We start from the raw sequence: 346,644 nt of genomic DNA on the forward strand, positions 1-346,644 counted from the left end.
TTGAATTGGTGCCCAGAAGAAGACTCGAACTTCCACGACCTTGCGGTCACCAGCACCTGAAGCTGGCGTGTCTACCAATTTCACCATCTGGGCAGCATCTTGAGGCCTTGACCTGTCGATGGCGCGCACTATACGGAGCGTCTTTTGGGCTGTAAAGCCCATCGACGAAAAAAACTCCAAAAATTTCGCCAGCGGCGTGAATCGGGTCTTTCAGGGCAGTTTCAAGCGTTTTCAGTGAGCTGATTTAGCGTGAAATTTCCCGTTTCATAAGGTCTATGCCAAACTAACCCCTATATATACAAGGTGAAAACTATCTAATGGCCGATTGGCAGTCCCTCGATCCCGAGGCCGCTCGTGAAGCGGAAAAATACGAAAACCCTATTCCCAGCCGTGAGCTGATCCTTCAGCACCTTGCCGAGCGCGGCTCGCCAGCGAGTCGTGAGCAACTGGTCGAAGAGTTCGGCCTGGTCACTGAGGATCAATTCGAGGCTCTGCGCCGTCGCCTTCGTGCGATGGAGCGCGACGCGCAACTGATCTACACACGTCGTGGCACCTATGCGCCAGTGGACAAGCTCGACTTGATCCTCGGCCGCATCTCCGGCCATCGCGACGGTTTCGGCTTCCTGGTCCCGGATGATGGTTCCGATGACCTGTTCATGAGCCCGGCGCAGATGCGTCTGGTGTTCGACGGCGACCGTGCGCTGGCACGCGTTTCCGGTCTGGACCGCCGCGGGCGTCGTGAGGGCGTGATCGTCGAGGTCATTTCCCGCGGTCACGAATCCATCGTGGGTCGTTACTTCGAAGAAAGCGGCATCGGTTTCGTGATTCCGGACAATCCGAAAATCCAGCAGGAAGTGCTGGTGACGCCGGGCCGCAACAACGGCGCGAAGATCGGTCAGTTCGTCGAGGTGAAAATCACCCACTGGCCAACGCCGCGCTTCCAGCCGCAAGGCGATGTGGTTGAAGTGGTCGGCAACTATATGGCGCCGGGCATGGAAATCGATGTCGCGCTGCGCACCTATGACATTCCTCACGTATGGCCTGAAGCCGTGCTCAAGGAAGCGGCAAAACTCAAGCCGGAAGTCGAAGACAAGGACAAGGAACACCGCGTCGACCTGCGTCATCTGCCGTTCGTGACCATCGACGGTGAAGACGCGCGCGACTTCGACGATGCGGTCTATTGCGAAGCGAAACCTGGCAAGCTGCGCCTGTTCTCCGGCGGCTGGAAGCTCTACGTGGCGATTGCCGACGTATCGAGCTACGTGAAGATCGGCTCGGCGCTGGACGCCGAATCCCAGGTGCGCGGCAACTCGGTGTACTTCCCCGAGCGTGTTGTGCCGATGCTGCCTGAGCAGTTGTCCAACGGCCTGTGCTCGCTGAACCCGCATGTCGATCGTCTGGCCATGGTCTGCGAGATGACCATCTCCAAGACCGGCGAGATGACGGATTACGTGTTCTACGAAGCCGTCATCCATTCCCATGCGCGCCTGACCTACAACAAGGTCAGCACGATCCTCGAGCAGCCGAAAACGGCGGAGGCCAAGAGCCTGCGCGGCGAATACGGCGATGTGGTTCCGCATCTCAAGCAGCTTTATGCGCTGTACAAAGTGCTGCTGGGTGCGCGTCATGTGCGTGGCGCCATCGACTTCGAAACGCAGGAAACCCGGATCATCTTCGGTTCCGAGCGCAAGATTGCCGAGATCCGCCCGACCACGCGCAACGATGCTCACAAGCTGATCGAGGAGTGCATGCTGGCAGCCAACGTTGCCACGGCTGAATTCCTGAAGAAGCACGAAATTCCTGCGCTGTACCGCGTGCACGATGGCCCTCCGCCAGAGCGTCTGGAAAAGCTCCGTGCTTTTCTGGGTGAGCTGGGGCTGTCGTTGCACAAAGGCAAGGACGGTCCAACGCCGAAGGACTATCAAGCGCTGCTTGAAACCGTTCGTGATCGTCCGGACTACCACCTGATCCAGACCGTGATGCTGCGTTCGTTGAGTCAGGCTGTGTATAGCTCGGACAACAACGGCCACTTCGGTCTGAACTACGAAGCGTATACGCACTTCACCTCGCCGATCCGTCGTTATCCGGACCTGTTGACTCACCGTGCGATCCGCAGCGTGATCCGCTCCAAGCAGGATACGCCGCACGTGCGTCGTGCCGGTGCTGCAACCATTCCGAAAGCGCGCATCTATCCTTACGATGAGGCGTTGCTGGAGCAAATGGGCGAGCAGTGCTCGATGAGCGAGCGCCGTGCCGATGAAGCCACCCGCGACGTGGTGAACTGGCTCAAGTGCGAGTACATGAAGGACCGCGTAGGCGAGTCGTTCCCGGGCGTTATCACTGCCGTTACCGGTTTTGGCCTGTTCGTCGAGCTGACCGATATCTATGTCGAAGGTCTGGTGCATGTCACCGCACTGCCGGGCGACTACTACCACTTCGATCCGCTGCATCACCGCCTTGCCGGCGAACGCACCGGGCGTAATTTCCGCCTGGGCGACACGGTTGAAGTGAAGGTCATGCGCGTCGATCTGGATGAACGCAAGATCGACTTCGAAATATCCGAGAAGTCTGCCGCGACCACTTCTTCGCCGGGCCGCAAGCGCCGAGGTCAGGAAGCCGCAACGCCTGCTGCTGCCGAAAAGGAAAAGGCTCCCGCCAAGTCCGGACGTCGTACAGCGGCTACCAAAGAGGCACCGGTCGAGGCTTATCGCCCGAGCGATGCAGCGGCGAAAAACGCAGAAGTGCGCAAGAGCCGTGAAATGAAAAAAGCCCTTCTGGCTGAAGCGAAGGGTGGTAGCAAGGCGTCGTCGGGAAAGTCTGAAAGGCCTGCGTCGGGCTCCGCGCCGGCTTCAGGCAAAACCAGTAAACATCGTAAAGGTGGCTCGTCGAAAACGGGCTCCGCGTCATCGTCCAAAAGCGGTAGCGTTCGTAAACCCAAGGCCAAGTCATGAGTCAGCTGGAAAAAATCTACGGTGTGCATGCCGTGGAAGCGTTGCTTCGTCATCACCCGAAGCGGGTCAAACACATCTGGCTCGCGGAGAGTCGCAGTGATCCTCGCGTTCAGGTGCTGGTCGAGCTGGCAGGTCAGAATCGCGTCACCATTGGCCAGGCCGAGCGCCGCGAAATGGATGTCTGGGTTGAAGGCGTGCATCAGGGGGTTGTTGCTGATGTCAGCCCGAGCCAGGTCTGGGGCGAGGCGATGCTCGATGAGCTGCTGGACCGCACCGAAGGCCCGCCTTTGTTGCTCGTACTCGACGGCGTGACCGATCCGCACAACCTCGGTGCCTGTCTGCGTACCGCCGATGCAGCAGGTGCGCTTGCGGTTATCGTTCCCAAGGACAAGTCTGCAACGCTGACGCCGGCTGTACGAAAGGTGGCCTGTGGCGCGGCAGAAGTGATCCCGCTGGTGGCTGTGACCAATCTGGCGCGTACGCTGGAAAAACTGCAGCAGCGCGGCCTGTGGGTTGTAGGTACGGCGGGGGAGGCTGAGCAGGAGTTGTATCAGCAGGACCTGACCGGCCCGACGATCATCATCATGGGTGCCGAAGGCAAGGGCATGCGTCGCCTGACCCGCGAGCATTGCGATTATCTGGTGCGCCTGCCCATGGCCGGTAGCGTCAGCAGTCTCAACGTCTCGGTTGCTACCGGCGTCTGCCTGTTCGAAGCGCTGCGCCAGCGCAGTGCGAAGGCGACTGGCAAGAAAGGCTGATCGTCAGCGTTCAATCGTCCCGCGCCTCGCGTGGGGCGATCATTCTTCAGTGTTGGTGTGTCTGCTCAAATAATCACCAATTGCCTTGCGCCCCTCACGACCCTTCTCTACAATTGCGCCCCTTGCTGTCATGGCAGGCGCGCATGTGCCTGTTCCTGAGCAAGACCAACAGTGTCATTCACTCCTTGTCTGACCGCTTTCGGCGGCAGGCTACAACCCGTAAGGAGCATTCATGCGTCATTACGAAATTATCTTTTTGGTCCACCCGGATCAAAGCGAGCAAGTCGGCGGCATGGTAGAGCGTTACACCAAGCTGATCGAAGAAGACGGCGGCAAAATCCACCGTCTGGAAGATTGGGGCCGTCGTCAACTGGCTTACGCAATCAACAATGTTCACAAGGCTCACTACGTGATGCTGAACGTTGAGTGCTCTGGCAAGGCTCTGGCCGAGCTGGAAGACAACTTCCGTTACAACGATGCTGTGATCCGTAACCTGGTCATCCGTCGCGACGAAGCCGTAACTGGCCAGTCCGAGATGCTCAAGGCTGAAGAAAACCGCAGTGAGCGCCGTGAGCGTCGTGACCGTCCTGAGCACTCCGACAGCGCCGATGGCGATGACGGCGACAACAGCGACGTTAGCGATAACGCTGACGAGTAATCCACGGACCTTTTGAGGAGCCAATTACATGGCACGTTTCTTCCGTCGTCGTAAATTCTGCCGCTTCACCGCTGAAGACGTCAAAGAGATCGATTACAAAGATCTCAACACTCTGAAAGCCTACGTATCCGAGACCGGCAAAATCGTTCCAAGCCGTATCACTGGTACCAAAGCACGTTATCAGCGTCAGCTGGCCACCGCTATCAAGCGCGCCCGCTTCCTGGCCCTGCTGGCCTACACCGACAGCCACGGCCGCTGAGACCAGGTAGTCGACAAAACGTAACAAGGGATAGAAAGCATGCGTGCCCTGGCTGAATTCATCATGCGCGGCCGTATGCAGGCCACTCTCGTAGTGGCTGGATGTGCGGCATTGCCGCTGTTTTTCTGGTTGAGTGCTGCCGCAGGTTGCCTTGTGCTTCTGCGGCGCGGGTTCAGTGATGCCGTTGGTGTCCTGTCCTGGGCTCTGCTGCCGGCTTTGGTCTGGTGGTATTTCGGCGAACCACGTGTAGCCATGGTGCTGGCTGGTTCGCTGAGCTTGGCAATGGTGTTGCGTGCCAGCGAGTCCTGGGTCCGCGTGCTGCTGGTCAGCGTAGCGTTGGGTGTGGTGTACGCAGTGGTACTGGGTGCGGTTTTTGGCGAACCCATTGAAGCGATGTCGCAGGAGTTGCAGAAACACCTGCCGGCGATGCTCTCTGGGCTCTACGAGCAAATGAACGTAGAAGAACGCGCGCGTCTGGGATCACTGATTGCCCCCGTCCTGATTGGCCTGATAGCGGCCTTGCTGCAAATCGTCAGTGTGCTGAGCCTGATTCTTGGGCGCTACTGGCAAGCGTTGTTGTACAACCCTGGTGGTTTCGGGCGTGAATTTCGCGCCGTGAGACTCCCGCTGGTGCCGTCGTTGGTGCTGTTGGTGTGCATGCTGGTGGGGCCGAATTTTGGTCCGCAGATGGCAATGCTTACACCGCTCTGCAGCGTACCGCTGGTATTTGCAGGACTGGCATTGATACACGGGCTGGTCGCTGAAAAGCGCCTGTCCAGGTTCTGGCTGGTGGGGATGTACATAACGCTGCTGGTATTCATGCAGCTGATCTATCCGTTGCTCGTGGTAATTGCCATTGTCGACAGCCTGATTGATTTTCGCGGTCGCCGGGTATCGAAAGATTCCGGCAATGGTCCTGCGAACGGTGAAGGTTAAAAGTTAAGAGGATTTCCACATGCAACTGATCCTTCTGGAAAAAGTCGCCAACCTGGGCAACCTGGGCGACAAAGTAAATGTTAAGGCCGGTTACGGTCGTAACTACCTGCTGCCTTACGGCAAAGCCACCGCTGCAACCGCTGCCAACCTGGCTGCGTTTGAAGAGCGTCGTGCCGAGCTGGAAAAACTGGCCGCAGACAAGAAAGCATCTGCCGAAACTCGCGCTGCCCAACTGGCTGAGCTGGAAGTGACCATCACTGCCACCGCTGGCGACGAAGGCAAGCTGTTCGGTTCGATCGGCACCCACGACATCGCTGATGCACTGACCGCCTCTGGCGTTGAAGTTGCAAAAAGCGAAGTTCGTCTGCCGAACGGCACTATCCGCAACGTTGGCGAATTCGACGTAGCCGTGCACCTGCACAGCGACGTAGAAGCGACCGTACGCGTTGTCGTAGTGGCTGCTTAAGCGGTACGTAATCGTCTGGCGGCATTGCCGTCAGAGGATTAACATCGGGCACGATCCTGTTCACAGGTCGTGCCCTTTGTCTTTGTGGCATCCCTATTCTGTAAACCTCGAATTCAAGTGGCCATGAACGAAATCTCCAGCCCTGAGCAATACGATCTGCAAACCGCTGCCCTCAAGGTGCCGCCACATTCCATCGAGGCCGAACAGGCTGTGCTCGGTGGTCTGATGCTGGATAACAACGCCTGGGAGCGGGTGCTTGATCAAGTTTCGGATGGCGATTTCTATCGACATGACCACCGCCTGATCTTCCGGGCCATTGCACGCCTGGCCGACCAGAACAGCCCGATCGACGTGGTGACGCTGGCCGAGCAACTGGACAAGGAAGGGCAGACCTCGCAGGTCGGCGGCCTTGGCTATCTCAGTGAGCTGGCGAAGAACACGCCATCGGTTGCCAACATCAAGGCTTATGCGCAAATCGTTCGTGCACGGGCGACCTTGCGTCAATTGATCGGCATCAGCACCGAAATTGCCGACAGCGCATTCAATCCCGAAGGCCGTACCGCCGAAGAGATTCTTGACGAGGCCGAACGGCAGATCTTCCAGATTGCCGAAGCGCGGCCCAAGACCGGCGGTCCGGTCAGCGTCAATGACCTGCTGACCAAGGCCATCGACCGTATCGATACGCTGTTCAACAGTGATAACGCGATTACCGGCCTGTCCACCGGTTATACCGATCTGGATGAAAAGACCAGCGGCTTGCAACCGGCCGACCTGATCATCGTCGCCGGTCGTCCGTCGATGGGTAAGACCACCTTTGCAATGAACCTCGTTGAAAACGCCGTGTTGCGCAGTGACAAGGTCGTACTGGTCTACTCCCTCGAGATGCCAGGCGAATCGCTGATCATGCGTATGCTGTCATCGCTGGGCCGTATCGACCAGACCAAGGTGCGTGCCGGTCAACTGGATGACGATGACTGGCCGCGTCTGACGTCGGCCGTGAACCTGCTCAATGACCGTAAGCTGTTCATCGACGACACGGCGGGCATCAGTCCTTCGGAAATGCGCGCCCGTACCCGGCGTGTGGTGCGTGAGCATGGCGATGTCGCCATGATAATGATCGACTACCTGCAGTTGATGCAGATCCCGGGATCGAGCGGTGATAACCGGACCAACGAAATTTCCGAGATTTCCCGCTCGTTGAAGGCGCTGGCCAAGGAATTCAACTGTCCGGTCATCGCCCTGTCGCAGCTCAACCGCTCCCTGGAACAACGTCCGAACAAGCGCCCGATCAACTCCGACCTTCGGGAATCCGGAGCGATCGAGCAGGACGCCGACGTCATCATGTTCGTGTACCGCGACGAGGTGTATCACCCGGAGACCGAGCACAAGGGTATTGCCGAGATCATCATCGGCAAGCAGCGTAACGGCCCTATCGGTACCACGCGCCTGGCGTTCATCGGCAAATACACCCGCTTCGAGAACCTGGCACCGGGCAGTTACAACTTCGATGATGATTGATATCAGGTGACAACTGATCCCGGTGAGAGCTTGCTCGCGAAGAGGCTTGCGCTGAAGTCATCCACTCAATTCCGACCATTGCCGTCGGACTTGATCAAAAAATGTGCTATATTCCGCGCCCGCGATTTTTCCAACGTGCAAACGTAGGTCCTGAACATGCAATCAGCCAAGCCGTTATTTGACTATCCCAAGTACTGGGCCGAGTGTTTCGGACCAGCACCTTTCCTGCCCATGAGTCGGGAAGAGATGGATCTGCTTGGCTGGGATTCCTGCGACATCATCATCGTGACCGGTGATGCGTACGTGGATCACCCGTCGTTCGGCATGGCGATCATCGGCCGTCTGCTCGAGTCTCAGGGCTTTCGTGTGGGCATCATTGCCCAGCCCAACTGGCAGTCCAAAGATGACTTCATGAAGCTCGGCGAGCCGAACCTGTTCTTCGGTGTCGCTGCCGGCAACATGGACTCGATGATCAATCGTTACACCGCCGACAAGAAAATCCGCTCCGATGACGCTTACACCCCCGGTGGTATGGCGGGCAAGCGTCCGGACCGTGCGAGTCTGGTTTACAGCCAGCGCTGCAAGGAAGCCTACAAGCACGTGCCGATCGTCCTTGGCGGCATCGAGGCCTCGCTGCGCCGCATTGCGCACTATGACTACTGGCAGGACAAGGTTCGCAACTCGATCCTGATCGACGCCTGCGCCGACATCCTGCTGTACGGCAACGCCGAGCGTGCGATTGTCGAAGTCGCCCAGCGCCTGTCCTATGGCCAGAAGGTTGAAGACATCACGGATGTGCGCGGCACCGCGTTCATTCGTCGTGACACGCCGCAAGGCTGGTACGAAGTCGACTCCACGCGCATCGACCGTCCGGGCAAGATCGACAAGATCATCAACCCGTACGTCAACACGCAAGACACCGAAGCTTGCGCAATCGAGCAGGAAAAAGGCCCGGTTGAAGACCCGAATGAACCCAAGGTTGTGCAGATTCTCGCCAGCCCGCGCATGACCCGTGACAAGACCGTCATCCGTCTGCCGTCGGTGGAGAAGGTGCGTAACGACGCCGTTCTGTATGCCCACGCCAACCGCGTGCTGCACCTGGAAACCAACCCGGGCAACGCCCGTGCGCTGGTGCAGAAGCATGGCGATGTGGACGTATGGTTCAACCCGCCGCCCATTCCGATGACCACCGAAGAGATGGACTACGTGTTCGGCATGCCTTACGCGCGAGTTCCGCACCCTTCGTACGGCAAGGAAAAGATTCCGGCCTACGACATGATCCGTTTCTCGGTGAACATCATGCGTGGCTGCTTCGGCGGCTGCACCTTCTGCTCCATTACCGAGCACGAAGGTCGCATCATTCAGAACCGCTCCGAAGAATCGATCATTCGCGAAATCGAAGAGATCCGCGACAAGGTGCCTGGCTTCACCGGCGTCATTTCCGACCTCGGCGGGCCGACCGCGAACATGTACCGCATCGCCTGCAAGAGCCCGGAAATCGAATCTGCGTGCCGCAAGCCTTCCTGCGTGTTCCCTGGCATTTGCCCGAACCTGAACACCGACCATTCGTCGCTGATCCAGCTGTATCGCAGTGCTCGCGCCTTGCCGGGTGTGAAGAAGATCCTGATCGCGTCGGGTCTGCGTTACGACCTGGCTGTCGAGTCGCCGGAGTACGTCAAGGAGCTGGTGACGCACCACGTCGGTGGTTACCTGAAGATCGCCCCGGAACACACCGAGGAAGGTCCGCTCAATCAGATGATGAAACCGGGTATCGGCAGCTACGACAAGTTCAAGCGCATGTTCGAGAAGTACACCAAGGAAGCAGGCAAGGAGCAGTACCTGATTCCTTACTTCATCGCGGCTCACCCGGGCACCACCGATGAAGACATGATGAATCTGGCACTGTGGCTCAAGGGCAACGGCTTCCGTGCCGATCAGGTGCAGGCGTTCTACCCGTCGCCAATGGCCACGGCCACGGCCATGTACCACTCGGGCAAGAACCCGCTGCGCAAGGTCACGTACAAGAGCGACGCCGTCACCATCGTCAAGAGCGAGGCGCAGCGTCGTCTGCACAAGGCATTCCTGCGCTACCACGACCCGAAAGGCTGGCCGATGCTGCGTGAAGCACTGGAACGCATGGGGCGCTCCGACCTGATCGGCTCGGGCAAGGATCAACTTATTCCGTTGCACCAGCCTGCAACCGACAGCTACCAGAGTGCGCGTCGCAAGAACTCGACACCTGCTGGCAGCCACAAGGTGGCCAAGGCGGCCAAGACCACGCTGATCCAGACCCAGCACACCGGCCTGCCGCCACGCGGCAGCGACGGCAGCAAGCCATGGGACAAGCGCGAAGAAGCCAAGGCCGCCGCCATGGCCCGCAACAAGCAGGCTGCCAAGGAGCGTATGGAAGCCGCCAAGGGCGGGAAGGGCAAAGGCGGCAAGCCAGCCCGCAAGCCTGTGGTGCCACGCTAGGTCACTGCAAGCGGACGCGAAGCGCGGGAGCGATCACCTCAGGCTGATCGTTCCCACGCCGTGATACTCCGACAGACGCGCAAAGCCGGGCCAAAACGAAAGTGTCTGACTGAATGCATACCTCCCACTGGCACTGATCACTCGGATCAAGCACCTCCCTCGCTTCACTCAGATACTTCACCTCCCGCCTCATCCCTCTGCCACACTGTCTGCCACATTATCGTGCGACCCTTGCACGCTCGACGTCGGCTGGCGCGATTTTGGTGCCTTGTCCGTTCAGGCGCAGAGTGCCAGCGTCGCAGGCGCAGGACTTTGGCCGGATGGCATAAGTCTTGCGCGGATCATTTACCGTTCAGGCTCGCAGGAGGCACGCCGTGTCGATTCATATTGCCTTGCACCACGTCACGCATTACCGCTACGAACGCGCCGTCGAACTGGGTCCGCAGATTGTTCGCCTGCGCCCGGCGGCCCATAGCCGCACGCGTGTGCTGTCTTACTCGCTGAAAGTGCAGCCTGAAAACCACTTCATCAACTGGCAGCAGGATCCGCAGGGCAACTACCTGGCACGTCTGGTCTTTCCCGAGAAAACCGACGAGTTTCGTGTCGAGGTCGATCTTGTCGCCGAAATGGCGGTGTTCAATCCGTTCGACTTCTTTCTCGAGCCCTACGCCGAAAACATCCCGTTCCTGTACGCCAGCGAAGAGCAGCGTGAGCTGGCGCCTTATCTGGAAAAGCTGCCGCTGACGCCTAAATTTCAGGCCTACCTGGACAGCATCAGCCGCGAACCGATACCGGCCATCGACTTTCTGGTCGGGCTCAATCAACGCCTGAGTCAGGACGTCGCGTACCTGATCCGCATGGAGCCGGGCGTACAAACCCCTGAGTACACGCTGGAACATGCCTCCGGTTCCTGCCGCGACTCGGCATGGTTGCTGGTGCAGTTGCTGCGCCACCTCGGCATGGCGGCGCGCTTTGTGTCGGGCTACCTGATTCAACTCAAGGCCGATGTTGCGGCACTGGACGGTCCGTCCGGCACCGACGTGGACTTCACTGACCTGCACGCCTGGTGCGAGGTTTATCTGCCGGGCGCAGGCTGGGTCGGTCTGGACGCCACCTCCGGTCTGTTCGCAGGTGAAGGGCATATTCCGCTGGCGTGCAGCCCGGAGCCTTCGTCTGCCGCGCCGATCAGCGGGCTGGTAGAACCCTGCGAAACGCAATTCAGCCATGAGATGTCGGTGGAACGGATCTGGGAGGCGCCACGCGTCACCAAGCCGTACACGGAAGAGCAATGGCAGGACATTCAGGCTCTCGGTCATCAGATCGACGCTGACCTGCAGCGCGAAGATGTACGCCTGACCATGGGTGGCGAGCCAACTTTCGTTTCCATTGATGATCGTGACGGCGCGGAATGGAACACTGCCGCGCTTGGCCCGAAAAAGCGTGAGCTGTCAGCCGAGCTGTTTCAGCGCATGCGCGCCCATTACGCGCCGCTGGGCATCGTGCATTTCGGACAGGGCAAATGGTATCCGGGCGAGCAGTTGCCGCGCTGGTCGCTGAATTGCTTCTGGCGCAAGGACGGTCAGCCGGTATGGCACAACGACGCGTTGATCGCCAGCGAGACTGAAGACTATGGCGTCACCGGCGAACTGGCCGGGCGTTTTCTGGCCAGCGTGGCCGAGCGCCTGAAGTTGCCGACCCGCTTCGTGTTCCCGGCTTATGAAGACAATTACTACTACCTGTGGCGCGAAGGTGCTCTGCCGGTGAACGTCACCGCCGAGGACTCAAGGCTCGGCGACGAGATGGAGCGTGCCCGCCTGCGTAAGGTGTTCGCTCAGGGCCTGGATAAGGTCATCGGTCAGGTGCTGCCGCTGGCGCGCACGGCTGATGGCGACAGTTGGCAGAGCGGGCGCTGGTACCTGCGTGATGATCATTGCCGTCTGGTACCGGGCGACTCGGCGCTGGGCTATCGTCTGCCGCTCGCTTCGCAGCCGTGGGTCAAGGCGGCCGAATATCCGTTCATTCATCCGACCGACCACAACCAGGCCTTTCCGGAACTGGAAGACAGTGAGTCGCTGATCGCGCAGCTCAAGTCCTCCGACACCGATGCCGAGCGTGCGCCCAGGCTTGACGAGTCTGCCGACTGGCTGACCCGCACGGCTTTGTGTGCCGAAGCGCGTGAAGGGCGCCTGTACTTGTTCATGCCACCTTTGCAGAAGCTTGAGGAATACCTCGAGCTGGTCGCGGTGATCGAAGCGACGGCTGAAGAATTGAAATGTCCGGTGTTGCTGGAAGGCTACGAGCCGCCGAGCGACCCGCGTCTGTGTAACTTTCGCATCACGCCTGATCCGGGCGTCATCGAGGTGAACGTGCAGCCGTCCGCCAGTTGGGATCAGCTTGTTGAGCGCACCGAGTTTCTCTACGAGCAAGCGCGCCTGACGCGCCTGACCACCGAGAAGTTCATGATCGACGGTCGCCACACCGGTACCGGCGGCGGCAACCACTTCGTCATGGGGGGCGCAACACCTGCCGACTCGCCGTTCCTGCGCCGTCCTGACCTGCTGCGCAGCCTGATCAGCTATTGGCACAATCATCCGTCGCTGTCTTACCTGTTTTCCGGTCTGTTCATCGGCCCGACCTCGCAGGCGCCGCGCATCGACGAAGCGCGTAACGACTCGTTGTACGAGATGGAAATCGCCTTCTCGCAAATGCCCGAGCCCGGTGAAGAAGTGGCGCCGTGGGTCGTGGACCGGCTGCTGCGCAACCTGCTGATCGACGTGACCGGCAATACACACCGCGCCGAGTTCTGCATCGACAAGCTGTACTCGCCTGACGGTGCAACCGGGCGTCTGGGTCTGCTGGAGCTGCGCGCCTTCGAGATGCCACCGCATGCGCGCATGAGCCTGGCCCAGCAGTTGCTGCTGCGCGCGCTCGTGGCGCGCTTCTGGCGTGAACCTTATGCGCCCGCCAAACTGGCCCGCTGGGGTACGCAATTGCATGACCGCTTCATGCTGCCGCACTTCATCGAGCAGGATTTCGCTGATGTCGTGGCTGACCTCAATAGCGCCGGTTACCCGGTGCGCGCTGACTGGTTCGCCGCGCATCTGGAATTCCGGTTCCCGAAAGTCGGTGACTACGCCGTCAACGGCATTCAGCTTGAGTTGCGTCAGGCGCTGGAACCCTGGCACGTGCTGGGTGAGGAAGGCTCGGGTGGCGGTGCGGTGCGTTATGTGGATTCGTCACTGGAACGCCTGCAAGTGCATCTCACCGGCCTGCCGCCGCAACGCTACCTGCTGACCTGCAATGGCATTCCCGTGCCGCTGCAGCCGACCGGGCAGGCGGGTGAGTTTGTCGCGGGCGTGCGTTATCGCGCCTGGCAGCCAGCCAACTGCCTGCAACCGACCATCGGTGTGCATGCACCGCTTGTATTCGACCTGCTCGACACCTGGATGCACCGCTCGCTGGGCGGCTGCGAGTATCATGTCGCCCATCCGGGTGGGCGCAACTACGAAACCCTGCCGGTCAATGCCAACGAAGCGGAAAGCCGCCGCATGTCGCGTTTCTTCCGCATTGGCCATACACCGGGCAAATTGGAGGTCCCGTCGCTCAACATTAACGACGAACTGCCGATGACGCTGGATATGCGCCTGCACTGAGTCTGCGTCAAAAGTGAGTCGGGTGCGCACGGACGTGACACCTGACCGCTTCATCTGAAGTCCTTTTTGCTGCCCTGCCGAGCCTTCCATGCCCGACTTGCTTGACCGATACCCGCTGTCCGAGGGTACCTACCACGAGATGCTCGATGCCGACGGGACGGTTCGTCCGCACTGGCGGCGTCTCTACGAGCACATGCGACGCAGTTCGCCTGCGCAGCTGACCCAGCGTCAGGCGTTGCTGACCCGGCAGATTCAGGAAAACGGCGTGACCTACAACGTCTACGCCGACCCCAAGGGCGCAGATCGTCCGTGGGAGCTGGATCTGCTGCCACACATCATTCCGGCTGACGAGTGGGCACATGTAGCAGCCGGTATCGCTCAGCGCGGGCGACTGCTCAATGCCGTGCTCGCCGATCTGTATGGCCCGCAGACGCTTATCGCACAAGGCCTGCTGCCTGCCGAACTGGTCTTCGGGCATAACAATTTTCTGTGGCCGTGCCAGGGCGTCAAACCGCCCGAGGGTACGTTCCTGCACATGTACGCCGTGGACCTGGCGCGCACACCCGATGGCCGCTGGTGGGTCACCGCTGACCGGACCCAGGCGCCTTCCGGTGCAGGTTATGCGCTTGAAAACCGCCAGATCGTTGCCCGTGCCTTGCCGGAAACCTACCGCGATCTGCAGGTGCGGCACTTGTCCGGTTTCTTCGGTGCCTTGCAGCAGACGCTGGCGCGTCAGGCACCCACCAGCAATGAAGCGCCGCTGATCGTGCTGCTGACGCCGGGGCGTTTCAACGAAAGCTATTTCGAACACCTGTATCTGGCACGGCAACTGGGTTATCCGCTGGTCGAAGGCGGCGACCTGACGGTGCGTGACGCCACGGTTTTTCTGAAGACCCTCAGCGGCCTGCGTCGGGTGCACGCGATCATGCGTCGTCTGGACGATGACTTCTGCGACCCGCTGGAGCTTCGTACCGACTCGGCACTGGGTGTGCCGGGGCTGCTGGAGGTCGTACGTCAGGGCAATGTGCTGGTCGCCAATGCCTTGGGCAGTGGTGTGCTGGAATCGCCCGGGCTACTGGGCTTCCTGCCGAAAATCTGCGAATACCTGTTCGGCGAAGAACTGATTCTGCCGTCCGTGGCGACCTGGTGGTGCGGCGAGCCGCCAGTGCTGGCGCAGGCACTCGAAAAACTCCCTGAACTGTTGATCAAGCCTGCGTTTCCGTCGCAGCATTTTGTACCCGTATTCGGCCGCGACCTGAACGAGGAGCAACGCAAGGCGCTGGCGGCACGCATGCAGGCACGGCCTTATGCCTACGTCGCGCAGGAATTGGCGCAGTTGTCTCACGCACCGGTCTTGCAGGCCGATGGCGAAGCGTTGCAGCCGCGTGCCATTGGCATGCGGGTATACGCGGTCGCGGGCCTCGATGGTTATCGTGTTCTGCCGGGTGGCCTGACCCGTGTGGCGGCCGATGCCGATGCCGATGTGGTTTCGATGCAGCGGGGCGGAGCCAGCAAAGACACCTGGGTGCTGGGCGAGCGTTCCTACAGCGGCGTGCATGCTGGCGAGCCTTTGAAAGGTCAGCGCGCTTTGGGCGTCTATGACCTGATCCGGCGTGATCCCTACCTGCCGTCGCGGGTCGTGGAAAACCTGTTCTGGTTCGGGCGTTACTGTGAGCGTTGCGACGACAGCGCGCGCCTGCTGCGCATCATGTTCACCCGCTATGTCGACGATGACGATCCGCAGGCCTTGCAGGCTGCTGTGACGCTGGCCGAAAGCCTGGGCGTACTGCCTGAGGCCGAAGAAGACGAAACGCTGCAGCATCGTCTGCTGACCGCCTTGCTGGGCGAGGAATGGCCATTCAGCCTGCGCGCCAATCTGCAGCGTCTGCAGTGGGCGGCTTCACAGGTGCGCGGCAAGCTGTCCAGAGAGAACTGGCAGGCGCTGGTCGAGTTGCAGCGCGAGGCCCTGAGCCTGGAATCCGAAGAGCCTGACTTTGGCGAACTGCTGGACTTCCTCAACCGTCTGGTGATGTCGCTGGCGGCGCTGTCCGGCTTTGCGCTGGATGACATGACCCGCGATGAGGGCTGGAGTTTTCTGATGATCGGGCGGCGTATCGAGCGCCTGAAGTTTCTCAGCATGAGCCTGGCGGCGTTCCTGCGTGGCACCACCGTGTCGGATCAGGCCGGTCTGGAATGGCTGCTGGAACTGGGCAACAGCAGCATCACCTATCGCTCGCGCTACATGGCAGTGCCGCACCTGATTCCGGTACTGGACCTGCTGCTGCTCGATGACCAGAACCCACACGCCGTACTGTTTCAGCTCAAGCTGGTACAGCGCTCGTTACGTCGCCTGAGCGACAACTTCGACGCGCCGCGTGACAACAGTCTGGCCGTACTGGCCCAACGTCTTGCCGCTTTCGATCTCGGCAGTCTGGAGAACCCGCTGTTCGGTCAGAGCAGTATCGATGCGGTGCTGGATGGTCTCGCCGACCTGCTGCAAGGCATTGGCGAAAGCGCTGGTCAGGCGTCTGATCGTCTGGCCTTGCGTCACTTTGCCCACGTCGATGACGTCAGCCAACGCACGGTATCCGTCTGATGAGCGCCCTTTACCAGATTTTTCACGACACGCATTACAAGTACGACAGCCCGGTGTCGCTGGCCCAGCAACTGGCGCACCTGTGGCCGCGCAGCAGTCCCTGGCAGCGTTGCATCGAACAGAGCCTGGAGATTTTTCCGACGCCCACTACGCGCCGCGATGAGCTGGATGTATTCGGCAATCCGCTGACCCGGCTGGCCTTCGAGCGTCCGCACGACGAATTGCAGGTCAATGCACGTCTGCAGATCGAAGTGCTGGAACGGCCGTATCTGGACTTCAACCTGTCGCCGGAATGGGAAGTCACGCGTAGCGCATTGACCTACAGCGCCAAGCCGATGACCGCTGACGTACTGGAAGCCTGTCGCTACCGCTTCGAATCACCCTACGTGCACTTGAAGCGCTCGTTCGTCGAGTTTTCGCAGGATTGCTTTCCACCCGCGCGGCCCTTGTTGCTGGGCGTGCAGGCGCTGATGGAAAAGATATTCGATGAGTTCACCTTCGACAGCGAAGCCACTCAGGTGGCGACGCCATTGGTGGAAGTGCTGGAGCGGCGACGCGGCGTCTGTCAGGACTTCGCGCACCTGATGCTCGCCTGTCTGCGTTCCCGTGGGCTGGCGGCGCGTTATGTCAGCGGCTATCTGCTGACCCAGCCACCACCCGGACAGCCGCGTCTGATCGGCGCAGACGCTTCTCATGCCTGGGTGTCGGTGTTTTGTCCTGCGTCGGGCTGGGTCGATTTCGATCCGACCAACAACGTGCAGCCTGCGCTGGAGCACATCAGCCTGGCATGGGGGCGCGACTTTTCCGATGTCTCTCCGCTGCGCGGCGTCATTCTGGGCGGCGGCGCCCATGACCCCGAAGTGCGGGTTACGGTCATGCCGGTCGCCTGAGCCGCGCTTAATTCCCGGTGTCCGCCAAACGTTTATTACTCGGCGGCATCGACCCTGTCAGACGCTATGCCGGGCCCGGTCGTACGCATCATGCGGACAACTAGCGCTTGCGCCACAGGCGTAGGCGGCGAGCAAACTGCGAAACAGGCTATTGAGCTGCATGAAAGTCTTTCCATGGGGAGGGCGATGTGCCGATGGTAGAGTGGCGCTACGTGTCTGGCTGTTTGATTGTTTCGATGGCACCGATAGCTCGTGCGCCTTGCAGGCGTCATTGGAACCCCGCCGCCGTTCGACGCTCTGTTTTCAATCGTCTCTTTTAAATCTGACGTACCTGCCCTGGAGATTCAAATGATCCGCAAGCTTGTAGCGATTTCCCTGTTGACGCTGGCCAGTGGTCAACTGCTGGCGGCCGAATGCTCAACCACCATCGACTCCACCGATCAGATGATGTACGACAAAAAAGCCATCGAGATCGACAAAAGCTGCAAGAGCTTTACCGTCAACCTGACGCACTCCGGCAGCCTGCCGAAGAACGTCATGGGGCATAACTGGGTATTGAGCAAAAAGGCCGATGCGCAAGGCGTTACCACTGACGGCATGAGTGTTGGAATCGACAACGACTACATCAAGGAAGGCGACCCACGGGTGATCGCACACACCAAAATCATCGGCGCTGGAGAGAAAGACTCGGTGACATTCGATGTCTCGAAGCTCGACCCTGCCGAAAGCTATGAGTTTTTCTGCACCTTCCCCGGCCACATCGCGATGATGAAGGGCAGTGTGACGCTGAAGTAATTGATCGCCGTGTCCATGATCGTTCCCACGCTCCTGCGTGGTAACGCCTCCGCGTCAGCTCTCGAATGTGGCGTAGAGCGTCACGGGATGCATGCCCACGCGCAGCGATGGGCATGCTCGTCGTGGATGCCTGTCAAGGCGCGTAAGGCAGTTCTCGTTTGTGCTGGGTCTTGGCGTAGGTGTCGCAAATGATTTTGAACGCCTCTTCGCGTACCGGCTGGCCGTGCAGGAAGGCGTCGATCTCGGCGTAAGTCACGCCATGCGAGGCCTCGTCAGGTTTGCCGGGGGACAGGTCTTCCAGGTCTGCCGTCGGCACCTTCTCTACCAGTGATTCAGGTGCGCCGAAGTGGCGAGCAATGGCCCGTACCTGATTTTTTACCAGCCCGCTGAGCGGTGCCAGATCGCAAGCGCCGTCGCCGAACTTGGTGAAGAAACCCATCACCGCTTCCGCTGCGTGGTCAGTCCCGATCACCAGACCCTGATAAGCGCCGGCGATGGTGTACTGAGCGACCATCCGCATGCGCGCCTTGGTGTTGCCCAGCACGAAATCCACAGCACTGGCAGGGTGGCCTTCGAACGCTTTCACTTCAGCCGCGAGCGCTTTAACGCTGGGGCCAATGTTGACGGTATGGCGCTCGTCCGGCTCGATGAAATCCACTGATGCCTGCGCTTCGTGTTCATCGGCCTGCACCATGTAAGGCAGGCGCACGGCGACGAAGCGATAACTCGTGTCGCCCGTGCTCTCACGCAGTTCCTTGACGGCGCGCTGGGCGAGCAGGCCCGCGGTCAGCGAGTCGACGCCGCCGCTGATGCCCAGCACCAGATTCTTGAGGCGGGCGTTCTGCAGGCACTGCTTGATGAAATCGACGCGGCGGGCGACTTCGGCTTCCAGGGCGTTCTGGTCCGCGAACGGTGGCTGGACCTTGAGCTGTTCAGCAATCTGGCGCTGTACGGCGTGCATGATTCACTCCTCGTAAGTAGTCAAACTCAAACAGGTTTATCAGAAAGCGGCAGGTCCGGCACCTTGAACACATGTCGCAGGTAGGCGACGAAGTTCGGATCCTTGCATTGCGCCTTGCCGGGCTCGTCGGAAATCTTCGCCACGGGCTGGCCGGCGCAGGCCGTCATTTTCAGAACCATGTTCATGGGCGCGATGCCGGGGATGTCTGCGGTCAGATTGGTGCCGATACCAAAACTGACATTGATGCGCCCGCGCAGTGCCCGGAATATCTCCAGCGCCTTGGGCAGGTTCAGGCCGTCCGAGAACACCAGCGTCTTGCTCATCGGGTCGATGCCCAGCTTCTGGTAATGCAGGATGCATTTTTCGGCCCACTTCACCGGGTCGCCCGAATCGTGCCGCAAGCCATCGAACAGTTTGGCGAAGTACAGATCGAAGTCGGTCAGAAAGGCGTCGGTGGTGATGCAGTCAGTCAGCGCAATGCCCAGCAGTCCGCGGTATTCGCGTACCCAGCAGTCGAGTGCGGCAATCTGACTGTCGATCAGGCGCGGCCCCAGTTGCTGGTGGGCCATGATCCATTCATGAGCCATGGTGCCCAGCGGTTTCAGGTCGAGTTGACGCGCCAGATGCACGTTGCTGGTGCCCACGAACTGCCCCGGAAAATCATTCTTGAGAACCCCCAGTACTTCTTCCTGGACACGATACGAAAAACGCCTACGCGTACCGAAATCCGCAACCTTGAGTTCAGCCAGCTCATCCGGTGTGGCGTTGGTGCTCAGCCAGTCGAACTTGTCGTAGAGCCGTTCGCGGGCCTGACTGAGCAGGATCTTCGGATAGCGATGCCGGTTGCGCACTTCGCTGACGATCGCCAGCAACGGCACTTCGAACATGATCACATGCAGCCACGGGCCGTGCAGGCGGATGCACAGCTCATCGTTTTCGATGCTGGTCTTCACGTAGCGGGTGTTGAAGCGGAACAGGCCCAGAAAGCGCAGAAAGTCGGGCTTCATGAACGTGATGCGTTCCATGAATGCCAAATGCTCAGGGCTCAGCGACAGCTCGCACAGTAGCTCGATCTGATGCCGTATCTCGTCAAGATAGGGGCGAAGGTCTTCACCGTTGCGGCAGCGAAATTCCCATTCCACGTCGACGTTGGGGTAGTTGTGCAGGACGGCCTGCATCATGGTCAGCTTGTAGAAATCGGTGTCGAGCAGACTCTGCACGATGCGATTGGAGAAGGCGCTCTCGCTCATTGTTTCGGGTCTCCAGAGCAGCCGGAAAACAGGGGGGGCTCGCGACTTCCTGTCGTGTCGCCACGGAAAGCTCACGGCCTGCTGGGTGGGCATTGTCGCCCTTAACTGGCCGGTTGATCCAACTGTTCGAGCATCCATTGCAGGAAAACCCGTATTTTGGGCACGTCGGCGGTGTGCTCCGGATAGGACAGGTAATAGGCGCTGTTGGTGCTGGGCATTGCGAAATCCCATGCAATCACCAGCTTGCCCTCAGCCAGTTCTTCCTCCACCAGAAAGCGCGGCAGCAGCGCGACGCCGCAGCCGACCTGGGCTGCGCGGATGCACATGTAAAATGTTTCAAAGCGCGGGCCGTGGTAACTGTGATCGGTCTGATAGCCCTGACTTTCGAACCACTCATGCCAGGCCTGCGGGCGGAAAGCGTTCTGCAGCAGAACCAGATCGCTCAGTTGTCTTGGGTCGGTAAAGGGCGCATCGGGCAGGCTGTCGGGCGAGCAGACCGGGATCAATTCTTCACCGAACAGCTTCACACTTTCTGCGCCAGGTATTGCGGCCTGGCCGAAGTAGAACGACACGTCGCAGCGGCCTTTGATCAGATCGTCAGACTCCTGCTCGTTGAGCAGGTCCAGATGGATGTGCGGGTGACGCAGGCGCCAGCCTTTCAGGCGCGGCACCAGCCATCGTGCACCGAAAGTGGAGGGCGTGGAGACACGCAGCACCTCTGTTTCCCCGCCGTAGGAGCGCAGGAAGTGCGTGGACATCTCGACCTGATTGAGGATCTTGCGCACCTCTGCCAGATACAGCGAACCGGCCGGCGTCAGTTGCAGCCTGCGTCGCACACGCTGGAACAACAGGTGCTGGACCAGTTCCTCAAGCTGCGCCACCTGCTTGCTCACCGCGCTTTGGGTCAGGTTGAGCTCTTCGGCGGCGCGGGTGAAGCTCAAATGCCGGGTCACTGCCTCAAAACATTGCAGCGCTGCGATCGAGGGCAGATGACGTTTGTTGAGCATGAATGGGCTTCTCTCTGACAGGGTGTGTACATGAATAATCGGAATGATATCTCGCATAAAGGTCGTTTGTTGCCTGACGGCAGGCCGGTTATTACTACGCGGCCGGCAACATCGCAGGAGAGGGCTGTGATTTGCCAGAGTGCAGCTGATTGATGACTGCATTTTTCGCCAGATTCACTAGCCTCAAATGGTGCGTCTCGTAGCGTTTGCGCACCGGGCGTGTGCACTTCGGTGACGTACGTTGTTACAGGCGGGTTGCACGTCGGTCCATGTGCGGGTTGCTGTGGGTAAATGGCTTGGGTTGCTCTTTCATGTGGTGGGTTGCACCTTTCACGGTTCGAGCGGTTGCACGGCCTGTGGGCAATGAAATCAGGTCATTGAATGACAAGCCAAACGTGACATTTTCCGGAATAAAAAAGTGATGGCACGTCCCTTGCTCACAGCAATGGCGTAGTCGCAGTGCCAATTAAAAAAATCAGGAGCACCACTCATGTCGCATACGTTTTACAGGAAAGGTTTTCTGACAATTGCAGTCGCTGCTGCGTTGGGCGTGTCTTCGTTGGCGCAGGCTGACGTGAAAATCGGCGTGGCGGGGCCAATGACTGGCGCCAATGCCGCGTTTGGTGAGCAGTACATGAAGGGTGCGCAGGCCGCTGCCGACGCGATCAACGCTGCAGGCGGCGTGAATGGGGAAAAGATCGTTCTGGTCGCGGGTGACGATGCCTGTGAACCCAAGCAGGCCGTCGCTGTTGCCAATCGTCTTGTGGATCAGGACAAGATTGTGGGCGTTGTGGGCCATTTCTGCTCGTCTTCGACCATTCCGGCTTCCGAGATCTACAGTGATGCGGGCGTCATCGCCATCACCCCTGGTTCCACCAACCCGCAGGTTACCGAGCGTGGCCTGAAAGAGATGTTCCGCATGTGTGGTCGTGACGATCAGCAGGGCGTCGTGGCGGGTGATTACATCGTTGACGTCTTGAAAGGCAAGAAAATCGCCGTCATCCACGACAAGGACACCTATGGCCAGGGGCTGGCGGATGCCACACAGACCCAGCTTAAAAAGCGCGGCGTGACGCCGGTTCTGTATGAAGGTCTGACCCGTGGCGAAAAAGACTTCAGTGCCCTGGTCACCAAAATCCGTTCGACAGGTGCCGACGTTGTCTACTTTGGCGGCCTGCACCCTGAAGCGGGTCCTCTGGTTCGTCAACTGCGTGAACAAGGCCTGAAAGACATCAAGTTCATGTCCGATGACGGCGTCGTGACCGACGAATTGGTGACCACCGCAGGCGGCAAGCAATATGTCGATGGTGTCTACATGACTTTCGGCGCCGACCCGCGCATGCTGCCTGACAGCAAGGCCGTGGTCGAACAGTTCCGTAAAGGCGGCACCGAGCCTGAAGGCTACACCCTGTACGCGTACGCTTCGATTCAGGCACTGGCTGCCGGCTTCAATGGCGCCAAGGTCAACAAGGGCGACAAGGCGGCTGAATGGCTCAAGGCCCACCCGGTCAAGACCGTCATGGGCGAGAAGGCCTGGGACAGCAAGGGTGACCTGAAAGTCTCCGACTACGTGGTTTACCAGTGGGACAAGGACGGTAAATACCACCAGCTTGAAAAACAGAAATAAGCCGGACCCTCGCCAGCCGCACTCGCCCAGGGTGAGTGCCGGCTGACAGGTGGATGGGCTCGCCCATGAGCGGGCCTGCATGATTCTGTTGCTTTCGGACCTGTTCGTCGCGCCTCACAAGGGCTCGGCGTGCGGAATGCTGAGCTGCCTTTCAAGTGTGTGAGCGTGCGTGATGGACGGTATCTTCCTGCAGCAAATGATCAACGGACTGACACTCGGGTCGGTCTACGGTCTTATAGCCATCGGCTACACGATGGTTTACGGCATCATCGGCATGATCAACTTCGCTCACGGCGACGTGTACATGATTTCCGCCTACCTGGCTGCAATCGGCCTGGCGGTACTGTCTTTCTTCGGACTGGAATCCTTTCCATTCCTGATCCTGGGGACGCTGATCTTTACCATTGTGGTAACGGGCGTCTACGGTTTTGTCATCGAACGTGTGGCCTACAAGCCGCTGCGCAACTCGACCCGACTGGCGCCGCTGATCAGCGCGATCGGCATTTCGCTGATCCTGCAGAACTACGCGCAGATCAGTCAGGGTGCGCGGCAGCAGGGCGTCCCGACGCTGCTTGAAGGCGCCTGGCGCTTCGAGATCGGCACCGGCTTCGTACAGATCACCTACACCAAGATCTTCATCCTCATCGCCGCCTTCGTCGGCATGGGCGTGCTGACCTACATCATCAAATACACCAAGCTGGGCCGCATGTGTCGCGCCACTCAGCAGGACCGCAAGATGGCGTCGATCCTGGGGATCAACACCGACCGGGTCATTTCCTACGTGTTCATCATTGGCGCGGCCATGGCGGCACTGGCGGGTGTGCTGATCACCATGAACTACGGCACGTTCGACTTCTACGCAGGCTTCGTGATCGGCATCAAGGCATTTACTGCCGCCGTACTGGGCGGGATCGGCTCGCTGCCTGGCGCGATGCTCGGCGGTTTGATTCTGGGAGTTGCCGAGTCGCAGTTCGCCGGTCTGATCAATTCCGACTACAAAGACGTGTTCAGTTTCGGCCTGCTGGTGTTGATCCTGATCTTCCGTCCCCAAGGCCTGCTGGGTCGCCCACTCGTGGCGAAGGTATAAGTATGTCTGCTCCTATCGCTAAACCTGTTGATATCAATAAAAGCCTGATCGACGCCGTGATCGCGGGATTGCTGGCGCTGATCGTGTTCGGCCCTATCGTCGGCATCGTGCTCGATGGCTATAGCTTCAACTTGCAGCCGACCCGTGTGGCCTGGCTGGTGGCAATTGTCATGCTCGGGCGCTTTCTGATGAGTCTGTTTCTGCAGACGCCCAGAGGTGTTCGTATTTCCCAGAGTTTCGAGAGCTCGGGGTCGGGTGTGCATGTGCTCAAGCCCGATCACAAGTCGAGCCTGTACTGGATCATTCCGGTGCTGATCGTGATCGCCATCGTGTTCCCGATCTTCGCCAACAAGTACCTCCTGACCGTGGTCATTCTGGGGCTGATCTATGTGCTGCTGGGGCTGGGCCTGAACATCGTGGTTGGTCTGGCCGGGTTGCTCGATCTGGGTTACGTGGCGTTCTATGCCATCGGCGCCTACGGTCTTGCGCTGGGCTATCAGTACCTCGGGCTGGGATTCTGGTCGGCGCTGCCGCTGGCGGCCATTGCGGCGGCGCTGGCTGGCTGCATCCTGGGCTTTCCGGTGCTGCGCATGCATGGCGACTATCTGGCCATCGTGACGCTCGGCTTCGGGGAGATCATTCGTCTGGTGCTTAACAACTGGCTGTCGTTCACTGGCGGCCCGAACGGTGTGCCGGTGCCGTCGCCCACGTTTTTCGGTCTGGAATTCGGGCGGCGTGCAAGGGATGGCGGGGTTCCGATCCATGAGTATTTCGGCTTCGATTACAATCCGGACCTCAAATTCCTGTTCATCTACACCGTGCTGTTCCTCGTGGTGCTGGCCGTACTGTTCGTCAAGCATCGCCTGACCCGCATGCCGATCGGTCGTGCGTGGGAAGCGCTGCGAGAGGACGAAATCGCCTGTCGCTCGATGGGTCTCAATCATGTGCTGGTCAAGCTCTCGGCGTTCACCATCGGTGCATCGACAGCGGGTCTTGCAGGTGTGTTCTTCGCCAGCTATCAGGGCTTCGTCAATCCGACCTCATTCACCTTTTTCGAATCGGCGCTGATTCTGGCCATCGTCGTGCTCGGCGGCATGGGGTCGACAGTGGGTGTGGTGATTGCAGCCTTCGTGCTGACCGTTGCGCCCGAGCTGCTGCGCAGCTTCTCTGAGTACCGCGTGCTGCTTTTCGGGGTTCTGATGGTGTTGATGATGATCTGGCGACCTCGCGGCCTGATCCGTATCAGCCGCACCGGTGTGGTTCCGCGCAAGGGTGCGCTGGTCAAGGGAGGGGCCACGCAATGAGCAATGAAGTGATTCTTTCCGTCGAGCACCTGATGATGCATTTCGGCGGCATCAAGGCCCTCAGCGACGTGAGCCTCAAGGTGCGCCGCAATTCGATCTTCGCCCTGATCGGCCCCAACGGCGCGGGCAAGACCACCGTGTTCAACTGCCTGACCGGTTTCTACAAGGCCACAGGCGGCCGTATCGAACTGCATACCCGCGACAGGACCACCAACGTCATCAAGTTGCTGGGCGAGCCGTTCAAGGGCAGCGACTTCGTGTCGCCGAAAAGCTTCCTGAGCCGCGTGTACTACAAGATGTTCGGCGGCACTCACCTGGTCAACCGCGCAGGTCTGGCACGGACTTTCCAGAACATTCGCCTGTTCAAGGAAATGTCGGTGGTCGAAAACCTGCTGGTCGCCCAGCACATGTGGGTCAATCGCAGCCTGATCAGCGGTATCCTCAACACCCGTGGCTACCGCAAGGCCGAGGAAGACGCGCTCAACACTGCGTTTTACTGGCTGGAAGTCGTGGATCTGGTGGATTGCGCCAATCGCCTGGCCGGTGAGCTGTCCTACGGGCAGCAACGCCGCCTGGAAATCGCCAGGGCCATGTGCACGCGTCCGCAGGTGATCTGCCTTGATGAACCCGCCGCAGGCCTTAACCCGCAGGAAACCGAAGCCCTGAGCGGCATGATCCGCCTGCTGCGCGATGAGCATGACATGACCGTTGTGCTCATCGAGCACGACATGGGCATGGTGATGGGTATTTCCGATGACATTGTGGTGCTGGACCACGGCAACGTGATTGCTGCCGGCGGACCGGAGCAGATCCGCAACGATCCGAAAGTGATCGCTGCGTATCTGGGCGCTGATGAAGAGGAGTTGGTATGAGCAAGCCGATCCTCGAACTGAAAGAGATCGATGTGTTTTACGGCCCGATCCAGGCCCTCAAGAAGGTATCGCTGCACATCGACGAAGGCGAGACGGTCAGCCTGATCGGCTCCAATGGCGCGGGCAAGTCGACGCTGCTGATGTCGATCTTCGGTCAGCCGCGTGCGGCCAGCGGGCAGATCATCTATCAGGGCACCGACATCACCCAGAAGTCGTCGCACTACATTGCCTCCAACGGCATTGCACAGTCTCCGGAAGGACGGCGAGTGTTTCCCGACATGTCGGTCGAGGAAAACCTGATGATGGGCACCATCCCGATTGGCGACAAACACTCGGCTGAAGACATGCAGCGCATGTTCGACCTGTTTCCGCGCCTCAAGGAGCGTCGTAACCAGCGCGCCATGACCATGTCCGGTGGCGAGCAGCAGATGCTGGCCATTGCCCGTGCATTGATGAGCCGTCCAAAACTGCTGTTGCTCGACGAGCCGAGCCTGGGGCTGGCGCCGATCATCGTGAAGCAGATATTCGCCACCCTGCGTGAGCTGGCGGCGACCGGCATGACCATCTTTCTGGTCGAGCAGAACGCCAACCACGCCCTCAAACTGTCCGATCGCGCTTACGTGATGGTCAACGGCGAGATCCGCCTGTCCGGCACCGGCCAGGAATTGCTGGTCAATGAGGAGGTCAGGAACGCTTATCTGGGCGGGCACTGACGGTTTGGCAACCTGTGCTGTTTCAACCGTGCGCCCCGGGTGGTTTTCACCCGGGGCGTCGTTTTTCAGAATTGTGGAAAACAATTTTGACGGACCTTCGAACTGCGACATAAAACCGCTGCAAACGGTTGTTTTGTCACGCTTTCGACTTGTTCAGGTTTACTGTGGATCCGACTGTTAATAACTTGGGAGTATTTAGCTGCAAGCCTTTATGCGTAAGGGTTACAGCGAGGTGTTCAAAATTCGTACAGTAGGTTTTCAGCGTTCGTTCCGGGCGTTTGTCAACTGTCTAGGGGCTGTTTGTTCATACAGGTTATTGGCCTGTTCAACCTGTGGATAACTCTGTGGGCAAGCATTGGAAAGAGTGGGGTAGGCGGCATGGGCGCTGGGCTGTAGGCCATCATGCATTCACAGAACTGTCATCCTTCATCTGCCCTGCGGATCAAAGTCAAGGAGAAAACTTTGCACGCATCGCTACAGGCCACGGTCTGCGGGTGATTCAGCGATTCAGAGTTGCCCCCCGATTTTGTGGGTCTGACTGTGGATAACGTGGGCAAAACTGGCTGCAGGCCTTACCGTGTATGGCTTTGCTTGGGTTGTATGTTTTTTGTACAGCTCGCTGGCTGCATGCTGTGATTTATCCCCAGGCTTGATCCAGAGCGTTCGTGAAAGGCATGCTTTCTTTTTTCGCTTTACTTATTAACAGGCTGCGCCGCTTTATCGAGCAACAGGCTGCGCCATGTCAGGAGAACGAGATGACTTCAACCGTATTTATTACAGGCGCTACTTCCGGGTTTGGCGAGGCATGCGCGCGTCGTTTCGCTGAAGCCGGCTGGTCGCTGGTGCTGACCGGCCGCCGTAAGGACCGTCTGGACGCGCTGAGCGCCGAGTTGTCGAAGCAGACCAGGGTTCATACGGTGGTACTGGACGTGCGTGATCGTGCGGCCATGGAAAGCGCCATTGCCGAACTGCCGGAAGAGTTCGCCACGATTCAGGGCCTGATCAACAACGCAGGCCTGGCGCTGGGCATCGATCCGGCACCCAAGTGCGATCTGGACGATTGGGACACCATGATCGACACCAACGTCAAAGGTCTGGTCTACACCACACGCCTGCTGCTGCCGCGCCTGATCGCTCACGGGCGCGGTGCCAGCATCGTCAATCTGGGCTCGGTCGCTGGCAACTATCCGTATCCGGGCGGCAACGTGTACGGCGGCACCAAGGCGTTCGTCGGGCAGTTCTCGCTCAACCTGCGCAACGACCTGATCGGCACTGGCGTGCGCGTGACCAACCTGGAGCCTGGATTGTGCGAAAGCGAGTTCTCGCTGGTACGTTTCGGTGGTGATCAGGCCAAGTACGATGCGACCTACGCCGGTGCAGAGCCGATCCAGCCGCAGGACATTGCCGATACGATCTTCTGGATCATGAACACACCGGCTCACGTCAACATCAACAGCCTGGAACTGATGCCGGTCAGCCAGACCTGGGCAGGCTTTGCGATCGACCGTAATCGCGGCTGATCAGTCTTTATCGGGCGTGGGCGGCGGGAAAGCCGTAACAAAGCGGTTCTCCAGATAGTCCGCCAGCCCGATGTAGCAGGTAGCCAGATGGTAGGGCGTGGTCGACGGCATGTCGCTGCGACTTACGGTGCCATCGGTATCGACGCACTCGTTCCAGCCGCTCGCATGCAGGAAGCGTCGCTCGAAGTCGAGTAATTGCTGGCTCAGTGCTGACTCGCATTCCGGCCGCAACGCCATCGCTCGCAGGTATTCAGCCTGCGCCCAGATCCGCTGGGTGCTGTCCTGCACCGTGCCATCCAGCGTCAAGGTCGCCGTAACAGCCCCGTTCTGCGAATCCACGCCTTGTGCCTGCGCATGGTCGAACGCGCGGGTCATGGAGTGATGCAGCGGCCTGCCGTGCATCTCGGGTGACGATTCCAGCAGGAAGAACCACTCGAACTGGTGGCCAGGCTCATACCAGTTATCCACAGCGCCCAGCGGCTTCTCCAGCATCACGCCCGTGGTTTTATCCACAAAGCGCTGCTGCATGCCGACGGCCAGCGCGTCCATCGCCGCCTGTGTCATCGGGTCGGCGCGTACGGACAGTGTCGCCAGAAAGGCTTCTGCCAGGTGCATCAACGGGTTCTGCAACGGGCCGGTGCCGAGCGTGGACCAGTCTTCATCCAGTTGCGCTTCGTACAAGCCTTTGCCGTCGGCAAAGCGCTCGGCAACGACATTGAGCGCTGCGTTGAGCACCGATTCTGCGAGCGGGTCCTTCGACTTCGCCCAGTAGTGAGCGCAGGCAAAGATAATAAAAGCGTGGGTGTAGAGATCCTTGCGTCGATCCAGCGGTTTGCCCTGTGGATCGATGCTGTAGAACCAGCCGCCATGCTCGCCATCGTGGAAGTGCTGCTGCAGCGAACGAAACAGTGCTCCGGCGCGCACGGCGGCTTCCGGTGTCTCGGGGTGATCGATCAGGCTGGAAAACAGAAACAGCTGCCGTGCACAGGCCATCGCTCGATAGCGCTTGGGTGGCAGCGGTTGGTGGTGTGCGTCGAGCGCTTCATAGGGCAGTGCCAGTTGTGCATTCCAGCCAGGGCCTTGCCAGAGCGGCACGATCACCTTCAGAAAGTGCGCCTGCAGGGCGGCGAAGACCGAGGTCATGTCAGGCGTGGGGGCAGAGCTGGAAGCATGGGGCATCGGCTGTCGTCGCGGCTGAATCGAGATGCGCGACATGTTAGCAGGATTGCCGGGCAAGTCTCGATGAGCCTTTGATCGCCCGATACATCGCGCTCATGGTTATCCACAAGTGTTTCCGGGTAAACGCAAAGCGTGTGGGAGGCGGCTTGCCGGCGATGCGTTTTTCAGTTGGCCCATCACTGCCAGGCCTGACGCTATCGTCGGCAAGCCGCCTCACTGTTCGATGATCCTGAAACAGCGCGATCTCACAGCCGCTTACGGAATGTATGTTCAGCCTGCCAGCAGCCAGACACCTGTTGCGGCAGACGCGGCACCGGCCAGGCGCACCAGCGGTGCTGCGGCTTGCGGCAGTACGCGTACAACCGCGTAGCCAGCGGCATGCAGCGCTGCGGTGGCGGCAACGAAACCGGCAGCGTAGGCCCATGGGCTGGACATTTCCGGCAGCTCAAGGCCATGTGCCACGCCGTGGAACAGTGCAAACATCGCGGTCGCGGCAACGGCCAGAGCCAATGGTGGACGAATGACAAGTGCGACCGCCAGACCCAGCGCCAATACCGATGCCGCAATACCGCTTTCCAGCGCAGGCAGGTTCAAACCTTCGAAACCGAGCACTCCGCCGATCAGCATGGTGCCTACGAAGGTGCAGGGCAGAGCCCAGCGCGCGGAACCTTGTTGCTGCGCGGCCCACAGACCGACAGCGAGCATCGCCAGAAAGTGATCAAGACCGCCAATCGGGTGACTGATACCGGCGATCAGGCCGTTGTCGCCATGGCCGGGATGCGCCAGTGCCAAGGTCGGGACCAGCAGCAGGGCGAGGGCGCCGAGGACTTTTTTGTAGTTCATCGAGGGTTTCCTTTTCGTGGGATCAGGCGGCCGCGTTCAGCAGGCCCTGGCGTTCAATGAAGGCAATGATCTGTTCCAGACCCTGGCCGGTTTTCTGGTTGCTGAAGACGAACGGTTTTTCACCGCGCATCCGGCGTGTGTCGCTGTCCATCATCTCCAGCGAGGCGCCTACCAGCGGCGCGAGGTCGATCTTGTTGATGACCAGCAGATCGGATTTGCAGATGCCCGGACCGCCCTTGCGTGGCAGCTTGTCGCCCGCGGAAACGTCAATCACGTAAAGGGTCAGGTCGGACAGCTCCGGGCTGAAGGTGGCGGACAGGTTGTCGCCACCGGATTCGACGATGATCAAATCCAGCCCTTCGAAGCGGCGGTTGAGCTGGTCAACGGCTTCCAGATTGATCGAAGCGTCCTCACGAATCGCGGTGTGCGGACAGCCGCCGGTTTCCACGCCGATGATGCGCTCGGGCGCCAGCGCTTCATTACGCACCAGAAAGTCTGCGTCTTCGCGGGTATAGATATCGTTGGTCACGACCGCCAGGTTATAGCGATCACGCAATGCCAGGCACAGCGCCAGAGTCAGGGCCGTCTTGCCGGAGCCGACCGGGCCACCAATGCCGACACGCAGGGGTTGGCTGTTCATTGAGTTCTCCAGAGGTACTTGTCAGGACCGGAATAACCGGCTGTATTGACGTTCGTGGGCCATGCTCGCCAGTGACAGGCCGAAGGCCGCACTGCCGCAATGATGGATGTCTTGTTCAGTGGCGTTGGCCTGCGCCTGCTGCAACAGCGGCAACAGCTCACTGGTCAGACGCTGTGCAGCCTGCTGGCCCAGCGGCAGTGTCTTCATCAGCACCGCCAACTGATTTTCCAGCCAGCTCCAGAGCCAGGCGGCCAGCGCATCCTGCGGGCTGATCTGCCAGGCGCGGGCGGCCAGCGCCCAGCCGAGTGCCAGGTGCGGCTCACAGGTCTGTTCCAGAAAGCGCCGGGCGTCACGGTCCAGCTCCGGCAGCCCGTTAAGCAGCTGTTGCAGGGAATAACCCATCTGCCGGCTTTCCAGATGCAGCTCGCGGGTTTCCCGGCTGGCGCGATGTTGCTCACTGAGTTGCAGCAACTGCCCCCAGTCTTCGTCGGCTGCCGCCTGACAGTGCGCCAGCAGCAGCGGTGCTTCGAAACGTGCGAGGTTGAGCAGCAACTGATCGCCGATCCAGCGGGCAGCTGTCTGCGGATTGGTCACGATGGACTGTTCAACCGCCATCTCCAGCCCTTGCGAATAGCTGTAGCCGCCAATCGGCAACTGCGGACTGGCCAGACGCAAAAGCGCCCAGGCGCTGTTCACGTGCGCACGCCGAACTGGTGCATGCGCGGTGGATAATTGAAATCCTCTTCGCCGGCGCGTGAGTGATGGTGTCCGCCGCCATAGGCACCATGCTCCGGCTGGAACGGCGCTTCGATGGTTTCGGTGGTGGCCCCCAGTTGATCGAGCATGGCCTTGAGTACGTAATCGTCGAGCAGCCGCAGCCAGCCGTCGCCCACTTGCAGGGCCACGTGGCGATTGCCCAAGTGATACGCCGCGCGGGTCAGCTCGAAGGTGCTGCTGCAGGTCACGTGCATCAGTTTTTCGGGACGGGCGCAGACGCGCACGATGCGACCGTCTTCGGCCTGAAGAAACTCGCCATCGCGCAGAGGAGGTTGTCCGCGTTGCAGGAACAGCCCGACATCTTCATTTTCTGCACTGAAGCAGCGCAGACGGCTCTTGCTGCGCGCCTCGAAATTCAAATGAAGTTCGGCGGCCCATTCGGCCTGAGGTTCGATTCGGTTGTGAATCACCAGCATCAGATAGCTTCCAGCCAATTGCGATGCCTCAAAGCAGAGCAAGGGGCTTGCCAACAGTGCAGTGCGTGGGAAAAGGCTGACGGAATAGACTTGTCGATTGCAGGCGGTGTGCTTTTTTGGTGCGCTACGCTATGGATGCCTCAATATGGGGCGATTTCGAGGGGCGCAAATCTGACGGTATGTGTTGCAGCGCACGCCGGGACGCGCAACGGTCATCAGCGATCAGACGCTCATTGATCACTCATGACTGCCCAAACCACGCCAGTGCCGTGCGCCGATGAAGATGAAGCGCAGTTGCTGGGTAATCTTGGCTTGTGGCGTGAGGTGCGGGGCGAGCGAGGCGGGGGGCGGGTCGATCAGTTCGGGCAGCATGGCGAACACGCTTTTGACTACAAGGTCGGCAATGATCGACAGTGATTCAGCGTTCAAATGCTTCCATTTGGGCATTTTGGCCAAGTCAGCGGTCAGGTCGGCGCTGATGCCTTCGCGCAATGCCCCCAGTGCCTGACGCACCTTGAGCGAGCCGCCGTATTGTTCACGTGCCAGAAAAAGGAACTGCGAGCGATTGGCTGCCACACGCTCCAGAAAGATCTTCACCGACGCACGAATCAGCCCACCCATGGCGAACTCGTTGTGCCGCACCAGGCGGATGGTTTCGCGAAAGGTCTGACCGACCTCGCTGACCAGCACCAGACCCAGTTGATCCATGTCCTCGAAGTGACGATAGAAGCCGGTCGGCACAATGCCTGCCGTGCGGGCGACTTCGCGCAGGCTGAGGCTGCCGAATCCGCGCCCGCTCTCCATCAACTGGTGGGCGGCGTCCAGCAAGGCTCTTCGGGTCTGTTGTTTCTGTTCGGCGCGGGGCAGCATGGCTCAAACGGTTCTGGATAAAGACTGCGTCGCACTTTAACAAATGCGCTTTGCCTGCGTCGAAAGGCTTTTTCAAATGGCTGACGTATCAGACGCGCTGATACTGCTGCACCAGACGGTCAGGGCCGTTTTCAACCAGGCGCTGCTCACGCTCCTGCACCGGGGTGGCGTAGGCATTGGCGGCAAAGATGGACAGAAACAGGCTCAGTAACAGATGGGGTTTCATGGCTGTGCTCCTCGAAAGAGCGGAAGATGGTGTAGGCGTGCACTATGACGCCGGGCCTGTATGTAAAGAAGTTCATAAAGATGATGGTGGGAATCAACCAAAATGATTGAGTCGTACCAAGGGCTTTCACAGGCCGTTGGCTTATTTGCCCAAACGGATCAAACCCTCGGCGCTTTTATCAGTCGAACGGGCATGTCGTATTCAGTGCACCAAGGCAGGGGCACTGTTTTCTGGAGAGTCATGCATGACGCGCAGCCGTAGGATTTTCGCGTGGACAGGTGCCACTTTGCTGGTGGTACTGGCCGTGTTGGTCATTGTGATTGTCACTTTCGACTGGAACCGCATCAAACCCATCCTCAATGAAAAAGTCAGCGAAGCGCTGCACCGCCCGTTCGCCATTAATGGCAATCTGGAAGTGCGCTGGTCGCGCGAACCTGAATTGGGTGGCTGGCGCGCATGGGTACCCTCACCGCATTTTGTGGCCGACGACCTGACTCTGGGTAACCCCGAGTGGTCGAAACAGCCGCAAATGGTCACGCTCAAGCAGGTGGAGTTTCGCCTGTCGCTGCTGCCACTGCTGGCGCAGCATGTAGTCATTCCGCGCATCGACCTGACCGGGCCCGAAGCGAAGCTGGAGCGTCTGGCCGATGGTCGCGCCAACTGGGTGTTCGATCTGCCCAAGTCCGACCCCAATGCCGAACCGTCGAAATGGGAAGTGGACATCGGTGCCATCAAGTTCGACAAGGGGCTGGTGGGTTTCAACGATCAGACCCTGAACACCCAGCTGGACGTGGTGATCGACATGCTTGGAAAGCCGATCCCGTTTGGCGAAATCGTCGGCAGCAAGGAGGCGAAGAAGGCCCAGGATAAAGGCGCGGTGCCACAGGACTACGCATTTGGTCTGGCCGTCAAAGGTCAGTACCACGGCCAGCAACTCAACGGCACTGGCAAGATCGGCGGCCTGTTGGCGTTGAAGGACGCCACCCAGCCATTTCCGGTGCAGGCTGATGTAACGGTGGGCGATACCCATGTGGTGATCGCCGGAACCGTGACCGACCCCCAGAACCTCGGCGCGCTGGACCTGCGCCTGAAACTGTCCGGTGCCAGCCTGAGCAACCTGTACCCGCTGACCGGCGTTACGTTGCCGGACTCGCCCGCCTATTCAACGGACGGGCGCCTGATCGCCAAACTGCATGACCCAGCGGGCGCCAGTTTCAGTTACGAGAAATTCAACGGCAAGATTGGCAAAAGCGATATTCACGGTGATCTGGGCTATGTCGCCAGTCAGCCGCGGCCCAGGCTGACGGGTGTGCTGGTGTCCGATCAACTGCTGTTCAGCGATCTGGCGCCGCTCATCGGTGCCGACTCGAACGCGGCTCAGAAAAAACGTGGCGGCGAGAGCAAGCAGCCGTCCGGCAAGGTGCTGCCGGTCGAGGAATTTCAGACCGACCGCTGGCGAGCGATGGATGCGGATGTCGAGTTCACGGGCAAACGAATCGTCCAGAGCCCGGACCTGCCGTTCACCGACCTTTATACACATCTGATCCTGAACGACGGTCAGCTCAGTCTGGAGCCGCTGCGCTTTGGCGTGGCGGGCGGCAAACTGGACGCGGACATTCGTCTCGACGGACGTGACAAGCCGTTGCTGGGTAGAGCGAAGCTGTCGGCGCGCAACTTCAAGCTCAAGCAGTTGTTCCCGACGTTCGAGCCGATGAAGACCAGCTTTGGTGAGCTGAACGGCGATGCGGATATCACAGGTCGCGGCAACTCGATTGCGGCGCTGCTGGGTACTGCCAATGGCGAAATGAAGATGCTGGTCAACGACGGTGCGATCAGCCGAGGCCTGATGGAAATCGCCGGGCTCAATGTGGGTAACTATGTGGTCGGCAAACTGTTCGGCGACAAGGACGTGAAGATCAACTGCGCCGCGTCCGACTTCGGCATCAAGGATGGCCTGGCGACCAGTCGCCTGTTTGTGTTCGATACCGAGAACGCGATCATCTATATCAGCGGCACGGCTAACATGAAGACCGAGCAACTGGACCTGCAGATCAACCCCGAGTCCAAGGGCTTCCGTGTGTTCTCGCTACGTTCCCCGCTGTACGTCAACGGCCCGTTTGTCCGGCCCAATGCAGGCGTGCAGTCCGGTCCGCTGTTGCTGCGTGGCGCAGGGATGGTCCTGCTGGGCGCGACGATCGGGCCCGCGGCCGGGCTGCTGGCGCTGGTTGCGACGGGCGACAGTGAGCAGAACCAGTGTGGTCCGTTGCTTGAGCAGATGCGTTCAGGCAAGGCGCCGAAGACCGTTAAGTAAGCGCCTGCGTCTGGCCTGAGAGGTCTGACGCAGAGCGTCACGGGCTTTATGCCCAGGCGGAGCATAAGCACGATCAGTGATCGTTCCTCATGCTCCGTTGCGAACAAACCAACGCCCATAAAAAAGCCAGGATAACTCTCCTGGCTTTTGCTTTCAGTGCCGTATCACAGGTCGTTCAGGATGTCCGCCATGTCGTCGGCGTGCTCTTCTTCCTGCGCGAGGATTTCTTCGAAAATGCGGCGGGTAGTCGGGTCGCTGTCACCGATGTACTGAATGATTTCACGATAGCTGTCGACCGCAATGCGCTCGGCGACCAGGTCTTCGTAAACCATTTCCTTGAGGGTGTTGCCTGCCACGTACTGCGCGTGGGAATTTTTCGACAGGGTGTCGGGGTTGAACTCCGGCTCGCCGCCCAGTTGCACGATACGCTCTGCCAGCTTGTCGGCGTGCTCGGCTTCCTGCTGTGCGTGCTCCAGAAACTCGGACGCCGCGACACTGGCCTTCAAGCCGGTCGCCATGTAGTAGTGACGCTTGTAGCGCAATACGCAGACCAGTTCGGTTGCCAGCGACTCATTGAGCAGACGCAGGACCGTCTCGCGATCGGCGTTGTAGCCTTCAGTGACCGCACCATTCTCAACGTTCTGGCGCGCACGCTGGCGCAGGCTGCTTACATCGGATAGCTGTGGTGCAGAAATCATGGGTTATCTCCAGGTTCATCAGGTTTTGTGTCTCGCTCTGTGTGTTGCCCGGCAAGATCATCAAGGGTTGTGAGTGATGAACAGCGAGAAAGTTTTATCGGATTTCGCACGTTTCATGGTTTGCCAGCCCTGTAAAAAATATAAGAAACGAGCGCGTTCCGGCGCGGTCCGAACCTTGAGACCTATTCAATCGTGGAGATTCACATGCTCAAGTTTCTGGGAAGCACCGTCGGCATCATTTTTCTGATCGGCCTGATCGTGGTGATTGCGTTGTTCAAGCTGGTGTTCTGACGTTTATACGAATAACGCCCATGAAAAAGCCCGATGCATCACGCATCGGGCTTTTTCGTTTCAGATCGGTATTACATCGCGCGTTCGTTCGCTTCGCGCTGTTCGCACGTCATGAATCCCTTGTTGGTCACGCGGCCGTCGCTGTTGAAGCTGACGTGGTAGACCTGTTTGTGACCGTCTTTGGCCATCACGTAGTTGTTGCACGTGCCGGTGTTGACCTTGCGGTCGATGGTCGACGAGGGCTCACCGCCGATGGTCAGGACCTGTTGGCGGGTCATGCCGTTTTCGACCTGCTTGACCAGTGGCTCGTTGCGGTAGGTGACGTAGTCCACCGGGTTCTGCACGGTTGTGTTGCTGCAGCCAGCCATTGCCGCCAGTACAAAGGTTGCTGCGAGGATTTTGTTGTACATCTTTATTGCTCCACATGTCAGAGCCGGTCTTGGCCCGTTGCAGCTTGGAGCAAGGGAGGTGCGCAAGAGTTCGAAAAAAAGATGGCGATTAGGCAGTACCTCGGGTGGTCGTGTTGTTCTGCCTTGTCGAAAAACACCGCTAAGGTTGAAAAGGCTTAATCAACTCGTTTCAGCACAAGGAGATCAACATGGCGCAAGAACAGGCGACGCGTTATCCATTGTTGCTGGTACCGGGCTTGTTAGGGTTTGTGCGGTTACTGGTGTATCCCTACTGGTTCGGCATCGTGAAAGCGCTTGAACGCGGCGGAGCGACCGTCATACCGGTCATGGTGTCCGGGGTCAACTCGACAGAAATACGCGGCGAGCAGTTGCTCAAGGTCATCGAGCAGACTGTCCGGGAGACCGGCGTGGCCAAGGTCAACCTGATCGGCCATAGCCAGGGAGCGCTGACTGTACGTTACGTGGCGGCCAGGCGTCCCGATCTGGTCGCATCGGTCACCTCCGTGGCCGGCCCCAATTATGGTTCCGAGCTGGCGGATTATCTGGAGCGGCACTTTCCGCCGGGGACGCTGGGCGGGCGCGTCGTCAATGCGGTGATAGGCCTGCTGGCCTGGGCGATTGTCGCGTTCGAAACCGGCTACCGCGGGCCGAAATTGCCGATGGACATCACCGCCTCGCATCAGTCCCTGACCACCACCGGGGTTGCGCTGTTCAACAGGCAGTATCCTCAGGGGTTGCCCGAAGTGTGGGGTGGAAGCGGTGCAGAGCTGGTGGAGGGTGTGCGCTATTACTCCTGGTCCGGGATCCTCAAACCGGGCGTGACCAATCGCGGACGCAACCTGATTGATGGCACCAACGTGACCTGTCGAATATTCGCTCGCACGTTCAGGAAAGAGCGAGGTCAATCTGATGGCATGGTCGGGCGTTTCAGCTCGCACCTGGGCACGGTCATCGGGGATGACTTTCCGCTCGACCATTTTGACATCGTCAACCAGACCTTCGGGCTGGTGGGCAAAGGCGCAGATCCTGTACGCCTGTTCATGGAACACGCCGCGCGCCTCAAGGCTGCCGGCCTTTAACTCAATCAGGCAGTAATTCGTAATCAGCCGTTCGAACATGACGGCCAGGAAGTGATGCGATGGGCGATAAAGAACTGTATGAAATCGAGTACACCCTGCTGGGTGAGCACCATGTGGATGTCATCGAGGACCTGGACGTGCCGATCATTGAAATCGTGCATGAACTGGCGCTGAAACACGACGTAGAGCTGGATGACCTCCCGGAAGGCGGCATGCCCCACGCTGCTGGTATCACGGACGTGTCGATCCATAGTGTGGAGGGCGGTGAGGGCAGCGCGACGGCCTAGCCTTTCCTGAACTGTAGCGGGGTTTTCCAGCGTTCCGCGAGGATCACGCCGCACAGGGTCAATGCGCCGCCGTACAGGTGATAAAGCGCCAGTTGTTCGCCAAGCGCCACGGCAGCAATCAATGCCGTGGCGATTGGCATCAGGTTGAAGAACAGCGTGGTGCGGCTCGGCCCCAGGCGCATGATCGAGGTCATCCACAGCCAGGGCGCCAGCATGGACGTGGGAATGGCGGCATACAGCACCAGTGGAATATTGCTCGCATTCAGGCCGGTTCGCGGCGACAGAATGAACAACGGAAACAGCACCACAATCGCCACCAGAATTTGCATGTACAGCAAGTGCAGCGGGGGCAGGCGCAACTGCCACTTTTTCAACAGCATGCTGTACAGCGCATAGGCCGCAGCAGCGAACAGCACGATGGCATCACCCCGGTTCATCCCCTGCTCGATGAGCCCTGTCAGGTTGCCTGCGGCGACCACCACTATTACGCCTGCGAAAGAGATCATGGCACCGAGCAATGCGCCCCAGGTCAGTCGCGTGCCCAGGCAGGCTATCGACAGCCCCAGTGCCATTACCGGCACCAGTGACTGAATGATCCCCATGTTGGTGGCTGTGGTCATGCCCGCCGCGAAATACGCCAGGCTTTGATAGACCGCCATGCCCAGCGCGCCCAGTACCGCAATCTTGCCCAGCAAGGGTCTGATCGCCGCGCGATTTCGCCAGACGGGCAGAAGCATGAAGGGCGTGAACAGGAGCCCCGCCAGCAGCCACCGATAGAACCCGATTTCGGACGGGAAGATGACTTCAGACGCCGCCTTGGTGATGACGGTGTTGACGGACCAGATGAAGATGGTCAGCAGTGGAAACGCGTATTGCATGGGAAAGCCGACAGGTGAACGAGGCGCAACTATCCGCCTGTTTCAAATGAATGCCAATCGGGGTGCCTGATGATTGCTCATGTTTTGCAACATCTTGGCTACACTGATTTCAGTCTGTACCGATCGGTACAGCGGATCTGGAGAGTCGAACGATGAAGATACCTGGTATTGCTTTGTTGCTCGTTGGCCTGATGTTTTCCACCCAGGGTTTTGCCGCGACGGCGCAGCAGAACAAGATGACCACCTGCAACGCCGACGCCAGTGCCAAGTCACTCAAGGGTGACGAGCGCAAGGCGTTCATGAGCACGTGCCTGAAAGCCACGCCTGCTCCGGCGGCCACTCAGCAGGAAAAGATGAAAACCTGCAACGCGACGGCCTCCACTCAGGCGCTCAAGGGCGATGCCCGCAAGACTTTCATGAGCGATTGTCTCAAGAAGAAATAATTTTCCGGCCCCTTGCTTCGGCTGAGACTGGCAGCGCAAGTGCAGTAAACGCTGCACTTGCGCGTCGTTGTCGCCCCGGCCATCGAATAGATGCTCGCGCTGTGCTGTTTCCGGCTTGCGGATGACTGGTTCTCGGCTGCGAACGCTGGCAGACTGCCCACCTCTTCGTGCTGCCCTTTGAGGGTCTATGCCAACGTTTTCTGCGCGTCAGGTATTAATAGCCAGCTGGATTCTTGTGTTCGGCGGTCTGCTGTTGGTATTGCCTTTCAAACTGCTGCCGAGTCTGTTGGCCGGGTTGTTGGTCTTCGAACTGGTCAACATGCTGACTCCCAAGCTGCAAACGCTGATCTCTGGCGAACGCGCCAGGTGGCTGGCCGTTGCACTGCTGGGGACCATTATCGTCAGCCTGCTGACCCTGATCTTCGCTGGCGCCATCAGCTTCGTTCTGCATGAGGCCGAAAATCCGGGTGCATCGCTGGACAAGTTCATGGTTCTGGTGGACCGCGCCCGTGGTCAGCTTCCGCCGTTCATTGATTCCTACCTGCCCGCCAGCGCTGCCGAGTTTCAGGTCTCGCTGTTCCAGTGGCTGCAGAAACATATCGGCGAGCTACAACTGATCGGCAAGGGCGCTGCGCATATGTTCGTGACCATGCTGATTGGTATGGTTCTCGGCGCGATCATTGCTCTGCAGCGGATCTCCGACGTCCATACCCGAAAGCCTCTGGCCTCGGCATTGTTCGACCGGCTTTATCTGGTCAGCCGCGCGTTCCGCAACATTGTCTTCGCCCAGATCAAGATCTCCCTGCTCAACATGGCGTTCACTTCGGTATTCCTCGCGATTGTCCTGCCGTTGTGCGGCATTCACCTGCCGCTGACCAAGACCCTGATCATCATGACCTTCCTGCTCGGGCTATTGCCGGTGGTGGGTAATCTGATGTCCAACACGCTGATCTTTATCGTCGGTATGTCGATCTCGATCTGGGTCGCACTGGCGGCGCTGGGTTACCTGATCGTGATTCACAAGGTCGAGTACTTCCTGAATGCGCGGATCGTGGGAGGACAGATCAACGCCAAGTCATGGGAACTGCTGCTGGCGATGCTGTTGTTCGAAGCCGCGTTCGGCCTGCCAGGCGTGGTGGCAGGACCGATTTACTACGCGTACCTGAAGAGTGAATTGCAGAAGGAAGGGCTGGTTTAGCGCGGTGGCGATCGGCGACCCGCCTCAGCCGTAACGCTTCTTCGCTTCAATCGCCAGCCCGCTGCCGATGCTGCCGAAGATGTTGCCTTCCACATGACGCGCATTCGGCAGCATCGCCGATACGCTGTTGCGCAGTGCCGGAATGCCGCTTGAGCCGCCCGTGAAGAACACCGTATTTACCTGCTCGACGCCCACGCCTGCCTGACTCAGCAGTTGAGTCACGCTGTTGCGAACCCGCTCAAGCTGCGCATCGATCGCCGCCTCGAACATTGCCCGACCAAGGTCCACGCTCAATCCCGGTTCGATACGGTCCATCAGCAAGTGACGGTTATCGGTCTGTGTCAGCTGAATCTTGGTCTCTTCCACTTCCATGGCCAGCCAGTGCCCGGCGCGTTGTTCGATCAGCTTGAACAGTCGGTCGATGCCGCCAGTGTCTTCGATGTCGTAACGCATGCTGCCCAGTGCGAGCTGGGATTTCTGCGCGTACACGGCATTGATGGTGTGCCAGGTCGCCAGATTGATGTGGTGACTGGTGGGCATGTAGGCGCCGCTTTTCATGCGGCTGCCGTAGCCGAACAACGGCATCACGCCTTGCAGGCTCAACTGTTTGTCGAAATCGGTACCGCCAATGTGCACGCCGCCGGTGGCCAGGATGTCGTCCTGACGATCTTCATGCTCACGACGCTCGGGGGACAGGCGTACCAGCGAGAAGTCGGACGTACCGCCGCCGATGTCGACAATCAGTACCAGTTCTTCCTGAGTGATGGTGGACTCGTAGTCGAACGCCGCGGCAATCGGTTCGAACTGGAACGACACATCCTTGAAGCCGATCTTGCGTGCGACTTCGGCCAATGTGTCTTCGGCTTCCTGATCGGCCATGGCGTCGTCATCGACAAAATGCACCGGGCGACCCAGCACCACCTGTTCGAACTCGCGTCCGGCGGTCTTTTCTGCGCGCTTTTTCAGCTCGCCGATGAACAGCGCCAGCAAGTCCTTGAAGGGCATTGCCGTGCCGAGCACGCTGGTGTCGTGCTTGATCAGCTTGGAGCCCAGCAGGCTCTTGAGCGAGCGCATCAGGCGGCCTTCGTAGCCTTCCAGGTATTCGTGAAGCGCCAGGCGGCCGTAGACCGGGCGGCGCTCCTCCATGTTGAAGAACACCACCGAGGGCAGGGTGATCTTGTCGTCCTCCAGCGCGATCAACGATTCCACACCTGGCCGTTGCCAGCCGACAGTGGAGTTGGACGTGCCGAAATCGATGCCGCAGGCACGGGCCGGGGATTGGTCATTCATGTCTTTTACGTTCCAGTCAAAAAACGGCCGCGCAGTTTATGTCAGTGTGGAGCAATTGCGTAGGGCGATGCGTCGCTTATTCCGGGTTATCGGTATTTGCGCCCGGGGCTTGAACTCGGGACCATTGCCCCCAATCTTGATGGGATTCCCGGCAGACGCGGTTGTCAAACACCTGACAGCCAGCAGACAAGGTGTGTACCGGGCTGTTTTTTCGATGTGAAGTCTTTCAGGTGCCTCGAACACGAGGAGGCTGGGCGTGTTATACCAGCGCATCTGGCTGCGCTGGATAATTGGATGGGTGATTGTTAGATGGATTTCAAAGACTACTACAAGATACTGGATGTCGAGCCGACTGCAGACGACAAGGCAATCAAGACGGCCTATCGCAAGTTGGCGCGCAAGTATCACCCCGACGTCAGTAAAGAGGCGGGGGCTGAGGACAAATTCAAGGAAGCGTCCGAAGCTTACGAAGTTCTCAGCAGCCCCGACAAGCGCGCCGAGTATGACGAGCTGCGCAAGTACGGACGTCAGGGGCGACCTTTTCAGACTCCGCCGGGCTGGCAGAGCCGTGCCGGTGCGGGCGGGTTTGGCGAAGAGACGGCGGACTTTTCCGAGTTCTTCAGTTCCATTTTCGGCGGGCGTGCCCAGCAGGGTGGCCGCAGCCGCAATCCGGGTCGCAAGGGGCAGGATGTGGAAATGGAGCTGGCCGTCTTTCTGGAAGAGACGTTGTCGGCCGAATCCAAGCAGGTGAGTTTCAAGGTGCCGCAGCACAGCCCCAACGGGCAGCGCATGAGCGACATCACCAAGACCCTGAACGTGAAGATTCCCGCAGGCGTCGTGGACGGCGAACGCATTCGTCTCAAGGGGCAGGGCGCGCCGGGAATTGCCGGTGGCGCGAATGGTGACATGTACCTGATCATCCGTCTGGCACCGCACCCGATGTTTGAAGTGGAAGGTCATGATCTGGTCATTACCGTTCCACTGGCACCCTGGGAAGCTGCGCTGGGTGCCAAGGTTGCCGTGCCTACGCTGACAGGCCGGATCAATCTGACGATCCGTCCTGACAGCCAGAACGGTCAACGCCTGCGTATCAAAGGCAATGGCCTGATGACCAAGGCTGGCGAGCGCGGCGACCTGTACGCTCAGATCAAGATCGTCATGCCCCGGCATACGGATGAAGCAACCCGTACGCTATGGCAGAAACTGGCGGACAGCTCGTCGTTCGACCCGCGAGCGCAGTGGGGTAATTGATCACGTGTGAATGAGCGATGCGGCTACGTCTGACTGGACGTTGTCTCAAGCAAGTACTGGATCGTGCGCGGCTTGCCGGCGATAGCGTCCACTCAGTCACTGACGGAGCGCCGGATAAATCGAATCGCCGGCGAGCCGCCTCCCACAATTCCGTGTTTGCTGCCAGACAGCATAGCCCCGAAAAGACGGCGGTATCTCCCATACAATGGCGTATGCCCGGTCTCAGTGTGCAGGCACTGTCATCGCAACCATCAGTTTCTGGGCAGCACCACGGTAAAAGTGGTGCCGTCGCCGATGGTCGAGGTCACGGTAATGCTGCCGCTGTGGGCATTGACCACTTCCTTGACGATAAACAGGCCCAGCCCCAGGCTGGTCGAGGTGGTGCGGCTTTCGCTGTTTTCTTCTGAACTGCGTACCAGCGGATCGAAAATCGTGCCGATGGCGTCTTCGGCAATCGGCTTGCCTTCGTTATGAACCACCAGCTCCACTGTATCCGGCCCGCCGATGACGCGCACCGTGATTTCATGGCTCGCCGCGCCGTGCTGCAAGGCATTGCCGATCAGGTTCTGTAACATCTGACTGATCCGACCACTGTCCCAGTGCCCCTGCGTCTCGCCTTTAATCGTCAGGACCGGCGCTGAGTTCGGGTGTCCGGCGCAGGCTTCTTCGATAGCCTCACGACAAGCGCCCGCCAGGTCCATGAACTTGCGTTCTACCGGCAGGCTGGCGCCCAGGCGGCTGCGAACGAATTCGAGCAGGTCGCCAACCATCGTGCCCATGTGCCGGGTACTGGTCTTGATACGCGAAATATAGCCTTGGGTCTTTTCGTCCATGACCAGCTTGCGGGCCAGCAGCTCGGTGGACATGCTGACCGCCTGAAGCGGTGCGCGCAGGTCATGGCCGAGGATTGCCAGAAAGATGTCCCGCGAGCGCGCCACACGTTCGGCATAGGCTGCAGTGGATTCGGCCAAGGCTTCGTCGATGGCTTCGTTGAAGCGGATCACGTCGCGAAAATCGGCCAGTTGCGGCGTGGTCAGGCTGTCAACCCACAGGCGAATGACACTGGCGCGCAGGTGCCGGAACTCCGAGGTCATCTGCACCAGATCAAACCCGACTTCATGGCGCAGTTCGCCATGGCTGGCCGCCGCTTCATCCAGGCTCGGCGTCTTGTTCAGCTCCTCACCGCGGGCCTTGGCGATCTCTTCGCTCTTGCTCTGCGCAGTTTTCATATCCCGCGCAGCTGCCAGCAGAATCGACTTGGCGTGATCGCGCAGCTCTGCGGTGTTCATGGTGTCGGCGGCGGGTTTCAGTGTTCTGGCGAAGTTTTCCCATTCATCGACGATGCGATCCACGTGGAGAACGATGAATTCGGAGAGGCGCATGGCCGTTTACCTTGCTGGGGGAGCTTGACGGAGATGGCGCATCTTACCGCCTTTGCACGGCGCTACAAACAGACGGTTGACTGACATTTCTGTCAGTAGACGCTGTTTTTATGACGCCCTAAGGTGGATCGACGGATTACTTGAGCGGAGGTCCGCAGCATGAGCGTAGAAACGGTTACTGATTCGAGCTTCGATGAAGCGGTCATCAAGGCCAGCAAGAAGAAGCTGGTGGTGGTCGAGTTTTCCACGAAAGAAAAGCTCAACAAGCGAAATGAACCCAATGCCAGCGCCAAAATGGATCCGGTCATTGACGAGTTGTCCACGCATTACGGCGCAAAAGTCGTGTTCTGCAGAATAGAGATCGCACTGGATTCAGACTTGAAAGACACTTTGAATCCAACTGCCTCGGGCACTTATGGCATCAACCATGGCCCGACGATGATTCTGGTGCTTAAGGGCAAGCGAGCGGGCGAACTCGTCGGGCAGCAGACCAGGGAGCGGATGGTTCAGGTCATCGACGACGTGTTGGCTGCCTCCCTGCAAAAGTCTCTCGACTGGATTGAAGAGCGTATCAATCTTGCTGCACAGAGCATCATTGATAAGAAAACGACAAGCCTGGACGAAGCCGCTTTTGGAAAACTGGGCGTGTTACTGACCTTGCGCAGGGAGCTCAATAAAAAGGCGACGCCACAGGATCTAGGCATGCTGGATGCCATCAACGATGTGTTGCAAACGCTTGAGGTACTTCAGACTGACGAGACGTTTATAGGAATAATATAGTCGTAAGTCGCGGCCATGACACGCCTCTGCGCCATGAGGCATGGGAGCTGAAGGGAGAACCACCATTATGAATTCGCAAAGGAACTGGAAAAAAACCGCCGTTGTTAGTGGCTGAGTTCAGCCAGCCCGGAAAAATACCTTCGGCGAAGATGATGACAGTACCCGGACGGGAAAAATCATGGATGACCTTGCGTTGGAGTATGACGGTAAGGTCGTGATGTTACGTCTGCCGATGGAGAGTTGTGAGAAGGCAGTCAAGGCCTACGCCGTTAGATCGGCGCCGACCGTTATTTTTTTTTCAAGCTGGGTCAGAAGCTGGAAGCAGTGACTGACTTTCATCTGAAGTTCTGGTTCAAGACCCGGTTGAACGAATTGCTGGCTCAAGAGTAAGGCGCTTGATGAGCGCGCCAGGCTTGAGGGGCCTTCCCTGTGAAAGGCCCTTGATGGTTCTAGAACAGAAAATACCGCTGCGCCATCGGCAGGACGTCCGCCGGTTCGCACCAGAGCAACACGCCGTCGGCCTTGACCTGATAGGTCTGTGGGTCGACTTCGATGTCGGGCAGGTAGTCGTTGTGGATCAGGTCTTTCTTCTGCACGGTGCGGCAGCCTTTGACTACGCCTATCTGCTTTTTCAAACCCAGTGATTGCGGCACGCCTGCATCAAACGCGGCCTGGCTGATGAAGGTCAGGCTGGTGGCGTGCAGCGAGCTGCCGTAGCTGGCGAACATCGGGCGGTAGTGGACCGGCTGCGGCGTGGGGATCGAGGCGTTGGCGTCGCCCATCAGGCTGGCAGCGATGGCGCCGCCCTTGAGGATCAAGGTCGGTTTGACGCCGAAGAACGCCGGGCGCCACAGCACCAGATCGGCCCATTTACCCACTTCGATGGAGCCCACTTCATGGCTGATGCCGTGGGTGATGGCCGGGTTGATGGTGTATTTGGCGATGTAGCGCTTGGCGCGGAAGTTGTCGTTGCCGGGGCCGTCCTGAGGCAGCGGGCCGCGCTGTTTCTTCATCTTGTCGGCGGTCTGCCAGGTGCGCATGATCACTTCGCCGACCCGGCCCATGGCCTGGCTGTCGGAACTGAGCATCGAAAACGCCCCCAGATCATGGAGGATATCTTCGGCTGCAATGGTCTCGCGGCGGATGCGGCTTTCCGCGAAAGCCACGTCTTCAGCGATGCTCGGGTCCAGGTGATGGCAGACCATCAGCATGTCCAGGTGTTCGTCGATGGTGTTGCGGGTGAACGGTCGGGTCGGGTTGGTCGAGCTGGGCAGCACGTTCGGCGAGCCGCAGGCCTTGATGATGTCCGGCGCGTGGCCGCCACCGGCACCCTCGGTGTGGTAGGTGTGGATTGTACGCCCCTTGAACGCCCCCAGCGTGGTTTCCACGAAGCCTGACTCGTTCAGGGTGTCAGTGTGAATCGCCACCTGCACGTCGTATTCGTCGGCCACGCTCAGGCAGTTATCGATAGCGGCAGGCGTGGTGCCCCAGTCTTCGTGCAGCTTGAGGCCGATGGCACCGGCCTTGACCTGCTCGATCAGTGGACCCGGCAGGCTGGCGTTGCCTTTGCCGGTGAGGCCGATGTTCATCGGGAAGCTGTCTGCGGCCTGGAGCATGCGCGCCATGTGCCACGGGCCAGGTGTGACGGTCGTGGCATTGGTGCCCGTGGCCGGGCCTGTGCCGCCGCCGATCATGGTGGTCACGCCGCTCATCAGCGCTTCTTCGATCTGCTGCGGGCAGATGAAGTGGATGTGCGTATCAACGCCACCTGCGGTCAGGATCATGCCTTCGCCGGCGATGACTTCCGTGGCGGCGCCGACAGCGATGGTCACGTCGGGCTGGATGTCCGGATTGCCCGCCTTGCCGATTGCGGCGATACGCCCGTTCTTGAGGCCGACGTCCGCCTTCACGATGCCCCAGTGATCAATAATCAGCGCGTTGGTGATCAGCGTGTCGACCACTTCGGCCGCCAGCAATTGGCCCTGGCCCATGCCGTCACGGATGACCTTGCCGCCGCCGAATTTCACTTCCTCGCCGTAGGTGGTGAAGTCCTTCTCGACCTCGATCCACAGCTCGGTGTCGGCCAGGCGAACCTTGTCGCCGACCGTGGGGCCGAACATGTCGGCGTAGGCTTGCCTGGAAATCTTCATGGTGATTCCTTGTGTTCTTTAAGAGCCCTGCGTAAAGCGTCACAGGCTACATTCCTGCGTGGCGCACAGAAACGACCCGGGTTTTGCGCCTGGTCTGGTATTAATCCAGCTCGCCCATCACCCGACCGGCAAACCCGTACACCTTGCGCAGTCCCGCCAGGTCCACCAGCTCAACCTCGCGTGCCTGCCCAGGCTCGAAGCGCACGGCAGTGCCGGCGGGGATATTCAGGCGCATGCCGCGGCTGGCGGCACGGTCGAAGGTCAGGGCGTCGTTGGTTTCGAAGAAATGAAAATGCGAGCCCACCTGAATCGGACGATCGCCACTGTTGGCGACGGTCAGGCTCAGGGTGCGGCGGCCGGCGTTGAGTTCGATCTCGCCGGGCTGGATCTGGTATTGACCAGGGATCATGTCGGTTGCCCCAAGGTTTTGAAGTAAATGGCGGTCGGCCGGTAGCGGCCGTCCGGTGTGGCGCAGTAATCGGGCAGTTCGCCTACGCGGGTATAGGCCATCGAGCGATAGAAGGCTTCGGCCGTCGAGCCTGCTTCGGTGTCCAGGTGCAGCAGGCCGCGTTTGAGTTTAACGGCGGTCTGTTCGACCGCTTCCATCAGTTGTCTGCCCAGACCGTGGCCGCGCGCCCCAGGCAGCACCATCAGCTTCTGCACTTCGGCGCGGTTGAGCCCGTTGGGCTTCTGGCACAGTGCAAGTTGTGCACTGGCCTGCAGACGCTCATTGTCGACCACGACCCACAGCAACAGGTCGCCTGAGGCGACATCGGCTCTTAAACCATCGCACCAGCTCAATGCCTGTTCCAGCGTCAGGTCCGCCATGAACCCGACCGAGGCGCCGTCATGGACAGTTTCGAACAACAGCTGAGCCAGGCCCTGGCGATAATGCGCGAAGCTTTCGGTGGTCACGCGACGCAACTGTGCTGGGTTCATGGACGGTTCTCGTCTAGGCGGGTGTGGGGGCTTGCGAAGCAGGCGCCTGAGCGCCGGGTGACAGGTCCAACTGCATGAAAGTCAGGTCCAGCCAGCGACCGAACTTGGTGCCGACCTGCGGCATCTGGCCAGTGGTCTTGAAGCCTAGTCGTTCATGCAGGTAAATAGAGGCAGCGTTGCCGCTTTCGATGGCCGCTACCATCATGTGCTTGTCACAGGCGCGGGCGCGTTCGATCAAGGCTGACATCAGTTTTGGCCCCAGGCCCTTGCCACGCTGATCGGCTCGCACGTACACCGAATGCTCGACCGTTTGACGAAAGCCTTCGAAAGGACGCCAGTCGCCAAACGATGAGTAACCCAGCACGTCGCCTGTCGCATCCACGGCCACCAGAATCGGATAGGCCTGCGTCTGGCGGGAGGCGTACCAGGCCTGACGGTTCGCCAGGTCGACCGGCTGTTCGTTCCAGATGGCGGTGGTGTTGAGCACCGCATCGTTATAGATGACGAGGACGCCGGGCAGATCGTCCGGCAGCGCGTCACGAATCACGTCTGTCATGCTGTTCTCTCAGGCAATCGGCTGATGCACGGTGACCAGCTTGGTTCCGTCTGGAAACGTCGCTTCCACCTGAATCTCCGGAATCATTTCCGGGATGCCCTCCATCACTTGCTCGCGGGTCAGCAGCGTGGTGCCGTAGTGCATCAGGTCGGCAACTGTCTGACCGTCCCGTGCGCCTTCGAGCAGCGCTGCGGAAATGTAGGCCATGGCTTCCGGATAGTTGAGCTTCACCCCGCGCGCCAGGCGCCGTTCGGCAACCAGTCCGGCAGTGAAAATCAGCAGCTTGTCTTTTTCGCGTGGCGTCAGGTCCATTGGGTTTCCGTGTCGTGGTATTCGGGTTGCTGTGCAGCCGTTGTTGGCGCTTTTGTGGGAGGCGGCCAGCCGCCTCCCACAATTCCATGTTCATGTATTCCAGATTCTCGGCGTCACCGCCTCGCGTCCCAGCAGGGCCGGGCGCAGTTTTTTCCAGACTTCGATCAGCCAGGCTCTTGCATGCAAGGCTTCGTCGGCCAGACAGCGCGCCACGACCAGCCCTGGCAGTTGGGTCAGGTCACCGCGTACCGGGTTGGGCATCGACAGGCTGCGGCAGGCTTCAAGCAGTTCGCTGTCCACTTCGCCGGTGATCAACAACGTGGCAAATACCGTATGGCCATCCAGCCCGACCGGTGAATCCAGCAGCCCGTCGCCACCGATAATGCGTTGACGTTCATGCCAGATCAATGTGCCGTCGCGGCGGATATCCAGCGCGGACTGAAAGTGCCCGTGCTCAAAACGCTCGCCACTGGCCGGACGGCCCAGCGCCACGACATCCCAGTAACACAGCTTCGCGTCGCCTTTCAGTTCGATGCGGGTGGTCAGTTCTGCCTGGGCATTACTGAACACGATGGTTTCCTGAGGCAGCCATTCCAGCGTCGCGCCAGGCTCGACTCGTAGTTCCAGTTGCTGAAACGCCGGGCTTGCCGCGCGGTACCATTTTGCCGCGCCTGGGCTTGTCAGCTGTGCCCAGGCGTCAGTGCCGACGTTGGCAGAAATATCCAGACGGTCGCCGCCCGCGATACCGCCGGGCGGGTGGACGATGATGTGCTGACACACTTGCGGGCCTTCGGCGTACAGGTGTTTTTGCACCCGCAGCGGACCTTTGTGGCGTCGCTGAACCGGCCGCGTGCTGTCGTCGAAACGGCCATAGCCCAGTTCCAGCTCGGCGTGCCAGCTGGGCGTGAACAGGGCGGTGTTGGCAGGCAGATTCATAGCGTCTTCAATTCCGGGTCCGGTGCTTCACGATAACGGATTGGCACATCAAATGGTGACCAGTCCGCGAACGCCTTCGGTTTCCATGTTTTCTCCACGGCCCTGCTGCACGATTTCACCCCGGGACATCACCAGATACTGGTCTGCCAGTTCGGCCGCAAAGTCATAGAACTGCTCTACCAGCAGAATCGCCATGTCACCGCGCTCGGCCAGCTTCTTGATCACTGCACCAATTTCCTTGATCACCGACGGCTGAATGCCTTCGGTGGGCTCATCGAGAATCAGCAGGCGCGGGCGACTCGCCAGTGCGCGACCGATCGCCAGTTGCTGCTGCTGACCGCCCGACAGGTCGCCGCCACGGCGGTGTTTCATTTGCAGTAGCACCGGGAACAACTCGTAGATGAATGCCGGCACCTCTTTGGCCTCCGAACCGGGAAAGCGCGAAAGACCCATCAACAGGTTTTCCTCGACCGTCAGCCGTCCGAAGATTTCCCGGCCCTGCGGTACGTAAGCGATACCGGCGTGTACGCGCTGATGCGGCTTGAAGCCGGTGATGGCCTTGCCTTCCCATTGCACCGAACCTTCCTTAGATGGCAACAGCCCCATCAACACTCGCAAAAGCGTGGTCTTGCCTACACCGTTGCGACCCAGCAGGCAGGTGACTTCACCGACCTTCACGTCAAAGGACAGGCCACGCAGAATGTGGCTGCCGCCGTAATATTGATGAAGCTTTTCGACCTGCAGCATGGTTCATGTTCTCTTTTGTGACAGCTTGATCGCCGTTATGCGACGCGAGATGCCTTCCCACTCAGAGCACGGGAATGATCGCGTCAGCCTCAACGGCCCAGATACACCTCGATCACGCGCTCGTCTGCCTGTACGTCATTCAGCGAGCCTTCGGCGAGTACGCTGCCCTGATGCAGTACGGTCACATGGTCGGCAATCGAGCCGACGAAGCCCATGTCGTGCTCGACCACCATCAGCGAGTGCTTGCCCGCCAGGCTCTTGAACAGTTCGGCAGTGAATTCGGTCTCGGCATCGGTCATGCCTGCGACCGGCTCGTCGAGCAGCAACAATTGAGGGTCCTGAACCAGCAGCATGCCGATTTCCAGAAACTGTTTCTGACCGTGGGACAGCAGCCCTGCCGGGCGCTGCACGGAACCTGTCAGGCGAATGGTCTCCAGCACCTCGTCGATCCGGTCGCGTTGTTCGCCGTTCAGGCGTGCGCGCAGGCTGGCCCACACCGACTTGTCGGTCTTCTGCGCCAGTTCCAGGTTTTCGAACACGCTCAGTGCCTCGAACACTGTAGGCTTCTGGAACTTGCGCCCGATTCCGGCCTGGGCGATCTGCACTTCGCTCATCTGGGTCAGGTCCAGCGTTTCGCCGAACCAGGCCTTGCCGTTGCTGGGCCGGGTCTTGCCGGTGATCACGTCCATCAGCGTGGTCTTGCCTGCGCCGTTGGGGCCGATGATGCAGCGCAGTTCACCGACGCTGATGTACAGATTCAACTCATTGAGCGCCTTGAACCCATCGAAACTGACGCTGATGTCTTCCAGGGTCAGGATCGTGCCGTGGCGCGTGTTCAGTCCCTTGCCAGCGCTTTGGCCCAGCCCCAGCGCGTCGCGGCTGGTGCCCGCATCGGAGTTGGGGTCCAGCACGGGTTCCAGCATGAAAGAGGGCGTTGGCGTGGTTTTCATGACTCGCTCCTTTTCTTCAGTACGCCGATGACGCCTTTGGGCAGGTAGAGCGTGACAATGATGAACAGCGCGCCAAGAAAGAACAGCCAGTATTCCGGGAATGCCACGGTGAACCAGCTTTTCATGCCGTTGACCAGACCGGCACCCAAAAGCGGGCCGATCAGCGTGCCGCGTCCGCCCAGAGCCACCCAGACCGCCGCTTCGATGGAGTTGGTCGGTGACATTTCACTCGGGTTGATGATGCCGACCTGTGGTACGTACAACGCACCTGCCAGACCGCAGAGGACCGCGCTCAGGACCCAGACGAACAGCTTGAAGCCGCGAGGATCGTAGCCGCAGAACATCAGACGGTTCTCCGCATCACGCAGGGCGGTCAGCACCCGGCCGAACTTGCTCTGTGCCAGACGCCAGCCGATGTACAGGCTGACCACCAGCAGAATCACTGTCGCCAGAAACAGCGTCGCCCGCGTGCCCTGCGAACTGATGCTGAAACCCAGAATGCTGCGGAAGTTGGTGAAGCCGTTGTTGCCGCCGAAACCGGTTTCGTTGCGGAAGAACAGCAGCATGCCCGCGAAGGTCAGGGCCTGGGTCATGATGGAGAAGTACACGCCCTTGATCCGCGAGCGGAAGGCGAAGAAGCCGAACACCAGCGCCAGCAGGCCCGGTGCCAGAACCACCATGCACATGGCCCACAGGAAATTGTCAGTGCCGGCCCAGTACCACGGCAACTCGGTCCATGACAGGAAGGTCATGAACGCCGGCAGACCATCACCTGCCGCTTCGCGCATCAGGTACATGCCCATGGCATAACCGCCCAGCGCAAAGAACAGGCCGTGGCCCAGCGATAGCAGTCCCGCGTAACCCCAGACCAGATCCAGTGCCAGGGCGACGATGGCATAGCAGAGAATCTTGCCCACCAGTGTCAGGGTGTAGGCCGACACCTGCAGGCCGTTATCGGCTGGCAGCAACGAGAGCAGCGGCATGGCCAGCAGGACAGCCAGCACCAGAATACCTACCGTCAGCGTGCCCTTGGGGCCGACCTTTTGTGCAGCGGTTACCATCAATGGCTGGCTCATCAGTCAATCACCCGTCCTTTCAATGCGAAGAGGCCTTGCGGACGTTTCTGGATAAACAGAATGATCAGCGCCAGGATCAGGATCTTGCCCAGCACGGCGCCGATTTGCGGCTCGAGAATCTTGTTGGCGATGCCCAGCCCGAAAGCCGCCATCACGCTGCCCGCCAGTTGCCCGACGCCACCGAGCACCACCACCAGGAACGAGTCGATAATGTAGCTTTGGCCCAGGTCCGGACCGACGTTGCCGATCTGGCTCAGGGCGACGCCGCCCAGTCCGGCAATACCCGAGCCCAGTCCGAAGGCCATCATGTCGATGCGTCCGGTCGGCACGCCGCAGCAGGCGGCCATGTTGCGGTTCTGGGTCACGGCGCGCACGTTCAGGCCCAGACGGGTCTTGTTCAGCAGCAGCCAGGTCAGTACCACCACGAACAGCGCGAAGGCGATGATCACGATGCGGTTGTAAGGCAGTACCAGATTGGGCAGCACTTGAATGCCGCCGGACAGCCACTCGGGGTTGGCAACTTCAACGTTCTGCGCACCGAAGGCCAGGCGCACGGCCTGAATCAGCATCAGGCTGATGCCCCAGGTAGCAAGCAGGGTTTCCAGCGGACGGCCATACAGATGGCGAATCACCGTACGTTCCAAAGCCATGCCGATCAGCGCCGTCACGAAGAACGCCACCGGTAGCGCCACCAACGGGTAAAACTCGATGGCGCTCGGTGCGTAACGCTGGAACATCAACTGCACGACATAGGTCGAGTAGGCACCCAGCATCAGCATTTCGCCGTGTGCCATGTTGATCACGCCCAGCAGGCCGAACGTGATCGCCAGGCCCAGTGCGGCCAGCAGCAGGATAGAGCCCAGCGACATGCCGCTGAATGCCTGACCGAGGATTTCCCCGATCATCAGTTTGCGTTTGACCTGCGCCAGGCTGGTTTCGGCGGCGATACGCACAGATGCATCGGTTTCCACGCCAGGCGACAGCAACGATTCAAGACGCGTGCGGGCCAGCGGGTCACCGGTTTCGCCCAGCAGGCGCACAGCGGCAAGCCGCACGCTGGGGCTGCTGTCGACCAATTGCAGGTTGGCCAGTGCCAGGGTCAGTGCGTCTTTGACGCCTGAGTCTGTTTCAGTCGCCACGCGCTGGCTCAACAGGGCCAGTTGTGCAGGGCGGGCGCTTTTCTGCAGTTGCAGCGCGGCGGCCATGCGCAGCTTTACATCGGCTGCCAGTAATTGGTGGCTGGCCAGCGCGGTCTCGACCAGACCTCGCAGCCGGTTGTTCAGGCGCAGTTTGCGCGGTTCATCAGGTGTGGGGGCATCGGCCGCTGCCGGGACATCGGCGTCCACTGCGACATAGCGGTCATTGTTCTCGATCCAGGCCCGCTTGCTGCTGTCGGCGGCAACCCGGCCGTCGCGCAGCGCTTCAAGCAGTTCGACCCGCTCAGGAACGGGTTTGGCCGCCCATGCTTCAAGCAAATCTGCCTGTTGTGAAGAACTGGCCGATGCGAAGTCGCCTGCATCACTGGCCTGCGCCGTGAAAGGCAGCAGCAGGGTGATGGCCAGGATCAGGCGGTAAAGGTAAGAGGGCATATCAATGGCCTTGCTGGACACGTCTGGATAAATCCATCCGTCCGTGGGAGCAAGCCTGCTCGCGAAGGCGTTTCTATCAAGCTGCACAGTGCTGTTGAATGCACAGGCCGCTTCGCGAGCACGCTCGCTTCCACAGGGCGGTGGAAGCGATCATCCGTTATCAGTTGCTCTTAACCGCATGGTCCGGCTTCTTGTCGTTACCCGGGATGTAGGGGCTCCAAGGCTGCGCGCGGATCGGCTCTTTGGTCTGCCAGACCACATTGAACTGACCGTTTTCCTCGACTTCACCGATCATCACCGGCTTGTGCAGGTGGTGATTGGTCTTGTCCATGGTCAGGGTAAAGCCGGACGGCGCAGCGAAGGTTTGCCCGGCCATGGCTTCACGAACCTTGTCGACGTCGGTGGACTTGGCTTTCTCGACTGCCTGCGCCCACATGTGGATACCGACATAGGTCGCTTCCATCGGGTCGTTGGTCACGGCCTTGTCAGCGCCCGGCAGGTTTTTCTTCTTGGCGTAGGCGGTCCAGTCAGCGACGAATTTCTTGTTGACCGGGTTCTCGACCGACTGGAAGTAGTTCCAGGCCGCGAGGTGGCCGACCAGCGGCTTGGTGTCGATGCCACGCAGTTCTTCTTCGCCGACCGAGAAGGCCACGACCGGTACGTCGGTGGCTTTCAGGCCCTGGTTGGCCAGTTCCTTGTAGAACGGCACGTTGGAGTCGCCGTTGACGGTGGAAATGACCGCTGTCTTGCCGCCAGCGGAGAACTTCTTGATGTTCGCCACGATGGTCTGGTAATCGGCGTGGCCGAACGGGGTGTAGACCTCTTCAATGTCGCTGTCCTTCACGCCTTTGGAATGCAGGAAAGCGCGCAGAATCTTGTTGGTGGTGCGTGGGTAGACGTAGTCGGTGCCCAGCAGGAAGAAGCGCTTGGCTTCGCCACCGTCTTCGCTCATCACGTACTCGACTGCAGGAATGGCCTGCTGGTTAGGCGCTGCACCGGTGTAGAACACGTTGGGCGACATTTCTTCGCCCTCGTACTGAACCGGGTAGAACAGCAGGCCGTTGAGTTCTTCGAACACCGGCAGAACCGATTTGCGCGACACCGACGTCCAGCAGCCAAACACCACGGCGACCTTGTCCTGGGTCAGCAGTTGACGGCCCTTTTCTGCGAACAGCGGCCAGTTGGAGGCAGGGTCTACGACCACCGGTTCCAGCATCTTGCCGTTTACGCCGCCCTTGGCGTTGATCTCGTCAATGGTCATCAGCGCCATGTCTTTCAACGAGGTCTCGGAAATGGCCATGGTCCCGGAAAGCGAATGCAGGATGCCGACCTTGATGGTTTCGGCGGCCTGAACGGTCCATGAAAGGCCCATGGCTGCGATGGATGCGGACAGGGTAAAGGCTTTGATCAGGCTGCGACGCTTCATTGGACGGGCTCCGTTGATCTGTTTTTTTTGGTTGGCAGAACGACTCTCTGAAGGCTTCCAAGCAAAGGCTGTGCCCAGCCTGAGAAACCGCTTTGGAACGGGCCATCGAGCGCCATCCGAGACAAGTGGTGCACTGATGTGGAGCCAGGAAAGAAGATTGGTGCGCGGCGACGTGCATTGTTGGTGCGCCGGGTGAGCAGAACGATAAAAGCCGCCGGACGGATGGTGCGAAAACCAGAGTCTGTTCCCGCCGCCACGTTGTTCGCAGAACCTGTCTCGTAAGGGAAAGGGCGTTGCGCTGGGGGCAAGTACAGACATTCCACCGCGTTCAGCGCTAGAAGAAATCAATCGGCAGACGCTGATCGCGACACGGTCTAACTGCTGGCAAGAATGACAGGTCACGCCGCAGCGCACCGGTCGTACGCTAAGTGCAGCTTCGAGTATCGAGAACCGTAACCTCATCTCTTGGTGAGTTTTTTCAGACAGGGAGTCCGAAAAATGTCCACTTCAGCAGCCGCACCGGCTACAGCACCGATTACCGGTATCATCAATTACAGCGACATGGGGCATGTGCTAACCACCGATCCCGACGACACACTGCCAGACATGGATGGTTTTGATCGGCTGTACTGCGGCAGTTCGGAAAACGGCTGGACCAGTCCTTGCGAGATAAGGGCCGGGCGCGACCTTGCAGTGGGAGAAACGCTGACCGCCTGCCTCATCCGTCAGAGCGACGGCAAGTTGATCGATGAGGTGACGTTTACCGCGGACAGCACGAACTGCAAACAACATCAGTGGCCGGCGGCGTTCGCACGAGCGTTCAGCCGTGCTTCTCGCTCGATCACCGCGGGCAACTTCGACAACGACAACAATTTCAAGACTGACGGAACGGCGCTGCCTGTCCGTCTGTGGCACCACAGTTGTCGAAATCGCGCATTTACGACGGCGCCTTTCTCCACCAATCAGGTTCAAGCACTGGCGGTAACAGGCGAGACGCTCAAGGAAGGCGTGCGCTTGTGCGTTCAAGTGCGGGACATCAGCACCCAGGTGATGTACGAGAATCACTTTTTCAACGTGAAAAAAGACCGGTTGACCCTTGAACAATGGGGAGAGGACCTGTGTATTGCGCTCAATCGCGACAGCCGTCTGTTGCGTGCGGGGGTTAAAAATGCGCAGACCTGCACCATTACCCCGATGAGCACAGCTAACGCGCTATGGGTGCCTCAGGACTCTGACCTGTCGGTGACACTGACGTGTGCAGACTGGATCAACCAGGCGACAGTCGACGGCGCGAAACCGTTACCCCCCGGACAATGCCTGAATGTCTACGTGATGGATGCGTTTTCGGCCAGGGAAGTGGTCCCGGTGTTCAGTTTTGTCGCTCCGACTCCCGTCAAGGGTAAAAGCGATACCTGGTTAGCGGCCTGGTCAACCGCTGTCGGTCAATCTGCACTGGCACCGTACGTTCGGATAGGGACCGACCAGACCGATGCCCTCGCGCCAAATGCTGTCACGGCGACGCTCTGGCAGAGTGGCGACGCGTTCAGGGTATTCAGCACAGACCCCTGTCTGGATAACTGGTTGCCGGCTGACGTTTGCGTGGCGGATCTTTACCACGGTGACGAGACCGGACTGGTTGTCATGGTCCGCCATCCGCACAGCCATGAGGTCATGTACAGCGCGCGGTTCGCGCCCGCAGGTGCGAAAGGAAAGGCGCAATGGGTTCTTGCGTTCTGCGACTTCATAAAGTCACGGCAGTGGCCCTGCTTGAGGATCGGCAGTGCTGATGGTGTCTCCGCAACATTGGCCTGCAAGGCAAATGCTGTGGATGAAATCGCGCTATGGGTTCCGCGCGATTCAGAACTGACCATCACAGTGGAGGCTGATACCTGGGGCCCAAGCGTTAACATTGGCCCAAATGAGACGCTTGAGGTCACCGATTGCGTGACAGGTGACGTGTTGGCGTCCTATCAAAACAGCGATCAGGCACGTTCCGATGACCTTGCGCTGTTCCGGATAACGGATGGCGTCTATCAAGCCGCCACACCATTGATCTCGCTGGGGAGTTGGAGTGATCGCGTCCCCGGTATGGAGGAGCGCGTCTTTCGCTTGACTCCACAAGCGCGCGCCCTGGGTGTGAAAGTCGCTTCATCCAGCGTCCAGGGCTGTCGCGTGACCTCGGAATCCGCTTATTGGCGCGTCTCGTCCGGGGGGCGTTCAGGTATTGAGCTTGAATTTGATTATGCGGACAGCGTGCCTCCTGATGTGTCAATGACGCTGGGGCACGTTGGGAAAGCAGGTGCTTTCAGCTTTTGGTCTGACCGCGAACCCGTTGTGCGGGTCACCCCGAAGGCGGTTGATCCTTATGTGGCCTCAAGCCCGCTTTGCGAGGACTACGGCAATACCTTTCGCTCTGAAGTATTCGATGTCAGCGGACAAAGTGAAACCGGCATTGACCCGCGCACTGGGCTGTTCCACGCCCACTACCCGGTTGCAACCTTGCAGGGCCTTGAAGGCAGCGGACCCATTTGCGACCTGACGCTGCATTACTCAGCGCTGCGCGGCAATGAGGCCGGACTCGGCGATGGATGGGCGTTTCGGTTCTCGAGCCTGGATGTGCGTGACCGGGCCCTCACGCTGGCGAATGGTGTGCATATCGACTTCGATGACGCTGAATGGCTGGCGCTCGGTCAGGGAAAACGCTTGACCAAACGAGCCTGCTGGGTATCGAGCAACAACGATTACAGCGAATTCACCCTGCACTACCCCAGTGGAACCCGCGAGGTCTTGAGCAGACCGACAGGCGATAACGTAGAACCCAATGATGCGCTGCGCTTGAAGATCATTGACCTTTTAGAGCAAATAAAGAACAAGGCGAAACCCTGTCCGCCTAAACCGGAAGGGGTGTGGCAATGGATATTGGCCGTATCCAGTCCGGTGCTCTATGCAATTGCTGCAAAACTGGACTGGGACGAAGCGGTAAAGAAATGGCGGGAAAACACCAAGGCGATCGACGATGCACTGGGTTACTGGCGCAGGCCCTTTGTACAACTTGTCCCTTCCAGGATCCTTTCCAACGCAGGGGGGGAGTTATCGCTGAACTGGAATCGCCAACGGGGTCAGTTTCAACTCACTGAAGTGCGAAGCGGCAGCACGGTCTTGTTCACCGCGAAGTATTCGCATACGCAGGTCTCGATGGAGATCTGGCCCGGTTCGAGCGAGGCATTCCAGGTAACGTTAACGTTAGCGAATTATTTGTTGTGCGATATCCGGTGCACGCAGTCCGGTCACGTGTTTCAGTCTGTGCATTGTGGCTACAGCGTCGACCCTACGCTGGACCGGGTATTGACACGACTGGAGGAAAGGGACGGATCGGTTGAGTCAGTCGTCTACGAGGCAGAGGCCGTTAAGTTTTCTAACGCTCAACCGGCATTGCCTCATGTTTCAAGGCATGTCCTTTTGCCAGGAGGCGGGCAGGAAAATAGTGTAACGAGTTATCGTTATTCCCGGAGCACCTACGTGACGCCCATGAAGCACATCGACAGCTTCATATCGAGTCCCTTCGAATTGGTGAAGGAATTACTAAGTGTCTCCGACCCCCTGTTTGTACTAAACACGTTCAATGAATCAGGAGTGTTTGGTCAGGATAACTATTTTTACTGGGTAGAAAGTACTTCGCTACAAGGCGGGGCTCTTGTCGTTACCATAAAGCTTTATGACATGACTCACCAGGAAATAGGACGTGCGATTAAGCAGCACGGTTCTGCAGAGTATAAGTACACAAGCTATCAATCGGTGAAAAGTAGTGGAAAAGATATTGGGACGAAGGCTTTTCCCTCATTTGAGGTGACGTGCTGGAAGGACGATCCCGACGAGCTGTCCAGGCTTGCGAATACCTTATCTGCATGCTGCGTTTGGGAAGGCGCTTTATTTTTTTTGAGCCGACTTACCGGCGACTTCTATAGTAAAGCCTTAAGCAAACTTGACCAAGTGAAGAAGGATAGCAACGATTCTCTGAAGTCACTCGCCTCGTCGATGACCAGCGTTCGATCCTTTACCTATAACGACGATGGACAACTGACTCAAAGCATCGCGGCAGACGAAACGATAACCGAGTGGCGATACTACCCTCGCTCGGGTGGTGCAGGCATGTCGCCCGACACGTATTGGGGATTCCAAACCCCGGAAGACCTGAAAAAAGTGTCGCTCACGTGTCCCCAGGTACCGGACCATACCCTGCCACCGGCAATGGCCGAATACCAGTATCAAGTATTGGACGGAAAGTGCAGCCCGTTGGCCTTGGCTCTCTATGGTTACCGTGAGCAGGAATATGCCGGCAACAAAGTGTTGTCTGCTTGCGATATCGTAAACATCGAAGGCGTCGTGGCGGCTCCCGGTACCTGGAAAGTGAGCCTGGCCGAAGGACGCTCCTTCCCGCTGATCCGCCATGAAAAGATCAGCGAAGAACCACGCAAACCCAAGTCGTCCAACAACGGGTGCAAAGCGTTCATCTGGTCATCGACTCACTGTCAGACAACCTGTTTCGACGGGAACTTTACTCAGCTCACGACCACATTGCGCTGGGAGGACAACCCTGTCGAGCAAGGCTTTATCCTGTGTACAGATGCCACTGCCGAATCCATAGAGGGGAAATTAGAGAAGACATTATCAACCGAGATCCGCTCACGTCTGACGCGTCGCTGCCTGATCCGCCGTCGAGCGGGGGAAGAGCTTCGCTGGGCTCATGACGCGCTGGGGAGAGTCGTCAGTGAACAGCGATTCTCCCTGCCGCCTGGTGAGAACCGTGTGAAGGAGGGGGCCAAACCCGTCTCGGAACAAAAGACGGCCTACTGCGTCGTCGATCAGGGGGTGCAGGCGACCACCCTGCAGACGCCGGGACAAACCACTCGAACACTGTTCGATGGACTGCAGCGACCCATCCGCAGAGAGCTGAAGGCGCCTAACCATGCAGGATGGTGCGTACTGGACGAAATCGAGTTCGACAGCCTGAGCTGTAAATGCGAGCACACGCGTTTCGACTATTGGCCGGGTGGCCTGCGTCGCCGTTCGGAGTTGGGGCAACGCGGGGTATTGCCTGTCAGGAGCAATCGGGTTTGGAATCAGGAGGAAACAACCCTGGAGGGGGCCGGTTCAAGTACGACCGTGCAGTCATGGCGTACCGGGCAGGGCGAGGTGATCACGCAGACCTCGAAGAGTGAGGTGCTGGCGGATGGCACGGTCAGGCGCACGCAGTCGTATCGAGGTGGTGACCGGATGGTGCGGCCAGAGGTGAGCGTTTGCTATGACAAGGCCGGGCGCTTGACTCATTTGCAACGAGGTGATTCGCAAAACGGCATGGCGGTGGTTTATGACGAATTGGGGCGCGTTAACAGGGTCATACAGCCAGACGGTAGCCGGGTGGACCAGCAGTATATTGACCTTAGCCCCAAGGTCAACAGCGTTAGGGTCGATGGCATCAAGGTCGGCTCGCAAGACACCCTCAGACCATATAGTTTAAAGGGGTTGCGTTCGTATTCTTCAGAACCCGGTGGGGGCCTGCGCCAACCGGATGGAACTGTCCTTCGCACTGAGCTGACGGAGGGGGGGCTGTCTTTCACGGAAAAACGGGCGGGCGCATCCAGCGAAACGCCGAGCAATCTGCTGAGCTCCCTCGCATTCACTGAGTTGGGGAAAACCCTCTCGGTCAGCACCCACGAAAGCGTCAACCAGCAGGACGGCTTTTTGATCGGTCCTCACAGCGACACCCTGAGCCGGCCCGGCTTGCTGGGCGATACTCGACGCGTGGTGAGAACCCCGCGAGGCTCGCGTAAGGGCAGCGAAACACGCTCGCTGATGGGCAATCTGTTGGCCGCGCGACGCAGTGACGGAAGCGTTCTGCGACTGTTTCTAAACCGGGATCAAAAGATCTTGCGTCAGCGTCATAACGGTATTGATGTCTCCTTTTGTTACACCCGGGATGGCCATTTGCTCAGTCAGACCGCAGTGATCGCTCAGGAAGGCACTCGATTGACCACCCGCTACCAATACGACGTGTTCGGGCAGGAAGTTCTGCGAGAGTACCAACGCGCTGGCAGTAGTTTGCTGACACTGCATCAACGCTGGTCGGACAACGGCCTGCTGACAGGCATGACCCTGAACCGTGGCAATGAATGGGTGCGTACCGAGACATTCAGCCACGACAGTTGTGATCGGTTGACGACTTATCAGTGCGACAGCCTGGCAGCCAATGACTGCCCGGCTGATGCCCAGGGGCGTCGGATCAGGAGGCAGGTCTACCAGTGGGACGGTCTGCAGCGCCTCGACCGCTGTGAGACGACCTTTGTGGACAACACGAGCCAAACGCAGCGCTATGGTTACGAAGAAGACGAGCCGACTCAATGCGCATCGATCACGCTCGAAGGTGCACAACCCAGCGAAAAGGTGCTGACCTGGAGCAGGAACGGTTGCATGGAGCAGGACACGGATGGCAACACGATGACGTATTCGGCTCAAGGGCAACTGCTGGAAGTGAAGGACCCTCAGAACAAGCTGTTGACCCGCTACGCCTATGATGGATATGGACGGCTTGCGGCTCAGTACGTCGCTGCCACGGAGCAAACCTGCGAGCTGGTTTACGAAGGAGACCACCTGTGCGGTGAAGTCTGGTTTGATCGTGCCGGGAAGGTCATCAAGCAGGTGATGTTGGGGACCGATTATCTGCAGCAGACCCTGGAAAACGGAGCACGGCCGCGGATTTCACTCTCATTGGACGACCCTCACAGCGGCCCCGTTGCTTCTAATCCAAGCGTCTGCGACGGACTGGTTATCAGTGCGTTTACCCCCTTTGGTGAAAACGGCGCGCCTCTTGAGGGCAGTTGCAAGGGCTATAACGGTGAGCGTCGAGACCCCGTGACCGGTTGCTACCATCTGGGCAATGGCTACCGTGCCTACCATCCGCAAATACGCAGTTTTCAACAACCGGACAGCTTGAGTCCGTTCGATGGCGGCGGAATCAACGAATACAGTTACTGCTGTAATCCCATCGATTATCACGACCCCAGCGGGCACATCATGCTCAGTCGTTGGGGGCAAGACGATTTGATCGACCGGCTTGAGCAAACACTGCGCGAGACCCGACCCCAGCCCGTGGGCAGCCGATGGCGGGGCATCGCCCTGTCGTTCATGTTGACGGTGGTGGGGGTATTGCTGGCCATTCCGTCGGGCGGGGCTTCGCTTGCACTCTTTGCGATCACCAGCGCGCTGTCCTTTACTGCGCTGGCACTGGAGGTGACATCCAAGTTTCTTGAGGACAGCGATCCTGAACTCGCTCACAAACTGGGTATTGCGAGCATGGTGACGGGTTTTCTCTCCATCGGAAATTTTGCCAACGTCTTCAAGCAGGCAGGCCGTATGTTGCGCTGGACGTTGAGTGGCATCGGGCGCCTTGTCACTCGTGTTCAAGCCAGTATCCGGGGCGCCATTCGAGGCTGGCGACACTTCAAGCGCTATGGTTCGTTGGCAACTGCCGTAAAAGACGTCGCGACCGGTCGAAAAGTGGGAAGCATCGCGTGGACCGAGATGGGCACGCAATACGTCGAGTACCTCGGAGAGGGCGCGGTACGGACCGTCACGGGCCTGCGGGCGAAAATCGCCTGGTATGTTCCCGGCGCTCACAACGTGATGCGCCGAACCGCGCACCTTTACCACTCCAGGGTGTTGGTAAACGTGGCAGAGGGAGCAGAGGCGTTGGGTACCGCTTTGGAGGGCAAGATCTACTACGACACCTATGCCGGTGTAGAGAGCCTCTACCTGCCAGAGGCAGAGGATGATGAGCCCGAAAAAGTCAGGGGTAGCATGCGTTGGGCGGAAATCTTCGGGCGTGAACTCAAGCAGTCGGGCCAGGGCGTGTTGGATGCTCTGGGGGATCTGAGGCCAGGATCTCTTGCATGAACGCAATAAACGCCTTCACCCGCCTTGAGCTGTGATGGTTGGGCAGGTACAACGCCGGGATTTCGCCCTTGGCGTTGTCCGGGCAGGCCGGGCTTTTCCGCCTGCTGAAGACATAAAAGGAAACGCCCCGACAAGTCGGGGCGTTTCAACTGTGTTTTCACACAGTCCGCGAAGGCGGCTTTTCATATCTTGAAACAACGAGGCCTGATCCTGTCAGGTGAGGAATTCATCACAAAACCGCCCGCCGGTTTCAGGCCCCGCCGCGTGCAATTTAAGCTGCTGCCGACGAATTAGCAAAGCGGGAGAAAACTATTCGGTCAAATAGCCAGACAACCACCAGCGAAACGCCCACCAGTGGAAACGCGACCGCAATGCCAAACATGATCGCCATGGCGGTTTTCCAGCGGGGCAGATCGTGGCGCAGCGGCGGCACACCCAGACCGCCTCGGGGACGACGTTTCCACCAGATGACCAGTCCGCTGACAGCGCTGAGCAGGATCATCAGGCAGGCGAGGAAGATCAGCAACTGATTGATCCAGCCGAAAAACTTCCCTTCGTGCAGCATCACGCCCATTTCGGTCGCCCGTGAAACCAGGCTGTAATCCTGCCAGCCAACATCAGCCAGCACCTTGCCGCTGTATTGATCGATATGCAGGGTGGCGTCATTGCGCGGGTCATCGGCAAACACCGACACCGTGAACACGCCTTCGGCGGTCTTGGGTGCCGTGATGCTGTAGCCAGGCTCGATGCCCTTGGCGGTGGCGATGTCGACCACCTGTTGCAGGCTGATCATGGGGGCAGCAGGGCCTGCGGACATGCTGTGCTGATGCATGTGCTCGGCATGCTCACCGGTGGATTGCGGCATCGGCGTGTTTTCCATTGCCCACGGCACGGTCTGGGCGCTGGCTGTATTGAGTTCGCCGGCCATTTGCGTGGACTTGGGCACGTCGGTCCACATCGCTGCGGGGAAGGTGTTCCAGACAGCCGCGTACTGCTTGCCCCACATGCCGGTCCAGGTCATTCCGCTGAGTAGCATGAACAGCAGAATCAGTGATCCCCAGAAGCCGGTCACCGCATGCAGATCCTTCCACAGCACGCGCCCACGCGCTGTCAGCCGGGGCCACAGCACGCCTGCAGCACGGGAGCCTCGTGGCCACCAGAGGTACAGCCCGGAAATCACCAGCATGATGCCCCAGCCTGCGGCCAGCTCGATCAGCCGGTCACCGACAGTGCCGATCATCAGTTCGCCATGCAGCGCGCGGGCAATGGCCTGCAGGTTCTGCTTTGCATCCTGAGTGCCCAGAATCTCCCCTCGATACGGATCGACGAAGACGTTGACCTCACGGCCCTCATCACGAATCACGAATTGCGCGCTGCCTTCGGCGCTCACTGGCGGGAAGTACTTGCTGATGGCGGCCTGTGGATAAGCGCCCAATACACGCTGTTGCAACTCATCGGCACTGATCTGATGGTGAGCAGGCGTCACACTCAGCAGATCGCGGTACATCAGGTTGTCCAGTTGTGGCTTGAACAGATAGATCATCCCGGTCAGCGACAACAGAATCATAAAGGGCGCGACAAACAATCCGGCGTAGAAATGCCATCGCCAGGCCAGGTTATAGAAAGAAACAGTGGGTTTTGACACGGTCAACGCTCCCGAATAGGGATAACACAGCACGACTCGCCCGCAGCCTGGGCCGCGTGCGAGTCATGAAATTTTCTGGTTCCAGTCTGTGAAAAGCGTTGGCGGTGCCCGACTTCGGGCATTGGGGAAAATGGCCCGTTGCGCATGCCCGAGCCGGGTCTGCGCGGTGAAATAGTCCGCATGGCGCAGCACAGCCGCTGCGACCACCACAGGTACATAGGGAAGCGCCGGGCAACTGAACAGCAGTGTGCAGTAACCGCATTTGGCCCACAGCGCATGGTCGCCCGCGCCCGCGTCAGCCGCCGTGGCGTGTTCGCTGCCATGGTGCGCGTGGCTGTTGGCCGAACTGCCCATGTCCATCGACATGGCAGGCGGCATCGACATGCCGGCGTGCTGATCCATCGGCATCGACTGGGAGATCAGTGGACCGATGAAGATCATCAACATGGCGAACAGGCTCAGCCACGCGGCCCGGTGTTTAACCGGGACGGCTGATCGTTCGCGGACTCGGCGCATCGCGCTCAATCGGGAAGGCTACTCAGTGCTGGTGTTCGGGAGCCTGCTTTTGTACCACGACCTGCACCTGGACATCTCCCGCCTTCTCGAAATGCAGCGTCATCGGGAAGCGTTGCCCGACGATCAGCTTCGAACGGTCTTTGATATCCAGCAGCATCACGTGCCACGCCATGGGCGCGAAGGTCACGGTGGCGCCGGCAGGCACGTCCACGGATTGCACCTGCTGCATCTTCATCAGACCGTCCGCCTGGATGTGCTGATGCAGTTGTGCCTGACCGGCAATCGGGGTATCGACGCTGACCAGACGGTCTGCTGTGTCACCTTTGTTTTCAAGCACGAAATAGGCGGCCACGGTCGGGGCGTTGGGTGGCAGCTCCATCGACCAGGGGTGGGCAATCATGATCTGGCCAGCGGTGTACTGGTGAGCGTGGGCAAAACAGGCAGGCAGCAACAGCGCGGCCAGCAGGAGGGCTTTCTTGAGCATCGGGGTTCTCCGGTCAATCCATTCAGGTGCATCGGGGCACGAACAAACGGTGTATCAGACCGGCGGGGAGGCTCGCGGATTGGCGCTCGGCCATTGCAGGCGCGGCGAAGCATGGATCAGGAAGATCGCAGGCGCAAAGCGGTCGGGCTCCAGCCGCGCGACCAGCCCATGACTGAAACCGGGCGGGATGACGACAAACACCGACCCCGAGCAGCATGGGCAGTGCTGCATCGTGGACCGATGCTGTTGATCGTCAGGCATGCCTTGCGACGCTTCGACCAGTGGAATGGCGACCAATCGGGTACCGCCACCACTGCAGAACGTCCCCCACAGCATCTGCTCCCCGGCCGCGCGTGGCGTGCTGGGTGACAGTGGCATGGCCAGCAGACTGAACAGCACTGCAAAGCAGGCAATCCAGACCGATGTCGTGTGTCGTTGGGACATCACAGGTTCCGTTCGTGTGCGGGTAATCAACCCCGCCATTTAGCCTGAATGAAGGGGAGAAGTAAAAAGCGCAGAGAGTCGCGGGCGCCTGAAAATCGCTTCTGTCAGGCCGGCTGCGCTTCGTTTGACGGTTTTTGCTGTGGCTGACAGCAGCCACTTGGTCAATGCACGAACAGTGCGACGATAGAAAACACCAGCATCACGAATCCAGTGGCGCTGGTCCATCCGGCTTGCCAGTTGTCTTTGAGCCAGGAGCCTTTCTTCGGGTATTTCCCCCACGTCACGATGCGCACGACCGGCCAGCCGATGGGATAGCAGATATAGCGAAGCGGGATTTCGAAAAAGAGCTGAAAGAATACGTCTGACACGGGATTACTCCGCTGGCAACGGCAATCGTTGTCCGGCCATCAACAGCGCAAGCCGGCTCAGGCTGCTCCATGGCGAACCTGCTGCCTGGCCCTTGATCTGCGCATCGATGCGTTGCGCATCCATGAGCAACTGGCTCCAGCGTTTTGCCGAATGACGTTGCAAGGCCTTGCTCATCAGCGGTTTGCGTTTGTCCCAGACCGGTGGGCGGGCCGAGCTGAAAATCTTGTCCATGGGAACGCCCTGGCTGAATGACAGGGACATATTGGCCAATGCACGTAGCTCGCGGGTGAGAGCCCAGAGAATCACAGGCGTTTCGACCCCTTCGCCGCGAAGCCCTTCCAGCATGCGCAAGGCATGTGCCGCTTCGCCATTGAGCACGGCATCGGTCAGGCCGAACACATCGAAACGTGCACTGTCGGCCACAGCGGCCTGCACGGTTTCGACGGTGATCTGCCCGTCCTCGGCCATCAGCTTGAGCTTTTCGATTTCCTGCGCCGCGGCCAGCAGGTTGCCTTCGACACGTGCGGCGATCAGTTCGACCGCATCCTGAGTCGCCGCAAGCCCCGCCTGTGAGAGGCGCTGGCGAATCCATTGCGGCAACTGGCCGATGTCCACCGGCCAGATCTGCACGAACTGGGTTTGCGCGCCTTCGACCAGCGCCTTGCCCCACTTGGTTTTCTGCGCGCTGCCGTCCAGCTTGGGCAGGCTGATCAGGAGCAGCGTGTCCTCGGCAGGACGGGCGCAGTATTCGATCAGTGCTGCGGCACCCTTGTCGCCGGGCTTGCCGGAGGGCAGGCGCAATTCAAGAAGGCGACGCTCGGCAAACAGTGACATGCTGGCACCGGCCTGCAGCAGCGTGCCCCAGTCAAAGCTGGCATCGGCGCTGAACACCTGGCGTTCGTCGAACCCTTGCTGGCGAGCCGCAGTGCGGATGGCGTCGGCAGCTTCCTGGCACAGCAGCGGATCGTCACCACTGATCACGTAGACCGGTGCGAGCGTGCCTTGCAGGTGTTTACCGAGTTGGGCGGGGGCGAGTTTCATCGTCGAGAGAATGCCGGGGCCGGCGAACCGGCCCCCGGACACTTACCTGTTCGGGATTTCAACAGGCGACTGTTGAGGTGTTTCGTCACGAATGCGCTGAGCTTCTTCCAGCGCTTGCGCTTCAGCCTTGGCGACCGCGTCGGCCTTGGCCTGCAGTTCGTCCAGACGAGACGGCGTGAGTTGCTGGAGACGCGCCATCATTCTCTGAATCAGCTCGTTGCGCATTTCGCCACGGACCTGAGCCGCTTCCTGGTCGGAGCCTGTCAGGTTGTTGCCGTCGTGAACGTAGGAACGGTCCGCACTAACCTTGTCGCCCAGCAGAAAACGATCCTTCTCGCCGCGCACTTCGTACGTAAGCGTGTTGGTCAACTGGTATTCGGAAGTACGGCCCGAACCGCTGAACGTCGCGTTGCGCTGAGTCTCAGCCTCATTGACCAGCACCAGTTTGTAAGGTGCTCCCGTGTAGACCTTCACGCCCGAGCTGGTCAGTACGCGTGTGAGTTGAGTGACGGTTTCGCCGTAGGCATTGCGCGCGCTGACATCCAGTTCCTTGATAGCCAGCTCGGTCGTGCCAGTACCACGCAGATGAAAGCCGCAGGCACTCAGCAGAACGGCAAGGCCCATCACCAGCAAATTGCGTTTGATCATCTTGGTGCTCCCCTTGAATCCTTGTGGGCCGACTTCGCGTCCCCTGGAAATATGTTCGGCACCCGGTCTGCCGGGTGCCCGATCTCATCAGCTGGCGACGATATTGACCAGTTTTCCTGGCACAACGATGACTTTGCGGATCGTCAGGCCATCAATGAAGCGCAGGACGTTCTCGTTGATCCGGGCAGCGGCTTCCACTTCTTCACGGCTGGCGCTTGCAGGCATCTCAATGTGACCGCGCAGCTTGCCGTTGACCTGAATCACCAGTTGCAACGTGTCCTGTACCAGAGCGCTTTCATCCAGCGCAGGCCAGCCAGCATCAATGACTGGCGTGGTGTGGCCCAGTTCCTTCCACAACTCGTGGCTGATGTGCGGCGTGATCGGCGCCAGCAGCAGGGTGACGGTTTCCAGTCCTTCCTGAAGCAGTGCGCGATCCTGTGTGGTGGCCTGCGGGACTTTTTCCAGCACGTTCATCAGCGTCATCACCTGAGCGATGGCGGTGTTGAATTTCTGGTTCTGACCAATATCCTGGCCGGCCTGTTTGATCGCCTGATGAATCGAACGGCGTACAGCCTTCTGATCATCGCTCAGCGCGGCGATATCCAGTGTGCCGGGCGCGCCCTGCGCGACATGGGCCTGTGCCAGACGCCATACGCGGCGCAGGAAGCGGCTCGAACCTTCAACGCCGGAATCGGACCATTCCAGGCTCATGTCAGGGGGCGAGGCGAACATCATGAACAGGCGGCAGGTGTCTGCGCCGTACTGATCGATCATGGTCTGCGGGTCGATGCCGTTTTTCTTCGACTTCGACATTTTTTCGGTGCCGCCGATTTCGACTGGCAGACCATCGCTGGTCAGCCTGGCACTGACGACCTTGGCCTTGGCGTCACGCTCCAGCGTCACGTCGGCCGGGTTGATCCAGGTCTTCTTGCCGCTGGCTTCCATGCGGAAGTAGGTTTCGGCGTTGACCATGCCCTGGGTCAGCAGGTTCTTGAACGGCTCGTTGGACGTCACCAGACCTTCATCGCGCATCAGCTTGTGGAAGAAGCGTGCGTACAGCAGGTGCAGGATGGCATGTTCGATACCACCGATGTACTGATCGACCGGCAGCCAGTGGTTGGCTGCGTTCGGCTCGACCAGGCCACCTTCGTAATGCGGGGAAGCGTAGCGGGCGTAGTACCAGGACGACTCGACGAAGGTGTCCATGGTGTCGGTTTCACGCTTGGCCGGTGCGCCGCATTTCGGACACGTGCACTCGTAGAACTCAGGCATGCGCGCCAGCGGCGAACCTGCGCCATCCGGCACGACATCTTCGGGCAGCACGACAGGCAGTTGATCTTCCGGGACCGGAACGTCGCCACAGGTGTCGCAATGCACGATCGGAATCGGGCAACCCCAGTACCGCTGGCGGCTGATGCCCCAGTCGCGCAGGCGGAACTGGGTGCGTGACTGGCCCAGTCCTTTCTTGACCAGCGCAGCTTCCATTGCGTCGAACGCGGCGGTGAAGTCCAGGCCGTCGAACTCGCCGGAGTTGATCAGCGGGCCGTGCTCGCCATAGGCTTCCTGCCACGGCGCCGGGCTTTCGTCGCCCGCACTGGTACGTACCACAGGCTTGATCGGCAAGTGGTACTTGGTGGCGAACTCGAAGTCGCGCTCGTCGTGCGCCGGCACAGCCATGACCGCGCCGTCGCCGTAGTGCATCAATACGTAGTTGGCGACCCAGACCGGCAGCTTCTCGCCAGTCAGCGGGTGCTCGACGAACAGCGAGGTCGGCAGGCCTTTCTTCTCCTGAGTCGCGACGTCGGCTTCAGCGACGCTGCCGCCTTTGCATTCATCGATGAACGCTTGCAGTTGCGCGTCTTCCTTCGCCGCCAGGGTCGCGAGCGGGTGCTCGGCAGCCACTGCCACGTAGGTCGCGCCCATCAGCGTGTCGGGACGGGTGGTGAAGACTTTCAGCGTACCGGCTTCGCCGATGCTGGTCGGGTCGTACGGGAACTGCACTTCCATGCCTCGGGACTTGCCGATCCAGTTGCGCTGCATGGTCTTGACCTGTTCAGGCCAGCCCGGCAGTTCGTCGAGGCTCTCCAGCAGTTCGTCCGCATAGGCGGTGATCTTGAAGTAGTACATCGGGATTTCGCGCTTCTCGATCAGCGCGCCCGAACGCCAGCCGCGACCGTCGATGACCTGCTCGTTGGCCAGAACGGTCTGATCGACCGGGTCCCAGTTCACAGTGCCGTTCTTGCGGTAGATCACGCCTTTTTCGAACAGGCGAGTGAACAGCCATTGTTCCCAGCGATAGTAGTCAGGCTTGCAGGTGGTGATTTCACGCGACCAGTCGATGGCCAGGCCCAGGCTCTTGAGCTGGGTCTTCATGTAATCGATGTTTTCGTAGGTCCACTTGGCCGGTGCGACGTTGTTGTCGATGGCCGCGTTTTCCGCCGGCATGCCGAAAGCGTCCCAGCCCAGTGGCTGCAGGACGTTCTTGCCCAGCATGCGCTGATAGCGGGAGATCACATCACCGATGGTGTAGTTGCGCACATGACCCATGTGCAGCTTGCCGCTGGGGTAAGGGAACATCGACAGGCAATAGTAGGTTTCCTTGCCTGGCTGTTCACTGACTTCAAAAGACTTTTGCTCTTCCCAGAAGGTCTGGGCGGCGGCTTCGATTTCGCGGGGCTGATAGAGTTCGTGCATGGCTACTTTTGACTAAAGATTAGTGACCCTTGACCTCTTCATTGCTACGCCGAGTCAGGTCTGCACCGCTTGCCGGACAATTGCAACTGTCTGTGCGGTGCGTACAGGCTCAAGAGAGCGGAAGTGGAATGGCAGGAAGCGTCGTAGCATACATGAGCGCCGTCTATCGAGGGAGTCCTGATTGCTATGCGCGGCAGCCACGGCCCCGTCCAACCGCCGTCTCTGGCCGTTGGTCGCACTTATCTGCCTGTTCCGGCGCGGGCGCTAAGCTCATTCTCGAGGGTATGTTCTATCTTCAATGAGGTGAGCGGATGACAGAGTTGCAGCACGCAGTAAGTACTTATGAGCTGTATGAACGTTTGATCGATCGTCTCGGGCTTGCTCTTGAAATGGCAAGTACTGCGGTTAGGCTCCGAAACGAGTCGCCTGCCGTACTTGAGCTCAAAGGGTTGAGCAGTGCCGAGTTCGAGTTGATCGAGGCCTACCTTGAAAAGGGTGCAATGGCGGCAAACGGGGCTGTCAAAGGTAAGTCAAAGGGCTGTTTCACGCTATCACTGGAACAGAGCGGTTTGGCCAGAGCGCCCGGACGATCAGCCACTATCATCTGGCTGAAAGATCGAAAGCATGGCAGGACATCGATGCGGTCAGGCCGCAACCACTGATACGACGATCAGGCTTTCCCACTGCAGGCTGCGGGCCTGCCTTGTAAGCATTGTTGCTTAGCTTCAAACCTTTTAGGCTTCGGGCATCTCTGGAGATGTCCGATGCCTTTGCGCTACCTGCTCAAGACCCTTCTGTTGCCGCCCGGCATTCTGTTCCTGCTGCTGATTCTGGCCTGGTGGTTGCGCCGCTCATGGCCACGGCTTGCGGCCGTGTGCTTCGTAACCGGTCTTGGCGGGTTGTGGCTGATGAGCCTGCCGGTCGTCGTGGAGTGGGCCGCAGGCAGAATGGAGCAGGTCCCGCCTTTGCCGCAGGCCCAGTGGGCAAGTCTGGCGCAGCAGGCTGACGCGATTGTGGTATTGGGCAGCGGGCGGGAGCGTCACTCGCCGACCTGGGGTGGCGATGTGCCGACGGGCATTGGTCTGGAGCGGCTGCGGCTGGCGGCACGCCTTTCCAGGGCGTCCGGGCTGCCGGTGCTGACAACCGGAGGCCTGCACTATGACGAGCCGCCCAGCGAAGCCGCGATCATGGCTCAGTCGCTGCAGGATGATTTCGGCGTTGCGGTACGCTGGCAGGAAGGTCTCAGCCGGACGACCTGGGAAAACGCTACGCTGACGGCCGGGATCCTGCAGGCTCAAGGTATCAGGCGGGTGGTGCTGGTGACGCAGGCCTGGCATATGCCCAGGGCGCGCTGGAGTTTCGAAAAGGCCGGTTTTACCGTGGTGGGTGCGCCCGTGGGGTTTCTGGGCGTGGACAATGCCCGGCCGTTTGGCGGCTGGCTGCCCGAGAGTCGGGTATTCATGCAGAGCGGCGTGCTGCTCAACGAAGCAATGGGGTTGCTGGTCTATCCGCTGATTTACCCTTGAGCAGTAGTCAGGAGCAATCCCGCAGCCCGGGATTGCTCTGAAACCCGATCAGACCGTCTTGGCAATGCGTGCCGCCAGCAAAGCCCAGCCAAACAGCAGCAGGCAGACAATCGCCAGAGGCCACGAACGCCAGTGCAGGTAAGGTGTCAGGCCCTGCATCGGCACTACGTCGCCATACAAAACGCCACGCTCGAACTGCGGGATCTGCACCGTGATCCTGCCGAACGGATCGATCAGCCCGGTAACGCCATTGTTGGTGGCGCGGATCATCCAGCGCCCCGCTTCAAGCGCGCGCATCTGGGCCATTTGCAAATGCTGCAGCGGGCCGATCGAGGTGCCGAACCAGGTGTCATTGCTGACCGTCAGCAACAGATCGCTTTTGGCCGAGAGGCCTGCTGCAAATTCGGGATAGACCACCTCGTAACAGATGAAGGGCGCGATGTGATAACCCTTGGCCTGCAGCAGCGCCTGATCGCTCGGGCCTCGGGCGAAGTCCGACATCGGCAGGTCGAAGAACGCGATCAACCCGCGTAAAACGTCCTGCAGCGGCACGTACTCGCCGAATGGAACGAGTTTTTGCTTGTAGTAGGTTCCATCACCCTGGCCGGTCACGGTGATGCCGTTGTAATAACGGTATTCGCCACGCCCGGTCAGCTCACGCACGGGCACGCCGGTGATCAGCGCCGCACCGCGCTCGGAGGCGAACTTGCCCATCATCGACAGGTAACCTTCGGCGCTTTCCTTGAGAACCGGTACAGCGGTTTCAGGCCAGACGATCAGGTCGGCCTGTTGCGACCTGAAGGTCATGTCGCGATAAAGCGCCAACTGATCGTTCAGCTTTTGCGGGTCCCACTTCATGCTTTGCTCGATGTTGCCTTGCATGGTGACCACTTTCAGCGGCTTGCCGGACGGCGATGTCCATGCGTAACCCTTGAGCGCCAGTCCGGCGACCCAGGGAGCCAGCAACAGCAGCACGCCAATCGCCAGGAAGGATTGACGCGCCCGCAAGCGGTGCAGGTTGCACAACAATGCAGCGGTCAGACCCAGTGCGAATGAAATCAGCCAGACGCCGCCCACCGGTGCAAGTCCCGACAGCGGTCCGTCGAGCTGGCTGTAGCCGGAGTACAGCCAGGGGAAACCGGTGAGAAACCAGCCGCGAAACGCTTCCTGGCCCAACCACAGCGCTGCGAATGCCAGCGCGTCGGCCAGTGGCGCTTCGTTGCGCCGCAACCAGCGCGCCCACACCCAGGCGGGGAGGGCGAAGAACAGCGCGATGGCGGCGATGAACGCCAGCATCAACAACCCTGCGAGCAGCACCGAAGCACCGCCGTAGGTGTGAATGCTGACGTAGATCCAGCTGGTGCCTGCGCCGAACAGGCCAAAGCCGTAGCACCAGCCTCGACCCAGCGCCTGACGCGGACTCAGCTCGCGCAGCCCCAGATAAAAAACCGCGACGGCTACCAGAATCAAAGGCCAGATATTGAACGGGGCCAATGCCAGGGTCGTGAGTCCGCCAGCGACGACGGCCAGCAGGTTGCCGGGCCAGCCGGGACGCGTAATCCAGCGCATGTTGGTTCCTTAAAGCGGCATCAGGGTGGTTTTACGGGCGATTGATGGGGCTCAGGCGCAGCAAGTGGATGCGACGGCTGTCTGCGCTCAGGATGCGGAAACGATAGGCACCGATTTCGGTGATTTCGTTGCGCTTTGGCAGGTGGCCGAAAGCATTCATCACCAGTCCGCCGACGGTATCGAATTCCTCGTCGGAAAACGCGCTGTCGAAGAACTCGTTGAAGTTTTCGACCGGCGTGAGGGCCTTGACCAGAAAGTCACCGCTGGGCAGCGGCTTGATGAAACTGTCTTCCTCGACGTCATGCTCGTCCTCGATGTCGCCGACGATCTGTTCCAGCACGTCTTCAATCGTCACCAGACCCGCCACACCGCCGTATTCATCAATAACGATGGCCATGTGGTTATGGTTGGCGCGAAATTCGCGCAACAGCACATTGAGACGCTTGGACTCCGGCACGAAAGTCGCCGGACGCAGCAGTTTCCTGACATCGTCACTGTCGCCGTCGGGCTTGAGGATCAGCGGCAGCAGATCCTTGGCCAGCAGCACGCCGAGGACGTCGTCGTGGCTCTCGCCGATCACCGGATAGCGCGAGTGCGCTGCATCGATGACAGCAGGAAGGAATTCGCGGGGTGTCTGGGTCGCCTTGATGCTGATCATTTGCGAGCGCGGCACCATGATGTCGCGCACCTGCAGGTCGGCAACCTGAATGGCGCCTTCGACGATGGCCAGCGCTTCGCTGTCCAGCAATTTGTTCTGGTGGGCTTCGCGCAGCAGCTCAAGCAGCTCCTGGCGGTTTTTCGGCTCATGGACAAAAGCCTGGGTCAGTTTACCCAGCCATGACTTTTGTCCGTTGCTCGATCGGTCTTCGCTCATAGCCCTTACTCGTGGTCCTTGCTTGATGTTTCTGAATGTTGAGGTTCGGTGTCGTCGTCGGCATAAGGGTCGGGATAGCCCAACTCATCAAGCAACGTTCGTTCCAGCGCTTCCATCTCTTCGGCTTCTTCATCATCGATATGGTCGTAACCAAGCAGATGAAGACAACCATGAATCACCATGTGCGCCCAGTGGGCGTCCACGGCCTTGTGTTGTTCAGTCGCTTCGCGATTCACCACCGGTACGCAGATGACCAGATCGCCCAGCAACGGGATATCCAGCATGTCATCCGGTACATCTGCCGGGAAGGACAGCACGTTGGTGGCGTAATCCTTGTGCCGCCAGGTGTGATTGAGTTCACGTCCTTCAACCTCATCGACCAGTCTGATGGTCAATTCAGAGTCGGCACTGCGCTGGCGCAGGCCCATTTCACACCAGAGGCGGAACTGGGCTTCGGTCGGCGCAGGGGCTTCGCTTGCGATTTGCAGGTCCAGCTCAAGCATCGCGGTTCTTGTCCCGTGAGTAACTGGTGTTGCTCGACGAGCCGTCGCTGAAGCGATCATCGAAGCGCTCATAGGCTTCAACGATGCGTTGCACCAATGGGTGACGAACCACGTCCTTGGGCTTGAAGTGCGTGAAGCTGATGCCCGGCACGTCCTTGAGCACATCGATGACATGCGTCAGGCCCGACTTGGTGCCCTTGGGCAAGTCGACCTGAGTGATGTCGCCGGTGATCACGGCGGTGGAGCCGAAGCCGATACGGGTCAGGAACATCTTCATCTGCTCGACAGTGGTGTTCTGACTTTCGTCGAGAATGATGAAGCTGTTATTAAGGGTGCGTCCGCGCATGTAAGCCAGCGGTGCCACTTCAATGACCTGTTTCTCGATCAGCTTGGCCACGACCTCGAAGCCGAGCATCTCGTAGAGTGCGTCGTAGAGAGGTCGCAGATATGGGTCGATCTTCTGGGCCAGGTCGCCGGGCAGGAAGCCGAGTTTTTCACCCGCTTCAACTGCAGGGCGCACCAGCAGGATGCGGCGGATCTGCTCACGCTCCAGCGCATCGACCGCGCAGGCGACAGCAAGGTACGTCTTGCCGGTACCGGCAGGGCCGATGCCGAAATTGATGTCGTTGCCGAGAATCTCTTTGACGTAGCGCTGCTGGTTGATACCGCGCGGGCGAATCATGCCTTTCTTGGTGCGTAGCGCAACGCCGACTTCGGCGGCCGGGTGGTTATCCAGTCCGGCGACGCCCGATTCCTGCAGGAACAGATGAACCATGTCCGGCGTGAGGTCGGTACCCTTGGTCTCCCGGTACAGACGGCGCAACAGATTTTCGGCCGAAGTGGTGTGTTTGGCGTCGCCAATGAGCTCGAATTGATTGCCGCGATTGCGGATCTCGATGTCCAGGCGTTGTTCGATCAAGCGCAGATGCTCGTCGAGTTGCCCGCACAGATTGGCGAAACGATGGGCCTCGAAGGGTTCGAGGGTAAAACGATGAGGTTCTATGGGTGCGTTCAAGGTCTTTTAATGGCCGTCCGGCGGCAATTGAGATGTATTGAAGAATACTCCCTGGCGATGGTCAGGCGAAAGCCTTGCCTTCTGCGTAGAGGATTCACCGTGCTCAATGGTAGGGACCGCACGGAAACGAATTCATTCGGCCATTCGTTCCGTGACGGGGCGCAAGGGTTATTGAAGCAGAGATCCGCGCAAGGAATGAGGTTGTGCGTCATCGATATGCACATCGGCGAACTGGCCGATCAGTTTCGGGTTGTCGCAGCGGAAATTGACGATCCGGTTATTCTCGGTACGGCCCTGCAGCTCGCCGGGGTCCTTCTTGGAGTAGTCGGTCACCAGAATGCGCTGGGTGCTGCCGACCATCTGTCGGCTGATTTCGAAACCCTGCTGGTTGAGCCGGTGTTGCAGCGCAGCCAGACGCTCTTTCTTCAGGGCTTCCGGCGTTTCGTCTTTCAAATCGGCCGCCGGTGTGCCAGGGCGCGGGCTGTAGACGAACGAGAACGAGAAATCGAAACCGACGTCCTCGATCAGTTTCATGGTGTTTTCGAAGTCTTTCTCGGTTTCACCCGGAAAGCCAACGATGAAGTCGGAACTGATGCAGATGCCCGGCACGGCGGCCTTGAGCTTGCGCAGCTTGGACTTGTATTCCAGCGTGGTGTGATTGCGCTTCATGGCCGCCAGGATACGGTCAGAGCCTGATTGCACCGGCAGATGCAGGTGTTTTACCAGCTCCGGCACTTCGGCGTGGGCCTGGATCAGGCTGTCGGAGAATTCCAGCGGGTGCGACGTGGTGTAGCGAATGCGGTCGATGCCATCGACAGCGGCGACGACGCGGATCAGGTCGGCCAGGTCTGCGACACGCCCGTCATGCATGACGCCGCGATAACCGTTGACGTTCTGACCGAGCAGCGTGACTTCGCGCACGCCGTTTTCCGCCAGATGAATGACTTCGGTGAGCACGTCATCGAACGGTCGGCTGACCTCTTCGCCGCGGGTGTAAGGCACCACGCAGAATGTACAGTACTTGCTGCAGCCCTCCATCACCGACACGTAAGCGCTTGGGCCATCGACGCGAGGTTCGGGCAAGTGATCGAATTTTTCGATTTCCGGAAACGAGACGTCAACCTGTGGCAGGCGCGTGATACGTGCGGCGTCGATCATTTCCGGCAGGCGGTGCAGGGTCTGCGGGCCGAAGACCACGTCCACATAGGGCGCGCGGTCGCGGATGGCCGCGCCTTCCTGACTGGCCACACAACCGCCGACGGCGATCACCATTTCCGGGTTGGCCAGTTTCAGTTCGCGCCAGCGGCCCAGTTGGGAGTAGACCCGGTCCTGGGCGCGTTCGCGAATCGAGCAGGTGTTGAGCAGGATCACGTCGGCGTCTTCCGCGCGGGCGGTGACTTCCAGGGCCTGATGTTCGCCCAGCAGATCGACCATGCGCGAGCTGTCGTACTCGTTCATCTGGCAACCGTGGGTTTCGATATAAAGCTTCTTGGCCATTCGTGATCATCAGCTGGTTCAAAGAACCGCGCATTATAGGGGCGATACGCTTGGGTTCCTAGGGGCGATCCGACGGGCATGCTATAGTGCGTGCCCCTTTTCATCCGCGAATCGTTACCTGCCAACCATGACCAAACGCGAAGCTCCAATCTACAAGGTGATTTTCCTCAACCAGGGCCAGGTGTTCGAGATGTACGCCAAGCAGATCTATCAAAGCGATCTGTGGGGTTTTCTGGAAGTGGAAGAATTCGTCTTCGGCGAGCGCACGACAGTGGTGGTCGACCCGAGCGAAGAAAAGCTCAAGGCTCAGTTCGAAGGTGTGGTGCGCAGTTTCGTGCCGATGCACTCGATCGTGCGTATCGATGAAGTCGAGCGTATGGGCACGCCGAAGATCAGCGAGGCACGAGGTGTCAGCAACGTGATGCCGTTTCCCATGCCGATGCCGGAAAAATAGCAAGAGCGTCGAGGCTGTTGCCCTGAAGACAATCAATCAGGGCAATGGAGAGAACGGGCTGCGACCTTCGGCCGTCTGCAGCTCCATCAAGTATTTGCGGAAAATCTGTCCCAGCACCTGAGTGGCGACTTCCAGCTCGTCACGCTTCATTTTTGCCGACACTTCGTCCGCCGCGTCCAGTGCGTCTTCCGAGCCATTGACCGCCGCCATCTTCAGTACGATATAAGCCTGAATGTTATTGGCCTGCACACCTTCGCCGCGACTGAACATCAGGCCCAGCTGATATTGCGCCTGCGCGTGACCCTGCAACGAAGCCTGCTCGAAATAACCGAGGGCCTGTGGCAGATCGCGAGGAACATTCTTGCCTTCGTAATAGAACTCACCCAACTCGTATTGCGCCTGCGCATCCCCTGCCTGAGCGGCCTGCTGACAGGCTGCAATTGCAGCGGGCAGGTTCTCTGGCTGAGTATTGAGGGTGCAGCGACCCATCGCTGGGATCAACAACGAGTTGCTGCCGGCAGTAGCCAGCAGAGGATAGACAAGCAACAGGCAGCCCAATGCAAGGGTGCGGCCGGTGCGGTTCATGGAAGTCGACTTACCTCTGAAAAAGGTGCGGGCGTGCCCGACCAGCTAAACGTGCTGGCTGCGCATTATGAAATAAGCAGAGCCAACCTTACAAAGTCTTTACGGATTTTCTGCTGCACGGCCAGTAAAAGCCTGTGTATCACAAGGCGAAAACCCTGAAGCAAGACAGTCGTTTCCCATGTTCGCGTCGATTGATCACGTCAATCGCCTTGCAGTGTAGAAGCTAATTGCTGCAACAACGTTCAGTTTCATTCATGGATATGATTCGTGCGGGCGCAACCTCGCCCGCACACATGGTCCTCAGCCGCTTATTTAAGGGCCGCGAAGGCTTTTTCGGCAGCGTCCAGCGTCAGCTGCAACTCGGCATCGCCATGCGCGATGGAGGTGAAGCCTGCTTCGAATGCGCTCGGTGCCAGATACACACCGCCTTCAAGCATCAGGTGGAAGAAGCGCTTGAAGCGATCGGCGTCGCTGGTCATCACGTCCTGGAAGGTGACGATTTCCTTTGCGTCGCTGAAGTACAGGCCGAACATGCCACCCGCCTGTGTAGTCACGAACGCAATGCCTGCGGCATCGGCGCGTTGTTGCAGGCCTTCCAGCAGGCGACGAGTGTAATCGCTCAGTTCATCGTGAAAGCCCGGACGGCTGATCAGACGCAGCGTGGTCAGGCCTGCGGCCATGGCCAGCGGGTTGCCTGACAGCGTGCCTGCCTGATAGACCGGGCCGAGCGGGGCGATGTGGGACATGATTTCGCGTTTGCCGCCGAAGCAGCCGACCGGCATGCCGCCGCCAATGATCTTGCCGAAGGTGCTCAGGTCTGGCGTCACGCCGTAATACGCCTGAGCGCCGCCCAGGGCCACGCGGAAACCGGTCATGACTTCGTCGAAAATCAGCACCACGCCGTGCTCGTCGCACAGGTCGCGCAGACCTTGCAGGTAGCCCGGCGCTGGCGGTACGCAGTTCATGTTGCCGGCCACCGGCTCGACGATGATGCACGCGACTTCCTGGCCCACTTGCGCGAGCATTTCACGCACGGCTTCCAGGTCGTTGAACGGCACGGTCAGGGTGTGTTTGGCAAAGGCTGCAGGCACGCCGGGCGAACTCGGCACACCCAGGGTCAGCGCGCCGGAACCGGCCTTGACCAGCAGGCTGTCGGAGTGGCCGTGGTAGCAGCCTTCGAACTTGATGATGCTGTCGCGGCCGGTGTAGCCGCGTGCCAGACGGATAGCGCTCATGGTGGCTTCGGTGCCGGAGCTGACCATGCGCACCATTTCCATGGAGGGCACAAGCGAGCAGACCAGATCGGCCATTTCGGTTTCCATGGCGGTCGGTGCGCCGTAGGACAGGCCATGCTCCAACTGGCTGCGCACGGCGTCCAGCACTTCCGGATGGCTGTGGCCGAGAATCATCGGGCCCCATGAACCGACGTAGTCAACGTAGCGTTTGTCGTCTTCGTCAGTCACGTAAGCGCCCGCAGCGTGCTTGAAGAACAGCGGCGTGCCACCCACGCTCTTGAACGCACGAACCGGCGAGTTCACGCCACCGGGAATATGTTTTTGAGCATTGGCGAACAGTGTTTCGGAACGGGACATGATCGGGTCTCTGCTTTGAAACGGGGAAGTCGGGTCTACGCTGGCGTCAGCCGAGGTGAGCAGTGACTGCTTTATTGGATTGGCGTAAGCCAGAGAAAGCGCAGGAGGCGCCACTATAACAAATGATGAGCGCCGGTCAGATGCACATGTCCGAATTCAGCCAGACTTTTGCCGGAGCCTGGAATAGAGTCTGCTCATGAACACTCTCGACCCCGCCATTTGCTACGCCGCATTTATCGCCAGGGACCGCCGGTTTGACGGCTGGTTTTTCATGGGCGTCTCGTCCACCGGCATTTATTGTCGGCCGATGTGCCCGGTGCGTGCGCCGCAGGCCAGAAACTGCAGTTTTTACAGAACGGCTGCGGCTGCCGAACAGGCAGGGTTTCGCCCGTGTCTGCGTTGCCGTCCGGAGCTCGCACCGGGGCAAAGTCTGCTGGACATGTCGAGCAGGCTGGCGCAGGCCGCGGCCCGGTTGATAGAAGAGGGCTTTCTGAGCGGTAGAACGCTGGATGCGCTGGCTGAGCGAGTCGGCGTCACGGCGCGGCACCTGCGACGGATTTTCGAAGCCGAGTTTGGCGTCTCGATGATCGATTTCGCCCAGACGCAACGTTTATTGATCGCCAAGCGCCTGTTGACTGATACCGGATTGTCCATGACCGAGGTGGCGCTGGCGGCCGGCTTTGGCAGCGTGCGGCGTTTCAACGATGTCTTTCAGGCGTGCTATGGCCTGAATCCGATGCGCCTGAGGAAGGCAGTGCACAAAACCGAAGACGCAGGGCTGCGCTTCGAGCTGTCCTACCGGCCGCCGTTTTCATGGAAAGGTGTGCTGGCGTTTCTCGCGCATCGCTGCATTGCCGGAGTCGAGCATGTGGGCGATGAGATTTATGCGCGGGTTATCGAGGTCGAGCATGCGGGACGCAAGGTCTCCGGCTGGATCACCGTCACCGATGCGCCGCAGCGGCATGCCCTGGTGGTGACGATGTCGGCCTCGTTGCAATCGGCGGTCGCGGTGGTGCTAGGGCGGGTACGACGGGTGTTCGACACTGGCTGTCGACCTGATCTGGTCGATGCGCACCTTGGGCCGCTGATTGGTGATCTGCACGGCATGCGTGTTCCCGGTGCGTTCGACGGTTTCGAAATTGCGGTGCGGGCTGTTGTCGGGCAGCAGATATCGGTGCTCAATGCCCGAGCGATTCTGGGGCGGATTGCCGAACGGTTCGGCACTCCGGTCAGCGATTCGCCATTCGGGCTGCACCATGCGTTCCCGACCGCACAGGCCATCGCAACGCTGCACTACGAAGACCTGATCGCCGCCGGCCTGATCCGCATTCGCGCCGAGGCGATCATCGCGGTCGCTCAGGAAGTGGCGACGGGGCGGATCCTGCTTGAACCGCTGGTGCCGCTGGACGAAACCCTGGCTGCGCTTCGGCACATTCGCGGTATCGGCGAGTGGACAGTGCAATACATTGCCATGCGCGCCCTGGGCTGGCCCAATGCGTTTCCCGAAGGCGATGCGGTGCTCAAAAAACGCCTGGGCTGCACGACGGCCGCGCAACTCAACGAACATGCGAGTCAGTGGGCGCCGTGGCGAGCCTACGCGACCGTGCATGTCTGGCATCAACGTGAGGAGACACCATCATGATTCCCGGCTACCTGCTTTCAAGCCCGTTGGGCGATATCGCCTTGCGCATCGAGAACGATGCGTTGACCGGCGTTTACTTCATCGGCCAGAAGCACTATCCAGGTCTGGTAATGATGCCCGACGACCAGCACGTGCCCAGAGTGGTGCGGATGGCGCAGGAGCAGTTGACCGAGTTCTTTCGCGGCGAGCGCCGGGTCTTCGATGTGCCATTACGTATGCGCGGTACGCCTTTTCAGGAGCAGGTCTGGGCGGAGCTGACGCGCATCCCTTATGGCGAGATGATTTCCTACGGGGCGATGGCCAGAAAGATGGGATTGAGCCCCGGCCACTCACGGGCAGTGGGAACGGCCAACGGCAGGAACCCGATCTCCATCATCGTGCCGTGCCATCGGGTCATCGGCGCGGGTGGCGATCTGACGGGCTACGCCGGTGGCGTCGACCGCAAGCGCGCATTGCTGGCGCTGGAGAACGCGACCGGCATGCCGGATTTTGAATTCAAGCTGGTGGGGCAGGCTTGAACTTCGTCCTCATAAAACGATGAATGACGTTCTGAAGAAAAACTGTTTGTGGGAGGCGGCTTGCCGGCGAGATGTTTTAACAGGCGCCCTGTCAGTGACTGAAATGACGCCATCGCCGGCAAGCCGCCTCCCGAAGTCCGGTGACAGCGAGACCGTGCTTCGCTCAGCGCCCGCTGGCCAGCAGTTCAGTAAAGGCCCGGGCCCGGCGGGTGACTTCCTGAGGGGTTGGCGCGCCGAACAGTCCGTGAACGACGGCCAGCAGGTCGGCGCCGTGCTCGACCAGTTGCGGGGCGTTTTCAAGGGTGATGCCGCCGATGACAGCGATAGGCAGGTGTACCTTGGCGCGGACCTGAGCGATCAGGTCCAGAGGTACGGCAGGCGCGTTCGGTTTGGTCTGCGAACTGAAGAACCGTCCGAACGCCACGTAAGTCGCTCCGTCGGCCTTGGCGCGCTCGGCCAGCTCCAGTTTGCCGTGGCAGGTCGCGCCGACAATCGCCTTGTGTCCCAGCAGCGCGCGCGCGTCGGGCAGTGAGCCGTCGGTCTGCCCCAAGTGCACACCGACACCCAGACGCGCAGCCAATTCTGCATCGTCATTGATGATCAGCCGGGTCTTGTAGCGCTCGCACAGCTTGAGCAGTTCAGTCGCCTCGCGCAGGCGGCGCGATTCGTCTTCCGTTTTGTCCCGGTACTGCAGCAGCGCCACGCCGCCGTCAAGGGCGGCTTCAACGTAAGACAGGAATCTGCCTGTCAGCAACTGACTGTCGGTAATGGCATACAGGCCACGTAGTTTCATGAATCGTCCCTCATGGCGGTGCGTTACGAACAGAAGTCCAGCGGAAGACGGCGGGGGACGAATTGCCCCTTGCCCAACTGCTCGGCGTCACGCAACGTTCTCCAGGTGTAATCGAGGGCGGATTTTACGGCGCTGACCGTTTCTTCGCCTTGTGCCAGCCGTCCCGCCAGGGCACTGGCCAGCGTGCAGCCCGACCCGTGGTAACTGCCGGGCAGGCGCTCGCAGACAAAGGTGTGGGTCTGGCCGCCACGAATGTAGAGACGGTTGTGGATCTGTTGTTCGTCGCCATGTCCGCCGGTAATCAGCAGATGTTCGCAGTAAGGCAGCAGCTTTTCTGCGCACTCATCCGCCGTACCTTCAGGCAACTCCGCAAGGATGCGGGCTTCCGGCAGGTTGGGCGTGGCGATGGCCGACAGCGGCAACAGTTGTTCGCGCATGGCATAGCCGACTTCGTCCTTGCCCAGCCGTCCGCCGCCACCGGCTCGCAACACGGGGTCGCAGACCATGGGCAGATGCGGATTGGCCCGCAGCAGTTCGACGACGGTATCGACCATTTCCAGCGAGCCGAGCATGCCCAGTTTCACAGCGGCCACGCAGGAGTCGTTGAGGACGGCATGCGCCTGGGCCAGCACCCAGTCGCGATCGAGTACACGAAAATCACTGACATTGACGGTATCCTGAACCGTCAGCGCGGTGATGACCGGAGCGGCATGGCAACCCTGGGCGAGCAGGGCTTCTATATCGGCCTGCATGCCGGCACCGCCACTAGGGTCGTGGCCGGAGAGGCAGAGGACAACGGGGCGGGAGCTATAGATATTCATGGTGCGCGAGCTTATCACTAAACCCCTCTCTGGCCGTCTGTCGACGAGCGAATTTCTTGCGAGTCGACAGGGCGCACGGGGCGCTCGAGGAGCCTCTTCAAATCCGAAAAAATTCATGTTTGGCCTGGAAAGGCCGAGATAGAGCCATCGCTTTGATTATTAAAGCGATGGTGCCTTAAAGCTATTAAGGACTATGCTTCACTATTCCGAGAGTCTGCCGAATGGCCCGCCCGCCGCGGTGTCCGCAGGCAGTTGTCGTGTACCGGTCATACCCTTAAGCCTGTTTCAAGGATAGACATTTGCAGGACGTCGCCATCAACGGATGGAGTGGCCGCGACGACCGACCTTGGGGCTTTAATGCGCTATCTGCTAATCATGCTGGCTGTCTGGCTGCCAATGCTGGCTCATGCTGTCGAGTTCGATGAGAACACTCAGTTCCTGCCGCTTGGGCGGGCGATTCAGGTGTTCGAAGACCCGACGGGTGCGGCGACAATCGAAAGCGTGAGCTCCGAGGCGGGCACGCGTGAGTTTCGCCCCCTGCAAACCCGCACCTTCAACGCTGGCTACTCGCATTCGGCTTTCTGGCTGAAAGTCGATCTGTTGTATCGGCCCCGCACTGCCGATCAGCACACGGACTGGCTGCTGGAGCTGGCGTATCCGCCGATGGACCGCGTCGACTTCTACGCACAGGACGCCGGAGGGCGCCCGGCGCTGATCTGGCAGACCGGCGACATGCTGCCGTTCGCCAGCCGCCAGTTCAAACAGAACAACTACCTGTTTCAACTGGATGTACCGCCCGGTCTACAGCGCACCATTTATTTGCGCCTCAAAAGTGAAGGCTCGGTTCAGGGGCCGCTCAATCTCTGGTCAACCCATGCCTATCTGGAGGCCCAGCCTGCGCGCATCTACGTGTTCGGGCTGATCTACGGCGTGCTGTTGGGGATGCTGGTCTACAACCTGTTCATCTTCATCAGTGTGCGCGACCCGGATTATCTCTATTACATGCTCTATGTCGCGTCGTTCGGGCTGTATCAGATGTCGATCAACGGGGTCGCCATCGAGTATCTGTGGCCGAATAACCCATGGTGGGCGAATGCATCAACCCCGTTTCTGATGGCAGTGGCGACGCTGTTCGCCTGCCAGTTCTCCCGCAGTTTCCTGATCACTCATCGTCTGGCACCCTGGCTCGACAAGCTATTGCTGACGATGGTCGGCGCTGCCGCCGTGGTTATGGGCATCGCGTTGTTTCTGGGCTATGGCCCTGCATTGCGCTCGGCGACGTATCTGGTGGTGGCCGGGGCGCTGGTGATCTATCTGGCGGGCATTGTTGCTGTTGTGAAAGGTGAGCGTGTCGGACGCTACTTCGTGATCGCCTGGTCGGTATTCATGGTCGGCGGGGTAATTTTCGGTCTGATGCTGCTGGGCAAATTGCCCAATACCTTCCTGACGATGTACGCCTGCCATATCGGCACGGTGCTGGAGATGGCGCTGCTCTCGATGGCGCTTGCTGACCGCATCAACCATGCCCGTCGGCAGCAGGCGCAGACGCTTCTGGCAACCGGCAGGGATCTGGAGCGCTTGAATCAGCAACTGGCAACCAGCAACCGTCTCAAGGACGAGTTTCTGGCCACGCTCACCCACGAGCTACGCACGCCCATGAACGGGGTGATCGGCTCGCTGGAACTCATGCAGACCCTGAAGCTGGGCGACGAGTTGGAGATGTATCAACAAACCGCCGCCAGTTCCGCCCAGGACATGATGAGCATGATCAATGGCATTCTGACCCTCACCGAGCTTCAGGCTGGTGTGCTGTATGCCGAGTGCGATGCGTTCGACCTGAGTGATCTGTTCGAGCAGTTGCAGGAACGTTTCAACAGTGCGGCGCAGGCCAAGTTGCTGGCGTTGACCTTCGACCTGGACGACAAGCTGCCTGCCACGGTTCGTGGCGATGCCGACAAGCTTTACCAGTGCGTCGAGTGCCTGCTGGACAATGCCATCAAGTTCACCCGTGAAGGCGCGATCAGGGTCCGGGTCAGCGGTCAGCCGCAGGACGTTGACCGTCTGCGCCTGCGGGTCGAAGTCATGGACACCGGCATCGGATTCAACCGTCTGGACGAAGTCAATCTGTACGAGCACTTCTTTCAGGTCGACGGCTCGATGACCCGTCAGTACGGCGGGCTGGGCATCGGCCTGGCAATCTGCCGCAAGCTGGTCGAATTGCAGGGCGGTGAATTGAGCCATCATTCCGAGCCGGGACAGGGCAGTTGCTTTACCTTGAGCCTGCCGATGCTGATGGCCATACCAGGCGCGGTCCGCAAGACGCCCGAATTGAAAGCCCACTGGGGTATTTGATCCTGGCAGTGCAGGGCAAAAGCGCCGGTGATTCGGCGCATACGGCACTTTTTAAAGGCGAAGCCTTGGGCGCATGATTCACTCCTGCTCATGAAACACGCAGGGAGAACATGACTCATGAACCTGAATCAATTCGCCGAAACCCACGAAGTCACCAATCAACCTCCGCCGCTCGACGGAGCGAATCTCTACCGAATTGATCTGCCTTTGCAGCAATGGAGCAAGCGCTACGGCGCAGGCTGGGCCGAGTCGCGCATGGATACTTATGGTGCGCTGGCAGGCGGCCCCTTGATGGAAGCCGGGTTTCTCGCCAACCAGAACAAGCCGGTGTTCGCCAGTCACGATCGATACGGCCATCGCATCGACCTGATCGAATTTCATCCGGCTTACCATCAGTTGATGAACACAGCCATCGAGCATGGCATCCCTTCAATGCCCTGGACCGATCCGCAGCCCGGCGCTCATGTAGCGCGAGCGGCGATGAGTTATCTGCACACTCAGGCCGATCCCGGCAGCGGCTGCCCGCTGACGATGACCTTCGCCAGCGTTCCGGCCTTGCGTCTGCAACCCGATCTGGCCGAGATCTGGCTGCCCAAGGTGCTTTCCACTCAGTACGATTCGCGCAACGTCGGCATTGCGCACAAGACCGGCGCGACCATCGGCATGGCCATGACTGAGAAGCAGGGCGGCACCGATGTGCGCAGCAATACCACGCGGGCCTGGCCGGTCGGCGCGGGTGGGCCGGGGCAGGCTTACGAACTGGTCGGGCACAAATGGTTCTGCTCGGCGCCGATGTGCGATGCGTTCCTCACGCTGGCGCAGACCGACAAGGGGCTGAGCTGTTTTCTGTTGCCGCGTCATCGGCCGGACGACACGCGCAACGAGTTCTATATCCAGCGCCTCAAGAACAAGCTGGGCAACTGGTCCAACGCATCCTGCGAAGTCGAGTTCAGGGGCGCGTTGGCCTGGATGATCGGTGAAGAAGGGCGCGGTGTGGCAACCATCATCGAAATGGTCGCCATGACCCGCTTCGACTGCATGATCGGCTCCAGCGCGCTGATGCGTCAGGCGCTGACCCAGGCCACCCATCACTGCGCGCACCGCTCGGTGAGTGGTCGTCTGCTGGCCGAGCAGCCATTGATGCAGAACGTGCTGGCCGATCTGGCGCTGGAAAGCGAAGCGGCGCTGGCGCTCACCTTGCGCATGGGCCGCGCGCTGGACCATCTGGATGATGCCCATGAAGCGCGCTTTGTGCGGCTGGTGACGGCGGTAGGCAAGTACTGGATCTGCAAGCGCGCCCCGGCCATGATCAACGAAGCCGCTGAGTGCCTCGGCGGCGCGGGTTATGTCGAAGACAGCATTCTGCCGCGCCTGTACCGGGAAGCGCCGGTCAACTCGACCTGGGAAGGCTCCGGCAACGTGCAATGCCTGGATGTATTGAGAGCGCTGTCGAAGGAGCCGGGCGTGCTCGATGCCTTGTTCGACGAGCTGGGTGACGGGCAGGGTGATCGACGCCTGGCCGCGCACATTGCCACGCTGAAAGACGCCTTCACCGATTTGAGCGACATGCAGTATCGCGCCCGCCAACTGACCGAAGACATCGCCGTCGCTCTGCAGGCCAGGCTGTTGCTTGAAGCGGGCAACGCGGCCGTCAGCGACGGATTTATCGCTGGTCGAATAGCCGCTGGCGGGTGTGTGTACGGCGCATTGCCGCGAGGGGTGGATGTCGAAACATTAGTGTCCAGAGCGTCGCCGCAGGTGGCATGAGCACGCGAACCCGTTACGATGCAGGTCTGCAAGTTCAGACAGGACATGAAACGTGACCCAAGCCTTTGTTGTTGTAGACACTGCCGAGCAAGCTGTTGAGCGTCTCGCTGAACTGCACGAGCGTGCAACCAGCGCGCTGAGCCAGGCGCTCAAGCGTTACCTGAAAGACCGCGTCGAACCCAGCGCCGAAGAGCGAGCGCAGTTCCGCTACCCTGAATTGCGCCTCAATTATCAGTGCCACGGCGAAGTCCCGCTGACCACTCGCGCCTACGCCAAGGTCCAGCTGCCGGGCACTTACAGCGTCACCGTCACGCAGCCCAAGGCGTTTCGCAAATACCTGCTGGAGCAGCTCGGCCCGCTGATGAGCGACTTCACCGTGACGGTCGAAGTCGGGATGAGCGAGCAGAACATTCCTTATCCCTACGTTGTGGAACAGGGCGATGAACTGGCCGGTTCCGGCGTGACCGCCGCTGCGCTGGCCCGGGTATTCCCGAGCACGGACCTGTCGGCCGCGACCGATGGCATCGCCGATGGCCTTTACGACTGGGCCAACGTCGATCCGCTGCCGTTGGCGCTGTTCGACGCCGCGCGCGTGGATTTCTCGTTGCGTCGCCTGGTGCACTACACCGGCAGCGACTGGCGTCATGTGCAGCCGTGGATCCTGCTGACCAACTATCACCGCTATGTCGACCAGTTCATCCTGCATGGTCTGGAAAAGCTGCGTGAAGATCCGCGCTTCGTGCGCATGGTCCTGCCCGGTAACGTCATTGTCGACAAGAGCATGAGCCAGGACGAAGCCCAGGCCATCGTCGCCAGCGTGGTCTGGCACCGTTATCAGATGCCCGCCTATCACCTGATCGCTGAAGACGGTCATGGCGTGACCCTGGTCAACATTGGTGTGGGCCCGTCGAACGCCAAGAACATCACCGATCACCTGGCGGTCTTGCGTCCGCATTGCTGGCTGATGATCGGCCACTGCGGCGGCCTGCGCCAGTCGCAAACCATCGGCGACTACGTGCTGGCCCACGCCTACATGCGTCGCGACGGCATTCTGGATCGCGTGCTGCCGCCTCACATTCCGATTCCGGCCCTGGCCGAAGTGCAACTGGCCCTGCAGGAATCCGCTGCGCAGATCACCGGTGAGCGTGGCGAAGAGCTCAAGAAGCGTCTGCGCACCGGCACTGTGCTGACCTACGACGACCGCAACTGGGAATTGCGCTGGGCGCAGGAGCGTCCGCTGATCAACCTGTCCCGCGCCGTGGCCGTGGACATGGAAAGCGGCACCATCGCCGCCCAGGGTTATCGTCTGCGGGTGCCATATGGCACGTTGCTGTGTGTATCCGACAAGCCGTTGCACAGTGAAATCAAACTGCCGGGCTCGGCCAACGCGTTCTATGAGCGTGCTGTCAGTCAGCATCTGAAAATCGGCATCGCAGCGCTGGACCTGCTACGCACCGAGCTGAATTCGCTGCACTCGCGCAAGCTGCGCAGCTTCGATGAACCGCCGTTCCGTTGATTGCGTTTGGTATTTGCAGAAAGGGCCACTAAAGTGGCCCTTTCTGTTTTCCGATTACCGAATGCCAATGTCCCGCATCCAGCGTCCCGCCTCCCGCCGTCCTCAAACCAGCCCATCAGGCGCTCCCCGGCGTGTAGCCAAGGCGCCACCCGCCGAGCCGAAGCTGATCCTCTTCAACAAGCCATTCGACGTGTTGACCCAGTTCAACGACGAGCAGGGGCGGGCGACGCTCAAGGATTTCATCGATATTCCCGGCATCTACCCGGCAGGCCGACTGGATCGTGATAGCGAAGGGCTGCTGTTGCTGACCAACGACGGGCAGTTGCAGGCGCGTATTGCCGATCCGAAGCACAAGCTGGCCAAGACCTATTGGGTGCAGGTGGAGGGCGAACCGAGCGAGGAGCAGTTGCAGCAACTGCGTGAGGGTGTGCAGCTCAATGACGGCCCGACCTTGCCCGCCGAAGCACGGCAGATCGAAGAGCCCGCCCTTTGGCCACGCAATCCGCCGGTCCGCTTTCGCAAGAGCGTGCCGACAAACTGGCTGGAACTGGTGATCAAGGAAGGCCGCAATCGACAGGTGCGGCGCATGACGGCTGCCGTGGGCCTGCCGACGCTCAGGCTGGTGCGCGTCAGGATCGGCGACTGGACGCTCGACGGGCTCGATCAGGGTGAGTATCGCGAAGTGCCCGCCAAACTGTAATCGTATCGCTCGGTTCAGGCCCTCAACTGCGCAGATGAACCAGCGGCATTTCGGTGCTGGCCAGGACCTGATTGAGCACAAAGCTCGACCGCACGCTGGTCACGCCTTCGATACGGGTCAGGTGCCCCAGCAGCAGTTTCTGGTAATGATCCATGTCAGGCACCACGACTTTCAGCTGATAGTCCGCTTCCATACCGGTTACCAGGCTGCATTCGAGTACCTGAGGCAGGTTGCGGATCTGTTGTTCGAAGTTCTCGAAACGCTCCGGCGTGTGGCGGTCCATGCCGATCAGCACGTAGGCGGTCAGGTTCAGACCCAGCTTCTTGCGATCCAGCAAGGCCACCTGCCGCACGATGTAACCGTCATCTTCCAGTTGCTTGACCCGGCGCGAGCACGGCGACGGCGACAGACCAATGCGTTCCGCCAATTCCTGGTTCGAGATGCGCGCGTCCTTTTGCAATTCGGCCAAAATGCTCAAGTCATATCTGTCGAGCTTGCTCACGATCTACCCCTTTATGATTTGGATTGCGCAGGATTATTCATCTGAAGTCAAAAATTGCGCAAGTAATGTTTTATAGAGCAACATTAGCAATCCTCTGCCAACGCCGCAGGCCTATTCTTTTAACCAGAATCACTGCCCGGACACAGCGTCCAGCGCGACCCGCCGAATCAGGCCAGTCGCGGCCTCCCACCCAACCGGGTGCGCCAGGCCCCCGGGCTGCATACTGTCCACAAGACGGCATGAAGTGAGCCGATGCCACAAGCGTCGCGCCAGGACGAAGTATCCCAAGGGGGCCAGCTGGTCCCCTTTTCTTTGCGTCCTGATAAAGTGCACAGAACGGCGCATCGCTATCACAGTCTCAACTACGTCCATCCGCGCTCTAGTGAGGAAAGCATGAAATCTGGCATCTGGCAGTTCGCGGGTTTGAGTCTGTTATGCCTGAGCATCAGTGCCCACGCGCTGGCCGACGAGCGTGACGATTCACGAGGCAATGCCATCGACGGTGGACCGCAGCGACAGCAACAGCAGAATCAGCAGCGTTTTCAGCAGCAGGAAAATCAGCAGCGGCAGATGCAGCAACAACAGAACCAGCAGCGTAATGTCGAGCGTCAGCAACAGCAGCAGATTTATCAGCAGCAGAACCTGCAGCAACGCCAGATCCAGGAGCAGCAGAACCAGCAGCGCCAGGTCGAACGCCAGCAGCAACAGCAGATTCAGCAGCAGGAGCTCCAGCAACGCAACGTGGAGCGTCAGCAGCAACAGCAGATCAACCAGCAGCAGCGTGAACAGCAGCGCCAGATTCAGGAACAGCAGAATCAACAGCGCCAGCAGCAACAGCAGTTGAGACAGAATCAGGACAATCTGCCGATCCAGAGTGGCCCGCGCGAAGCCTGGCAAACCCAGCAGCCGCGTCAGGGTTATTACCAGGACATTCCGCGTGGCAACAACCGTAACTGGTCGGCTGGCAACGGCAGACCCGATGACCGCTGGAACGGACGTCCGGACGGTCACGGCAACGGCTGGGGGCCAGGCCCGCGTTATCGTCCGGGTTACGCCATCGACAATGTCCCGCACGGTTATTCGCGCATACCCTATCGCGGGCAGGACTACTACTATTCCGAGGGTTACTGGTATCGGCCGCAAGGCCCACGCTATGTGGTCGTGAACCCGCCCTACGGCGCACGTGTGCGCAGCCTGCCGTCCTATTCACAGGAAGTATGGATTGGCAGCAGTCTGTTGTTTCTGGCGGCAGGTACGTATTACACGTACCAGTCGGACAGTCAGGAGTATGTGGTGGTCAATCCGCCGCAGAACGAGACGGTGTATGCACAACCGGTGCAGCAGGGTAACGGTTACGACCCGGTCGCCTATCCGCTCAACGGTCAGAGTCAGCAGCAGGTCGAGCTGGATCGCTACCAATGCTACCGCTGGGCCGCGGAACAAAGCGGCTTCGATCCCGCGAATGTCACGTCCCAGCCCCAGGCCGAAGTTGTTGACCTGTACCGGCGTTCGATGGGTGCCTGTCTGGCCGGGCGCGGTTATAGCGTCAATTAAAGCTGATCAGGCGCGAGCCTGCTTCACCACTTCCTGAGGATCGGCGTGCACCAGCACTTCGGCCTTCGGGTATTTCGCGTGGATGGCGTCGGCAACCTGATCGCATAGCGCATGGGCGACAGACAGCGTCAGCGCGCCCGGCAGTTCAAGGTGCAACTGCACAAACCAGTGATTGCCGGAAATTCGCGTGCGAAGATCATGCGCACCCAACACACCGGGCACACCACACGCCAGTTCAAGCATGTGCGTGCTGACATCGCTGGGCAATTCCTCGTCCATCAGCACGGAAACCGTTTCCCTGGCGATCTGAAAAGCGCTCCACAGAATGTACAGCGCGATCCCCAGCCCGAAATACGCATCCAGCTGCTGCCAGCCGAAGTACGCGAGCGTCAGCGCCAACAGGATACTGGCGTTGAGCAGCAAGTCGGAGCGGTAGTGCAGGGAGTCGGCCCTTATCGCGGCAGACCCCGTTGCCTTGATCACCCGGCCTTGCAGAGTCAGCAGCGCGAGTGTCAGCGCAATAGACACCACCATCACGATCATGCCCAGCAATGGGGCTCCCAGCGGCTCGGGGTTTTGAATACGCTGCACCGCCTGAAAGGCAATCAACACGCCGCTGACACCGATAAACAGCGCCTGCGCCATGCCCGACAGTGCTTCCGCCTTGCCGTGACCGTAACGATGATCGTCATCGGCCGGGCGCAGGGCGTAATGCACTGCCAGCAGATTGAGAAAGGACGCCGCGCCGTCCAGCAGCGAGTCGGTCAGGCCCGCCAGCAGACTGACCGACCCGCTGATCCACCACGCCACGCTTTTGGCCAGGATCAGCGTGATCGCCACGCCAAGTGAAGCCCGCGTCGCGAGACGCAACAATCTGCTGTGTTCGGCACTGGTGCTCATGACGCGTCCTTCAAACCTGAAAAAAGATTACGCAGCGGGAGTCAGGCCCAGCGAAGCCAGTTGCTCGACGCTGCCCTTGTGCTGAATCAGACGCGGGTCGTTCAACGGCAGCGAACGGCCCAGCTCGGTTTCGAGGATGGCTTGCAGCTTGATGTTGTCGACACTGCCATCGGCCTTGATCGCCGGCTGCAGCTTCTGCGGATCGATCTGCGCATGCTCGCCCGGTCCGTAGTAGATAGCACCGGTCGCGAAGTCCACCGCAAAGGCAATCACGCCTGGAATGATATAGAACAGCAACCCGAACGCATCCAGCGCCGCAATGGCCGGATCGACCTTGCCATCAATCTGACCACGACGGTCAGGGTAGAAAATACTGCCGCAGGCGGTCAGCTGGGTCAGCAACGTGGCGACCACAACGCCACCAATCAAACGGGAAGGAATGCGCATGGAAAGCTCCTGAGATGAAGAGGGCAACTATACAAGGCAAAGGCTGCAAGGCTAAGACTATTGAGTGGTGGGGTGGTTCTGGTGAACGGGTTATCCGATAGGCTCGCCGCGCCGCTGATCGTTCCTCACGCTCAATCGGGCTTACACCATGGCGGCTGGCTAAATAAGTATTCCGTGGGAGATGCCTCTTTGTTTCTGGTACGGCACTGTCTGGTAGCAAACACAGGACTGTGGCGGTTTGCCGGCGATCTGCCGGGGACCGGCAGCAAAACCGGCGAATGTCGTAGATCAGACGCCGTCAAGGGTCGCTGCGTTGGCACGATCAGCTCGGGATGAGCTTAGGTTTGCACGCACCTCACCCGTATAATCAGCCGCCTGTTCTGGAGCTGCCATGATTTCCCTCCCTATCGATGCCGTCCTGCCCACCTTGCGTGAGGCGCTGTCCACCCGTCACGAGGCTGTGCTCGAAGCCCCGCCGGGTGCGGGCAAGACCACGCGTGTGCCACTCGCGCTGCTGGAGGAAACCTGGCTGGCCGGGCAAACGATCCTGATGCTGGAGCCGCGGCGTCTGGCTGCACGTGCTGCCGCCGAGCGTCTGGCGAGCGAGTTGGGTGAGAAGGTGGGCGAGACCGTGGGCTATCGCATCCGCCTGGAAAGCAAGGTCGGCCCCAAGACCCGCATCGAAGTGGTCACCGAAGGCATTCTGACCCGACGTTTGCAGGACGATCCGGCGCTGGAAGGCGTCGGGTTGTTGATTTTCGATGAGTTTCACGAGCGCAGTCTGGATGCCGATCTGGCACTGGCCCTGAGTCTGAATGGGCGTGAGCTGTTTCGCGATGATCAGCCGCTGAAGATTCTGCTGATGTCGGCGACGCTGGAGGGCGAGCGGTTGGCTGCGTTGCTGGACGACGCGCCGGTTGTGCGCAGCGACGGACGCATGTTTCCGGTGACCCTGCAGTGGGGGCGTCCTTTTCAGCCCGGCGAGTTTATCGAGCCTCGCGTGGTGCAGACCGTGCTTGACGCGCTGGGCAGCGAGTCCGGCAGCCTGCTGGTGTTTCTGCCGGGGCAGGCCGAGATTCGCAGGGTCAATCAGCAACTGGCCGAGGCGCTGGGCGAGCGCGACGATATTCTGCTGTGTCCTTTGCACGGCGAACTGGACCTGAACGCTCAGCGTGCGGCCATCGAGCCTGCGCCCAAGGGGACGCGCAAGGTGGTGCTGGCGACCAACATTGCCGAGACCAGTCTGACCATCGACGGCGTTCGGGTGGTGATCGACGCCGGACTCGCGCGGGTCCCACGATTCGATCCGGGCAGCGGCATGACGCGTCTTGAAACCCAGCGCATCTCCCGCGCCAGCGCCACGCAGCGCGCCGGACGGGCAGGGCGGCTGGGGCCGGGTGTGTGTTATCGCCTGTGGTCCGAGGCGCAGCACGATCAGTTGGCGGCTTACGGCACGGCGGAAATCCTGCAGGCCGATCTTGCCGGGCTGGCGCTGCAACTGGCGCGCTGGGGCGTGACGCCTGCTCAACTGGTCTGGCTGGATGTGCCACCTGCTGCAGCGTATGCACAGGCGCAGGACTTGCTGGTGCGTCTGGAAGCGCTGGGCAGTCAGCCGGAGCAGACGCGCAGCCTGACGCCCCATGGTCAGGCGATGGCCGAGCTGCCCGCTCATCCACGCATCGCCCATTTGCTGTTGCGCGGCCATTCGCTGGGGCTTGGCGATCTGGCGAGTGATGTCGCAGCGCTGTTGGGCGAGCGGGATATTCTGCGTGGTGCCGGGGCCGATCTGCATAGTCGCCTGACCTTGCTGGCTGGAACCGAGCGCGCAGCACGCGGCGCACAGGGTGGTGTGCAACGGGCCAAACAGTTGGCGCGTCAGTACCGTGGCTACCTGCGTGGCAAGGCTGAAAGTCCGGTCGCTGATCCCGATCACCCACGCTGGCTTGGTGCATTACTGGCGCTGGCCTACCCGGACCGTGTCGCCCAGCAGCGTCGAGCAGGCGGTGCTGAATATCGGCTGGCCAACGGTCGCGCTGCTTTGTTTGCCGAGGCCGATGCGCTGATGAAGCAACCCTGGATCGTCATAGCTGATCTGGGCAGCCGCCAGGGGCAGCGCGAAGAGCGTATCTATCTGGCTGCCGAATTCGATTCGGCGTTGTTCGATTCCGTGCTGACCGAGCAGGTCACGCTGCTCGATCAGATCGACTGGGACGAGCGCGAAGGGGTGTTCCGCGCAGAACGGCAGCGCAGGGTCGGCGAGTTGATCCTCAGCCGTGAGCCCCTTACCGGGCTCGACGAAACCACACGCAGCCGCGCCTTGCTCGCGCTGGTCCGGCGCAAAGGTCTGGAGCTGCTGCCATGGACGCCGGAACTGCGCCAGTGGCAGGCGCGGGTCACTTTGTTGCGTCAACTGGATCTGGAAAAACAGCCTTCCAGCGAATGGCCGGATGTGAGCGACGCCAGCCTGCTCGAAACACTGGAAATCTGGCTGCAGCCTTATTTGGGCAAAGTCACGCGGCTCAGTCATTTCGGCAACCTGGACCTGTCCTCGATCCTGCGCAATCTGCTGCCGTGGCCGTTGCCGCAGCGCCTTGACGAGTTGGCACCGCATCACCTCAGCGTGCCCTCCGGCTCATCGGTGCGCCTGGATTACAGCGAACACCCACCCATCCTTGCCGTGCGCCTGCAGGAACTGTTCGGTCTGGCCGACACCCCGCGCATCGCCAATGGCAGACAAGTCGTCAAACTGCACCTGCTGTCACCCGCCCGCCGCCCGGTGCAGGTCACGCAGGACCTGGCCAACTTCTGGCGCAGTACGTATGCAGAGGTGAAGAAGGATCTGAAGGGCAGGTATCCAAAGCATTACTGGCCGGATGATCCGCTGGTGGCGGAGGCGACTGCGCGGGTCAAGCCAAGGGGGACGTGAATGGGCAGGGGATGGCAGGAGAGGAAATAAAAAAAAGGGAATGCCCAGGCGGACACTCCCTCTTGCTGAATCAGCGACGCAAGATGCGGCTGAGCAACACTGCTGCAACGGCACCGATAGCGAAAGCCGCGACAGGCTTCTCTCTGACGAACGCAGACACGTTGTCCAGCGCATCGCCGTAAGTCTTGGTCAGTTGACCGGAGGCCTGGCGGCCGGCACCTTCGGCTTCCAGCTTCGAATCACCCAACAGCCTGCCGACCGCGCCCTGCGCCTTGCCGACGAGCTTTTCTGCAACACCTTCTACCTGTTCACTTTTCATGATTCATCAAACCTTTGCTTTTCAGTGGGAAGCTCAGAATCGGACTGAGCGGGTGGCCGGAATCTATCTGCACAACGTTAGGTGAGCGCGGCTGATGATTAGTTCAATGGTTGTGAGCTTGGGGTTTGTCAGGAAAGGTCATAAGCATTCGAGATCATGCGAGAAGCCAGGCATCGCGGATATCCGACCTATCTCTATTTCGTCTCCACAGAAAACCCTGAGATTAATGTCGGCCGTGTGGCGATACGGGTTAGAGAAGGCGGTCATCCTGTCGAATCGATAACAGTCCGAGATTATTCCTGACTGGCTTTTTGAGGCCTATGTCGACAAGGTAGACGGTAAACAGGACCTGGGTGCAGACTGATGGGAGCCTTCCATTCAACGATGCCGCGGTACTGATAATCCTTCAGCATGTATTTGGACGATCCACTTCCAACGTTTTCCGAGCCCAATCCCATGAATCGCCGCAAAAAAATCAATCAACTGTTGAAAGCCAACGCCAAGAAGGCCAGCGCCAAACTGGCCCCTCGAAAGAAGTCTACCTATGTGAGTAAGGCAGACCGGGCCAAACTTGCGGCTGAAGCCGGGCAGGAGTCTGTCGTCTCTTCCGAGAGCTGAGTCACAGAGCTTGAGCAGCACCGGATTCGTATTGCGAGTGTATGCACTCATTGATCCTCGAGTCGTTTCTCCATAACAATCGTGCTCTCAGCCCCATGAAATTCGTCGCGGATTTTTTGATAGCCCAACGTGATGTAGAACGCCTCTGCGGTAATCGATGACGGCACCCGCAAAGCCGGGATTCCAGCGCGGGCGGCCGTAGCGTGAATGACGTTCATTAACCGCCGGCCGACTCCGCGACCATGGCAAGCAGGATCGACAAAAACGCTTCTGACGACATGACCATCGAGGCTTGCAGTACCGATGATCTGTTCGCCGTACACCGCTACGAATACCTTGCGCTTGTCGAGCATGGCGTTGACGGCTTCAGGCGCAAAGCCCTGCTCGACCTCTGCGATAACCTCAGGCGGGTAATCCTGTGCGTTTGAGCTGCGCAGAGCGGCGATCACTAAACGGCTGATAACTGCCGTGTCCTCGACTGTAGCGGGGCGAATCTGACACTGCATATCGATGGCCTCATTCTTTGATCATCACAGCGTAGCCTGCCGTCCTGCATATCCCATGAACGTCTGCGGCTTTGCTGCCACATGCCTTGCGTATCAAGCAACCCCGAAAATCTCTACACTCGGCCCTCCCAAAGATGTAAGGATCTGTGATGTCGCTCCCTGCCTGGCCTCTTCGACGCATGCTCGTGACCTGGTTATACGCAGCCGCACTGGCGCACGTACTGGGTGCCATCGTGTTCACATGGGCGGGATTTTCCGGGTGGCTCGACGGCTATCTGCTTACGCTTGAGCAGGCATTCTGGACCGAGGCGGCGCCCGCTGCGGCGCGGGCGCAGCAGACCTGGTGGGCGGCGCTGTTCGGCGCGACGCTGCAGACCTATTCGCTGTACATGCTGGCGCTCGTGCACCTCGGCAATCGCCTGAAAAGCCACCTGCCCTGGGGCTGGCTGATGGCTGGTCTGCTGCTCTGGGCGCCGCAGGACATCGCGATTTCGTTGCGGGCTGATGTCTGGTCGCACGTCTGGCTGGATGGCGCCGCGCTGCTGGCTCTTTTGCCGCCTCTGCTCTGGCTGTATCGCCATGACCGTGCTCAAGCCGATTGAATCTGCATTCTGTACTGAGCGGCATGAATCAAGGCTGATTGGGGCCGATCATTCAGAACAAAAAGCCCGCACATCCGTTGAGTGTGCGGGCTTTTGGCAGACAGGGCTGTCGATCAGATCATGCGAAACCCTTTGAACGGATTCCAGCCCTGCTCACCTTTGACCTCTTTCAGGTAGTAGGCATAGTTGGTCGTCATTGCATACATCAGCGAGCCCGCGACATTCATGCCGGTGCCTATGGCGTGAGAGAGTTCCAGTCCGAAAATCGCTGGCACCACACTCAATAGGATATTGATTCCGATCAGGATGCCCAGCAGGGCGATGCCTTTCTTCCAAAGACCGAGGACGAAGAGATAGATCGGTCCGAAGAAAAATGCGATGAAGTTCATCTGCATCAACAGTTTTTTCCCGAAGCCCGGCAGTGCCTTGAACGCGATGTTGAAGCCCGGATCCTTCGGCGCGCCGTGTGCGTCGAAGAAATCGAAGCGTTCTTGCCATTTGGCGCTGTATTTTCGTTTTGGCTGTGCGTGGTCTGTGATGCTCATGCCTGAACTCCTTGTGGTCTTGAGTATAGTTTGGATAGCGATGTGGCGATTCAGACGGCTTTTTCGGTCACTCTGCGATGAGCCCGGCTTCACGGATCCACATCACCCACGCGCAATACGGATAATCGATTCAAGACACGCAGCACATATCCCTCTTTGATCATCTGGCCGTGATGACCATCACCGAAGCGTTCGCCTCGGGAGCAGTAAGTCAGGAAGGTTTGAATATCGGCCAGGTTTGCCTGTGCGATGTAGTCGGGGCTCTCAAGCTTGTCGTAAGGACGATGGTTGGGATAGTTGGTGTCGCACCAGCAGTCCTTGGTCACTGCTTTGAAAAAGTCGCTTACAACCTGGAAGTAAGTGGGCCAGTACTGACCTTCTTTGTAGATGTGTGTCTCGATTGCAACGCCGTTCGGATAGAGCCTGGGCAGGTAAGACAGCAACTCGTCAATGTCTTCGGGGCCTGGAATCGGTTCGCTGGGCAGGCGTGTTTCAACCGAAGGATGCATCAGAAGCGGCGGAGGTTTAACTGGAAAACGGTGCGAGACATAGAGATCAAATGCCAAGACCTGACCTTCGGTCAGCCGTTGGTCCTTATAGTGATGAACGTCCTTCTGGTATTTCAGGAATGCTTCGGAGCCAATGCCGTCGGCGAATAACGACGCTATGGCTGCAGACTGCATGAGCCAGTAAATGTCAGGCGACTGTTCGCCTGCCTTCGACGTGGCCAGATCCAGTGCGCTTGAGTACAGCGCGTTGGCCAGCATGCGTCCTTCTGCACGCTGCGACTCGCTCTGCGCCAGCGGTTCGGCGTTATCCGCGTGTTCTACCTCGGCGATGTAGGCGTGATAACGAGCCAGTAACGGCGCATCCCTGCCGGTCAAGGGCGGGCAGGTTGGTGGAGAAACCAGCAGCGGTTTTTGTTCCTGAAGGGGCGGTATCCAGTCCGGATTTTGCTGAAGGCGTGATGGTGTTTTTTTGTCAGGTTCGGCGGCACTATCCGACTGTTGTGTCACCGCTTTCTGGCCGAGCCAGGACTTCAATCGATGCAGAAGTTTCATCACGGGAAAACATCCATGGTTTCCCGGCAGGATTCTTCATGCCGGGTGTAAGTTATATGAACACTTTTTGCCTTCCGAAGGACCACAAGCCGATACTTCCGTGTGCAAACGGCACCTTGGGAGGCAAGCAGTCGTGGCGCAATCTCCGGTCTTCAAGGCGCCATCGGCAACAAAAAACGCCCGATTACCGGCAGGTGATCGGAGATCAGCAGCGTGTCGTCACGACGCACTCTGGCGCTGACCCGTTTCAGGCTCGGGCTGTAGAACAGATAGTCGACGGTTCGATCCGGCCCGCTCACGCGAGGATCGTTGGGGAAATAGGTCAGCCATTTGTTGCGATCAATGCCGCCTGCTTCGGCATTGGTCGGGATCATCGGGTATCTGTCCCAGAGTCCATGCAACTCGCTGTCGGCTGCGTAGCCGGTGCGTAACGGTTCCGGCAGGCGTCGGTACTGGCCCAGCGGCAACAGGTTGAAGTCGCCGCCGATCAGCCAGGGCGTGCCGCTGCCTTCGAATGTGTCCAGAAGGTCGCGGGTGGCAGCGATCTGTTTTTGTGCGGTGTCGCTGCTGGTTCTGGCAGCGGTCAGGTGAGTGTTGATGATGGCGAGATGGCCACCGTCACGCAGGGGAAGATAGCTGACCAGCAGCGCGTTCTTCGGCCGAAACTGACGGCTGATGATGTTGGCGTCCGGTATCGGCAGTTGCACGCGTTCGGCACGGTCGATCTGGAAGCGGCTGAGGGTCGCCAGTTTGGTGCCGACGCCGCCCCAAATGTGCGGGCTCGGTACGAACTCGGCGCGCCAGTAAAAGGCTTGTGAGCTGCATGGATAGAGATCCACCACGCGCTCCTGAAGCAGCGCCAGTTGATCCTGATAGTCCGTGTTCTTGGCGTTGTCGTTCACTTCCTGCAGCAGAATGACGTCGGGCTGTTCATCGCGGATGACGCGGGCCACCTCGTCGAGGTTGTAGGCAAGGTCCTCGGGAGTCGGACGTTCGTCCGGGCCGCTGCCATCGGCCATGTCATACCAGAATACGTAGCGCTTGCCAGCCAGGTATTGAATGTTCCAGGTCATGACTTTCAACGCCTGCCCCGGCACCAGGGGCTTTGCTGCCACTTCGGGGTTGCAGCTGGTCTGGGCCGATTCACGTGCGGCCGGGCGCCAGGTCATCTGCTGAATGACGATCAGCAGGAGGGCGGCCAGCAATAGACCCGAGAGTGTCAGGCGTAGCAGGAAGCGTTTCATCGGCTCGACCTGGAGCGCCTTGCGCTCGGTGAGGTTCGCGTTCGGCTCAGGCGGTGTGCTCCGGTTCGCTGATCAACATGAACAGCCGGAACATCACAACGCTGGTAAACAGGTTCAGAAAGCTGCTGATGCTGTCGATGAGCAGCGAAACCGGCGCGCTTTGCGGTTCCGGCATCAGGTAAAGCCCTACACCTTCGAGCAGCCACAACGGAATGTAGACACACAGCACGCAGACCATGATGCGTGTGAAATGCCCAATGGTCATCAACATGCTTTCACGCATGGCCATGAACGGTGTCAGCTTGCGCAGCACCAGCAGGTATTCGCTGAAAGCCAGCTTGATCATCACCCAGATGCCCGGCACGACCAACAGCGACAGACCGAACATGATCAGCAGCGTACTCATGGCCGAGAGCACGGCAAAGGTCGGCCAAAGACGCAAGGCCATCGCCAGCAGGTCACGGGTTGCCGGTTCCTCGCCACGGGTGCGTGCGTCAAGAAACAGAATTAGCGCAGCGGTGTAGAGCGGGTAGAAAAACAGCCCGACGACCAGGCTGTAGGCAGGTGACGCCTCGGCGGACATGGCACTGCCCAAGGCTTGCTTGGCCAGCGCTTCGAGCACCACCAAGGGCAGGCAGAGCATCAGGATGCTGCCCAGATTGCGCCGGAAGAAATAGAGCGAATCCTGGATAACGGTCAACGGGTTCATAGTAGATCGCAGGCAAAAAAGCAGGTCGCCACTTTAGCCCATGCCCTGTGCCGATCCAAGCGCAGCGGCCGCCACCGCAAGGCTTCCTTATCTTTTTTTTCATGTTGTTGAACCGCCGCCGAGCAGCCCCATTACTGATTCAGGTACCGGCATCTGGCCGGACTGTGATTGATAACGGCAATCCGCGAGGTCGCCATGAACCACGAAGAGCAAACCCTGATCGACGGTCTTTTCTCGAAACTGAAAACTGCCGAAACAACGTCCGCCCCTCGAGACACGGGGGCCGAGACGCTGATCAAGGAGCATTTGAATCGCCAGCCCGCCGCGCCTTACTACATGACGCAGGCGATTCTGGTGCAGGAAGCGGCCGTCAATCAGTTGAATCAGCAGGTCAAACAGCGTGATGAACAAATCCAGCAATTGCAGGCCGAACTCCAGCAGGTGAAGAGTCAAACGTCTTCCGCACCTGCCAGCGGCGGGTTTCTATCGAACATTTTCGGAAGCAGCGCGCCGCGAGCGCCGCAGTCTCCACCGGCTGCATCGGGCGGTGGCTGGCGTGACGGGGCAGGCTTCAATCCGGCGCCGGCTCCGCAGGCAGGTTATGGCTCGGCACCAGCGGCTCCCATGGGCAGTGGCTTTCTCGGCGGGGCGCTGAAAACAGCAGCCGGGGTTGCAGGCGGTGTGATGCTGGCTGAAGGTATCAGCAGTCTGTTCAGCCATCACAGCCAGCCGCAGGAAATCGTCGAAGTCATTCACGACTCGCCTGTTCAGGACCAATTCTCAAACAATGATCAAGGCAACTGGGGGCAGCCTGACCCGCAATACACGGCCGATGACAGCTACAACGACGATAGCGGGATGTTCTCGGATGACGACGATTCGTTTGTTTGAGGACGGTCGGTTCAGTTCGTCTGGGCACGTTCAGTGTCGAGGCGGACTTCTGCATAACGATGAGCGCTGAAGCCCGGGCACGATCACCGTATGCCTGATCGTGCCCAGGCTATGCGTTGGCCAACAGACCAATCCATCCCTCAATTCCCGGCTCAAGCTGGCATACTGGGCGCCGGTCCACGTTCCGGATCGCTGTAAACGCAGTGGCCAGCCTGCGTCATGAGGAATTGCGGTGAAGAAGATCGCGGTGTTCGCCGATGTGCAGAACCTCTACTACACCGTGCGCCAGGCGCATGGCTGTCATTTCAATTACGCCGCGTTGTGGGCGGACATCAGCAAGCGTGGCGAGATCGTCCATGCCTTTGCGTATGCCATCGATCGCGGCGACAGCAAGCAGCAGCAGTTCCAGCAGATCCTTCGCAATCTGGGCTTCACCGTGCGGCTCAAACCGTACATCCAGCGCAGCGACGGTTCAGCGAAAGGAGACTGGGATGTGGGCATCACCATCGATATCATGGACTTCGCGCCGCAGGTCGACGAAGTGGTGCTGGCGTCGGGCGATGGCGATTTCGATATGCTGCTCGACCGCATCATCAGCAAACATGGCGTAGAAGCGGTGGCTTATGGCGTGCCGGGGCTGACGGCCAATTCGCTGATCCGCGCCGCCAGTCGTTACGTGCCCATCGAAGGCGCTTTGTTGTTGAAATGACACTGTTGTTGAAATGAATTCAAGGGTTGGACCATCGTGTTGGAACGTATTGCAGTCATCGACTTTGAAACCACCGGGATCTCGCCTGACCATGGTTGCCGTGCGACAGAGATTGCCGTGGTCATCATGGAGCAGGGGCGTATCGTCGATCGCTACCAGAGCCTGATGAATGCCGGTGTGCGCATCCCCGCGTTCATCGAAGGGTTGACCGGTATCAGCAACAACATGATTCGCACCGCGCCCAGTGCCGAGCGGGTGATGGGTGATGTGTGCGATTTCGTCGGTTCGACGCCGCTGGTGGCACACAACGCCTCGTTCGACCAGAAGTTCTGGGACTACGAGCTGTCGCGTATCGAGCGCAAGCGCGAGCAGAGCTTTGCCTGTTCGATGCTGCTCGCTCGCCGCCTGATGCCGGGTGCGCCCAATCACAAGCTCGGCACGTTGACCCAGTACGCACGCCTGCCCAACACCGGCCGGGCTCACCGGGCCATGGCCGATGCCGAGATGGCAGCCAACCTGACGGCTTATCTGACCAACGAGTTGCGTCAGAAACACGGCCTGGCGGGTGTTTCCCACCAATTGCTGTGCTCGTTGCAGAAAGTCCCTGCGGCAAAGATTGGCGAAGCCATCAAGCGCCAGCGCGGGCTTTGAGCAATTTTCGCTCTTTGCCGCTTTCCTGTCGGTCCTGAGGCACCAGATGGCCTGACGGCAGGCTGCGCTCCACCGCTGTCGACAGCACAATCGATGTCTTGCTGAAGCCAAACTGCGCGATGCGGTTGATCAGATCTTCCAGATGGGGCATCGAATCCACCGCAGCGCGCATGATCACGCAGGGGTCGCCGGTCACCCGGTGGCACTGGATCAGCTCCGGTATTTTCCACAGATCGTCATACGCCTGCTGGTTGCCGTGACTGGCCATGCGCAGTTCGATGATGCATTGAACCGGCAGGCCCACTTTCGACAGATCGACCTTGGCCTCATACCCGGTGATGACCCCGTTGGCCTCCAGCTTGGCGACACGTTCGGCAACGGCGGGCGCCGAAAGGTTGACCAGCTTCGCCAGTTGAGCGAATGAGGCGCGGCCGTTCTGCAGCAGCGCGTCGAGCAGAATCCGGTCGTATTTGTCCAGCATCATTGCAGGCCTCCTGTGGCATGCGTGGCGTTTTTGGAAACCAAGGCAAAACCGCCAAACAAGCATTGAATCGTAAGTTTGGCAGTCTGTTAAAAAGGTTTACCTGCTTAATATTAGTGGTTTGCCTTCATACAATAAGCCAACCATAACAATGATCCCCGAGCCTGAACATGTCGCAGTCCGTTCGTTTTTCCCCGTTGCTCATCGGCGCCTTTCTGGCCTTGTACCTGATCTGGGGTTCGACCTATCTGGTCATTCGCATCGGCGTCGAGTCCTGGCCGCCGTTGATGATGGCCGGTATCCGGTTTCTGATCGCAGGGGCCCTGATGTATGGATTTTTGCGGTATCGCGGCGCGCCTGCACCGACCCGGGCGGAGTGGAAGGGCGCGGCAGTGATCGGTTTTCTGTTGCTGACCTGTGGAAACGGCGGGGTGACGCTCGCCGAGCATGCCGGCGTGGCCTCGGGAATCGCAGCGTTGTCAGTTGCGACCATGCCGCTGTTCACCTTGCTGTTCGGCCTGTTCTGGGGCAATCGCACCACCAACCTGGAATGGGCCGGCATCATTCTGGGTTTGATCGGCATTGGTCTGCTGAACATGGGCTCGAACCTGCAGGCCAGTCCTTATGGTGCAGCGCTGGTTATTTTCGCGGCCGCGTCCTGGGCCTTCGGTTCGGTATTGAGCAAACATCTCACCCTGCCCAAAGGGCCTATGGCCAGCGGCGCTGAAATGCTCGTTGCAGGCGCGACACTGCTGATCGGCAGCTTTCTGAGTGGCGAGCGGCTGGAGCAGATGCCGACGGCGGCAGGTTGGGGCGCGCTGCTTTATCTGGTGGTGTTCGGCTCTATCGTCGCGTTCAGCGCCTATATGTACCTGCTCAAGAACGTGCGTCCGGCGGCAGCGACCAGTTATGCCTACGTCAACCCGGCGGTGGCGGTATTGCTGGGAGTGGTGTTCGCGGGTGAAACGATCGGTCTGGTCGAGTGCCTGGCAATGGTGGTGATCATCAGCGGCGTCGTGCTGATCGGCTTGCCGCAATGGCGCAGGCCGCGGCCTCAGGAAGCCGTATCGGCGCGTACAAGCTAACCGAGGCGGGCCGGACAAGGTAAACTGCGCGCCTTGCGCTGAATTTTTCCTACGGTATTCCCATGACATTCGCCTCTCTCGGCCTGATCGAACCCTTGCTGCGCGCCCTTGATGCGCTTGGCTACCAGACTCCGACCCCTGTGCAGGCACAGGCGATTCCTCCGGTTCTGGCTGGCCGTGACCTGATGGCGGCCGCCCAGACCGGCACCGGCAAGACCGCAGGTTTCGCACTGCCGCTGTTGCAGCGTCTGACGATGGAAGGGCCGAAAGTCGCGCCCAATACCATTCGCGCGCTGGTGCTGGCACCCACGCGCGAACTGGCCGAACAGGTTCACGAAAGCATCCGTCAGTATGCCGAGCACCTGCCGCTGAGCACCTACGCGGTCTATGGCGGGGTGAGCATCAACCCGCAAATGATGAAGCTGCGCAAAGGCGTTGACGTTCTGGTTGCCACACCCGGTCGCTTGCTCGACCTGCACCGTCAGAACGCAGTCAAGTTCTCGCAATTGCAGACCCTCATCCTCGACGAAGCCGATCGTATGCTGGACCTGGGCTTTGCCGAGGAACTGCGCGGCATCTACGCCGCGTTGCCAAAACGCCGCCAGACGCTGCTGTTCTCCGCGACTTTCTCCGACCCTATCCGCCTGCTGGCCTCACAGATGCTGGATGACCCGCTGACCATTGAAGTCAGCCCGCGCAACGTGGCGGCGGCGTCGGTCAAGCAGTGGGTCGTGACAGTGGATAAAAAACGTAAGGCCGACCTGTTCATTCACCTGATGAAAAAGCATCGCTGGGGTCAGGTGCTGGTGTTCGCCAAGACCCGTGTGGGTGTCGATCAACTGGTGGATCGCCTGCAGGCGCTGGGCCTGAACGCGGACGGCATTCATGGCGACAAGCCTCAGGCAACCCGTCAGCGTGCGCTGGACCGTTTCAAGAGCAATGAAGTGAAGATTCTGGTGGCGACCGATGTTGCTGCACGCGGGTTGGACATCGACGACCTGCCGACGGTGGTCAACCTCGACCTGCCGATTGTGGCCGAGGATTATATTCACCGTATCGGTCGTACTGGCCGTGCAGGCCTGACCGGCGAGGCGATTTCGCTGGTGTGCGCAGATGAAGTCGAGCTGCTGTCGGCCATCGAAGTGCTGACCCGCCAGACGCTGGAGCGTCGCGAAGAGCAGGATTTCGAACCGGAGCACCGCGTGCCGAGTACCGATGCCAGCGGCCAGATTCTCAAGAAACCCAAGAAGCCGAAAAAGCCGAAGGTCTCGGGCAGCAAACGTAATCTGGGCAAATGGGTCGACAGCGGCGATTCCGAGCCGACACCCGCAGTCAAACCCGTGCGCAAGGTCCCGGTCTTCAACACCGGGCCACGCAAGAAGAAGCCTTGAGTCCTCAACGATGTAGCCATTGATGATGGATCGTTACCACGCACCTGCGTGGTAACGCCGTCCAGGACGCCTTCAGTCGATCAATGGTGCTCGCGAGTGGCGCGGAATTTCACGTCGGGCCAGCGCTCTTCCATCAGCGCCAGGTTCACGCGGGTAGGGGCCAGGTAGGTGAGGTGACCACCACCGTCCAGCGCCAGGTTTTCCACAGCCTTGTTTTCAAACTCTTCGAGCTTCTTCTTGTCGGCGCATTCGATCCAGCGGGCTGACCATACGGTGATTGGCTCGTAGGCGCATTCCACCTTGTATTCTTCCTTCAGGCGGCTTGCGACCACGTCAAACTGCAGCACACCCACGGCGCCGAGAATGATGTCGTTGCTGCGCTGCGGGAAGAACACCTGTGTGGCGCCTTCTTCGGCCAACTGCTGAAGGCCCTGACGCAACTGCTTGGACTTCAGCGGATCCTTCAGGCGCACGCGACGGAACAGCTCCGGTGCGAAGTGCGGAATACCGGTGAAGCCCAGGCCTTCGCCCTCGGTGAAGGTGTCGCCGATCTGGATGGTGCCGTGGTTGTGCAGGCCGATGATATCGCCTGCGTAGGCTTCTTCCAGTTGCTCGCGTTCCGAGGAGAAGAAGGTCAGGGCATCACCGATTCGCACGTCCTTGCCCAGGCGCACATGGCGCATTTTCATGCCCTTGTCGTAACGGCCCGAACAGATACGCATGAACGCAATACGGTCGCGGTGCTTGGGGTCCATGTTCGCCTGGATCTTGAACACGAAGCCGCTGAATTTCTCTTCTTCCGGCTCCACGGTGCGTTCGTTGGCGACGCGGGCCAGCGGCATGGGTGCCCAGTTCACCACGGCATCGAGTACGTGATCGACACCGAAGTTGCCCAGTGCGGTCCCGAAGAACACCGGCGTCAGCTGACCGTCGATGAACTCCTGCTGGTTGAATTCGTGGCAGGCACCCTGCACCAGTTCCAGTTGCTCGACGAAACGCTCGTACTCGTCACCCAGGTGGGCGCGGGCTTCGTCGGAGTCCAGGTTCTGGATGATTCTGGTTTCGGTACGCTCATGCCCGTGACCGGCCGTGTAGACGATGATGTAGTCGTCCGCCAGGTGGTACACGCCCTTGAAATCACGGTAGCAGCCGATTGGCCAGGTGATGGGCGCCGCCTTGATCTTGAGGACGGCTTCGATCTCGTCCAGCAGTTCGATCGGGTCGCGGATGTCACGGTCCAGTTTGTTGATGAAGCTGACAATCGGCGTATCGCGCAGACGGCAGACGTCCATCAGGGCAATGGTACGTGGCTCGACACCTTTACCGCCGTCCAGAACCATCAGGGCCGAGTCGACCGCCGTCAGGGTGCGGTAAGTGTCTTCCGAGAAGTCTTCATGGCCCGGTGTGTCCAGCAGGTTGATCATGTGATCGCGATACGGGAACTGCATGACGGAGGTGGTGATGGAGATGCCGCGCTGTTTCTCCATTTCCATCCAGTCGGATGTGGCGTGACGATCGGATTTACGCGATTTGACCGTGCCGGCAACGGAAATGGCCTTGCCCATCAGCAGCAGCTTTTCCGTGATGGTGGTTTTACCGGCGTCGGGGTGGGAAATGATGGCGAAAGTGCGGCGTTTCGCGACTTCGGCGGCCTGTTGGGTCATGGGAAATCGCCTGGAATGGGATTGAAAAAGGGCGCAGATTATAGCTCAACTCCGGGCAATAACCGAACCGTTCAGTCAATCGGGGGTGGCCAGTTAATGTCTCACGTGGGAACCTTTCGGGTCGTGGAGACGTCCACTCCCCCGTCAAGGCCAGTACCGAGGCCAACTTCCGGGGCTGATTCATCAGCATGTTGGCTTGACGAAGCTGCGCTCATGGCTTGTGTTATCGCCGAGGTCAAACCCTCTATGGCGACCCACCCGCTGCTCTTCGCGAACGTTATTGCCGGTGTCCTGACGGATGCCCGAGTCAACGCGTTCGCCGACTGAAATAAGGAGTCCGCCTGTGGCAAATCGCTATGGCAAGTGGCTATTGGGAGGCGCGGTTGTTATCGCGCTCCTGGCCCTGCTGATCCACTGGATCGGCATCAGTACTATCAAGCAATACCAGGATGACCTGCTGTTCTATCTTCAGGCTCACCTGATTCTGGTCCTGTTTTCGATGCTCGCGGCTTTGGTGGTCGGTATTCCGGCAGGCATTGCCCTCAGCCGACCCAGTATGGTCGGCCGCGCTGAACGCTTCATGCAGATATTCAACATCGGCAACACCGTTCCACCTCTCGCCGTTCTGGCCATTGCCCTCGGGATTCTCGGGATCGGCAGCGGACCCGCCATCTTCGCGCTGTTCCTCGCCTCGCTATTGCCCATCGTGCGCAACACCTACGAAGGCTTGAAGAACGTGCAGGGTTCACTCAAGGAAGCCGCTGTCGGCATCGGCATGACGCCGCGTCAGGTGCTGTGGCGTGTCGAACTGCCCAATGCCGTGCCGATCATTATCGGTGGCGTGCGGGTTGCGCTGGCGATCAACGTCGGTACTGCGCCGCTGGCCTTTCTCATCGGTGCCAACAGCCTCGGCAGCCTGATCTTCCCGGGGATCGCCCTGAACAATCAGCCGCAATTGGTGCTGGGCGCTGCCTGTACCGCTCTGCTGGCGTTGCTGCTCGACGGTCTGGTGATCATCGCCAGTCGCCTGTGGCTTGAACGCGGCCTGACTCGCTGAGCGAAGGAAATACCATGAAGAAGTTATGTTTGTTTTTAGGCTTTGCCCTGTTTTTCCCGGCATTGGCCCAGGCGGCGGAACAACCGCTGCTGCGCGTCGGCGCTCGCGTGTTCACCGAACAGACGCTGCTGGCTGAACTGACAGCGCAATACCTGCGCACCAAGAACTACAACGTGCAGATCACTGGTGGTCTGGGCAGCAACCTGGCGCGAAGCGCTCAGGAAAGCGGCCAGTTGGACCTGCTGTGGGAATACACCGGTGTTTCCCTGGTTGCTTATAACCACATCGATGAAAAGCTCGACAGCGAGCAGACCTACGCCCGGGTGAAGGAAGTCGATGCGAAGAAAGGCCTGGTCTGGCTTTCGCCGTCGAAATTCAACAACACCTATGCACTGGCGCTGCCGCAGAAGGTTGCGGACAAGTACCCGCAGGTCAACACCATGAGCGACCTGACCAAGGTGCTCAAGGATGAAGCCAAAGAGGGTCATGTCGTAGCGCTGGACACTGAGTTCGCCAACCGTTCCGACGGTTTGATCGGCATGGTCAAGCATTACGACATGAATCTCGGTCGTGAAAACACCCGGCAGATGGATGCCGGTCTGGTCTACACCGCGTTGCGCAACGGCCAAGTGTTTGCCGGCCTGGTCTATACCACCGACGGTCGCCTGAACGCGTTCAAGCTCAAGGTGCTGGAAGACGACAAACGGTATTTCCCGGACTACACCGCTGCGCCGGTGATCCGTCAGGAGTATCTGGATGCGCATCCGGAGATCGCCACGCTGCTCAAGCCGCTGGCTGACCTTCTGGACAACCAGACCATGATCGACCTCAACGCCCGTGTCGACGTCGGCCATGAAAGCCCATCCTCGGTTGCCGCAGATTTCCTGCGTCAGCATCCCCTGAATTAAGGAAGGAGACGATATGAGTTTCTTGAGCGCCTTCTCCCATCTGGACTGGGCTCAGGTCCTGCAACTGACCTGGCAGCACATCACGCTGGTCGGCATTGCGGTGACCCTGGCCATTTTCATCGGTGTGCCGCTGGGCGTACTGATGACGCGCTTCCCGGTGCTGGCAGGTCCCCTGCAAGCCAGTGCGACCGTGCTGCTGACTGTGCCGTCGATTGCCTTGTTCGGTCTGCTGCTGCCGTTCTACTCCAAGTTCGGCCAGGGCCTGGGCCCGATGCCGGCCATCACTGCCGTTTTCCTCTATTCCCTGTTGCCGATCATGCGCAATACATACCTGGCCCTGACGGGCGTTGAACCGGGTATTCGCGAAGCGGCCAAAGGCATCGGCATGACCTTCGGCCAGCGCTTGCGCATGGTCGAGCTGCCGATTGCCGTCCCCGTCATCCTCGCCGGTGTCCGCACCGCTGTGGTGATGAATATCGGTGTCATGACCATCGCCGCGACCATCGGTGCCGGCGGCCTGGGTGTACTCATTCTCGCTTCAATCAGCCGCAGCGATATGTCGATGCTGATCGTCGGCGCCGTACTGGTCAGCATTCTGGCCATCATCGCCGACCTTCTCCTGCAATGGCTGCAACGCACGCTGACTCCAAAAGGACTCCTGAAATGATCGAACTCCAGAACCTCTCCAAGACTTTCCAGAGCAACGGCAAAGAAGTGAAGGCTGTCGACTCGGTCAGCCTCACCGTCAACGAAGGCGAGATCTGCGTCTTCCTCGGCCCGTCGGGCTGCGGCAAGAGCACCACGCTGAAAATGATCAACCGCCTGATCATGCCGACCTCCGGAAAGGTGCTGATCAACGGTGAAGACACCACGGACCTGGACGAAGTGACCCTGCGTCGCAACATCGGTTACGTGATCCAGCAGATCGGCCTGTTCCCGAACATGACCATCGAAGAGAACATCGTGGTCGTGCCCAAGCTGTTGGGCTGGGACAAGCAACGTTGCCACGACCGTGCCCGTGAACTGATGAGCATGATCAAACTGGAGCCCAAGCAGTACCTGCATCGTTATCCGCGTGAACTGTCCGGCGGCCAGCAGCAGCGTATCGGTGTGATCCGCGCCTTGGCGGCCGATGCCCCGTTGCTGCTGATGGACGAACCGTTCGGTGCGGTCGACCCGATCAACCGCGAGATGATCCAGAACGAATTCTTCGAGATGCAACGCGCGCTGAACAAGACCGTGATCATGGTCAGCCACGACATCGACGAAGCCATCAAGCTGGGCGACAAGATCGCGATCTTCCGGGGCGGCAAGCTGCTGCAGATCGATCACCCGGACACCTTGCTGGCGCACCCCGCAGACGATTTCGTCAGCAGCTTCGTCGGTCAGGACAGCACCCTCAAGCGCCTGCTGCTGGTCAAGGCCGAAGACGCTGCGGACAACGCACCATCGGTCAGCCCGGAAACCCCGGTGGCCGACGCGCTCGACGTCATGGACGAAAACGACCGTCGCTATATCGTCGTGACCGACAGCGAAAACAAGGCAATGGGCTACGTCCGCCGTCGCGACCTGCACCGCCAGCAGGGCACCTGCGCCCAGTTCCTGCGCGAATTCAATGGCACAGCGGCGTACGACGAGCACTTGCGTATCCTGCTGTCGCGCATGTATGAGTTCAACCGCTCGTGGCTGCCGGTGCTGGATGCCGAAAACGTATTCCTGGGTGAAGTGACCCAGGAGTCGATTGCGGCCTACCTGAGCTCGGGTCGTTCGCGCGGCATGAAGACCAGTATTGTGTCGCCGGCTGAAATTGCACTGAGCGACGCGCAGGCCTGACGGCGAAACCCTTTGCGTTTGTTTCAGGGCTTGGGTCACCCAACGGGGTGACTGGCATGTGTGCCAGTCGCCCCGTTTGCATTTCACGTTTTAAGGTGTTTCCGAGGTCGCCCGAACGAGTGGCGCTTGATGCAGGCCATCAATGGCGGTGGTTTTTGACCTTGAGTCACTGACAGCAAAGCAATCGCGGGACGTATGACCCCTGTCCCGATATTGCACAGGTCAGGAACATCAGCCTGTCACATCGGTCCGTTACACAAGAGGCCAGCGCAGCGGCCGCGACGAACGCGTGTAAAAACGCGACATTTTTTGTTGATCTCAGCCCCTTCACGCCCTAAAGTTCGCGCCGAACGTCCATGCTGGAAACGATCCATCCGGCTCAAGTACTGACGACGAGACAGCAAGGCCAGGAAGGCAAGCCCTTCAGTGGCCTTTTTGCTTTCGGCGACATGCCTTGGGAAGTAGGCGAACCAAAGTGGGGATACGGAGGACGTTCATTTGCACCCATTTACCAATTCCGTTTGCCAGACAGGAGTTCCAGCAGCATGACGATCAATGTCGAAGACTACTACTCAGCCGAAACCTTCAAGAAAATGAAGTCGTTCGCTGACAAGCAAGAAACACCTTTCGTGGTCATTGATACCGACATCATCAGCAAGGCCTATGACGACCTGCGTGCAGGCTTCGAATTCGCCAAGGTCTACTACGCTGTCAAGGCCAACCCGGCAGTCGAAATCATCGAGCTGCTGAAGAACAAGGGTTCGAGCTTCGATATCGCGTCGATCTACGAGCTGGACAAGGTCATGAGTTGCGGCGTGACCCCGGACCGCATGAGCTACGGCAACACCATCAAGAAATCCAAGGACATTCGCTACTTCTATGAGAAGGGCGTGCGTCTGTTCGCCACCGACTCCGAAGCCGACCTGCGCAACATCGCCAAGGCTGCGCCGGGCTCGAAAGTCTATGTACGCATCCTGACCGAAGGCTCGACCACGGCTGACTGGCCTCTGTCGCGCAAATTCGGCTGCCAGACCGACATGGCCATGGACCTGCTGATCCTGGCCCGTGATCTGGGTCTGGTGCCTTACGGCATCTCGTTCCACGTGGGTTCGCAGCAGCGCGACATCAGCGTCTGGGACGCCGCGATTGCCAAGGTCAAAGTGATCTTCGAGCGTCTGAAAGAAGAAGACGGCATTGTGCTCAAGCTGATCAACATGGGTGGCGGCTTCCCGGCCAACTACATCACCCGTACCAACAGCCTAGAAACCTATGCCGAGGAAATCATCCGCTTCCTGAAGGAAGACTTCGGTGACGACCTGCCGGAAATCATCCTGGAGCCAGGCCGTTCGCTGATCTCCAACGCCGGTATTCTGGTCAGCGAAGTGGTACTGGTTGCGCGCAAGTCGCGTACCGCCGTCGAGCGTTGGGTCTATACCGATGTGGGCAAGTTCTCCGGCCTGATCGAAACCATGGACGAAGCCATCAAGTTTCCGATCTGGACCGAGAAAAAGGGCGAGATGGAAGAAGTGGTCATTGCCGGTCCGACCTGCGACAGCGCTGACATCATGTATGAGAACTACAAGTACGGCCTGCCACTGAACCTGGCGATCGGTGACCGGATGTACTGGTTGTCGACCGGTGCGTACACCACCAGCTACAGCGCAGTGGAATTCAATGGCTTTCCGCCATTGAAGGCCTTCTACCTGTAAGCGCTTTGCCGTTTGGCCTGCCTGAGGTGCTTCGCGCTTCAGGCAGGCCGTGCAGAGAGTTCACGCAACGCCATGCGGTCCGATTCGTCACCGATGGCGGCTGCGCGCTTAAAGTAATCAGCGGACATGCGCCGAATGTCCGGATGCGTCGCATCAAGCAGCACCTTGCGTCCCACTCTCAGGAAATTCAGATTTCCTCCCGTCAACGCCTTCTTCAGCCAGCCCAGCGCCTGTTCGATGTGTCCCTGTTCTGCCAGCACGGTTGCATGACTGAACTGCCCGCGAAAATCCCCGCCTTCGGCCGAGCGCCTGTAGCATTCGTGCGCTGCTGATACATCACGTTGTCCCGTCACTCCCTCCTCCAGATAACGCCCCAACAGGTTCATTGATTTGGCGTGTCCCTGGTCTGCGGCCTTGCGATAACAGTCCACGGCCTGCCGGTGATCCTGTTCAACGCCGCGCCCTGTTGCCAGCAGGTTGCCCAGATTGTAGAGCCCCCAATCCAGTCCCTGTTCGGCAGCCAGCCGGTAATGCAGCGCTGCCTGCATCGGATCGGGTGCGCAGCCCCAACCGTGCTCGAAGCAGCGACCCAGCATGTTGCGGGCCATCGAGTGGCCCTGAGTGGCGGCGATCCTGAACCAGGTCATGGCCAGCGTCTGATCGCGCTGAATACCTCTGCCGTCGAGCAGGATCTGGCCCAACAGCGCATGCGCCTCGACGTTGCCCTGGGTGGCGGCAGCGAGAATCGCCTTGGCTGCCTGCGCCGGGCTTTCTTCAAGCATTGCCTGCAGGTCGTCGATGTCCAGCAGTTCCTTGCGGGCAAGATTCCAGCTCATGTTCAGACCTCGACCCAGCGGCGCAGCAGATTGTGATAGGTGCCGGTCAGCTGGATCAGCGATGGGTGATCGGGCACCTCCAGGGTGAGCTGCTGGATGGCGGTATCCATCTCGAAAAGCAGGGCACGCTGACTGTCCTCGCGCACCAGGCTCTGGGTCCAGAAGAAGGAGGCGTAACGTGCTCCGCGCGTCACGGCGTTGACCTTGTGCAGGCTGGTGGCCGGGTAGATCAGCAGGTCGCCAGCGGGCAGTTTGATCTGCCGGGTGCCGAAGGTGTCCTGAATCTCGAGCTCGCCGCCGTCGTAATCGTCAGGATCACTGAAAAACAGCGTGGACGAAATATCGGTGCGTATACGCTCGGCCCCGCCAGGCGGCTGACGTACCGCATTGTCGATGTGGAAATCGAAGTTGCCGCCTTCCCGGTAACAGTTGAACAGCGGCGGAAAAATCCTGTGAGGCAGGGCCGCAGACATGAACAGCGGGTTGCCCCACAGCCGTTCCAGCAAGGCTGCACCGATTTCCCGGGCCAGCGGATGCGCTTCAGGCAACTGCAGGTTGTGCTTGGCCTTGGCCGACTGAAATCCAGCAGTGATTTTTCCATCCGCCCAATCGGTCTGCGCCAGTGCTTCACGGATGCGGGCGACTTCATCGCGATCAAAGACATCAGGGATATGAAGAAGCATCAGAACACCGAAAGGGTAAAAGATTGCGAATGGTAGTGATTCCCATTGTCGCTGTACATGCTTGTTTCAGGCTGAATCGAATCTTCCGTGAAAGTTTTGTGAACAGAATGTGCAGGAATAATATATTTTCGTAAATGTTAATGTATCTCAATTGCTACCGATACGTGTTTGCACTATATTCCGCCGCCTCGACTGCCTTGGGGGAGGATTTACAATGTCACGTCAAACACTGTCGCTTCACACCGGTTCGCAACGCTCGATTGCTTCTGCGGTCGGGGTTGCCATCGCGGCGATGTCTGCTGCGCACATGGCTCATGCCGCTGAAAACACGGACGAAAAGGCCTTGTCGCTGGGAGCGACGAACATCAACGGTGAGCAGGCCGACACTTCTTACCGGTCTGAAGATTCGGCCTCGAAGAAGTACACCGCACCGCTGCGCGACACGCCGAAAAGCGTGACCGTCATCCCCCGTCAGGTCATCAGTGACACGGGTGCGACCACTCTGACCGAGGCATTGCGTACCACGCCAGGCATCACCTTTGGCGCAGGCGAGGGCGGCAATCCCGCTGCCGACCGGCCGATCATTCGTGGTTTCAACGCTGAAAGTGACGTGTTCATCGACGGCATGCGTGATGTGGCAGCCCAGTCCCGCGAGATGTTCAACATCGAATCCGTCGAGGTCAGTAAAGGCCCAGGCTCAGCGTTCACTGGGGCCGGCTCCACCGGCGGCAGTCTGAACCTGATTACCAAGGGCGCTCATCTGGGTAACGCCTACAACGGCGGTTATACCTTTGGCTCCGACCAGACCCAGCGCTACACGCTGGACGTCAACCAGCAGATGACCGACACCTCGGCGTTTCGCCTGAACCTGATGAAGCATGACGCCAATGTCGCCGGGCGCGACAACGTGGAGACCAGCCGCTGGGGCGTGGCACCTTCGTTTGCGTTCGGTCTGGGTACCGATACCCGTATAAAAGTGGATTACTACCACCTTCAGACCGACGACATGCCCGACTACGGCATCCCGCTGACGTCCACGCCGGGCCGCAGCAAGTACATCGTCGACAAGCCGGCCAGTGTCGACAAGAGCAATTTCTACGGCCTGACCGGTCGCGACTACCGCAAGAGCAGCAACGACAGCGGCACCGTGCGCATCGAGCACGACCTGAACGACAGCATGACGCTCTCCAACAGTTTCCGCATATCGCGCTCGACGCTGGATTACGTGGTCACCAACCCGGATGACAGCCGTGGCAACGTCGCCAATGGCAGCGTGTCGCGTTCGGCCAAAAGCCGTAACTCGACGTCCAGCGGCTTCGTCAACCAGACCGACCTGACCAGCAAGTTCGACACCGGCTTTATCAGCCACAGCCTTGTGACCGGTGTCGAGTTCTCCTATCAGGACACTCATAACCGTCCCTACACGATCACCAATGCCAACGGCAGTGCGATTGCCAGCACCTGCTCGGCGGCGTTGTTCAGGTCAGGTAACTGCACCAGTCTTGCCGACCCGTCGCCGAAAGATGCCTGGAACGGGCTGATTTCCGACAGCCTGGCGTACACCGATACCGACACCAAGACCAGCGCTGCCTATGTGTTCGACACCCTGACTTTCAATGAGCAGTGGTCGCTGAACATGGGCCTGCGTTACGACCATTACGACACGCGCTCCAGCGGTTTCGCGACGGCACGTGGCGCAACGCCTGCGGCCAACTTTGATCGCCAGAAGACCACCCGGCTCTGGAACTACCAGTTGGGTGTCGTCTACAAACCGGCTCCAAACGGCAGCGTTTACGCTGCGCTGTCCACGTCCAGCAACCCGTCCGGTGAGACCAGTGGCAACGGTGGCCTTGAACTGGCGGCCAACAACGCCGACCTCGACCCGGAAAAGAACCGCAACTACGAGCTGGGCACCAAATGGGACTTCTTCGGTGACGACCTGTCGCTGACTGCAGCCCTGTTCCGTACCGACAAAACAAATGCGCGGATCACTGACCCGGACAACACCACCTTTCAGGTACTCGACGGCGAGCAGCGCGTTCAGGGTGTGGAGTTCACCTATGCGGGTAACCTGACCAGTCGCTGGAAAGTGTATGGCGGTTACACCTATATGGAGAGCGAGCTGGTCAAGACCACGCTGGCGGCGGACAAGGGCAATCACATGCCCAATACACCGCGCAACAGCTTCAACCTGTGGTCCACGTATCAATTGATGCCCAAACTGACCGTTGGCGGTGGCGCGACGTACGTCGATTCGCGTTTCGGTAACGAAGCCAATTCGGTCGAAGTCCCGTCTTACTGGCGTTACGATGCAATGGCCACGTACGCCTTGACCAAAAACGTCGACCTGCAGCTCAATGTCCAGAACCTGACCGACAAGCGTTACTTCGATCAAGTGTTCCAGACGCACTACGCGCACGTCGCTGCTGGTCGCACCGCCTTGATGAGCGCCAACTTCCACTTCTAGGAAGCGGTGCGAGGCAGACCCCGCTTATTTCGGTAGGCGGGGTTTTTCTGTATAAGGCCGCAGCGCCGCATGAAGACAGACGAAACAGGCGACGCCTCCGATCAGGATGGGCGTCCGGGCAGGCGGGTGAGGGTAGCGAGTGTTGAAGAAGGTATTGTTTCAGCTGCACTGGTTCTTCGGAATCACCGCAGGGCTGGTGCTGGCCTTGATGGGCATCACCGGCGCGCTGTATTCGTTCGAGGACGAAATTCTCGATGCGCTCAATCCGAACGTGCTGCTGGTCCAGCCGCAGGGCGAGACCCTGCCGCCTGTTGAGCTGGTCCGCCGACTGGAGTCTGCAACCGGACTGACCGTCGCCATCCTCCGGGTCGAGACCGTCGGTAACCGGGTCGCCCAAGTGTTTTTCACACCCCGCCCGGGCGAGCGACGCGGCCCCAAACGCAATTTCGATCCTTATACCGGCGAGCTGAAAGGCGACGGGATGGGGGAGGATTTCTTCGACTTCATTCTAAGATTGCACCGCTTTCTGGCCATGGGCGAAGTGGGCAAGCAGATCACTGCGGCGTGCACGCTGGTGCTGGTGTTCTTCTGTCTGTCCGGTCTGTATCTGCGCTGGCCGCGCAAGGCACTGAAATGGCGTGTCTGGCTGACGCTGGACTGGGCGAAGAAGGGGCGCAGTTTCAACTGGGATCTGCACGCTGTTTTCGGCACCTGGTGCCTGCTGTTCTATCTGTTGTTCGCCATTACCGGTCTGAACTGGTCGTACGACTGGGTCAGCAATGGCCTGAACCGCTTGCTGGGCGACGCCCCGGCCGAGCAACGCAAAGGTGGTGGCGGTCGTGGCCCAAACGGAGGCAAGGATTCACCGTCTGCGCCGCTCGCAGTCGATTACGTGGCGATCTGGGAAAGCCTGCAAAAGACTGCAGGCCCGGGGCTCGCTGCCTATAACCTGCGTCTGCCGTCAGCGGGCGGTCAGCCAGCCACGGTTTTCTACCTGCTCAAGGATTCACCTCATCCGCGTGCGCTGAGCAGCGTCACCCTTGATTCGGCAAACGGAGCGGTCAGTTCGGTTTCGCGTTACGCCGAACGCAGCCTGGGTGCGCAGTTGCTGATCAGTAACTACGCACTGCATGTCGGCAGCTACTTTGGCATCGTCGGTCGAATCATCATGACCGTTGCGTCGTTGATGATGCCGCTGTTTTTCATCACTGGCTGGCTGCTGTATCTGGATCGCCGACGCAAGAAACGTCAGGTCAAGGCCGCGCGAGGAGATGTATCGACCAGTGCAGAGCCTGATGCCGGCGCCTGGTTGATCGGGTTCGCCAGTCAAAGCGGGTTCGCCGAGCAACTGGCCTGGCAGACTGCGGGGCAGTTGCAGGCAGCGGGCATGCCGGTACGGGTGCAGCAGCTCGGTGAGATCACCGAGCAGGACCTGATCGAAAGCCGCAACGCCCTGTTCGTGGTCAGTACCTTCGGTGACGGAGAAGCGCCGGACAGTGCGCGTGGTTTTGAACGCAAGCTGCTGGGTCGCCCGCTGTCGCTGGGGGTCCTTAATTATGCCGTGCTGGCACTGGGTGACCGGCAGTATCAGCATTTCTGCGGTTTTGCTCATCGCCTGCATGACTGGCTGGCCGAGCGTGGCGGCAGCACCTTGTTTGCCCCGGTCGAGGTTGACAGTGCCGACCCCGCTGCCTTGCAGCGGTGGCAGCAACACCTTGGACAACTGACCGGCGGGACGCCGACAGCGCTTTGGCAGGCCCCGGTGTTCGAGAACTGGACGCTGAACCGACGAGAACACTTGAACCCCGGCAGCACCGGCTCGGGCGTCTATCTGTTGGACCTTGTCGCCCCTGGCGAGATGCACTGGCAGGCGGGTGATCTGGCCGAGGTATTGCCGCGCAACAGTGAGGTAAGCGTACGGCAGTTTTTGAGTGGTCTGGGCATTGATCCTGCTACCCCTGTCAGTGTGGACGGCTTGCAGGAACCCGTCGTTCAAGCATTGGCGACCCGTCAGTTGCCACAGCATCGAGCCCATCTGGTGGGCTATCACGCTCAGGCGTTGATCGATGCGCTGGTGCCCGTGTCCGCACGCGAATACTCCATCGCCTCGATTCCCGAGGATGGCTGTCTGCAACTCATTGTGCGTCAGGAGATTCATCCTGATGGCAGCCTGGGACTGGGTTCCGGCTGGCTGACCGAGCACGCCGCATCAGGCAGCGCGATCAGTCTGCGCCAGCGCCGCAACAGCAGCTTCCACCTGCCAACCGAGCCGGTCCCCCTGATCCTGCTGGGCAACGGCACCGGGCTTGCGGGGTTGCGCAGCCTGTTGAAAGCGCGCATCGCCCAAGGCCAGACGCGCAACTGGTTGCTGTTCGGCGAGCGTAATCGCGAGCATGATTTTCACTGCAGCGCAGAGCTGCAAGGCTGGCTGGAATCGGGTGACCTGACACGACTGGATCTCGCGTTCTCGCGGGACCAGGCAGCGAAAGTCTATGTGCAGGAACTGCTGCGTGAAGCTGCTCAAGACCTGCGCACATGGCTGGACGACGGCGCAGCGATTTACATCTGCGGCAGTCTGCTGGGCATGGCGTCGGGCGTGGATCAAGTGTTGAACGAAATGCTCGGCGAACAGGCCGTAAGCGAGCTGGTAGAGCAGGGGCGGTATCGGCGGGATGTGTATTGAGTGTGCTGGCTGCGGTGATCGTGCCCACGCAGAAGCGTGGACACGATTATCACAAGGCAGAATCACGCTGCGACGAACTGCTCCGCGTAATGACAGGCTACCTGGCGGTTATCCACCAGACGCAGTTCGGGCACATCTGTGGCGCAGCGCTCGGTCGCGTACGGGCAGCGCTTGTGGAAGGCGCAGCCGCTTGGCGGGTTGAGCGGGTTGGGCAGTTCGCCGACGATCTTGATCTTGGGTTTCAGCGGATCAGGATGGATGGTCGGGGTCGCTGACAGCAACGCCTGAGTGTACGGGTGCAGCGGACGGTTGTAGATCTCTTCCTTGGGACCCATTTCCGCTGGCCGACCCAGGTACATCACCAGCACGGTGTCGGCGACATGACGCACCACCGACAGGTTGTGCGAGATGAACACGTAAGCCGTGTTGAACTCCTGCTGCAGATCCATGAACAGGTTCAGTACCTGAGCCTGAATCGACACGTCCAGTGCCGACGTGGGTTCATCTGCTACAAGCACTTTCGGCTGCAGCATCATTGCCCGAGCCAGTGCGATCCGCTGACGCTGACCACCGGAGAACATGTGCGGATAGCGCTGATAGTGCTCGGGACGCAAGCCGACCTGAGCCATCATCGCCTGCACTTTCTCGCGGCGTTCGCTGGCAGACAGGTTGGTGTTGATCAACAGCGGCTCGCCGAGCTGATCACCGATCTTCTGCCGAGGGTTCAGTGAGGCGTACGGGCTCTGGAACACCATCTGCACGTCCTTGCGCAATTGCTTGCGCTCGGATTTGCTGGCACCCGCCACTTCCTGACCGGCGATTTTCAAAGAGCCGGACGACGGCTCTTCGATCAATGTCAGTGCGCGGGCCAGTGTGGACTTGCCACAACCGGACTCGCCCACCACAGCCAGGGTCTTGCCCGCTTCGAGTTCGAAAGACACGCCGTTGAGCGCGCGCACCAGTGCCGTGCCTTTGAACAGGCCGCGAGAGACTTCGTAATGACGGGTAAGGTCGCGGGCGGTAAGTACGACGCTCATTACGCCACCTCCTGATTCAAGGGATAGAAGCAGCGCGCAAGGCTGTGAGCCTTGGGGTCCAGCGCCGGACGCTGTACGCGGCAGTTTTCCTGCACGTAAGGGCAGCGTGGCGACAGCAGGCAGCCCTGCGGACGGTCATAACGGCCAGGAACCATGCCCGGCAGCGTCGCCAGGCGCTCGGCGCCCATGCTGTGCTCGGGAATTGCCGCCAGCAGCGCTTCACTGTAAGGATGCGCCGGTACGTCGAACAGACCGGGCACCTGACCGACTTCAACGGCCTGACCTGCGTACATAACGCAGACCCGCTGAGCCGTTTCGGCAACGACCGCCAGGTCGTGGGTGATCAGCACCAGCGCCATGTCCTGCTCTTTCTGCAGGCTCAGCAGCAGCTCCATGATCTGCGCCTGAATGGTCACGTCCAGTGCAGTGGTCGGTTCATCGGCGATCAGCAGTTTCGGCTCGCCGGCAATCGCCATGGCAATCGCGACACGTTGACTCATACCGCCTGACAGCTGATGCGGGTAGGCATTCAGGCGTGCAGCGGCGCCAGGGATTTCGACTTTTTCCAGCAGTTCCAGAGCGCGCTGACGTGCAGCCTTGCCGGACATGCCCAGATGCTGACGCAGCACTTCTTCGATCTGGAAACCTACGGTGTAGCTGGGGTTCAGCGCGGTCATCGGGTCCTGGAACACCATCGCCAGGTCTTTGCCGATAATGCGGCGACGCTGGCGGGAATTCAGTTTGGTCAGGTCCTTGCCGTCGAAGTTGAGCGCGTCGGCAGTGATGATGCCGGGTGCGTCGATCAGGCCCATCAGCGCCATCATGGTCACGGATTTACCCGAACCCGACTCGCCTACGATGGCCAGAACTTCGCCTTTCTCGACACTCAGGGACAGGCCATCCACGACGGGTACGGCCTTGGCGTCGCCGAAGCGGACGTTGAGATTCTTGATTTCAAGCAGTGACATACGAATCTCCTCAGGCGGCGTTCTTGAGTTTCGGGTCCAGCGCATCGCGCAGGCCGTCGCCCATCAGGTTGATTGCCAGCACGCTGAGCAAAATGGTCAGACCGGGCAGGCTCACGACCCACCAGGCGCGTTCGATGTAATCGCGGGCCGAGGCGAGCATGGTGCCCCACTCAGGCGTCGGCGGTTGTACGCCAAGGCCCAGGAAGCCCAGTGCCGCAGCATCGAGAATCGCCGACGAGAAGCTCAGGGTGGCCTGAACGATCAGCGGCGCCATGCAGTTGGGCAGCACGGTGATGAACATCAGGCGCGGCAGGGTTGCACCGGCCAGACGTGCAGCGGTCACGTAGTCGCGGTTCAGTTCGCCCATCACCGCAGCGCGGGTCAGGCGGACATAGGACGGCAGCGAGACAATCGCGATGGCGATCACGGTGTTGATCAGGCCAGGGCCGAGGATCGCCACGATGGCAACTGCCAGCAGCAGCGAGGGCAGGGCAAGCATGATGTCCATCAGGCGCATCACCGAAGGACCCAGAATGCGCGGGAAGAAACCCGCCAGCAGGCCCAGCAGGATGCCGGGAATCAGCGACATGACCACCGAAGACAGGCCGATCAGCAGCGACAGGCGCGAGCCCTGAATCAGGCGCGACAGCAGGTCGCGGCCCAGTTCGTCGGTGCCGAGGATGAACTGCCACTGGCCGCCTTCCAGCCATACCGGCGGGGTCAGCAGGAAGTCGCGGTATTGCTCGCTCGGGTCATGCGGCGCAACCCAGGGGGCGAACAGCGCGCAGAACACGATGATGATCATGAAGATCAGGCCGGCAACGGCACCTTTGTTTTTGGAGAACGCTTGCCAGAACTCTTTGTACGGGGACGGGTAAAGCAGGCTTTGATCGACTGCTACCGAAGGAGTAGGTGTGCTCATATCGATGATCTCAGCGCTGGTGACGGATGCGTGGATTGGCAAAGCCGTAGAGGATGTCCACCACGAAGTTGACCAGGATCACCAGGCAGGCGATCAGCAGAATGCCGTTCTGAACGACCGGATAATCGCGGGCACCGATGGCTTCGATCAGCCACTTGCCGATGCCCGGCCAGGAGAAGATCGTCTCGGTCAGTACTGCACCGGCCAGCAAGGTGCCAATCTGCAGGCCGAAAACGGTCAGGACCGGAATCAGTGCGTTGCGCAGGCCGTGGACAAACACCACGCGCGCAGGCGACAGGCCCTTGGCCCTTGCGGTACGCACGTAGTCCTCACGCAGCACTTCCAGCATTGATGAACGGGTCATCCGGGCGATGACCGCCAGCGGAATGGTACCGAGCACGATGGCCGGAAGAATCAGGTGATGCAGGGCATCAAGGAATGCGCCTTGCTCATCGCTGAGCAGGGTGTCGATCAGCATGAAGCCGGTCACCGGCGGAATGTCGTAAAGCAGGTCGATCCGGCCGGACACGGGCGTCCAGCCCAGCGAAACCGAGAAGAACATGATGAGGATCAGGCCCCACCAGAAAATCGGCATGGAATAGCCGGCGAGGGAAATCCCCATGACCCCATGGTCGAACAGGGACCCTCGCTTGAGTGCGGCGATCACTCCGGCCAGAAGCCCGAGGACGCCTGCGAAGATCAGGGCTGCCAGCGACAATTCGAGGGTTGCCGGGAACAGTGAGGTGAATTCTGTCCAGACGCTGGTGCGCGTACGCAGCGATTCACCGAGGTCGCCCTGAGCGAGCTTGCCGATGTAATCGATGTACTGGGCATACAGCGGTTTGTTGAGGCCAAGGCGTTCCATGGCCTGAGCGTGCATTTCCGGGTCAACCCGGCGCTCGCCCATCATGACTTCCACAGGATCGCCCGGAATCAGGCGGATCAGTGCGAACGTCAGCAGGGTAATGCCGAAGAAGGTAGGGATCAGTAACCCCACCCGGCGGGCAATAAAACTAAACATCTTCTGGTGTACCTCATCAGCCGGTCAGGCATACCGCCCTTGCTCTTGTGGAGCGCAGGCGGTGGTTTTTTCTACTTCACCCCGGTCGTGGTGAAGTTGTTATTGGTCAGCGGGCTGATATGAAAGCCTTCGACATTTTTGCGCATTGCCACGAACAGCTTCGGATAAGCCAGGCTGATCCAGGGCTGTTCCTGATTGAACACTTTTTGAGCCTGCTTATAGAGGGCAGCCCGCTCGCTCGGTTCGGTAATTTTCCGGGCTTCGGTAATTGCCGCTTCAAACTCCTTGTTGCACCAGCGGGCGTAGTTCTCGCCATTCTTCGCTGCATCGCAGCTCAGGTTGGGCGTCAGGAAGTTGTCCGGGTCGCCGTTGTCGCCGGCCCATCCTGCGAAGACCATGTCATGTTCGCCCTTCTTGGCGCGCTTGAGCATTTCGCCCCATTCCATGATGCGAATGTCCAGCTTGATGCCTACCTTGGCCAGGTCCGACTGGAGCATCTGTGCGCCCACCATCGGATTGGGGTTGGTCACCGCGCCGCCGTTGCGGGCGAACAGGGTAAACACCTGACCCTCGGGTACGCCAGCTTCCTTGAGCAGAGCACGAGCCTTTTCCGGGTCATAAGGCGTGGCCTGACTCTCGGTGTCGTAGCCCATCATGGTCGGTGGGTATGGGCCTACGCCTTCGGTGGCCTTGCCTTCGCCAAACAGCGCCCTGATGTAGGACTTCTTGTCGAACGCCAGATTGATCGCCTGTCGCACGCGAGCATCGCTTAGGTACTTGTGCGAAGTGTTGATCGCCACATAGCTGGTCATCATGGACTCCATCTCGTCGATCTTGAGATTGGGGTCCGCTTTGATGTTGGCAATATCGTCAGGTTTTGGATAAAGCGCAACCTGACATTCATTGGCCTTGAGCTTTTGCAGGCGCGTGTTGTTGTCCAGAGTGATCGCGAAAATCAGCGCTTCACTGGGAACCTTGCCTTTCCAGTAATCCGGGTTGGCTTTATAGCGGACCTGGGCATCCTTGGCATAGCGCGTCAGGATGAACGGACCGGTGCCGATGGGTTTGCTGTTGAATTCGCCGGTCTTGTTGCTCTTGAGCAACTGGTCCGCGTACTCGGCGGAGTAGATCGAGGTGAACGGCATGGCCAGATCACGCAGGAATGGCGACTCGGGGCGAGTCAGGGTGAATTTCACCGTGGAGTCGTCGACTTTCTCGACGCTCTTGAGCAGGTTCTGGAAGTCCATGCTCTCGAAATAAGGGTAACCGACCAGCGAGAGTGCATGCCACGGGTGCTTAGGGTCCAGTTGACGCTGGAAGCTCCAGACCACATCGTCGGCGTTCATTTCGCGGGTGGGTTTGAAATAGTCGGTGGTCTGGAATTTCACACCTTTGCGCAGCTTGAAGGTGTAGGTCAGGCCATCGGCGCTGATGTCCCAGCTCTCGGCGAGGCCTGGAACCGTGTCAGTGGTGCCGGGGGTGAAGGCGACCAGACGTTCGAGAATGGTTTCTGCCGAGGCGTCTGCCGTGACGGCGGTCGTGTACTGCGCGATATCGAAACCTTCAGGGCTGGCTTCTGTGCAGACCACCAGCGGTTTGGCCGAGACGGTTGCAGCAGCGCTGAGCAGCGCAATGGCGATCGAAGCGCGGAGTGATAGCAGTTTCAATAGAAGCCTCCTTGATGCAATGCGAAACGGCGACCGGCGTCATGCCGGTCGCCGTTTCCCCATCACTTACAGAATGTTGAACGGAATGGTAGTCACCAGACGGAACTCGTTGATGTTGCCATCAGCCTGGTTCTCGCTGGCGCGGTGAGTGGTGTAGGTCGCACGAATCGCGGTGGCCTTGAGTGGGCCGGATTGTACGGAGTACGAGGTGCCGATGCCGTACTCGTAGTGGGTTTCGCCGTCCATTGCGCGCACGCCGGTTTTAGTCTCAACGCCGTCGATGAACTGCGAATCGCCGTAAACGGTACCTTTGTAGTTGGTACCGTCGATGTCCCAGCCGCGGGCCTGATAGATGTTGAATTTCAGACCGGGCACGCCGTAGCTGGCCATGTTCAGCACATAGGCAATCTGCAGCGACTTCTCGTTCGGTCCGTTGAAGTCCGAGAGCAGGGAGTTGGCCAGGAAGATGGCGTTGGTGTCGTGAACGTAGTCGAAGTATTCGTTCCCGGACACTTCCTGGTATGCAACGCTCAGGCTGTGTGCGTTATGGGTACCGGTGAAGGAAAGACTGTAAGTGTCATTATCGATCGGACCCTGTTTGGCTTGGCCGGAATCCTTGGTCTTGTAGTAGTTCAGGTTGGTGCTGAAAGCCAAGGTCTTGCTGTCGCCCATTTCATGGGTGAAGCCGAAGTAGTACTGGTGCCAGAAGTCTTCCACGTTCGAGGCGTAGAGGCTGGTGGTCAGGCTTTCGAACGGCTTGTAGTCAGCGCCGAACATATCTACACGGTCGGCGGTCTGGCTGCGATCCCCGTACTCGGAGCGGAACCTGTCCAGGCTCTGTTCCATACGTGGCGAAACACGGTCGAAGCTGCCGGCCTGGAAAGACAGGTTGTTCAGCTCGTCGCTCTGCAGCGCCACACCCTGGAAGCTGGAAGGCAGCGCACGGTTGCCGATGAACGCGATCACCGGCGTGTTGACCGACTGGCGGCCCATGGTCAGTGTGGTGTTGGAGACGCGGGCTTTAAGGTTGGCCAGGCCCATTTTGCTCCATTGGCCTACGGCATCACCGTCTCGGTGCGCGAGGGTGCGGTTCGAGCTGCCCGCGAAGTCATCAGTGTCGCGGTCGAGTGCGATTGCGTTATACACCGCCAGTTCGGTAGAAAAGCCCACTACGCCTTGGGTGAATCCCGAGGTGTAATTGAGAATGGTGCCCTGTTGCCAGTTGATGCGACGTCGGGTCTGTTCGGCGACGCCGTTGTCGTTGTAGTTGAAAAACTCATCACGACGCTTTAACTCATTGGCATACCAGTTACGAGTGGTGCCGGTCAGGTGTTGGTCTTCAAGAAAACCGTTGGCTTCGGCCTGTGCGTTCTTGGTGCTCAGCCCGGTAGGCACGAAGGCTTGACTGACGGGCTCTGCCTGAACCATCGCGCCGAACGACGAGAGGGATAAAGCCAGTAACGCAGTGCTGGTTGTTTTCACGATGTACAGCTCCCTTTACTACTTTTATAAACGCCAGTTTTTTGAGTTCTGGCTTTGGTGATGCAGGGTTTAAGGCCCCGCCTTTTTATATGTTCTGGGCACAGACGAATCGCTCGCCGCCAGACGTGGCGGTGAGCGTTATCGCTGTTTACGGGTTACTCGGCGACGCTGACGCCCGAGAAGTTGTTACGACCGAACGGGCTGACGTGGAACCCTTCCACTTCCTTGCGCAACGGTTGATTGACCGTCGAGTGGGCAATGGGTGTGATCGGTACCTGCTCTTTCAGATAACGCTGTGCCTGCTTGTAGAGGTCGGTGCGTTGTTCCCGATCTGTCGTGGCAATGGCGGCCTTGATGAGCGCGTCGTATTTCTCGTCGCACCACATCGAGTAGTTGTTCCCGCCAATGGCGGCACAGCTGTACAGCGTGCCGAGCCAGTTGTCAGGGTCACCGTTGTCTCCGGTCCAGCCGATCAGCGAAATATCATGCTCGCCGTTCTTGGTGCGCTTGAGGTACTCGCCCCATTCGTAACTGACGATCCTTACCTTGATACCGACCTTCGCCCAGTCGGACTGAAGCATTTCGGCCATCAGCTTTGCGTTGGGGTTGTACGGGCGTTGCACTGGCATGGCCCAAAGCGTCAGTTCGGTGCCTTCCTTGACACCGGCATCACGCAGCATCTGCTTCGCTTTCTCCGGGTCATAGGCGACGTCCTTGATGGTGTCGTCATAGGACCACTGGGTCGGCGGCATGGCGTTGACGGCCAAATGGCCTGCGCCCTGATACACCGCATTGATAATGGCTTTCTTGTTGACGGCCATATCCAGTGCCTGACGTACCTGCAGGTTGCCCAGCGGTTCGTGGCGCACGTTGTAGGAGATGTAGCCGAGGTTGAAGCCCGGACGTTCCATCACGTTCAGTGCCTTGTCGGACCTGAGCGCTTCCAGGTCGGCCGGACGAGGGTTCAGCGTGACCTGGCACTCGTTCTTGCGCAGCTTCTGCACGCGCACCGAGGCATCGGTGTTGATCGCGAAAATCAGCTGGTCGATCTTTACCCGGCTCGGATCCCAGTATTCCTTGTTGCCGCGGTAGCGGATCTGCGAGTCCTTCTGATAGCGCTGGAACACGAACGGCCCCGTGCCGATGGGCTGCTGGTTGATGTCCCGTGCATTACCGCTGGCCATCAATTGTTCTGCGTACTCAGCGGACAGAATGCCTGCGAAGTTCATCGCGATGTTCTGGATGAATGCGGCATCAACGGTGTTCAGGGTAAAGACCACCGTCAGAGGATCGGTCTTCTCGACGGACTTTATCTTCTTGTTCAGACCCATGCCGGTGAAGTACGGGAACTCGGTGGGGTAAGCCACACGAAACGGATGATCGGGCTTGAGCATGCGGTTGAAGGTGAACAGCACGTCATCGGCGTTGAAGTCGCGGCTGGGTGTGAACGTCTTGTTGCTGTGAAACTTCACGCCCTTGCGCAGATGGAAGGTGTAAACCAGACCATCCTGCGACACGTCCCATGAGGTTGCCAGTCCCGGCACCACGGTAGTGTCGCCTTGCTTGAATTCGGTCAGGCGGTTGTAGATGGGCTCGGAGGCGTCGTTATCGGTGGCCGACGTGTATTGAGCACTGTCGAACCCCGCCGGACTCGCTTCTGAACAGAACACCAGATTGCTAGCCATGCTGGTCATCGGAGTCAGTGCAAGCAGACTCAGACTCAGGCAAGACGTCATCGCAAGAGTTTTACGCATGATGATCCCTATCCTCAAAGGACGAGCACTCAGGCTCGGTAACTAACAGGCCCTTGGGCGATAACTGAATAAAACAGTGTGCTTGCAGGTGGCGGGCCAGCGGATGGCGGGCTTCCTGCTTTTGCCATTGCCTTTGACGGTATGTCGTTGAAGGCATCCGGTAAATAGGCTTATAGGCTGCAAGACGTGTAGGAAATATTCCCCAGATAGGTGGCTTAGTGCCTTTAGTTGCACTTGGCCCACTAACCGGACGGATTTCTTTATTCAGGAATAGCGTCGACTGTGCTGCGTGAGCAGCACAGTCGAATCGCCTTACTTCACGCTTACACCATAGAAGGAGTTCAAGCCGAACGGGCTGATCTTGAAGTCCTGCACTTTGGTGCTCATGGGTTGGTAGACCGTCGAGTGCGCGATAGGCGTCATCGGCACTGCGTCCTTGAGAAGGTGTTGCGCCTGTTTGTACAGTTCGGTGCGTTTGGCCTGATCGGGTGTCGATTTGGCCTGCTTGATGATGGCGTCGTAAGGCTTGTCACACCATTTGGCGAAGTTGTTGCCGTTCAGGGCATCACAGCCGAACAGGGTGCCGAGCCAGTTGTCCGGGTCACCGTTATCACCGCTCCAGCCAATCAGCATGGCGCCGTTCTCGCCATTCTTGGCGCGCTTGATGTACTCGCCCCACTCGTAGCTGACGATACGTGCGTTGATACCGATCTTCTTCCAGTCGGACTGGAGCATCTCGGCCATCAGCTTGGCATTCGGGTTGTATGGACGCTGGACAGGCATGGCCCACAGGGTGATTTCGGTACCTTCCTTGATGCCGGCTTCCTTGAGCAGGGCCTTGGCTTTCTCGGGATCGTACTTGGCATCCTTGATCGTGGTGTCATAGGACCACTGGGTCGGCGGCATGGCATTGACGGCCAGCTGGCCTGCGCCCTGATAGACCGAATCAATGATCTGCTGCTTGTTGACGGCCATGTCCAGTGCCTGACGCACCTTGAGCTGGGACAGCGGGTTCTCGCGGTCTTCACCCTTGATCTTGTCCATCACGTTGTAGGCGATGTAACCCAGGTTGAAGCCAGCCTGATCAGGCATTTTCAGATTCTTGTCGGCCTTGAGCGGCTCCAGGTCCGCCGGACGTGGATAGGCCGTGATCTGGCATTCGCCTTTCTTGAGCTTCTGGATGCGTACCGACGGGTCGGTGGTGATGGCGAAAATCAGGTTGTCGATCTTGACGTCTTCAGGCTTCCAGTAATCCTTGTTGCCGGTGAAGCGGATGTTGGAATCCTTCTGATAGCTTTTGAACACGAACGGACCCGTGCCGACCGGCTTCTGGTTGATGTCCGCTGCCTTGCCTTCCTTGAGCAACTGGTCGCCGTACTCGGCAGACTGGATCGAGGCAAAGCTCATGGCCAGGTTCTGAATGAACGCGGCGTCGACAGTGTTCAGCACGAACTTGACGGTGTAGTCGTCGACCTTCTCGATCTTGGCGATGTTCTTGTCCATGCCCATGTCGGTGAAGTACGGGAACTCCGTCGGCGCCGCTTTGCGGAACGGCATGTCCGGATTGATCATACGGTTGAACGTGAACAGCACGTCATCGGCGTTGAAGTCGCGAGTCGGCTTGAAATACGGGGTGGTGTGGAATTTGACGCCCTTGCGCAGATGGAAGGTGTACGTCAGTACGTCGTCAGAGATGTCCCAACTGGTCGCCAGGCCTGGCTGAACGGCGGTGCCGCCGCGCTCGAACTGGGCCAGACGGTTGAACATGGTCTCTGCCGATGCGTCGAAATCGGTACCGGTGGTGTACTGGGCCGGGTCAAAGCCCGCGGGGCTGCCTTCGGAGCAAAACACCAGATTCGATGCTGCGTGAGCGAAAGGTGCACTTGCGAGCAGGGTGGCGCCGACTAGAAACGGAATGACCGCGTGTTTGAGCATGGTGGCCTCAGTTGTTGTCATTTTTTGATTAGAGGAACCGACCTCGTGAGCCGATCCATCCGATACTTATGCAGGGGCCATACCCAAAGCAAGATGCTGACGTCAAAGAAGCCACAAAGAGTGGCACGATCGTACAGGAATGTCGCGAAAGTGTAATTTTCTCGGTATTTGATCGTTTGCGTGACCCGTTTCGAAACAAATCACGCCCCATAAAGGGGCGTGCAGGTGGGGTTAATGCACCCGGTTAGGGCTGTGACTGTTACCTCACTTGCTCAGACTGACCCCATAGAAGGGTGTGAGCCCGAATGGACTGATCTTGAAGTCCTGCACTTCCTTGCGCATTGGCTGGAAAACTTTGGAGTTGGCAATCGGCGTGATCGGCACCTGTTGCTTGAGAATGTGCTGGGCCTGTTGATAGAGCTTGATGCGCTCATCGCGATTGGTTGTCAGCTTTGCCTGCTGGACCAGTTTGTCGTAAGCCGGGTCGCACCACTTGGCGTAGTTGCTGCCCTTGACGGCGGCACAGCTGTACAGCACGCCGAGCCAGTTGTCCGGGTCACCGTTGTCGCCGGTCCAGCCGTAGATCATCGTGTCATGTTCGCCGGCCTTGGCGCGCTTGATGTACTCGCCCCATTCATAGCTGACGATATTGGCCTTGATGCCGATCTTGTCCCAGTCGGACTGGATCATCTGCGCCGACATGCGTGCGTTGGGGTTTGAGGCGCGCTGAACCGTCATGGCCCACAGGTCGATTTTCGTACCCGGTGCCACGCCCGCTTCCTTGAGCAATTGTTTTGCTTTCGTCAGGTCGCGGGGAGCGTCCTTGATTGTCGGGTCATAGCTCCATTGGCCCGGTGGCAGTGCGTTCTGGGCCAGTTGGCCTGCGCTCTGGTAAACAGCCTTGATGATGGCCTGCTTGTCGATGGCCATGTCCAGCGCCTGACGAACCTTGAGCTGATCGAGCGGCGGGTGAGTCACGTTGTACGCCAGAAAGCCGAGGTTGAAGCCCGGCTGACTCAAGACCTTGAGCTTCGGATCCTTCTGCACTTCCTCGATGTCCTGCGGGCGAGGGTAGCCACTGACCTGACATTCGCCGGCCTTGAGCTTCTGCAGGCGCACGGCGGCATCGCTGTTGATCGAGAAAATCAGGTTGTCGATTTTCACATCTTCGGGTTTCCAGTACTCGGTGTTACCGGCGTAACGGATCTGCGAGTCTTTCTGGTAACGCTTGAACACGAACGGACCGGTGCCGACAGGCTTCTGGTTGAGGTCCTGGGCCTTGCCTTCCTTCAGCAACTGGTCGGCGTATTCGGCCGACTGGATAGAGGCGAAGCTCATCGCCAGGTTCTGTACGAACGCTGCATCAATATTGTTGAGCGTGAATTTGACGGTATTGGCGTCGACCTTCTCAACCTGCTTGATGGTGGTGTTCAGGCCCATGTCGGTGAAGTAGGGCGATTCGGAAGGGTATGCCTTGCGGAACGGGTGGTTCGGGTCCAGCAGGCGGTTGAAGGTGAACAGCACGTCATCGGCATTGAAGGTGCGGGTCGGTTTGAAGTAATCAGTGGTGTGGAATTTCACACCCTCGCGCAGGTGGAAGGTATAGGTCAGGCCATCGGGGGAAACGTCCCAGCCTGTTGCCAACCCTGGCTCCACTTCCGTTGCGCCGCGCTTGAATTGCGTCAGGCGGTTGAAAACGGTTTCAGCCGAAGCGTCGAAATCGGTGCCGCTGGTGTACTGGCTGGGGTCAAAGCCTGCCGGGCTCGCCTCGGAGCAATACACCAGGGTTGTGGCCGCCTGAGCAAAAGGTGCGCAGGCCAGCAGCGCGCTGGTCAGGATCAGCGGTTTGAAAATGGTTTGTCCCATGGAGCCCTCGCGAAGTGCGGCAGTACCGTGCTGAATGTTGACACGTGCAATGTCGACAAAAGATGTAACACGATAGTGCCGCACTTGGTTCGAGTCGGACAAATCTTACTTGCCAGTAATTCTGTTCCACAGATCAGACAGCGAGGTGCTTTCGAAGAAAGTGTCCAGAAAGTTGCCGCTGCTTCGCTCGAATTTCTGCAACGCCTCGGTCGCATCGCCTTGAATGCGCAGGTGGAACTGATCCAGTTCGCTCTTGAGGGCTGCGCGTCTGACCTGCTCAGGATTGGCCTCGGCCCACTCGCGAACCAGGGTGTCCTGCCAGTCCGTGTCCATGGCATGGCTGAAAAACCGTGCGGCTACTTGCGAGGGATGGTCGGTGTCTGGCGTGCCACGCCATTGACCCAGTACTGCGCGACCAACTTCAAGTACCGCCTTCTTCGCCATCAGCGCAGCCAGATCATGCAGCGGGTGTTCAGCGTGGTCTTTGGCCAACTGCGAGTGCGAAGGATCTGTCGAGCCGTTGGTATTGGGATCATCGCCAAGCCCGGTCTGGACATCGTCGATGCTGTTGCTCAGAAAAGTCATCAGGCTCTGCATGACGCTGCCGATGGCGTTACCGAGAAGCCTGCCAGGGGTGGCGATGAATGCGTAGAAACGTTCGACCTGCTCGGAGAAAGACAGCCGTGCCCAGCCGTCGCGGGCGCTGAGAAAGTCCTGATAACCCTGCAGCAGTCGTTCGTCCGGATGCTCGCCAAGCAGGATAAGCAGGATCTGGTCCCGTTCATAACGCGCGCCGGGCTGGATGGCTTCGAAGGGTTTTTCGTTGTTCTCGAACAGGATTTTGCCCAGCGGTGCTGCCAGGCTGGCAATGATGTCGCTACCGCCGAAACTTCCCGTGACCAATGGCAGGCGATGCCTGCACTCGGTTTCGGAAGTCCACGGCAGCACATCGGTATGGCCCAGCTTGATCAGGCTCAGTTCGACGAAGTTGGAATGGGCAAAGAAGTCTTCAAGTATATGCAGTGCTGCGCCCATTGCCCTGAGCCCATCGGTAGAAGAGGGGCCCGCCTGTACGGTGATGTCCAGGTCTGCTGTCATCAGGTCCACGGAGCGCTGTAAGTAACGTTTCATGGAGGTCTCGGGATCAACCTGCAGCACCGGATCATCGGGCAGCATCCAGTCATCGAAGTCTGCATCGCGTGCCTTGGGGTCGTCAGGTTTCGGGTTGACTGCCCTTGGGTTGTCGATGTGCTCGCTGGCGCGATAAACACCCAGTCGCTGCGGTGTCACGATGAAGCGTGAGCGGTCGATTTTCATCAAATCCGTGAAGGCCCGTACGGCGAGGACGTCAACGATTTGCGTGATGGCTTCGCGGGACAGCACGTCAGGGAAACGTTTGGGCATATCGGGTGCGCGGACGAGCTTGGGGTCGACCAGTTGCGAATAGTCGCGCAGCCAGTTGCCGTAATAAATGGCGCGTATTTCGTCCTGTCTGAAACCGGCTGTTTCCAGAACGGCCTCGATCGAGCCATGGGTGTGCAGGTGTTCGTCACCTTCACCGGCCTCGAACCGAAGCGGCACCGGAAGCGGCTCGGCAACGTTGTCATGCAGAGGGTGGGCGGGGTTTTGGCGTGTGGGGTTCGAAGGATTCATCCGTGATTCCTGAAAGTGGGGCAAGTGCTCGAGTAGGCGGCAATGCCCGGCTGGGGAGTGCATTCAAGTTTATGGATGGGGAGATTTGGTGGAATCGGCCAGCGCGGCGGATGTTGTAGGACATAGCCGAGGATGGCAGGAATCCAGGGAGCAGGAGAGGGCGAAAGTGAACATGCAACATGCGCCAGGCGTGTTGAATCCTCAGCCGATAGCGTTTGTGACGCGGAGTGTCACGGGATGCATGCCCATGCGGAGCGATGGGCATGATCCGTGTCGAGGCCGACTCGTCTCTAATGACGAACGCGGAGCGAGAGCGTGGTCAGCGATCCTATGGAACCGCCACCTCAATCACACCATCCGCCGCCACGCTCACCTGGCTTGTGCCCGCTTCGACGTCTGGCGTAGGCGCCGCGTCTTCTCGCGAAGACTTCATCATCATGGCCACTGGCGCACGCAGGTACGGCTGTGGGTAACCCGAGGTGTTGAGGTTCAGGTTGACCAGCTTGTAGCCGGTACCGCCCAGCGCTTCGGTGACCAGTTGGGCGCGGGCCTTGAACGCCGTGACTGCGTCCTTGAGCAGGGTGTCTTCACTGGCCTTGCGTGTGGCTGGCGAGATCGAGAAGTCCATGCCGCCCATTTTCAGATCGCCGAGCAGTTCGCCGGTCAGCTTGGAGAGGACGGCGAAATCGGCACTTTCCAGACGAACTTCTGCGCGCTCACGCCAGCCAGTGATCTTCTGGCCCTTGTCGTCGTAAATCGGATAGCTGTTGCGGCTGCCCTGACGAATCTTCACGTCCTTGGCCTGGCGCGCCTGGCCCAGCGCCTTGTTCAGCGTCTCGGTCACCTGGGCAGCCAGTTTCGCGGGGTCGCTGTCCTGCGCTTCGGTGTACAGCGTCACCATCATCAGGTCTCGCTGGACTTCCTGATTGACCTCGGCGCGCAGGGAAATCTGGTTGTAGCGGGCTTCTTCGGCCATTGCAGGGAGGCTGGAGAGGGTAACGGCAGCCAGAGCAAAGAGCGTGGCGGCAGGACGGAGAGTGAACATGAGAACTCCTTGTTATAAGACGGCCGTCGACTGCTGTCGGACGGCGCAAACCCATGAGACTGTAACCCTGGATACTGGTTCCTGCATCCCCGACACGCCCGACGATGCGGCGCGTTGACGCACTTTTCCAGTTTTGCGCCATGCTTGGTTATACTCGTCCCGATCCGCCTGGAGCGCTCATCAGGAGAGCTCATGCTCGCCCCCGTCCAAATGCTTTCAGCCACGCGTCAGAACCTGTGGCGCCTGACATTCATCCGCATCCTGGTGCTGGCCGCACAAGCCGGTTCGGTGGGGATTGCCTGGTTGTTCGACTTTCTTCCGCTGCCCTGGCTGCAGCTGTCGATCACCCTGGGCTGCTCGCTGATTCTCTGTCTGCTGACCGTCATTCGCCTGCGCACCTCGTTGCCGCTGACCGAACTTGAATATGCCTTGCAGCTGGCGCTGGACCTGCTGATTCACAGTGCGCTGCTATATTACTCGGGCGGCTCGACCAACCCGTTCGTGTCTTATTACCTGGTGCCGTTGACCATCGCGGCGGCGACGCTGCCATGGCGCTATTCACTGATTCTGTCCGGCTTCGCGCTCGGGCTGTACACCTTCCTTATGGTGCGGTCCTATCCGTTGGAGACCTACCCCATCGCTCGCGAAAACATGCAGATCTACGGCATGTGGCTGAGCTTCGTGCTGGCGGCCGGGGTGATTACTTTCTTTGCCGCGAAGATGGCTGAAGAACTGCGCCGTCAGGATCAACTGCGCGCCGAGCGCCGGGAGGAAGGCCTGCGAGACCAGCAACTGCTGGCGGTGGCCACGCAGGCAGCCGGTGCGGCTCATGAGCTGGGTACGCCGCTGGCGACCATGAGCGTGTTGCTCAAGGAGATGCGCCAAGACCATAGCGATCCGGCTCTGCAGGATGATCTGTCGGTGCTGCAGGAACAGGTCAAACAGTGCAAGCAGACGCTTCAGCAACTGGTACGCGCTGCCGAGGCCAACCGGCGCATGGCGGTCGAGACACAGCCGGCTACGCAATGGCTGGACGAATCGCTCAACCGCTGGCACCTGATGCGTCCTGAAGTGAGCTATCGCTTTCAGAAACGGGGCAAGGACGAGGTGCCGATGCTGGCGCCGCCACCGGACCTCACTCAGGCACTGCTCAACCTGCTCAACAACGCCGCCGATGCCTGTCCCGACGGGCTGGAAGTCAATCTGGACTGGGACAGTACGGAAGTCTGCATCAGTATTCGCGACCACGGCGCCGGTGTGCCGCTGGCCATTGCCGAGCAGATCGGCAAACCGTTCTTTACTACCAAGGGCAAAGGCTTCGGCCTCGGCCTGTTCCTGAGCAAGGCCAGCGTCACCCGCGCGGGTGGCTCGGTAAAGCTCTACAGTCATGAAGAAGGCGGTACGCTCACCGAGCTGCGACTGCCCCGTGACACGCGAGGAGAAGAAGCATGAGTGACGAAGAGATTCAGGTCGAAGGCGAAGAGTTGCCGCACCTGCTGCTGGTCGATGACGACGCGACCTTCACCCGGGTCATGGCCCGCGCCATGAGCCGTCGCGGTTTTCGGGTCAGCACCGCAGGCTCTGCGGAGGAGGGCCTGATACTGGCGCAGCAGGACATTCCCGAATACGCCGCGCTGGACCTGAAGATGGATGGCGATTCCGGTCTGGTGCTGCTGCCCAAGCTGCTTGAAATGGACCCGGACATGCGGGTGGTGATTCTCACCGGCTATTCGAGCATCGCCACCGCTGTCGAAGCCATCAAGCGCGGTGCGTGTAATTACCTGTGCAAGCCGGCGGATGCCGATGATGTACTGGCAGCCTTGCTGTCGGAACACGCCAACCTCGACACGCTGGTGCCGGAAAACCCGATGTCGGTGGATCGCCTGCAGTGGGAGCATATTCAGCGTGTGCTGACCGAGCATGAAGGCAATATTTCGGCCACCGCACGCGCGCTGGGCATGCACCGCCGTACCTTGCAGCGCAAATTGCAGAAGCGTCCCGTACGGCGTTGATGAAGCTTTTTTCATGGTGATCGTTCAGGCGTTTTTTTGCTTCATTGTGGTCAGGCATCGTTCTTTTGCAGACAGCGAGCCTGAATTACATGAAACGCAATGCCGAATATTCCGTCGTCAACGACACCGTTAACGGAGCGTTTTTCCCCAGGGTATGGAGGCTGATTACGCCGTATTGGCGCAGTGAAGAAAAAACCATGGCCTGGGTGCTGCTGGCCTCCGTGGTTGCGCTGTCATTGTTCAGCGTGCAAATGTCAGTGATGTTCAACAGCTGGTATCGCGAGTTCTACAACGCCTTGCAGAACAAGGACACGGGTGCTTTCACGCACCTGATCCTGTATTTCAGCGGCCTTGCCGCCATCGCCATTTTCGCTGCCGTGTATCGGCTCTATCTGACGCAAATGCTCACCATCCGCTGGCGACGCTGGCTGACGGAGCAGCATTTCGCACGCTGGCTGGCGCACAAGAATTACTACCACCTGGAGCAGGGCGGTTACACCGATAACCCGGACCAGCGTCTTTCGGAAGACCTTAACGAATTCACAACCAGCACTCTGCACCTGGGGCTTGGCCTGATGAGTGCGGTGGTCAGCCTGGTGTCGTTCTCGGTCATTCTGTGGGGTGTGTCGGGAAGTATCGAACTCTTAGGCATCACCATTCCAGGCTACATGTTCTGGGCCGCCATGCTTTACGCCATCGTCGGCAGCTTTCTGACCCACTGGATTGGCCGACGTCTGATTCCGCTGAACAACCAGCAGGAACGCTACGAAGCGGACCTGCGTTATGCGTTGGTGCGGGTGCGGGAAAACGCCGAAAGCATCGCGCTGTCCGCCGGCGAAAAAAATGAAAACCAGCGGCTGAGCGGCCGGTTCTCGATGATCTGGCATAACGTTCTGACCTCGATGAAGGTGCAGAAGCGACTGACGTTCTTCACGTCGGGCTATGGCCAGATCGCGATTATCTTTCCGTTCGTTGTCGCAGCGCCCCGGTACTTTGCAGGCAAGATCGAGCTGGGTGATCTGATGCAGATCAACTCGGCGTTCGGCAACGTGCAGGAGAACTTCAGCTGGTTCATTAGCGCGTATGACACGCTGGCGTCCTGGCGGGCGACCAGTGATCGTCTGCTGAGCTTCCGTCAGGCCATGAGCGACCATGAAGCTCAGGTTCCATCGATTCAAAGGGTGCAGACCGGGAATGCGGTTGACCTGAAAGACCTTGGCCTCACGCTGGCCAGCGGTCGGCATTTGCTTCAAAACGCTCATCTGCATATCGGGCAAGGCGAGAAAGTGATGCTCAGTGGCCGGTCAGGCAGTGGTAAAAGCTCTTTGCTCAGGGCGCTTGGCGGCTTATGGCCCAAAGGTACGGGCAAGATCGGCATACCGGAAGGGCGCGCCCTGTTTCTGCCGCAACGACCCTATCTGCCAATCGGCACCTTGCGTGAAGCCTTGAGTTATCCACAGCCGTCCGAAGCATTTCCTGCTGAACGGTACGTCGATGCGCTGCGCAAATGTCGTCTGGAACCGTTGGTGGCGCGACTGGATGACAGTGATCACTGGCAACGTGTGCTGTCGCCCGGCGAGCAGCAGCGGATGGCCTTCGCCCGTGCGCTCTTGCTGATACCGCAGTGGCTTTATATGGATGAGGCGACCTCTGCCATGGACGAAGAGGACGAGGCGGCGATGCACCATGCGATCTTCAATGAAATCCCTGGCCTGACGCTGCTCAGCGTGGGACATCGCAGCAGTCTCAAGCGCTTTCATGACAGGCATGTACAGGTCGAAGGTGGGCAATTGATCGAGCGGCGGGCGTCTGAACCGGCCTGATGAGGCTTATGGACAGCGGGGCCGAGCTTTTGGGGTGTGATCATACAACCGCTGAGCTATGATTGACGCTTGTTTAACTGTCCAGAGATCGATGTTGGATATGGAAAATCAAAGCGCCCCGCCCCGCGCCCGTAGAAAGCACCGCAGCCTTGCGCAGGAGCTGGTGACTGAACTGTCCGAACGTATTCGCAGTGGACAGCTCAAGCGTGGCGATAAATTGCCCACTGAATCCGCGATCATGGAAGAGCAGGGCGTCAGCCGTACTGTGGTCCGTGAAGCGATTTCACGCCTGCAGGCGTCCGGCCTTGTGGAAACCCGCCACGGGATCGGCACCTTTGTGCTGGATACGCCGAGCCCGAGCGGCTTTCGCATCGACCCGGCCACCATCGTCACCTTGCGTGATGTGCTGGCCATTCTCGAATTGCGCATCAGCCTGGAGGTCGAGTCCGCCGGTCTGGCCGCACAGCGCCGCAGCGCCGAAGAGCTGGCTGCCATGCGTGCCGCGCTGGACGCGTTGAATGAAAGCGCTGCTCATGCAACCGATGCGGTGGCGTCTGACTTCCAGTTCCACCTGCAGATTGCGTTGTCGACCGGCAACCGCTATTTCACCGACATCATGACCCATCTGGGCACCAGCATCATTCCGCGCACTCGGTTGAATTCTGCGCGGCTGGCGCATGACGATCAGCAGCACTACATGGACCGGCTGAGCCGCGAGCACGAGGAAATCTACGAGGCCATCGCCCGTCAGGACTCCGACGCCGCCCGTGCCGCCATGCGCCTGCATCTGACCAACAGCCGCGAACGCTTGCGCCACGCCCATGAAGAGGCTGAATCGCAGCGCGCCTGATGTGACACAGAGCGTCGCGGTCTGCACGCCCAAGCGGAGCGTGGACACGATCGGCTTCCCTTGGAACGCTGATCGTCCTCACGCTCCGTAAGCTGCTCAAGGCACCTCGGTCTCGACGAAAACTCCGGTTATCGTATAACTTTCAGCAACCCTGAATCCCGCCAAACTTAAGCCCGCCAAGGCTTCCAGTCCCATTCATCGCTTTGTAAGACAAAAATCCGTAAATGCCAGTTGAGGGAATGTATTTTCAGTTGTACGATGACTTACGACATCGGCACTGCCCCGGTGATCCATTCACATTTTATGTCCCACAGGGTGTTCGAATAATGAATCCACAAGAACTGAAGTCCATCCTCTCTTCCGGTCTGCTGTCCTTCCCGGTTACCGATTTCAATGCCCAGGGCGACTTCCATCGCGCTGGCTACATCAAGCGTCTCGAGTGGCTTGCCCCGTACGGCGCCAGCGCTCTGTTCGCAGCCGGTGGTACAGGTGAGTTCTTCTCCCTGGCCGCCAGCGAATACTCCGAAATCATCAAGACTGCCGTCGATACCTGCGCTACCAGCGTGCCTATCCTCGCAGGCGTAGGCGGCCCGACTCGCCAGGCCATCGAATACGCTCAGGAAGCCGAGCGTCTGGGCGCCAAAGGCCTGCTGCTGCTGCCGCACTACCTGACCGAAGCCAGCCAGGACGGCGTTGCCGCGCACGTTGAAGCTGTCTGTAAATCGGTCAAGATCGGCGTGGTTGTCTACAACCGCAACGTCTGCCGTCTGAACGCTTCGCTGCTGGAAAAACTGGCCGAGCGCTGCCCGAACCTGATCGGCTACAAGGATGGCCTGGGCGATATCGAACTGATGGTTTCGATCCGCCGCCGTCTGGGCGACCGCTTCTCGTACCTGGGTGGTCTGCCGACCGCTGAAGTCTATGCCGCTGCCTACAAGGCGCTGGGCGTACCGGTCTATTCCTCGGCAGTGTTCAACTTCGTACCGAAACTGGCGATGGATTTCTACCACGCCATTTCCCGTGACGATCACGAAGCAGTCGGCAAATACATCGATGACTTCTTCCTGCCTTACCTGGAAATCCGTAACCGTAAAGCGGGCTATGCCGTCAGCATCGTGAAAGCCGGTGCGAAAATCGCAGGCTACGACGCAGGTCCGGTTCGCACGCCGCTCACCGACCTGACGCCGGAAGAATGCGACATGCTCGCAGCGCTGATGGACAAACAAGGCAAGCAGTAACACCTCTGAAGACGGAACCGCTGAGCGATCAGCGGTTTTGTCGTTGGAATGCATGACCCGTACAGGTAGAAGCTGGCGTCGCCGCGACACTTCTAAGGGGCCTGTAGCGCTACACCCAAAAACAGATTTACCCGCGTAAAAAAATAACTAGTGGGAGTTCAATCGATGCAAACGTCCAAGCCGACGCACGTCCGCTATTTGATCCTGTTGATGCTGTTTCTCGTTACCACGATCAACTACGCCGACCGTGCCACCATCGCTATCGCCGGTTCCAGCATCCAGAAAGACCTTGGCATCAGTGCCGTCACTCTGGGCTACATCTTCTCTGCATTCGGCTGGGCCTACGTGGCCGGTCAGATCCCGGGTGGCTGGCTGCTCGACCGTTTCGGTTCGAAGAAAGTCTACGCCCTGAGCATTTTCACCTGGTCGCTGTTCACCCTGCTGCAAGGCTATGTGGGTGAGTTCGGCATCTCCACCGCCATTGTCGCGCTGTTCATGCTGCGCTTCCTGGTGGGCCTGGCCGAAGCGCCATCCTTTCCCGGCAACGCACGCATTGTCGCCGCCTGGTTCCCGACCGCTGAACGCGGCACGGCGTCAGCCATCTTCAACTCTGCGCAATACTTCGCCACTGTGCTGTTCGCGCCGTTGATGGGCTGGATCGTCTACACCTACGGCTGGCAGCACGTGTTCATCGTCATGGGCGCGGCAGGCATCGTCTTCTCCGCCATCTGGATGAAGGTCATCTACAGCCCGCGCAGCCATCCGCGCATCAACCAGGCAGAGATCGATCACATCGCCAGTAACGGCGGCATGGTTGACATGGATCAGGACAAGTCGAAGTCGAAGAAGGACGCCAGCAGCGGCCCGAAATGGGATTACATCAAGCAGTTGCTGACCAACCGCATGATGCTGGGCATCTACCTGAGCCAATACTGCATCAACGGCATCACCTACTTCTTCCTGACCTGGTTCCCGGTTTACCTGGTCCAGGAACGCGGCATGACCATTCTCAAGGCTGGCATCATCGCCTCCTTGCCGGCCATCTGCGGTTTCATCGGTGGCGTACTGGGCGGGATCATCTCTGACTACCTGCTGCGCAAGGGGCACTCGCTGACCTTCGCCCGCAAGGCACCGATCATTGGCGGTCTGCTGCTGTCGACGTCCATCGTGACCTGCAACTATGTCGACATCGAATGGATGGTCGTGGGCTTCATGGCCCTGGCATTCTTCGGCAAAGGCGTGGGCGCACTGGGCTGGGCTGTCATGTCCGACGTATCGCCCAAGCAGATCGCCGGTCTGAGCGGCGGCCTGTTCAACACCTTCGGTAACATTGCATCGATCACCACCCCGATCGTGATTGGTTACATCATCAGCACCACCGGCTCGTTCAAATGGGCACTGGTGTTCGTCGGCGCCAACGCGCTGCTGGCGGTGATCAGTTACATTTTCATCGTGGGTGAAATCAAGCGTGTGGAATTGATAGAGCCGCCTGTAAAGGGGCCATTGCCGACCGATCCGGCCAGCAACCTTTCCGAAGCAAAATCCTGAGGAAACCGTGATGAACCTGATTCAACATGCCGATTCTCCACGTTACATCCGGCTGCATCCGCTGGATAACGTGGTGGTCGTGGTCAACGACCAGGGTGTGCCGGCCGGAACCGAATTCGATAACGGCCTGGTGACTGTCGATAACGTACCGCAGAGCCACAAGGTCAGCACCGTTGACCTGGCCGAGGGCGATGCCGTGATCCGTTACGGCCATACCATCGGCTATGCCCTGCAACCGATACCGCGTGGCAGTTGGGTCAGGGAAGACCAGTTGCGCATGCCGTCAGCACCTGCGCTCGACAGCCTGCCGATGTCCGATGCCGTACCTGCGAAGGGCGAGCCGCTGGAAGGCTATACCTTCGAAGGCTATCGCAATGCCGATGGCACCGTGGGCACTCGCAACATCCTGGGCATCACCACAACCGTTCAATGCGTGACCGGAGTACTCGACTTCGCCGTCAAGCGCATCCGTGACGAACTGCTGCCCAAATACCCGAATGTCGATGACGTTGTGGCCCTGACCCACAGCTACGGCTGCGGCGTGGCCATTACCGCCACCGACGCCTACATCCCGATCCGCACCGTGCGCAATCTGGCGCGCAACCCGAATCTGGGTGGCGAGGCGCTGGTCATCAGCCTGGGCTGTGAAAAGCTGCAGGCCGGTCAGGTCATGCACGAGGGTGACAGCTCGGTGGACCTGAGTGAGCCCTGGCTCTACAAGCTTCAGGACTCCAGCCACGGCTTCAGTGAAATGGTCGAGCAGATCATGGACTTGGCCGAGGTTCGCCTGAAGAAGCTGGACCTGCGTCGTCGCGAGACGGTGCCGGCATCCGAGTTGATTCTGGGCATGCAGTGCGGCGGCAGCGATGCGTTTTCCGGCATCACCGCCAACCCGGCGCTGGGTTATGCGTCGGACCTGTTGCTGCGTGCGGGCGCTACGGTGATGTTCTCGGAAGTGACCGAAGTGCGCGATGCTATCTATTTGCTGACTTCCCGTGCGCAGGATCAGGACGTTGCCCAGGCACTGGTGCGCGAAATGGACTGGTACGACCGTTATCTGGCCAAAGGCGAAGCGGACCGCAGCGCCAATACCACGCCGGGCAACAAGAAAGGCGGGTTGTCGAACATCGTCGAGAAATCCCTCGGGTCTATCGTCAAGTCCGGCAGCAGCGCGATCAACGGCGTGCTCGGCCCTGGCGAGCGGGTCAACGGCAAAGGCCTGATCTTCTGCGCCACGCCGGCCAGTGACTTCGTATGCGGTACGCTGCAACTGGCGGCCGGGATGAACCTGCATGTGTTCACCACCGGACGTGGCACGCCGTATGGTCTGGCGATGGCACCTGTCGTGAAGGTTTCGACCCGCACCGAGCTGGCCCAGCGCTGGCCAGATCTGATCGACATCGACGCCGGGCGCATCGCTACTGGGCGCGCGAGCATCGAGGACTTGGGTTGGGAGCTGTTCCACTATTATCTGGAAGTGGCCAGCGGCAAGAAAAAGACTTGGACCGAGCACTACCGCCTGCACAACGACATTACCCTGTTCAACCCCGCGCCGATTACCTGAGGTGTCGGGGCGTGTTCCCGGCAGGTGAGGTAGAAACATTCCCGCAATCCGCTATCGCTCTGAGGTAGCGGATGTCCTTCAGACAACCGTCTGACAGGTCTTCACATTTGCCCCTGTCAAAAACGGCGGCCATCTCTTGAGCGAAAGACATCAGGTGGTGACTGAGCCACTCGTGCAGTCGCCGTCAGCCGCCTCATTTTCTTTATTTGATTGAAAGTGTTAGTGAATTTAACGGCTTCTTTCTTTGCAACAAAGGGATCAGTATCCGCCGCAGATGTATTTGCCTGCTCGGTACAGCCGATCCTGCAAATGAGCCATGTTCATTTTCACTACTGGCCTGCTGATGCTGGCCAAGGAGACTTTTCTTGTCTTTCAAACAACCGATGTCCTGGGCCTCTGCGGCCCTGATGGTTGCGCTCGGTAGCCAGGCTGTTCAGGCTGCGACTCCCGCCAAACTTCCAGAAGACAAGCCTGTGGGAAAAATCGAACAGGTCTTCGCGTTCCATGACGCCATGCCGACAGGTGTCAGCGTGAGTGAAACAGGGCGCATTTTTGTCAACTTTCCGCGTTGGGGCGACAAGGTGCCTTTCACTGTCGGTGAATTACGCGACGGCAAGGTGGTGCCTTATCCTGACAGCGCATTGAACCAGGCCGACCCTCAGCATCCCGAGAAGGGATTCATCAGCGTTCAGAGCGTCGTCGCCGACGGCTTGGGCCACCTGTGGATACTCGATACCGCTGCTCCGGAATTCTCCAGGCCGCTTGCTGGCGGTGCCAAACTGGTGGCCGTTGACCTCAAGACAAACAAGGTCGTCAAGACGCTGGTTTTTCCTGAAAACGTCATTCTGCCGGGCACCTATGTCAACGACATGCGTTTTGACTTCAGTGCCGGCAAGGAAGGCGTGATTTATGTCACCGACTCGTCTGTCAGTGGCCCCGGCGCGATCATTGTCATGGACGTTGCGACCGGCAAGGCCGTGCGTCGTTTGAGTGGCGCTGCCTCGACGTCGGCAGATCCGGGCTTTGTGCCAAGGGTTGAAGGTCAGGTACTGAAAATGCGTAATGCCGACGGTACCAGCAAACCCTTTGCGGTGGCGTCCGACGGTATCGCCTTGTCCTCGGATCGCCAGACACTTTACTTCTCTGCGCTTTCCAGCCGACACCTGTATTCGGTGTCCACAAAGCTGCTGCGCGATCCAGCCGTTACTGAGGAGCAACTTGTCGCAGCGGTACAGGATCTGGGAGAAAAAGGGCCGTCGGATGGGTTGGAGGCCGACAGCGATGGTGCGATCTACGCTGGCGACTATGAAGACAACAGCATTCGCAAACGTCTTGCGGACGGGACCTGGCAGACGGTCGCTCACGATCCTCGGATGCTGTGGCCGGACACATTGTCGGTGGCGAACGACGGCTACCTTTATTTCATAGCCAATCAGTTGCATCGCCAGGCGCTGTTTCACGGGGGCAAGGATTTACGGGAAAAACCCTATAGCCTGTTTCGGGTGAAGATAGACGCTACACCGGCCAGGACGCGCTGAGTTCAGTCCAGACGCTTGTCAAACAACCTGTAACCCATTGGAAACCTCAATTCGTGGGAGCGCCGCCCGGTCGCTCCCACGAATTTGCCGGGCGACAGCCTTGGCCACTCCAGAGGTGTACCGATCTTGCCTCAACCACCCGGCACTTCACCCAGCACGTTGCGCACGTAATCAGGCGTGAGCACGTGGTACCAGAGCAGTATCGTCGACACCAGAATCGTCACGAGCACCAGCACGCCGAAGCCCCAGACAGCGGCCGCATACAGCGGGGCGTTGCCCGGTGGCAAGCGCATGAAGGTGCCAATGCCGATGATCAACAGAAAGGTCGAATGGATGGATGCCAGTCCCAGTACCAGAATCATCAGCCAGCGGCTGGGGTACAGCCCTGCAAGGCCTGCGATGAAAAACGGGGTGATGGTGTAAGTGGCGAAGCCGATGCACTGGTTGAGCGTTGGCCGCGCTTCGGAGGTGCGTGACAGCCAGCGGATGAACGTACCCATCAACGTCGTACCGACCAGGATCGCGACGTAGAGCAGGGTACACAGCTGCAGTGCACTCTTGGTGCTCAGCCAGACCCTGTCCTCGAACGTCATGCTCCAACCCACTTGCGTCGTGCCAATGTACAGGCAGATGGCCGGAATCAGACCGAGCAGTATCAGGTGCGGCACATATTGGCGCGGGCTGTGCTCTTCCTCGTCGCGTATGTTTCTCCACGCTTGTGCAGGGCGGGTGAGCAGTTTGACGATAAGCGCGTTCATGACATTCCCTCCGATAGCGAAAGGGTCTCGCAGATCCTTGCGAGCCTCTTCGGATTGAATACCGCCTGACGCAATGGTTTCACCGCTCTGGACCGATGGCAGTCGAGCGCTCGGAAAAAGCCTGATTTTTCCTACTTCTCTGAACTTTAAGGGGCTCTCGAGCCTCTTCTACAGTAAGGGCGCCGGTCTGGCCGCCTTCGTTGAATGCGCAGGAGATTTCAAATGCCTTGGATATCGGAAAATCATTTGTGGCTGTTTGCAGCGATTACGGCTTTGATCGTGATTTCGGATATATGGGCGGTGATGCGTGTCCGTAAAAGCGTCACGGAGTCCAGCAACAAACTGATGTGGATCATCGTGATTGTCGCCGTGCCGATTCTCGGGGTGCTGGCGCTGCTGGTCGCCGGTCCGCGCCATGTCGACACACCCGCCAAGCCTGAACAGCAAAGCACCAAGTACTGAGGCCGTCTTCCGGGATTGCGTGCGGGTCTGCGGGTCACGGGTTACTTGGCTGAGTGGTGTGGGTTACCCACCAGTCGACCGCCAACGACCATCTCGCTGATTCGATTGGTGAGCGAGCCTTAGACGCTCTGGCTGGTATCGCTACTCAGTACATGGTCTGCACGGTCCACCAGACAATAGGTCAGTGAGTGCGCCAGCCCGGAGGCAGTGCGATCTCATCAACCTGGCATGTGCACATAGTCGTCGTGCTCCGATTCAATCAGTAAAACATCTCTCCTGAACTCCTCGAAGGCTGCCAGCGCCCGGTTGTTCACCGCTGTGACGGCCGAGCGGCAATTGAGACCGGCAATATTCAAACCCCTGGCGCGCTGCCGACTTGCTGGATGCCGGGGTTTTGGTTCCCGAGCCACCCTTGCGTTCGCCTCCGTCGGACTGCTCTGTTCGATGTGTTCGGCTTTGCGTTTCTGTTTGTCGGTGTATTTGTCTTTATTGGAGGTAGCGTCTTTTTTCGAGTTCGCGACAGGCATCGCCTGGCTCCTGAAATCCTGAATGAACGTCGAGCTGAGGTAGGACTCACGGGCATGCTCACCGCAATCATTCACACTGACCCTGAAATCAGGAAGGATGCAGCGGCGGCCGAGCTCAGCAAAAAAGGATGTGCGGCACAGTGGCAAAAACCTGAAACTCTGCAATTCTTCTGCAATGACGAGGTGTTTACATGCTCGCCATCCAGACCTGAATGAGGAGAGAGCGCATGTCGATCATCAGCAAATGGGCATTGCAGGCCGTTGTGCTGTTTTTGCTGGGCTGGATGGCAACTGTAACCACACACTGGAGCCGTTCGGTGGCCAGTGGTACAGGCAGTGACCGGCTGGCCGAGCAGAGCAGCGGGGCGCTGGGTAACCCGGTTGTGCTCGCAACCAAGGATTCAGGACAGCCTCGCTCGCAAGTGGAGTAAGTCGGATCAGGCAAGCTTTGCATGCGCGATGCAGGTCACTTTCTTGCAGGCAAAAAAATGGCCCACAACAGGGTGGGCCAAATGGGATTCATCAAAGGAGTGGGTTCAATTTACCCAGCCTGACGTGAAGAAGATGTGAAATGGATGTCACCGAAACGAGAATGGATTTCAGTTTTTATTCAGGTGAATAGTCCGGGAAAGACGAACAGCAAAACGCCGCTGTCAGGGCAGCGACGTTTCAGTTGTTACAGGAAACAAATGTTTCTGCAAACAGAAGCAAAGGATCAGCGAGCCATCGCCCTCGAATGTCGTTCAGGCACGCTTCGTTCGGCTACGGTATGTCGTGCGGACAGCGGAAGCGAATGGGGGGCGTCGATTCTGGATTTCATGCGGTCAGCAAATTCCTTGGCTTCCTGCCAGCTCCGGCAGGTCACCGGATAGTCGTCCAGCTTCACGACCCAGTGGGCCCCGTAAACACCTTCTTCAATTCGGATAAGCATTATTGGCATCTCCAGTCAGCAAGGATGAGTCTGTGCCGAGCACCGGCGCGAAAGCAGACCGGCAAAATCCTGCGCCGAAAAACGGCGTTGAGCTACAAAAAAATACAAATCCCGACCAATGTACCTGTGCAGCACAATGTGTTGCGCTGCACAGTCTTCAAAGCGTGTTTGCAGGGCGAGCCTGACGCATGGATGTGACAGCTTGACGTTGATCAGAACGCCAGCTTGAAGCCGATCATTCCCAGCATGATCGCCAGGAACGGACGCAACAGGTCATCAGACACGCGCCCGGCCATATGGCTGCCAAAATAGATGCCCGGTAGCGACCCCATCAGCAGCCAGCCCAGCAGTTCCCAATTCATGTTGCCCATGCTGGCGTGGCCCAGGCCTGCAACCAGAGTAAGGGGTACAGCGTGGGCGATTTCGGTTCCCACCAGGCGGCGGGTCGGCAGCAACGGGTACAGGATGAACAGCGCCACGGTACCGAGGGCGCCTGCACCAATCGACGTCAGCGCCACCATGGTGCCAAGAATCAGGCCTGTAACAACGGTAAGCACGGTCAGGCTGGTGCCTTTGAAAAAGGAATGCCCGTCACCACGGCCATGGGCGAAGGCCAGCAGTCTTTTCTTGAACAGGACGGCGAGGGCGGTCAGCAGCAACACGATCCCCAGCGCCTGTTTGATGATTGCGTTCAGGGCGTCGGGTGCCGCATGCAGGGTGCTCAGGAACCACAGCGTCAGCAACACTGCGGGCACGCTGCCCAGTGTCAGCAGACCGGTTATTTTCCAGTCGATATTGTCGTTCTTACGGTGAACCAGCACGCCTCCGGATTTGGTTATCGCGGCGTACAACAGATCGGTGCCCACAGCAGTTGCCGGATTGATACCGAACCACAGCAGTATCGGGGTCATCAACGATCCCCCTCCGACACCGGTCATGCCCACGATGAAGCCAACCACCAGTCCTGCTACTACAAACCCTAAACCACCCGCGTCCATATCCAACCCTGTCAAACAAACGTATCAGGCAAAAAGTGGCGGGCAGCATAGCGGCTTATGTTATGACCGGTTATGAAGATGTGTTCTAAGGTTATAACCGTTTATCGCGTGAGGCGGCCGCCAGTGTTGCCTCGGCAACACTTTGCAGGCGCTGCGTGGGGCTGAGCCAATTCACCATCACGTCGGCTTCCAGAGGTTTTGCGATCAGGTAGCCCTGTCCTTCATCGCAGCCCCATTGCTTGACCAGCGTACGGATTTCATCGGTTTCAATGCCTTCTGCGACCACGCAGTAACCGAGTTTTTTCGCCAGGCCGATCAGCGCCTTTACCAAGCGTTGATCCGTCTCGTCCGACACCAGGTTGCGAATCAGCGACTGGTCGAGCTTGACCGTAGTGGCCGGCAACTGACGCAGGTAATTCCAGTTGCTATAGCCCGTGCCGAAATCGTCAATCGCGACATCCATGCCCATTTCACGCATGCGCTCCAACTGACTGCGGACCTCGGCGGGGTTTTGCATCAGCGCGCCTTCGGTGAATTCAAGCTCGAAACGGGTCGGGTGAATATCGTGTTCCCGCAGCAGGCCGATCATGGTGTCGGTGAATGCCGGGCCTGTGAGGTCTTCAGGCGTGACGTTGATCGCAATTCGGAAATCGAAACCCTGACGCTGCCAGTGGGCCGCCTGCTCAATCGCGTTTCTGAGCACCCACAGGCTCAAAGGGCGCATCAGCGCAGTCTTCTCCGCCAGCGGCACGAACTCCGCCGGACCGATCGGCCCCAGGGTCGGGTGGTTCCAGCGCAGCAGCGCTTCAACCGAGGTGCAATGGCCGGACTTCAGGTCGATGCGGGGCTGATAGACCAGACGCAACTGATCGTGTGCATGCACAGCGTGAGTCAGTGAGCTGAGCAGTTTGAAGGCACGCTGTTGAGCGGCATCGGAATGAGGTTCATACATGGCCCAGCCGACGTTAAGGTCACGAGCGTTGTCAGCGGCGCTGATCACCAGGCGCATCCAGTCCTGCTCGGCGCTGTCGGTGTGATCAAGAGCCACCACACCCAGGCCAACCTGCATCTGCACCGGAATGCCGCGACACTGCACCGGCGTTTCGAAGTCGTTGAGAATCGCACGAAACATGGTTTCATTCGCGGCTTCTTCAGGCAGCAAAAAGCCAAAGCGTGTCGGGCTGACCTTGTAGAGCGAGCAATCGTTGGGCAGAAGACGCTGCAGGCGATTTTTTATCGCCATCACCAGGTCCTGTGAATAGCTGTAGCCCAGCGCTTTGACGATGTCGTTGAGAAACTCGGGGGTAATCATGTCCGCAACGACCAGCCGGTAGTTCTGCTTCAAACCCAGGGTCTGGCTGATATCTTCCTGCAATCGCGAACGGTTATACAGCCCGGTAGGCTGGTCGATGAAGCAGCTCATCCTCAAGCCAACGATGCGTTTCATCACCAGTGAGGCGAAGCGCTTGAGCATGTTCGCCTGCTTTTCGCTCATCGGCTCACGAGGGCTGGTGTCGATCACGCACAGACTGCCCAGCGCGATGCCGTCATCAGTGATCAGCGGCGCGCCCGCGTAGTAGCGAATGCCGGGGTGTCCGGTGACCAGGTTGTTGTCCATGAATCGCTCGTCGAGCGTGGCGTCAACGACCTCGAACGGCTCATCGGCCAGAATCGTGTAGGCGCAGAACGAAACGTCGCGAGGGGTTTCCTGGGCCTGCAGGCCAACCCGGGCGCGAAACCACTGTCGATGCTCGTCGACGATGGAAATCAGCGCGATGGGGGCATCGAAGAAATTGGCGGTCATCTCCACGATTTCATCAAAGACATCGTCTGCCGTGTTCTCGAGCACGCACAGCTCCGCTATACGCAACAGGCGTTGCGTTTCGTTGAACGGGATAGGGGCGCAAGCGGTCATGGATATCTCGGAGGGCGATGCATGAGTGATGACCATATGACATCACGAAGTTCACTTTATCAGCGCGTCATTTTTATCTATAGCCCCTTTTAAGAACCCCGGCGCACTAAAACGCCTGTCTGGCATGCTTTCGATGAGGTGAAGGGCCTTTAAAACCGGGCAGTCCGGACCTTCCTGAACAAAATGGAACCATTTTTGCCATTCGTCGTCCGGCCCTCGAATTTCCGGATCGACTGCCCTCACGGCGTTTTCCATTGCATGCGACAGCAATAAAACGGTCGGCCGATCACGGAGGACGAAAACAATGGCCAGTACTGGGGAAACAATCCCGGCAACTTCGCCAACGACCCGGCGCGGGCAGATGAAGCAGGCAGAAAGGGAGGACAGGCATCAGGTGGAAGAGATGGCAGCGAGGAGTCAGACAAGTCCTGACGCGATTGCTCCTTCAGCCTGATAGAGGGGCATGCGTTGAATTTCAGCCAGCGTAGCCGACCGGGATACACAGGTATCGAGTTGAGCAGTCACGCTGACTGAATCCTTTCATGACTGTTCCTTCATAGCCTGAGACTTGAACGGCTACACCACCACTATTTCCGGCGACGTGATCAAGCTGAGAACTGCGCAGTAACGCTCAGGCGACTGCGTTGTAAATCGGGAGCCCGGTTCATGCCGGGCTTTTTGTTGCTGGCGCAGGAGACGTTATTGGTTAGGAGGAACGAACACTGATCACGGAGCGCCTGCTCAGACCGCAGTCCGCTCCGAACGCACCGCGATCATCTGGTCCTGTAAATCAGTGAGTTGCTGGTGCGCGTAAAGTGTGTTTGCGATCAGCGTGCAGAACACTTTCAGGGTTTCCAGAAGCTGTTCGTCGTCGAGCTTTTTCGGCAGCGGATCAAGGCCGCACAGCGTGCCGAAGAAATCACCGGTCGGAAAAATGATCGGCAGCGAGAAATAACTCTGGAAGCCGAATTTTGCCGGAATGAAGTGCTGAGCGTATTCAGGATCGGTCGCCACTTCGTTGATCACGATAGGGCGGTGATTCAGTCTGAGTTCGTTGCAGAACGTGTTTTCCAGTTTGAGCTCATGACCGGCATCCAGCCCGAAATTGATCTCGTCATACACAGCACATGCGGTCCAGCTGCTGTCGGTCACTTTGGCGATGGCGGCGAATCTGAGCCCGGTGAGTCGGGTGACCAGTCTCAACAAACTTGAGGTGGTTTCGATTTCACTGATGACGGCCAGTTCTGCTGAAGTCAATGTGGTGTTCAATGTGATGCCCCGACCTGATCATTAAGAAGCTGGCAAAGCGTCCGGCAGTCCTTGAACTGCATCACACTTTCGCCGCTGCTGATCCTGCCACACCTGATCAGGGGATACATGAAAAATTCCGGGAATATGACAGCAGGCCCTTTAGTGACATGGCGTTGGCTTCAATAAGCTTTCTCATTTGAATGCACTAACAACCCTATGATCATGAACCGTCCGTAATGGGGGGCCGTTAACCCGTTATCAAACAACCTGATCATGACGCGGCAAGGGGCCATTAGTACACCTGTACTATGGAGCGCATTTTTACTCGCTGATACGCTCGCTGATTGACCGTCGAGTCGGTCCAGGACTGTCTGCTGCGCGTACCAACCGGCCTTTCAGGTCCACGAATGCTCGCGACGCACATGCCTTAACGTCTGATGATGTCTACCGAACACTTAATTGCCACGAGTAGCGAGATCCATGCAAAAAATCACGTTGGGCCTTACCTTTGCCGTGGTTTCGACCCAGCTTTCTGCTGGCGGCTTCGGACTCAACGAACAGAGCATCAGTGGCATGGGGACGGCGTTCGCAGGCCGTGCGTCGGCTGCGGATGACGCGAGTACGGTGTATGGGAACCCGGCGGGCATGGCGCGGCTTGAGGGGCAGCAGATCACTGGCGGCGTCACCTTTATCGACGCGTCCACTGACATCAGCAACGCAAGCGGTCGGTCCGGTGGTACGAACAAGGGCGACATGGTGCCGTTCAAGGCCATTCCATTCGGGTTCTATACCTACAAACCGAATGAACAGTGGGCATTCGGAATGGGGGTTTATGCGCCGTTCGGTCTGGCCACCGATTACGAGTCGGGCTTTCAGGGCCGTGCTTTTGCCAGCAGGAGCGACGCCCGTGTCATCACGCTGCAACCGACCATCAGCTACGCCTTCAATGATCGCGTTTCCATTGGTTTCGGACCGACCATCAACCGGTTTGCAGGCGAGTTGGAGTCCGACCTGACGCTCAACCCTGCTATCCCGGACACCAACGTGAAGGTCAAGGGCGACGATGTGGCCGTGGGTTTCAATGTCGGCATTCTGGCCGACCTGACGGACACCACGCGGGCAGGCATGACCTACCACTCGCGGGTCCGCTACGACCTTGATTGCCACACCGGCGTAGCCACAGGTGCCGGAACGCCGCCGCAAGTGCTGACCAGCAATCGATACGACTGCTCGCTGCAACTGGACACGCCGGAGTCGGTGGATCTTTCGGTCATGCAAGACCTGAGCGATGCCTGGAAACTCTACGCTGGGGCGACCTGGACCCGATGGAGTCGCATGAAAGATCTGGATTTCAGCACACAAAGCATCAGCCCGGCGGTCGGCGGTGTGCTGGCTTCATCGCTGTCCAATGCCGTTGCGGGCGGTCTGGACTGGCACGATACCTGGGCTTATGCGCTGGGCACGTCCTATCGTCTTAACGCTCAATGGCTTCTGCGAACCGGTATCCGTTTCGATCAATCGCCAACCAGCAACACCAACCGCTCGCCGCGCACGCCGACAGGCGATCGCACGATATATAGCGTGGGCGCAGGCTACGACCTGACCAACGACCTGACCCTTGATATTGCCTATTCCTGGCTCAAGGAAGAAAGCGTGAACGTCAGCCGTTCCAACGCCTTGGCCAGTTACAGCGCACGGTATGAAAACAGTGCAAGTTTTCTCGGTATTGGAGCGACGTACCGTTTTTAGTCTGTCCGTGTGAAGACCTGACTAGTACATCTGCACTATAGCCCTGCATCGGTTGAGCCACTTACCCTACTCAACTAGCTGATATCGAATCTTCTATGCACATTCACCTTCAGGGCCGCTGATTACAGCGGCCTCGCGAGACGTTTCGCGCCGGATTTTCGATAGACCCTTAACGATAGGCTGATAGTGGAGATCGCTGGAATGGGTGGGTTTGGCCGAGTGGCAAGGTTAAAAGGATGGGCAGCCGCAGGATTGATAATGACGGCACTGACGGCCTGTTCAACCGGCGGGGGTACTCCATTTGGCGGGCTGGACTCTTTAACGGGTGAAGCCAAATATGCGCCCGAGTTCATTAAAAGCAATATCGTCGTCAACAAGTCGTCCAAACAACAGATCCGTGAGAAGTTTGGCGCGCCCACACGCGTAAGTGATAATTTGGGCAATGATTCTTCCGAATGGCTTTACGATCGTAGCGAATCGCAATTGGGCAAGCTTACCGATATGGCTTACAAGTACACGAGCCGATACGGGGCCGGTGACTCTGCCAGTGCAATCATTACGGGCCAGAACAAGGTGGGAGATGCGCAAGAGATCATGGATGACGCGGGTTCACTTTCAGGCGCCAGTGCGCCAGGTCAAAAAGTGAAGATCACTCGACTTTATATCGAGTTCAGAGGTGACATCGTACGAGACTTCAGAACCTATTGAAGCACCGAAACAGATTCGTCACTTTGCCCATCGGACGATGGCGTCGAACCCACCTTGAAGCTCAGCAACAGTGAGCGAAGTTCGGCGGGACGGACCGGTTTGGAGAGCACCGGAATATCCGGGTCATTCAATGCCTGACGGACATGTTGAAGTTCGTGCCCGGTGATCACGATGGCGGGAATCCGTCGGCCTTCCAGCCGGTTCAAGTAAGCGATGCAGTCGGCGCCTGATGCGCTGCGGTCCAGATCGAAATCAGTGATGACCAGATCGCAGTCAACGTGGGCATCGGGAATGCTGACAGAGGTCTGGACGTTACATCCCCATTTTCCCAATAACATGGCGGTGGCTTGCAGCACGCTCTGATTGTCCTCGATCAGCATGACCCGCAGTCCGCCGAGCAGACGCTTGTTCCAGTCGATGTTCGAAATCTGAACGGGCAGACTGGCGGTGACGACGGGCAGTCCAGCAATAATCACCACTGTGCCGCGCTCCGGAGTCGAGCGTATATTGACCTTCAATTTCATCAGCCGGGCGATGCGGCTGACAATACTCAGACCCAGCCCGACACCTTCGATGTCCCGGTCGCGCTTTTCCCGCACGCGATAAAACTCGTTGCACAAGTGGGGCAAGTGCTCGGCGGAAATACCGCGACCCTGGTCATAGACGCCAATGTCCAGCTTGCCCTTATGTTTGCGACAGCCGATGAGTATCGGTTTGCCGGGGGCGTATTTGAAGGTGTTGGAAATCAGATTCTGCAACAGTGTACTCAGCAGCGCCGGGTCGGTATGGACGTGGTGCTTGCTGTTGCGTACACGAATCTGCACACCGGCCCAACTGGCAGCTTCGCTGTTCTGGCTCGCCAGACCCTTGAGCAGCGTATCTACATCGACCGTCTCCAGGCGTGGCGTGACTTCACCCCGGTTGAGTGTGTAGATGTCCAGCAACGAGCGAAACAACTGCTCGACCGAACCCAGTGCGCGGTCGATGTTATCGACCAGTCGACGCTCATTGTCACCCAGACTGGCATCGCGCAGGCAGGCGGTGAACAGGCTGATGGAGTGAATCGGTTGGCGCAGGTCATGACTGGCCTGGGCCAGAAACCGTGACTTGGCCTGGTTGGCTTCTTCGGTTTCCTTGAGCGCCAGATGCAGTCGGCCCAGCAGAAAGTAAACGAACAACGGCAGCACCAGCATCGTCAGGATCATCATGACCGCGACCGCGTGGTGTTCTCGCAGGAAAGGTGTCAGGGCAATGATGATCAGTAAGGAGATCATCGAAAAACCGGTCGCCAGCAACAAGTAATTGCGCCCGTAACGCATGCCGTAACCGACCGTCATGCTCAGCATGACCGAGTACACCGGAAGCAATGCTTCGCCACCCACGGAAATGGTGACGATGCCCGCCAGGTTGTCAGTGACCAGCGCAAACAGGCGGCGCCTGCCGGAAGCTCCCGGACGTTGGGCAATACGTACGATCAGGCCGATCGTCACAATGCCGAAACCCAGGCAGTAACCCAGAATGACAAACATGCGCTCGTCGGAGATTTCATCGAGCGCATACGTTATAAGCGTGTACAGCGTCGACGTGGCAATGACGGCCATGCGCAATAGCGCCTGAGTCATTTCCAGATCAATGCGTTTGGGCAATATCGACATGGCGGTTACTTGATGGACAGGCTGGAAAATTGCGCGGCCGCAGCGGATCGGGTTGGCACGCCCAGTGTCTTGAGCAGACTGGAAACATGAATGCGCACCGTAAATGGCGAGATGCCCAGTTCCTTGGCGATCTCCTTGTTGGTCTTGCCTGAAGCGACCAGTCCAAGCACTTCCTTCTGCCTGCTGGTCAGGTGACTGAGTGCAGACATTTCCACGTCACTCAGAATCGAGCCTTCCGGCTTGTACTTGACCACCACGTCGCCGTTGCGAATGGCAATGAAGGCTTCGGCGATTTCCAAGGGTTCGATATTCTTGCCGATAAAGCCATCGGCGCCATGCGCCATGACCTCCGAAATGGTTTCCATGTCATCGACCATGGACACCACAATGATTGACGTGCGCTTGAACTCCTTGCGAAGTTCGGCAATGGTCTGCATGGAAGCAAGGCCGGGAAAGCGCAAGTCCAGCACCAGCGTATCAATCTCGTCACCCGAGCGTGCCAGTTCGAGCACTTCATCAAGATTGCCAGCCTGCTCGATTACCGCGTCAGGCACGAGGCGTTCTACAGTGCGCAGCATGCCTTCACGAAATAACGGATGATCATCGGCCACAATAATTCTGCAAGGCATGCCGCGTATTTCCACTACTCAGAGTAGTGCGCATCATACCTGATGAGACGTGTGTGTAACGTGACTGATACAGAGACTATCCGCTTATATTACGCAAGAGTGATAGCATTTTGTCAGTATTTGTGCACGCTTATAGTGCAAGTTGCATCGCTATATGAAAATCTCAAAGAAAAATCTCAACTACTATGTGCTTTCGCTCCATAAGATCATTAGGGTTGCCCGTTGCGCATTCGTTTGGATCTAAGCAGTCGACGGGATGACTGTCAAAACGGTTAAGCCGCTGACGGTGATCGTGCTGTTCACCGTCCCTTGGCCTGTTTGTCGTTTGCGACATTACGTCCTGAATCGCAACACCAGATTATTCATGTTCACGGCAAGTCTGGACAATTCGTTACTGGCCAACAGTGTCTGGCGAGTGCCTTCGCTGCTCTGGATCGCCAGGTCACGAATGCTGATCAGGCTGCGGTCCACATCTCGTGCAACATGAGCCTGCTCTTCCGAAGCGGTCGCAATCTGCAGGTTGCGGTTGTTGATTTCGAGAACCGAGTCGGTGATCTGGAGCAACGACTGACCAGCGCCTTCGGCAGTCTTGCGGGTGCTGTGCACTTCCAGAGTGCTCTTTTGCATGGATTCGACCGTTGCAGAGGAGCCTGCCTGAATGGCAGAAATCATTTGCTCGATTTCCTGCGTCGACGTTTGCGTACGGTGAGCCAGGGCGCGAACCTCGTCGGCCACCACGGCAAAGCCACGGCCCTGCTCGCCGGCACGTGCGGCTTCGATGGCGGCGTTCAGGGCCAGCAGGTTGGTTTGCTCGGCAATGGCCCGGATGACGCTGAGCACTTTGCTGATGTCCTGCGCCTGATTGGCAAGTGCGGTGACCTGCGCTGAAGAGCCTTCCACCATATGAGTCAGCCCCTGCATCGCGGTCAGCGTTTCTGTTACCCGCCTGTTGCCCAGTTCAGCGGCTACGCGAGACTGCTTGGCCGCCTCGGACGTTGACGTTGCGTTGCGCGCAACTTCTTCTACCGCAGCGCTCATTTCGTTCACGGCGGTGGCCGCCTGCTCGATTTCGCTGTTCTGCTGTTGCAGGGTACGGTCGGCACTTTCGGTGATGGACGTCATTTCGACCGCAGCAGTGCTCAATTGTGTGGAGGCGCCGGAAATCTGTTGAACGGTGTCGCGCAGGTTCTTCGACATCAGGTTCAGCGCGTGCATCAAACGCGATGCTTCATCCTTGCCGGTCACTTCAAGTTGTCGGGTCAGGTCGCCTGCGGCGATGTCTTCAGCCAGTTTCAGCGATGAACCGATCGGTTCGACAATGCTGCGTGTCAGAGCGACGGCGAGGAACACCGTAAGAATAAAGGCAACGATCACGACGCCGATGAGTACCTTGACGCTATGGTCATACACCACGGTGGCATCACCCCCGGAGCGCTTGGCTTCCTGTACGTTCTGCTCGCGCAGGGCGGTCAGCTTGTCTTGGTACGCAACAGCCCGTTGCGCCTGCTCAGTGTTGGCGAACACAAGGGCCTTTTCGTGATCCGTGGAGTCCAGCGCAATGACCTGTTTTACGCCATTGATGTACTGCATCATCTTCGAGCCGGCATCGTCGAAGTTGACGCGGTCCTGCTCACCGGAAATCAGGTTCTTTCGATAGAAATCACTGCTCGACTGAAGCGCTCCGATGGCGTCATTGGTTTTGGCGACAGCCGCAGAATGCGAGGTCGGCTCGGTGGTGGCCAGCATTCGGATACTTTCCAGACGCGCATGAAGCAGGGCGACCTGAATGTCATCAATGACCTGAACGCTGGGAAGCGAATTCAGCGAGATGTTTTGTTCGGCCGTCCTAAGATGGCCCATCTGTACGTACGAAAAGACACCGAGCCCGACCAGCAGGACCGTGATGATGCCGAAGCAGAGCGACGCCCTGCGTGAAATATTGAGGGATCTGAGGTTCATGTTTGCCTCCGGTGGCAAAGCGTTTGCGGAGGGTAGAGTGATCCCCTCCTATAAACAGTGTTTCTGCCGGAGTAGAACTTTATTGAGTTGAATGTTTGTTAAGAAATATTCACTTAAATAAACGTTACTGGAAGTGGCTTGGCGCGGTTAAAGAGCGTCAAGAACCGGATTATAGATTTTATCTATCCCGATAATAGAGAATTTATTTAAGTAGTTGCTCTAAAGAGTTGGCGTATTTCGGCGGCGATGTGTCCGGCGTTCTGGAAGTGCGCGCCAGATGCCGATCACACTTGATTTAGCGGGAGGCGGCGAGGCCGATAGCATAGAGCAAATGCTCTTCATATTCGGCCAGATACTGTGGCGTTGCATCAGGCCTTTGCGGATGCAGTCGCACTGTCCAGAAATTTCGCGGTGACACCCATGCATGCCGTGCGCTCTTCCACGTGCGGCATGTGGCTGGACTCTTCGAACACAACCGCCTGAATGTCTGGCACATTGTCTTCATAAGGTTTCACCACGAGCGGCGTGGCTTCGTCATAACGGCCGGAAATAAGCAGCGTTGGCACTTGAATGAGGTGCAGGCGATCAATGATGGTCCAGTCTTTCATGGTGCCGATCACATGAAACTCGGTCGGGCCGTTCATGGCGTGGTACACGGTCGGGTCTTCATCGATCTGGTCGAAAGTACGCTGCACTTCCTCTGGCCACGGGTTAACTCGGCATACGTGACGGTTATAAAAGAGGCGAGACGCTTCCTTGTATTCATCGTCCTGCAAAGTGCCCGCCTCCTCATGTCGCAAAAGCGTTTTCTGTACGGCTTCCGGCAACTCCCGACGCAGGCGGTTGGCTTCGCTGACCCAGGTGTGCATGTCGGCCGGCGAATTGGCGATGACCAGCGCCTTGAGGCCGGAAGGTTGGCGTACTGCATGTTCGGAGGCGAGCATGCCGCCCCAGGACTGGCCAAGCAGGGCGTAGTTGTTGGCAATATCCAAGTGCATCAGCAGGTTGTCCAGTTCAGCCAGAAACAGATCGACTGTCCAGAAATCCGCTTTTTTATCTGGTAAATGAGTCGACTTGCCGTTGCCCAACTGGTCGTAATGAATGACCGCGCGGCCGGTGCTGGCGATGTCCTTGAACGCATCTACGTAGTCATGGGTGCAGCCGGGGCCGCCGTGCAGGATGACCAGCGGCGTGTGGGGACCACGCAGATCGCCTGTTACCCGATACCAGGTCTGGTATTGGCCAAAGGGAGCTTTATCTTCCTGAATTGTGATCTCTGACATGCTGTCGGTCCCCCGGTTATGGATCGGGGTACCTTAGCGATGTTTTTCGTCAGCGATAACTGTAAGAAATGATAGGTTTTGCCCCTGAAACAAAGGGTCAGCTGTCCAGCAACCTATAATGTACAGCGCGCACCACAGCCTGCACGCGGTTCTTCGCACCGAGCTTCTGCATGGCGGAGTTGAGGTGCAGCGTCACGGTGGCAACGGAGCGGTTGAGGTGCTGGGCAATTTCCTTGGCCGTCAGGCCATCGGCGGACCAGCGCAGGCATTCACGTTCGCGGCGCGTGAGCTTGATTGCCGTGCAGGAGTGCAGCGCCTCATCGAACATCGGGTACGCCACTTCTTGAAAGGCATGTGCCAGCAGGCCGAACTCGGCGAGACTTTGTCTGGCGTCTTCCAGGGCCGCGTCGCTGCTGTCGGAGCAAATACCGGTGAGCGTTGCGAACCCACCTCTGGGCATGTGGATCGGCACGGTCACGCCGCAGGTCATATGGAACTCGTTGAGATAGCGCACCACAGGTGTGTGCAGGTCCTTGATCACTGTGCGCAACACGGTTTCCGCCTTGGGCTGGTAAGACCAGACGAAGGGCGAAACGCTGTTCACCGCCAGTTGCTGAACAGGGTCGATCTGGTAATAGCCCTTGCGGCACCAGAGCGTGTGCCAGTCTTCGGGTGCGTTGCGCAGTGCAAGCAATGAAGGGGTGATCAGTGCACCATCATGGGACACGGGCACCGGGCTGTAATCATAAACCACTGCGTCGAAACCGAGTCCCGCGGCGAGCATCCATGCGCAGTCCATCTGCTGGTCCAGCGTAGCCGCAGACTGTAGACGTGTATTGAAATCCGACAACCTCACGTGCATGGCATGACTTCCTTTGTCATTCGACCCATCGAGTGACAACTATAGCAATGAACGAAGCAAAGACGGTGCCACGCGCTTGAATCCGAATGACCTGTGCATTGAAAAACCTATAAGAATTGCTAGCTGTCACCCGACGAGCGGCGCGATAGGGTTGAGTCATGGCGGCTTGGGGGCATCGCGAGTGCCTGGTACCGCGGTGTCTCGCAGAGAACAGGGCACTGTGGGAGGCGGCTTGCCGGCGATGGGGGCAGTTCAGTCGCTGCCATGGAGCTTGGGAAACCGGATCGCCGGCAAGCCGCCTCCCACACCATTTCGTTTCACCCGCAGGTTACGTTTTGTTTGATAGAAGGCGGTTATCTGCTGCGAAGCAGGATCACGCGACAGGTGTTTTCCAACGGTTCTGAAGTGTCGTTCTATCATGAGAGGCCCGCAGCGATTTTTTCGGTCCTGCTTGATCTTCTTCAACCACCTCGGGACATGTAATGAATCTGGGTCGTTATCGTTTCATTCTCCAGCGCCCGCTGCAGCTCTTGCCTGTATTGTTCGGGATCAGTCTGGTGACCTTCATTCTGGTGCGCTCGATACCCGGCGATCCGGCGCGCATCCTGCTGGGGGCCCGCAGCACGCCGGATGCGCTGGCCAACATTCGTGCCCAGTACGGCCTTGATCAGCCGATGTGGATGCAATACGTCTATTTCATGAAAAACCTGGTGCAGGGCGATATGGGTAAATCGCTGTTGTACAAGATCGATGTCTTGAAACTGATCGTCACACGCCTGGAGCCCACTCTGTTTCTGGTGCTGGGCAGCGTGTTGCTGGCCCTGCTGATTGCTATCCCCCTGGCCACGCTTGCCGCGCGCAACAAAGGCAGTTGGGGCGATAACCTGATTCGCGTGTTCACCACCACAGGGCTGGGCATGCCTGCTTTCTGGCTGGGCATCATGCTGATCCTGCTGTTCAGCGTGAAGCTGGGCTGGTTTCCGGTGTCAGGCTATGGCAACGACTGGCTGGACAAGATCCACCACATGGTGCTGCCGTGCCTGACCATCGCGCTTGCTTTATCCGCAGTGCTGGTGCGCAACCTGCGCGCCAGCATGCTGATGGAATTGCAGGCCGATCACGTCACCGCAGCCCGTGCCCGGGGTGTCAGTGAAGGCGCACTGTTCCGCCGTCACGTTCTGCCCAACTCGCTGGTGCCTTCCATCAATCTTCTGGCGGTCAACATCGGCTGGCTGATCAGCGGCACTGTGGTCGTCGAAAGCCTGTTCGCCATTCCGGGCATTGGTCAGTTACTGGTGCGTGGCATCTTCAGCCGCGACTACATGGTGGTGCAGGGCGTCGCGATGGTGCTGGCCTGCGCGACAGTCATGGTGAATTTTCTGGCGGACGTTGCCACAGTGGCCGTCGATCCCCGGGTGAACATCAAATGAATACCGCTCAGGCCCACGTACCCGCTCAATGGCACACGCGACTGCGTCTGCGCTTGCGCAACGGCCGACTGGCCATGCTGCTCGGCGGCTCGCTGCTGGGCATGTGGCTGCTGCTGGCGATCTTCGCGCCGTGGCTGGCGCCTTATGATCCGATCTTCCAGAACACCGAATTGCGCCTGATGGGGCCGCATCCGGCGCATCCGTTCGGAACCGACAATTTTGGCCGCGACATCTTGTCCCGCGTGATCTGGGCGGCCCGCATCGACCTGCAGATCTGCGTTCTGGGCGTGGTGTTCCCGTTCATGATCGGCACCGTCGTCGGCGCGCTGTCCGGCTACATCGGCGGTCGTTTCGACAACCTGTGCATGCGCGTGATCGACATCGTGCTGGCGTTCCCGTTTCTGGTGCTGATGCTGGCAATCATCGCGATTCTCGGTCCTGGCCTGACCAGCTTCTATATCGCCATGGCGCTGGTGGGCTGGGTGTCTTACGCGCGCCTGATCCGCTCGCAGATTCTGGTGCTCAAGGAAAGCGACTTTGCCCTTGCCGCCAAGAGCCTGGGCTTTGGTCACCTGCGCATTCTGTTTCGCCACCTGCTGCCCAATGCGCTGTTCGGCTCCGTCGTGTTTTCCATGTCCGATGCCGTGCTGGTACTGCTCAGTGGTGCAGCGGTCAGTTACCTGGGCCTTGGCGTGCAGCCACCGTTGGCCGAGTGGGGCACGATGGTTGCTGAAGGCCAGGCGTTTCTGACGTCGGCCTGGTGGATCTGCCTGTTTCCAGGCCTGGCCATCGTTACCCTGGCCATGGGCTTCAGCCTGTTGGCGGACGGTGTAGCCGAAACACTGGGAGAACGCCGATGAGCACGCCGGTGCTGAAGGTCAACGACATGAGCGTGGTGGCCAGCAACCGTGGCCGCGAGGTGACGCTGGTGGACCGGCTGTCATTCGATCTCAATCAGGGTGAGATTCTCGGTCTGGTCGGTGAGAGCGGTTCGGGCAAGACCATGGCCTGTCGGGCCTTGATGCAGTTGATGCCGTCGCCCGACCTGCAGGTGCGCGGTGGCTCGGTGTTGCTCAACGATATCGATCTGCTCACGCTCGACGCAGCCCGGATGCGCGCTATGCGCGGGCGTCGCATCGGCATGATCTTCCAGAACCCCAGCAGCCACCTCGACCCCCTGATGCGCATCGGCGAGCAGATTGCCGAAGGTTTTCGTCTGCATCAGGGCTCGTCGAAGCGCGAGGCCAGGGCACAGGCCATCGACCTGTTGCGTCAGGTCGGCATTCCTGATCCGGCTTCTCGCGTGGATAACTATCCCCACGAATTCTCCGGTGGCATGCGCCAGCGCGCGATGATCGCCGTGGCGTTGGGCTGCGGCCCGCAGGTGCTGATTGCCGACGAGCCGACCACAGCGCTGGACGTGACCGTGCAGGCGCAAATCCTGCGTCTGTTGCTTGACCTGCGTGATCGTCACGGACTTTCACTGATCATGATCACTCATGACCTGGGCGTGGTGGCGCAAACCTGCGATTCAATCGCGGTGATGTACGCCGGTCGCCTGTGCGAGCACGGTAGCAAACGCGATGTGCTGGCCCGTGCGCGGCATCCCTACACACGCGGCCTGATCGAGTGTCAGCCTGCCAGCAGTGCGGGCAATGCGCTGTTGCGCACCATTTCCGGTCAACCGCCGCTGCTCGACGCATTGCCTGAAGGCTGTCGGTTCCAAGCTCGCTGCACGCATGCCGGGCCGGACTGCGCTGCACAGTTACCATTCATGCGACCTGTGGGCAACGGCCACGCCGCTGCCTGTCATTACCCGTTACCGATGACGTTGGCGCATGCCGAAGAGGTGCACTCATGAGTGGCCCGACATTGCTGAACGTGAATGATCTGGTGGTGCGCTTCCCGACTTCCGGAAGCGGTTTTCTGGGCATGCGCAAGCAATGGGTTCAGGCCGTCAACGGTGTGTCCCTGACCATAGGCGCAGGCGAAACGCTGGGACTGGTCGGCGAGTCCGGTAGCGGCAAGAGCACGCTGGGCCGCGCCATCTTGCGCCTCAATGACGTGACTTCCGGGCAGATCGTGTTTGATGACGTCGACGTGGCGCAGGGCAGCGGCATTCATCTCCAGCGCCTGCGCAGCGAAACGGCAATGATCTTTCAAGACCCGTTCTCTTCGCTCAATCCGCGCATGACCATCGGAGCCACGCTGGCCGAGGTGCTGCACGTGCAGCGCAAGGTCGCCAGGTCCGACATCCCGGCCCGGGTCATCGAGTTGCTGGACATGGTTGGCCTGCGCCCCGAATTCGTCGACCGCAAGCCCGGTGCCTTGAGCGGCGGGCAATGCCAGCGTGTCGGTATCGCCCGCGCGCTGGCCATCGAACCGCGGCTGATCATTGCCGACGAATGCGTGGCCGCGCTGGATGTGTCGATTCAGGGCCAGATCATCAATCTGCTGCTGGAACTGCGCCAGCGCATGAACCTGGCCATTCTGTTCATCGCTCACGATCTGGCCATCGTACGCCGGCTCTGTGATCGGGTGGCGGTGATGTATCTGGGTCGAATCGTCGAGGAAGGACCTGTCGAATCGGTCTTTCTCAGCCCGCGTCATCCCTATACCGCAGCCTTGATTCAGGCGATTCCGGAAATCGATCCGGATCGCCCGCTGCCCGGCGAGCCGCTACAGGGGGAACCGCCAAGCCCGCTGCATCTGCCGGACGGCTGTGCGTTTCATCCCCGCTGCCGTTTTGCCCGAGTCGATTGTTCCAGCATCGCGCCGCCGACGCGTCATGTGGGCGAACAGCGCTACGACTGCGTGCTTGAAGAACCTGTTTTCTGATCCCGTAATCACTATCCGTTCTCGATACCGACAAGGAGTTTCCGTATATGAAAGCACGACCTGTGAAGTTGCTGACCGTCGCCATGCTGGCGGCCTGTTCCCTGGCCGCGGGGGTGGCGGAAGCCGCTGGCGTGCTGACCATTGGCCGCCGCGAAGACGGCACCACGTTCGACCCGATCAAGAGCGCGCAGAACATCGACAACTGGGTGTTCTCCAACGTCTACGATGTGCTGATCCGGGTCGATAACAAGGGCACGAAACTGGTGCCGGGGCTGGCAGAAAGCTGGAGCATTTCACCGGACGGGCTCACGTACACCTTGAAGATGCGCCCGTCGAAGTTCTCCGACGGCTCCGAACTGACCGCCAGCGACGCGGTGTTCAGCCTGTTGCGTATTCGCGATGACAAAGGTTCGCTGTGGAGCGACTCCTACAAGATCATCGACACCGCCGTGGCAAGCGACCCGCACACGCTGGTGATCACCCTGAAACACCCGTCGGCCTCGTTCCTCTCGCAACTGGCGCTGCCCAATGTTTCGATTCTGTCGGAAAAGGCCATGAAAACGCTGGGCGAAGAAGCCTACGCGGAAAAACCGGTGGGTTCGGGCGCATTCACCGTAAAGGAATGGCGGCGTGGCGACCGGGTGATTCTGGAAAAGAACCCCAACTTCTGGGAAGCCTCGACCGTCAGCCTCGACGGCGTTGAATGGATATCCGTGCCGGACGACAACACCCGCATGCTCAAGGTCCAGGCTGGCGAGCTGGACGCTGCGATCTACGTACCGTTTTCCCGGGTCGAGACCCTGAAGAAAGACGCCGGTCTGGTCGTACACGAAGATCCGTCCACCCGCGAAGATCACCTGCTGATCAACCACGAGCATGGCGCGCTGGCGAAAGTGGAAGTACGTCAGGCGCTGGACATGGCCATCGACAAGAAATCCCTCGTCGAAGCCGCTACCTTCGGACTGGGTACTGTCGCCAATTCCTACATTCCTAAAGGCGCGCTGTACCACTACGCCGACAACCTGCAACGCCCTTACGATCCGGTCAAAGCGAAGAAAATGCTGGCCGATGCGGGCGCCTCAGACTTGAAACTCAATTACATCGTCAACGCAGGCAACGAAGTCGACGAGCAGATCGCCGTCATGCTTCAGCAGCAACTCGCCAAGGTCGGCGTGACCACCACGCTTCAGAAAGTCGACCCGAGCCAGAGCTGGGACATGCTGATCGCCGGTGACTACGACATCTCCGTCATGTACTGGACCAATGACATTCTCGATCCGGACCAGAAGACCACGTTCGTGCTCGGGCATGACACCAACATGAACTACATGACTCGCTACAGGAACGACAAGGTCAAGGAACTGGTCGCCGCCGCCCGCGTGGAAATGGATCCGAAAAAACGCGAGCAGATGTACATCGACCTGCAGAAAATGGCCAAGGCTGACGTGAACTGGATCGACCTCTACTACAGCCCGTACATCAGCGTATCGCGCAAGAACATCGAACACTTCGGCCAGAACCCGCTGGGTCGGTTCACGCTGGAGGAAACGGTCAAGCGCTGAGATCAGTACTGTTCTGCGACAGAAACAGGCCTGTTTGAACCCCCTCGACGTCTTCGACGCAGCGCTGTCGCGCAGCAAACCGAGTGGAGCGGACCAGGCGGTGCTTGTACGGTCCTTTGTTTGCTGTAAGACAGCCCTGTGTCAAAGACACAGGGCATCTCCCACAAAAAGCGTCTTGTTCAGCCCGCTACACTTTATTGCTGAAAGGCCGCTGCCTTTTGATCCGATACATATCGCCGTCTGCATGGCTGAGCAGCGTATCGGCGTCCTCGCCATCTGCCGGATAACACGCGACGCCGATGCTGCAGGACGGCATGGCTATTGCGCCAGACACTTCATCCAGCGGTTCAGCCATGACTTCAAGAATCTGTCTGACTTTTATGGAAACCGCTTCCCGGGAGTGGATAGCCGTCAGCAACACCGTGAACTCGTCACCGCCAACACGGGCCACTGTGCCTGCCTCGCCGATGCAGCGTTCCAGTCGCCGAGCCACCGTGCACAACACCTGATCGCCCGCAGCATGCCCGTGGACATCGTTGATGCCTTTGAAATCATTGACGTCCAGAAACAACAAGGCCAACGAACTTTGGTTATGACGTGCAACTCGCAAGGCTTCGTCAAACCGTTCATTGAAAAGCGCCCGGTTGGTCAGTGCCGTCAAAGGATCATGATGGGCCAGAAAGCGTAACTCTTTCTCGGCCCTGGCCAGCGCCGTCACATCCCGGGCAACGCCGATCCGTGCGCCGACTTCTTCAGACCAGAACGCCGCCCACAGGATGTAGACGATGCTTCCATCCTTGCGAAGGTAACGGTTACGGAAGTCGAAGTGCGGTTGCCCGTTCATGACCCGGTCGATGGACGCTTTCGTGGCCGCCAGGTCTTCAGGATGCATATAGCCGGTAATCTGTGTCCCGACCAACTCGGCGGCGCGATAGCCCAACAGCGCCTCGCACGCATCGCTGACGAATACGATCTGATTGTCGCTGTCGACCACAAAGACTGTATCCAGCATCAGATGGATGAGCTTTGGGTAGAGTGCTTGGAGGTCAACGGGCATGTTCAGGCGGTCCGGGACAGGTCGTTCCGATCATAGCCTGATCGCAAACCGGGCGGCGAGAATAATGGCTTTTTGATGCACTGTTGATACAGTTTCTCGGTCAACGGGTTTTCCTGGAGTGTGGTCTTGTCCGGTCAGGTTGTTGACCGGAGCGGAGAAGAAGTTGGGCAAGACATTATGCGCTGTACGAATCGAAGTGGCAGGGAGGAAACGCTCCGGATATGAGTGCGTCCAAAAAAGTATTGCAACGCTTTACAGTGAGAGTTTCATGCATTATGGTAATAGACATATCACCACCAAAAGTGATGATAGGCACTCACCATCAAGCGTTCAAAAAATGCTTCGAAAGTCTGAGGTTAATCTGATGATCTGATTGTCTTTTTTTGGAGTTTTAACGTGCACGAAGCGCTCTCTGTATTCCGCAACACACTTCGCAATCCTCGCTCACTGTCCCTCGCCTCGAAGTCATCGTTGTACGATGATCATAAACCTCTTTCTGCTCTCTTATAGCCATCGTTTAAACACTTGCTTGTGAGCAACTGATTAACGTTCGGCCTTAAAGCCGTCTGGTGAAAAAGCCATGGATGACGCCTGTCTGTCCGGTAGCCATCTTTCATCAGGTATTGCGTGATCGGTCTGCTGCATCATTCGCTGTTCAAGCTCCGTGTTCAGACGATTCACTAATGAGTTGTGATCGCGTTGACTCGCCCGCTTGATGGCGATCTGCAGTGCTGCACACACGTAATCCCTTCTCATCATTACGCGTGAGGGGAAAGGTGTTGTCTTGATGTTGTTGAACGAACATTTTATTGCATGGAATCCGTGATGAAGAAGAAAGACTTAATGGAAGAGTCTGGCGCTATCAGAAACAGCTACGCGGCGTTGCCTTTTCAAGGTGTGTGGACATGGTTGACGGGTAAAGAGCTGGAGGGTCGTAAACCACTATGGTCATCGACGCCAACAGAATGTGTGATATGGGCATGCCTCTGGTTCTTCGGAGGGGCTGCGCTCTCCATCAGTCTGTGCATGGCTGATATGAGCCTGATCGGGTTGATTCCTTCCATCATCCTGACCGCCGGAGGCGCCCGTTATATCGTGGCAACCATTATTCACCATGCGGTTCACCACACTGTTTTTGCCAGTGCCCGCAAGAACAAGGTACTGGCGGAAATATTATCGACCATGACGTGGGTGCAGCCATACGACGTGTATCGAAAGTTTCATGTTTTCGAACATCATGGCAGCGAGTTCTCCACTGCTGACGATCAGGATCTGGCAGCGATTTACCGAATGGGCTTGACGCCAGGCAAGTCCGAGAGCGAATTGAAAAGAACATTGTTGTTCCAGTGTTTCAATCCGCTCATGCACTTGAAGTTTCTGATGGGGCGTTTGAAAAGCAACTTTATCGGCGCTCCATTTTATCGGGTTGTCATGAGCGTCGTATGGATGATGGTTCTCGCGGTGCTGGCCTTTGCAGTCGGTGCACAGACGTTCCTGTTGGCTGTCGCGCTGCCCCTGATACTGGTTTATCAGATCTGTTCCATCCTGCACCTGGTTACCGAACACGTCTGGGTCATCAGGTCGGCGCGGCAAAGCGTCAAAGAGGCTCATCAAAACAATAGTCTGGGACGCTTTTGTGGTGAGCGTACGCCTGATGGCCGCAATCCGATTGTCAGGTCTCTGCAATGGCTTTTCTGGCTGGCCAGACACCTGTTCTGGCACCTGCCCGTACGCGTTCTTTTTGTACAAGGCTCGTTGGTGGTTCACGACTGGCACCATCGGCATGGGGGTAAGCGAGACTGGCCGAACTCCATCCAGGCGCGGGAAGTCGAGGTGGGCAAGGAGGCTGCCGAGGGGGTGTATTCCTATACGGATATCTGGGGTTTCTTTAACGCCATCAACTACACGCTTGCCGGTATCAGTCAGTCAGATCAACAGGTGGATCTGAACGCGTTGAAGTATCGGCTTAACTAGCGAGTCACCGATAAACGTGACACGCCCTTCCAATAAAGGAGTTATGGAGATGACCATGCAGGCCATGATGAAAGAGATGCACGTTGTTCAGGACAATCCACTGGATATCGTCACCGGCTTCAGATTTGTCCCCGGCAGCCATTACAGGGAAAATATTACGCTCGATGAGCTGCAGTCATTTCATGAGTTTTATGAGTCACAGATAGCGGATGATCCGTATGCCTCACAGGTTCGGGATCGAGGCATGGTCAAAGTGATTTACAACCCCTACACGTCGGCGCTCAGAGTGTCGGAGACGCAAAATTACTTCCAGTCCTATGGGGCGAATGATTCCGATGGCGGTAAAGTTCGCGTCTTCCCATCCATCTCGCCGGTGCTGGTGGAAAATTCCACGTTTCAGAAAATGCTGGGCCATGACGCCGAGTTGATGAGAACGTATTGCGATCGTTTCAATCGAGATGAATTGAATCTCAGTGTCCACTTTATCCGTTATAAAGCGCTTGAGGGCGGTGCGTCTTACAGTTCTCCTGTCTGGCTGCATGTGGATGACGAGCCGTTGGTGTTCATTCATTTGATTAATCTGACGTCCAATGCGCTGGGTGCAGATAACGTCATTTCCGGTATGGATAACAAACCCACTCACGTATTACGCCTGACCGAACCTTTGGATACGCTGATTGTGGATACCATGAAAAAACACGCCGTGACCCCCTTGGGCTCCTCCGGAGGAATGGCCTATCGAGACGTTATGCTCATCAATCTCGAAGCTGATCTTCAGCAGAAATAGCGGGTTCGTTACTCTAAAAAGGTGATTGTTGTGAATACTGTGCCAGACGAAAAACAAGGGCGCATGGCCATGATCCTGGCCATGATCATTTCAGGGACCATCGGTTTTTTTGTGGTGTCCTCTGAACAGAGCCCGTTCAATGTAGTATTTTTTCGGTGCGTGATTGGCGGTGCCGGGTTATTGCTGTATTGCCTGTTCAAAGGTTATTACAGCGGCATAAAGCTTACGTCCCGGCAGGTACTGTTTCTGGTGGTAGGCGCGTTGACCTTGATCTTTAACTGGGTCTTCCTTTTTACGGCCTATCGCCTGACGTCCATTGGCATCACAACAATCATCTACCATCTTCAGCCGTTTTTCCTGTTGTTCAGCAGCCTGCTGTTCATGAAAGAGTCTCTCAAACGATCCAACCTCGCCTGGCTGATACTTGCCTTCCTCGGGCTCGTCATCGTCGTCAAGCCAGACCAGGCAGCAATGGATGATCGCTTTCTTCTGGGCTGCCTCAGCGCGCTTGCGGCGGCGATACTGTATGCGATCACGACGTTGATGACGCGGCAGATTTCCAACGTCCTGCGCCCCGAAGTGATTGCCAGTTCACACATGGTCATCGGGTCGCTTGTTTTCCTCTTCCTCGCTGATTTTTCTGCGCTTCCCTCCACGGCGGTTCATTGGGGGGCCATTGTGACGCTGGGTCTGTTTCATACGACTTTTATGTACTTGCTGCTTTACACGGCCTTCAAGAAGGCCGCGACTGCAAGTCTGGCCATCTTCGGTTTCCTGTATCCGCTGGTCGCGCTCATTGTGGATTACTTCGCGTTCGATCATGTCATCAGCGTGTGGCAAGCGTTGGGCGCCGTGCTCATCCTGGCCTCAGGCCTGGCTTATAACTACGGAATTTCCATTCCCTTCGTGGAAAGGAAGAGCGCCGTGGGCAAGGTCCCAAATTAAGCACGCCCTTGAACATGGAGAGGCTTCTATGCTGGAAAGTTATGTAAAAAAAATCCATGGGTCCAGAATTTATGAGGTGGCCGTCAAAACCCCATTGCAAGAGGCTCCTCAGTTATCGAGTCGCTTGAACAACCGGGTTCTGCTGAAGCGCGAAGACCTTCAGCCGGTCTATTCATTCAAACTGCGCGGTGCTTATCACAAACTCACACAACTGACCGATGCGCAGCGTGGGCTGGGTGTGATCACTGCTTCGGCGGGCAACCATGCACAAGGTCTGGCCTTGGCTGCGAAGATTCTGGGCTGCTCCGCAACCATTGTGATGCCCGTCACCACACCTGAAATCAAGATTGAGGGTGTCCGTTCCAGAGGCGCGAACGTTGTCCTGCAGGGGGATTCGTTTCCTGAAGCATTGGCCCACGCCCTCTCGTTGTGTGAAGAACACGGTTTCACCTTCGTTCACCCTTACGACGATCCTGATGTGATTGTCGGGCAGGGCACTGTAGCGATGGAAATTCTGCGCCAGCACCCCGATTCGATCGACGCTATTTTTGTACCTGTAGGAGGGGGTGGCCTGATCGCCGGCATCGCGGCCTATATCAAGTATATGCGCCCGGAAATTCTGGTCATTGGCGTAGAGCCTGAAGACTCCAACTGCCTGCAGCAGGCGTTGCAGGCAGGCCAACGCGTCATACTGCCTCAGGTCGGACTGTTTGCTGATGGCGTGGCAGTCAGTCAGATTGGTGCCCATACGTTTGATGTCTGTAGAACATCCGTCGATGACGTTATCACTGTCAGCTCGGATGAGATTTGCGCAGCAATCAAAGATATTTTCGAAGACACACGGTCCATCCCGGAGCCTGCTGGTGCATTAGGGCTTGCTGGCATGAAAAAGTACATCAGCAAGAGACGCCTCTCAGGCAAGACCCTCATTGCCATAAATTCGGGGGCCAACATTAACTTTGATCGTTTGCGTCACGTTGCCGAACGTGCGGATATAGGCAAAGAGAGAGAAGCTGTTTTCGCGGTCACGCTACCTGAGAGGGCGGGAAGTCTCTGGTCCTTGTGCGAGACCCTGCGGGATCGACAGATCACAGAGTTTGGCTACCGGTGTCAAAACGGTCCTGAAGCTCAGGTGTTTCTGGGGGTACAGACACGTCCCGAACACGCACCTCGTTCAGAGCTTATCCAGTCGCTCAAAGCGTGCGGACTGAGGGTGACCGATCTGACTCATAATGAACTGGCGAAATCACATGTGCGCCATATGATGGGAGGTCGTGCCACCCATCCGTTCAACGAAGTTCTTTTTCGTTTTGAGTTCCCCGAGCGTCCCGGGGCACTGGTCCGCTTTCTGGAGAAGATAGGAACCCAGTGGAGCATTTCGATGTTTCATTATCGAAACCATGGTGCAGCAGAGGCACATGTGATTGTGGGCATGCATGTACCTGTTGAGGACAAGCCGCGACTGCTCGATGTGCTGGATACAGTCGGCTATCCGTACCGGGATGAGACCGACAACGTGGCCTACACCCTTTTTCTGGGACAGACAACGGTATTGACTCCTCTACAGCAGAGGATGCCTGTGGTCACAACGCGAAAGTATCCTGCGATGAAGGTGGGTGAGCATTGCGGTGAGGTGACGCTGGTGTGAGCGAACGCAACGCTTGGGTTTCGTTGTGGGTCAGCACGTTCTACACCGTTTACCACTCACGCATCCGTGGGTTATACAGCCGATAACGATGACGCCGCCCCAGGTTCACGCATCTGTTCGATGGATGCATGAGCGGTCGCGTGTCATCGCTTTGGGTTAATCCTGTTTTGATGCTGTGATAAACGCGTTCATACCCTGCAAGCTCATCTCACGCCTCATGCTGACGCCGCGCGTCGCTCAGCATCGAGATCGTCAGCTTGCGAACTTCCAGCTTGCTGATCTCCACATGGGAGCGCAGCAGCAACAGTGCTTCATCACGTTTGCGGGCTTGAAGAGCGTTGAGGATGGCGGCGTGTTCGAGGTAGGTGTGTTCGATGCGGGCGCTCTTGAAGAAATCCAGGCGTCTGACGATGCGGATGCGTTCGGTGACTTCGTGGTGCACGCGGGCCATTTCCTGATTGCCTGACGCGGCCACCAGTTGGGTGTGAAACTGCTCGTCGAGGTCGGCGACCACTTGCATGTCTGTGTGCCATTGGCTTTTGTCCACCAGCCAGTGTCCACGCAGGATGTTGAGTTCCGGATGAACCTCGGCAGAGGCACAGATGCGTTCCACGGCCGCGCATTCCAGCACGATGCGCAAATCGTAGAGCTGGTCGATCTGGGTGAAGTCCAGCGGTTTGACCGACCAGCCCCGGCGGAACTCGACTTCCAGATAGCCTTCGCGCTGCAAGCGGTAGAGTGCGTCGCGGACCGGCGTGCGAGACACCTGATAACGGTCGGCCAACTGGTTTTCAGTAAAGCGGTCGTAGGGAAGCAAATAGAAATCGAAGATTTCCTGTTTCAGCCGACGGTAGACGTCTTCGGCGAGTGCGTTGGTGGAGTGGGGCGCGTTCACGGCGGTCATTCCAGCGTGCTCAGGTCGATGCTGACATGCGCGGCCACAACTTTCCACGCGCCCTCGAAGCGGGCCCAGGTTTGCATCTGGCGTCCCAGCCGTTGAGTGACGCCATCGTGAAATTCGGTGCTGACCGTCGCGAAGTCTTCGCCGAAGGTGCTGACGACCGTGCGCACCAATTGCCGTCCGGGACCGACGGGCTGGCAGTGACGTCGATACAGTGCGATGGCTTCGGCGCCGTGCAGGTTTTCCGCCACGCCGTAACGCACAGTGTGTTCGGAATTCCAGAAGTAGTCGTCCAGGGTTGTCAGCTCATTGGCCAGCAACGCGCGTTCGTAATCGATGAACGCATCGGTGACGGCGGTCACCACATGAGGCAGGTTGATTTCCATCAGGCTGTACTCCTTGTCTGTATTGCCTGCTCCAGGGCCGACAACGACGTCACTCGACCGACAATGCCGCCCTGAGCGGTGATCATGTCGAGCGTCGCTTGCTTGAAGGCGGGAAAGTAACTCTCGGTGGCGTCTTCGATCAACAGGCAGCGGTAACCGCGATCATTGGCTTCGCGCATGCTGCTTTGCACGCAAACCTCCGTGGTCACACCGGCGAAGATCAGGTGAGTGATGCCCGCAGTGCTCAGTTTTCCATGCAGTCCCGTGCCGAAAAACATTCCCTTGCCGGGTTTGTCGATGACCCATTCGCCGGCAATCGGAGCCAGCGCGTCGATGATCTGATTGCCCGGCTGGCCACGCACCAGAATCCGCCCCATCGACCCTGCATCGCCAATGCGCAGGCCCGGCAAGCCATGTTCGAGTTTGGAGGGCGGGCAGTCGGCGAGGTCTTCGGCATGGGATTCTCGGGTGTGGATTACGGTCATGTCGTGGGCGCGTGCCAGCGCCAATAACTGTTGAACCGTCGGAACGATGGCCTGCAGCGGCAGCACGTCGTTACCCAGCGCTGCGCCGAAACCGCCGGGTTCGAGAAAGTCGCGCTGCATGTCGATGATCACCAGCGCGGTGCTGGCGGGTTCGAAGGCAAAGCGGGTCGGATGGGCGCTGACGTCGATCATGCGGACGCCTTCTGCGGATGTTCAGCGCCCGCCATGTGCTTGCCCAGTAGGGTACGGTCGGCAGTGTTCGAGAGCGTTTCGAAGACCAACTCGCCGTCGTGTATCACAGCGATACGGTCTGCCAGGGTCAATAGCTCGTCGAGGTCTTCGCTCAACAGCAGCACGGCAGCACCGCTGTTGCGAGCATCGATCAGGCGTTGATGGATCAGCGCTACGGACGAGAAATCCAGACCGAACACCGGGTTGGCAACGATCAGCACCGCAATGTCCGAGGTCAGTTCGCGGGCCAGCACGGCCCGTTGCACGTTGCCGCCGGACAGGGTGCCGATCGGCCGGTCCGGGTCGTTCGGCGTGACCTGAAACCGTTCGATCAGACCGCGAGCCTGAGCGGCGACCGCGCGCCGGTCGATGCGCCAGCCCTGACGGCACAGCGGCGGGCGGTCGAAATTGCGCAAGGCCAGATTGTCGGCAACGCTGAGCCCGCCTATGCAGGCATTGCGCAGCGGCTCTTCCGGCAGGCTGAACACGCGCAGGCGCTGCATCTGTTCGCGGCTGGCGTGGTAAGGCTGACCATCGATCAGCACGCGGCCGGCGCTGAACGGCCGCTGGCCCAACAGCGCTTCGGTCAGTTCGCGCTGTCCGTTGCCGGAGATACCGGCAATGCCAAGGATTTCTCCGGGCCGCACCGAGAGGCTCAGATTCCTGACTGCCAGCGTGCCTTTGTCGCCCGGTACATCAAGCTGCTCGACCTGCAATTGTGGCGCATGTTCAGGCACCGGCGGTCGATCACTGCTGACACTGTTGGTTTGCGCGTGGCCCATCATCCACGTGGCCATTTGTTGAGTCGTGGTATCGGCGACTGCGCTGCTCGCCACCCAGCGACCCTTGCGCAATACCGTGACATCGTCGGCGTAGGTGCTCACCTCGCGAAACTTATGGGTGATCATCAGCACCGTCAGTTCGCCACGGTGCGCCATCTGCTGCATGAGGCCCAATACCTCGTCGGCCTCCTGAGGCGTGAGCACCGAGGTCGGTTCGTCGAGAATCACCAACCGACGTTCCAGATACAGCTGCTTGAGAATCTCCAGCTTCTGCTTTTCACCGGCAGCCAGACTGCTGACCGGTCGTTGAATGTCGAGGCGAAACGGCATGCCTTCCATGAAGGCTTGCAGGCGCTCGTGCTCGGCGCTCCAGTCGATGCGCCACGGAAGGTTGCCACGGGACAGCACCAGATTTTCTGCCACGCTCAGGCCCGGCGCGACGGTGAAATGCTGATACACCATACCGATCTGCAACTGGTGCGAGTCGCGTGGGGTGCGGATCTCGTGCTCGCGGTTGTTGATCAGAATGCTGCCCGACTGCAACGGGCCGTAGCCGATGATGCCTTTGACCAGCGTGCTTTTGCCGGCGCCGTTTTCGCCCAGCAGCGCATGGACGGTTCCGGCCCGCACTTTGAGTGACACGTCATCCAGCGCACGAAACGCGCCGAAGCTTTTGCTGACACCGATGGTTTCCAGGCTCAGGGCGCGCATGTTCACGCTCCCAGTACATCGCGAAGCATCGATGAATGCCCGACGGCACCGAACACGCCGCCCTGCATCTTGATCATGCTCAGGGCCGCAGCGTGGTTGGCCGGGTCGGTCGCGCCGCAGCAGTCCTCGAGCAGGATGCATTCGAAGCCGCGATCATTGGCGTCACGCAGGGTGGTGTGCACGCACACGTCCGTCGTGATGCCCGTGAGGATCAGGTTTTCGATGCCCCGGGTTCGCAGCACCAGCTCAAGATCGGTGGCGTAGAAAGAACCCTTGCCCGGCTTGTCGATCACGATCTCGCCGGGCAGCGGGGCGAGTTCATCGATCAGTTCCCAGCCGGGTTCGCCCCTTATCAGAATCTTGCCGCACGGGCCGGGATCGCCGATGCCTGCACCGATACGCTGCGAACGCCAGCGCTTGTTGGCGGGCAGGTCGCTGAGGTCCGGGCGATGGCCTTCGCGGGTATGAATGATGGTGAAGCCCAGCGGACGCATCAGCGCAAGCAGTCCCTTGATCGGCTCGATGGGCGCCCGGGTCAGTGCCAGGTCGTAGCCCATGCTGTCGACATACCCGCCGACGCCGCAGAAGTCGGTCTGCATATCGATCACGATCAGCGCCGTGTTGCGTGCGTTGAGCTGGCCGTTCCACGGCCACGGATAAGGCTCGGAAGCGAGGTAGCGTTCGCTCATCGTGATGATTCCTTCCACGTCGTCGGGGTGGGTTTGAACGTACGACGGGGCGTATCGAAGCCGCAGGTTTGGCCATCGGTGTGTACCACATCGGCCTCCCACGGCAGGCGATACTGCCCGGCCGCCAGATCGTGCATGTAGGTGTAAGGGCAGTCCTGTGCGCCGCCTTTGACGGCGACATAACCGCGGTGGCCGAACTGATAGATATTGTTCTCCACGCCCCAGTTGATCCGCGCTTCACGGACCAGATCGGGGCGCAGTTCGCAGCAGACGATTTCATCGGCGCGTCCGCCGCCCTCGGCCATGATCGTGCCGTCGAAATCGACGAACATCGCTTCGCCCATCGAATCGAAGGTGCCGTCGGAGCCGCACATGCAGACGCTGGCGGTCTGCATCAGGTTGGTGAAGGCGTTGCTCTGGTTGGTGATCTTCCACGAATGGCGAATCGGCGCTGTGTAGCCTGCGGTGCGCAGCATGATGTCCGCGCCTTTGTAGGCGCACTCGCGGGCCATCTCGGGAAACATGCCGTCGTGGCAGATGATCAGCGCCAGCTTGCTGCCGCGTGGACCGTCGCACACCGGTATGCCCAGATCGCCGGGCTCCCAGGGCTCGACCGGCACCCACGGGTGCAGCTTGCGGTAGTACAGCTGAATCTCGCCCATGTCATCGACGATCAGACCGCTGTTGAATGGGTTGCCGTGGGGGTTGGCTTCCATGATCGAGAAACAGCCCCAGATGCGGTGATCGCGGCAAGCCTGACGCAGCGCCGCGACTTCGGGACCGTCCAGGCTGCACATGATGTCCGGTGCCGTGCTCATGGACAGACCGTGCAGCGAATACTCGGGAAACACGATCAGGTCCATGCCGGGGTTGCTGCGCCTTGCCTTGGCGACCATCGACACCACTTTTTCGGTTTGCGCCCACAATGCTTCGCGGGTGTGCGGGTCGGGAAGCGCCAGTTGCGCCAGACCGATCACCACGCCGTTGGGCGATTTGTTCAAGCCACCAAGACCACTGGCCATGTCATGCCTCCTCTGGAAATGCGTTCATCGGGTCATGCTCAATTCGCCGGGCGCGCCGTTCAGGGTGCGGCCACGTCGGCAGGTCGCGTACATCACGCCGAGGGTCAGCGCGTAGGGCGCGGCCGCGAACAGGTAGTAGCCACTGCTGATGCCCACCGCCTGCAACGCCGGGCCAATCGCACCGGCTGCGCCGAACAGCAGCGATGCCCACAGACACGCGAGCGGCCGCCAGCGGGCGAAAATCACCAGCGCCACGGCCATCAGGCCCTGACCGCTGGACAGACCTTCGTTCCAGCTGCCGGGGTAATACAAGGACAGGTACGCACCGCCGATGCCCGCCAGTGCGCCGCCGATGGCCGTGGCGACAATGCGTACCCGGATCGGCCGATAGCCCAGCGCCTGAGCGGTTTCAGCGTGATCACCCACCAGTCTCAGCGTCAGGCCCCAGCGCGTGCTGCGCAGCCCCCAGTGCAACGCAAAGGCCAGCGCCACACCGATGAAAAACAGCACGTTGATGTTCAATGCCGAGCGCAGACGTTCTTCATCGCTCCACGTACCCAGCGCCAGTGATGGCAGCATGGGCGCCTGCGGCTGAATGAACGCCTTGCCGAGAAAGAACGCCAGACCGGTGCCGAGCAGGATCAGCGCAATGCCGAACGCAATGTCGTTGACCCGTGGCAATGAGCAGGCGATGCCGTGCAACAGCCCCAGCAGCAGGCCGACTCCGGCGGCTGCCCCCACGCCCAGCCAGGCCGAGCCCGTCAGACACGCAGCGGCATAGCCCGACATGGCCCCGGCCACCAGAATGCCTTCCAGCCCCAGATTGATGCGGCCACTTTTTTCCGTCAGGCATTCGCCCAGGCTGACAAAAAGGAACGGCGTACCGACGCGGATCGATCCAGCCAGCAGGGCTAATAAAAAAGTGCTCAGGTCGATATCAGCCACGTTGCAGTGCTCCTTTTTCGAGGGTGACCTGCGGCGGCGCGAGCCTCATCTTCCAGGCCGCCAGACGCCCGCTCAGGGCTTCCCAGAGCAACAGATTGGTGAACAGCAACCCTTCGAGAATCAGCGTGGTGGCATCCGGCAGTCCGAGACGACGCTGCAACAGGCCACCGCTGGCCTCCAGACCGCCCAGCAGAATCGCGCAGAAAATGATCGCCAGGGGATGATGGCGGGCGGCGAACGCGACCAGAATGCCGCTGGTGCCATACCCCGCGATCATCGCAACGTTGGCGCTGCCTTGTACCGCCGTGACTTCAAACATGCCTGCCAGACCGGCTGCCGCACCGCCAAGCAGGCAGCTCAGCAGAATCAGTCGATCCACCGGCAAGCCGATCATCAATGCCGTACGCACGTTGCCGCCGACGACCCCGAGGGCAAAACCCTTGATGCTGTGGCGCACCAACACGTAGGCGAGCAGACAGGCAGTCACACCGGCCACAAGTCCCCAGTGCACTTCGAAACTGTCGCTGATGGTGCCGACCAGATAGGCGTCATCCAGCGGCGGCGTGGACGGCTTGTTCAGGCTTGCCGGATCGCGCAACGGTCCTTCGACCATTTGCCTGAACAGCGCCAGCGCGATGTACGACAGCAACAGGCTGCTGATGGTCTCATTGACGCCCCGGTGCTGGCGCATCCAGCCACTCAGGCCGATCCACAGTGCACCGGTCAGCATCGCGACGATACCCATGCAGCCGAGCATCAGCCAGGGTGCCACCGGCGGCAGCCATAGCGGTGTGACCGCCGCTGCCAGCCCGCCGAGCACCAAGGCACCTTCGCCGCCAATAATGATCAGTCCGGCTCGGGCCGGCAGCGCTACGCAAAGCGCGGTCAGCATCAGTGGTGCGGCGCGCTGCAAGGTGTTCTCCAGTGCAAACCAGGAGCCGAACGCGCCTTCCCCGACCAGATGCAGGGCCTGCCACGCCGGCTTGCCCTGAACCGCGAGGAACAGCAGAAACAGCACGCACGACGACAGCACCGCCAACAGCGTCGGCAGGCCCGGCAGCAGCGCTACGGCAAGACGCCGCAGAGTTCGCGAGACCAACATCGGACGTTCCTCAGATCTGGCCAACAACGCCTTCCACCAGATAATTCATGCTTTCCAGCACGATATCGTTCTGTGCCTGAGCCACGCCGTCTGCGATCACCACTTTGCCTTTATTGTCCTTGAGGGGGCCTTTGAAAATCACGAAGCTGCCCGCCATCATCTGTGCCTTGATCGCGTCGGCGTTCTGTCTGGCTTCGGCACTCACGGCTGGCCCGTAGGCCGAGGTCTTGACGAAACCGTCCCGCAAACCGCCGCGCAGGAAATTGATCATTGGCGCGCCATTCTGGATAGCGGCGACATGAGCTTTGTAGGGCGTTTCCCAGTTCCATTCGGCGCCGGTCAGATAGCCTTTGGGGGCGAGCGCTGCCTGGCTGGCGTGGTAACCGCAGGTCATGGCACCGCGTTTTTCGGCCGTTTCGACAATGACCTTGGGACCGTCGACATGGCAGGTGAGCACATCGCAACCCTGATCGATCAGGCTGTTGGCGGCTTCCGCTTCTTTGATCGGCAACGACCAGTCACCGGTGAAAATCACGGTGGTAACGATGCTCGGGTCCACCGAGCGTGCGCCCATGGCAAACGCGTTCAGGTTACGCAGCACCTGCGGCACCGGCTTGGCAGCGACGAAACCTAGCTTTTTCGACTTGCTCATGTGCCCGGCCACCACGCCGTTCAGGTATTGGGCTTCGTCGATGTAGCCGAAGAAACTGCCTGCGTTCATCGGGTCGCTACCGGCTTTCCACAATCCGCCACAGTGGGCGAAACGCACGTCCGGGTATTTCTTCGCCACCTTGACCACGTGCGGGTCGAAGTAACCGAAAGAGGTCGGAAAGATCAGCGTTGCGCCGTCCTGGCGGATCATCGCTTCCATGGTCTTCTGCACGGCCACGGTTTCCGGAACGTTTTCTTCTTCGATCACTTTGACGTTGGGCAGCGTCTTGATGATGGCGGCCGCCTGCGCGTGGGCCTGGTTATAACCAAAGTCATCGCGGGCGCCCACGTAAATGAAACCCACCACCAGCGGAGCGTCGGCTGCGTAGACCCGACTGAACGGCAGCGCCGCGCTGAGACCGATAATGCCCGCCAGTTTGATGAAACTGCGACGATCGACATTCGACATTGGTGCTACCCCTGATCAATGAGTCTTGGAAGACGTGGTGTTCGCAGCGCGGTAGGCGCGCCAGCCTTTGAATTCGGTGATGTCCTGCGCGTCCGCAAGTCCGCCGGGTTCGCAGATGAAGCCCTTGACCCATTGGCCGTTGGCCAACTGCAACGAGCCGATGCCCAGTGGTGCGGGGATGGCGGCGACGAAGGCTCCGAACTGGCTGAGCGGCATTTCCCAGACCTCGACTTCGATGTTCGCGCCTTGCTCAGGCACACGAACCAGTCCGGGTTTGGCAGGTGTGGTGTTCGCCAGCGCGTAGAGTCGATAGTCCGCACTGGTCGTGGTGAGACTGCGCAGACGAGCGCCGCCTTCAAGCAATTGCCCGTTGAGCGGTTGGCCCTGAAGATGAGCGCCGACCACGGCAACCTGAACGGTTGGGACGTTGAAGGGCAGGGGAGCCAGCGCCACGCTGTCGCGCTGATCGCTCGCACCGAAGTGGGCCTGCCAGCCTGCCGCGATCTCGGCAAGACGCTGGTCAGCGCCTGCCGGGCCGATCAGCGTAATTCCTGCAGGAAGGCCGTCGTCACGACGATGCGTCGGAATGGCCAGCGCACTCATGTTCATCAGGTTGACGAAGTTGGTGTAATAACCCAATTGCGAGTTGAGCTCGACCGGATCGGCCAGCACGGCCTCGATGGTCGGCATGCAGGGTGCGGTCGGCACGACCAGCACATCAACCTCGGCCAGCAGCGCTTCAGCCGCGCGAGTCAGCTCGGCCAGGCGATAACGCGCCTTGAAACTGTCCACCGCGTCGAACTGATCGGCACTTTGCAGAATGCTGCGCACCACGGGATGAATGTCCGTCGCATGCGTCTCGAAAAATTCACCGACCGCCGCGCGTCGTTCGGCGACCCATGGACCCTGATAGAGCAGCGCGGCGGCCTCGGCGAAGACATCGAATGCGACGCGGGTCAGCGTGACCTGCGGATCGCTCTCGAGTGCTTTCAACGCCTTGTCAAATGCAGTTGCTGCCTGGGCATCGCCGAAGAACTCACAGTGCTGCGGCACCGCGACCCGCCGCGCCCGACGCAGTACCGGCAACGCCTGCACTGCGACACTGGCCGAATCCAGCGCATCGAAATCAGCCATCACCTGCGCGACCTGCCAGGCTTGCGCTACGTCGTTGGCAAAGATCGACGGACAATCCAGCGTCCTGCAGGCTGGAACGACACCGCGACTGCTGAACAGCCCGAGGCTCGGTTTGAGTCCGACGACCCCGTTGAAGCCCGCAGGCACTCGGCCCGACCCGGCCGTGTCCGTGCCCAAAGCAAAGCACACATGACCCCGTGCCACGGCCACGGCAGAACCCGAGCTCGACCCCCCGCTGACGTATGCCGGATCACAGGCATTGCGTACCGCGCCATAAGGTGACCGAACCCCCACCAGCCCGGTGGCGAATTGATCCAGATTGGTCTTGCCGATCAACACCGCGCCGCTGTCCAGCAGCCGCTGCACCACATGTGCGGTGGCCTGAGCCTGATAAGCAAACTCGGGACAGGCCGCCGTGGTGGGCAAACCCGCAACATCGAAATTGTCCTTCACCGCGAAAGGAATGCCGAACAGCGGCAGCCTTGCGTACAGCGCATCGCCCAGTTCTTGCGCCAGAGCACCGAGCGTCTGTGCTCTTTCGAGCAAACGAGAAAGCGGCTCGCGGTGAATCCAGACTTCCGGACGGGCGTCTGCGTCGATCTGCGTGTACAGATCCTGAAGGAAGGTCGCCAGTGAGGTCTGGCCAGTGCTTAGTGACGTCTGAATGGCAACGATATCGAGAGCAGTCATGGGCGTGTTCATTCATGTATACAAGATTGAATGTGCCAGAGCAGGATTCGTGCCGGGGGATCAGGAACACGGTTTTAGAGGCGTTGAGATCAACATGCCGCTGATGGTTTTGCGCTTGGGCGCGCCATTGTCGAGCGCAACGGCAAGAGTTGCACGAAAACGGAACATGCTTCTGACGTCTGGGGAGTCGATTCCCGCGCACGCGATCATCTTGAAATTCTGATTGCTATAACAGGAGGCAACGCTTATGCGCAGGGCAGCTTCACGACTTGTATTTGCAATCATTTTGACCGGCTGTGGGAAGCCAAGGCTGGATAGAAGCTCGAACGAAGCGCTGCAAATCGGTAAAACCCGCGACTGCGTGTTTCACCGGGCCTGACTGACAGCGTCAGCGCGGCCCGTTTCGAACAGGTCCAGTGGACGTGTACAACCGGCCTGTTCAGACAATCGATCATCAGCGGGCAGACAACATCCATTCCAGGGTTTCGCGCAGGGGCGGCGTGCTCCATCCCGGCACTGATCGTTTGAGCCGGACGTTGCACCCACACAACGTCTTCACTTCATTGTCGCGAACGAAATCAGGGTTCACGCGAACCTCGATCTCATGCCCGGTAATGTCCTGGCACATCTCGATCACCTCACGCAGCGAGTGCGTCACGCCCGAGCACACGTTGAGGGTCTTGCCCAGAGGTCGGGCTTCGAGCAAACCCCTATAGGCGCTGGTAACGGCGCGTACATCGCTGAAATCTCGCCATACGTCCAGGTTGCCCAGTTCGATGGTGCTCTCCCTTCTTGTGAAGTGGGACACGATCTTGGGCAGCAGGAAGTTTTCGGCCTGCCCGACCCCGGTGTAGTTGAACGGGCGCGTGATCACCAGCGGCAGCCGGCCGTGCCAGAGGCTTGCCATGTACTCCATGGCAAGCTTGCTCACGGCATAGTCGTTGGCGGGAGCGGGAATCGTCGTTTCATCCAGCATGCCGGAGGACGCATTGCCGTAGACGTTGGCACTGCTGGCAAGCAGGACGCACTCGGGCGTTTTTCCGCTGGCGTCGATGGCCTCCAGCAGGTTGCGTGTACCGATCAGATTCACCTGATAGAACGCTTCCGGTGAGCCGTGACCCACGAAGGCCAGCGCGGCGAGGTGGACGACGATATCCGGCTGGATCCTGGTAAACAGTGCAGTCAGGCCGTTCACATCCAGCAGATCGACCTGATGGTAGTTATCGTTGTCCGACGGCTGGCTGCCCATGCCGACGACCTCGCAACCCTGGGCCGCGAGTTCGGTGGCCATGAAGCTTCCCGTGAAACCGTGGATGCCCGTTATCAATGCGCGTTTACCGGCGATGCTCATCAGAAGGAAAAACCTTTTTCGTTTCGACGGAGATCCGCTTCAACCATCATGCGGCACAGTTCCTCAAGGTTGGTCTTCGGTTCCCAACCCAGTACTTCACGGGCTTTGGCAGGATTACCGATCAACAGTTCCACTTCAGTAGGCCGGTAGAACTTCGGATTGACCGAGACCAGAACCTTGCCGGTGGCCGCATCGATACCGCGCTCGGATTCAGCCTCGCCTTCCCACTGAACAGTGACGCCTGTGGCCTTGAACGCCATGCTCACGAAACTGCGGACAGTCTCGGTACGGTTGGTGGCCAGTACAAAGCTGTCCGGCGTGTCAGCCTGCAGCATCCGCCACATGCCTTCGACGTACTCCTTGGCAAACCCCCAGTCGCGCTTGGCATCCATGTTGCCCAGTTCGAAGGCGTCCATGAGGCCCATCTTTATCTTGGCGACCGAGTCGGTGATCTTGCGCGTCACGAATTCGCGGCCGCGCAGAGGTGATTCGTGGTTGAACAGGATGCCGCTGGCGCCAAAGATGCCGTAGGACTCACGGTAATTGATCGTCATCCAGTGCGCATAGAGCTTGGCGACGCCGTAGGGGCTGCGTGGATAGAACGGTGTGCTTTCAACCTGAGGAATGGACTGAACCTTACCGAACATCTCGGACGTCGAGGCTTGATAAAAGCGGATTTTCGGATTGACGATCCGGATTGCCTCCAGCAGGTTGACCGCGCCGATACCGGTTATCTGGGCGGTTGTCAGAGGCTGTTCGAATGACACGCCAACAAAACTCTGCGCTGCGAGATTGTAGATCTCGGTGGCCTCGGTGTTTTGCAGCAAGCGGATACTGGCGGACAGGTCGGTCAGGTCGTACTCGACCAGATGCAGATTGGCATCGTGCTGAATCCCGAGTTCCTCGATGCGCCAGAAATTGACAGAGCTGGTCCGGCGATAAGTGCCGTAAACGGTATAGCCTTTCTCAAGGAGCAATTGCGCCAGATAAGCGCCGTCCTGACCCGTAATGCCGGTAATGATTGCTTTCATATGAGGTGTTTGACTCCAGCAAGGAACGTGTATCCCGACGCTTTTCGAGGTTGCCTGCGCTTCAAGCGAGGGGAAGTTTCAGGGGTGGAAGGCTTGGATACAACGCGCCTAGCCCGGTGGCCATCATGACCATGCGGGTAGAGGTTAGCCCGAGTCGTGAAATTTTGCCGGGATCCGAAGCAGCTTCGCATTTCAGACAAAGTGGACTAATCCCGTCTACGCTTGTGCCGATAACGTCGTACAACCCACACGAACGGTGCAGTCATGTTCAATACTCGCTTGAAAAAGGAATTACAGGCACAGCAGGCCGAGTTGTCCGTCTATCGGCAGATGCAGAAGGGTATCGACGCACGCATGGTGGGACTGAGCATCGATGCCAGCAACTGTATCGCTCACGCCAACGATAACTTCCTCAAAATGCTCGGCTACAACGCCGAACAACTGCTTGGCAAAAACCTAGACGACCTGGTGCCGAGCTACGTCAAGCAGCTCGACTGCTACCGGAACCTCAAAGCTGCGGTGCAGAAAGGCGAGTCGGTTATCGACAACTACCGCTTTCTGCGTGCAGACGGCACTCTGGCGTGGATTCGCGCCATGTGGCAGCCGGTTCTGGATGACAGCGGCAAGCTGCTGACTCTGCAGTGCTACGGTTCGGACATCACGCAGACCGTTGAAACCGCCGCCGAGAACTCGGCGTTCATTCAGGCGTTGCTGCGCTCCACGGCGGTGATCGAGTTCGACCTTGCCGGCCACGTCTTGACGGCCAATGAGCAATTCCTGCGCGGAATGGGCTACAACCTCGCGCAGATCAAGGGCAAGCACCACAGTATGTTCTGCGATCCACATGAAGTGAGCCAGGCTTCGTACAAGGATTTTTGGGCAACGTTGAACCGCGGCGAGTTCGTCGCCAGCCGGTTCAAACGCGTCGACAGCAGTGGCCGTGATGTCTGGCTGGAAGCGACCTACAACCCCGTTCACGATGCCCAGGGCAAGCTCTACAAGGTCGTCAAGTTCGCGACCGTGGTGACCGACCAGGTCGCCCGCGAAGAAGACGTCAGTCAGGCGGCGAGCGTGGCCTTCGAGATCTCCCAGCAGACCGATGTGAGCGCCCAGCGTGGCGCGGATGTGGTGCAAAACACCGTACAGACCATGCGCAAGATTTCTCAGGAGATGGAGTCGGCGTCGTCAGGCATCGAGGCACTGGGCAAGCAATCGCTGCTGATCAGCTCCATCGTCCAGACCATCGGCGGCATTGCCCAACAAACCAACCTGCTGGCGCTCAACGCCGCCATCGAGGCCGCCCGCGCAGGCGAGCAGGGCCGTGGGTTCGCAGTAGTGGCCGATGAAGTCAGACAACTGGCCGGCCGCACCAGCGCCGCAACCGAAGAGATCGTCAGCGTCGTGCAGCAGAACCAGGCACTGGCCGACGAGGCCGTGCGCGGCATGGCCAACAGCCGTAGCCAGGCCGAACAGGGCTTGCTGCTGGCCAACGAGGCCGGTTCGGTCATCGTCGAGATTCAGGAAGGTGCCAAGCAGGTGGTGGGTGCGGTAGGGCGGTTTGCCAATCAGTTGAAGTGACGGTTTCCTTGCGAAGAGTGCGAGCCGCTCAATCAGCATCATGGATCACGCAGACAGCGGACACTTGAGCCCAAATGGCTGGCGTGACCCGTGATCGGCTGGCAAGATGCAGAGCTGGTTTTTCCGCGAGTGCGTTTACAGGACGCGCAGGACTGCCGGTTCTCCCTCTGACAAGGAATCGTTGGATGCCGCTCGTGGTACTCGCTGTACTGAACGGCCTTTGCCTGATCGCTGGCCTGCTTTTCAACGCAGAATTGTTGAACAAGGCGGGCGCCGATATTCCCCTTCGGCAGTTGCAGACCCTGGAGATCTACGGGCAGGTTCTCGCTGCCGTGAGCGTCTGCCTGTTGGCATGGCGCCTGTGCCTGTGGGCTCATGGAAAATGGGGCCACTGGCGCTATCTTTACCGCTCACTTCTGCTCAGTACCCTGCTCCTGGCACCATCGACCTGGTGGGCACAGGGCGTGGCGCCGGATGTCATCGCCGAAGAGTTTCCCGCGAGTCTGCGGGTCTACAGCCTTTATGCTTACGTCACCAAAAAAGGCCTGCTTTACGATTCCCTGCAGATTCCTGGTATCCCTTATCAGGAATACCGAGACACAGGAGAGGGCAAGGCTTTCATTGCCAACCTCGGTGTATTGATGAGCGTTCAGGCGTCCTACGTCGAGCAGATCGACCGAAATTTTCAGGGTTTCGCCGCCGCTGTATTCAGAGGCTATACCCGTCGCAACGCGGACGCTCTGTACCTGCGATTACAGACAGAAGTGATTCCAACCCTTAACGACATTGCCCGTCAATATGCCGGCATCGAGAAAGCGCGCTCGAGCGGCGTGCCGGGCAATGAGCGCAGGCTTCTCGATCTGTCGAAACAGATTGATGCATCAGTCTCTCGACCGAGCGTCGAAGACTACGCCAGGTCGATCACTGCCGGCATACGCAACCGCAAGGGTATCGCCAATACGCCTGAAGTCCGCCACATGGCCAGACACGCGCTCGGACCTCTGTACGTCGAGGGGATGGACCTGCTCGCCAGTCGCGAGCAATTCAATAAATACCTCAACGGTATCGCCAGCAACATGGCCGACGATGTGGCCCACACAGATATTCATGGCGAGCAGGGCCTCACTGTTCTGAAGAACATGTGGTTCGTGCCCTGGTCATTGTTGAGTGGTCTTTTCATGGGCGCTCTCAACATCGTCGGGTTGGTGCTTTCAGCTTTCAAACAGCACGATTTCATCCAAAAGCGTTTGTGGGCATTCAAGGCGGTGGCAGTCGGCCTGATCGTGATAATTCCGCTGTTTGCCGACAACGCGATTCTTCAATCTTCGGGTTACCGCACAGCCTTCAAAAATATCGAGCAGGGGCCGACCTTTATGGCGGGCGTCGCGCATTGGGCCATGTCCGCCGAGGCCATGCTGTACAACCTCACCAAGCCACTGCTCAACACACAGTGAGATGTTTCAAAAGGGAGTCATTCAATTCATGCGCAGTAAAGTCGTTTCATCGATCCTGGCGTTGTCCATTGCGACTTCGCTGTCCGGATGCGCACAAATGGGTATCAGCAAGCAACAGGCCGGCACGATGATTGGTGGTCTGGCTGGCCTGGCGGTAGGTTCTGCGATTGGCAAGGGCAACGGGCAGATTGCAGCGGCGGTGATCGCTGCTGGTATTGGTGGTTACGTTGGCAACCGTATTGGCCATATGCTCGATGACAGGGATCAGCAGGCACTGGCATTGCGCACTCAGGAAGTGCTCAATCAGCCGGTCACTGTTTCGGTGCCACCGCCGGCGGTCTGGCGCTCCGATCACTCCAGTGCGACCGCGCAAATCAGCCAGGGCAGGGAGTACGCGGCGACCAGAACCGTTGAAGTCAGACGCGCCCCACAGGTTCAGGCGGTGCCTTCGATGAAACTGATCAACGCGCCTTACGTTACCCGCTCTGGCGTGAACGTGCGTGCGGCGCCTGATATGCAGGCCGACAAGGTGGGCGGCTTGCCGAGCAACACCGAATTCACCGCTGTGGGCTCGACCGGCGACTGGATTCTGGTGGGGCGCAAAGGTGTCACGGTAGGGTATGTGCACAAGGATTGCGTTCTGTCCAAGTCTGAAGCCGTCGCCAGGCGAGCGGCTTCAGCGGCCAATCTCGATACCATGGACGTCTCGGCCAGCAAGGAGACGCAGGCGTTCGATCTGGATTCGATACCCTCCCTGCCCTCCGAAAAGGTGGCGACCGAGACAGCATGCAAGCCGGTGAGCGTGAGTCTCGAGTCTGCCAGCGGGTCTGCAGAGAAGCAGGAAAACACATTTTGCAAACAGGTCAATGGCACTTGGGAGCTGATTTGAGTGTATCCGGTTTTCCGTACCCCTCTGGAATGGACCGATTCGAAGTCAATCATGGTGAGTAGGCTTGCTCGTCAAGCTTCGCAGCCTTCGAATAGAAAGCTGATGCGCAGCTCAGGCAGCACCTGCAACCTCGGGGTCAATTCCCTTCCAGCAACGTACGCAACATCCACGCAGCCTTTTCATGCACCTGCATGCGCTGGGTCAACAGGTCGGCGGTGGGTTCGTCGCTGACTTTTTCCAGCAGCGGGAACAGGCCGCGTGCGGTACGAACCACGGCTTCCTGACCTTCCACCAGTTGCCTGATCATCTCTGCTGCATCCGGCACGCCCGGTTCTTCCTTGATCGAAGACAGGCGAGCGTAGGTCGAGTAGGTGCCTGGAGCCGGGAAGCCCAGCGCGCGGATACGTTCTGCAATGGAATCCACGGCGGTGGCCAGTTCGGTGTACTGCTCTTCAAACAGCAAGTGCAGGGTACGAAACATCGGGCCGGTGACGTTCCAGTGGAAATTGTGGGTTTTCAGGTACAGCACATAAGTGTCGGAAAGCAGGTGTGACAGGCCGTCGACAATCTGTTGGCGATCCTGCTCGTTGATGCCGATTTCAATACGCATATCAGTCCTCAAGGGTCGGATGTCTTCAAAAGTGGGTTCATTCTAGAAAGTGCGGATCGTTAGCGGAAATCACCGTTGGCAATGGCAGTCATCTACACAACCTATGAGATGAAGGTTTCGTATATCTGTCCATCGGGCGCTAGGTCAGAGCGCCCGGCTGGGCCACAATGGCGCTTTTTCAACCCAAGCCTGCTGCGGCTGTAAAAGGATTCGCGCTGATGACGTTCTCTTTCAAACCCTGGCACCGGCGCCTGGCGCTGGTCCTTCCGCTGGCGGCGATGCTGGTGGCATGTGACAAGTCCGACAAGCCTGCCACTGCGCCGAAAACGCCTCACACCACGTACGCTCAGGCCAGTTGGGAAGCGCTTCCCGCTGTGTCCGATGCCGATCTGCTGGCCGGTTTCACCTCATGGCGCAGCGCGTGCACCCGTTTGAAAGCCGACGCAGTCTGGGGGCCGACCTGTGCGGCGGCGGCCAGCCTGGAGCCTGTGCCGAGTGTCGAGCAGATCCAGAAGTTTTTGCATGACCAGCTGCAGGTCTACAGCCTGCGCGCCGACAGCGGCAGTGCCGACGGTTTGATCACGGGTTATTACGAACCGGTCTATCCCGGCAGCCTGACCCAGACGGCAACGGCGAACGTGCGGGTGTATGGCGTTCCGGATGATTTGATTGTGGTCAATCTGGACAGCATCTATCCCGAGCTGAAGGGCAAGCGCCTGCGCGGTCGTCTGGACGGCCGGGTGCTCAAGCCCTATGACGATGCCGCCACCATCGGTGCCAATGGCCTGAACGCGCCGATCGTGGCCTGGCTGACCGATCCGATGGACCTGCAATTCCTGCAGATCCAGGGGTCGGGCCGCGTACGTCTGGACGATGGCTCACAAGTGCGTCTGGCGTACGCCGATCAGAACGGACGGCCCTATCGGGCCATCGGCCGCTGGCTGGTGGAGCAGGGCCAGTTGAAAAAGGAAGAGGTCACCATGGGCGCCATCTCCGGTTGGGCCAAGGCCAATCCTCAGCGCGTTCCCGAGCTGTTGGCGAGCAACCCCAGCTATGTGTTCTTCGGTCGTAATCCTGACAGCAACGAAGGCCCACGCGGTTCGCTCAATGTGCCGCTGACGGCTGGCTACAGCGTGGCGATCGACCGCAAGGTCATTCCACTGGGCAGTCTGCTGTGGCTGTCTACCACTCGGCCGGATGGCAGCAGCGTGGTGCGTCCGGTGGCGGCGCAGGACACCGGCGGTGCCATTGCGGGTGAGGTGCGCGCCGACCTGTTCTGGGGAACGGGTGAAGAGGCAGGCAAGCTGGCCGGTGACATGAAGCAGAAGGGTAATATCTGGCTGCTGTGGCCAAAGAACATGCCGCTGCCGGTTACGGAGTGAGGCTTGTTGGATAAACAGGCTGGGCCAGGGAGATGCTCACGCGTTCAGCAGCCACCAGAACCGCGTGAGGCTCCCCACGTCTTCGACGTAGTGATGTTGCGCACCAGACACCGGACACCGTGGGGGCTTGTCTCTTCAGTGGGTTACAGGTTGTTTGATAGAGGCGGCCGTCGTAATCACCGAAAGCGCTCACGCCCTCCGGACAGAAGCAGGTCTCAGCGTTTCTTCAGCAGTCGGTATTTGCTGCGAGGCCGCGCCTGCATGCTTCAGGATTTGATTCCACCCAGACGGGCATCTATTACAAAATCCAGTTCCCGGGCTGTCGCCACCACAGTGTTGAACGCCGGATGCCGCACGTTGAGCAGGTAGTTGTATTCCCGCGCAATGATCACGCTGGGCACTGCCAGCGCCAGACTGTCGTTGGACGCCAGCCAGGCATCTCCGAACGACGCGGTAGCGGGTGGCGCCGGTTCGTCGCGCCAGTCGGGCGGCAGGGTATCGAGGCGCGCATTGAGGATGTGTTCTTCAGATATCTTTAGCTCAAGCATCGCATAGTGCTGCGCCACCGCCGCGTTGCCCAGATGAACCAGCACTTCCAGCAGCGCCAGTGATTCGCTGCCCGCGCAATACACGCAGGCGTTGCCTTTACTGTTCCAGCGTCCCCCGTAGAGTTTTGCGCCTTCACCGTCGAGTGCCTGGGCCAGCCACTTGCGCTTGACCAGGCGATAGACAGCGATCAAGCCACGACTCCGTGTTCCAGACGACCGATCAGGTCGAGCACGGCCTGCGCTTCGGCAGACGTGGCGAGCATTTCCAGAGGACGTCGATTGCCGAGGCCCTTGACCGGGTTGGCCAGCCAGAGGCGAGTGGCTTCAGTATCGTCTTCGAACAGATCCAGCGTCGCCTTGTACACCGCCGCTAGGCGAAACAGGCGGTCACTTTCTTCTGGATTGAACTGACGCACCTTCAGCCGACGTTGCAGCGTCGCGGGCGCAATACCCAGATGCTCGGCCAGGGTGGAGCGGTTGAGGTCGGTGTACTGCGCCAGACGCTCGAAAATTTCATAGGGCAATCCGTTGCGCAGCGCCGTGTACAGGCTGTCGCCACGGGGCGGGATGCCCAGCTTTTGCCAGAAATCCTGCTTCTGGACCATCGCCGGATGATAGTCGCGGATGGCGAGAGACATGATTCACCTCTACTATCGAATGATTGTTTGTAAATCTATCATTTGATCATATGTCCATTCCGTCCGATTTGACAGGCATCGGGAAAAATACGGGCGGTGGGCCAATGCTGACAACGATCAGTTTCAATACGTGACGGCTTATGAAACTCTTCTACTATGACAGCGTGTCACTTCGAGATGTGGCGGGAGTGATGTCTATATGATATCTATCATGACACAGGTTTTGCAGTCAGTTGATCTGTAATCGTTTTAGTCCCGTTGCCGTACCGATGCTATCTGCCCTTGGCAGCCTGATTTTTTGCAGTGAGAACTACACGATGTCCACTCTTGCGCTATTGATATGCGACGACTCCAACATGGCGCGAAAGCAGTTGATGCGGGCTTTGCCTGCCGACTGGGATGTGTCGGTGACAATGGCGACCCAAGGGCAGGAAGGCTTGGAAGCGATCCGCAAAGGCTTGGGCAAGGTCGTGCTGCTGGACCTGACCATGCCGGTCATGGACGGTTACCAGACTCTGGCAGCGATTCGTGAAGAGCAGCTGGACGCCAAGGTCATCGTGGTCTCCGGGGACGTGCAGGACGAAGCCGTACGCCGTGTCATGGAGTTGGGCGCGCTGGCTTTCCTGAAAAAACCGGCCGATCCCGACGAACTCAAAAGCACGCTCGAACGCCTCGGTCTGCTGGGCAAGCCTTCTGCACTGCCTGTCGCTGTGGCCACGCAGCATACGGCGGGGCAGGGCATCATCAGCTTTCAGGATGCGTTCCGCGAAACGGTCAACGTCGCCATGGGCCGGGCTGCCGCATTGCTGGCCAAGGTGCTGGGCGTGTTTGTGCAGTTGCCGGTGCCGAACGTGAACATGCTCGAGGTGGGCGAGTTGCACATGGCGCTCGCCGATGCGCACAGTGACCAGCGTCTTACGGCAGTCTGTCAGGGTTACATCGGTGGCGGCATTGCCGGTGAAGCGCTCTTGATCTTTCACGACTCGGAAATCTCCGGCGTGTCAAAGCTGATGGGCGGCAATTCGCCCGACTCATCCGACATGGAAATGCTGCTGGACCTGTCCACGATTCTGATTGGTGCCTGCCTGAGCGGTATTGCCGAGCAGATCGATATCGCCTTTTCACAAGGCCATCCACAATTGCTGGGTGCTCAGGGCGGTATTGATGAGCTGATCCGCATCAATAGCCAGCGCTGGAAGAAGACCCTGGCGGTGGAGATCAGTTACAGCGTGGAAGGTCACAACATTCATTTCGATCTGCTGATGCTGTTCACTGAAGACTCGGTCGACCTGCTGACCAAAAAACTCGCCTACCTGATGAGCTGACCCCATGAGCAACGCTATCGAAATCAACGAGCTGCATTGGTTGCTGGCCGTCACGCAAAACATCGACGTGGGCATCGTGGTGCTCGACCTGAACTATCAGGTGTCGGTCTGGAACACCTTCATGGAGAACCGCTCTGGCGTGGTGCCTTACGTGGCCATCGGCAAGACCTTCTTCGAACTGTTTCCCGACGTTAACCAGGCGTGGTTCAGCAAGAAGATCGACAACGTCGTGACCCTGGGCACGCCAGCGTTCACGATCTGGGAGCAGCGGCCTTATCTGGTGCGCTTCAAGAACTACCAGCCGATCACCGGGCAGGAAGAATTCATGTACCAGAACACCACACTTTTCCCGCTGCGCTCGACCACAGGGGAAATCAGCCATGTGTGTCTGGTGATCTACGACGTCACCGACGTGGCGACCAACCGTCATCAACTGCAGGCGGCCAATACCGAGTTGCAGAAGCTGTCGGGTGGTCAGGGTTGAGGCTGCGTTCTTGCCAAAAGGCCTGCGTTGCCCCATGAACGCTGCGCCTTGCTCGTGCTAGGATCGCCATTTTTCCGCTGACGCTCAGGGACATCATGCGATCTCAAGCCACTCTCACTGTTTTGCCTGTCGAGCGCCCGCTGGTCGGGCGTGTCAGCCCGCCCGGCTCCAAGTCCATTACCAACCGCGCCCTGCTGCTGGCCGGTCTGGCGAAAGGCACCAGCCGCCTGACCGGCGCGCTGAAAAGTGACGATACCCGCGTGATGTCCGAGGCCCTGCGCCTGATGGGTGTGCGGGTCGACGAACCGGATGACAGCACCTTCGTGGTCACCAGTTCCGGCCATTGGCAGGCGCCGCAGCAGGCGCTGTTTCTGGGTAATGCCGGGACCGCGACGCGCTTTCTGACCGCTGCACTGGCCAACTTCGAAGGCGACTTCGTGGTCGATGGCGACGAGTACATGCGCAAGCGCCCGATTGGCCCATTGGTCGACGCCTTGCAGCGTATGGGCGTTGAAGTCAGCGCACCGACCGGCTGCCCGCCGGTCGCCATCAAAGGCAAGGGCGGTCTGGCTGCCGGGCGCATTGAGATCGATGGCAATCTGTCCAGTCAGTACGTGTCGGCACTGCTGATGGCCGGTGCCTGTGGCAAGGGGCCGCTGGAAGTCGCCCTGACTGGCAGCGAGATCGGTGCACGTGGTTACGTCGACCTGACCCTGGCGGCGATGCAGGCGTTCGGCGCCGAAGTTCAGGCCATTGGCGACGCCGCCTGGAAAGTCTCGGCCACCGGCTATCGCGCCACAGATTTCCACATCGAACCGGACGCGTCCGCAGCGACCTACCTGTGGGCCGCGCAGGCACTGACCCAGGGCGATATCGATCTGGGTGTCGCCACTGACGCATTCACTCAGCCCGACGCGCTGGCGAGCCACATCATCGCCCGTTTCCCGAACATGCCGGCGGTGATCGACGGCTCTCAGATGCAGGACGCCATTCCGACCCTGGCCGTGCTGGCCGCGTTCAATAATCAGCCGGTGCGTTTTGTCGGCATTGCCAACCTGCGTGTGAAGGAGTGCGACCGCATTTCGGCGCTGTCCCATGGCCTGTGTGCGATTGCGCCGGGGCTGGCGGTCGAGGAGGGGGATGATCTGGTGGTGAACGCCAATCCGGCACTCGCGGGTACGACGGTCGATGCTTTGATCGACACCCACGCCGACCATCGCATCGCCATGTGCTTCGCGCTGGCGGGGCTGAAGATCGCCGGTATCCGCATTCTGGACCCGGACTGCGTCGGCAAGACGTACCCAGGCTACTGGGACGCGCTGGCCTCGCTGGGTGTCGGCATTCAGCGCTGACAGCTGCGTTGCAGCCGTTCAGTCAGATACCGATGAACGGCTGCATGATGCGCGCAAACAGGCCGTGAAAACGCAGTGGTGAATCGGTGGCGAGCAGGCAGATGCATTCTCCATCGGCGACAGGCTGGTGATGGACGTCACTGTCCAGATCGGCGATGTCGCCTGCCTTGAAATCGCCCATTTCGTCCTGGAAGGAACCCTTGAGTACCATGGTCATTTCACTGCCACTGTGACTGTGCATCGGCATGCTGACGCCGGGCGCGCTTTTCAGCAGCATGAGAGTGCCCTGCGCGATACCTTCAGCCCGCACGCGCTGCACGCCGGGCGCGAGCGTTTTCCACTTCAGCTGACTCAGGTACTGGCCGAAATGCGCCTGCAGGCACGCGGGCAGCAAGTCGGGGTCTTCATTGGAGGCCAGCAATGGGTTGATCGCCGGGTTCTGCTGCGAAGCGGGTTCTTTCAGACGCTCAAGCATCGCGGCGCGTCCACGCAACGGCACTACGGTGCTGCTGTGCTGCTGCATCAGCACGCCGCCGATCTGTTCTGCCTCCCTCAACCTTGCCCGGCATACCGGACAACGCTCCAGATGCGCTGCTGTGACCAGCGCGATGCTTTGTGCCAGCGCGCCAGCGGCGTAGCTGATCAGTGTCGAATCATCCGGGTGTCTTAACATATTCATCAGGACTCCTCGATCCGGGAGCGCAGTTTCTGGAAGGCCAGTCGCAGGCAGGACTTGACGGTGCCCAGCGGCATACCGAGACGTTCGGAAATTTCGCGATGGCTGAGCGCCTCGAAATAGGACATGCGTAGCACCTTGGCTTGATCCGTCGGCAGGTTCTGGATGGCCGTGGCCAGTTGTTGCTCCTGACGCTGGCTGTAATCGAGCGTGCGGTCCTGCGGTGCCTCCAGCCGTTCAAGCTGTTCCAGCGAGTTCTGCACCTGCACCCAGCCCCGGTCCTTGCGCACACTGTCGATGTACAGGTTGCGCGCAATCCGGAACAGCCAGGTGCCCAGGCTCGCCTTGCTCGGGTCGAACGTATCGGCCTTGTGCCAAAGCCTGAGCAGCACCTCCTGCACCAGTTCTTCGGCCTGACCTTCCGGCACGTTCAACCCGGTCAGGTAACGCAACAGACGCGGCGCGAAGTGATCGTAAATGCGCATGAAGCTGTCGCGGTCCTGCTGGCGGGCCACGGCATTGACTTCGTTGATCCAAAGTCGGTTTATCGGCGAATCGCTGGATGGGGTGGACAAGTGGCAGAAGGTCCTGAGACTGGCAGTGATGCTCATGATCCACCTTCTGATCGTCGTTGTCTGGTTTTGGTTCGGAACGCCTTTGTGTTACGCAGGCGCAGCGGGAACGGATCACAGGGGAAAAAGGGGAATTGGACGGAGTTTTATCGGGTCTGGCGGGACGGATAGCGTTATCGGCTGTAACGGGCTGACTAAACGACCCAGTCGTTTACGCGCAAGCCCTCGACGCGACGGAATTCGCGCAGGTTATTTGTGATGACCTCCAGCCCGAGAGAGCGGGCATGGCCGGCAATCATCTGGTCGTAAGGACCAATAGGTGTGCCAGATCTGGCCAACTCTGCCCTGATCATCCCAGTGTGGGCAGCAGCATTACGATCGTATGGAAGGACCTCCAGGCGCGCAGCAAAGCCTTCGACGACGGCCAGGTTTCTTTCAGGGCTCACTGACTTTTCAGCGCCGTAAATGAGCTCCATCAAGGTGATAGCACTGATACATAGCTGGCCATGATGAAGATTGAACGCTTCACGTACGGACAGTGGTTTGTTCTTGATTGTGAAGATGCAGATATTCGTATCGAGCATGTACCTCAGCATCAGAACGATTCACGCAACTGATCGGCGGGCTGCTCTCGCTCTGTCATGAAGTCGGCGCTGACGCTGTCGCCATCGAACCAGCTGTTCCACGTTTCACCCGCTGGCGAAATGATGCGGGTTCTGCCCACAGCGACAACATCCACGCGTTTCACATCGTCTGGAAGCGCCAGCGCCTTAGGCAGTCGAACGGCTTGGCTGCGATTAATTTTGAATACTGTTGATTGCTCCATGAGAAATCACTCCGTGGCTGGGCGAGGGACAACTCAGAGTAAATTCTATTTGGGATATGTCAATGGTATATCCCGACTCCTGTCATTTCTGACAGTAGAAACCGACAACCCAGGCTGATACATCGGTAGGTGAACATCGTCACGTTCACGGAGCCGATCATGCGTCTTGTTGCCGAGCGGTGTTTGTCCGGTCTGATTTGCCTGGGTTCAGCGCTGTTGACCTGCGGGCTCACAGCCCTTCTCATCGCACCTGAACGGGCAGTCGCTGAGGCTGAACCTCTCGTGATCTGCACAACCGGAATACACACCATCGTGTGGTCACCGGGGCTTGCCAATGACAATCGCCTGGTCACTGTCTCAGCCAGGAGCTACTGGGGTGCCTGCGTTTCCCGGGACTCGGATCTGGCCGTCAGTGCTTCATCGGAGCAACGCTTTCAGGCGACGTTCTCCTGCCAGGCGCTGCGCACCCTGGCCTCGCCCATCACGTGGGTGATCAGGTGGAATGACCGCGTCACCAGTACCTACACGTTCAACGCAAGCCTTGAGAGGGAGGAAGATAAGCTCACGACCCTCCTTGTCGGTACGGGAAGCATTGTGGACGGTCGTTACAAGGGGGCCAAAGCGATGACTGTTTTCGTGCTGGGAAACCTTGATTCGAAAGTGAGCAACGAGTGCGCCAGCGCTTCGGGGCTGACTCAGCTGAAAGGCCCCTCGATGCTGATCATCTCACCCTGAATCGACAGGCTAAAGCGCCCGATAGAGCAGGCTGAACCCCAGCGTCATGGACTCGCCACGCTGCAACAGTTGCAACCCAGGGTGCCCCGGCAGGTGGTGGGCGTTGACCGGGTGGCTGACCGGTTCAAAGCAGAAGAAGTCCAGGTCCTGCGGGCAGAACACCAGAAAGTACTCGCTGCCGCTGGCCTCACAGTGCAGTTCGTAACCCAGATCCGTCTGGCGGATGACGCCACGTCCATCCCATTGGGTGAAGCCGTTGTCCAGTTTGGAGTGGGGCAGCGCGTTGCCGTGGCGGAAATCCCAGTCGGCGGGCAGGTCCCGCAGCTCAGTGGGTAGACCCGCTTTGTCGCACAGCCAGACCTGTGAGGCGTTGGCCTGCAGGCGTGTGTGCGGCGTGCGCGGCAGGTAGGGGTGCAGCCCCAGCCCGTGCCAGGCGGCGCGTGTGTCCAGATGGGTGGTACGCAACTCGATACTCAGCTGGCCGTCGCGCAGCGTGTAGCGCAGCCGGGCTTGATAGGCGAAGGGAATCTGGCTGTCGAGTTGCAGGCAGACGTGTGTATCGCTCTGCTCGCTCACGTGCCAGGCCTGCTGCCAGGCGCTGCCGTGAATGGGCAGCGCATCGTTGGCGCTATTGGGCGACAGGGCGAGCCAGCCATCGGGTGTGTCGAAGCCGCCGTTGCCGATCCGGTTGGACCAGGGTGCCAGCGGGTAGAGCGCCAGTTTGCGAGGCGTGCCTGCGGCCAGGGCTTCATCGGAACTGGGGCGCAGCAAGGGCTGGCCGCTGCTCAGGACCGTCCAGTTGACGAGGCTGCCGCCTGTCTCGGGGGCAAGGGTCAGCCGGGTCAGGCCGTCTTCAAGGGTCAGAACGTTCGCGGGCATGGTACGGAGCCTTTTCGGAAGTGACGGATTTCGGCGGTGAAGGCGGTGTGGCGCGACGCCAGGTCAGCAGGACGATACCACTGACCACGATCAACCCACCGATGACCTGGCCGCTGCTGAGCAGTTGATCAAGAATCAACCAGCCAAACAGCAGGCTCGCCACCGGTTCGATGTTCATGACCGGCGCATTGCGGGCGATGTCCAGGCGTGCCATGCAGATGAACAGCAGGGAAAAACCAACGCCATACAGCAGTACCAGACTGGCCAGCGCGGTCCAGCCGATGCGGCTTGTCGGCAGGTCCACACCGCCGGGCAGCAGGCCGCTGGCACCGGCCACGGCGGCAGCGATGAACACCACAACCATGGTCAGCATGCTGCGTACTGTCCCGCGCATGCTGGACAGCTTGTTGTCGGTGATCCACAGCGCGAAGGCAAACACCACCGCTGCGGTAAAGGCGTAGGCAATGCCTTCCAGCCACTGTGGCTCGCTGCTGCCGGGGTTGGACAGCCGGTGCGGCACGTCGAGTGCCAGCACCAGACCGAACAGGATCAGGCCCATTAGTGCCGCAGCCCGGCGCGTCGGTGCCGCACCGCCCAGCGCCCAGGTCAGCAGCGCCAGCAGGATCGGTGAGACGTTGACCACCAGCAAGGCCAGTGCGACCGGGATACGTGCCACGGCCGAGTAGATGCAGAAGCTCTGGGTCGCGATCAGCAATCCCAGCAGCAGTTGCCAGCGCCAGGTGCTGGCGGGCAGGTTGAGCCGTTCGCGTTGCAGCAACACCAGACTGACCAGCACCAGCAGGGTGACACCGGAGCGACACAGAATCGCCAGCAGCAGGCCGGTGTCATGGTCGAAGGCAATGCGTGCGGCAATGTGATTGCCGGCAAAGGAACAAGCCAGCAGCGCCAGTATCAGGACGGCGATGTGGCGGGGGAACAGGGCAGGGGCGGACATGCGGGACCAGCCTCCTTGGCTGGAAAAAGCGGCGCTGTCACGACCCTCGCGAACAGGCGCTCGCGAGGGCTGACAGTCAGTAACGAAGGTTCAGAGCACAGCGCCTGGCAGCCAAAGCGAGATTGCCGGAATGTAGGTCACCAGCATCAGAACCATGAACAGGGCCAGGTAGAATGGCAGCAGGGCTTTTACGGTCGCTTCGATGGTGACTTTACCCACCGCCGCGCCCACGAACAGCACTGCACCCACCGGCGGTGTGATCAGGCCGATACCGAGGTTGACCAGCATGATCATGCCGAAGTGCACCGGGTCTACGCCGACACTGGTAATCACGGGCAGCAGGATCGGCGTCAGGATCAGGATGAGCGGTGCCATGTCCATGATGGTGCCCAACAGCAGCAACATCACGTTGATGCACATCAGGATCACGTAACGGTTGTCCGACAGGGTCAGAAACGCCGTGGTGATCTTCATCGGAATTTCCATCAGCGTCAGGATGTACCCGAAGCTGGCGGCGAAACCGATCAGAATCATCACGATGGAAATGGTCCGTGCCGCCCGGTGCATCAGCTTGGGCAGGTCGCGCCACTTGTAGTCACGGTAGATGAACATGGTCACGAAGAACGACCAGACCACGGCGATGGAGGCCGATTCGGTCGCCGTGAACACGCCGGACAGGATGCCGCCCAGAATGATCACCAGGGCCATCATGCCCCACAGCGCTTCGCCAGCAATCTTCAGCGCCTGGCGCATCGGAATCACTTCGCCTTTCGGGTAGTTGCGCTTGCGGGCGAAGATCATGCACAGGCCCATCATCACCGCACTGAGCAACAGGCCCGGCATGATCCCGGCCATGAACAGCGACGCGATGGACACCGTGCCGCCTGCGGCCAGCGAGTAGAGCACCGAGTTGTGGCTGGGAGGTGTCAGCAGGGCCTGCACCGAGCCGCTCACCGTGACGGCAGTCGAGAAATCCCGAGGGTAGCCGTTGCGTTCCATTTCCGGGATCAGCACCGAACCCACCGAAGCGGTGTCCGCGACGGACGAACCGGAGATTGCGCCAAAGAAGGTCGAGGCCACGATGTTGACCAGTGACAGCCCGCCGCGTACGAAGCCCACCAGCACCCCGGCAAAGGCCACCAGCCTTCGTGACATGCCGCCTTCGGCCATGATCGCACCGGCCAGCACGAAGAACGGAATCGCCAGCAGCGAGAATTTGTTCACGCCGCCCGCGATCTGAATCATCAGGGCGTCGGCCGGGATCTCGATCCACCAGGCACCGATCAGTGCCGACAGACCCAGCGCATAGGCCACGGGCATGCCGATGAGGATCAGTGCGATAAAGCTGCCCAACAGTATCAATGCGTCCATTTATGCGGCACCTTCGCTTTCTTCAATGACGTCGAACCGCATGACGGAGCGGTGACTCTGGTCACCCAGGAACATCCTTTCCAGGACGAAAATCAGGGTCACGATGCCGCCGATGGGAATGGGCAGGTACGAGATGCCGACCCGCAGGCTGGGCAATTCACCGAGAAACTGGTTCCAGGTGGTAGCGCACAGCTTGAAACCCTTGAAGATCATGAACAGCGCAACGATGGCCATCAGGATCTGCACGACCACCACGGCTACTTTGCGCAGGTGCATCGGCATGCGATCCACCGCCATGGCCACCGCCATGTGTGCGCCGGCGCGGTAGCTGGCTGCTGCGCCGAAGAAGGTGAACACCACCATCAGCAGAATGGCGACCGGTTCCGGCCAGCTGGAGCCGCTGCCCAGCACGTAACGGGCAAAGATGCCCCAGGGAATGATCAGGGTCATGGTCAGGACCGACAGCCCCGCGATCCCGATACAGACTCGATACAGCGTGTCGTTGATGCGCAATAACGTATTTTTCATGGAGGCTCACCACAGCGGCGGCGAACGAGCTGGCGCTCGCCCCCGCGGCGTTATCGGACTGTCTTATTGGGCAGCTTGGGTTTTTGCCATCAGCGCAGGATCGGTCTGGACCGCTTCGATGCGGCTGATCAGGTCCTTGTAAGGCGCGCCGTATTTGTCGCGCACCGGCTGGGTCGCGTCATAAAAGGCTTTTTTCTGCTCTGGAGTCAGGGTGATGAACTCCACGCCTGCGGCCTTGAGTTTGGCCTCGTCAGCGGCCGATGCCTTGTCCCACAGCGCGCGCTCTTCCATCTGCGCTTCACGCGCCAGTTTTTTCACCAGGGTCTGCTGATCCGGGGTGAGCTTGGTCCAGGTGGTCTTCGACATCACCACCGGTTCCGGCAGGATCAAATGCTCGGTCATGGTGTAGAACTTGGCGTTCTGGTAGTGGTTGTGCTGGAAGTAGGTCGGTGGATTGTTTTCCGCGCCGTCAATCACGCCGGTCTGCAAGGCGCTGAAAATCTCGCCGGTGGCCATGGCGATGCCGTTGCCGCCCATGTCATTGATGGTGTCGATGAACACCGGGTTGCCCTGGACGCGAATCTTCATGCCCTTGAGGTCGGCGATGCTGCGTACCGGCTTCTTGGTGTACAGGTTGCGTGTGCCACCGTCCATCCAGGCCAGAGCGACCATGTTGAAGTTGGAGTTGGTGATCTTGTCGAGCATCTCCTGACCGATTTCGCCATCGATGATGGTGCGCATGTGCGCCTGGTCACGGAATACGAACGGCAGGTTGAACGCATTGACGTCCGGTACTACGGGGCCGACGATGCCGAGGCTGACGCGGGTCATCTGGATGGCGCCGGACTGTACCTGCTCGACGACTTCCTTCTCCGAGCCCAGCACGCCACCGGCGAACATCTTGAAGCTGATCTCGCCCTTGGTTTCTTCCTGCAGCTTTTTGCCCATGTTCTGCTCGGCCACAACCGGCGGATAGCCGGCAGGGTGCACTTCGGCGAACTTGATTTTTACTTCGGCCTGCGCGATGCCAGACATGCAGAACGCGAGCGGAAGTGCAGCGATGAGAAGTGTGCGTTTGAAGTCCATGGATATCTCCGATTTTCTTGTTTTTGGTCGGTGCTATTGGGTTCAGTGCTGTTGCTTCAGTGTGGTGGCTCAGTGTGTGGATCAATCCCGGAAAACAGGCTCCTCCAGGCCTTTGACGCCGGGCCGCAGAGCGAACACACCACCGGCGAGTGGTTGATCGCTCAGATCGCCGCCTGGGCGGATTGAGGTCACGAACAGGGTGTCCATGTTCGTGCCGCCGAATGCGCACATGGCGGGTTTTTTCACGGGCACGATCAATGATTGGTCGAGCTTGCCCTGTGGGGTGAAACGATGGATCAGACCGGCATCGTTGCCGCAGATCCAGTAGCAGCCATCGGCGTCGATGGCTGCGCCATCCGGGCGACCCGGATGGTTGTTCATGTCCACGAACAGGCGGCGGTTGTGTGGGGTGCCGCTGTCGGTGTCGTAATCGAATGCCCAGATTTTCTGCACGCTGGGGTGCGAGTCGGACAGGTACATCGTGTTGCCGTCGGGGCTGAACGCCAGACCGTTGGGCACGATGAAGTCTTTCAGCACCGGTTCCAGCGTCTGTTGTCCTGCGCTGTAGCGATACATTGCACCGACCACGGCACCGGCATTCATGTCCATCAGCATCGTGCCGGCCCAGAAACGCCCCTGACGGTCGCAACGACCATCATTGAAGCGCATGCCGGACTGTGCGTGCGTCACCTCGACCAGAGGTGTGGCGGTCAGGCTTTCACTGTCGCCGGGCTGCAGGTGAAACAGGCCGGTCTCCATGCCTGCGACCCAGCTACCTTTGCCGTCGGCCGCGATGCAAGCCAGCATCTGCGGGGCTTTCCAGTGGCGGGTGCTGCCATCGCGTGCGCTCCAGCGATGCAGGTGGCCTGCCGGGATGTCGACCCAATACAGCGCCTGATCGCGGGCGCTCCAGACAGGGCTCTCACCGGTAGCGTTTTGCGCATCCAGAATCAGTTCGGCATCCATGGCGCTCGTTTCTCCAGACTGTTCAGGTTGTAGATGAGCGGTAGTTACTCGTCGCCAAACGGCCCGGAAGCCACGAAGGCGCCGCCCTGATAGACCATGGCCGGATCATCGGCGGCTGGCATCGGCTGGGCTTCGACCTTGTCGCGAAACACTTCGGAGCTGTCCTTGGGGGTATAACCCAGATGGCTGGCCAGACGGTTGTCCCACCAGACGGTCTTGTTGTCCGACACGCCGTACACAACGGTGTGGCCGACATCGGGTGTATACAGGGAGCGCTCGAGCAGTTGGGTCAGGTCATCGAAGCTGAGCCAGGTGCTCATCATCCGGCGGTTCTGCGGTTCCGGGAACGAGGAACCGATGCGGATGCTGACGGTTTCGATGCCGTAGCGATCGAAGTAAAAGCTGGCCATGTCCTCGCCATAGGATTTGGACAGGCCATAGTAGCTGTCCGGACGGCGCGGTGACTGGGCGTCGATGGTTTCGTCCTGTTTGTAGAAACCGATGACGTGGTTGGAGCTGGCGAAGATCACGCGCTTCACGCCGTGACGGCGGGCGGCTTCGTAGATGTGGAATACACCGCAGATGTTGGCACCAAGGATTTCCTCGAACGGCCGCTCTACGGAAACGCCACCGAAATGCAGAATGGCATCAACGCCGTCGACCAACTGATGAACGGCGTTCTTGTCAGAGAGGTCGCAGACCTGGACCTCTTCATGGCTGCCGGCGGCCGGAGCCATTTCGGCGATATCGGACAGTCGGAGAATGTTCGCGTAGGGACGCAGCGTTTCGCGCAATACCTTGCCCAGGCCACCTGCCGCGCCTGTCAGCAGGAGGCGATTGAAGGGAGTCTGCGTAGTGTGAGCCGATGCCATGAGGAAGTTTCCTGATTGTTATTTTTGTCATCTGTTGTCGTATGACTTGCCGGATTATCGGCAGCCCCCGCGCTGCTTGTCAACGCGTCCAAAGTATTAAGTCGTCGGCTGGTCAACCGCCGCTCAGACGCCTGCGCATGACCAGGCCCACCCAGCGGAAGGGCCTGGTCTGATGCATCAGAGCAACGACAGCGGGTAGCTGATGAAGACGCGGTTTTCATCGAACTCGTTGGCGCTGAAGTCGCGTCGCAAGCTGGAGTTACGCCATTTGACGTTCAGGTTCTTGAACGTACCGCTTTGTACGGTGTATGCCAGTTCCGACTCCCGGCCCCACTCCTTGCCGTCGGTGATAGCGCCGGTGTGCACGTTATCGCCACTGATGTAGCGGTTCATCAGGGTCAGACCGGGCACACCCAGTACGGCGAAATTATAGTCGTGACGCAGTTGCCAGGATTTTTCCTTGGCGTTGTCGTAGCTGGAGTTGTAACTGTCGTTGGCCAGTGTGCCGCCGCTGGTGCCGTTTACGCGCATCCAGGCCGTGTCGCCGCTGAGTTTCTGCAGGCCGACATAGAAGGTGCTGCCGCCGTAACGGGCCGAGAGCAGGGCATAGGCGGTCTTGTTGTCCAGATCGCCGGCCAGCTTGTTGCCGTCTTCCTTGCCGATGAAGTAGCCCAGATTCGCGCCCAGGGTCCAGTCCCCGAAGGTCTGGCTGTGCAGCAGGTTGAAGAACTGCTGCTGGTAGATGTCCTGCAGTTCCGAGTACCAGACGCCGACCTGGGTGCGTTTTTCGTTGAAGACGTATTCACCGCCGCCAAAGTTGAAGCGGTCGGACGTGAAGGCTCCGCGACCGTTCATGGACATGTCTTCCATGCTGGCATCGTTACGCGGGCTGTTGCCACGGAACTGACCGCCATACAGCGTCAGGCCGTCGATTTCCTTGGACGTGATCTGTCCGCCCTGGAAGGTCTGCGGCAGTGAGCGGCCGTCATCGGAACGCAGGATCGGCAGCACCGGCATCCATTCGCCGACCTTCAGTTCGGTCTTGGAAAAACGTGCCTTGCCCGCCACGCCCAGACGACCGAAATCATCTGCCGGACGACCGTCGCTGTGGATCGGCAACAGTTGCGTGCCGCCCGTGCCGCGACCGCCATCGAGCTTGATCGAATACAGCCCCAGCACGTCGACACCAAACCCGACCGTGCCTTGAGTGAAGCCCGACTTGGCGTCGAGGATGAAGCTTTGCGTCCATTCCTCAGCCTTGCTCTGCGGGGCTGCACTATTGGGAAACGCGGGGTTGGTGAAGTTGCGGTTGAAATAGGCGTTACGCAGGTTGAGCGTGGCCTTGGTGTCGTCCACGAAGCCTTCGGCCATGCTCATCATCGGGCAAAGCAGCGTCATGCTGCCAACGCCCAGCAGGATGCGCGAACGGGTGGTGTGAGATGTCATTATTGTTGTGCTCCCTTGGTTTAACGTAACTGTCCTCTTTTCTGGCCTTGCACAGGCAAGAGCCGACACCGACGAGGATTATGTGATGCCTGTTTCCAGGCATGGCCCCGGCCGAAAGACAGCCGGGTACCGTCCGCTGACAGTCAGCGAAATCTATAAAACACGTGTGTCTTGGGGTGCTGCGAGAGGATAGAACGTTGCCGCGGCGACGGCGATCCAGAGGGTTACGCAAGGTAGAGCGGGCATACGGACGCGAGTCTTCATGTGATGGGCCCCGGCTTTGTTTTTATTGTTTTGGCGTCATAGGTTGTCGTACAACTTCGCCGATTATTTACAGGGTGCGTGGGGTTTGTCAACGCACGATTAGTCGAATATCGACCGTTTCAGAGGGCCTGAAAGTGCCTCACGTGAATGAGAGTGAACGCGGCCGGGGGCCTCACAGTCCACCAGACACGTATTCACTTTTTCGGAGCATTTTCAATGAATCGTTTCACCCAGAAAGTCGTTGTGGTCACAGGCGCCGGTTCCGGAATCGGCGAAGCCACCGCTAAGCGTTTTGCCAGGGAAGGGGCCAGCGTGGTGCTCGTCGGCCGCAACGAAGAGAAATTGAAAAAAGTACACGCGCAACTGGAGGGCGAAGGGCACCTGGTCAGGGCTGCCGACGTGGCGGATCTGAGCGATGTCGAGGCGCTGTTCAAGGAAGTCGCCAGTCACTTCGGCCGCCTGGACGTGCTGGTCAACAATGCGGGCATCGTGAAGTCCGGCAAGGTCACTGAACTTGAAGTGCAGGACTGGAAAGAGCTGATGTCGGTGGACCTGGACGGCGTCTTTTATTGCACCCGCAGTGCGATGCCTGCGTTGATCGTCAGCAAGGGCAACATCGTCAACGTATCGTCGGTGTCCGGTATGGGCGGAGACTGGGGCATGAGTTTCTACAACGCGGCCAAAGGCGCGATCACCAACTTTACCCGCGCGCTCGCGCTGGACCACGGCGCCGACGGTGTGCGGGTCAACGCGGTGTGCCCGTCGCTGACGCGCAGTGAGCTGACCGACGACATGATGGACAACGCCGCGCTGATGGCCAAGTTCAAGGAACGCATCGCGCTGGGCCGCCCTGCCGAGCCTGAAGACATTGGCGATGTGATTGCCTTCCTGGCCAGCGACGATGCGCGCTTTGTCACGGGCGTCAACCTGCCGGTGGATGGCGGTCTGTCGGCTTCCAACGGACAGCCGCCGCAGGCTTGATCAGGGCAGTCAAAGCGTAATGGCCCCACCACATTCCGGTGCAGCGCAGTCGTGCAGCAGACACCGGACTGTGGGAGGCGGCCAAGCGCGCCCACGCCCGCCGGGCAGACACAGATGTCGGCGCTTCAAAAGACAGGCGTTTGATAAGTCGATGTTTGCCTGCGACAAACACGAAGCGCTGCCGTCAACCTGATGAAACACTTGCAACCATCCATCGCCCGACACGTCTGACTCGCGCATTGGCTGCCACACTGATTTTCGGAAATGCCTCGCGCGAACTGTCTGCCCTGATGCTTTCCGACGCCTCGAACCCTTCGTTGCGTTTTACGCCTGTGAGTCTGTCTCAGGGGCGGTAGCCATGCTCGTGGCGATCTGAATTCTCCATTGCTTTGATCCTCCGCCCGAAATGCAGGAGCCATCATGTTGAGCGCTCATCTGGCGCCAGCTGCCGGTCCTCTGGATATGCTGCGCAGCCTGTGGCGTCACCGACAATTGATCATCACCATGACCCGGCGCGAAGTCATTGGCCGATATCGTGGTTCGGTGATCGGTATCGCCTGGTCGTTCTTCAACCCGGTGCTGATGCTTGCGGTGTACACCTTCGTGTTCTCCGAAGTTTTCCAGGCCCGCTGGGTCGGGCAGGACCCCAGCAAGGGTGGTTTTGCCATCCTGCTGTTCGTGGGCATGATCGTGCATGGCCTGTTTGCCGAATGTGCGAACCGAGCGCCGTCGCTGATCATGAGCAACGGCAGTTTCGTGAAGAAAGTGGTCTTTCCTCTGGAGATACTGCCAGTCGTAGCGCTGGGCTCGGCCATTTTTCATACAGGCACCAGCCTTGTCGTACTGCTGCTGGCGCAGTTCATTCTGACTCACACCCTGTACTGGACGGCATTGCTGTTTCCGCTGGTGCTGCTGCCGTTGGGCATAGCCACTCTGGGCTTCAGCTGGTTGCTGGCCGCGCTGGGCGTGTACCTGCGCGATGTGAGCCAGGTCATCGGCGTGCTGACCACCGTGTTGCTGTTCCTCTCGCCGGTACTGTATCCGGTGGCCGCCTTGCCAGCGGTCTACCAGCCCTGGCTGAAGCTCAACCCGCTGACCTACATCATCGAAGAAAGCCGCAATGTGCTGCTGTTCGGAAACTGGCCGGACTGGCAAAGCATGGCGCTGGCAATGCTGATCGCCCTTGCGATCGCTGCAGCAGGCTTCGGTATCTTTCAGACAGCCCGCAAGGGGTTTGCCGATGTCCTCTGACGAAATCGCGATCAGCGTCCGTGATATTTCCAAATGCTATTACAGCTATGACCGGCCCGTGGATCGGGTCTTGCACTCGCTCGTGCCGAGGGTGCAGCGTCGGTTGCTCATGCCGGTGACGACCTATGGGCAGGCGTTCTGGGCGCTGCGCAATGTCGATTTCGAGGTGCGGCGCGGTGAAACCGTCGGGCTGGTCGGTCGCAACGGTTCAGGCAAATCGACGCTGCTGCAAATCATCTGCGGCATCCTGCGGCCGACCGGTGGCTCGGTTCAGATTCAGGGCCGTGTTGCAGCCTTGCTGGAACTGGGGTCAGGTTTCAACCCCGAATTCACCGGCCGGGAGAACGTCTATCTGAACGCCTCGGTGCTGGGGCTTAGCCGCGACGAAGTCGATCAGCGCTTCAGCGCCATTGCAGGCTTTGCCGACATCGGCGACTTCATCGACCAGCCGGTCAAAACCTACTCCAGCGGCATGGCGGTGCGCCTGGCGTTTGCTGTGCAGGCACAGGTCGATCCGCAGATTCTGATCGTCGATGAAGCGCTGTCGGTCGGCGATGCGAAATTTCAGGCCAAGTGCTTCGAGCGGTTGCGACAACTCAAACAGAACGGCACCAGCATCCTGCTGGTCACGCATGCCAGCGAACAGGTGGTTACTCATTGCAACCGGGCGATTCTGCTGGAAGGTGGCCGGGTGGAAATGAGCGGCGCCCCGCGTGCTGTCGTCAACCGCTACATGGACATTCTGTTCGGCCGTGAACGCCATGTGGCGCAGGCATCGCCGAGCCCTGTCGCACAGGAGCTTTGCCCGCAACAGCCCACCGCTCGCACTCAGAGACCGATGCTGAATTTCGAGCAGGATGCCTTCGAGTCGCGCCCCGGTTTCAATCCGCATGAATACCGTTGGGGCGATGGTGCGGCCATGCTGACGGACTTTAACCTGGCTGTTGAAGGGCGCGAGTTTCCACTCAGTATCGAGCCGGGCGCCGAGGTGCTGTTGCAGGTGGCGATCCGTTTCAATCGACTGGTCAGCCATCCGGTGCTGGGCTTCACGGTCAAGACCAAGGAAGGCGTCACAGTCTATGGCAGCAATTCCTGGCTGCTGGAGTGCGTGGCCAGCCGGCAATTCTACGAGGCGGGTTCGCAACTCAGGGCGTGTCTGCGTTTCAGGAACCGGCTGGCAGCAGGTGATTACTTCATTTCTCTGGGCGTTGCCTCTCGCGAGGGCGAAGAGATCGTTCCCCATGATCGTCGCTACGACGCCATTCACATTGTTGTGGCCCCGACCCCCACGCTGTTCGGGCTGGTCGATCTGGCCCTCATCATGGACTTCGATCAGGAACAGCCTAAATGAGTCATCTTGAGCAGAGCGGATACCGTCTGGACCGGCGTACGGGCGTGTGGGCGCGTCCTGATTACAAAGGGCTGGCGTACAGCGATGGCGATGAGCATGAAGAACGTCTGGCCGACATCGTGCGCCAGGCGCAAGACCTGAGCGTGCTTTCAACCGAACTGGGCCGGCACTGCACCGACTGGGTATCGCTTTATCATCTGGGCCGCGCACGGAGCAATCTGTTGCGTCCCTTCGAGCATTGCCTGACAGGCAGGGTGCTTGAAATAGGCGCCGGTTGTGGGGCGATCAGCCGTTATCTGGGCGAGTGCGGTGCCACGGTGCTGAGCCTTGAAGGCAGCCCGCGCCGAGCCCGGATCGCGGCCAGCCGGACACGTGACCTGGACAATGTCACGTTGATTGCCGAACGTTTCGAACAGTTCCAGTCGCCGCAGCGCTTCGATGTGATCACCCTGATCGGCGTGCTTGAGTACGCCAGTCTGTTCGATCAGGGCGATGATCCGGCGCTGGACATGCTGGTCAGGGTCCGCGAACTGCTGGAGCCCGATGGGGTTTTATTACTGGCCATTGAAAACCAGTTGGGCCTGAAGTATTTCGCCGGTGCACCAGAGGATCATCTGGGAACGCCGATGGCGGGCGTCGAAGGGCGTTATCCGGCAAACGGCCCGCAGACGTTCGGTCGCAAGCGCCTGACGCATCTGCTCGAACAGGCCGGCTTCAGCCGCTCTGAGTTTCTGTTTCCCGCGCCGGATTACAAACTGCCCAATTCCATCGTCACCCAGCGCGGCTTTGAACATCCGGACTTCGACGCCGCTGCGCTGCTGTGGCAGAACGTGCGCAAGGATCCACAACTGCCGGGGGCCACGCTGTTCAATCTGGAGCGCGTGTGGCCTGTAGTGGTGGATAACGGGCTGGGCATGGATCTGGCCAACTCGTTTCTGATCGCCGCGTCTTGTTCGCTGACGCCGCTCACCATGCCGAACCTGCTGGCGGGGCACTACAACGTCAGCCGAAAGCCCGGCTACTGCAAGCAGACCCTGTTCATCGAAACACCGGACGACATCGAGGTGCGGCACGAGCCGCTGCGCACGGACGGTACACCCCACAAGGACTTTCGCCATGTGCTCTCGCGTGTCGATCCCTATCGACGCGGCCGAGTGCTCAGCCAGCAGTTTCTTGAGATCGCCAGCACGCCCAACTGGACCGTCAGACAATTCGGTGCATTCGTGGCGCGCTATTGCCTGGCGTTGAAGGACCTGCTGGCGGGGCAGGGCCACGACTTGTCGTTGCAACGTCTGGATGAGCGCCTGCCTGGCGCGTTCATCGATGCGGTGCCGCAGAACATCATCCTCGACGCCGAGGGCCGGCCCACGCTGATCGACATCGAATGGGAAGCCGCAGCCGGTATCGAGTTGGGACACCTGTTGATACGTGCGCTGTTGCTGCTCATCGCCAGTGCCACGCCCTTCTGTAGCAGCGTGATGCCGCTGACGCGCCGTCAGTTCGTCACCGAGACGCTGTTTCATGCAGGGCTGGAAATCACACCGGCACAACTGGACGCCTTCATCGAACAGGAAGCACATTTCCAGGCGTTCGTGACCGGTCTTGACGCCAGTCGGTTTCTGAACTGGGAGGCGGACCGGATCATCAATCAACGGGTGTCGCCGACCGAATCCAAAATACAGGCCCGGCTTTACTACAGCGATGAAGTCGGCAACTTCAGGGAAGAGGCAGCCCTGAGCCTCGAAGTGCTGCCCGGACATCAGCACCTTCGTTTTTCGCTGAGCGGCATTGAAACCCGACCTCGATCACTGCGGCTCGATCCGGTCGACCGGCGCATGACGTTTTCGCTGGACAACCTGCGGATCGAAAAGGATCAGGCAGTGATCTGGCAGTGGGATGGCCAGACTGCGATGCTGCCTTCGGCGTCAGGTCTGCAAGAGGTGGAGCGCATCGGCTCTTCTCTGCTGTTCGTCAGTCTTGACGATGATCCGTATCTGCAACTGCCCGTCACCCTGTCGTCACGTGGTGACATTCGCGACCTGATCCTGACGCTCGATCTGGTGCTATACACCGATGAAGTCATCGCCCGCCGCATCAGTCAGGGGCTCAATTGGAGTCAACAGCACGAAACTTCGTTGCGCACGGCCGTACAGCCCCTGTCCGAACAGATTCAGGCGCTGACGCGGCGGGTCAGTGAGCTGGACAACGCCACGCAGTTGATCGAGAGGCATGTGATCGAAGGCGAGATCGGCACCATCCAGACCGTCGAACGGTTGTTGCAGGGAAATGGACATGACCTGCGCGAACGTGAGGACCTGATCAGGCAACTGCAACATGCCCTGCTTGAGTTGCAACGTGAAAAGGACACGCGCATCCATCAGTTGAATCTGCGCATCCACGAGCTGGAAAATTCCTACAGCCGCAGGCTGGCTGCGCCGATTCGGCACACGGTGTTGACCACACATCGCCTGGCAAAGGCTTCGCGGCGCCTGCCGGCGTTGATTCGCCGCGGCGGTGGCTTCCAGGCCACCACTCGGCGCGCTGCAATGGTATTTCGTGAGGAGGGTGTGCGTGGCCTCATGGAGCGCTTGCGCTGGTTCAACGCGGTGGGGCATGCGACCGGTCAGGCTACTTTGGCCTCTGAAAACGAAGTACCTGACCGTCATGACTACGCGGCGTGGATCAAACGCTATGACACGTTGAGTGACAGCGCTCGTCACGCCATGCTGGAAGAGGTCGGCAACTGGGAAAATCCTCCGCTTATCTCGGTCATCATGCCGGTCTTCGATCCGCCGCCGGATATGCTTCGCGAGGCCATCGACAGCATCAGGCAGCAGGTTTATCCGCACTGGGAATTGTGCATCGCCGACGACGCTTCCCGGCAACCTGCCGTACACGACCTTCTCAGGAAAGTGCAGCGTCAGAGCCCACAGATAAAAGTCGTGGTGCGCAGCGAGAACGGTCATATCTCGGCGGCCAGTAATTCAGCCCTGGACCTTGCCCGTGGGCGATACATCGCGCTCATGGACCATGATGACCTGCTGCCGGAGCACGCCTTGTACTGGGTGGCTCGCACTATCGTCCTTAATCCCGATGTCGGGGTGATCTATTCGGACGAAGACAAGATTGATCAGCGTGGGGACCGAAGTGCGCCGTACTTCAAGTCCGACTGGAACGCCTTTCTATTCCGTTCTCAGAACATGATCTCTCACCTGGGCGTCTATCAGCGCGACCTGGTCAATCGCGTGGGCCGTTTCAGAGCAGGGTTCGAAGGTTCACAGGATTACGATCTCGCATTGCGCTGTACGGAAAAACTCGGCCCTGCGCAGATCGTCCACATTCCGCGTGTGCTTTATCACTGGCGTATCCATGCAGGCAGCACTGCCGTTGCGTCGGATGAGAAACCGTACGCTGTCCATGCTGCGGTCAAGGCGTTGGAGGATCATCTGCATCGCACCGGACGCAAGGGCGAGGTCGAGTTGTTGCCATTTGGTATGTACCGGGTGCATTACGCGCTGCCAGAGCCGGCACCGTTGGTAAGCCTGATCATCCCGACACGCAATGCCTGGGCCTTGCTCAAGCAATGCATCGACAGCATCCAGCGCCTGACCACGTACCCGCATTATGAAATCATCGTGATCGATAACGGCTCGGACGAAGCCGAATCGCTGGCGTATTTCGCACAGATCGGTCAGCAAACCGATATCCGCGTCCTTCGGGACGACCGACCATTCAATTATTCAGCCTTGAACAATCTGGCGGTCAGCCAGGCTCACGGCCAAGTGATCGGGTTGATCAACAACGATGTAGAGGTCATTTCGCCGGACTGGCTGGGTGAGATGGTCTCGCTGGCGTTGCAACCTGGCGTCGGGGCGGTGGGCGCGCGGTTGTGGTTTCCCGATGATCGCCTGCAGCATGGCGGGGTGGTTCTGGGGATAGGCGGCATCGCCAACCATGCACACAAGTTTCTGCCCCGAGGTCAACACGGCTATTTCGCCCGCGCCGTGCTGATTCAGGAGTTTTCTGCGGTGACGGCGGCCTGTCTGGTGATCAAGAAATCAGTGTTCGAGCAGGTCGGCGGGCTTGACGAGGTCAACCTGAGAATCGCCTTCAACGATGTCGACTTTTGCCTGCGTGTTCGGGAGGCGGGCTACGTCAACGTCTGGACGCCGTATGCCGAGTTGTATCACTACGAATCGGCTACTCGCGGTTTCGAGGACTCGCCGGAAAAACAGCAGCGCTTCGACAACGAAGTGGCCTATATGGCCCGGCGCTGGCCGAAGATCAGAAGCGACTATGCCTACAACCCCAACCTGACGCTGGACGACATTGATTTCGGGCTGGCCTGGCCTCCGCGTGTTTCTGACTAACGCGGTCCGGGCGCTGCGTTGACTCTGAACCATGACCAGCCTTTTTCGCTGTGGTGCAGCGCCAGCGTCGGGTTGAGGCTTAGCTGTGGCTGGTCGCTGTCAGGCGCAAGAACCAGGCTCGCACCCGTCTTATTGAAATCCTGGGTCTGAAAGTTGATCAGCACCGTCACCATGTCCGGATGCGGCACGGTCATGTCTGACGCGCCCAGCGCCCGCTGCCTGGCGCGTAACAAAAACAGCGCGGCGAGAGGCAGCAGGTAATAGTAAAACGAGGCTATTTCACTTTGGTTGACTGTCGAGTGCTCGATGAAGGCCAACGCTGTGAGATTTGTGTAGCCCTTGAAAAGCATGTGCCAGGGCACATTGCCGCCCACTTCAATATGGCGCTGCCCAGGGTACACCGTGCGCACCATGGCGTGGATGGCTTCCTGCGCGCTCAGCCACCAACTCACCAGCAGGATGCCAGCGATCAGCACCGCCAGCAGAATGGCCAGAAAATGCTCGAGTCTGATGCGCCGGTATAACCGGCCGCGCAGCATCACACCGGTCAGCAGCGCAATGAACACGCAGCCCACCGAGACCTGCCAGGGTGGATACAGCAGCAACACAAAGCCTGCCAGTGCAAGTCCGGCCAGCACACCGAGTGGCAACAGGGCCCGTGTGTTGCGGGTGTTGATGATCTTCAGCAGACATAACAACGCCACGCAGGGGAAATGCACGGCATACGCTGGCCAGAACGACCAGGCCACTACATAAGGCGCGGCGACAAACAGCAGGGCAAACAGAAAGCCCTGTCGCCAGCGGCCCGGCGTCAGTGCGTTCAGCAGGTGAGCCAGCGCCAGAAAACAACCGAATGGCGGAAACCACCAGTACCAGGCCAGTGCTCGTTTCAGGTCCAGGATAAAGAATCCCCAGGTCGCCGGTTTGGCCAGTGCTGATACATGCGCCACCGGCACGCCCGCCATCCCCACGATCAGCATGTTCTGTCCGTCCAGCCCCAGCGACGTATTGAGCACCGGATAGCGCGGCGTATGGTTGTGCTGGGCGATGGCCATGGGCGTCAGCACCAGCCATTCGTCACTGCGAATCGGGCGCTCGTGGCCCCAGATCCGTGTCATGTCGGCGTCCACGAACGGCGTATTGCGCAGCCCCAGATTCAGTGACGATCCCGTCAGACCCAATGCCGTGAGCAGCAGGAATAAAAATACGACACAGAGGCTGAAGGCAGTCGGTTCGCTCATCCTGATCTTCAATCCGGTGCTGACTGTCCGCGTTATCCAGGTGGTGCGAATGAAACTGATGGCGATAGCCAGCAAGGCCGTCAGGATGATGAGCTTGATCAATGGTCAGTCCTTGCGCTTGTAAAGCGCCAGGGAGAGAAAGAACCAGGTCAGCATGATGGGGTCGAGCAGGTCGCCGCTTCTGTCATAAGTGCGCGCAGTGACCTTGAACAGCATCTGCCCGACGGAAATCCCCAGCACACAGAGCAGGGCCGCCAGATACACCCCCCGGTCAGGCGCCACTGTTCAGGTACTTGTTCTGGAGGTGAATGGGGCGTCTGGGAACCGCCTGCACGTCATGACCAATGAAGGCCAGAATCAACTGGATGCCCACCAGAACGGGCAGCGCCGAGACCATCACCGTCCCCGCCGAATTGGCGACACCGGTCTGCGAGGCATGCACCCAGTGAAACGCACCGAACACGCTGCCGAACATCAATAGCAACACGCCCAGCGGCAGTTCGAAGGATGCCAGTGACATATCACGCAGGTAATAGTTGTAGAACAGGCGCTTGAACAGATTGCGTGCATGCTTGCCAATGAATTCGCCAAAAACGCGGGACACCCTGAGGTTGCTGACTTCGTCGCCGTAGTGGGCGTGCATCGGGATGTCCACCACCACGGCGCGCAGGGTGCCCAGACGGAACAGCATGTCGCTCTCGAAAAAATAACGCTGGCTGATCTTGCCCATCGGTAACTGGCGGGCGACGTTTCGATGGATGGCGGTGTAGCCATTGGCCGGGTCGAACAGATCCCAGTACCCAGAAGAGAGTTTATTGAGCAGGGAGAGGGTCGCGTTGCCAAAGATGCGCAGCCCCGGCATACGGCTGATTTCTTCCAGATTGAAGAAGCGATTGCCCTTGGTGTAATCCGCTTCGCCTGTAGTGATAGGGACGACGAAGGCAGGAATCAGGGCCGGATCCATCTGTCCGTCACCGTCGAGCTTGACGATGACGTCCATGCCGTCAGCCAGCGCAGCCGCGTAGCCAGCCATCACTGCACCGCCCACCCCCAGATTGACGGCGTTGAACAGAATGACGACGCGTGCGTCGTGGCAGTGTTGCTCGACCTCTTCGCCGGAGCGCTCGGGGCAGCAGTCGTCCACCACATAGATGCGGTCGACTTCCTTGCCGATGCCGGTAATGACGTTACTTATATGCTTTCTTACGTTGAAGCAAGGAATGACTACGGCAACCTTCAATGCATCAAGGGTGATCGTATTCGCCATCATGAAATGGGCCTGACTGCTCAGGAAACCTTAACTACAGTTAAGTACAGTTGGTGGCGAAGTTCCAGAGCCAGACGGTGTTAAAAAATTGAACGCTGTCTGGCAAGTTCATTGATGAAACAGTGTCCGTTTAATTAACGACGCAGGCAGTACGTTGCCGGTTCGGTTCATGATGCTTCCTGCGTCAGGTCTTTAAACTTTCAAGTCGAAACTACCCATGAACACATCGTCTGAAATCGATATTTCAGGTCTGAGGTGTTACGACAAAACTGTCGAAGCTGTCACCTATAGCGTTCCACGCGGCATTACCCGCGAAGCCCGCGGTCGTGTCTGGATTGTTCGTGTCCTGAAGAACAAACAGGTACAGGTCTATGCGCGTTTTCCGGACTTGCGCTACAGCGGTACCCGCCGGGCGCTGAACGCCGCCATCATCCACTTGCTCCACAGCGGCCACGCGTGGCGGCGCGAGGACGTGCTGCAGCTCGACGAGCACGCTGCCGTGCACTGGCGCAAGCGTAGCGGGGTCGGCCTTTGCGCCGTGGCTTACGTGACCCGTCCAGGGCCGGGGCGCGGTGAAACCTTATTTCTTTCGACCTACAAGCGGGTGGCCAGCGGACGCGGTCTGGACAAGTTTCGCTCCCGCTTGATTGAAGTACTCGAGAACGCTTACACCCTGCATCATGACGGACCGGATATTCCGTATTCGATACAGAAGAAGATCAGGCACGACATTGATCTGATAATGGAAAGCGATTATTACCGGGCGTTTATAGAGGCCGGTAAAAGAAAGGCTGATCACATTGCGGTGGCTGAATATGTAAAGCGGTTGTCGCGTTAACGAGCGCTCGTCCGGAACATGCGAGTCTGAAACGGTTCGGGTATTAACGCGGTGGCCAGGCGGCGCATTCGGTATAAAAACTGACAGTTCTTACAGTATGCGCCATCCCGGCGGGTCGGCAGAATGAAGCCATCAGACGGTCGAACAGATGAATGATGTTCTGACGACACGGTTGATAAATGTTGCCCGGATAGCTCAGTTGGCAGAGCGCCGTATGAAACACTACGGAGGTCGGTGGAGTCGAGGACACCTCCGGGCACCTTCTTCATTTCAGGCAGTGCCTGTCACGCCTGAACAATCAAGCCCGGTCATGCCGGGCTTGATTCATTCTGCAGCCTGCCTCAAATCTTGAAGTGACTGACCATCGTCTGCAGTTGTCCGCCCAGGCGGGCAAGTTCGACGCTGGAGGCGGCGGTTTCTTCACTGGCTGAAGCGGTCTGTTCGGACACATCGCGAACGTTGATGATGCTGCGGCTGATTTCCTCGGCCACTGCACTCTGCTCTTCAGCGGCTGCCGCGATCTGCTGGTTCATCGCCTGAATGTTGGAAACCGTCTGCGTGATGCTGTTCAGCGAGGTGCCGGCCTTGCGGCTGAGCTGCACGCTGCTGACCGTCAGATCACGGCTGCTGAGCATGATGCTGGACACCTGGCGTGTACCGTTCTGCAGCGCGGCGACCAGATTCTCGATTTCCTCGGTGGACTGCTGGGTGCGTTGCGCAAGGCCACGGACTTCGTCCGCGACCACCGCGAACCCACGTCCGGCTTCCCCGGCGCGCGCGGCTTCGATGGCTGCGTTGAGCGCGAGCAGATTGGTCTGCTCGGCAACCGCCTTGATCACGTCCATGACTTTGCCGATCTTGTCGCTTTCCTGCTCCAGCAACGTCATGGCGTCGGAAGAACGCACCACTTCGGCGGCCAGTTTTTCGATCTGACCGATGGCCTCACTCACCACCTGATCCCCGGCGCGTGCTTCCTTGTCGGCGGTCGACGCGGCTTCGGAAGCCTGTTCGGCGTTGCGCGCCACTTCTGCGACCGTGGCCGACATTTCGTGCATCGCAGTCGCCACCTGATCGGTTTCGACTTTCTGGCTGTTTACACCGGCACTGGTCTGTTCAGTCACTGCCGACAACTCCTCGGCGGCGCTGGCGATCTGCACCACGCTGTCGCGGATACCGCCAATCAGTTGGCGCAAGGTCGTGCCCATGCGCTGGATGCCCTGTTGCAGCACGCCCAGTTCGTCCCTGCGGGTCACCACCATGGTCTGCGACAGGTCGCCCGATGCGATCCGGTCGACCACTGCCATTGTTTCCTGCAGAGGACGGGTGATCTGCCGCGTGATGATCACCGCGGCAATGATGCCCAGAATCATGGCCAGCAGGGTGCAACCGATCTGCATGTTGCGGGCCTGAGCACTTTCCGCGTCGCGACGATCCAGTTGCAGCTGATACATGGCCTCGCTGAGCTTGACGATGTCCTGCCCTTGTGTGGTCATTTCCTTACGCGCCTGGGCAATGTCGCCGCTGGACGCCTTGAACGCCTGCAAGGTCGTGCGATAGGCCTGGAAGGACGTTTCCAGTTGCTTGAGCGCGTCGGCATGGGTGCTGCCGAACGTGGCTTTCAACTGATCGAGGTTCTTGATCGCGTTATCCAGCTTTCTTGCGGCAGACTGTTCGTTTTCCGGCGAGATGTCAGTCAGGTAACCGCGGACTTCGTAGCGTGCCTGCATCAGGTCGTCCTTGGCGCCGACGATCAGCTCGTACTGGTTGAAACGGTTTTCATCCGTGGCATCCAGCTGCTTCACGTCGGCCAGAATCCGGTCCAGCATCTCGGTGACCTTGGTGGCATGAACCGTCAGATCCTTGCGCAACGCGATGCTGGTCTTGTAACCGCTGCGCATGTTGTTCAGGGATTTCTGATAATCAGCGATCACCACGCCCAACTGCTCGAGCATTTTCACGTTCGCTGGGCTCTTGAACGAGGTCAGCAGCTTTTCCTGGTAAGCCTTGAAGCCATCCAGTGAGACCTGAACGGTTTCGGCGACCTTTTCATCGCCGTCGGCCACCATATATTGCAGGCGTGTTACCCGTAACTTGGTCAGCTGCGCGTTGAGCGAGGTGATGTCACTCATCCAGTTGCTGCGGTCGATCAGCCCACTCAGGCTGCTCCATCCCGTGAGCGCAAGAATGGCAGTAAAAACAAGTACAAGCCCGAATCCGAGGGCCAGCTTCATATTCACGCTGATGTTCGCGAACCAGCTGTTCATGACGTTCTCCGGTACAACATTGTAAAAAGTAAGGGCTCTGGAGGATTTAACGTGAATACGACCGCCAAGGCATTGGATACAGACCCTATCGGCAGCATCTCGCCAAGCTGAAATTAAAAAATACAATTAATCAAAAACCGCCTGTCCCCCTTTCACAGGCTTTCTTTCGTTGCCCGACGCGGCTATAAAGGGCGCCTCGAGAACATTGAAACAGCTTGGCACTGTCATTAAACAGTCGCCAGAATGCTGCCTGTGCTCGTGCCGTGAAAAGGCTGTAGAAGTTTGAACACATGGAGTGTTCATGGAAAACAACTTTGTATGGCCCATTATCCGAGTCTTCGGACCTGCCTATACCTTTAGAGATGCTTTGAAATGACTTTGAAGTTTCGTCATAAAATTCTGCTGGCGGCATCGGGCGTTGTCGTTCTGGCATTCGCTCTGTTCACGCTTTACAACGATTATCTGCAACGCACCACCATTAACCAGAACCTCGAGTCCTCAGTGGGGCAGGCGGGACAACTGACCGCCAGCAGCGTGCAGAACTGGTTGAGCGGACGCATTCTGGTGCTGGAAAACCTGACCCAGGACGTGGCTTATCAAGGCGTTGGTTCTGACCTGAGCGGGCTGGTTTCCCAGTCGTCGTTGGTGTCGACCTTCCAGTTCACCTATGTCGGCGACAGCAAGGGCACCTTCACCCAGCGTCCCGACGTCGAGATGCCCGCCGGTTACGATCCCCGTCAGCGCCCTTGGTACAAATCGACGGTCGATGCTGGCAAGACCATCATCAGCGCGCCCTATCTGGCCTCGGTCGGCGGCCTGGTCGTGACCATCGCCAGCCCGATCAAGATCAACGGCCAGCTGGCCGGTGTCGCGGGCGGCGACCTGAGCCTCGATACGCTGGTGAAGATCATCAACTCGGTGGAATTCGGCGGCATGGGCTACGCGTTTCTGGTCAGCGGTGACGGTCAGGTGATCGTCAGCCCCGACAAGGAACAGGTCATGAAAAACCTGAAGGACATCTATCCCGGCCAGACGCTGAGCCTGGACAAGCGTATGCGCGAGGTCACGTTGAATGGCCAGCAACGCCTTCTGTCGTTCACCCCGATCACCGGCCTGCCATCGGCTGACTGGTACATTGGTCTGTCGATCGACAAGGACAAGGCGTACGCGCCACTGAGCCAGTTCCGCAGTTCTGCCATCGTTGCCGGCCTGATCGCAGTGATCGTGATTGCCATGCTGCTGAGCCTGCTGATTCGTGCCCTCATGCGCCCGCTGACCGATATGGGCCGTGCCATGCAGGACATCGCGCAGGGCGAGGGTGACCTGACCCGCCGCCTGAGCATTCAGGGCCGCGATGAGTTCGCCGATCTGGGCAGCTCGTTCAACCAGTTCGTCGAACGCGTTCACGCCTCCATCGTGGAAGTGTCCTCCGCCACGCTGCAGGTGCATGACCTGTCGCAGCGCGTGGTGCAGTCTTCCAACTCCTCGATCATCGGCTTCGATGAGCAGAGCGCGCGCACCAACAGCGTCGCGGCAGCGATCAACGAACTGGGCGCTGCCACCCAGGAAATCGCCCGCAACGCCTCGGATGCCTCCCTCCAGGCCAGCGAAGCGCGCACCCAGGCAGAAGACGGTCAGGTGGTAGTGGAAAAAACCATCCATGCCATGAGCGAACTGTCGACCAAGATCAGCGATTCCTGCACTCAGATTGCCCAGCTCAACGCCAGCACCGACAACATCGGGCAGATTCTGGACGTGATCAAAGGCATCTCGCAGCAGACCAATCTGCTGGCCCTCAACGCCGCCATCGAAGCTGCACGTGCCGGTGAAGCCGGTCGTGGCTTTGCCGTGGTGGCCGATGAAGTGCGTAATCTTGCGCACCGTACTCAGGTGTCTGCCGACGAGATCCACAACATGATCGGCGAGCTGCAGACCGGCTCGCAGGACGCCGTGGTGAACATGAACGAGAGCCAGGCCTCCAGCCAGGGCAGCGTCGAAGTCGCCAACCAGGCCGGCAACCGTCTGCGCGACGTGACCCGCCGCATCGGCGAAATCGACGGCATGAACCAGTCGGTTGCCGCTGCGACCGAAGAGCAGACTGCCGTGGTGGAAACGCTCAACATCGACATCAACCAGATCAACTCGCTCAACCAGCAGGGCGTTGCCAACCTCAACGAAACCCTCAAGGATTGCGCCGCGCTTTCCCAGCAGGCCGGGCGTTTGAAACAACTGGTGGCCAGCTTCAAGATATAACTCGAGCCGCCATTGAAACAAAAAAGGGCCATCCATGTGACGGCCCTTTTTTGTTGGTTAGTATTGATAACTTTCTGTAAGGAAATGAGGTGTGACACTGATTGTTATCGGGTCACATCTGGGTGAATGTCAGGGGTTGTTGAGGAATGTTTGACGTTATTCGTGAAGGCAATTAATGGTTTGAAAAGTCTGACTTTTAAAAATTTTCCCGGACGCGTTTAAATGAGTTTTGCTCAATCCGTCAAATGCAGTTGTAGAGACAAACCGGTTATTACAGACATGTTCGTTCAAAACTGTTCAATGTTCAGAAAAGCAATCACTGTTCGTCGGATTTTTATGTTTATTGAATGAGCAGATTAATAACCGTCATCTTCTTTTGTTACCCGCTCCTGCCAGACAGTGATTGGTTTCATGGCAGGAGTCGCCTGCGGGTTTACGCTTCATCCGCCTTGTTTTGATTGCGGTCCGAGTACGTCGACGCCACCGGGCTCGGCTTGCTGACTACAGCAGCCGACTTGCGCTGACCCACCAGATCATCCGGGTTCAAAAACAGATTCATGCGCGGGATCACCTCAATGCGCGGCTTCTTGTCAGGCCGCTCGGCCTGGCGCGTATTCCGGTTGAAGTGACGAAGCTCATGCACGTCGATGGGCTCCTCACCGGCCAGCACGAACATCGGCAGGTTGCTGTGGATCATGGCGTCGTAACGGGAGCTGGCCGAGAAATACACCATCGCCCTGGGATGCGGAGCCACTTTCTTGTACTTGATGAGACTGGCCTGATCCGACAGATTGACGATCCGCCGCAACTCGGCACCCGCCGAAGTCTGCTCGATAGCCACTCGGTCTTTTGAAGCCTGCTGCTCGGCTGCCTTGCTCAACAACTCCCGAACCTTGCTCACCGCCACCCGCTCGCCGCCCGTCGTGTGTCCGGCCCAGGTGAACACGATCAGGCGAGGGCAGATATCGAACACCTGCGTGTGACGCCCCAACTGCTTCATGCTGAACATCGGCCCCAGCGCCTGACGCAGAATCTTCGACCGCGCCGTGGTCGCCAGATTGAGCTCGATCCGCGTCTGCTCGATCGCCGCCATCAAGTCATCCTTGAGCTGATTGATCTCCTTCACCCAAGGCAACACACTGCGGCTCAACGCAAAATAACCCGGCAACCGCATCACCGTCCCCGGCGCCTGACCGGGAAGCCGCTCGAACAACGACATCGCCCGCACCGTCGCCTCAATCGCCGCCTGACCCTCCAGCGGCTGCACCTCAATCAGATCCAGCGCCTTCTGCTGCGCCAGCACCGGCAACTGCCACACCTGCCCATGAACCACCCACTGAGGCCACATCTGATTGAATGCCGTTATCTGACTGACCAGACGGGCGTGGACAGTCGTTATATCGACGTACATAGTGATCTCCGAAAAATTTAATACCACCCCCAGTGTAGCGCGTGTGCTTAAGGATGCAATTCGTAGGTCACTGTGTTTTTAATGTTGGGCCGGTGATTAACAGCAGACGTGTTAACACGTACAACATAGTATTTGGTTTATGCAGTATAAGGATTACGCATCGCATGTTAGGTGCAGGCGATGCGCTAGCGGAATAAATATTTTCCTGACTAATGCTTACGGTTATTTTATCCAGGCAATTTTTTCGTCGTCCAGATAAGCAAGCCCGGTCAGCGTGCCTGCTATTGCTGGCAATTTAGAAAAAGCTTCTGATGTGTAGGTGAGAGGGAGCGCGCTTCTCACTGCCTTCGCTTGTTCTGGATACTCATCCCAGGAAGGCTTCATGATGCCGTTCCAGAATGACACCGCTGTGCTGTCATCAAGAAGAATCACTGGCTTCAAGTACTCTACGCTTTCGTCGCCATCCCAGTACAAATAGCCCAAGTAATGGCTTCCGTCCCTGCCTGTAAAATGGGCGCGGACGATAATTTGAGAGTCAACGCTTGACTCGGTTTCAGAAAGAGGACGTACAGTAAGCTCGTCTTCTACTGAGTCGTCCATAGGGAAAACCCATATGCCGCTGTAGGCCAGATCACCAAGCGTCAGGTCGTAAACTTGTTTTTCACGCATGTTTGAATACCTACCTGATCAGATGTCTTATTGATTCAAATAGCTCAGGCCTTCCGATTTCTTCGTAGGCTTTGCGCAGTCCAAGATTTATTTGCTCAGCAGTATAGCTTGCCGGTTTCCCACCAGCCAGAGGCGGTAAATATTTACTTATTGCCTTGTGCATCGCTTCTGGGTTGATTTTGCCGGTGTGGCTGTATTGTGTAATTAAGGTTGCTGGATGGTCCAGCATATCGTTCTTTGTATAACCCAGCATTTTGCCCAAGTATTGAGGCAGAATATGGTGTGCTTGGAAATCCTTGTTCAACCCTTGGAGTTCTTTATAAGTTGGGCTTGTGGGGCTGGGTATCACCTTTTCAGCCCTTTTGGCATCAAGGCGTTTATCCGAAAGCGACTCGATGGAAGGTGAGTAGGGCTTCTGATCCTCGAACGTACCTTTGCCGGAATTCCGCCCTTGAAATTCAGGTCTTTTTCTCAGGGCATCTTCATGCTCCAGCATCCACTGACCTAAACGCGCGCCCTTGGGACTGCCCCGCATTTCCTGCGCGAGGACTGTCGCGTTCCCTCTGCCTCGCGTGAGGTAGGCTACGATGGCACCCAGAAGCAGAGTCACGACTTCAACATGTCCTAAGGCGATGTGATGAGTCGCACTCTGTTGAGCATAAGGATCATCCTGAATGAAAGGACTCAAGCCGGGCTCGCCGCGAGGTCCGTTCCATGCGGCTTTGATGCCTCTCACGTAGTGCTCAGCAATCTTCGGTAAGCCGTCGACGAAGAACTCGGCGATAGATTCAAGACCGAGCATGCCGAGTATCCAGGTGCTGACCTGCAATCCCATTGCTGCGCCCGCAACACCCAATGGAACCGCGCCAACGCCGCCGAAGAAAGCTCCGAAGCCTGCACCGACGGTTGCGCCCGTCAACACGCTACCTGCGACGATCATTGCCATTTGACTCACGGCATCTATCAGATCGTTCAGAACGCTGGAAATGTCGAGATCTGCGTAGCGTTGCCTCAATACGCGGCCTGCTTCCCATTCAGCATGGATGAACGCGGTCCTGACGCTACTGACGCGGCGAATCTTGAGCCCAATGGAATCGACTCGTTCGTTCGAGTATGTGCGATAAGTTGCGCCTCCCTGATAGCCCATCGCATGAGTGATGCGGTTTTCTATGTCAAACCATGACGGTACGATGCCTCTCAAAAACATTCATTTCTCCCTGAGCGAATTTTGAGTGGGTGAATCCGTACCAGCACATCCATGTTCCGGTACGTTGGCGACCCCATAGGTAGGTGACCTGCTGCCCGGAAGATCGCGTTTCAGCCTGCCTGTTTGCAACAGGGTAATTACTCACGGAAGAAATAGAGAGTTTCTTACAAGTACTGGGACAGTATCTGTATGGTCCTGTAGCTAAAATTACCTTCCTGACGGCTATTACTCGATGTATTCGAGGTGAAGGATGGAGTTGGCGGAGTCGATCCCGTGTTCAGCTAAGGCAACTCTTCCAGTCTCGACTACCGCGCCGTCAAATGATGTACCGCATCTCGGCGTCTTGTTACGTATTTTTGAGCTTTGCAGCGTTTGAATCAGGCTAATTTTCTGGAACTCCCGCTGCGATTGATTGTCTGATCGACGCTTTACTCAAAAAATCATCTGTGGTCGTTTGGCTACCAAGGAGAGGTAAAAGATGGCTTTCGACGCGTTCATTCAAATTGCGGACATTCCCGGCGAAGCGCTAGATGAGAAGTACAACAAATGGATAGAAATCACAGGCTATAACTTCGGCGTTAGCCAAAGCACCTCCGCAACCGCCAGTTCCTCCGGAGGCGCTTCATCTGGTCGCACAACCCTGACTAATTTCACCTTCACCAAAAATCTGGACAGTGCCAGCTGCAAGCTGATGGAAGCCAGCTGCGCAGGTCAGCACTTGAAAGAGGTGAAGCTAGTGCTATGCCGTGCAGGTACCGACAAGCTCAAATACTAAGAAGTGGTGCTTGAAGAAGTCATCATCGCCGACTATACGCAAAGCGCGAGTTCCGGTATCCCGATGGAGATCGTACAGCTCAATTACGGTCGGATCAAAAGTACCTATACGCTTCAGAAACGTGTTGATGGCACGGCGGGCGGTAACGTCACCGGCGGGTGGGACCGGATCAATAATAAAAAGTATTCGTGAGGCAGGATCATGGCCGAAGTCCGTTCGTTCATCAATCCAAGGGCGCAGACCTTTGATTCCCTCAAAGCTAATCTTCCGATTCCTAAAAATGCCAAGGCCAAGTTTGTAGCCTTGAATTCGCATATCTCGGGAGGCGTCGTCCTGCCGGGTGAAATCGTTATCATTGGCGATTCGTCTACACCTTCGTCTACCGCGCAAGAAGCCTATACGATGGTAAAGGCTGTAGAGGTGCATACGGCCTTGCTCACCAACGGCGTAGGCGCAGACGATTTCTTCCTCGACAATTTCGAGTTGCTCAAGAAAATGATTTCCTACACCTCCATGGGTATAGGTGCTACAAGCGATGCCTGGAGCAAGCACATGGATGCCATCAAGGAGTCACTCCAGAGCATAGAAAATCTGTACCGGCAACACATGGGCTCCGGTGCGATGACAAATAGGGACGCCTTTTACGCCAAGCGCACAGAATTATTCATGAAACTGGAAAAGCAGCTTGATAGTTTGGCTGCACTGGGCGCAGGGCTGCGTAATGAAGGTTCTATAAAGCGATTACTGGGGCTTTCTACTAACAGCTACATGCACACGGGAGAGATTGCGGGCTACGCGGATAAAGTGTCTGGTGTGGCGAAAGCGTCTAAGTGGATCAAAAGGGGAACGTATATAGGCACTGCGCTTGAGGTCGGTTCCACTGCACTGGCAATTCGTAATGCATGTGCATCAGGACGTGAAGAGCAATGCAGAAGAGCAAAATATGTTGAAGGAAGTTCCTTGGTGGGAAGCATCGCCGGGGCCTCTGGAGGCGGAGCGCTCGGAGCTCCGATAGCGGGAGGAGTATGTTTGGTGGCGCTAGGCATAACGACAGGCCCTGGCGCACTGGCCTGCACCGTTATAGGAGGTGCAGCTGGTGGCTGGGCTGGAGGCGAAGGCGGTCAGTGGGTCGGCGAGAAAATTGGCGAATATATTTATGGGACTGTTACTAAATGACAGACGTCCCGATAGGTTTGGTAGGAATTTTCATAATATTACCACTTATGGTTAACCTGATTGCAATAGCTGTTATTGCACATAAATATATCGGTGTTATAGAAGGCTATCTACCAAACTGCTCTGCTGTGTCCACTATTAAAGAAGCGTGGTCAGGTGGTGGCCTTTTAGGTAAAGTCATTCGAGGCGGCATGATTGCGATAGTCATCATGATGCCGAATATCAGCGCAAGAAGAGGCGTTATCGATAAGGATGAGGTGAGCAGACTGCCTGCTTTCTACAAGAGAGTGTTGGTAATTCCAATGGCTATAAATTTTTTCCTATTTGCTGCTTTGATGGGATTAAGGTTTGCTGGATATTTGTTAGGGCTCTAAGTTTGTTACGATGAGGTGGTTCAGAAGTATCAGCTACGCAAGGGGCGTGGTTGAGCTTGGCGAGCTGTTGATGGGTTTTAACGTTTGTTGGGTATTTTGGGAAAAAATCAGCTTTATAAATCTTCTCTATGAGTGATGAGTAATGGCCAGTGAGCATATGGTATTGTTATCCGGCGTTGTTATCGCGCTTCTGGGGGGCGTTTTATTTGCAGCGGTGGTTATTGCTCATCAGTATATTGATGCGATCGAGGCCTGCCTTCCGAGTTGTTCTTACGTTGGAGGCAATAAACGAGTCTGGTCAAAAGCTGGTCTGCTCGGTGAAGTCATGAGAGGGGGCATCCTTGCGATGGTACTACTCATGCCCAAGATGCACGCCAAACGAGGTTTGATCGACGCTCAAGAGGTGAAAAATGTTCCCAAACACTATAAGTATCTTCTTACTGTTCCGTTAGTTACCTGCGGTGTGTTGCTCATGGTTCTGTTGGCTTTGAATGTGGCAGAGAAGTATCTTGGGTGATTTCTTGAAATAGCTGAATATTCGCTAAATTGTAGGGTGGATGCACTGGGTGGCGCGAATTATTAATGTTTTCGTGACATGCGAATACCTCGCCAAAGGAATACTGATGATTCTGCCCAGCTTGTTGTAAAGCCGGAAGATCCTGATAGCTCTAAGGCAGCGGCTGCACACCTGCCAACGCTGACCATGAACCACCTGGATTTTTACGTGCAGGGAGCGTGACGCGGGATCAGTCCTTGGGCAGCTCTTCCAGCTTGGCCTCTACCGCGTCATCGAAAATGATGAACAGCGCCTCAGCGTCCGACGAGCGCAGTTTTCGTGTGCTTTCGAGGCTTTGGATGAGCTCGATCTGGATAGCGCGCTCGGCTTCCAGATCCTTGCGGGTGCTGGTGGCGTTGAGGGCGCGGAGAAGGTCGTTCATCTGATCGCGGATGGGTTTCTGGAGTCGCAGGAGGTCTAGTTTTTCTTGGGGCATGGGGTGCTGTCTCTTGGGAGCTGCTGGCTAAGCGAGCGATACATCTGCGTTTCACCAAGTTCCCCGCAACAGAGCGGGAAGCCTTCGTATTGATCTGGCATGGTACAGCCAGCTTCGTCGTTCAGCCGAGAGATTACTGCCTCCATACGTCAGCAGGCTGATTCTCGATCAGTCACTGAACCGACTGGCTGTAAGGGATCCACGCTCCGATTTCCAGCGACCCAATTTATTGGCTGCCACGGAGTCGCTGCTGAAGGTCGTATTGATGGTTCCACAGCCTGCCAGGCTGGCAGAGAAAATGAGGGTGCAAAGGATTTTCACATTAGCGTCCTGCTTTGATTTTTCCCAAGGCTAACGAGCCAGGCCTCTGCTGACCATCACAGACTCCATCTGCCGCCGCGCTACGGTGACTGCTTCACAAACTCAACCTTCTTCACGAAGATCAACGAGTCCTCGGCACCAGGCCCGGCGATGCGGTCGTTGTTGAGCTCGCTGGCAACAGTGACCTTCACAGTCTTGCCAATCATGTTCGGCAGCAAAGTCGCTTCACTTTCGTCTTCTGCAACAAACCATTCACCGCATTGCCCATCGCAATAAGCCGTGAACCGTCGCCCGTCATTGACGAGCACCGTGAGGGTGTAGTCATTGATGCCACCGCCAGCAATCAACGCGCCCAGCAAAGTTTCCGGTTTGGTCAGGTTGAAGTGGCAATAGGCAGGCGCGTTCGGATCATCGCCCAGCAAACCGCAACCGCGCTCGACTTCGCTGTTGATCATCGCGCAACTGTTGGCCACGTTGCACGGCGGGTGGGTTGCAGGGGAGACGTTGATGCATTGTTTGACCAGAGACTCAGCGCGTTTCTGACCGATGGCCTCGGCGCAGGATTTATCGGAGGCGTTGACTTGAAATGACACCAGCAGGGTGATGAGTAGGGAGAGGGTGAGGGCGCTTGGGTGCATGGCGCGTCCGCTGGCGAGTGAGAAGTGCGTCAGCGAGATCAACCTTCAATGTCTAGACCAGGGCTAGCGGGCTCTGGCATGTATCGCTGACTCCGTTATTCTGGCATTTGCTGAGGCCGTTGTGAGGGCTTGTTGTTCAAAGCTTTCCGCAAGCATTTGAACCATCGATTCGGTGCGGCCCACCCACGTCGCATTCGATCAACGGGGCGGGTCGGCGCTTATGTGCATCCGGGATATTCGGGCGGTTACCTACCGCTGCCCTGTGAGCAGGCATGTCATGGCTTGAATACCACTGAACATGTACCACGGATCCGGGTCCTGGCAACTGGTCTGGAGCATGGCCACTTTGAGAGGCTGAGCACTCTCGATTTGACTCACAGTGGAGACATTTGACATAGATGGTGAATGAACGATTTGTCCCAACTCTGTAGCCCTCCAGCCAGATTGAAAAAAACCAAACCATGGAAAGGAATATGCCTATGAAGGTGATGTTAGCTGGGTTGTTCGCGTCGCTGCTAGCGGCTTGGTCCAACGTGTCCATTGCACGTGAGTCGCCTATCGAGGCCAGTGGTATACGCTCGGACTTCGTGTGCACGCAGGATGCGGGTGTTTCGGTAGGTCCTCAGAATTCAGATGCACAACGTTTATTCCTCTATGCTCGCCATCTTGAATATTTGCACGAGGGTGATTTCGATAGAGGGAGTATCGACGAATTCAATCGCATCAGTCGCTATTACCGTATCGCGTCCGCGTATGGAAACGCCGATGCAACCGAGGCATTGAGGGCCTTACAGTGGAAGCTGATCGATGACAGCTACGATGGCGTTGTCACTCAGCTTCGCCGCAATCGAGAGAAAGAGGCCGAGCGCCTGACGACGCTTCTCACACAGCAGTATCCGTCGCGAGGTTACCTGCTCCAGGCCAACATATATGCCCAGGCATGGAATCTTACTGACGCATTCATCCTATACCGCAAGGCGGCGGACCTTGGCAATGCCCAGGCGCAGTACCGACTGGCCCAGTATCTCGATGTCAATTCGACCGCAATGGCCAAAGCATTCGGGGCGAATGCCAAGGACATCGCATTCGCGTTGCCACTCTATCGCTGTGCTGCCCAGCAAGGACACGGTAGTGCGATGTATCAGCTTGCCATCAAACAAGCCAAAGACCGGCGCTATCCAGAAGCTATTACGGGACTCCAGCAAGCGGCAATGATGGGGGAAACTGCTGCTGCATTCAGACTTCGGGAGGCTTTTGGCGAGCAAGCGAACGGGCCGCTATCACTAGGAATGAAGAGTGACGCCGCGCGTTACGAAAGATACGAGAAGATCCGTAGTTTCCTGATCCATGAGCAAAACTTCGCTCCGCGAGTGCCTGACCTGAATCAAATTGTGCCGTTGCCTCCTGCAGCTTTGCCCGAATGGGACGGGGCCTTTCTGTGGAAGAAAGAGCAGAACGCATCGCGGGAGACTCCATCGGAGACGTTGATCGCACACATGGCCAAAGCCAAGGGATTGGACCCGATGACAGGACTATCGAAGGATGCGGCGCCGTGAAAGCGATATAGCTTGCGGGCGATAAGTCGCCTCGGACATGCGCTATACCTTTCCCCGCGGCGCTTTGAGGGTGTTAGAGAAAACCCTCGTGCAAGGGGGTTGCGGGCAGTGTTGGGCCTAAGTCCGCTTTCAGTTCCATTGCTTCCGAAACCCCTACAGCTGTGCAAACATAAGTGTCGGCGATATACGGCAACGCTCAACGTAAGTGGCTAGTTTCACGGTGAGCACCGGTCGATGCCTGACTCAGAGTATCACACCAGCCGAAAACGCTAGCTATAGACAGCACAACGCCCCGAAAAGGGGGCGCTGTGTAGGATAGTGGGCCGGGGTAATCTGAACTGTTTATGTATCTTTTTGAAAAATATAAGAAAATACCAGTTAATAATATCCTTGGAATACCATTTGGAATACCTAAAAGCTGAATCTTCACTCAGAAGGCCGAGCAGCCCGTGAGCATTGCTTCGATGTGCTACCAGTCGCGCACGGGATTTTCGAGTCGGTCCTTCGCATCAGCTTTTTCAGCCTTCAGCCCAGCCTTTTTGATCAAGCCTTCCAAGGTTTCTGAAATGGTTTTCCCTTGTTTGCGAGCGAGGTGGTCGAGCTGCCGCTTCACCCGCACATCAAGTGTAAAGCTGTACGCCTTTCTCTCGGCTAAGCCATCTCTGTACTGCTTCTGCCGCCACGCTGCTTTCATATTTCTGATAAGCAACACCATGGAGGGGGTATTTGGTCGTCCTTGGCTCCACTCGAGTATGACCCCCCGTGGGGAGGCGAGACGGAGCTGGTGATCGATATACCCCTTCGTCTTCAGGTAATCGAGTGCCCATGCAGCTTTTTTTTCATCTAGAAGACTAAGCCAGGACCGGAGAATTTCCTCCAGTTCGATTCTTCCACTATTACTGGCCCGATCATCGCGCATACAGCATCCGTCTTTTTAAAGGTTAACGGTGCTAGGTTACTGTGTTGCGCTACATCGTTACAACACTTGTTTCATGATTTGGTGACGTTACGCCGTAACGATGCTGGTTATTCTTATTTTTAATGTTGTTATGTTACTGCGTAACGACACGCGTTTTTGTACCGCGTTTGTTGTTGAATTCGATTTTAAGTTTTTGTTTATAAACGATTTTATTCTATTTGTGAGTGATTCATGGCGCAGTTTTATCGCTTGGGGATTGTCAGCTATTCTTGTTTATACTCAATTTATAAACAAGTCATGCTCTGGAGTTTTGGCATCATTTTCTCAGCAGTAATGGATCGCAAATGGTGACAAGATCACCCAGTTCCATGCCTTATGAGCGTCACATTTCACTATCAAGCAGCTAAGGCTGACAGCTGGATTCGAAGACAGGCCTGGGAATCGTTCCAATTGGGTCTGGGGTCAATTCAAGCGATTGGGTGGTTTCGTTACGTTCAGCAGGTTGTGACGTAAGCACATCGTTTTTTTTTACCGTTTCCGCAGATCTTCTGAGCCAATACAGGAGACTGCTCATGAGGATCATCCGCCTGAAAGAGGTCATCGACTCGACCGGCTTGGCCCGGTCGACCATCTACAAATACATTGGGGAAAGCAGTTTTCCGAAACCAGTCTCACTGGGCGACCGGTGTGTTGGGTGGGTAGAAAGCGAAGTACATGATTGGATCCTGGCAAGGATTGAGGAGCGCGATTCGGCTGAAGACTCTCCAGTCCGACTTGGCCGCCTGGGCGTGGTCAGCTAGTAGCTAACGTTATAGGCCATGACCGGTTGTCGCCGGTCATGGCCTATATGCCGTTTGAGCCTCGCCGACCACGTGGCGCTGTCTTCAGTAAGTCCGGGTGAAGGTGGTCCCCGTCTCTCGGATTACGGAGATAAAGGGCCAGTGCCGGAGCTGCTGGAATAGCCGGACGATGATTTATTTCCGGAGTGAAGCATCTGGTGAAAATGATGGTGTGTGTGGTGTTGTCGGGTTCATTTTCCCGAGCTCATCGAGGAAGGTACTTTCGGTATGGGTAATATGCTTTTACTGCTACTACCACCTGTAAAGGTTAGTCGGCTGGATACCTCACCTGTGGGCTACTCAGTAGAGGTCTATCAACGCAGGAAAGGTAGCGGTTAAAAATTACACAGTAGGCACTGGTTATGTAACTCACTAACTGAGAGTCATAACCATGCTCCGACATCCAGATAACACCAATCTCCATCTGCACCGCGAAGACACCTTCGAAGGCTTGCCAGTCATGATTGAGAAAGGCCCCTTCGTTCGGCAATACCTGTCCCGTTTGAAACGCACTATAGATCTGGCCCTTACCCAATACTCCAGAGTACTGGCCTTTAGAGTGGATCTCCGTCTGCCGCTCAAAGTCGATCTACCTGAATATGCTTACACAAATGAAGTCATAAGTAGGTTCGTAGCTTCCTTCAGCGCGAAGATCGAGCATAACCGGGACAAGGCCCGTGAGCGGAGCCTGTACGCTCATGACTGCAAGGTCCGCTACGTCTGGGCCAGAGAAGTGGGGCATGGCAACAGGCCTCATTACCACCTGGTGATATTGCTCAATCGAGATGCGTACCGGGCAGTAGGTCGGCTTGTATCCAGACGACCAAGGATCTTTAGTCGCATGGAGGAGGCATGGGCCAGTGCTTTGGGCCTGCCTGACGATCAAGTTGAAGGGCTGGTCGAGATCCCTCGCAACGCAGAGTACCGATTAAACCGGTATCTGCGTGCCGGCGATGAGGACGTGCTGCCGGCTCTGTTCTACCGCGCCAGCTACCTGTGCAAGTCAGCTACGAAGTTGTATGGGGACAACCATCATGCCTTTGGATGCAGCAGGAGCTAAACCACGCCTCGGGTCTTGACTCGAGCAGAGGTGCCAACGTTATCGAAATCCCTGGTTCGTCGCTCAGATGCCCTGTTATCATCATTTTTAGCATTACTAATGATGGCAGTGTGGACAAGGATCAATTTAAATGCCGAATCTGGCACCGGGTGGAGCCTCACCTAATCAACGCGAACGCCTTTGGCAGATCGATTTCCTAGCGCGTTTTCGTGGTCAGGTGTCCCGGCAGGATCTGGTTCGCCGCTTTGGCATTGCACTGTCAAACGCCACTCGGGACTTCACTCTCTACCGTCAGTTGGCACCTGATAACCTGGATTATGATCACAGTGACAAGGTGTATCGCCGGGCTAGATGCTTCCAGCCGCTGTTTATCTATGATTGTGAACATACCCTGCAAACCCTGACCTGGGGCCAAGGGGTGGGGTTGGAAGCCTGCGACCAGCCGATTCTTGTTGACTCTGCGCCGACACTAAATCAGCCCGATCTAGATATTCTGGCAGCGGTATCTCGTGCCATATATGCAGCCAAAGCGCTGACTATCCGGTACGTGTCTGTTAGTAGCGGTGAATCTACACGTGAAATTGTGCCGCACAGCTTGGTCAATACTGGCCAGCGCTGGCATGCGCGCGCCTATTGTAGAGCGCATTCCGAGTTCAGGGATTTTGTGCTGACCCGCATCACCGTCGCAGACGAAGTGGACGGTTTGATCGATGCAACGGTTGAGTCTTTGGCTCAGGATCAGGAGTGGAATCGTGAAGTGGAGCTGGAACTGATCCCGCACCCCCGCGCAACCTATTCCCGTGCCATCGAGTTGGATTACGGTCTCGACTCCGGGCAATCCATCAAACTGTCAGTCCGGGCAGTAATGGCTTGCTATCTGCTGCGGCGTTGGGGTGTCGACTGCAGTCCCAAGGCATCATTGCACCCTGATGAGTATCAACTGGCGTTGCGTGACCCCGAGTGGGTCGCAAACCAGGTCAACCTGTCCATTGCCCCTGGCTTTAATGATGAGAACGGCCACTGATGAGCACGACCGAATCCCAACAAAAATTTGGCTTCAAGTTCGGCCGCAACGGTGCCCACTCCGCCCGCACCATGATGCTGGCAGAGATTACCGAGCTGTTTCATGGTCGTGGAATTGAGGCGAGCCTCGCCCAATACCAGGAAGACATAGAACTATTCAACGTGCTGCATAAGCCAACTGAGAAGGCAAGAAAGCTGACTTGGCGTCACCTGATCGACCTTTATGGCATGGATATCACTCTCCCACTGTTCCGGACCTTTCGCCGTTTATGGGAGAGCGACGAATCCGCAAGACCCATGCTTGCTTGCCAAATGGCGCTGGCTCGGGACCCGCTGCTGCAACTGTCCCAAGACAAGATCCTTTCGCTGGCGTCAGGTCAATGGCTGCCCCGTGAGGAAATGGAGCAGGCGCTGGACGAGCAATGCCCTGATCGCTACAGCAAAGCGATGCTTAAATCTCTGGCGCAGAACGTCAACGGCACCTGGACGCATGCAGGCTTTCTGAAAGGGCGAACTAAAAAGCACCGTGCTGAGCCAGTGGTGCGCCCGGTCAACGTGGTGTTTGCCTTGTTTCTCGCTTATTTGCAAGGCGCCACCGGCAACCGGCTGTTTACCAGTAAATGGACCCTCCTGCTTAGCAGCCGCCAGGAGCGATTGCTGGAGTTGGCCCGTCAGGCCAGCTACAGCGGGATGATTAATTTCAAACACTCCAGTGAGGTGGTGGAAGTAACCTTCCCCGACTACCTGAGCAAGGAAGAGGAGTCCTGGTTGCATGAGTAACCGACTGAACCGCCTTATCAAGAGCTACGCCAACCATATCAGCCTGCCTTGGATGAAGGGCTTGGCCAATGAACAGCGGGTGTTGTTTGCCGTTTACCATAAAGAGGACGAGCTCAAACTGCGTGCCAGGGTTGAAGAGTTTCGACTGGCTACCGAAAGCGCCGGTCACCCGTGGCTTGAGCTGGATGTTACCCGCCTGTTCTCTGGCTGGATGGCCAAGCAGAAGTACCGCGAAGACTACTTTGAAGATCCGGATACCCTAGCTCCCAAGTATAAGACCTTTGTCCGTCAGTCGGTCGAAGAGCTAGCTGAACGAATCAACAACCAAGCCGATGATAAGACCGTTGTCGCCCTCATAGGCTGCGGCACCCTGTTTGGTTTTGCCTCGGTCTCTGACTTTGTTAAACAGCTGGCCGAGCATGTTCCGGGACGCCTATTGGTGCTCTTTCCAGGTGAGTACATTAATAACAGCTACCGCCTGCTCGATGCCCGCGATGGCTGGGGTTACCAGGCTACTGCGATCACCGCAGATAACTGATTCAGTCATATAAAGACACTAACGCACAGATTGGCGCAGTAGGCGCAAAGGGAGCATGCCCAGGATGTTGAACCGCGAGATTTACCAGCTCGACCCCCAGCAGAATCGCCTGGAAAACAATGGTGTCGCTGAAGTTAAGGACGACCAGTCAGCCCAGGCACTCAAGACCCTGCGCTACGAGTTGCAAACCTTTGTCTGCGATGGTGAGTACCAAGCCGGGCTCGACAAAATACTGTCTGCCTACCTGCGCAATTTGGGCGGCCAGCACGAACAGCCCGGTGTGTGGATCTCTGGCTTCTTCGGTTCCGGTAAGTCGCACCTGGCCAAAATGCTCCGCGCGCTGTGGACTAACCAGCCGTTCAGCGATGGCGTCTCTGCTCGCGATATTGCCGATTTGCCGCAGGAGGTCATAGACCACTTTAAGGAACTGAGCAACGCCGCAAAACGCCACGGCGGTCTGCATGCCGCCTCTGGTACCTTGGGCTCCGGTGCTAACAACAACGTGCGTCTGGCGCTGCTCAACATTGTGTTCAAGTCCGCCGGTCTTCCCGAGCAGTACCATCAGGCCCGCTTTGTGCTGTGGCTGAAAAAGCAGGGTATTTTTGATCGGATCAAAGACAAGGTCGAAACTGCGGGCGACAGCTGGGACGACGAGCTAGAAGACCTCTACGTTTCCCGAAGCATTGCCGGGGCACTGCTTGAGGTAGACAGCACTCTGGGCGATGACGTCAAAGGTGTGCGCCAGCTACTGCGTGAGCAGTACCCAAACGTTCAGGATGTCACCAACCAGCAGATGGTCGATGCTATTTACGACGCCCTATCCAAAGAAGGTCAGTTCCCGCTAACCTTGGTGGTGCTCGATGAGGTGCAACAGTACGTCGGCTCCGATACCGACAAAGCGCACCAAGTCCAAGAAGTAGTAGAAACCTGCTGCAAGCATTCTATCTTCCAGAACAAGCTGCTGTTTGTTGCCACCGGCCAGAGCGCCCTGTCGGGCATGCCTAATTTGCAGCGTCTGCTCGGTCGCTTCCAGATTCCAATTCAGTTGTCCGATACCGATGTCGAGTCGGTGATCCGCAAGGTCATCCTTCAGAAAAAAGCATCGGCCAAACCGCAGTTGGAACAGGTGCTGAAGTCCCATCTGGGCGAGATCTCGCGCCAGCTGCGTGGTACCAAAATCGAGCATCATCAAGATGACGAAAAAGTCATGTTGGCCGATTACCCGCTGCTTCCTGTGCGCCGCCGCTTCTGGGAGCGGGTGCTGCGTATTGTCGACACCACCGGCACTGTTTCGCAATTGCGTAACCAGCTCAAGGTCATCCACGAAGCCGCTCAGGCCACCGCCGATTTGCCGCTTGGCCATGTGGTGCCGGCGGACTTCATTTACAACCAGATCGCAGTCAACCTGCTGCAAACGGGCGTAATCTCCAAAGAAATTGCCGAAACCATTGGTCGCCTGTCCGCCGGCGATGCTGACGATAAGCTCAAGTCGCGCATTCTCGGGTTGGTGCTGCTGATCGGTAAACTGCCTTCAGATCCCACCGCCGACTGCGGAGTGCGGGCCACCGCCGACATGCTGGCTGATCTGCTGATTGATGACCTCAATAGTGGCAAAGATTCTATTCGTACCAGCGTGCCTAAACTGCTGCAGGCATTGGCCGACGAAGGTCTGGTTATGCCTATGCAAACCAGCACCGGCACCGAGTTCCGTTTGCAAACTCAGGAGAGTGCGCAGTGGTACGACACACTTCGCCAGGAAGAAGCCGACCTGCGCGGCAATATGCAGCGTATCGAAAATATCCGCGTAGACCTGTTGCACAAAGAACTGCGCCGCCAATTAGCCCAGGTGCGTCTCACCCAGGGCAAGTGCAACGAGCCGCGCCAAGTTATCCCTTGCTTTGACGCCGAGTTGCCCAAAGACGCCAAAGAAAAAGTCTACGTCTGGGTGCAGGACGAGATCGGATTAGGCATAACGGAAAAAAGCTTTCTTGCAGATGCTCGCAGTTGTCACCCCGGAGATCCTACTATTTTCGTATTTGTGCCGGGACGTAATCGCTCCGAGTTAACAAACGCCATCCTTGCCGAACACGCAGCTCACGCCACCTTGGAAAATCGCGGCATCCCCAATACCGATGCCGGCAAAGACGCCCGCAGCGCGATGGAAACCCGCTACCGCGATGCGCAAAAGCAGGTGCAAGCATTTCTGCGCGAAATCTTCGAAGGTGTGCAAGTGCTTCAGGCTGGAGGCAACGAAGTAGACGGCAACACGATTGCTGAACGAGTAGAAACCGCTGCCAAAGCCTCGTTGATTCGCCTCTATCGCGACTTCGATGCCGCCGACCACCCCGGCTGGGGCAAGGTATACGACCGCGCCAGTAAAGAGGGGGGGCAAAACGCCCTGGAAGCACTGGGCTACAGCGGTGATGCCGAACAGCACCCGGTGTGTGCGGCCATCAAGCGCTATATCGGGGTGTCGAAAAAAGGCAGCGAGATCCGTGAGCACTTTCTGGGCGGCTCCTACGGCTGGCCGCAGGACGCCATCGACGGCGGTCTGGCCGTCCTCATGGCCACTGGCATTCTCATCGCCTACGACAACCGCAATAACCCGGTTACCGCCACAACGCTGGATCGCAAGCAGATCACTCAAACCAGCTATAAGCCGGAAAGCATCACCATCCGCCCGGTAGACCTGATCAAGATACGTGGTGTACTCAGCAGCAGCGGCATCGATTGTCAGCCCGGTGAAGAAGCTAGCAAGCTGCCACTTCTGGCTGAAAAAGGTCGTGAACTAGCCAAGCGCGCCGGGGGGGAAGCCCCTCTGCCGAAAACCCCCGACAGCCGTATTTTCGACGAGCTGGCGCGTCACTCTGGTAATGCACAACTCAAGCATGTGCTCGATGAGCAAGACGCCATAAAACAGGCGGTCAAAGCTTGGGCCGATATTGCCCAACGTATCGAAGCGCGGCGCAGTGATTGGGCGCGGCTCAAAAACCTGCTCGATCTTAGTCGTGGTCTGTCTTTCCATGCTGCTATCCAGACCGAGGTGGATGCCATAGTCAGCCATCGATCCCTGCTGGATGACCCCAATCCGGTATCCGGCCTGGTTCAGCAGCTGGTTAATAAGCTGCGCGATGCCATCCAGTTTCATGTGCAGGCCTATCAGGGCCGGTATGCCGAATGTCTGATTCAACTGCAGGCCGACAGCCACTGGCAGCAACTCAGTGAGCAGCAAAAAAGCGACATCCTCGGCAAACGTAAACTGCTTTCCTTGGCGCAACCGGCGCTGAACGACGCCGAGGCCATTATTGACAGCCTCAATGAAGTCAGCCTGGAGCAGTGGACAGATCGCACTGAATCGCTGTCCAGTAAATTTGATAACGCACGCATGGAAGCCGTTCAACTGCTGCAACCCAAACTGCAGCGCATCAGCCTGCCGCGCAAAACCTTCGAGACCGAAGCCGACGTCGACACCTGGCTGGCAGAAGTGAAGCAACAGGTTCTCGACAAACTCAACGACGGACCGGTGACCTTCTGATGACTCGACAGCCCCTCGATAAAGCCCTTCGCCGTACGTTGGAAGCCACTGTCGTCAAAGCCCGCGACATCGCCGAGCAAGCGGCTACCCAGGCCGTCAAACGACTCGGCGTGGGCGATGCTAAGCCGGCCGACTATCTGAGTGATGAGCAGCGCAAGCTGCGCACCCGTCTGCGCGCCCATGGCCGTCAGCTAGGTGATAACAAAGATGCCAACGGCCAACAATCCATCCACAAGCTTGTCACAGAAGTCGCCTACGAACACTGGCACCGCATGTTGTTTGCGCGTTTTCTAGAGCAGAACAACTTGCTTATGTATGACGAGCACACGCAGTTGACCCTGGCCGAATGTAATGAGCTGGTGCAAGACCCGGATGTGGCTCGCGACGAACTAGAACGCCACTGCCAAAGTGGCTGGGAGCTGGCTGGGGTGCTGGCCTCCAAGATGCTGCCGCAAATTTTCCGTATCGACTCGCCGGTATTCGAGTTGGAGCTTGCCCCAGAACATCAGCGCAGCCTTGAGCAGCTGGTGACCGGCCTGGCTATAGAAACCTTCCAGGCCCAGGATAGCCTGGGTTGGGTCTATCAGTTCTGGCAGAGCAAGCGAAAAAAAGAAGTTAATGATTCCGAGGTTAAGATTGGCGCCGACGAACTCTCGCCGGTCACGCAGCTGTTTACCGAACCCTATATGGTCAGCTTTCTGCTGGATAACAGCCTGGGCAGCTGGTGGGCCGGCCAACGTCTGACCGATAGCGACTGGCAGCAGGCCAATAGCGAACAGGAGCTGCGCGACAAAGCCGCCATCCCCGGCGTGCCACTTAAGTTTTTGCGGTTTGTAAAAGATGAAACTACCCAGCAATGGCAGCCAGCTTCCGGCACCTTCGATGCCTGGCCCAAACAGCTGAGTGAAATCAAAGCGCTCGACCCCTGCTGCGGCTCCGGCCATTTTCTAGTCGCCGCCTTTTTGATGCTGGTGCCCATGCGCATGCAGGCCGAGAATTTCACGGCCCAGCAGGCCATCGATCGTGTGCTCACAGATAACCTGCACGGCCTAGAGCTGGATCAGCGCTGCGTGGAGCTGGCAGCCTTTACTGTAGCGCTGGAAGCCTGGCGCTATCCGGACGCTGATGGCTATCGCAGCCTGCCGGAAATGCACCTGGCCTGTAGTGGTCTGTCTATCGCCGCCGCCCGCGATGAATGGAAAGAACTCAGCCGTAAGGCCGGCAAGCAGAACCTGACCATCGCCCTGGACTGGATGTACCAGACCTTCCAGGATGCGCCGGTACTCGGCAGCCTGATCAACCCACGCCACAGCAAGGCCGCACAAATCGCCCAGTGGAGCGAATTGCAGCAATTGCTGGGCGAGGCGCTGTCGCAGGAGCAAATCAACCAGCAGAGTGAAGCCGAAGCAGAGGTATCTGTTCGCACTAACCGCTTGGAAGCGGGCATTGTTGCTCAAGGCCTGGCAAAGGCCGCCGAGCTACTGGCCGGGCAGTACACCTGGGTCATCACCAACGTGCCTTACCTGGCGCGTGGTAAGCAGAACGATACCCTCAAAGAGTATTGCGAAGCCTATTACCCCGCAGGCAAAAACGATCTGGCTACGGTTTTCCTCGACCGCTGTTTGGAGTTTTGTACCCAAGGTGGCACGGCAAGTATTGTTTTGCCGCAGAACTGGCTGTTTCAAACAACGTATAGAAAGTTCCGAGAAAAGCTGCTGCAGAACGACAGCTGGCATTTGATTGCTCGCTTGGGGCCGGGTGCATTCGAGACCATCAGTGGTGAGGTGGTCAAAGCGATTCTGATTAGCCTGAGCCGAGGCAATGCGGCTAGCCAGTCGGCGGATCTGCTGCAAAGTGGCGAGCAGGACAACTGGATTCGTGGAGTGGATGTGTCCGAGGCACGAACTGCGGCAGAGAAGGCGGCGGGGCTGCTGGCGGATGAAGTGAAGAGTATGGAGCAGGGTAAGCAATTGGAGAATCCGGATGCTCGCGTTGCTTTAGATGTACTCGGAGTAGATACATTGTTAGCTGAGAGTGCAGATAGCTTTCTTGGTTTAGGGACAGGTGGGTTTGAACAGTTTGGGCGCTGCTACTGGGAATTTTATGAAAAGCCGAGTTGCTGGGATTGGCTGCAATCATCGGCACAGAATAGCGATGCAATGTTCGATGGGTTGTCTCTGTTAGTCGCTTGGGATCATACAACGAACAGAGTTAGAGGGATGGATAAGCTATACCGTGAGAGAATTCATAATCAAGACCAGAGCGGGCAACAAGCATGGCACAAGAAAGGTATTTCTATTGCGCTGATGAAGGGGCTGCGTAGCTCTCTTTACCTTGGTAACCGCTACGATAAGTCTATGGCTGCGATTATTCCTCGTGATATGAAGAGCCTTAAAGCGATGTATGTATATTGCACCTCGCCGGATTTTCATGATCGAGTAAGGGAAATTGACCAAAATATTATAGTGGCCAATGGAGCGTTGGTTAAGGTTCCTTTCGACTTCGGCTATTGGACTAGTGTCGCCGAAGAAAAATACCCTAACGGCCTACCCCAGCCTTACACGAACAACCCTACCCAATGGATCTTCCACGGTCATCCCTGTGGCGCGGTGATCTGGGACGAACAGGCCAAGTGGACCGCTCATGGCGAACTGCGTGTCGATGACAGCGTGCTGCAAGTGGCTGTCGCCCGCCTGCTCGGCTACCGCTGGCCGGCGGAGCTGGATGCAAACATGGAGCTGGCCTCAGAACAGCGTGAATGGGTGCAGCGATGCCAAGCACTGGATGCGTATGTGGATGACGACGGCATTGTTTGCCTGCCCGCCGTGCGCGGTGAAAAAACTGCCGACCAACGCCTGGAAGCTCTGCTGCAAGCCGCCTACGGCGATGCCTGGACCACACCACTGAAAAACCGCTTGCTGGAAACCGTCGGCAGCAAATCCCTCAACCTCTGGCTGCGCGATAAGTTCTTCGAGCAGCACTGTAAACTATTCCAGCACCGGCCGTTTATTTGGCACATTTGGGACGGACTCAACGACGGCTTTAGCGCCCTGGTCAACTACCACAAACTCGACAAGTCCGGCCTCGAACGGCTGATCTACACCTATCTAGGTGACTGGATCCGCACCCAACAAGCCGGCATGGCCAACGGTGAAGACGGGGCTCAGGAACGCCTACTCGCCGCCGAAGTGCTCAAGCACGAGCTGGAAGCTATCCTCGAAGGCGAAGCCCCCTACGATATCTTCGTGCGCTGGAAGCCCCAGGCCGAACAACCCATCGGCTGGACCCCTGATCTAAACGACGGTGTGCGCCTCAACATCCGCCCATTCCTGAACGCTCGCAGTGTCGGCAAAAAAGGTGCGGGCATTCTGCGCTGGATGCCCAACATCAAATGGGCCAAAGACCGCGGCAAAGACGTCGAATCCGCCCCCTGGTACACCCTCGGCCTGCAATACGACGAAGGCGAAGGCGCACGGATTAACGATCACCATCTGACGTTGGCTGAGAAACAGGCGGCAAGGAGCTAGTCCATGATCAAGTCCGTTTACAACTACCCGGTTTCTACCCTGCTCGATATCGAGAGTGGGGTGGTTTATGCCATCCCGCGGTACCAGCGTGAATACACCTGGAGCCGTGCGCAGTGGGATGCGCTGTTTGAGGATCTGTTGGACAACGAGCTGCATTATTTCCTCGGCTCGATCATCTGCATTAACCAGTCGCAAGATGCCCTGACTGTACAAAGCCTGGAGCTGGTGGACGGGCAGCAACGCATGACCACACTGTCTTTGCTGCTGGCGGCGGTCTATCAGAGCTACCGCACCCTGCCGAATCTGGGCATGGAGCAACAGATTGAGCTGTACAACCTCAAGCACAAACTGGTGCTGAAGAAAAAGTCGGATCAGCCACGCCTGATCCCCCAGGTGCAGAACAACAACCAACAGGACTACTTCGCGGTGCTCGGCCAGACCGGCATTTTGGACGATGTGGAGATTGTGCCGAATGCCGGCAATCGGCGGGTTATGAAAGCCTTTCGGCATTTTATCAGCCGAATTGAACTGTACCTGGAGCACAGTGCTGACCCCATTGTGAGCTTGCAGGCTCTGCTGGAGAAAGTGAACACCGCCACCCTGGTCAAAATTGAGGTCGCCGGGCATTCCGATGCCTACACCTTGTTCGAGTCGCTGAACAATCGCGGTGTACCGTTGACGGCCATTGACCTCATCAAGAACAAATTGCTCGCAGTACTGGAGTCCAAAGACCCTGGCAGCATCGACAAGCAGTACAACCGCTGGAAAAAGGTGATTGACGCCCTTGGTGATGACTACGCCGTGCAGGAGCGTTTCTTTCGCCAGTATTACAACGCGTTCAAACCCGATCTGAAGGATGTCGTTTCAGTACCGGTGGCCACCAAATCAAACCTGATGCAGGTGTATGAAAAGCTGATCGCCCATGATGCCGAGGGCTTTTTGCACGCCATGATTCGTCTGTCCAGCCGCTACGCTCAAATTGTCGGCTACCGTGCTGTGCCTGAGCAGCCCAAACTCTCCAGCTTGCTGCTCTCGCTGGACCGCATCCAGGGGGCTGCCGCTTATTTGCTTCTCATGGTGCTGATGGAGCGCCAAACCGAGCTGGAACTGAATCATGAGCACCTTGAACAGGCAGTGATCTTTCTGATTGCCTTCTTTGTTCGGCGCAACACGACCGACCTACCGCCTACCCGTGATTTGACCCGTATCTTCATGGATGTGGCCGAGACCATCCGTGGGCTACGTGCTGGTGATGTGGTCAATCATATTCAGCGCACGCTTCAAGCCGAAAGCGCTAGTGATGAGCAGTTCGAGAAAAGCCTCAGAGGTCCGATCTACGAAGACAATAAAGCGGTTTGCCGCTTTGTCCTTTGCGCCCTTGAGGAAGGCCGCATGACTCGCGAAACCAAGGTCGATCTGTGGGCGCTGAAAGGCAAGCAGTATGTATGGACTATCGAGCATATCTTCCCCCAGGGTGAAAACATCCCTGACAGTTGGGTGCAAATGATTGCCGATGGCGATGCGAGTCTGGCCGAGCAACACCGTCAGACCTACGCCCACTGCCTGGGTAACCTAACCATATCTGGCTACAACAGCGCACTGGGCAACAAGAGCTTTGCTCAGAAGCAAAGCCGCACCGACAGCCAGGGTCGGGAGGTTGGGTACAACAACGGTCTCTATCTGAACCATGCACTGGCCGCGGAGGACAGCTGGACCGTGGAAAAGCTGGAGGCGAGAACGATGCAATTGGTGCAAGAGGTACAGGCGAAGTATCCATTGGTTATTACGGTCACATGATCAAGCCTGCTCAATGAATCCAAGGATTGATATGAAACTGATTGATTTGCTGGCCACCGAAATCCGGAACAGCGCTGCCTACAACTCCAATGTGCAAGTCGCTCCCAGCGTAATTCTGTGGACTGACACCCTGCGCCAGTGGGAGCCAGCATTGCCATTGTTACAAGCTGCAATGCCTGAGCTGATCGTGTTGGGTGACTACGCCCCCGAAAAGAAAGTAGGTCCAGCCATCTGGATCAAATGTGTTGTGGAGAATGCGCTGCCCAGCATCGAGCTCCCAGCCGATCGAACGCCGATCCTGTATTTACCGGGCGTGGAACGCCGCGACCTGCGTGCAATCGGTGCTTGCCCGGACGACCTCAAACCGCTGGCTGAGCTGCAGTACCGAGGTTGTTGGTGGATCTACAACAACTCTGGCCGTGATTGGACGGTGAACGCCTTTCTGATCTCCAGTAACGGCGGAGCAGGGCTGGATGTCGCCAAGGATGAGAAATCCCAACAAGCCATGCTGCGTGTTTTACCTGAGATTCTGGAAAGCGAGCGTGATGAGCTGTGCAACCGCCGGCTCGAGGCAGCAGATTTCAATAAGCTGGTTAGCAGCGACCCGGTGCGTGATTTACTCAGTTGGATGAATGACAGCAAAAGCTGCCGTGAGCGCTGGGACGGGTCACGCTGGCAAGCACTGGTCGGCATCTGCGAAACCGAATACCACTTCAATCCTGAACAGGATGGAGAGTTGACGGCCGCCGAATTGCTGTGCCAACGCCAGGGTATCTGGGACGGTGTTTGGCAACGCTATGCTGAGTCTTGCCGCCACTACCCGTTCTTGCCGCAGTTAATGCTCAAGGTCCAGCCTGATTTGGCTTCCAGCGGTGAAAGCTATCCGGCTATCAATTTGAGTGAAGAGGGATACCTGGAGCAGACGCTACAGCAGTTGCTTGAGCAAGGTGCTACTCAGGTTCGCCAAAGCCTGCAGACCCTTGAGCAACGGCATGCACAACGGCGTACTTGGATTTGGTTTGAGCTTGGTCTGGCTCCGTTGGCAGGCGTGCTTGGTCACCTGAGCCAAGTGGCTCAGAAGACCACAAAGGTCTTCTCCGGCGTTGATGCAGAGGAAATGGCGGCGCAGTATCGGGAGCACTATTGGCAGGCTGATGATCAGATGCTCAAAGCCTTGGCTTCCCCCTTGTCCGCAAGCCAGCAAGTTCTTGTGCAGCAGATCCTCGCGCTGATCTACACCCCATGGTTGGATGAGGTGACGCGCAATTTCCAAGGTGTGATCAAATCTAGGGGCTATCCGGGTAGCAACCAGGTGAATGAAGCCACGGCTGAGTATGCCGCGGGTGGTGAAGTGGTATTTTTCGTAGACGGCCTACGCTACGACATTGCCCAGCGTCTGAATCAGGCTCTGCAAGGATTGGGAGCAGTAACGCTTTCTACAAACTGGGCAGCTTTGCCTTCAGTGACGTCGACCGCGAAAGCAGCCGTAACGCCGGTGCATAACCGATTGACTGGCAGAACCACCGATCGGGATTTTGAGCCCAGCTTGCTAGACGAAGACAAGGACTTCTCAGCTTATTACCTGAAGAAGTTTCTGCAGGAAAAAGGCTGGCAATATTTGGATGAGGGCGATTCAGGCGATCCTGTGTCCAATGCTTGGGTTCAAAGCGGCGATATTGACAAAGAAGGCCACGTGAAGGGGCTCAAGCTGGCGGCGCGAATTGATACCTTACTGGCTGAAGTCGTGGAGCGGGTTGAAGAGCTCCTGGCTGCAGGCTGGCGCAAAATTCGCATCGTCACCGACCATGGCTGGATGCTGACGCCCGCACCGATGGTGAAGGTCGAATTGCCCAAACACTTGACCGAAACGCGCTGGGGCCGCTGCGCGGTCATCAAGGATTCTGTGGACAGCGGTTATCAACAGGTAGGTTGGTACTGGAACGGTGCCGTCAGTATTGCCATGGCTCCAGGTGCCTGTAGTTTCAAGGCAGGACAGCACTATGATCACGGTGGCCTAAGCCTGCAGGAGTGTTTGACGCCGGTGCTAGAGGTACGCAGCACACAAGTCACAGTCACTACCTCAGCGATCTCTGCAACACTCTCGGATCTGCGCTGGGTGGGATTGACCTGTAAAGTCCAGGCGCAAACCAGTGCTGAAGGGGTACTGGCGGTACTCAGAACGCACCCGGCTGACCCGGATTCAGAGATCACCAAGCGCAAGCCGCTAAAAGAAGGCAAGTGCACTCTATTGGTAGATGACCAGTATGAGGGCACTACTGCTGTATTGGTGCTGCTGGATGACAAGGGCAACGTGCTGGCGAAAAAACCAACTCTGGTAGGAGACGAGTAAGTGGAAATGGATACGCTGGACCGTAAGTCCGCGGAGGTCTTTGAGGGGTACTTAGTTCGCAAAGACCTGGTGCGCACTTTTGCGCGTCAATTTCCGGTTCCGACCTATGTCGTCGAGTTTATGCTGGGCAGATATTGCGCCTCAACCGATCCCATCGAAATCGAAGAGGGTTTGGAAATCGTTCAGCGACAGCTGTCCGATCGTACCGTGCGCGCCGGCGAAGAAGAGCTGTTCAAGGCACGTGCCTATAAAACCGGCTCTGCCAAACTGATCGATATTGTCAGCGTGCGGTTTGTAGAAAAGGAAGGTGGCTACCTGGCGTCGTTGCCCAGCTTGAATCTCAATCGTGTGCGTATCCCAGACAAAATTGTTGATGACAACGAACGTCTGCTGACCGGTGGTTTTTATGCTGAGGTGACGCTGGAGTACGACAGCATCATTGCTGAGGAAAAGGGGCACGCCTTTGGCATTGCAGAGTTGCGCCCCATCCAAATGTCCAAGCGCAATGTGTTGGATATCATGGCAGAGGCACGTACACGATTCAGCAGCGAAGAGTGGCGAGATTTCCTCACACGCTCCATCGGCCTGGAACCAAGCGCGCTGTCACCGCGAGCTATAGACGCCATAATGCTCCGCATGGTGCCGTTCGTTGAGCGCAACTACAACATGGTCGAGCTGGGGCCGCGGGGCACAGGCAAGAGCCACCTATTTCAGCAAATATCGCCCTACGCGCATTTGATTTCAGGCGGCAAGGCGACCATCGCCAAGATGTTCGTCAACAACGCCAGCGGGCAGCGCGGCTTGGTTTGCCAGTACGATGTTGTTTGCTTTGATGAGGTCAGCGGGATCTCCTTCGATACCAAGGAAGGGATCAACATCATGAAGGGCTACATGGAGTCCGGCGAGTTCAGTCGTGGGAAGGAAAGCATTCGAGCCGATGGCTCCATGGTGTTTGTCGGTAACTTCGATGTCGATGTCGAACACCAGCAGCGAGTAGGTCATCTGTTTGGCCCACTCCCAGCAGAGATGCGTGATGACACTGCCTGGATGGACCGTATCCATTGCTATCTACCTGGCTGGGATGTACCTAAAATGAACAAGACTCTGACCACCGATCACTTTGGCCTGGTCAGTGACTTCTTCTCCGAATGTATGAGTCGCCTGCGTTTCCAGAGCCGCGTATCTGCCATGCAGAATCGCGTTCACCTGGGCGGAGCACTAAGTGGCCGCGATACCAATGCAGTCAACAAAACCGTCTCCGGCTTGCTCAAACTGATGTATCCAGGGCAGGACATGGTTGTGTCCGACGAAGATTTGGAATGGGCTACTCGTTTAGGGCTTGAGGTACGGCGCCGGGTCAAGGAACAGCAAAAGCGAGTCGGAGCCGCCGAGTTTCGTAACACCCATTTTAGTTACTTCATTGGTGATGATGGGGTGGAGAAGTTCGTGGCTACGCCGGAGCTTCGCGCCGACAACGAAATCGGTGATGACCCACTGGAGCCGGGCCAGATCTGGACCGTCAGCGAAGGTGGGGCGGACATCGACGACAACGCTGGCCTGTATCGCATCGAGGTGAATGAAGGCCCTGGCTCTGGAGTACGCATCCTCAATAATCCGGCGCCCGCAGCCTTCAAGGAGTCGCTGCGCTATGCCGAGCAGAATTTGTATTCCAGAGCGACTCAGCTCATCGGAGACCGCGATCCACGCGCCCATGAGTTCTCCGTTCAGCTCAGAGCCTACGACTCCGCCAAACGAGGTTCCAAACTGGGCATGGCGGCGCTGATTGCGATGTGTAGCAGCTTGCTGAAAAAGTCGGTGAAGGGCGGAGTGATCGTCGTCGGCGAGATAAACCTTGGCGGCTCGATTGAGCCGATTAGCAGCGCAGTGAATATTGCCGAGCTGGCGGTAGAGAAGGGGGCCAGCGTGCTGCTCATGCCTGTCACAGCAAGGCGCCAGCTGCATGACCTATCTGATGACATGGCAACAAAGATCGACATCCAGTTCTATCAGGATGCACGGGATGCGTTATTGAAAGCGATTGTGGAGTAAGGGGATGCCACAGTTCAGCGATGTTTGACGACGGTCCCAGAGCGGCCTTGTACATAGCGCGACCCTGCGGTCTGTAACTGCAACAGACGGGGTGAAAAAAAGAGGACTGTACATCAACCAACGTCCGTCGCCTGCCAGCGACGGACGTTGGTTGAGCTCACAATTATCCAGATGTGTTATTTGCAGTGCTCCGTAGCCGACTGAAAATCAGGCAAGTCAGTACTGCTGCAATCAGAAGCGGCGGAAACCGCACCATGAGAATCAACAAAAATATTGCTGTCATGCATCCGGCAAGAATGCCGACGAAGATGAACAGGGCTGCAAAGATTCGTACCAGTTGCTTCATGCCTACTTCCTCACAGGTAGCCCTGTTCCGCCAGCGATGTACAGCCGTCACTGCCAACGATGATGTGGTCCAGCGTTCTTACCCCAATCAGATTCAGTGCCTCTCTGAGCGTGCGCGTCAGCGAGCGGTCAGCCTGACTGGGCTCGGGATCGCCGGATGGGTGGTTGTGCACCAAAATCACGGCTGCGGCGTTTTGCTCTAGGGCGATCTTGACCACCTCCCGCGGGTACACGCTTGCACCGTCAAGGGTGCCTCTGAATAGCTCCCGAAAGCTGATTACCCGATGTTTAGTATCTAGCAGTAACAAGGCAAAAACTTCGTGCTCGTGATACTGCAGCAGTGTTTGCAAGTGGTTGAATACCTGCTTCGGATCAGTCAGTACCCTGCCTTTAGACAGGCGACTCATCGCTAGTTGTTGAGCCATCTGCAGGATGTCGGCCTCTGTGACAGGGGATTCCATGACATAGGTTCCGGTCGTTTCACCGGCTTTGAGCTTGTGATATTTCATGCAAAAAATCCTTTTGAACACAGTGCGGCATAAGCGCTGCGTAACGCGCAGCACTGTCCGGGAAAAGGTGGGTTGTTGGATCAGGCGGGCAAGTTGAAGCGATGACCACAGATGAGGCAGAGATTGTTCGCCAGGACGTGACGATCCAGTTTTTCACCAAGCTGAGCACCAAGCGCGCACCCTCCCACACCACCAGCGAGGCCGCCGAGGACTGCTCCGGAGATTGCGCCCAGGGTGAGACCTGGCGGTCCGGCAATAGCACCGACAGCAGCGCCGAACCGGCCGCCTGCTAGTGCAGAGCTTGCGCCCTGCGCCGCGCCGCCAACGGTGCCAATGGCTGCGCCAATTTTCATAGCGTTTCTGAGTGAGGCAATTTTGTAGGAGTTACAGAGGGGACACTGCGATGACATGGGATGTCTCCATGGAGGGATTGTCATGGCAGTAATGTAGGGCTGTGATTTTTTTGAATCGTAGAAACTCTTTTAATAAGCGATCCGATTGTTAGGGCAGGAACGACTCAGCACTGCCTTGGCGAGCTGCCGAAGTCAGCAGGCGTGGGAATGGCAAAGCGGCATGCGACTTTAAGCGACCAAAGGTGAATGACGTGAAAGAAATGTACAGGTGTATTTTTTCTGAGATGTCGGCTATTAGCGACAGAAAACGTTCCTGAGACTGAGGCGGCGTTGATCAATGACTCAGGGTTCCAGTCAGCCTGCGCTCAATGGACACAGCATGCCTCCCGATGGTCGTAGCGGGTGAATTGTTCGCGGTCATAAGCATCCTGCAACTGGGGCCTGTATCCCGTATCCCGGAACGACTCCCCCGATCGGGTCTTCGGTTGGGCACCGGCGCGACATCGCTACATATCAGGGCGGCATCTCGAGGCTGGCAATCAATCAAGGAGCAACTGGTACTGCCGATATAGAGCTATCAAGACTTCGGCGAAGGTGATCGATGTCCGCTAGCGGGAAACGTTTGAGTGAGTAAGCTACCAAGAAATTACGCGGTTCTTCTGTTTTGTCTGGTGCTATCAGGTTGCTCCAGTTTATTTTCCGGCAGTCGTGAAGTGCCGATTTCCGAAGAGCAGAAAACCAGGCTTCATGACTTGGGGGGAATGTCCTCTTCCATATTGCCGAGGGTCAACAATGGCGAGTCGGGTGTATATACCCTGGTCGTGGCGTTTGATGGCACCAACAACGACCTCTTCAATACTCCTGACTCGGAAAACGCCACGGTGGTTGGCAGGCTTTATCAGGATGTTGTCGATGAAATTCGCAAGGGGAGTGAAAAGGCGTCTATCCCTGTGGATGCTTTGTCGGCGATTTATTATCGGGGGCCGGGTTGTCCTTCCTGGGTGGCATGCCCCTTTGATTCGGCGATTGGCTGGAGTACCTGGCTATCGGCCCGTCGCGCCGTAGCTGACGTAGAGTCCAAAATTGCGAATCTGGATTCCGGGGTCAGGGAGATTCGTGTCGTTGTCATCGGCTTCAGTCGGGGGGCGGCGACGTCTCGATATTTCCTTAATCTGTTGGCCAGTAAGCCGTTGGTTAACGTGTGGGGTGAAGTGCTCACAGTGCGGTCCTACGCGTTGTTGTTCGATACGGTAGCAACCGGGATGGCGAACTATCTGGATCTGGCGTTACCAGCGAATCTGGAGTTCGCATACCACTTTGTGGCCCAGAACGAAACTCGCAAGTTTTTCGGGCTGGTGGTCGATGCCGATGAGGGGTACGAAAATAATCCTCTGGCGAAACTGTTTTACTTTCCGCAGCGGATTGTGACGATTGAAGTACCGGGAGCGCACTCGGACTTGGGCGACTCTTACAAAAAAGGTGCCGGCATGGCGGTCACGCAGTATGCCCGCATGACGATGGCAAGGATGGGACTGAGGCCAAACTTGAAAAACTACAATTGCGCCTTGCCTGAAAACAGTGAGCAGCCAGGCTGTCGCGTGCTGGATGAAGGGCTCCATGACTCACGGGGGACGATTGATCTCTTGCTGAGAGTGCCATCGCCTTATGGTTGTTTCAATTACCGTGAGAAAACCGTGAGGCCTAGTCAGATGAGTCTCGACGATGCGATGAGTCTGACGTTGCGGCGCTATGACGGCATTGGGAATTTTCCGTTGGATAATGGAAATCTCTTACGTTTTCAATGGCTGGAAAATTATCGCTTCATTAGTCTGGGTGGCCCTCATCCAGTTCTATATCCTCGAATCAGTGACATCGGCTTTAATGCTGTAGTCGTGCCGGTAGGTGAGCGATTGAAAGTGGTGCTGAGAGGCGTGAATAACGATCAGGTGTACACCGTGCCCGAGCGAGTTTTGCAGCGGGTGCGTGAAACATCTGGGCGGTCCGAGCTTGAACTGAATCTGATCAAGGGGGAGCCGCGCTGGATCGTCAATGGCTGTATGCCGGACGAGGACTGAGCGGCTGGCCGACATCATGCGTCGCTGCATGGGCAGGGTGATGGTCATCACTAATGATCACCAGAAGGTCTTTGGTCGTGGTGATTGTACCAATGCGGTCACTGTGAAGCCTGGTTTTACACAGCGTCTTCGAGGCAGCTACTCAATAGCTGTATGGCCCTGTCCAATGTGCGATGCGCACCTGATCAAAGATGATCAGCATGCGGATTATGAGTTGGGATGATGAGCCCAGTGCAAACTGCGTAAACACGCATGGTGTGTTTACTGGTCCCTTACTGTCTAGCCGATTACTGACCGATTCAACAACGTCCTGCTGCCTTGAGTTTTATGAGCCGCCTCAGGCTTGGGCAGAACCTTACATTCTCACAACCGATCACCTCTTGAACCCAGTCGAATTGGGCTTCTCGAACTTGCATTCTGGCGTTTTTCAACGCCTGAAGCGTTGCCATAGCTAGCACTTCATCTCCGAGTGAAATCCGCACAGGTTCATAGGCGAGAATATCCACCGTCGTAATCAGGCGTAGATTTTCAAAGCGTTCAGAGGAGATCTTGGTTGCTTTTTTTTCATCAATGACAGCGGTGAAACTGTTGCAATGTGCAAGCGCGAGTGTCGCGGCTTCTCCATCTCCGAGCGAGGCCGCCGTGGATCCGGATACCAAGTCGAAGAAGTGCTCTAATGCAATGCCAGAGAGCTCTTCTCTCTTTAAAATTTGATTATGGATTAGCTCCAAAAGCTGTTTCGGTTCAGGCCGGCCGTTTGCTGCCCCTAGCTCAATCTCTCGTATTACATTGTCGGTGACGACTATAGGAGTCGGAACTGCTTGCAGGATTGCGCTTGCATGATCGGTCGCCAGCAAGTTGATGATGACACTGGCGTCAAGAACGAGAATGCTATCTTGATCAGTGAGGCAGCTTGAAAAGGTCATCAACTTCATCCTCTTCTGCCTCATCAAGCAATTCGCGTACTTTCGACCGATCGAGCTTAAGCAAATCAGACATTTGCCCTTCGCTGATTAGATCCTTTTTCCAGGCATCGATAGCTAACAAAAAAAGCCTGGTTGATTGCGCGCCTTCCATAGGCGTGGAATCGTGAGATATCGTGCCTAGTACCTGCTGGGCTTGGTCGTCGGTTATACCGCCATTATCCATAAACCAATCCCACGTTCCCTTTTTCGTCAGGTCCAATTCTTCAAGCCTCATCACCATCGCTTGGCGTGAAATGCCAAAGAAACTAGCGAGCAGGATGATGTGCCGACGAGTGAGGTGGGTTGATCCAATGGTCACTTCCTTGAACTTTTCCATGACAGTGCGGGCAGGCGTCAGAAAAGCACTACCGAAAGCATTCGCGTAACGCTCTTCACGCGAGTTCTCATACTTTTCGGCTTGATAGATTTCGGGCTGACGCCGCGTCGCTATAAAGTGCCCGAGCTCGTGGGCGCCAGTCTGGGTTTGACGATCCTTCCGATGTACTGCATTTATTAGCATACAGGCGCCAACGGCGTCGTCATAGGCAAATAGCCCAGACACTTTCGATTCAAGTCTCCGGCTATAAACACGAATTCCGAGTTGCATCTCTATGAGTGAAAACAGATTTTGGATGGGGCTCTCACCGAGCCCTAGCCAGCTTCGGAGGCTATGTGCATCGTGCTCTGCTTGTTTACGTACATCGCCAGGTAAGATGCTTTTTTCGGTCGGATAATTCGAGGTTTTCCGAACGCCCAAAATGTTCTCAAGTTCTACTTCAGCTCTGACGAGATCATTCAGCATCCGAGCAGCTTGATCGATACCTGCGTCACCAGTGTCTGGGAGTGAGCGGAAACGAGGAACAAGGTCCACATGGACCGCTTCTCGACGTAGCAACGAGTTGGCAGATACTCCATAACAGCGACTAAGCATCTGGATCTCGTCGAGCCTTGCAGAGCGCTGCCCTTTTTCAATGGCCACGAGAGTGGTTCGAGCAAAGCCAACTGCTTTGGCAGCTGCGTCTTGGGTCATGGCCGCGGTTTCGCGCGCGACCTTCAGTCGCTCGCCCAGTTCAGCTGGGTTTAGTTCAAAGTCTGGTTTGGTCATGATGCGCCATCTATCCACTTCCTCACGAACGACTCTGATCTCATATCGCCCGTGAACGCTGACCATTCCTTGGCATGTTGCTGCAAGAGCCTGTCAAGGTTCTGCGCCACGGTATGTGGCGACTCGGCCAGAGCTCGAGCCAGTTCGCTCGTTCTGCGGCGTTTGATCAGTTCGTACTGCGAAGATTCCCGAATCGAAGAAAGGTGTTCGAAATGAAGCACCCCTGCGATAGCGTATTGTCGCAAGGCTTTAGTAAAACTGGTGAATTCTTTTGCTGCGCCTGTTTCCCAGGTCGGGCTGTCTAGGGATTCCCATACATAGTTCGTTGGTGGCTCCTCCAATCCTGCAGCGTGAACGCTAAGGCGGCGAAGCATACACGCGGCGCATATGCCGCACTGTCTTCTTGCGCCTGAAACGGCTACCTGTCGGGATTGCTGCCAGCACGACCTGGTCGTTATCCAATTCACGTTAGGGCCACAGGTTTCCACAAACTCGCGCAAGGTCTCGCCTTTCGTCATCCAAAGCCTGGGAAAGGTGTACTGGAATCGGTAACCAAGAAGTGCTTCGATAAAGCGCTCCATCAGCTTGGTGAAGACGGGGTGATTTCGATAGTCCTCATACCCATGTGCAACAGGAAGGAGCACAGGTGCAAGTGCACCTTGTCCGCTTTCGGGGATGATGGCCATTGGAGCATCAATTAGATACGCCGCAACTGCCGATATGATGCTGAATTTGAATCCGCGGCTGCGTGCACTTCTCTCAGCGCTTCTTGCATCATCAAGCTTGACTGAATATGGGATGGCCGTGAATGGAATCCTTTGGCGTTCCTTTTTTGAAATGTCGTGTTGTTTGCTCCCTATTCGAAGACGAATCAGGCGTTTACCTAGGCGCTTGCTCTCAAGCTCAGAGACCGCACGTGAGTCCATTCCATCACTGAAGGCAATGACAGCCTCTGCATCGGAAGGAAAAGCTATTTGGCCTTGCGGCGGTCTCTGTGCAGCTTGTTTTCGAGGTCCAAAATTGAAATGCCAGTCGTCTCCGGTCAAAAGGTTCAGTGCGTTGACGAGCGCTCGGTTTACCTTGTTACTCGACCACCGCTCAACGTCGTGTACTGGAGCGTGAACGATGAATCGACGGCTCCAATTCATGGAACTGCGGACAAGGTAGCGATCACAGAACTCAACTGCAGCGGATATGAGTAGTGCGTCATACGTTACGGGCTCCCATTTGTCATGGGATGAGAAGGATGCGAGAGCCTCGAGGTCGAACTCGATGTTCTTCTCGATGTAACACGGGATTACGCCGTTTCTTTTGCGGGCGCCAGGTTCAAGTATATCTACAGCTATTTCCTTAGGCGGGAAGGTGTTCATCACAACGATACCCCGTCATCAAGACCTTCCATCTTCCTCGGTGGAGCGATTCGTACGGGCTCTGGGCCCACAAGATCCAGACCTAGCTGGGTGCTCGATAGAGTAGAAATGGCATTCTGTAGTCTCTTACTCACGTGCTCTGCTCTTCGCTCGTTTGAGTCGCGAAGGTAGTGTTCTTCAATCGACCGTATGTTCGCGTGGCAGCGGTCTTTGGCGGCGAGGCCTACTGCCTCATGGAATGCTTCAATTCCAAATTTCCCTTCATGGATAAGGGCGATGCTCCATTCCACAAGATTCGCTCCAAAAACGGAGGCTGCTGCAAATGCTTTCGCATCTTCAAGTTGCGTAAGCGCGATTTCTCGAATTTCCAGAGAGTTATCACAGCCGGTAAACACTGCTTTCAGGGCTTCCATCAGGAGCCACGAGACCTCCATTTTGAAGTCACTGGCAACTGCATGCTTCGTAGCCTCAGCTATCTGGGAGGCATCGTAGGTGTCTTTGTCCGCACGCTTTGCCAGTTCTTTCCATGGCTTTCGCAGCTTCAAGCTTCTATGTGGCCCATCGCTCATTTCGTCCAGCCCCCAGTGAATACCGGTTTTGACATTGTCAGATATTAGTACTAAAAATCTGACAATGTCAAAGGCGCAATTGGAAACAAGGATGTGCCCGATGATTTCGGTTTCTCAATAGAGTAGAAGCTGATTTTCGTCAGCGCATAGGACATGCCATTTATGCGCGGGGGGTACGGATGAGTCGGTAGCCTTCAATGCAAAACCAATCTGAGTCTCTGAGCCCTTCGTACAGGGCAGTTTTCCAAGAGTTGGTGTCACGGGCGTATCGCGAACGAAATTGACCATCAAGATGCTGGCGAACCCCATCGGGGCCTGAGCTAGCCCCGACCTCCTCAAGCGAATAAGAGATATCTGCCATTTCACTGGCAGCTTGTGCAGCGTAGAGCTCACCGAGGCCCATAACTCGAAAATGATGATGCACGCGTTTTGTGAGCACTTCACTCCATGTCCCCGCAGGACGTACGGCAAAGGATATCGTTGGTGGCGAAGATGCCCGAACTTCAACAACGAGCCAGCGCTCATTGCCTAGGTTGTCATAGTAAGGATGTAGGGTTTGATCCTCGGCTCTCGTGGCAACCCCCGCAAGCTTGCGTTTGTTGCAGTCTGAGCAAGCAGGGACAAGGTTGGCCGGTGTCAAATTGAGCTTGGGGTGGCGAGTTTGAGGCAAGTAATGGTCAACCGTGGCGACGGTCCTCTGAGCACACAATGGACAAATGCCGAACTCAGGAGCCATTCTGATCTGCTCATAAAGTGATCTTGACGGTGACCCCTTCCGGGCAAAGTGCGACTTGTAGATTATTCCCATCAAGTCTGCATTGAGCTGTGGGGTCACTGTGTCGCTTTCGACTATTTCAAACAGTTGGCCGGCTAAACCAAGCTCTAGATACTCGACCTCCGAGGCTTGAATAACAGGTAATGCATCCCTGAGCGCTTGAGCTCTGTCGGGGATGGAGATGCCGGCGGCACAGGTCTCTACCGTCAAAGTGGCGTTGAACGCAGGTGGATCTAGACGTTTCACGGCACGTCCCTATGAATGGTAAGGCTTCGCGCAAGCGCTCGTGCTTCGGCTCCTAACTGCCCTCTAAAGTGGCTTTCGACTGCTTCAAACGTTTGTCCAGGTCTGCGAGCTACCTCCGCGATAAGCTGATGGAAGCCTGAGTCCGTTACCTCTAAACCGAAAACTTCTCGAGTCAAGACACCAACGCTTTCCCCAAAAGTCTCTATGGATGGGCGTTCAACGGCTGAATGAGTGCGGGTTCGCCTTAGCATCCAAACGCAGCTACGCGGGACTTCTTGCAGTACCACTGGAGAGTGTGTCGAGATCAGGGCGACCCCATTCCGTGCGACGAGGAGATCGGCCACTGCTCGAACAAACGCGGATAACAAAGGAGGGTGTAGGTGCCCTTCGGGCTCATCCAGCACCACCAGCGTACCTTCATCAACGAGCTCGACGAGTCGAGTGGTTGTAAGTAAAACTATCGCGTGCCCCGAACTTAGGAGCCTAAAAAAGCGGCTAGCACGGTCTCGCCAATCGTCACTAGGTTCGATGAGTTGTTCAACTGTATTTTCGGCAAAGAGCGGGTCGGTGGCTAGGCTTGCCACGGCGCGAAGCCAGCGTGCTCGCCGAGGTTCACTTTGGCATCTTTCTAGGCTCAGGACGAAGTCGTTTGCTAATTCCTGAGTGCTTTTGAGATGTTCAACAATTTGCCCATCCACTTCTCTTTGCGATCTTAAGCCGACGAATACAGCGGTGGTCCGCATAGTGGCTGGCGGCGGTAATTCGAAGCTATCGAAAGCACTGAACGATACGGAGACCAGCCCGGAGAATGTCCAGTCGTCGTGATTTGCTCCCAGCCGACGTAACACTCCTCGTGGTGCGGATTCGCTATCTCGCTCTAACAGAGTATTAATGATGCCTTGAACGCAACGGGTTTTACCTACTCCGTTTCTACCCACCAGCACGTGCAGATTTGTTGGAGGTTCAGCGTTAGGAATTACCTGGAATTGCATAGTTGGTGGAGGCGGAGATAGAACACCGCCATCGATAGGTGGAGGTGGTGGGGGAAGAGTGTATTCGAACTCGAATCGAGTCAGGACTGCGTTGCCGTGCGCAAGACGGTTCAGGCGATTGCGCACATTCGGCTCTGTCAGCGACCGGAGCAAGGACTCGCCCATCACCTCTTCGTGGTGGTGCCTATTAAAGATTTGGAGGTCAAAGGCGCAATCACATAGCCCTTGGAGAATAACTGAGCCGAATCCTTGGGGGAGCGATGCAAGGGTTGCGTAGTAGTCCTCGTCTTGGCCAAGTGAGAAGAACTGCGCTGGATCAAGGGCGACAAAATTTTCCGGGAGATCCGGAGTTCGTGTCCCTGGCGGAGGATCCGACCCCCTCGGCGCAGGGAGAAGGCCTGCTTGACCAATTTTGACGGATCCGGGCATATGCCGAACACCGGTAGCGTCAAAAACGATGATCCTAAACGTCGTGCGGAATTTGAACCAGTCATCCCAGTAATCCACCAAAAGAAATACTTGGGAGTTCGCTTGAGGTGGGATCCGCTGCGCTGAATCAATGACCGTAAACATCTTTACCCAACCTTATGTCCATGGTTTGAGCCTGACAATCAAATGAGTCGTTTTTCCAACCGTATTCTTGGAGCGGCTAAGTAGCCCTTCGAATTGCTGTGATTAGTTGGGACTCATGCGAGTCAAACATCAGGTGAGCCTGTGCTTTTGCACGTGTCACGCCAACGTAGATCAAACTTGCGGCTTCCGCCAGTTGCTTACCGGTTATTTCAGGAGCTTGGAAATACGCCGTTCTCCACGCCCATCATGATAGCGGCCCGAAGCCCTACCCCCTTCGAGCTGTGGAGCATCATTAGGTTGATCTGGTCGGGATTTTTAGCCTGATTGCCGAAGATATCTGCCTTGAAATCTTGCAGCGTATTCCCTTGGATTACTGCGTCGAAGATTCGCGAGAGTATCGATCTCGTCGGCCAGGCCCAGCTCGCTGGTGGTGAGATCCTGCGCCAGCTATCGCACTGATACCGCTTTTAACCTCGTAGCTCCCTGGGTGGCCGACATAGACAAACTACCCATACCTGCTCGGTGAATATGCTCACTCCACCATTTCATCATTGGTCTTCTGCGTTCAATGTAATCCGCACGATTGTAGGCGCTACGCACCTCATCTTTGTCCACGTGCGCAAGTGCGACCTCGATCAGCTCGGGGTCCCATCCCTGTTCGTTCAGGATGGTACTGGCCATGGAGCGCATGCCATGGCTCACCAAGCGCCCTTCAAAGCCCATCCGTTTCAGGGCCATGTTTGCCGTCTGGCTATTGCAGTGAGTTCGTGGGTCTCTGTCGGCTGGGAACACGTACTCTCTGTGTCCGCTGTAGGGCTTGATCGTCTCTATCAGAGCAAGTGCGTGTTCGGTCAGCGGTATGACGTGAGCGCGTCGCTTCTTCATACGTTCCGCCGGGATCGTCCAGATTTTCTTGTCGAGGTCGATGTCAGCCCAGGACGTCGTGGCGGCTTCCGCAGGGCGGGTCATGGTGTGGAGTTGCCATTCGATCAGGCAGCGGGTTGTTCTCTTTATGCTCGCATTGGCGATGGCGACCATTAACTCTGGCAGCTCTTCCGGGCGGAGGGCTGCCATGTTCTGCTTTTTCGGCTTCTTAAAAACGGCCCGAATGCCGCTGAGCGGATTGGCAAAGATCATTCCCGAGTTCACACCGTAGGTCATGATCTCGTTGAGTCGTTGGGTCAGTCGCTTCACTGTCTCCAGGCTGCCTTTGGTTTCCAAAGGGCGCAGCAGCTCGATGACCCTCGGGGCATTGATTTGCGAGATAGGTGTTGTTCCCAGCGATGGAAAGACATGCAGCGTAAGCGAGCGCCAGATGTCCTCGGCATACGCCTGAGTGACCGAATCTTTTTTCAGTTCAAACCAGGCAGATGCCACGTTCTCGAATGTGTGCTCGGTTGCCTGCCTTTTTGTCTGCTCCAACTCGCTACGTTGTTCTTTCGGGTCGATGCCCTGGGCGAGAAGCTCTCTGGCCTCGACCGTTTTCTTCCTGGCTTGTGCGAGTGAGAGTTCTGGGTAGGTGCCGAGGCCCATATTGATGCGGTTTTTGGTGATCGGCTGCCGGTAGTTGAAGTTCCATAGCGTAGAGCCATTGACCCTAACGCGCAGCTGTAAACCGTCTCCATCGCTGAGGACGTAGTCCTTGTCTTTCGGCTTTACCGCTTTGAGCTGACGATCAGAGAGGCGGGTGGCTTGGGCGCACATGAGGTGTTCCATGACATCAATTGGTATTCCAAAAATTACCACTGAAGGGCTTGGAATACCACTTGGAATACCCGATGTCGTAGATTGCGCCGGACGTCTATGGACGCCAATAGACGCTAAATCGTTGATTTTGCTGGATTTCAGGCAAAAAAAAAGACGTCCGTGGACGTCTTTAGATGTATAGTTGGTGGAGCCGGGGGGATTTGAACCCCCGTCCGCCAGTACTCCGCTGTCGGTACTACATGCGTAGCCGTGTCTATTAAGTTAACCCTCAGCGACCCGACGGGCAGGGTGCTTTGGGCGAGTTGTGTAAGTTTTAGTCGCTTCGTCCACAACGTACTAGGCGACGATCCTGTTCTATATGACAATCATTTCGGGTTTACAGGCATCCCCTGATGATTGCTGGAGCCGAAGCTACCAGAAGAGCTAGTCGCGCCGCTTACGCAGCGAGAGCGTAGCCCTCGTAGTTTTCGTCATTGGCAACTATAGAAAGTTGCAACAGTGGATTTACGAGTTCTGTTACCAACTCGGCATGCACCTAAAGTTTCATCACCGGCGTCGAATCCTAATCGGCCCCGAGACTGCTTTCGCAGTCGCTGGGCGGAGTGTACGCCAATCGGCGAGGCACGTCGACCCATGTGTTGCGTCCGTCAAGGCCAGCCGCGGCGGCTGGCCTTGTGAGGATCATTACTTGCTGGCGCCTTCGCTGCCCGAGCCGATGTTTTTCAGCTTGGTTGTGGCCTGAGTGGTCAGTTCGACACACTTCTTCTCATCGCCTTTTGCCTTTGCAGCCATGGCGTCTTTTTCAGTCTTTTCGATCATTTCTTTCACGTCTGGGCTCAGGTTGGTGCCAGACGAGGTCTGCGCATCCTTGAGCGTTTGCAGGTTGGCACTGCACAGGTCATCTGCAGCAAAAACCGGCGAAGCCAACAGTGCAGCGCTGAGGAACAATCCAGTGAGGGCGGTACGCTTCATGTGTCTCTCCTTATAGCCTGTGGACTCGGTGTGGCCGGTCAATGGTGCCGTCGCCCGAGGTTTCTGAGGGCCCGTTCGTTCGCCGGGCCTAGAAGATGGACTGTGATGAAACGCAGGGGTTCTATTTATTTTTGAGGTCATGCGAAAAAGCCATCTGGTGCACATAAGGCACCAAAATGGGGCGATCTACGGCTTTATGTCTTGATCATGCGATTTGGCCGTGGTCACGCGATCCACCAGATACACCAGACCGTGGTAGTCGATTCCGCCGTGTTGCGACAGGCCGATTTCACAGGTGCGGCTGGTGGAAATGCCCTCGTGGCAGAACCGCACGGCATCCTTGAGCGTGCGCAGCGAGTGCGCATTCAGCTCCGGTGTCGTGAAGCCTTTGTCGCCCGCGAAGCCGCAGCAATGAATCCCTTCCGGGATGACGACGTTCACGCTGCATAACCTGGCGAGGTCGATCAACGCCTGGCTCTCACCCAGGTGTTGCGTGCTGCAGGTGATGTGGACAGCGATGGGTTCCTGTTGAGGGGTGAAGGTGAGTTTGTCCAGCAGGTGGGTGCGAATGAAACGCACCGGGTCGTACAGGTCGAGGCGTGTGTCCCTGAGGTCCTGCATCAGGCGCAGCGTGCAGGGGCTGGTGTCGCAATAGATGGGGTCCAGGCCGCCACGGCTGGCGTGGGTCAGGGCGGCGAGCAACTGTTGTCGTTTGTCTTCGGCCTGTGCGTTGTAGCCTTTTGAGGCGAACGGCTGGCCGCAGCACAGGTTGTCCTGATCGTCGGGGAACACCACTTGATAACCGGCTTTTTCCAGCAGGCTGCGGGTTTTGTCGAGCAGTGATGACTGTTCCCTGTCGCCTGCGGAAGGGCCCATGACGCGGGAGACGCAGGCGGCCAGATAGACCACGCGTGGACGCTGATCATTGACCGGAGCGGTAAAGCGGATCGGGTGTTCAGCCTGGGGCATGGCGGGTGTCCATTGCGGGACGCGACCGGCCGATAGTTTGCTTAGCGACGCCGACAGTTTCGCGAGCCGCGGCGCCCCCAGCAGCATGCGTGCGCCATTGGCGCCATGCAGGGTGAAGCGGGCGCCTTGCAGGGCGGTCTTGAAGTTGTGCGCCAGCCAGCTTGCGGTTTTGCCGTGACTGGCTTCTTGGCTACGCAACTTCTTGATCAGCTCGCCGGTGTTGATCCCGACCGGGCAACGCTGGGCGCACAGGCCGGTCGCGGCGCAGGTCTCGATGCCGTGGTAGTGATAGTCGCGCTCCAGTTGTCGAGTGTCGGTTCCGGCGCGCTTTTTCGCCTGGATGTCGCGCCAGATGACGATGCGCTGTCGCGGGCTCAGCGTCAGTCCGTTGGACGGGCAGACCGGTTCGCAGAAGCCGCACTCGATGCATTTGTCGATGATCTCGTCGGCGGCGGGCATCGGTTTCAGGTGTTTCAAATGAATGTGCGGATCGGTGCTGAGCACCACGTCAGGGTTGAGAATGCCGCTGGGGTCGAGCAGGCGTTTGAGTTGCCACATCAGGTGATAGGCGTCGCTGCCCCATTCCTTCTCGACGAAGGGCGCCATGTTGCGACCGGTGCCATGCTCGGCCTTGAGCGAACCGCCGAATTCGACCGCGACCAGTTGCGCCACGTCGTCCATGAACGCCTGATAACGGGCGATTTCGTCAGGGTTGTTGAAGCCCTGCGTGAAGACGAAATGCAGGTTGCCCTCCAGCGCATGGCCGAACAGGATCGCTTCGTCGTAGTGGTGTTTGTCGAACAGCTCGATCAGGCGGCGTAGGCCCATGGCCAGTTGTTCGACGGGGAAGGTCACGTCTTCAATGATGACTGTGGTGCCGGTCTGGCGTACGGCACCGACGGCAGGAAAGGTGTCTTTGCGGATGGCCCACAGGCGAGCGTTTTCCAGTGGGTCGTGGGTGAAGTCCACCTGCTTCTCGACCGGAAAGGCCGTCATCGGCGCCATGATCTGCAGCAGTTGCTCATCCAGCAAGACGCGGGAGGCCGCGCGGGCTTCGATCAGCAGGGCGCAGGCGTTGGCAGACAGTTCGCGCACGAAACCCGGCATGCCCGGTTTGTCCTGCACGGAGCGCAGGCTGCGCCGGTCGAGCAGTTCGACGGCGGCCACCGGCTGGGTCTTGAGAACAGTGACGGCGTTGCAGCAGGTTTCCACATCCGGGAAAACGATTAGCGCCGACGCCTTGTGTGGGTGATCGACCACCGTGTTGTAGGTCACGGCGCTGATGAAGCCCAACGTACCTTCGGAGCCGACCAGCAAATGGCTGAGGATATCCAGCGGCTCGTCAAAGTCCACCAGCGCATTGAGTGACAGACCCGTGGTGTTTTTCAGACGATATTTGTGGCGGATTCTGGCGGCCAGTTCGGAATTGGCGCGGGTTTCTCGTGCCAGGCGATCCAGGCTGTGCAGCAGGTCGGCATGGCTGGCGCGAAACGCAGCGACGCTGGATGGAGCTTCGGTGTCGAGCAGGGTGCCGTCGGCCAGAATCAGACGAATGCCCGCCAAGGTGTGATAGGTGTTCTGCGCCGTGCCGCAACACATGCCGCTGGCGTTGTTGGCGACGATGCCGCCGATCTTGCAGGCATTGATCGAGGCCGGATCCGGGCCGATCTTGCGTCCGAACGGCGCCAGCCAGGCATTGGCCTGCGCGCCGATGACGCCCGGCTGCAGACGGATCTGCGTCCCCTGATCGCGCAGTTCGCGGCCATTCCAGTTGTCGCCCAGTACCAGCAATACTGAATCACTGATTGCCTGGCCGGACAGGCTGGTGCCTGCGGCGCGAAAGGTGATCGCGACCTTTTCGGCTTGCGCCAGCTTGAGCAGGGCAATGACTTCATCGTCGGACTCGACGCGGATCACCAGTTTCGGGATCAGGCGGTAGAAGCTGGCGTCAGTGCCGAATGCCAGCGTCGAGAGCGGATCATCGAAGCGGCGTTTCTGCGGGATCAAGCGGCGGACGCTGTCCATAAATGCAGCGGGCAGACTCATGCGTCCTCCACGATCAGAACAATCAGATCCTTGGGGCCATGAGCGCCATACGCCAGGACCTGTTCGATGTCGGCGGTCTTCGACGGACCGGACACCAGCAGCGCGTTGGTCGGCATGTCCGCCGCCCAGTTCTGCTTGAGTTGGGCTTCGTAAAGGTTGTCGTAGATCTCGCTGGCCTTGAGCAGGGCGAAATGCACCGGCGGCACGAGGCTCATCAGGCGTGGCTCTTCACGGGTGGGCCAGATGATCAGGCTGCCGGTCGCGGCGATTGCGCCCAAGGTGGTGGTGAAGCTGGCGGGTGTGTCGTCAAACAGGTCTTTTTTCCATTCTTCGATGGGGCGGTCATACGTCTTGAGTGTGGGCAGGTCGGGTTGTACGGCCCAATACTCGCTGACCCGGCGACCGTGTGGCGTACCCGGCGCAATCAGCAGGCTGGGCAACTGCCGGTCCTTGACCAGTTCGCCCAGCCGGCGCGGCCAATCCTGATCGCTGCACAGGCGAATCTCGGTGTGCACCGCTTCCATCAGTTTGCGAAGGTAGGCAACCCGGTTTTCCGAAGCGTAGCGCCAGGGTTCGGTCACCAGCGCCTCGTCGAAATTGTCAGCCACCGGTCTCGTGCCGCTCAGGCTGTTGCGCAGTTTGGCGAGGATGTTGTGCCTGGCACTCATGGCTGGTCTCCAGATGTGCGTGTCAGATGCTCGCGGGCCATCTCGTGCAGTGAGCGGGCGGCGGGTTTCGGTGCGCTGTGGTTTTGCGTCCACGGGCCGACGTTGCCGGGCGTCAGGCCGCGCAGCCGGGTGGCGAAAAAGCCGAACAGACGATACATCACGGGCGAGGTGTTGAGCTTCGACCAAGCGTTCCAGATAAAACGCTCCTTGCGCGAAAATTTGCTGCCTTGATCACGCATGACCCGGTTTGGCGCATCGGGCGCTTTGACGTTTTCTTCGCGCAGACGCCGCAGCAGCGCCGGGATCGGAATCTTCACCGGACACACTTCTCCGCATGCGCCACACAATGACGACGCGCTGGGGTGATCCGGGACTTTCGCCAGGCCTGCCATGTGCGGCGTGATGATCTTGCCGATGGGGCCGGGGTAGACCTCGCCATAGGTATGACCGCCGACGCGGGTATAGACCGGGCAGTGGTTCATGCAGGCGCCGCAGCGAATGCAGTTCAGCGTCTGGCGCAGTTCGCTGTCGGCAAATGCCTGGCTGCGGCCGTTATCGAGCAGCACGAGGTGCACTTCCTGCGGGCCGTCCAGTTCATGGGCCTTGCGCGGGCCGGAGATCATGTTGACGTAGGTGGTGATCGGAATGCCCAGCGCGGAGCGGGTCAGCAAGGACAGCAACGGCACGGTATCGCGCAGGTTCTCGACGACCTTTTCGATCCCGGTCACAGCGATGTGTACAGGGGGCACACTGGTGACCATCCGGCCGTTACCTTCGTTTTCCACCAGCAGCAGCGTGCCGGTTTCCGCCACCGCGAAGTTGACGCCCGAGACGCCAATGTCCGCTTCAAAGAATTTCTGGCGCAGCACGCGACGGCCGATCTGAATCAACTGGTCGACATCGGTGGTGTATTCCACGCCGAGCTTGTCGTGGAACAGCTTGCCGACCTGGCCGGCGTTCTTGTGGATGGCGGGCATGATGATGTGCGAGGGCTTTTCGTGGTCCATCTGCACGATGTATTCGCCCATGTCCGCTTCCAGGCACTCGATGCCGCGCTCGCCAAGGAAGTCGTTCATCTCCATTTCTTCGCTGACCATCGACTTGCCCTTGATCACCTGTTTCGCTTCATGGGCTTCAACGATGGACAGCACGATGGCGTTGGCTTCTTCGATCGTCTCCGCCCAGTGCACCTGTACGCCGTTGCGGATCAGGTTGCGTTCCAGTTGCTCCAGCAAGTCCGGCAGTTTGGAGAGGGCGCGTGCACGAATGGCGTTGCCCAGTGAGCGCAACTCTTCACGTTCGTCCGGGTTGCTGAACGCCGCCGCACGCTTGGTCATCAGCGAATCCATGGCGCGGCGGAAATTGCCGCGCAACTGCGGATCGCCCAGCGCTTCATGGGCGCGCTCGCGAAAATCCGGTTGATGGATTTCGACGGCGGGAATGCGGGTCTGCATGTTCATCGTTGACCTCCGGTGCGTTGCCAGAGAAAGCTCGCCAGATGCTGGCCGCGTATGGATTCGCGCTGTTTTTCCAGTGAGCCGTTGATGTTCATCAGGCAGCCGCAGTCGGCAGTGAGGATCTGGTCGGCGCCTGATTCCTTCAGTGCGCGTGTCTTGTCGGCGACCATCGCGCCGGAAATGTCCGGCATGCGCACGCTGAAAGTCCCTCCGAAGCCGCAGCATTCGCTTTCATGGTCGTGATCGACGCGCTCGACATTGCCCAGTTGCGCCAGCAGTTCACGGGCGTGCAGGTGGGTGTTCATTTCGCGGCGCGCCGAGCATGAGGTGTGCAGGGCGATGCGCGTGGGCGGGCCTTGATCGCTCAGGCGCGTCTTGCAGACGTGCAGCAGGAATTCGGTCAGTTCATAGGTGCGGGCGGCGAGGTGCCGGACGTGCTTGAGCGTCTCGGGCTCGTCCTTGAACAGGTCGGGATAATGTTCGCGAAACATGCCCGCGCAGGAACCGGACGGTACGACAACCGGGTCATCTCCCTCGAACAGTGCGAGTTGGGCGCGGGCGACGTCGCGGGCTTGATCGGTGTACCCCGAGGTGTATGCCGGTTGTCCGCAACAGCTTTGCGCCTGTGGATAATCCACCTTGATGCCTTCGCGTTCGAGGAGGTGGATGGCGTCCATTCCAGCATTCGGAAAAAACAGATCCACGACGCAGGTGCCGAACAGATAGACGCGTTTCGGTTTGTCGGTCGGGTACTCACGCGGCGCATGGCGAGCGGGCGCGACGCGGGTTGCGTTGGCAGTCGTGTCGGGTGCGGCGTTGTGAAAAAGCGTACTCATCAGTTTGAGTCTCCGGGTGGGCCCGGTTATGAATGGCTGACGCCGACGGGTCTGTTCGGCGCCAGTGGTGCTTCATTCAGGCATCAATGAACCAGCATGCCGGTGAACCAGTACGCCTGGGCGTAGGTGATGCAGCCGACGATGGTGGCGAAAAACAGGCTGTGCTTGAGCGTGAAGCGGAACAGGTCCGATTCCCTGCCCACCAGGCCGGTGGCAGCGCAGGCCACGGCGATGGACTGCGGCGAGATCATCTTGCCGGTCACGCCGCCGCTGGAGTTGGCCGCGACCATCAACACGTCGCTGACGCCGATTTGGTGGGCGGTGGTGGCCTGCAGCGAGCCGAACAGCGCGTTGGCCGAGGTGTCGGAACCGGTCAGGAATACGCCCAGCCAGCCGAGGAACGGCGAGAAGAACGGGAACGCCGCGCCTGTACCGGCCAGAACCAGCGCCAGGGTCGAGGACATGCCCGAGTAGTTCATGACAAAGGCAAAGGCCAGCACCATGCCGATGGAAACGATTGCCCAGCGCAGCTCGATCAGGGTTTCCTTGAAAGTGGTCAGACCAATCTTCGGGGTGATGCGCAGGACCAGCATTGCGAGGATGGCCGAGAACAGAATTGCGGTCCCCGACGCGGCGATCAGGTCGAACTTGTACACCGCAGGCATCGCCGTCGCGTTCGCTACGATGGGTGCAGTTTTCATCACCCATTGATCCAAGTGCGGCACTGGAATATTGAAGGTGAAGGCCTGAAGGGAACCGCCTGCGGCAAACAGCGCTTTGAACGGTTTCAGCGTCCAGACAGTGACCATGCCGGTCAGGATCAGGAACGGCGACCAGGCCTTGATGATCTGGCCGAGGCTGTAGGGCGATGCCACTGATGAGCGTGGTTTGTTGAATCCGCCCGGTCCGCCCATGACGGCTGCCGAGCCACTGCTGACCACGACGGTGTCGGATGCGCGCTGCGGCTGCCAGACTTTCAGAAACAGCGTCAGCGAGACGATGCTGACCAGTGCCGATGTGATGTCCGGCAGTTCCGGTCCGACGAAGTTGGAGGTCAGGAATTGGGTGATCGCAAAGGTGGTGCCAGCGATCAGCGCGGCTGGCCAGGTCTCCTTGACGCCACGCACACCGTCCATCATGAACATCAACCAGAACGGCACGAAGATCGATAGGAACGGCAGTTGACGACCTGCCATCGCACCGATTTTGAAAGCGTCCAGCCCCGAGACCTGTCCCGCCACGATGATCGGAATGCCCAGCGCGCCGAACGCAACGGGTGCAGTGTTGGCGATCAGGCACAGGCCGGCGGCGTAGAGCGGGTTCAGCCCGAGGCCCACGAGCAGGGCGGCGGTGATGGCGACCGGAGCGCCGAAACCCGCCGCACCCTCCAGAAATGCACCGAAGCAGAAGGCGATCAGCAATACCTGTAAACGCTGGTCATCGGTGACGGCCATCACCGAGCTGCGAATGATCTCGAACTGACCGCTCTTGACCGTCAGTTTGTAGAGAAACACCGCCGCCACGATGATCCATGCGATGGGCCATAGTCCGTAGGCGAATCCATAGCCCGCTGCTGCCAGCGCCATGTCGGTCGGCATCTGGAAGGCGAAGATCGCCACCAGTATCGACAGCGCCAGGGTAATACTGCCTGCGATATGGCCTTTGAGTCGGAAAACGGCCAGCGCCAGGAAGAAGAACACGATAGGGATCAGTGCGGCAGCGGCGGAAAGGCCGAGGCTGCCAAGCGGTGTGTAGAGCTGTTGCCATGTCTGCATGTCGGGAGGCCCCTTAATTATTGTTGGTAAGGCCCGGTGTTCTGTGTGCGCGGCTTCGATTCGACGTCGTGTTGGCGAGCGCCTGGTCGATGCTGACGATTGAATCGCACAGCTCACCAGCTCAAGGCTTTCTGTCTGGAAGGCCTTGCAGCGCTACGGAGATCAACCGCCGAACGCTGGCATTGGATAATTGGTAATACCAATTTACAATGTCTGCTGGCTAGATTAGAGGCCTTGTGAATGGTGTGTCAATTTGCGGGGCGATGACCTTTGTCGCATGCGCGCTGGAAGGGCGGTGCCAGAGAGGGTTTTCGGCTGAATTGGACAGGTGCCTTGGTGGCGGCAATCAGCCAGAATACGCGGGCCCGGCAGCGAGCCGGGACGTTGGAGTAAGTGCTATGGGCTTTGATCAGGTGCGTCAGCGCCGTTTGTCCGACGACATCGTCGAGCAGCTGGAAAAGATGATTCTTGAAGGCACCCTAAAATCGGGTGGGCGTTTACCCGCGGAAAGAACGCTGGCCGAACAGTTCGGGGTGTCGCGCCCGTCGTTGCGTGAGGCGATTCAGAAACTGACGGCCAAAGGCTTGCTGGTCAGTCGGCAGGGCGGGGGCAATTACGTGGTCGAGAACATTGGCTCGACGTTCAGCGACCCGTTGTTGCACTTGCTGGAAAGCAGTCCCGACGCGCAGCGTGATCTGCTGGAGTTTCGTCACACACTGGAAGCGTCCTGCGCGTATTACGCAGCGATGCGTGCCACCGAGAGGGATCGCGAACGTCTGCGCGTGGCGTTCGAGTCACTGCTGGATTGTTATTCGCGAGCCGACGAGGTCAGCCGGGTCGAGGAGGGCGCAGCCGATGCCAGCTTCCATCTGGCGATTGCCGAGGCCAGTCACAACGCGGTGCTGTTGCACACCATTCGGGGCTTGTTCGATCTGCTCAAGCGTAATGTGGTGATCAACATCGGCGGCATGTACAAACAGCGCTCGGAAACCCGCGACATGCTGATCAAGCAGCATCGTGAGTTGTATATGGCGATCATTGAAGGTCGTGCTGAGGACGCGCGCGAGGTGTCGAGCAGGCACCTGACGTATGTGCAGGAAGTGCTGGAAGAGGTCAGGCAGCAGGTTCAGCGCACGGCTCGGGCAGAGCGGCGTAACGCCATGTGATCGGAGCGCTGATCGTGCCGATATTTCGCGTCGGCATGCAGCCCGAACGCGGAGCGTTGTGAGAGGCATTCCCGCGCTGCTGCGAAGTAACGCCACCCGTGACGCTCCGCGTCCGCTTTGCTGTATGGCGCAGGCGCGGTCAGCTCAGGCTCAGTCGTCCTTGCCCTTGCTGCGCACGGCGCGCTGCAGCTCACGGTCCGAGTCGCGTTCACGCTCGGTGTGGCGCTTGTCGTATTCCTTCTTGCCTTTGCCCAGAGCGATTTCGCACTTGATCAAGTGCTGCTTCCAGTAAAGGGAGAGGGCCACGCAGGCATAGCCTTTCTGCTGAACAGACGTGATGAGCTTTTCGAGCTCGCGCTGGTTCAGCAGCAGTTTGCGGGTACGTGTCGGGTCAGCGATGACGTGCGTGCTGGCCGTCTTGAGCGGCGTGATATGGCTGCCCATCAGCCATGCCTCGCCATCCTTGAGCAGCACGTAACTGTCGACCAGCTGTACCTTGTTGGCACGCAGGCTTTTTACTTCCCAGCCAGCCAGGACCAGACCGGCCTCGAACTTGTGTTCGATGAAGTAATCGTGTCGCGCCTTCTTGTTCTGCGCGATGGTCCCTGTAGGGTGTTTCTTGAGCTTAGCCATAGGGGGCGCATTATAGGGAGTTGCTTCAATGTCGGCTACGGGAAAGCGTGTGCTTGAGCACAATGGTTGAATCCCGGACAATGCGCGCTCTTTTTTGGTTGGGCGTTTCAGTAATGTCGACAGACAAAGTCTCGGTCCACGGTAGCTGGGCAAGCCGCTGGGTGTTCATTCTGGCTGCCACCGGCTCTGCCGTCGGGCTGGGCAGTATCTGGAAATTCCCTTACATGGTCGGCGCCTATGGCGGCGGCGCTTTCGTGCTGGTGTTCCTGGCGTGCATCGCCCTGATCGGCGTTCCGGTGATGATGGCGGAAACGCTGATCGGTCGTCGCGCCCGCTTGAGCCCGGCCAATGCCCTGAAGACGCTGGCGGTCGAGGCCGGTCATTCGGCGCGCTGGTCGTGGGGGGCTTTCGCCGGGATGATCACGGCGCTGCTCATTCTCTCCTTCTATAGTGTGGTCGGCGGCTGGTCGCTGGATTACATCATCGACATGGGGCGTGGTGATTTCCGGGGTGTGACGGCTGATCAGGTCGGCGCTTACTTCGGTGGGGTGATTGCCGATCCCTGGCGACTGATTCTCTGGCACACCGTTTTCATGCTGTTGTCGGCGGTCGTGATCGGTAAAGGCGTGGAAGCCGGCCTTGAGCGCAGCCTGCGCATCATGATGCCGATGCTGTTCCTGCTGATGCTGATTCTGTTGGGCTACAGCCTGACCACCGGGCATTTCATGGAAGGCGTGCATTTCATGTTCGACTTCAACCCGGACAAGGTCCTCGACGGCCTGCTGCCCGCGATGGGGCATGCGTTCTTCTCGCTGAGCGTAGGTGTCGGCTCGATCATGGTCTACGGTGCGTACATGACCAAGGGCGCGTCGATCAGCACCACGGTGGTCGGCATTGCACTGCTCGATACCTTCGTTTCGTTGCTGGCGGGCCTTGCGCTATTCCCAATCGTTTTTGCCGCAGGTCTGAACCCGAGTGAGGGGCCTGGCCTGATGTTCGTAACATTGCCATTCGCATTCGGTAACGTGGCGTTCGGTCAATTGATGGGCGTAGTGTTCTTTGTGTTGGTGGCGGTGGCAGCCTGGAGTTCGGCGATTTCCCTGCTTGAGCCGATGGTTGCTTATCTGGTGGAGCGCACCGGCGTTCGTCGTGCCTGGGTCACGTTCTGGCTGGCGTTCAGTTGCTGGTTTGTTGGCCTTGGTACCGTGTTCTCGTTCAATATCTGGCAAAAGGCCAAGTTTTTCGTGAACGATGAGGGTGCTTTCCACCTCTACCAATGGGGCGCATCCAGTGGCCTGGACTTCTTTGGAGTCATCGATTTCCTCACCTCGCGGATCATGTTGCCGCTGGGTGGATTATGTTTTGTAGTATTCGCCGGTTGGGTGATGGGCCGTGAAGCGGTGCGCGATGAGTTGTCGATTCGCAGCCCGCTGCTGTTCAGCCTGACGTTCTTTTTGATGCGCTACGTGGCGCCGCTCGGCATTCTTGTGGTGTTTGCCGCTCAGCTCTGGAAATGACGCTCACATGACTACGCATATTCAACGTTCTGCCCTTTTGCCGTACCCGGCTCGTTTCCTGTACGACCTGGTCAATGATGTCGCGCGTTACCCGGAGTTTCTGCCGTGGTGCTCTTCGGCAGCCGTTCTTGAATCCAGTGACGAGCAAATGCGCGCCAGTCTGGAAATCGCCAAGGGCGGGTTAAGTCAGCAATTCGTGACGCGCAATACGCTCATACCGGGCGAATCCATTGTGATGGATCTGGTTGAAGGCCCCTTCGAGCAATTGCACGGCGTCTGGACGTTCAAGCAATTGGGCGAGAAGGCCTGCAAGATCAGCCTCGACCTTTCCTTCGATTACGCGGGTCCGATCGTGCGTGCAACCCTGGGGCCGCTGTTCAATCAGGCCGCCAATACATTGGTGGATGCGTTCTGCCAGCGGGCCAAGCAATTACATGTCTGAGACGCTGATATCGGTCGAGGTGATGTATGCAGCGGTCGAGCGTCAGGTGTTGATGACCGTTGAAGTCCCTGCCGGCTCCTCGGTGCGACAGGCACTGGCCGCTTCCGGCATTGATCGGGCGTTTCCAGAGCTGGACCTGGCTGACTGCACTGTCGGTATTTTCGGCAAGGTGGTCAGCGATCCTTCCGTGCGTTGCGTCGAGGCGGGAGAGCGAATCGAGATCTATCGCCCGTTGCTGGCCGATCCGATGGAGGCGCGTCGTCAGCGTGCGGCCAAGGCCCGTCAGAACAGAGTGCCGCCAACGGCCAGCTGAATGATCGCTGAACGTAACGCACAAAAAAGCCCGGCATGCCGGGCTTTTCTTCGAGCGTCTGACGTCAGCGGGGATTGACGTCCAGTGGCTCCTGGGTCGGAACAGGTACTGTCTCGACGCTGTCGACGTCTTTCTGGATCTTGTCCAGCAACGAGCCTGGTTTGGCGGGCTCTTCAGGCGGCTGCTGAGGCTGGTTCTCGACCGGCACGGTGGTATCACCGTCCTTGCCAAGGATCGCTTCATCACGGCTCACGCCTGGCATGAAGTCGCCTGAAAGGCTGACCAACTGATCGCTTTCATTGAAAATCAGACTGACACGCTCCTGCTGGCGCTCACCGCCACCTGGCTGAAGGCTGTACAGGTAATCCCACCGGTCGGCGTGGAAGGTGTCGGTCAGCAATGGATTGCCCATGATAAACCGTACTTGCCGCCGGGTCATTCCGGGGCGCAACTGGTTTATCATGTCCTGCGTGACGACATTACCCTGCTGGATGTCGATTTTGTAAACCCCGGGGAATGAACAACCGGCGAGTGCGAGCAGTCCCACGAAGGTGAAACTGGTTAGCAAGAGCTTGGTGTTTTGCATCGGTGGGCGACTTCCACTATCTTGGCTGGGACAACGTAAACCCCGATCATACCTGCATTAAGAGAAGCTGCGAAGCAGCGTCTGCGAGAAAGCTGACCATGGTTGAAAATAGCGAACTACGTAAAGCAGGACTCAAGGTGACCCTACCGCGGGTCAAAATACTCCAAATGCTCGATTCTGCCGAGCAGCGCCACATGAGTGCCGAGGATGTTTACAAGGCATTGATGGAGGCGAGCGAGGATGTCGGTCTGGCCACGGTCTACCGTGTTCTGACTCAGTTTGAAGCCGCTGGACTGGTGGTTCGCCACAATTTCGACGGTGGCCATGCTGTGTTCGAACTGGCTGATGGCGGCCACCACGACCATATGGTCAATGTGGAGTCAGGTGAGGTGATCGAATTCTTCGACGAAGAAATCGAGAAGCTTCAGAAAGCCATCGTCGAACGACATGGCTTTGATCTGGTGGACCACAATCTGGTGCTCTACGTCCGCCACAAAAAGGCGTAAGCACACCCGCAAAGGCGACCTCAGTGTCGCCTTTGTGCTTTCTATGGTCCGTGAATCCGGATCGGCGCCCTATCGATCAGTTTTTAGCGGTAATGACCATTTTTTTTGCGTGAGCCAGCGATTCCTTGGTCAGGTCGATGCCGCCCAGCATGCGCGCCACTTCCTCAATGCGCTCGGCCTTGGTCAGTTTTGACACGGCAGTGCGTGTCGCATCGTTATCCCTGACCTTGTGCACGAACAGATGCTGGTGGCCTTGCGCTGCGACTTGCGGCAAGTGGGTCACGGTCATGACCTGCCCGCGCTCACCCAGGCGTCTTAACAGCTGACCGACGATTTCGGCCGTCGGGCCGCCGATGCCGACATCGACTTCATCGAACACCAACGTAGGCACGCGAGAGGTCTGGGCGGTAATGACCTGAATCGCCAGGCTGATGCGTGACAACTCGCCACCCGACGCCACCTTCGCCAGCGCCTTGAGCGGCTGACCGGGGTTGGCGCTGACCAGCAGTTCGACGTGTTCCAGGCCGTGAGGATGAGGCTCGCTGCCGGGAATAGCCTTCAATTCGATCTGGAAGCGACCGCCGGGCATGCCCAGTCGATGAATCTCCTGCTCGACCGCACTGGCCAGTCGAGTCGATGAGGTGTGGCGCAGGTCGCTCAGTTCGCGAGCCTTTTCCTGATAGTGGCGGGCAAAAGCCTGCACCTCATGTTCCAGACGCTCAATGGATTCATCGTTGGCGTTCAGTGTTTCGATTTCATCCAGCAACTTCTGCTGCATGGTCGCCACTTCGTTGGGCTGGATGCGGTGTTTGCGGGCAAGCGTATAAATAGCATCGAGCCGCTCTTCGAGCTGCTGCAGTCTGGCTGGGTCGGCGTCGAAGTGGTCGAGAAAGCGATTGAGCTCTCCGACGGCTTCCTCGACCTGGATCTGGGCGCTGGACAGCAGATCGGTGGCTTCGCTGAGCGCGGTAGGTGAATTGTTCACGCTGCCCAGCCGATGCAGGCTGGCCGTCAGGGCATTGAGCACGTTGCCTGAATCGCTCTCGCTGCATTGCTCGACGACTTGTCGGCAGATGCTCAGCAGGCTTTCGGCATTGGTCAGGTTCTTGTGTTCCTGCTCCAATTGCTCCAGTTCGTTCTCGCCCAGGCTCAGGCTTTCCAGTTCTTCCAGCTGATAACTGAGCAGTTGATGGCGTGCCCGTTGCTCGTCACCCGAATTGGAAAGACGTTCCAGTTCCTGCCGGGTCTGGCGCCAGCGCTGCGCAGCCAGTTGAACCTGACGCGCCAGATCGGTCGCGCCCGCATATTCGTCCAGCAGGCGGCGATGGGTATCGGTCTTGAGCAGGGATTGGTGTTCATGCTGACTGTGAATGTCGATCAGCAGTTCGCCAAGTGCTTTCAGGTCGCCCTGAGGGCAGGGCGAGCCATTTATATACGAGCGCGAGCGGCCTTCGGCAGTGATGACCCGGCGCAGGATGCAGGGGCCGTCATTGTCCAGATCGCGCTCCTTGAGCCAGACCTGCGCTTCGGGAATGTCTTCCAGATCGAACGTGGCCAGTATATCGGCCTTGTCGGCGCCCGGACGGACCACGCCGCTGTCGGCCCGGTCGCCCAGCGTCAGACCCAGAGCGTCGAGCATGATGGATTTGCCAGCGCCGGTTTCGCCAGTGATTACGCTCATGCCTCGATCAAGCTCGAGATCGAGGTGTTCGACGATGGCGTAGTTATGTACGGAAAGGTGCACCAGCATTGAGTGGCTCCCGAGCTATTTGTCTGGTTATTTATACAGTGTTTTATTCGCCACTGACAATGCCTTGGCTTAGCTCGATTTGGTTGGTCCTGCACGTTTTTTAGTCCGCATAGTGATGGGTGTCGATTTTTTCAGGTCCTTATTCCCCATTTTTTTGTGAGGAAATGCATATATCCAGCACCGCCTGCCCTTGAAGCCGAAAATTCCGATCCCATATAGGGGGCAGAAGCGCGAGTTGGGTTCGCGGACGTTTTTAAAGGAGAACACTTATGGCTGACGAACAGAATCTGGATGCGCAGAGCCAGGACCAGGCTGCCGAAGCAGGCGCGGGCGACGAATTGACGACCCGTGTGCAAGTGCTCGAAGAGCAACTGGCTGCCGCGCAGGACCAATCCCTGCGAGTGGCTGCGGATCTGCAGAATGTCCGCCGCCGCGCTGAACAGGATGTTGAAAAGGCTCACAAGTTTGCGTTGGAAAAATTTGCAGGTGATCTGCTGCCGATCATCGACAGTCTGGAGCGAGGTATCGAGCTGTCCAGTCCGGACGACGAGAGCATTCGCCCGATGCGTGAAGGTATCGAGCTGACCTTGAAGATGTTTCAGGACACCCTCAAGCGTTATCAGCTGGAAGCCGTCGACCCGCATGGTCAGCCATTCAGTGCCGAACAGCACCAGGCAATGGCCATGCAGGAAAGTGCAGATGTAGAGCCCAACACGGTGCTCAAAGTGTTTCAGAAGGGTTACCAGCTCAATGGTCGTCTGCTGCGCCCGGCCATGGTCGTGGTCAGCAAGGCACCGTCGCCTGTTACGCCGTCAATTGACGAGCAGGCTTGAAATCAGCTGCAAGGCCCCCATTTACAGGTCAAGCGTTTAAGAGCTACCGCAATTTGTAAACGCAGTTGCGGCAACCAAATCAAAGTTTCGGGAGAGTCAAGATGGGTAAAATTATCGGTATCGACCTGGGGACTACCAACTCCTGTGTCTCTATTCTGGAAAACGGTAAAGCCAAGGTTATCGAAAACGCCGAGGGTGCTCGCACCACGCCGTCGATCATTGCCTACGCCAACGATGGTGAAATCCTGGTTGGTCAGTCTGCAAAGCGCCAGGCCGTGACCAATCCGCACAACACCCTGTACGCAGTAAAGCGTCTGATCGGTCGTCGTTTTGACGAAGAAGTCGTTCAGAAAGACATTCAGATGGTTCCTTACAAGATCGTCAAGGCTGATAACAGCGACGCCTGGGTAGAAGTGAATGGCCAGAAAATGGCGCCTCCTCAGATTTCCGCTGAAATCCTGAAAAAGATGAAGAAGACCGCTGAAGACTACCTCGGTGAAGCCGTTACCGAAGCGGTCATCACTGTTCCGGCCTACTTCAACGACAGCCAGCGTCAGGCGACCAAGGATGCCGGCCGTATCGCGGGTCTGGACGTCAAGCGCATCATCAACGAGCCTACCGCGGCCGCTCTGGCTTACGGTATGGATAAAGCGAAGGGCGACCACACTGTCATCGTTTATGACTTGGGTGGCGGTACGTTCGACGTATCGGTTATCGAAATCGCTGAAGTCGACGGTGAGCACCAGTTCGAAGTGTTGGCCACCAACGGCGACACCTTCCTGGGTGGTGAGGACTTCGACATTCGTCTGATCGACTACCTTGTCGACGAATTCAAGAAAGAAAGCGGCATGAACCTGAAGGGCGACCCTCTGGCGATGCAGCGTCTGAAAGAAGCTGCCGAGAAAGCCAAGATCGAGCTGTCCTCCAGCATGCAGACTGACGTCAACCTGCCGTACATCACTGCAGACGCGACCGGTCCAAAGCACTTGAACGTGAAAATCTCCCGTTCCAAGCTGGAATCGCTGGTTGAAGATCTGGTTCAGCGCACCATCGAGCCTTGCCGCATCGCATTGAAGGATGCGGGCATCGACATCGGCAGCATCAACGACGTGATTCTGGTTGGTGGTCAGACCCGTATGCCGCTGGTCCAGAAGCTGGTGACCGAGTTCTTTGGTAAAGAAGCACGTAAAGACGTCAACCCGGACGAAGCGGTTGCCATGGGTGCTGCCATCCAGGGTGCGGTACTGGCAGGTGATGTGAAGGACGTTCTGCTGCTCGACGTCAGCCCGCTTACGCTGGGTATCGAAACCATGGGCGGCGTGATGACCGCGCTGATCGAGAAAAACACCACGATTCCGACCAAGAAATCCCAGGTGTTCTCGACTGCCGATGACAATCAGAGCGCTGTGACCATTCACGTGCTGCAGGGTGAGCGCAAGCAAGCCGGTCAGAACAAGTCCTTGGGTAAGTTCGACCTGGCCGAGATTCCACCTGCTCCACGTGGCGTGCCACAGATCGAGGTGACCTTCGACATCGACGCCAACGGCATCCTGCACGTAGGCGCGAAAGACAAGGCAACCGGCAAGCAGCAGTCCATCGTGATCAAGGCCAACTCCGGTCTGTCCGAGGAAGAAATTCAGCAGATGGTTCGCGACGCTGAAGTCAACGCTGAAGAAGATCGCAAGTTCGAAGAGCTGGCCTCTGCCCGTAACCAGGGTGATGCACTGGTCCACTCGACTCGCAAGATGATCTCCGACGCAGGCGACAAAGTGACTGCCGAAGAGAAGACTGCAGTCGAAGCTGCGCTCGTCGCTCTGGAAGCCGCTGTCAAAGGCGACGACAAGGCTGCCATCGAAGCCAAGGTTGAAGAGCTGTCCAAGGTTTCCGCGCCAATCGCTCAGAAGATGTACGCCGAGCAGGCCGAGAACCCGGAAGCGGCGGCCAAGTCTGCTGAAGAGCCATCCAAGGCTGACGACGCTGTCGATGCTGAGTTCGAAGAAGTAAAAGACCACAAGTAAGCGCAGGCTCACTTGCAAGCCGGTTGACCTCTTTCGAGTGGTGACTGGTAGGATGTCGCCGCGCGGGAGCTTGCTCCCGCGTTGGCGTGTCTGGAACAGGCAAAATTTCGGCAGGCGGATTTCGGTCCGAATGCCATGTGGCAAGATCGCGATGCTCCTGCGTGGCGACTCATTCTGCCGCTTTCTCGGTCGGATTTTTCCGGCCGTTGAACGAAGACCAGGATCGTTGAATTGACGTGAGTTGGGTCCGGGCCTGTATGGGGCTCAACGGGTTTGGCGAGGCTCAGGAGGGTCTTGCCGAACGTCCTCAAGAGTGCGGAAGAATTATGGCAAAGCGTGATTATTACGAAGTGTTGGGAGTGGAGCGAGGCTCCAGCGAGGCTGAGCTGAAAAAGGCTTACCGTCGTCTGGCGATGAAGCATCACCCTGACCGCAACCCTGATGACAAAGCGTCGGAAGAGATGTTCAAGGAGGCCAACGAGGCCTACGAAGTCCTGTCCGATGCCAGCAAGCGTGCAGCCTACGATCAGTACGGTCATGCCGGTGTAGATCCGAGCATGGGCGGCGGCGGTGGCTTTGGTGGTGGCGCTGGCGGTGCGAACTTCTCCGATATCTTCGGTGATGTGTTCAGCGACTTCTTCGGTGGTGGCAGAGCTGGCGGCGGTGGGCGCGGCGGTGCCCAGCGTGGCAGCGACCTGCGTTACACGCTTGAGCTGAATCTGGAAGAAGCGGTTCGTGGCACGACGGTCAGTATCCGTGTGCCGACGCTGGTCAACTGCAAGCCGTGCGACGGCAGTGGCGCGAAGAAAGGTTCTTCGCCGGTCACGTGTCCGACCTGTGGCGGCATCGGTCAGGTGCGCATGCAACAGGGTTTCTTCTCTGTGCAGCAGACATGCCCGCGTTGCCATGGTCACGGCAAGATCATTTCCGATCCGTGCGACTCGTGTCATGGTGAGGGTCGTGTCGAAGAGTACAAGACGCTATCCGTCAAAGTGCCGCCAGGTGTCGATACCGGCGACCGCATTCGTCTGTCCGGCGAAGGCGAGGCGGGCGTTCAGGGTGGTCCGACCGGCGATCTGTATGTCGTGATCAACGTGCGTGAACACGACATCTTTCAGCGTGACGGCAAACACCTGTTCTGCGAAGTGCCCATCAGCTTTACCGATGCAGCATTGGGTGGCGAGCTTGAAGTGCCGACCCTTGATGGTCGCGTCAAGCTGAAGATCCCCGAGGGTACCCAGACCGGCAAGCAGTTCCGTTTGCGCGGCAAGGGTGTTGCCCCGGTGCGTGGCGGCGGTGCAGGCGACCTGATGTGTCGTGTGGCGGTCGAAACTCCGGTCAATCTCAGCAAGCGTCAGCGCGAGTTGCTGGAAGAGTTCCGCACATCGCTCGAGAACGACGAATCCCACTCTCCCAAGGCCAGTGGCTGGTTTGAGGGTGTGAAGCGCTTCTTTGGTGATTTGTAAGGTTATCTAAGGAAATCGGCATGCGACGTATTGCTGTAGTGGGCGCCGCCGGGCGCATGGGTAAAACCTTGATCGAAGCGATTCAGCAGGCGCCTGGCGCCGGGCTGACCGCTGCGATCGATCGTCCTGACAGTACGCTGGTTGGCGCAGATGCTGGCGAGTTGGCTGCGCTGGGCCGTATCGGTGTTCCTTTATCGGGTGATCTGGCCAGGGTTGCAGACGAATTCGATGTGCTGATCGACTTCACGCATCCTTCGGTGACGCTGAAGAATCTGGCGTTCTGCCGTAAGACAGGCAAGGCCATGATCATTGGTACGACCGGGTTCAGCGTTGAGGAAAAGCAGCGTCTGATTGAGGCGGGCAAGGAAATCCCGATCGTGTTCGCCGCCAATTTCAGTATCGGCGTAAACCTGTGCCTTAAGTTGCTCGATACGGCAGCCCGTGTTCTGGGTGATGACGTCGATATCGAAATCACCGAAGCACATCACCGCCACAAGGTCGACGCGCCGTCAGGTACTGCGTTGCGCATGGGTGAGGTGGTTGCCAGTGCGTTGGGGCGTGACCTGCAGAAAGTCGCGGTCTATGGTCGTGAAGGTCAGACAGGTGCGCGTGATCGTCAGAGTATCGGCTTTGCAACGATTCGCGCCGGTGATGTAGTCGGTGATCACACGGTGCTGTTCGCTGCGGACGGTGAGCGTGTCGAGATCACTCACAAGGCATCAAGTCGCATGACGTTTGCCAAGGGCGCCGTGAGGGCTGCCATGTGGCTCGATGGCAAGGCGCCAGGGCTGTATGACATGCAGGATGTGCTGGATCTGCATTGATCCTTGTCTCTGCGGTTGTCAGGCCGGATTGCGTAGACGCTGCGGAATTCGGCCTTTTACTGACTGATCCGCTTCAACCCGCTGTCGCATTTTCCCGCATTTCAGGCACATTGGTGGTAGACCAAAATGGGCCTTTTCTGTAAGCTACAGCTTTAGTGTGTCCACTAAAAGCGCGCAGATGATTCTATAAGAAAGCGGGGTGACGTATCTACGTCATTCCGCTTTTTTGCAACCTGCGAACGCCCTTTCAGGCTTTATTTACGGGAGGTCTTCTTGACTAAGCCAGCCATACTCGCCCTTGCTGATGGCAGCATTTTTCGCGGCGAAGCCATTGGAGCCGACGGTCAGACCGTTGGTGAGGTGGTGTTCAACACCGCAATGACAGGCTATCAGGAAATCCTTACCGATCCTTCCTATGCCCAGCAGATTGTGACCCTGACTTACCCCCATATCGGCAACACCGGCACCACGCCTGAAGACGCCGAGTCTGATCGCGTCTGGTCCGCCGGCCTGGTCATTCGTGATCTGCCGCTGGTCGCCAGCAACTGGCGCAACAAAATGTCGCTGGACGACTACCTGAAAGCCAACAACGTTGTCGCCATCGCTGGTATCGACACCCGTCGCCTGACCCGCATCCTGCGTGAGAAGGGTGCACAGAACGGCTGCATCATGGCCGGTGACAACATTTCCGAAGAAGCGGCCATTGAAGCTGCGCGCGGCTTCCCTGGCCTCAAGGGCATGGATCTGGCCAAAGAGGTCAGCACCAAAGAGACCTACGAGTGGCGTTCCAGTGTCTGGGATCTGAAGACCGATAGCCATGCTGAAATCGCTGCGTCCGAGCTGCCTTATCATGTGGTTGCCTACGATTACGGCGTGAAGCTGAACATCCTGCGCATGCTGGTCGAGCGCGGCTGCCGCGTAACCGTGGTTCCGGCGCAAACGCCTGCCAAGGACGTTCTGGCCTACAACCCGGATGGCGTGTTCCTGTCCAACGGCCCTGGTGATCCAGAGCCTTGCGACTACGCGATCACTGCAATCAAGGAAGTGCTGGAAACCGAAATTCCGGTCTTCGGCATCTGCCTGGGTCACCAGTTGCTCGCTCTGGCCTCAGGCGCCAGGACCGTAAAGATGGGTCACGGCCACCACGGTGCCAACCACCCGGTTCAGGATCTGGACACCGGTGTCGTCATGATCACCAGCCAGAACCACGGTTTCGCGGTGGACGAAGCCACGCTGCCAGCCAACGTGCGCGCCATTCACAAGTCGCTGTTCGACGGCACCCTTCAGGGTATCGAACGTACCGACAAGAGCGCCTTCAGCTTCCAGGGTCACCCTGAAGCCAGCCCTGGCCCGAGCGACGTCGCCCCTCTGTTTGATCGCTTTATCGAAGCCATGGCCAAGCGACGCTGACCGGTTGCCTTGAGAATGTAGTAAGCAGGTGACCTGGCTGGACCTGGACAACGCGTCCGGTCGCTGCCACCCAGGCCACCTCAATGAAATGTTCAAGACGGCTTGCCGACTGACCTGCGGATTTGAGTGACAACCCATGCCAAAACGTACAGATATTAAAAGCATCCTGATTCTCGGCGCCGGCCCCATCGTGATCGGCCAGGCCTGTGAATTCGACTACTCCGGCGCCCAGGCCTGCAAGGCTCTGCGCGAGGAGGGTTACCGCGTCATCCTGGTGAACTCCAACCCGGCCACCATCATGACCGACCCGGCCATGGCAGACGCCACCTACATCGAGCCGATCAAGTGGCAGACCGTTGCCAAGATCATCGAGAAAGAGCGTCCGGACGCACTGCTGCCAACCATGGGCGGCCAGACTGCACTGAACTGCGCGCTGGACCTGGAGCGCGAAGGCGTCCTGGAGAAATTCGGCGTCGAAATGATCGGTGCCAACGCCGACACCATCGACAAGGCCGAAGACCGTTCGCGCTTCGACAAGGCGATGAAATCCATCGGTCTTGACTGCCCGCGTTCCGGCATCGCCCACTCGATGGAAGAAGCCAATGCTGTTCTTGAAAGGCTCGGCTTCCCTTGCATCATCCGTCCGTCCTTCACCATGGGCGGCACCGGTGGCGGTATCGCCTACAACCGTGAAGAGTTCGAAGAAATCTGCGCCCGTGGTCTGGATCTGTCGCCCACCAAGGAACTGCTGATCGACGAATCGCTGATCGGCTGGAAAGAATATGAAATGGAAGTTGTCCGCGACAAAAAGGACAACTGCATCATCGTCTGCTCCATCGAAAACTTCGACCCGATGGGCGTGCACACCGGTGACTCGATCACTGTGGCTCCAGCGCAGACCCTGACCGACAAGGAATACCAGATCCTGCGTAACGCCTCCCTGGCGGTCCTGCGCGAGATCGGCGTTGAAACCGGTGGTTCCAACGTTCAGTTCGGCATCTGCCCGGATACCGGCCGCATGGTCGTGATCGAGATGAACCCGCGTGTTTCGCGCTCCTCGGCACTGGCTTCCAAGGCGACCGGTTTCCCGATTGCCAGAATCGCGGCCAAGCTGGCCGTTGGCTACACGCTGGACGAGCTGTCCAACGACATCACCGGCGGCAAGACCCCGGCTTCGTTCGAGCCGTCCATCGACTACGTCGTCACCAAGCTGCCGCGTTTTGCGTTCGAGAAGTTTGCCAAGGCCGACGCTCGCCTGACCACCCAGATGAAATCAGTGGGTGAAGTCATGGCCATCGGTCGCACCTTCCAGGAATCCCTGCAGAAAGCTCTGCGTGGTCTGGAAGTAGGCGTCTGCGGTCTTGATCCGAAGCTGGATCTGAGCCATCCGGAAAGCATGAGCACCCTCAAGCGCGAGCTGACGGTGCCGGGTGCCGAGCGTATCTGGTACGTCGCTGACGCCTTCCGCGCCGGTATGAGCGTTGAAGACATCTTCGCCATGAACATGATCGACCCCTGGTTCCTGGTCCAGATCGAAGATCTGATCAAGGACGAAGAAAAGGTCAAGACACTGGGGCTGTCGGCGATCGACCGCGACCTGATGTTCCGCCTCAAGCGCAAGGGCTTCTCCGACGCCCGTCTGGCCAAGCTGCTGGGCGTGACCGAGAAGAACCTGCGTACGCACCGTCACAAGCTGGAAGTGTTCCCGGTCTACAAGCGCGTCGACACCTGTGCAGCCGAGTTCGCGACAGACACTGCGTACCTGTACTCGACTTATGAAGAAGAGTGCGAAGCCAACCCTTCGACGCGCGACAAAATCATGATTCTGGGTGGCGGTCCTAACCGTATCGGCCAGGGCATCGAGTTTGACTACTGCTGTGTACATGCCGCCCTGGCGCTGCGTGACGACGGGTACGAGACCATCATGGTCAACTGCAACCCGGAAACCGTTTCCACTGATTACGACACGTCCGATCGTCTGTACTTCGAGCCGGTCACGCTGGAAGACGTGCTGGAAATCGTGCGCGTCGAGAAGCCGAAAGGCGTGATCGTCCAGTACGGCGGCCAGACGCCGCTGAAACTGGCGCGTGCCCTGGAAGCGGCAGGCGTGCCGATCATCGGCACCAGCCCTGACGCCATCGACCGTGCAGAAGACCGTGAGCGCTTCCAGCAGATGGTCGAGCGCCTGAATCTGCGTCAGCCGCCAAACGCGACGGTGCGCAGCGAAGACGAAGCCATTCGTGCTGCTGCGAAGATCGGCTATCCGCTGGTCGTGCGTCCATCCTATGTGCTGGGTGGCCGTGCGATGGAAATCGTTTACCAGGAAGAGGAGCTCAAGCGTTACCTGCGTGAGGCGGTTCAGGTCTCCAACGATAGCCCGGTGCTGCTGGATCACTTCCTGAATTGCGCCATCGAAATGGATGTCGACGCAGTCTGCGACGGCACCGACGTGGTCATCGGCGCGATCATGCAGCACATCGAACAGGCAGGTGTTCACTCCGGTGACTCCGCATGCTCGCTGCCGCCTTACTCGCTGCCGGCGCATATCCAGGACGAGATGCGCGAGCAGGTCAAGAAGATGGCACTGGAGCTGGGCGTTGTCGGCCTGATGAACGTGCAGTTGGCTTTGCAGGGCGAAGACATCTATGTCATCGAGGTCAACCCGCGTGCATCGCGTACCGTACCGTTCGTGTCCAAGTGCATCGGTGTTTCCCTGGCCATGATCGCTGCGCGCGTGATGGCAGGCAAAACCCTGAAAGAGCTGAATTTCACCAAGGAAATCATTCCGAATTTCTACAGCGTGAAAGAAGCCGTCTTCCCGTTCGCCAAGTTCCCCGGCGTTGACCCTATTCTCGGTCCGGAGATGAAGTCGACCGGTGAAGTGATGGGTGTTGGTGATACCTTCGGTGAGGCGTTTGCCAAGGCTCAGATGGGCGCCAGCGAAGTGCTGCCGACCGGTGGTACTGCATTCATCAGCGTTCGTGACGATGACAAGCCTTTGGTAGCTGGCGTTGCGCGCGACCTGATCGGTCTTGGCTTCCAGATCGTTGCGACGGCGGGTACAGCCAAATTGATCGAAGCGGCAGGCTTGAAAGTGCGCCGCGTCAACAAGGTCACCGAAGGTCGTCCGCACGTGGTCGACATGATCAAGAATGACGAAGTTACCTTGATCATCAACACCACCGAAGGTCGTCAGTCGATTGCGGACTCTTACTCCATTCGTCGCAACGCCTTGCAGCACAAGATTTACTGCACCACTACTATTGCAGCAGGCGAAGCTATCTGCGAAGCGCTCAAGTTCGGTCCAGAGAAGACTGTACGTCGCTTGCAGGATCTCCATGCAGGATTGAAGGCATGATCAAATACCCAATGACTGTTCAGGGCGCTCGCGCCCTGGAAGAAGAACTTACGCATCTGACCAAGGTGGTCCGTCCCAAGCTGAGCCAGGACATCGGCACGGCTCGGGAGCTGGGCGACCTGAAGGAAAACGCTGAATACCATGCTGCCCGTGAACAGCAGGGCATGGTCGAGGCGCGTATTCGTGACATTGAAGGTCGTATGCAGAATGCCGTGGTGATCGACGTCACCACGATTCCTCATACCGGGAAGGTGATTTTCGGCACGACCGTTGAAATCGCCAACGTTGAAACGGACGAAAGCGTCACGTATCAGATCGTCGGTGAGGATGAAGCGGACATCAAGAAGGGCAAGATTTCGGTGGGTTCGCCTATCGCCCGTGCCTTGATTGCCAAGGAAGAAGGCGACGTCGTTGTCGTGAAGACGCCCAGCGGCGTGATCGAATACGAAATCGTCGAGGTTCGTCACATCTAAGGCCGAGTGCCCGCTTCTGGCGGGCGCAACCTGTCAGCCTTCATGGTTCTGGCCTCGAAGGTTCTGGCGGTAGCCTGTTCGATAGTCTGGTGCGAGATAGGGCGGCAAATCAGGAGCAGGGCGCGCCGAGAGCGGCCCTGGCTTCTGTTTTTTTAGTGCGCGCGGTGGACGTTGGACAACAGCTTGTTTACCTTTGGGTTCTTGCGATAGATCAACGCCATTTTGCCGATGACCTGAACCAGGTCGGCCGAGCCGGCTTTGCAGATCTCTGCAATGGCCTGCAGGCGGCTTTCGCGGTCAAGGATGTTGAGCTTGATCTTGATCAGTTCGTGATCGCTCAGTGCGCGTTCAAGCTCTGCCAGCACACCTTCAGTCAAACCATTGTCAGCCACGATCAATACCGGTTTCAGGTGGTGGCCAATGGATTTGTATTGTTTCTTCTGCTCTTGAGTGAGCGGCATAATCTGACCTCTGCGTCTGATCTTGTAAAAAGCGGCGGCCAGTTTACCCGAGCGAGTCCGGGACCGCCCAGTTAATCACGACTCGTTTATTTTTGAGGTGCCCCGTGGCCCGTTCCAAGACAAGCCATAACTGGCTCAAAGAACACTTCGACGACAAGTACGTCAAAATGGCACAGAAGGACGGCTACCGTTCGCGTGCCAGCTACAAGCTGCTCGAGATTCAGGAAAAGGACAAGATCATCCGTCCTGGCATGACCGTGATCGACCTCGGTGCCGCGCCTGGAGGCTGGTCGCAGGTGACCAGTCGTCTGATTGGTGGTCAAGGCCGCCTGATTGCTTCCGACATCCTTGAAATGGACAGCATCCCTGATGTGACCTTTATTCAGGGAGACTTCACTGAGGACGCGGTGCTCGCACAAATTCTGGAAGCAGTCGGTAATACGCAGGTAGACCTTGTGATTTCCGATATGGCCCCCAATATGAGTGGATTGAGCGCTGTCGACATGCCGCGTGCAATGTTTCTTTGCGAGCTGGCGCTTGATCTGGCCGGGCGGGTTCTGCGTCCGGGTGGCGATTTCCTCATCAAGGTCTTCCAGGGTGAGGGTTTCGATGTGTACCACAAGGACATTCGCAAACTGTTCGACAAGGTGCAGATGCGCAAACCCTTGTCCTCGCGCGACCGTTCCCGCGAGCAATACCTGCTGGGACGTGGCTTCAAAGGTATCGAAGGTGCTGCCAGCGATGAGCGTCTCTGACGCAGAGCGATAGCTTTTTTTAAATAGCGCTGTCGATGCAGCATGTTCGAACATTGCGCAGTCAAAGTTTCACAAAGGGTTACAGACGTCGCCTGCCACATCTGTAGGTTCTGTAGTAAGTTAGGCCGGTGAATATCATGCGAGGCACGCTTGCTGCGTGGAGCTTGCTTCAGAGGGTAGCTAATTGAACGATATGGCAAAGAATTTGATCCTGTGGTTGATCATCGCAGCTGTCCTCGTGACGGTGATGAACAACTTCTCCAGCCCGAACGAGCCGCAGACCCTCAACTACTCCGAGTTCATCCAGCAAGTGAAGGATGGCAAGGTTGAGAAGGTTTCCGTCGACGGCTACGTCATCACTGGCAAGCGCAGTGATGGCGATACCTTCAAGACTATTCGTCCGGCTATCCAGGATAACGGTCTGATCGGCGATCTGGTCGACAACAATGTCGTCGTCGAAGGCAAGCAGCCTGAGCAGCAGAGCATCTGGACTCAGTTGCTGGTCGCCAGCTTCCCGATTCTGGTGATCATCGCCGTCTTCATGTTCTTCATGCGCCAGATGCAGGGCGGCGCGGGTGGCAAAGGCGGGCCGATGAGCTTTGGCAAAAGCAAGGCGCGCCTGCTGTCCGAAGATCAGGTCAAGACCACTCTGGCGGACGTTGCAGGTTGTGACGAAGCCAAGGAAGAAGTCGGTGAACTCGTTGAGTTCCTCCGTGATCCGGGCAAGTTCCAGCGCCTGGGTGGCCGTATTCCTCGCGGCGTGCTTATGGTCGGTCCTCCGGGTACCGGTAAGACGCTGATCGCCAAAGCCATTGCTGGCGAAGCGAAAGTGCCTTTCTTCACCATTTCCGGTTCCGACTTCGTCGAGATGTTTGTGGGTGTCGGTGCGAGCCGCGTCCGTGACATGTTCGAGCAGGCCAAGAAGCACGCGCCATGCATCATCTTCATTGACGAAATCGACGCTGTCGGTCGCCATCGTGGCGCTGGCATGGGCGGTGGTCATGACGAGCGCGAACAGACGCTCAACCAGTTGCTGGTCGAGATGGACGGTTTCGAGATGAATGACGGCATCATCGTCATTGCCGCAACCAACCGCCCTGACGTGCTCGACCCTGCGTTGCTGCGTCCGGGCCGTTTCGACCGTCAGGTCGTGGTCGGTCTGCCGGACATTCGTGGTCGCGAACAGATTCTCAAGGTTCACATGCGCAAGGTTCCGATGGGCGAGGATGTGAATCCTGGCGTCATCGCTCGCGGCACGCCCGGTTTTTCGGGTGCCGACCTGGCCAATCTGGTTAACGAGGCTTCGCTCTTTGCTGCTCGCTCCGGCAAGCGGATCGTCGAGATGAAAGAGTTCGAACTGGCCAAGGACAAGATCATGATGGGCGCCGAGCGCAAATCGATGGTCATGTCCGAGAAGGAAAAGCAGAATACGGCCTACCACGAAGCGGGTCACGCTATCGTCGGTCGTCTGGTGCCTGAGCATGATCCGGTCTACAAGGTGTCGATTATCCCGCGCGGTCGTGCGCTGGGTGTCACCATGTTCCTGCCGGAAGAAGATCGATACAGCCTGTCAAAGCGCGCGCTTATCAGCCAGATCTGCTCGTTGTACGGCGGTCGTATTGCTGAAGAGATGACGCTCGGCTTTGATGGTGTCACCACGGGCGCTTCCAACGACATCATGCGCGCGAGTCAGATCGCACGGAACATGGTGACCAAGTGGGGATTGTCGGAAAAGCTGGGACCTCTGATGTATTCCGAGGATGAAGACGCCGGTTATCTTGGGCGTGGCGGCAGCCAGAATTCCAACTTCTCCGGCGAGACTGCCAAGCTGATCGACTCCGAGGTTCGCAGCATCATTGATCTGTGCTACGGCACTGCGAAGCAGTTGCTTACGGACAACCGTGACAAGCTCGATGCCATGGCTGACGCGCTGATGAAGTATGAAACCATTGATGCTGATCAGATCGATGACATCATGTCTGGTCGTCCACCGCGCGAGCCGCGGGACTGGGAAGGCGGTTCGGGTACCAAAGGTACGCCGATCACGCCTGATCCACGCCCGGAAACACCGATCGGCGGCCCTGCTGCCGAACATTAAGGTCTGACATGACTTCTGCGCTGTACCCGACCCGGTTGCCTTGCGGCAACCGGGTTCTTGATTTGGCTCACACGCATGTGATGGGCATTCTCAATGCAACCCCTGACTCTTTTTCGGACGGCGGGCGCTACAGCCGGCTGGATGCGGCCTTGCGCCATGCGGCAGCGATGGTTGAGGCGGGCGCCACTCTGATCGACGTAGGTGGCGAGTCCACGCGTCCGGGTGCTCGCCCGGTATCGCCGGCAGAGGAGGTGCAACGCGTTGCGCCAGTGGTCGAGCTCATTGCTCGGGAGCTGGATGTGATCATCTCCGTCGACACCTCGACGCCCGAGGTCATTGTCGAGTCCGCCAGGCTGGGCGCTGGTCTTATCAATGATGTTCGCTCGCTACGGCGTCCAGGTGCACTGGAGGCCGCTGCCGCGACGGGTCTGCCGGTCTGTCTCATGCACATGCTGGGCGAGCCGGGTGACATGCAGGATAATCCGCATTATCAGGACCTCGTCGGCGAAGTAAGTGCCTTTCTGGTTGATCGCATGGAACGATGTGAGGTGGCCGGCATTCCCAGAGGCCGTATCATTCTTGATCCAGGTTTCGGCTTTGCGAAAACCCTGGAGCACAATCTCAGCCTGTTCAAGCACATGGAAGCGCTGCATGCTCTGGGTCGCCCGCTGCTGGTGGGCGTATCACGCAAAAGCATGATCGGCGCAGTGTTGGGTCGTCCGGTGGACGAGCGACTGATAGGTGGGTTGGCGTTGGCCGCACTGGCCATGACCAAAGGTGCAAGAATCTTGCGTGTGCACGATGTCGCTGAAACGGCTGACGTGGTGCGCATGATCGCAGCTGTCGAAACAGCTGAATAACAACAGTGGGGCATCCATGACTACCAGAAAATATTTCGGAACCGACGGCATTCGCGGTCGCGTTGGCCAGTTTCCGATCACTCCCGATTTCATGCTCAAACTGGGCTGGGCGGCGGGCATGGCTTTCCGCAAGCTGGGCACCTGCCGGATCCTGGTCGGTAAGGACACACGTATCTCCGGCTACATGTTCGAGTCTGCACTTGAGGCCGGATTGTCCGCTGCCGGCGCCGACGTAATGCTGCTGGGTCCGATGCCCACGCCTGCCATTGCTTACCTGACGCGTACATTCCACGCTGAGGCCGGTATTGTGATCAGCGCCTCGCATAACCCGCATTACGACAACGGCATCAAGTTCTTTTCCGGGCAGGGCACCAAACTGCCGGACGAAATCGAAATGATGATCGAGGAATTGCTCGACGCGCCAATGACCGTCGCCGAATCTGAAAATCTGGGCAAGGTATCCCGCATCAACGATGCCGCTGGTCGTTACATCGAGTTCTGCAAGAGCAGCGTTCCGACCAGTACCGACTTCGCCGGATTGAAGGTCGTTATCGATTGCGCGCACGGTGCGACATACAAGGTCGCGCCCAATGTCTTTCGTGAGTTGGGCGCACAGGTTGTCGTTCTGTCGGCTCAGCCTGATGGCCTTAACATCAACAAGGACTGTGGCTCTACCCACATGGAGGCGCTACAGGCTGCCGTGCTGGCCGAGAAGGCGGACATGGGTATCGGCTTCGACGGTGATGGCGATCGGGTCCTGATGGTCGATCATACGGGCACCATCGTAGATGGTGATGAGTTGTTGTACATCATTGCGCGCGATCTGCACGAGCGAGGCCGCTTGCAGGGTGGTGTGGTCGGGACCTTGATGAGTAATCTGGGTTTGGAACTGGCCCTGGCCGAGCAGAATATTCCGTTCGTGCGCGCCAATGTCGGTGACCGTTACGTCATCGCTGAACTGCTTGAGCGTAACTGGCAGGTCGGTGGGGAGAACTCCGGGCATATCGTTTGCTTCCAGCATGCGACCACAGGCGATGCGATCATCGCAGCGCTGCAGGTCATTCTTGCATTGCGTCGCAGTGATATCAGCCTTGCAGAAGCGCGTCTGAGGCTGCGCAAATGCCCGCAGATACTGATCAATGTCCGTTTTGGTGGAGAAGGGGTCGACCCTGTTTCGCACCCGTCCGTTCAGGAGGCCTGCGCGCGCGTTACCGAGCAAATGGCGGGTCGTGGCCGGGTTCTTTTGCGCAAGTCCGGCACCGAGCCATTGGTCCGCGTCATGGTCGAAGGTGAAGACGAATCTCAGGTCAGGGCCCATGCTGAAGAGCTGGCAAAACTGGTTGCTGAAGTTTGCGCCTGATTTCGGCTTGCCAGTGCTCTAAGTGTTGGGTAACATCTGCGCCCACTTTGACCCACGAGGTGTAGCATGCGTCGCCCAATGGTAGCTGGTAACTGGAAAATGCACGGTACCCGCGCCAGCGTCGCTGAGCTGATCAAGGGTCTTGCCCTGCAGTCTATTCCGCGCAATGTTGATGTTGCCGTGATGCCTTCGAGTCTGTTCATCGGTCAGGTGGTTCAGGGGCTCGAAGCTACCTCGATCATCATTGGTGCTCAGGATGCGGCCATACAGGCTGCGCAGGGCGCGCTGACAGGTGAGGTTGCATCGAGCCAGCTGGCTGATGCAGGTTGCAAGCTGGTGTTGGTAGGGCACTCCGAGCGCCGTCAGTTGATTGGCGAGCAGGACGATGTCCTCAACCGCAAGTTTGCAGCCATCCAGGCAGAAGGGCTGACGCCGGTGCTTTGCATTGGTGAAACTCTGGAAGAGCGTCAGGCGGGCCGGACACTTGAAGTGGTCGGTCGTCAGCTTGAAGTTGTCATTGCCGAGTTTGGTGTTGAGGCGTTCCGGAATGCGGTTATCGCTTACGAGCCAGTCTGGGCCATTGGTACCGGATTGACTGCTTCGCCTGAAGAGGCGCAGGAAGTGCACGCAGCCATTCGTGCGCAACTGGCGGAAAAGAATGCCGAAGTCGCACAAGGCGTGCGGCTTCTCTATGGCGGCAGCGTTAAGTCGGCCAATGCGGTCGAGTTATTCAGCATGCCGGATATCGATGGGGGGCTCATTGGTGGTGCCTCCCTGAATGCAGATGAGTTCGGTGCGATTTGTCGCGCCGCGGGAAACTGAAAAAATGCTGGAAACAGTCGTAGTCGTTTTTCATCTGTTGGGCGCTCTGGGCGTTGTTGCTCTGGTATTGCTGCAGCAGGGTAAAGGTGCGGACGCAGGTGCGTCTTTCGGAGCAGGTGCATCAAATACTGTCTTCGGAGGGCAAGGAACCTCTACCTTTCTCAGTAAGTTTACTGCTATACTTGCGGCATGTTTTTTCATAACCAGCTTGGGGTTAGGTTACTTTGCTAAAGAGAAAGCTCAACAGCTGACTCAAGTAGGGTTGCCAGATCCAGCGGTATTGGAAGTGAAGCAAAAGCCGGCGGCAGATGATGTTCCGGTGCTCGAAGGGCAAAAGCCAGCTGTTGTTCCAGCTGACGTACCTCAGGCTCCAGAGCAGAAGTAAAAGAATTCAGGCGATGTTGTTGAGGTCGCCAAAAAGAGTTGTAATGCCGAGGTGGTGGAATTGGTAGACACGCAACCTTGAGGTGGTTGTGCCCATAGGGTGTAGGGGTTCGAGTCCCCTTCTCGGTACCAATTGAACAGGAGAGCCCGCACTAGCGGGCTTTCTTGTAGGTGGATGTTCGATTGACCCATAGATGGATCGGTCGTATACTTCCGCCCCAGCTTTGTCGCGGGGTGGAGCAGCTTGGTAGCTCGTCGGGCTCATAACCCGAAGGTCGTTGGTTCAAATCCAGCCCCCGCAACCAGTTTTAGCGGAGCCCCTTTTCAGGGGCTTTTTGTTAGCTGGACAGTACATGACGTCGATGTTCAGCGGCGTTCTCATGGATGGGCTTTTGCCCATTTTTTTATTTTTAAAGCATGCACGAGGGGGTTCAGGTGTCGAGCAAGCTAGAACAGTTGCAGGCCTTGTTGGCCCCGGTGGTCGAGGCTCTTGGCTATCAATGCTGGGGAATAGAGTTTCTTTCCCAGGGCCGACATTCACTGCTGCGCATTTATATCGACAAGGAAGGTGGTGTTCTGGTGGAGGACTGCGAAATCGTCAGTCGCCAGATAAGTGGTGTTTTGGACGTAGAAGATCCAATCGCTGCCGAATACACGCTTGAGGTGTCTTCTCCCGGCATGGACCGCCCACTGTTCACTCTTGAACAGTTTGCTTTGCACGCTGGGGAACAAGTGAAAATAAAGCTGCGCTCGCCCTTCGATGGTCGACGCAACTTTCAAGGCCTTCTCCGCGGGGTGGAGGAGCAGGACGTCGTGGTGCATGTAGAAGACCATGAATACCTGTTGCCGATCGACTTGATCGACAAGGCCAACATTATTCCCACGTTTGACTGAGACGTGCCAGATACTGCGGATCCCGCGGATCCAATGGCTTGCGAAAGGCGAGGCGTACGATGAGCAAAGAAGTACTGCTGGTTGTTGAGTCGGTGTCCAATGAAAAGGGCGTTCCGGCAGGTGTAATTTTCGAAGCACTGGAGCTGGCGCTTGCCACGGCTACCAAGAAGCGTTTTGAAGATGAAGTTGAACTGCGTGTGGAAATCAACCGTCACACGGGTAACTACGAGACTTTCCGTCGCTGGACAGTGGTCGAAGACGAAGATCTGGACGATCCGGCTTACGAGTTGGCAGTTGATCAGGCCCAGGCCAAAAAGCCGGGCGCCGTTGCTGGTGATCTGATCGAAGAGAAAATCGACTCCATCGAGTTCGGCCGCATTGCCGCACAGACCGCCAAGCAAGTCATTGTGCAGAAGGTTCGTGAGGCTGAGCGCGCTCAGGTTGTCGACGCCTATCGCGAGCGCCTGGGCGAAATTATTTCCGGTACTGTCAAAAAGGTTACGCGTGACAATGTCATCGTTGACCTTGGCAACAATGCCGAAGCACTGCTGGCTCGTGAAGACATCATCTCCCGGGAAACTTTCCGGGTCGGTGTTCGCGTTCGGGCGCTGCTCAAGGAAATCCGCACCGAAAACCGTGGCCCTCAGCTGATCCTGTCGCGTACTGCGCCAGAGATGCTGATCGAGCTTTTCCGTATCGAAGTACCGGAAATTGCCGAAGGTCTGATCGAGGTGATGGCTGCCTCCCGTGACCCGGGTTCGCGTGCAAAAATCGCTGTTCGCTCCAAGGACAAACGAATCGATCCACAAGGCGCCTGCATCGGCATGCGTGGTTCGCGAGTTCAGGCCGTTTCCGGCGAGCTGGGTGGCGAGCGTGTGGATATCGTGCTTTGGGACGATAACCCGGCACAGTTTGTGATCAACGCAATGTCCCCTGCTGAAGTAGCGGCAATCATCGTAGATGAAGATGCGCATGCAATGGATATCGCTGTTGGCGCGGACAACCTGGCCCAGGCGATTGGTCGTGGCGGTCAGAACGTGCGTCTGGCAAGTCAGTTGACTGGCTGGACCCTGAACGTAATGACCGAATCGGACATCCAGGCCAAGCAGCAAGCTGAAACCGGCGACATCCTGCGCAATTTCATCGAAGAGCTGGAAGTCGATGAAGAACTGGCACAGGTTCTGGTTGATGAAGGCTTTACCAGCCTGGAAGAGATTGCCTACGTACCGTTGGAAGAAATGCTCAACATCGACGGCTTTGACGAAGATATCGTCAACGAGCTTCGCGCTCGTGCCAAGGATCGATTGTTGACTAAAGCCATCGCTACTGAGGAAAAGCTGGCAGACGCCCATCCGGCCGAAGACCTGCTCTCGCTTGAGGGTATGGACAAGGATTTGGCGATGGAACTGGCGGTGCGCGGCGTAGTTACCCGCGAAGACCTGGCCGAGCAGTCTATAGATGACCTGCTCGACATCGACGGCATTGACGATGATCGTGCCGGCAAGTTGATCATGGCCGCCCGAGCCCATTGGTTCGAGTAAGTAGGCGCGGCCTGAGGAGAGAAGTGCATGACGCAAGTCACGGTGAAAGAACTGGCCAAAGTGGTCGACACACCGGTAGAGCGCCTGTTACAGCAGATGCGTGAGGCAGGTCTGCCGCACACCGCCGCCGAGCAAGTTGTGACCGATAACGAAAAACAAGCCCTGTTGACGCATTTGAAAAGCGGTCACAAGGCCAAGGTGGAAGAGCCGCGCAAGATCACTTTGCAGCGCAAGACCACCAGCACACTGCGCGTTGCTGGCAGCAAGAGCATCAGCGTTGAAGTGCGCAAGAAGAAAGTCTTCGTACAGCGCAGCCCGGAAGAAATCGAAGCCGAGCGCAAGCGTGAGATGGACGAGCGCCGTGCGGTAGAAAATGCCGCACGTCAAAAGGCTGAAGAAGAAGCCAAGCGTCGCGCAGAAGAAGCGCCGCGCCAGCCTGCTGCACAGACTGCCGAGCAACCTGCACCCGCAGCTGCTCAGCCTGTTGCCGCTGCCGAGCCTGCGCGTGAAGCGCCGGCGGCTCCTGCTCCGGCTCATCCGAACGCGACGCCGACCGTTGAAGTCCGCAAGCGTGACGACCAGCGTCGCCCGGACAAGCCGCGCGCCGACGATCGTAACGCCCGTGGTGGCGACGGCGAGCGCAAGAACGCGCCTCATCGCGCTTCGGTCAAAGAGAAGGCACCGGCTCCACGCGTTGCGCCTCGCACTACCGATGAAGAAAGCGATGGTTTCCGTCGTGGCGGCCGTGGCAAGTCCAAGCTGAAGAAGCGCAATGCACACGGTTTCCAGAGCCCTACCGGCCCTGTGGTTCGTGACGTTGCCATCGGCGAGACCATCACTGTCGGCGAATTGTCCGCACAGATGTCGGTCAAGGCTGCTGAAGTCATCAAGTTCATGTTCAAGATGGGCACTCCAGTGACCATCAACCAGGTACTGGATCAGGAAACTGCCCAGTTGATCGCCGAAGAGCTGGGCCACAAGGTCACACTGGTCAGCGACAACGCCCTGGAAGATTCCCTGGCTGAATCGCTGAAGTTCGAAGGCGAGACGTTCTCCCGTGCACCTGTCGTGACCGTAATGGGCCACGTTGACCACGGTAAGACTTCTCTGCTCGACTACATTCGTCGTGCCAAGGTTGCTGCTGGCGAAGCCGGTGGCATCACCCAGCACATCGGCGCCTACCACGTTGAAACCGAACGCGGCATGGTGACTTTCCTCGACACCCCTGGTCACGCTGCGTTTACCGCAATGCGTGCCCGTGGTGCCAAGGCGACCGACATCGTGATCCTCGTGGTTGCGGCGGACGACGGCGTAATGCCACAGACCATCGAAGCGGTTCAGCATGCTGTTGCTGCTGGCGTGCCTCTGGTGGTTGCGGTGAACAAGATCGACAAGCCGGGCGCAGATCTTGATCGCATCCGTAGCGAGTTGTCGGTTCATGGCGTTACGTCAGAAGAGTGGGGCGGTGATACGCCTTTCGTACCGGTCTCCGCGAAGATGGGTACCGGCGTCGACGAACTGCTCGAAGCTGTCCTGCTGCAGGCTGAAGTTCTGGAACTCAAGGCAACACCGTCGGCTCCTGGCCGTGGTGTGGTTGTCGAGTCCCGTCTGGACAAGGGCCGTGGCCCGGTTGCGACGGTTCTGGTTCAGGACGGTACGCTGCGTCAGGGCGACATGGTTCTGGTCGGTTCGAACTTCGGTCGTATCCGCGCCATGCTCGACGAGAACGGCAAGCCGGTCAAAGAAGCAGGTCCTTCGATTCCGGTCGAAATCCTGGGTCTTGATGGCACACCGGACGCTGGCGACGAGATGTCTGTACTGGCTGACGAGAAGAAAGCCCGTGAAGTCGCTCTGTTCCGCCAAGGCAAGTTCCGCGAGGTCAAACTGGCTCGCGCTCATGCCGGCAAGCTCGAAAATATCTTCGAGAACATGGGGCAGGAAGAGAAGAAGACGCTCAACATCGTCCTCAAATCCGATGTCCGTGGTTCTCTGGAAGCATTGCAGGGCGCCCTTGGCGGCCTGGGTAACGATGAAGTGCAAGTGCGCGTAGTCGGTGGCGGTGTCGGTGGTATCACCGAGAGCGACGCCAACCTGGCGCTGGCCTCCAACGCTGTACTGTTCGGCTTCAATGTGCGTGCCGATGCCGGCGCTCGCAAGATTGTCGAGCAGGAAGGTCTGGACATGCGTTACTACAACGTGATCTACGACATCATCGAAGACGTCAAGAAGGCCCTTACCGGCATGCTTGGCAGCGACGTCCGGGAGAACATCCTGGGTATTGCCGAAGTCCGCGATGTGTTCCGTTCGCCGAAATTCGGCGCGATCGCAGGTTGTATGGTGCTGGAAGGCGTTGTTCACCGTAACCGTCCGATCCGTGTACTGCGTGACGACATCGTTATCTTTGAAGGCGAGCTGGAATCCCTGCGCCGCTTCAAGGACGACGCTGCCGAAGTCCGTGCCGGCATGGAATGCGGTATCGGCGTCAAGAGCTACAACGACGTCAAGGTCGGTGACAAGATCGAAGTCTTCGAGAAGGTCCAAGTGGCTCGCAGCCTCTAAATCGCGAGCTTCAGGAGCCATGGTGAAACATCGCATGCAAATGCCGCTGTCTTCATCATGGGCTCTCAACGCAACGCCCGGTCTGGCATTTGTCAGGCCGGGCGTTTGCCGCTTTCAGACTGTCAGGGTTTGGTCCCGGATCAGTAACAGGTAACAAACATGGCAAAAGAATATAGCCGCACCCAACGTATCGGCGATCAGATGCAGCGTGAGCTGGCGCAACTGATCCGTCGCGAAATCAAGGACCCTCGTGTGGGTCTGGTCACTATCACCGCTGTCGATGTCAGCCGCGACGTGGGTCATGCCAAGATTTTCATGACCGTCATGGGTCAGGACAGCGCTGAGGAAATCGCACAGAGCATCAAGGTGCTCAACTCTGCTGCAGGTTTCCTGCGCATGCAGCTGGCGCGCGAGATGAAGCTGCGCAGCGTGCCGCAGTTGCACTTCCACTACGACGAAAGCGTCGTGCGTGGCGCTCACCTCTCGGCATTGATCGAGCGGGCCGTGGCCGAAGACGGGCAGCATCAGGAAGGTTCTGCGCCACAAGGCGTCAAGCCTGAAAGTACCGAGGAGTAAAGGGTGGCTCAGGTCAAGCGTATACGCCGCAATGTCAGCGGGATCATCCTGCTCGACAAACCGCTGGGTTTTACGTCCAATGCGGCCTTGCAGAAGGTTCGCTGGTTGCTCAATGCCGAGAAGGCCGGTCACACCGGCAGCCTCGATCCGCTGGCAACGGGTGTACTGCCCTTGTGCTTCGGCGAGGCCACCAAGTTCTCGCAATACCTCCTCGATTCGGACAAGTCCTACGAAACCCTGATGCAACTCGGCAAGACCACGACCACGGGAGACTCCGAAGGCGATGTCTTGCTGACGCGTCCCGTGACCGTTGGTCGTGACGATATCGAAGCCGCATTGCCCGCTTTTCGCGGACAAATCAGCCAGATACCGCCGATGTACTCTGCCCTCAAGCGGGACGGACAGCCTCTTTACAAGCTGGCACGTGCAGGGGAAGTAGTGGAGCGCGAGCCCCGTTCTGTTACTATTGCGTGCTTGGAATTGCTTGCCTGCGAAGGCGACACGGCACGTCTGTCGGTCGATTGCAGCAAAGGCACCTATATCCGGACTCTGGTCGAGGATATCGGTGAGCAGCTCGGTTGTGGTGCCTACGTCGCAGAGCTGCGTCGTACGCAGGCCGGACCGTTCAGTCTGGCCCAGACGGTCACGCTGGAAGAGCTTGAGCAGGTTCACGCCGACGGCGGCAATGAGGCGGTTGACCGCTTCCTGATGCCCTCGGACAGTGGCTTGCTGGACTGGCCGCTGCTGAAGTTTTCGGAGCACAGTTCGTTTTACTGGTTGCATGGTCAGCCAGTAAGAGCACCGGACGCGCCAAAGTTCGGCATGGTGCGGGTGCAGGATCATGAAGGTCGCTTCATCGGTATCGGTGAAGTCAGTGAAGACGGGCGTATTGCGCCGCGTCGATTGATTCGGTCAGAGTGACCGGAACCCTCCCATCGGCAGGCTTGCCTGCAGATGGGAGGGAGCGAGGATGGCTGTCAACAGGCACGGTCAAGCCTCTTTTTTTAATACGAGGATCTGTCCTCGGCCTGTTGGAAACGTTTCTTCGGAAGCGGTTCCTTGAATGGAAGGATTGCCCACATGGCACTCAGCGTTGAAGAAAAAGCTCAGATCGTAACCGACTACCAGCAAGCTGTTGGTGATACTGGTTCGCCAGAAGTGCAAGTTGCACTGCTGACCGCCAACATCAACAAACTGCAAGGCCACTTCAAGGCCAACGGTAAGGACCACCACTCGCGTCGTGGTCTGATCCGTATGGTAAACCAGCGCCGCAAGCTGCTGGATTACCTGAAAGGTAAGGACGTTAGCCGTTACAGCGCCCTGATCGGTCGTCTGGGTCTGCGTCGCTAATAACGACGTTGCTAGAGGTTGGTTGTCTGTCGCGAATCATCGGGTTTACCCGGTGGTTCGGGCAGGCTCCCAGCCTCAAGTTTTATCTGGACTGTGGAAGGGGCCGATTCCCCTCACTGCCCAAGAATTCGCAAGAAACCAGTTCCCCAAGAGCCACAAAGAAAGGTAGGAAACCGTGAACCCGGTAATCAAGAAGTTTCAGTTCGGTCAATCGACCGTAACCCTCGAGACAGGCCGTATCGCCCGTCAGGCCTCCGGCGCAGTATTGGTCACCGTTGACGACGACGTCAGCGTGTTGGTGACTGTTGTCGGCGCCAAGCAAGCCGATGCCAGCAAAGGCTTCTTCCCTCTGTCTGTGCACTATCAGGAAAAGACCTACGCTGCCGGCAAAATTCCTGGCGGTTTCTTCAAGCGTGAAGGCCGTCCTTCCGAGAAAGAAACCCTCACCTCGCGTCTGATCGATCGCCCGATCCGCCCACTGTTCCCTGAAGGCTTCATGAACGAAGTGCAGGTTGTCTGCACCGTCGTTTCCACCAGCAAGAAAACCGATCCGGACATCGCTGCGATGATCGGTACATCGGCTGCCCTGGCGATCTCCGGCATTCCGTTCGACGGCCCGGTCGGCGCTGCGCGCGTTGCTTTCCACGAAAGCACCGGCTACCTGCTGAACCCGACTTACGAGCAGCTTCAGGCGTCGAGCCTGGACATGGTCGTCGCCGGTACTTCCGAGGCCGTTCTGATGGTGGAATCGGAAGCCAAGGAACTGACCGAAGACCAGATGCTGGGCGCTGTGCTGTTCGCACACGACGAGTTCCAGGTTGTGATCAATGCCGTCAAGGAGCTGGCTGCCGAAGCCGCCAAGCCTACCTGGACCTGGCAGCCAAAGCCTGAAGCGACCGCATTGCTGGGTGCGATCCGTGCCGAGTTCGGCGAAGCGATCTCCCAGGCTTACACCATCACCATCAAGGCCGACCGTTACGCGCGTCTGGGCGAGCTGCGTGAGCAGATCGTCGCCAAGCTGGCTGTCGAAGAAGGCAGCCCGTCTGCAAGCGAAGTCAAAGCCGCTTTCGGTGAAATCGAATACCGCACCGTTCGCGAAAACATCGTCAACGGCAAGCCGCGTATCGATGGCCGTGACACCCGCACCGTCCGTCCTCTGAACATCGAAGTCGGCGTTCTGCCGAAGACCCACGGTTCGGCACTGTTCACCCGTGGCGAAACTCAGGCGCTGGTCGTTGCCACGCTGGGTACCGCGCGTGATGCACAACTGCTCGATACGCTTGAAGGCGAGAAGAAAGACCCCTTCATGCTGCACTACAACTTCCCTCCGTTCTCGGTGGGCGAGTGCGGTCGCATGGGTGGCGCAGGCCGTCGCGAAATCGGTCACGGCCGTCTGGCACGCCGCAGCGTACAGGCCATGCTGCCGGGCGCTGATGTGTTCCCTTACACCATTCGTGTGGTATCGGAAATCACTGAGTCCAACGGCTCCAGCTCCATGGCTTCGGTCTGCGGTGCATCCCTGGCACTGATGGACGCCGGCGTGCCGATGAAGGCGCCGGTTGCCGGTATCGCCATGGGTCTGGTCAAGGAAGGCGAGAAGTTCGCCGTTCTGACTGACATCTTGGGTGACGAAGACCACCTCGGCGACATGGACTTCAAAGTAGCCGGTACCGCCAAAGGTGTGACCGCGCTGCAGATGGACATCAAGATCAAGGGCATCACCGAAGAGATCATGGAGATCGCCCTGGGCCAGGCCCTGGAAGCTCGCCTGAACATCCTCGGTCAGATGAACCAGATCATCGGTCAGTCGCGTACCGAACTGTCGGCCAACGCTCCGACCATGATCGCCATGAAGATCGATACCGACAAGATTCGTGACGTCATCGGTAAAGGCGGCGCCACCATCCGTGCAATCTGTGAAGAGACCAAGGCTTCGATCGATATCGAAGACGACGGCTCGATCAAGATCTTCGGTGAATCCAAGGAAGCGGCTGAGGCAGCTCGTCAGCGTGTTCTGGGTATCACAGCAGAAGCGGAAATCGGCAAGATCTATGTCGGCAAGGTTGAGCGCATCGTCGATTTCGGCGCATTCGTTAATATCCTGCCTGGCAAGGATGGTCTGGTTCACATCTCCATGTTGAGCGATGCTCGCGTTGAGAAAGTGACCGACATCCTGAAAGAAGGTCAGGAAGTTGAAGTACTGGTACTGGACGTGGACAACCGCGGCCGTATCAAACTGTCGATCAAGGACGTCGCCGCTGCGAAAGCATCTGGCGTCTGATTGATCAGGCAGCATTGAAAAAGGACCCTTCGGGGTCCTTTTTTTATGAGCGCAATTAATGGCTTATGAGGCCGTGCTGCATACAGCATGATGCAAACATGCATCTTGCATGCGTAAAACGAGAGGAAGCGGGCAAACTGCACGATTACGTAAAAGTGATGAATTTTTAACTCGTTGATTTTATTGGTTTTATCTCGAGTTTGCGTATTGGCACAGCACTTGCGATATACCTGATAACCCTGCAGCCACATGCTGGCGCAGATTTTGAGAAAAACAGGAGTTATCGTATGAAGAAGTTCGTTATCGCTGCTGCTACCGCTACTACCCTGACTCTGACCATGGCTGGCGCTGCTTTCGCACAGACCGCTGTTCAATCTCCAATGGTTCTGGCAGCCAACACCACCACTCAAGAAGTCAAAGAAGACACCTCTGACACCTGGATCACCACCAAAGTCAAAGCCGACCTGCTGACTGAAAAAGGCATCCCGGGTTCGGACATCAAGGTTGAGACCAACAAAGGCGTGGTTTCCCTGTCCTCGACAGTTGCTGTGACCGACAGCCAGAAAAAAATGGCTGTTGATATCACCAAGAAAATCAAAGGCGTGAAAGACGTTTCCGCCGCTGGCCTGAAAGCTGAGTAATCAGATTCTGCCCATGAGCATCCCAGTCATCTGACCGATGGAAAGTTCATGCGAGGCTACAAGGATGTAGCCATTACAGGCCCCGGCTCTTGAGTCGGGGCCTGTTCTATTGCGGGAAAGAAAAAGCAGGAACGGATTCAGTTACCGCGTTTGCTCTGGATTTCGGTGAGTCGACCGCCCACAAAGCGCAGGTATTGGTACATGCCGTGGCTGGGTCCGTAGACCCATTCTTCAACAATGACTTCTTCGCTCTGACGGTAGTAATTCACCACTTCTTTACTGCTCACGACCTGTTGGCTGACAGGCTCGCCGCATTTTTGCTGAACCTCGAAGGTTCTATCTCCTGTGCTGACCAACTGGCTGCCGCAGCGCAAGGTCGAAGCTGCGTGCGCGTCGAGCGTGGCTGCCCCGGTCATCATGACAAGGGCCAGACAAAGCGTGGATCGAAATGGCTGTGGCAAGGTGTCTACTCGCTATCCAGATGCAATGGGCTGATAACACTGCCGTCCGCCTGCGCCTGACCCAGACGGGCATCGACGAAGTAGACGCGTTCATCTTCAAGCTTTCCTTTTTCAACCAGATAATCCTTGATGCTGCTGGCCCGATTCTGTCCGAGCTCGCGAAGCAGGACTTCATTGCCGCTCCAGAACTTGAGCATGGCAGCACGCATCTGATTGAAGCGTTCCTCCTTGCCAAGGTTTGCCCACTCAGCCGGCGGCTGTTGCTTCAGGCGAGCCCTGTAGATGCCTTCCAGCATGGGTGCCTTCTCGTCTTCCGGCACTTGCAGCAGCGCTGCCTTGGCAGGGACCTTGTCGCCACGACGTTGCAGGATCTTGTAGTAGGTCGCCTGATACTCGCGCTCCAGTCGCTGCCGGGCGATCAGCGGGCCGTCGCTACTGGCCGCGCTGGTGCCTTCGATCTCGAGCTTCAGGGTTGGACGCTCCTTGAGGGCGGCCGAGAGCTTGTCCAGGGCTTTTTGCGTGTCGGCACTCAAGTCGCTTGAGCCGGGCGCAAAACTCACGTTACCGAGGTCCTCGGAGCTGCCACCGGACACCAGACCACCCAACATCTTGAAAGGCGCCTGTGCTGCGCGTAGCACCAGGTTGCGCAAGGTTTGCCAGACAATGGGCATCACGCTGAACTGAGGGTTATTCAGGTCACCCTCTACCGGCAGTTCGATGGAGATGCGGCCCTGAGTATCCTTGAGCAGCGCGACCGCCAGCCGGATCGGCAGATCCACCGCATCCGGGCTGTCCACTTTCTCGCCCAATTGCAGTTGCTCCACCAGCACCTTGTTCTGCGCTTTCAACTGGCCGTTGGTAATCAGGTAGTGCAAGTCCAGATTAAGTCGACCCTTGCGGATCCTGAAACCGGCGAACTTGCCCGAGTAAGGCGTCAGTGTTGTCAGCTCGACACGTTTGAAGCTGGTCGCGATGTCGAGACTGGCCATCGGGTCGAACGGGTTCAGGCTGCCTTTGATCGTGACCGGTGCGTAGCGATCAACCTTGCCTTCGATATTCACTGGCGCCGGCTTTGACTGGCGGTTGTCGATGGTGCCAATGCGCCCGTTGAGCTGCTGCACGGCCGTGGAGAAGTTGGGCGTCAGCGTCAGGTCGGCAAAATTGGCCGAGCCATCCTTGATATTCACTTCACCTACGTAAATGCCCAGTGGATTCTCTTTGGGGGCTTTGGGTGTGTTTTTGGCATTGGCTTTCGACGTTGCCGTCGGCTTTCCATCTTCAGGCTGCGGAATCAGCAGGTCGTCAATGTTGGTGGTGCGGTCGTCGTTGATCATGAAGCGCGCGTAAGGCTGCAGCATGTTTACCTTGGCAATCGACAGGCTGGCGCCGTGCTGATAGTCCAGACCCTCCAGATCAAGCTTCTCCCACTTGAGGAAATCGCGCTGTTTGAGGGTATCAAGCGTATGGAGCTGACTGACCTGTGCTTTGCCGGTCACGCTGAATGCCAGCGGCTCGGTACTTTTCAGGTTCACTGCCAGATCGCTGCCCAGCATGCCACTGCGCATTTCAAGCTTGATGAACGGATTGATATAGGACTGGGCCAGTCGCAGATCGATATCACGGGTAGTGACATTCAACCGCGCAGTGACGGGATTGAGATTGACCTCGCCAGCCGCAGTCAGATTGCCTTGTTTGCCCACGCCGGTGTCGAGCTTGAGGGTGAAAGGCGACGTATTGAGGCTGTCGAAGTTCTGCACATCCAGATTCAGCGGGCCGACATCCAGAAGTACAGGCTCCGTGGGCACTCGGTCCGCCAGATGGACCTGGTAATTGCGAAGCTGCACATCGCGCAGCACCACTTGCCATGGTTTTCCAGGCTTGCCTGAACTGGCTGTCGCCTTGGCCGAAGCATCGGTGACCGGCGCAGGTTCTGCGGCTTTCTCATCGACTGGCGGTTTCTTAGGTGCGGCGGGTTTGTCAGGCTTGCTGGCAAACAGCTTCTGCCAGTCCAGTTGACCGTCCGCTTCACGGGCTGCCCAGGTTTCCAGCCCCTGACTGCGGATCTTGCCGACATTGACGTGTTGTCTGGCCAGATCGACCGTCGTTTCGCTGACATCCAGACGCTTGAGGCGCATAAGTGGACGGCCGTCGGGTGCATTGAGCCCGAATGGCGCGACACTGGCCGAGAGGTTGGTCAGCTTGAGTTCGGTGTCCTTGGACAGATCAAGTGTGTAAGCGGTACTGAAATTCAGCACGCCGTCCTGAAGCGCCAAGGGAAGCGCGTCACGGACGTAAGGCCACCAGAGTTTCATCTTGCCGTCGGTGACTTTCAAAGTGCCTTCGGAGGTGATCGGCACAATGCTGATACGGCCTACCCAGTCGATTTGCCCGCCATCAGGGCCTGCCGCAACCAACGTCATGTCAGCATTGTCTTCGGGCAGGGTGCTGAGGTTCTTCAATTCGAAGTTCAGCTTGTCGTAAAGAAACTCGATGGGTTCGCTGGGGCGCAGGTCGCGGAAATGCAGATAACCGTCAGCCAGCCTGATTTCGTCGATACGCAGCGGAAACGGCTTGCCCGGTGCCTCGTCCTTGACGGTCTCGCTCGCCGGAAACGTGAAAAGTTGCGCCAGATTCAGCTTGCCCTGCTTGTCGAACAGCAGTTCAGTCTTGGGCTGGAGCAATTCAACGCGTTGCAGGTGCAGAGCGCGGGTCCAGAGGCTGTCGAACTGAAGATTGGCGTAAAGCTTTTCGAAGGCGATCTGCTCCTGGCCAGGCGTGCCAATGTTCAGGCCCCACAGGGTCAGCTCGAGTGTGTAAGGGTTGAACTCCAGACGCTCGATCTTTGCAGGTGCCGTCGAATAGTTCGCCAGTTGCTGGTTCGCGACTCGCAAGGCGATCCCCGGAAGGATGAAAAACCCCAACAAGCTGTAGAGCACGACCACGCTCAGCAGTGAGCCAAACGTGATTTTCAATCCTCTGGACATGGGTTAAGGCGTCTCGCTGTTTCGGAGGTCCTTGGAGTATGGCATGCCTGTTCGGTTCCCAAGCCAATGCCAACCTTGCTCGTAGGAAGTTTCTGGTATTCCGGCGACCTAGAATTGCAGGATCAAGGTTTTCAGAGGCGGCTGGTTATCCATGGAAGGAAAATCCTCGGCAGGCTTCATGACCTGCCACTCACGTACCGGTCGACCCGCCTTGGTAGCGCAGCGCAGCACCTGTTCGCGCCAGTCTTCCATGCTGACCTTCGCCAGGTTGTTGCAGCAGATGAGCACGCCGTCGTCTGCGGTGCTCAATAGCGCAGGCTTGAGCAGGCTCTGGTAGTCGCGCAGCAGGTCGACGGTGCCGAACGCGCTCTTGGCCCAGGCAGGCGGATCCAGAAGCACCATGTCGTACTGACGCGGCTGCAGCTTGATGTAATCCGGCAGTTTCTGACTGCGTCGAGCCGACACCGGAAGACCGGCCAATTGGCGGATGGCCGGGAAGTAGTCGGACTGGATGAACTGCATGGTCGGCAGTTGCGGATTCAACGCACCGTTTTCGCGGCCGACGGCCAGATTGCCCTCGGCAAAGTCCAGATTACACACCTCGCTGGCGCCACCGGCCGCCGCGCTCAGGCCGACGCCGCAGGTGTAGGCAAACAGGTTCAGGACACTCTTGCCGGCGCTGTGCTGTTTGACCCAGCCACGTGTGTTGCGCAGGTCGAGAAACAGCAGCGGATCCTGTCCGGCATGGCGACCCCGAACCCGATAATTCAAGCCCCACTCGTGACCGACCTGATCTGCAAGCGAGAGGTCATCGGCCTTGTAGACGGCGTCCTGACGATCAATGCGCGAGTTGCCCTGCGAACGATCGTTGTAGACCAGCAGGGTTTCCAGCCCCAGATGACGGTTGACCTGTGCATGCAGCTCAAGCAGCGATTCACGTTCAAGCGCGGTGTGAAAGCTCTGCACGAGCAGTTGCGGGCCATAGCGGTCGATGGTCAGGCCGCTCGCACCCTCTTGGCTGCCATGGAACAGGCGATAACAATCAGTGCCTTGCTCGTGCAACTCATCGAAAAGGCGCTGACGATTATCGAGGGCGACGCTGAGCGCCTGATTCAGGGAAGACATACGACGCGCCTCGGGCTGGATGGAATGAGGCGCGGGAGTTTAACAGTTACTGGCAGGCTGGAGACGCATCGCTTGAAATGCCGCGCTTGCGTCTCACAGCAGACATCTTTTCGTGGAAGGCGGCGCGACGGCGCTGTGTCAAAGACGTGGCGAGCCCCTCTATCAAACTGCATTTCTTCAGGGTGTACGCGGCGCTTATCGAGCCAGCGCCAGCGCCACACCCTGACCGCCACCAATGCAAAGGGTCGCCAGGCCTTTTTTGGCGTCGCGCTTGATCATTTCGTGCAGCAGCGTGACCAGCACGCGGCAGCCTGATGCACCGATGGGATGGCCAATGGCGATGGCGCCGCCGTTGACGTTGAGCTTTGCCGGATCAAGCCCCAGCTCCTTGCCGACCGACAGCGACTGCGCGGCGAAGGCCTCGTTGGCTTCGATCAGGTCCAGTTGCTCAAGTGTCCAGCCTGCCTTGTCGAGGCAGCGGCGGGTGGCGCTGACCGGGCCGATGCCCATGATGGCCGGGTCTACGCCAGCGTTGGCGTAACCTGCAATTCGTGCCAGCACGGGTAGGCCCAATTGTTCAGCCTTGGCGGCGCTCATCAGCATGACTGCCGCAGCGCCATCGTTCAGCGAGGACGCATTACCGGCGGTTACCGTGCCGTCCTTCTTGAACGCAGGCTTGAGCTTGGCCAGTGCTTCGGCGGTGGTGCCTGCGCGCGGTTGCTCATCGGTGGCGAAAGACAGCGGATCGCCTTTACGCTGCGGAATCAGGATCGGGGTGATTTCATCGACAAAGCGCCCGCCCTCGATGGCAGCAATCGCTTTCTGCTGGGATGATGCGGCGAAAGCATCCTGCGCCTCGCGGCTGATTTCGTACTTTTCGGCCAGATTCTCGGCGGTAATGCCCATGTGATAGTCGTTGAAGGCGTCCCACAGGCCATCGCTGATCATGGTGTCGATCATCGTGGCGTGCCCCATGCGCAGACCGGTTCGTGCGCCGGGCAGGACGTAATTGGCCAGGCTCATGTTTTCCTGGCCGCCGGCAATGATGATTTCAGCGTCGCCACAGCGGATGGCCTGGGTCGCCAGATGCAATGCCTTGAGGCCCGAGCCGCAGACCTTGTTCAGGGTCATGGCCGGCACGGCGAAGGGCAGGCCGGCCTTGATGGCCGCCTGACGGGCCGGGTTCTGACCGGCACCGGCAGTGAGCACCTGGCCCATGATGACCTCATCGACCTGCGCACCGTCCACACCGGTCTGTTCCAGAAGCCGACGAATGACCGCAGCGCCGAGATCGACGGCGGGGACAGTGGCCAGAGAGCCCTGGAAACTGCCCACGGCAGTGCGGGTGGCGGCAACGATAACGACGTCTTGCATGGTGCGGATCCTCATTGTTTTTGGATGGCGGCCGATCGGTCGTGGCTGCCGTGATCACGTGGCTCATGGTGTCACAGATGGGGGTCAATCTTCCAACTGCGAACCCGCCGGTCACTTTTCGCCTCGATCAAAGACCCATTCGTCGCCTTGCCCTGTGAGACGAGCCATCTCGCACTGCCCAGCGCAAAACAGATGCGCAGCGGTTGACTCCTGAACGGATCATCTTTCGTTTCGACGGTCCTTGGGCAACATTCAGCATGTCACTGGCCCATGTCGGCAGCAGCTCGATTCCGGCCTGCATCATCAGTACGCCGAAAGGCTTGGCCAGCCAGTTAGGCGCGGGGGCGTCCAGTAGCAGTCGCAGCACTTCCCTGCTGCGCTCGTCGCACACAAGGTCCTTACGAACGCTGGCCAGATAGTCGGCAATCGCTTGGCGTGAGCGCGGCACGTCCCGAGCTCCAAGCCGCTCGGCAACCAAAGCGGTTTCGGCGTAGTAGGTGTCCTGATCGGCCGTTGAAAGCAGCGGATTGACGTAGCGCAGGTGCGCCGCCATGAAACTGCTGACTTCGGCCACATGCACCCACGTCAGCAGAACCGGGTCACTGGCTGCGTAGGGTCTGCCGTCGGGTGCGGTACCGATGATTTGCAGGTGAATGGTGCGCACTTTCTCGATCAGCCAGTTGGCGTCCCGGGTCGAGCCAAAGGTCGTACCCGACAGAAACTGCCCTGTGCGCCGCAGACGACCGAGCATGTCATCGCGAAAATTGGAGTGGTCCCAGATGCCGGCCAGCGCCAGTGGGTGCAGCGCCTGCAACATCAGTGCGCTGATGCCGCCGACCAGCATGCTGGTGAAGTCGCTGTGCACCTTCCAGCAGACAGCCTGCGGGCCGAAAAGACCTGGGTCGCCCTTGGGGTTTTCCAGGTCCAGCTGGCCCAGTGAAAGGCCGGTCAGATTGATCACCTGAGCTTCAATACGACTGCGAATGAATTCCATGTTCCCTCAGGACTAATACTGCATGCGCGGCGCTGACCATGCCTTGTGCGCTTCAGCGATTCAAGCGTTTGTCGATCAGATCCTCAACCACGCCCGGATCTGCCAGGGTTGACGTGTCACCCAGGCTGTCGAGTTCGTTGCAGGCGATCTTGCGCAGGATGCGGCGCATGATCTTGCCCGAGCGGGTTTTCGGCAGCGCTGATGCCCATTGCACATGATCGGGTTTGGCGAAACTGCCAATCTCCTTGCTGACGTGGCCGAGCAATTCCCTTTTCAGATCGTCACTGGGGGCGATCCCGTTGATGGGCGTGACAAAGGCATAGATGCCCATGCCTTTGACATCATGTGGATAACCCACCACCGCGGCTTCGGCGATATTGTCATGCAGCACCAGCGCGCTTTCGACCTCGGCAGTGCCGATGCGATGCCCGGAGACGTTGATCACATCGTCCACGCGGCCAGTGATCCAATAATCGCCGTCTTCGTCACGCCGAGCGCCGTCACCCGTGAAGTAGTAACCGGGGAAGGGTTTGAAATAAGTGTCGATCATGCGTTGCGGATCGCCGTACACACTGCGAATCTGCCCCGGCCAACTGGCTTTCATCGCCAGCAGGCCGCTGCCGGGGCCCTCGATTTCCTTGCCTTGCTCGTCGAGCAGCACAGGTTGTACGCCAAACAGGGGGGCTGTGGCGCAACCGGGCTTTATCCGGCTGAAACCGGTGAGTGGCGTCAGCATGATGCCGCCGGTTTCGGTCTGCCACCAGGTATCGACGATGGGGCAACGCTGTTTGCCGACCTGATGGAAATACCATTCCCACGCTTCGGGATTGATCGGCTCGCCGACGCTGCCCAGCAGTCGCAGACTTTCGCGGGATGATCCTTGCAGCGGCCCTGTGCCCTCACGCATCAACGCGCGCAAGGCCGTGGGCGCGGTGTAGAAAATGTTGACCTGGTGCTTGTCGATAACCTGCCAGAAGCGCGACGCGTCGGGGTAGTTGGGAACGCCCTCGAACATCAGCGTGGTCGCGCCATTGGCCAACGGTCCGTAGACGATGTAGCTGTGCCCGGTGACCCAGCCGACATCCGCGGTGCACCAGAATACTTCGCCGTCCCGGTAATCGAACACGACCTTGTGCGTCATGGCCGCCTGTAACAGATAGCCGCCAGTGGTATGCAGCACGCCTTTGGGTTTGCCGGTGCTGCCGGAGGTATACAGAATGAACAGAGGATCTTCGGCATCCATCTGTTCCGGCGGACAGTCATGGTCAACACCATGAATTGCTTCGTGGTACCAGATGTCACGGTTTTTGACCCAGTCGATCTCGCCTTGGGTGCGCTCGACAACCAGCACGGTGCTGACATCGGGACAGCTTTGCAGCGCTTGATCTACATTGGCCTTGAGCGGGATGTACTTGCCGCCACGAATACCTTCGTCGGCGGTGATCACGGTTCGGCAGTCGGCGTCGAGAATCCTGTCGCGCAGGGCATCGGGCGAGAAGCCGCCAAACACGACCGAATGCACCGCGCCGATGCGGGCGCAGGCCAGCATTGCGTAAGCGGCTTCGGGGATCATCGGCATGTAGATGCACACACGGTCGCCTTTTTTCACGCCGCGCATTTTCAGCACGTTCGCCAGGCGGGCAACGTGGTGATGCAGTTTCCGGTAGGTAATTTCGGCTGATTCGGAAGGGTTGTCACCCTCCCAGATAATCGCGATCTGATCGGCTCGACCCGGCAAGTGGCGGTCGATGCAATTGTGGCTGACGTTGAGCTTGCCGTCCTTGAACCAGGTGGCATGCCCTGTGGTGAGGTCAGCCTGATGCACCTGACTCCAGGGAGCCGACCAGTCGAGAAAGGTTTCGGCCTGTTCGGCCCAGAACTCATCGGGGTGATCGATCGATTGGCGGTAGAGGCGCTGATAGTCGGCTTCGCTGAGATGCGCATCTTTGCGCACTGCGTCAGCCTTGGGGAAAGCACTGATATCGAACATGACGGCTTCCTTATTCTGTGATCCACAGAAATGGGAGTCATGCGTGGGGAAAGGGGTTCAATACGTAAAGAGGTTCAGCCCACTGATCGTGACCACGCGCCAGCGTGGTCACGATCAATGTCGAGGCGAGCGCAGTGCTCGGGCTCGATCAGGTCATCCGCGGTGACGACCACGGAAGTAGTTGATCAGGCCCTGGGTCGATGCATCGTCAGCCGGCTCTTCGGTACCACCGGTCAGGCGATGGTAGACCGCTTTGCCCATTTCCTTGCCCAGCTCGACGCCCCACTGGTCGAAGGCATTGGTGCCCCAGACCACGCTTTGCACGAACACCTTGTGTTCATACATCGCCACCAGCGCGCCGAGACGGCGTGGGCTGATGCGTTCGACGACCAGCGTGTTGCTCGGACGGTTGCCAGGGATGACCTTGTGCGGTGCCAGTTTCTGCACGTCGTCCTCGCCCATGCCTTTTTCGCGCAGCTCGGCTTCGGCTTCAGACTTCGTCTTGCCCATCATCAGGGCCTGGCTCTGCGACAGGCAGTTGGCGTACAACCACTGATGGTGGTCGGAAACCGGATTGAAGCTGACGATCGGCACAATGAAGTCGGCCGGGATCATCTGGGTGCCTTGATGCAGCAACTGGTGATAGGCGTGTTGGCCGTTGGCGCCCACGCCGCCCCAGATGACCGGGCCGGTGTCGGTAGAGACCGGCGTTCCGTCCTGGCGCACGCTTTTGCCGTTGGATTCCATGTCCAGCTGCTGCAAATGCTTGGTGATGTTACGCAGGTAGTGGTCATACGGCAGAATCGCGTGGCTCTGCGCATTCCAGAAATTGCCGTACCACACGCCCAGCAAGGCCAGCAGCACCGGCATGTTCTTCTCGAACGGCGCGCTCTGGAAATGCTGGTCCATGGTGTAGGCACCGGACAGCAGTTCCTTGAAGTTGGACATGCCGATCGCCAACGCAATCGGCAGGCCGATTGCCGACCACAGCGAGTAGCGACCGCCTACCCAGTCCCACATCGGGAAAATGTTTTCTTCGCGAATACCGAAGGCCACGGCCGCAGCATTGTTGCTGGACACCGCAATGAAGTGACGATGCAATTCCGCTTCGGAACCGCCCTGCGCGAGATACCAGGCACGTGCAGCCTGTGCGTTCTTCAGCGTTTCAAGCGTGTTGAAGGATTTCGACGAAACAATGAACAGCGTGGTCTCTGCACGAATCTTCATCGACAGCTCATGGAACTCACTGCCGTCGATGTTCGCCAGGTAATGGCAGCGCACGCCTTTGTGGGCGTAGGCGACCAGCGCTTCGGATACCAGCTCAGGACCGAGGAAGGAACCACCAATACCGATGTTGACCACGTCAGTGATGGGCTTCTCGGTATAACCACGCCACAGACCGTCGTGGATGCGGCCGACCAGTTCAGTCATCTGGTTGAGCACACGATGTACATCCGGGATGACATCGACGCCATTGACCTTCAGCTTGTCGCCGACAGGACGACGCAGGGCCGTGTGCAGGGCAGGGCGGCCTTCGGAGGAGTTGACCAGTTCGCCGTCATACTGTGCCTTGATCGCGTCTTTCAGGCCCACTTCATTGGCCAGGCTTACCAGCAAGTCACGCGTCTCGGTAGTAATCAGGTTTTTCGAATAATCGAGGAACAGGCCAGCGCTGCTCAGGGTGAACTCGCTGAAGCGCTGTGGATCTGCATTGAACGCTTCGCGCATGCTGAAATCCTGCATGGCTTTGCGGTGTTCACTCAACGCCTGCCAGGCGGGCAGAGCGGTCACATCGGAAGGAGTGCGGTAGTACGCCATCGCTGCGGGTTTCCTTAACTGGATCTTCTGGGGCTTTATGGAGCGAGGTTGCGATTTGACCCGTTGGCCACATTACGCAGACTACGCCCTCGTCTACCTGTTTGTCTGCGCTTCGCCGTACTTGAGCCCGGTACTATTTCTCACACAACAGGCGGGCTTTTCAGCCGAATGCTGTCAGCAATCGGTTACGCAAACTGTACGGGTATGGCATTACTGGTGTGGCTTAGTTCATTGCCCGGCGCCATGTACAGCATGCGCGGCTTGAAATTGACCAGCTCTGCTTCCGAATAATGAGCGTAGGCGCAAATGATCACCCGGTCGCCGACTTTCGCTTTGTGCGCCGCTGCACCATTCACCGAGATCATGCGCGAGCCTTCTTCACCGCGAATGGCGTAGGTGGTGAAGCGTTCACCGTTGTCGATGTTGTAGATCTGGATCTGCTCGTATTCACGAATTCCCGACAGGTCCAGCCATTCGCCATCAATGGCGCACGAGCCTTCGTAATCGAGTACCGCATGGGTCACTTCGGCACGGTGCAGTTTGGCTTTGAGCATCACGGTGTGCATCTTGTTGTTATTCCTTGATCAGGTGCAGATTGTCGATCAGGCGGGTCGTGCCCATGAACGCGGCGGCTATGACGACCAGGTCGCGATCCTGCGCAGTGGCCGGGCGCAGGCTGGTGGCCTCGCGTATTTCCAGATAGTCGATACGAAAGCCTGCGGCTTCCAGTTGTTGCCGGTTGCGGTGCAGCAGGCCATCGAAATCCTGTTCGCCGACGGTGATCGCATCGCCAATCTGGCGAAGCACGCGATAGAGCGCGGGCGCGGCGGCGCGTTGTTCTTCGTTCAGGTAGCCATTGCGTGAGGACAGTGCCAGGCCATCGTCGGCGCGTACGGTCGGCTCACCGATGATCTGGATCGGCATGTTCAGGTCGCGGACCATGGCGCGAATCACCGCCAGTTGCTGAAAGTCCTTTTCGCCGAACACGGCAACATCGGGCTGGACCATGTTGAACAGCTTGCTGACAACTGTCGCGACACCGTCGAAATGGCCGGGTCGACTCGCGCCGCACAGACCTTCGGAGACAAGCGGCACGCTGACGAGCGTCTGCACGCCCATACCGTTGGGGTACATCTCTTCAACGGTGGGCGTGAACAGCAGGTCGCAGCCTGCGTCTTCAAGGCGTTCCTGATCTGCCGTCAGGGTGCGCGGGTAGGTGGCCAGGTCTTCGTTGGCGCCGAACTGCAAAGGATTGACGAAAATAGTCGCGACCACAAAGTCTGCGCACTGGGTTGCACGGGTCACCAGTGCCGCATGGCCGCTGTGCAGGTTGCCCATGGTCGGTGTCAGGCCGATGCGTTTGCCTTCACGGCGTGCATTGGCGACCGCTGCGCGCAGTTCCGAAACGGTTGAGACTGTGATCATGCCGAGAATCCATGTTCGATAGCAGGAAAGCTAACGTCTTTGACGGCGCTTACATACGCCTGGATGGCCGACTGGATATCAGGCTGGCCGACCATGAAGTTCTTCACGAACTTGGGAACGCGTCCGGTGATGGACAGGCCAAGCATGTCGTGCAGCACCAGCACCTGGCCGTCAGTTGCACTGCCTGCGCCGATACCGATGACCGGGATCTTCACCGCGTGAGTGATTTCTTCCGCCAGTTCGCTCGGCACGCATTCGAGCAGAATCATCGCCGCCCCGGCCTGCTCCAGCGTAATGGCGTCGGCACGCATCTGGCGTGCCTGGGTTTCCAGGCGTCCCTGAACCTTGTAACCGCCCAGCACGTTGACCGATTGTGGCGTCAGGCCCATGTGGGCGCAGACCGGAATGCCGCGCTCTGCCAGGAGACGGATCGACTCGGCCAGCCAGGCAGCGCCTTCGACCTTGACCATGTGCGCGCCGGCCTGCATCAGCGTTGTGCTGTTGACGAAGGTCTGGTCCAGCGTGGCATTGGCCATGAAAGGCAGGTCAGCGAGGATCATCGCACCCTGATTGCCGCGTTTGACGCATGCGACGTGATAGGCCATTTCCGCAGTGGTGACAGGCAGCGTGCTGTCATGACCCTGCAGGACCATGCCCAGTGAGTCACCTATCAGCAGCACTTCGACGCCCGCCTGACTGGCAGCCTGGGCGAAGGTCGCGTCGTAGCAGGTCAGCATGGTGATCTTTTCACCTTTCTGTTTCATACCCAGCAGCGACGTAACGGTTATGTTCGGCATGTAAAGTCCTCCATCAGGCGCTGAAAACTGCGGCACTCAGCGCGTGAGAGTCATCTTGGAAAAGCAGGCACACCGTCGTGTCGCGGTGTTTTGCAAAGGCCTGTTTCGCGCCCGTTCGCCACGGGGGTGGCGGCGGGAGGCCTATCTTCGTGAGGAGGGGGCGTGAAGTCAATTGCGGGTGTTACCGTTTGCAGGAGCGGTTACAGCAACGGTAACGGGTGGCAGGAGGGCACTACGCCTGAGCGGACAAACGTTCCAGGCCAGCGAACGGGCATTCACTCAGCAATTGACCCAGTTCTCGACCATCGGCGAGGGTCAGGTCAGGTGCCAGTTCGGCCAGCGGATAAAGCACGAACGGCCTTTCCTGCATGTGGTAATGCGGCACCTTGAGACGGGGTTCGTCGATCAGATGATTGCCGAACAGCAGGATATCCAGATCCAGTGTGCGCGGCCCCCAACGCTCGTGGCGCTCACGGCCCTGATCCAGTTCGATGGATTGAAGCGCGTCGAGCAGGACCAGCGGAGCGAGGGCGGTGTCCAGCGCGGCGACCGCGTTGGTGAAGCGCGGTTGGCCGGGGAGCAGCGAGTCACTGACGTAGAACGAAGAAACGCCCGTCAGTTGGCTGCCTGGCAGCAATTCCAGTGCCTTGAGGGCGCTGCGCAGTTGTTCGGCCGGGTCGGCAAGGTTGCTGCCCAGGCCGATATAGACGCGCTCAGTGTTTAACGAGATGTTACTCACCGCCGGACGTCTCGGCACCGGTGCGCTTGCGCTTCGCGCCGCTGCTGCGCCGACGTTTGCGCGGAGCGGCACCGGCTGCTTCAGACTTGCCACTCAAGTCGCGAATCATGTCGCGACGCTCGCTTTCGTTACATTCCTGGTAATCGGTCCACCACTGGCCCAGGCCGTCGGTCTGTTCGCCTGCGGTTTCGCGCAGCAGCAGGAAATCGTAACCGGCGCGGAAGCGTGAATTGTCGAGCAGCAGATCCGCGCGCTTGCCCGAGCGACGTGGCAGACGCTCCTGCATGTCCCAGATCTCACGGATCGGCATCGTGAAACGCTTCGGAATCGCGATGCGCTGGCACTGCTCGATGATCAGTTCGTGTGCAGCTTCCTGCATCGCGGCGATCGGCGGCATACCGCGCTCCTGAGCGCGAAGCACCTTGGCAGGCAATGCAGGCCAGAGCAGCGCGGCAAACAGGAAGGCCGGGGTGACCGGCTTGTTCTGCTTGATGCGCAGGTCGGTGTTGATCAGGGCATTACTGATCAGCGTGTGCGTATAGGTCGGGTTGTACTCCAGCGCCTTGGAGCTGGCCGGGAACAGGGGGTCGAACAGTTCCAGATCCACCAGCATCTCGAATGTCGAGGCGGCATGACCGGAAAGGAACAGCTTGAGCACTTCTTCGAACAGGCGTGCCGACGGAATATCACGAAGCATGGCGGCCAGCGGACGAATCGGCAGGGCGCTGTGCTTTTCAATACCGAAATCCAGCTTGGCGGCGAAACGCACGGCACGCAGCATGCGCACCGGGTCTTCCTTGTAGCGCTGTTCGGGATCGCCAATCAGTCGGATCAGGCGATTGCGGATGTCGTGCACACCGTTGGCGTAATCCAGCACGCGCTCGGTGACCGGATCGTAATACAAAGCGTTGATCGTGAAGTCGCGACGCTGAGCGTCCTCTTCAAGGGTGCCGTATACGTTGTCACGCAGGATGCGCCCGCTTTCGTTGCGCGAGGACTGATTGCTGTCCTCTTCTTCGTCATCCTGTGGATGATTGGCGCGGAACGTGGCGACTTCGATGATTTCGCGACCGAAGTGGATATGGACCAGCTTGAACCGGCGGCCAATGATTCGGGCGTTGCGAAACTCGGCACGCACCTGCTCCGGCGTGGCGCTGGTGGCGACGTCGAAATCCTTGGGCGTGATATTGAGCATCATGTCACGGACGCAGCCACCGACCAGATAGGCCTGGTAGCCTGCGTTTTGCAGGCGCTCGACGATATTGACGGCGTAGCGACTGAATTGACCGCGTTGCAGCGAATGCTGGCCGCTATTGAGCACTTCAGGCGTGGTGCGCGTGTGTTGCTGCGGCTTGCGCAGTGGAGAGCGAAATGACTGGAACAGCTTCTTCAGCATGGGAGGCACTGTTTGAAGGAATATTCGGCCAAAAACGTGGAATGACCGCATGATGGGCGGGGATTCTAGCATTTAGTCGAGGGATGGTGTAGGAAGCTATCGCTGAAGGCAGGGAAAGTGAGGCAGGGCTTTGTTCTGGAAGCTACTGGGGGAGCCGAAGCTCCCCCAAAGTGTGTGCTCTTTATTATTGTTTTCTGTTAGGGCTTCTTGTTTTTGTTGAGTGCCCATTCACGAGACTTTCGTCTGTGAAACCTCCCAATCGGGAGTCAAGAGCAAACGGATTGCTTTGGTCGCTGCGTTGCAATGATCATTCGATCCAACCAGTTCAGGCTCTACCTAAGGGTAGTTTTTGTTGTTCTCGGCCTGGTTGCGGGGCAAGCCCCAAATACAACTCCTCTCCAAAAGAATCAGTTAGCTGCGCCTCCGCCGTGTTGTTCTTGTTATGCGTGAGTCGATTCGTGTTGTTCTTGTTATGGGTGTCGTACTGCTTGTTGTTCTTGTACCAGAGATATAGCAGGACCTGTGCCAACTTTTCAAAAGCCCCGTAAACCGGGGCCTTGGTAGCTTTTTCAAAAAACGACAGGCATAAAAAAGCCGGGACTTCGTTACCGTAAGACCCGGCTTTTGTTACGTGAGGCGAGGAGGGTAACAGTTTGTGCAAAGCCCTGAGCGCCGCGTGCCAGAGCCTTGCGCAGAGCATCAGGTTTCGTTGGCCACCCCTTTTCGACGGGGTATACCCAGGCGCTGACGACGTTCCCACAGGCACTTGCGGCTGACCCCGAGTTTGCGGGCCAGCTCGGTTTCGGTCATGTGGTCCTGATGTTCCAGAACGAAGTGCTGGAAATAGTCTTCCAGCGACAGGTCCTCGGTCGGCTCGCTGCTGCCGGAGGTCGAGCCGCCGGGCAGCGGCGCAAGGCCCATGTACTCGTCGTCACCCAGACCGTCCAGTTCGATGTCGATACCCAGCAGGTCGGCGGTGATTTCCGGGTTCTCGCAGAGAATGACCGAACGCTCCACCGCGTTTTCCAGTTCGCGGACGTTACCCGGCCAACTGTAGTGACGAATCGCCTGCTCGGCATCAGGCGCGAACTTCAGGTCATTACGGCCGACCTTGGCGCTCTGGCGTGCCAGAAAGGCGTGGGCGATTTCGAGCACATCGCTGCCGCGTTCGCGCAAGGCCGGAAGCTTGAGGGCGATGACGTGCAGGCGGTAAAAAAGGTCTTCACGGAACTCGCCATTCTTGGCCAGGGTCTTGAGGTCTCTGTGGGTCGCCGCAATCAGTCGCACATCGACCTTTTGCGACTGCACCGAGCCGACCCGGCGAATTTCGCCTTCCTGCAGAACGCGCAACAGGCGTGCCTGGGCTTCCAGCGGCAATTCACCGATCTCGTCGAGAAACAGCGTGCCGCCATCCGCGGCTTCCACCAGACCGGCACGTCCGGCGCTGGCGCCTGTAAACGCGCCTTTCTCGTGTCCGAACAGTTCGGACTCGATGAGCGACTCGGGAATGGCTGCGCAGTTGACGGAAATCATCGGTGCCTTGGCGCGGCGTGACAGATTGTGCAGAGCGCGGGCAACCAGTTCCTTACCCGTGCCCGACTCGCCCTGGACAAGCACGTTGGAGTCGGTCGGTGCGACTTTGCGAATCTTGCTGTAAAGATCGAGCATCGGCGGACACGAGCCGATGATGCCGATTTCGCCATTGTTGTTCGGTGCCGTACCTTTCTCGGCACTGCTTACCTTGCCCATGGCGCTGCGTTCGGCCTGCAGGCTGCTGACCGTCTGGCGGTCACGCAGGATGCGCGACACGGCCTGAAGCATCTCGTCATGATCGAAGGGTTTGGCGATGTAATCCACCGCGCCCATTTTCATTGAGTCGACTGCCGAGCGCAGGCTGGCGTAGCTGGTCATGATCAGCACCGGCTTGCCTTCGCCCAGCTTGATCAGTTCGGTACCGGGCGCACCCGGAAGCCGCAGGTCGCTGACGATCAGGTCAAAGGACGGGATGCTGAAACGTTCCTGAGCCTCCTGAACAGAACCGGCCTCACTGACTTCATACTGATTGCGTTCAAGCAGGCGACGCAGGGCTGAGCGGATAATCGTTTCGTCTTCGACGATCAAAATATGCGGCATTGATTCAGTTCTCTCGACGGTCTCAGTTCGCGGTGGACGTCGCGTCGACATGGCGTGGCAGAGTCACCCGGATACGGGTACCACGCTGGTGCTCGGGGTCGGCCGGGCTGTCGATGGTGATTTGTCCATAATGCTCTTCAACGATGGAATAGACCAGCGCAAGCCCCAGTCCTGTTCCTTCACCGGGGTCTTTGGTGGTGAAGAATGGCTCGAACAATCGGTCCATGATTGCCTTGGGTATTCCACTGCCTTCGTCCTCGACGATCAAATCCACAGTGTGTTCGGATGCTTCACTCTTGACCCTGACCGCGCTGCCTGCGGGCGAAGCGTCGCGCGCGTTGGACAGCAGGTTGATCAGCACCTGTGCAAGGCGTTGCGGGTCACCATCGACCCAGTGTTCAGGGTTGCAGAGGTTGTAGAACTGCACTTCGAAATTGCGTCGGTTCAGCGCCAGCAGGCCGATGGCATCCTGAGCCACTTCGGCCAGACAGACGGCTTCGTCACTGTGCTGATGAGCGCCGGCGTGGGCAAAACTCATCAGCGACTGCACGATACGCGACACGCGTTTGGTCTGTTCGAGAATCTGACTGCTGATCTCTTTCAGCTCGTCGTCTTCTTCACGCTCTTCCCGAAGGTTCTGCGCCAGGCAGGCGATACCGGTGATCGGGTTGCCGATTTCGTGGGCGACACCGGCCGCCAGTCGGCCAATGCTGGCCAACCGTTCCGAGTGGACCAGTTTGTCTTCCAGCATCTGCGTGTCTGTAAGGTCTTCCACCAGCAGTACCAGACCGCTGTTGCCTGGCGCGAGCGGTTCGTTGATGGCCGCCTTGTGCAGGTTGAGCCAGCGGGTCTGACCATCGAGACCAAGACGCTGCTTGTGCAAGTGTTCATCAGGCACGCTGATGAAGCCGGTCAGCAGGCCTTTCCACGGCTCGGCGATGGTCTCAAGGCGGGAACCCACGACGCGCTGAGCGACGATGCCGGTCAGCTCTTCCATGGCACGGTTCCACATCAGAATTTCCTGATCCTCGGCCAGCGAGCACACGCCCATCGGCAGTTCCTGCAGGGTCTGGCGGTGGTAGCGGCGCAGGGCATCGAGTTCGGCAGCGAGCCCGGTCAGGCGCGAGTGGTAATCCTCGAGCCGGCTTTCAATGAAGTGGATATCTTCAGTGACGTATTTTTCGCTGCCCGATTTGTACGGCAGGAAAGTCTCCACCATGTCCTGAGCGACGCTAGGGCCCATCAGGCCGGACAGGTTGGCCTCGATCCGGTCGCGCAGACGCCGCAATGCATAAGGCCTGCGTTCATCGAAGGGCAGATAAAGATCGCGCAGGGCCTGCTCGACTTCTTTCTGCGCTGCCTTCGCGCCCAGCGGCTTGGCCAGTTGCGTGGCGAACTCCTGTGGCGACACGGCGTGCAATTCGCGGCGTTGAGGCCTGCGCACGTTGTCGACTGCGCAGGCTTCTGCCGCGCTGACTTCTTCGGCGCTGGCATTGGTGAACAGCGACACGAGGGTGAACAACAGCACGTTTGCGGCCAGCGACGCGATGGCCGCCATGTGCCAACTGGTGTCGTCCAGCACGTAAATCATATTCAGCAGCGGAATGTAGAAGCCCTGCAGGTTGCTGATAAGCGGCAACAGCATGCTGACGACCCAGACCGCGATCCCGGCCAGCAGTCCGGCAATAAAGCCACGCCGGTTCGCCGTCGGCCAGTACAGCACCGACAGCACGCCTGGCAGAAACTGCAGTGTCGCAACAAACGCCACGATGCCCAGATTGGCCAGGTCCTGCTGCGCGCCGAGCATCAGGTAGAAACCGTAGCCTGCTGCGATGATCGCCACGATCAGCCCGCGTCGGGTCCACTTCAGCCAGCGATAGATATTGCCTTCCGCCGGTGGCTGGTAAAGCGGCAGCACGAGATGGTTGAGTGCCATGCCCGACAGCGCGAGCGTAGTGACGATGATCAGTCCGCTGGCCGCTGACAACCCGCCGATATAGGCAAGCAGCGCCAGAGCTGGCTTATTGGCAGCCATCCCGATGCCGAGAGTGAAATATTCGGGGCTGGTGGTCGCGCCGAGCTTGAGCCCGGCCCAGAGGATCAGTGGAACGGCCAGACTGATCAGCAGCAGGAGCAACGGCAGGCCCCAGCTGGCGCTGACCAGCGAGCGCGGGTTGAGGTTTTCGGTAAAGGTCATGTGGTACATGTGCGGCATGACGATGGCCGAGGCGAAGAACACCAGCAGCAGCGTGCGCCACGGACCTTCCTGCAGAGGCGTATGCAGCGACGCCAGGGCGGTCTGGTTCTGCAGCAGCCAGAGTTCCAGTTGCTGCGGGCCGTCGAACACGCCGTACAGGGCGTACAGGCCGACGCCTCCCAGGGCGATCAGTTTTATCAGCGATTCAAAGGCGATGGCGAACACCAGTCCCTCATGTTTTTCACGCGTCGCGATGTGTCGTGAGCCGAAGAAGATCGTGAACAACATGATGATCGCGCAGAACGCCACGGCCACACGATCCTGCACCGGCTCGCGCGTCAGGATGCTGATCGAGTCGGCTACCGCTTGAATCTGCAGTGCCAGCAGTGGCAGCACACCAATCAGCATGAACACCGTGGTCAGCGCGCCCGCCCAGGTACTTCGGAAGCGGAACGCGAACAGGTCGGCCAGTGAGGAAAGTTGATAGGTGCGGGTGATTTTCAGAATCGGGTAAAGCAACACCGGTGCCAGCAGGAATGCACCGGACACACCGAGATAGCTGGAGAGAAAACCGTAACCGTACTGATAGGCCAGACCGACCGTGCCATAGAACGCCCAGGCACTGGCGTAGACGCCCAGCGAGAGTGTATAGGTCAGTGGGTGGCGGATGATTGCGCGCGGAATCAGGCCGCGTTCGCTGACCCAGGCAACGCCAAACAGCACCAGCAGATAGCCGGCGCTCACCAGCAACATCTGCGTCAGGCTAAAGCTCATCGGCATCTCGCTGGCTCTGAAGAATGAACGTCACCACGATCAGGATCAGCCACAGCAGATAGGGCCGGTACCAGGCACCTGTCGCGTCGATCCACCAGTCCATGATGGCCGGAGAGAAAAGGTAAATACCTACCACCAGAAGCAAAACCAACCGGTATATGTACATCTGGTCTCCCTGCGCTGGTAGATGAGGAGCGGCATGGTAACGGATGCGCGACAAGCTGCAAGTAGCCATAAGCAGTAGTTTTCAGCAACCGCTCTGGCTCAGTCTATCCGGGCTTCCTCAATGTTGTTCACCCTGGGGATGAGGTCCGGGGTCCAGTGCTCAATGCCATAGGCCAGCACTTCGTGGGCTGTTCCGTACATCAACTGTGAATCGGTTGGCTGGCCCAGTGCACGCAAGGCGCGCAGCAGCAGGGGCGTGGCCTGATCGGCAGGCAGGGGGGGCGAGCGATAGGACTTGCCGAGCTTGTGGCCGTCGGGTTGGGTGATCAGCGGCACATGCAGGTAGCGCGGCTGAGCAATGCCCAGCAACTCCTGCAGATACAACTGGCGCGGGGTCGAGTCCAGCAGGTCGGCGCCGCGGACGATATCGGTCACGCCCTGCCAGGCATCGTCAATGACGACTGCCAGTTGATAGGCATACAGGCCATCCCGTCGGCGAATCACAAAGTCCCCGCTTTCGTTGCCCAGGTGCATGCGGAACGTGCCTTGCACCCGGTCTTCGAAGCGATACTCCAGTTCCGGCACGCGAATGCGAATGGCGGCGTTATCGGGCGAATGCCCTGCGTTGCGGCACAAGCCGGGATAAACGCCTTTATAGCCTTCGAGCTGTTTGCGTGAACAGGTGCAGGCGTAGGCCAGGCCGTTGCTGAACCAGCGGTCGATAATGGCGGCGTAGGCATCATGGCGTTCGCTCTGGCGGATCAACTCGCCGTCCCACTCGAAGCCGTAGCGTTCCAGCGTTTCCAGGATGGCCGCTTGCGCACCCGGCACTTCACGTGGTGGATCCAGGTCTTCCATGCGCATCAGCCACTGTCCGCCTGCTGCACGCGCGTCGAGATAAGAGGCAAGTGCCGCAACCAGCGAGCCAAAATGCAGATAACCACTGGGCGTCGGCGCAAAGCGCCCGATGTAGGCAGATTTTTTCATGGGCCGGATGTTACTGGTGCGCAGCTTTGGCGATCAAGCGTGAAGCGAGTGGCATCTCCACGTAGAGCGATGTGCACTATCAATAGCAACTTCTCGATCCATGAAAACCAAAAAAAGACGCCGAAGCGTCTTTTTTTTCAAGGCAGGTCCTGCAGGTCACTTGCCGACCTGTTTTTCCTTGATTTCCGCCAGGGTCTTGCAGTCGATGCACAGATCCGCAGTCGGACGGGCTTCGAGGCGGCGGATGCCGATTTCGACGCCACAGGATTCGCACCAGCCATATTCTTCATCAAGGATCAGTTGCAGCGTCTTGTCGATCTTTTTGATCAGTTTGCGTTCGCGATCACGAGCGCGAAGTTCAAGGCTGAACTCTTCTTCCTGACTGGCGCGGTCGGCCGGGTCAGGGAAATTGGCAGCTTCGTCCTTCATGTGGTCCACCGTGCGATCGACCTCTTGCATCAAGTCCTGTTTCCACTTGTTCAGGATCTTGGTGAAGTGCGCGCGCATAGGCTCGCTCATGTACTCTTCATCCTTCGTCGGAACGTAGGGTGAAAAGCCGCTGATTAGATGGTTCTGTTGCTTATCTGGGGTGGGCATGTATGGACCGCCTCTCACTCTTCTAATCTATTGCGCAGGATTGTTCCATCACCGACACCCGTCGGCCCTGCAGCTGCAAGCGGGCGAACTTACCAGATCAAATCGGAGTGCGCTACTCCCGGTTGTCGAGCATGACGAAGCGGTCTGCTTGCAGAGGTGACCGTAACGAAACTGCCCGTGCCTTAAATGAACTCTAGTCTTCGACAGCCGTCGTAGCTTTCTTTTCTTTCTGCTTTATCGATACGTCCTGCACGATCATTTAGGGCACCGCAGGTACAGGGTGGGTAGAATCGTGTTCCTCTGTTGTGACAATCACATTTCCAGAAGCCTTCGTCATAAAGGAAGACCCATGGCCCAGCCTTACAGCGCGCGCAGTCGCGCTATCGAACCGTTTCATGTCATGGCGCTGCTGGCGCGTGCCAATGAGCTACAGGCGGCGGGCCACGACGTGATTCATCTGGAGATAGGCGAGCCGGACTTCACCACGGCCGAACCCATTATTGCGGCCGGACAGGCGGCGCTGGCTGACGGCAAGACACGCTATACCGCCGCCCGTGGCCTGCCCCGGTTGCGTGAGGCCATATCCGGTTTCTATGCCCAGCGTTATCAGGTGGATATCGATCCCGAGCGAATTCTGGTCACGCCGGGTGGTTCGGGTGCGCTGCTGCTGGCCAGCAGCCTGCTGGTGGATCCGGGCAAGCACTGGTTGCTGGCCGATCCGGGTTATCCGTGCAATCGCCACTTTCTGCGCCTGGTCGAAGGTGGCGCTCAGTTGGTGCCGGTCGGCCCGCAAGAGCGCTATCAGCTGACGCCCGAACTGGTCGAGCGGTGCTGGAATGAAGACAGTGTCGGTGCGCTGGTGGCATCACCCGCCAACCCTACCGGCACCCTGTTGCATCGCGATGAGCTGGCCGCCCTGTCGCAGACCTTGAAGGCGCGCAACGGGCATCTGGTGGTCGACGAGATTTACCACGGCCTGACCTATGGCATGGACGCCAGCAGTGTGCTGGAAGTCGATGATGACGCGTTTGTGCTCAACAGTTTTTCCAAGTACTTCGGCATGACAGGTTGGCGTCTGGGCTGGCTGGTCGCACCGACAGACGCGGTGGCCGACCTGGAAAAGCTCGCCCAGAACCTCTACATCAGTGCGCCGAGCATGGCGCAATACGCGGCGCTTGCCTGTTTCGAGCCGCAGACCCTGGACATCCTGGAGCAGCGGCGCGCGGAATTCGGGCGTCGTCGGGATTTCCTGCTGCCTGCCTTGCGTGAATTGGGTTTTGGCATTGCTGTCGAGCCGGAGGGCGCGTTTTACCTGTATGCCGACATCAGCGCATTTGGAGGTGATGCCTTTGCGTTCTGTCGACACTTTCTGGAAACCGAACACGTTGCGTTCACGCCGGGGCTGGACTTTGGTCGTCATCTGGCCGGGCATCACGTGCGTTTTGCCTATACCCAGAGCCTGCCCAGATTGCAGGAGGCCGTCGAGCGCATTGCACGCGGCCTGCGCAGTTGGAGTGCCTGATGCGTTTCTCGCCTGAATTGGAGCAGGGTCGTCTGATTATTCGCTACAAACGTTTCCTGGCCGATATCGAGACCGATAGCGGCGAGCTGTTGACCATTCATTGTCCCAACACCGGTTCGATGCTCAATTGCATGATGCCGGGAGGGCGTGTCTGGTTCAGTCGCTCCAGTGATCCCAAGCGCAAACTGCCGGGCACATGGGAGATCAGTGAAACGCCGCAGGGTCGTTTCGCGTGCATCAATACCGGGCGCGCCAACACACTAGTGGAGGAGGCTTTGCGCGCGGGTGTGATCAGCGAGTTGAACGGTTTCACGGCGCTCAAGCGCGAGGTGGCGTATGGGCAGGAAAAAAGCCGTGTCGATTTCCGTCTCGAGTATCCCGATGGCCATGTGTATCTGGAAGTAAAAAGCGTCACGCTCGGCTTTGATGAGTCGGCCGTCGCCGCGTTTCCCGATGCCGTAACACAACGGGGGGCACGTCACCTGCGCGAACTGGCGGCCTTGGCACGCGAGGGTGTGCGTTCAGTCTTGTTGTATTGCGTCAACCTCACCGGGATCGAGTCGGTGCGACCCGCACAGGAGATTGACCCGGCCTACGCGCTGGCGTTGAAGGACGCGATGGATGCCGGTGTCGAGGTTCTGGCCTACGGCGTGCATCTGGATCCGCAGGAAGTGCGCATCGACCGGCGCCTGCAGGTGCTATGGCCGGGATAAGCCATCGATGCCGGGATAATTAGTCCTGCAGGTGGTCTTCAGGCAAGGTTACCCAAATGCCCTGGGCATCTTCATGAGAATTGAGCGCGGTCAGCGACTGACCCTCGCAGGGGCCTGCCACGCACTCGCCATTCTCGATCAGAAACAGCGCACCGTGGGTGGCGCACTGGATCAGACTGGCGCTGCTGTCCAGAAACTGGTCGGGCTGCCATTCCAAGGGGACGCCACGATGCGGGCAGCGATTCCTGTAGATGAAAACCTCTCCGTGTCGGCGTATCGCCAGAAGTCTGTAGTCTTCCAGTTCGAACCCGCGACTCTGTGATTCCGTTAGGTGGGTGGATGTGCAGAGAAATCTCAAGAAAACCCCATGAAGCGTGGATGGCTTTGACGGCGATCCCGGTCGAACTGTGCCGCCAAGGATCATTGGGTGTGATTTTAGTCTGCTGACCCGTCAATGTGGTCAGGTAATGTTGCCTGACGCCCGGATCTTCGGGCCGCACGTGCGCAATTGGATTGAGGAATGATTCGTGCACATGGCAGACATTGACATCGGCACCGCGGTGCTCGTGTCGCTGCTGGCTCAGATCGAGGATGAGATTACCGAGGAAAGTGCCGATTACGTGTGGTGCACGGTGGCTGGACTCAGGCAGGATCCAGGCATTCAGTAGTATCGGACTTTTCTTTGTTTGACGTGGTACCTGTCCCGAGAGGCAATGTGGCGTCCTACCTGCGCGCAGGCTCGTATATCGTCTCGCTCCCGTTTCTGCGAGCGACCTACCATGACAGCGATCACTGCCGATGATGAGCAACTGGCACGCCAGGCCATAGCCTTGATGGAACTCTTCGCCCTCAATCACGACGATACCGACCAACGCATCATGGGGATCTGTCAGCGGGCACTGACGCCGCTGGGGCCTGTTGCCGCAGTGAGCGTGTCTTCACGTTTTGTCTGCCTGGCGCGTACGACGCTGGATCGACTCCAGGCACATCAGGTCAAGGTCGTGGCAGTGGTCAACTTTCCTCACGGTGGAACGGATTTGGAGGCTGCGGCTTCCGAGACGCGTGCGGCCATGCTTGCGGGTGCCGACGAGGTCGATGTTGTCTATCCCTTTCGCGCATTGCTCGGCGGCGATGAGCAGACGGGCGCGGACCTGATCTCGGCCTGTCGATCCAGGCTCGACGGGCGGGTCAAGTTGACGGTAACGCTCGAGACCGGCGAATTGAGAGATTCAGAGGTCATTCACACGGCTTGCCGCGCAGCCATCGAAGCGGGTGCCGACTTTCTCAAGACAGGCACCGGCAAATCCGCGCGACATGCAACGCCTCAGGCTGCGCGAATCATGCTGGAATCCATTGCCGACACGGGCGGACAGGTCGGCTTCAAGGTCGCAGGCGGGCTTCGTTCCTTTGAAGACGCCAGGCCTTTCATTCAACTGGCTCACGCAAGGTTCGGTGCTCACTGGATAGTCAGTGACAGGGTGCGACTGGGTGGATCGAGTCTGCTCGATGATTTGCTCGGAAGGCTTGGCTTGCACGCGTATGCAGGCCTTCAGCCATTTTTCGAAGGCAAAAAAAGACCCGGCAAAGAGCCGGGTCAAAAACCGTGATTAGCCTGATGAGGAGATAATCTGAAAGTCCGAACCAAGGTCTTTCAGTTATCGTCCAGTCTCGCGACCGGATGTGATAATCATAACTATTCTCATTTGTAAGTCAACAGTTCTTTTCCCCGCTGGTCAGGTGCCGGAAATTGATGCCAGGAAGTATGGAATAACAACGGGAGCGGGGGCGCAGGAGCAGACGTGGATCAACGGAAAAACGCCTACACCCGGCATGCGTTGCGCATACCGGTTCAAGACGGTTGTTTCAAAGGCGGTATTTGAAAAGGGGGCTCAGCGAGTGCGATAGCGCAGTCGGGTACCGAAATTCACAGACATCAGAATTTCATCTGCGGTGAGTTCTGCCGGGAAGTAAGCGCCCGATATCTGTGCATGCGCGATGCTCGCACCTTCCATCGGCGTGTTGCGCAAATCCAGGCCGCGAAGATCGGCTGAGCGGAAGTAGGCATCGGTGAAGTCGATACCCGCAGTATCCAGATCACGCAGATCAAGACCCCGGAAATCACCCCCGGCCATATCGATAGTGCCGGTCTTCGGCTTCTCCTGATTGAAGCCTTCGACGTCGTCCCTACGCAGCATGATGTAGAGCGGTGAGTCGATCTGTTTGGGCTGGCTCATGATGGCCTCGTGGTTTGTGTTGGAATTATGGCGCCAGTATATCGCCACCATTGTTCAGCCGTGAAGCGCTACCTGCCCAACGGCTGAGCACGGTGTTCAGAGGCCGGGCAGACGCTGGCGCAACTGATCGATGAGGCTGTCCAGATCACTACTCTGATTGGTCGCAACGTGCTTGCTGCAGATGATTTCTTCCGCAGTCAGTGGCTCGCGGCTGGCCTGCTGGGCCTTGATGACATCCATGGTCGCGTCTGAAGGATCGGTGTTCTGCGCCTGACGCTGTGCCAGCCAGCCTTCAATAACGGCGTCTGGTGCTTCGCAATCCAGGATCAGGAACGGCACGCCGGTGGTTTCAGCAACTTTGGCGGCCGAAACGCGCTGTTCATGCTTGAGGTAGGTGGCGTCAATCACGACGGCAAAGCCTGCGTGCAATACTTTTCCCGCCAGTTCATGCAGGCGATTGTAGGTCGCACTGCTGGCCTGCTCTGCGTAAAGCGCGGTGCTTTCATCGGAGAACATGCGCTTGCGCTCGACGTCTGAGCGCAGACGGATCGCGCCCAGTGATTCGACCAGACGCATGGCGACATGGCTTTTGCCAACGGCGGAAACTCCGTGAGTCACTACGAGAAAGCGTGAAGGGATGGCGCTGTAGCTCTCGGCCAGATTCGCGTAATTGCGGTATTGACGAAAGGTCGCAGCACGCTGAACACCATCGGCATTGGCGGGCTGGCTGAACAGCGCAACCTTGGCGCGTACCATGGCCCGGTAGGCCTTGTAGAAATTGAGCAGTTCAAGGCCGTCATAGTCGCCGGTCTTTTCCAGATACAGGCTGATCAGGCGTCGAGAAAGCGATTTCAAACCGCGGTCTTCCAGGTCCATGGCCAGAAAGCCGATGTCGGCGTAGACGTCGGTCTTGCGGAACGGCTCGTTGAATTCGATGCAGTCGAACAGTACAACCTTGCCGTCGATCAGGGTCGCGTTACCCAGGTGAATGTCGCCATGGCATTCGCGGATAAAACCTTCTGCCTTGCGCTGAGCCATCAACGGCTTGAGGCGCTCGAAGCTCGACTCTGCCCACGCCTGTAGGGCATCAAGTTGGGCCAAGTCGGATTTTTCGCTGATAAGAGGGCGAATCTGCTCAAAGTTCTGCAGCACTGGCGCCATGACGCTGTCGGGCGAGCCTAGATCCGTGTCAGACATGACGCGCGGGGCTTGTTCGTGAACCCCGGCGATCTGGACCGCCAGTTCGTCAATGTGTCCGGCTGTCAGCTCGCCGTTGGCTTGCAGGGTGCTCAGCAGGCCGGCTTGCGAGAACTGCCGCATCTTGAGAGCGTACTCGATGACTTCACCGCTGCCGCCCAGTTGCGGGGCTTCGACTGAACCGGTAATCGGCAGCACCTCCAGGTACAGATCGTCGGTCATGCGTTGGTTGAGGCGCAGTTCTTCATTGCAGAAATGCTCGCGCGACGACAGTGTGGTGAAGTCGAGAAAGCCGAAGTTCGCAGGTTTTTTGATCTTGTAGGCGTAAGGGCCGGTGAGCAATACCCATGAGATATGGGTTTCGATAACCTGAAAATCTTCTACCGGATGGGGGAAAAGAGCGGGATTTTGCAGGGCTGCGATCAAAGACTGGCTCACGGGCGATCCTTCAGGAGTGGATTCAAAAAAATGTAACTGTCAGATGCGGCCATTATGGCCGCTTGGCGCGACGCTGCAAACCGCCGGCTCGGGTGTCTGTCGAAGCCATGCAAAGTGCGTATAATCCGCGCCCATGACTCGATCCCGCACCTCTCGTCCCTCGAAAAAACAACCCTCCGGCAGCCTGCGCAAGTGGCTGGGCTGGGCGTTGAAGCTCAGCATTGTCGGTCTGGTCCTTTTGGCTGGCCTGGCTATCTATCTTGACGCGATTGTCCAGGAGAAATTCTCCGGAAAGCGCTGGACCATTCCTGCGAAGGTCTACGCGCGTCCGCTGGAGCTGTTCGTTGGCCAGAAGCTCAGCCGCGATGACTTCCTCATCGAGCTGGATGCGTTGGGCTACCGCCGTGAAAGCGTGGCGAACGGGCCCGGCGCTGCCGCAGTCAACGGCAACACGGTCGACCTCAATACCCGAGGCTTCCAGTTTTACGAAGGCACCGACCCGGCCCAGCAGGTCCGCGTGCGCTTTTCCGGTGACTACGTGGCCGACCTGTCGTCCGGCAACGGGGGCAAGCTGGCCGTGGCCCGTCTTGAGCCGCTGTTGATCGGCGGTTTGTATCCCAAGAATCTTGAAGACCGGATCCTCATCAAGCTGGATCAGGCTCCGCCTTATCTACTCGATGGGCTGGTAGCAGTCGAAGACCGTGACTTCTACCATCACTTTGGTGTGTCGCCCAAGTCGATTGCGCGCGCCATCTGGGTCAATACGTCCCAAGGCCAGATGCGTCAGGGCGGCAGTACGCTCACCCAGCAGTTGGTCAAGAATTTCTACCTGACCAACGAGCGCAGTCTCTCGCGCAAATTGACCGAAGCCATGATGGCGGTGCTGCTGGAGATTCATTACAGCAAGCAGGAGATTCTCGAGGCCTATCTCAATGAGGTGTTCGTCGGTCAGGATGGTCAGCGTGCAGTGCATGGCTTCGGTCTGGCCAGCCAGTACTTCTTCAGTCAGCCTTTGTCCGAGCTGAAAATCCATCAGGTTGCGATGCTCGTCGGGCTGGTCAAGGGCCCATCCTTCTATAACCCGCGTCGTAATCCCGAGCGTGCACTTGAGCGCCGTAATCTGGTGCTTGATCTGTTCGAGCAGCAAGGCGTTGCCACCGCTGAAGTCGTGGCTGCCGCCAAGAAGATGCCGTTGGGCGTGACCAAGACCGGTACGCTGGCCGACAGCTCGTTCCCCGCCTTCCTGGATCTGGTCAAGCGTCAATTGCGCGAGGACTACCGCGACGAAGACTTGACCGAAGAGGGGCTGCGGATTTTCACCAGCTTCGATCCGATCCTGCAGATGAAGTCCCAGGCGGCCATGGACGATACGTTCAAGCGGCTGGCCGGGCGCAAGGGTTCGGACGAAGTTGAAGCGGCAATGGTTGTGACCAATCCGGAAACCGGCGAAGTGCAGGCTCTGCTGGGCAGTCGTCAGGCGGGGTTCGCAGGCTTCAACCGTGCAATCGATGCCGTGCGGCCGATCGGCTCGCTGGTCAAACCAGCCATCTATCTCACAGCGCTTGAACGTCCAAGCCAGTACACGCTGACCAGTTGGATTGCCGATGAGCTGTTTCAGGTCAAGGGCGCTGACGGTCAGGTCTGGAAACCTCAGAACTACGATCACAAGTCACACGGCAACATCTTCCTGTATCAGGGGCTTGCGCATTCCTACAACCTTTCAACCGCCAAGCTGGGCCTTGAACTGGGTGTGCCTACCGTCTTCAAGACGCTGGCAAAGCTGGGTGTAACACGTGAATGGCCTGCCTATCCATCCATGCTGCTGGGTGCGGGAGGGCTGACGCCAATGGAAGTCGCCACCATGTACCAGACCATTGCGAGCGGTGGTTTCAACACGCCGATGCGCGGGATTCGCAGCGTGCTGACAGCCGAAGGCGAGCCGCTCAAGCGCTATCCTTTCCAGATCGAGCAGCGTTTCGATCCGGGCGCCATTTATCTGGTGCAGAATGCGATGCAGCGCGTGATGCGTGAAGGTACCGGCAAGTCGGTCTATAACGTGTTACCCGGTTCGCTGAATCTGGCGGGCAAGACCGGTACCAGTAACGATTCGCGCGACAGTTGGTTCGCCGGCTTCAGTCAGGACCTGCTGGCCGTGGTGTGGATGGGCCGCGATGACAACGGCAAGACACCGTTCACCGGTGCCACGGGTGCATTGCAGGTCTGGACCAGTTTCATGCGCAAGGCCGATCCGTTGCCGCTGGACATGGCCATGCCGGATAACGTCGTCCAGGCCTGGGTCGACGCCCAGACCGGACAGGGTTCTGATGCAAGCTGCCCGAATGCCGTACAGATGCCGTATATTCGCGGCAGTGAACCCCAGCCCGGCGCCACATGCGGCGGCACTCCGGCACCTGCCACTGAGGTGATGGACTGGGTCAAGGGGTGGTTGAACTAAGCAATGAGGGTTTGAAGTGAATAAATGGTGGATACCAGCTCTAACGACTCTGGCGTTGCTCAACGGTTGCGCCACTGTGGAGCGCGGCTCGATTCCGGTCGTGGATTCGAGTTCGAAAGTGTCAAACGGCGAACGTGTTTCTGCGTCACGTAACGGCGTGAATCAGGCAAACACGGCTCAGGCTCAACCACAGGCAGTGCCGCAGGATTCGGGTGTCGTTGTGATGATTCCCGGCGCTGGCGGCAACAACCCGGGGCAGACGTTTTCGCCACCTGCCAGCCAGGCTCCTTTCAGTGTCGATGCACCCGCCATCGACACCTCGCCAGTCAATCAGGCTCCGGTCACCCCTGCGCCTGCCAGTAATACCAGTTACAGCATGCCGCCTTCATCGGCACCTACCGGGATACCGTCCAGCGGTGGAGGCCTTTCCGAAGACGAGCAACTGGATGGCCCAGTGCTGGCGTTGCTGACCACTGCGCAGCAACAACAGAGTGGGGGTGACCTGAATGGTGCATCGTCCAGTCTTGAGCGTGCCCAGCGTGTCGCGCCTCGCGAGCCGCAAGTACTTTATCGTCTTGCACAAGTGCGTCTGGCTCAGGGCGATGCCGCCCAGGCCGAGCAACTGGCGCGTCGTGGTCTGACCTATGCCAACGGTCGCGCCAGTCTTCAGGCGAGCCTGTGGGAACTGATCGCTCAATCCCGCGAGAAGCAGGGCGATTCTGCCGGCGCAGCACTGGCGCGGCAAAAGGCTCGCTGATGGACGAGCGCTTTCCTGAAATTGCCGAACAGTTGTTGTTGATCGAGCGGGAGCTGCGGGTGCTGGGCTGGTGGGAGACCACGCCGCCCAGCGAGCAGGCGTTGTCCAGTCAGGAGCCTTTCTGTGTGGATACGCTCGAGTTCGCGCAGTGGCTGCAGTGGATTTTCCTGCCCCGGATGAAGATCATCCTTGAGCGTGACCTTCCACTGCCCAATGCGTCCGGAATTCTGGAAATGGCTGAAATGGTCTATTCCGGCCATATGGGCGAAACCAGATCGTTACGGCAGAGTCTGGCCCGTTTCGATCAATTGATCACCGAAGTCAGTTGACCGGGTACTGCCTAGCGGCAGTACTCGCTGATGGCTTTTTCAGTCTCTTCAATGCGCGTCTTGCGGTTCTCCTCCGTGAGGCGCCTGACTTCTCCACCGACCTGCTCCCTAATCCGCGGATTGTTCTGCAGCTGCGCAAGGTTGGTGCGCAGTCCCTCGCAATTTTCCTCCCGCTTCGCTTCCTGCACTTTCACCTGAGCCCTTACCTTGTCATTGATGGCGCGTTGCTGAGCATCTTCTGACGGTGAGTCGGTAGAAGTGGATGAGGGCGCGGATGAGGGGGGCGGTGTTTGCACATTGATCTGCTGCGCCTCCTTGCCCGCCGGGGGTTGGGCGTCGAAGTGGGTCACGCCCTGGGCATCCACCCACTTATAGACCGGTGCTGCCTGACTGCTCGCGCTCGCGGCCATTGCCAGCGCCGCAGCGAAGATCATCCATCGCATGGTGTTTCCTTGAAATGTCTATGCCATAGGAAAGCTACCATAACGGTGCGCTTCAGTCTGAAACAGTGCAATTTCAGGCCCTTGGTAACAAGAAAGCTCAACGATGACTTGACTTGAGAGGGGCGAATCACAACAATCCAAAGTTCGCTGTAGAAGGACTGCCAGAAGCAGACCCTCTCGGTAGATCATGAGGCGCACACCCGCGCCGACCTGTAACACCCGCAACGCGTTACCTCGCGCTGGGTGGGAATGTTCCGCAACACTCAGGGATATCCCAATACTTGCTCAGTCAGTGCTGACGTAGTCGGCGACCACCGTCGCTCATGCTCTGCTTGGCAGTAAACCTATTAAGACCCGTCCCGAAGTGGGCGGTATTCTGGCGTTTTAGAGGTGAACAACGTGGAGCTTTTATCTGGCGCTGAAATGATCGTCCGCTTTTTGCGTGACGAAGGCGTTGAGCATATCTATGGGTACCCGGGTGGTGCCCTTCTGCATGTCTACGATGCCCTGTTCAAAGAACCGGCCGTGAGCCATATCCTCGTTCGCCACGAGCAGGCTGCCACGCACATGGCCGATGGCTATGCACGTGCGACCGGCAAGGCGGGTGTCGTGCTGGTTACTTCCGGTCCGGGTGCGACCAACGCAATTACCGGCATCGCGACCGCCTACATGGACTCCATCCCGATGGTGGTACTGTCTGGTCAGGTCGCCAGTACGCTGGTGGGCACCGATGCGTTCCAGGAGACCGACATGATCGGTATCTCCCGTCCGATCGTGAAGCACAGCTTCATGATCAAGCATGCGTCGGAAATCCCGGAAATCCTGAAAAAGGCTTTTTACCTGGCGCAATCCGGTCGCCCTGGTCCTGTCGTCGTCGATATTCCGAAGGACATGACCAACCCGGCCGAGAAGTTCGAATACGTCTTCCCCAAGAAAGCCAAGCTGCGTTCCTACAGCCCGGCGGTGCGTGGTCACTCCGGCCAGATTCGCAAGGCGGTCGAAATGCTGCTGGCCGCCAAGCGTCCGATCATTTACGCCGGTGGTGGCGTGATCATGGGCAACGGCTCTGCGCAATTGAGCGAGCTGGCTCAGTTGCTCAATGCGCCGGTCACCAACACCCTGATGGGGCTGGGTTGCTACCCAGGCACGGATCGTCAGTTCGTAGGCATGCTTGGCATGCACGGCAGCTACACCGCGAACCTGGCCATGCACCATACCGATGTGATCCTGGCCGTCGGCGCGCGTTTCGATGACCGGGTCATCAACGGCGCGAGCAAATTCTGCCCGAACGCCAAGATCATCCACATCGATATTGACCCGGCCTCCATCTCCAAGACCATCAAGGCCGATGTGCCAATCGTGGGCCCTGTCGAAAGCGTACTGACCGAAATGGTCGCTACTCTGAAAGACATCGGTGAGACACCTGACAAGGCGTCCGTTGCAGCATGGTGGAAGCAGATCGACGAGTGGCGTGCAGGCGGCGATCTGTTCCCTTACAACCGCGGCGATGGCTCGGTCATCAAGCCACAGACCGTGATAGAAACGTTGTGCGAAGTCACCAAGGGTGACGCCTATGTCACGTCCGACGTGGGTCAGCACCAGATGTTCGCGGCGCAGTACTACCGTTTCAACAAGCCCAACCGCTGGATCAACTCGGGTGGCCTGGGCACGATGGGCTTCGGTTTCCCGGCAGCCATGGGCGTCAAACTGAACTTCCCGGATGCCCATGTTGCATGCGTGACCGGTGAAGGCAGTATCCAGATGAACATCCAGGAACTGTCGACCTGCCTGCAGTACGGTCTGCCAGTGAAGATCATTCTGCTCAACAATGGCGTACTTGGCATGGTTCGCCAGTGGCAGGACATGAGCTACGGCGCTCGTCACTCCCACTCGTATATGGAATCGTTGCCTGACTTCGTCAAGCTGGTCGAAGCCTACGGCCACGTCGGCATGCGTATCACGGACCTGAAAGATTTGAAGCCGAAAATGGAAGAAGCCTTTGCCATGACAGATCGTCTGGTCTTCCTCGACATTCAGGTCGATGTAACCGAGCACGTCTATCCGATGCAGATCAAGGACGGCTCCATGCGCGATATGTGGTTGAGCAAGACGGAGCGGACATAATCATGCGGCACATCATTTCCCTACTGCTGGAAAACGAACCGGGTGCGTTGTCTCGTGTCGTCGGGCTGTTCTCGCAGCGTAACTACAACATCGAAAGCCTGACGGTAGCGCCAACCGAAGACCCGACCCTGTCGCGTCTGACGCTGACCACCGTGGGCCATGATGAGGTGATCGAGCAGATCACCAAGAACCTCAACAAGCTCGTTGAAGTGGTCAAGCTGGTCGATCTGTCGGAAAGCGCGCATATCGAGCGCGAGCTGATGCTGGTCAAGGTCAAGGCCACCGGCGCCCAGCGTGCCGAGATCAAACGCACCACGGATATCTTCCGCGGACAGATCGTCGACGTGACCGCCAGCGTCTACACCGTGCAGTTGAGCGGTACGAGCGACAAACTGGACAGCTTCATTCAGGCCATCGGCACTGCCGCCATCCTGGAGACAGTACGCAGTGGCGTGACGGGCATTGCCCGTGGCGACAAAGTGCTGAGCATTTAACTCATTAAGCAAATGGCCTGAACGGCCAAGATAACAGGGGATTTCCATGAAAGTTTTTTACGACAAAGACTGCGACCTTTCGATCATCCAGGGCAAGAAAGTTGCCATCATCGGTTACGGCTCCCAGGGCCACGCTCAAGCGTGCAACCTGAAAGACTCCGGCGTTGATGTCACTGTTGGCCTGCGCAAGGGTTCAGCCACTGTCGCCAAAGCTGAAGCTCATGGCCTGAAAGTGACCGACGTCGCTTCCGCCGTTGCTGCTGCCGACCTGGTCATGATTCTGACCCCGGACGAGTTCCAGTCCCAGCTGTACAAGAATGAAGTCGAGCCTAACCTGAAGAAGGGTGCAACACTGGCCTTCTCCCACGGCTTTGCCATTCACTACAACCAGGTCGTGCCACGCGCTGACCTGGACGTGATCATGATCGCGCCGAAAGCTCCAGGCCACACCGTGCGTACCGAGTTCGTCAAGGGCGGCGGTATTCCTGACCTGATCGCTGTTTACCAGGACGCTTCGGGCAACGCCAAGAACGTCGCGCTGTCCTACGCTTCGGGCGTTGGCGGTGGCCGTACAGGTATCATCGAAACCACATTCAAGGACGAAACCGAAACCGACCTGTTCGGCGAGCAGGCTGTTTTGTGCGGCGGTACCGTCGAGCTGGTCAAGGCTGGCTTCGAAACGCTGGTTGAAGCCGGTTACGCGCCGGAAATGGCTTACTTCGAGTGCCTGCACGAACTGAAGCTGATCGTTGACCTCATGTACGAAGGCGGCATCGCCAACATGAACTACTCGATCTCCAACAACGCCGAGTACGGCGAGTACGTGACTGGCCCGGAAGTCATCAACGCTGAATCCCGTCAGGCCATGCGCAATGCTCTGAAGCGCATTCAGGACGGTGAATACGCCAAGATGTTCATCAGCGAAGGTGCTACCGGCTACCCATCGATGACCGCCAAGCGTCGTAACAACGCTGCGCACGGTATCGAAATCATCGGCGAGAAACTGCGCTCGATGATGCCTTGGATTGCGGCGAACAAAATCGTCGACAAGGACAAGAACTGATCTTTTCCGGTTCATGAAAAAACGCGGCCAACAGGCCGCGTTTTTTCGTTCTGGGTTCTGGCTCTGGTATAAAGCTGCATCGTTTGCTGACGAACCCTCGTCGCAGACATCTGTCGAACCTTTTCAACCGCTGCAAGGTAATGTCCATGAGCGAACGTCCTGAAGAGCCGATCAAGGCCTCTGACGCTGAAAGTCTGCTACCTATCGATGAACACGTTGAAGAAGGGCACGATGACGAAGGCCGCAAGGTGCGTCATCGCGGCATCTATCTGCTGCCCAACCTGTTCACTACCGCCAATCTGTTTGCGGGCTTCTATTCCATCATCAGTTCCATGAGCGCCCAGAGTGCCTTGAGCGCAGGTGACACGGCGGGAGCCAGCAAGTACTTCGCGTTCGCCGCCATCGCCATTTTCGTAGCGATGGTGCTGGATGGCCTCGACGGCCGCGTGGCGCGCATGACCAACACGCAAAGCGCCTTCGGCGCCGAGTACGATTCGCTGTCCGACATGGTTGCCTTCGGTGTGGCGCCTGCCTTGCTGGCATTTGGCTGGGCGCTCGGGGACATGGGCAAGGTCGGCTGGATGGTTGCCTTCATTTATGTCGCTGGGGCGGCGTTGCGTCTGGCGCGTTTCAACACGCAGGTCGGCAAGGCTGATAAGCGTTACTTCATCGGTCTGGCCAGTCCGGCTGCCGCCGGTGTCGTGGCAGGTACCGTCTGGGCGTTCAGCGATTTCGGCATCCAGGGGTCAAAGCTGTCGTTCCTGGTCGCGCTGCTGGTGGCCGGTGCGGGGATGCTGATGGTCAGCAACATCAAGTACAACAGCTTCAAGGAGCTTGACCTGAGAGGTCGAGTGCCGTTCGTTGCGATTCTGGCGGTGGTCCTGGTGTTCGCTGTCGTGTTCAGCGATCCGCCGCGCATCCTGCTGCTGATTTTCCTCGGTTACGCGCTGTCGGGCCCTGCTCAATATTTGTTGCGTCTTCGTCGCCACAAATCCTCCAGCTGATCTAATTTCCACCATACTCCGTAGTCTATTGGTGCATCAGTTCCCCTAGGCTGCGGAGTCATCATGCTAATCAAGCTTCCTTCTGCGTCCGACTCCAAAGAGTCCGACGTTACGCCTGAATCCATCTATCTTTCTCGTCGCACACTGCTGGCCAGTTCTTTGGCCGGATTGGCAGTGAGTGCCTTGCCGCGCTGGGCCAATGCCGCAGATCCTTCCCGTTACGCCGATGTCGAGGCGGGCAAGGCCCCGAGCTGGTTTGCTGAAAAGCTTCCGGACACCAAATGGCAGGCGGTCAACGTCCAGGGTGAGGCGATCACGCCTTTCAAGGACGCGACTCACTACAACAACTTCTATGAATTCGGAACTGACAAGGGCGATCCCGCAAAAAACGCGGGCTCCTTGAAAACCGAGCCCTGGAGTGTGGTGATTGATGGTGAGGTCGGTAAACCGGGCCGCTACGCTCTGGAAGACTTCATGAAGCCTTATCAACTGGAAGAGCGCATCTATCGTCTACGCTGCGTTGAGGCCTGGTCGATGGTGATTCCGTGGATCGGGTTTCCCATTTCGGCCTTGCTCAAGCAGGTCGAGCCGACCGCCAAGGCCAAATACATTCGTTTCGAGACACTTGAAGATTCCAAGTCGATGCCGGGACAGCGTTCCGACTTCGCGCTGATCGACTGGCCTTATGTTGAGGGGCTGCGTCTTGATGAGGCGATGAATCCGCTGGCGATTCTGGCGGTGGGCATGTATGGCCGTGAATTGCCCAACCAGAACGGTGCGCCGCTTCGGTTGGTGGTGCCGTGGAAGTATGGCTTCAAGAGCGTGAAGTCCATCGTGCGGATAAGCCTGGTGAGCGAACAGCCCAAAACGACCTGGCAAAGCATCGCGGCCAATGAGTACGGTTTCTATGCCAACGTGAACCCGACCGTGGATCACCCGCGATGGACTCAGGCTCGCGAACGACGTTTGCCGAGCGGACTGTTCAGCCCCAATGTCATGGATACGAAGATGTTCAACGGGTACGAGGAGGAGGTAGCGTCTCTTTATACAGGCATGGACCTGCGGAAGGACTACTGATGCGTTATCCGTTGCTGCGTCTTTGCGTATTTCTTGCTGCCTGTGTTGCTCCCGTCCTATGGCTTTATCAAGCCTGGATATTTGCGCTGGGGCCTGATCCGGGAAAGGCGCTGGTCGAGAACTTCGGATTGGGTGCGCTGATACTGCTGCTGATCACCCTAGCCATGACGCCACTGCAGAAACTGAGCGGCTGGCCATTCTGGATCGTGGTACGCCGGCAGTTGGGGCTTTGGTGTTTCGCGTATGTGGTGCTGCACATGACCATGTACACGCTTTTTGTCCTGGGGTTGGATTTCGGGCAACTGGGCGTTGAGCTGGTCAAGCGGCCCTACATTATTGTCGGAGCGCTCGGGTTTCTCTGTCTTCTGGTGCTGGCGGTGACATCCAATCGATACAGTCAGCGTCGGTTGGGGGCTCGGTGGAAGAAACTTCATCGGCTGGTCTATGTGATTCTGGGGCTCGGTTTGCTGCATATGTTCTGGATTGTGCGGGCCGATCTAAAAGAATGGGCGCTTTATGCAGCAATAGGGGCAGGGCTGCTTTTGCTGCGAATCCCCGTAATTGCTAAGCGAATCCCGCGTCTTGTGAATGTCGGGGCGAGTCGGTCGGCAAAAACCTGAAAATAACGGTTGACGCGCTCGTTGAGGTGTCTATAATTCGCCCCACTTCCGGCGCAGACGGAAACGAAAAAGCCTTGCGATTCAATGAGTTACAAG

General features: G+C 58.4%; 299 protein-coding genes, 4 tRNA genes, 1 other RNA gene and 8 pseudogenes. 150 read left to right on the plus strand and 162 right to left on the minus strand.

Annotated elements, in window-relative coordinates; all coding sequences use genetic code 11:
• Positions 1-6: 6 nt before the first annotated feature.
• Positions 7-93: transfer RNA gene (locus KDX39_RS15770), tRNA-Leu, on the minus strand.
• Between the two features lie 224 nt (positions 94-317).
• Between KDX39_RS15770 and rnr the strand changes: the two genes are divergently transcribed.
• From rnr to azu, 12 genes are all read left to right on the plus strand, one after another.
• Positions 318-2,951, plus strand: a complete 2,634-nt coding sequence (gene rnr, locus KDX39_RS15775) for a ribonuclease R (protein WP_210042823.1) — start codon at positions 318-320, stop codon at positions 2,949-2,951.
• The gene (gene rlmB, locus KDX39_RS15780; RefSeq protein WP_231661001.1) at positions 2,948-3,709 is read left to right on the plus strand and encodes a 23S rRNA (guanosine(2251)-2'-O)-methyltransferase RlmB; all 762 of its coding nucleotides are present in this window, start codon (positions 2,948-2,950) and stop codon (positions 3,707-3,709) included. Before rnr ends, rlmB begins: the two co-directional genes overlap by 4 nt.
• 232 nt (positions 3,710-3,941) lie before the next feature.
• Complete coding sequence (gene rpsF, locus KDX39_RS15785) at positions 3,942-4,367, plus strand: 30S ribosomal protein S6 (RefSeq protein ID WP_004883583.1); 426 nt, start codon at positions 3,942-3,944, stop codon at positions 4,365-4,367.
• 28 nt (positions 4,368-4,395) lie between these two features.
• On the plus strand, positions 4,396-4,626 hold the full coding sequence (rpsR, locus tag KDX39_RS15790; protein ID WP_002551829.1) for a 30S ribosomal protein S18: 231 nt from the start codon (positions 4,396-4,398) through the stop codon (positions 4,624-4,626).
• A gap of 39 nt (positions 4,627-4,665) precedes the next feature.
• A complete protein-coding gene (locus KDX39_RS15795) occupies positions 4,666-5,562 on the plus strand; it encodes a hypothetical protein (protein ID WP_184321777.1) in 897 nt (298 codons plus the stop codon).
• A 19-nt stretch (positions 5,563-5,581) separates the two neighbouring features.
• Positions 5,582-6,028, plus strand: a complete 447-nt coding sequence (gene rplI / locus KDX39_RS15800) for a 50S ribosomal protein L9 (protein WP_004883587.1) — start codon at positions 5,582-5,584, stop codon at positions 6,026-6,028.
• Between the two features lie 123 nt (positions 6,029-6,151).
• Positions 6,152-7,546, plus strand: a complete 1,395-nt coding sequence (dnaB, locus tag KDX39_RS15805; RefSeq protein WP_024685845.1) for a replicative DNA helicase — start codon at positions 6,152-6,154, stop codon at positions 7,544-7,546.
• Between the two features lie 156 nt (positions 7,547-7,702).
• On the plus strand, positions 7,703-10,018 hold the full coding sequence (locus KDX39_RS15810; RefSeq protein ID WP_231661002.1) for a YgiQ family radical SAM protein: 2,316 nt from the start codon (positions 7,703-7,705) through the stop codon (positions 10,016-10,018).
• A gap of 374 nt (positions 10,019-10,392) precedes the next feature.
• Positions 10,393-13,671 (plus strand): transglutaminase family protein, encoded by a 3,279-nt coding sequence (locus tag KDX39_RS15815; RefSeq protein WP_231661003.1) that lies wholly within the window; start codon positions 10,393-10,395, stop codon positions 13,669-13,671.
• An 88-nt stretch (positions 13,672-13,759) separates the two neighbouring features.
• Entirely contained in the window at positions 13,760-16,267 is a 2,508-nt protein-coding gene (locus tag KDX39_RS15820) for a circularly permuted type 2 ATP-grasp protein (RefSeq protein ID WP_231661004.1), read from the plus strand.
• Positions 16,267-17,157 carry a transglutaminase family protein gene (locus KDX39_RS15825; protein WP_099229525.1) on the plus strand — a complete coding sequence of 297 codons (891 nt, stop codon included), beginning with the start codon at positions 16,267-16,269 and terminating at the stop codon, positions 17,155-17,157. The genes KDX39_RS15820 and KDX39_RS15825 overlap by 1 nt, the downstream gene beginning before the upstream one ends.
• A 348-nt stretch (positions 17,158-17,505) precedes the next feature.
• Entirely contained in the window at positions 17,506-17,952 is a 447-nt protein-coding gene (gene azu / locus KDX39_RS15830; RefSeq protein WP_099229526.1) for an azurin, read from the plus strand.
• A 133-nt stretch (positions 17,953-18,085) separates the two neighbouring features.
• Here azu and nadE read toward each other — a convergent pair whose 3' ends face one another.
• The 3 genes from nadE to KDX39_RS15845 form a co-directional block, all read right to left on the minus strand.
• A complete protein-coding gene (gene nadE, locus KDX39_RS15835; protein WP_210070659.1) occupies positions 18,086-18,913 on the minus strand; it encodes an ammonia-dependent NAD(+) synthetase in 828 nt (275 codons plus the stop codon).
• Between the two features lie 26 nt (positions 18,914-18,939).
• Positions 18,940-20,163, minus strand: a complete 1,224-nt coding sequence (gene pncB, locus KDX39_RS15840) for a nicotinate phosphoribosyltransferase (protein WP_099229528.1) — start codon at positions 20,161-20,163, stop codon at positions 18,940-18,942.
• Between the two features lie 101 nt (positions 20,164-20,264).
• Positions 20,265-21,170: a LysR substrate-binding domain-containing protein gene (locus KDX39_RS15845; RefSeq protein ID WP_231661005.1), complete on the minus strand. Its 906-nt coding sequence runs from the start codon at positions 21,168-21,170 to the stop codon at positions 20,265-20,267.
• Positions 21,171-21,660: 490 nt separating this feature from the next.
• Here KDX39_RS15845 and KDX39_RS15850 point away from each other — a divergent pair, with 490 nt between their 5' ends.
• From KDX39_RS15850 to KDX39_RS15875, 6 genes are all read left to right on the plus strand, one after another.
• Entirely contained in the window at positions 21,661-22,797 is a 1,137-nt protein-coding gene (locus KDX39_RS15850) for an ABC transporter substrate-binding protein (RefSeq protein WP_231661006.1), read from the plus strand.
• Between the two features lie 172 nt (positions 22,798-22,969).
• Positions 22,970-23,884, plus strand: coding sequence for an ABC transporter permease subunit (locus KDX39_RS15855; protein ID WP_099229531.1), 915 nt, complete (start codon positions 22,970-22,972; stop codon positions 23,882-23,884).
• Positions 23,885-23,886: 2 nt separating this feature from the next.
• Positions 23,887-25,188, plus strand: coding sequence for a high-affinity branched-chain amino acid ABC transporter permease LivM (livM, locus tag KDX39_RS15860; protein WP_231661007.1), 1,302 nt, complete (start codon positions 23,887-23,889; stop codon positions 25,186-25,188).
• Positions 25,185-26,060 (plus strand): ABC transporter ATP-binding protein, encoded by an 876-nt coding sequence (locus tag KDX39_RS15865; protein WP_099229533.1) that lies wholly within the window; start codon positions 25,185-25,187, stop codon positions 26,058-26,060. Before livM ends, KDX39_RS15865 begins: the two co-directional genes overlap by 4 nt.
• Complete coding sequence (locus KDX39_RS15870) at positions 26,057-26,773, plus strand: ABC transporter ATP-binding protein (RefSeq protein ID WP_004883620.1); 717 nt, start codon at positions 26,057-26,059, stop codon at positions 26,771-26,773. Before KDX39_RS15865 ends, KDX39_RS15870 begins: the two co-directional genes overlap by 4 nt.
• Before the next feature lie 755 nt (positions 26,774-27,528).
• Positions 27,529-28,293 carry an SDR family oxidoreductase gene (locus KDX39_RS15875; protein WP_231661008.1) on the plus strand — a complete coding sequence of 255 codons (765 nt, stop codon included), beginning with the start codon at positions 27,529-27,531 and terminating at the stop codon, positions 28,291-28,293.
• Here the strand turns inward: KDX39_RS15875 and KDX39_RS15880 are convergent, their stop codons facing one another.
• The 7 genes from KDX39_RS15880 to KDX39_RS15910 all read right to left on the minus strand — a co-directional run bounded on the left by KDX39_RS15880 (position 28,294) and on the right by KDX39_RS15910 (position 33,244).
• The gene (locus tag KDX39_RS15880) at positions 28,294-29,508 is read right to left on the minus strand and encodes an AGE family epimerase/isomerase (protein WP_231661009.1); all 1,215 of its coding nucleotides are present in this window, start codon (positions 29,506-29,508) and stop codon (positions 28,294-28,296) included.
• A 234-nt stretch (positions 29,509-29,742) separates the two neighbouring features.
• Positions 29,743-30,315, minus strand: coding sequence for a HupE/UreJ family protein (locus KDX39_RS15885; protein ID WP_231661010.1), 573 nt, complete (start codon positions 30,313-30,315; stop codon positions 29,743-29,745).
• Between the two features lie 22 nt (positions 30,316-30,337).
• Complete coding sequence (ureG, locus tag KDX39_RS15890; protein ID WP_099229536.1) at positions 30,338-30,955, minus strand: urease accessory protein UreG; 618 nt, start codon at positions 30,953-30,955, stop codon at positions 30,338-30,340.
• A 21-nt stretch (positions 30,956-30,976) separates the two neighbouring features.
• Positions 30,977-31,651 carry an urease accessory protein UreF gene (locus KDX39_RS15895; RefSeq protein WP_231661011.1) on the minus strand — a complete coding sequence of 225 codons (675 nt, stop codon included), beginning with the start codon at positions 31,649-31,651 and terminating at the stop codon, positions 30,977-30,979.
• Positions 31,648-32,148: an urease accessory protein UreE gene (gene ureE / locus KDX39_RS15900; protein WP_099229538.1), complete on the minus strand. Its 501-nt coding sequence runs from the start codon at positions 32,146-32,148 to the stop codon at positions 31,648-31,650. Before ureE ends, KDX39_RS15895 begins: the two co-directional genes overlap by 4 nt.
• A 237-nt stretch (positions 32,149-32,385) precedes the next feature.
• Positions 32,386-33,018, minus strand: coding sequence for a TetR family transcriptional regulator (locus KDX39_RS15905; RefSeq protein ID WP_004883632.1), 633 nt, complete (start codon positions 33,016-33,018; stop codon positions 32,386-32,388).
• Between the two features lie 88 nt (positions 33,019-33,106).
• Positions 33,107-33,244, minus strand: coding sequence for a hypothetical protein (locus KDX39_RS15910; protein WP_231661012.1), 138 nt, complete (start codon positions 33,242-33,244; stop codon positions 33,107-33,109).
• Between the two features lie 244 nt (positions 33,245-33,488).
• Between KDX39_RS15910 and KDX39_RS15915 the strand changes: the two genes are divergently transcribed.
• On the plus strand, positions 33,489-35,555 hold the full coding sequence (locus KDX39_RS15915; protein ID WP_231661013.1) for an AsmA family protein: 2,067 nt from the start codon (positions 33,489-33,491) through the stop codon (positions 35,553-35,555).
• 164 nt (positions 35,556-35,719) lie between these two features.
• Here the strand turns inward: KDX39_RS15915 and KDX39_RS15920 are convergent, their stop codons facing one another.
• On the minus strand, positions 35,720-36,253 hold the full coding sequence (locus KDX39_RS15920) for a ferritin-like domain-containing protein (RefSeq protein WP_099229541.1): 534 nt from the start codon (positions 36,251-36,253) through the stop codon (positions 35,720-35,722).
• A 192-nt stretch (positions 36,254-36,445) separates the two neighbouring features.
• Here KDX39_RS15920 and KDX39_RS26640 point away from each other — a divergent pair, with 192 nt between their 5' ends.
• Complete coding sequence (locus tag KDX39_RS26640) at positions 36,446-36,544, plus strand: hypothetical protein (protein ID WP_442587048.1); 99 nt, start codon at positions 36,446-36,448, stop codon at positions 36,542-36,544.
• A gap of 71 nt (positions 36,545-36,615) precedes the next feature.
• On the opposite strand, the gene osmE is transcribed toward KDX39_RS26640, so the two are convergent.
• The gene (gene osmE, locus KDX39_RS15925) at positions 36,616-36,954 is read right to left on the minus strand and encodes an osmotically-inducible lipoprotein OsmE (RefSeq protein WP_210070669.1); all 339 of its coding nucleotides are present in this window, start codon (positions 36,952-36,954) and stop codon (positions 36,616-36,618) included.
• A 188-nt stretch (positions 36,955-37,142) separates the two neighbouring features.
• Here osmE and KDX39_RS15930 point away from each other — a divergent pair, with 188 nt between their 5' ends.
• Complete coding sequence (locus KDX39_RS15930; protein ID WP_099229543.1) at positions 37,143-38,033, plus strand: lipase family alpha/beta hydrolase; 891 nt, start codon at positions 37,143-37,145, stop codon at positions 38,031-38,033.
• A 59-nt stretch (positions 38,034-38,092) separates the two neighbouring features.
• Entirely contained in the window at positions 38,093-38,320 is a 228-nt protein-coding gene (locus KDX39_RS15935) for a hypothetical protein (protein WP_231661014.1), read from the plus strand.
• On the opposite strand, the gene KDX39_RS15940 is transcribed toward KDX39_RS15935, so the two are convergent.
• A complete protein-coding gene (locus KDX39_RS15940) occupies positions 38,317-39,198 on the minus strand; it encodes a DMT family transporter (RefSeq protein ID WP_231661015.1) in 882 nt (293 codons plus the stop codon). The genes KDX39_RS15935 and KDX39_RS15940 overlap by 4 nt on opposite strands.
• A 152-nt stretch (positions 39,199-39,350) precedes the next feature.
• Between KDX39_RS15940 and KDX39_RS15945 the strand changes: the two genes are divergently transcribed.
• Positions 39,351-39,641 (plus strand): PsiF family protein, encoded by a 291-nt coding sequence (locus KDX39_RS15945; RefSeq protein WP_099229545.1) that lies wholly within the window; start codon positions 39,351-39,353, stop codon positions 39,639-39,641.
• Positions 39,642-39,828: 187 nt separating this feature from the next.
• On the plus strand, positions 39,829-40,839 hold the full coding sequence (locus tag KDX39_RS15950) for an AI-2E family transporter (protein ID WP_231661016.1): 1,011 nt from the start codon (positions 39,829-39,831) through the stop codon (positions 40,837-40,839).
• 24 nt (positions 40,840-40,863) lie between these two features.
• On the opposite strand, the gene KDX39_RS15955 is transcribed toward KDX39_RS15950, so the two are convergent.
• Complete coding sequence (locus tag KDX39_RS15955) at positions 40,864-42,129, minus strand: Hsp70 family protein (RefSeq protein WP_099229547.1); 1,266 nt, start codon at positions 42,127-42,129, stop codon at positions 40,864-40,866.
• A 309-nt stretch (positions 42,130-42,438) separates the two neighbouring features.
• On the opposite strand from KDX39_RS15955, the gene cbpA reads away from it, so the two are divergent.
• A complete protein-coding gene (gene cbpA / locus KDX39_RS15960; RefSeq protein WP_231661017.1) occupies positions 42,439-43,380 on the plus strand; it encodes a curved DNA-binding protein in 942 nt (313 codons plus the stop codon).
• 251 nt (positions 43,381-43,631) lie between these two features.
• Here cbpA and KDX39_RS15965 read toward each other — a convergent pair whose 3' ends face one another.
• Positions 43,632-44,762, minus strand: coding sequence for a sensor histidine kinase (locus tag KDX39_RS15965; RefSeq protein ID WP_231661018.1), 1,131 nt, complete (start codon positions 44,760-44,762; stop codon positions 43,632-43,634).
• Between the two features lie 159 nt (positions 44,763-44,921).
• Here KDX39_RS15965 and KDX39_RS15970 point away from each other — a divergent pair, with 159 nt between their 5' ends.
• The gene (locus KDX39_RS15970; RefSeq protein ID WP_231661019.1) at positions 44,922-45,542 is read left to right on the plus strand and encodes a thioredoxin family protein; all 621 of its coding nucleotides are present in this window, start codon (positions 44,922-44,924) and stop codon (positions 45,540-45,542) included.
• A gap of 449 nt (positions 45,543-45,991) precedes the next feature.
• Here KDX39_RS15970 and ureC read toward each other — a convergent pair whose 3' ends face one another.
• From ureC to urtA, 11 genes are all read right to left on the minus strand, one after another.
• A complete protein-coding gene (gene ureC / locus KDX39_RS15975; RefSeq protein WP_231661020.1) occupies positions 45,992-47,692 on the minus strand; it encodes an urease subunit alpha in 1,701 nt (566 codons plus the stop codon).
• A gap of 100 nt (positions 47,693-47,792) precedes the next feature.
• Complete coding sequence (locus KDX39_RS15980) at positions 47,793-48,101, minus strand: urease subunit beta (RefSeq protein ID WP_004887260.1); 309 nt, start codon at positions 48,099-48,101, stop codon at positions 47,793-47,795.
• The gene (locus KDX39_RS15985) at positions 48,098-48,631 is read right to left on the minus strand and encodes a GNAT family N-acetyltransferase (protein WP_231661021.1); all 534 of its coding nucleotides are present in this window, start codon (positions 48,629-48,631) and stop codon (positions 48,098-48,100) included. Before KDX39_RS15985 ends, KDX39_RS15980 begins: the two co-directional genes overlap by 4 nt.
• A 13-nt stretch (positions 48,632-48,644) precedes the next feature.
• Complete coding sequence (locus KDX39_RS15990) at positions 48,645-49,187, minus strand: GNAT family N-acetyltransferase (RefSeq protein ID WP_231661022.1); 543 nt, start codon at positions 49,185-49,187, stop codon at positions 48,645-48,647.
• Positions 49,188-49,196: 9 nt separating this feature from the next.
• Positions 49,197-49,499: an urease subunit gamma gene (locus KDX39_RS15995; RefSeq protein ID WP_004887254.1), complete on the minus strand. Its 303-nt coding sequence runs from the start codon at positions 49,497-49,499 to the stop codon at positions 49,197-49,199.
• 90 nt (positions 49,500-49,589) lie between these two features.
• Positions 49,590-50,435 (minus strand): urease accessory protein UreD, encoded by an 846-nt coding sequence (locus tag KDX39_RS16000; RefSeq protein WP_231661023.1) that lies wholly within the window; start codon positions 50,433-50,435, stop codon positions 49,590-49,592.
• 48 nt (positions 50,436-50,483) lie between these two features.
• On the minus strand, positions 50,484-51,182 hold the full coding sequence (gene urtE, locus KDX39_RS16005; protein ID WP_099229555.1) for an urea ABC transporter ATP-binding subunit UrtE: 699 nt from the start codon (positions 51,180-51,182) through the stop codon (positions 50,484-50,486).
• A gap of 89 nt (positions 51,183-51,271) precedes the next feature.
• A complete protein-coding gene (gene urtD / locus KDX39_RS16010; protein WP_231661024.1) occupies positions 51,272-52,132 on the minus strand; it encodes an urea ABC transporter ATP-binding protein UrtD in 861 nt (286 codons plus the stop codon).
• A complete protein-coding gene (gene urtC / locus KDX39_RS16015; RefSeq protein WP_231661025.1) occupies positions 52,129-53,208 on the minus strand; it encodes an urea ABC transporter permease subunit UrtC in 1,080 nt (359 codons plus the stop codon). Before urtC ends, urtD begins: the two co-directional genes overlap by 4 nt.
• Positions 53,208-54,797, minus strand: a complete 1,590-nt coding sequence (gene urtB / locus KDX39_RS16020; protein ID WP_231661026.1) for an urea ABC transporter permease subunit UrtB — start codon at positions 54,795-54,797, stop codon at positions 53,208-53,210. The genes urtC and urtB overlap by 1 nt, the downstream gene beginning before the upstream one ends.
• A gap of 160 nt (positions 54,798-54,957) precedes the next feature.
• Positions 54,958-56,223, minus strand: coding sequence for an urea ABC transporter substrate-binding protein (urtA, locus tag KDX39_RS16025; RefSeq protein WP_024688750.1), 1,266 nt, complete (start codon positions 56,221-56,223; stop codon positions 54,958-54,960).
• Positions 56,224-56,721: 498 nt separating this feature from the next.
• On the opposite strand from urtA, the gene KDX39_RS16030 reads away from it, so the two are divergent.
• Positions 56,722-64,173 carry an RHS repeat-associated core domain-containing protein gene (locus tag KDX39_RS16030; protein WP_231661027.1) on the plus strand — a complete coding sequence of 2,484 codons (7,452 nt, stop codon included), beginning with the start codon at positions 56,722-56,724 and terminating at the stop codon, positions 64,171-64,173.
• A 271-nt stretch (positions 64,174-64,444) separates the two neighbouring features.
• Here KDX39_RS16030 and KDX39_RS16035 read toward each other — a convergent pair whose 3' ends face one another.
• The 8 genes from KDX39_RS16035 to leuS form a co-directional block, all read right to left on the minus strand.
• Positions 64,445-65,818, minus strand: a complete 1,374-nt coding sequence (locus tag KDX39_RS16035) for a PepSY-associated TM helix domain-containing protein (RefSeq protein ID WP_231661028.1) — start codon at positions 65,816-65,818, stop codon at positions 64,445-64,447.
• Between the two features lie 63 nt (positions 65,819-65,881).
• Positions 65,882-66,343, minus strand: coding sequence for a DUF2946 domain-containing protein (locus KDX39_RS16040; protein ID WP_231661029.1), 462 nt, complete (start codon positions 66,341-66,343; stop codon positions 65,882-65,884).
• A 13-nt stretch (positions 66,344-66,356) separates the two neighbouring features.
• Positions 66,357-66,818, minus strand: coding sequence for a copper chaperone PCu(A)C (locus KDX39_RS16045; RefSeq protein WP_231661030.1), 462 nt, complete (start codon positions 66,816-66,818; stop codon positions 66,357-66,359).
• A gap of 54 nt (positions 66,819-66,872) precedes the next feature.
• Positions 66,873-67,262 (minus strand): DUF2946 domain-containing protein, encoded by a 390-nt coding sequence (locus KDX39_RS16050; RefSeq protein WP_231661031.1) that lies wholly within the window; start codon positions 67,260-67,262, stop codon positions 66,873-66,875.
• Positions 67,263-67,423: 161 nt separating this feature from the next.
• Positions 67,424-67,630, minus strand: a complete 207-nt coding sequence (locus KDX39_RS16055) for a hypothetical protein (RefSeq protein ID WP_231661032.1) — start codon at positions 67,628-67,630, stop codon at positions 67,424-67,426.
• Between the two features lie 4 nt (positions 67,631-67,634).
• Positions 67,635-68,672 carry a DNA polymerase III subunit delta gene (gene holA / locus KDX39_RS16060; protein WP_231661033.1) on the minus strand — a complete coding sequence of 346 codons (1,038 nt, stop codon included), beginning with the start codon at positions 68,670-68,672 and terminating at the stop codon, positions 67,635-67,637.
• A gap of 42 nt (positions 68,673-68,714) precedes the next feature.
• Positions 68,715-69,320, minus strand: a complete 606-nt coding sequence (locus KDX39_RS16065; protein ID WP_231661034.1) for an LPS-assembly lipoprotein LptE — start codon at positions 69,318-69,320, stop codon at positions 68,715-68,717.
• 87 nt (positions 69,321-69,407) lie between these two features.
• Complete coding sequence (gene leuS / locus KDX39_RS16070; protein WP_231661035.1) at positions 69,408-72,014, minus strand: leucine--tRNA ligase; 2,607 nt, start codon at positions 72,012-72,014, stop codon at positions 69,408-69,410.
• Positions 72,015-72,325: 311 nt separating this feature from the next.
• Between leuS and KDX39_RS16075 the strand changes: the two genes are divergently transcribed.
• Both KDX39_RS16075 and KDX39_RS16080 read left to right on the plus strand, forming a co-directional pair.
• A complete protein-coding gene (locus tag KDX39_RS16075) occupies positions 72,326-72,676 on the plus strand; it encodes a hypothetical protein (RefSeq protein WP_231661036.1) in 351 nt (116 codons plus the stop codon).
• Between the two features lie 102 nt (positions 72,677-72,778).
• Positions 72,779-73,540: a YdcF family protein gene (locus KDX39_RS16080; protein ID WP_184321733.1), complete on the plus strand. Its 762-nt coding sequence runs from the start codon at positions 72,779-72,781 to the stop codon at positions 73,538-73,540.
• Between the two features lie 48 nt (positions 73,541-73,588).
• Here the strand turns inward: KDX39_RS16080 and lnt are convergent, their stop codons facing one another.
• The 5 genes from lnt to miaB form a co-directional block, all read right to left on the minus strand.
• Positions 73,589-75,109, minus strand: a complete 1,521-nt coding sequence (gene lnt, locus KDX39_RS16085; protein ID WP_231661037.1) for an apolipoprotein N-acyltransferase — start codon at positions 75,107-75,109, stop codon at positions 73,589-73,591.
• A 31-nt stretch (positions 75,110-75,140) separates the two neighbouring features.
• Positions 75,141-75,983, minus strand: coding sequence for an HlyC/CorC family transporter (locus KDX39_RS16090; protein ID WP_099229569.1), 843 nt, complete (start codon positions 75,981-75,983; stop codon positions 75,141-75,143).
• A gap of 5 nt (positions 75,984-75,988) precedes the next feature.
• On the minus strand, positions 75,989-76,486 hold the full coding sequence (gene ybeY / locus KDX39_RS16095; protein WP_231661038.1) for an rRNA maturation RNase YbeY: 498 nt from the start codon (positions 76,484-76,486) through the stop codon (positions 75,989-75,991).
• Positions 76,479-77,501 carry a PhoH family protein gene (locus KDX39_RS16100; protein WP_099229571.1) on the minus strand — a complete coding sequence of 341 codons (1,023 nt, stop codon included), beginning with the start codon at positions 77,499-77,501 and terminating at the stop codon, positions 76,479-76,481. Before KDX39_RS16100 ends, ybeY begins: the two co-directional genes overlap by 8 nt.
• A 168-nt stretch (positions 77,502-77,669) precedes the next feature.
• Complete coding sequence (gene miaB / locus KDX39_RS16105) at positions 77,670-78,998, minus strand: tRNA (N6-isopentenyl adenosine(37)-C2)-methylthiotransferase MiaB (RefSeq protein ID WP_210042799.1); 1,329 nt, start codon at positions 78,996-78,998, stop codon at positions 77,670-77,672.
• A gap of 127 nt (positions 78,999-79,125) precedes the next feature.
• On the opposite strand from miaB, the gene KDX39_RS16110 reads away from it, so the two are divergent.
• A complete protein-coding gene (locus KDX39_RS16110; protein WP_024688009.1) occupies positions 79,126-79,452 on the plus strand; it encodes a DUF1820 family protein in 327 nt (108 codons plus the stop codon).
• 36 nt (positions 79,453-79,488) lie between these two features.
• On the opposite strand, the gene KDX39_RS16115 is transcribed toward KDX39_RS16110, so the two are convergent.
• Together KDX39_RS16115 and hemL are read right to left on the minus strand one after the other, a co-directional pair.
• Entirely contained in the window at positions 79,489-80,037 is a 549-nt protein-coding gene (locus tag KDX39_RS16115; protein ID WP_231661039.1) for a tetratricopeptide repeat protein, read from the minus strand.
• Positions 80,038-80,345: 308 nt separating this feature from the next.
• Complete coding sequence (hemL, locus tag KDX39_RS16120) at positions 80,346-81,629, minus strand: glutamate-1-semialdehyde 2,1-aminomutase (protein ID WP_099229574.1); 1,284 nt, start codon at positions 81,627-81,629, stop codon at positions 80,346-80,348.
• A gap of 196 nt (positions 81,630-81,825) precedes the next feature.
• Between hemL and KDX39_RS16125 the strand changes: the two genes are divergently transcribed.
• The gene (locus tag KDX39_RS16125; protein WP_231661040.1) at positions 81,826-83,271 is read left to right on the plus strand and encodes a DNA-3-methyladenine glycosylase 2 family protein; all 1,446 of its coding nucleotides are present in this window, start codon (positions 81,826-81,828) and stop codon (positions 83,269-83,271) included.
• Positions 83,268-83,789, plus strand: a complete 522-nt coding sequence (locus tag KDX39_RS16130) for a methylated-DNA--[protein]-cysteine S-methyltransferase (RefSeq protein WP_231661041.1) — start codon at positions 83,268-83,270, stop codon at positions 83,787-83,789. The genes KDX39_RS16125 and KDX39_RS16130 overlap by 4 nt, the downstream gene beginning before the upstream one ends.
• 163 nt (positions 83,790-83,952) lie before the next feature.
• On the opposite strand, the gene thiE is transcribed toward KDX39_RS16130, so the two are convergent.
• Both thiE and KDX39_RS16140 read right to left on the minus strand, forming a co-directional pair.
• Complete coding sequence (gene thiE, locus KDX39_RS16135) at positions 83,953-84,582, minus strand: thiamine phosphate synthase (protein ID WP_231661042.1); 630 nt, start codon at positions 84,580-84,582, stop codon at positions 83,953-83,955.
• A gap of 23 nt (positions 84,583-84,605) precedes the next feature.
• Positions 84,606-85,403 carry a hydroxymethylpyrimidine/phosphomethylpyrimidine kinase gene (locus tag KDX39_RS16140; protein ID WP_099229578.1) on the minus strand — a complete coding sequence of 266 codons (798 nt, stop codon included), beginning with the start codon at positions 85,401-85,403 and terminating at the stop codon, positions 84,606-84,608.
• Between the two features lie 357 nt (positions 85,404-85,760).
• On the opposite strand from KDX39_RS16140, the gene KDX39_RS16145 reads away from it, so the two are divergent.
• The 4 genes from KDX39_RS16145 to KDX39_RS16160 all read left to right on the plus strand — a co-directional run bounded on the left by KDX39_RS16145 (position 85,761) and on the right by KDX39_RS16160 (position 91,738).
• Positions 85,761-87,755, plus strand: coding sequence for a sensor histidine kinase (locus tag KDX39_RS16145; RefSeq protein ID WP_231661043.1), 1,995 nt, complete (start codon positions 85,761-85,763; stop codon positions 87,753-87,755).
• A gap of 117 nt (positions 87,756-87,872) precedes the next feature.
• The gene (locus KDX39_RS16150; protein ID WP_231661044.1) at positions 87,873-89,522 is read left to right on the plus strand and encodes an acyl-CoA dehydrogenase family protein; all 1,650 of its coding nucleotides are present in this window, start codon (positions 87,873-87,875) and stop codon (positions 89,520-89,522) included.
• A gap of 52 nt (positions 89,523-89,574) precedes the next feature.
• The gene (gene amn, locus KDX39_RS16155) at positions 89,575-91,038 is read left to right on the plus strand and encodes an AMP nucleosidase (protein ID WP_004885040.1); all 1,464 of its coding nucleotides are present in this window, start codon (positions 89,575-89,577) and stop codon (positions 91,036-91,038) included.
• Between the two features lie 67 nt (positions 91,039-91,105).
• On the plus strand, positions 91,106-91,738 hold the full coding sequence (locus KDX39_RS16160) for a pseudouridine synthase (RefSeq protein ID WP_231661045.1): 633 nt from the start codon (positions 91,106-91,108) through the stop codon (positions 91,736-91,738).
• Positions 91,739-91,760: 22 nt separating this feature from the next.
• On the opposite strand, the gene KDX39_RS16165 is transcribed toward KDX39_RS16160, so the two are convergent.
• The gene (locus KDX39_RS16165; protein ID WP_024685294.1) at positions 91,761-92,240 is read right to left on the minus strand and encodes an Lrp/AsnC family transcriptional regulator; all 480 of its coding nucleotides are present in this window, start codon (positions 92,238-92,240) and stop codon (positions 91,761-91,763) included.
• Positions 92,241-92,591: 351 nt separating this feature from the next.
• Positions 92,592-93,080: pseudogene (locus tag KDX39_RS26435) on the minus strand (hypothetical protein); the annotation flags it as partial.
• On the opposite strand from KDX39_RS26435, the gene KDX39_RS16170 reads away from it, so the two are divergent.
• Positions 93,081-93,794: a DUF6515 family protein gene (locus tag KDX39_RS16170; RefSeq protein WP_231661188.1), complete on the plus strand. Its 714-nt coding sequence runs from the start codon at positions 93,081-93,083 to the stop codon at positions 93,792-93,794.
• A 6-nt stretch (positions 93,795-93,800) separates the two neighbouring features.
• Here KDX39_RS16170 and KDX39_RS16175 read toward each other — a convergent pair whose 3' ends face one another.
• Positions 93,801-94,694 (minus strand): cation diffusion facilitator family transporter, encoded by an 894-nt coding sequence (locus tag KDX39_RS16175; protein WP_231661046.1) that lies wholly within the window; start codon positions 94,692-94,694, stop codon positions 93,801-93,803.
• Positions 94,695-94,721: 27 nt separating this feature from the next.
• Positions 94,722-95,141, minus strand: a complete 420-nt coding sequence (locus KDX39_RS16180) for a polyribonucleotide nucleotidyltransferase (RefSeq protein ID WP_231661047.1) — start codon at positions 95,139-95,141, stop codon at positions 94,722-94,724.
• A 391-nt stretch (positions 95,142-95,532) separates the two neighbouring features.
• On the opposite strand from KDX39_RS16180, the gene hrpB reads away from it, so the two are divergent.
• On the plus strand, positions 95,533-98,067 hold the full coding sequence (gene hrpB, locus KDX39_RS16185; RefSeq protein ID WP_231661048.1) for an ATP-dependent helicase HrpB: 2,535 nt from the start codon (positions 95,533-95,535) through the stop codon (positions 98,065-98,067).
• A 70-nt stretch (positions 98,068-98,137) separates the two neighbouring features.
• Here the strand turns inward: hrpB and KDX39_RS16190 are convergent, their stop codons facing one another.
• Entirely contained in the window at positions 98,138-98,386 is a 249-nt protein-coding gene (locus tag KDX39_RS16190; RefSeq protein WP_231661049.1) for a CsbD family protein, read from the minus strand.
• 456 nt (positions 98,387-98,842) lie between these two features.
• Here KDX39_RS16190 and KDX39_RS16200 point away from each other — a divergent pair, with 456 nt between their 5' ends.
• Complete coding sequence (locus tag KDX39_RS16200; protein ID WP_004885007.1) at positions 98,843-99,004, plus strand: DUF2986 domain-containing protein; 162 nt, start codon at positions 98,843-98,845, stop codon at positions 99,002-99,004.
• Positions 99,005-99,051: 47 nt separating this feature from the next.
• On the opposite strand, the gene KDX39_RS16205 is transcribed toward KDX39_RS16200, so the two are convergent.
• Positions 99,052-99,510, minus strand: a complete 459-nt coding sequence (locus tag KDX39_RS16205) for a GNAT family N-acetyltransferase (protein ID WP_231661050.1) — start codon at positions 99,508-99,510, stop codon at positions 99,052-99,054.
• Between the two features lie 149 nt (positions 99,511-99,659).
• Here KDX39_RS16205 and KDX39_RS16210 point away from each other — a divergent pair, with 149 nt between their 5' ends.
• Positions 99,660-100,112: a cell division protein gene (locus tag KDX39_RS16210; protein ID WP_231661051.1), complete on the plus strand. Its 453-nt coding sequence runs from the start codon at positions 99,660-99,662 to the stop codon at positions 100,110-100,112.
• Between the two features lie 113 nt (positions 100,113-100,225).
• Here the strand turns inward: KDX39_RS16210 and KDX39_RS16215 are convergent, their stop codons facing one another.
• The 4 genes from KDX39_RS16215 to KDX39_RS16230 form a co-directional block, all read right to left on the minus strand.
• Positions 100,226-100,657, minus strand: a complete 432-nt coding sequence (locus tag KDX39_RS16215) for a DUF2628 domain-containing protein (RefSeq protein WP_231661052.1) — start codon at positions 100,655-100,657, stop codon at positions 100,226-100,228.
• Between the two features lie 89 nt (positions 100,658-100,746).
• A complete protein-coding gene (locus tag KDX39_RS16220) occupies positions 100,747-101,721 on the minus strand; it encodes a DUF6508 domain-containing protein (RefSeq protein WP_231661053.1) in 975 nt (324 codons plus the stop codon).
• Between the two features lie 149 nt (positions 101,722-101,870).
• Positions 101,871-102,962, minus strand: a complete 1,092-nt coding sequence (locus tag KDX39_RS16225; protein WP_231661054.1) for an endonuclease/exonuclease/phosphatase family protein — start codon at positions 102,960-102,962, stop codon at positions 101,871-101,873.
• A 46-nt stretch (positions 102,963-103,008) separates the two neighbouring features.
• Positions 103,009-103,671, minus strand: coding sequence for a YciC family protein (locus tag KDX39_RS16230; RefSeq protein ID WP_231661055.1), 663 nt, complete (start codon positions 103,669-103,671; stop codon positions 103,009-103,011).
• 195 nt (positions 103,672-103,866) lie between these two features.
• Here KDX39_RS16230 and KDX39_RS16235 point away from each other — a divergent pair, with 195 nt between their 5' ends.
• The 3 genes from KDX39_RS16235 (at position 103,867) to KDX39_RS16245 (ending at position 105,922) form a co-directional block, all read left to right on the plus strand.
• The gene (locus KDX39_RS16235) at positions 103,867-104,562 is read left to right on the plus strand and encodes a DUF2076 domain-containing protein (protein ID WP_231661056.1); all 696 of its coding nucleotides are present in this window, start codon (positions 103,867-103,869) and stop codon (positions 104,560-104,562) included.
• 232 nt (positions 104,563-104,794) lie between these two features.
• Positions 104,795-105,271, plus strand: a complete 477-nt coding sequence (locus KDX39_RS16240) for an NYN domain-containing protein (RefSeq protein ID WP_231661057.1) — start codon at positions 104,795-104,797, stop codon at positions 105,269-105,271.
• Positions 105,272-105,310: 39 nt separating this feature from the next.
• Positions 105,311-105,922, plus strand: a complete 612-nt coding sequence (locus KDX39_RS16245; RefSeq protein ID WP_231661189.1) for a 3'-5' exonuclease — start codon at positions 105,311-105,313, stop codon at positions 105,920-105,922.
• Here KDX39_RS16245 and KDX39_RS16250 read toward each other — a convergent pair.
• On the minus strand, positions 105,900-106,406 hold the full coding sequence (locus KDX39_RS16250) for an Lrp/AsnC family transcriptional regulator (RefSeq protein WP_231661058.1): 507 nt from the start codon (positions 106,404-106,406) through the stop codon (positions 105,900-105,902). The genes KDX39_RS16245 and KDX39_RS16250 overlap by 23 nt on opposite strands.
• 167 nt (positions 106,407-106,573) lie before the next feature.
• Between KDX39_RS16250 and yedA the strand changes: the two genes are divergently transcribed.
• Positions 106,574-107,488, plus strand: coding sequence for a drug/metabolite exporter YedA (gene yedA / locus KDX39_RS16255; RefSeq protein ID WP_231661059.1), 915 nt, complete (start codon positions 106,574-106,576; stop codon positions 107,486-107,488).
• Positions 107,489-107,550: 62 nt separating this feature from the next.
• Positions 107,551-108,879, plus strand: coding sequence for a DEAD/DEAH box helicase (locus KDX39_RS16260; RefSeq protein WP_210070700.1), 1,329 nt, complete (start codon positions 107,551-107,553; stop codon positions 108,877-108,879).
• 80 nt (positions 108,880-108,959) lie between these two features.
• Here KDX39_RS16260 and KDX39_RS16265 read toward each other — a convergent pair whose 3' ends face one another.
• Positions 108,960-110,543, minus strand: coding sequence for a peptide chain release factor 3 (locus KDX39_RS16265; protein ID WP_231661060.1), 1,584 nt, complete (start codon positions 110,541-110,543; stop codon positions 108,960-108,962).
• Between the two features lie 298 nt (positions 110,544-110,841).
• Between KDX39_RS16265 and KDX39_RS16270 the strand changes: the two genes are divergently transcribed.
• From KDX39_RS16270 to KDX39_RS16290, 5 genes are all read left to right on the plus strand, one after another.
• A complete protein-coding gene (locus KDX39_RS16270) occupies positions 110,842-111,600 on the plus strand; it encodes an ABC transporter permease (RefSeq protein ID WP_269439925.1) in 759 nt (252 codons plus the stop codon).
• A gap of 14 nt (positions 111,601-111,614) precedes the next feature.
• Positions 111,615-112,508, plus strand: a complete 894-nt coding sequence (locus KDX39_RS16275) for a glycine betaine ABC transporter substrate-binding protein (RefSeq protein WP_231661062.1) — start codon at positions 111,615-111,617, stop codon at positions 112,506-112,508.
• 13 nt (positions 112,509-112,521) lie between these two features.
• Positions 112,522-113,175: an ABC transporter permease gene (locus KDX39_RS16280; RefSeq protein ID WP_099226680.1), complete on the plus strand. Its 654-nt coding sequence runs from the start codon at positions 112,522-112,524 to the stop codon at positions 113,173-113,175.
• On the plus strand, positions 113,172-114,341 hold the full coding sequence (locus tag KDX39_RS16285; RefSeq protein WP_024684685.1) for an osmoprotectant ABC transporter ATP-binding protein OsmV: 1,170 nt from the start codon (positions 113,172-113,174) through the stop codon (positions 114,339-114,341). Before KDX39_RS16280 ends, KDX39_RS16285 begins: the two co-directional genes overlap by 4 nt.
• Before the next feature lie 545 nt (positions 114,342-114,886).
• Positions 114,887-116,050, plus strand: coding sequence for a type III PLP-dependent enzyme (locus tag KDX39_RS16290; protein ID WP_099226681.1), 1,164 nt, complete (start codon positions 114,887-114,889; stop codon positions 116,048-116,050).
• Positions 116,051-116,088: 38 nt separating this feature from the next.
• On the opposite strand, the gene KDX39_RS16295 is transcribed toward KDX39_RS16290, so the two are convergent.
• Together KDX39_RS16295 and KDX39_RS16300 are read right to left on the minus strand one after the other, a co-directional pair.
• Positions 116,089-116,886: a tetratricopeptide repeat protein gene (locus KDX39_RS16295; protein WP_231661063.1), complete on the minus strand. Its 798-nt coding sequence runs from the start codon at positions 116,884-116,886 to the stop codon at positions 116,089-116,091.
• Between the two features lie 2 nt (positions 116,887-116,888).
• The gene (locus KDX39_RS16300) at positions 116,889-117,569 is read right to left on the minus strand and encodes a Fe2+-dependent dioxygenase (protein WP_231661064.1); all 681 of its coding nucleotides are present in this window, start codon (positions 117,567-117,569) and stop codon (positions 116,889-116,891) included.
• 214 nt (positions 117,570-117,783) lie between these two features.
• Here KDX39_RS16300 and KDX39_RS16305 point away from each other — a divergent pair, with 214 nt between their 5' ends.
• Complete coding sequence (locus KDX39_RS16305; protein WP_231661065.1) at positions 117,784-120,036, plus strand: TonB-dependent receptor; 2,253 nt, start codon at positions 117,784-117,786, stop codon at positions 120,034-120,036.
• A gap of 142 nt (positions 120,037-120,178) precedes the next feature.
• The gene (locus tag KDX39_RS16310) at positions 120,179-122,719 is read left to right on the plus strand and encodes a sulfite reductase flavoprotein subunit alpha (RefSeq protein WP_231661066.1); all 2,541 of its coding nucleotides are present in this window, start codon (positions 120,179-120,181) and stop codon (positions 122,717-122,719) included.
• Between the two features lie 62 nt (positions 122,720-122,781).
• Here KDX39_RS16310 and KDX39_RS16315 read toward each other — a convergent pair whose 3' ends face one another.
• From KDX39_RS16315 to KDX39_RS16365, 11 genes are all read right to left on the minus strand, one after another.
• Positions 122,782-123,756, minus strand: coding sequence for a peptide ABC transporter ATP-binding protein (locus tag KDX39_RS16315; RefSeq protein WP_004887877.1), 975 nt, complete (start codon positions 123,754-123,756; stop codon positions 122,782-122,784).
• A complete protein-coding gene (locus tag KDX39_RS16320; protein ID WP_210070705.1) occupies positions 123,756-124,724 on the minus strand; it encodes an ABC transporter ATP-binding protein in 969 nt (322 codons plus the stop codon). Before KDX39_RS16320 ends, KDX39_RS16315 begins: the two co-directional genes overlap by 1 nt.
• A 10-nt stretch (positions 124,725-124,734) precedes the next feature.
• A complete protein-coding gene (locus KDX39_RS16325; protein ID WP_024687674.1) occupies positions 124,735-125,646 on the minus strand; it encodes an ABC transporter permease subunit in 912 nt (303 codons plus the stop codon).
• A gap of 10 nt (positions 125,647-125,656) precedes the next feature.
• Positions 125,657-126,667, minus strand: coding sequence for an ABC transporter permease subunit (locus KDX39_RS16330; protein WP_004887871.1), 1,011 nt, complete (start codon positions 126,665-126,667; stop codon positions 125,657-125,659).
• A 71-nt stretch (positions 126,668-126,738) separates the two neighbouring features.
• Positions 126,739-128,334: an ABC transporter substrate-binding protein gene (locus KDX39_RS16335; RefSeq protein WP_210070706.1), complete on the minus strand. Its 1,596-nt coding sequence runs from the start codon at positions 128,332-128,334 to the stop codon at positions 126,739-126,741.
• 66 nt (positions 128,335-128,400) lie between these two features.
• Positions 128,401-129,816, minus strand: a complete 1,416-nt coding sequence (locus KDX39_RS16340) for an OprD family porin (protein ID WP_231661067.1) — start codon at positions 129,814-129,816, stop codon at positions 128,401-128,403.
• Positions 129,817-129,971: 155 nt separating this feature from the next.
• On the minus strand, positions 129,972-131,570 hold the full coding sequence (locus KDX39_RS16345) for an ABC transporter substrate-binding protein (protein WP_231661068.1): 1,599 nt from the start codon (positions 131,568-131,570) through the stop codon (positions 129,972-129,974).
• A 312-nt stretch (positions 131,571-131,882) separates the two neighbouring features.
• Positions 131,883-133,505: an ABC transporter substrate-binding protein gene (locus KDX39_RS16350; protein ID WP_231661069.1), complete on the minus strand. Its 1,623-nt coding sequence runs from the start codon at positions 133,503-133,505 to the stop codon at positions 131,883-131,885.
• A gap of 264 nt (positions 133,506-133,769) precedes the next feature.
• The gene (locus KDX39_RS16355) at positions 133,770-135,371 is read right to left on the minus strand and encodes an ABC transporter substrate-binding protein (RefSeq protein WP_231661070.1); all 1,602 of its coding nucleotides are present in this window, start codon (positions 135,369-135,371) and stop codon (positions 133,770-133,772) included.
• A 105-nt stretch (positions 135,372-135,476) separates the two neighbouring features.
• Complete coding sequence (locus KDX39_RS16360) at positions 135,477-137,024, minus strand: HET-C-related protein (protein WP_231661071.1); 1,548 nt, start codon at positions 137,022-137,024, stop codon at positions 135,477-135,479.
• 328 nt (positions 137,025-137,352) lie between these two features.
• Positions 137,353-138,069 carry an SIMPL domain-containing protein gene (locus KDX39_RS16365; protein WP_099226692.1) on the minus strand — a complete coding sequence of 239 codons (717 nt, stop codon included), beginning with the start codon at positions 138,067-138,069 and terminating at the stop codon, positions 137,353-137,355.
• Positions 138,070-138,261: 192 nt separating this feature from the next.
• Here KDX39_RS16365 and KDX39_RS16370 point away from each other — a divergent pair, with 192 nt between their 5' ends.
• From KDX39_RS16370 to KDX39_RS16405, 8 genes are all read left to right on the plus strand, one after another.
• Positions 138,262-139,521: an ATP-binding protein gene (locus tag KDX39_RS16370; protein ID WP_099226693.1), complete on the plus strand. Its 1,260-nt coding sequence runs from the start codon at positions 138,262-138,264 to the stop codon at positions 139,519-139,521.
• Entirely contained in the window at positions 139,518-140,081 is a 564-nt protein-coding gene (locus tag KDX39_RS16375) for a response regulator transcription factor (protein ID WP_004883127.1), read from the plus strand. Before KDX39_RS16370 ends, KDX39_RS16375 begins: the two co-directional genes overlap by 4 nt.
• An 89-nt stretch (positions 140,082-140,170) precedes the next feature.
• Positions 140,171-141,904, plus strand: a complete 1,734-nt coding sequence (locus KDX39_RS16380; RefSeq protein ID WP_231661072.1) for an ABC transporter ATP-binding protein/permease — start codon at positions 140,171-140,173, stop codon at positions 141,902-141,904.
• A 100-nt stretch (positions 141,905-142,004) separates the two neighbouring features.
• Positions 142,005-142,754 (plus strand): FadR/GntR family transcriptional regulator, encoded by a 750-nt coding sequence (locus KDX39_RS16385; RefSeq protein WP_004883131.1) that lies wholly within the window; start codon positions 142,005-142,007, stop codon positions 142,752-142,754.
• A 326-nt stretch (positions 142,755-143,080) separates the two neighbouring features.
• A complete protein-coding gene (gene kdgD / locus KDX39_RS16390) occupies positions 143,081-143,992 on the plus strand; it encodes a 5-dehydro-4-deoxyglucarate dehydratase (protein WP_231661073.1) in 912 nt (303 codons plus the stop codon).
• Positions 143,993-144,157: 165 nt separating this feature from the next.
• On the plus strand, positions 144,158-145,540 hold the full coding sequence (locus KDX39_RS16395) for an MFS transporter (protein WP_099226696.1): 1,383 nt from the start codon (positions 144,158-144,160) through the stop codon (positions 145,538-145,540).
• A 10-nt stretch (positions 145,541-145,550) separates the two neighbouring features.
• Positions 145,551-147,104: a galactarate dehydratase gene (gene garD / locus KDX39_RS16400; protein WP_004883146.1), complete on the plus strand. Its 1,554-nt coding sequence runs from the start codon at positions 145,551-145,553 to the stop codon at positions 147,102-147,104.
• 383 nt (positions 147,105-147,487) lie between these two features.
• Entirely contained in the window at positions 147,488-148,642 is a 1,155-nt protein-coding gene (locus KDX39_RS16405; RefSeq protein ID WP_371321833.1) for an L-dopachrome tautomerase-related protein, read from the plus strand.
• A gap of 131 nt (positions 148,643-148,773) precedes the next feature.
• Here KDX39_RS16405 and KDX39_RS16410 read toward each other — a convergent pair whose 3' ends face one another.
• Entirely contained in the window at positions 148,774-149,400 is a 627-nt protein-coding gene (locus KDX39_RS16410; protein WP_231661074.1) for a Yip1 family protein, read from the minus strand.
• 222 nt (positions 149,401-149,622) lie between these two features.
• On the opposite strand from KDX39_RS16410, the gene KDX39_RS16415 reads away from it, so the two are divergent.
• Positions 149,623-149,862, plus strand: a complete 240-nt coding sequence (locus tag KDX39_RS16415; protein ID WP_073172084.1) for a PLD nuclease N-terminal domain-containing protein — start codon at positions 149,623-149,625, stop codon at positions 149,860-149,862.
• 363 nt (positions 149,863-150,225) lie between these two features.
• On the opposite strand, the pseudogene KDX39_RS16420 reads toward KDX39_RS16415, so the two are convergent.
• A pseudogene (locus tag KDX39_RS16420) lies at positions 150,226-150,389 on the minus strand (termination factor Rho); the annotation flags it as partial.
• Positions 150,390-150,443: 54 nt separating this feature from the next.
• Between KDX39_RS16420 and KDX39_RS16425 the strand changes: the two are divergent.
• On the plus strand, positions 150,444-150,605 hold the full coding sequence (locus KDX39_RS16425; protein WP_231661075.1) for a hypothetical protein: 162 nt from the start codon (positions 150,444-150,446) through the stop codon (positions 150,603-150,605).
• Between the two features lie 11 nt (positions 150,606-150,616).
• Positions 150,617-150,820: a hypothetical protein gene (locus KDX39_RS16430; RefSeq protein ID WP_231661076.1), complete on the plus strand. Its 204-nt coding sequence runs from the start codon at positions 150,617-150,619 to the stop codon at positions 150,818-150,820.
• A 284-nt stretch (positions 150,821-151,104) separates the two neighbouring features.
• Here KDX39_RS16430 and KDX39_RS16435 read toward each other — a convergent pair whose 3' ends face one another.
• The 4 genes from KDX39_RS16435 to KDX39_RS16450 all read right to left on the minus strand — a co-directional run bounded on the left by KDX39_RS16435 (position 151,105) and on the right by KDX39_RS16450 (position 154,476).
• Positions 151,105-151,320 carry a hypothetical protein gene (locus KDX39_RS16435; protein WP_231661077.1) on the minus strand — a complete coding sequence of 72 codons (216 nt, stop codon included), beginning with the start codon at positions 151,318-151,320 and terminating at the stop codon, positions 151,105-151,107.
• 212 nt (positions 151,321-151,532) lie between these two features.
• Positions 151,533-152,318: a sulfite exporter TauE/SafE family protein gene (locus KDX39_RS16440; RefSeq protein WP_099226704.1), complete on the minus strand. Its 786-nt coding sequence runs from the start codon at positions 152,316-152,318 to the stop codon at positions 151,533-151,535.
• A gap of 91 nt (positions 152,319-152,409) precedes the next feature.
• The gene (locus KDX39_RS16445) at positions 152,410-154,233 is read right to left on the minus strand and encodes a sensor domain-containing phosphodiesterase (protein ID WP_231661078.1); all 1,824 of its coding nucleotides are present in this window, start codon (positions 154,231-154,233) and stop codon (positions 152,410-152,412) included.
• A gap of 51 nt (positions 154,234-154,284) precedes the next feature.
• Positions 154,285-154,476 carry a hypothetical protein gene (locus KDX39_RS16450; protein ID WP_231661079.1) on the minus strand — a complete coding sequence of 64 codons (192 nt, stop codon included), beginning with the start codon at positions 154,474-154,476 and terminating at the stop codon, positions 154,285-154,287.
• A 42-nt stretch (positions 154,477-154,518) separates the two neighbouring features.
• Between KDX39_RS16450 and KDX39_RS26440 the strand changes: the two genes are divergently transcribed.
• Positions 154,519-154,665 carry a general stress protein gene (locus KDX39_RS26440; protein ID WP_231661191.1) on the plus strand — a complete coding sequence of 49 codons (147 nt, stop codon included), beginning with the start codon at positions 154,519-154,521 and terminating at the stop codon, positions 154,663-154,665.
• Positions 154,666-154,974: 309 nt separating this feature from the next.
• Here the strand turns inward: KDX39_RS26440 and KDX39_RS16460 are convergent, their stop codons facing one another.
• On the minus strand, positions 154,975-155,502 hold the full coding sequence (locus KDX39_RS16460; protein ID WP_231661080.1) for a GAF domain-containing protein: 528 nt from the start codon (positions 155,500-155,502) through the stop codon (positions 154,975-154,977).
• 462 nt (positions 155,503-155,964) lie between these two features.
• On the opposite strand from KDX39_RS16460, the gene KDX39_RS16465 reads away from it, so the two are divergent.
• Together KDX39_RS16465 and KDX39_RS16470 are read left to right on the plus strand one after the other, a co-directional pair.
• Positions 155,965-157,233 (plus strand): OmpP1/FadL family transporter, encoded by a 1,269-nt coding sequence (locus KDX39_RS16465; RefSeq protein WP_231661081.1) that lies wholly within the window; start codon positions 155,965-155,967, stop codon positions 157,231-157,233.
• 258 nt (positions 157,234-157,491) lie between these two features.
• Entirely contained in the window at positions 157,492-157,941 is a 450-nt protein-coding gene (locus tag KDX39_RS16470) for a hypothetical protein (protein WP_231661082.1), read from the plus strand.
• Here the strand turns inward: KDX39_RS16470 and KDX39_RS16475 are convergent.
• From KDX39_RS16475 to KDX39_RS16495, 5 genes are all read right to left on the minus strand, one after another.
• Entirely contained in the window at positions 157,935-159,563 is a 1,629-nt protein-coding gene (locus KDX39_RS16475; RefSeq protein ID WP_231661192.1) for an ATP-binding response regulator, read from the minus strand. The genes KDX39_RS16470 and KDX39_RS16475 overlap by 7 nt on opposite strands.
• Before the next feature lie 38 nt (positions 159,564-159,601).
• Complete coding sequence (locus KDX39_RS16480; RefSeq protein ID WP_231661083.1) at positions 159,602-160,225, minus strand: response regulator; 624 nt, start codon at positions 160,223-160,225, stop codon at positions 159,602-159,604.
• Between the two features lie 333 nt (positions 160,226-160,558).
• Positions 160,559-162,184, minus strand: a complete 1,626-nt coding sequence (locus KDX39_RS16485) for a methyl-accepting chemotaxis protein (protein WP_231661084.1) — start codon at positions 162,182-162,184, stop codon at positions 160,559-160,561.
• Positions 162,185-162,552: 368 nt separating this feature from the next.
• A complete protein-coding gene (locus tag KDX39_RS16490) occupies positions 162,553-163,467 on the minus strand; it encodes a proline iminopeptidase-family hydrolase (protein ID WP_231661085.1) in 915 nt (304 codons plus the stop codon).
• Positions 163,468-163,564: 97 nt separating this feature from the next.
• Positions 163,565-164,329: a LuxR family transcriptional regulator gene (locus KDX39_RS16495; RefSeq protein ID WP_231661086.1), complete on the minus strand. Its 765-nt coding sequence runs from the start codon at positions 164,327-164,329 to the stop codon at positions 163,565-163,567.
• Positions 164,330-164,811: 482 nt separating this feature from the next.
• On the opposite strand from KDX39_RS16495, the gene KDX39_RS16500 reads away from it, so the two are divergent.
• From KDX39_RS16500 to KDX39_RS16520, 5 genes are read left to right on the plus strand one after another with little or no spacing between them, the layout of a single operon-like run.
• Positions 164,812-165,759, plus strand: coding sequence for an ABC transporter permease (locus tag KDX39_RS16500; RefSeq protein ID WP_231661087.1), 948 nt, complete (start codon positions 164,812-164,814; stop codon positions 165,757-165,759).
• Complete coding sequence (locus tag KDX39_RS16505) at positions 165,756-166,619, plus strand: ABC transporter permease (RefSeq protein ID WP_231661088.1); 864 nt, start codon at positions 165,756-165,758, stop codon at positions 166,617-166,619. Before KDX39_RS16500 ends, KDX39_RS16505 begins: the two co-directional genes overlap by 4 nt.
• Positions 166,616-167,620, plus strand: coding sequence for an ABC transporter ATP-binding protein (locus KDX39_RS16510; protein ID WP_231661089.1), 1,005 nt, complete (start codon positions 166,616-166,618; stop codon positions 167,618-167,620). The genes KDX39_RS16505 and KDX39_RS16510 overlap by 4 nt, the downstream gene beginning before the upstream one ends.
• The gene (locus KDX39_RS16515) at positions 167,617-168,597 is read left to right on the plus strand and encodes an ABC transporter ATP-binding protein (RefSeq protein WP_231661090.1); all 981 of its coding nucleotides are present in this window, start codon (positions 167,617-167,619) and stop codon (positions 168,595-168,597) included. Before KDX39_RS16510 ends, KDX39_RS16515 begins: the two co-directional genes overlap by 4 nt.
• Before the next feature lie 47 nt (positions 168,598-168,644).
• The gene (locus KDX39_RS16520) at positions 168,645-170,159 is read left to right on the plus strand and encodes an ABC transporter substrate-binding protein (protein ID WP_210042755.1); all 1,515 of its coding nucleotides are present in this window, start codon (positions 168,645-168,647) and stop codon (positions 170,157-170,159) included.
• 187 nt (positions 170,160-170,346) lie between these two features.
• Here KDX39_RS16520 and KDX39_RS16525 read toward each other — a convergent pair whose 3' ends face one another.
• Positions 170,347-171,216, minus strand: coding sequence for a sensor domain-containing diguanylate cyclase (locus KDX39_RS16525; protein ID WP_231661091.1), 870 nt, complete (start codon positions 171,214-171,216; stop codon positions 170,347-170,349).
• An 825-nt stretch (positions 171,217-172,041) separates the two neighbouring features.
• On the opposite strand from KDX39_RS16525, the gene KDX39_RS16530 reads away from it, so the two are divergent.
• The 4 genes and pseudogenes from KDX39_RS16530 to ilvA form a co-directional block, all read left to right on the plus strand.
• Entirely contained in the window at positions 172,042-173,190 is a 1,149-nt protein-coding gene (locus KDX39_RS16530; RefSeq protein WP_231661092.1) for a fatty acid desaturase, read from the plus strand.
• A gap of 49 nt (positions 173,191-173,239) precedes the next feature.
• Positions 173,240-173,977: a 2OG-Fe dioxygenase family protein gene (locus KDX39_RS16535; RefSeq protein WP_231661093.1), complete on the plus strand. Its 738-nt coding sequence runs from the start codon at positions 173,240-173,242 to the stop codon at positions 173,975-173,977.
• A gap of 30 nt (positions 173,978-174,007) precedes the next feature.
• Complete coding sequence (locus tag KDX39_RS16540) at positions 174,008-174,922, plus strand: DMT family transporter (protein WP_231661094.1); 915 nt, start codon at positions 174,008-174,010, stop codon at positions 174,920-174,922.
• Positions 174,918-176,462 (plus strand): annotated as a pseudogene (ilvA, locus tag KDX39_RS16545) (threonine ammonia-lyase, biosynthetic); the annotation flags it as partial. The gene KDX39_RS16540 and the pseudogene ilvA, both read left to right, overlap by 5 nt.
• Before the next feature lie 316 nt (positions 176,463-176,778).
• Here ilvA and KDX39_RS16550 read toward each other — a convergent pair.
• From KDX39_RS16550 to atzF, 10 genes are read right to left on the minus strand one after another with little or no spacing between them, the layout of a single operon-like run.
• Positions 176,779-177,465, minus strand: a complete 687-nt coding sequence (locus tag KDX39_RS16550; protein WP_099226830.1) for a GntR family transcriptional regulator — start codon at positions 177,463-177,465, stop codon at positions 176,779-176,781.
• Between the two features lie 5 nt (positions 177,466-177,470).
• Positions 177,471-177,857, minus strand: a complete 387-nt coding sequence (gene hpxZ / locus KDX39_RS16555) for an oxalurate catabolism protein HpxZ (protein WP_231661095.1) — start codon at positions 177,855-177,857, stop codon at positions 177,471-177,473.
• Positions 177,857-178,534: a cysteine hydrolase family protein gene (locus tag KDX39_RS16560; protein WP_231661096.1), complete on the minus strand. Its 678-nt coding sequence runs from the start codon at positions 178,532-178,534 to the stop codon at positions 177,857-177,859. Before KDX39_RS16560 ends, hpxZ begins: the two co-directional genes overlap by 1 nt.
• Positions 178,531-180,066 (minus strand): ABC transporter ATP-binding protein, encoded by a 1,536-nt coding sequence (locus tag KDX39_RS16565; RefSeq protein ID WP_231661097.1) that lies wholly within the window; start codon positions 180,064-180,066, stop codon positions 178,531-178,533. The genes KDX39_RS16560 and KDX39_RS16565 overlap by 4 nt, the downstream gene beginning before the upstream one ends.
• Before the next feature lie 2 nt (positions 180,067-180,068).
• Positions 180,069-180,755, minus strand: coding sequence for a biuret amidohydrolase (gene biuH / locus KDX39_RS16570; RefSeq protein ID WP_099226721.1), 687 nt, complete (start codon positions 180,753-180,755; stop codon positions 180,069-180,071).
• Positions 180,752-181,777 carry a formamidase gene (locus KDX39_RS16575; protein ID WP_231661098.1) on the minus strand — a complete coding sequence of 342 codons (1,026 nt, stop codon included), beginning with the start codon at positions 181,775-181,777 and terminating at the stop codon, positions 180,752-180,754. The genes biuH and KDX39_RS16575 overlap by 4 nt, the downstream gene beginning before the upstream one ends.
• 24 nt (positions 181,778-181,801) lie before the next feature.
• Positions 181,802-182,722, minus strand: coding sequence for an ABC transporter permease (locus KDX39_RS16580; protein WP_099226723.1), 921 nt, complete (start codon positions 182,720-182,722; stop codon positions 181,802-181,804).
• Positions 182,715-183,824 carry an ABC transporter permease gene (locus KDX39_RS16585; RefSeq protein ID WP_099226724.1) on the minus strand — a complete coding sequence of 370 codons (1,110 nt, stop codon included), beginning with the start codon at positions 183,822-183,824 and terminating at the stop codon, positions 182,715-182,717. The genes KDX39_RS16580 and KDX39_RS16585 overlap by 8 nt, the downstream gene beginning before the upstream one ends.
• Before the next feature lie 10 nt (positions 183,825-183,834).
• Positions 183,835-184,944, minus strand: coding sequence for a BMP family ABC transporter substrate-binding protein (locus tag KDX39_RS16590; RefSeq protein WP_231661099.1), 1,110 nt, complete (start codon positions 184,942-184,944; stop codon positions 183,835-183,837).
• A gap of 15 nt (positions 184,945-184,959) precedes the next feature.
• Positions 184,960-186,768, minus strand: a complete 1,809-nt coding sequence (gene atzF, locus KDX39_RS16595) for an allophanate hydrolase (RefSeq protein WP_231661100.1) — start codon at positions 186,766-186,768, stop codon at positions 184,960-184,962.
• On the opposite strand from atzF, the gene KDX39_RS16600 reads away from it, so the two are divergent.
• Entirely contained in the window at positions 186,767-186,991 is a 225-nt protein-coding gene (locus KDX39_RS16600) for a hypothetical protein (protein WP_231661101.1), read from the plus strand. The genes atzF and KDX39_RS16600 overlap by 2 nt on opposite strands.
• A gap of 231 nt (positions 186,992-187,222) precedes the next feature.
• Here KDX39_RS16600 and KDX39_RS16605 read toward each other — a convergent pair whose 3' ends face one another.
• Both KDX39_RS16605 and gmd read right to left on the minus strand, forming a co-directional pair.
• On the minus strand, positions 187,223-188,119 hold the full coding sequence (locus tag KDX39_RS16605) for a GDP-mannose 4,6-dehydratase (protein WP_231661102.1): 897 nt from the start codon (positions 188,117-188,119) through the stop codon (positions 187,223-187,225).
• Entirely contained in the window at positions 188,119-189,150 is a 1,032-nt protein-coding gene (gmd, locus tag KDX39_RS16610) for a GDP-mannose 4,6-dehydratase (protein WP_099226728.1), read from the minus strand. Before gmd ends, KDX39_RS16605 begins: the two co-directional genes overlap by 1 nt.
• 417 nt (positions 189,151-189,567) lie before the next feature.
• On the opposite strand from gmd, the pseudogene KDX39_RS26645 reads away from it, so the two are divergent.
• The 4 genes and pseudogenes from KDX39_RS26645 to KDX39_RS16625 all read left to right on the plus strand — a co-directional run.
• A pseudogene (locus tag KDX39_RS26645) lies at positions 189,568-190,140 on the plus strand (PAS domain-containing protein); the annotation flags it as partial.
• A gap of 153 nt (positions 190,141-190,293) precedes the next feature.
• Positions 190,294-190,728: pseudogene (locus KDX39_RS26650) on the plus strand (methyl-accepting chemotaxis protein); the annotation flags it as partial.
• Between the two features lie 185 nt (positions 190,729-190,913).
• Entirely contained in the window at positions 190,914-192,182 is a 1,269-nt protein-coding gene (locus KDX39_RS16620; RefSeq protein WP_231661104.1) for a hypothetical protein, read from the plus strand.
• A 28-nt stretch (positions 192,183-192,210) separates the two neighbouring features.
• Complete coding sequence (locus KDX39_RS16625) at positions 192,211-193,071, plus strand: SH3 domain-containing protein (protein WP_231661105.1); 861 nt, start codon at positions 192,211-192,213, stop codon at positions 193,069-193,071.
• Between the two features lie 136 nt (positions 193,072-193,207).
• Here KDX39_RS16625 and KDX39_RS16630 read toward each other — a convergent pair whose 3' ends face one another.
• Positions 193,208-193,681, minus strand: a complete 474-nt coding sequence (locus tag KDX39_RS16630) for a Dps family protein (protein ID WP_004883263.1) — start codon at positions 193,679-193,681, stop codon at positions 193,208-193,210.
• Between the two features lie 218 nt (positions 193,682-193,899).
• Here KDX39_RS16630 and mltA point away from each other — a divergent pair, with 218 nt between their 5' ends.
• Positions 193,900-195,063, plus strand: coding sequence for a murein transglycosylase A (mltA, locus tag KDX39_RS16635; RefSeq protein WP_231661106.1), 1,164 nt, complete (start codon positions 193,900-193,902; stop codon positions 195,061-195,063).
• Between the two features lie 266 nt (positions 195,064-195,329).
• Here the strand turns inward: mltA and KDX39_RS16640 are convergent, their stop codons facing one another.
• Complete coding sequence (locus KDX39_RS16640; protein ID WP_231661107.1) at positions 195,330-195,803, minus strand: RES family NAD+ phosphorylase; 474 nt, start codon at positions 195,801-195,803, stop codon at positions 195,330-195,332.
• Positions 195,800-196,249: a type II RES/Xre toxin-antitoxin system antitoxin gene (gene parS, locus KDX39_RS16645; protein ID WP_231661108.1), complete on the minus strand. Its 450-nt coding sequence runs from the start codon at positions 196,247-196,249 to the stop codon at positions 195,800-195,802. The genes KDX39_RS16640 and parS overlap by 4 nt, the downstream gene beginning before the upstream one ends.
• Positions 196,250-196,566: 317 nt before the next feature.
• On the opposite strand from parS, the gene KDX39_RS16650 reads away from it, so the two are divergent.
• The 3 genes from KDX39_RS16650 to aroA all read left to right on the plus strand — a co-directional run bounded on the left by KDX39_RS16650 (position 196,567) and on the right by aroA (position 199,410).
• Entirely contained in the window at positions 196,567-197,574 is a 1,008-nt protein-coding gene (locus tag KDX39_RS16650; protein ID WP_231661109.1) for a response regulator, read from the plus strand.
• 4 nt (positions 197,575-197,578) lie between these two features.
• Positions 197,579-198,058: a PAS domain-containing protein gene (locus tag KDX39_RS16655; protein ID WP_210042734.1), complete on the plus strand. Its 480-nt coding sequence runs from the start codon at positions 197,579-197,581 to the stop codon at positions 198,056-198,058.
• Between the two features lie 95 nt (positions 198,059-198,153).
• On the plus strand, positions 198,154-199,410 hold the full coding sequence (aroA, locus tag KDX39_RS16660) for a 3-phosphoshikimate 1-carboxyvinyltransferase (protein ID WP_231661110.1): 1,257 nt from the start codon (positions 198,154-198,156) through the stop codon (positions 199,408-199,410).
• A gap of 22 nt (positions 199,411-199,432) precedes the next feature.
• Here the strand turns inward: aroA and KDX39_RS16665 are convergent, their stop codons facing one another.
• From KDX39_RS16665 to vapB, 4 genes are all read right to left on the minus strand, one after another.
• A complete protein-coding gene (locus KDX39_RS16665; RefSeq protein ID WP_231661111.1) occupies positions 199,433-200,089 on the minus strand; it encodes a ChrR family anti-sigma-E factor in 657 nt (218 codons plus the stop codon).
• Positions 200,089-200,601: a sigma-70 family RNA polymerase sigma factor gene (locus tag KDX39_RS16670; protein ID WP_231661193.1), complete on the minus strand. Its 513-nt coding sequence runs from the start codon at positions 200,599-200,601 to the stop codon at positions 200,089-200,091. The genes KDX39_RS16665 and KDX39_RS16670 overlap by 1 nt, the downstream gene beginning before the upstream one ends.
• Before the next feature lie 251 nt (positions 200,602-200,852).
• A complete protein-coding gene (gene vapC, locus KDX39_RS16675) occupies positions 200,853-201,254 on the minus strand; it encodes a type II toxin-antitoxin system tRNA(fMet)-specific endonuclease VapC (protein WP_231661112.1) in 402 nt (133 codons plus the stop codon).
• Positions 201,254-201,484 carry a type II toxin-antitoxin system VapB family antitoxin gene (gene vapB / locus KDX39_RS16680; RefSeq protein ID WP_231661113.1) on the minus strand — a complete coding sequence of 77 codons (231 nt, stop codon included), beginning with the start codon at positions 201,482-201,484 and terminating at the stop codon, positions 201,254-201,256. Before vapB ends, vapC begins: the two co-directional genes overlap by 1 nt.
• A gap of 159 nt (positions 201,485-201,643) precedes the next feature.
• Here vapB and KDX39_RS16685 point away from each other — a divergent pair, with 159 nt between their 5' ends.
• Positions 201,644-202,219 (plus strand): hypothetical protein, encoded by a 576-nt coding sequence (locus KDX39_RS16685; RefSeq protein WP_231661114.1) that lies wholly within the window; start codon positions 201,644-201,646, stop codon positions 202,217-202,219.
• A gap of 9 nt (positions 202,220-202,228) precedes the next feature.
• Here the strand turns inward: KDX39_RS16685 and KDX39_RS16690 are convergent, their stop codons facing one another.
• The 8 genes from KDX39_RS16690 to KDX39_RS16725 form a co-directional block, all read right to left on the minus strand.
• A complete protein-coding gene (locus KDX39_RS16690) occupies positions 202,229-203,098 on the minus strand; it encodes an aldose 1-epimerase (RefSeq protein WP_231661115.1) in 870 nt (289 codons plus the stop codon).
• The gene (locus KDX39_RS16695) at positions 203,073-204,053 is read right to left on the minus strand and encodes an EamA family transporter (protein WP_231661116.1); all 981 of its coding nucleotides are present in this window, start codon (positions 204,051-204,053) and stop codon (positions 203,073-203,075) included. The genes KDX39_RS16690 and KDX39_RS16695 overlap by 26 nt, the downstream gene beginning before the upstream one ends.
• A 90-nt stretch (positions 204,054-204,143) precedes the next feature.
• The gene (locus tag KDX39_RS16700) at positions 204,144-205,424 is read right to left on the minus strand and encodes a TRAP transporter large permease (RefSeq protein ID WP_099226746.1); all 1,281 of its coding nucleotides are present in this window, start codon (positions 205,422-205,424) and stop codon (positions 204,144-204,146) included.
• Positions 205,425-205,952, minus strand: a complete 528-nt coding sequence (locus tag KDX39_RS16705; protein WP_231661117.1) for a TRAP transporter small permease — start codon at positions 205,950-205,952, stop codon at positions 205,425-205,427. It abuts the gene before it with no gap.
• A 63-nt stretch (positions 205,953-206,015) separates the two neighbouring features.
• On the minus strand, positions 206,016-207,038 hold the full coding sequence (locus tag KDX39_RS16710; protein ID WP_231661118.1) for a TRAP transporter substrate-binding protein: 1,023 nt from the start codon (positions 207,036-207,038) through the stop codon (positions 206,016-206,018).
• Between the two features lie 81 nt (positions 207,039-207,119).
• Positions 207,120-208,004, minus strand: a complete 885-nt coding sequence (locus KDX39_RS16715; protein ID WP_231661119.1) for a glucurono-1,5-lactonase — start codon at positions 208,002-208,004, stop codon at positions 207,120-207,122.
• Between the two features lie 44 nt (positions 208,005-208,048).
• Positions 208,049-208,876, minus strand: a complete 828-nt coding sequence (locus tag KDX39_RS16720) for an NAD-dependent epimerase/dehydratase family protein (protein WP_231661120.1) — start codon at positions 208,874-208,876, stop codon at positions 208,049-208,051.
• 177 nt (positions 208,877-209,053) lie between these two features.
• Positions 209,054-210,322, minus strand: a complete 1,269-nt coding sequence (locus KDX39_RS16725) for an OprD family porin (protein WP_231661121.1) — start codon at positions 210,320-210,322, stop codon at positions 209,054-209,056.
• 480 nt (positions 210,323-210,802) lie between these two features.
• Here KDX39_RS16725 and KDX39_RS16730 point away from each other — a divergent pair, with 480 nt between their 5' ends.
• From KDX39_RS16730 to KDX39_RS16745, 4 genes are all read left to right on the plus strand, one after another.
• A complete protein-coding gene (locus KDX39_RS16730; RefSeq protein ID WP_099226752.1) occupies positions 210,803-211,567 on the plus strand; it encodes an SDR family NAD(P)-dependent oxidoreductase in 765 nt (254 codons plus the stop codon).
• Between the two features lie 420 nt (positions 211,568-211,987).
• Positions 211,988-212,818: an ABC transporter permease gene (locus KDX39_RS16735; protein ID WP_442964550.1), complete on the plus strand. Its 831-nt coding sequence runs from the start codon at positions 211,988-211,990 to the stop codon at positions 212,816-212,818.
• Entirely contained in the window at positions 212,808-214,169 is a 1,362-nt protein-coding gene (locus KDX39_RS16740) for an ABC transporter ATP-binding protein (protein ID WP_231661122.1), read from the plus strand. The genes KDX39_RS16735 and KDX39_RS16740 overlap by 11 nt, the downstream gene beginning before the upstream one ends.
• Entirely contained in the window at positions 214,166-218,539 is a 4,374-nt protein-coding gene (locus tag KDX39_RS16745) for a glycosyltransferase (protein ID WP_231661123.1), read from the plus strand. The genes KDX39_RS16740 and KDX39_RS16745 overlap by 4 nt, the downstream gene beginning before the upstream one ends.
• Here the strand turns inward: KDX39_RS16745 and KDX39_RS16750 are convergent.
• Genes KDX39_RS16750 through KDX39_RS16760 form a run of 3 tightly spaced genes read right to left on the minus strand, consistent with a single transcriptional unit; the run spans position 218,536 to position 221,050 of the window.
• A complete protein-coding gene (locus tag KDX39_RS16750) occupies positions 218,536-219,882 on the minus strand; it encodes a DUF7657 domain-containing protein (RefSeq protein WP_231661124.1) in 1,347 nt (448 codons plus the stop codon). The genes KDX39_RS16745 and KDX39_RS16750 overlap by 4 nt on opposite strands.
• Positions 219,883-219,885: 3 nt before the next feature.
• Positions 219,886-220,062 carry a hypothetical protein gene (locus KDX39_RS16755; protein WP_231661125.1) on the minus strand — a complete coding sequence of 59 codons (177 nt, stop codon included), beginning with the start codon at positions 220,060-220,062 and terminating at the stop codon, positions 219,886-219,888.
• The gene (locus tag KDX39_RS16760) at positions 220,052-221,050 is read right to left on the minus strand and encodes a glycosyltransferase family 2 protein (RefSeq protein WP_231661126.1); all 999 of its coding nucleotides are present in this window, start codon (positions 221,048-221,050) and stop codon (positions 220,052-220,054) included. The genes KDX39_RS16755 and KDX39_RS16760 overlap by 11 nt, the downstream gene beginning before the upstream one ends.
• 214 nt (positions 221,051-221,264) lie before the next feature.
• On the opposite strand from KDX39_RS16760, the gene KDX39_RS16765 reads away from it, so the two are divergent.
• Both KDX39_RS16765 and KDX39_RS16770 read left to right on the plus strand, forming a co-directional pair.
• The gene (locus KDX39_RS16765; protein ID WP_231661127.1) at positions 221,265-221,885 is read left to right on the plus strand and encodes a hypothetical protein; all 621 of its coding nucleotides are present in this window, start codon (positions 221,265-221,267) and stop codon (positions 221,883-221,885) included.
• A 184-nt stretch (positions 221,886-222,069) separates the two neighbouring features.
• Positions 222,070-222,144 (plus strand) — tRNA-Phe (locus tag KDX39_RS16770).
• An 82-nt stretch (positions 222,145-222,226) separates the two neighbouring features.
• On the opposite strand, the gene KDX39_RS26655 is transcribed toward KDX39_RS16770, so the two are convergent.
• Together KDX39_RS26655 and KDX39_RS26660 are read right to left on the minus strand one after the other, a co-directional pair.
• A complete protein-coding gene (locus tag KDX39_RS26655) occupies positions 222,227-223,144 on the minus strand; it encodes a methyl-accepting chemotaxis protein (RefSeq protein WP_371321835.1) in 918 nt (305 codons plus the stop codon).
• A pseudogene (locus KDX39_RS26660) lies at positions 223,130-224,149 on the minus strand (methyl-accepting chemotaxis protein); the annotation flags it as partial. The pseudogene KDX39_RS26660 and the gene KDX39_RS26655, both read right to left, overlap by 15 nt.
• Before the next feature lie 372 nt (positions 224,150-224,521).
• Here KDX39_RS26660 and KDX39_RS26665 point away from each other — a divergent pair.
• Positions 224,522-225,496, plus strand: a pseudogene (locus KDX39_RS26665) (cache domain-containing protein); the annotation flags it as partial.
• A 120-nt stretch (positions 225,497-225,616) separates the two neighbouring features.
• Positions 225,617-226,402, plus strand: a complete 786-nt coding sequence (locus KDX39_RS26670) for a methyl-accepting chemotaxis protein (RefSeq protein WP_371682135.1) — start codon at positions 225,617-225,619, stop codon at positions 226,400-226,402.
• 433 nt (positions 226,403-226,835) lie between these two features.
• Here KDX39_RS26670 and KDX39_RS16785 read toward each other — a convergent pair whose 3' ends face one another.
• From KDX39_RS16785 to KDX39_RS16795, 3 genes are all read right to left on the minus strand, one after another.
• On the minus strand, positions 226,836-227,813 hold the full coding sequence (locus KDX39_RS16785) for a DNA replication terminus site-binding protein (RefSeq protein ID WP_231661130.1): 978 nt from the start codon (positions 227,811-227,813) through the stop codon (positions 226,836-226,838).
• A gap of 222 nt (positions 227,814-228,035) precedes the next feature.
• Entirely contained in the window at positions 228,036-228,482 is a 447-nt protein-coding gene (locus tag KDX39_RS16790) for a hypothetical protein (RefSeq protein WP_231661131.1), read from the minus strand.
• A gap of 10 nt (positions 228,483-228,492) precedes the next feature.
• Positions 228,493-229,689 carry a DUF6861 domain-containing protein gene (locus tag KDX39_RS16795; RefSeq protein WP_231661132.1) on the minus strand — a complete coding sequence of 399 codons (1,197 nt, stop codon included), beginning with the start codon at positions 229,687-229,689 and terminating at the stop codon, positions 228,493-228,495.
• Between the two features lie 478 nt (positions 229,690-230,167).
• Between KDX39_RS16795 and KDX39_RS16800 the strand changes: the two are divergent.
• The 4 genes and pseudogenes from KDX39_RS16800 to KDX39_RS16815 all read left to right on the plus strand — a co-directional run bounded on the left by KDX39_RS16800 (position 230,168) and on the right by KDX39_RS16815 (position 232,531).
• Positions 230,168-230,656: pseudogene (locus KDX39_RS16800) on the plus strand (Hcp family type VI secretion system effector).
• Between the two features lie 9 nt (positions 230,657-230,665).
• Positions 230,666-231,640 (plus strand): hypothetical protein, encoded by a 975-nt coding sequence (locus tag KDX39_RS16805; RefSeq protein ID WP_231661133.1) that lies wholly within the window; start codon positions 230,666-230,668, stop codon positions 231,638-231,640.
• Positions 231,637-232,014, plus strand: a complete 378-nt coding sequence (locus KDX39_RS16810) for a hypothetical protein (protein ID WP_231661134.1) — start codon at positions 231,637-231,639, stop codon at positions 232,012-232,014. The genes KDX39_RS16805 and KDX39_RS16810 overlap by 4 nt, the downstream gene beginning before the upstream one ends.
• 142 nt (positions 232,015-232,156) lie before the next feature.
• Entirely contained in the window at positions 232,157-232,531 is a 375-nt protein-coding gene (locus tag KDX39_RS16815; protein WP_231661135.1) for a hypothetical protein, read from the plus strand.
• Between the two features lie 229 nt (positions 232,532-232,760).
• On the opposite strand, the gene KDX39_RS16820 is transcribed toward KDX39_RS16815, so the two are convergent.
• Positions 232,761-233,006, minus strand: a complete 246-nt coding sequence (locus tag KDX39_RS16820; protein WP_083181524.1) for a hypothetical protein — start codon at positions 233,004-233,006, stop codon at positions 232,761-232,763.
• Positions 233,007-233,407: 401 nt separating this feature from the next.
• Positions 233,408-233,965 carry a hypothetical protein gene (locus KDX39_RS16825; protein ID WP_231661136.1) on the minus strand — a complete coding sequence of 186 codons (558 nt, stop codon included), beginning with the start codon at positions 233,963-233,965 and terminating at the stop codon, positions 233,408-233,410.
• A 479-nt stretch (positions 233,966-234,444) separates the two neighbouring features.
• On the opposite strand from KDX39_RS16825, the gene KDX39_RS16830 reads away from it, so the two are divergent.
• The gene (locus KDX39_RS16830) at positions 234,445-235,521 is read left to right on the plus strand and encodes an SEL1-like repeat protein (protein WP_231661137.1); all 1,077 of its coding nucleotides are present in this window, start codon (positions 234,445-234,447) and stop codon (positions 235,519-235,521) included.
• A 469-nt stretch (positions 235,522-235,990) separates the two neighbouring features.
• Here KDX39_RS16830 and KDX39_RS16835 read toward each other — a convergent pair whose 3' ends face one another.
• Entirely contained in the window at positions 235,991-236,440 is a 450-nt protein-coding gene (locus KDX39_RS16835) for a hypothetical protein (RefSeq protein WP_231661138.1), read from the minus strand.
• A 572-nt stretch (positions 236,441-237,012) separates the two neighbouring features.
• Here KDX39_RS16835 and KDX39_RS16840 point away from each other — a divergent pair.
• The 10 genes from KDX39_RS16840 (at position 237,013) to brxL (ending at position 253,938) form a co-directional block, all read left to right on the plus strand.
• Positions 237,013-237,240, plus strand: coding sequence for a helix-turn-helix transcriptional regulator (locus KDX39_RS16840; protein ID WP_130899392.1), 228 nt, complete (start codon positions 237,013-237,015; stop codon positions 237,238-237,240).
• 430 nt (positions 237,241-237,670) lie between these two features.
• Positions 237,671-238,339 (plus strand): inovirus Gp2 family protein, encoded by a 669-nt coding sequence (locus tag KDX39_RS16845; RefSeq protein ID WP_231661139.1) that lies wholly within the window; start codon positions 237,671-237,673, stop codon positions 238,337-238,339.
• Positions 238,340-238,469: 130 nt separating this feature from the next.
• Complete coding sequence (locus KDX39_RS16850) at positions 238,470-239,363, plus strand: helix-turn-helix transcriptional regulator (protein ID WP_231661140.1); 894 nt, start codon at positions 238,470-238,472, stop codon at positions 239,361-239,363.
• Positions 239,363-240,142 carry a hypothetical protein gene (locus KDX39_RS16855; RefSeq protein WP_057429191.1) on the plus strand — a complete coding sequence of 260 codons (780 nt, stop codon included), beginning with the start codon at positions 239,363-239,365 and terminating at the stop codon, positions 240,140-240,142. Before KDX39_RS16850 ends, KDX39_RS16855 begins: the two co-directional genes overlap by 1 nt.
• The gene (locus tag KDX39_RS16860; protein ID WP_057429192.1) at positions 240,135-240,680 is read left to right on the plus strand and encodes a BREX protein BrxB domain-containing protein; all 546 of its coding nucleotides are present in this window, start codon (positions 240,135-240,137) and stop codon (positions 240,678-240,680) included. The genes KDX39_RS16855 and KDX39_RS16860 overlap by 8 nt, the downstream gene beginning before the upstream one ends.
• A gap of 64 nt (positions 240,681-240,744) precedes the next feature.
• Positions 240,745-244,215 (plus strand): BREX system P-loop protein BrxC, encoded by a 3,471-nt coding sequence (brxC, locus tag KDX39_RS16865; RefSeq protein ID WP_231661141.1) that lies wholly within the window; start codon positions 240,745-240,747, stop codon positions 244,213-244,215.
• On the plus strand, positions 244,215-247,742 hold the full coding sequence (locus KDX39_RS16870) for an Eco57I restriction-modification methylase domain-containing protein (RefSeq protein WP_231661142.1): 3,528 nt from the start codon (positions 244,215-244,217) through the stop codon (positions 247,740-247,742). Before brxC ends, KDX39_RS16870 begins: the two co-directional genes overlap by 1 nt.
• Positions 247,743-247,745: 3 nt before the next feature.
• On the plus strand, positions 247,746-249,539 hold the full coding sequence (locus KDX39_RS16875) for a DUF262 domain-containing protein (protein ID WP_231661143.1): 1,794 nt from the start codon (positions 247,746-247,748) through the stop codon (positions 249,537-249,539).
• A gap of 31 nt (positions 249,540-249,570) precedes the next feature.
• Positions 249,571-251,889, plus strand: a complete 2,319-nt coding sequence (gene pglZ, locus KDX39_RS16880; RefSeq protein ID WP_231661144.1) for a BREX-1 system phosphatase PglZ type B — start codon at positions 249,571-249,573, stop codon at positions 251,887-251,889.
• Between the two features lie 6 nt (positions 251,890-251,895).
• Entirely contained in the window at positions 251,896-253,938 is a 2,043-nt protein-coding gene (brxL, locus tag KDX39_RS16885) for a BREX system Lon protease-like protein BrxL (RefSeq protein WP_231661145.1), read from the plus strand.
• 163 nt (positions 253,939-254,101) lie between these two features.
• Here brxL and KDX39_RS16890 read toward each other — a convergent pair whose 3' ends face one another.
• From KDX39_RS16890 to KDX39_RS16900, 3 genes are all read right to left on the minus strand, one after another.
• Positions 254,102-254,284 (minus strand): hypothetical protein, encoded by a 183-nt coding sequence (locus KDX39_RS16890; RefSeq protein ID WP_231661146.1) that lies wholly within the window; start codon positions 254,282-254,284, stop codon positions 254,102-254,104.
• Positions 254,285-254,294: 10 nt separating this feature from the next.
• On the minus strand, positions 254,295-254,792 hold the full coding sequence (radC, locus tag KDX39_RS16895) for a RadC family protein (RefSeq protein ID WP_231661147.1): 498 nt from the start codon (positions 254,790-254,792) through the stop codon (positions 254,295-254,297).
• 80 nt (positions 254,793-254,872) lie between these two features.
• Positions 254,873-255,202 carry a hypothetical protein gene (locus tag KDX39_RS16900; RefSeq protein ID WP_153333839.1) on the minus strand — a complete coding sequence of 110 codons (330 nt, stop codon included), beginning with the start codon at positions 255,200-255,202 and terminating at the stop codon, positions 254,873-254,875.
• A gap of 569 nt (positions 255,203-255,771) precedes the next feature.
• Here KDX39_RS16900 and KDX39_RS16905 point away from each other — a divergent pair.
• Positions 255,772-257,220, plus strand: a complete 1,449-nt coding sequence (locus KDX39_RS16905; RefSeq protein ID WP_231661148.1) for a DUF2235 domain-containing protein — start codon at positions 255,772-255,774, stop codon at positions 257,218-257,220.
• A gap of 299 nt (positions 257,221-257,519) precedes the next feature.
• Here KDX39_RS16905 and KDX39_RS16910 read toward each other — a convergent pair whose 3' ends face one another.
• The 14 genes from KDX39_RS16910 to KDX39_RS16970 form a co-directional block, all read right to left on the minus strand.
• Positions 257,520-258,146: a hypothetical protein gene (locus KDX39_RS16910; protein ID WP_231661149.1), complete on the minus strand. Its 627-nt coding sequence runs from the start codon at positions 258,144-258,146 to the stop codon at positions 257,520-257,522.
• Positions 258,121-259,290 carry an XRE family transcriptional regulator gene (locus KDX39_RS16915; RefSeq protein ID WP_231661150.1) on the minus strand — a complete coding sequence of 390 codons (1,170 nt, stop codon included), beginning with the start codon at positions 259,288-259,290 and terminating at the stop codon, positions 258,121-258,123. Before KDX39_RS16915 ends, KDX39_RS16910 begins: the two co-directional genes overlap by 26 nt.
• The gene (locus tag KDX39_RS16920; RefSeq protein ID WP_231661151.1) at positions 259,287-260,660 is read right to left on the minus strand and encodes a 7-cyano-7-deazaguanine synthase; all 1,374 of its coding nucleotides are present in this window, start codon (positions 260,658-260,660) and stop codon (positions 259,287-259,289) included. Before KDX39_RS16920 ends, KDX39_RS16915 begins: the two co-directional genes overlap by 4 nt.
• Entirely contained in the window at positions 260,660-261,229 is a 570-nt protein-coding gene (locus KDX39_RS16925) for a hypothetical protein (RefSeq protein ID WP_231661152.1), read from the minus strand. Before KDX39_RS16925 ends, KDX39_RS16920 begins: the two co-directional genes overlap by 1 nt.
• 160 nt (positions 261,230-261,389) lie before the next feature.
• The gene (locus tag KDX39_RS16930; RefSeq protein WP_231661153.1) at positions 261,390-262,250 is read right to left on the minus strand and encodes an HNH endonuclease; all 861 of its coding nucleotides are present in this window, start codon (positions 262,248-262,250) and stop codon (positions 261,390-261,392) included.
• On the minus strand, positions 262,247-263,815 hold the full coding sequence (locus KDX39_RS26675; RefSeq protein ID WP_442964551.1) for an AAA family ATPase: 1,569 nt from the start codon (positions 263,813-263,815) through the stop codon (positions 262,247-262,249). Before KDX39_RS26675 ends, KDX39_RS16930 begins: the two co-directional genes overlap by 4 nt.
• 447 nt (positions 263,816-264,262) lie before the next feature.
• A complete protein-coding gene (locus tag KDX39_RS16935; RefSeq protein WP_231661154.1) occupies positions 264,263-265,519 on the minus strand; it encodes an integrase domain-containing protein in 1,257 nt (418 codons plus the stop codon).
• Positions 265,520-265,704: 185 nt separating this feature from the next.
• Positions 265,705-266,096, minus strand: a transfer-messenger RNA (tmRNA) gene (gene ssrA, locus KDX39_RS16940).
• 110 nt (positions 266,097-266,206) lie between these two features.
• Entirely contained in the window at positions 266,207-266,494 is a 288-nt protein-coding gene (locus KDX39_RS16945; RefSeq protein WP_099226775.1) for a hypothetical protein, read from the minus strand.
• 186 nt (positions 266,495-266,680) lie between these two features.
• Positions 266,681-269,509: an FAD-binding and (Fe-S)-binding domain-containing protein gene (locus KDX39_RS16950; protein ID WP_231661155.1), complete on the minus strand. Its 2,829-nt coding sequence runs from the start codon at positions 269,507-269,509 to the stop codon at positions 266,681-266,683.
• Positions 269,506-270,177: a LutC/YkgG family protein gene (locus KDX39_RS16955; protein WP_231661156.1), complete on the minus strand. Its 672-nt coding sequence runs from the start codon at positions 270,175-270,177 to the stop codon at positions 269,506-269,508. Before KDX39_RS16955 ends, KDX39_RS16950 begins: the two co-directional genes overlap by 4 nt.
• On the minus strand, positions 270,174-271,637 hold the full coding sequence (locus KDX39_RS16960) for a LutB/LldF family L-lactate oxidation iron-sulfur protein (protein ID WP_231661157.1): 1,464 nt from the start codon (positions 271,635-271,637) through the stop codon (positions 270,174-270,176). Before KDX39_RS16960 ends, KDX39_RS16955 begins: the two co-directional genes overlap by 4 nt.
• Positions 271,634-272,470 carry a (Fe-S)-binding protein gene (locus KDX39_RS16965; protein ID WP_231661158.1) on the minus strand — a complete coding sequence of 279 codons (837 nt, stop codon included), beginning with the start codon at positions 272,468-272,470 and terminating at the stop codon, positions 271,634-271,636. Before KDX39_RS16965 ends, KDX39_RS16960 begins: the two co-directional genes overlap by 4 nt.
• An 83-nt stretch (positions 272,471-272,553) precedes the next feature.
• Entirely contained in the window at positions 272,554-274,245 is a 1,692-nt protein-coding gene (locus KDX39_RS16970; protein ID WP_231661159.1) for a lactate permease LctP family transporter, read from the minus strand.
• 398 nt (positions 274,246-274,643) lie between these two features.
• On the opposite strand from KDX39_RS16970, the gene KDX39_RS16975 reads away from it, so the two are divergent.
• Positions 274,644-275,411, plus strand: a complete 768-nt coding sequence (locus KDX39_RS16975) for a GntR family transcriptional regulator (RefSeq protein ID WP_231661160.1) — start codon at positions 274,644-274,646, stop codon at positions 275,409-275,411.
• A 150-nt stretch (positions 275,412-275,561) separates the two neighbouring features.
• Here the strand turns inward: KDX39_RS16975 and smpB are convergent, their stop codons facing one another.
• Positions 275,562-276,044: an SsrA-binding protein SmpB gene (smpB, locus tag KDX39_RS16980; protein WP_099226782.1), complete on the minus strand. Its 483-nt coding sequence runs from the start codon at positions 276,042-276,044 to the stop codon at positions 275,562-275,564.
• A 113-nt stretch (positions 276,045-276,157) separates the two neighbouring features.
• On the opposite strand from smpB, the gene KDX39_RS16985 reads away from it, so the two are divergent.
• From KDX39_RS16985 to KDX39_RS16995, 3 genes are read left to right on the plus strand one after another with little or no spacing between them, the layout of a single operon-like run.
• Positions 276,158-277,561 carry a sodium-dependent transporter gene (locus KDX39_RS16985; protein ID WP_231661161.1) on the plus strand — a complete coding sequence of 468 codons (1,404 nt, stop codon included), beginning with the start codon at positions 276,158-276,160 and terminating at the stop codon, positions 277,559-277,561.
• A gap of 7 nt (positions 277,562-277,568) precedes the next feature.
• Positions 277,569-278,003: a type II toxin-antitoxin system RatA family toxin gene (locus tag KDX39_RS16990; RefSeq protein WP_099226784.1), complete on the plus strand. Its 435-nt coding sequence runs from the start codon at positions 277,569-277,571 to the stop codon at positions 278,001-278,003.
• Complete coding sequence (locus KDX39_RS16995; RefSeq protein ID WP_231661162.1) at positions 277,996-278,316, plus strand: RnfH family protein; 321 nt, start codon at positions 277,996-277,998, stop codon at positions 278,314-278,316. Before KDX39_RS16990 ends, KDX39_RS16995 begins: the two co-directional genes overlap by 8 nt.
• Before the next feature lie 64 nt (positions 278,317-278,380).
• Here KDX39_RS16995 and KDX39_RS17000 read toward each other — a convergent pair whose 3' ends face one another.
• On the minus strand, positions 278,381-278,902 hold the full coding sequence (locus tag KDX39_RS17000; RefSeq protein WP_099226786.1) for an outer membrane protein assembly factor BamE: 522 nt from the start codon (positions 278,900-278,902) through the stop codon (positions 278,381-278,383).
• A 98-nt stretch (positions 278,903-279,000) separates the two neighbouring features.
• Between KDX39_RS17000 and fur the strand changes: the two genes are divergently transcribed.
• A complete protein-coding gene (gene fur / locus KDX39_RS17005; RefSeq protein ID WP_099226787.1) occupies positions 279,001-279,408 on the plus strand; it encodes a ferric iron uptake transcriptional regulator in 408 nt (135 codons plus the stop codon).
• 76 nt (positions 279,409-279,484) lie between these two features.
• On the opposite strand, the gene recN is transcribed toward fur, so the two are convergent.
• Positions 279,485-281,158, minus strand: a complete 1,674-nt coding sequence (gene recN, locus KDX39_RS17010; protein ID WP_210042692.1) for a DNA repair protein RecN — start codon at positions 281,156-281,158, stop codon at positions 279,485-279,487.
• A gap of 269 nt (positions 281,159-281,427) precedes the next feature.
• Here recN and grpE point away from each other — a divergent pair, with 269 nt between their 5' ends.
• The 7 genes from grpE (at position 281,428) to greA (ending at position 291,540) form a co-directional block, all read left to right on the plus strand.
• A complete protein-coding gene (grpE, locus tag KDX39_RS17015; protein WP_004880006.1) occupies positions 281,428-281,991 on the plus strand; it encodes a nucleotide exchange factor GrpE in 564 nt (187 codons plus the stop codon).
• Positions 281,992-282,056: 65 nt separating this feature from the next.
• On the plus strand, positions 282,057-284,009 hold the full coding sequence (gene dnaK / locus KDX39_RS17020) for a molecular chaperone DnaK (RefSeq protein WP_257211809.1): 1,953 nt from the start codon (positions 282,057-282,059) through the stop codon (positions 284,007-284,009).
• A 326-nt stretch (positions 284,010-284,335) separates the two neighbouring features.
• Positions 284,336-285,475 (plus strand): molecular chaperone DnaJ, encoded by a 1,140-nt coding sequence (gene dnaJ / locus KDX39_RS17025; protein ID WP_004880000.1) that lies wholly within the window; start codon positions 284,336-284,338, stop codon positions 285,473-285,475.
• 20 nt (positions 285,476-285,495) lie between these two features.
• On the plus strand, positions 285,496-286,299 hold the full coding sequence (gene dapB, locus KDX39_RS17030) for a 4-hydroxy-tetrahydrodipicolinate reductase (protein ID WP_231661163.1): 804 nt from the start codon (positions 285,496-285,498) through the stop codon (positions 286,297-286,299).
• Between the two features lie 273 nt (positions 286,300-286,572).
• Complete coding sequence (carA, locus tag KDX39_RS17035) at positions 286,573-287,709, plus strand: glutamine-hydrolyzing carbamoyl-phosphate synthase small subunit (RefSeq protein ID WP_231661164.1); 1,137 nt, start codon at positions 286,573-286,575, stop codon at positions 287,707-287,709.
• 136 nt (positions 287,710-287,845) lie between these two features.
• Complete coding sequence (gene carB / locus KDX39_RS17040; protein WP_099226792.1) at positions 287,846-291,067, plus strand: carbamoyl-phosphate synthase large subunit; 3,222 nt, start codon at positions 287,846-287,848, stop codon at positions 291,065-291,067.
• Positions 291,064-291,540, plus strand: a complete 477-nt coding sequence (greA, locus tag KDX39_RS17045; protein ID WP_004879992.1) for a transcription elongation factor GreA — start codon at positions 291,064-291,066, stop codon at positions 291,538-291,540. The genes carB and greA overlap by 4 nt, the downstream gene beginning before the upstream one ends.
• A 152-nt stretch (positions 291,541-291,692) precedes the next feature.
• Here greA and KDX39_RS17050 read toward each other — a convergent pair whose 3' ends face one another.
• The gene (locus KDX39_RS17050; protein WP_004879990.1) at positions 291,693-292,001 is read right to left on the minus strand and encodes a YhbY family RNA-binding protein; all 309 of its coding nucleotides are present in this window, start codon (positions 291,999-292,001) and stop codon (positions 291,693-291,695) included.
• A 104-nt stretch (positions 292,002-292,105) separates the two neighbouring features.
• Between KDX39_RS17050 and rlmE the strand changes: the two genes are divergently transcribed.
• The 16 genes from rlmE to KDX39_RS17130 all read left to right on the plus strand — a co-directional run bounded on the left by rlmE (position 292,106) and on the right by KDX39_RS17130 (position 308,122).
• Positions 292,106-292,756, plus strand: a complete 651-nt coding sequence (gene rlmE / locus KDX39_RS17055; RefSeq protein ID WP_004879989.1) for a 23S rRNA (uridine(2552)-2'-O)-methyltransferase RlmE — start codon at positions 292,106-292,108, stop codon at positions 292,754-292,756.
• 193 nt (positions 292,757-292,949) lie between these two features.
• Complete coding sequence (gene ftsH, locus KDX39_RS17060) at positions 292,950-294,854, plus strand: ATP-dependent zinc metalloprotease FtsH (RefSeq protein ID WP_004879987.1); 1,905 nt, start codon at positions 292,950-292,952, stop codon at positions 294,852-294,854.
• 8 nt (positions 294,855-294,862) lie between these two features.
• Positions 294,863-295,714, plus strand: a complete 852-nt coding sequence (gene folP / locus KDX39_RS17065) for a dihydropteroate synthase (protein WP_231661165.1) — start codon at positions 294,863-294,865, stop codon at positions 295,712-295,714.
• Between the two features lie 16 nt (positions 295,715-295,730).
• On the plus strand, positions 295,731-297,074 hold the full coding sequence (gene glmM / locus KDX39_RS17070; RefSeq protein ID WP_210042691.1) for a phosphoglucosamine mutase: 1,344 nt from the start codon (positions 295,731-295,733) through the stop codon (positions 297,072-297,074).
• A 66-nt stretch (positions 297,075-297,140) separates the two neighbouring features.
• Complete coding sequence (gene tpiA / locus KDX39_RS17075; protein ID WP_231661166.1) at positions 297,141-297,896, plus strand: triose-phosphate isomerase; 756 nt, start codon at positions 297,141-297,143, stop codon at positions 297,894-297,896.
• Positions 297,897-297,900: 4 nt separating this feature from the next.
• A complete protein-coding gene (gene secG, locus KDX39_RS17080; RefSeq protein ID WP_004879981.1) occupies positions 297,901-298,281 on the plus strand; it encodes a preprotein translocase subunit SecG in 381 nt (126 codons plus the stop codon).
• 45 nt (positions 298,282-298,326) lie between these two features.
• Positions 298,327-298,412, plus strand: a tRNA-Leu gene (locus KDX39_RS17085).
• Between the two features lie 96 nt (positions 298,413-298,508).
• A tRNA-Met gene (locus tag KDX39_RS17090) sits at positions 298,509-298,585 on the plus strand.
• Between the two features lie 130 nt (positions 298,586-298,715).
• On the plus strand, positions 298,716-299,174 hold the full coding sequence (gene rimP, locus KDX39_RS17095) for a ribosome maturation factor RimP (RefSeq protein ID WP_004879978.1): 459 nt from the start codon (positions 298,716-298,718) through the stop codon (positions 299,172-299,174).
• Positions 299,175-299,233: 59 nt separating this feature from the next.
• On the plus strand, positions 299,234-300,715 hold the full coding sequence (nusA, locus tag KDX39_RS17100; RefSeq protein ID WP_004879977.1) for a transcription termination factor NusA: 1,482 nt from the start codon (positions 299,234-299,236) through the stop codon (positions 300,713-300,715).
• A 27-nt stretch (positions 300,716-300,742) separates the two neighbouring features.
• On the plus strand, positions 300,743-303,274 hold the full coding sequence (gene infB / locus KDX39_RS17105; RefSeq protein WP_099226798.1) for a translation initiation factor IF-2: 2,532 nt from the start codon (positions 300,743-300,745) through the stop codon (positions 303,272-303,274).
• 159 nt (positions 303,275-303,433) lie between these two features.
• Complete coding sequence (rbfA, locus tag KDX39_RS17110; RefSeq protein ID WP_004879974.1) at positions 303,434-303,850, plus strand: 30S ribosome-binding factor RbfA; 417 nt, start codon at positions 303,434-303,436, stop codon at positions 303,848-303,850.
• Positions 303,851-303,853: 3 nt separating this feature from the next.
• Complete coding sequence (gene truB / locus KDX39_RS17115) at positions 303,854-304,771, plus strand: tRNA pseudouridine(55) synthase TruB (protein WP_231661167.1); 918 nt, start codon at positions 303,854-303,856, stop codon at positions 304,769-304,771.
• Positions 304,772-304,930: 159 nt separating this feature from the next.
• Entirely contained in the window at positions 304,931-305,200 is a 270-nt protein-coding gene (gene rpsO / locus KDX39_RS17120; RefSeq protein ID WP_002555121.1) for a 30S ribosomal protein S15, read from the plus strand.
• A gap of 175 nt (positions 305,201-305,375) precedes the next feature.
• Positions 305,376-307,481, plus strand: coding sequence for a polyribonucleotide nucleotidyltransferase (pnp, locus tag KDX39_RS17125; protein WP_004879969.1), 2,106 nt, complete (start codon positions 305,376-305,378; stop codon positions 307,479-307,481).
• 287 nt (positions 307,482-307,768) lie between these two features.
• Positions 307,769-308,122 carry a BON domain-containing protein gene (locus tag KDX39_RS17130; RefSeq protein WP_083182391.1) on the plus strand — a complete coding sequence of 118 codons (354 nt, stop codon included), beginning with the start codon at positions 307,769-307,771 and terminating at the stop codon, positions 308,120-308,122.
• Positions 308,123-308,259: 137 nt separating this feature from the next.
• Here KDX39_RS17130 and KDX39_RS17135 read toward each other — a convergent pair whose 3' ends face one another.
• The 17 genes from KDX39_RS17135 to dksA form a co-directional block, all read right to left on the minus strand.
• Positions 308,260-308,538: a DUF2845 domain-containing protein gene (locus KDX39_RS17135; RefSeq protein ID WP_231661195.1), complete on the minus strand. Its 279-nt coding sequence runs from the start codon at positions 308,536-308,538 to the stop codon at positions 308,260-308,262.
• A 50-nt stretch (positions 308,539-308,588) separates the two neighbouring features.
• Complete coding sequence (locus KDX39_RS17140; protein WP_231661168.1) at positions 308,589-311,567, minus strand: DUF748 domain-containing protein; 2,979 nt, start codon at positions 311,565-311,567, stop codon at positions 308,589-308,591.
• 108 nt (positions 311,568-311,675) lie between these two features.
• A complete protein-coding gene (locus KDX39_RS17145; protein ID WP_210070770.1) occupies positions 311,676-312,692 on the minus strand; it encodes a class I SAM-dependent rRNA methyltransferase in 1,017 nt (338 codons plus the stop codon).
• A 195-nt stretch (positions 312,693-312,887) separates the two neighbouring features.
• Positions 312,888-314,066 (minus strand): acetyl-CoA C-acetyltransferase, encoded by a 1,179-nt coding sequence (locus KDX39_RS17150; protein WP_231661169.1) that lies wholly within the window; start codon positions 314,064-314,066, stop codon positions 312,888-312,890.
• 127 nt (positions 314,067-314,193) lie between these two features.
• Positions 314,194-315,060, minus strand: a complete 867-nt coding sequence (locus tag KDX39_RS17155) for an oxygenase MpaB family protein (protein ID WP_099226803.1) — start codon at positions 315,058-315,060, stop codon at positions 314,194-314,196.
• A gap of 52 nt (positions 315,061-315,112) precedes the next feature.
• On the minus strand, positions 315,113-317,050 hold the full coding sequence (gene acs, locus KDX39_RS17160) for an acetate--CoA ligase (RefSeq protein ID WP_231661170.1): 1,938 nt from the start codon (positions 317,048-317,050) through the stop codon (positions 315,113-315,115).
• 153 nt (positions 317,051-317,203) lie between these two features.
• Complete coding sequence (gene pgi / locus KDX39_RS17165; RefSeq protein ID WP_099226805.1) at positions 317,204-318,868, minus strand: glucose-6-phosphate isomerase; 1,665 nt, start codon at positions 318,866-318,868, stop codon at positions 317,204-317,206.
• A 185-nt stretch (positions 318,869-319,053) separates the two neighbouring features.
• Entirely contained in the window at positions 319,054-319,434 is a 381-nt protein-coding gene (gene panD / locus KDX39_RS17170; protein WP_025996635.1) for an aspartate 1-decarboxylase, read from the minus strand.
• A 7-nt stretch (positions 319,435-319,441) separates the two neighbouring features.
• On the minus strand, positions 319,442-320,293 hold the full coding sequence (gene panC / locus KDX39_RS17175) for a pantoate--beta-alanine ligase (protein ID WP_231661171.1): 852 nt from the start codon (positions 320,291-320,293) through the stop codon (positions 319,442-319,444).
• The gene (gene panB / locus KDX39_RS17180; protein WP_231661172.1) at positions 320,290-321,090 is read right to left on the minus strand and encodes a 3-methyl-2-oxobutanoate hydroxymethyltransferase; all 801 of its coding nucleotides are present in this window, start codon (positions 321,088-321,090) and stop codon (positions 320,290-320,292) included. Before panB ends, panC begins: the two co-directional genes overlap by 4 nt.
• Before the next feature lie 232 nt (positions 321,091-321,322).
• Positions 321,323-321,829: a 2-amino-4-hydroxy-6-hydroxymethyldihydropteridine diphosphokinase gene (gene folK, locus KDX39_RS17185; RefSeq protein ID WP_231661173.1), complete on the minus strand. Its 507-nt coding sequence runs from the start codon at positions 321,827-321,829 to the stop codon at positions 321,323-321,325.
• On the minus strand, positions 321,822-323,225 hold the full coding sequence (locus tag KDX39_RS17190; protein ID WP_231661174.1) for a polynucleotide adenylyltransferase PcnB: 1,404 nt from the start codon (positions 323,223-323,225) through the stop codon (positions 321,822-321,824). Before KDX39_RS17190 ends, folK begins: the two co-directional genes overlap by 8 nt.
• Before the next feature lie 699 nt (positions 323,226-323,924).
• Positions 323,925-325,358 (minus strand): sigma-54-dependent transcriptional regulator, encoded by a 1,434-nt coding sequence (locus KDX39_RS17195; RefSeq protein ID WP_231661175.1) that lies wholly within the window; start codon positions 325,356-325,358, stop codon positions 323,925-323,927.
• A gap of 22 nt (positions 325,359-325,380) precedes the next feature.
• On the minus strand, positions 325,381-328,335 hold the full coding sequence (locus tag KDX39_RS17200) for a sensor histidine kinase (RefSeq protein WP_231661176.1): 2,955 nt from the start codon (positions 328,333-328,335) through the stop codon (positions 325,381-325,383).
• Positions 328,319-328,495 carry a hypothetical protein gene (locus KDX39_RS17205; RefSeq protein WP_004879930.1) on the minus strand — a complete coding sequence of 59 codons (177 nt, stop codon included), beginning with the start codon at positions 328,493-328,495 and terminating at the stop codon, positions 328,319-328,321. Before KDX39_RS17205 ends, KDX39_RS17200 begins: the two co-directional genes overlap by 17 nt.
• Before the next feature lie 98 nt (positions 328,496-328,593).
• Positions 328,594-329,481: a tRNA glutamyl-Q(34) synthetase GluQRS gene (gene gluQRS, locus KDX39_RS17210; RefSeq protein ID WP_231661177.1), complete on the minus strand. Its 888-nt coding sequence runs from the start codon at positions 329,479-329,481 to the stop codon at positions 328,594-328,596.
• Between the two features lie 156 nt (positions 329,482-329,637).
• Positions 329,638-330,078, minus strand: a complete 441-nt coding sequence (gene dksA, locus KDX39_RS17215; protein WP_231661178.1) for an RNA polymerase-binding protein DksA — start codon at positions 330,076-330,078, stop codon at positions 329,638-329,640.
• Positions 330,079-330,427: 349 nt separating this feature from the next.
• On the opposite strand from dksA, the gene KDX39_RS17220 reads away from it, so the two are divergent.
• Positions 330,428-331,600, plus strand: coding sequence for a pyridoxal phosphate-dependent aminotransferase (locus KDX39_RS17220; protein ID WP_231661179.1), 1,173 nt, complete (start codon positions 330,428-330,430; stop codon positions 331,598-331,600).
• Positions 331,600-332,313 (plus strand): DNA/RNA nuclease SfsA, encoded by a 714-nt coding sequence (gene sfsA, locus KDX39_RS17225; RefSeq protein ID WP_210042677.1) that lies wholly within the window; start codon positions 331,600-331,602, stop codon positions 332,311-332,313. Before KDX39_RS17220 ends, sfsA begins: the two co-directional genes overlap by 1 nt.
• A gap of 19 nt (positions 332,314-332,332) precedes the next feature.
• Here the strand turns inward: sfsA and KDX39_RS17230 are convergent, their stop codons facing one another.
• Complete coding sequence (locus KDX39_RS17230; protein WP_231661180.1) at positions 332,333-332,671, minus strand: Rieske (2Fe-2S) protein; 339 nt, start codon at positions 332,669-332,671, stop codon at positions 332,333-332,335.
• A gap of 175 nt (positions 332,672-332,846) precedes the next feature.
• Here KDX39_RS17230 and KDX39_RS26380 point away from each other — a divergent pair, with 175 nt between their 5' ends.
• Positions 332,847-332,981, plus strand: coding sequence for a hypothetical protein (locus KDX39_RS26380; RefSeq protein ID WP_269439927.1), 135 nt, complete (start codon positions 332,847-332,849; stop codon positions 332,979-332,981).
• A gap of 111 nt (positions 332,982-333,092) precedes the next feature.
• The gene (gene deoC, locus KDX39_RS17235) at positions 333,093-333,920 is read left to right on the plus strand and encodes a deoxyribose-phosphate aldolase (protein ID WP_231661181.1); all 828 of its coding nucleotides are present in this window, start codon (positions 333,093-333,095) and stop codon (positions 333,918-333,920) included.
• Between the two features lie 282 nt (positions 333,921-334,202).
• On the opposite strand, the gene KDX39_RS17240 is transcribed toward deoC, so the two are convergent.
• Both KDX39_RS17240 and KDX39_RS17245 read right to left on the minus strand, forming a co-directional pair.
• The gene (locus tag KDX39_RS17240; protein ID WP_099226818.1) at positions 334,203-334,547 is read right to left on the minus strand and encodes a pentapeptide repeat-containing protein; all 345 of its coding nucleotides are present in this window, start codon (positions 334,545-334,547) and stop codon (positions 334,203-334,205) included.
• A 96-nt stretch (positions 334,548-334,643) separates the two neighbouring features.
• Entirely contained in the window at positions 334,644-336,182 is a 1,539-nt protein-coding gene (locus KDX39_RS17245; RefSeq protein ID WP_231661182.1) for a bifunctional aminoglycoside phosphotransferase/ATP-binding protein, read from the minus strand.
• A 133-nt stretch (positions 336,183-336,315) separates the two neighbouring features.
• Here KDX39_RS17245 and mrcB point away from each other — a divergent pair, with 133 nt between their 5' ends.
• From mrcB to KDX39_RS17260, 3 genes are read left to right on the plus strand one after another with little or no spacing between them, the layout of a single operon-like run.
• On the plus strand, positions 336,316-338,637 hold the full coding sequence (mrcB, locus tag KDX39_RS17250) for a penicillin-binding protein 1B (protein WP_231661183.1): 2,322 nt from the start codon (positions 336,316-336,318) through the stop codon (positions 338,635-338,637).
• 16 nt (positions 338,638-338,653) lie between these two features.
• On the plus strand, positions 338,654-339,394 hold the full coding sequence (locus KDX39_RS17255; RefSeq protein ID WP_231661184.1) for a tetratricopeptide repeat protein: 741 nt from the start codon (positions 338,654-338,656) through the stop codon (positions 339,392-339,394).
• The gene (locus KDX39_RS17260) at positions 339,394-339,723 is read left to right on the plus strand and encodes a YqcC family protein (RefSeq protein ID WP_099226822.1); all 330 of its coding nucleotides are present in this window, start codon (positions 339,394-339,396) and stop codon (positions 339,721-339,723) included. The genes KDX39_RS17255 and KDX39_RS17260 overlap by 1 nt, the downstream gene beginning before the upstream one ends.
• An 11-nt stretch (positions 339,724-339,734) precedes the next feature.
• Here the strand turns inward: KDX39_RS17260 and KDX39_RS17265 are convergent, their stop codons facing one another.
• A complete protein-coding gene (locus KDX39_RS17265; protein WP_184321526.1) occupies positions 339,735-340,166 on the minus strand; it encodes a DUF4124 domain-containing protein in 432 nt (143 codons plus the stop codon).
• Between the two features lie 399 nt (positions 340,167-340,565).
• On the opposite strand from KDX39_RS17265, the gene KDX39_RS17270 reads away from it, so the two are divergent.
• The 6 genes from KDX39_RS17270 to msrQ all read left to right on the plus strand — a co-directional run bounded on the left by KDX39_RS17270 (position 340,566) and on the right by msrQ (position 346,548).
• A complete protein-coding gene (locus tag KDX39_RS17270) occupies positions 340,566-342,290 on the plus strand; it encodes an acetolactate synthase 3 large subunit (protein ID WP_231661185.1) in 1,725 nt (574 codons plus the stop codon).
• Between the two features lie 2 nt (positions 342,291-342,292).
• Positions 342,293-342,784, plus strand: coding sequence for an acetolactate synthase small subunit (gene ilvN, locus KDX39_RS17275; protein WP_025258538.1), 492 nt, complete (start codon positions 342,293-342,295; stop codon positions 342,782-342,784).
• Positions 342,785-342,830: 46 nt separating this feature from the next.
• A complete protein-coding gene (gene ilvC, locus KDX39_RS17280) occupies positions 342,831-343,847 on the plus strand; it encodes a ketol-acid reductoisomerase (RefSeq protein WP_002552076.1) in 1,017 nt (338 codons plus the stop codon).
• 146 nt (positions 343,848-343,993) lie between these two features.
• On the plus strand, positions 343,994-344,851 hold the full coding sequence (gene pssA, locus KDX39_RS17285) for a CDP-diacylglycerol--serine O-phosphatidyltransferase (RefSeq protein ID WP_099226835.1): 858 nt from the start codon (positions 343,994-343,996) through the stop codon (positions 344,849-344,851).
• Between the two features lie 63 nt (positions 344,852-344,914).
• On the plus strand, positions 344,915-345,928 hold the full coding sequence (gene msrP / locus KDX39_RS17290; RefSeq protein ID WP_231661186.1) for a protein-methionine-sulfoxide reductase catalytic subunit MsrP: 1,014 nt from the start codon (positions 344,915-344,917) through the stop codon (positions 345,926-345,928).
• Entirely contained in the window at positions 345,928-346,548 is a 621-nt protein-coding gene (msrQ, locus tag KDX39_RS17295; RefSeq protein WP_231661187.1) for a protein-methionine-sulfoxide reductase heme-binding subunit MsrQ, read from the plus strand. Before msrP ends, msrQ begins: the two co-directional genes overlap by 1 nt.
• Positions 346,549-346,644 lie beyond the last annotated feature (96 nt).

This window comes from Pseudomonas sp. CDFA 610, assembly GCF_021147865.1.
Classification (GTDB): Bacteria; Pseudomonadota; Gammaproteobacteria; order Pseudomonadales; family Pseudomonadaceae; genus Aquipseudomonas; species Aquipseudomonas alliivorans.

Excerpts from the sequence above, each read along its gene's own strand:
- KDX39_RS16805 (WP_231661133.1), top strand. The coding sequence starts at position 230,666 with ATGGCCGAAGTCCGTTCGTTCATCAATCCAAGGGCGCAGACCTTTGAT.
- sfsA (WP_210042677.1), top strand. The coding sequence starts at position 331,600 with ATGCGTTTCTCGCCTGAATTGGAGCAGGGTCGTCTGATTATTCGCTAC.
- KDX39_RS17145 (WP_210070770.1), bottom strand. The coding sequence starts at position 312,692 with ATGTCTTCCCTGAATCAGGCGCTCAGCGTCGCCCTCGATAATCGTCAG.
- KDX39_RS17220 (WP_231661179.1), top strand. The coding sequence starts at position 330,428 with ATGGCCCAGCCTTACAGCGCGCGCAGTCGCGCTATCGAACCGTTTCAT.
- holA (WP_231661033.1), bottom strand. The coding sequence starts at position 68,672 with ATGAAACTCGCCCCCGCCCAACTCGGTAAACACCTGCAAGGCACGCTC.
- livM (WP_231661007.1), top strand. The coding sequence starts at position 23,887 with ATGTCTGCTCCTATCGCTAAACCTGTTGATATCAATAAAAGCCTGATC.
- KDX39_RS16410 (WP_231661074.1), bottom strand. The coding sequence starts at position 149,400 with ATGAACGCGCTTATCGTCAAACTGCTCACCCGCCCTGCACAAGCGTGG.
- vapC (WP_231661112.1), bottom strand. The coding sequence starts at position 201,254 with ATGCTGAGGTACATGCTCGATACGAATATCTGCATCTTCACAATCAAG.
- KDX39_RS15955 (WP_099229547.1), bottom strand. The coding sequence starts at position 42,129 with ATGAATGACCAATCCCCGGCCCGTGCCTGCGGCATCGATTTCGGCACG.
- KDX39_RS16600 (WP_231661101.1), top strand. The coding sequence starts at position 186,767 with ATGGGCGTGTTCATTCATGTATACAAGATTGAATGTGCCAGAGCAGGA.
- KDX39_RS16790 (WP_231661131.1), bottom strand. The coding sequence starts at position 228,482 with ATGCGTGAAAAACAAGTTTACGACCTGACGCTTGGTGATCTGGCCTAC.
- KDX39_RS16370 (WP_099226693.1), top strand. The coding sequence starts at position 138,262 with ATGCTCGCCCCCGTCCAAATGCTTTCAGCCACGCGTCAGAACCTGTGG.
- KDX39_RS16350 (WP_231661069.1), bottom strand. The coding sequence starts at position 133,505 with ATGCTCAAACACGCGGTCATTCCGTTTCTAGTCGGCGCCACCCTGCTC.
- ftsH (WP_004879987.1), top strand. The coding sequence starts at position 292,950 with ATGGCAAAGAATTTGATCCTGTGGTTGATCATCGCAGCTGTCCTCGTG.
- KDX39_RS16355 (WP_231661070.1), bottom strand. The coding sequence starts at position 135,371 with ATGGGACAAACCATTTTCAAACCGCTGATCCTGACCAGCGCGCTGCTG.
- KDX39_RS15825 (WP_099229525.1), top strand. The coding sequence starts at position 16,267 with ATGAGCGCCCTTTACCAGATTTTTCACGACACGCATTACAAGTACGAC.
- pncB (WP_099229528.1), bottom strand. The coding sequence starts at position 20,163 with ATGAGCGAGAGCGCCTTCTCCAATCGCATCGTGCAGAGTCTGCTCGAC.
- KDX39_RS16870 (WP_231661142.1), top strand. The coding sequence starts at position 244,215 with ATGACTCGACAGCCCCTCGATAAAGCCCTTCGCCGTACGTTGGAAGCC.
- KDX39_RS16415 (WP_073172084.1), top strand. The coding sequence starts at position 149,623 with ATGCCTTGGATATCGGAAAATCATTTGTGGCTGTTTGCAGCGATTACG.
- KDX39_RS16160 (WP_231661045.1), top strand. The coding sequence starts at position 91,106 with ATGTCCCGCATCCAGCGTCCCGCCTCCCGCCGTCCTCAAACCAGCCCA.
- KDX39_RS16520 (WP_210042755.1), top strand. The coding sequence starts at position 168,645 with ATGAAAGCACGACCTGTGAAGTTGCTGACCGTCGCCATGCTGGCGGCC.
- KDX39_RS15845 (WP_231661005.1), bottom strand. The coding sequence starts at position 21,170 with ATGCTCAACAAACGTCATCTGCCCTCGATCGCAGCGCTGCAATGTTTT.
- KDX39_RS16045 (WP_231661030.1), bottom strand. The coding sequence starts at position 66,818 with ATGCTCAAGAAAGCCCTCCTGCTGGCCGCGCTGTTGCTGCCTGCCTGT.
- ybeY (WP_231661038.1), bottom strand. The coding sequence starts at position 76,486 with ATGCTTGAGCTGGACCTGCAAATCGCAAGCGAAGCCCCTGCGCCGACC.
- KDX39_RS16150 (WP_231661044.1), top strand. The coding sequence starts at position 87,873 with ATGAACCTGAATCAATTCGCCGAAACCCACGAAGTCACCAATCAACCT.
- KDX39_RS16515 (WP_231661090.1), top strand. The coding sequence starts at position 167,617 with ATGAGTGGCCCGACATTGCTGAACGTGAATGATCTGGTGGTGCGCTTC.
- KDX39_RS16730 (WP_099226752.1), top strand. The coding sequence starts at position 210,803 with ATGAATCGTTTCACCCAGAAAGTCGTTGTGGTCACAGGCGCCGGTTCC.
- tpiA (WP_231661166.1), top strand. The coding sequence starts at position 297,141 with ATGCGTCGCCCAATGGTAGCTGGTAACTGGAAAATGCACGGTACCCGC.
- KDX39_RS16510 (WP_231661089.1), top strand. The coding sequence starts at position 166,616 with ATGAGCACGCCGGTGCTGAAGGTCAACGACATGAGCGTGGTGGCCAGC.
- KDX39_RS16945 (WP_099226775.1), bottom strand. The coding sequence starts at position 266,494 with ATGAAGCGTACCGCCCTCACTGGATTGTTCCTCAGCGCTGCACTGTTG.
- folP (WP_231661165.1), top strand. The coding sequence starts at position 294,863 with ATGACTTCTGCGCTGTACCCGACCCGGTTGCCTTGCGGCAACCGGGTT.
- KDX39_RS17190 (WP_231661174.1), bottom strand. The coding sequence starts at position 323,225 with ATGCTGAAGAAGCTGTTCCAGTCATTTCGCTCTCCACTGCGCAAGCCG.
- KDX39_RS16430 (WP_231661076.1), top strand. The coding sequence starts at position 150,617 with ATGTCGATCATCAGCAAATGGGCATTGCAGGCCGTTGTGCTGTTTTTG.
- KDX39_RS16920 (WP_231661151.1), bottom strand. The coding sequence starts at position 260,660 with ATGAACACCTTCCCGCCTAAGGAAATAGCTGTAGATATACTTGAACCT.
- KDX39_RS16290 (WP_099226681.1), top strand. The coding sequence starts at position 114,887 with ATGACGATCAATGTCGAAGACTACTACTCAGCCGAAACCTTCAAGAAA.
- leuS (WP_231661035.1), bottom strand. The coding sequence starts at position 72,014 with ATGCACGAACTCTATCAGCCCCGCGAAATCGAAGCCGCCGCCCAGACC.
- KDX39_RS16925 (WP_231661152.1), bottom strand. The coding sequence starts at position 261,229 with ATGAGCGATGGGCCACATAGAAGCTTGAAGCTGCGAAAGCCATGGAAA.
- KDX39_RS17150 (WP_231661169.1), bottom strand. The coding sequence starts at position 314,066 with ATGCAAGACGTCGTTATCGTTGCCGCCACCCGCACTGCCGTGGGCAGT.
- pglZ (WP_231661144.1), top strand. The coding sequence starts at position 249,571 with ATGAAACTGATTGATTTGCTGGCCACCGAAATCCGGAACAGCGCTGCC.
- KDX39_RS16345 (WP_231661068.1), bottom strand. The coding sequence starts at position 131,570 with ATGCGTAAAACTCTTGCGATGACGTCTTGCCTGAGTCTGAGTCTGCTT.
- KDX39_RS16690 (WP_231661115.1), bottom strand. The coding sequence starts at position 203,098 with ATGCCCGCGAACGTTCTGACCCTTGAAGACGGCCTGACCCGGCTGACC.
- hpxZ (WP_231661095.1), bottom strand. The coding sequence starts at position 177,857 with ATGGAAATCAACCTGCCTCATGTGGTGACCGCCGTCACCGATGCGTTC.
- KDX39_RS16650 (WP_231661109.1), top strand. The coding sequence starts at position 196,567 with ATGTCCACTCTTGCGCTATTGATATGCGACGACTCCAACATGGCGCGA.
- KDX39_RS16140 (WP_099229578.1), bottom strand. The coding sequence starts at position 85,403 with ATGAATATCTATAGCTCCCGCCCCGTTGTCCTCTGCCTCTCCGGCCAC.
- KDX39_RS16815 (WP_231661135.1), top strand. The coding sequence starts at position 232,157 with ATGGCCAGTGAGCATATGGTATTGTTATCCGGCGTTGTTATCGCGCTT.
- KDX39_RS16535 (WP_231661093.1), top strand. The coding sequence starts at position 173,240 with ATGACCATGCAGGCCATGATGAAAGAGATGCACGTTGTTCAGGACAAT.
- KDX39_RS16280 (WP_099226680.1), top strand. The coding sequence starts at position 112,522 with ATGAGTTTCTTGAGCGCCTTCTCCCATCTGGACTGGGCTCAGGTCCTG.
- KDX39_RS16090 (WP_099229569.1), bottom strand. The coding sequence starts at position 75,983 with ATGAGCGAAGACCGATCGAGCAACGGACAAAAGTCATGGCTGGGTAAA.
- KDX39_RS16890 (WP_231661146.1), bottom strand. The coding sequence starts at position 254,284 with ATGAAGCAACTGGTACGAATCTTTGCAGCCCTGTTCATCTTCGTCGGC.
- rpsF (WP_004883583.1), top strand. The coding sequence starts at position 3,942 with ATGCGTCATTACGAAATTATCTTTTTGGTCCACCCGGATCAAAGCGAG.
- KDX39_RS15850 (WP_231661006.1), top strand. The coding sequence starts at position 21,661 with ATGTCGCATACGTTTTACAGGAAAGGTTTTCTGACAATTGCAGTCGCT.
- pssA (WP_099226835.1), top strand. The coding sequence starts at position 343,994 with ATGAGCGAACGTCCTGAAGAGCCGATCAAGGCCTCTGACGCTGAAAGT.
- KDX39_RS16795 (WP_231661132.1), bottom strand. The coding sequence starts at position 229,689 with ATGTTTTTGAGAGGCATCGTACCGTCATGGTTTGACATAGAAAACCGC.
- KDX39_RS16910 (WP_231661149.1), bottom strand. The coding sequence starts at position 258,146 with ATGACCTTTTCAAGCTGCCTCACTGATCAAGATAGCATTCTCGTTCTT.
- KDX39_RS16530 (WP_231661092.1), top strand. The coding sequence starts at position 172,042 with ATGAAGAAGAAAGACTTAATGGAAGAGTCTGGCGCTATCAGAAACAGC.
- KDX39_RS15980 (WP_004887260.1), bottom strand. The coding sequence starts at position 48,101 with ATGATCCCTGGTCAATACCAGATCCAGCCCGGCGAGATCGAACTCAAC.
- carB (WP_099226792.1), top strand. The coding sequence starts at position 287,846 with ATGCCAAAACGTACAGATATTAAAAGCATCCTGATTCTCGGCGCCGGC.
- secG (WP_004879981.1), top strand. The coding sequence starts at position 297,901 with ATGCTGGAAACAGTCGTAGTCGTTTTTCATCTGTTGGGCGCTCTGGGC.
- KDX39_RS16375 (WP_004883127.1), top strand. The coding sequence starts at position 139,518 with ATGAGTGACGAAGAGATTCAGGTCGAAGGCGAAGAGTTGCCGCACCTG.
- rbfA (WP_004879974.1), top strand. The coding sequence starts at position 303,434 with ATGGCAAAAGAATATAGCCGCACCCAACGTATCGGCGATCAGATGCAG.
- KDX39_RS16205 (WP_231661050.1), bottom strand. The coding sequence starts at position 99,510 with ATGCAGTGTCAGATTCGCCCCGCTACAGTCGAGGACACGGCAGTTATC.
- kdgD (WP_231661073.1), top strand. The coding sequence starts at position 143,081 with ATGAATCCACAAGAACTGAAGTCCATCCTCTCTTCCGGTCTGCTGTCC.
- KDX39_RS16955 (WP_231661156.1), bottom strand. The coding sequence starts at position 270,177 with ATGAGTGCCAGGCACAACATCCTCGCCAAACTGCGCAACAGCCTGAGC.
- KDX39_RS16000 (WP_231661023.1), bottom strand. The coding sequence starts at position 50,435 with ATGAATCTGCCTGCCAACACCGCCCTGTTCACGCCCAGCTGGCACGCC.
- KDX39_RS16130 (WP_231661041.1), top strand. The coding sequence starts at position 83,268 with ATGATTCCCGGCTACCTGCTTTCAAGCCCGTTGGGCGATATCGCCTTG.
- KDX39_RS16655 (WP_210042734.1), top strand. The coding sequence starts at position 197,579 with ATGAGCAACGCTATCGAAATCAACGAGCTGCATTGGTTGCTGGCCGTC.
- KDX39_RS16900 (WP_153333839.1), bottom strand. The coding sequence starts at position 255,202 with ATGTCATCGCAGTGTCCCCTCTGTAACTCCTACAAAATTGCCTCACTC.
- KDX39_RS16990 (WP_099226784.1), top strand. The coding sequence starts at position 277,569 with ATGACTACGCATATTCAACGTTCTGCCCTTTTGCCGTACCCGGCTCGT.
- ilvC (WP_002552076.1), top strand. The coding sequence starts at position 342,831 with ATGAAAGTTTTTTACGACAAAGACTGCGACCTTTCGATCATCCAGGGC.
- KDX39_RS16425 (WP_231661075.1), top strand. The coding sequence starts at position 150,444 with ATGCTCACCGCAATCATTCACACTGACCCTGAAATCAGGAAGGATGCA.
- ureC (WP_231661020.1), bottom strand. The coding sequence starts at position 47,692 with ATGAAGATTTCCAGGCAAGCCTACGCCGACATGTTCGGCCCCACGGTC.
- pgi (WP_099226805.1), bottom strand. The coding sequence starts at position 318,868 with ATGGCGTACTACCGCACTCCTTCCGATGTGACCGCTCTGCCCGCCTGG.
- KDX39_RS16380 (WP_231661072.1), top strand. The coding sequence starts at position 140,171 with ATGAAACGCAATGCCGAATATTCCGTCGTCAACGACACCGTTAACGGA.
- KDX39_RS16080 (WP_184321733.1), top strand. The coding sequence starts at position 72,779 with ATGCCTTTGCGCTACCTGCTCAAGACCCTTCTGTTGCCGCCCGGCATT.
- KDX39_RS16835 (WP_231661138.1), bottom strand. The coding sequence starts at position 236,440 with ATGCGCGATGATCGGGCCAGTAATAGTGGAAGAATCGAACTGGAGGAA.
- KDX39_RS15985 (WP_231661021.1), bottom strand. The coding sequence starts at position 48,631 with ATGAACCCAGCACAGTTGCGTCGCGTGACCACCGAAAGCTTCGCGCAT.
- KDX39_RS17155 (WP_099226803.1), bottom strand. The coding sequence starts at position 315,060 with ATGGAATTCATTCGCAGTCGTATTGAAGCTCAGGTGATCAATCTGACC.
- KDX39_RS16490 (WP_231661085.1), bottom strand. The coding sequence starts at position 163,467 with ATGTCAGAGATCACAATTCAGGAAGATAAAGCTCCCTTTGGCCAATAC.
- KDX39_RS17240 (WP_099226818.1), bottom strand. The coding sequence starts at position 334,547 with ATGAGCCAGCCCAAACAGATCGACTCACCGCTCTACATCATGCTGCGT.
- cbpA (WP_231661017.1), top strand. The coding sequence starts at position 42,439 with ATGGATTTCAAAGACTACTACAAGATACTGGATGTCGAGCCGACTGCA.
- msrQ (WP_231661187.1), top strand. The coding sequence starts at position 345,928 with ATGCGTTATCCGTTGCTGCGTCTTTGCGTATTTCTTGCTGCCTGTGTT.
- KDX39_RS16985 (WP_231661161.1), top strand. The coding sequence starts at position 276,158 with ATGTCGACAGACAAAGTCTCGGTCCACGGTAGCTGGGCAAGCCGCTGG.
- KDX39_RS16435 (WP_231661077.1), bottom strand. The coding sequence starts at position 151,320 with ATGCTTATCCGAATTGAAGAAGGTGTTTACGGGGCCCACTGGGTCGTG.
- KDX39_RS15920 (WP_099229541.1), bottom strand. The coding sequence starts at position 36,253 with ATGATTTCTGCACCACAGCTATCCGATGTAAGCAGCCTGCGCCAGCGT.
- deoC (WP_231661181.1), top strand. The coding sequence starts at position 333,093 with ATGACAGCGATCACTGCCGATGATGAGCAACTGGCACGCCAGGCCATA.
- KDX39_RS15795 (WP_184321777.1), top strand. The coding sequence starts at position 4,666 with ATGCGTGCCCTGGCTGAATTCATCATGCGCGGCCGTATGCAGGCCACT.
- vapB (WP_231661113.1), bottom strand. The coding sequence starts at position 201,484 with ATGGAGCAATCAACAGTATTCAAAATTAATCGCAGCCAAGCCGTTCGA.
- KDX39_RS15875 (WP_231661008.1), top strand. The coding sequence starts at position 27,529 with ATGACTTCAACCGTATTTATTACAGGCGCTACTTCCGGGTTTGGCGAG.
- KDX39_RS17140 (WP_231661168.1), bottom strand. The coding sequence starts at position 311,567 with ATGTCCAGAGGATTGAAAATCACGTTTGGCTCACTGCTGAGCGTGGTC.
- KDX39_RS16440 (WP_099226704.1), bottom strand. The coding sequence starts at position 152,318 with ATGGACGCGGGTGGTTTAGGGTTTGTAGTAGCAGGACTGGTGGTTGGC.
- KDX39_RS16250 (WP_231661058.1), bottom strand. The coding sequence starts at position 106,406 with ATGATGCTGGACAAATACGACCGGATTCTGCTCGACGCGCTGCTGCAG.
- KDX39_RS16115 (WP_231661039.1), bottom strand. The coding sequence starts at position 80,037 with ATGAACCGCACCGGCCGCACCCTTGCATTGGGCTGCCTGTTGCTTGTC.
- KDX39_RS16715 (WP_231661119.1), bottom strand. The coding sequence starts at position 208,004 with ATGGATGCCGAACTGATTCTGGATGCGCAAAACGCTACCGGTGAGAGC.
- dnaJ (WP_004880000.1), top strand. The coding sequence starts at position 284,336 with ATGGCAAAGCGTGATTATTACGAAGTGTTGGGAGTGGAGCGAGGCTCC.
- KDX39_RS16575 (WP_231661098.1), bottom strand. The coding sequence starts at position 181,777 with ATGGCCAGTGGTCTTGGTGGCTTGAACAAATCGCCCAACGGCGTGGTG.
- grpE (WP_004880006.1), top strand. The coding sequence starts at position 281,428 with ATGGCTGACGAACAGAATCTGGATGCGCAGAGCCAGGACCAGGCTGCC.
- KDX39_RS16495 (WP_231661086.1), bottom strand. The coding sequence starts at position 164,329 with ATGCACGTGAGGTTGTCGGATTTCAATACACGTCTACAGTCTGCGGCT.
- KDX39_RS16665 (WP_231661111.1), bottom strand. The coding sequence starts at position 200,089 with ATGAATATGTTAAGACACCCGGATGATTCGACACTGATCAGCTACGCC.
- garD (WP_004883146.1), top strand. The coding sequence starts at position 145,551 with ATGAACCTGATTCAACATGCCGATTCTCCACGTTACATCCGGCTGCAT.
- KDX39_RS16605 (WP_231661102.1), bottom strand. The coding sequence starts at position 188,119 with ATGAGCATCGCCGGTAAACGCGCATTGATAACGGGCATCCACGGTTTC.
- KDX39_RS16825 (WP_231661136.1), bottom strand. The coding sequence starts at position 233,965 with ATGCACCCAAGCGCCCTCACCCTCTCCCTACTCATCACCCTGCTGGTG.
- azu (WP_099229526.1), top strand. The coding sequence starts at position 17,506 with ATGATCCGCAAGCTTGTAGCGATTTCCCTGTTGACGCTGGCCAGTGGT.
- rpsR (WP_002551829.1), top strand. The coding sequence starts at position 4,396 with ATGGCACGTTTCTTCCGTCGTCGTAAATTCTGCCGCTTCACCGCTGAA.
- mltA (WP_231661106.1), top strand. The coding sequence starts at position 193,900 with ATGACGTTCTCTTTCAAACCCTGGCACCGGCGCCTGGCGCTGGTCCTT.
- KDX39_RS16935 (WP_231661154.1), bottom strand. The coding sequence starts at position 265,519 with ATGTGCGCCCAAGCCACCCGCCTCTCTGATCGTCAGCTCAAAGCGGTA.
- KDX39_RS16125 (WP_231661040.1), top strand. The coding sequence starts at position 81,826 with ATGAACACTCTCGACCCCGCCATTTGCTACGCCGCATTTATCGCCAGG.
- KDX39_RS16480 (WP_231661083.1), bottom strand. The coding sequence starts at position 160,225 with ATGCCTTGCAGAATTATTGTGGCCGATGATCATCCGTTATTTCGTGAA.
- KDX39_RS16260 (WP_210070700.1), top strand. The coding sequence starts at position 107,551 with ATGACATTCGCCTCTCTCGGCCTGATCGAACCCTTGCTGCGCGCCCTT.
- KDX39_RS16625 (WP_231661105.1), top strand. The coding sequence starts at position 192,211 with ATGCGCAGTAAAGTCGTTTCATCGATCCTGGCGTTGTCCATTGCGACT.
- urtA (WP_024688750.1), bottom strand. The coding sequence starts at position 56,223 with ATGAAGCGTCGCAGCCTGATCAAAGCCTTTACCCTGTCCGCATCCATC.
- rlmB (WP_231661001.1), top strand. The coding sequence starts at position 2,948 with ATGAGTCAGCTGGAAAAAATCTACGGTGTGCATGCCGTGGAAGCGTTG.
- brxL (WP_231661145.1), top strand. The coding sequence starts at position 251,896 with ATGGATACGCTGGACCGTAAGTCCGCGGAGGTCTTTGAGGGGTACTTA.
- KDX39_RS16180 (WP_231661047.1), bottom strand. The coding sequence starts at position 95,141 with ATGCGCATTCCTTCCCGTTTGATTGGTGGCGTTGTGGTCGCCACGTTG.
- KDX39_RS16230 (WP_231661055.1), bottom strand. The coding sequence starts at position 103,671 with ATGAACCCGTTGACCGTTATCCAGGATTCGCTCTATTTCTTCCGGCGC.
- panB (WP_231661172.1), bottom strand. The coding sequence starts at position 321,090 with ATGCCGAACATAACCGTTACGTCGCTGCTGGGTATGAAACAGAAAGGT.
- KDX39_RS16265 (WP_231661060.1), bottom strand. The coding sequence starts at position 110,543 with ATGACCCAACAGGCCGCCGAAGTCGCGAAACGCCGCACTTTCGCCATC.
- nusA (WP_004879977.1), top strand. The coding sequence starts at position 299,234 with ATGAGCAAAGAAGTACTGCTGGTTGTTGAGTCGGTGTCCAATGAAAAG.
- parS (WP_231661108.1), bottom strand. The coding sequence starts at position 196,249 with ATGTCTCTCGCCATCCGCGACTATCATCCGGCGATGGTCCAGAAGCAG.
- KDX39_RS16500 (WP_231661087.1), top strand. The coding sequence starts at position 164,812 with ATGAATCTGGGTCGTTATCGTTTCATTCTCCAGCGCCCGCTGCAGCTC.
- KDX39_RS16065 (WP_231661034.1), bottom strand. The coding sequence starts at position 69,320 with ATGATCAAACGCAATTTGCTGGTGATGGGCCTTGCCGTTCTGCTGAGT.
- KDX39_RS16565 (WP_231661097.1), bottom strand. The coding sequence starts at position 180,066 with ATGCGCGCCCTGAGCCTGGAAACCATCGGTGTCAGCAAAAGCTTCGGC.
- KDX39_RS16735 (WP_442964550.1), top strand. The coding sequence starts at position 211,988 with ATGTTGAGCGCTCATCTGGCGCCAGCTGCCGGTCCTCTGGATATGCTG.
- KDX39_RS16110 (WP_024688009.1), top strand. The coding sequence starts at position 79,126 with ATGACCAAACGCGAAGCTCCAATCTACAAGGTGATTTTCCTCAACCAG.
- KDX39_RS16465 (WP_231661081.1), top strand. The coding sequence starts at position 155,965 with ATGCAAAAAATCACGTTGGGCCTTACCTTTGCCGTGGTTTCGACCCAG.
- KDX39_RS16685 (WP_231661114.1), top strand. The coding sequence starts at position 201,644 with ATGCGTCTTGTTGCCGAGCGGTGTTTGTCCGGTCTGATTTGCCTGGGT.
- KDX39_RS16395 (WP_099226696.1), top strand. The coding sequence starts at position 144,158 with ATGCAAACGTCCAAGCCGACGCACGTCCGCTATTTGATCCTGTTGATG.
- KDX39_RS16470 (WP_231661082.1), top strand. The coding sequence starts at position 157,492 with ATGACGGCACTGACGGCCTGTTCAACCGGCGGGGGTACTCCATTTGGC.
- KDX39_RS16710 (WP_231661118.1), bottom strand. The coding sequence starts at position 207,038 with ATGGACTTCAAACGCACACTTCTCATCGCTGCACTTCCGCTCGCGTTC.
- urtB (WP_231661026.1), bottom strand. The coding sequence starts at position 54,797 with ATGCCCTCTTACCTTTACCGCCTGATCCTGGCCATCACCCTGCTGCTG.
- KDX39_RS17195 (WP_231661175.1), bottom strand. The coding sequence starts at position 325,358 with ATGCCGCATATTTTGATCGTCGAAGACGAAACGATTATCCGCTCAGCC.
- panD (WP_025996635.1), bottom strand. The coding sequence starts at position 319,434 with ATGCACACCGTGATGCTCAAAGCCAAACTGCACCGTGCCGAAGTGACC.
- urtC (WP_231661025.1), bottom strand. The coding sequence starts at position 53,208 with ATGAGCCAGCCATTGATGGTAACCGCTGCACAAAAGGTCGGCCCCAAG.
- KDX39_RS15810 (WP_231661002.1), top strand. The coding sequence starts at position 7,703 with ATGCAATCAGCCAAGCCGTTATTTGACTATCCCAAGTACTGGGCCGAG.
- KDX39_RS16585 (WP_099226724.1), bottom strand. The coding sequence starts at position 183,824 with ATGTTGGTCTCGCGAACTCTGCGGCGTCTTGCCGTAGCGCTGCTGCCG.
- KDX39_RS15865 (WP_099229533.1), top strand. The coding sequence starts at position 25,185 with ATGAGCAATGAAGTGATTCTTTCCGTCGAGCACCTGATGATGCATTTC.
- KDX39_RS17135 (WP_231661195.1), bottom strand. The coding sequence starts at position 308,538 with ATGACCGGGGCAGCCACGCTCGACGCGCACGCAGCTTCGACCTTGCGC.
- KDX39_RS17260 (WP_099226822.1), top strand. The coding sequence starts at position 339,394 with ATGGACGAGCGCTTTCCTGAAATTGCCGAACAGTTGTTGTTGATCGAG.
- miaB (WP_210042799.1), bottom strand. The coding sequence starts at position 78,998 with ATGGCCAAGAAGCTTTATATCGAAACCCACGGTTGCCAGATGAACGAG.
- KDX39_RS15885 (WP_231661010.1), bottom strand. The coding sequence starts at position 30,315 with ATGAACTACAAAAAAGTCCTCGGCGCCCTCGCCCTGCTGCTGGTCCCG.
- KDX39_RS16200 (WP_004885007.1), top strand. The coding sequence starts at position 98,843 with ATGAATCGCCGCAAAAAAATCAATCAACTGTTGAAAGCCAACGCCAAG.
- KDX39_RS16475 (WP_231661192.1), bottom strand. The coding sequence starts at position 159,563 with ATGACTCAGGCGCTATTGCGCATGGCCGTCATTGCCACGTCGACGCTG.
- KDX39_RS16740 (WP_231661122.1), top strand. The coding sequence starts at position 212,808 with ATGTCCTCTGACGAAATCGCGATCAGCGTCCGTGATATTTCCAAATGC.
- osmE (WP_210070669.1), bottom strand. The coding sequence starts at position 36,954 with ATGTACAACAAAATCCTCGCAGCAACCTTTGTACTGGCGGCAATGGCT.
- recN (WP_210042692.1), bottom strand. The coding sequence starts at position 281,158 with ATGCTGGTGCACCTTTCCGTACATAACTACGCCATCGTCGAACACCTC.
- KDX39_RS16720 (WP_231661120.1), bottom strand. The coding sequence starts at position 208,876 with ATGGCATCGGCTCACACTACGCAGACTCCCTTCAATCGCCTCCTGCTG.
- fur (WP_099226787.1), top strand. The coding sequence starts at position 279,001 with ATGGTTGAAAATAGCGAACTACGTAAAGCAGGACTCAAGGTGACCCTA.
- rplI (WP_004883587.1), top strand. The coding sequence starts at position 5,582 with ATGCAACTGATCCTTCTGGAAAAAGTCGCCAACCTGGGCAACCTGGGC.
- KDX39_RS15990 (WP_231661022.1), bottom strand. The coding sequence starts at position 49,187 with ATGACAGACGTGATTCGTGACGCGCTGCCGGACGATCTGCCCGGCGTC.
- KDX39_RS16330 (WP_004887871.1), bottom strand. The coding sequence starts at position 126,667 with ATGTTTAGTTTTATTGCCCGCCGGGTGGGGTTACTGATCCCTACCTTC.
- KDX39_RS26380 (WP_269439927.1), top strand. The coding sequence starts at position 332,847 with ATGGCAGACATTGACATCGGCACCGCGGTGCTCGTGTCGCTGCTGGCT.
- ilvN (WP_025258538.1), top strand. The coding sequence starts at position 342,293 with ATGCGGCACATCATTTCCCTACTGCTGGAAAACGAACCGGGTGCGTTG.
- KDX39_RS16320 (WP_210070705.1), bottom strand. The coding sequence starts at position 124,724 with ATGTCACTGCTTGAAATCAAGAATCTCAACGTCCGCTTCGGCGACGCC.
- KDX39_RS16075 (WP_231661036.1), top strand. The coding sequence starts at position 72,326 with ATGACAGAGTTGCAGCACGCAGTAAGTACTTATGAGCTGTATGAACGT.
- KDX39_RS16275 (WP_231661062.1), top strand. The coding sequence starts at position 111,615 with ATGAAGAAGTTATGTTTGTTTTTAGGCTTTGCCCTGTTTTTCCCGGCA.
- KDX39_RS17050 (WP_004879990.1), bottom strand. The coding sequence starts at position 292,001 with ATGCCGCTCACTCAAGAGCAGAAGAAACAATACAAATCCATTGGCCAC.
- KDX39_RS16630 (WP_004883263.1), bottom strand. The coding sequence starts at position 193,681 with ATGCGTATTGAAATCGGCATCAACGAGCAGGATCGCCAACAGATTGTC.
- KDX39_RS16995 (WP_231661162.1), top strand. The coding sequence starts at position 277,996 with ATGTCTGAGACGCTGATATCGGTCGAGGTGATGTATGCAGCGGTCGAG.
- thiE (WP_231661042.1), bottom strand. The coding sequence starts at position 84,582 with ATGAAACTACGTGGCCTGTATGCCATTACCGACAGTCAGTTGCTGACA.
- KDX39_RS15855 (WP_099229531.1), top strand. The coding sequence starts at position 22,970 with ATGGACGGTATCTTCCTGCAGCAAATGATCAACGGACTGACACTCGGG.
- atzF (WP_231661100.1), bottom strand. The coding sequence starts at position 186,768 with ATGACTGCTCTCGATATCGTTGCCATTCAGACGTCACTAAGCACTGGC.
- KDX39_RS16175 (WP_231661046.1), bottom strand. The coding sequence starts at position 94,694 with ATGAGCACCAGTGCCGAACACAGCAGATTGTTGCGTCTCGCGACGCGG.
- urtE (WP_099229555.1), bottom strand. The coding sequence starts at position 51,182 with ATGCTGCAGGTCGAAAAGCTTCATCAATATTACGGCGGCAGCCACATT.
- KDX39_RS16225 (WP_231661054.1), bottom strand. The coding sequence starts at position 102,962 with ATGAAACGCTTCCTGCTACGCCTGACACTCTCGGGTCTATTGCTGGCC.
- ureG (WP_099229536.1), bottom strand. The coding sequence starts at position 30,955 with ATGAACAGCCAACCCCTGCGTGTCGGCATTGGTGGCCCGGTCGGCTCC.
- KDX39_RS15820 (WP_231661004.1), top strand. The coding sequence starts at position 13,760 with ATGCCCGACTTGCTTGACCGATACCCGCTGTCCGAGGGTACCTACCAC.
- hrpB (WP_231661048.1), top strand. The coding sequence starts at position 95,533 with ATGATTTCCCTCCCTATCGATGCCGTCCTGCCCACCTTGCGTGAGGCG.
- KDX39_RS16445 (WP_231661078.1), bottom strand. The coding sequence starts at position 154,233 with ATGACCGCTTGCGCCCCTATCCCGTTCAACGAAACGCAACGCCTGTTG.
- KDX39_RS15995 (WP_004887254.1), bottom strand. The coding sequence starts at position 49,499 with ATGGACCTGACGCCACGCGAAAAAGACAAGCTGCTGATTTTCACTGCC.
- KDX39_RS16820 (WP_083181524.1), bottom strand. The coding sequence starts at position 233,006 with ATGCCCCAAGAAAAACTAGACCTCCTGCGACTCCAGAAACCCATCCGC.
- KDX39_RS16760 (WP_231661126.1), bottom strand. The coding sequence starts at position 221,050 with ATGATGGCGAATACGATCACCCTTGATGCATTGAAGGTTGCCGTAGTC.
- KDX39_RS16405 (WP_371321833.1), top strand. The coding sequence starts at position 147,488 with ATGTCCTGGGCCTCTGCGGCCCTGATGGTTGCGCTCGGTAGCCAGGCT.
- KDX39_RS16270 (WP_269439925.1), top strand. The coding sequence starts at position 110,842 with ATGCCCGAGTCAACGCGTTCGCCGACTGAAATAAGGAGTCCGCCTGTG.
- KDX39_RS16305 (WP_231661065.1), top strand. The coding sequence starts at position 117,784 with ATGTCACGTCAAACACTGTCGCTTCACACCGGTTCGCAACGCTCGATT.
- infB (WP_099226798.1), top strand. The coding sequence starts at position 300,743 with ATGACGCAAGTCACGGTGAAAGAACTGGCCAAAGTGGTCGACACACCG.
- KDX39_RS16810 (WP_231661134.1), top strand. The coding sequence starts at position 231,637 with ATGACAGACGTCCCGATAGGTTTGGTAGGAATTTTCATAATATTACCA.
- dapB (WP_231661163.1), top strand. The coding sequence starts at position 285,496 with ATGCGACGTATTGCTGTAGTGGGCGCCGCCGGGCGCATGGGTAAAACC.
- rnr (WP_210042823.1), top strand. The coding sequence starts at position 318 with ATGGCCGATTGGCAGTCCCTCGATCCCGAGGCCGCTCGTGAAGCGGAA.
- brxC (WP_231661141.1), top strand. The coding sequence starts at position 240,745 with ATGTTGAACCGCGAGATTTACCAGCTCGACCCCCAGCAGAATCGCCTG.
- KDX39_RS15910 (WP_231661012.1), bottom strand. The coding sequence starts at position 33,244 with ATGAAACCCCATCTGTTACTGAGCCTGTTTCTGTCCATCTTTGCCGCC.
- KDX39_RS15905 (WP_004883632.1), bottom strand. The coding sequence starts at position 33,018 with ATGCTGCCCCGCGCCGAACAGAAACAACAGACCCGAAGAGCCTTGCTG.
- rpsO (WP_002555121.1), top strand. The coding sequence starts at position 304,931 with ATGGCACTCAGCGTTGAAGAAAAAGCTCAGATCGTAACCGACTACCAG.
- KDX39_RS16360 (WP_231661071.1), bottom strand. The coding sequence starts at position 137,024 with ATGAATCCTTCGAACCCCACACGCCAAAACCCCGCCCACCCTCTGCAT.
- KDX39_RS16960 (WP_231661157.1), bottom strand. The coding sequence starts at position 271,637 with ATGAACATGCAGACCCGCATTCCCGCCGTCGAAATCCATCAACCGGAT.
- KDX39_RS17130 (WP_083182391.1), top strand. The coding sequence starts at position 307,769 with ATGAAGAAGTTCGTTATCGCTGCTGCTACCGCTACTACCCTGACTCTG.
- KDX39_RS16840 (WP_130899392.1), top strand. The coding sequence starts at position 237,013 with ATGAGGATCATCCGCCTGAAAGAGGTCATCGACTCGACCGGCTTGGCC.
- urtD (WP_231661024.1), bottom strand. The coding sequence starts at position 52,132 with ATGAAAACCACGCCAACGCCCTCTTTCATGCTGGAACCCGTGCTGGAC.
- KDX39_RS26675 (WP_442964551.1), bottom strand. The coding sequence starts at position 263,815 with ATGTTTACGGTCATTGATTCAGCGCAGCGGATCCCACCTCAAGCGAAC.
- KDX39_RS16785 (WP_231661130.1), bottom strand. The coding sequence starts at position 227,813 with ATGTACGTCGATATAACGACTGTCCACGCCCGTCTGGTCAGTCAGATA.
- biuH (WP_099226721.1), bottom strand. The coding sequence starts at position 180,755 with ATGAGCGAACGCTACCTCGCTTCCGAGCCTTATCCGTGGCCGTGGAAC.
- KDX39_RS16860 (WP_057429192.1), top strand. The coding sequence starts at position 240,135 with ATGAGTAACCGACTGAACCGCCTTATCAAGAGCTACGCCAACCATATC.
- KDX39_RS16145 (WP_231661043.1), top strand. The coding sequence starts at position 85,761 with ATGCGCTATCTGCTAATCATGCTGGCTGTCTGGCTGCCAATGCTGGCT.
- KDX39_RS16315 (WP_004887877.1), bottom strand. The coding sequence starts at position 123,756 with ATGAGCGTCGTACTTACCGCCCGCGACCTTACCCGTCATTACGAAGTC.
- lnt (WP_231661037.1), bottom strand. The coding sequence starts at position 75,109 with ATGCGCTGGATTACGCGTCCCGGCTGGCCCGGCAACCTGCTGGCCGTC.
- greA (WP_004879992.1), top strand. The coding sequence starts at position 291,064 with ATGATCAAATACCCAATGACTGTTCAGGGCGCTCGCGCCCTGGAAGAA.
- KDX39_RS16765 (WP_231661127.1), top strand. The coding sequence starts at position 221,265 with ATGAACACATCGTCTGAAATCGATATTTCAGGTCTGAGGTGTTACGAC.
- dnaB (WP_024685845.1), top strand. The coding sequence starts at position 6,152 with ATGAACGAAATCTCCAGCCCTGAGCAATACGATCTGCAAACCGCTGCC.
- KDX39_RS16970 (WP_231661159.1), bottom strand. The coding sequence starts at position 274,245 with ATGCAGACATGGCAACAGCTCTACACACCGCTTGGCAGCCTCGGCCTT.
- KDX39_RS15945 (WP_099229545.1), top strand. The coding sequence starts at position 39,351 with ATGAAGATACCTGGTATTGCTTTGTTGCTCGTTGGCCTGATGTTTTCC.
- KDX39_RS17205 (WP_004879930.1), bottom strand. The coding sequence starts at position 328,495 with ATGTACATATACCGGTTGGTTTTGCTTCTGGTGGTAGGTATTTACCTT.
- KDX39_RS15880 (WP_231661009.1), bottom strand. The coding sequence starts at position 29,508 with ATGTCGCGCATCTCGATTCAGCCGCGACGACAGCCGATGCCCCATGCT.
- KDX39_RS16560 (WP_231661096.1), bottom strand. The coding sequence starts at position 178,534 with ATGATCGACGTCAGCGCCCATCCGACCCGCTTTGCCTTCGAACCCGCC.
- KDX39_RS16830 (WP_231661137.1), top strand. The coding sequence starts at position 234,445 with ATGAAGGTGATGTTAGCTGGGTTGTTCGCGTCGCTGCTAGCGGCTTGG.
- KDX39_RS16285 (WP_024684685.1), top strand. The coding sequence starts at position 113,172 with ATGATCGAACTCCAGAACCTCTCCAAGACTTTCCAGAGCAACGGCAAA.
- KDX39_RS15930 (WP_099229543.1), top strand. The coding sequence starts at position 37,143 with ATGGCGCAAGAACAGGCGACGCGTTATCCATTGTTGCTGGTACCGGGC.
- KDX39_RS15965 (WP_231661018.1), bottom strand. The coding sequence starts at position 44,762 with ATGCGCCTCTCCGAATTCATCGTTCTCCACGTGGATCGCATCGTCGAT.
- KDX39_RS15950 (WP_231661016.1), top strand. The coding sequence starts at position 39,829 with ATGCCAACGTTTTCTGCGCGTCAGGTATTAATAGCCAGCTGGATTCTT.
- KDX39_RS16725 (WP_231661121.1), bottom strand. The coding sequence starts at position 210,322 with ATGACATCTCACACCACCCGTTCGCGCATCCTGCTGGGCGTTGGCAGC.
- aroA (WP_231661110.1), top strand. The coding sequence starts at position 198,154 with ATGCGATCTCAAGCCACTCTCACTGTTTTGCCTGTCGAGCGCCCGCTG.
- hemL (WP_099229574.1), bottom strand. The coding sequence starts at position 81,629 with ATGTCCCGTTCCGAAACACTGTTCGCCAATGCTCAAAAACATATTCCC.
- KDX39_RS15940 (WP_231661015.1), bottom strand. The coding sequence starts at position 39,198 with ATGCAATACGCGTTTCCACTGCTGACCATCTTCATCTGGTCCGTCAAC.
- KDX39_RS16030 (WP_231661027.1), top strand. The coding sequence starts at position 56,722 with ATGTCCACTTCAGCAGCCGCACCGGCTACAGCACCGATTACCGGTATC.
- gluQRS (WP_231661177.1), bottom strand. The coding sequence starts at position 329,481 with ATGAAAAAATCTGCCTACATCGGGCGCTTTGCGCCGACGCCCAGTGGT.
- KDX39_RS16325 (WP_024687674.1), bottom strand. The coding sequence starts at position 125,646 with ATGAGCACACCTACTCCTTCGGTAGCAGTCGATCAAAGCCTGCTTTAC.
- gmd (WP_099226728.1), bottom strand. The coding sequence starts at position 189,150 with ATGAAAGCAATCATTACCGGCATTACGGGTCAGGACGGCGCTTATCTG.
- msrP (WP_231661186.1), top strand. The coding sequence starts at position 344,915 with ATGCTAATCAAGCTTCCTTCTGCGTCCGACTCCAAAGAGTCCGACGTT.
- KDX39_RS16695 (WP_231661116.1), bottom strand. The coding sequence starts at position 204,053 with ATGTCCGCCCCTGCCCTGTTCCCCCGCCACATCGCCGTCCTGATACTG.
- KDX39_RS17265 (WP_184321526.1), bottom strand. The coding sequence starts at position 340,166 with ATGCGATGGATGATCTTCGCTGCGGCGCTGGCAATGGCCGCGAGCGCG.
- KDX39_RS16700 (WP_099226746.1), bottom strand. The coding sequence starts at position 205,424 with ATGGACGCATTGATACTGTTGGGCAGCTTTATCGCACTGATCCTCATC.
- KDX39_RS16210 (WP_231661051.1), top strand. The coding sequence starts at position 99,660 with ATGTCGCTCCCTGCCTGGCCTCTTCGACGCATGCTCGTGACCTGGTTA.
- radC (WP_231661147.1), bottom strand. The coding sequence starts at position 254,792 with ATGAAATATCACAAGCTCAAAGCCGGTGAAACGACCGGAACCTATGTC.
- panC (WP_231661171.1), bottom strand. The coding sequence starts at position 320,293 with ATGATCACAGTCTCAACCGTTTCGGAACTGCGCGCAGCGGTCGCCAAT.
- dksA (WP_231661178.1), bottom strand. The coding sequence starts at position 330,078 with ATGCCCACCCCAGATAAGCAACAGAACCATCTAATCAGCGGCTTTTCA.
- nadE (WP_210070659.1), bottom strand. The coding sequence starts at position 18,913 with ATGCACGCCGTACAGCGCCAGATTGCTGAACAGCTCAAGGTCCAGCCA.
- ureE (WP_099229538.1), bottom strand. The coding sequence starts at position 32,148 with ATGCTGGTGATTCACAACCGAATCGAACCTCAGGCCGAATGGGCCGCC.
- KDX39_RS16525 (WP_231661091.1), bottom strand. The coding sequence starts at position 171,216 with ATGCCCGTTGACCTCCAAGCACTCTACCCAAAGCTCATCCATCTGATG.
- smpB (WP_099226782.1), bottom strand. The coding sequence starts at position 276,044 with ATGGCTAAGCTCAAGAAACACCCTACAGGGACCATCGCGCAGAACAAG.
- KDX39_RS16950 (WP_231661155.1), bottom strand. The coding sequence starts at position 269,509 with ATGAGTCTGCCCGCTGCATTTATGGACAGCGTCCGCCGCTTGATCCCG.
- KDX39_RS16385 (WP_004883131.1), top strand. The coding sequence starts at position 142,005 with ATGGAAAATCAAAGCGCCCCGCCCCGCGCCCGTAGAAAGCACCGCAGC.
- KDX39_RS16295 (WP_231661063.1), bottom strand. The coding sequence starts at position 116,886 with ATGAGCTGGAATCTTGCCCGCAAGGAACTGCTGGACATCGACGACCTG.
- KDX39_RS16505 (WP_231661088.1), top strand. The coding sequence starts at position 165,756 with ATGAATACCGCTCAGGCCCACGTACCCGCTCAATGGCACACGCGACTG.
- KDX39_RS16235 (WP_231661056.1), top strand. The coding sequence starts at position 103,867 with ATGAACCACGAAGAGCAAACCCTGATCGACGGTCTTTTCTCGAAACTG.
- KDX39_RS17000 (WP_099226786.1), bottom strand. The coding sequence starts at position 278,902 with ATGCAAAACACCAAGCTCTTGCTAACCAGTTTCACCTTCGTGGGACTG.
- yedA (WP_231661059.1), top strand. The coding sequence starts at position 106,574 with ATGTCGCAGTCCGTTCGTTTTTCCCCGTTGCTCATCGGCGCCTTTCTG.
- KDX39_RS16705 (WP_231661117.1), bottom strand. The coding sequence starts at position 205,952 with ATGAAAAATACGTTATTGCGCATCAACGACACGCTGTATCGAGTCTGT.
- KDX39_RS26655 (WP_371321835.1), bottom strand. The coding sequence starts at position 223,144 with ATGGTGGTGACCCGCAGGGACGAACTGGGCGTGCTGCAACAGGGCATC.
- KDX39_RS16050 (WP_231661031.1), bottom strand. The coding sequence starts at position 67,262 with ATGTCCCAACGACACACGACATCGGTCTGGATTGCCTGCTTTGCAGTG.
- KDX39_RS16855 (WP_057429191.1), top strand. The coding sequence starts at position 239,363 with ATGAGCACGACCGAATCCCAACAAAAATTTGGCTTCAAGTTCGGCCGC.
- KDX39_RS15935 (WP_231661014.1), top strand. The coding sequence starts at position 38,093 with ATGGGCGATAAAGAACTGTATGAAATCGAGTACACCCTGCTGGGTGAG.
- KDX39_RS16745 (WP_231661123.1), top strand. The coding sequence starts at position 214,166 with ATGAGTCATCTTGAGCAGAGCGGATACCGTCTGGACCGGCGTACGGGC.
- KDX39_RS16875 (WP_231661143.1), top strand. The coding sequence starts at position 247,746 with ATGATCAAGTCCGTTTACAACTACCCGGTTTCTACCCTGCTCGATATC.
- KDX39_RS16850 (WP_231661140.1), top strand. The coding sequence starts at position 238,470 with ATGCCGAATCTGGCACCGGGTGGAGCCTCACCTAATCAACGCGAACGC.
- KDX39_RS15915 (WP_231661013.1), top strand. The coding sequence starts at position 33,489 with ATGACGCGCAGCCGTAGGATTTTCGCGTGGACAGGTGCCACTTTGCTG.
- KDX39_RS16190 (WP_231661049.1), bottom strand. The coding sequence starts at position 98,386 with ATGAAAAGTGAACAGGTAGAAGGTGTTGCAGAAAAGCTCGTCGGCAAG.
- KDX39_RS16845 (WP_231661139.1), top strand. The coding sequence starts at position 237,671 with ATGCTCCGACATCCAGATAACACCAATCTCCATCTGCACCGCGAAGAC.
- KDX39_RS16300 (WP_231661064.1), bottom strand. The coding sequence starts at position 117,569 with ATGCTTCTTCATATCCCTGATGTCTTTGATCGCGATGAAGTCGCCCGC.
- acs (WP_231661170.1), bottom strand. The coding sequence starts at position 317,050 with ATGTTCGATATCAGTGCTTTCCCCAAGGCTGACGCAGTGCGCAAAGAT.
- KDX39_RS16965 (WP_231661158.1), bottom strand. The coding sequence starts at position 272,470 with ATGAGTACGCTTTTTCACAACGCCGCACCCGACACGACTGCCAACGCA.
- KDX39_RS16975 (WP_231661160.1), top strand. The coding sequence starts at position 274,644 with ATGGGCTTTGATCAGGTGCGTCAGCGCCGTTTGTCCGACGACATCGTC.
- KDX39_RS17200 (WP_231661176.1), bottom strand. The coding sequence starts at position 328,335 with ATGCCGATGAGCTTTAGCCTGACGCAGATGTTGCTGGTGAGCGCCGGC.
- KDX39_RS16365 (WP_099226692.1), bottom strand. The coding sequence starts at position 138,069 with ATGTTCACTCTCCGTCCTGCCGCCACGCTCTTTGCTCTGGCTGCCGTT.
- glmM (WP_210042691.1), top strand. The coding sequence starts at position 295,731 with ATGACTACCAGAAAATATTTCGGAACCGACGGCATTCGCGGTCGCGTT.
- KDX39_RS16485 (WP_231661084.1), bottom strand. The coding sequence starts at position 162,184 with ATGAACCTCAGATCCCTCAATATTTCACGCAGGGCGTCGCTCTGCTTC.
- KDX39_RS16915 (WP_231661150.1), bottom strand. The coding sequence starts at position 259,290 with ATGACCAAACCAGACTTTGAACTAAACCCAGCTGAACTGGGCGAGCGA.
- KDX39_RS15870 (WP_004883620.1), top strand. The coding sequence starts at position 26,057 with ATGAGCAAGCCGATCCTCGAACTGAAAGAGATCGATGTGTTTTACGGC.
- KDX39_RS16215 (WP_231661052.1), bottom strand. The coding sequence starts at position 100,657 with ATGAGCATCACAGACCACGCACAGCCAAAACGAAAATACAGCGCCAAA.
- KDX39_RS16590 (WP_231661099.1), bottom strand. The coding sequence starts at position 184,944 with ATGTCGAATGTCGATCGTCGCAGTTTCATCAAACTGGCGGGCATTATC.
- KDX39_RS15970 (WP_231661019.1), top strand. The coding sequence starts at position 44,922 with ATGAGCGTAGAAACGGTTACTGATTCGAGCTTCGATGAAGCGGTCATC.
- KDX39_RS16620 (WP_231661104.1), top strand. The coding sequence starts at position 190,914 with ATGCCGCTCGTGGTACTCGCTGTACTGAACGGCCTTTGCCTGATCGCT.
- mrcB (WP_231661183.1), top strand. The coding sequence starts at position 336,316 with ATGACTCGATCCCGCACCTCTCGTCCCTCGAAAAAACAACCCTCCGGC.